Origin of the sequence: Henriciella marina, from assembly GCF_027213945.1 — a bacterium.
Classification (GTDB): Bacteria; Pseudomonadota; Alphaproteobacteria; order Caulobacterales; family Hyphomonadaceae; genus Henriciella; species Henriciella marina_A.
This window is the reverse complement of the sequence record NZ_JAPWGW010000001.1, coordinates 113,375-559,001: the sequence shown is the minus strand read 5'-3', so window position 1 is coordinate 559,001 and position 445,627 is coordinate 113,375. Positions and strand designations below refer to the sequence as shown.

Sequence of the window (445,627 nt, the reverse complement as noted above, 5' to 3'; positions counted from 1 at the left end):
GCAAACAGGTTGAGGAGCAGGCCCGTGAAGCGGCAGAGAAGCGTCTCCTCGACGCCCTTGTTGGTGAAGATGCGCAGTCTTCCACGCGCGAGGTCTTCCGCCGCAAGCTGCGCGACGGTGAACTCGATGACCGGGACATCGATATCGAGCTGCAGGACACAGGCACGGGCATGCCCATGATGGACATTCCGGGTGCTGGCGGCTCCATGGGGATGGTCAATCTGGGTGATCTGCTTGGCAAGGCCATGGGCGGGCGCACCAAGCGCGTACGCACCACGGTTCGCGATGCCTACAAGCCCCTGATCGACGAAGAGGCCGACAAGCTGATCGATGAGGAAAGCGTCACGCGCGAAGCGATCCGCCTCGTGGAATCGGATGGCATCGTTTTCCTTGACGAGATCGACAAGGTCGCCGGCGGGAGTAATCGAAGCGGCGCAGATGTCTCTCGCGAAGGTGTTCAGCGCGACCTTCTTCCGCTGATCGAGGGCACGACCGTCTCGACCAAGCGGGGCCCGGTCCGTACCGACCACATCCTCTTTATCGCCTCGGGCGCATTCCACGTCTCAAAGCCCTCCGACATGCTGCCGGAGCTGCAGGGCCGCCTGCCGATCCGGGTTGAGCTGAAGGCGCTGAGCAATGCGGATATGCGCCGTATCCTGGTCGAGCCTGAAGCCTCGCTCATTCGCCAGCACCAGGCGCTGATGCAGGCCGAAGGTGTCGAATTGCAGTTCGAAGACGCGGCCATCGACGCACTGGCAGATGTAGCCGTGCGTGTGAACGATACGGTTGAGAATATCGGCGCGCGACGTCTTCAGACGGTGCTGGAGCGGCTTCTGGATGAGATCAGCTTCACAGCGAACGACCGCAAGGGCGAGACCGTCACGATCACTGCTGACTATGTCGATGCCCAGCTATCGGATCTCGCGGGCAATACCGACCTGTCGAAGTTCATTCTGTAGCGTTTGGCCGGGCTGAACGCCTGATCGGCAAATGTGTGCGGCCCCAGGCGCGGAACGTCTCCAGAGCGGGCGCGAGTTCTCTGCCGCGCTCGGTCAGGATGTAGTCATAGCGAACGGGCCGCTGCTGATAGGGCTTCTGTTCCAGCAGGCCTGCTGCGACGAGCCGTTTCAGCCGGTCTGCTATGATGTGTCGCGTCGCGCCAGTTGAGCGGGCAAACGCCTCGAACCGCGTCTCGCCAAGCAGGCAGTCACGCAGGATGAGCAACGTCCATCTCTCCCCGACGAGAGAAAGCGTTCTGGCAACAGGGCACCAGTCATCTTCGAGCGCACGCCATTTCATGAGTGAACGCCATAGACTGATTTGCGCGACGGGCGAAGTTTGTGCAGCTGGTTCTATTTAGGAGGGAACGGTTCGCTACAGGCACGCATAGGGCTCGTGAAAGCAAATGCATTCCTACCCATAACCCATCAAACTGGCCGGCGATTTCGCCGGCCTTTTTTTATTGCGCGGTCATACTCTGTATCAGCGCCTGACTTACCACCGCTTTCACCATGTCGGGCCGGAACGGCTTCGCGATCAGATAGGCTGGCTCACCATCGCGGCCTGTCAGAAGTTTCTGCGGATAGGCAGTTATGAACACCACAGGGATGCCCAGCTCTTCTGTAATGATTGCGGCCGCATCGGCCCCTGATGAACCGTCGGCCAGCTGGACATCGGCAAGGAGCAGATTTGGCTTGAGGGTGCGGCAGCTTTCGACGGCCTGGTCTCGCGTCACCGCCTGGCCGACCACGTCGTGGCCAAGTTCGCTGACGATCTGGGAAATGTGAGCCGCAACGAGTGGCTCATCTTCCATAATGAACACCCTGGTCTGAAGTGAGCGTGTAAGCTCTTGCTCGGCTTCCACCATCAACTCGCCAACTTCGTCAGCCGGGCACCCAAGGATGGTGGCCGTATCCTCGACTTTAAACCCTTCCATGGCGGTCAGCAGAAGGGCGCGGCGTGAGCGAGAGGCCGGGTCAGGCTCGGCCCCGGCTTTGGCGGCCGGGAGAGCTTCGCGAATTGCAGTTTCGAGATTGCTGAAGAAGCCTACCCTGTCAGTCGCCGGATCTTCTTTGGCGATGAGAGAAGCGATGGCGACTTCGACGATCGCATCGCCGCGCTGGCTGCTTCCGGTAACGGCCCGTGCATAGCGACGCAGGTAAGGCAGCTCTCGTTCAAGATTGTCTGCCACGCCCATCTATACACCTGTTTGTCTTGTTGGCTCGATTAAGCCTCAAACAGGTTTAGAAAAAATTAGCCGTACTGCGCGCTGCACATCAGCGCGCAGTACGAACTGCTTTTAAGTCTCGATGCCGGCTTTTCGGGCAAGCTCAGCAAGCGAAACCTCAGGGCGTGGACCATAGTGCGAAATCACCTCCGCAGCGGCGATATGGCCCAGCTTTGCGCAGGTCTCGAGCGGCAGGCCGCGGCTCACACCGAATAGAAAACCTGCAGCGTACTGGTCGCCTGCGCCCGTCGTATCGACCACTTTGTCAACTGGCTCGGCGGCGACGGCGACTGCGCCTTCCGGACTGATCACGACAGAGCCCTTCTCGGACCGCGTAATGGCGGCGAGGCCCGCATCGGCCTGCATCCGCTCAACCGCCTCGTCGAAATTATCGGTCTGATACAGCGATAGCGCTTCGTCCTCATTGGCGAATACAAGGTCGACATGGTTCTTGATGAGGTGAAGGAAGCTGTCGCGGTGACGCTCTACGCAGAAGCCGTCAGACAGGGTCAGCGCGACTTTGCGGCCTGCAGCCTGAGCGAGCTCGGACGCATGGACGAACGCGGCCTTGGCGTCTTCCTGGTCGAACAGATAGCCTTCAAGATAAAGAATGGCGGCATCTTTCACCATCTGCTCGTTAACGTCGCTCGCAGAGAAGAGAACCGACGCACCGAGGAAGGTGTTCATGCTGCGCGCGCCATCAGGTGTAACGAAGACGATGCAGCGCGCCGTTGCAGGGCCATCCTCAAGCGCTGGCGTATCGAACGGAATACCGCTGTCATTCATGTCCTTGCGGAAAACGTCACCCAGCGTGTCCCTGGCGACTTTGCCGATATAGCCAGCTTGCCCACCGAAGCTTGAAATTCCGACAATCGTGTTGGCGCCAGAGCCGCCCGAAAGCTGCGGGCCGTCAGGTGCGGCAGCGACGAGCGCATCAGCACGCTCCTCATCGATCAGCGTCATGCCATTCTTGCGGATGTCATGCTGCTCCAGAAAGGAATCCTCGACACTGGCGAAAACGTCGACAATCGCGTTTCCAAGGCCAACAACGTCAAAACGGGTATCGGTCAAAACTTACCTCAGTTTTCTATAGGGTCGGGCGGGTGGGCCCGGTGGATATCGCGCCTTTCACGGGCGCATACTTTATCAGATCTTGATGCCGGCCTTCTCGGCGTCGGCGAGAAATGCGGCGAGACCCTTATCCGTCAGCGGATGGTTCGCGAGGCCGCGCAGTACGTTCGGCGGGACCGTTGCCACATCGGCGCCGGCGAGGGCGGACAGCTTTACATGGTTCGCATTGCGGATCGACGCGGCCAGGATTTCGGTCTCGAAGGCGTAATTGTCATAGATGATCCGGATTTCCTCGATCACTTCCATGCCGTCGATATTCATATCGTCGAGACGGCCAATGAACGGCGAAATATAGGCTGCACCGGCCTTGGCGGCGAGAAGCGCCTGATTGGCCGAGAAGCAGAGCGTAACGTTTACGGCCGTGCCTGCATCGCTAAGGGTGCGGCAGGCTTTTAGCCCGTCCATGGTCAGCGGCAGTTTCACTGCGACATTGGACGCAATCTTCTGAAGCTTGCGGCCTTCGCTTACCATCGTTTCGAAATCGGTCGCGACGACTTCGGCGCTGACATGGCCAGTGGTCAGATCACAGATCTCGGCGATGACGTCGGACATGTTGCGTCCTGACTTCGCAATCAGCGACGGATTGGTCGTCACGCCATCGATCAGGCCCGCCTCTGCGAGCGACTTGATCTCATCTGTGTCTGCGGTGTCGACAAAAAATTTCATGCGGGCCTCCTGCGCGTATCCGGGCGCTTTAGCAATGATGGGCCCATCGGGCTAGCCAGCCGCGTGCAGCTCTCTGAAATAAGCGATGGTCTTCTCAAGCCCGTCGCGGAGTTTCACCTGCGGTTCCCAGCCGAGCGTGTTGCGGGCGCGGGTGATGTCCGGCTTTCGCTTTCGCGGGTCATCCTGCGGCAGCGGCTTCTGGACCAGCTGTGACGAGGTGCCGGTCATCTCAATGACGAGCTCGGCCAGCTCCTTGATGGTGAACTCACCCGGATTACCAAGATTGATAGGGCCAGTGACCCCGGTATCGGTGTTCATCAGGCCGATGAGCCCGTCGACAAGGTCGTCGACGAAACAGAAGCTACGTGTCTGGCTGCCATCGCCATAGATGGTGATGTCCTCGCCGCGCAGCGCCTGCATGATGAAGTTGGAGACGACGCGCCCGTCATTCGGGTGCATGCGCGGGCCATAGGTGTTGAAGATACGCGCGACCTTGATCTCAACCCCGTGCTGGCGGTGATAGTCAAAGCAGAGCGTCTCGGCGCAGCGCTTGCCCTCATCATAACAGCTCCGCGGGCCGATCGGGTTCACATTGCCCCAATAGCTTTCTTCCTGCGGATGGATTTCCGGGTCGCCATAGACTTCAGACGTTGAGGCCTGGAGGATCCTCGCCTTGGTCCGCTTGGCGAGGCCCAGCATATTGATCGCGCCATGGACCGACGTCTTCGTCGTCTGCACGGGGTCAAACTGGTAATGGATCGGGCTTGCTGGGCAGGCCATGTTGTAGATCTGGTCGACTTCCACAAAGAGCGGGAACGTCACATCATGGCGCATCAGTTCGAAGCGCGGATTTCCCATGAGGTGTGCAACATTGCTGCGGGTGCCCGTGAAGAAATTGTCGACGCAGAGAACTTCGGCCCCCTGATCGAGCAGGCGTTCACACAGGAAAGAGCCGATGAAACCGGCACCGCCGGTGACCATGATCCGGGGTGCCAGGTGCATCAGGGACGTCCCACGCTAATATAGGTGAAGCCTCGTTTGGCCATGTCTTCAGGCGAATAGATATTGCGAAGGTCGACAACGATGTCGCTCTTCAGGGAGGTCTTCACCCGGTCGAGGTCGAGCGCACGGAACTGGTCCCATTCGGTGATGATGACCATGGCGTCTGCACCATCGATGGCTTCATAGGCACTCTCTGCATAGTCGAGGCCGGAGAGGAGCTTCTCTGCCTCATGCATGCTTTCCGGGTCGTAGGCTATGACTTTCGCGCCAGCTTCGGTGAGCGCCGGAATGATGTCGAGCGACGGGGCGTCGCGCATATCGTCCGTGTTCGGCTTGAAGGCGAGGCCAAGCACGCCGATCGTCTTGCCATTCACGTCGCCGCCCATCGCCTTGATCACCTTGTCGGCCATGGCGCGCTTGCGGGCAGCATTGACCTCGACGACCGTGTCGACGATGCGCACCGGGCAGCCAGCATCATTCGCCGTCTTGGTCAGCGCGAGCGTGTCTTTCGGGAAGCAGGAGCCGCCATAGCCGGGGCCCGCATTCAGGAATTTTCGGCCGATCCGGCCGTCGAGACCAATACCGCGGGAGACTTCCTGAACGTTTGCGCCAACGGCCTCGCAGAGGTCCGCCATCTCGTTGATGAAGGTGATCTTCACAGCAAGGAAGGCGTTCGCGGCGTATTTGATAAGCTCTGAGGTGCGACGGCTGGTGAACAGGATCGGCGTCTCATTGAGGAAGAGCGGGCGATAAAGCTCCCGCATCACTTCGCGGGCGCGCTCGCTATCGGTGCCGACGACAACCCGGTCGGGGATCTTGAAGTCCTTGATTGCCGCACCTTCACGCAGGAATTCCGGGTTGGAGACGACGGCAAAGTCAGCATCCGGATTGGTCTCGCGGATGATGGCCTCAACTTCGTCACCCGTGCCGACGGGAACGGTCGACTTGGTCACGACGACGGTGAAACCGTCCATGAGCTCGGCGATTTCCTTGGCGGCCGCATAGACATAGGAGAGGTCTGCATGACCATCGCCGCGCCGGGATGGCGTGCCGACCGCGATGAACACCGCATCGGCCTCTGCGATGGCGTCTTTTGCTTCGGTCGTGAAGGCCAGACGGCCCGCTTCGACATTCTGGGCAACCAGCGCATCGAGGCCCGGCTCGAAGATCGGGATCTCACCTCTGTTCAGCCGGTCGATCTTGCCCGCATCCTTGTCGACGCAAGTGACCACATGGCCGAAATCGGCAAAGCATGCCCCGCTGACAAGGCCGACATAGCCTGTTCCGATCATCGCTACGCGCATGGCTTCAGTCCTGTTTTACGTTGCTGCCACGATTTTGCGGCGAGGGGTGCGGTTTTTATGCCAGAAGGTCAAGCCGGTGGGGCAGGTGGGACAGCCCTATATTTCCTGATTATATTCGCCGACTTCCTTGTGCTGACCAAGGCGCGGTTTGACCTCCTTGCGGAAAAGGTCGCGCATATCGTCTTCAGACTGAAGGCTTTCCACGACGACCACCAGTTCCGGCTTGTTAGATGATGCCCGCACCAGCACCCATGACCCATCTTCCAGCGTGACACGCGCACCATTAACCGTGTTCACATCGACGACTTTCCGGCCGAGGATTTCCTTACCGGCCATGCCTTCATACTCGGCGACCATCTTGTCGATGACCGAATATTTGATCTCGTCATCGCAGTGCGGCGACATGGTGAGAGAAGTATAGGCGATACCAAGCTCACCCTTGAGGTCGGCCATGGTCTTGTCCGGGTTGCGGTCCAGCATCTGCAGTATCGCGCCTGCTGCGACTATGCCATCATCATAGCCAAGTCCGATGGGCGGGCGGAAGAAGAAGTGACCCGACTTCTCAAAGCCTGCCAGTGCGCCGAGGTCTGTCGTGCGCCGTTTAATGTAGGAATGGCCCGTCTTGTAGTAATCGACGGTCGAGCCGTTCTCTTTGAGGACCGGGTCGGTCTTGTAGAGGCCGGTCGACTTCACATCGACGACGAAGTTGGCACCTGGATGGACCCTGGAGAGGTCGCGCGCCAGCATCAGGCCGATCTTGTCGGCGAAGATTTCCTCGCCCGTATTGTCGACGACGCCGCAACGGTCCCCGTCGCCGTCAAAGCCAAGCGCGACGTCCGCGCCATGCTCCTTCACGGCCTTCGCCATCTCGTGGAGCATCTTGGAGTCTTCGGGGTTCGGATTGTATTTCGGGAAGGTGTTGTCGAGATTGCAGTCCATCTCGATGACGTCTGCGCCCATCGCGCGAAGGGCGTCAGCCGCAAACGCGCCTGCCGTACCATTGCCGCACGCCGCGATGACTTTTAGCTTGCGCTTCAGTGAAACGCCTTCCGAGACCGACGCGATATATTTCTCACGCAGGCCATCGACGCGGAAGGTCCCGCCGCCCGCGCGCGGCTGGAAGTCACCATTCAGCACGATCTCTTTCAGCCGGCCCATTTCGTCAGGGCCAAAGGTGAGCGGCTTGTTCGCGCCCATCTTCACGCCGGTCCAGCCATTCTCATTGTGGCTGGCGGTGACCATGGCGCAGCAATCGGCATCGAGCTCGAATTGGGCCCAGTAAACCATTGGTGACAGCGCCAGGCCGACATCCAGAACCTCGCAGCCACCGGCCACGAGGCCAAGCTTCAGGGCATTCTTGATCGGCAGCGAGATGGAGCGGAAGTCGTGACCCGTGACGACCTTTGGCTGAACGCCGAGCTCATGGAAAAGCGTTGCCATGCCGAGGCCAAGCGCTTCAGCGCCCAGCAGGTTTAACTCTGGCGCCTTGTCGCTTCCGGGGATGCCAAACCACCAGCGCGCATCGTATTCCCGAAAGCCGGTCGGCTTGACCAGCGGCAGGGTTTCGAACTCAATCGAGTTGGGGGCAATGTCGGCGCGCGGCTTCGGCATCATGGGCCGGATCTCCTTGAACTGTCTGCGACCTGTGATGGCATGAAAAGATGACGCTTTTCCAGCCTGAAGGCCTGTTTATTTCCGCCGCGCGCTGTCCAGCAGGAATTTCGCCATCCATTTGCCGACCTGATCATTATCGACAGGCGTTTCGAGACTGTCACAGGCTTCGTCGACATGCTCGGCTGGAAACGCGGTGCCGCGGCGGACATTGTAGAGCGCGCAGCAGAAGCCGCTGGAAAACTCCGGGTGGCCCTGAAAGCTGATCGCGGGCACGCGGCCATAGTCCAGAACGGCGAAATTACAGAATTCCGAGCGGGCGACCACGCTGGCGCCGGGCGGCAGGCTCTGGACCTGGTCCTGATGGCTCACACCCAGAGAGAATGTGTCGGCAGAAAAATCGCCCATCCAGTCCGGGCGCTCGCAGACATCATAGACATGCCGGCCAATGCCCCAGCCCTTGTCGGACTTTTCCACTTTCGCGCCCAGTGCCTTGGCGATTGCCTGGTGGCCAAAGCAGACGCCGATCTGCGGCACGCCCTTGGCGGCGGCGCGCTGGATCATGTTGAGGAGGGGACCCATCCAGTCATGCTGCTCATAGACGCCAGCTGCAGAGCCGGTCACGAGCAGGGCCTCGACGTCTTCAAGCTCTGGGAAGGGCTCGCCAGAGATGACCGCGACGCTTTCGCAGGTAAGGCCCGGCAGGTGCGGCGCGATCAGGTCTTCGAACATGGCCGGATAGCGCGGCCAGTCATTCTGCATCGCCTGCGGCGGCAATCCGGTTTCGAGAATGGTCAGTTTCATTGCTCTGTTTCTTCTAAATAGTCTTTCGCAGGCTCCGGCTCGACAAGGAAGCCGCCGGACTGGCGTGACCAGAGGTCTGCATAGAGCCCGCCCGCTGCAACAAGTGCCTCATGCGTGCCCTGTTCAACGATCTCGCCCTGGTCGAGCACGATAAGACGGTCCATCGCTGCAATCGTGGACAGGCGGTGCGCAATGGCGAGCACGGTCTTGCCTTCCATCAAGTCGAACAGGCTGCCCTGAATGGCGGCCTCAACTTCGGAATCGAGCGCGGAGGTCGCCTCATCAAGGATGAGAATCGGCGCGTCTTTCAGGAAGATGCGGGCAATCGCGATGCGCTGGCGCTGGCCACCAGAGAGCTTCACACCACGTTCGCCGACATGGGCATCGAGGCCGGTCCGGCCTTGCGCATCTTTCAGCGAATGAATGAAGCCTAGCGCTTCGGCGCGCCCAGCGGCCGCGAGGATATCCTCATCAGTCGCGCCCGGCCTGCCATAGGCGATGTTCTCGCGAATGGAGCGATGGAGCAGGGACGTGTCCTGTGTCACCACGCCGATCTGCGAGCGCAGCGAGTCCTGCGTGACGGCGGCGATGTCGTTCCCGTCGACGAGGATGCGCCCGGACTCTGCGTCGTAGAAACGAAGGAGAAGGTTGGTGAGCGTCGTCTTGCCCGCGCCCGAGCGGCCGACCAGGCCGATCTTCTCGCCCGGTTTGATGTCGAAGGTCATCTTTTCGATGACGCCGTTTCCCTTTCCATAATGGAAGGTGACCTCGTCAAAGCGGACCGCGCCCTTCACGGGTGGCAGCGGCTGCGCGCCAACGCTGTCTTGGACCGCGACGGGCTTCTTCAGCATCGCCATCCCATCGAAGACCACACCGATATTTTCGAACAGGGCGGCAACTTCCCACATGATCCATTGCGACATGGACTTGATGCGCAAGGCGAGGCCAACAGCAGCAGCCACGGCGCCAGCGGTGACCAACTCTCCAAGCCAGAGATAGATGCCGCCAGCGGCGATCAGGAAAACGAGCAGCGAATTGTTGAGATAGACAATGGCGTTGAGGCTCGTGACCAAGCGCATCTGGCGATAGACCGTGCCGAGGAAGCCGGACATGCTGCCCTTGGCATAGTCTTCCTCAAGGCCGGAATGGGCAAACAGCTTCACCGTCTGGATATTGGTATAGGAATCGACGATGCGGCCGGTCATGATGGAACGGGCATCGGCCTGCTCCTCGGCGATCTTTCCTAGGCGCGGCACATACCAGTACATTATGAAGCCATAGACCACCGCCCACAGGATAAGCGGGAGGGTAAGGCGCCAGTCCGCGCTCGCCACAAGGGCGAGCGCCGAGACGAAATAGACGATCACGAAGACAAAGACGTCGAGCACCTTCATCACGGCCTCGCGCACAGACAGGGCGGTCTGCATGACCTTGGTCGCGACGCGGCCGGCAAATTCATTGCCGAAGAAGTCCATGGATTGGCCCAGCATCTGGCGGTGCATGCGCCAGCGTGCGCCCATTGGGACGTTGCCCATGAGGCCCTGATAGACAATCAGCCCCTGCAATAGCGTGGCGACTGGAAGGCCGATCAGCAGAACCCCGGCCATGAGGATTAGTGTGCCCGCCTCGCGCTGGACAAAGCCGTCGCGGTCAGCCTCTGCAAGCCAGTCGACAATCCCGCCGAGGAAGCCAAACAGAGCGACCTCGCCAGCCGCGATGATGGCCGTGAAGAATGACATGGCGACCAGCCACGGCACCGCGCCGCGAATATAATGCCAGACGAACGGCAGGAACCGGCCGGGCGGCAAGCCGCCCTGGGTTTCCGGGAATGGGTTCAGACGGCGTTCGAAGAAGCGATACATGGCTCGCCCATGTGGCGCGGCTGCTGCCGCAGCGCAAGCGGGTCGGCCCTAAGGCTGTCTCTATTCTGCGTCAGGCACTGCAGAGTCTTCCATTTCGCTTTCAATCCACTCCGTCACCCTCGCCTCCAATGCGTCGAGCGGCAGGGCGCCTGCGCCTAGAACAACATCGTGGAAGTCGCGAATATCGAAGTCTGCGCCGAGTGCCTCTTTCGCGCCGGCGCGGAGTTCGAGAATTTTGAGCTCACCGATCTTGTAGGCCGTGGCCTGTCCCGGCCAGCCAATGTAACGGGTTACCTCGGTCTGGATGTTGAGCGGAGCGAGCGCGGAGTTGTTCGTGAAGCATTCTTCGGCTTCTTCGCGGCTCCAGCCATACCAGTGAAGACCCGTATCCGCGACCAAGCGGCAAGCGCGCCACATCTCCATGGAGAGGGCGCCGAACCGCTCATAGGGGGTCTCATAGATACCGGCTTCACCCGCGAGCTTCTCGGCGTAGAGACCCCAACCCTCCCCGAAAGCTGTCGCGTAATATTGCTGGCGGAAGCGCGGAATGTCTTCCAGCTCCTGCGCCAGCGAGATCTGCAGGTGGTGGCCCGGCACGGCTTCATGCGCGGAAAGGGCAGGGAGCTCATAAAGCGGACGCTGGTCGAGCGCATATGTGTTGACGAGGTAGTTGCCCTCAATCCCTTTCTCGAGATCGCCGCTTGAATAACGCCCTGTCGTATAGCCTGGCGCGATTTCAGCAGGCACCGGAATGACGCCATAGGTGAGGCGCGGCAGCTTGCCGAAATAGGCAGGCAGCATGGCATCGAGACGCTTTGAAAGGCGCGATGCCTTTTCAAGAAGATCCTCGGGCGTTTCGGCATAGAATTGCGGATCGGTGCGCAGGAAGTTCTGGAAGTCCTCGAAACTGCCAGGATAGCCGAGCTCCTCGATGATGGTCTCCATTTCGCCGCGAATGCGGGCGACTTCGCGCTCACCAAGTTGATGGATTTCTTCGGGCGAGTAGCCGGCGCCGGCCGTGTGGTAGGTAATGACGGCCGCATAATAGTCTTTGCCATCTTCGAGGTTTACGATCCCCGCATCTGCGCGCGCGGCGGGCGCATAGGTGCTTTCCATGAAATAGAGCGCTTCAGCATAGGCTTCGATGGCCTTTGCAACCGCGCGGCGACCGCTCGCCCGGATCATGTCCTGCGCTTCGGGGCTGATCGTGTCGGGAAGGTTTTTCAGAGGGGCGTAGAGCCCGCTCTCTTCAGCCGAGACATTGGCCTGCTCGCGGATCTGCGCCATGGTTGTGGCGAGCGGGTCCTTGTGCGAGGTCCAGCCGGTCTCGATCCCGCGTCTCATATTCATCTTGTGATCGTCGAAATAGCGGGGAATGGCGTTGAGGCGCGAAAGCCAGGCCTCGGCGTCATCCTCATTCTGGATGCGAACCTGGCGCGCAGCATAGAGCGGCTCTGCCTGAAAACCCCAATCGCCATTGAACGGCAGACGGGCCGTATCGAATTCGGCTTCGACAATATGGCTTTCCAGAAGGTGGGAGAGGATTTTCCAATCGGGCGTCGAGTGGTCCTCGATCTCCTGCAGCCGGGCGAGGAGGGCGCGGGCCTCATTCGCCGTCTTCTCTATGCGCTCTGGAGATACATCGGCCCAGCGGTCCGGGGCGCGATCCTGCGCCCGGGCTGCCTCGCCGGGATCGATCGAGCGGATCAGGGCTTCATAGTCGATGACTATCTGTTCGATTGACGGGGCCCCTCTCTCGTCTGCGGCGCTGGACTGGGCGTAGGCGAGGGCGGGCGACGCGACGGAAAGCAGTAGAGCTGTAGCAAGAGAACGGAGATTCATGCGCATTTGACCTTTCTTGTCGCGTTGACACCGCGCTGCACCAATCTAGAACCCGGTGTCGTAAGGCATATTTCTCGGGAGACCCCAATGTCAGGTTCAGAGTGGACTGATCCACGCCCGATGTCACCACACCTTCAGGTGTGGAAATGGCACTGGACGATGGCCTCATCGATCTTTCACCGCGTCAGCGGCGTTGGCAACTATCTTGGCGCCCTGCTGGTCAGCGCGTGGCTTATTGCGCTCGCATCAGGGGCCGAAGCCTATGGGGCGGTCGAGGCGGTGATGCTGCACCCCGTGGGGCAGATCCTCCTTTTCTTCTGGCTGGTTTCGGTGCTCTTTCACCTCGCGAATGGCCTGCGTCACCTTATCTGGGATGGCCCCAAGGCGGGTTTTGATCCGAAGGTCGCGAGCATGTGGTCCATCGTGAACTTCGCTTTCGGCATCGTCGCTGCCGCCATCATCTGGTCGCTTGCGACCAATCTGTTCTAGGGGGCGGGCATGACGACGAACTTCAAGACACCTACCGCGGCGGCCCGCGGTCTTGGCTCTGCCAAGTCCGGCACCGGTCACCACATCAAACAGCGCGTCTCCGCGATTGCGCTTCTCTTTCTCGTCCCGTGGTTTCTGTACGCTGTCATCGCGGCCAGCCGCGGCGGCTTTGATGGCGCAACGGTCTGGCTCGCCCAACCCTGGAACGCCATTCTGATGATTCTCACACTCGGCGCGGCGTTCTACCACATGCGCCTCGGTATGCAGGTCATCATCGAGGACTACATTCACAAAGCAGGAATGAAGCAGGGTCTGCTGATCCTGAACACATTCGTCTGCGTAGGACTTTTCACGGCTACCGCCCTGTCTGTCCTCAAAGTCTGGATTTCGGCGGGGCTGTAAAAGCTGCCTCGTCCCCGAAGGAAAACGTCACCATGTCTGACTACAAGTTTGTCGATCACACCTATGACGTCGTCGTTGTCGGCGCCGGCGGCTCTGGCCTTCGCGCTGCGCTTGGCGCGGCGCAGGCCGGTCTGAAAACGGCATGTATCTCCAAGGTCTTCCCGACCCGCTCGCACACGGTTGCCGCGCAGGGCGGGATCGCCGCGTCGCTTGGCAATATGGGCCCCGATGACTGGCGCTGGCACATGTATGATACGGTCAAGGGCTCCGACTGGCTCGGCGACCAGGACTCCATCGAATACCTCTGCCGCGAAGCGCCGAAAGCTGTTTACGAGCTTGAGCACTGGGGTATGCCCTTCTCGCGCAACGAGCAGGGCAGAATCTATCAGCGCCCGTTCGGCGGCCACACGACCGAATATGGCGAAGGCCCGCCGGTTCAGCGCACCTGTGCCGCCGCCGACCGCACCGGTCACGCCATGCTGCACACGCTCTACGGACAGTGCGTCAAGGAAGAGACCGAATTCTTCATCGAGTATTTCGCGCTCGACCTCATCATGGATGATGAAGGCGCGTGCCGCGGCGTGACCGCATGGAAGCTCGACGACGGCACGCTTCACCGCTTCCGCGCGCAGAAGACGATCCTCGCGACGGGCGGTTATGGCCGCGCCTTCTTCTCCTGTACGTCCGCGCACACCTGCACGGGCGATGGCAATGCCATGGTGCTTCGCGCCGGCCTGCCGCTGCAGGACATGGAGTTCATCCAGTTCCACCCGACCGGCATTTACGGCGCAGGCTGCCTCATCACTGAGGGCGCACGCGGCGAGGGCGGTTACCTGACCAATTCCGAGGGTGAGCGGTTCATGGAGCGCTATGCCCCGTCGGCGAAGGACCTTGCCTCTCGCGATGTCGTAGCACGCGCCATGACCGTGGAGATTCGCGAAGGCCGCGGCGTCGGTGAGGGCAAGGACCATATCCACCTGCACCTTGAACACCTGCCGCCGGAAACGCTGGCAGAGCGCCTGCCGGGCATTTCGGAAACCGCGAAAGTCTTCTCTGGCGTCGACGTCACGAAAGAGCCGATCCCGGTCCTGCCGACCGTCCACTATAATATGGGCGGCATCCCGACGAACTATCACGGCGAGGTTCTCACCAAGAAGGGCGGCGACCCCGATAGCGTTGTCCAAGGCCTGATGGCCGTGGGTGAAGCGGCATGTGTGTCGGTCCATGGCGCAAACCGTCTCGGCTCCAACTCGCTGATTGACCTTGTGGTCTTCGGCCGGGCCGCCGGTCTTCGCTGTGGTGCCACGCTGGACGCGGGTGCGAGCCAGCCGGAAGTGCGCGACAGCCAGACCGACAGCCACCTTGCCCGCTTCGACCGCGTGCGCAATGCGAAGGGCGACCAGCCTGTCGCGCAGCTGCGCATGGATATGCAGAAGGCGATGCAGACCAATTGCGCCGTCTTCCGCACCGGTGAAGTCCTCGATGAAGGCGTCGAGAAGATTGACAATATCTATGGCCGCGTCGGCGGTATGGATGTGAAGGATCGCGGCCTGATCTGGAATACCGATCTTGTCGAGGCGCTCGAGTTCGACAACCTCATCGCGCAGGCTGCGGTGACGGTGAACTCAGCCGCCAACCGCAAGGAAAGCCGCGGCGCCCACGCCCGCGAGGACTTTGCAGACCGCGACGATACAGAATGGATGAAGCACACGCTTGCCTGGGTCGATGACTCCGGCAAGGTGACAATCGATTACCGCCCGGTGCATGAGTACACGATGTCGAACGATATCGAGTACATCAAGCCCAAGGCGCGTGTGTACTAGGGGAGCGATATGGTTCAGCTGACACTACCCAAAGGTTCTGCGCCCAAGAAGGGAAAGCAGTGGCCAAAGCCGGATGGCGCCAAGAATACAAAGGCGTTCAAGATTTACCGCTACTCTCCTGAAGAGGGCGGCAATCCGCGCTGGGACACCTATCATGTGGATATGGACCGTTGCGGTCCCATGGTTCTCGACGTCCTGATCTGGATCAAGAACAATGTCGACCCGACCCTGGCCTTCCGCCGCTCCTGCCGCGAAGGCGTCTGCGGGTCGTGTTCGATGAACATTGGCGGGCACAATACGATTGCCTGTACCAAGGGCTGGGATGAGATTGCCGGGTCGTCGATCACGATCGCGCCGCTGCCGCACCTGCCCGTGGTCAAGGATCTCGTGCCGGATCTTACCAATTTCTATGCCCAGCACGCCTATGTGCAGCCCTTCCTCAAGACCGATACGCCGGAGCCTGAGAAGGAATGGAAGCAGTCCGAAGAACAGCGCAATGAGCTCAACGGGCTTTATGAGTGCATTCTCTGTGCCTGCTGCACGACGTCCTGCCCCTCCTATTGGTGGAATGGCGACAAGTATCTCGGCCCCGCAGCTCTGCTTCAGGCCTATCGCTGGCTGATCGACAGCCGCGACGAGGCAACCGGTGAGCGGCTCGACGATCTTGAAGACCCGTTCAAGCTCTATCGCTGTCACACCATCATGAACTGTGCGCAGGTCTGCCCGAAGGGTCTGAACCCGGCCAAGGCGATTGCCAAGGTCAAGCACATGATGGTCGAACGCGTCGCTTAAGGGCGAGCCCATTCAAAGCGACTAAACATAACGGCCCGCGCCTTCTAAGGTGCGGGCCGATGCGTATCACCAGATCATACCGGCCAAAGCGGGTTATTTCGCCCGTCACACCTTTCGTCCATAAACGACAGAAAGGCGGGCATTGGGGCGTGCCGGCTGTCTATGATCCGCCGCTGCCGCCGCAGGAGATGGGAAAGGGCTATCCTGTCTGGACGCTCAGCCATCAGGGCCGCGAACTTTACTTTGCCTCGCCATTGGAAATGGCCCATGTCGCCGAGGTCATGGGCAGCCCGCTGCTGCCCAGACCCTGGCAGCTCTCTGGTGAGGCGGGCTATGCGACGGGCCACTGGCTGGCCAGGCTGCACAAGAGCTGGAAGGCGACCGGGACCAGGGAAAAACTGGCCCGCATCCTGTCCGAAGCATCGAAAGCGCAAACCTGGCGGTAGCAGACAAGCGCCTTTGGCCGCACCGGACGGGTGCGTTTCGGCCTTTATTACGAGCGTTTGGAAGGGGCGGGCGGCGGGTGAAGGCGAAGCTCAAGGCTCACCATGCTGAGTGCTTCGGCCAGCCAGGGAGCCAGTTGGCGTGAGCCAGAGCCAGAGCCAGGCGGCGGTCCGGCCCGGAGCGGCGACCGCTTCCTGATGAGGCCATCCTTGCTCGCTCTTGGGGTCATCCTTCGCGCCATGCGGCGGGCGGCGGCAGCTGGTTCGTAGATGACAGCGAGAAGGGCGTGGAGCCGCTCGGCCAATTTATTCGAACGATCCGTTTTACCTCCCGCGATATTTGGTGAATTCGCGCTCAGAATTTCAAGGATTCTGGGCTGCGGGCGTGGGCCGAAGCGGCCTTTCTTCTGACCCTCGATCCAGAACCCGGCGCGCAAGGAGGTAATGGGTTCGGTGAGCTGGAAACCGCGCCTTGAGGGGGCGAGGGCGGAACCGGCGGCGCGAGCATTCCGGGTGGAGGCGGCGAGGCGCATCGGTAGTGGCTGCAGGGGGCCAAGAGAGCGTGCTTCCAGCACGAGTAGACGGCGGGTCAGTGCCTCAGCGGCCAATAGTGACGGGCGAATCCAGCGCGGCGGTGCGGTTGGCCCCGACTGCTCGACCATGACCAGCAAGCCGGCCGCCAGCCTGGCTAAATGTTGCCAGAGGCGCTGCAAGGTCCGGTCAAGCTGGGGCGGTTCGGGCAACATGTATTAAGGATAGCCGTACCCGCCAGCCATGCGGACGGAAGAATTGTTTCCGCGGGGACGTTAACCATGATTGTGCGTTTGTACGGGGCGTACTGGGTGGGGGGGGTTGGGGCGTTTCTGGGGCTAACAGTGTTCCGATCATCCCCGCGAAGGCGGGGATCTCGTGAGACATGCGTTGCGCTCCACCTGGCTGAGATCCCCGCCTGAGCGGGGATGAGCGGATGTGAAATCTATGGCGGATTGTGAGAAGAGGTCCTAACCAGACGTCATGGCCTTCTACGTCTACATCATGACGAACAAGCCGAACGGTGTGCTCTATACCGGCATGACGGACGACATAAACCGGCGCGCATGGGAGCATCGCGAGCACGTGATTGGCGGCTTCACGGCGAAGTATAATTGCGAAATGCTTGTCTGGGTAGACGTTCACGAGACACGCGAGTCTGCTTTTGAGCGAGAGCGCCGCATCAAGAAATGGGAACGCGCCTGGAAGATCAGGTTGATTGAAGAGGCTAACCCGGATTGGCGCGACCTCGCTGATGCGCTGATGTAGTTTTATCCGCTCATCCCCGCGAAGGCGGGGATCTCGTGAGGCAGTTTCTGCACTTCAATTGGCTGAGACCCCCGCCTGCGCGGGCGTGAGCGGAGTTTCAGGTGCAGAGCACACAAAAAAGCCCGGCAGGGTTGCTGCCGGTCTTTGCTGTTCGAGTGGGCGCGAGGCCTACATCGTCACGACAACCTTCCCCTTGGCCTTGCGGTCCATCAGTTCGGTGATGGCGTCGGCGCCTTTTTCGAGGGGGTAGGTGTTGGAGACGTGGGGTTTGATCTTGCCCTGTTCGTAGAGCTCGAAGATTTCCTTGATGTTCTGCTCGTTTGCTTTCGGGTCGCGGGCGACGGCGGCGCCCCAGAAGACGCCGATGATGTTGCAGGATTTGAGCAGGGTGAGGTTGAGCGGCATTTTCGGGATGCCGGCCGGGAAGCCGATGACGAGGAAGCGGCCATCCCAGTTCATGGCGCGCAGGGCCGGTTCAGCATAGTCGCCGCCAACGCCGTCATAGATGACGTCCACGCCGCCGCCGCCAAGTTCCTTGATCTTGTCGGAGAGGGCTTTCTGGTCAGCGCGTTCGAGCGGGCCGCGCGGATAGACAAGGCCGTGCTTTGCGCCTTTTTCCATGGCGAGGTCCACCTTGTCCTGGCTGGAGGCGGCCGCGATGACCTCCATGCCCATGGCCGCGCCAAGTTCGACGGCTGCGAGGCCGACACCGCCAGCCGCGCCGAGGACGAGCAGGGTTTCGCCGGCCTTGCAATTGCCGCGATCCTTCAGGGCGTAATACGAGGTGCCATAGGTCATCAGGAGGGCCGCAGCCTCTTCAAAGGACATGGAGTCCGGGAAAGGACGCACACGGGCCTCATCGACCTTGGCTTCTTCTGCCATGCCGCCCCAACCGATCGAGCCCATGACGCGGTCGCCGACTTTCACCTTGGTGACGCCTTCGCCGACGGATTTGACGATGCCGGAAAGCTCACCGCCCGGCGAGAAGGGGCGCTCTGGCTTGAACTGGTACATGTCCTGGATGATGAGGACGTCGGGATAGTTCACGCCGACGGCTTTGACGTCGATCACAATTTCGCCCTTGCCGGGCTCGAGCGCGGGAACGTCTTCCAGAACAAGGGCGTCAGGTTTACCGGGCGTCTTGGAGAGTAGGGCTTTCATGGGCGTGTTCCTCTTGCTGTATCTTGGCAGTGTCTTGTGGGACATGTAATTGACGGGCCGAGCCTATCCATGGCACCGCGCGCTGTGAAGCATGACGCGAGGAAAAAGCACCTCGTAGCTGGAGCATTGAGAAGATGGCGAAAAGCTGGGCGCTGGCCCTTCATGGTGGAGCCGGTCCGCTGAGGAAGCGTGACCATGCGGTGGCAGAGACGCATATGGCCGAACTGCTGCGCGAGGGCGAAAAGCGTCTGGCGCGCGGCGACAAGGCGCTCGATGTGGTGCATGCGCTGGTCATCGCGCTGGAAGAATGCGGGCATCACATTGCCGGTCGCGGCTCTTCCCCCAATGCGATCGGCCAGTGGGAGCTGGACGCGGCCATCATGGATGGGCGCACGCGCAATGCAGGCGCGGTGGCGTCACTGCGCGGCTACAAGTCGCCGGTCACCGCGGCGCGCCTTGTCATGGAAAAGACGCCGCATGTGCTGATCGTCGGCAAGGGCGCAGCGATGATTGCGCGCGAGCACAAGCTGGAGAAGGTCCACAGCCCAAAAAGCTATTACAGGCCTGCAGTGACGCGCCCGGTGAAAAAGGGCGAGCTGGCGCACGGCACGGTCGGCGCGGTGGCGCTGGACACAGATGGACGTCTCGCGTCTGCGACATCGACAGGCGGGCTGCTTGGCAAGACGCCGGGCCGGGTGGGCGATACGCCGATCATTGGTGCTGGCCTTTGGGCAGATGAGCGGGTCGCAGTCTGCTGTACGGGGCAGGGCGAGTATTTCCTTCGCACGAATGCGGCAGCCGATGTCAGCTCTCGTGTGCGCTATGGCAAGCAAGGCCTGCGCGAGGCGGCGGAAGGCTCACTCGAAGATCTGACCCTGCTGGGCGGAGATGGCGGCATGATCTGCCTCGACGTGCTGGGCCATGTCGAAGTGGTATTCAATGCCGAGACGATGAAGCGCGGTGTCGTGACAAGCGCGGGCCGCTTCGACGTCGCGACGATGAGGTGATCGGAGCATGAGCGGCGCGACGCTGGGCTTTTTCATTGCGGGTGTGTTGGTCGCCTTCCTGTTTGCGCTGGCGGTGCAGATGCGCGTGATGGCGGGGCTGGTGCTGCGCCGGGCCGCGCAGGCAAAGTTCAGTGAGCTGAAAGACGGCACAGCGCGCTTTGCTGTGGTGCATGCCGTGGCCGGGACAGACAAGCTGGACGCGGGCGACGCCGTCGGCGAGGCCGCGACCTGGCTGCGCACCGAGTATCCGGCCGCGATCCGTCACATCAAGATAGCCCGCCTTGCGACGGCGGTGACGGCGGTCTTGTTCCTCGCAGTGCTCGTCACCTGGCGGTTCACGGCGGGGGCAGAAGGGTAGAGTCATGCGCGGTTATTTTGCGATTGGGGCTGAGGGGATCTCCAAGCCTATGAATCTTGGCGCGCTAATGCGGACGGCGAATGCGTTCGGGGCGAGCTTTGTGTTCTCTGTCGGCGCGGCCGACCGGGTGAAGGTCGCCTATAAGGCGGACACGTCAAAGACGTTCGAGAGCGTGCCCTATTATCAGTGGAATGCAATGGACGACATCGCGCTGCCCAAGGGCTGTCAGATGGTAGGGATCGAGCTCACCGATGATGCGATCGAGCTGCCGGAATTCCGCCATCCGAAATCTGCGGCCTATGTGCTGGGCCGGGAGCGGGGCGACCTGTCGCCGGAAATGCTTGCGCGCTGTGACCATGTGGTGAAGATCCCGACGCGCTTCTGCATCAATGTGAGCCTTGCGGGTGCGCTGGTCATGTATGACCGGGTGCTGTCCATGGGCGGCTTTCGCGACCGGCCTGTCATGCCGGGTGGGCCGAAAGTATGAGCCTTTCGCGCGAGGACAGAGGGCGCCTGCGCGATACATTGCTGGCAGAGGCGCGCCGCCGCACGCTGATCATGGGCATATTGAATATGACGCCGGACAGCTTTTCCGATGGCGGCAGGTTCGATGAGGCAGGCGCGGCGCTTGCCCATGCCGAAGCCATGGTGGCGGCGGGCGCGGATATTCTGGATGTTGGCGGTGAGTCGACGCGGCCGGGCGCAGAACCGGTGAGTGAGGCCGATGAACTGGCGCGCACGGTGTCCGTGATCGAGGCGCTCGCTGGGCCGGGGCGTGCGCCTGTGTCGATCGATACCTACAAGTCAGGCGTCGCGAAGGCGGCGTGCGAGGCGGGTGCGGTGATCGTCAATGATGTGAGCGCGAGGTCCGACCCGGCGATTGTGGGCGTCGCAGCAGAGGCGGGCGCGGCCTATGTGCTGACCTATAATCGCGGGGTGAAAGACGCTGCTCTGGATGCCGGCGCGGACATGCTGACCTTCTTTGAGAGCGCGATTGCGACGTGCGAGGCTGAAGGCCTGCCGCGCGATCACATCATCCTCGACCCGGGTGTCGGCTTTGCGAAGACGTATGAGCAGAACTTTCAGGCTTTGGCACGGGTGGGTGATCTTGTCGGCCTCGGCCTGCCCGTCCTGATCGGCGTGTCGCGCAAATCCTTTATCGGCAAGCGCCTCGGTATTGAGGCGGCAGCGGACCGGGATGCAGCGTCTGTCGCTGTTGGCCTCGACTCGCTGCGCCGGGGCGCGCATATGCTGCGCGTCCATGATGTTGCTGCCCACCGGCAGGCGATCGAGCTTTGGGAGACCATAGAAAATGCGGCGCACTGAACGGGTCTTTGTCGAGAACCTTGGCATTCACGGCTTTCACGGCCTTATCGCCGAGGAAAAGAGCCTCGGCCAGAAATTCTATGCTGACATTGAGTGCCTGGTGGCGCGCGACGAAGCCCCGTCTGACACGATGAAGGACGCGGTCGACTATGGGAAAGTCTGTGACCTTGCACATGACATCTCTGCAAGCGGGCCGTTCAACCTGATCGAGACGCTGGCTGAGCGGATCGGGCATGGCGTGATGGAGACGTTTCCACTGGTCTCGACCGTGCGCGTGCGCATCCGCAAGCCGAATGCGCCGATCCGGCATTTCCTCGACCATGTCGGCGTGGAGATCGAACTCAGCCGTGACTAGGTCTGCGCTGGCCTTTGGCTCGAACCTTGGCGACAGCGCCGAGATGATCGGCCGGGCGATTGATGCGCTGGACGCGATGGTGGACGTGTCGGTCACGGCGCGATCCAGCCTCTATGCCACCCCACCTTGGGGTGTCGAGAATCAGCCCGATTTCGTGAATGCCTGCGCGCTGGTGGAGACCGCTCTTGCGCCGCTGGACCTGCTCACCGCCTGCAAGGATCTTGAAGTGGCGCTTGGCCGCGTGCCGGGTGAACGCTGGGGGCCGCGGCTGATCGATATTGATGTGCTCTGGATGGATGGCGTGGCGCTGGAAAGTGAGCGCCTGACCCTGCCGCATCCGCGCATGACGGAGCGGGCCTTCGTGCTGGTGCCGCTCGCGGAGATTGCACCTGAGTTGGTTGTCGGGGGTCAGAGGGTTGCTGATTGGGCCAGTTCTATTGAAGCTGGCGGAATCAGGAAGCTGACAGACTGAGGCAGATCCTAGCCCTGATAGATCGATCCTGCCGGGGCGAAGGCCATGATGAGGGTCAGGGCGGCAATGAGCGCGAGTGCGGCTAGCGAAAGGCCTTTTGAGAATCCCTGGGTCATGATCCTTGTCCTTCGGCGCGCGGCCTTGCTGTTCCGGTAATCTTCCGGGCTGTGTCCAACCCGGCGGATGTAAGAAGTTATCGGGCAACAAACATGCTGCATTGCGAATAGGTTCCATTCCGGACTGGAATGGGACTGTTTGCGGGCAGGTCCGGATATCTTTGTGGCGACGGCGCTTCAGCTCGCGAAGCCGGCATCTTTCACCGCGGCCTGGTAGGAGCGGGAGACGGGGACTTCCTCGCCGGAGTGGAGGATCAGTCTCAGCTTGCCGTCAGTGCGTTCGGCGCGAGCCACGCCCTTGCGGGCAACCCACCAGGAACGATGGACCCGCAGGCCGTCCGCATCGGCAAGCTCTCGTTCGACATCGGAAAGCCGGATCAGGATGAGGTCGCTGCCGAGCGAGGTGAAGACGCGGCAGTAATGGTCTTCAGATGTGACCGCCCAGAGGTCTGCAGTGTGGTATTTAACGGGGAGACGCTGAAGGAAAGTCTGGACGGCGTTGCCTTCGTCGGCGGCATGGACGAAATCCGGCCCGGCAAGGTCAAAGGCGCGGCTGACCGTATAGCCGACGAGCGTCATCGCCGTCGCGATCACCAGCACGTAGAAATAGATGATGTGAACCGGCCCGGTGCCGACGCGGATATAGCCGCCCGTTACGAAAGCCAGGGCGTAGATGGCGAAGGTCACGCCCGCAGCCGTGACGAGCGAGGTGATGACGATCATCAGCCAGGCCGGGCCATTGGGCCGCAGGCGATAATAGGCGTTCACCGTCAGCTCTCCGACAACTGAGCCTGTCACGATGAGCAGGAGCCATATGCCGAAATTGAGCAGGAAAGGTGCGTTGCTGTTGCTGCCATAGGGGCGCACGAACGCAAGAAAGAGCGAGATGCTTGCCAACAGCAACGCTTCGCGTCCGCGTTTCTTCCAGTCGATCGCGATACGCAAGCTGCAGGCCCCTCTTCATTCGCGCTTCGTGAATGACATTGGCCGCATTTCGCGAAGGATTCCAGACCCCTGACGCAAACTTGGTCGAGGCCGTGCGGTTGCACCTGCATGTTCTGGAGGCCGGGCACAGCGAGGTCCGCAGACAGACAAACTTCAATACACACGGAGACCCGAGACCATGAAAAAGATTGCAGCCCTTGCCAGCTTGATTGCCCTTGCAGCCCCGACCGCCTGGGGTGCTAGTGTCGAGTTGACGATTACCGGTGTCGAAACCGCCTCCGGTGAGATCCTGATTGGCGTCTTCGATAGCGAGACAGGCTGGAAGACCGATGCCTCAATCGCCGAGGCCCAGGCCGACGCAGCGACAGGCACTGTGACCGTGATGCTGGACGGGCTGCCTGAGGGCGAAGTTGCGATCAAGCTTTACCACGATGTCGATTCCAATGGTGAGCTGAAGCGCGGAAACTTCGGTATTCCAGCAGAGCCCTATGGTTTCTCGAATAATGCGCCGGTGCGGTTTGGCCCGCCGAGCTGGAGTGCTGCGAAATTCGCCCTTGATGGCGAGACCACCACCCACACGCTGGCGCTGCGCTAGTCCTCGCGCCGTCCATCCCTCCCGAAATCAGGACATGAGACAATGAGCCTTACAGACGTATCCTCCCAGACCCGCCGTCTTCCCCGCCTGCCGAAACTGTCGCGCACGGCCTGGACACTTGGTATCGCCTTGCCGGTCTACGGCGCCATCAGCGCGCTGACTCTTATGGATGTGGGCCGCCTGCCGCGCTTTCGATTTGATCCGCAGCCGCTGATCGAGTCGGGCGTTGCCATCCAGGTTCATGTGGCGGCCGCGCTGACCACGCTGGCCATCGGCATCTATCTCATGATGGCGCCGAAGGGATTTACCCTGCACCGGACTTTTGGCTGGGCCTGGGTGATTTCCATGGCCATCACGGCAGGCTCATCCTTCTTCATCATGACCCTGTTCCAGAACTTCTGGAGCCCGATCCATGCGCTGTCAGCCTGGACACTTATCGGGCTTCCGGTGGGGATCGCTGCGGTCCGCCGCCGCAATGTGAAGAAGCACCGTCAGGAGATGACCAACATGTTTGTGGGCGGTATGGTCGTGGCTGGCCTGTTCACGCTGCTGCCGGGCCGGATGATGTGGCACGTCTTCTTCGCGATCTGAGCCAGATGCACCTGCTTTCTGTTCGGGGCCCCGCGACAAAGCGGGGTCCTGACGCGTTTTCGGAAGGGGTGATTGAACGAAAGCAGAGGTAACGTCGTTCTTACAGGCTCGCTCGGCTTTTCCCAGACGCCCGACTACGCTCGCATCACCCCCATCTGGTGGAGGAAGGCGTCAGACTGGTGCAGCAATATTAGAGAGACCAGTTTGGACCAGTATTTTCTAAGCATAGCGATTATTGGATTCGTCGGTCTCTCGAGTGCCTGGGTCTGTCATTATACCCGGAAAATCGGTGTTTCTTACGCAATTTTCTATGTCTTGCTGGGCATGGCGGTGTTTGCCGTCTTCCCTGAATTGCCCTGGGTGTCGCCGTTCACCAAGGAAACCTATGCCATCCACCTTACGGAATTGATGGTGATCATCGCCCTGATGACCACGGGCCTGAGCATTGATCGACGATTTGGAATCAAGCGCTGGGCCAGCCCGTTGATGCTGGTGTCGGCCGCCATGATGTTGAGCATCGCGGCGCTCGCAGCGATCGGGTACTGGTGGCTTGGCCTTGGTCTGGCATCTGCTGTCTTGCTGGGCGCGGTCCTGGCGCCGACCGACCCTGTTCTGGCCTCCGACGTCCAGGTCGGGCCGCCCAATAGTGACGATGATGACGGTGTGAGGTTCGCCCTGACAGCCGAAGCCGGGATGAATGACGGACTGGCATTCCCCTTTACGTGGTTGGCGATTGCCCTGGCGGGCGCGGTAGGGGGCGGACAGGCTGTCCTTGCCGACTGGTTATTATACGACGTCCTCTACCGGATCGTCGCGGGTCTGGTCATTGGTTTTGTGGGCGGGCGTGCGATTGCATACGTCTTCCTGCACCTGTCCCAGAAACTGGGCCTTGATAATATCCGCGAAGGATTGACTGCGGTCGCAGCAACGCTTGCCATTTATGGTGTCGCTGAGCTGGCGCACGGCTATGGGTTCATTGCCGTTTTCGTTGGTGCGCTGGCCATTCGCGACTTTGAGCGCGAGCATGAACATCACAGGAAGATGCATGAGTTCACCACGCAGCTCGAGCGGGCCTTGATGGCGATACTGCTGCTATTGCTGGGCGGTGCGGTGATGGATGGAATTCTGGAGCCGCTGACCTGGCCATTGATCGCGGCAGGTTTGCTGATCGTATTTGTTGTCAGGCCGGTCATTGCTTACCTGGCGCTGAGCTGGACAGAGCGTTCACGGCGCGAAAAATGCGTGATCAGCTTTTTCGGCATCAAGGGCATAGGGTCGTTCTTTTACCTGTCATTTGCCTTGGGCGAGACAGATTTCGCCAACGCCGAAACACTCTGGGCCCTGACAGCCTTTGTCGTTCTCATATCGATTCTGGTGCATGGCGTAACATCTTCGATTGCCATGAAATGGCTTGGCGACAGCACGTAATGACGCTGTACCTCATCTTTCGTCCCTAGGCGCACATGGGTTTGGGCGGCCGGGGATATTCTTCTTCGGGATCGAGGTGGACAGCCCTTTATCTATCACGCGACGCCCGGCATAACTGCTGGGCGTCCTGGTATAGTGAAAGGGTTACTCCTCATGCGTCTCAGCTCCCTGGCTGTCATCGGAGCCTTCGGGCTCGTCTCCTGCGCGACACAGAGCGCGCCGCCTGTCCTGTCAGACCTGTTTGAGGGTGAGCCTGAAAGCGCCGTGGAAGCGCTGAACCGTTATTATGCGACGATTGACCCAGCGACCCTGCCGCAGGCGCCAGACGGCGTGTCGCTGCCGCTAACCGAGCCGCTGACCCGCGTGCTGCTCGCGTCCTGTAATGATGAAGAGCAGGAAAGCCCGACCCTGGCGCGGCTGGCCGAGGAAGAGGCCGACCTGTTCCTGATGATTGGCGACAATGTTTACGGCGACCGCGATGGCCGCGACTATTCCAATAACCAACCGGAGTTGGATGAGCTGCGGGAGAGCTTTGCAGACCTTGCAGAGCGCGCGGAATTCCAGGCGGTGCGGGCGAAGTTCCCGATGATGGTCGCATGGGATGACCATGATTACGGCGCCAATGATGGCGGCAAGCATTTCCCGTTCCGCGATTATGCGGAGATGATCCACGAGACGTTCTGGGGTCTTGGCGACGAGGATGTCGGCCAGTGGCCGGGCACTTACTATGCGCGCACTTTCGGGCCCGAAGGCCAGCGCGTTCAGGTCATCATGCTCGATACGCGTTTCTTCCGGTCTGACCTTACCCCCACCGATGAGTACGGCGCGCCCGGCAAGGAGCGTTACATGCCGGCGGCGGCCGGTAGCTATCAAGACATGCTGGGCAGCGCGCAGTGGACCTGGCTCCAGAACCGCCTGCAGGACGAGGCGGACCTTCGCTTTATCGTCTCATCCATCCAGGTCCTGCCGACGGCGCATGGCTGGGAGTCCTGGGACAAGATGCCCGATGAGCGCCAGCGCCTGTTCGACATGGTGAAGCGCGCCGATGCTGGCGGCGTGGTTTTCCTGACCGGCGACCGGCATACCGGCTTCATCTATGAAGAGGCTCGTGTTCTGCCTTATGAAGCCAATGAGCTGACGGCGTCTTCGCTCAACGTATCCTTTGCCACCGAGACCGAAGAGATGGATGAGCGCCAGGTCGGCACAGGCTTTCCACCCGAGAATTACGGTGTTGTCGAGATCGACTGGGAAGGCCGGAGCCTGAGCTTCCTGCTAAAGGACGGTGAAGGACAGACCGTGCGCCAAAACGACATTGCCTTTGGAGACATTGGCGTGGAATAAGCCCGGCTAAACGCCAAGCCACACCAAGAAGGGCCCTAAAGGAGCCCGGTCTGCCATGAGCGACTACCGCAATGTCTGGGCGCTGATTGCTGCCGCCGCCTTCCTTCAGCTCGGGGGCGGTATCCTTGGTGTGGTCACCCCGCTCGGCCTGGAGACGCTGGGTGTCAGTCCCGGCCTCATCGGCGCGATCGCGGCCGTCTATGCGCTCGGCTTTATGGTTGGGGCCTATACGGCCAGCAATGCGGTCATCCTGTTCGGCAATATCCGCGTTTTTTCAGCGGCGGCTGCGACTTGCGGCGCGAGCGTGCTGGTCATGCAGCTGGCGCTCGACCCGTGGAGCTGGACATTCGTTCGCATCGTGCAGGGCGCGGCCTTTGCGTGGATGTTTTCGAGTATCGAGGCATGGCTTGGCGCGACTGTCTCGGTCCGGAATCGCGGTAGCGTCAGTGGTTTCTACCACCTGATCGCGAAATTCGCCCTGATGGCGGGGCCGTTCTTTGTCGCTGGGCTCGCGCCGGTGGATTTCCGCCCATATCTCTGGTGCGCGATGTTTCTCTGCCTGTCGCTGCTGCCGGTCTGCCTGACGCGGCGCGGTGAGCCGCCTGCGCCAAGTGTCGAGCCGTTGCCTTTCAGGCGCCTGTTCGACATCGCGCCATCGGCAGTCATTGCCGTGTTCCTTGCGGGCCTCATCAATAGCGGGACGCTGGCCCTGTTGCCGCTTTATGCCGGTGTGGCCCTGCCGGGCATTGGCGGCGGATCGACGGGCGCGGCGGCCATTGCGGCGGCAGCGGTCTGGACCGGCGGGCTGATCAGCCAGTGGCCAGCGGGCCGGATCTCCGATCATGTCGACAGGCGCGCGGTCATTGCGGTGATGGGCGCGGTCTCCGCGGTTGCTGCGCTTGTGCTCGGTCTCTTCCCGCGGATGGCTGAGAACTGGACCCTCATCACCCTGGCCGTGTGGGGCGCGGGGTCGCTGTCTTTCTACGGCATCGGCGTCGCGCATGCGATCGACCGGTCAGATACGGCGCAGATTTCGCGCGTCATGTCGGGCCTGCTATTCGTCTGGGCGGCAGGGTCCGTCATCGGGCCGCCGCTGTCGGGCTATGCGTTTCGTATGCCGTTTACAGACGGCGGACTGTTTCTTCTTGCGGCGATCAGTTCGGCAATTCTGGCAGCCGCGATGATGTACAGGCGGACAAAGCGGCAGGATGTGCCCAAGGAAGCGCAGGAGCCGTGGAAGATTACCCTGCCAAGCACTGCATCTACGGGCGAAATCGACCCTCGCACGGAGTAAACCTGGCTTGGTTCGTGTTCTGGACCCATCCGGTTGCGCCGTAAAATCTCAGTGTTATAAGGCCACGAGTTTCTGAGCGGTCGCGCGTGCTTCGCGTTGCCTCTCCTGCCGACGATATCAAAGAGGCTTATTTCCCCCATGAACATTCACGAATATCAGGCCAAGGCCGTACTGAAGTCCTATGGTGCGCCCGTTGCGAACGGTGCGCCCGTGCTTTCGATCGACGAAGTGGAGAAGGCTGTCGACCAGCTGCCTGGTCCGCTCTGGGTCGTCAAAAGCCAGATCCACGCAGGTGGACGCGGCAAGGGCAAATTCGTGGAATCAGCTGCCGGTGAAAAAGGCGGCGTTCGCCTCGCTTTTTCCAAGGAAGAAGCGATCAGCCACGCCAAGGCCATGTTCGGCAACCACCTTGTCACGGCACAGACCAACAAGGACGGCAAGCAGGTCAACCGCCTCTACATCGAAGACGGCGCAGACATCTCTCGTGAGCTGTACCTCTCTGTCCTGATCGACCGCGCGACCGGCAAGCCGGCTTTCGTCGCGTCGACCGAAGGCGGCATGGACATCGAGGAAGTCGCGCACTCCACGCCAGAAAAGATCCTCACCCTTCCGATCGACCCGATCGCAGGTGTCACCGACAAGGACAGCGAGCAGCTTTGCGACGCGCTGAAGCTTGAAGGCGACGCACGCGCCGACGGCATGAAACTCTTCCCGACGCTCTACAAGGCGTTCACGGAGAAGGACATGTCCATGCTCGAGATCAACCCGCTGATCGTCATGGAAGACGGCCACCTGCGCGTTCTCGACGCCAAGGTCAGCTTCGACGGCAACGCGCTCTTCCGTCACCCGGACATCGTGGAGCTCCGCGACAAGACCGAGGAAGACGAGAAGGAAATCGAGGCGTCCGAGTGGGACCTCGCCTATATCGCGCTCGACGGCACGATTGGCTGCATGGTGAACGGCGCAGGCCTCGCCATGGCAACGATGGACATCATCAAGCTTTACGGCGAAGAGCCAGCGAACTTCTGTGACGTTGGCGGCGGCGCCAACAAGGAGAAGGTCGCAGCTGCGTTCAAGATCATCATGAAGGACCCGAACGTGAAGGGCATCCTCGTGAACATCTTTGGCGGCATCATGAAGTGTGACGTCATCGCTGAAGGCGTGATCGCTGCGGTCAAGGAAACCAACCTTGGTGTGCCGCTGGTCGTTCGCCTGGAAGGCACGAATGTCGATGAGGGCAAGTCCATCATCAAGAATTCGGGTCTCAACGTGATCCCTGCCGACGATCTCGACGATGCGGCCAAGAAGATCACCGAAGCGATCAAAGGCTAGAGCTTAAACGTTTTTCGCGCGCCCGAGGGCGCGACCCAAAGATTTCAGGGACCTTATCCATGTCCATTCTCATCGACTCAAATACCAAAGTCATCGTGCAGGGCCTGACCGGCAATACCGGTTCGTTCCACACCAACCAGGCGCTCGAATATTACGGCACCAAGATGGTTGCCGGCACGCACCCGAAGAAGGCTGGCCAGAAATGGACCGCCGACAATGGCACCGAACTGCCGATCTACGCGACCGCAGGCGAAGCCAGGGAAGCCACCGGCGCCAACGCGTCCGTGATCTATGTGCCGCCAGCCGGCGCAGCGGCTGCAATTGAAGAAGCCATCGACGCAGGCATCGAACTCATCACCTGTATCACCGAAGGTGTGCCGGTCATGGACATGGTGCGCGTGAAGGCGAAGCTCGCCAATTCCAAGTCGCGCCTCATCGGCCCGAACTGCCCGGGCGTCCTGACCCCCGAGCAGTGCAAGATCGGCATCATGCCGGGCAAGATTTTCAAGAAGGGCTCTGTCGGCGTCGTGTCGCGTTCAGGCACGCTGACCTATGAAGCTGTGTTCCAGACCTCGAATGCGGGCCTTGGCCAGACGACAGCTGTCGGCATCGGCGGCGACCCGGTCAACGGCACCAACTTCATCGACGTGCTGGAGCTGTTCCTCGCCGATGACGAAACCAAGCAGATCATCATGATCGGCGAAATCGGTGGATCTGCCGAAGAAGAAGCTGCTCAATTCCTCAAGGACGAAGCCAAGAAGGGCCGCAAGAAGCCAATGGTTGGTTTCATCGCTGGCCGCACGGCGCCTCCGGGCCGCACGATGGGCCATGCCGGCGCAATCGTTTCAGGCGGCAAGGGCGATGCCCCTTCCAAGATCGAAGCCATGGAATCGGCTGGCATCAAGGTGTCACCGAGCCCTGCGCGTCTTGGCGATACCATGGTAGAGGTTTTGAAAGGATAGCCCCGGATACTAAGTGTCCGAATGGCGGCCAGACGAGGCCAATAAAACGACCCCGCCGGGCCGTCCAGTGAAGCAACAGGACGGTACATACCATGGCTGATGACGGTTCCCCGATTTCGGGTAAGCGGAGCGCACAGAACAGCGCGATGCTGGAAACCGCGTTCTTGTATGGCGGCAGCGCAGTCTGGATCGAAAAGATGCAGGCTGCGTATGCGCGCAACCCCAGCTCCGTGCCAGAAAGCTGGCGCGATTTTTTTGCTGCGCTCGGCGACGGCGAAGAAGCGTCTACGCGCAACGCGGATGGCGCGAGCTGGAAGCGCGATCGCTGGCCCAAACCGGCGGATGCCGATCAGGTCGCAGCCTTTGATGGCAACTGGACCCTGCTTGAGCCGAAGCTCAAGGAGAAGATCAAGTCCGACAAGCCGGCCGCCACGGCTGAGGATGTCGCCGATGCGGTGAAGGATTCGATCCGTGCGCTGATGATGATCCGTGCCTACCGGGTACGCGGTCACCTGGCGGCGAACCTCGACCCGCTGGCGATCGAGAATGATGTCGAGCATCCAGAGCTCGAGCCGGCCAATTACGGCTTCACCGACGCCGACATGGACCGCCGGATCTATATCGATGGCTATCTCGGCCTCGATTATGCGACCATCCCGGAAATGGTCGACATCCTGAAGCGGACCTATTGTTCGACCATCGGCATCGAGTTCCAGCACATCTCCAATCCTGAGGAAAAGTCCTGGCTGCAGGAACGTATCGAAGGCCCGGACAAGGGCGTTGCCTTCACCCCTGAGGGCAAGAAGGCGATCCTGACCAAGCTCATCGAAGCTGAAACCTTCGAACGTTTCCTTCACCGTCGCTATCCCGGCACCAAGCGCTTCGGCCTTGATGGCGGTGAAGCGGCTGTTCCGGCGCTGGAGCAGATCATCAAGCGCGGCGGTGCCCTCGGTGTGAACGAGATCGTTGTCGGCATGCCCCACCGCGGCCGCCTCAACATGCTGGCTGCCGTGATGGGCAAGCCTTATGAGAAAATCTTCCACGAGTTCCAGGGCGGCTCGACGCAGGGCGCAGAGGGCTTTGGCTCGGGCGACGTGAAATACCATCTCGGCGCATCTTCGGACCGCGCCTTCGATGGCAATGAAGTTCACCTGACCATGAACGCCAACCCGTCTCACCTTGAGGCGGTTAACCCTGTCGTTCTGGGCCGGACCCGCGCCAAGCAGGCGATGGAAGCCGAAGAAACCGGTACGCTGGACCGTTCGCACAAGCTGCCGCTTCTACTGCATGGCGATGCGGCCTTCGCAGGCCAGGGCGTTGTGTCGGAGTGTTTCGCGCTGTCGGGCCTTGCCGGTTATCGCACAGGCGGCACTATCCACTTCATCGTGAACAACCAGATCGGCTTTACGACCAGCCCGATGTATTCACGCTCCTCGCCATATCCGTCAGACGTCGCTCTGATGGTGCAGGCGCCGATCTTCCATGTGAACGGCGATGACCCTGAAGCGGTTACCTATTGCGCGAAAGTTGCGACCGAGTACCGGCAGAAATTCGGCAAGGACGTTGTCATCGACATGTTCTGCTATCGCCGCTTTGGCCACAATGAGGGTGACGAACCGATGTTCACCCAGCCGGTCATGTACACCAAGATCAAGGGTCACGAATCGACCCGCGAGATCTATGCGTCGCGCCTGGTCAAGGAGGGCCTCGTTTCCGAGGATGAGGTGAAGTCGCAGATCAAGGCGTTCGAGGATTTCCTCGACAAGGCCTTTGACGACGGCAAGACCTTCGAAGCCACCAAGGCCGACTGGCTGGATGGTGAGTGGAAAGGCCTTGGCCTGCCTGAGGATGACGAGCGCCGCGGCAAGACCGGCGTTGCGGTGAAGAAGCTGAAAGAGATCGGCGAAACGCTTACGACGGTCCCGGACAATGTCGACGTTCACAAGACGCTGCGCCGGGTCATCGATGGCCGCCGTGAAGCGATCGAGACCGGTCAGGGCATTGACTGGGCCACGGCCGAGCACCTTGCTTTCGCGACCCTGCTTGAAGAAGGCTTCCCGGTACGTCTTTCAGGTCAGGACTCTGGCCGCGGGACGTTCTCGCAACGTCACAGCCATTTCGTCGATCAGGCGACGGGCGCGCGCTTTACGCCGCTCAATAACATCGCTGAAGGCCAGGCTCATTACGAAGTGATCGACTCGCTTCTGTCTGAAGAAGCGGTGCTTGGCTATGAGTATGGCTATTCGCTGGCCGACCCGAACTGCCTGACCCTCTGGGAAGCGCAATTTGGCGACTTCTCCAATGGTGCGCAGGTCTTTTTCGACCAGTTCATTTCCTCGGCAGAGCGCAAATGGCTGCGGATGAGCGGTCTCGTCTGCCTTCTGCCACATGGCTATGAGGGCCAGGGTCCGGAGCACAGCTCTGCTCGCCTTGAGCGCTTCCTGCAGATGTGTGCCGAAGACAATATGCAGGTGGTAAACCTGACGACGCCCGCGAACTATTTCCATGCGCTGCGCCGCCAGATCCACCGCGACTTCCGCAAGCCGCTGATCATCATGACGCCGAAGTCGCTTCTGCGTCACAAGCTGGCAACGTCGTCCATGGATGACTTTAACACGAAGTCTTCCTTCCACCGTATCCTGTGGGATGATGCAGAGACGCCGGGCCGTGAAGGCAAGGTGAAACTGGCTGAGGACAGCAAGATCCGCCGGGTCGTGATGTGTTCGGGCAAGGTCTATTACGACCTGTTCGAGGCCCGCGAGAAATCGGGTACGGATGACGTCTACCTGTTGCGGGTCGAGCAGTTCTATCCCGTGCCGCGCAAGTCACTGATCGCTGAGCTGAAGCGCTTCCCGGATGCCGAAATGGTTTGGTGCCAGGAAGAGCCGCGGAATATGGGCGGCTGGACTTTCATGCGCGATGAGATCGAGTGGACCAGCAACCAGGCGGGCGTGCGGAACCCCCGTCCGAAATATGCGGGCCGCCCACCATCGGCAGCGACGGCAACCGGCCTACTTTCACAACATAACAAGGAAAAGGATGCTCTCATCGCAGCCGCGCTGGGTGACCAGCCGGTCGAAGACAGCATCGTTTCCGCCTGACCAGAACGAACCTAACGGAAACGGAAGCATATGACTGATATCGTAGTCCCTCAGCTCGGCGAGAGCGTGACGGAGGCCACTGTTGGCCAGTGGCTCAAGAAAGCAGGCGACAAGGTCTCCAAGGATGAGGTTCTGGTCGAGCTCGAAACCGACAAGGTTTCAGTTGAGGTTGCCGCAACGGCAGATGGAACGCTGAGCGAAATCGTCGCCAATGAAGGCGATACGGTCGAGATCGGCGCCATTCTTGGCCGCCTCGGTAGCGGCAGCGGCGAAGCGCCTGCCTCGGAAGAAAGCGCGCCTGCGGAAGCAAAATCCGAAAGCGCCGAACAGCCGAAAGAGGAAGCTCCGAAGGAAGAGGCAAGCGCGTCTTCCGGTGGCGGCGACCTGACTGATGTCAGCGTTCCGCCAATGGGCGAAAGCGTCACTGAAGGCACGCTGGGCGAGTTTCTGAAAAAGGTCGGCGACAAGGTTTCCAAGGACGAGACCATTGCTGAAATCGAGACTGACAAGGTCGCGCTGGAAGTGCCGGCAACGGCTGACGGCACGATTGCAGAGCTGCTCGTTTCTCCGGGTGACACGGTTACGCCGGGCTCGGTAATTGCCCGTATTTCGGGGGGTGCTGGCGGTAGCGCTGCGGCCTCATCGGGCGGCTCGGTCACAAAGGAAGCCCGTGTAACCGAAGGCGCAGCGACCAGCCAGACGCCAGCGGAAACCGGTCAGTCTGCTTCTGGTCAGGAAGATCGTCCGGTCTCCCCATCGGTGCGCCGTGTGGCAGCCGAAGGCGGCGTCAATCCGCAGGACATTCCGGGCACCGGCCGCGATGGCCGCGCCACGAAAGCGGATGCCGTGGACTTCGTGAACAAGGCTGCGCAGGCACCCAAGACCGAGAGCAAGCCCCAGCCTGCGGCGTCCCAGCGTGAGATCGGCCCACGCGAGGAGCGGGTGAAGATGACCCGTCTTCGCCAGACCATCGCCCGCCGCCTGAAAGAGGCGCAGGACACTGCCGCGATGCTGACGACATTCAACGATGTCGATATGTCCGCCGTGATGGCGCTGCGCTCGAAGTATAAAGAGAACTTCGCCGAGAAGCATGGCGTGAAGCTTGGCTTTATGGGCTTCTTCACCAAGGCTATCGTGTCGGCGCTTCAGGAAATCCCTGCGGTCAATGCAGAGATCGACGGCACCGACATCATCTACAAGAATTACTATGATATCGGCATGGCGGTCGGCACCGATAAAGGCCTGGTTGTCCCTGTCATCCGTGACTGTGATGAGCTGTCGATTGCCGGGATCGAGCGTGAGCTTGGCAATCTTGCCCGCAAGGCGCGCGACGGCGACCTGACCATCGGCGACATGCAGGGCGGCACATTCACCGTCACCAATGGCGGAGTCTATGGCTCGCTCATGTCGACGCCGATCCTCAACCCGCCGCAGTCCGGCGTGCTTGGCATGCACCGGATCGAACAACGCCCGGTTGCTATCAATGGCAAGGTCGAAATTCGCCCGATGATGTATCTGGCGCTCTCCTACGACCACCGTATCGTCGACGGGAAGGAAGCTGTGACCTTCCTCGTCCGCGTGAAAGAAGCGCTGGAAGATCCAGAGCGTCTGCTGCTCGACGTCTAAGCGTCTGTTTGCAGGAAGACTCTAGAGAACGCCCGGGCAGGCATGGCCGGGCGTTTTTCGTTGGGGGCGGCCGAAGAGATCCGATCTTTCCCGCGAAGGCGGGAATCTTGCCCTGTCAGACTGCATTCCTATCTGGACCAGATCCCCGCCTTCGCGGGGATGAGCGGACTTTCTTCTCTACCGCCTGATCCCCATTTCCCAGGCGGTGTCGCCGCCGCCGCCTTTCCATGCGGCGTAGGCGACGGCGCCCTTGAGGTCAGCGGCGTCCGTCAGGGTGCGGGGCCAGTCGCTTTCCTCGATCGCGTCTACATGGATCGGGTGAACGCCCCAGAGAAGCTGCGCGCGGCGCAGGCGAGTGTTGTCCGACGAACCATAGAGAATGAAGTAGCGCCCGCGATGTTTGGCGAACTGGGCGAGGCGGCGGGCCGACCCGGTGCGGAGGGCGAGCGCCTTGGCCTTCACCGCAAAGGCGAGCGACTGGGCAGCGCGCGCAACGATGTCGATGACGCGCTCATCGTCGCGGTCGCCCATGAATTGCCGGAGCGAGTCGCGATAGTCAGGCGCGTCCTCGGTCGCCTTGATGATCCGGTCCATGATGGCAACGGCCGTGGGCGGATGGCGGCCAATGGCGGTCTCGGCAGACAGCATGACGGCGTCTACGCCCTGGTAGATGGCGGTGGCGACATCGCCTGTCTCTGCCCGCGTCGGGGCGGCATTCTCGATCATCGATTCCAGCATCTGCGTCGCGACGATCACCGGGCGGCCCACTTCGCGGGCTTCGCGCACGATGCGGCGCTGGATGATCGGGACCTGTTCGAGCGGGAATTCGACGCCGAGGTCGCCGCGCGCGATCATCACCCCGTCCGACGCGCGGATGATTGCGTCGAGGTCTTCTACGGCGCCGGGCTTCTCGATCTTGGAGATGAGCGGCGCACGCCCGCCGATGGCGGTTTTTGCCTCTTTCACATCATCGACAGACTGAACGAAGCTCAGCGCTACGACGTCCACGCCAAGGTCGAGCGCAAAGGCAAGGTCTTCGCGGTCCTTGTCGGTCATGGATTTAAGCGGCAGCGTCTTGCCGCGCACGGTGAAGCCTTTCCGGTCCGACAGCGTCGCATGGAAAGCGGGGGTGACGTGCAGCTTGTCTCCAGCCCCACTGACGGTGAGGCGGACCTTGCCATCATCGCAGAGGATTTCGTCGCCTTCTTCGAGCGATGAGAGGATTTCCGGGTGCGGGACGGGGATGGCGTCTGCCGCGCTGGTGCTCTCGTCGGCCGTTAGCGTGTAGGTCTTGCCATAAGCGAGTTTGATCGCGCCGCCTTCAAAGGTGCCGACGCGTATCTTTGGGCCCTGCAGGTCTGCAAGGATGGCAAGCGGGCGGCCCATTGCTTTTTCGGCGGATCGCACCGCCTTGAAGACGGCAGCATGGGTTTCGTGGTCGCCATGGCTGAAATTGAGGCGGAAGATGTCGGCGCCCGCTTCGGCGAGAAGACGGATGGCGTCAGGGCTCGCGCTCTTCGGGCCGATGGTGGCGAGGATCTTGGCGTTGCGGCCGCGCAGGCGGGGTGAGGTCATGGAACGCTTTTCTGCTGGTACGGCGAGGCCGCGATTGAACCTTTTGCCAAACTGGCGCGACTATTCTCTTAGAACAAGCCAGACAAAGGCGGGCATGACCGGGGACACAGGACGCATATTCGATGAGCTTCTGCTCATCTCGGCACGCGCCGGCGACCGCAGGGCAGGCGAACGCCTCGCCGCACGCTGGCAGCCGAGACTGTTGCGCACCGCGCGGCGGCTTCTGCGCGATGAGGATGAAGCGGTGGAGGCGGTGCAGAACGCATGGGCGGCGATTTGCCGGCGATGGTTCACACTGCACGACCCGGCGAAATTTCCGGCCTGGGCTTTCACCATCCTGCATCGCAAATGCGCCGATCGCATACGGGGCAACCAGACAGACCGGGCGCGCAATGCGGAGCTGACGCCTGATGCGGGCGCCGTAGCAAGGGGCACACCTGAGGATGGGCTCGCCATCCGTCAGGCGATTGACGGTCTCAGCCACGATCACCGCGCCGCGGCTGTCCTGTTTTTTGGTGAGGAGATGACCCTCCGCGAGGTCGCAGAGATTACGGGTGTGCCGGTCGGCACGGCCAAATCGAGAATTTTTCACGCACGCCGCCAGATGAAGGCGGCTTTGGAAGGAGACGCGTAATGACAGGCATTGATGAGAAAATTCACCAGGGGATGAATGAGGATGACAGGGCTTTCCTGGCGTCGCTGGATGCAGAGCCGGGACTGTTCCAGCAGATGGGCGCCGCCTTTGTGGGGACGATGAAGCTGTGGACAGTGTTTGCAGTGATATTGTCGCTCGTCTTCTTCGGGCTTTCGATCTGGTCGGTCTTCGCAGTGTTCAATAGCGAGACCCCGGTTGAGGCGATTGGCTGGGCAGGCATCGGCCTTGCGGGATTCATGGCGACGGGTTTCGTGAAGATCTGGTTCTGGCTGCGCATGAACCATCTCACCCTGCTGCGGGAGATGAAGATCATCGAGCTGCGCCTCGAGAGTCTGAACGCGAATTAAGGAAGCCTGCGGAACAGGCAGGCGCGGCAGCCGTTTTTAACGCGTCACAAGCAGAATGCTGAAAGGACACACTATGAAACGCACATTTCTGACTGCTACTGCCGCAATCGCACTGATGACGGCGCCTGCCATCGCACAGGCCGCCGATACGGACATCGAAACCCAGACCGAGGCTGAGATCACGACCGACATTCCGGACGTACAGATCGAGGGCGACGTGGCGTCTGACACGACGCTCGAAACTGAAACCCCGACGGCGACCACGCCAAGCTGGGACGGCGATGCCGAGCTTGAGAACGAGACGTTCAAGGATAGCGACGGCATGGGCGGCGAGTACTATGAGAGCGAAGAAGACGCGCTCGCCGACTCCGACCTCGAATCCGATACCCAGGTCGAGGTTGAAACGCCCGACGCCGATGTGAACCTCGATGTCGAAACCGAGACTGAGTACAATGATGAAGCGGCTGCAAAGCTGCAGATGAATGATCAGTACGGTTCGGCAGAGACCTATGGCGACACCAAGGTTACCGCCGAGGTTTCCAGCGATCTTGATGATAGTGAGCTTGCCGAGTTGAATTCGGAAAAGTCAGCCGAGATGGCCGCAACCACTGATGCCGAGATCGGCGTTGGCGGTCCGGAAGCCCAGGATGAGGCAGATGCCGCCGCGCGGTATGGCGACATCAACCAGGTTGCAAATCCTGATGTCGATGTCGACGGCCTGACCGAGTATGAAGAAGAGCAGATCGAAAAAGCCGGCGAAGATGCTGCGCAGGATATCGACAAGCTCGAAAAGGACAGCACCAACTACTAGTGCGCCCCTCCTGACATGAATCGGCCCCGCAGCACAAAAGCTGCGGGGCTTTTTTATGGGTGTTGCCCGCAGAGGCTAGGCCTCGAGTTCGACGTCCCAGTAGAGATAGTCCATCCAGGTTTCGTGGAGATGGTTAGGCGGGAAGCGGCGGCCGATCTCCTGAAGCTGGTAATTGGTCGGGCGGACCGGCTTTCGATGCGGGACCATGCCTGCATCCACTGGCATCCGTCCGCCTTTCTTGAGATTACACGGCGAACAGGCAGCGACGATGTTGGTCCAGCTGGTACGCCCACCGCGAGAACGCGGCACGACATGATCAAAGGTCAGCTCATTGGGTGCGCCGCAATAGGCGCACTGGAAGCCATCGCGCAGGAAGACATTGAAGCGGGTAAATGCGGGTGAGCGGTCCTGGCGCACGAATTCACGAAGTGCGATGACTGAAGGAAGCCTCATCTCAAAGCTCGGACTGCGCACGACGGTGTCATATTCGGCGATGATATCAACGCGGTCGAGAAAGACGGCTTTGACCACATCCTGCCAAGGCCAGAGCGATAGCGGATAATAGGAAAGGGGCCTGAAATCGGCGTTCAAAACGAGAGCGGGCCGCCCATTTGGCGGATTAGTCAGGACTTCAGGCATTGCAGCCTCCTTCCTGTCCCTCTGTGCGGCTGACGAAAATGTCAGTGAACACGCGCCTCCATCGGTTTTGCAGAGATCATTAGTGATTCCCGAATACGAGTTTATGACAGTTTCCGGGTTTGGCTAGCATATATACGCGATCGGCCGCGAACGTGTCGTAATGACGGTTGATCACGCATCGTCGCCACCGCTTGCCGAGTAGGCTTTCGCGCGCTCAGCATTGATCCAGCCCCAGAGAAGATGGGCGGCGACGCCGCGCCAGGGACGCCAGGCCTCGGCGAACTCCGTAAAGGCTTTCGGCGCGTAGCGCTCTTCATGACCACTGAGCTGTCGATAGGCCTCCATGAGGCCGACGTCGGCAATGGGAAAGGCGTCGAGACGGCCACAATAGAGAAGGAAAAGATCGGCCGTCCACGGACCGATACCTTTGACGGCGAGGAGTTCCGCGCGCGCAGCCTCGATCTCAGCATGGTAGACACGTGTGAGGTCCAGCGCGCCTGTATCGACGGCGGTGGCAATGGATTTAAGGTGGCCGACCTTGGGGCGAGACAGGCCGCAACTTCTCAGCGTGTCTTCGCTCGCGCCAAGCACCGAGGCGGGCGTGACCTCGCCAAGTTCTGCTTCGACGCGGCCCCAGATCGTAGCGGCGGCCTTGGTCGTGATCTGCTGGAAGGCGATCATGCGGGCGATAGTGTGGTAGCCGGGCGGGCTGTAGCGCCAGTCGGGCAGGCCGGTGACCGCGAAGGCGGCGGCGAAAGCCGGATCGCGGGCCATGAGCTCATCGCAGGCCTGCTGGAGTGTCGCTTCTGGTGGTCTGGACATTAGATGCTCCGGCGCTGAAGGCTGCCCGGAGCCTATCGCACCAGACCAGCCGCTGCGAGGCGTAGAGGCGCGCCGTGACCAGAAAACTTTGACCACCTCCAGCTCAGCGCGTATCCTGCGAGGTGAAAAGAAAACGGAGGAAACGGCATGGCAGACGGACACGGCGCGGGCGGACAGGCCCAGTTTCGCGAAATGATGGAAGGCACGAAGGAAGACTGGGAGATCATCTCCGAGCATTCGCGTATCTTCAATAAGGGCCTCGCCAAACGCGTTCTCGACCACCTTCGCCTTCTGGATGGGGACTTTGGCGGATTCCCGGTCGACCGGCTGGAGCATTCGCTGCAGACCGCGACGCGCGCCCACCGCGATGGCCGCGACGAGGAGTATGTCGTCTGCGCCTTGCTGCACGATATCGGCGATACGCTGGGCAGCATGAACCATCCGGACGTCGCCGCGGCGATCCTCAAGCCTTTCGTGTCAGAGGAAAACCTCTGGATGGTCGCCAATCACGGCGTCTTCCAGGGCTATTACTTCTTTGAGCATCTCGGTCTCGACAGGAATATGCGCGACCAGTTCAAGGACAATCCGCACTTCCAGCGCTGCGCGGAGTTCTGCCACAAATACGATCAGAAGGCGTTCGATCCTGAGTATCAGAGCGAGCCGCTGGAATTCTTCGAGCCGATGGTGGAGCGCGTCTTCTCCAAGCCGAAGAATTCGATCTATCTGCGCAAGACCGAGGAAGCTTCGGCCTAGCTGGCCAGGTGCTGGCCCCACCCCGACCCTCCCCAGAGGGGAGGGAGACAGCGTCGCGCAGGGATTTAAAGCCGAGCGCCTTATCTGGAAGGTTTGCGCCCCCTCCCCCTTGGGGAGGGTCGGGGTGGGGCGCTTTAGCCTACAGCTAGATCAGCGCGCTTGCGCCCCTGTGCAGCGAGGCCTTCATCCAGCAGTTTGTCTGACGCGGCTTCCAGCTCCAGTTTCAGCCGTGCGAACATGTCCTTGCGATTGAGAGCTGCCGGGATCGGCGGCAGGGCTTCGTAGACGACGAGGCCAGGCTTGCGGACCATGCCGCGCGGCTTCCAGCAAAGCCCTGAATTGGTCGCAAGCGGGACGACCGGCACCTCAAGCTGGTTGTAGAGCGCGGTGACGCCAGCGGATTTGTAGTCGGGGGCTGCGCCTGCAGGCTGGCGGGTGCCTTCGGGGTAAATGAGGACCTGACGGCCTTCTTCGGTGCGGGCTTTCGCCTCGCGCAGCATCATTTTCAGCGTTTTCGATGTGCCGGCCCTGTCGATTGGGATCATCTTCGTCTTGAGGGCGTACCAGCCGAGCGCGGGATACCAGAGCAATTCGCGCTTCAGGATGATGGCCGGGTCAGAGAACAGGATGAACGGGATGAAGACATCCAGCATGGCCTGGTGCTTGCCTGCGATAAGGACAGGGCCCTGCGGGATGTGTTCGCGGCCGCGCAGCTCGACCTTGATGCCGCAGAGAAGGCGCAGGCCCATGCGGACATATTGCGCGTAGAACCGGATGGCAGCCACAGCGAACTTGCGCGGCAGAAGCAGCGTTGGCAGGCAGGTGATGCCGATCACGGCCATGCCACCATAGAGCCAGATCACGAACAGGAATGAGCGCACAGCGTTCACAGTGAACTCCTGAGTGAACGACCGACCGTGACCCTCGCGGCAATACGGGCCGCGAGCGCGCCCGCAATGGGAGAGACAGCCAGAATGATGAGGTCCCACTGGTCGAGGGACAGCTTTGGCAGAAGCTCACTCGGCGCGCTGGAGCTTTGCGCAGAGAAGACGATGATAGCGGTGACGGCGAGGGCCGCGACAGACCCTGCGGCCCCGGCTTTCAGACCAAGCAGCCAGAACCGGCGCTCAAACAGGCGCGCGATGAAGCGATCTTCTGCGCCAGCGAGGTGGAGCACATCGACAATGTCCTTGCGCGCGAGCAGCGCGGCGTGGGTGGCGAAGGCGATAACGGAAATGGCGGTCATGGTGAGCAGGAGGACTGTGCCGATAGCGGCGATCCGCAGTGTGCCGAGGGCTTCGCGAACTTCGGCGGCATAGGCCGAATGCGTATCGGCGCGGCCAGCGATCCCGGCTTCGGCGAGCGTGGTGTCGATCTCGGCGGCAAGCGCGGTTGTGTCGCCTTCGGCATCGACCGCGATGAGGAGCGGCAGGGGGATACCGTCGGGAATGCCGCCGGGGCCGAAGCTTGGCGAGAGAAGCTCATCGAGTTCGTCATCGGTCAGCACATGGGCGCGTTCCACGCCGGGCAATTCCTCAATCAGGCCTGCGGCCGTTTCGGCGCCGCGCCTGTCCGTGTCGCTGACGAGGACCGTCATTTCGCCTTCGACCTGCGCCGTCCAGGCTTCGGCGGCCGTGTAGGTGCCGCGCGCCACAAGGGTGGCGAGCACGGCGAGAAAGCAGAGGGCGGCGACCACGAAGAAAAGGGCCGCCTCGCGCGCATCGCTTTCGGGCAGGAGGGGGTTCATCTTGATATTCATGCCTGCTCGTAAGCGGTGTCTGCGTAAAGCAACCCGTCCTGAAGCTTGAGCACCGGCGCCTTGAATTCGCGGATGATGTGCATGTCGTGCGTGGCGATGATCACCGTCGTGTTGAGGCGGCGGTTCAGCTCTATGAAGAGGCGGAAGATCCGCCGTGCCATGTCCGGATCGACATTACCGGTCGGCTCATCTGCGATCAGGATGTCCGGCTTGTTGATCAGCGCGCGTGCAATGGCGAGCCGCTGCTGCTCGCCGCCGGAAAGAGCCGGGGGGAAGGCGTGAATACGCTCGCCGAGGCCCACCCAGCGGACAAGGTCAACGACTTCGTCGCGGTAATCTTCAGGCTTTTCACCGCTGACCCGTAGGGGCAGGGCGACATTCTCGAAGGCGGTGAGATGGTCGAGCAGGCGGAAGTCCTGAAACACGACCCCGATACGGCGGCGAAGCGCCGAGAGCTGGTTGCGGGACATGTCGGCGGTACGCTGGCCGAACAGGCGCACTTCGCCCGATGTCGGCGCATGGGCGAGGTAAAGAAGCTTCAAGAGAGAGGATTTACCTGCGCCGGATGGTCCGGTCAGGAAGTTGAACGTGCCGGGTTTCAGGCGAATATCGATGTCGGTCAGCACATCGTCAGCCGTGTCGTACCGAAGGCTGACGCCGTTCAGCTCAACGGCCGGTTCAGTGGCAAGAGGCGCGCCCGCCTGGGTCATCAGCTTCCTTTCGTATCCGCAGCGGTCCAATCGACTATTTCAGAGAATTGCGCGAAACTCCAAGCCATGATTCTCACCTGTCCGAACTGCGAGACCCAGTATTTCGCGCACGACTCCACGATTGGTGAGGCCGGGCGCACGGTGAAGTGCGCCGCTTGCGACCATAGCTGGTTTGTCGGTCAGGGCGAGGGCCTGGCGGCTGCTTCCGGGCGTGGGGCGCATGAAGCCTATCGCAAACGGGTGCGCGACCGCAAAACCCGCGCGAGCCGGATGGCGGCCGTCGTGTCTTGGGCGGTGGCGGCGTGTTTCCTTATCGGCATTCTGGGCGGTGCCATCCTGATGCGCAGCCGGGTGGTGGAAGCCTGGCCGCAAAGCGCCTCGGCCTTCAGTGCACTCGGCATGAAAGTGAACCGGTTCGGTGTGGAGTTCGCCTCAGAGGACGCAGAGCGTTTTCTCGATGGGACGCTGCCGGTGCTGGAAATCAGCGGCGAGGTGCGCAATTTCACGAAGCGGCCACGGCGCGCGCCACTCGTGGAGGTGCGCCTGCTTGATGATGACGGCGTGCACATTGCGACCTATTATGCGCCGGTGTCTCAGGCAGAAATCGCTGCCGGAGAGACGGCAGACTTTTCGAGACGGATAGAGAACCCGCCTTTTGAGGCTTTCCAGCTGGAACTCGGCCTTGTGGATGAGGGTGAGGTTGGGCTTGAAAGCGAGCAGGCAAACGTCACACCAGGCCTCGGCGGGAATCCATGAGCCAGAATACTCCTGAAATCGATGTCGTCCTGAACGAGGACGAACTGATGGCTCTGGTCGACAAGCTGGCAGAGGCGCTGGCCCCCCGGCTTCATGGCGACTGGACCGCGATTAACATCCTGATCGGCGCGACACCCTTCACCAGTGACCTCATGAAAGCGCTGGCGCGGCGGAATATCCATCCAGTGCTTGATGCACTCTGGCTGGAAAGCTATCGCGATGCGCGCGAAAGCTCAGGCCGGGTGAATGTACGCGCGGACATTACCCGCCCTGTGACCGGACGCGGCGTGCTTCTGATCGACGATGTGTTCGATACGGGCCGCACGCTTGCCTTTGCTCGCCAGCACCTGATGACCAAGGGTGCGCGCGAGGTGATCACCGTGGCGCTTGCGCGCAAGCCGTCAGCGCCCGCCGGGCCGGAGAATGTTGACTACTACGCCTTTGAAGCGCCTGAGCGATTTCTCGTCGGCTATGGCATGGACGATAAGGGTCTCTATCGCGGACTGCCCTTTGTCGGCGCCCTCGACTGATTACATGACGGGCTGAGGCTCACTGGCAGGCGCCTGATCAGTCAGCTTGCTGTCCAGCCATGCCAGGATATCGGCGACGACCTTATCGGTACCCGGTTCATCGACGATCCAGTGGGCGTGCTGGGGATACTCGATATAGTCGCCTGGAACGCCTGCGCTCTTATACTTCTGACCGACGCGGCGCACCGCCTTGATTGGTGTCGCGCGATCCTTGCCGGCGCCAATGGTCAGCGTCGGGATAGTGAGGGTCTTTTCGTCGATTGGAGATGGCTCAGTGAGGTCGCGGTAGACCTTGCCTGAATCAAAGCGCGCCTGCGCGTAAATTTCATCATGCCGGCTTTTGGGGACTTCGTTCATCACGCCCCATTTGAAGCCGAACTTGCCAACCTTGTAGCTGTTCTCCGGCACGTTCTTTTTGCCTGCCTTCAGGATGCTCCAGAAGGTGATCATCAGGCGGAAATCCTGCACCTGACAGTCCGGTGTCTGGGCGGGGGTGAGGAAGATGGCGGCAGAGGCATCGCCGCGCGCGGCAAGGTTCTGCGCGATCAGGCCGCCCATGGAATGGCCCATGACGACGGGCTTTGCGCCGGTCTCGCCCCCAATCTCACGCGCCCTGGCGGACATTGCCTCAATGTAGTCGGTGAGGGTCAGGTCCTTCAGGCTGTCTGGCGGATCATCGATGGTGCGCTGGTCTTCAAAAAGGGTCGGCGTTTCGACACGCCATCCAGCCGCTTCGAAGGCGCTGCGCATCGGGCTCCAGGCTTCGCCGCCACAGCCAACGCCGTGGATCATCAGTATTGTCCGGCTCATGACGTTTCCCTTGCTTTTGTCTCAATGGCGAAATTCTCGCCCGCCCATGGCTGAAAACGTTCAGCGACCGCCTGATAGACAGGCCGTTTGAAGGGCACGATAGCGGACGGTGCTTCGCTGAGACGGGCCCAGCGCCATGCGTCGAATTCAGGCGTGTGGCGATCGAGGCGGATGTCGCTGTCGGATCCCTTGAAGCGCAGGGCAAACCATTTCTGGCGCTGGCCAATAAAAGCGCCCGGCATGCGGCGGCGCACTTCGGCCGGAAACTCATAGAACAGCCAGTCAGAGGTTTCTTCCAGCACATCGATAAGCTTGTCCGAGACGCCGACCTCCTCTTCGAGTTCGCGCAGGGCGGCGTCGTGGGGTGTTTCGCCGTCGTCTATGCCGCCCTGCGGCATTTGCCACTGGAAGGCGCCGCGCCCGTTTATGCGGCGGCCAAGGAAAATGTAGCCCGTGCTCGAGAACAGAACGAGGCCAACATTGGGGCGATAGAGCGAGGGATCGGGTGTCTGGATGGTCACCCAGTCGTGTCTACCGCGTCCATGTCGGCTTGCCCACCCGCCTGTTGACCGATGGATGCAGTTTCGCGGACAGGCGTGGCGGCGGGCCGGGTGTGCGTTGCGGCCGATGCCGGCGCGAGCACGATGCCCTTGGCCGGGAGGCTGTCGGTCCAGGCTTTCAGGATGTCGATTGTGACCGGATAGGCAAAGCCGGAGCCGACGGACGAGCCCTTGTCAATGGCGAGCGTCTCAAGCTCAAGCAGACGTTCCTGAATGTCCCCGCCATGCGGCTGTGTATCGATGGGAAAGTTGGCGCGGCGGAAGCGGAGTGGGGCGTCCGTTGTCACCGTGTCCATGGCAGAGCGTGGCAGGCTACCATCCTCGACGAAGGCGAGACCGCGGGCGGCCGTGAGGCGCGCAAGGTGCGTCACGCTTTCAGGACTACGCAGGAAGCGGCCGCCCTGATAATTGGTCAGACCGAAATAGCCGCTTGCGGACGCCATGAGCGCGCTGAGGCGCGCATCGATCTGGGCTTCCTGCATCGCGGTGGTGAGGCTTTGTGGGTGGGCCGGGCCAGAGGACAGTTCATAGGCTTCGAGCGGCACTTCCAGAAGGACTTCATGGCCAGCGGCGCGGGCCTGATCTATCCAACCTTGAAGGTCGCGGGTGCCCGGCGCGAAGGAAAGGGTGACTTCCGGTGGAAGCTCATCGATGGCTGAACGGGTGTGCGTGCGGTTGATGCCCAGTCCACCGAGAATGATGGAGACAGTCGGGCGCCCTTCGGTGTTGGCGAACGGGCGCGCATAGACGCCAGCAGGCGTGCGGCCATCATCTGAAATCTTTGGCAGGGTGCCGACGGGCGTGCGGTCTGAAACGGCGGCGACAGGCGCGCGCGGCAGCGCAAGCGTGCTGCGCGATTCCTGCCAGGACTGGCCTGAGGAGACGCTGATGCCATTGATGCGGACGGCCGGGCGTTCAGCGACTTCAGGAGTGTTCGTGTTGGTTGTGTTCGCGACCCTTACAACGCGGGAGACGCCATTAACATAATCGACGCCAAGATCAGGCGTTGCTGTCTCACCCCGCGCAATCATGGTGTCAGTGATAAAGGGCGGCGGGCTGTCTTCCTGGCGGAACGTCGGGGCCGCGATCTGGCTCGCGGGCGCGTTGGACGAAGCAAGCCGCGTCTTCAGTTGCGGCGCCGTTATCGCGGGGGCTTCATTCTCGAAAAGGGCGATCTGGCGGACCGGGCCGGACATGTCGTCGCTGCCCCAGACATGGACGCCGCCTACCATCGCTGTCAGCGCGAGACCGACGGTCGTAAAGCTGAGAACCGAATGCTTGATCGCACTACGCAGCGGCGATGGCTCACGGGGTGCCTTTGCGGGCATGTACGGTTTCTCCGGTCGCTGGATTGGCGGGTCAATCGAGACCCTGCCAGCGACCGGTTAAGACAACGCAAATATCCGTTAACCGGCCTGCGGTGTTTCCGTTGCGCTCATCTGGCCACCGCGAAGGACTTCGAGGGCGCGGTCGAGCTGATAATCCTCACCTTCATAATCCTCAGGGGGCTGCTCCTTCGGAAGATGGGGGATCTCGCGTTCAACGCCATCCTCATTGGTCAGGGCGTTCGGCAGATCGGCTTCGGAGAAGCGGCGGATACGGGCCATCTCTTCTTCGGAAACGCGGGCTTGAGCAACTTCAGTGTCCGGCACGATACCGGTCGCCTGAATGGAGCGGCCTGACGGGGTGTAATAGCGTGAGGTGGTGAGGCGGATCGCGCCGCGGTCACTGCCTAGCGGAATGACGGTCTGCACCGACCCCTTGCCGAAACTGGTCATGCCGAGAACGGTGGCGCGGCCTCGGTCCTGAAGCGCGCCGGCGACAATCTCAGACGCCGAAGCCGTGCCGTTATTGATCAGCACGACAATCGGGACGTTCTGGAAAACTTCACCAGAGCGGGCATTGTAACGGGCAATGTCGCTCGGCCGGCGGCCGATGGTCGACACCACCTCGCCGCCCGACAGGAATTTGTCGGAGACGGAGATCGCCTGATCGAGAAGACCGCCGCCATTGTTGCGCAGGTCGAGAATGATGCCAGCCGGGCGATTGCCAAGCTCATCGGCGATACCCTCAAACGCGTCTTCCAGAAGGTCAGTGGTGCGTTCATTGAATGTGGAGATGCGAATATAGGCCACATCTTCTTCAATCGTCTTCCAGTCGACGGATTTTGGACGGATGACTTCGCGTTCCATGGTGACATCGAACGGGTCTTCACCTTCGCGCATCACGCTGACGATGATTTCGGTGCCCGGCGGTCCGCGCATGTCTTCGACGGCGTCATCGATATTGAGACCGACGATTGGCTTGCCGTTGATGGCCGTGAGCAAGTCGCCGCTTTCCAGGCCTGCACGCGATGCCGGGGAGTCGTCCATCGGCGTGATGACCTTCACGAAGCCATCTTCCATCTGAACTTCAATGCCAAGGCCGCCATATTCACCCGAGGCCTGAACCTGCATGGCGGAGAAGTCTTCGGCGGAAAGATAAGATGAGTGCGGGTCGAGCGAGCCAAGCATGCCGTTAATAGCCGCTTCCATCGCTTCAGCTTCATCGATCTCGGTGACATAGTCAGCGCGGGCGCGGGCCAGCACTTCGGCAAAGAGATCAAGCTGCCGGTAGGTTTCCGCTCGGCTGTTGCTCGTTCCAGGATCCGGCCAGGCGACCGCTGAGACGCCTACAGCGACCCCGCCCATCACGACACCGATTGCAGCCCCCGTCAGCATTGCTCTCATGGTCATTATCTCCTGTGACGGCCTATCCGCCCTGCATCCAGCGTGCCGGATTCATCGGCACACCATTCCGCCTGACTTCTAGATAGAGCTCAGGCGGCGGATTTGCACGGTCGGACATGCGTCCCACTGGCTCACCGGCGCGTACCGTCTGTCCCGGGGTGCCGTGAATACGGCCCAATCCGCTCAGAACGATATGGTACCCATCACTTGTCGAAATGATCAAGAGCTTACCGTAGCTCCGAAATTCGTCCGCATACTCAATTGTCCCGTCGATCGGGGCGACAATGTCGGCATTTGCGCGGGGCTGGATGTAGAGGCCCTTGGCGGTTTCCCCGCCTGGAAGGTCATCACCCCAATTGCGTGAAACGAGCCCTGCGACGGGTTGCATCAGGCCGCCTAGCGCCTCGCGGCCAAGCGGCCTGAGATTGGCGACCGCCGGGCTGCGGGCCGGATTACGCGGCGCGTCGGTGGTGCGGCTCGTTGTCGATGTGCGGGAGGCGGCGAGCTGTATCTGGGCGCGCGGCTTGATGGCCGGGGCGCGGGGGGCCTGGCTCTCAAGCGCGGTAAGGAGGTCGCGCAGGGTCTCCGCTTCACCGGCAATCTGGCGCACGCGGGCGCGAAGGGCGTCGGCTTCACCGGATACGTTTTCATACTGGGCACGTTTGCGAGCCACCAGAGTTTCGATCTCGGCCTGTTTGGCAGCGAGGCGGGTCTCAGCAGCGGCGAGACGTTCCTGTTCGTCCAGGACAGATTGCTCCAGCGATTTCAGTTCTGCGATTTCACTGGCCAGGCGGTCGGTCTGTTCATTTATCTGAGGGGCGACGCCGCCCATCACGATGGCGGCGCGGATTGCTGCGTTCGCCTCCTTGGGCGCGGCGATGAGGGCAGGTGGCCTGTGCCTGCCGGAAATGGCGAGGTTTGCCATGATGTCTTCAAGATTGTCGGTGCTTTCGACCAGCGCATCGCGCGCCGAGACCAGCCGCGTGCGCAAGTCGATCAGCTTGATTTCAGATGCGGCGGCCTGTTCCTCGCGCCGACGGCTTTCAAGCGCGGCGGAAATGAGCTGACGCTCAAGGCTGGTGACGTCCTGGCCGCTTTCGGATTCGGCGCGTTCGAGCGCTTCCAGCTGGCGGATCGCGGACTGGCGCTGGTCTTCGAGCGCGCTCAACTCCTCACGGCTGTACTCACGCGGCGCGGCAGCCATCAGAAGGCCGACCAGTGGGATAATCGAAAAACGGGTGAGTAAAGGGCGCATGTCGGATATGGCATGCCACGGCGAGGGTCACCGTATCCTTAACGGAACGCGCTTTGCGGGTAAGGATTGCAGCGGGGTTGCGGCTAGTCCATCGGCTGGAAGACAACCGACTGCACATAGATGGCGCGCTGTTTCTCTGGGGCGATCGGGCGGATGCCGAGATAGTCATAGCCTGCATCCGTGCCTTCCGGTCGTGGCGGCGGTGTCCAGGTAAAGGACTGGTCGGTGAATTCGCGCGTTACAGGGAAGGTCTGCCAGCCGGACTCGACGGCGGCACCGACAGAGTAATTGATGCGCATCTGTTCTGCGCCATAGCGGTCAGCGGCGCGGGCGCGCACCGTCACCTGTATCTCCCGGCCCGCAAAAACCGTTTCCAGGTCGCGGTCCAGAACGAAATGAGGCCCGCGAAGGGGGTCGTCGGCGAGTGTGCCTGCCTCTACCTCGATGCGCAGGGCCTGTGCGCCGTCGACACGTTCGACCGAGATATCGACATCACCGCCTGCAACAAAGCGGTGCAGCTGTGCGCCGCTCACCTCGATACGGCGATAGTCTGTATTGCCGCCGCTGACTGGTCCGGTTGGTACGGCATTCATGCCGGGAAGGACCGCAATCGCGACCATGATGATGGCGACGAGCAGGGCGCTCGGGAAAAAAATACGGTCAGTCATTGTGAGGGCTAGGGTATCCCGGAATCGGCTGCGGAGTTTTATGGTGTCTAGACGCTGGAAAACATCTTGGCCAGTTGATAGCAAGCAGGCATCGAACTTGCGAAGCGATGGCCTGGTCCGCACGGAGCTGAATCTGATGACATCAACCGCATTGAGCCGCCGCGCACGAGAAGCGCGAGACTGGATGCTGGACAGCTGTTTTCCGCTGTGGAGCCGCGAAGGCGTGCTCGGCAACAACCTTTTCCGGGAAAAGCTCGATATCACGCACCGCCCGCTGGAGACCGACAGGATGCGCGTGCGGGTGCAGGCGCGCCAGACCTATCTGTTCACAGCGGCCAAGCGCCTCGGCTGGGATACTGACCGGGCAGACAGGCTGATCGGCTATGGTGTCGATGCGCTGTCAGGGCCGAGCGTGCGCGAGGATGGCCTGATCGGCCGCTGTATCAGTGCAGAGGGGGACAGCCTCATCGATGAGACTGCGGATCTGTATGACACAGCATTTGCGCTCTTCGCCTATGCCCATGCCGCGATGCAGGGCCACGAGGACGCCGCGGCGCATGCCCGCCAGCTAATCGCCAATATCGAAGCAAAACTCGAAGATGTGACCCATGGGGGCTATGCCGAAAGCCTGCCCCGCGGCGACCGGCGCCTGCAGAACCCGCACATGCACCTGCTGGAGGCCAATCTGGCACTCTATGAGAGCGATGAGCGGCGTGACCATCTGGAGCGGGCCAGCGCACTGGTACGTCTTCTCGATGAGAAGATGCTCCATCAGGTCACAGGCACGCTGGGTGAGACATTCGGCCTCGACTGGTCCGAGGAACGTGAGCCGGGGCTGCGCTTCATCGAGCCCGGTCACCAGTTCGAGTGGGTGTGGCTGCTGAAGACGCATGCAGATGCCGCTGGCGGTGAGCTGAATCCCGCTATGGGCAAGCTTTACGATATCGGTCTACGCACGCTGGACGCCGAGGGCCGTGTCTTTGCCAAAGCGACACGTACAGGCGAAATCGTTGATGGATCGCGCCGGACCTGGATGCAGACAGAAGCGCTAAAAGCTCACCTCGCCATGATGGAACTGGGCGCCGATGAGCAATGTGAGGCCCGCGCGGTTCAGTGTTTCGATGTGTTGATGGATGAGTATCTGACGCCCGAGGGCGGATGGATTGATTGCTATCATGCCGATGGGCAGGTCGGTGCCGACGATATGCCAGCCTCGACCGGGTATCACGTCGTGCTCGCCTTCTGCGAGCTGTTGCGTGTAACCGGGGTCTGAGCTTAAACCCCGCAAGATAAACAGAACGCAGCGTGTAGCAGGAGACGCATCATGCCCAAACTCGCCCTCGTCCGGCATGGCCAGAGCCAGTGGAATCTGGAAAACCGCTTCACAGGTTGGTGGGATGCCGACCTCACGGCCAAGGGCGAAGCCGAGGCCAAGCATGCTGGTAGCCTGCTGAAAGACGCAGGCTTTGCGCCGACGCAGGGCTTTACCAGCCTGCAGACCCGCGCCATCCGCACGCTCTGGATCGCGCTGACCGAGATGGACCGTGTCTGGCTGCCGGTTGAAAAGCACTGGCGCCTCAATGAGCGTCACTATGGCGGGCTGACGGGCCTCGACAAGAAAGAGACCGCCGAGAAGCATGGCGAGGACCAGGTCCATGTCTGGCGCCGCTCCTATGACGTGCCGCCGCCGCCCATGGAGGAAGGCAGCGCCTACGACATGTCGAAGGACCCGCGCTATCAAGGCATCGATATTCCAGCGACGGAAAGCCTCAAACTGACACTGGAGCGCGTGCTTCCATACTGGCATGAGACGATTGCGGCGCGCCTGCGCAATGGGGCGGACATCGTGATTGCCGCGCACGGCAATTCGCTGCGCGCGCTCGTGAAACACCTCTTCCAGGTCCCGGACGACAAGATCACCGGCGTCGAGATCCCGACGGGTAATCCGCTCCTGATCGAGCTTGGCGATGGGCTTCAGCCAACCTCAGCACGCTATCTTGATGGCTCGCGTGCGACCGACCTGCCAGCGCTTCCCTGATCGATGCGTCAGCAAGACGAAGATGCAATGCGCCGGGCCATAGAGCTTGCACGGGCCCAGCATGGCCGCACCGGAGACAACCCATCAGTCGGTTGTGTCCTGATGAGTGCGGACGGGCGCAGACTATCTGAAGGCGCTACCGGTGATGGTGGTCGCCCGCATGCCGAGCAGCTGGCGCTGACCCTGTTCGAAGGCAAGCTGCCCGCCGGCACCACGGCCTATGTGACGCTGGAGCCCTGCCGCGAGCGGTCTACGGGTGAGGCGTCCTGTTCGAACCGGTTGATTGAGGCGGGTGTGGCCCGCGTGGTCGTGTCCGTCATGGACCGTCACCCGAAAGGCGCGGGCGGCAAGGCAGCAATAGAAACGGCCGGGATCGACATCGAGACGGGTTTTCTGAAGGAGGAAGCGGTGTTTCTATATGAGGATTTCTTCGCGTCTCTCGGTTAGTTTTGACGGTTTGATACACCTTATACATCCAACGATGCCTGCGCAGGCAGGCATCCATGGCGCAACGTTAGCTATATCAAACGGGAAGAGAAGGTCGTCCATGGACACCTGCCTTCGCAGGTGTCTTCGGCCCCGTGGGCTTTTATTGATCACCTGCCCGTGGATCATTCCATTCGGCGGCGATACCGGGCGCTCCGCGCCGGACCAGCCAGAACATGCCGATGAGGTCGGCGATGCCTGCGCCGAGGCGTCCGAGGAAGCCGTATTTCGAGCTGCCATGCCAGCGGCGGCGGTCATTCACGAGTTCCTCACGAACCTCCCAGCCCGCGCGCTTGAACAGCGCAGGCAGGAAGCGGTGCATGGAGGCAAAGTAGGGAAGCTCCCTGAAGGCGTCCGTGCGCATCAGCTTCCAGCCACAGCCTGTATCGGTCGCATCATCGCGCAGCAGGAAGCGACGAATGCCATTGGCAATGCGTGACTGAAGCCATTTGAAGCCGCTATCATTGCGGCTGTTGCGTTTGCCAGCGATGAGGCCGAGCCTGCCTGTGCCACCCGGCGCAATGATTGCGCCCCAGACGCGGCGAGTATCGGCGATATCGTTCTGGCCGTCGCCGTCGAGCAACTGCGTCCAGCGGCCCGACACTTCCCGCAGCCCCGTCATCAGGGCCGCCGACTTGCCTGCGCGGCGCACATGGGTCCGCACGATTATACGGTCCGGCATTTCGAGGCGGGCGGCTTCAAGTTCCTCGCCGGTCGTGTCGTCGGAGCAATCGTTTACGCAGACGATTTCATAATCGATACCGTCGAGCGCGCCTTTGATCTCCTCGATGAGCGGCGCGGCGTTTCCAGCTTCGTTGTAGAAAGGGATAAGGACGCTGAGGTCTTTTCCGGGCGTCACTGACCCGCCTCAATACGTTCAGTCAGCGCGCGAATGCGGGCAGCGGCGTCGCCGATGGCGGCAGCGGCCCTGTCAGACCCGCCGGACGTGGCGAGGTTACGCTGGGCGTCGTCGAGTTCATCGAGAAGAGCGAGCGCGGCGATCAGGAGAAGCTTTTCTTCGCCCATATCGCCGAGCGCCTCGGCAATCTGGTTGACCCGCGTGTCGAGGTCGCTGGCAAGATCGACCAGTCTTGCTTCCTGACCGGGCGCGCAATCGATGGAATACTGTTTGCCACGAACGACGATATCAGCCTTGGCCATTACACATCCTGTTCACGTTTGAGAGCAGCGCGGACTTCCTCGATCGCTGAGCCGAGCGCAGCGGAAGCCTCGTCTGCCAGAGCCTGAAGTTCCTTCTGACGGGCGATGGATTGATCCAGCTCTTCGGCAAGGCGCGCGCGATCGGCAATCATCGCCGAGAGTTCGCGGCGTGCAACAGCCGGGTCACCCGCCTTCTCGAAAAGGCCTTCGAGCGCCTCTTCAAGGTGCGTGAGCGCGTTTTCGAGCTCTTGCGTTGCCGAATTGAATTTATCCATCCCGAATCCGATAGCAGGATGCAGCCCCAAGTGCCAAGCTGGTTGACAGCCAAGCCGGGCAGCGTCCAAAGCGAAGCAAAACGTAACAGGGTGACTTATGGCGGTTGAACACAAGGATATGGCGAATGCCATCCGTGCACTCTCCATGGATGCTGTGGAGCAGGCAAAGTCTGGACATGTCGGCCTTCCCCTCGGGATGGCAGATGTCGCGACGGTCCTCTGGACACGCTATCTGAAGCATGATCCGGCTGATCCATTCTGGCCGGACCGGGACCGTTTCGTCCTGTCGGCGGGCCACGGCTCCATGCTGATTTATTCGCTGCTTCACCTGACGGGTTATGACAGCGTCAGCCGCGACGACATCCGCAACTTCCGCCAGCTGGGCGCGAAGACGCCGGGCCACCCGGAGAACTTTGTCACGCCGGGCGTCGAGACCACGACCGGCCCGCTGGGCCAAGGCATTGCGACCGCTGTTGGCATGGCGATGGCCGAGCGTCATCTGAATGCACGCTTTGGTGATGAGCTGGTCGATCACAAGACCTGGGTCGTTGCGGGCGATGGCTGTCTCATGGAAGGCGTCAGCCAGGAAGCGATCACGCTGGCCGGGCATATGAAACTCAACAAGCTGATTGTGTTGTTCGACGATAATGCGGTCACCATTGATGGCGGCACCGATCTTTCCGACTCGACCAATCAGTGCGCGCGCTTTGAAGCGGCAGGCTGGGCCACCAAGCGGATCGACGGTCACAACACCGAAGAGATCCATGAGGCCCTGAGCTGGGCGCAGGATCAGGACAAGCCAGTCATGATCGCCTGCCGGACGATCATCGGCTATGGCGCGCCGACGATTGCGGGCACGGGCAAGGCCCATGGTGGCCCTTATGGCGCCGAAGAAATTGCGGGCATCCGCGAGAATATCGGCTGGAGCCATGCGCCTTTCGAGGTGCCTGACGCGATTGCCGACGCGTGGAAGCGCGAAGGCGCCCATGCAGCCGGTCAGCATGGCGAGTGGAAAAAGCGCCATGACGCGGCTGGCGAGAAGGCGGCGTTCGATGCGGCGCTCGCGGGCGAGCTAGGCGACATCGAAGCCATCGTGCGCGCCCACAAGCAGGAAGTCGTTGATGGCGGCAAGGATGATGCGACCCGCAAATGGTCTGGCGCCGTGCTTGAAAAGCTGGCCGCCGCTATTCCGGAAATGGTGGGCGGGTCGGCTGACCTTTCAGGCTCCAATAATACCAAGGCGAAATGCCAGGACCCGATGACGCCGGACAATTGGGCCGGCCGTTACGTCCACTATGGCGTGCGTGAGCATGGCATGGCGGCGGCGATGAACGGCATGGCGCTGCACAAGGGCATCATTCCTTATTCCGGCACCTTCCTTGTCTTTGCAGACTATTCGCGCGCGGCGATCCGCCTTGGGGCGCTGATGGGCGAGCGGGTCATCCATGTGATGACGCACGACTCCATTGGTCTTGGCGAAGACGGGCCGACCCACCAGCCGGTCGAGCATGTCGCTAGCCTTCGGGCGATGCCGAACATGCACGTCTTCCGCCCGGCAGATGGCGTGGAAACGGCCGAGTGCTGGGAGCTTGCGCTGAAGAAGACAGACGGCCCATCAACCATCGCACTGACCCGTCAGACGGTGGCAAGTGTGCGCAAGGCACATACGGACGAGAACCTCTCGGCCAAGGGCGGCTATGTCCTCTCTTCCGGTGAGGGCAATGAGCAGGTCGTGCTGATCGCGACCGGCTCCGAGGTCGAGATCGCTGTCGCGGCGCAGGAGATGCTGCGCTCCAACGGTATCAGTGCCCGCGTCGTGTCGATGCCATGTGTCGAGCTGTTTGCCGAACAGTCCGAGGCCTATCAGGAAGAGACCCTCGGCAAGGGCCTGCCGCGCATTGTGGTGGAAGCGGGCGTGCGCTTTGGCTGGGACCGCTGGATCGGTCTTCGCGGCGGTTTTGTCGGCATGGACAGCTTCGGTGCGAGCGCGCCGTATAAGGACCTTTATGAGCGATTCGGCATCACGCCCGACGCTGTCGCAGAGATGGCGCACGCGCTGGTCAACTGATTGCGCGCCAAAGCTGGAGCAGGCCCCCGAATTCATCTAGACCTTCCCTCAGCATGGGTTGAGGGAGACTGCTGATGGACTGGAATCTGCTTTACACGCTGATCAACGCACTGGTGGTGCCAGCCTGGCTGCTGCTCCTGTTTGCGCCGCGTTGGCGCACGACTGCGCTGGTCGTGCATTCGGGCATCTATCCGCTGGCCTATGGCGCGCTCTATACGGTCTGCCTTCTCGCCTCGATGTTCTTTGGCCAGTCGGCAGAAGGCGTCGGCATGGGCTCCATCGCGGCCATCTCGGCATTGTTTGACCATCCGAACGGCGTGATCGTCGGCTGGACGCATTACCTTGTCTTCGACCTGTTCGTGGGCGCCTGGATTGGGCGCGATGCGCCGCGCCGCAACATCCCGCATGTCATCGCCGCGCCCTGCATGATTGCGAGCTTCCTGTTCGGGCCGGTTGGCCTGCTCGCCTATATGGTTGTCCGCCTTCTGCGGGGGCAGGGTATCAGCCTGTTCGAGACGGGTGAGGGTGGGACCTCGCAGCTAGTCGATTCGAGGGGGCTTGGCGCGGGTCCGCCATGCGCGGGGCGAGCGCGAATCCGCACCCCGGTTTGAGGCTTCAGGACCACTGACGATGCGTAAAGCGCCGGTTTTCCTGCATTTCCATGCGTCAGATCGACGGTTCTGGGCTGTGTCATGCTGGACGCCGCCGATGGAGACAGCTAAACCCCGGCGTCAAGAGTTATGGGCTTTCAGCCTTTGAATTTTACCGGAACGGAGAAGACAACATGGCAGTTCGTGTAGCCATCAACGGATTTGGCCGGATTGGCCGGAATGTACTGCGCTCAATCCTCGAAAATGGACGTGACGATATCGAGATCGTCTCGATCAATGATCTCGGCCCTGTCGAGACCAATGCGCACCTTCTGAAATATGACTCCATTCACGGTACGCTGCCGATGGACGTCTCTGTCGATGGCGACACGATCAACGTTGGCGGCCAGTCCTTCAAGGTAACGGCGATCCGCGACCCGAAAGACCTGCCGCACAAGGAAAATGGCGTCGATATCGCCATGGAGTGTACGGGTATCTTCACCGCCAAGGAGAAGGCTGCCCTTCACCTTGAAGCTGGCGCGAAGCGCGTGCTTGTTTCAGCGCCAGCAACCGGTGCTGACAAGACCATCGTCTACGGCGTCAACCACGACACGCTGACCAAGGATGACCTCATCGTCTCCAACGCATCGTGCACGACGAACTGCCTGTCGCCTGTCGCGAAAGTGCTGAACGACACGATCGGTATCGACAAGGGGATCATGACCACGATCCACTCCTATACCGGCGACCAGCCGACCCTCGATGCGATGCACAAGGACCTCTATCGCGGCCGCGCAGCTGCGATGTCGATGATCCCGACCTCAACCGGCGCTGCCAAGGCTGTCGGCCTCGTCCTGCCGGAACTGAATGGCAAGCTCGATGGCTTCGCGATGCGCGTGCCGACGCCGAACGTCTCGGTTGTGGACCTGAAATTCCTCGCCAAGCGCGACACGACGGTCGAAGAGATCAATGACGCGATCCGCAAGGCCGCTGACGGCCCGCTGAAAGGCGTTCTCGGCTATACCGACGCGCCGAACGTCTCGATCGACTTCAACCACAACCCGCACTCGTCTGTTTTCCACATGGACCAGACCAAGGTTATGGACGGAAACCTCGTCTCCGTGCTGTCCTGGTACGACAATGAATGGGGTTTCTCCACGCGCATGAGCGATACCGCCATCGCGATGTCGAAATTCCTATAGTCTAGCGACCAGACCAAGGAGCGTCCCCATGTCCGACTTCAGACGGATCGAGGATGTCGAAGACCTGGCCCTGAAAACGGCGCTTGTCCGCGTCGACTTCAATGTGCCGGTCAACGATGCCGGTGAGGTGACTGACGATACGCGGCTGCGCGCAGCCCTGCCGACCGTACAGTACCTCATGAACAAGGGGGCGAAGGTTGCGCTGCTGGCGCACTTTGGCCGTCCGAAGGGGGAGGTGAAGCCTGAGCTCAGCCTCAAGCCTGTCGCCGAAGCCTTTGCCGGCGTGCTGGGCGCACCTGTGGCGTTTGCCAGCGATTGCGTGGGTGAGGCGGCGGACAATGCGCTTGCCTCCATCCAGCAAGGCGGTGTCGTGCTTCTGGAGAACACCCGTTTCAAGCCGGGTGAGACCAAGAATGACGACGCGCTGGCTGATGAAATGGCCAAGCTCGGCGACATCTATGTCAACGACGCGTTCTCTGCGGCCCACCGCGCGCACGTCTCCACTGAGGGACTGGCGCAGCGCCTGCCTGCCTATGCCGGCAAGTCGATGGAGCGCGAGCTCGACGCGCTGGAAGCTGCGCTTGGCAGCCCGGAGCGTCCTGTGCTGGCCGTTGTTGGCGGGGCCAAGGTTTCCTCGAAGATCGATCTTCTGAAGAACCTCGTCTCCAAGGTAGATGCCCTCGCCATTGGCGGCGGTATGGCGAACACTTTCCTCGCGGCGCGCGGCCATTCGGTCGGCAAGTCGCTCTGTGAGCATGACCTCACCGACACGTGCCGCGAGATCGAGAAGAATGCAGCCGCTGCCGGATGCGATATCATCCTGCCGCAGGACGTCGTCGTGGCGAAGGAGTTCGCCGCGAACGCAGACCACCGCATCTGCTCGACCGGCGAAGTCGCTGATAATGAGATGATCCTCGATGCCGGGCCGCAATCGGTCGGCATTCTTGCGATCGCCATGGACGCGGCCAAGACGCTGGTCTGGAACGGCCCGCTCGGCGCGTTTGAGACGACACCGTTCGACAAGGCAACCGTCGAAGCTGCACGGGCTGCCGCGAGCCGTTGCCGCGATGGCGACCTGATTGCTGTCGCAGGCGGCGGCGATACGGTTGCTGCGCTCAACCATGCAGGCGTTGCCGCCGATTTCACCTTCGTCTCGACCGCTGGCGGGGCCTTCCTGGAATGGATGGAAGGCAAGCCGTTGCCGGGCGTCGAGGCGCTCAAGACAAGCTAGAACTGACAAGATTGCAGGACGGGGAAGAGGACCGCACTACATGCCGAACGCAGAGATGAGAAAACAGGCCGCCACGAAGGACGGCTTTATCGCAGCACTGGACCAGTCGGGCGGCTCCACGCCGAAGGCGCTGCGTCTCTATGGTGTCGAAGAAAGCGCCTACACCAATGATGACGAGATGTTTGCGCTCGTCCACGACATGCGTGCCCGCATCATCACCGCGCCCGCCTTCAATGGCGACAAGGTGATGGGCGCCATTCTCTTCGAAAAGACGATGGACGGTGAGATCGAAGGCAAGCCGACGGCCCAGTACCTCTGGGAAGACTGCAGCGTCGTGCCATTCCTGAAGGTCGACAAGGGCCTCGCAGATGAGAAAGACGGCGTGCAGGTCATGAAGCCGATGCCGGGTCTCGACGAGCTTCTGAAGCGCGCCGTGAACAAGGGCATCTTCGGCACCAAGATGCGTTCTGTCATCAACGCCGCAAACCGTGAGGGCATCGCCGCCGTGGTGCAGCAGCAGTTCGAAGTCGGCAAGCAAATCCTCGGCCACGGCCTCGTGCCGATCATCGAGCCGGAAGTCACGATCACCATCGCTGACAAGGCAGACGCCGAACAGATCCTGCTCGAAGAGATTACCAAGGAGCTCGACAAGCTGCCAGAGGGTGAGGAAGTGATGCTGAAGCTGACGCTTCCGGAAAAGACCAACCTCTACAAGCCGCTGGTCGACCACCCGAAAGTCATGCGCGTTGTCGCGCTGTCGGGCGGCTATTCCCGCGAAGAGGCGTGTGATCGCCTTTCGAAAAATACCGGCATGATCGCAAGCTTCTCGCGCGCGCTCACCGAAGGCCTGTCGATTGCGCAGTCTGACGACGATTTCAACGCCAAGCTCGGCGACTCTATCGACAATATCTGTGAGGCCTCGCGCGCCGGCTAGGCAGCGAACGCCAACTGAATTGAAAGGCGCTGCCGCAAGGTGGCGCCTTTTTCTTTTGCGGTGCCTTGAATTGGCGCTTGCCTTCCCCGGGGCCAGCGCCGGTCCATTGTGAGCAACACAATGATTGGAGGCCGCCGCACATGCTGATCGTCTACGAGCACCCGCTCTCGCCCTACGCACAGAAAGTGAAAATCTCTCTGCGGGAAAAAGGGATCGAGTTTGAGACCCGGCTGCCTGCCGGGATCGGGACGGGATCAACGCCAGACGATTTCATGACAGGAAATCCGCGCGGCGAGGTGCCATTCCTGCGCGACGGCGATGCTGCGATCTTCGATTCGACGATCATTCTCGAATATATCGAGGACAAGTGGCCGACCCCGCCCATGCTGCCGAAGTCGCCGCTGGAGCGCGCCCGCGTCCGCCTCATCGAGGATGTGATGGACTGCCATTATGAGCCGATCAATTGGGGCCTTGGTGAGCTCAACAATTTCAAGCGCGCGACCGGTGAACTGAAAGACCGGATCATGGCGCGCGCGGGCGAGCAAATCGCCGGGCTTCATGCCTGGCTGGAGCGGGAGCTGGGCGACCGCGACTGGTTCAATGGCGACAATTTCGGCTGGGGCGATCTTTCTGTCGTGCCTTATATCAACGGGTCTGCGGGCATGGGGTTTGCGCCAGCTGAAGGCAGCAAGCTAGCGGCCTGGCACAAGCGCGCCATGGTCCGGTCCAGCGTCTCGACATCGGCGCAGGAAGCGGTCGACAGCATTTCCGGCATGCAGGATGTGAGCGGCGCGGTCGAAGCAGGGCTGTTCAAGCGCGAATATCGCGACCACCGTCTTGAATGGATGATCAAGTCGGGCGGTCTCGATGTCGTTCTGAAGGGTCTGGAGAAGGACAATATCCGCTTCACGCCTGACTTTAGCTAGGTCGGCTTCAGCTTGGCGGGCTTTGCGCGGGGAGGCGAAGGCGCTACCTAGGCGGCCATGACCGATATCAAACGCGAGCGCACGCGCCTTTACCTCATCACACCCTCCAGCGTTCCGGACGTGGACGCTTTTGTGAAAACGTTTGAAGGCTCACTCGAAGGCGGCGATATCGCCTGCCTTCAGGTGCGCATCAAGCCGGATGGCATGGTGGATGAAGCCGCCACTGAAACACTGGCACGCGCGCTGCTGCCCGTTTGCCGCGCGAATGATGTCGCGCTGATTATCAATGACAGTGTTGATGTCTGCGCACGGGTTGGCGCAGACGGCGTGCATCTTGGTCATCTCGACATGCAGGTGAAAGAGGCGCGTAAGCGGCTCGGCAAGCAGCCAATCATTGGCGCAACGGCGAAGGATTCGCGCCATGTCGCCATGGAGGCAGGCGAGCAGGGGGCCGACTATGTCGCCTTCGGGGCTTTCTTCCCCAGCGCCACAAAGGCCGACACGGTGCCTGCGGACACTGATCTTCTGACCTGGTGGCAAGCCGTGATGGAACTGCCCTGCGTCGCCATTGGCGGGATCACGCCAGAGCGGGCGATGGCGCTGTCACTGGCGGGCGCGGATTTCCTGGCTGTGAGCGCAGGCGTCTGGGCGCATACGGATGGGCCGGCCGCGGCAGTGCGCGAGTTCAATGCCGCGCTGGATGAGGCGGCGTCTGAGTTTTAGAGTTGGGGTGCGGGGCGCTCTATCCTTCGACTTCGCTCAGGATGAGCGCGTCGAGAACCTGGGACCAGCCGTCGATAACCGCGTCACTCCCGACCGCCTTAGCGGTCTGGGAGCCCAGCTTCAGACCTTCTAACCCGCGTTTGTTTCGACGGCAGGAGATGGATCCTCAGATGGCTGCGCCACCGATGATGACGTCCTGAATAGACATATGATTGGCTCATCCTGAGCGAAGTCGAAGGACGAGCCGGTGAGCTTACTCTTCGTGCGACTTGTCGAGGCGCAGGACGGCCAGGACCGCCTCGGTAAAGACTCGCAGCATGAGGAGCTGGACGATGACGACGACCGGGGTCTTCAGGATGCCCCAGAGGGCCATGCCGAAATTCTCACCGAAATAGGTGAGATAGAAGACCAGCGTCTCTACACCGCGCCAGATGATGAAGATGATGAACAGATAGAAGAGCAGGCGCGTGAGCAGCTCACCCAGCGGCTTTTCAAAGCTCAGAAAATTCGAAAACCAGTTCATGAATGACTTCCGTAAGGCATATTCGAGGCGGCGGAAACAAGCAGAGGCAGGCGGTCGTGTCCAGTGGAGCGGCCCTTGTCAGCTTGACCATGGCGGCTCTCGCGGCTACCTCGCGCCCATCGTCGACTTACAGGAAATTCGCGCATGGCCAAGATCAATGGCAATGAAATCAAGCCAGGCAATGTCATCGAACACCAGGGCAGCGTCTGGCGCGCGGTCAAGACCAACTCGGTAAAGCCCGGCAAGGGCGGTGCCTTCAACCAGGTCGAACTGCGCAACCTGATCAATGGATCCAAGCTGAATGAGCGCTTCCGCTCTTCGGAGACGGTCGAGAAGATCCGTCTCGAGCAGAAGGACTATCAGTATCTCTATGATGCCGGTGAAGCGCATGCCTTCATGGATCAGGAAACCTTCGAGCAGATCGAGATCCAGAAAGACTTTATCGGCGAGCAGGAAGCCTTCCTTCAGAGCGAGATGGTCGTTGTCATCGAATTTTACGAAGACAAGCCGATCGGCATTTCGCTGCCAGATCAGGTCATCCTGACGATTGAAGAGACCGAGCCGGTCGTGAAGGGCCAGACGGCCGCCAACAGCTTCAAGCCGGCGACCTGCGAGAACGGCATCCGTGTCATGGTCCCGCCATTCGTCGGGCAGGGCGAGCGCATCGTCGTTCAGACCGAAGACTCCACCTATCTCAGACGCGCTGACTAGACAGGCTTACTGAATGTCCAAACCCTCTCCCGTCGGAACCGTGATGATCGCCGCAGCCCGTGCTGCGGGCCGCTCGCTTGCGCGCGATTTCGGGGAAGTCGAAAACCTGCAAGTGTCCAAGAAGGGCCCTGCCGATTTCGTCTCCAATGCCGATCACCGCGCCGAGCAGATCATATATGACAGCCTGACAAAGGCACGTCCGGGCTATGGCTTTCTTATGGAAGAGCGCGGCCTGGTCGAGGGGTCGGACAAATCGAACCGTTTCATTGTTGATCCGCTGGACGGCACGCTGAACTTCCTGCACGGCCAGCCGCACTATGCGGTGTCCATCGGGCTGGAGCGTGAAGGCAAGCTGTTGGCGGGCGTCGTCTATGACGTCGCCAAGAATGAGATCTTCTGGGCAGAGACAGGCCGCGGCGCGTGGCTCGATCAGCGCAAACTGATTGTGGCTGCGCGCAAGAACACCGAAGAGGCCGTGCTTGCCATGGGTTCTCCATGGGTTGGACGCGGCGCGGAGGCGCACCGGCTGTTCGCAGGTGAGCTTGGTTCGTTGACGCCAGTGACCGCGGGTCTTCGCCGCAACGGTTCCGCTGCGCTGGACCTTGCCTGGGTCGCAGCAGGCCGGTTCGACGGTTTCTGGGAACGGGGCCTCAAGCCTTGGGACATTGCCGCCGGCATCGTGCTGGTCCGTGAAGCGGGCGGCTATGTCGAAGAGATCGATGGCGGCGACGTGCTGGAGACTGGCAACATCCTCGCCACCAATGAGCCGCTGATGCCAAAGCTGCGCGAGCGGCTGCGCAAGGCGAAGGCTTTTATGGGCGGCTGATCTCGCCGCTTATTCTGCGGCTTCGGCGGCAAATTGCATCTCAGCGAGGCGGGCATAAAGCCCGCCTTTTTTGACGAGCGTGTCGTGGCTGCCCTGTTCAACGATGCGGCCATCTTCCATGACAATGATCCTGTCGGCGCGCCGGATGGTCGAAAGCCTGTGCGCGATGACGAGCGTGGTCCGCCCTTGGGCAGCCGCCGCGATGGCTTTCTGGACGAGGCCTTCACTCTCGCTGTCGAGGGCGGAGGTCGCCTCATCGAGCAGGAGGATGGGCGCGCGGCGGACAAGCGCGCGGGCGAGGGCGACGCGCTGGCGCTGGCCGCCTGAGAGGCTCCGGCCTTTCTGGCCAAGGTCTGCATCGAGGCCGCCGCGGTCTTCAAGGAAGCGCCACGCCTCAGCCATGCGCGCCGCGTCGATCAGCTCATCGTCCGGGGCTGTGCCGCCCTGCGCGCCAAAGGCGATGTTCTCGCGCGCGGTCCCGGTGAAGAGGGCCGACTCCTGCGGGGCATAGGCGAACTGGCTGCGCCAGAGGGCGGGGTCTGTGTCCGGGGCTTCGACGCCGTCCACGGTGATATCGCCCGATTGCGGATCGAACAGGCGAAGGGCGAGGCGGAAGACGGTCGACTTGCCGGCGCCGGACGGGCCGACAAGCGCGACGAACTCACCCGGCTGAACATCGAGGCTGAAGCCCTTGAGGGCGGGCGCGTCGTCCGTGCCGTAGGAAAAGTCCACCGCGTCGAAGATGAGATGTCCTTGGACAGATGAAGCGATGGGGAGGGAGGTCTGCGGGGGCAGGATTTCCGGCGTCTCACGCAGGATCTCGCTGGCGCGGTCGCTGGCACCTGCTGCACGCATGACCTCGCCCCAGACCTCTGCCAGCATGCCGAAGCCAGAGCCTGCATAGAAGGCATAGAGGATCATCTGCGTCAGCTCGCCCGGTGTCATCTGGCCGGTCGCGACAGCGCGGGCGCCAAGCCACAGGATGCCGACCATGCCGCCCAGCAGCATGATGGACACCGCCAGGATCATGAAGGCGCGGGCCGTGATGCGCTTCAGCGCGGCCTGGAAGACGGCTTCTGCTGCTTCGGCAAAACTCTTCTCGCGGCGTTGTTCCTGCCCATAGGCCTGTACCAGCTCGATCGCGTCGAGCGCCTCTGATGCCTGCGCGCCCGCATCGGCGAGACGCGACTGGGCCTTGTTGGAGGCGCCGCGAATGATGCGGCCAATGATCATGACAGGCAGCATGGCGAGCGGGATCATGAGGAGGAGGGTGCCACCAAGCTTCCAGTTGGTGATGAGCATCATGGCGATGGCGCCCGTGGTGGACAGGATGGTACGGGTCGCAAGTGAAGCGGACGTGCCGAGGAATTGTTCGATCAGGGTGACGTCTGCGGTCAGGCGCGAGACGCTCTCGCCAGAGCGCATACCGGCATGAAAGCGCGGGCCGAGGCTGAGAAGTTTGGCATAAAGGTCGGTGCGAAGGTCGGCGGCGACGCGCTCACCAAAGCGCGACACGAAATAGAATCTCAGCGCGCTCAATATGCCCATCAGGACAGCGGCGAGCAGGACGTAGAGGAAATACCGATCGATTGTGTCGAGAAGGGCGGCTCCATCTGCGCCGCCTGCGCCCGCATCGACCGCTCGCCCGAACAGCCACGGTATGGAAAGCGCGGCCATGGTGGACACGACAAGAAAGAAAAGCGCGACGAAAACGAGCGTCAGATGCTTGCGCACATAGGGCCAGAGCAGGGCCAGCGGCTTCACGCTTCGTGCCTTCGGCCGGTCTGCGCCGCCCTGGTCGGGTAGCGTTTCACGGCGGTCGTCGCTGATCTGGCTAGTAGCCTCGCTCATCTCTTGCACCTTCCTTGGCACTCGGCCCCTTGCGGGCCGGGCCTCAATCTACTAAGACCCCGCTTTCCGAATTTCACAGAGGCCAATCCGCGCAGGGTGGCCGCTGACGCGAGGACTAGAGACGATGAAAGCCGAAGGCCATCCTGATTATCACTTCATCACCGTCGTCATGACCGACGGGACGGAGTACCAGACCCGTTCGACCTATGGCAAAGAGGGCGACCGCCTGACGCTGGACATCGATTCCAGCTCGCACCCGGCATGGACCGGCGGCAACCAGCAGCTGGACCGCGGTGGCCGCGTGTCGCGCTTCAAGGACAAGTTCAAGGGCTTCGGCGTCTAAGCCGGCTTTCGAACAGAAAAGTTCAGAAAATCCCCGCCAAGCGCGGGGATTTTTTATGCCTGCGGCTCAGTTTGTGTCTCAAGGTTTTCAGCCCGCGGCGGTGTGCGGTGTTCAAGCGCGAGGTAGTCGCGTGAGCGCATTTCGAAGAGCCGGCTTGCCGTGCGTTCGAACTCGAAACTACCATCGCCTTCTGGGTAGAGGGCTTCGGGTTCGGCCTCGGCCGTCGCCACGAGTTTGACGCGCGCCTCATAAAGCGCATCGATCAGGGCAACGAAACGCGCCGCTTCATTGCGCTTTTCCTTCGACAGGAGCGGGATGTCGTCCAGCAGGACGGTGTGGAAGGTGGAGGCAATAGCGAGATAATCGCGCGCCCCTAGCGGGCGGGCGCAGAGCTCCGGAAATGAGAAGCGAGCGACGCCTGCAGCCTCGCGGCTGACCTTGAGCTGGCGGCCTTTTACGTGCAGTACGCACGAATTCGGGCGCGCACCGAGGGTCAGGCGTTCGAATGCCTCATCCAACGTCTTCTCTCTTTTGGCCGGGTCATCAGACACATGCCAGACGGGCGCTTCGGTCAGGCGTTCGAGCCGGTAATCGCGTTCGGCGACCAGCTCAAAAATATCGCATTCATCCTTGATGCGCTCAATGAAGGGGACGAAGAGCTGGCGGTTGAGGCCGTTCTTGTAGAGGTCGTCGGGATGGCGGTTCGAGGTGGCAACGACAGTGACCCGAGCCTCGAACAAGCTTTCGAACAGGCGGCCGAGGATCATGGCGTCAGCGATCTGGGTCACCTGAAACTCGTCAAAGCAGAGCAGCTTGGCCTCTGAGGCAATCAGCTTGGCGACCGGCGGAATCGGGTCGCTGCCAGCGCCTTTGACCCGGTGGTCCGCGCGCTTGCGTTCACTTTCGCTCATTTCGCGCCAGGCATTCATCTCATCATGCACGCGGCCCATGAACTCATGGAAGTGGACACGCTTGGCCTTTACCGGCGACAGGTCATGGAAGAGGTCCATCAGCATGGACTTGCCGCGCCCGACACCGCCCCAGAGGTAAAGCCCCTTTACCTTGGTTTCCATGCGGAACAGGCCAGCTGGCTTTGCCTCGGCGAGGCGTTCGAGGACGCTGTCGAGCTTGCGGGCCGCCTCGCGCTGGGCGCTATCCTCGTTCAGCTGCCCTGCTTCAACCCGTGCCTGATAGGCCTGTTCAACACTCATTCGTTCAGCCCCCTCCAAGGACGCCAGCCACCTGCTGAGAGAAGATGGAGAGTGAGTCCGGGGCGATGACGATAGTTGCGATCAGGCCGGCAATGGCCCCGCCAATATGTGCTTCATGGCCGATGATGCGGTTCTCCCGCTGGGCGAGGATGACGCTGATGACGATGAAGAGGATGCCGAAAACGATAGCCGGCATCGGAATGATGAAGAAGAGCAACATCGCGAAAGGCTGGAACAGGCAAAAGGACAGGATGATCCCTGACGTTGCCCCAGATGCGCCAAGCGCGCGGTAGTCCGGTGTGCGGAAGTTCTCCAGCAACGCCCAGAGATTACCGCCCAGAAGCGCGGCGAAATAGACGACGACGAAGGCTGGCGTACCCAGTTGATACTCAATGTAGCGTCCGAACTGGAAGAGGACGAACATGTTGATGAGCAGGTGAAACACGCCGCCGTGAAGGAAGCCCGATGTGACGAGGCGATGGTATTCGCGCTTCTCGCGGACCGCGCCCACGTCGAAGAGGTTCTTCAGCAGGAATTGCTGGTTCAGCCAGCCATAGATGCTGACGAGGACATTGATCGCGATCAGTGTCAGCGTGGCTGGGAATATTGAAAGCTGGTCCATGGCCGACGCCTATCGCATGGCGCGGAGGAAAAGAACCAGAAAATACGCCGCGGCCTGTCTCTGCCCTATCTCAGGCGCTCTGGCGTAGCGCGGGCTCGCTTTCCATGGGTTTCCAGTTAGCAGCGCCGAGCTCGTTGATCGGGGCGGGCCTGCCGAACAGATAACCCTGAGCCTTGGAGAATCCGGCCAGACGCACCAGTCTTAGCTGGTCTTCAGTTTCGATGCCCTCTGCGACTATATCGACGTCCATGATCCCCCCAATGCCGGATATGAGGCCCAGAAGCTTCTGCGCGCGGCGGCTCTCAACAGCCTGGGTCAGGAATGACCGGTCGACCTTGATCCTGTCGATCGGCAGGGTCTCGAGCCGGCTGAGCGAGGAATAGCCTGTACCGAAATCATCGAGCGATATGCCCACGCCATGCTCGCGGATGGTATCCAGCCGGGTGCGGGACACATCCATATCCTCGAACATGCCGCGTTCGGTTATTTCAAGCTCAAGCAGTTCTGCCGGAAAGCCGGTTTCCTCGAGAATGGCGAGAAGCGAGTCGATGAAGCCTTCGCTCATGATCTCCATCGGCGAGACGTTCACATTGAGCTGGATTGTGGCGCCATGGGTTTTCATCCAGCGCAGTGCCTCGTTGCAGGCCCGGCGCAATGTGTACTGGCCAAGCTTGACGATGGAGCGGCTACTCTCTGCAACGGTGATGAACTCGTCTGGTGCAATGTTGCCGTAAACAGGATGTGCCCAGCGGGCCAGCGCCTCCACCCCGCTCAAAGCGCCCGTGCGGACTTCAAAGATGGGCTGATAATGCATCCGGATGTCGCCATTCGCGATGGCAGCGGCAAGATCCCGGCGGATCGCGAGGCGGCGCTCCAGCCGGACTTCAATCTCACCTGCACAGAGAATGCATTGTCCGCCGCCGAGTGATTTCGCCTCATAGACGGCGGCATCGGCGCGCTCCAGCGTATTGGCCAGCGTCTTGTTCGGGCCGGTGCAGGCCGCGCCGATGGAGGCGGCCATATCAACCACACGGTCTTCCATCTTAATCGGGCGGAAAACAGCTTCGGCAAACTGTTCGGCGAGCCAGTGGATGCGTTCGGGATCCCACCGCGTGGTCAGGAGGGCGCAGAACTCATCGCCGCCAAGCCGGAAGACTTCGAGGCCAGGAATGGCTTCTTCGAACTCGCGAAAGCGCAGCCCGAGCTCTGCGAGCGCTGCATCGCCGCTTTCATGGCCCTGCCGGTCATTCAAATTCTTGAAATTGTCGAGATCGATGCAGATGACAGCCGTTTCTTCACCATCCGACTGGGACTGTCGCGCTTCGACGGACTCGTTGAAAGCGTGGCGGTTCTTGAGACCCGTGAGCCTGTCGCACATGGCGAGGACTTTCAGCTTTTCCTCGGCCTCTGCTTTTTCGGTGATGTCATGCGCGATCACCCGGTAGCCCGCAAAGCTGCCATCGGGGTGGAAGACAGGATGACCCGTACATTCAACTCGCCGGGAGAGATCGCCAACGCGCAGATTGGCGCGGATCTTCTCGTAAGGCGCACGCGAAGCGAGGGCTTCATGGAAGATGTGGGCCTGCTCTTCCCAGTCATAGAAGAGGGTTTGCCAGTGGCAGCCAGCGGCATGCCCTGGCCCAAAGAAATCGGTCACCGTGCCGAATTCATTGATCTCCAGGTGCCAGTCAGAAGCAAGCGTTGCGTATTGCGCATAGCGCTCTTTCAGCGTGCTTTCCTTCTGGGCGGCCCGGTTGAGTGAGGCGTAGGCAGCGCCGGTTATCTTCTTTGGGAGGATCGCAGCGAGGACGCTGGCGACCGTAATAATACTGAGGGCCACGGCGGTGAGGTAGGTTTCATTACGCCCGTCAAAGACGACACCTTCGCCCGGAAAAATGACAAGATAGATATTGTAGAAAACAATGAGGCTGAACGTGTAGAGCGACGCCATCCAGAGAGGGGCCAGCAGGCCGAACATGAAGGGGCTGAGACCAAGAAGCATCAGGCCGATCCATGCCCCGGCTCCGTGAAGGAGGATCTCGGCGATCAGATTGGCCGGAATACTTATGCAGACGAGCAGGATGGACAGGGTGAGCGTCCGTTTCTGCGTTGCGAAAAGGATCGCGGCGCCAAGGCCGAGAAATGTCGCAGCATCGACAACGGCCATGACCCCAAGCGGGTAATTATCGGCAGCGATCATCGAAAGGATGATGAACGCCATGGTTAAAAGGATGGCGCTTGCGCAAAAGAGAACGAGAAGTTGCTGAACGCGCCTGTGGTTCAGGTGGCGAAGCGACCACCGTAAGGATGTCCAGCGGCTGGTACTGGCGGATTCGAGTTTTCCACCGTCTTCCATGTGATCCCTCTTCCTCTCACCCGGCCGACGTATAGACATCAAGTCTTTGAGGGTCGCCAAAATGCGCGCACAATCTTACCGAAATCAGGAAATCTATGGTTAAGCATACCGGCGCACCCGCGCTGTCGTATGAAATCCGGAAGCTGAATGTGTTCGAAGGTCTTAAGCGGCGACGATTCGGCCTGCGCTTTTGCCGTCCGGCGCCGGCATCTGATCAAAGAAGAAGTCGAGCATCGCTTCGGGGCGCTGTATGAAACGGTTGTATGGAAGGCTGGCCTTGAAGATAGGCGCCTGCGCGATGTTGCAGCCACAGCGGAGCGCAGTCTCGACGATGGTGTCACGGTCAGGATTGGCCGAGGCAACGGCGATGCGGTGAGGCCCCATATTGGCAAGCCGCGCAATCGTCATGTCGCCATCATAGCTGTCGGGCAGGGTCAGTTCGGTGATCACGAGGTCAAAACGCTCTAGGCGAAGGCGGCGTTCTGCTTCCATGAGGGTGTGGGCGAGAACGAGATCCACCTGGACGCGGGCGCGGGCTGCCTTGTCAGCAGCCACAGCCAGGATGTCGCGCACTGGCTCGTGATCCTCGATCCACAATACTTTCATAAAGCTCTACCCTGTGTGCCGAACGCCTTCCAAACCGAACGCTGCGTTCTCCCTCAATGAAGGCACTCTGACACTCATGCCTTTCAGCTTGGTAAAGCGAAACTTGCTGAAGTGTTTACGGCTCCACTGATCTGGTTACCGCAAGAGGAGATCGCATACGGACGATATTCCGTGATAGGCTCAATGCTGGCCGGGTAAGTAGCCTGATCGGTGCGATGGTGAGGAAGCTAAAATGCCTGATGGCACTGTAAACGAAGCAGAAAATAGTTCAGCTTTTCTCCGCGATATTGAGGAAAGTGATCAGCACATCGTCGACACGCTGATCGCGGAACGCTGCCCCAGTTTTGTATCGCACTGGTCGTGGCCATTAACGCGGCGCGTCCTCTACAGACTGCTTGGCTATGCGCGCGCCCGGGAAATGGCCGATACGCTGATGAGCCTGAACGGGCGCGAATCGTTCGATTACCTTGCGCGGGAGCTCGACGTTCAGCTGGACATCAATCATCTTGATCGTTTGCCAGAACGTGGGCGGTGCGTCGTCGCGGCGAACCACCCAACCGGTCTTGCGGATGGGGTGGCCGTCTGGGATGCGCTGATCCAGAGACGCAAGGATGTCGTGTTCTTTGCCAATGCGGACGCCATCCGGGTCAATCCGCGCTTTCAGGATGCGATCATCCCGATCGAATGGGTTGCCGATAAACGTAGTCCAGCAAAAACGCGCGAGACGCTAAAGCGCGCCTCGGAGGCCTTCGAAGCAGAGAAATGCGTCGTGATCTTCCCCTCTGGCAAGCTCGCAAAAAAGATCGACGGCGTGCTGACGGAACAGGCCTGGTTCCCGACTGTGGTGAGCCTTGCCCGCAAACAGGGCGCTCCGATTGTGCCGATGAATGTGCGCGCTGAAAATTCGCGCCTTTTCTACCGCCTCAGTCAGATCAATGGGGAGTTGCGGGACATTACGCTCTTCCAAGAACTCCTGAACAAGAAACAAGCCCGTTTCGAGCTAACGCTTGGCAAGACGATCCCGACCTATTCGCTGATGGGCGACGCGACTCAGGTCACTGAGGCCCTGAAGCGCCACGTCTCCCATACACTCGGCGAAAATCCTGACGCTGATTTTGGAACCCAAGCCCGTACCCATAGTTGAAGACCTAAGGCGCAGCTCTCAATGGGGCTGGTGCGCGCAGTAAGCGAAAGGGCTGAACATGGAAGAATTCTGGAATAACACAGTCACACAGGTACAGGACTATGGGCCGAAAGTGCTCTTTGCCCTGCTGATCCTGATTGGGGCTTATATCATTGGCTTTCTTTTCAAATGGGCAATCTCGACAGCGGTCAACAAGACCGGGTTTGGCAAGGGACAGGCTGACCCGGACGGCAAGGCGACCAAGTCGCTTGGCGATAGTCTCGGTATAGCCGCCTTCTGGATCATCATGCTGATCGGCGTCATCCAGGCGCTGACCCGGCTGGAGCTGACGCAGATCGTCCAACCGCTGAACGGCATGCTGAGCGACGTGCTCAACTATCTGCCGAACATCTTTGGCGCGATCCTGATCTTCATCGTCTTCGTCATTGTTGCAAACGTCGTGCAGAAGACAGTGAAGGCGGTTTTCGTCTTTGCGGACCCGGTGCCAGAGCGCCTCGGGCTTGCTGACGGCCCAGTCAATATTTCGGGCGTGACGGCGACCGTTCTTGCCGCAATTGTCGGTATTCTTGGCGCGATCGCCGCATTCGATGTACTTGCGATCGACGCGATTTCTGTTCCCGCAACGGCGATGCTGAACGAGATCATCGGCGCAATCCCGAACATCCTCATCGCCGCGATTCTGCTTACGGTTTTCGTTATCATCGGCCGCTTCGTTCACAATCTCATCCTGCGCACGCTGCCGAATTTCGGTGTCGATTCCGCTGTGGCTGAGCTTGGTATCCTCAAGGGTGCCGACTCTGGCATGACGGCGTCCAATGTGATCGCAAAGGGTGCGCTGTTCTTCATCGTGCTGCTTGGTCTGGTGCAGGCCATGCGTGCGCTTGAGTTCGAAGTGCTGACCAATGCGACCTACACGGTGCTCGACCTTGCCGCCTCCATCGTCTTTGGCGCGATCATTATCTTTGCCGGCGTCGTTATTGCCCGCATCGTGAGCGGTGCCATGGCGTCTTCCGGTGATGGCGCGAGCGACACCGTTGCGAAGGTCATGAAGTGGGCGATTATCATCCTTGCCACCATCCTCGGTATTTCCCGCATGGAGCTGGATCCGACGGGCGGCGAGTTTGTGCTGAACGTTGCCGAAATGCTCGTCATGGGCGCTGCCATCGGCCTCGCCATTGCGTGCGGTATCGGCTTTGGCTGGGGCGGCCGCGAATGGTTCGCCAAGCAGCTTGAGAAGTGGAGCCGCAAGGACGGCACGCCGTAAAGGCGCAAGCTGACCTTATCCAATAGACAAAGGCCGCTCCATTCGGAGCGGCCTTTTTCATTGTTCGTTTGCAGTGTGAAGCAGAAGCGCGTCTTAAGCGCGCTGTGTGCCTGCCGGGCTAAGCGAGCCGTGACAATGCTTGTACTTCTTGCCGGAGCCGCATGGGCAGGCCGCATTGCGCGGAGTCTGTGACCAGTCATCCTCTGCCTGATGAAGTGGCGGGCCATCATGCGGATCGTTCGGGCCTTCGATGACGTCTGGCGTCATCTCATTGTCGCCCGTGTCGGGGTTGAGGTGCGTTTCACGCAGGCTTTCGCGCGACAAGACAGAGGCGCGTGCGGCTGCGAGGGCTTCCTCGTCGCGGGCACGGGCGGCAGCACGTTGTGCCTCGTCCGATGGCGGCGTGATGCGGATATTCATCAGGATGCGCGTTACTTCATGGCGCAGCGTGCTGAGCAGTTCGTTGAAGAGCTTGAAGGCTTCTTCCTTGAATTCATTCAGCGGGTCACGCTGGCCGTAGGAGCGCAGGTGAATGACTGAGCGAAGCTGGTCGATCTGCTGGAGGTGGTTGCGCCACTTGCTGTCGAGGACCTGAAGCAGGACCTGTTTCTCGACATTGCGGATCTGGTCTGCGCCAGCGAGTTTTACCTTCTGCTCGAACGTTTCGTCCGACGCCTTGCGCACACGCTCGGCGATCTCGGCATTGGCAACGCCTTCTTCGGACGCCCATTCAGCAATCGGCAGGTCGAGACCAAGCTCATTCTTCAGCGTTTCGGTGAGGCCTTCGACGTCCCACTGTTCGGCGAACGCTTTCTCCGGCATGGCCTCTTCGACCCATTCGTCGATGATGTCGTGGCGCATGTCGGTCACTTCTTCTGTGACCTGTCCGGCGTTCATGAACTCGCGGCGCTGCTCGAAGATTGCCTTGCGCTGATCATTGATGACGTCGTCGTATTTGAGGACGTTCTTGCGGATCTCGAAATTGCGTTCCTCGATCTTCTTCTGCGAGGTTTCGATCGCCTTGTTCATCCAGGGGTGGGTGATGCCTTCATCTTCCTTGATGCCAAGGCTCTTCATGATCGAGTTCAGGCGTTCAGCGGCGAAGACACGCATGAGGTCGTCTTCGACCGAGATGAAGAATTTGGATTTACCGGGGTCACCCTGACGGCCTGTCCGGCCGCGCAGCTGGTTATCGATCCGGCGGCTTTCGTGGCGCTCTGTACCGAGAACGAAGAGGCCGCCCGCATCGAGCGCCTCTTTCTTGCCAGCCTGGATCTCGGTCTTGATCTCGGCTTCCATGGCTTCCTCTTCCTCGCGGGAAGGCTCACGGCCGTGCTTTTCCTTGAAGGCGTCAACGGCCTTCCAGAGGCGCATTTCGAGGTTGCCGCCGAGCTGAATGTCGGTACCGCGACCGGCCATGTTGGTGGCGACCGTCACGGCGCCGGGAAGGCCGGCATCGGCGATGATCTCGGCTTCTTTCTCGTGGTGGCGTGCGTTCAGCACCTTGTGCGGGATCTTGGCCTGCGTGAGCAGGGTCGAGATAATCTCGGACTTCTCGATCGAAGCGGTGCCCAGAAGGACCGGCTGGCCTTTGGCGCGCGCGTCGCGCACTTCCTTGACGATCTCCTGATACTTGGCGGAGGCGACCCTGTAGACGACGTCATCGTCATCGATACGCTGGATCGGCTTGTTGGTTGGCAGCTGGAAGACTTCCAGCTTGTAGATGTCTGCAAACTCGGCCGCTTCGGTGATGGCGGTACCGGTCATACCCGCGAGCTTGTTGTAGAGACGGAAATAGTTCTGGAAGGTGATGGACGCCAGCGTCTGGTTCTCTGGCTTGATGTCGACGCCTTCCTTGGCCTCGATGGCCTGGTGCAGGCCCTCAGAGAGGCGGCGGCCTTCCATCATGCGGCCGGTGAATTCGTCGACCAGCATGACCTGGCCGTCCTTCATCAGATATTGCTTGTCCCGGTGAAACAGCTTGTGGGCGCGCAGGGCCTGGTTCGAATGGTGGACGATGGAGACGTTCTGCGGGTCCCAGAGATTGCCGTCCAGCATGCCGGCTTCATCCAGCATCCGCTCCATCTTCTCCATGCCTTCTTCGGTGAAGATGACAGAACGCTGCTTCTCGTCGAGCTCGATATCGGTCTCGTCGTTCAGCTGCGGGATGAGGTCGTTGATGGTGCGGTAAAGCTCTGAGCGGTCATCGGTGGGACCGGAAATAATCAGCGGGGTGCGCGCTTCATCGATCAGGATGGAGTCGACCTCGTCGACGATGGCATAGGCGTGACCGCGCTGCGCCATCTGGTCGAGCGAGTATTTCATATTGTCGCGCAGATAGTCGAAGCCGAACTCATTGTTCGTGCCATAGGTGATGTCGCAGGCATAAGCCGCCTTGCGCTCACCATCGTTGAGGCCGTGAACGATGGTGCCCGTCGTCATGCCGAGGAAGCCATAGAGCTTGCCCATCCATTCGGCGTCGCGGCTGGCGAGATAGTCGTTGACGGTGATGACGTGCACGCCCTTGCCAGCGAGCGCGTTGAGATAGACGGCCAGCGTTGCCACCAGCGTCTTGCCCTCACCGGTACGCATCTCTGCGATGGCGCCCCTGTGTAGCACCATGCCGCCGATCAGCTGAACATCGAAGTGGCGCATGCCAAGTGCGCGAACGGAGCCTTCCCGGACGACAGCAAAAGCCTCTTCCAGAAGCCCGTCCAGCGTTTCGCCCTTTTCGAGGCGCTCCCGGAATTCTGCAGTCTTGGCTTTCAGTTCCTCGTCTGAGAGCGCCTGCATTTGCGGCTCCAGAGCATTGATCCGCTCGACGCTTTTGCGCATCGGCTTGATCTTTCTGTCGTTGGCGGAACCGAACATTTTGCGGGCAAGGGAGAGCATGGAAACAAGCACCAATCTGCGCTGTTGACTTGAAGGATGCCTCCTGACGAGAAACCATGTGCAGGAGGGGCACGCAGAAGGGGCGTGCCGCGGGTGACTAAACCTCTCGACCAGTCCCCGCGGGAGACTTAAGAACGCCGCGAAATAGTGTCAATGCGAACGGCTGTACCACGAACACAAGGACTTAGGCATGCATAGGCACTGGTTCTCAATTCCAGCTCTCACACTCACCCTCGGCCTTTTCCTGGCAGGGTGCAGCGAGAGTGATCCCGAAAACGGTATCCGCCGGCCCGTTGGCTTTGATGCGTCCGCTGCCGCGAGGGTAAATGGCGACCCGATCTACCTCTCTGATGTTGAACTTGAAGCTGTCGCCCAGGGCCGGATCGAGCCTGGCGACTCCTTTGGGCCAGAGCATGAAGATTACCAGCTCGTCCTCGACCAGCTGATCGACCAGCGTCTCCTTGCACAGGAAGCGGTGCGCCGCGGCCTCGACCGGACGCCAGCCGCCCAGCGCCGTCTCGAAACCGCGCGCGAACGCCTGCTCGGCAACTTTCTCATGGAAGACCTCGTTGCCACGCAGGTGAATGAAGACGCCATCGACCGGATGTATGAAGAACAGGTCCGCCTGCAGCAGCTAGATGATGAGGTCCGCATCCGACACATCCTGCTTGCGACCCAGGAAGAAGCCGAAACGGTGCTCGAAAAGGCCCGCGCAGGCGAAGACTTCACGGCACTGGCCTTCGAATTTTCCGAAGACACCCGGACGCGCCTTGATGGTGGCTCGTTCGGCTGGGTTGCACCCAATGAGATGGTCGACCCGTTTCCGGCCGTCATCGCCGATACGCCTGCGGGCGAAATCTCAGAGCCTTTCCAGTCCGAACAGGGCTGGCACATCCTCAAGGTCGAGCAGCGCCGCACACGCCCGCCCAAGACGCGGGAAGAAATGCGTCCTGAAATCGTGACCTATCTCACCTTCACGCAAATCAGCCAGATCCTGCAAACGCTGCGCGCCAATGCAGACATTGAGGAGCGCGAAGGCGGGATGATCGCGCGTGACCTCGCCGAAGAAGCGGGAGACGCGGCGGCCGATGAAGCTGGCCTCGGGGGTGAGAGCGATACCGATCTGGATGGAACTGCAGCCGAGATGAGCGGAGATGATGCTGAAGCGGGCACAGACGAAGAGATGGAGACCGTAGAGTGAAACTCACCCCGTCTCCTTTTGCACCCGCCAGCTTTCCAGACTTGCCAGAGGTCAAAGGCGTACAGGCGGCGACCGCCTCGCGCGGCTTCTATGCGCGGCGCGGCGTCCAGCGCGATGATGTCTTCCTGTTCCTGATGCCGGAAGGCACGTCTGCGGCGGGCGTGTTTACCCGCTCGCTGACGGCGTCGGCAGATGTGGAATGGTGCCGCGAGGCGCTTAAGGCTTGCGGCGGTGTTGGCCGGGCGGTCGTCGCGAATGCTGGCAACTCGAACGCGTTCACGGGAAAGGCGGGCAAGCTCAAGAATGAAGCGACGCTTGCCGCGATGACGAAGACGCTGGGCGTGCCGAAAGAGGCCTGCTTCCTGGCCGCGACCGGCGTGATAGGAGAGCCACTGGCTGACCCGAACTTCGTTGGCGAAATGCTGCCAGAACTTGAGAGCAAGCTTGGCCCTGCCGACTGGGAGGCATGCGCGCGGGCCTTCATGACGACCGACACCTTCCCGAAAGGGGCCGGGACGACCTGCGAAATAGACGGAACACCCGTTGCGATCTCTGGGATTCTCAAAGGCTCCGGCATGATCATGCCGAACATGGCCACCATGCTCTGCTATGTCTTTACCGATGCCGCCATTGCGCCTTCGCTGCTCGACAAGCTGTTGCGCGAGACGGTCGATCCGACGTTGAACTCCGTCACCGTGGATGGTGATACGTCGACGTCGGACACCTGCATGCTGTTTGCGACCGGCGCGTCCGGTGCGCCGATGATCGAGGACGCCAGCGACCCGCGCCTGGCCGGCTTCCGCGGCGCGCTGATGGATGTCTTCCGCGATCTTGCGCACCAGCTGGTCAAGGATGGCGAGGGCGCGTCCAAATTCGTCGAAATCTGCGTTGAGAACGCGGTTTCGGAAAGCTCGGCCAAGACGATTGGCATGCACATCGCAAATTCGCCTCTCATCAAGACCGCGCTTGCGGCGGGTGATGCAAACTGGGGCCGCATCGTCATGGCGGTCGGCAAGTCGCTTGAGCCGATCGAGAAAGACAGGATGCAGATCTGGTTTGGCGACCATCTGGTGGCCGATGGTGGCATGCGGGCGCCGGGCTATGACGAAGCCGTGGCGACCGGGCATTTCGCAGGCGACCATATCTCCATCAAGGTGGATGTTGCCGCCGGTGATGCGTCCTGGACGGTGTGGACGTGCGATCTCACCCACGGCTATGTCGATATCAACGGCGCTTACCGGACATGACCGGGACGGTCCTGCTGGTGGTGGCTGCCGCGATCTTCAACGAAAGCGGCGAAATCCTTCTGGCCCAGCGCCCGGAAGGCAAATCCATGGCGGGCCTCTGGGAATTTCCGGGTGGCAAGCTGGAGCCGGGAGAGCGGCCTGAAGAGGCGCTTTGCCGCGAATTGAAGGAGGAACTCCAGATCTCGGTCGAGCCGTCCGCGCTCCAACCGATCACTTTTGCGAGTTTTGGTTATCCGGATTTTCACCTTTTGATGCCACTTTACGAGGTGCGGGACTGGCGGGGTGAACTTGCCGGTCTTGAGGGACAAGAGATTGCCTGGGTCAAACCGGCGGAGCTGGCCAGCTATAAGGCCCCGCCTGCCGATATTCCTCTGTTCGAAGAGCTTGCCCGCAGGTATTGAGAGGACTTCATGTTCATTAAGCCAGTGAAAAAGCTGAAGTCCGATGAGAGCGGCGCGAGTGCCGTTGAATACGGGCTTATCATGGGCCTGATGACGATCCTCCTCATCACCGCGCTGACCACGGTTGGCTCCAAGACCTCCGACCACTTCAACGAAGTTGAGAGCGGTTTCTCTGGTTAGATTTTCCCGGGGCAGCTGACCCCATGTGAGCCTTGACCCCCAGATGCCTTGCGCGCTTCATCCTGCCTGACGAAACGCCAGCAGGAGATCCGACATGAGCAAGGTCACCCCTTTCACTGTAAACGTGTCAGATGATGTGCTCGCGCGCATTCGCTCGCGCGTTGAGGCGTTTCGCTGGTTTCCTGCGCCGTCCATAGGGGACGAATGGGCCTTCGGCATGTCGACTGCCTTCCTGAAGGATATTCAGGCCTACTGGCTGGAAGAGTATGACTGGCGCGCCGCCGAGAAGACGCTCAATGCGTGGCCGCAATTCACGACAGAGATCGACGGCCTCGACATCCACTTCCTGCATGTGGTGGGCGAGGCGGGGGGCAAGCGTCCGCTCCTGCTGACGCATGGCTGGCCGGGCTCGATCTATGAATTCCATGATGCGATCGGCCCGCTTGCCTATCCTTCAAAACATGGCGGCAAGGCTGAGGACGCTTTCGATCTCGTCATCCCGTCGCTGCCCGGATACGGGTTTTCAGGAAAACCCGCCGCGCCAACCGGCCAGCAGGCCACCGCGCGCATGTGGGACACGCTGATGCGCGAAGGTCTTGGCTATGACGCTTATCTTGCGCAGGGCGGTGACTGGGGCGGGCTGGTGACCTCGCTGCTTGGTCTCAATCATGGCGTCGATAGCGGCGGCGGCTGCAAGGCGATCCATCTCAACATGATCGGGCATCAGCCTGCCGACCGGACCCCGCGTACGGATGAGGAAGCCAAATGGGCTGCAGCTTCGCAGGCTGCCATGCAGGCCGAGGGCGCTTACCTCATGGAACAGGCGACGAAGCCGCAGACGCTCGCCATGGCGTTGATGGACAGCCCGATGGGCACCGCCGCGTGGATCCTTGAGAAGTTTCATGGCTGGAGCGACCGCAGCCGGGGCAAGCTGACCGATATCTATTCGCGCGACCAGCTGCTGACGAATGTGATGATCTATCTGGTGAATGACGCGATCGCGACATCGGTCTGGTACTACGCCGCGCTGTTCCTCGAGGGCGGCGCGCAGCTGAAACCGGATCAGAAGGTCACGGTGCCGACCGGGATCGCAGATTATCCCGGCGAGACAATCTACCGGACGCCGCCGCGCAGCTGGTGCGAGCGGATCTACAATGTGGCTTACTGGTCAGACATGAAGGAAGGCGGGCACTTCGCAGCGATGGAAGTGCCGGACCTGTATGTCGAGGATGTGAGGGCGTGGGCCCGGTCCGTCAGCTAGGCGCTGACTACATCGCCATCGAGAAGAGGGTGATCAGCAGCTGAACGACCAGTGCAAGACCCGCAAGACCAATCACGGTTGCAATCCAGGCGCCGCCAAGGCTCATGCCGACGCCAATTGCGATACCTGCGCCTGCACAGAGGATCAGCGCAACGAGCCAGTTCATGCCGACCGATAGCGTGAAAACCATGTAGCCAACGGCGAGCAGAAGGATGAGTGCACCCCACATGCTGGCTTTCATGAAGCCCGAATACATCTTCGATTGCGCTTCGATTTCCATTTCGCCGCGGGTGTATTCGCTGGACGCCATTGATCAACTCCGTTCATGGGCCTTCTTACAGGCGTTTTATCGACGCCGGGCCGATGGTCAAGAAGCCAGGCGGTCGCAGCTGCAGCGTATCGCTACGGCTTCTAGTTGAGCTTGGTCTTTTCGGTCTTCTTTGGCGGCACGAAAGCGGGCGGGAGCGGTGCAGCGGGGACGCCTTCCTCTTTCAGGCTTTCGCGTTCCTCAGCCGTGGTTTCACCCCAGATCGGCTTATGCTCGCGTTCCCCATAATACATGGAGCGGGCTTCCTCGGCGAAACCGTCGCCGACATAATCGTAATTATCCGCAATGTGCTGGCGCGCATGCGCCGCAAGCTTGCCGAAAACTTTCTCAGGGTCGCTCGCGCCCGATTTCTCAGATGGGCGCACGGATGGGGCCATGACCTGCTTGCGGATATTGTGGCCGCCGCAATTCGGGCAATCGATGAATCCCTTTTCCGACTGGGTGTCGAACCCTTCGGAAGAGGCGAACCAGCCGTCAAAACCGGCCTCGCAATCCCTGCATTCAAGTGCGTAGCGGATCATGGGTGGCGAGCTTTCAGAGCGCGGCGAGCTTCTTGTCGAGCTTGCCGGAGCGTTCGAGCGCCATCATCTCGTCGCAGCCGCCAATATGCTCATCGCCGATAAAGATCTGCGGGAAGGTCCGCCCGCCATTCGACCTCTGGATCATCTCCTGCTTCTTGTCCGGGTCCATGCCGGCATCGATCTCGTTGAAGTCGACGCCCTTCTGCTTCAGCAGGGACACCGCGCGGGTGCAGAAGGGGCAGAAGGCACGTGTGTAGATCGTCACAGCGGACATAGGAAAAATCCTCGTCGATTGCAGTCAGTATGCGCCTTATATGGTTATGTCCGACGGCCTGACAACGCGCGCCAGCACCACGAGTGAGATATGAGACGCGCCTGCACGCCTCAGGGCGCGGCTGCACGCTGACAGGGTCGCGCCAGTTGTGAACACGTCATCGACCAGAATAACCCGTCTGCCGTCTATCAGCAGCTTGTGGGCCGGGCGTACCTCGAATGCGGCGCGGACATTGCGCCAGCGCTCCCTCGCGGACAGCCCGCCCTGGCTCGGCGTTGGCTTGCGGCGCACCAGCGCGTCGACCTTTGATGGCACATCAGAGCGCTGTGAGAGCGCCTGTGCCAGCCAGCCTGACTGGTTAAAACCGCGATGCACCAGACGGCGATAGTGGAGCGGCACTGGCACGATGAGATCGGCCTCATCCAGGAGCTCGCGCGAGGCCAGCGTCATCCAGTTGGCAAAGGTCGAAAGACCGTCGCGGCGGCCTGCATGTTTGAGGTCTAGAACCAGCTTGCGTGAGACATCGTCATAGGCGAGCGCGGCGCGGGCGGCATCCCAGCGGGGCGGCTTAGCCGCGCACTTGCCGCAGAGGTTTGCTTCGCCAAGGTCGCTTTCCAGTGGCAGGGCGCACTGACGGCACCCGCTAGCGCCGAGAAAGGTCAGCTGGGCAAAGTCATCGGGCGCGATAAGTCCTTCGCCGCCATGATGCTGGCCGGAGACAAGCGAGCGGGATGGCCAGACGAAATGCGCTGCCGCGCGCAGTCCGCCCTTTGCCCTCTGCCGCACAAGGTGCATATCGAGGCCCATGTCACCTGCTCCACCCAAGCTCTTCGACCGGACGCTTCATCGGCGCAACCGCGACCGTGCCGCCCGTCATTATGGCGACTATGCGTTCCTGAAAGCGCGAGAGTCGAGTCATCTCATCGAAAGGCTGGAAGATGTGAACCGGGAGTTTGAGCGTGTGCTCGACCTGGGCAGTCATGATGGCACGCTGGCACTAATGCTGGCAGAGCATCCCCAGACGGGTACTGTGGACGCGGGCGAGATGTCGTCCGGCTTGCGGGCACTCGGCGCCGAACGAGGGCTGGATATTCGTGAGATGGACGAAGAGGCGCTCGGTACCGATGAGGCCTTCTATAATCTTGTAACGTCGGTACTTTCTCTCCACTGGGTCAACGATTTGCCAGGCGCGCTGATCCAGATCCGGCAAGTGCTGAAGCCGGACGGCCTCTTCCTTGGATGCCTGTTTGGTGCGGGAACATTGGCAGAGTTGCGCACCGCTTTCCTCGAAGCCGAGGCTGAGATCACGGGCGGCGCGGCGCCGCGTATTTCGCCGTTGCCGGCTCTTCAGGACATGGCGGGCCTGATGCAGCGGGCCGGATTTGCCTTGCCAGTGGTCGATGTAGAGCCGGTAACGGTTCGCTATGACGACCCGTTTGTGCTGATGCGGGACCTGAAGGGCATGGGCGAGCAGGCTGCTTTCGCGGCCAACGAGAAAAGTCCCAGAAGGCCGTTGTCACGACGAATTCTGGCCCGAATGGCAGAGATTTACAGGGAGCGTTTCGCCGATCCGGATGGCCGCTTGAGAGCGACGTTCAATGTCGTCTGGCTGTCAGGCTGGGCCCCGGCGGACAGCCAACCCAAACCTCTACGTCCTGGAAGTGCGCGCCATTCCATGGCGGATGCGGTGCGGAAAGTGCGGGGGACGGAGGAGTAGGTTTCCGGTGTTTTCACGGTGCAGTGACGGTGCGCTGGCGGTGTTTTCTGACGGTATAGAAAAAGGCGCCCCGAAAATTTCAGGGCGCCTTTCCGTTTTTTGGATGTTCGTGGGGCCAACTAGCCCTTGAAGTTCGAGAAGATGTCGTCGGCGTTAGGCTCTTCACCATTACCGGAATCGGTGTCGACGGCCTGGCTGGCGGCGTCGGCATCCTCAGCGGGGCGAAGGCCCGGGCCGTCACCTTCGATGCCAGCTTGCGCTTCCATCTTCTTGCGGCGATCGACGGCCTTGTTGACGACTTCGTCCAGCTCGATCTGTGTGCAGAGACCCAGTGTGACCGGGTCGACCGGTTTGATGTTCTGCGAATTCCAGTGCGACTTGTCGCGCACATTGGTGATCGTTGCCTTGGTCGTGCCGATCAGCTTGGAGATCTGCGCGTCGGAGACTTCCGGGTGGTTACGGATGAACCAGGCGATGGCGTCCGGCTTGTCCTGACGGCGGGCGACCGGCGTGTAGCGCGCGCCCTTGCGTTTTGGCTGCGGGATGTGCGCGATCTTGGATTCAGCCTTCTTCAGGCGGTATTCCGGATTGCCTTCGCCCTTGCGGATTTCCTCACGCGTCAGCTCACCGCCTGAGATCGGATCGACGCCGCGCATGTTCTCGGCCACATCGCCATCGGCGATGCCTTTGACTTCGAGCTTGTGAAGACCGCAGAAGTCAGCGACTTGCTCGAACGAGAGCGTGGTGTTGTCGATCAGCCAGACAGCGGTTGCCTTCGGCATCAGAATATCGGCCATTTTCGGGCTCCATCATGCTGGTCCCAGAAACGCAGCCGCCCGGCCTTTCGGGCCGGGCGGTCAGGGTTCCAGAACGGGAAAGTTCCTAACAGCCTGAAGTATAGAACGAAGCCGCTCACTTGGGAAGGCAGGGTTTGTAGTGGGCCTCAAGCGGCCAGCAGACGGTGTTCAGCATCCTTCCGGACAATGATGTCTGCGCGTTCGCGTAGGGGGAGGATGTGATTTTCGAGATTGGGGAGGTTGATTTTCTGCCAGACCTCGGTGCGGGCGAAGGCGCGGGCTTCGTCTTCTGTCATGCCGCGGAAGCGCCGATAGAAGGACGTCGGGTCGTCGGCGGCCGCATGCCAGAACTGCATGAACCGGTCGAGAAACCAGGTTTCAATGTGCGGGGTCTCGGCATCGAGATAGACGAGGATGTCCGGTTCACCTGCGCGCTCCTCGCCGGATGGCGGTTTGAAGCCAAGCCCTTCAAGAAGCAGGATATCTGGCGGGGGGATTGTACGGGCAAGGGCAGGGTCGATGTCATAGGTGCCATGGCTATGCACCGGGAAGACGGCAGGCAGGACCCTTACGCGGGTAATCGCCCAACGCATGCCAGTATTGTCATAGCTTTCGGGGAAGCCCTTCCGCATCATCAGCCCGCGTGCTTCCAGTTCGTCATTGGGACAGAGGAAGCCGTCCGTTGATACATTTTCCACGCGATGGGTTCTCGAGAGGACATCGCTGAGCGCGGCGGCGAGGGTGGACTTTCCGCACGCGACCGAGCCGGTCAGGCCGACAACAAGCGTGCAATTGTCAGCATGCGCGTGGCGCAACCTGGAAGCGAGTTTCTCAAGTTCGTCACTATGCTTCATGAGAAGCTCCCCGAACATCAGCTGGCTGTCCGCCAGCCTTTCACCTGTCTAGGCGTCTGGGCGGGTCGCGGCCGCCGAAATCGACCCCATCAGAACACTGTCCTTGAACGGTTTCGAAACGACTGGGCAGCTTCGCAAACGCTCCGGCAGGTCTTCAAGCTCTTCATAGCCGGTGCAAAACACGACGGGCACACCAGCCTTTATCAACCGTTCTGCGAGGCCATAGGATTTCCGGCCGCCGAGATTTGAATCGAGAAGCGCAATGTCTGGAAGCGCATGCTCAATTTCACGCTCGGCGCCGGCGATCGTCATGGCCGGACCCATGACATTGTAGCCGGCGTCGCTGAGGCGCATTTCAAGGTCGAGCGCAGTCATCGGCTCATCCTCAAGGATCAGAATGGTCTGGCGTGCCGGGCTTTCGCCGGCAAGGGGCAGATTCTGGTCTGCGAGTTCTATCGCAATGGTCGCGCCGGGTTTGATTTCTATACGGTGCAGAAGATCTTCAGGCGGCTGGTCGGTTACCGAGCCTATCGCATCAGAGATCTGTTCGGTTACGTCCATATTGGTACCGAACCAGAAACGAACCTTGCCAGTTTCATCAAGAAGAGGCTGTGCCTCGGAGAGGAACCAGCGATAGTCGCCATCCTGCCCGCGCAAAGGAAAAAGGTCTTCCCACGGCTCACCGGTTTCGAATGCTTTTTTGATGCGCGTAACGACGCGGTCGACATGGTCAGGGTGGTGCACACTCTGCCAGCCCCAGCCGGACATTTCTTCCAGTGTTGTGCCGGTGTATTCGAACCAGTGGCGATTGTACCAGTAGATGGAGCCGTCACCGTCGGCGATCCATGCCAGCCGCGGCATGGAGTCCGCGCGAGCCCGAAAATCGGTCTCTCTTTGTAGGAGGGTGCTCCCGTGCTGAGTGATCCGCTGTCCCATGAAAGGCTCCGGTCGCAGGAGGCTGGTGAATGTCTCTGCCTCGCGACTGGCAACACTATCGCACACTAATAGCGTGTACGATAGCGCAGACCGCTCGTGTTACTGAGTCTTAAGGCCGGTTTGCCCGGCTTCAGTCGCTCAGGCGGCGAATTCGAGCAAGAGTTTGCCGATGTGGCCGCCCGCCGCCATGTGCGCCTGAGCCGCTTCGGCTTCGCTGGCCGGATAGACCTTTTCGATGACAGGTTTGATGGCACCGCTAGCGACATGCGGCCAGAACTGATCTTCAATGGCGGCGCGGATTTCTGCCTTTTCCTCTGCAGACCGGGCGCGCAGCGTCGTGCCGGTCAGGATCAGGCGTTTCATCATTAGATAGATGAGATCCAGTTCAACCTTTGAGCCGTTCAGATAGGCGATATTGCAGATACGCCCGTTCACGCGGGCAACCGAGATGTTTTTCTGCACATAGTCGCCGCCGACCATGTCGAGAATGACATCGGCGCCGCCGCCTTCCTTGACGACTTTCTCGAAATCGTCGGTCTTGTAATTGATCGCGCGGGTGGCGCCGAGCGAGGTTGCGGCTTCGCATTTCTCGTCGGAGCCGGCCGTCGTCCAGACGGTGCCTGCGCCAGCCTCTTTCAGCATCTGGAGTGCCATGGAGCCGATGCCTGAGGTGCCACCATGGATGAGGACGTTCTCTCCCGGTTTGAAGGCTGAGCGCATGAAAATATTGGCGTAGACCGTCATCATGGCTTCGGGCAGGGCGGCTGCCTCCGTCAGGGAGAGGTTTTCCGGCACAGGAAGGAGCGAGCCTTCATCGACCGCGCAGAATTCAGCATAGCCGCCACCCGCAAGGAGGGCGCAGACCCGGTCGCCTTCCTTCCAGCGCGTGACCTTCTCACCAAGGGCGACAATCGTGCCTGCGCATTCCAGGCCCATGATCTGTGAAGCGCCAGGGGGCGGTGGGTACTTGCCTGCACGCTGGACAAGGTCCGCGCGGTTGAGGCCGGCAGCGGCGACTTTCACCAGGACATCGTGCGGGCCGATCTCTGGCCGGTCGACCTCTGCCAGCTTCAGCGGTTCGCCTTCATTTGCCACGATTGCCTGCATCCGGTCGGTCATGTTCACATCCTGTCTGGTGTCTTGATTAACTGTGTCTGGCGCCACCTCTTCTGGATTGAGGCTTGATTTCGGCGCGCGTCTGTCCTTGCCTTGAAGGCGAGAGGTAAGTGGCTGAGGAGGCCCGATCAATGTTTGAAGAGGACACGCCGCGTCCGGCCAAGCTGGATCTTGAAATATTATCCGTGGATGAACTGAAGGCTCGGATCGAAACGCTGAAAGCCGATATCGAGGCATGCGAGGCTGAGATCGCCAGGAAAGAGGCGCACAAATCGGCGGCGGACAGTATTTTCAAGTCTTAAGTCACGACCCGATCTTAAGACCCTTTAAAGGTCTGGGGCCCTAGTCTCTGCGATTAAGCCTGATAAATTTTGCGGACTGTGCTGAGGGGAAATATGGCTGCCGTTTCCAGTCAAAAAGCGCTCGACGAGATGCAGCCGGACTTCACGTCCGGACGCGTCTTCGACAAGGTATTCGCAGAAGGTATGGCGCTCGTCGAAAGAACAGCGAGCTATCTGGACGGCCCAGGCCGCGAGATGTCGCGCAAGCTGCCGCGCGAAGCGGGCCTCACCTATGCCGCATGGAGCATGGAACTGACGGCGCGCCTGATGCAGGCGGCGAGCTGGCTGGTCATGCAAAGGGCGGTGCGCGATGGGGACATGTCGCGTGAGGATGCACTGTCGCCAAAATACAGACTGCGCCGGGAAGCGCCTGCGCTGGAGGCATCTGAGCAGCGCGGTCTCGGCCTGCCGGACGCTTTCCTCGACCTCGTTGAGAATTCCGAAGCCCTCTACAACCGTATCTGCCGTCTGGATGAGGCTATCTATCAGTCTGGTACTGAGGCCCATGAAGGTCCTGTGAACCGCCAGATCGAGGCGCTGAAAGCAGCGGCTCAAGAGGGCGCGTTCGATCCGCTGAAGATCTGGAGCGGCACGCGCTAGAGCCGCCTGAAGAAGCTCGGCTTTTTACCGATTCATTTGAAATTTAATCCATTGGGAGAACCGGTTTTTGACGCAGTTGCGCTAGACCTGCCGCAATGGAGATTGGTTAATGCGTTTCTGGAACGACCAGCGCGGCAATACCGCGATGATTTTTGCTCTCTGCGTGATCCCGCTACTCGCGATTGCGGGCGGCGCGATCGACATGACCCGCCATCGCACGGCGTCGGTGGAAACGCAGGCGGCGCTGGATGCCGCGCTTCTCTATGTGGCGCATGACCTGGGTGAGCGCGACATCGAGGTTCTCAAGGCCGAGGCGCGCGAGGTGTTCGATGAGCAGATGCGCGGGCGCGGCGTCGCGATTCACGATTTCGAAATTGTTCAGAATGGCGACGACATCACGGCGACCGTCGATGGAGACATCGACACGACACTTCTGGGTCTAGCTGGCGTCACGCAGCTGGGCGTCAGCCGTGTCTCTCAGGTGCGCCACAGTGAGCGCAAATTCGAAATTGCAATCTCGTTCGATACCACAGGGTCGATGAGGGGTGACAAGATCGTCCAGGCGCGCGCAGCTGCTAAACTGCTGGTCGACAAGATCGATGCCGCGACGAGCAAGACCTCCAGCCGCCGCTTTGCGCTGGTGCCGTTCTCGACCTGGGTGAATGTCGGGCCCGAAAACTGGAACAAGAACTGGATCGACAAGGATGGCCGCTCTGATGTGAGCGCGACGAATCTGTTGCCGCGGACCAGCCGTGTGAAGCTTTACGAAGCGCTGGGTGAGGTGTGGCCAGGCTGCGTCGAGGCCCGCGAATATCCGCTTGATGTGGATGATACCCGCCCCCGGCGCCGTAATCCGGAAACTCTCTTCACGCCGAGCTTCTATCCCGATGAGCCTGATGACCGGCGCCGCTATGCCAATGACTATCTCAATGACCGTGGCTGGTCCTGGAATTCGATGAGTCTTATTTCCGATGTTTCGAAATATGGTGTCGCAATCATACGCGCATCGACGAATGGATTGGCACCCGGCCGTGGACGCGATGATGACGATGACGATGACGATGATGATGATGATGATGATGACGACGACGATGACGAGCGAGGAAATCGGGGTCGCGGAAATAATGGGGCACCGGCCCTCAAGCGTTCCTACCGCTTCTATTCCGACGTCACGACGCCGATCGGCCCTGGCTTCAATTGTTCGACCCGCCCGATTGTCCCGCTCACCGAGAATGCGAGCTTCATCAAGAGTGAGATTGATCGTCTGGAGGCTGAAGGCAGCACCAATATGAGTGAAGGCGTTGCGTGGGGCTGGCGCGTTCTGTCGCCCGAGGCACCGTTTACCGAAGGTGGGCCATACGATGATCGAAGTGTCGACAAGGTCATGGTGCTGCTCAGCGACGGCAACAATCATGTAAGCTCCCGGTCCGATATGCGGGGTAGCGATTATTCGGCCTACGGATATGCCGCAAATGGGCGCATGAATGTCCCATCACGACCATCGCAGTCGCAGATCTGGACCGAGATGGACAGGCGTACGCTGGAAGCGTGCAGCAATGCGAAGGCGGCGGGCATCGTGATCTATGCGGTGCGCCTGGAGCTGGACGATGAACGTTCTGACGGTGTGCTTAGCAAGTGCGCGACATCGCCTGAGCACTATCTGGACGTCCCGGACGCATCGCGGCTGGGTGAGGCGTTCAGCCGGATCGCTGACGATGTACTGCAGCTCTACCTGGCGAAATAGGGCCGTCCACTAGCGCCGGATAACCACCCGCAGATCGTCGAGGGCGACTTCGCGGCCGGCGCTGGACACAAAGGCCAAGCGCACCGCATCGCGGCTTTCCGCATCGGTAAAGCTGATTGGCGGCTGTCCGCCAGCGCCAAGCCAGGCATCGCCCCACTGGGTAAGGCCGATCAGGACCGGGCGCAGCGCCTCGCCCTGGTCGGTCAGCACATATTCAGAGCGCGCGCGGCGGCCTTTCAGCTTGTAGGGCCTTTTTTCCAGCAGGCCTGCATCGACAAGATCGTTGAGGCGGCTGGAGAGGACGGTGCGCGGGGTGCCAAGCTCTTCCTGAAAATCATCGAAGCGGCGAACGCCATAAAGCGCCGACCGCAGGATCAGGAGCGTCCAGCGGTCACCGATCAGTTCGATGGCGCGCGCAAGGTTGCATTGCGAAGGCGGGACGGGCGATTTGCGCGACAATGGGACCATGATGGCGAAAGCCTGCATGAGTTCGTCAGACAAATCCAGCCACCCAAGAGACGAATCTCGCTGAATATCTTTCAGCAACTTCGCCTGAGCGCACGAAATTGTCATTCGCCGTTGAGACAGGGGCGCACTACCGTCAATGCGGCAAGGTTCGGAGAAGGAAGCAAAGCATGTTCGTACGGGGTATTCTGGCCGGAGGAGCCGCGAGCCTGTTTGCTTTGGCGGCGGTTGCTGAAGAGAGCTCGATCGGGCCGCAGGTTGGGGCGCCGGCCCCGGTGAGCGAGGTCGTCACGGCCCAAGGTGAAACCGTGTCCCTGTCGGACCTTTCGGGAGAAGCGGGCGTCGCTGTCGCCTTTGTGCGCTCGCTCGACTGGTGCCCATATTGCAGGCAGCAGGCGATCGAACTCGAGGGTGCAAAGGCGCCGCTTGCGGCATCAGGCTGGGCCCTCACGGTGCTGTCTTACGATCCACCTGAAACACTCACTGCGTTCGCGGAAGAAAAGGGCCTGACCTATACGCTGGTTTCCGATGAGGGGTCGGACGCCATCCGGGCTTTCGATCTGTTCAATGAGGAGATGCGCGAAGGGTCGAGATACTGGGGCATTCCGCACCCGGCCATCGTCTTCATCGACACTGATGGCATGGTCGTCGAAGTGTTACGTGAAGAGGGCTATAAGGATCGCCCGCCGGTTGATGTGGTCATCGAGGCGGCCGAGCGGCTGAGCCAGACGGGCGCAGGCTAAGCAGACTTGCTGAGCCTGCTGAGGCAGCTATCTGTCAGGCATGCTCCACCCGCTTTCGAGACAACTTGCCGATACGGCGAAGTTCACCTCCACCCATGCGATCCTTGTCGTCGAGACGGAGACGTCGCTGCCATGGCTTGTGACCGGGGCAGTGCTGATGGTGCAGCAGGCCTGCGTCATGGCGCTGTCCGAGGCAGGCGCAGAGCTGCCTGCCATGCCGGGGCCTGGGGAACTGGTCGCGCGGGTGTCCGACCCGGCTTTCCTTGAGCAACCCTATACGGCGCCGCTGCGGCCCGAAGAGCACCGTGCCATTGAGCGTGTCATCGCGGCGCGAAACGATGTGATGCACCCGCGGCCAAGGGGGCTCAGCCTGGATGCCCGTGCGCTGCCGGAAGGCCTGTTCACCTGCACCAAGCTGGTGCGTCATCTTGCGATCACCCAGCCGGTGCGCCCGTCCATGATGGATGGTCATGACCTTGTGGTCATTCAGGACGCGCTGGGTCTGATCGATACGTCCGCTGATTTCTGGGCGAGCGTGTTCTAGCTTAACGCTGGGTGTGAATTGCCTGGATGGCGGCCTTCAACTCTGCTTCAGAGAGAGCGTCGAAGTCGAGTGCGGCGAGCTTCTGAAGCCGCTTTTTGAGGCTAAAATACGTGTCCTCAAAAGCGATGCGCTGGCGTGACATCTCCTCGACATCGGCCGGATCCGGTAGGCCCCAATGTACCTGAACCGGGTGGCCGGGCCAGTAGGGGCAGGCTTCACCAGCGGCATTGTCGCAGACCGTGATGATGACATCCATGTTTGGCGCATCGTCACCGGCAAAGACATCCCAGCTTTTCGAAGAGAGTCCGCTCGTGTCGTGGCCCTTGGCCGACAGCACAGCGAGCGCGACGGGATGCGGCTCCCCGCGCGGGGTCGAGCCAGCGCTATAGCCCTTGAACCCAGGCATGGCAGAGACCAGCACTTCGCCGATGATCGAGCGCGCGGAATTACCTGTGCAGAGTATCAGTATATTATGGTTCTTCAAAGGGATGGTCGTTCTCCTGCGACGCCGAGCGCGTCTTCAAGGGCTGCGCCGAATGAGAGCAGCGTGTTTTCCTGAAAGAGGGGCGCCCAGAGCGAGATGGCAATGGGCGTGCGCGCCGTCGAGGCGTTCTCATCTTGCGGCTGGCCGAAAATGCTGCGCGGGCGCGTGTCCTGAAAGCCTGCGCGCATGACGAGGGATGGATGACCGGTGAAGTTCGTCGGCGTCAGCATGCCGGACGAGAAGTTCGGGCCGATGACGAGGTCTATCCCCTCAAAGGCCTCATGCATGGCCTGCATCCAGAGGCGGCGAAGCCTGTCGACCTGAATGAGGTCCACCGCCGACACGAACCGGATGGCGCGGAAACTGTTTGGCCAGGCTGGGTCCTCTTGCCAGACCATATCATCGTCACGATTGGAGAGGGTGAGCTCTTCAAAGGCAGCGGCCGCCTCGGCAAGCAATTGTTGCGGTAGCGGCGCCGAAGGAAGCTCGGGCCGTTTAAAGCGTACGAAAGTCGCACCTAGCTTTCTTGCCTCGACGAATGCGGCTTTTTCGACATCGGTCGCGGTTTCTAGCCAAGCATCGTCGAAGCCAACTTTCATTCCAGTGAAATCGGTCGTCGGCTGATAGCCGAAACTCGAGTGGAGCGAACCTGTATCCTGTGCATCGTATCCGTTGATGGCGCTGAGCACGTGACCAAGATCTCCGACGCTGCGCGCCATTGGGCCGACCTTATCGAGCGACCAACAGAGCGCCATTCCACCCGCGCGCGAGACACGTCCGAAAGTTGGACGCAGCGCGGACCCGCCGCAGCGGTGTGAGGGCGAGACAAGAGATCCCAGTGTTTCCGTACCAATTGCGAAACCGCAAAGCCCAGCGGCGACCGCAGATGCCGAGCCCGCGCTGGAGCCGGATGAGCCTTCGCGCGGATCGAACGGGTTTCGGGTCACGGCGCCATACCAGATGTCGCCATAGGCGAGCGCGCCGCAACTCGTCTTGCCAAGCAGGACGGCACCTGCCTCTTTCAGATTGCGAACAACGGCACTGTCCGCCGTCGCCAGCTCGCCTTCGCTATAGGGTTTTGCGCCCCATGTGGTGCGGGCGCCGACCGCGTCAAACAGGTCTTTAAGTCCATATGGGATACCGTGAAGAGGGCCCCGGTCTTTGCCGTTCGCAAGTTCCGTATCCATCGCTTCGGCCTCTTCGCGGGCGCGTTCAGGCATGACGGTGATCCATGCGTGAAGTTTAGGGTCCAGCCGGTCTATGCGGTCAAGATAGATATCAGTCAGCTGGCGGGAGGTCAGGTCTCTGGACCGGATCCAGCCTGCGAGCTTCGTCAGCGGCGCAAAGGCGATGTCTTCGCTGTTCGCTGGCAGGGAAGAGGCGGATGGGATCGTGGCCGTAGTCGCCGAACTCGATTTCGCAGCCGGGTAGTCGAGCCCGGGGAGACGCGGATCGAATGTCTGGGCCGGGGCGAGCGCGTTCGGCTTTTCGACGGCACGAAGTTGCTGAATGGCGCTAAGCTGGTCTTCGAGCGCCGACACCATCTGCTCACGCTCAGCGTCGGTGTATTCGACACCGAGAAGCTTTTCCGCGCTGGCTATCGTGCCGGGGGAGATGGTCGCCATGTCTGTTTCCTGCGCGGCGGCGCGCCCTGAAAGCGCGGCCATACCCGAAATACCAGCGGCCCCAACCTTGAGGAGGTTGCGGCGGGTTGTGTCTTTCATGGATGCACCCCTGTATCCGGATAATCTTTTCTGCTTAACCATGCAGGAAACGATATTCTGCGTCACCTTATCGGAGTTTCTGGATGAAAAAACCCCTGACAGCGATGGCTGCTCTTGTTCTTGTTGCCGCCTGCCAATCGACCCCGGCGCCGAGCGAAGAGGCTGATGTCGCGGCGCCCGAAACCGTCGAGCCTGCTGAAGCAGATGTGATGGAAGAAGAAGCTGAAATGATGCCTGAGGAGGCCGTTGCCGAAGTGAAAACCTATCCGCAGGAAAACGTTGCCCCGGGTGAAGATCCCTATGTCTGGCTTGAAGAGGTAGAGGGCGAGGAAGCTCTCGAATGGGTTCGCACCCAGAATGAGCGCACACTGGCAGAGCTTCAGTCCGACGGCATGTATGACCGCTATTATCAGGCTGCGCTGGATGTCCTGCAGTCCGATGAGCGCATCCCGTACGGGGCTGTGCGTGACGGCTATGTCTATAATTTCTGGCAGGACAGCACCAATGTGCGCGGCGTGTGGCGCCGCGCCTCTCTGGAAAGCTACGAAACCAGCAATCCACGCTGGGAAACCCTGCTCGATATCGACGCGCTGGCTGAGGAAGAAGGCAAGAACTGGGTCTATAAGGGCGCCAATTGCTTCAAGTCCGATGCGGGTGCGCGCTGGTATTGCATGATCTCGCTATCCGATGGCGGCAAGGACGCCGTGATCCAGCGCGAGTTCGATATCGCCACCAAGAGCTTTGTCGAGGTCGGCTTTGTGACTCCAGAGGCGAAGCAGGGCTTTGCCTGGGTGGATCGCAATACGGCATTGATTGCCACGAACTGGGGCGAAGGCACGACCACGGCCTCGGGCTATCCTTTCATCGTGAAGCGCTGGGCGCGCGGCACGCCGTTGTCTTCGGCTGTTGAAGTCGTGCGCGGTGATGAGAGCGATGTCGGTGTCTGGCCATCGGTGATCGAGACCGATGATGGCCGCCGGCTGCAGGTGGCTGTCGAGGCAGATACTTTCTTCACGTCCACCTATTGGTGGATGCCGGAGGGCGAGGTCCGCCCTGTCCGTATGCCGATCCCGCAGAAGTCATCGCCGCAGGGCGTCTATCAGGGCAATCTGCTGATCACGTTGAAGCAGAACTGGTCACCGCGCGCTGGGTCTGCCTTCTTCTCTGGCGACGTGGTTGCGTTCGATCTCGAGACCTTCCTGCGCACGCGTGAAGTGCCGCCGGTCTCGCTCGTTTTCCACCCTGAGAACAATCAGGCGGTGAATGGTGTCGCGATTGCGAAGGGCGCAGCACTCCTCTCGATTGACGAAAATGTGCGCGGCAAGGTCTTGCAGATCGAACCAGCCGACAATGGCTGGTCACGCACGGAGCTGAGCCTGCCGGGCACGTCCGGTCAGGCGGGGATCGCTTTTGCTGACCGCGATTCCGATACGGTTTTCATCAACTATGAGGACTTCCTGACGCCTGACAGCCTGCTCCGCTATGATGTGAGCTCGGGCGAAGTGCGTCAGATCAAGAGCCTGCCCAACAAGTTCGACGCCGAAGGCCTGGCGGTGGACCAGCATTTCGCAGTCTCTACCGACGGCACGGCGATTCCGTACTTCATCGTCTATAAGGAAGGGATCGAGCTTGATGGCACGACCCCGACGCTGCTCTATGGCTATGGCGGCTTCGAGGTCTCGATGAACCCGTCCTATTCGGGCGTGCGCGGACGTCTCTGGCTGGAAGAGGGCGGCGCGTATGTGCTGGCCAATATCCGTGGCGGCGGCGAGTTCGGCCCGGCCTGGCACCAGGCTGGCCTGAAAACGCAGCGCCAGATCATCTATGATGATTTCATTGCCGTGGCGCAGGACGTTATCGGCCGGGGTGTGACCTCGACCGACCATCTTGGCATCATGGGCGGGTCGAATGGCGGCCTTCTCATGGGCGTGATGCTGACGCAGCGTCCGGACCTCTGGGATGCTGTCGTGATCCAGGTGCCGCTGCTTGATATGCTGCGCTACCACCTGCTGCTGGCAGGCGCGTCCTGGGTCGATGAGTATGGCTCCCCGGATGTGCCCCGCGAGCGTGCCTTCCTTGAGACGATCTCGCCGTACCAGAACTTCGACCCGAATGCGGATTATCCGACGCCATTCTTCGTGACGTCGACCAAGGATGACCGCGTACATCCGGGCCATGCGCGCAAGATGGCGCGCAAGTTCGAAGTCGCTGGCAAGCCGTTCTATTATTATGAGAACATTGATGGCGGCCATTCGGCGGCAGCGAACCAGAAAGAAGCGGCCCGCCGCACTGCGCTGGAGCATGTCTATCTTCACCGCAAGCTGTTCGGCGAAGACGAGTAGGCTTTTCAGCTAAACGAATGACACGGTTTACCCCCGGGGCCTCCCATGGCGCCGGGGGTTTTCTTTACCCGACGCCAATCTTGACTTGCGGCCCCTCCCGGCGCCCCCTCGCTGGCAAACAATATGAGGAGGAATGCATGGGCGATCTAAGCGGGAAAACGGCAATCATCACAGGTGCGGCGAGCGGCATTGGCTATGCCGGTGTCGAAGTGTTTGTCGAGGCCGGCGCGAATGTCGTGGCGGGCGACCTGCAGGACGAAAAGGGCAAGGCGCTGGAAGCGCGATTTGGCTCTGACCGGGTGCGCTATGTCCATTGCGACGTGACCAAGACATCAGACCTGAAGAAGCTGTTCGAAACCGCGCAGGACGCTTTTGGCGGGCTGGATATCCTCTGGAACAATGCCGGTCATGGCGGCACTCCAACCGGCGTCGAGGAGCTGGATGAGGATGGCTGGGACCAGACCATGAACCTGCTCCTGAAGTCGGTATTTGTTGGCACCAAGCTGGCCGTGCCGATGATGAAGGAGAAGGGCGGGTCGATCATCAACACATCATCGATTTCCGCAGTTTGCGCAGGCTATGCGCCGATCACATATTCGGTGGCCAAGAAAGGCGTCGCGCACTTCTCCAAGCTCGCCGCCGCAGAGCTTTCCAAATACAAGATCCGGGTCAATTCGATTCTGCCAGGCTTTATCGCAACGTCGATCTTTGGCGCCTCACTGGGCCTGTCGCGCGAGCAGGCAGACCAGATGGCCGCCCTGGTCGAGCAGCAGGGTGGGCGTATGCAGCCAGCCGGTCGCACAGGTGCGGCCAAGGACATTGCGGACATGGCGCTCTTCCTTGCGGGCGACCGGTCAGGCTTTGTTACGGGCGGGGAATTCCTCGTCGATGGCGGTATGACGGTCGGCCCGCGCCATAGCTGGGACGAGAGCGATGGCGGTCCGCTTCTGGATGCACTTGGCATCTCGATCGAACAGGCAGAGCAGATGCGCCTTGCCATGGAGGCCGGCCAGGCAGGCAGCTGACTGGTCAGCCCCTGGCGGCCTCGCTGGCGGCGAGGGCAGGGATGCTCTCGACCGCCGTCAGCAGGTCATCGAGTGAGGCCGCCTCGGCGACTGGGCGGTCCTTTTCGTCAAATAGCGCGAAACCGTCATCTGTTTTACGAAGCGGGAATTTGCGCCAGTGCGCCCGGGTGCGGTAGAGCCAGACCTCTTCCGGCTCTGCGCCGGCAGCTGACCATCCGGCCCACATATGGTCGGCCGGGACGCTTCGCCATAGCTTGTCGATCTCATCGAGGTCAGATTGGGAAAAGGTCTGCATGAGCCGTGAAACAGAAATGGAAACTGAGGATGAGCCTAGTACAGGCAAGCTGTCAGGCAATGCCCTAGGCGCGGTTTTCATGCTGTTTTCGGCGGTCGGTTTCACTGCCTATACGGTGCTGTCCAAGACGCTGACAGAGGAGGTCCACCCGGTTTTCCTGGCTTTCTGGCGCGCGTTCTTCGCCTGTTTCATGTCCGTGCCGATCATCATGCGGGTCGGTATCAAAACGATGCGAACGAAGCATCCGGGGCTTTTGCTGTTACGGTCTCTGTTCGGGACGCTGGGCTTCACGCTGGCGATCGTCGCACTGTCGGCAGACTTCAACCTGACCTTCTCACAGTTTAACGCGATCAGCTTTTCACGCTCTCTGTTTGTGACGGTTCTGGCGGCGATCTTCCTTCGTGAAGTGGTCGGGCCGCATCGCTGGGGCGCGGTCATTATCGGCTTCTTCGGCGTGCTGATCATGATGGTGCCGGGGGTGTTCGTCTTCTGGATGCCAGTGGCGCCGGGTGCAGGCTTCAACCTCGACACCGGTACGATCTGCGCGATCCTCAGCGCCTTCTTCCTCGCCTTCGCCATCGTGCTGGTGAAGACGCTTTCGGCAGAGCTGTCGGCCGTGGCGTTGCTGACTTATGCGAACGTGCTCTCGTCCATCCTGCTTCTGCCCTTTGCGATCTATTACTGGTCGATGCCCTCGCTGGAGACATGGGGCTGGATCGTGGTCATGGCGGGCGTCGGCTTCGTGGCGCAGTTCTGTTACATTTCGGCGGTGAGCATTGGAGACGCGTCTTTTCTGTCACCGCTCGACTATCTTCGCCTGCCGATGGCGACGGGCGCGGACCTTGTCATTGTCGGCATGCTGCCGGGCGTGAATGTCTGGACCGGTGCCGGGATCATCATCGCTTCGGCCGTCTACATCACCTGGCGGGACCGCAAGAAAAAAGCTCAGAAAGTGACTGTGCTGGAGAAGCGCGGCTAAGGGAGGGAAAATCCTTTCAACCGGCTTGCCGCGTTCCAAACCTTGTGCTCCGCTAGCGGTCTCCGGGATTTACGAGGCTGGCATGGAAAAGACACTCAATATCGGCGCGGTCATCGGCGAGACGTTCAGCGTGATCGGCCGCAAATTTGCGGACCTTGTCGTGCTCGGCCTTGTCTTCGTGGGTGTGCCGACCTTGCTGGTCGCGCTGTTTTCCTCGCAGATGCTGGAGCGGACGCTTGAAGGCGGCACGTTCGAGATGAATTTCTCGTTCGGCTACTTCCTGGCGAACCTGCTCTACGCACTCTTCCCCTTCATGTTGCAGGCAGCGGTTGTGCATACGACTGTCACCTCCCTCAACCGCGGTACTAGCGACACGGGGGAGGCCATTGGTACGGCGCTGCGCGCCCTCGTGCCGCTTTTCATTGTCTCGATCCTGATGAGCATCGGCCTGACGATCGGCTTCCTCCTCCTGATTATCCCCGGCCTGATCCTGCTCACCGTCTGGGCCGTCGTGGTGCCGGCGCTGGTGATCGACAAGGCCGGGATCTTCGGCAGTTTCGGGCGCAGCGCAGATCTCACGCGCGGCTCGCGCTGGCAGATCTTCGGCCTGATCCTGATCGGCTATGTGATCCTGTTTATTCTCGGCGCCGTGCTGGGCCTCTTATCGATCGGTGTTGGCGCAGCTGGCGTCATCGCAAGCGGCGGGATCAGCATGCCAGCGATGCTGATGAGCGTTGTCGTCGATACCGCGCTCGCCATCGTTGGCGCGGTCGGCGTGTCCGTTCTCTATGTGCACCTTCGCGAGCTGAAAGATGGCACGCGCGTGGATCATATCGGTGACGTGTTTTCCTGACGTTGACTGAATGATGTTGCCGACGCCCTAGGCTTACTCTGGAAAGAACGTACCGCCGTATGATTTCAGCTCGCGCTTGACCCGCATGCAGGCGGGGCTTTCCTCACAGGTCGAGACACCGAGCCGGGAGAGGTAGGTCTCGCGGGTCTCTTCAATGTCGATGCCGAAAGCTTCTTCAGTATAGGCACCGCAGACCGACCGGCCGGTGCGTTCTGCTTCCTTGAGGGCGCCCCTGTTCTGGCTCAGCAGGGGGACGCTGGCGTGACCACCATTGACGCAGCGGGCCATGTAGCCAAGCCAGTCGCCATGCTGCCTCGCGATATCCCTGTAGCTCTCAACGAAAGCTTTTTCGGTCATGTCCACGTCTGGTGTGGCCAGATAGTAGACGCTGGAGGGATCGTACTTCTTGGACTCCACGCGCGAGACAAAGCGTTTGTTGCCGTCAAAGTCCGGCCTGTCGGAAATGCTATTGCCGCCCTGCGAACCGGGCGTGAACTCAGCCAGCCAGGCATTCAACGGGTCGGGGAAAAGCACGGCGTAAGCCGGATCGCGGCCAGCAACGCCGACATAGGCCGCCCGCGCCTCGCTCACATCGCCCTGCTGGTGCGCGATATAGGCGCCCGTGAAATTTGTGATGAGGAAACCCAGGGTGAAAAAGGCGATCGCTTTCCAGCGGAAGAAGAGAAGCGAGACGATCGTGCCCAGAAGGAACGCGCCGATGACGACGGCGAGCCACTGATATGACGTGCCCCAGAGCGAGATTATCGACCCGAAAAAGAAGGCCAGGATAACAAGCAGGAATAATAGCCTGACGAGATTTGGGACAAAGCCAGTGCCCAGAAGTGTGCCGCGCGAATTCATCTTAACCCCCAGCGTTTCAGTCGAACCAATATGCCGGGCCAAGCTGAACGTGAGATAAACAGAGACGGGTCCGGCGAAACTTATTTGCAATCAAAACAGACTGGTAACCAACACCGCCTGAAAGCATGAAGGCGATTCGGTGATGCTGGCGGGCGTTGCGCGCCGATTTCGCTTGCCAAAGTCCGCCCGGAGATCGACCTTCGCCGCTGGAAGGGGATTTTCATGGCAAAGGTTCTGGTTACCGGGGCGACGGGTTTTATCGCGTCGCATCTGATATTGCAGTTGATCGAGCGGGGCTATGAGGTTCGCGGCACGGCGCGCTCGACCGACAAGGCCGCCCGGCTCAATGAGATCCTGTCCGACTATGCAGGCAAGCCGGTCGCTATCGAGCTGGTCGCAGCCGACCTCAACAAGGATGAGGGCTGGGCCGAGGCCGTAAAAGGCGTGGACTTTGTCCAGCATGTTGCCTCACCCTTTCCGACAGATGCGCCGAAGTCGGCCGATGAGCTGATCATTCCGGCGCGCGACGGCGCGCTGCGCGTGCTTCGTGCCGCAAAGGCCGAAGGGGTCAAACGGGTCGTGATGACGTCTTCCATGGCCGCGATCGGGTATGGCTGGGGCGACAAGCGCCCCGACACGCTGACCGAAGTTCACTGGTCGAACGCCGACAACCTCAAGGACAATACCGCCTATGCGCGGTCCAAGACGATCGCTGAGAAAGCGGCCTGGGACTATGTAAACGGTGAGGGGGCAGGGCTGGAGCTGTCGGTCATCAATCCTGTCGCCGTGCTTGGCCCGGCCATGAGCAGGGATGTGTCGTCCTCACTCCAGCTTGTGAGCCAGCCGCTGGAAGGAAAACTGCCAGCTTTTCCGAAGCTGAGCTTTGGCATCATTGATGTTCGGGATGTCGCGCGCGCGCATATCGAGGCGATGGAGCGCCCGGAAGCGGTCGGCGAGCGCTTTATCTGCGGCGGCGACATTCTCTGGATGGACGAGATGGGTGAGGTGCTGCGCCAGGCATTTCCAGACAGGAAGATGCCGAAAGGCACACTGCCAAACTGGCTGGTCCGGCTGTTTGCACAGATCAATCCGCCGCTGAAGCAGGTCTTGCCAGAGCTTGGCAAGAAGCGGGCTTATTCGAACAAGAAGCTGAAAACCGTGCTGGGTATCGACCCGATACCGGCCGATGAGGCGATCATTGCGAGCGCGAAAAGCCTGATAGAGCTGGACGCCGTCTAGCCTGGCAAGGCGGCGCTAGTGTCCGCCGCCGCCGTGACCGCCACCTTTATGGCCGCCGCGGCGTCCACCATGGCCACCACCTTTGTTGCCGCCATGACCGCCGCCTTTCCAGCCGCCGCCCTTATGGCCACCACCGCAAGTATTGCACCCGCCGCCGTGATGCTTGCCGCCGCCACCGCCGCGGAAGCTGCCATTGAAAGTGAATGAGGCGGCTGCATGGGACAGGGCGCTCGCCGAGGAGCTGGCGCTGGCATACGCAAAGCCGCCACCGCCTCCATAATAGCCACCGTCGACTCCATTGCCCACGCCGCCATCAAAGCTCGAAATGTCGAGGTCGACATCGCGGCGGGCGTGCGTCGTGGTTCGCGCGGCGGAGCGCGTCGTGTAACCGGTGCTGCGCGTCGCTGTGCGTGAGACGGAGACAGGGCGCGGTGCCGGACGAGACACTGCGCGGGTCGTGTAGCTGACCTGCGCAGGCCGCGCGGCAATGGCGTTGTAGCCGCACGCCGCACCATAGGCATGCGCGTGTCCAGCATGCGCTGCGGCGTAGGAGTGAGAAATGGACCCCGAGGCATAGCCGCCATGGCTGACGCTATGGGCCCCGACGCTGCGCGCCGGTGCGCTGGTATAGCCGTGATGGCTGGAATGAGCCGCGCCATGAGAGGGATGCGCCGTCTGTGGCAGCGGCGGGCACGACCAGGTGTCGTGGCCGACCAGATAGCAGCCTGGCTCTGGCGGTGTTTGCTGGGCGTGAGCCTGAAGCGGCGCGGGCCCCCTGTTGACCGGACGATTTTCGTACCCGTCTGCAAGTGCAGGGGTCGTCAGAAGCGCAGCAGATGCAGCGAGCAAAGCGGCCTTGTACCGATATGGCATAGTATTCGCCTCCTGAGCGAAAGTCCGGTCGATCTAGGCAGTCCTGCAGCAAATGCAGGGCCAATGATCAGTAAACGTCATACGCAGCAGCGAATCAAACAGCTTAACCGGAGAGGGGAAAGGTGCTCGCGTGGCACGTGCAGAGCGCATTGGAGGCGGGTCGTCGATGCGGTCACCAAATCTAGAAGTCGTAGGTGATCCCCTTGCGCTCCCAATCGCCAAAACGCGTGGGCTCACGGTGTCGGGGGCCGCCCTGTTCCTTTTCACGCTCGGCCTCGAGCGCTTTTTCGTGCTCTATCTGGGCATCGCGGCGAGCTTTTGCTTCGTCGAGGGCGCGTTGAGCTTCGGGAGAAAGGGGTTTTTTCATTAGAATATTGTCATGCTTGCGGCGATGAACTTCTCAGGCGTGTTAACTCTTTCCATATAGTTCAACGCAAAATATTAAAAAGTCTGCCTTCATCATCAAGGAGCCCCGATGCCGGGAACAATGAAGACATTTGTCTTGCTCGCTGCAATGACAGCGCTGTTCATGGCTGTTGGCTATCTCGTGGGCGGTGTTGTGGGCATGGCGATCGCATTTGCCATTGCCCTGATGCTTAACGTTTATTCCTGGTGGAATGCCGACAAGATCGTGCTGCGCATGCAGGGCGCACGCGAAATCTCGCCGGATGAGCGCTCGCCCATCTTCCGCACCTTCGCCAATGACACGCGGGCGCTCGCCGCTCATGCCGGTCTGCCTGCGCCGCGTATCTATATCATAGACACCCCGCAGCCGAACGCGTTCGCGACGGGGCGTAACCCGAAGAATGCAGCCGTTTGCGCGACGACAGGCCTCCTCAATACGCTGACACGCGAGGAAGTCTCTGGTGTCATGGCGCATGAGCTGGCGCATGTGGCGCACCGCGATACGCTGACCATGACTGTCACGGCGACCCTTGCCGGTGCCATCGGCATGCTGGCCAACTTTGCGATCTTTTTCGGTGACCGGTCGCGTGGAGGGATTTTTACCTCAATTGCCATCATGATCTTTGCGCCAATGGCGGCGGGTCTGGTGCAGATGGCGATCAGCCGGTCACGCGAATATGAGGCGGACAGGCGCGGCGCGGAAATCTGCGGCAATCCTTACTGGCTTGCCTCGGCGCTCGAAAAGATAGACAGGGGCGCACGTTCCAATCTCAACCAGCGTGCCGAGGCCAATCCGGCCATGGCGCACGTCTACATCATGAACCCGCTTGCCGGGCGCAAAGGTGACAATCTGTTTTCGACCCATCCTTCTACCGCCAACCGTGTCGAGGCGCTGCACAAGCTTGCCATGGACATGAATGTGGCGCCGCCTGAGCGGCTCTATCCTGAAACGGTCACAGCGCGTGGGCCCTGGGGATGAGTGCATCCAGATCAAGACAAGCTGCCGCCGATCTCCTCATTGAAACACTCGACAATCGCCGCACGCTGGATGAGGCGATGGAGCTTTCGGAGACGTATGGCGCATTGACCGGCCCGGACCGGGGCTTTGCCCGGGCTATGGCGAGCGCGGCGTTGCGCCAGCTCGGTCGTATCGACAAGGGGCTCGCGCCTTTCCTCAACCGTCCGATCGAGACGGCGGTGCCGCCAGCCCGCGCACTGTTGCGAGTGGGCGCGGCGCAAAGCTGGATCCTCGATACGCCGGCGCATGCGGTGGTGAGTGAGACTGTGAACGCCGCAAAGCAATGGGCGCGGGCGCGGTCCGCTTCGGGCTTTCTGAATGCAGTGTTGCGCAAGGCCGTGAATGACCGGACCGCTTTCGACGCGGCGCCAGCGACCTCTGTCTGGCCGGACTGGCTGACGGTGGAGCTCATGACGTCGCTTGGTGTTGAAGGCGCATCCGCGCTGGCCCGTCTGCAGATGGAGGAGCCGGATCTCGACCTCACCGTCCGTGATGAGGGATTTGCCGAAGATCTTGCAAAGCGGATCGGTGCGAAACGCGTCGGGCTTGGCAGCTTGCGGGTTGCGTCTGGCGATGTGGCGGGGGTTGAAGGCTACCGCGCGGGGGACTGGTGGGTTCAGGATGCGGCGGCGGCGATCCCAGCGCAGCTTCTGGACATAGAGCCTGGTCAGACCGTGTTCGACCTTTGCGCCGCGCCGGGTGGTAAGACGATGCAGATCGCTGCGAAGGGCGCCAAGACAATCGCTGTCGACCGATCAAAAACACGGCTGCAGCGGGTTGAGGAGAATCTTGAGCGCACGAATTTGCGAGAGGCTGTCGAGATCGTCGCGGCCAATGCCGAAACATGGTCTCCGGACACATTAGCTGACGCTATCCTGCTGGATGCGCCGTGCTCAGCCTTCGGGACGCTGCGGCGTCACCCGGAGGGGGCCTGGATCAAGGGACCCGACGACATTGCACGCTTTCCTGAGGTGCAGCTTCGCCTCCTGAAGGCAGCGGCGGGGCTGGTAAAACCGGACGGCACGATCGTCTATTGCGTCTGCACACCGTTGAAGCGCGAAGGGGCTGACGTTGTGGCCGCCGCGCTTAAGGATGCCGGGCTGGAGCGTGCGCCGATCACTGCCGAGGAGGCGGGACCATTTGCGAGCGCACTGACAGGGGCGGGCGACCTTCTCACCCTGCCGCAGGACGGGTTTGCGCACGACGCGTTCTACATCTCGAGACTTCGCCGGACCGCTTGAGGCGATCAGTCGCCGAAAAGTATTCGTACGCCTTATTCTTGCCGCCCGTAATTCATATTCCATTCAGCCTGGGAGGCGGATACTTCATGCCGTCCCGTTGTCAAAGGATCCGGATCATGAATACGAATACCTCTCGCGTCGCCAAGCCGAGCCGTCTGATGGCAGGCGCCTTTGTCGCGCTTACGATGACGCTGGCAGGGTGTGCGAGCACTTATGGCGCAAACACGGTCAGCCCGAACGAAATCGGCTATGCCTCGCAAGTCGAACTCGGCACGATCAGTGACGTGCGCGAAGTGACGATCCGCCCTGACAATAGCATTCTTGGTGCAGCGACCGGCGCGGTGCTCGGTGGTCTTGCAGGCTCTGAGCTTGGTGGCGGCGACAAGGCGCAGACGGCTGGCGCCGTTGGCGGTGCGGTGCTTGGCGGCCTCGCCGGTAATGAGCTCGGCAAGGGCATGAACACCCGCCGTGGCTTTGCCTATACGGTGCAACTCGATAGTGGCCGCACGGTAGAAGTCGTGCAGGGGGCGGATATCGCTATGTATCCCGGTCAGCGCGTGAACGTCACCTATGGCGGCGGGCGCACGACTGTGTCTCCGGCGCAGGGTTATTCCCGCTACTAGAGTGGCGACCGGCTTCGGCTGGAGGCTGCTGAAATTGAAGTTCCCATGCCGCCGTGAGCCTTGTGCTTGCGGCGGTTAGGCCTTACCCAGCGTGCCATGTCACGCGTCATGATCTCCCCCTCCATACTGTCCGCCGATTTCGCCTGTCTGGGCGAAGAAATTCGCGCCATCGATACCGCTGGCGCCGACATGATCCATGTCGATGTGATGGATGGGCATTTCGTGCCGAACCTCACTTTCGGCGCGCCGGTTATAAAGAAGCTGCGTCCGCATACGGACAAGCCGTTCGATGTTCACCTGATGATCGCGCCGGTCGATCCCTACATTCAGGACTTCGCCGATGCCGGCGCTGATATCCTAACGGTTCATCCAGAAGCGGGTCCGCATATCCATCGTACGCTCCAGTCGATCCGTGCAGCGGGCATGAGGCCGGGCGTCGCCATCAATCCCGGCACCCCTGCCGAAGTGGTAGATCCTATCATTGATGATATCGACCTAATCCTGGTCATGTCGGTGAATCCGGGCTTCGGTGGCCAGAGTTTCATTGACAGTCAGCTCAGAAAGATTGAGTCATTCCGTAGGAAGATAGATGCCTGTGGACGCGACATCATTCTTGAAGTCGATGGCGGACTGACTCCGGAAACGGCGCCTCGTGCAATCGAGGCTGGGGTAACAGCGATCGTCGCAGGATCAGCTGTGTTCAAGGGGGGTGCGGATGCTTATGCTCGCAACATCGCCGCGCTTCGTGGAGAAGACGGCAAGTAGAGCTATTAGCACCAGGCGAGTGAACGCAGTGGAGTACGCCAAATCGACCCCACCCCCACGCCGCACACCTGAAGAGGACGCGGATCTGTGGATGCGTCTCGCTGGCATCAGCGGGCAGGACATTGCCGCGTCCCCCATTCACCGGCTGAAGATTTCCGGTGCCACGCCAGACAATTTTTCGATCTATCCGGACCCAATAGCCCCGCCTGACCATATGCGTGGCGAAAGCCTGATGAAGGATGTCTGGCGCATCGGTGCTGACAAGATCGAGATGAATGAGGGCCTGCCGCCATGGACGGCGCCGCTTCCATCACGCCATTTTGCTGACAGGGTGCACCGGTTCGACTGGCTGGCGGATGTGTTCGCCCAGGGCGAGGCGGGGGCAGAGCGCGCCTGTTATCTCGTCGATGACTGGATGGCTAATTTCGGTCGCTTTAACGGGTTCGCCTGGCGTATCGGTTGCGCGGCTGACCGCGTCTGGAACTGGATGCTATGCGGGTCGGCGCTTTTCACCCGGGGCGAGCCTGCCGATATTGAGCGCCGGCTCGAGACGCTCGCGCGGCACCTGCGCCATATCGAGGCGTTACAGCCAGACTGCGTGGACTTCATCGCGCGCTGGCGTGTCGCCTGCGTTGTGGTGCTCGACAGCCTTTGCCTCAAGCAGGGTGAAGGCCTTGATGAAGCGCTTGAGCTTCTGGAAAGTGAGTGCACAGCACAGATCCTGCCAGATGGTGGACATGTGACCCGGGCGCCAGCGCGCGGCCTGCGAACCATGCTGGACCTCTGCATTCTGGCGGACGCGTTCGGGAAAGCCGGAAGGCCGGTCCCGGACTTTGGAAGCAAATGGATTGAGCGACTGGGCGGAATGGTCGCCTTCTTCCGCGGCGGCGATGGCGCATTGCCGCCATTCAATGACAGCGATGAGAGCCTGCCGCAGATTGTCGATGCGGTTCTGGGGCGCATGAAGAGTAAGCCGCGCGGTTTCATGGTGGCGCCCAAGTCCGGCTTTCATAAAATACTCAAGGCCGGGGCATGCCTTATTCTGGATGCCGGCGAAGCACCGGCGCAACCTTTCGGTGATGGCGCGCATGCCGGCGCGCTGAGTTTCGAATTCCAGGATGGCGAGTCGCGCCTTGTGACGTCATGCGGTTTCAGCCCTGAGGCAGATATCGACTGGCGCGCAGCTGTGCGCCGGACCGGCGCGCATTCAACGCTGGTCCTGGCAACGGAGGATTCGGCCCCCTTTCAGCGCAATGAAGAAACCGGGCTGACCTTCCCTGAAGGTCCGGATGGCATCTTTGCCAAGCGCATGGAAGAGAATGAGGAGATCTGGCTGGACGCGCAGCATGGCGGCTATAAGCGGCTGTTTGGCCTGCTGCACCGCCGCCGGCTTTTCATGTCTTCAGACGGCAGCCGTCTGACAGGTGAGGATTCCCTTGCGCGTCCCCTCTCGCAGGGACCGGCCAAACTGGAAAAGCCGATACCGTTTGCTGTGCGATTCCATCTACATCCGACGGTTTCGGCGACGATGAAAGACAGCTACATCCGGCTTCGCACCGATTCTGGTGATATCTGGCATTTCAAGACGAGCCATCCTGGTGCGAAACTTGAAAAGACCGTTTACCTGAGCCGCGGTGTGGTAGAAAAAAGCAGGCAGATCGTTCTTTCTGGTCGTGCGGACCCGAATAGTGATGGTTCTACGCCGCCAAATTGCCTTAGGTGGGCATTCTTGAAGGAAAAGGCAGATTGACGCCACGCGATGAAGCCCGAAGAGCCATGGCGATCACGCTTGGCTTCGATACCGCCGCCGCTGCGGTATCGATGGCTATTGCGTTGGTCACACGCTGGCTGATGACGGGAGGCGCGCCGCCTGACAGCTTCTTCGGCGGCATCGTCACAACAGCCATCTTTGCAGGTGTTGGCTTCGTTTCATTCTATATGCTGGGCGTACACAAGCAGGTCTGGCGTCACTCTGGCTGGCGGGACGCTGTTCGCATCGTTCAGGCTGTTGGCCTCGCTACGCTTTTCTTCCTGCCGCTCGTCTTCCTCTGGAACAGGCTGGTGGGCGTGCCGCGCACAGCGATCGTTATCGCCGTCGTCATCTGGCTCGCTATTATCTTCTCAGGGCGCATGGTGGCCCTCTGGCGCTCGACCCAGCGGCCGCTGCAGATCTTCTTTTCGCGTGCCCGGCCTGACGCGCCAATGGTGCTGCTTATCGCCCAATCGGAAGAGGCGGCGCGTATCGACTCGCTCTTGGGCAAGGACGAGAAAGGCGCAAAGGTTCGCATTCTGGGCCTGCTGGAGCCGGAAGGCGCCGAGTTTGGCCGCAAGATCCGCGGTATACCTGTGCTCGGGGGCCTGGAAGACCTGAGCAAGGTGCTCGACCTGCTGACCCTTCGTTATGAAAAGACACCGCTTGTGGCGGTGGCAGGCATAGCACGAGAACGTCATTACATGACGCAGGTTCTGGAAGTCGCAGCGAGCCGAAAGACGGAGGTCATGTCTCTAGGCGCGGCCGCGGACCAGACATCGGCTTCCATGCTGCCAGTGCGCGCTGCAGACCTGTTGCGGCGACGCGAACGCGAGCTCGATGTCGAACCCGTCGCCGACATGATCGAGGGCATGCGCGTGTTCGTCACCGGCGGCGGTGGTACGATCGGCTCTGAGCTGGCGCGCCAGTGCGCGAGCATGAACCCACAATCGCTGACCCTGTTCGATTCCTCCGAATACAATCTTTACGAAGCCGATCTTTCGCTGCGCGAGCAATTTCCGAACCTGCCAATCAATTCCGAGCTTGGCGATGTGCGCGATGTCGCCCGCGTGACCCGGGCAATTGAACAGTTCGAGCCAGATATCATTATCCACGCCGCGGCTCTCAAACACGTGCCCCTGATGGAGCAGAATGTCTGTGAGGCGATTCTGACCAATGTCGGCGGCGCGCTAATTACGGCGAAAGCCGCGCAGACTTCCTCTGTGCAGAAGTTCGTTTTCGTCTCGACCGACAAGGCCGTCCACCCTGACAATGTCATGGGGGCCACCAAACGGCTGGCAGAGTTGACGGTGACGCGGCAGGCCGTGTCCTCGAACTTCTCCGTGTCGATGGTGCGGTTTGGCAATGTGCTCGGCTCCTCAGGCTCTGTGGTGCCGCTATTCGAGCGCCAGATCGCCAAGGGTGGGCCGGTGACGCTGACCCATCCGGAAGTTACGCGTTACTTCATGACGGTGGAAGAAGCGTCAGCGCTGGTTCTTCAATCAGCCACGCATAATGGCAGTCCGGGCTCTGCGTCTCTTTATGTGCTCGATATGGGTGAGCCGGTCCGGATCAAGGCGCTGGCCGAGGCAATGATCAGGCTGAAAGGCCTGGTGCCAGGGCAGGATATTGAAATTCGCACGACGGGTCTCCGCCCTGGCGAAAAGATGCACGAGAAGCTCACCTATAATCATGAAGAAGTGAACGTGATCGGCATCGAGGGCATCTACAAGGTTGCCTCCAAGCAGGTCGTTGCGAATGACTTCGATGAAAAGCTTGATGAGCTGCTCGACCATGCCCGTCACCGGCGCCGCGACGAGGCGATCAAAATGCTTGCCGAGCTCGTGCCTGAGTACCGCCCGCGCCGGGCAGCGGAGTAAGCGGCCAGACACGGTTGACCAATCAGATTGCGGTGCTACCCACTGGCGCCGGTTTCCAGAAGAATGAAAGTCGCCGAGCCCATGACTGAGCGTTTCAAGGTCCGCCGTGCCCTGCTGTCGGTTTCTGACAAGTCGGGGCTTGTCGAACACGGCCAAAGGCTCGCCTCTCATGGTGTGGAACTAGTCTCGACCGGCGGGACGGCGCGCGCCCTAAAGGAAGCAGGCCTCGACGTAATCGATGTCGCTGATCTTACCGGTTTCCCGGAGATGATGGACGGCCGGGTCAAGACGCTGCACCCGGCCGTGCATGGCGGTCTGCTCTATCGCCGCGACCTTGAGAGCCACCGCAAGGACGCCGAGCGCCACGGCATCGAAGCCATCGATCTCGTCTACATCAACCTCTATCCGTTCGAGGCGACAGTCGCATCGAACGCCGACTTCGTTACCTGTATCGAAAATATCGACATTGGCGGTCCGGCCATGCTGCGCGCTGCGGCCAAAAATGGCGAGTCGGTCGCGGTCTGTACCGATGCTGGCGATGTTGCTCGCGCGCTGGCGGAAATGGACACCAATGAAGGTCAGATCAGCCGCGATCTGAGCGTTCGTCTTGCTGCCAAGACCTACGCCCGGACAGCGGCGTATGATGCGGCGATTTCGGGCTGGTATGCCGACCAACTGAATGACACGACACCGGATTGGGCCGGGTTTGGCGGCAAGCTGGCGCAGGAGCTTCGCTATGGTGAAAACCCGCACCAGTCGGCAGCCTTCTATGTTACCGGCGACAAGCGTCCGGGCGTTGCCAATGCGCGGCAAGTGCAGGGCAAGGAGCTATCCTACAACAACATTAATGATACCGATGCGGCCTTCGAGTTGATCGGTGAGCTGGGTGACGAGCGTCCGGCCGTTGCGATCATCAAGCACGCCAATCCGTGCGGCGTTGCGATGGGTGGTACGCCGTTCGAAGCCTACAAGGCAGCGCTGGAATGCGACTCGACCTCAGCTTTTGGCGGTATCGTTGCGCTGAACCGCCTGCTGGACGAGGAAACGGCGCAGGAGATCACGAAGATCTTCACTGAAGTCGTCATTGCGCCGGGCGCTGACCAGGGCGCGCTGTCCGTCTTTGAGAAGAAGAAGAACCTTCGTCTGCTGCTGACAAGCGGCATCCCCGATCCGCTGGCGCGCGGCCGCGTCGTGAAGAGCGTCGCGGGCGGCCTGCTGGTTCAGGACCGTGATTTCGGCCGCGTCTCGCAGGAGGATCTTCGCGTGGTCACGGACAAGGCACCAAGCGAGGCAGAGCTTGAAGACATGCTTTTTGCCTGGCGCGTCGCCAAGCATGTGAAGTCCAACACGATCGTCTATGTCAAAGATGGGGCGACTGTCGGTATTGGCGCGGGCCAGATGAGCCGGATCGATTCAGCGCGCATCGCTGCCCGCAAGGCTGTCGATGCTGCTGAAGTTGCGGGTTGGGATACTCCGAAGACGAAAGGCTGTGTCGCTGCGTCTGATGCGTTCTTCCCATTCCCTGATGGCTTGCTGCAGGCGGCGGAAGCCGGCGCGACGGCCGTTATCCAGCCGGGCGGCTCCATTCGCGATGAAGACGTGATCAAGGCTGCGGACGAAGCCGGTCTCTCTATGGTGTTCACCGGCATGCGGCACTTCAGGCACTAGTCCGATGGCAGAGGTCGTCTCTCCTTTCGATGCCGCGATGCAGCACTGGCTGCCAGTCAGGGTCTATTATGAAGACACTGACTTCACGGGCATGGTGTACCACGCAAACTATCTTCGCTTCTTTGAGCGGGGGCGGTCGGAATTCCTGCGTGATGCGGGGGTTTCGCATCAGTCGCTTCTGGCGTTGCCGGAACCGGCTGCTTTCACGCTGACCAATGTTCAGGTGGACTATAAGCGGGCCGCGCGGATCGATGACGCTCTTATGATCTGCTCACGCTATATCGGGATCAAAGGCGCAAAAGTCCTTTTTGAACAGACAGCGCGGCGCGGTGACGAAGTCATCGCTGAGGCGCTTATAACTGCAATCATGATCCATGCAGACGGGCGACCGCGTCGCCCCATTCCGCACGTGGTCGATCAACTGCGTCCCTACATCTTCAAGTCCTGAGCGACCGACCAGCCTTTTTGCGGCTCAGTCCCTCCTGCCCGAGGCCCTCCGGCACATATTCTGCTTCAGATGCCAAGTTTCCGCCTGATTTCCATTGGATAGGGGGGAGCAGATTGATCGTGCGGTCTGATGGGGGTCGTGCGCAAAGGCTGTGCTGCAGCCAGCAAGAAGAGGAATTTCATGGAAAGCGACGTCACCGCACCGATTGTAAACGATGCCGGCTTCTCCCTTCTCGGTCTCCTTCTGGAAGCCGATATTGTGGTCAAACTCGTCCTTATCATCCTGCTCATTGCCAGCCTCTGGTCCTGGGCAGTCATTATCGAGAAGTCCTTTGCCGTTTCGAGCGCACGTCGCCGGGCAAAGGCTTTTGAGGACGCTTTCTGGTCAGGCCGGGCAGATGATCTTGATCGCCGTGGCCCACCTTCGGGCAACGACGCGGCCTCTCGCATCTATGCGTCCATCTCCCGGGAGTGGAGCGATGCGCGCCGGGCACCTGAAGCAAATGATCACATGATGATGATTGACCGGGCCGAACGCTCGCTGCGCGCAGGTGTCGACCGGGAAGTAGGCCGGATCAGCAATGGTCTTGGTGTCCTCGCGACCATCGGTTCTGCCTCTCCGTTCATTGGTCTTTTCGGGACAGTTTGGGGCATCATGAACGCGTTTCTCAACATCGCCGAGAAACAGGACACCAGCCTGACAAACGTTGCAGGCCCAATCGCCGAGGCCCTGTTCGCGACCGGCCTTGGTCTTGTTGCAGCCATTCCGGCCGTCATCTTCTACAATAAGTTCACGGGTGACGTGAACCGGTTTGCCGATCAGCTCGATACGTTCAGCCAGGATCTGCTTGTGCGCCTGTCGCGCCGCGCGTCGGACCTCGGAGCTTAAGTCATGGCCGGAGGATTTGCTGCTGGCCCGTCAGGGCGAAACCGCGGCCGCCGCGCGATGGCCGCAGAAATCAACGTGACGCCGCTCGTCGATGTGATGCTCGTGCTGCTCATCGTCTTCATGATCACTGCGCCATTGCTGACGACCGGCGTAGAGGTCTCATTGCCGAAAGCGTCGGCTGAAAACCTGCGAGCGCCACAGAGCCAGCCATTATCGGTGTCGCTCGATCGGAGCGGGGCGATCTACATTCAGGAGACGCGGGTGAATCCGGAAGAACTCGTCTCGACGCTCTACGCGATCGCTGGAGAGGGGTATGAAGAGCGTATTTTCCTGCGTGCTGACGAAGGCGTGAATTATGGCCAGGTCATGAGTGTGATGACCCGTATGCAGCGTGCTGGGTATCGCAACATCGCGCTTGTCACTGATCCGCAGGCCGAGGAGTCGCGCTAGGATATGATCCGAGGCCTTCCGGCATCCATCATGCTGCACGTTGCAGTGATTGGCGCGGGCTATATCGCCTGGCCCTATGTCGCGACGACCGTGACAGAGGATGAATTCGTCGTGGTGCCGGTGGAACTGGTGGATGTCGGCGAAATGACCAACGTCGCCCCCGTCATCGAACCGCAGGACCCGGAAGAAGACGAACTCGAGCCAGAGCCGGAACCCGAGCCCGAGGAAGACGAAGAGCTTCCGGTCGAGGACATTCCTGACGAGCGGGACATTCCAGTGGATGAGGTGGAGACGGCAAGGGAGGCCGCCCCGCCTGAAGAAGAAGACGATATTCTGCCGAATTTTGAGGCGGAGGCAGACGAAGAGGAAGAGGCGCCACCAGAAGAGCCCAAGGAGGAGCGCCCGGCAACGCCAAACCCGAAGCGCGATAGCAGCGCACTCGACAATCTACTGAATTCGGCGGAATCCACCTTCCAGAGCGAACGTGAGACCCGTAGGGAAACGCAGGCGCCGCGCCGTGAGACACCGCCTCGCGAAGAAACCCCTGCACCGCAGGAGCAGCGCGCCGGGGCCGGCGAACGCACAGCAAACACTGTCCGGATCGAGCAGCTGCTCTACAATCAGATCTATCCGTGCTGGGATGGCGTTGGCGATCAGCCAGAACCGGAGCGGCTTAATGTCAGCATGCGGGCGAGGCTGGATGCTGAAGGTAACGTGATCGATCTTGATCTGCTGCGTCCGTCGCGGGCGCCGATCGGAGACCGACCAATGCAGCTCGCTATCGAACGTGCGCAGCGTGCGGTCCAGAAGTGCCAGCCTTACAGGCTTCCAAGAGATGACTACGATCTCTGGAAGGAAGCAAATATCAATCTCGGCCCGGCTTTTACGGGCAATTAGACGACAGGAAAGGGCGATAAGCCAGATGATGAAATCAATTGCCGCCTATCTCTTTGCTGCCTTCGTGGCGGTCATTCCCGCCGCGACGGCGCAGGTGACCGTAAACATCTCTGAAGGTACGCTGAAGCCAACACCCATCGCGATTCCTATGTTCGAGGCCGAAGGCGCCGACCGGCAGCTGGCGACCGACATCACGTCCGTTATCCAGAACGACCTACTGTCGACGGGCCTTTTCGAGATCACCCCTCAGAGCGCCTTTATCCAGCGCGACCTGTCGATCAACACACAGCCTCGTTTTGCCGACTGGAAGATCATCCAGACCGACGCGCTGGTCGTCGGCGAGGTTGACCGCGTGACAATTGAAGGTGTGGAATTCATTCGCGCTTCTGTCCGCCTCTGGGACGTTTATGGCGAAGAAGTCATGCGCCTTGAGGGTCAGGCTGGCCGCCGTTTTACGGCGAAGCCCGAAGACTGGCGTCGCATTGCCCACAAGATCGCGGACACGATCTATGCGCGCCTGACTGGTGAAGACCCCTATTTCGACTCGCGCATTGTCTATGTCGCTGAAACCGGTCCGAAGGATGACCGCACCAAGCGCCTCGCGATCATGGATTCCGACGGCGCCAATGTAAAATACCTGACGTCCGGTACGTTCACGGTTCTGACACCGCGCTTTTCACCGTCGAACCAGCAGATCACCTATATGTCGTTCGAAAATAACCGTCCGCGCGTCTACCTGTTCGACGTCCAGAGCGGTCGCCAGGAAGTTCTGGGCAATTTCCAGAACATGACCTTTGCGCCGCGCTTTTCGCGTGACGGTCAATCAGTTCTGCTGACCCAGGCAGTGAATGGAAATTCGGACATCTATCTGCGCGACCTCGTCACCCAGAGCACGCGCAGGCTCACCGACCATCCAGCGATCGATACCTCGCCCTCCATGTCGCCGGACGGCCGCCAGATCGTCTTCAACTCTGACCGCGGTGGCAGCCCACAGCTTTACGTAATGAACACGGACGGCTCGCCGCTGACCTGCCCGTCGGGCGGGCGCGACACCGCCTGCCGAATTACTTTCGGATCTGGCCGTTATTCGACGCCGGTCTGGAGCCCTCGAGGCGATCTCATCGCTTTCACCAAGCAGTCCCGCGGCCGTTTCTCAATCGGCGTCATCGGTACAGATGGTGAAGGTGAGCGCGTCCTGACCGAGTCCTATCTCGACGAAGGCCCGGAATGGTCGCCGAACGGCCGTGTTATCACCTTCTTCCGTGAGCGTGCGCCGGGGGCTGGTCCACAGCTCTGGTCGGTCGACCTTACGGGCCGGAACCTCCGCCAGATTCCGACACCAACGCAGGCGTCTGACCCGGCTTGGTCGCCACTTCTGAACTAGGATCTGGAGTGCCTGCCCAGACCTAAACGCCCAGAAGGCAAATATTTTTTTTCAGGAACCAATCGTCAGCCACGAAGTTGACAAATTCCGTCACTAATGGGTCGCGCCAACGACCTTACGAAGGAGTAACCAATGCGTCGTCTAGTTCTCTCTACTGCTTCCCTCGCCCTGATACTCGGCGCCGCTGCTTGCGCTTCGAAGCCAGATCCGGTCGACAATTCGGCGTCGCAAGTTTCCGATACCGGTAATACCAACACCGGCCCGGTGCGCGAGTCCGATATCGAAACGCCAAACCGTGTCATTGATTCCGGCCCAGCAGCTGGTTCGCTTGAAGACTTCCGCGTCAATGTCGGCGACCGCGTTTACTTCAATCTCGACCAGTACCGCCTCGACGCTGACGACCAGGCTGTTCTGCAGCGTCAGGCTGCCTGGCTGCAAAACTATCCAAATGTCCGCATTCTGGTCGCTGGCAATGCCGACGAACGCGGCACCCGCGAGTACAACCTCGCGCTGGGCGAGCGTCGCGCCTCGGTCGTGCGTGACTATCTCGTGAACCTCGGTGTCAGCCAGTCGCGCATCGACACGGTTTCCTACGGCAAGGAGCGTCCAATCGCACCAGAGTCGAACGAAGCTGCATGGGCGATGAACCGCAACGCTTTCACCCAGATCATGGGTGGTCCGAGCAGCTAATCGCTGCCGATTGACAATAACTGATACAGAAAGCCGGGCGTCATAATTTGGCCCCGGCTTTTTTCTTATCTATATGCTGAAATTGTGCATCTACTGCCCCGAAGAGGCCCTTTCATGATCCGTATGGTTCCGCTCATTGCCGCACTTGCCCTGTTTGCCCCGATGGAGGCAGGTGCCCAATCCAATCGCGCGCCTATTACCCGCGGCGCGACAAGCGGCGACCTCGCAGCAACCGTCACCGATATGCGACAGCGTATGGCGCAGATGGATCTGGAGCAGAAGCGCCTCGATGACGAGATCAATCGCCTGAATGGTGAGATCGAGACCCTTCGGTTCCTGCTGTCGCAGTCGCGAGATGAGTCCGAACGGATGCAACAGGACGATCAGCGGATCGGCCAGTCGATCCGTGAGCTGACCGAGCAGAATGAACGCATGCGGCGCCAGATTTCCGCATTGCAGGAAGATGTCAGCCAGAACCGCGCTGAGATGGACGATAGCGAAGAAAACGCTTCGTCCCCTCGTCGCAATGAGACCGACGGGTCTTCAGAAAGTGAAATGCGTGAAACGAGCACCAGCAGCAATACGCAGGCGCGTGCCGCAGACACAGCACAGACGGGGTCGATGGGTAATCCAGATTACCAAGGGTCACTCGGCACGCTGCGTGCCAGCGATCTTCCCGGCGAGGCAGGCCCGCTTTTCGCGGCCGCAAAGTCGCGTCTTCTGAAGTTTGACTATGCTGGCGCTGAAGAAGCGTTCCGCGCTTTTCTTGACCAGTTCTCCGATGACCCGCAGGCGGGCGAGGCGCAGTACTGGCTGGCCGAAACCCTGTTCCAGCAGGAGGCTTATGGCGAATCCGGTGAGGCCTATCTCAAAATGATCCGGGAATATCCGGACGATGCGCGCGCGCCAGATGCGCTCGTCAAACTTGCCCGGTCCATGCGCCTTGTCGGCGATACAGATCGGGCCTGCGAGGCGCTTGATGTCCTGCCGCAGCAGTATCCAAATGCATCAGGTGTGACGCGCAATCTTGCGGCCTTGGAACGCACGCGGGCAGGGTGCAACGCCTAGACCATCATAACCATCAGCTTCTCGAGGCGGTGACAGCCGGGTCTAAAGGCCCGGTTTGCGTGGCCGTGTCCGGCGGAAGCGATTCGCTCAGCCTGCTGGATCATGCCGAAGCGTGGGCGGAGGAAACGGGGCGCACCCTGCTGGTCCTTACCATTGATCATGGACTGCGGCCCGAAGCTGCCGATGAGGCCCGTTGGGTCGCGGATCTGGCCCGCAGTCGAGGAATCGGGGTGGAGATCCTGACCTGGTCACCCGACAAGCGCAGCCAGAATGCTGCGCGGCAAGCACGTCATGCCTTGCTGGCAGAGGCGGCGAGGCGCGCGGGCGCAAGTGTCGTTCTGCTTGGCCACACGCTGACCGATGTTGTGGAGACACTGTTGATGCGTCTGATGCGGCCAGCGCGGCTGGCGGGGGCAGTGGGCCCGCAGCCGGTTTCCGTGTCACCGGTGTGGCCTCAAGGGCGGGGTATCATGCTTGTCCGACCTCTCATCGACCATCGGCGTGAGGACCTGGCGGCTGATCTGCGGGGGCGGGGGCAGAGCTGGATCAATGATCCGAGCAATGATGGTGACTATTATGAGCGCGGGCGTATCCGGCAACTTGTGAATGCCTCGGATCTGGCGCGGCTGGAGCGCGTCTGCTTCGACGCAATGCGTCTTCGGGCAGCCGAGGACTTTCAGATTTCGCGTCTTCTCACGGACAGAGTGCGCGTCGATCAAAGTGGCCTGATTGAAGCTGACGTTCAGCACATCGAGGCCTCGCCAGCTGTGCGCGCCCGGTTTCTGGACATATTGCTGCAGGCTGCTGCAGGCACTAGCCAGGGCGCGGCGGCGCCATCGGTTGCTGCGTTGGCCGAGACCGTTTTCTCTGATGGGCCAGCGAGCCGGATGACGCTGGGCGGTGCGTGGGTCCAGAGGCGCGGGGGCAGCCTGATGATGGGCAGGGACCCTGGTGAAGCACGAAAAGGCTGGACAGGTGGTGTCTGGGACGGGCGCTATGTGGGCGGAGGGGCTTTTGAAAACACCCCAGTCCTTCAGACGTCGGACTTGCCGTTTCTTGTGCGTGGAAGTGCGCCTGATGAGGCCGCTCGGGAAATCATCTCAGACCGGCTGGCGCACCGGAGCCAGGCGCTCATGCTCAGTGCCCGCTTCAGCGCAGCGATGACGATAGATCGCTGAAATAAATGCCCGCTACCAGACACCCCGGCTGAGCCCGCTCCAGAGATAGCCGCCAAGGGTCGGCGCGAAATACTGTTTCGAAGGCAGGTCGAGCTTTTGAGGACGAAGCGTTCCGTTCAGCGCGTCTTCCATGGCCCGCACAACAATATCGCGGCTGCCAGCGGCAAGGCGCCAGAGATAGGTGTGGAAGTTGTCGTCAGCTTCTGCCTTGAGGCGCGACTGGTAGAGAATGTCGCCTGTATCAACCCCCTGATCGACGAGGTGCACCGTGGCGCCGAAATGTTCTGGCTCACCATTCGCGAGTGCGAAATACCCGCCGAACATGCCCCGGTACGCCGGGTTGATGCCAGAATGATAGTTGATGAAAGGCGCATTGACGCTGGCGAGCGTCTTCTTTGAGATCATGCGCGTTGATACGACGAAGACAGCTTCTGGGCTCAATGATTTCAGCGTGGCGCGGCACTGGTCGGAATTGACCGATGGGACGTCGATAAGGGTGGTGTCTGTACGCGGCTCAGGTTCCAGTTTTTCGCGGGCGATCAGTCTCGCGATCGTATCCTGACTGCCGTTTCTGGTGAGCTTGATCGGTATGCGTGCGGCCTGCATGCTTGCGACGGTCAGCAGACCAAGCAGCTTTCGGCGGCGGCGCCACAGAGTGGCCTGTGACTCGCCCTCCTCGCGGATGACCGGAAAGTCTCCGAAACGCTCTCTCAGCGTGTTAATCATGATCCAGGCATGCGGGCCGCCTGCGGTGAGTGCAACGATCTTCGGTGCTGTAGCCATGTCAGCCTCTCTCCCTGAATAGGACAGTCTGACAGGAGGATTGCAAGTATCAGGCTAGTTTCCGCTAGGCCAGCTAGCCTAAGGAGCGAACCGCGTCGGCGACTTCGTTGACTGCAGACTCCATGGCGGCGGCATCTTCGGCCTCGGCCATGACCCTGATCAGCGGCTCCGTCCCGGACTTTCGGATGACGAGCCGGCCCGTGCTGCCAAGCCGTTCTTCAACGGCGCTGATGACCTGTTTGACGCTGTCCTGCTCCAGCGGTGCTTCGCTTTGATAGCGGACATTCACCAGCTTTTGCGGCACCGGCTCAAAGACCCTCGATATCTCAGATAATGGCTTTCCGGTCTCCACCATGACAGCAAGTGCCTGAAGCGCCGCGATCATGCCATCGCCCGTGGTGACATGGTCAGAGACGACAATATGTCCGGACTGTTCCCCGCCAAGGTTGAAGCCACCCTCGCGCATACGCTCAACGACATATCGGTCGCCTACCTTGGTACGCTCAAGATTGAGACCCTTGGATTTGAGATAGTTTTCCAGGCCGAGATTGGACATGACGGTAGTGACGACGCCATTGCGGGCGAGCAGGCCGCGTTTTTGCCAGTCGCCGGCGATCAGGCCGATCAGCTGGTCGCCATCAATCTCATTCCCCTTTTCGTCGATGAGGATGCAGCGGTCCGCATCGCCATCGAGGGCGATACCGATGTCGGCGCGATACTTTATGACTGCTTCGCGGAGGGCGAGGGTATGAGTGCTGCCGACTTCCTGGTTGATATTAAAGCCGTCCGGGTTGACGCCGATCGGGAAAACTTCTGCACCCAGTTCGTAAAGGGCGGTCGGGGCGACCTTGTAGGCGGCCCCATTGGCGCAATCGACGCAGACGCGCAGGCCTGACAGCCGCACACCGCGCGGGAAGGTAGCCTTCACGATCTCGATATAGCGCGCCTGCGCGTCGTCGACGCGGCGGGTGCGGCCAAGGGCAGAGGGCGCGGCAAGCTTGTCATCAAGCGCACGGTCCATCCGGCTTTCGATTTCCAGCTCGATGTCGTCCGACAGTTTGTAGCCGTCCGGTCCGAAAAGTTTGAGGCCATTATCTTCAAAGGCGTTGTGGCTGGCAGATATCATCACGCCGAGGTCTGCGCGAAGTGAACGGGTCATCATCGCGACGCCGGGTGTTGGCAGCGGGCCGAACAGGGTCACGTCCATGCCAACCGATGTGAATCCGGCAACGAGGGCAGGCTCAATCATATAACCGGAGAGGCGGGTATCCTTGCCAATCACGACCGAATGGCGCCGTGTGCCGCCTCGGCGGAAATATTTGCCGGCGGCCATACCGAGGCGCATTGCGATTTCGGGCGTCATGGGCGGCGTGTTTGCTGTGCCGCGAATACCGTCAGTGCCAAAATATTTGCGCGTCATAGCCCACCTTCCGTGTCCTGAACTCGATTGGCATACATTCACCGCTCATGCCAACTCCAAGAAAGTCCCTATAAGACCGGGTTGCAACAATAGCTTTAACCCTAGCGGGTAATCGCCTTATGAAGCAGAATAATTGCGATGCTGTCCCAGCGAGGCCGCTGACATAAATCGACACGCTTTTTGCAATGACCTGCGGCCTTCAGGTTTCCTAGAGGAAGGCTGAGCACTCAAGGAGGCGACACACATATGTGCGGCATAATCGGCATCCTCGGCAACGAACCGGTAGCACCACGACTCGTCGATGCGTTGAAGCGACTTGAGTATCGCGGCTATGACAGCGCAGGCATCGCGACGATCGATGCCAGCGGGAAGATGGACAGGCGCCGTGCCCCGGGCAAGCTGGTCAATCTGGACGAAGCGATTGCCGCTGATCCGCTGGAAGGTAATCAGGGCATTGGTCATACGCGATGGGCAACACATGGCTCGCCGACTGTTGGAAACGCGCACCCGCACGTCTCCGGTCCTGTCGCCGTTGTGCATAATGGCATCATCGAGAATTTCCGCGAGCTGCGCCAGGAACTGGAAGCCGAGGGTCATCAGTTCGAGACTGAGACAGATACCGAAACGATCGCACACCTCATTGCGTCCAACCTCAAGAAGGGCATGGGCGAAATTGAGGCCGTAAAGGCCGGTGTGGCGCGCCTGCATGGGGCGTTTGCGCTTGCGCTTCTGTTCGACGGGCGTTCAGATCTGCTGATCGGCGCGCGCAAGGGCTCTCCGCTGGCGATCGGCGTCGGCGATGGCGAAATGTTTCTTGGCTCTGACGCGCTCGCTGTGGCGCCTTTCACCAATCGTGTCATCTATCTTGAAGAAGGCGATGTCTGCGTACTCAGCCACGAAGGCTATGAGATTTTCGACCGAAAGGACAAACCGGTCGAACGCGCAGTCAGCATTGTTCAGGGCGCCGGTGCTGCCGCTGAGAAGGGCAATTATCGCCACTTCATGCAGAAAGAAATCTTCGAGCAGCCTGATTCTACTGGCCGTACGATTGGCGCTTATACGAATATCCTGCGCCAGACTGTCGAGCTGCCTGGTGAGGGTGCAGACGCAATAGACTGGTCCGAGATCAAGCATCTGTACATGATCGCTTGCGGGACGGCCCACTATGCCACACGGGTCGCCGAGTACTGGTTCGAGCAGTGCGCAGGCCTGCCAGTCAAAACGGATATCGCGTCTGAATTCCGCTACCGTGATCCAGCGCTCGCCAAGGAAGGCGGCCTCGCGCTTTTCGTCAGCCAGTCTGGTGAAACGGCTGATACGCTGGCGGCGCTCCGCTATTGCAAGGAGCAAGGGCTCAAGACGGCTGCAGTCGTCAATGTGCCGACGTCGTCGATTGCGCGAGAGGCAGACCTTGTCCTGCCGACGCTCGCAGGCCCTGAAATCGGTGTGGCTTCGACCAAGGCGTTTACCGCGCAGCTTGCCGCACTGGCCGCTGTAGCAATTTCGGCCGGCCGGGCGCGCGAGCAGATTTCACGCGATGCGGAAATCCGTCTGGTGCGAGCCCTGACGGAACTTCCGCGCCTCATGTCCACAACACTGCAACTCGATGATCGGATTGCAGAGCTTTCTCGTGACATGGCCAAGGCCAGCGATGTCATCTATCTCGGCCGAGGCGTACATTATCCGATTGCCCTGGAAGGGGCGCTGAAGCTCAAGGAAGTGAGCTATATCCACGCTGAAGGCTATGCCTCAGGTGAGCTCAAGCATGGTCCGATTGCGCTGATCGATGAAGAGACGCCGGTCGTCTTTGTCGCGCCTTTCGATGGTCTGTTCGACAAGTCATTGTCCAATCTACAGGAAGTGGCGGCGCGGCGCGGTGAGGTCATTTTGATCTCCGATGCGGCCGGTGTACGTGCGGCGGGCGAGACGCCAGCCAGCCGTATCGAACTGCCGGACTGCGACCCGTTTATTGCGCCGATCCTCTATTCTCTGCCCATCCAGCTGCTGGCCTATCACGTCGCTGTGGAGAAAGGGACGGATGTGGACCAGCCGCGCAATCTCGCAAAATCGGTCACGGTCGAATAACGCGCAGATTCCAGCCCTTATCGCTCGAAATGAAAAAGCCCCGTCAGCGTCGCGCTGGCGGGGCTTTGTCTCATTTGCCTGATGCTTATCTAGATCAGCAACCCGGAACCGAGCATCACAAATGCGCAGAGGCTGGCAGTCATCGGGAGGCTGACCAGGATAGCGAAGATGCCCTGACGGGTTTCGGCGGAGGAAACGCTCATTGTTATTGTCCTTCTCAAAAGAGCCGGGCAGGCGAGCCTGTCTGCTCCGGTGAGAAAGATATAGCACCGGTCAGTATGGTAATCAATGAATGATTGGAAAATTATTTAGTGTTCAATCTCCGGCGTCTTTTCGATGCCTTTGGCGAGGCCTGCGATAATGATGTCGAGGACGCCATTCAGCTCTCGTCGAAGTTTCGGGAGGGTCAGACGGGAAAAAAGCTGCGGAAACCGGTACTTCATAAGTGCCGACTGGATCATTTCGGCAGTGTAGTTGCAGTCCTTGATTGGCGCGAAATCACCGCGCGCGACGCCATCCTCCAGAATGGTACACAGATAGATGCGCTCCTGGGCGAGGCCCTCATTCATGAATAGGGGCCGCTCTTCGCCGAGCACTTCGGCAACTTCCAGAATCTTCGCTTCACGCTCGATCGCGTCGAAGGTCTGATCCAGGCTGTAATGAAAAACCTTGCGCAGACGCTGGGCTGGAGGCGCGTCGCTGCGGGCAATCTCCGAATAGGACTGATAAAGCTCCGCATTGAACTGGCGGGCCATAGCCTCCGCAATATCGAGCTTTGAAGCGAAAAAGCGGTAGATATTGCCTGCAGACATATCGCAATCGCTTGCGATTTCGGACATGGTCGTTTTGCCATAGCCATAGTGTTTGATACGGTTCATGGCCGCATCAAGGATCTGCTCACGGGTCTTGGATTTATCACTCATGGGCAGAAGATACGGAAATCGATTGAATGATCAATAAATTCTTCAGCGGCCTGTTGGCGCAGGAGGCCTGATATGCAGACCATCGGAGTACTTGGAGCTGGCGCCTGGGGCACGGCCCTTGCCGCCACGGCCACGAAAGCAGGACGGGACGTCCGGGTCTGGGCGCTCGAGGCCGAAGTTGCCGAAGCGCTGAGCGCGGGGAAGGGAAATCCAGTATTCCTTCCAGATATTGAGCTGCCAAAGATGCAGGCTTCAAGCGACATGTCCATTCTGGCGGACTGCGAGGCGATCCTCTCTGTCGTTCCGGCCCAACATGCACGAGCCTGCTTTAACCAACTCAATCAGTATCTGACACCGGGTGTGCCCGTGCTTCTCTGCTCGAAGGGTATCGAGAAGAATACGCTGAGCCTCATGACTGATGTCGTGCATGAGACAATGCCAAAAGCGACCCCAGCAGTCCTTTCGGGACCAAGTTTTGCAGCAGATGTTGCGCGGGGCTTGCCGACGGCGGTGACGCTTGCCTGTGCAGATGAGAAACTTGGTCAGACGCTAATGAAGGCCATTGGTCGCAGCGCTTTTCGTCCCTACTGGTCGAACGATCTGATCGGCGCCGAGATTGGCGGGGCAGTAAAGAATGTGCTCGCGATTGCCTGCGGCATTGTCGAAGGGCTCGAGCTTGGAAAATCTGCCCACGCGGCGCTAATTTCGCGCGGCTTCGCCGAGATGACCCGGCTGGCGGTCGCCATGGGCGCGCAGCAACAGACACTCGCCGGTCTTTGCGGTCTTGGCGACCTTGTCCTTACGTGTTCGTCCCCGCAATCGCGGAACATGAGCTTCGGAATGGCGCTCGGTCAGGGGCGCTCAGCTCAGGATATCCTCGCAGAACGCAACTCGGTCACGGAGGGCGTTGCGACAGCTCCGGCGCTGACGGAGCTGGCAGCGCGCGAAGGTGTCGCGATGCCGATCTGTCAGGCGGTGCACGAAATTCTTGCCGGTCAGAAAAATGTCGATGAAGCCATGACCGCCCTCCTCAATCGCCCATTCAAGCATGAAGGTTTCTGATATGGCGCAATTCCTGATCAATGCTCGCGACAAGTCCGGCGCACTATCGCTCCGCATGGAGAACAGGCCAGCCCATCTGGACTGGGCTAAGGCTCATGCGGACAGGATATTGATGGCAGGGCCTGTCTTCGCTGACGATAGCGAGACATTTGCCGGATCGACTTTCGTTGTGGAATTTTCCACGCTTGCCGATGCCAAAGCGTGGGCGGCTGATGATCCGTATGCCAAAGCAGGTCTGTTCGAGACGGTCGAAATCCGGCCATTCAGATGGCTGATCGGTGGCGGAAAGCCGGAATAGGGCAACCAGACATGCGGAAGTTCGTCAGCGGCAACCTGAACTATTCCAGCTGGTCTATCAGGGCGCTCCTGATGGTTCGGCATCTGAGGCTCGAGGTTGAGGAAGAGATTGTCCCGCTGGACTTTCCCGATACGACGGCGCGCCTCGCGGAAATAAGCCCGACGCGGAAAGTGCCGCTTCTCATCTGGGACGATGAAACCATCTGGGACTCTCTCGCTATAATAGAATGGCTGACCGACCGGTATCCCGACGCGGGGGTTTGGCCCGAAAACCCCAAGGAGCGCGCGAGGGCGCGTGCCATTTCAGCAGAGATGCATTCAGGCTTTCCAACACTACGCCGCGAATGTCCGATGGATATCCGTTCTCGGCATGGCCGTCCGGAAATGACCGAAGCGCTGGCCAATGACATTTTGCGCGTTGATGCAATCTGGAGCAGCGCGCTGGAGGCCTCCGGCGGGCCCTACCTGTTTGGCGAATGGAGCGCAGCAGATGCGGTCTATGCGCCCGTTGTCACACGTTTCCTGACCTATGACCTGCCGCGTTCAACGACGTCGCAGGCCTATGTGGTGGCCGTCATGTCCCATCCGCTGATGGTTGAGCTTGCCGGGCAGGCAGCTGCAGAGCCCTGGTGGATCAAGTATGACGAGAACGGGCGCAGCGCAGGTTTCAGGACTTCGGAAGACTCATAAGGTCGTAGCCTAGATCGTGGCGGAAGAGTTCCTTCACCCGCTCCCGGTAGATGTCCAGCGCCTCGCCTGAGAACTGTTCGTTGAGCGGCGTCTTCCGGAATTGAAGCACATTGGCCTCGGCTTCCGGGTCTACCTTTTTAGCCATGGCTTCCTTGGTACCGGCCTTGAGCGCGCCGTCCAGCGCCTTGGAGGTCAGGCTGATCTGCCAATGGGCGGCCATGCCGCCGAGGATGGCCCGCGGATTGGCGCGGGTATCTTCATAGTGAACGCGGTAGATGCGGTCGCCCGCTTTCTCGAGGATATCGCCCCAGCGGTTCCAGAAGCGGGCAAGCCAGTAGAGGTCACAGCGATAGACTGAGCCCGACGGGTCGCCGCGCAGATAGTCCAGCCAGTCGACCTCAAGCTCATGGTTCCACTTGGCGTGGTGGCTGGCGAGAATCGACATGGGGTGGCGCACGAAAAGGATGTAAGGCGGCAGGCCTGCAATGCCGCGCGCCCACGTCCAGTCGGCCAGCTTGTGCGGGATGGTATGGCTGAAAGCGAGGCGCGGCAGCTCCGGGAAGGTCGGCTTGTCCTTCGGCCAGCCAATATAGGGGCGCACCGCATTCTCGGAGAAGTATTCTGGGCGGGGCACGCCATAAGTGTCGGCTAGCGCCACCGAGAACATGTACTTGACCCAGTGGGTGCCGGAATTCTTTGAGGTGACCAGCACGCCATCAAAGGCGCGATGGCGCAGGACGGAGAAGTTTCCCCAATTGTCCTTGCGGACACGTTTTTTGTAGGCGTCGCTCATGGGCATGGCTTGTACAGCGCCGCGCCCGCTTCTGCCAAGCGGTTCAGTTCAGGCCTGCCTTGCGGCGCCAGATCTGAATGAGGTCACGTTGGCCCGTATTTGCCCGCCCATCTGCGACGGCGACATTCTCCAGCATGGCGCATAAATCATCGAACTCTTTTGGGCCAATGCCGGGAGAGTGGATCACGACATCACTCATGCGCGCCATCACCCGCTGCGGCGACGGTGCATTGCGAATTGCCCAGCCCGCTTTTGCCATCAGGTCTTCTGCATCCATTTCCGCATATCCGAAGTGGGCCCTAATTTCGTCCCGGATTGCGGCATCCTGGCGGTCCGAGATCGTGCCGTGGGGCCCAGCGATCTGCAGCATCATGATGACGGCGGCCTGACGCGGATCAGTGACGGAGCCCAGTAGCGTTCCGTCCGGCTTCGGTGGTGCGCCCTTGCGTGCACGCCCGGCGATCCCGCGCGCGGCGCGATAGGAGCCGCGTGCAGCGCTGGAGATCATCCGGATGCGATGATACCAGAGCGCAAGCGCAGTCACGACACCCAGTATCGCCAGCAGAATGTGCATGAAAAAACTCCCCGACGGGCCTGCCGGGGAGTTTATGTTTTCCTGCTTCACAGCGAAAGCAGTAAGCGCTGCGGCTTACTGTTCGTCAGCTTCCAGTTCAGGCTCTGCGTCGAGGTCCATGCCCGGGCCGACAGCCTCTTCCTGAATATCCTTATCGCTGACCTCTTTGCGATTCATGTGTGCCTGTGTCACGACATAAGCACGGATCGCTTCGGAGTCTTCAGGGGTCAGGACATCGCTGAAGGACACCATGCCATTGCTGGCAAGGGCGCCGTTCATGACGACATTGTTCCAGGCGTCAGCGCTGGCTGTGTAGGTCGACCAGCGAAGGTCCGGCAGCACGCCTGAGCTGATGCCCAGCAGACCGTGGCACACGCCGCAATTGCGGGAATAGTGAACGAGACCTGCCTGGAGCATCTCTTCGTCCCCGAATGGCTCTGTCTTCGGTTCCGCTTCGACGATGAGATCAGTGTCCAGCGGCGGGATTTCCGCTTCACCGCCAAGCTTGAACGTAATGACCTTGCCAAGCGCTGGCGGGACAGCGTCCTTGAACAGCATGCCTGCAGCCAGACCATAGGCGTGGCCCCAGCCTGTCGTGATGGTCACGTACTGCTCGCCATCCACCTCATAGGTCATCGGGCCAGACAGAGCGCCCGAGTGAAGCTGCTCGGTCCACAGTTCTTCGCCCGTGGCGGCGTCATAGGCGATGAAGCTGCCGTCGAGCTTGCCCTGAAAGACGATGCCGCTTGCGGTAGATAGGATGCCACCATTCCAGCCAGCTTCATGCTCGACCGTCCAGCGGGCTTCCTGTGCAACCGGATCCCAGGCCACGAGCGTGCCTTTTGCCGCCGCACGAAGGGCCTGGACCGTACCTTCGGGATAGCGAAGCGGCATGCCGGCTGAGAAGTCCATGCCGGTGTTCCACTTGGACGGTTTCGACTTGAAGCGCGGATCCGTGATGTAGGCCTGACCAAGCTCCATCGCGGGAATATAGACGAGGCCAAGATCGGGGTTCATCGCCATAGGGTGCCAGTTGTGGGCGCCATACGGAGCAGGAACCTGAACGAAACCGGCATAGGTTTCAGGGTCATTGTTGCGGGCTTCCGGGTTTTCGATCGGACGGCCGTCTTCATCGAGGCCTTCTGCCCAGTTGATCGCGGCATATGGCTCACCAGAGATCAGCTCACCAGTGGCGGCGTCGACCACGTAGAAAAAGCCGTTCTTGGGAGCTTGCATGGCGACGCGGCGGGTTTCACCATTCTCGCCAAGCGGCAGGTCGGCCAGCATGATGTGCTGGGTTGCGGTATAGTCCCAATTGTCGCGCGGCGTGGTCTGGTAGTGCCACTTGTACTCGCCGGTTGTAGCATCGACCGCGACGATGGAAGAAACGAAGAGGTTGTCGCCGTCACTATTGGGGTCGCGCAGGTCGGCATTCCATGGTGAGCCGTTGCCGACGCCGAAGATGATCTGGTCGTTCACGTCGTCGTAGACGATCGCGTCCCATACCGTGCCGCCGCCACCATCGCTGACCCATGCGCCATCATCGCCCCATGTGTCATTGGCGAGCTCTGCGAAGATTGCGTCCGACGCTGCGCCGTCCGGTTCCTTGCTCGGGTTCGGGACGGTGTAAAAGCGCCAGTCGAGGTCGCCCGTCGCTGCATCATAGGCTGAAAGGTAGCCGCGCACGCCGAGTTCGGCGCCGCCATTACCGATCAGGACATTGCCTTTGACGATGCGCGGGGCGCCAGTGATCGTGTATGGCTTGGACTGGTCGACAGTAACGATGCTCCATTCAACTTCACCTGTCTCTGCGTCGAGTGCCTGGAGGCGACCATCAATCACGCCGACATAGACTTTGCCATCATAGACTGCGACGCCTCGGTTCACGACGTCGCAGCAGGCTTTCACTCCAACAGCGCGGTCGACTTCCGGATCATGGACCCAAAGCTCTTCGCCTGTGACAGGGTCGAGCGCGTAGACCACCGACCATGAGGAAGTGAGATACATCACGCCGTCAACGACGATCGGCGTCGACTCAATGCCGCGACCGGTGTTGAGCTCGTACGTCCAGGCTGGTGCAAGCTCAGAAATATTCTCGGCCGAAATGCCGGTCAGGGCTGAATGGCGCTGTTCTTCATAGGTGCCATTATAGGTCAGCCACTCGGCAGGCGTTGAAGCTGCATTCGAGAGGCGTGCCTCATCGACGGCGGCCGCGCCGGTCAGCGAGGCTTCATCGGCCTCTGGTGGATTCGGGGTTTCGACATTGGCTGCGTCCTCAGACGGGTTACCACATGCCGTAAGCCAGAGTGCAGACAGCGCAGCTGTCGCAGCTAGGCGCACAGGTTTCATGATCCCTCCAGTGTTTCCTCAAGACCGACCTTATCATAGCCATGGCCGATACCTGAAGCATGCTACGGTTTTCAGGAGTCTTGTCGAGCCGGACGCAACGTCAGGGCGGGCGGGCAAACTCAGCGCTTTGCTGCCGCCATCAGGTCAGCCTGCGCCGCGTTGATGGCGCCTGCAATCGCCGTGCGCCATTCGCCAAGCGTTGAGGCGGATTGAGCCTCCGGAGGAAAGCTGACGGAACGGGATGCGCTGACCACGCCGCCGGAAAGGCGGTTACCGCGCAGGACAAAGCCGCTCATGGCGTCAGCGGCCCCCGCACCCTGTGCGCCATAGCCGGGTACGAGGAAAAGCGCGTGCGGTGCGAGCTCTCTGAGACGGCGGGCTTCCTGTGGGCCGGTCGCGCCGGTGACAAGCATGAGGCCTGACCAGCCGCTATCGCCTTTCAGACGCTCCACCATAGGGGAAAGAGCTTCGACGATACGCTCGAACAGGGGCGCGCCTTCGAGTGATTTCGACTGGAAATCTGCCGAGCCCGGATTTGAAGTTCGAGCGAGTACGATGACGCCTTTGCCGTTCTCTTCGGCTGCTTTCACGTGCGGCTCAAGCGTATCGAGACCCATATAGGGGTTCACTGTCAGCGCATCGCTGGGAAACGGCGCATCTTTCGCAAGGAAGGCCGCCGTATATCCTGCTGCCGTAGAGCCAATGTCACCACGCTTTGCATCCATCAGGACGGTCAGGTCAGCCTCGCGCGCCGCCTCGAGTATGCGGGTCAACGCGCGCATGCCCTGCCAGCCATGACGTTCGTAGAAAGCCGATTGGGGCTTGATGACACCGGTACGGCCCTTTGCAACTTCTACCATTGCGAGGCCCCAAGCCTCCACGCCGTCTGGAGTGTCACCGCCAAACAGGTCTGGAATACGGCCGGCATGCGGATCAAGCCCGACACAAAGCGGGCCATATTCTTCAGTGGCCGCTACAAGCCGATCGGCGAAATTCATGAGTCTGCTTCCGGTTCGTCGACCTTGCAGGCCACCTTCACGACTTGAAGGCTCTGGCGCACGCGGTCTGCAGCGCCGCCATAGGTGGCTGGTTCAAACGGTGTCGGGCGTTCGCCGAGCGGAATGACATCCTGCTCAGCAAGGAAGGTTCGAATGGTTTCGGGTGAGGCGCTGTATAGACGGCCACGGCGCGGGCTCTCAGCGATTATCACACCGCGAACCTTGCCTTCAGCGTCGTAGACCGGGCCGCCGCTCAGGCCGCCGAGCGTGCCTTCAAGGTCGGATGTGCGGCCGGTTTCCGCCCAGGCCAGCACGGATTCTTCGCCGCTCCGGCGCCCGCGAGTGATCAGGCGCGACCGGGAGATAAGCCGACTTGCAGCCTCTCCGGGCCGTCCTTGCGGATAGCCAACATGATAACCATAGCTGCCAACGCGCAGGTCGTTCGAAATGTCTAGAGCAACGGGGGCGAGGCTTGGCGGGGCGTAGAGCAACGCAAGGTCGTTTGTGTCGGACACGGAAAAGTCGCGCACGGGCAGATACCGGTTCGGGGCAACGAGTAGCCAGACATCGTCGCAGCCATCTACAACGTGGCGCGCGGTCAGCCAGTAACCATCTGTGTTGATCGAAAAAGCGGTGCCGATGCCATCGCGCGGAGCCTCCACGCGTACAAGGACAGCTTCGTCAAAGGCTGATGGCGGCGGCAGGGTCGCGCCTTCGCGTTCAACGGAATCGGGGGTCGCGGGCGGTGCGTCCTGATCTGGTGACAGGGAGAAGACGCCAATCACCAGCGCGGCGAGCGCGAGCAGGTAGAAAACCCAGTCTGGAAGATGGCGTAATATAGCTCGCTCCCTTTATCCGAGGCGCTGAAGGGCCGGATCCCAGAGACCGGCTGCCAGTAACATGGCGCTGGCGAGCTTCGTTCCGATGAGAACAATTGCCGCGCCGGCTTCGTCTTCCTGGATGCGCCGGGGCAGATCCCGCAGCAAAAGGTCGGTGAAACGGTAGGCCAGAAGCTGAAGGATAAGGGAGACCATGCCCCAGAGGATGAGGTCTGGCAGGGAAACGCTCGAGGCCAGACAGGACGCAAGAGGAATGGCGAGACCGACAATTGCGCCGGAAAGCGCAAGTCCTGCGGTTCCGTTGCCGCCGCGCACGAGCGCAAGCTCTTTCCATGGCGTCAGAAGTATGTAGATCGCCACGGCGACAATCAGCATGAGACCGGCTGTGCCGGTCCACATCAGGAATGTCGGGAAGCCTTCCTGAAAAGACTGAAAAACCGCACCCATGGAAACCTCTACTATGCTGTTTTAAGGGTCTGTCCTAAACAAGCCGGACCAACCACTCAAGCAGGACGGATGCCAATGTTGCACAGCGGGAAAACGGCCCTCATCACCGGTTCAACCAGCGGTATCGGTAAGGCGGTCGCCAGAGCCCTGGCCAAGGAAGGCGCGAATGTTGTGCTGAACGGCCTGATCAAGCCCGGCGAGGACGAGAAGCTCATCGCTGAGTTCAGGTCCGAGTTCGGTGTAGACGTTGGGTTTTCAGGCGCTGATCTGACAGATCCTGCTGCGATTGAAGGACTGATCGATTACGCCCAGCGCGACTTCGGCGGTGTCGATATCCTCGTCAATAATGCGGGCGTTCAGCACGTCGCGCCGGTCGACGAGTTTCCTGTAGAAAAGTGGAATCTCATCATCGCACTCAATTTGAGTGCGGCGTTCCACACGACGCGTCTCGTTATGGGACGAATGAAGGAGAAGGGCTGGGGACGTATCATCAATACGGCAAGTGCCCATGCGCTGGTCGCGTCGCCCTACAAGTCAGCTTATGTCGCGGCCAAGCATGGAATTGCCGGTTTGACCAAGGTCGTCGCACTGGAAGGTGCACAGCACGGCGTTCGCTGTAATGCGATCTGTCCCGGCTATGTCCACACGCCTCTGGTCGATGCTCAGATCACTGATACCGCCAAAGCGCGCGGTATAAGTGAGGAAGAGGTCAAGCAGAACGTCCTGCTGGCTGCCCAGCCGACCAAGGAATTTGTTACCGTCGAGCAGGTCGGTGCAATGGCAGTGTTCCTGACCAGCCCAGCGACGAACCAGATCAACGGCGCGCTCATGCAGATGGATGGCGGCTGGGTCGCGCAGTAGGCGACATTCGCGACGGCTCTGCGAGCGTCAGTCGTCCTCAGGCTCTTCCGGCATGGGGGCAACCCGCAGGCCTGTGATCTGGTTGCGGGTCTTGCGGATGATGTCAAAGCGGTGACCGTGAAAGGCGAAACGCTGACCCGGTTCCGGGATCGTCTGAGCTTCGTGAATGACGAGGCCTGCGACCGTGACGGCTTCCTCATCCGGAAGCTGCCATCCCGTGGCCCTGTTGAGATCCCGGATAGTGACCCAACCTTCGGTCATGACAGAGCCGTCTGATTGCGGACGAACACCCTGAACTGGCACGTCATGTTCGTCGCGAATATCGCCGACAATCTCTTCGAGGATATCCTCAAGCGTCAAAAGACCCTGCAATTCGCCGTATTCGTCGATGACGAGGGCGAAGTGGTTGCGCTCTTTCAGGAAGAGGTCGAGCTGGTCCTGCAACGGTGTCGTTTCGGGCACGAACCAGGGTTCACGCAAAAGCTCCGTCAGATCGAGCCCGTCAATATTGCCCTTATGTTGCACGACTGCCCGCAGCAGGTCCTTCACATGCAGGATGCCGATGATTTCGTCATCATCAGCCTGATAAAGCGGGATGCGGGTATGAGGACTCTTCAGTGCCTGGCGGATGATCTCCCCTGATGGCAGTGTCGCATCCAGCATCGTGATGTTCTTGCGGTGGATCATGACTTCTTCGACTGTCATGTCCTTGAGGTCAAGCGCGCCGACGAGTCGATGTCGGTCGGCTTCGTCCACGCCGCCTTCGAAATGGTGATAGTCGATCGCGCCCCGAATTTCTTCTTCAGCCGTGAAGTCGGCATCAGGGGCGCTTGCCCCGATCATGCGAAGTGTGAAGTTTACGATGCCCTGAATGATGGTGACGATCCAGGCTGCGCCAGCGACAAGCCACGAAATCGGCTTGGCGACCGACATGGCCATCCGGTCTGCGCGAGTGATTGCGTAGGTTTTCGGCAGGACTTCCGCGAAAATGAGAACCAGAATTGTCATGACGGCTGTGGCGGTCGCCACACCTGCCGCGCCTGGCATGAGCGACGCAAAGAGCGTGGTCGCGAGGGCCGATGCAAGAATATTGACGAGGTTGTTTCCAAGCAGGATCGCCCCGATCAGTTTCTCACGATCAGAAATCAGCGTCGTGACCTTGGCGGCGCGCTTGTCGCCGTCGCGCTCAAGCTGGTGCATCCGGGTGCGTGAGGCGGCCGTAAGGGCTGTCTCAGAGCCTGAAAAGAAAGCCGACATCCCGAGCAGGCAGAGGATGGCGATAAATGTTCCAATAATCATGGCTTAGCTCCGCTGGAGCTCCCCTTCTAAGAATTCGCCGACATCGGCGAGATCGGCGTCCGGCAGGATGAAGGCCTGACCGAGACCGCGCGCAAGAATGAGCGGAATTTTTCCGGCGCGGCCCTTCTTGTCCTGCTTCATCGCTTCGACGAGCGCACTGGATGTGTATGGACCCCCTGGCACGCGAGTTAGCTGTGTCACCAGACCAGCCTTTTCAAGAAGGGCTTCGGCGCGGCAAGCATCGGTAATGTCCATCAGCCCGAGGCGCGCCGAATAGCGAAGGGCGAGCGCCATGCCAGATGCAACGGCTTCGCCATGAAGGAGCGAAGACTGAAAACCGTTCACGGCCTCGAGCGCATGGCCGAATGTGTGGCCAAGATTGAGCAGTGCGCGGACGCCAGATTCACGCTCGTCCTGCGAAACAATGCGGGCCTTGGCCCGGCATGAAATGGCCACTGCCTCAGCTAACGCGTCCTGTTTGAGTGCGACGACGTCAAGGCCATGCTTTTCGAGCCAGTCCAAGAAAGCAGGATCGTCTATCAGGGCGTACTTTACAATCTCGGCATAGCCGGCGAGACGTTCTCGCGTCGGTAGGGTGGCCAGAAGGCCAGTATCAGCGAGCACGAGCGCAGGTTGATAGAACGCGCCAATAAGATTCTTGCCCTGCGTGGCATTCACCGCCGTTTTGCCGCCAACGGAACTATCCACTTGTGCCAGAAGCGTGGTTGGCATCTGAACGAAAGTCATGCCGCGCTTCATCAGCGAAGCGGCGAGGCCGGTCAGGTCACCAACGATGCCACCGCCGAGGGCAACAAGGACATCATCGCGGCCTGCTCCTTCTGACAGCAGCCAGTCGAGCACTTCGCCAAGGATGGCCCAGCTTTTTGCGCCCTCTCCGGGAGACACAGCCTTGAGCCGCATATCGAGGCCAGCGCCGCTCAGGCTCTTTTCAAGGTCGCCAGCATAAAGACCGCCAACTGTGCCGTCGGTCAGCACAAATACGCGCGGCTGACGCGTCAGGGGCGCAAGCGCAGTTCCGGCGCCCTCGATGAGACCCGCGCCGATACGGATGTCATAGCTGCGATCATCCAGATCAACGCGGACTAAATGGAGGGCGGCTGTGGTCTCAGTCATTATGTGTCTGGCTCCACTCGTCGAGTGCTTTCAGAATAGCGTTCACAGTCGCGCGGTGAGGGCCTTCCTCACTCGTCACGACCAGATCGGCTTTCTCATAGATAGGGGTGCGCTCATCGAGAAGTCGACTGAGGACGCCCTTCGGGTTGTCAGCTTTCAGTAGCGGGCGGTGGCTGCGCCGGGAGACGCGCCGCCACAGGGTCTCCAGGTCGGCATTGAGCCAGATCGTGATGGCTTTCTCGCGTAGCAGGTCGCGCGTCTCCGGGTTGAGATAGGCGCCGCCGCCCGTCGCGAGGACATGAGGTGCTTCGTTGAGCAGCCGCTCGAGGACGCGGTGCTCGCCGCGCCTGAACTCTTCCTCGCCATGCAGGGCGAAGATATCGGAGATCGAGAGGCTGGCTGCCTTTTCAATCTCATTGTCGCTATCGTAAAACTGGCGCCCCAGCGCATCTGCCAGCCGGCGACCCACAGTCGATTTGCCAGCACCCATCAGTCCGACAAGCGCGACTGTGCGTTTAGAGATGGCTTGCCCTATTCGTGCCGGATCTGCGGTGTAGCTACTCTTTGTGGTCATGGGCTTTTAAGCTCGCTCATGAGTGTCCTATACAGGCTCGACGTTGCTGGGCAACAATCGCGGTCATGCTAATGCCAATGAGGTTTCTTTCGAATGCGCAAATGGTTCATCCTGTTCGCTGTCCTGATCATCGCCATTGTTGGCGCTCTTTGGTGGCTGGGCACCGAAGTCGATAATTCGCGCCCGGAAGCCGGCGAAGTGCGGATGGAGGTCGAGAATGTTTTCTAGGCCAGTTCAGGCGCTGCTTCTGGCAGCGTCGATCAGTTTGGGGGCAGAGGCCCAGATCCGTTCCAGCGGTCTCGACGATGTGAACGCCTGGAACACCACCCTTCTGGCGCGCGGTGAGCGAGCGCTGACCGACCGATTCTGGATATCTTCGGACCCGGACTTCCTGCTCGAGCTGATGCAGTCGCTCGACGTTGAGACGATGTCGGTGCCTGAGCGCAACCTGTTGAGCCGCGCCCTGCGTTCGCCATCGGTCGCGCCGCGTGGGGAAGGTTCCGGTGAGCTTCAGACGATGCGCCTTGAGTTGCTGGCCGCTCTGAACGAACGCCAGGCCGTTTCAGAGCTCGGTCGGCAGGTCGATACGCTGCCGGACGGTGTCGACCCGGATGCCATCACGTCGGACAACCGGCTTGCGCGCGGCGAGCTTGGTCTCGTCTGCGACCAGATGAATCCAGAGGCCGCCGAAAAGTTCTGGCTGGAGCTCCGCATCATTTGCGCAATCGAAGGTGACAATCTCGCCGAGGCAGAGCTGGCGCTTGAGCTGGCCGCCATCGAGGAGGGCGCCGACCCATGGGTAACGGAGACGGCGATTGCCATCATAGCTGAGTCGGAAGAACGCCCGGACGCGCGGCTCGGCTCCGGTCTTCAGGTTGCGTTTTCAGAGCTTGCTAATCTGGAGGTGACCCCGGACGCACTCGCGACAGCGCGGCCCGACCTTGCCATGGCTTATGCCAATGACCGCGATAATCCTCTGGAACTCCGCGTTCTGGCGGCCCGCCGGGCCGTGACCGAGGGTCTGCTGGATGCCCCGCAGTACCGCTCGCTTTTTGTCGATTATGTTTCCGCGCCGGATTTCGAGCCGCAGACCGCGACAGAAGAGGCGTTTTTCCTTCTGACGCAGGTCGACGAAGCGCCAGTTATTCTGCGCCCCGGTGACCTGACCGCGTTTGACCCGATTATCATTGAACAAGAGCCAGAAGCTGGCGAAGACGAGACCGAAGCTGTTGTCTCCCTAGAGCGCCGCCAGATAGAAGCGCTCGCAGCAGCTCTCGAAGAAGCACGTGCCAGCGACGAGGGGATCGCTACGACAGCCGGCTTGTTCGAGGATAATCTTAAACGTTTCCCAGCTGACGCAGTCGAGCAAGAAGAGGCGTTGAGTTTTGCCCGCGCGGCTATGGCGGTTGGGAACATGTCGCTTGCCAGCTTCTGGCTCGACGCAGCGGATGTCGGGGTTGGTGATGCCTCGTACGAAGTCGACCTGATGCGCGGATATGGCCTGATCATGTCGCGCGAGCGCAATCGCGCAACGATAGAGCGTGTGGCCGGAAACCTTGTGGGCGAAGATGCGAGTACCGCAGTGCGCGCGCAGGCGCTGTCCCTTTTCGCTGTCTGGGCGTCTTTTGATGTTTCGCTTCCAGTGGAGGCGCGTCAGGCGCTCGCAGCACAGGTCGACGACGAGGAAACCCAGCCTTCATCCGGTCAGATCGTTGCGATCGAAGCAGCTGCCCGCAACGGCGCGCATGGCGAGGCCCTGCTGCTTGCGCTTAACGCGGTGGGCGGTAACCCGGCTGAGCTTTCTCCGGCAGGCCTGCAAAGCGTGCTTTCCACGCTTCGCAGGCTCGGTGCTGAAGATGAGGCGCGCGAACTTGCGCTGGCAACGGGTGGCTTCTAGCGCCGCCTAGCGGCCCTTGAAGTTCGCTTCGCGCTTTTCGAGGAAGGCCATCATGCCTTCGCGGGCATCTTCTGACCGCATGAGCGGCAGGAGTTGCAGGAAGACGTGGTGGACGTGCTCGGTGAATGGCTCCGACAGGCCCATGCGCATGAGGCGTTTGGACGCCTGAACGGCAAGCGGCGCGTTGGATGCGATTTCCTTTGCCAGCGCGCGGGCTTCGTCCATCAGGCTGTCATGTGCGGCAACCTTAGTGCAGAGGCCTTCTGCGAGGCACTCGTCCGCCTTTAGCGTTCGGCCTGTGAAAATGAGCTCGCACGCTTTCTCCCAGCCCAGCATGCGCGGCAGGAACCAGGTGCCGCCGCTTTCAGGCAGGATGCCGCGCTTGGTGAAGGCGGCGGCCATTTTTGCCTTGTCCGACATGATGCGGATATCGCAGCCCAGCGCCGTGTCCATGCCATAGCCGGCTGCGCCGCCATTGATGGCGCAGATGGTTGGCGTGTCCATATTGAACAGGATGGTCGGCGGGGTGTTGCGTAGGTCAAGATTGGCAGATGAAACAGCGCCGGAGCCAATGCCCTCGCCTTTGGTTGCGCTTTCGAGATTGAGGCCAGCGCAGAAGGCGCGGCCTGCACCGGTCAGGATCACGCAGCGCACATCCGTGTCGGCATCTGCTTTCAGCAGCGCGCTGGAAAGCCCGTCCAGCATCGGTCCGGAGATGGTGTTCATACGGTCCGGCGCATTCAGCGTGATCGTCGCGATATTGTCTGCGACTTCGTAGAGGATTTCCTCGAAAGTGGTGGCTGTATCCGCCATAGCGTCTCTCCCTGTTTTGCAGAAGAGATTAGCCGTTGGCGTCCGGGCTGCCTATCGGTGACGCCGGGGAGGGCTTACATCTCTGCGGTTTCTTTGAGGTCTTCCAGCTCAAAGACGCGCTCCGCCGTCATGCTCATCATGCAGTCCGCGCCAGTAATGCGGCCCATCGTGCCGCCCCGAAATTCGTCATAGGCAAAGCGGCATTTGAGATCGCGCCATTCTATCCAGCCGCGCTGTGTGTCCCGAAGGCGGGCGACCATGTTGTAGTCGTCGCTAAACTCTGAATCCCGACGCCTGTATATGTCGATGAGCTCACGATAGACCTCATTCAAACGAGCGTCCCAGAAAGCGGTCTCATTGGTAATACAGGTCACCATTTCGAGGGTGGAGCCGGCATTGCCCGGGCAGGCATCGTACATTCTGCCCACGCATGATTCCCGATTGCGACCACCGGCTTCAGCCTCAGCGAGGCAGTTTTCAATAGTGGCTGTACTGTCTTCGCTCTCAAGTTCAGATGACTGCCCAAAAGCTGCTGGCCCCGACGCGACGGCCAGTGCGGCTGCAGCTGCCCAGAATTGTAGTTTCATAGTTCCCCCCAGTCTCTCGTTCGCGGTGAACGCTACGCCTCTTTCATGGTCGGGAAGTCGGTATAGCCGCGCGCGTCGCCGCCATAATAGGCTTTGAGCGGGGCTTCGTGAAGCTCAGCATCGACGTTAAGTCGCTCTGCGAGGAGACTATCGGCGAAGAATTGCCTGTCTATCGGTGACGTACGAGAGACTCCGTCCCGACCCTCCCCGCATGCGGGGAACGGCGTATGTTCTAAGATCAATCGTCGTCCATACGCAGGGCTGCCACGAAAGCTTCCTGCGGGATTTCGACCTTGCCGAACTGGCGCATGCGCTGTTTGCCGGCTTTCTGCTTGTCGAGGAGCTTGCGTTTACGCGTTGCGTCGCCGCCATAGCATTTCGAGGTCACATCCTTGCGGAGCGCCGAGATGGTTTCACGCGCGATCACGCGGCCACCAATGGCGGCCTGGATCGGGATCTTGAACATCTGGCGAGGGATGAGGTCTTTCAGGCGCTCGCACATCTGGCGGCCCCGGCCCTCGGCGCGGTCGCGGTGGACGAGCATGGAAAGCGCATCGACCGGTTCGTCATTCACGAGGATCTGCATCTTCACGAGGTTTTCGGCGCGGTGGCCGATGATTTCGTAATCGAAGCTGGCGTAGCCCTTCGAGATGGATTTCAGACGATCATAGAAGTCGAAGACGATTTCGTTGAGCGGCAGCTCATACTTCACCATGGCGCGCCCCCCGACATAGGAGAGCTCCTTCTGAATGCCGCGGCGGTCCTGACAGAGCTGCAGGATGGCACCGAGATAGTCGTCCGGCGTGTAGATCGTCGCGTTGATCCACGGTTCGCGGATTTCGCTGATGCGCACAACGTCCGGCATGTCTGCCGGATTGTGCAGCTCCAGCTCGGTGCCGTCTGTCATGGTCATCTCATAGACCACGGATGGGGCCGTCGCGATCAGGTCGAGGTCAAACTCACGGCTGAGGCGTTCCTGGATGATCTCGAGGTGGAGTAGCCCAAGGAAGCCGCAGCGAAAGCCCATGCCGAGCGCGGCGGACGTTTCCATTTCCCAGGTGAAGGACGCATCGTTCAGACGCAGCTTCGACATGGCCGCGCGCAGATCATCGAAGTCACCTGCATCAACCGGGAAGAGGCCGCAGAACACCATCGGCACGACTTCCTTATAGCCTGGAAGGGGAGTGTCGGTCTGGTTCTTTTCTTCGGTGATGGTGTCGCCGACGGCGGTGTCAGCCACTTCCTTGATCGAGGCAACGAAGAAGCCGACTTCGCCGGGACCAAGCTCGTCGACATCTGTCGGCTTCGGCCCGAAAACGCCGACCTTGTCGATCTCATAGGTCGACTTGGCGCGCATCATGCGGATCTTCTGCTTCTTCTTCATCACGCCGTCGACGATGCGCACGATGACGACCACACCGAGATAGGGGTCGTAATAGGCATCGATCAGCGAGGCTTTCAGCGGCTTGTCCCGGTCGCCTTCGTGTGGCGGCGGAAGGCGCGTGACGATGGCTTCGAGGACGTCCTCAATGCCGATATTGTTCTTGGCAGACGTCATGATCGCATCTGAGGCATCGAGGCCGATAATGTCCTCGATCTGCTCTTTCACGCGGTCAGGCTCGGCGGCTGGCAGGTCGATCTTGTTGAGGACCGGGACGATTTCGTGGTCCTGCTCGATCGCCTGATACACGTTGGCGAGTGTCTGCGCCTCGACGCCCTGTGAGGCGTCAACGATGAGGAGAGAGCCCTCGCAAGCAGCAAGGCAGCGGCTGACTTCGTAGGAGAAGTCGACGTGGCCCGGCGTGTCCATCAGGTTCAGGACGTAGGTCTCGCCATCTTTGGCAGTGTAATTCAGACGGACCGTCTGTGCCTTGATCGTGATGCCGCGCTCCTGCTCGATATCCATGGAATCGAGCACCTGTTCGCGCATCTCACGATCTGTGAGACCGCCCGTGACCTGAATGAGCCGGTCAGCGAGGGTGGACTTGCCGTGGTCGATATGGGCCACGATGGAAAAATTGCGGATCTTTTCGCGGGGTGTCATGGCCCGCCATATAGCGGGGCTTGCCGTTCCCGACTAGCGGCTGCGTGCTGTCAATGCGGGGTGTTTCAGGCTTTCTGTAAGGGTTTGCGCAGTATAGAAGGCCACATGGCCGACACGCAGACGCTTATCGACAAGACGACAGAGACCCAGCCAGGCATCACGGCCGAAGGCTGGCTGACAGATAGTTGGTATCTGGCGTGCCCCTCAAGCGAGCTGAAACCCGGCGGGCTGAAGCATGTCATTATGCTGGATCAGCCCATCGTGGTGGGCCGGACAGAGGCGGGTGACGCCTTTGCGCTGCGGGATATCTGCCCGCACCGGCTCGTGCCGCTGTCGGCGGGCAAGATGAAAGACACGAATGGCGAGCCGACCGTAGAGTGCCCCTATCATGGCTGGCGCTTCGGCACGGACGGGGTCTGCCGCCACATGCCGAGCGTGCTCGAAGGTCAGCCCTATGAGGCAAGCCGTTTCAAGGTGCGCCGCTATCCCGTGCACGAGAAGAACGGGATGATCTTCGTCTTCATCGCGCATGACCCGAAATTCGAGGGCGAGCCCGACGTGCCGCCGCCGGATTTTGGAGAGCTACCCGACAAGCCGAAATTCGTCATCGAAGAGACGTTCAACGCGCACATGGATGACGCCGTCGTAGGCCTGATGGACCCGGCGCACGTTGCCTTTGTGCATTCGCAGTGGTGGTGGCGCCCACCGAGCGTGGGGTTGAAGCTGAAGGAAAAGCCCTTTGTTCCGCGTGACCGGGGCTGGGCGATTGATCGCCATCAGCCGTCATCCAATTCTCTGGCCTACAAGGCGGTATTTGGCGGCAAGGTCACGACGCAGATCATCTTCCAGCTTCCCGGCTATCGCTGGGAAATCGTGGAGAATGAGACTGCGCGCTTGCTGACGCTGACCTGTCTGACCCCTGTCTATAAGAAGCAGACGCGGATCACGCAGGTGACCTGGTTCTTCGGGGCGCCGCTCCTCAACCTCGCCATTCCGATCTTCAAGCCCGCCGCGCGCAAGTTCCTGCGTCAGGACGGTGACATCGTCGACCTTCAAAATGAGGGCATGAAGTATCAGAAAGCGATGATCTGGATCGACGATATTGATGTGCAGGCCAAATGGTACCGCACGCTGAAAAAGGAATGGGCGGCCTCGCGTACTGAAGACCGCCCCTTTGAGAACCCGATCAAGCCTGTCACGCTGCGTTGGCGTAGTTAGGTCCTGCTAGCTGAGATCGACGATCGGCCTGAAATTTCCAAAGATCATGCGTTTGCCGTCGAACGGCATCTCAGTGTTCTGCATGCGCTCATCAGACATCATTTTTTCCCAGCCTGAATCGCAGGCTTCCTTTGATGGCCATTCAATCCAGCCGAAGGCGATGGTCTCATCGTTCTTTGCCTGTACCGCGCGCCGGAAATCGGTGACTTCACCAGCTGGAACGTCAACGCCCCATCCGTCGAAGATGCGGGTCGCGCCGTATTCGTGAAAAATGGCGGCCATGCTCCTGGCAAATTCGGCGTAGCTTTCCTCGCCGTTGGCGGGGGCTGGTGCGACCATGCCGCTGATATAGCTAGTGCCATCAGCGCTGCCGACGTCGGATAGGGTTTCGAAGCCCGCATAGATCATCCGCTTGCCATCGAACGGCATGGTGCCGCCCATCTCTGCCATCCGGGGATCATTGTGCATTTTCTCGTCGGCGGCGTCCGCGATCTCCTTCGAAGGATATTCTACCCACGAGAAGACAATTTTTTCGCCCGCTTCAGCCTCCACGGCTTTGCGCATGTCAGTCAGGTTACCATTGGGGACGTCGTCTTCCCAAGCCTCAGCCATGCGGATGACGCCAGTATCCTTGAAGATGGGGAAGGCGTCCGCAGCATGTTTACGATAGGCTTCCTTGCTGGCCTCAGGCACAGCGACGATAAATCCGAGAACGTAGGACATCGAATATCTCCTCTTGGCTCGCCACCATAGCCGATGCTGATGACAGCTCTGTGCGTGCGATTTCGCATGGTGCCGCTTGTAATCGGCTGAGCCGCGACAATCTGCATCAAGGACGGAACGGGCCTTCTCGTCAAATCTCAAATCGGCGGGGACCATGACGCACAGTCTGCTGGAACAATTCGTATTGCTCTGGGTCGTGATTGATCCGATCGGGACTATCCCGGTCTTCATCGCGGTCGCTGCGGGCGTGGCAGCAGCGGACAGATGGAAGATCGCGCTCAAGGCGACAATCGCGGCAACCGCCGTCCTGCTCTTGTTTCTGGTAGGCGGACAGTTTCTGATCAATGCGCTGGGCATCAGTTTGCCAGCGTTCCAGATCGCAGGCGGTATCGTGCTGCTTCTGTTCGCGCTGACCATGATCTTCGGAGACTCAAAGCCTGAAAGCGAAGCCGAGCAGTGGTCGGCAGAAGAAGATGGCCACTCATCCGTCGCGATCTTTCCGCTCGCGATGCCCTCGCTCGCTTCGCCTGGCGCGATCCTCGCGGTGGTCGTGCTGACCGATAATAACCGCTTCTCCATTCAGGAGCAGGCGATGACGGGCGGCATCATGCTCGCCGTGATGGCTTGCGCTTTTATCCTCATGCTAGCGGCCACACCAATTCTTCGAGTGATCAAGATGGCGGGCGCGGCGCTGGTCAGCCGGATTATGGGAATGATCCTGGCGGCGGTTGCCGTGAACACGGTTATCCTTGCCGTGATCGAACTGATCCGAACAGTGGAAATCTAGGCGTTTGAGGGGCCGTGTAGTGACGCTTAGCGCGTCGGGACAGGCGCGTCGCCGCGATAGTCGTAGAAGCCGCGGCCTGCTTTGCGGCCAACCCAGCCTGCCTCGACATATTTCACTAGAAGCGGACAAGGCCGATACTTGGTGTCCGCAAGACCGTCATGGAGAACCTGCATGATGGAAAGGCAGGTATCGAGGCCGATAAAGTCTGCAAGCTGTAGTGGGCCCATCGGGTGGTTCGCGCCAAGCTTCATGGCCGTGTCGATGCTGTCGACGGTGCCGACGCCTTCATAGAGGGCGTAGACCGCTTCGTTGATCATCGGGACAAGAACGCGGTTCACGATGAAGGCCGGATAGTCTTCGGCATTGGTCGTGGTCTTCTCGAGGCGCTTGGCAAAGGCGAGCGCCATTTCGTAGGTGTCCTGATCGGTGGCGAGGCCCCGAATGACCTCCATCAGTTTCATCAGCGGCACTGGGTTCATGAAGTGAAGACCGATGAACTTCTCGGGACGGTCGGTCGTCGCCGCCAGGCGCGTGATCGAGATAGAGGAAGTATTGGTCGCCAGATAGGCGTTGGCAGGCACCGCATCGCATAGCGATTTGAAAATGCTTTCCTTGATTTCGCGCTTTTCTGTAGCTGCTTCGATCGCAAGATGGACGTCGCTGAAACCGTCCAGTGAGGTACTGGTATGGATGCGCGACATCGCCTTCGACATATCCTCATGCGAGATCATGTCGCGTGAGACCTGCCGGGTCATGTTGGCTTCGATTGTCTGCATACCGGCAGACAGGGCGTCTTCTGAAATGTCGTTCAGCTGAACGTCGTAACCAGCCAGGGCGCAGACATGGGCGATGCCGTTACCCATCTGGCCGGCGCCTACGACACCAATGCGTGCGATCTCAGTCATTCCGCCCTCCAATTGGCGACGATACGTAATTCACTGCTTCTAGAGTGATTGTGCAGCGCGTCAAATTTCAAGCCTTGAGCGCACATGGTTCAGTTTGTCGTCGTTGTTTCTGGATCGACTTCCGGGACGGGTATGAGCCGGTCGACAAGCAAAGCGGCGGGCCAGATCAGCCCCATGATCCAGCCGGAGAAAGCGTACATTGGCGTCCAGACCGCGCAGGCGCCCGTGAGCGCCACGATCAGGATCTGGACCCTGAATATCCAGATCGACTGGCGTGTCATGGCTATTTCGCTCGCGCTTAGCCCGAGGAGCCCTGCCTTGCTCAAGGCGTGAGCGTACATCTGGCTGATGACGAGATAGATGAGGCCATATCCGAGCGCAAAGTACCCCATGATGACGCCCGCTTCGCGGAAATTGATCCCGGCGGCCTGTAGCCTGCTCCAGTCGCCCATGACGCCTTCGATATAGCCGTAGAGACTGTCGAAGATGAAACGCAGGGGATAGGCGGTGAAGAGGACGAGCAGGAGAAGGATGCAATTCAGCAGGATGATGCGACCATCGGCGACACCGTAACGCCGAAAGAAAACATAATGCGCGTTCCAGATCATGAAGAGGATACCGAACGCCGCCGTTACGGGAATAATCGTCAAAAGATTCTCGGTAAGCTGCTTGAACGTCTCTGGTCGCGCGGCCGAGGAGACAATCATGCCGAGAGCAAGTGCAAAGACAATATCCGACAGGTTTTCAATGCGCGTGACTGATCCGCCGCGCCAGGTGAAGCGCGGATCGTGGTCCAGTTCCCGGTTTATCGTTTCACGCATCATGGCGCTCTCCGTTGCACTTTTCGGAACTTAACCAAGAGCGATGCCTTCTCCAATGAGAAACAAATTGGAGGACGTCCGATGAATACTTCATCTTCCTACATCCGTTTCGGCGCAATGATATTGACGTCCATGGTCGTCATGTTCGCGCTGATGTACTTCAACACTTACGCCTTTGAGCATGTTCGCTGGAGCGAAACGCGTTTCTACATGACCTTTGTTATGGGCGGCGCAATGGCGATCGTGATGCTTGGCTACATGCTGGGCATGTACAAGAACACCAAAGTGAACATTGCAATTTTTGCGGGTGGCGCGCTGATGCTTATGGGCGCGCTCTACCTTGTCCGGAGCCAGGCCACCGTCGGCGACCGTTCGTATATGAAAGCCATGATTCCGCACCACTCCATCGCCATCATGACAAGTGAGCGGTCGAATATAGAGGATGTGCGTGTGCGTGAGCTCGCGGACGAGATCATCCGGGCACAGCGCAGGGAGATCAAGGAGATGAACTGGTTGCTCTCCGACATCGCGAAGAATGGCGTTGCGGCGACAGCAGAAGAGGCCGAGACCCGCCAACCCCCGGAGTTCGAGGGGGAACTGAACCCTTAGTGATCAAAGGCAGAAAGTATTGGGCATGGGCCAGAAGGACCTTTAGCGCAGGCGTTTGATAGTTTGACCAGACTGAGACGTGCCTGCTGCAGCGCGCTGATTTCAGCATCTAGTGCGGCCAGCCTTTCTAGCGCGATTTCCTGGGCGCGGCGCCTGTCCTGACTGGCGTCGAGCTCGAGGAGTTCTTCGATCTGCGAAAGAGTGAAACCGGCACGCTGGGCAGATCGAATGAAGTTGAGCGCCTTCAGATCGCCGGCATTGTAGCGCCTGACCGCCTTTGTATGAGCGGCGTGAGAGGTCGTATCAGGAACTTCCAGCAGGCCCCGGCGCTGATAATAGCGAATGGTTTCAACGCCAACGCCGCCTGCCTGGGCGAACTGGCCAATCGTCATATCATTCATCCCTTGACTCCGTACCATGGTACGGAACCGATATAGAGGTCATCGATCACACTGAAAGGAAGTTGTGACATCAATGTCTGACGCAGTGAAAGAAAATGACGACGCGCTGAAGCCGGCTGACCGCAGCGGTCCGAACAAGGCCGTGCTCTATAGAATGGTGATGGACAAGCATATCTGTCCGTTCGGGCTGAAATCGCGTGACCTGTTGAAGCGCGAGGGTTTTGAGATTGAGGACAACCATCTCACCACCCGTGAGGAAACGGACGCCTTCAAGCAGCAGCATGACGTGAAGACGACGCCGCAGACCTGGATCAATGGCGAGCGGGTCGGCGGCCATGACGATTTGCGCCGTTACTTCGGCAAGTCGACAGCCGCCGACAAGGAAGACAAGACGAGCTACACGCCTGTCATTGCGATTTTTGCGACGTCTTTTTTGACGGCGTTGGCGATAAGCTATTTTGCGTCCGGAACGATTTTCACCGTCCGCGCTCTGGAGCTTTTTATCGCGACCGCGATGTGTGTGCTCGCAATCCAGAAGCTTCAGGACCTGACGGCATTTCAGAACCAGTTCCTCGGATATGACCTGCTCGCCCAGCGAGATGTAAGGTATGCCTTCGTATATCCCTTCGCCGAAGCCTTCGCTGGCATCCTGATGATTGCGGGCGCGTTGATCTGGCTGGCCGCACCTGTTGCCATCCTGATTGGCTCCATCGGAGCCGTCTCTGTGTTCAAGGCCGTCTATATCGACAAGCGGGAACTGAAGTGCGCCTGCGTCGGGGGCAATTCGAATGTGCCACTCGGCTTTGTCTCACTGACAGAGAATCTCATGATGATCGCCATGGGCCTCTGGATGCTGTTCTGACGCTGGTTTAAGGTCAGGCAATGAGCAATGCGAAATCACTCGCGGAGATGATCCGCGCCGCCGACCGCGTCCTTGTTTTCACGGGCGCGGGTATCTCCACCGAAAGCGGCATTCCCGACTTCAGAAGCCCGGGCGGCGTCTGGTCGAAGATGAAGCCAATCTATTTTCAGGATTTTGTTTCGGACCGCGATGCCCGCCGCGAAGCATGGAAGCGCGTTTTCAATCGCACAGCCGGCTGGGTCGGCGCCACGCCGAATACGGGCCATCTCGCGATCGCTGAGCTGGTCAAGCAGGGCAAGGTTAGCGCTGTCGTTACGCAGAATGTCGACAATCTGCATCAGGATGCTGGCGTTCCCGATGACAAGGTCATCGAAATTCACGGTAACGCGTCCTACGCCAAATGCCTTGAATGCGGCATGCGCCACGAATTCGAAGAGCTTCGTGCGCCCTGGGAGAATGATGAGGAAATTATCTGCGCGGCGTGTGCAGGTCTTCTGAAGACAGCAACGATCTCCTTTGGACAGGCGATGCCTGAAGACAAGATGGCCCTTGCGACCGCTGAGGCGGAGTCCTGCGATCTGTGTATCGTGCTGGGCTCCTCTCTAGCGGTGTACCCGGCAGCAGGTATCCCTGTGCTCGCCGCACGCGCAGGTGCCCGGCTTGTCATCATCAATCGTGAGCCGACCGACCTTGACCCCTATGCCAGCCTCGTTCTGAACACAGAAATTGGCGCGCTGATGGACGAAGTCATGTTGGAGCTCGAGACAGCATAGAAAAAGCCCCGGACGCGCGGCGCCCGGGGCTTTTCAATTTCAATAGTTCTGTTTCCGACTAGACCGCTTCGGTCAGCTCAGGAACAGCGCTGAAGAGGTCGGCAACCAGGCCGTAATCGGCAACCTGGAAGATTGGTGCCTCTTCATCCTTGTTGATCGCAACGATGATCTTCGAGTCCTTCATGCCAGCAAGGTGCTGGATGGCGCCCGAAATACCAATGGCGATGTAGAGTTCTGGCGCGACGATCTTGCCGGTCTGGCCGACCTGATAGTCGTTTGGCGCATAGCCTGCGTCCACGGCTGCGCGAGACGCACCGATACCGGCGCCAAGCTTGTCAGCAAGTGGGATCATCAGGCGGTCAAACTCTTCCTTCGAGCCAAGTGCGCGACCGCCAGACACGATGGTCTTGGCAGAGGTAAGCTCTGGACGGTCCGACTGGACGATCTTCTCTTCGACGAAGGCTGCCTTGAATGGGCCAGCTGGTGCATCGATGGTCTCAACCGAAGCAGAGCCGCCTTCGCCAGCTGCGTCGAATGCCGTACCGCGAACGGTGACGACTTTCTTCGCGTCGGATGATTTCACCGTCATGATCGCATTACCTGCATAGATTGGGCGCTCGAACGTGTCGGTGCCTTCAATGCCGGTAATGTCGGAGATCTGCATGACGTCGAGCTTTGCCGCAATGCGCGGGGTGACGTTCTTGCCCATGGTGGTTGCCGGCGAGAATAGCGCGTCATAGCCGTCCATCAGCGGCACGATCAGCGCTTCCATAGCTTCGGCGAGCTGCTTTTCATAAGCATCGCCATCGGCGTGGAGAACCTTGCGCACACCATCGATTTTTGCAGCGGCAGCGGCAACATCGCCTGCGCCCTTGCCGGCAACGAGGACGTCGATGTCGCCGCCAAAAGCTTTTGCCGCGGTGACGGTCTTGTGCGTTGCGTCCGTCAGCGTTGCGTTGTCGTGATCAGCAATAACGAGAACAGCCATTAGATCGCTCCCTTCGCTTTGAGTTTGGTGACGAGTTCAGACACGTCTTCGACCTTCTCACCAGCTTCGCGAACGGGTGGCTCGGTCACTTTGACGACGCTGAGGCGGGCGGCGGTATCGACACCATAGTCACCCGGGCTCTTCTCATCGATTGGCTTTTTCTTTGCCTTCATGATGTTTGGTAGAGACGCATAGCGCGGCTCGTTCAAGCGAAGGTCGGTCGTGACTATAGCCGGGGTCTGGAGCGAAAGGGTCTGAAGACCGCCGTCAATCTCACGGGTGACGTTGATCTTGCCGTCTTCCAGAATGACTTCCGAGGCGAACGTGCCCTGTGGCCAGTCAAGAAGCGCGGCCAGCATCTGGCCCGTCTGGTTGGAGTCGTCGTCGATTGCCTGCTTGCCGAGGATCACGAGCTCCGGGCTCTCTTCGCCGATCACCTTCTCAAGGATCTTGGCGACAGCGAGTGGCTCGACGTTGTCGTCGGTCTTGATCAGAATGCCACGGTCAGCGCCCATGGCGAGCGCGGTCCGCAGGGTTTCCTGAGCCTGTTGCGGCCCAATGGAAACAACCACGATTTCCTCAACCGCGCCTTTTTCCTTCAGGCGAACGGCTTCTTCGACGGAAATTTCGTCGAAAGGGTTCATGGACATTTTCACGTTAGCGAGGTCGACGCCGCTCTGGTCGGATTTTACGCGGACCTTCACATTGTAGTCGATGACCCGCTTTACGGGTACGAGCACCTTCATAGGCTGGCTCCTGTTTCTATCCCTGTTAAACTGGTGATGACCTAGAGAAGTGCACTGCAACAATCAAGCGTTGCGGCGGCTTCGAGGTCATTTCGCCGCTACGCCGCCAGCATTCAGATTTGGTCAGCTGACGGCTAGTGGCTTTTCAAGCCGGGCTGAGACTATTCGTTCTCGCCTTCGACATCCTCAAACCATACCTCGACTGGGCCTTTAAGCGTCAGCGTCAGCGGATTGCCCTTGCGGTCCAGCGACTTACCCGCTGCGACCTTTATCCAACCCTCGGAGAGGCAGTATTCAACGACATTGGTCCGCTCCTGACCCTTGAAGCGAACGCCGACGCCGCGGCGGATCAGGGTCTCATCATAAAAGCGGCTTCGCGGATTCAGGCTCAGCCTGTCGGGAGGAGTGTCTGTCATGGCGCTTCAATGCCTCCAATACGGCAGCAACTCAACCCGGATTTCGCGGCTTCCGGTGGGGCAGGTTTCATCGGCAAAGTTTCAAAACTTACTTCTGACTTCCTGCCGCCCGGCGGTATCTCCTCATAAGGGCAGGGGATTAATCCTATGACGGACGAAAAATGCGCGGGACTGACCGTGGATGACGATGTCGCAATTTCAGTGTTGCGAGAGATCGGCCGACTCGCGCACCTCGCCGATTGCGCGCTCGCGGCCTGCCTGCCAGACCCCATAACAGTGGCCCAGTATGCTGTGCTCGAAACGCTCTTTGCCGATGATGGGCTCTCGATCACTCAACTTGCGGAGATCCATACAGTTTCACAACCTACAATGTCCTCCACGATCGCAAAGCTGCGTCACCATGGATTCGTCGAAACAAGGTCGAAACCGGGAGATCGCCGGTCAAGGTTCGTTACCCTTACTCAGGAAGGCGCGGACATGAGGTTGCGTTGCGAGATCGCTGCAGGGCCTATGCGTCATGATATGGCAGCAAGAATTTCCAGAGAAGACTGGATGGCGCTTCAGGCAACGGTTAACGGATTGAACAAGCATTTTATCGAGGCGCTCAACCGGCCTGCGAGTTAATGCCTAACGGTTCGCGCCTGGCTTCCACTTGATATCTGACCGTCCCTTGTCATTAGCGAAGCGGGACGCGACGAAGAACCAGTCCGAAAGCCGGTTGATGAAGCTCAGCGCATGCTCGCTGACTTTTTCGCCGGCAGTGCCAGCAAGTTTTGCCACATCGCGTTCGGCGCGCCTGCAGATCGTTCTGCAAACATGGAGCTGCGCAGCAAGCGGTGTGCCCCCCGGCAGCACGAAGCTGTCCAATGGCGCCAAGTCGGCATTCATTGCGTCAATCTCGTTTTCGAGACGCTTTGTCTGTTCTGCTACGACGCGCAGAGGCTCAAAGCCAAGCGGCTTGTCGCGTTCTGGCGTTGCCAGATCTGCGCCAAGATCAAATAGATCGTTCTGTATCCGCTGAAGCTGCGCCTTCATCTCTCCGTCGGCGTTCAGCACGGCGACGCCTAGCGCGGCATTTACTTCGTCCACACTGCCATAGGCTGTGACGCGTGCATCCCACTTGTCGACAAGCTCACCGGTTGCGAGCCGTGTCTTTCCCTTGTCGCCAGAGCGCGTGTAAATCTTGTCGAGCTTTACCAAGAGGATTGCCTTCGTGGTTTTGGGTTTCGCTAGCTGAAAGCGCCGGCTGCGAAGGCGAGGGCGCAGAGAAGCGCGATCGCAATTGCCTGCACCAGAACGCGTAGCCGCATGAGCTTGTTGGACCGGCTTGCCTGTGCATCATCGGTGCGGGTGAGGTTTACCACACCTACGACTAGAACGATAACCAGCACGGCTATGGCTATATAAAAGCCGATCGTGAGTAAGTTGACCATTTCAATGTCCTTCCAGCCGATGATGTAGGCCAATGAGCGGGCAAAGTCATCGCCAGCGTTCTGCGTTCACTCGACGCAGCTGCCCGCGATAATCGCGCAGCTTGCCAAAAATTCATCCACCTCGCTTATATTGAGCACGCCAAGGCGAGGGCGCTGGTGCGACAAGAGCGCCGGATGGTTAATCCGGCCCTCGTGCCAAACGCTTTACTTTGGCCTTGTTTTTCAATGATTTGCCTCTTCCAAATGCTCGGCAGGCTCCCCATTTATGCAAGGGCGCGATAAAGCAAATGCGCTTAAGGGGGAGAGACGCTGCCGATGATCGGGGCTACAAGCTTTCTCTAGGGCCGATACGGAACTGATGCCGGACAAATGGGTCAGTACCTGTAGATACGGAGACAAAAGCCGATGGCTATAAAAACATCGATTGCGCTTAGCCCAGAACAGGGACTGAGCCGCTATCTCAGCGAAATCCGCAAATTTCCCATGCTGGAAAAGCAGGAAGAGTTCATGCTCGCCAAAAGCTGGCAGCAGCATGAGGACACTGAGGCTGCTGAGAAAATGGTGACCTCGCACCTGCGACTGGTGGCGAAGATCGCCATGGGCTATCGCGGCTATGGCCTTCCGATGGCCGAGGTGATCTCTGAGGGCAATGTTGGCCTCATGCAAGCCGTAAAGAAATTCGATCCTGACAAGGGTTTCCGCCTCGCTACCTATGCGATGTGGTGGATCCGCGCGGCAATTCAGGAATACATTTTGCGCAGCTGGAGCCTTGTAAAGCTCGGCACCACAGCGGCCCAGAAAAAGCTATTTTTTAATCTCCGCCGCATCAAGGGTGAAATCAACGCGCTGGACGCCGGTGATCTTAACCCCGACCAGGTGACCGAGATTGCGACCCGTCTGAACGTGTCCGAAAAGGACGTACTCAGCATGAACGGCCGGATGAGTGGCTCAGACGCATCGTTGAATGCGCCCATGGGTCAGGAAGGCGACATGGAGTGGCAGGACTGGCTGACCGATGATGAGCCGACCCAAGCCGACACCTATGCCAACCGACAGGAATTCGACAGCCGTATGACGCTTCTTCAGGAAGCTATGGCAGATCTGTCTGAGCGCGAGCAGCACATCCTTCAGGAGCGCCGCCTGACCGACGATCCGAAGACGCTGGAACAGCTGTCTGAGGTCTACAACGTCTCTCGTGAACGGATTCGGCAGATTGAGGTCCGCGCCTTCGAGAAGATTCAGAAAGCCATGAAACGGATGGCGAAGGAACGGGGGCTCCCAGTCGGAGCCTGAGGCCACGCTTCAAGACAACGAGGAACGCCCGGTTGGTAGACACTGGCCGGGCTTTTTTGTTTGTGGGATGAGGCGTGAATGAGAATTGTATCCATCAGCGACGCCGATGATCCACGCCTTGCCCCTTACGTCTCGATCCGCGAACGCGACCTTACAGGACGTAGCGATGGGCGGTTCATTGTCGAAGGCAAGGTGACGCTCGCCACATTACTGGAGCGATCCCTGTTCGAGATCGAGAGCATCTTTATCGGCCAATCGCGGCTCGAGCCGCTGTCGGACATTCTTGCGCTGCTGCCGCAGGACGTTCCGGTTTATGTCGCGCCACAAAACGTGATGGATGAAGTTGCCGGTTTTCCAATCCATCGCGGCGTGCTGGCCTGCGCTCGCAAGGGAGAGCCTCTCGCTCTGGACGCGTTGCTGGAGGCAGAGACACTGCTCGTCCTCAACGGTATTTCAAATCACGACAATGTTGGCGCTGCTTTTCGCAATGCGGCCGCTTTCGGCGCGGGCGGCGTACTGCTCGATGAGCAAAGCTGCGACCCGCTCTATCGCAAATCTATCCGCGTTTCTGCAGGCGCGGCGCTCTGGCTACCTTTCGTGCGAGACGGGCAGGGCAAGGATCATATTGGGCGTTTGCAGAATGCAGGCTTCGACGTCTGGGCGATGACGCCGCGGGCTACGGCAGCGGAACTTCACCAGCTGAAGCCTTCAGCAAAGACCGCTATCTTGCTGGGGTCCGAAGGTCCGGGACTGGAGGACGCACTCATTGACCGCTGTCGACCTGTCAGAATTGCAATGGCTAGCGGCTTCGACAGCATCAATGTCGCGACGGCCGGCGCGATCGCGCTCGCTCACTGTCATACCTGTTCAGTGACTGGGAGCGCCTAGGCGCGGTTCGAATCAACAGCCCTTATGGCGACACGCCGGAACTGCCTGACCGCACAGCTCGTTGCTGATATTGAACGGAGCATCCGATGTCGAAACTTGTACTGGTCATTGCGTTTTTCTCGAACCTCGCTGCCATCAGCGAAGCGGGACCACCTGCGTCTTTCGATGAGCCGAAGTCGGTTGAACGGGAAATGGCGGGCGACAAGCTGCCATCTGATTTTGAGCGCGGCGATTATCTACCGATCCAGTATCGCGGCAACTTGCTGAACCACTGGAAAACAGAGGGACTTCGCGAACCGGATGCTGGCTTCGAGTGGGTGCGCGCTGACCAGTATGCATTTCTGATAAACCCCACGAGCGGGTTTATCCGCGATATCGTCGAGCTTGACGATTAGATCCGTTCAAAAGGGTCACGCATCAGGATGACATCTTCGCGTTCCGGAGACGTCGAGACAAGCGCACAAGGCTTGCCAACCAGCTCTTCCAGACGGCGAACATATTTCACCGCCTCTGCGGGTAGATCGCTCCAGCTACGTGCGCCTTTGGTCGTCTCTTTCCAGCCCGGCATGCTCTCGTAAACAGGTTCAACCGCTGCCTGATCTGTCAGCCCTGCCGGGTAGTAATCGATCGTCTCCCCGTTCAGCTTGTAGGCGACGCAGACCTTGATCTCTTCGAACCCGTCCAGGACGTCGAGCTTGGTCAACGCGAGTCCATTCACGCCAGATGTCGCGCAAGCCTGACGGACCATGACGCTGTCGAACCAGCCGCAGCGGCGCGTGCGACCCGTATTCACGCCAACTTCGCGGCCGACCGTGCCGAGACGCTCGCCAATTTCATTGTCCTGCTCCGTCGGGAAAGGCCCTGAACCCACGCGGGTCGTGTAGGCTTTTGCCAGTCCCAGAACGTAGGAAATCGCGCCCGGTCCGACGCCGGCACCTGCCGAAGCGTTGCCTGCGACCACATTGGAGGATGTGACGAACGGATACGTGCCATGATCCACGTCCAGCATGACGCCCTGTGCGCCTTCAAACAGGATACGCTTGTCTGCGCGGACCTGCTCATCCAGCGTCTTCCAGACGGGCTGAGCATAGGCGAGGACTTCCGGCGCAATCTTCAGGAGGTCCTGCTTGAGCGCCTCGCCGTCCGGCTCTGGTAAGCCGACGCCGGCGCGAAGTGGCCGGTGGTGGGCAAGCAGGCGCTCTATCTTGAGATCAAGGGCAGCAGGGTCTGCGAGGTCGGCCACACGGATGGCGCGGCGACCGACCCGGTCTTCATAGGCTGGGCCAATGCCACGCTTGGTCGTGCCGATCTGGGCTGCGCCAAGCGCGCCCTCACGCGCGGCGTCGATATCCTTGTGCCACGGCAGGATCAGCGACGCATTGTCAGCGAGCACCAGCGTTTCCGGTGACACCTCAACACCTTGCTCGCGGATACCTGCGATCTCAGTCAGCATGTGCCACGGGTCTACGACCACGCCATTACCGATCACGGACAGCTTGCCGCCGCGGACGAGGCCCGAAGGTAGGAGGGCAAGCTTGAACGTCTTGCCGTCGATGACGAGGGTATGGCCAGCATTATGCCCGCCCTGAAAGCGAACTACCGTGTCGGCGCGGCTCGAGAGCCAGTCGACGATCTTGCCTTTGCCTTCATCGCCCCACTGGGCGCCGACAACCACCACACCTGCCATATGAAGCTCCTGATTTCTCCGCTCGCCACTGAAAGGTTTTAGGGGCGGATTTCAAGAGCGCAGATGCCGAACCTGCAAATGGTGCGACAATAACCGGTCAGATAAGTTCGTAATCCTCAACCTTTACCGCTCCGACTTCCTTCGCATAGTCGCGGGTGTGGGATGACCAGTTCTGCGTGATGAGCCCGTCGTTGGTCTTGTACCAGGAATTGCAGGCCGGGTCGGCCCAGACTGTCTTTTGCAGATCGGCCTGAATACGCGTGTTCCATGCATCCTGCGCGGCCTTCGTCGGCATCATGGCCCTGGCTGATTGCGCATCCAACGCCTCAATGGCCTTCATCATATACTCGACCTGACGCTCTAGCATGAAGGTGATCGAGTTATGCCCAAGATTGGTGTTCGGCCCATAGAGCACGAAGAGGTTCGGAAAGCCGTTTACCGTGATGCCCGCGTAGGCGGACGGGTGATCGGCCCAGACGTCATTGAGGTGCTGGCCATCGACGCCCCGCACGTCGACAGACCATTTCCATTCGGTCGTCTCGAAGCCGGTGGCGAAGATGAGAATATCAAACTCGCGATAATCGCCGTCGGGTGTCGAGACGCCCTTGGCATCGATCTTCGTTGGTGCCTTTGACACCAGCTCGACATTATCCCGCTGAAGGGCCGGGAAATAGTCGTCGGAGATCAGGATGCGGCGACATCCGATCGGATAGTCAGGGGTCAGCTTCTTGCGAAGCTCAGGATCCTTGACCTGCTCATGCAAGTGGTTCGTCGCAATGGTTGTGTAGGCGGCGCGGCCTGCTTCAGTCCATTCGAATACCTGCCAGAAGAAGTGATCGGCATTGTCATAGATAAGCTGGCGCCCACGCGCGCCGATATCCATGGCCGCTTCCGGCTGCGTGAACATCAGCGCCTGTTCCTGCGGGCTGACCGGCACATCGCGGCGAGGCGTGACCCAGTTGGGGGTGCGCTGGTAGACGGTAAGATGGCTCGCGGTCTTTGCGATTTCGGGAATGATCTGCACCGCGCTCGCGGCAGACCCGATGACAGCGACGCGTTTGCCCTCCCAGGACACCGAGTGATCCCAGCGGGCCGAGTGCATCTTCGCGCCCTCGAATTCGTCCAACCCTGCAATTGCTGGCCAGTTCGGGCGGTTGAGCTGTCCGAGGGCGCCGACAAGGATGTCGCCGGTGAAAGTCTTTCCGCTCTCGGTTCTGACGGTCCAGGTCTTGTCGCTCTCATCCCAATCGGCACTGACCGCTTCATCGCCAAGATGCATATGAGGCGTAAGCTGGTAGCGCTCAGCGATTTCCTCGGCATAGGCCTGGATTTCAGGGCCCTGGGGGAAGGTGCGAGTCCAGTTTATACTCTGGGCAAAGGACAGCTGATAAAGGGCGACAGGCACGTCGCATGCGCAGCCCGGATAGGAATTTTCGTACCAGGTGCCCCCAACCTTGGGATTGCGGTCAATCAGATCGAATGAGTGTCCGGCTTCCTGCAATTTGATAGCCGCAGTAAGCCCGCCAAGACCGGACCCGATGACGATGGCATGCTTCTTGGTCATGCAAACTCTCCCTGAAACCAAGTTCCGTGGGAGGGAGAGTTCGCGCTTCGGCGGCGTGATGCAAGGCTGACGAAGGGTAAGCTCCGTCAGCCTTTTGCAGGTTTACTGTCCGAAGCGGAAGTAGGCGCGAACGCCGATATTATCGACGCCCTGATTGCGGCCATCGCCGAGAATCTGGCCATGGGAAAGGTGCTCATAGAGAACCTGTACGCCAACCGTTTCGGTAAGGTCGCGGTTCAGTGCGAGGCCCGAGCGGAAAAGGTCGTCAGAACCGAAATAGATATTCTCGCGAGCGAAGGCGTCACTGCGCGGATCGCCTTGCGGGAACGGGCTTTCGTTTGCGCCATCGTGGATCACATATCCAAGGCTTGGTTCAAGCGACCAGCCCTCAGCAAAGTCCCAGTTCCACATCAGGCCAAAGCCGCCAAAATTTGTGTCGCCCGCCGTGTTGAAAGACCCCATGATGAAAGGGCGTGGGCTGGCGAGAATGCTGAGGAAGTCAGGGCTGGCGAAGACCAGCTCGGCCTCGATATTTGGGCCGTCTTCCTTGTCGGCATTCTTGCAGTCGAGGATACAGACATTGTGCTGCATCACGCCAATACGGGCCTCTTCGACGAACTGTGCGCTGGCCGGAGCAGCGATTGCGGTCGTGGAAAGCGCAAGTGCAATCAGACGTTTCATGGGTAGCTCCCCTTAAAAAATATACCCGCCCAGAGAGTACCGGGCGGGCATAAGGTCAAGGTTTTTCGGGGATCGGGGAAAAGTTCGCGTGTGAACTATGCCTTTCCGGCAACCCAGCGTTTGGTGATTTCTGCGATCCGCTGACCGAAATCTTCTGCCGTACTGAGGTCGGCTTTGTCAGGCGTCTGGTCTGCGGGCAGGTCGGTCAGGGATTGCGTGCCGAGGCCGATCATATGTCCTGCACGATTCCACGCAGCGCCAAAGTCGCTTTGGCTGGTATTGTAGCCAGGGAAGGCGCCGTAGTTGGCCCATATCATGCCGTGCTGGCCGGCAAGGATCATCATTTCCTGAAGCGTATTGAGCTTGTCGCCCGCAAGTGAGCCGGAATTGGTGAAGCCAGCGCCGATCTTGTCGCGCCAGCCGCCGTTCATCCAGACCTTGGAAGAGGCCTCGGCGAACTTGCGGAACACTGACGAACTTGCCCCCATATAGGTTGGTGACCCGAAGATGATGCCATCAGCGGCTGCGAGGGTGTCCCACGGGCCTTCTTCAGCGGCTTGCAGGTCGTCAGCCTTGATCACGTCCAGCGTCACGCTGGTGACACCGCGCGCGCCCTTGGCGACGTGCTCAGCTACTTTGGCGGTATGGCCGTAACCGGAATGGTAGACGATGGCGAGTTTGGTCATGAGGGGGCTCCCTTAATGTGGATTACCAGAGCCAAGATAGTCTGCCTGCCCAGAGTAGAACCCTCAGGGCAGGCATAAATGTTATGATCGGAGGCTAGAAGTTCAGCACTTTCGCGTACCTAACATGGGGCAGGGCATCGAGTTTTTCGGTGAGCTCATGCGGCGGTAGGCCATCAATGCCGATCAGCGCAATCGCCTCGCCGCCTGTGTCCTGACGGCCGAGGTGGAAAGTCGCGATATTGATGCCGGCTTCGCCCAGCATCGCCCCGAGCGCCCCGATAAAGCCGGGCTTGTCGATATTGTTGACGTAAAGCATCACGGACGAGAATGCGCCTTCGAGCGGCATGCCTTTCACTTCGACAATGCGTGGGCGGCCTGCCGAAACCGTACCGGCGAGCGAGCGCCAGCCCGTCTCATCCGAATTGGCCGTGCGCGGCACCTTCACCTTGATACGGATAAGGTTGTCGTAGACCGGGCTCTCTTCGGTCTTGGTCTCGGACAGCTTCACACCCGACTCTGCCAGTATCGACGGCGCTGAGACCATGTTCACGTCACCGCGCGACGCATGCAGCAGGCCGGAAAGGGCAGCTGCCGTCACCGGCTTGCGGTTCAGCTCTGCAACTTCGCCCTCATACTCGATGACGACTTCTTCAAAGCCGTGATCAGAGACCTGACCGGCAAACGCGCCGAGCTTTTCAGCAAGTTCGATGAAGGGCTTGAGGCGCGGAGCTTCGTCAGCAGTGACAGACGGCATGTTGAGCGCGTTTGTCACGGCGCCGGAGAGAAGATAGTCGCTCATCTGCTCGGCGACCTGAAGCGCGACGTTTTCCTGTGCTTCGACTGTGGCCGCGCCAAGGTGCGGCGTGGCGATGAAGTTGGGCGCACCAAACAGGATGTTCTCTTTGGCAGGCTCTTCAGCAAAAACGTCGAAGGCCGCAGCCGCGAGATGACCGTTGTCGAGCATTTCGCGCACTGCCGCCTCATCCACGAGACCGCCGCGTGCGCAGTTGACAAGGATCAGTCCCTTCTTGGCCTTGGCCAGCGCTTCCCTGGATAGGATATTCCGGGTCTGGTCGGTCAGCGGGGTATGCAGCGTGATCACGTCAGCCCGCGCGAGCAGCGTGTCGAGATCGACCTTCTCGACGCCAAGCTCAATTGCTCGTTCTTCCGTCAGGAACGGGTCGTAGGCGACCACTTTCATGGTCAGGCCCTTGGCGCGTTCTGCGACGCGGGCACCGATATTGCCGCAGCCGATGAGGCCGAGCGTCTTATAGGAGAGCTCCGTGCCGACGAAACTCTTCTTCGGCCATTTGCCTGCCTGCGTGCCCTGGTCGGCAGCGGGGATCTGGCGGGCAGCGGCGAACATCATGGCAACGGCATGTTCGGCGGTCGTGACCGCGTTCCCAAACGGGGTATTCATGACGACGACGCCTTTGGCGGTCGCGGCCTTGATATCGATATTGTCGACACCGATCCCGGCGCGGCCGATGACTTTGAGGTTCGTTGCGGCGGCAATGACGTCTGCGTCGGGCTTGCAAGCAGAGCGTACGGCGAGGCCGTCATACTGATCGGCGATGGCGATCAGCTCGTCTTTCGACAGGCCGACCTTGATGTCGGTGTCGATGCCGCGATTGGTGAAGATATCGACGGCTGCCTGGCTGAGATCATCAGCGATAAGGACTTTAGGCATGGGATGTTTCCTGAAGATTTACCCCGATCGTCCCCGCGAAGGCGGGGACCTCAGGCAATGAAGGGAAAGGTGTGTGGCACGAGATCCCCGCCTTCGCGGGGATGAGCGGCGTTTGATCAGGCGTCCTGAAGCTCTGATGCGACCGTCGCGAAGGCCCAGTCGAGCCATGGCAACAGTTTTTCGACGTCGGACGGCTCTACGGTAGACCCAACCCAGATACGCAGACCCGGAGGCGCCTTACCGTAGGAGTTAAAGTCGAAGCCGGCGCCTTCTTTCTCAACCAGGGTGACCATCTTCTTCACGAAGGCTTCTTGCGCCTCGGTGTCGAGTTTTGCCACACGCGAATCGGTAATCTTGAAGGTGACGCCCGTGTTCGAGCGCGTTGCCTTGTCAGCGCAGAGGAAGTCAATCCAGTCGGTTTTTGCGACCCAGTCCTCAAGGATGCCAAGGCTCTGATCGGAGCGCGCCTTGAGGCCCTTAAGACCGCCAGCTTCCTCCACCCAATCGAGCGCGCGAAGATAATCCTCAACGCAGAGCATGGAGGGGGTGTTGATTGTCGCGCCGTCGAACAGAGCTTCGTTCAGCTTGCCGCCGCTCGTCATGCGAAAGATTTTGGGCAGCGGGCGGTCTGGCGTGTAGCTCTCGAGGCGTTTCACCGCATTCGGGCTTAGGATCAGCATGCCGTGGGCCGCTTCTCCACCGAGCACTTTCTGCCAGCTATAGGTGATGACATCGAGCTTCTCGAACGGGATTTCCTGCGCAAACACAGCAGAGGTCGCGTCGCAGATCACGACCCGGTCCGGGTTCGGTTTGATCCAGCTATGATCATCGACGCGCACACCGGATGTTGTGCCATTCCAGGTGAACACGATATCGGCATCGTCCCGCGCCCTTTCGAATGGCGGCAGGACGCCATAGTCGCCGACATAGACTTCGCAATTGTCGAGTTTCAGCTGCTTCTGGGCATCGGTCACCCAATCCTTGCCGAAGCTTTCCCAGGCAAAGATGTCGACCGGTTTCGCGCCGAGCATGGACCACATGCACATCTCGACAGCGCCTGTATCTGAGGCAGGCACGATGGCCACGCGATAGTCATCCGGAAGGTTCAGCACCTGCTTGGTGCGATCGATTGCTTCCTTCAGCTTGGCTTTCGCATCCTTCGCACGGTGCGAGCGACCAAAGGCTGTCGTTTCGAGTTGTTTAAGGGAAAATCCGGGGCGTTTGGCCGTGGGGCCCGAGGAAAAATGCGGGCACGCCGGACGAACCTCCGGCTTGGGGGGTAGTGTCATCTGTTTTACTCCTATCCTTACAGATAGGCTGGCCCTCGTTGGGGAGGGCTGGCCCACCGCCCTTATGCCAGACTTGTGCGCCGCCGCATAGGGAAACAATTGTGACATTATCGAGAGCTGGAGACTTGCCGGGGGCGCGCGGGGGTGCGAGTCCGTGTCGGCAATAGATTTACGGGCGAGCCTTCATGCAGACAAAGCGTTCCCTTTCCGACTGGGGGCTTTTCCTCCTTCTGTCTGCCTGTTGGGCGAGTGCCTTTGCGATGACGAAAGTCGCCGTAGATGAATTGCCGCCAAGCGTTATCATTCCGGGGCGCCTGATCACGGGCGCGCTAGTCTTATGGCTCGTCATGCTTTTGCGAGGCGAGCGCCTTCCACCCTTTACTGATCGGGCTTCCTGGCTCGCGATTGTCGGCATGGGGACGGTCGGGACAGCACTGCCTTTCTACCTGATCACCACAGGACAGAAGACAATCGATTCATCGCTTGCCGCACTCCTTATTTCCGGTGCGCCGCTGTTCACCGCCATTCTCGCGCATTTCTGGTTTCACGATGAGCGGTTCACCGCATATAAGGCTGGCGGACTCGCGCTCGGTTTCGCCGGGGTCGCCGTGCTGCTCGGGCCCGATGCCATGAAAGGATTGGGTAATGCCGACCTTGTTGCCCAGCTTCTCGTTCTGGGCGGCGCATTCTGCTACGCGGTCAACAGCATCATCGCGCGCCAGTCGCCGCGTCTGCCGCCCATTGTGCTACCGGTCGGCTTCCTGACGGCAGCGTCTATCACATCACTCCCCATGCTCGCCGTGACGGACTGGAGCGAGGTCAGGTTTGATACGGCGAATGTGCTGAGCGTGCTGGGGCTCGGGGCGGTTTCCACGGGGCTCGCAGGGATTATTCTCATGCACCTTGTCGCGCGTACCAGCGCGACTTTCATCGCGCTGACAGGCTATGTGATCCCGATCATGACGGCGATACTGGGCTATTTCGCGTTCAGGGAGACGCAGGACTGGAATGCGCTGGCGGCATTTATCCTGATCCTTGCGGGGGTCTGGTTCTCGCAGCGCCAGAGCCGCAAGCGTGCCGCCGCCTCTTCCTGATCTTCCGGCAGGCCAGTGTGTCTGCTATCCTTCTAGGGAGGCGCGCAAGACGGCCCAGTGAAGGATTAAAGATGAACCACGACATCAATGTCAGGCCAATCTCGGGTGCGCTTGGAGCAGAGATTGAAGGGGTCGACCTCTCGCAAGACCTTTCAAACGAAGCCTTCGACATGGTGCACCGGGCCTTCCTCGATCATCACGTGATCTTCTTCAGGGATCAGAACGACCTGAGCCCCGAGCGCCACAAGGCGTTTGGCAGGCGCTTCGGAAGCCTCAACGTTCATCCTTATGTGAGGGGGATGGAGGGCCACCCGGAGATCCTCGAGATCATCAAGGAGCCAGAAGAGAAGACCAATTTCGGTGGCGGCTGGCACACCGATATGTCCTTCCTTGAGGAGCCTGCGCTCGGCTCCATCCTGCATGCGATTGAAGTTCCGCCCTATGGCGGCGACACGCTCTGGGCGAACCAGCACATGGCCTATGATGCCCTGTCGGATGGGCTGAAAGCGACGCTCGAGGGGCTGACTGCCATCCATTCTGCAGGCCGCGAGTATGGGCCGAAAGGTCAGTCGGCGATGGGCCGTCAGTCCATGGAAACGAAACAGGCCCATGATGCGCCGGAATTCGAGCATCCTGTGGTGCGCACCCATCCAGAGACGGGCCGCAAGGGGCTATACGTAAACCCGGCCTTCACCCTGCGCTTCAAGGGTTGGACGAAGCGTGAGAGTCGCCCACTGCTCAACTACCTGTTCGAGCATTCGAGGCAGGAGCAGTTCACATGCCGGTTCAGATGGGAGAAAGGCTCGGTCGCTTTCTGGGATAACCGGTCGACCTGGCACTTCGCCCTGAACGATTATGCCGGCCACCGCCGCCATATGCGCCGCGTGACCGTGAATGGAGATCGGCCGTTCTAGGTCGTCTGGACAAGACGGCTGCCGTGAAACCCAAGAAGCCAGAGAATAAGGGCCACTGCCGCAAACCTTTCGACAAGACCGATAATCTCGTTCGAAACCCCGAAAGTGGCAGTGCCAGCCGACAGAAAGATTATCGCCGCAAGACCCGTGCCCCATTTGAACAAGGGATGGGCCTCGCTTCGCGCCCAGGCGATCAGCGCGAGTGCCACTGAAATAGAAAGCCCAATAGCGCCGACCACCCAATAATGAATGAGGGGGCCGTCCGGGTCCTGTTTTGAATAGGCCTCGTAAAGCGAAATAAGAACGATGAGCGGCCCGGCGAAAGCCAGCAAAATGGCTGCAGTTTTGAGGCGCCGGTCATTATTCGCATCTTTCCAGATCACGAGTGCGGTCAGGGCAATCGCGATAGCGACCAACGTAAGTCCGATATCCTGCGCCAGATCAAAGTCACCTGCGGCGAGATCGCTGATCGTTGAGGTAAGCAGGCTCTGACGATCCATGAAAACAGCGAGCGACAGATCGATCGTGACCGCGACCAAGCAGGCTGCGATCGTATACATGTGAATGTCGCGATTACTCTTGTCCATTAAGGCCTAACGCCTGATGCCTCGGGTCGTTCAGAGCGTGAATTTGCCCTTGATGACGGTCACCGCTTCGCCGCGCAGCTTCACCCGGTCGCCGACAAGCTCGATCCCGATCTTCGCGCCGCGTCCCGGATAGGCCTGATAGCAATCGAGCGGGCGCTTGAGGCGAGGTCCCATGATGGCGGCGACCATGCAGTGCCAGCTCCCCGTGGCAGGGTCTTCATCAATGCCGCTGCCGGGGGCAAAAAAACGGCTGGTGAGGTCAGCACCGTCGGCGCCGCCCGGTGCGACGCATCCGAAATTGCCTCTTTCCCAGTTTCCGCCAATGCCGCTGACGCCGAGGGTTTTGAGCAATGAGAGGTCGGGTTCGAGCGCTTCGATATCTTCAGGCGTGCCAAATACGGCTGCGTAGAATGGCCCACCCCAGGCTTCCAGGGGCCACGCGCCGAGCGCCGCGGCGACGTCCTCAGTGACGGCGATCTTCTCTACCTTCGGTGCCGGGAAATCCATCTCATAGGTCTCGTCTGCCAGACGTCGAACTTTCAGAACGCCGGACTGCACGGTCTCGAAAGCGATCTCTTCGCCGTTGAAGCTGATATGCGTGTAGATCGCGTGCGCTGACGCTAGCGTGGCATGGCCACAGAGAGGAACCTCCACGGCTGGTGTGAACCAGCGCAGAGCAAACTTTCCGGGATTCTTCTCGACGATGAAAGCCGTCTCAGCGACATTGTTTTCGGCTGCAATCGCCTGCAGCGTTTCGTCCGGCAGAAAGTCCTCCAGCGGCATCACGCAGGCCTGATTGCCTTCAAAGGGCCGGCTGGCGAATGCGTCGATCTGGTAGAATGGAATGGCCGTCATGTCAGGCTCCCGCTGCGGAAGATTAGGTCTCTATTCTACGGAACGCGGACATCCGGCACAAACCAGACTTTCTAAGCCACGGTTGAGAAAGCCTGAGCGAGCTATCTGGCCAGCGAAGGCCAATCGGGCCAGTCTCACTTCACTGTTTGCACCGGGAGAACTCAATGAACTGGGGGCAGCTGCTTGTCGGACTGGGCTTTATCTGCGGCACGCTGATCGCGGCCCAAGGGGCCATCAATGGCCGGTTGGCGAGCGGAGTTGGCGGGCCGCTGCAGGCGGCTTTCATCTCATTCTCGATCGGTTGGCTGGCTCTCCTCGCCGTGAATATCGTACTTGGCTACAAAGTGCCGAGCATCAGCCAGACGCTGACCGTGCCGGCATGGGCATGGATTGGCGGGCTGATCGGCGCGATCATGGTGGCGAGCTCTGCGACAGCTGTGCCGCGTATCGGTGTGGCTGCCTGGGTCAGTGCCGTCATTGCGGGTCAGCTGACCGCGGCGGTTCTATACGACCAGTTCGGCGCGTTCGGTCAGGCGGTTCGTCCTGCGACCCCACTTAGGCTCGTCGGTATCGGGTTTCTGGTGCTGGGCGTTTATCTCGTCCGGCGCTTCTAGCTGGCGAGTCCGATCAGCGCGCGGGGGTCTGGACAGAGTTGCAGCCACCGAGCAGCTTCGCTCTTGCGGCAGACACCGGGGAAGTCGCCAGCCTTTCCGAGCATGTCCAGCATGACCTGAAAGTGGAGGTGGGGCGCCCATCCGCCATTCACGCTGCTGTCTCCCAGGCGTGCAATAGCCTGTCCGCGTTCGACTTGGTCGCCGGGCTGAAGCGTGTCGAGCAGGCTTGGGTCGAGGTGGCCGTAGAGTGTATAAAACCTGAGACCAGGCTCAACATCATGCTGGAGGATCAGCGTCGGCCCATAGTCTTTCTCATTGTCGTTGAGCTGAAGGCTATGAACCTGCCCATCCAGCGGGGCGAAGACTGGCTTGCCGGCTGCAGTAAAGACATCAAGGCCGAGATGAAGCGTGCGTGGCTCGTCGCCTGGCGGATTGAAGATCGGGGTGTCGTAGATGGCGCGGTCCTCGCCATACCCTCCATGAAGCACGCCGCCATCGGCCGGTATCCAATCAATAGGTAGGTCGCTCCAGCCACGTGCAGCAAGCCCTGCCTTGTCGAGCGGCAGCGTGCCCTCAGCAGACAGGCCGCGCATTGGCGGCGTCACCTGCGGAGAGGTGGAGAGCCACGCCTCATAGCGTTTTCGCAGGTCACTCAGCGCCGCTGGGAAAATGGTCTTAGCGCTCATCTTGCTTGTCCAGCGGCCAGCCATGATGCACAGGGCCGTGGCCTTTCCCGAAACCTTTGGCCTCTGCAATGGCGCGGTGGAGATAGTCGCGCGCCGCTTCGACGGCGTCCTGCGTGTCGTCACCAATTGCGATGCGGGCCGAGATCGCGCTAGCGAGCGTACAGCCGGTCCCGTGCGTGGAGGTGGTATCAATCCGGCCGCTCTCGAAGATCCACTCGCCATGCACTGTCTGAAGCACATCGATGACCGGGTTGCCGGGAATATGTCCGCCTTTCACCAGCGCACCTCGTGCGCCGCGTTTCAGGAGGGCTTCAGCGGCGCGTCGCTGGCCGTTCACACCGTCCACGGACTTTCCTGTCAGGATTTCGGCTTCTGGCGCGTTCGGCGTGACGAGCGCTGCGCCGGGCACGAGAAGGGACGCAATGCTCTCCACGGCCCGCCGGTCGACCAGCCGGTCACCGGATGTCGCCACCATGACTGGGTCAATGATGCGCGGCGTTTCTCTTGCCCGCTCGTCCAGTATTTCGGCCGTTTGCTCTACAAGTTCCGCGCGGCCTAGCATGCCGGTTTTGATGGCATCTGCGCCAATATCGGCGAGGCAAACCTTCATCTGAGAGATAACGGTACTGATCGGTATGGGGTGAACGTCGTGCACGCCCGTTGTGTCCTGCACAGTGATGGCGGTGACGGCGGTCATCGCATAACCGCCCATCGCCATGATGGCCTTGATGTCGGCTTGGATGCCTGCACCGCCCCCGGCGTCGGAACCGGCAATTACCAGAACGCGGCCAGACTTGTTTTCGGTTTCAGTCGTCATGGCGATCAAATAGGCGCTTTGACACTGATCGGAAAGCGGGGTTTCAGCAGACGGGCACTATCAGGGGTCGGCCGGCGTCTCGACAGGTTGGGAGAGGTCGAACTCCACCCGGAAAAAGCGTTCAGGCCGCTTCAGCTCATACGCGAACATGTCCTGATCTGGATGGATCTCCATTGCCCAGACATTCGCTTTCGAAACGGGTATATCTTCCGCATCGAACAACGCCTTGGTCCGATCATCAGCTGGAAACTCCTGACGGGTCACGGTCGAGGCGTCAGACGATTTGCCACCATACATCGTCACGGCATCCGGGCTGCCATCTTCATGGGTGTGCCGGTGACGAAGCGCGATGCGGCCATCGTCGCCGAGCGCGAGGAGCCACATGCGCGAATGGTCTTCGCCGACATGGAGCGGAATGCGAGCGGCGGTCTCCGTGCAATATTCGAAATCCGCGATCACGGCCTGCGAGGCCCATTCGGCATCCTGAGGGTCATTGCTGACGACCCGGCCGAGATACGCGTTTCCGCAATAGGGCTTCACACTGGACAGAAACTCGGTACCACCAAGTTCTGCCGGGGCTTCCTGCTGACAGGCAGTCAGAAGCAGGGCGGTGCCAGATATTGCGAATCTCAAAAGCATGAGGCGCAGCCTATATGGGCTGCGCCTCTTTGCAATGCTTTAGCGATTGGCCCGGATCAGGCCGGTTCTGGCTCGCCCCCCGGCTCATCGCCGCCAAGGTTCTTGCGGCGCTTGCCGATGACCGGAACAGCCGAAGCTGGACCTTGCGGCTCGTCCGGCTCGTCCGGGCGGGTCGGCTTCTTGCCCTCAAGCAAGTCGTTGAGCTCCTGACCGGTGAGCGTCTCGTATTCGAGTAGCCCCTCTGCGATGGCCGTCCACTGATCCTTGTAGTCGGTCATGATGCGGCGTGCCTCATCCTTACCGTGCTGGATCAGTTTGCGGACCTCTTCCTCAATACGCTTGGAAGTTTCTTCGGAGACGTGGTTCGGCCTCGAGTATGGGTCGCTATTATCGGAGTAATCGACAGGGCCGATTTCATCTGACAGGCCATAGCTCGTCACCATGGCGCGCGCGATGCGGGTCGCCATCTGGATGTCAGACGAAGCGCCGGAGGTCACAGCATCCTCACCGAAAGCAAGTTCCTCGGCGACGCGGCCGCCCATGAGGACAGCCAGTCTGGAGGTCATTTCCTGACGGGTCTGTGAGTACTTGTCGTCCTCAGGCAGCTGCATGACCATGCCGAGTGCGCGGCCGCGCGGAATGATCGTTGCCTTGTGGACAGGGTCGGTTGCCGGCATTTTCAGGCTTACGATAGCATGACCAGCCTCATGATAGGCGGTCAGCCGCTTTTCCTTGTCCGACATGACCATGGAGCGCTTTTCAGGGCCCATCAAGACCTTGTCCTTGGCGTCCTCAAATTCCTGCATGGCGACGACACGCTTGCCACGCCGGGCTGCGAGTAGGGCAGCTTCGTTCACGAGGTTCGCAAGGTCCGCACCGGAGAAGCCCGGCGTGCCGCGTGCGATCACCTTCGGCTCGACGTCCTTGGCGAGCGGCACATTGCGCATGTGAACTTTCAGGATGCGCTCACGGCCCATGATGTCCGGATTGTTGACGGTCACCTGACGGTCAAAACGGCCTGGACGAAGCAGCGCCGGGTCGAGCACGTCCGGACGGTTCGTCGCGGCGATGATGATGATGCCCTCATTGGACTCAAAGCCGTCCATCTCGACGAGAAGCTGGTTGAGCGTCTGTTCGCGCTCATCATTACCGCCGCCAATGCCTGCACCGCGCGAGCGGCCGACAGCATCGATTTCGTCGATGAAGATGATGCAAGGCGCATTGCGCTTTGCCTGCTCGAACATGTCGCGCACGCGGCTTGCGCCGACACCCACGAACATTTCGACAAAGTCTGAACCGGAAATGGTGAAGAACGGCACACCAGCTTCGCCGGCAACGGCGCGGGCGATGAGCGTCTTACCTGTGCCCGGAGGACCGATAAGAAGGGCACCTTTCGGGATCTTGCCGCCAAGACGCTGGAAGCGTGACGGGTCCTTCAGGAACTCGACGACTTCCTGCAGCTCTTCCTTGGCTTCGTCGACGCCAGCAACGTCATCAAAGGTCACGCGGCCGTGCTTTTCGGTCAGCATGCGGGCGCGGGATTTGCCGAAGCTCATGGCGCCGCGGCCACCGCCGCCGCCCTGCATCTGACGCATCAGGAACAGGAAGAGGCCAAGGATAAGGATCAGCGGGAGCAGGTTGAGAAGCAGACCACCCAAACTGAAGCCGCTTTCGGCATCTTCATTCACTGTGACGCCCTGATCCGCAAACCAGGTCGATGCCTCGATATTGGTCGGCAGCTTCTCAGCGTAATAAGTGTCTCCGCCGCTAGTCTGTGCGGTGATGCGGTCATTTGTGACCGTCACTTCTGCGAGCTGGCCTTCCGTTGCCATCTGGCGAAGGTCGGAGATCGGCACCTTCTCCGCATTCGCCGCGACAGATGAGCCTTGCATGGCGATCATCATGGCCACGACGAGGGCAGCAATCAGTCCCCAGACAGCGAGATTACGCATGTTCATAGTATGGATCCGTCTTTTGGTCTCAATCTTCTGGACTCTAACATAGGCAGCTGAACAACGGAAAACGACTCAATTAGCAGTAATACGGACGCAATTTTGTCGCGGCTGCGCTGGTCTGAAGCAGATAGCGATTGAACCGGGGCACCTACTCGACGCTCATGGTGACCCGCACTACTCTTGTGCGCAGCGGGGGCGCGAATGGATAAATCTATGAAAGACATCCTGAAGGTTTATGGCCCTCTGGCGTTGCTTGTCGCGATCAGCATTTGGGTCGCGCTCGCGCTGATCGACCCGGCGCCGCCATCGCGCGTTACCTTCGCGGCGGGCAACTCAGGTGGCGCATACTACGCCCTCGCGCAGGAATATGCCGGCAAGCTGGCCGAGAGCGACGTCGAGGTCGAAATACTTGAAACGCGCGGCTCGCTAGAGAATATTGAGCTTCTCCGGTCGGGCCGTGCAGGGATGGCTTTCGTTCAGGGCGGGCTTGCTACTGATGCCGATCGCGAAGAGCTGAACTCTCTGGCGGGCATGTTCCATGAACCATTCTGGGTCTTCGTCCGGTCCGAGGCCGCCATTCAAGGCTTTGGTGCCCTCCGGGATGTCCGTTTTGCGATCGGTCCGGAGGGATCGGGCACGCGGGCGCTGACGCTCCAGATGCAAGACGCCTGGGGCGGCGACTGGCCCTCGTCTTCGCGAAGCATAGAAAGCGGGCAGGCCGCCGCGAGTGCGCTTCTGGCGGGCGATGTCGATGCTGCGGCATTCTCCGCCTCAATGAACGCACCTTATGTCCAGCGCCTCATAGAGGAACCCGGCATTGCGCTTCTGCCGTTTGACCGGGCACCTGCACTGGCCCGTCGCACGCGCGCGCTCGACCCAGTCACGCTTTATCGCGGGATCGTCAATCTGGAGGCTGACATACCAGCCGCCGATGTGCCGCTGATCGCTTCGGTCGCGCAGCTCGCCATTCGCGAGGATCTGCATCCGGCTATCCAGTCGCTGCTGCTCGAAGCGTCCGAAGACATCCATGCTGGCAATAGCGCTTTTGCGAATGCCGGGGAGTTTCCAGCCCCTGAACTTGTCGACATGCCACTATCGAGCGAAGCTGAGCGCTTCTGGAAGAACGGGCCGTCTTTCCTGCGAAACTACTTCTCGTTCCAGATCGCCAATTTCCTTGAGCGCGCCTGGGTGTTCCTTATCCCGCTCATCACGCTGCTCATCCCGCTGATCCGGGTGGCGCCGCCGATCTATCGCTGGCGGGTGCGCCGCAAGATCTATGTCTGGTATTCAGACCTCAGAGAACTTGAGGCACGCGGACGCGAAGCCTCGAACGATGAAACGCGCGACAGAGTGCTGGATGAGCTGTCAGAGCTTCAGAAAGAGGTCGGTGAGCTGGATGTGCCGCTGTCCTACACGGAAGAAGTGTATCACCTTCGCAGCCACATCGCCTTCGTCCGTGATCTGGTCAAAGGCTTATATGCGCGGGATGCCGGGGAAGAGGCGCGTCACACCGCTTAGCGCGGCGCGCAGCAAGCGGGCTCAGGCTTCGGCCTGCTGCTCCAGCGCTTCACGGCGTTTCTCTGCAGCAGACTTTTTCACGCTTTCTGAGCGGAGCTGGCCGCAAGCAGCAAAAATATCGCGGCCACGCGGGGTGCGGATCGGGGAGGCATAGCCTGCCCGGTTCACGACTTCGGCGAAGTTCTCGATCGTTTCCCAGTCCGAGCACTCATAAGGGCTGCCGGGCCAAGGATTGAACGGGATAAGGTTGATCTTCGCTGGTACGCCTTTCAGCAGCTTCACGAGGTCACGGGCTTCGGCCAGCGAGTCGTTGACGCCTTTCAGCATGACGTATTCGAACGTCACACGTTTGGAGTTGCCAAGGTCGGGATAGGCGCGGATCGCTTCGAACAGGGTCTGCAGATCGTACTTCTTGTTGATCGGTACGATCTCATTGCGCAGATCATCGCGGACCGCGTGCAGAGAGATGGCCAGCATGGCGCCTGTGCGCTCACCCAGCTCTGGAATCTTTGGCGCGACGCCTGCCGTCGACACGGTGATCCGGCGGCGACCGAGCGCGATGCCGTCGCCATCCGAGATCGTGTCGATGGCTTCTGCCACATTGTCGAGATTATAGAGCGGCTCACCCATGCCCATGAAGACGATATTGGTGAGCTTGCGGTTCTCGTTCGAGGACGGCCATTCGGAGAGTTCATCGCGCGCGATGAGGATCTGGCTGACGATCTCTTGAGCGGTGAGGTTCCGAACCAGCTTCTGGGTGCCGGTATGGCAGAAAGTGCAGTTCAGTGTGCAGCCGACCTGGCTTGAAACGCAAAGCGCGCCGGAACGGCCAACATCTGGGATGAAGACGCTTTCGCCTTCGACGCCCGGCTGGAAGCGGGTCAGCCATTTCTGGGTTCCGTCCACGGAGACCTTGTGCTCTGCAATTTCCGGGCGGCTGAGAATGTATTTCTCCGCCAGTTCCGCGCGCAACTCCTTGGCGATATCGGTCATGCCGGAGAAATCCTGCACGCCGAAATGATGGATCCAGCGGCGCAGCTGCTTGGCGCGCATGCCAGCTTTCTTCGGATCGAGTCCGAGCGCTTCCATCTCTGCTTTCAGGGCAGGGATAGATAAACCGGCCAGTGACTTCGCCGAACTAGTGCTTGCATTGACGCCGCGTGAAAGGTCCAGAACATGTTTCATCGACGCCGCACATAGCACGTCCTGCCCAATAATCTAAGCAGATGAGGACAGGTTTGCTGCGGCGCATCACGACAGAGGGCCACAAAGGCTCCGTGGGAGGAAAACATGGCTGACGGAACACCCGGAATCGATTTCGATCCAGACAAGCTGCGCGAACGCTATCGCGCTGAACGCGACAAGCGACTGCGCGATGACGCGAACGAACAATATGTCGAGATCAAGGGTGAATATGCCGGCTATGTCGAAGACCCCTACATCGACGAAAAGATCGACCGCGCTCCGCTCAGCGATGAGATAGATATCATCGTCGTTGGCGGCGGCTTTGGCGGTCTGCTCGCGGGTGCGAGACTGCGTGAAGCGGGCCTGAAGAACATCCGCATGATCGAGAAGGGCGGTGATTTCGGAGGCACCTGGTACTGGAACCGCTATCCGGGCGCGGCCTGCGATATCGAAAGCTACATCTATCTTCCGTTGCTGGAAGAAACCGGCTTCATGCCGAAGGAGAAATACACCCCGGCCAAGGAGATTCTCGAGCATAGCGCACGGATCGCGCGGCACTATGATCTTTACGACGACGTGCTGTTCCAGACCGAAGTTACGGCAATGAACTGGGACGGGGAAGCAAAGCGCTGGAGCGTCGAGACCAATCGCGGCGACGCTATGAAGGCGCGCTATGTCATCATGTCCAACGGCCCGCTCCATCGTCCGAAACTGCCGGGCATTCCCGGCATCGAGAAGTTCAAGGGGCACACCTTCCACACCAGCCGCTGGGACTACGACTATACCGGCGGCGGCCCGGAAGGCGGTCTCGACAAGCTGAAAGACAAGCGTATCGGGATCATCGGCACGGGTGCAACCGCAGTGCAGTGCGTGCCGCATCTCGGCGCCGGCGCAAAAGAGCTTTTCGTCTTCCAGCGAACGCCAAGCTCGATCGATGTGCGCGATAACAAGCCAACGGATCCTGACTGGGCGAAATCACTGGAGCCCGGGTGGCAAAAGAAGCGCATGGATAATTTCAACATCCTCGTTTCCGGCGGCTATCAGCCTGAAGACCTGGTGCAGGACGGCTGGACCGACATCATCCGCAACCTGCTCTTCATTGCGAGCAAGCAGGACGGCAAACAGCTGACCGCCAAGGAGCTGGAAGAGATCGGTGAGCTTGCGGACTTCAAGAAGATGGAGTCGATCCGTGCCCGGGTTGATGAAATTATCGCGGACAACAAGACAGCTGATGCGCTGAAGCCCTGGTACCGCCAGTTCTGCAAGCGCCCATGCTTCCATGATGATTATCTTGCGACCTTCAACCGCGAAAGCGTCCACCTGATCGACACCGACGGCAAGGGCGTCGAGCGTATCACCGAAAAAGGTGTGGTCGTCGCCGACAAAGAGTATGAGATCGACTGCCTGATCTATGCGACGGGCTTCGAGGTCGGCACCAGCTATACCCGCCGGTCCGGCTATGAGCTTTATGGCCGGGGCGGCAAGTCGCTGTCGGATGCGTGGGAAAGCGGTGTTGAAAGCCTTCACGGCATGTTCGTGCGCGATTTTCCAAACGTGTTCGTGATGGGCGGCGCGCAGGCGGCGTTCACAGCGAACTATCCCCACCAGCTCGATGAGCAGGCCGTACATCTCGGCTACATCCTGTCACGGGCCTTTGATGAAGATATCGTGCAGATAGAGCCAGAGGCTGAAGCGCAGTCGAAATGGGTCGAGACAATCATCTCGAAAGCGCAGATGCGCGAGAAGTTTCTCGCCGAATGCACGCCCGGCTATTACAATAATGAGGGGCAGATCGCTGCGCGAGCTCGCCAGAACTCATTCTATGGCGGCGGCTCTATGGAGTACTTCTCTATCCTGAAAGACTGGCGCGAAACGGGTGAGATGGCCGGTCTTGAAGTGCAGCGGGAAACCGCACCCGCCTGATCAGACTTCAGCCGACTATCGGCAAAGCGAAGAAGCCTTGTCGATAGCTGCCGCTGAGCCCGAAAGGGAGAAGTGGTAGGAGACCTGCGTATTGCGGGAGGAAACTGCCTCTACGTGCAGCTCGCTGCCGCGCCGCAGCGCGTCGACGATCTGTGAATCGTCACGGTCCTGTGCGAAGGCTTCACCGCCAACACCGTAAAGCGTCCAGCCAGAACGACCGACGCTGGCGCGCGCGGGCAGGTCGGCGCGAAGATCATAGCCGACTTTCAGGCTCGGCTGGCTACGGGCTTTTCCGGATGCCCAGTTCGAAACGAAAAACCAGACATCTCCATGATTGGCAGATTGCGGTGCCTTGTCGGTGGCTTCGGTCGCGGCATAGCACAGCTTCTCCCCGCCGACTTCCTCGGTGAAAACCGTCCAGTTGTCATAGCGCCCCATCGCGGTGGGGGCGGCCTGCGCAGCCGGGATGACGATAGCGCTGCAAAGAGCGGCAATTGCGACAATACGGATCATGGTGAGCGTCTGGTCTGTTCTTAATTTGATTGTGGAATTTCGTTCAGAGCACTTCAAATGCCTAAAGGTTAAGGCGGAATTTTGACGAATGGGTGATCACAGTGTCGTTAGATGCGCGATCAAAGGTTGCACAAGATGCAACAAACACAGACATTAGGTGTGTTGTTGCAATCGGATGTAGCTTTGTCTGTCGCCCGCCTCGATCAAGTCGATAATCCGCGCTCGCTTCACGCAGACTGCATGAAGCGGATTTCGGGCTATGGCGACAAGCGGGCATTTGGTACGCTTTTCGAGTTTTTCGGACCTCGCTTGAAATCCTACCTCCTTCGAATGGGTGCCGATGACGCTCAGGCTGAAGAGATCGTGCAAGACGTCATGTTGACCGTCTGGCGTAAAGCCAGCCAGTTCGATCCGGAGCAAGCTTCTGTTTCGACCTGGATTTTCCGGATTGCCCGCAATCGGCAGATTGATCTTTTCCGGCGAGCTTCGAAGCCTGACCTGTCACCTGAGGAGCCAATGCTCCAGCCAGCGCCTGAACAGGCACCGTTTGAAAGTCTGTCTCAAGCTCAGCTTCAGGCGGAGGTCCGGGAAAAGCTCGATATCCTGCCGCCGGAGCAACTGGAACTTCTCAGGGCAGCTTTCTATGACGGGATGTCCCACGCTGAGATCGCGGAGCGTTTCAGCTTGCCGTTGGGGACAGTTAAATCGCGAATTCGTCTTGCCTTTGACAAACTTAGGGGCGTCCTGTCGCGCGAATGAGCGCCTCGAAGCACACATCCTGACCGCAACTTCTTGACCTTGTTCACTGCTGCTCAATATCCGTCTTTATACATAGTGCCCAAGCAGGGGCGAGCAGAGGTGGTGAAGGTTTGAAGGACGACGTTTCACAACTGTCGGATATCTATGCGGCGTATGCGGCGGGGACGCTTGCTCCCTCTTTCAGGCTGCTCGTCGAAACGCAGGCAGCCATTCGCTCCGATGTCCGCGACAGGGTGAATCACGCTGAGGCTATCTCGGGTATTTTCCTGGAGCAGGAACGCCCGACAATGCTTGCGCCCAACGCGTTTGAGCGCACGCTTCAGGCTCTTGATGATCTGGAAGAAGAAGCCGACGCCAAAGATGCCGCGAAACTTGCCAGCGAGCGCCTTTCTGAACTGCTGGACCTTCCAGAGCCACTGCGCGAGAGAGCGCTTGAATCCTGCATGCGCGGCGGCTGGAAACGAATGACCAGCGGCGTTAAACGCCTGGAAATCGGGACCCAGGCTGGCGGCCACGCGCATCTTTATCGCATAGAGCCAGGCGCGACCGTACCAACTCACTCGCATTTCGACGATGAGCTGACGCTGGTGGTTCAGGGCGGGTTTTCTGACGAAGCTGGAAGCTACGGGCCTGGCGATATCTGCCTGAAGACCCCAACCGATACACATTCGCCCGTCGGGGACGACGATGGAATCTGCCTCGCGCTCGCCGTGAGCGAGGGCGGCATGGAGTTCAAGGGAATGCTGGGCATCCTGCAGAAGGTGTTTACGCGTCGGCCCAATTAGGGGCGGGGCCTGTCAGGACGGCTTGCCAAAATTCAGTACTTCGAATTTGCGCGTTTCGAAGACCTTCAGCACTGTCTTGATATCATGGCCGCGTTTCAGAACCTGCCCCTGACTGCCATACACGACGAAGGCGCCCTGCTGATTGCGCAGGGCGGGCACTTTTTCGATACGCCAGGTCGGCGCTTCAGCGTGTCGTCGGAAAATCGCAAACACGGCATGATCTTCGTGCATGCCAATCGCGTAATCCTTTGCCTGTCCGGCCATTACCATCCTGCCATAAACATCGAGAATGGCCGACATTTCGATGCGGTGAAACGCGATTTTCGGGGACTTGTCGAACTGTAAAGGTGTAATGCCAGCCATGGACGCTCTAACGTTACTCTGTATGCGGCGTTCATTCTGTCGTATTTGTAATCAGATTGACAGGTTTTAGCCGCAATCCGGCCTTGCCGCAGACACCGATTGAATACACTTTGCAATTGTCGGATGACGGTGTCCAGCAGGTTTCCCGGACCCATCAGCCCCCCCCAGCCCCCCGGGGTCCCTGTTTCCGTTGTCCGACAGCTTGCCCTCTTCAATTCAAATTCTTTGGCGATGCATGCCTATGAACGTGCAGTTTCCTCATCATGACTCTGGAAAACTCCAGCGCGTCTGATTAGTCAGGCTGCAGCGCGGCGCTACAGGACCAGTGATGCTCGAATTGAAGCAGCTTTCGAAGTCGTTTGGCGGGCGGACAGCTGTGGACTCCATGAGTTTCAGCCTCGTCAAAGGCGAAGTTCTGGGTTTCCTCGGGCAGAATGGCGCGGGCAAATCCACGACAATGCGTATGGCTGCTGGTGTGATCGAGCCCGATAGCGGCGACGTTATTGTGTCTGGCCACTCTATTGTGTCCGATCGGCGTGAAGCGCAGCGGCGCCTTGGTTTTCTGCCCGAAGGCGCGCCGCTTTATCCTGACATGACGCCGCTCGATTTCCTGAATTTCCTCTGCGCGGCGCATCGCATTTCGCGGAAAGACTGTCGAAGCGCCGTCGAGCGCGTGATCGCCGACGCACGTATTGGCGATGTGATGTCGAAACGGGTCTCCACGCTGTCGAAGGGGTATCGTCGCCGTGTGGGACTGGCAGGGGCATTGATCCATGACCCGGACGTTCTGATCCTTGACGAGCCAACCGACGGGCTCGACCCGATCCAGAAACGAGCCGTCAGGGCGCTCATCTCCCGAATGGCAAAAGATAAGGCTATCGTCATTTCGACCCACACGCTGGAAGAAGTGCCGGCCATGTGTAACCGGGTCATCATTATTGATCAGGGCAAACTCATCGCCGACAGTTCGCCAGAGGAAATGGCGAAGCGCCGCGAGGGCGGTCTAGAAGAAGCATTTATCGACCTCGTCTCCAAGCAGGAGGCCGTCAGAAATGAAGGTTGAGCTGCACGATATTCTTACAAGCCTGCGTGCAAGTTACCTGCGAGAGCTGCGCGCGTATTTCGCGACGCCGCTGGCCTATGTGTTCGTCGCCATCTTCCTGATGCTGGTAGGTGTGTTCACCTGGGAGGCCTCACGTTTCTTCGATACGGGGCTCGCTGACCTCCAGCCCTTCTTCTACTGGCATCCCTGGCTCTACATGATCTTCCTGCCCGCGCTCTCCATGCGTCTCTGGGCCGACGAGATCGCCTACAGCACCTCCGAGCTTCTCTTTTCGCTACCTGTCAGCCTCTTTGGCCTTGCAACCGGCAAGCTGTTGGCAGCCTGGAGCGTCGCGGCATTGTCGCTCCTCCTGACTTTCCCGATGTGGATCACGGTGAACTATCTCGGCGCACCTGATAATGGCGCCATCGCCATTACCTATCTGACCAGCCTGCTCATGGCCGGCGCGTACCTTTCGATCGGCGCGGCCATGTCTTCGCTCTTCTCCAGTCAGGTGCTGGCCTATATCGCTGGCATTCTTGTCGCTTTCGTCTTTACAGCTGCGGGCTGGCCAATGCTGGTCGGCGCAATCTCCGGCCTGCTCGGCGCCGCAGCGGGTGATCTCGTCGCGCAGTTTTCTTTCCTCACCTACTTCGAGACAGCCCAGCGCGGCGTGCTCGAGCTTCGCGCGCTTCTGTTCTTCGGTGGCGTCACCCTTACCTGGCTGGCGTTGAATACGATCTGGGTCGCCAACAAGCGGGCGTTTGCAGGATGACCCCACGCGCTTTTCTTCCTGCCGCAACGGCGCTGATACTCGCGATTTTTGTCGCTGCGACACTGGTCATCTATCCGCTGACCCGGCCAGCGCGGGTCGACTTCACGCAGAATGCGCTGTTTACGCTTTCGCCTGAAACCAGAACCGTCCTCGACTCGCTCGAAGAACCGATTGAGCTGACGTTCGTCTATACGCGTCAGGTCGGGCAGGATTACCCGCAGGTCCGCGCCTATGCTGCGCGGGTGCGCGAGCTGCTCGACAGCTATTCGGCAGTCGCAGGGGCTAACCTCAGGATTACCGAAATTGACCCCAAGCCCTTTTCCGAGGCTGAAGACCAGGCGCTTGCGGCCGGCATCGACGCGGTCGACACTGAAGGTGACGACCCGCTTTATTTTGGAATTATCGGTCAGAACACCGTCGATGAACAGCGCGTTCTCGCCTTCCTGGCACCAGAGCGCGAGGAAACGCTCGAATACGACCTTACGCGCCTCATCGCCCGCCTCGACCGCCCTGATCCGCCCAGGATCGGTCTTCTGACAACATTGCCGGGTATGGACGCCGAGGCCGATGATGGCGGTTATACGCTTCTTCAGGAGATGGAGCGGTCCTTCAGCGTCGAAACTATCGCAAGCGACTTCTATGCCCTGCCGGAAGATCTCGACGCGCTGATCATGATACACCCGCCAGAACTGACTGAGTGGCAGAGCTGGGTCATCGACCAGTTCATCCTGCGCACAGGCCGCGTCGTCATGTTGGTCGATGCGGCCGCCAAGACCTCGCCGGAGCCGCCAAGCCGCCGGGTTGAACGCCGCATCCGCTCCGACCTTGGCCGGTTTGGGGAGGTCTGGGGCGTCACGCTTGCGGATGAGGTGATCGCTGACACCGAAACCGCGCTGTCGATACAGGCTCCGACAGGTGGCGGCCGCACCGGTATCGTCCGTCATCCGCTTTATCTTTCCACACCGCCCGCAATGATGTCGCAGGACAGCATCCTGACCGCTCCGCTTTCGCGGTCAGTCAACTTTGCGTCTTCAGGCGCTCTGGTTCTCGACGAAACCTCGCCGATCGACAGGGAAGTGCTGATCGAGACGGGCACGGCACCGTCCTGGATCGCCCCTGAAACTGCAATGACCGACGTCGGTGTTGAAGAGGCGTTGGCTCTCTACGAGCCAACGGAAGGGGCGAGGGCGCTCGGTGTCCGCGTCCATGGCACACTGGTTTCTGCCTTTCCGGATGGACGCCCCGACCCCGTCATGCCGGAAGACCCTGTGATGGCCGAGTTTGCCGCCCAGGCGATCGAGGAAGCCGAGGCACACATTTCCTCCAGTGAACGGGAAGCGGAAATCCTCATCCTCGCAGACGCAGATATGGTCGATGACGGGCTCTATATCGACATGCAGCGCCAGAGTGCTTTCGCTGACAATGGCGCGCTCATCATGAATGCACTCGACATGATGTCAGGGAACGCCAACCTGCTCAGCCTACGTGCCCGGGCGTCTTCACGGCGTACGATGACACGGGTTGAGGCAATGCGCGATGAGGCCCAGGCGCGTTTCTTCGAGGAACAAGACCAGCTCGAAACCCAGCTTGCGGCATCCGAAGCCCGGCTGCAGGAACTTCTCCAGATCGATAGCCGCGATAGTACGCTGCTCGACGCCGCAACAGGCGCGAGCCTCTCGGGAGAGCAACAGGAAGAACTTGGGCAGCTGCGCAGCGAGGTTCTGGAGACCCGGGAGCGCCTGCGTTCGATTGAGCGTGACTTCCGGCGAAACATTGATGGGCTCGAGGGCTGGCTGAAATTCATCAATATCTTCGCCGGTGCGATCCTGATCGGCGCCGTCGGGTGCTTTGTCTGGTGGCGTCGGCGGAAGGCTCCGGAATGAGCAGACGTCTAGACCGCAAGCGTTCCGTGCTGGTCCAGCGGCTGTCGATTGCGGCAGCCTCCCTCTGGATCATTCTTATCCTGTTTTCTGTTTTCAATGCGGGCGGCCGATCTACCAGCCCAAGAACAGGTAATCCTGTTCTGTCGAACTTTTCTGCGATCAAAGGCGATATCTCGCGCATCACGGTGACTGAACAGGATGTGGCCTACAATCTGGTCAAGCGCGATGGAGCCTGGCTCATGGAGGAATCTGGCGCCTATCCGGTCCGCGAGGACAGACTCAATACACTGCTGGAAGGTCTTGAAACGCTAAGCTGGGGTGAGCGTCGAACCTCGAACCCGGAGCGCCTGTCGTTGCTCGCGCTTGGCGATCCGCGTGAAGAGGGCAACGGCACGCTGATTGAGTTGTTCTCCGGTGATGGGGCGCGCGTGGCCGAGGTCATTACAGGCCGGCGCAACGAACACACCTATGCTCGCAAGCCGGAGGAAACGATTGCGTTTCGCGTGCGTGGTGACCTGCCACCCCTCCGCACGCGTGAGGCATGGCTCGATCTCGATATCATGTCGATTGAGCCCTCAGCGGTGTCGGCTGTGCGTATAACTGATCGCGCCGGGAATTCAGTCTACCTTTCGCGGCCGCCGGGCAGCGGTGCGAGAAGTTTTCGTCCTGCGCCGCCCTATCAGGATTTTCAGGTGGCCAACCCTCTGGCCATCTCAGCCACTGCGCTTGCCATTACGCGGCTTGCGCCCATCGATGTGAAATCCGCAGAGGCGCTTGCTGGACGTGCTGTCTCGCGGCATATCAGCGAGACGTTTGATGGGCTGGAAATTGACCTCAGGGCTTGGCGTGAGCCGGATGGGTACTGGGTGACGCTGCGTGCCATCGAAGCCGGTGAGGGCGCGCGCCGTGCAAGAACCATCAATGAACGCGCCGAGCCTTACGCTTTCAAGCTGACCGAGTATGACTGGCGCGAATTTACGCCATCCGTGAGAGAGCTTGTTACACGGCCTGCGCCTGAAGACACAAGCGCGCCCCTGCCCCCTGCAGACTTCCAGCCCTAGTCACGAGCCCGAGAGATGATGGCGAACCGCAGGAGCGGTGCGATCAGGCTTATGGCAAGACGCTCGAGTGGGCCGCTTGCGTGCTTTCTGAAATAGTAGACGAGGCTGTCAGCCTTATAGCCGGCGACGCGTTTGGCGGGTGCCTCCGATGTAGCGCCGTAATGAAGGGCGCCTGCGTGCGGCGTGTAGGTCGTAACGCCTCCCGCCTCCGTTGCGCGCCGGCAGATGTCGACATCTTCGACATGCATGAAGAACCCCTCGTCGAAGCCGCCAAGAGCGCTGAAATCCCGCGCGGAAACAAGCATGAGCGCGCCCGACACGGCTCCAACCTCTACCGGCCCTTCCGGAGCAGGTGTGCGTTCCAGCGTCCAGGTATTGAAACCTGAGAAAGTGGTAAGCGCTCGGAGCAGGGTTAGCTTGCGCCGCCTTGGTCCGCGTACTTCTCGACCATAGGTATCGAAGACGTTGCCCCCGACGATGCACGGGTGCGGCTGGCCTCTAGCAGCCTGCTGCATCGCTTCGATGCTGCCACGCTTCAGGATTGCATCAGGGTTGATGATAAGGAGGTCGCCCTCATCCACGCCCGCTGCACCGCGATTGACGCCCGCCCCGAAACCAATATTGCCACCCGCGTCGATGAGAGAGATGGCCTGCCGGCTCTCACAAAAATTCCGAAGCCAGATCCGCATCGTTTCCGGATTACCATTATCGACGATGCGGACCGCATCCACCGCGGGATCGCTTGCCAGCGCGTACAGGCATTCCTTCAGACTTTGCCCAGTGTGATAGCTGACCACGATGGCGGTGGTCGGGTCTGTCATTTGGCGCCAAGTCTTGCAGGCCCTGTCACACGGTCGAGCAGGATGACGCCAGCCGAAGCGAGCGCAATCGTCGCCCAGAAAGCTTCGTTCCAGACGCTGTAGGACAGGCTGAACAGGGCAAAGGAGCCGCCGATCAAGCTCGCGACCGCAAGTCGGGTCGGGATGTCAACATCACCAGGTCGCGGGAGACGGTTGCCGATGATGATAAGTGAGGCAATGGCGAGGATAACGCCAATAATGCCGGTCTCAGCCCAGATCTGCAGGCCCATATTGTGCGGGTGTCCGGGCAGGATGCGATAGACTTCCCAGTCGGCATTATCGCTGCGACACTTCTGGTCTACTTCGCGAAGAAGATCAGGCCGATCGCCAAACGTATCACGCCATTCCTTGGACGCCTCGATTCCATGACCGGTGAGAGGGCGTTCCATTATCTTTTCCGATGTCAGATTCCACGCCCATACGCGCGACTGGACTGAACACGGCATCGGCATATCAGTTCGCGTCAGCGCTGCAGCGCCCACGCCAAGGATCAGCGGAGACAGCAGGATGATGGCTGACATCGCGATCATCAGTATCCGGAAGCCATGATGGACAAAGATCATGACCACACCAATGGCCACAGCCATGCAAATCACGCCAAGAAGTGCGACATCAGTGCCGATCATCAGGAAGGCCACGAAGGCCACGGTAAGCAGCGCGACGCAGGCCGCGACAGTGGCGCGCCCCGCGAATGCAGCAGCCAGTCCAATGAGAATGGGCAGACCAAGTACGAAGGCATTGGCGCTGCGCAGGATGTTCTGTGGCGCCTCCTTCACCCGGTCACTCATCGGCGCATAGAGGTCGAGCGTAAGTTCCGGAAACAGCCCCATGGAGAGTGTCAAAAGGCCGTGCAGGCCAAGCATGCATCCGACCACCAGCAGGGACTGGCGCCCTGCTCCCTGCGGAATGCGAAGCGCCGCCGCAATCGTCAGCGTTCCCGCAAGCACTGTGAGCAGAATGCGAAGGCCTGCCGCATCCACATTCATTGTACCCTCTGACAGCGCGCCATCGATGATTGAGCCTGTTTCAGCGGACCAGAGGCTGCTCGCGGCTGACCAGGCGGCGAGCGCAAATAGCGACAGGACGATGAGGTTGAACCGGCGAAGAGGCGCAAAGAAAGCCGCCGCGATCGCAGTGAGGCCGATCAGGGCCGAGTAGCCCTGCGCCCCGAAAACGGCGACCGGCAGCCAGAGCACGAATGCTATGGCCAGTACTATGGCAAAGCCTGCCCCACGCCCCTGTGCCATGCTATTCGTCTCCAGCTCTTCTAAGGTCAGGCGGTGTAGCTTCGGCAGCGATCTTTGACGCCGCTTCGTCGAGACCGAGTATCTCCTGGCCCTGCGAGCCGAAGCGCCGCAGCGCAACCTTGCGATCATCCGCCTCGCGCTGACCAACGACGGCGATCACGGGAACCTTCCGGAGGGAATGTTCGCGGACCTTGTAGTTGATCTTTTCATTACGCGTGTCGACTTCTACGCGGAGGCCTGCGGCGCGCAGCGTGCGGGCAGCTTCCTCAGCGTATTCGTCGGCGTCCGAGGTAATCGTTGCGACGATCACCTGTGCGGGCGCAAGCCAGAGCGGGAAAGCACCTGAAAATTCCTCGATCAGGATGCCGATAAAACGCTCCATGGAGCCAAGAATGGCTCGGTGCAGCATCACGGGGCGCTGCTTGGTGCCATCAGACGCCGTGTATTCGGCGCCGAGACGCTCAGGCAGCACGTAGTCGAGCTGCAGCGTGCCACACTGCCAGACACGGCCGATCGCGTCCGTCAGCTGGAATTCAAGCTTCGGCCCATAGAAAGCGCCTTCGCCTGGCAGGATCTCACAAGGTAGACCTGCCGCATCGACGGCGTCTTTCAGGCCCTTCTCGGCCCGGTCCCACGTCTCGTCGCTACCTGCGCGGACGTCCGGGCGCGTTGACAGCTTCACGGCGATCTCTTCGAAGCCGAAGTCACGATAGACGCTTTCCAGCAGGCGGCAGAACTTGATCGACTCTTCGACGATCTGGTCCTCACGGCAGAAGATATGTGCGTCATCCTGCGTGAACTGGCGCACGCGCATTATGCCATGGATAGCGCCGTGCGGCTCATTGCGGTGACAGCAGCCAAACTCCGCGAGGCGGATAGGCAGGTCGCGATAGGACTTCTGGCCCTGCTTGAAAACCTCGACATGCGCCGGGCAGTTCATCGGCTTCAGCGCCATCAGCTTGGCGTCTTCGGGCACCGAAATCTCGACCCCTTCTTCCCCTTCAGGAATGAAGTCAGGCACGATGAACATGTTCTCGCGATATTTGCCCCAGTGGCCGGATTTCTCCCACTGAACGGAGTCCATGAGCTGCGGTGTCTTGATCTCGTCATAACCTTCAGCGTCCAGGCGGCGGCGCATATAGGCCTCGATCTGGCGCCAGACCGTATAGCCATTGGCATGCCAGAAGACTGACCCGGCCGCAGCCGTGCCGTCGAGATGGAAGAGATCGAGCTGCGCACCGATCCGGCGATGATCACGCTTTTCGGCTTCCTCAATGCGCAGAAGATGGGCCTTGAGATCCTTCTCATTCGCCCAGGCCGTGCCGTACATGCGCTGCAGCATCTCGTTGCGATGATCACCGCGCCAGTAGGCGCCCGCCAGCTTCATCAGCTTGAACGCCTTTGGTAGTTTCCCCGTCGATGGCAGGTGCGGGCCACGGCAGAGGTCGAACCAGTCGCCCTGCTTGTAGACCGTGATCGGCTCACCCGGCGGGATGATGTCGTCGATGATCTGCGCCTTGTAGTCTTCACCGATCTTCTTGAACGTCTCGATGGCGTCTTCCTTCGACCAGACTTCCCGGACGATCGGGTAGTCCTTGTCGATGATCTCTTCCATCTTCTTCTCGATGCGCTCGAAATCCTCCGTAGAGAAAGGCTTCTCGCGCGCGAAATCGTAATAGAAGCCGTCATCAATCACGGGGCCGATCGTAACCTGTGTGTCAGGGTACATCTCCTGTACGGCCTGCGCGAGCACGTGGGCGGCATCGTGCCGGATGAGCTCAAGGCCCTCCTTGTCACGCGCCGTCACGATGGCGACCTCTGCGTCGCCGTCCAGCGGGCGGTTCAGGTCATAGAGTTCCCCATTTACCTTGGCCGCAAGCGCAGCCTTGGCGAGGGATATGGAAATGGATTCCGCAACATCGGCCGGGCTTGCCCCGTCCTCATACTGGCGCTGCGATCCATCTGGTAGCGTTACATTGATCATGGATTTGCTTTTCAGTTCGTCTCAGGGCCTGCATCCGGGAAGGGCCGCTGCGTTCTGGCCCAGTCTCCGGCACGCCAGGGCGCCCAGACAGGTATCGTCTCTGCTTTCTCAGGAACAGGATCGTATCCGCTGGAGCCGCCAGGGCGGCATCGCGACAGCCGGGCCAGTGTCATCCATCCGCCGGTCCACAGACCATGACGGGAGACGCAATCAGCACAATATTCGCTGCACGACGGTACATGACGGCACTGTGCTCCAAACACCTGAAAGGCGGGAGACAGCGTCAGCTTGTACGTTTTGAGGGCCGCATGCGCGACCTTGCTGCGTCGTTCGGACATAAGGCTTCATGGCCCAGTTCGTGTTTCGTCGAAAGCGGTTCTAGACGCGTGGACGGCGGCCCTCAACCCGATAAGGCTGCAGGATTTTCTTCCCGGGGCTGCCTCTCGGCTACGGCGGTCACGCTCAGGCCGCCGCAGCCCGCTTAGTTCGTGCGGTTTCGATGGCCGCGCAGGCCGCATCGAACGCCAGCATCGTCGAGGTGTGGCGGGGCGGATAATCAGCAACGCCTTCGAGGTGACGCAGCTCTGCAAACCGGCCTTTCGGTGGCTCACCATTCTCTTTCAACATCGCTTTCAATGCGTCACGCGCGGCGAACACTTCGTCCACCGGTGCGCCGACCGCATGCTCGGCGAGCACAGCTGTGGCCGCTTGCCCAAGGGCACAGGCTTTCGGGTCGACAGCTATGGCTTCGACCGTGTTGCCGTCTTCGCTGAGGCGAATATCAACGCGTACGATCGAGCCGCAGACACGTGAGACCTTCTCCGCCGCCGCATCGGCCTGGGGAAGCGTCCCGACATGCGGGATATTGGCGGCGAGTTCCAGCACGCGATTATGATATAGCTCTGCGCTCATGGCCCATAGATCGTCCCGATAGCGCTGAAGATCAAGTAAACTCGGTGAAACCAGCCCTAGATGCCGAGAAAAGCCATGACGCGCGGCAGGATGCGGACGAGCAACATGGCGGCCCCCAGAAGGCTGCCAATCGCGATAATGAGGAGCACGCCGTCGCGTGCGGTAAGGGCAAGGCCGAAGAGAAGGACGGTCAGACCGGGCAGGAATGGGCCGAAGGGCACGAGCCCCAACGGGAATGTGATGAGCGCGGCAGCGACACAAGCTAAAGCGACGAGGTTGATGAACGGCACCTGCGTCAGGAAAGTCAGGCGCGGTTTCAGGATCTGGTCCACCGCATGGGCGTGCTTTTCGATCATGTGGATACCGCCGATAAGATGCTTGCGCGGAAAGCTGAAATCGAGCGCGCGGCGCGGCAACCATGGATATTTCAGTCCAATTACGATCTGTAGCGCGAAGATCAATGTGACGAGCGCGATCAGCCAGTTTGCGCCGGGGACGATGGAGAGTGGGCTGATTGAGATGAAGCCGAGCAATAGAAGCACCGGGCCATAGGCGCGGCGGCCCACCGCATTTAGGAGGTCGGCGATCGTCACTGTCTCGCCCTCTGTACGCTCTTCCAGCGAGATCAGAAGCGAGCGAAGATTGTTTACGTGGCTCATGGGGCCCCAGCGATTCGATCGTGTACGATGTTTCCGTCCGCATCTTTCATGCGAATGTTCGTCTCATAAACGCTGCAGACCACGAATACGTTCACACAGCGTTCACGCACCCAAAATTAACGCATATTAACCAAAAAGCTTGTCTCTCAGGCCTTTAATGGTAGGCTGAATACTGAATTTCTGAGGGGAGCTATCCATGAAAACCATACGCCTTGCAGCATTGGCTGCTTCTGCACTTGGTCTGACAATTTCTGCGGCTGCGCAGGACTTTATGAAAGAGGCCACATACGGCACGATCGAGTTGAGCGCGGGCTTCCAGCCTGACCCTCATGAGATCGATTTGCGTGCGGGCGGCAGCCTCGATGCAACCGATAAGCTTGGCTCCAATTGTCCTGGTTTTGTCGCCGACGCGCCAGACTATGACCTGCTCTACGATAACGGGTCTGGTTCGCTTCCGCTTATTATTACCGTTCGCTCAGCGTATGACACGACACTTGTGATCAACACGCCAAATGGCGACTGGCTCTGTGACGACGATAGCGGCCCTAGCCACAATCCTTCCATCCGGTTCGATCCGGGCGCCGATGGCCTCTACGATATCTGGGTTGGCACCTATGAGCGCGGCTCTCTTCAGGACGCCACCCTGGTGATTTCCGAGCTGAGTTCTTCAGAGGATTAAACTCGCCACCCGAGACATGAGAACGCCCCGGTGCTGCCGGGGCGTTTTTCGTTGCCTGAAATTTCATCTGGTAGACTCTGCGTACACGCGTGACCGCAGTATTACTGCGGCTCGAAATGCGCGCCGAACCGCTGGATGTCATGCGATCTCGTGGCGTTGCCTTCGCGCTGGATCAAATAGAGGCGGTCATACTCGCTGGCCTCTACAATCGGCTCTCCGGGGTCTGCCCCTAGGAATTCAGCAAGCGCGGGCGTGGTATTGGAGTGGCCCACCACCAATACCGTCACGCCGTCTGCGGTGATTTCGTCTGCGAGCGACTGCAGGTCTGAGGCATCATAGAGCAGCACATCGATACCCAGCCGCTCTGCCAGCGGCGCGGCGGTTTCGCGGGTGCGGCGATAGTCGCTCGACCAGATATTCTCAATGTCCTTATCCGACAGCAGGTCAGCAAGCGTATCGGCTCGAAGTAGGCCATCGCCGGCAAGTGATGGATCGTCGCCAGTCTGTTTTTCTGCATGGCGCACGAGATAGACCGTGTACGTGGTATCGGCGCTCTCGCCTGCTTCTCCGGGTAACACCGCGCAAGACGCGGCCGCGAACGCCGCGGCAAGAACTGTCAGGAGCAGAGCGAGGCGCTTCATCCGTTCAATCCAGACTAGATACGGCGCCAAGTCGAACCACCTGCGCCATCCATGACTTCGATGCCTTCGGCAGTGAGCTGGTCCCGAATCCGGTCAGCCTCTGCCCAGTCCTTCGCCTGACGGGCATCTAGCCGGGCCTGAACGAGCGCGTCGATCCGTGCCTTGTCGTCTTCGTTGCCGCCTTGCTCCCAGGCTGAAGGCGATAGCGTCAGCAGGCCAAGCTTTTCGCCTGCGGCCAGCAGTTCGGCGCGTGCCTTTGCCATCTTCGCTGCGTCCTTGGCATCAGCTGCGAGGTTCGCCTCAGAGGCAAGGCGCGAGAGCTCTGCCAGCGCAACCGGTGTGTTCAGGTCATCATTGAGCGCCTTGTCGATGCTCTTGTCGCTCGCTTCGCCGCCTTCCGCGTCCCAGACGCGGCGGAGCGCGCCATAGATACGGCCTAGCGTGGTTTTCGACTGTTCCAGCAGGTCACGCGTCCAGTCCAGCGGCGCACGGTAGTGACCTGACAGGAGCGCAAAGCGAAGCACCTCGCCGGGCCAGTCCTCAATCAGGTCATGGATGAGTTTCACATTGCCGAGCGACTTCGACATCTTCTCGCCCTCCATGTCGAGGAAGCCATTGTGCAGCCAGTAGCGGGCCATCGGTTCGCCATGGGCGCATTCTGACTGGGCGATTTCATTCTCATGGTGCGGGAATTGAAGGTCGATGCCGCCGGCATGAATGTCGATCGTCTTGCCAAGGTGCGCAGCGATCATGGCAGAGCATTCTATATGCCAGCCGGGGCGGCCACGGCCCCATGGGCTGTCCCAAGTCGCCTCGTCCGGCTCGCCTTCCTTGGCAAACTTCCAGAGCGCGAAATCGGCCGGATTGCGCTTGTCTTCAGACACGGCAACGCGCGCGCCAGCTTCATTGTCTTCAGGCCTGCGGCCAGAGAGCTTTCCATAATCTTCCATCTGGCCGACATCGAAGAAGACGCCAGAGGCGGCTGGATAGGCATAGCCCTTGTTCACCAGTTGCTGGGTCAGGCGGACCATGCCGTCTACATGCTTTGTTGCCCATGGCTCAATCGATGGCGGCAGCACATTCAGCGCAGCCATGTCAACATTATAGATCGCCGCATATTTCTGCGTGATCTCATCAATCGGCGTGCCTTCCTCCAGCGAGCGGGCGATGATTTTGTCTTCCACGTCGGTGATGTTGCGGGCATAGAGAACCGACGCCTCGCCATAGGTTCGCCGCAGCAGGCGGAAGAGGACGTCAAAGACGACCGGCGGGCGCGCATTGCCAATATGGGCGTAATTATACACCGTCGGCCCGCACACATAGAGTGTCACACGATCAGGGTCCTGAGGTTCGAAAACCTGCTTTTCTCGTCCAAGCGTATTGTAGAGCTTCAGGGGCATTTGATTTGGCTTCTTCTGCCGGCGCGGCGTCGAGGGGTGAGAACTGTGGCTGCTTGAACGCAAATTCTGGGCGCGCGTCAATTCGCAGGGGTGCTGGCAAAGGCCGGGGCGCTGCCCCGGGCGACCGCGATCTGCTGCGCCAGCAGAAGGGCCGCTGCAGCCAGAATGACGGGGCCGAGCGGCGCGAAAAAAGTGATCAGCGGCAGGAAGAGCAGGGCGCCCATCACAAGGTTGAACCGCGTCAGGACGGGGCCGTCCCCGGTCTCCCGTGAGAACACCAGATAGAGCGCAGGCACCAGTGCCAGCATGTCGTAATTGAAGGCGTAGGGCGAGAAGAGAAACACCGCGACGAGAAGCAGGGCGGTTTCCAAGTCCGGCGCGGCTGATGGCTTCCGGAAAGCCCAGATCACCAGCCCCAGAGCCAGCAGCGAAAAGGGCCCCTGAATCAGCATCGCCAAGGAGGCGTCGAGCCCAGCAAGCCGTCCCAACGCGAACCCTGTTGGCATCATGCGCAGGAAGATACCTGTGCCCTCCTCAGCGACGATGCGCTGAAAGGGCAGGACGTGCTCAAAATAGTCCCGCCACAGATCCATGCCGAAGATGAGCGCAGACAGAACGATCATTGTGGCACTTGTGACGACAGCCGAGCCGATCACCGTCCAATGCGCTCGAAGCAGAAGGAAGACGGGGATGAGTAGCCCAAGCTGAGGTTTTGCCGTCAGCGCGCCGAGGCAGATGCCTGCCAATATTGGCCGATGACGGACAAGGCTCACACCCAGAAAAAGAAGCGCGCCTGCGATCAGGCCGTTCTGACCGAAAGCGGCATTCACCAGAAAGGCGGGCGCGGCCATCGTGAAGAGCGCATAGGTGGCCCAGTCCCGCCTCTGCGCGCCAAGGCCCAGCCCCGTCGCCGCGACAAAAAGTACAGCGCCGACACCAATCCAGAGCGCGTAGGCAGGCAGATAGCCAAAAAGGCCGAGTGGCAGAATGAAGAACAGATAGTGCGGCGGGTACGACCAGTTAAGCGCCAGTGCGATTTCATACTGGGCCTGCAAATAGGCGCGGTACTCACTGACCTTCATCAGAGTCTCGCCAGCCGCGTCCAGAACAAGTCTGCTTGCACTGTAATAATTGACAAAATCGCGCCCGATAAGCTCCCGGCCCGTTACGTCGACGAGGCCATTGGCGGCGCTCAGATAGACACCATACGCAATGGCTGAGACGCACAGAATGGCGACTGCATAGTATTGAAAAAGCCGTTGCATCGCGCCCTGCCGCCACGCCCTCAACGGGCCGCCCTCAGTCCGAAATCGCTAGCACTTCAGTCTTAACAGTCCGCTTCGAAGGGCTGTCTTGTCGCTGCGGCAGTGATGGCGACTTGTAGAAATAGTGATCCAGTTGGCTTATGTGGAAGTATACGCCCTGAGGGAACACTAATGGGCGGGCGTTAAGTCCGGTATTGGGGTGCATAGGGCGCACCCACAGAACATCTGGCTCGACCCCCGTCCCTCAGAAATAGGATGATTTGGCAATGGACGCCATTACGAGAGATGAAAACCGGGGTGAGATGGATCCCGTGAAACGGCCGACGCAGCAGGAAGCCGAAGACGCCGTTCGTACACTGCTCGCATGGGCGGGCGATGATCCGCGCCGCGAGGGTCTGCTTGATACGCCGAAGCGCGTCGTGAAGGCTTATAAGGAGTGGTTCCAGGGTTATGAGGAAGACCCTGTGAAATATCTCTCCCGCACCTTTGACGATGTGCAGGGCTATGACGACATGGTTATGCTGCGTGAGATCGACGTCGAAAGCCATTGTGAACACCACATGGCCCCCTTCCTGGGTACCGCTTACGTGGCATACATGCCGACCCAGGCTGTCGTTGGTATCTCCAAGATCGCCCGCGTGGTCGAGATTTTCGCCAAGCGCCTGCAGACACAGGAAACGATGACCGCGCAGATCTGTGACGCCATCACTGATAGCCTCGCACCAGCCGGTACCGCCGTGCTGATCGATGCGGTGCACCAGTGCATGACGACCCGCGGCGTACACCATCCGAACGTCTCGACGATCACGACCCAGTTCACGGGCGTCTTCAAGACGGACAAGGACATGCGCGACCGCTTCCTGCGCCTTGCAGGACGGTAGGCAAGACTGCCAATCGGCCGCATTTCTCGGGCCGCTAAAATGACTTAGGAGCCGTCTCATCATGAGGCGGCTCTTTCATTTTCTGGCCCTGCTTGGCCTCTTTGCCTATGCCGCGAATGGCGCGCAGGCGCATCTGCAGATGGCGCAGGGCGAGACGATTGCCATCCCGATCTGCGGTGATGGGCTCAGCCGCACGATCGAAATCTCACTTGGCGGAGAGCCGGAGGACACCTCTGGCGTCACCTGCTGCGGTGACTGTCTCCTCCCGCTGGCGCTCCCCGTCTCGGCCCCGTCCATACCGGTTCGCCTGATTGAGGTGCGTCCCCGCGCATTCGTCCAGGCCCCATACCATATTCATCCACGCTCACCGCTCTGGCCCGGTGCCCCGCCGCAAGGCCCGCCCACTCTCGCCTGATCTGAACAGAAAACGACTTCCCGGCCGCCCCTCAGGCGCGGCCCGTTCAATCACGTGAGACATCAGATGAAACTGAAGACACTCTGCGCCGTGGCAGCGCTTAATGCCGCACTCGTCCCCGTAGCTCAGGCCCATGAAGGCGACGGCGGCAATGTCACCTATGCCAGCGACCACGCCCCGATTGGCGTCATGGCTGACCATCGGCACGGTAAAGGCGAGTGGATGCTCTCCTATCGCTACATGTATATGGACATGTCCGGTAACCGCGGCGGCACTGACAGCATAGATCCCGATACCATCGTGACTACCGTGCCCAACCGGTTCGCTGGCGCACCAATGATGCCGCCCACCCTGCGCGCCGTTCCGCTAGAGATGCCCATGAAGATGCATATGGGCGGCGTGATGTTTGGCCTGACGGACCGCATCACCCTGATGGCCATGGTCAATTATCATACGAAGGAAATGGATCACCGCACCTACCAGGGCGGCATGGGCACCAATGTGCTGGGCAATTTCACCACCGAAGTCTCTGGCTGGGGCGATGCCAGTCTGGGCGCAATCGTCGGTCTTGATGATGGCAGCCAGCCGCACCGGCAGGTAAACGCGTCCCTCATGCTGTCTGTCCCGATAGGCTCGATCACAGAGAGCGATCGCGTCCTGACGCCGATGAATATGCGCCCACAGATGCGCCTGCCTTACCCCATGCAGCTCGGTTCCGGCACGTTCGACCTCAAGCCAGCGTTGACGGCGCGTAGCCGGACCGGCCAGTGGAGCTATGGGGCGCAAGCTTCGGCCGTCATCCGCCTTGGCGACAATGACGAAGGCTATTCGCTCGGCGATGTGTTCGAGGCGACCGGCTGGCTGGCCTTCGAGCCCAAGCCCTGGCTGTCGATCTCAGGTCGCCTGAAAGCCAGCACCAAGGGCGCCGTCGACGGGATCGATCCGAACATCATGGCCCCGGTCCAGACCGCCGATCCTGACAATCACGGCGGCGAAACGGTCGAGGCGCTGTTCGGGATGAACCTCGCCGGGTCCACAGACTGGCGCAAAGGCCACCGCCTCGCGCTGGAGTTCGGCGTGCCGCTCTACCGCGACCTCAACGGCCCGCAGCTGGAGACCGACTACACGCTGACGTTCGGCTGGCAGAAAGCGTTCTAGGCGTACCGGCCGGGCCCCAGACCAGAGGGCCCGGCCAATTTCCTGCTTGACCGGACGGGGTGCGCTGTTATTATCGAAAGTCGATAATAAGAAGAAGGACACCTCCCATGCGTGCAGAACTGGTCCGCGTTGGCCTGCATCAGGTCGATATCAAGATTGTCTCCGATGACGGCGAAATGCATGTGCTCCAGTGGCGGCGCAACCTGCTCTGGGATGAGGTCCTGCTCAACGGCAAGCGCCAGGCGCATTCTGGCGGGTTCGCACGTGAAAAATGCTACGGCCTCGTCTTCGGGAAGGCGCTCGATGGCAGTGGCGGCACCAAGGTCATGCTGCTTCTCGACCCGTCGACCAGCTATGGCAATTGGGGCAATCCCAACCAGCAGCTTTCAGGCGTCCGGCTCGAGACAGCCGATGGTCCTGTCGTCGCCTTCGGCACGCTGGACCCGAAGAATCTCGAAAAGCCTGCGACCTTCTCCGACTGGATGAAAAAGACGATGGGCATGGACTGGGGCGACGAGCGTCGGCCTCACTAGGCCGGCGAATGCCTCCCACGCCTCATGGTGAGCGAAGTCGAACCACGAGGCGGGAAATATCGCGGATCGCCCTCGTCCTTCGGCTTCGCTCAGGATGAGGGCGTTTCACTTCCCGTCAATTTTGTGACCCCAGCCGCTTCTTCGTCATCCCGATGTGAGGCCGCGCGGACGTCGGATCTTCCGGCCAGTCATGCTTGGGATATTGCGCCCGCATATCCTTTGCCATGTCGCGGTAGCCGCCCGCCCAGAAACCCGGAAGGTCCTTCGTCACCGCAATCGGACGGCCTGCAGGCGAAATGAGCTGTAGCGTGACCGGCACGCGCCCGTCAGCGATGGCGGGCTGGCGCGTCATACCAAACAGCTCCTGCGCCTTTGCTTCGACCAGGGGCGCATTGTCGCTGAGATAGTCGATCGATGCGTTCCGGCCTGAAGCGAGCGGTACCGAAGCGGGCGTCAGCGTGTCGATCTCCTGCGCCTTTGGCCAGCCAAGCGACTGCTTCAGCGCGTTCAGCACCGCGCCGTCTGAGGGAAACTGGAAAGCGCCGCCACTGAGCGCAGGCGCAAGCCAGTCGCTCACAGACAGGCGAAGGCTCTCATCATCCAGATCGGGCCAATCGTCGAAAGCACGCGCGATCAGCTTTAGCCGGGCCAGGAACACCGCCACGGGTGCGCCAATTCCGGCGGCGTCGAACCCGTTCTCATGCCCGAAGTCGATGAATGCGCTTCTTGCGGCCTCGCCTGAGGGTTTGGGTGTTGGCGTTTCAGAGAGGACGATCTGGCCGATGGCCTTCACCCGCCGCCCCCGAAAGCTGCGTGTTTCGGGATTAAAGCTCGCCCACTCTTCTGTCACTGGCGGGTGGAGTTTCAGGACATCTGCTTCGGCAAGCGGGGCGGCCAGCGTGATGCGCGCCCGGCCTGCCGCGCCGATCATGTCCGCCACGACAATCCAGTGCGAATTGCCAAGGCCTGCATCGCCCGGCAGGTCTCCGGCGCGGCCATTGGCGAGCAGATAGCTCGTATCGGATCCATCCCGGCGCCGCGCGATCTGGCCTGGCCAGGCCTTCGCCAGCAGAAGCGCCGGGTCACCCGAAGGCCGGGCCCCATTGCTCCAGCGCTCGGCTTGGCGTTTCAATGCCTTTGCCCGTGGGCCATTGTCGCGCCTAAACCCGCTTAGCCGGTCACTGATGCTGGCGGAGCGCCCACCCATGCCCGCCTCGCTTGCCAGCGCGGCAATCTCGGCGGCCAGCGCGCGTTCGCCATCGCTTGCCGCGCTCGCGACAAGGCTTGCATATTTCGGGTCGAGCGGCAGGGCCGCCATCTCCTTGCCGCGCGGCGTCAGCTTTCCTGCCTCGTCCAGCGCGCCATACGCCGCGAGAGCTTCACGGGCCGCTTCAAGCCTCCCGCGCGGCGGCGCATCCAGCCAGGTCAGCCGGTAAGGATCATCTTCGCCCCATTCAGCCAGCGAGAGCACCAGGCCAGAGAGATCAGCGTTCAGGATTTCCGGGACCGGAGCGGCGATCAGCCCGCGCGTCTCTTCCTCGTCCCACAGCCTGTAGCAGACGCCGGGTCCAAGGCGGCCTGCGCGCCCGCGCCGCTGGTCCACATTCGCCTTTGCTGCCCGGATCGTTCGCAGCACCTGCGTGCCACTCGCCGGTTCAAACTCCGGCACGCGCGCCAGGCCGGAATCGACCACGATGTGGACGCCATCAATCGTTAGCGCGCTTTCTGCGATATCAGTTGCCAGCACGATCTTTCGCTGGCCATCGCGGGCCGGGCGGACCGCCTCGTCCTGCTCACCGGGGGACAGCGCACCGAAAAGAGGATGCACGCTGACATTGTCTGGCAAGCCGGTCAGCCGCTCTGCCGTGCGGCTGATTTCGCCAGCCCCCGGCAGGAAGCAGAGCAGAGAGCCGGTTTCGGCCCTGATCGCCTTGCCGATGGCGGCGGCCATCTGGTCCTCGATCCGGTCGCGCGTGCGGCCAAGATACTTGGTCTCGACCGGATACTGGCGCCCCTCACTCTCGATCACCGGGGCATTGAGCGACCCGGCAACCTTCTCTGTGTCGAGCGTCGCTGACATGGCAATCAGGTGAAGGTCGTCTCGAAACACAGCCTGTGCCTCGAGCGCCAGCGCAAGGCCAAGGTCGGCGTTGAGACTGCGCTCATGGATCTCGTCAAAGATGACCGCCGAGACGCCCTCAAGGGTCGGATCAGCCAGAAGACGGCGCGTGAAGAGCCCGTCCGTCATCACTTCGACGACAGTGTGCTTGGAAATCTTGCGCTCGATCCGGGTCGAAAGGCCAATGCGCCCACCCGTCTTCTCCCCGATGGTCGATGCCATCCGGTCTGCGGCCATGCGCGCCGCCAGACGGCGCGGTTCCAGCAGCAGGATCTTGCCTGGCAAGGCGTCGAAGCCGTCAATCAATCCAGCCAGGGCCAAAGGAACGCGTGTCGTCTTGCCTGCGCCGGGCGGGGCAGCCAGCACCAGTCGTTTCCGGTCCCGGATGACCGAGCATATTTCGCCGAGCAGGCTCTCAATCGGAAGGGCTGACACGTCATTCATCGCGGGCGTCGTATCGCAATCGGCGGGCCTTGGCACGGCTTCTCGCAGCGGCTTCCCGCATCCATGGTTTCGCATTCTGGCCGAACCGCGTAAGGAACTGCGCTTAAGTTTTCAGCAAAAGGCGAGAGGCCATGGCCGATACGCTCGAATTTTCCATTGTCGTCCCCATGCATAATGAGGCTGGCAATGCCGCCGGTCTGGTCGATGAGATCGCTACCGCGCTCGATGGCCGCGCCTATGAGATGATCATGGTGGACGACGCCTCCAGCGATGATACGCGCGCTGTGCTGGCCGGTCTGAAGTCGCAATATCCGGCCCTGCGCGTGCTCAGCCACCGCGCCAATGCAGGCCAGAGCCGCGCTATCCGTACAGGTGTCCGCGCCGCACGCGGCCGGGTGATCGGCACGCTCGACGGCGACGGCCAGAATGACCCGGCTGACTTGCCGGACCTTTATCGGTCACTCACCCGCGCGGATGCGCCCGCCGACCTCGTCATGGTGATGGGCCGCCGCGCCAGCCGCAAGGACACCGCCTGGAAGCGCTTCGGGTCAAAATTCGCCAATGCAATCCGCCGGCGTATGTTGCGAGATGACTGCGACGATAGCGGTTGTGGTATCAAGGTCATCAAGCGCGATGCGTATCTCTCGCTTCCCTATTTCGACCATATGCACCGCTACATGCCAGCGCTTGTAAAGGCCGAAGGCTATGCCGCCGAATTCATGGATGTGAACCACAGGCCGCGCGGCGCGGGCACGTCCAATTACACCAATTTCGGACGCCTCTGGGCCGCGCTGTCCGATCTGAGGGGCGTGACCTGGCTGATCCGGCGTCGCCGCAATCCGGGGGGTGCGGACGAGCTTTAGGCGGTTGGGCTCCAGCGAGTGAAAGTCTGTCAGTTCGCCTCATCCGAGATTCCGCTTAACAGCCAGCACCTGCCGGGTTAGTCAGGCACGGTTAATGTGGCGCGTGGACACTTGCCTGCGCAGCCTGAAAAAGGGGGTGTCCTATGCGCGCACTGTTCAGTTTCTTTCCTCTCCTGATCATTCCGGTCGCGATCTACAATCTGATCGCGCTTACCTATTCCGGGACGACGGTAAACTATGATGCGGTGAGCAATGCCTCGCCCCTGCTTGAGCTTCTTTCCGGCTCGCTTGTGACCTTCCCGATGATTTCTGGCGTCAACTGGTCCATCACTAATGGCGAAATGCTCGTCTTCGTCGCAATCACGCTGCTTTTCGTGGAGATCGTGAAGTCGACCAGTACGGGCACCTCATCAATTCTCAACCACGCCGTATCGATGATCCTCTTCATCGTCTGCCTGGTGGAATTCCTGCTCATGCCGAATTTCGCGACCTCGACCTTCTTCATCATCATGAGCATGACGCTTCTCGATGTACTGGCCGGTGTCATTGTCACGATCGTCTCAGCGCGCCGCGACTTCGGCGTTGGCGAAGGCTTTGCCTGATCAGCGTGCCAAGCGACAAAATTCATGCAGGTTGAACGGGGCAGATGAAAAATCTGCCCCGTTTGCGCTTCACACGGATGAAAACACGTCTAGTGTCGCACACCGTTGAGATAGAGGGAGCCGGAGGGGCTTATGGACGCGATTTTTGGACCGGTCGAAACGGTCAGTAACTTTATCTGGGGCGGAAACTGGGGAGATACACAAATCCTCCCGATGGGGCCGCTAGCGATCATCCTGCTGGGCACAGGCCTTTTCATGATGTTCCGCGTTGGCGCGCGTCCGCTTCGCCGTTTCTTTCCGGCGCTTGCAGAGGTCTGGCAGGGCCGCAAGGCGCAGGGCGAAGATGGTGCGATCACCCCATGGCAGGCCCTTTCGACGGCGCTGTCCGGTCAGGTCGGCACGGGTAACCTCGCAGGCGTTGCAACCGCCATCACACTTGGCGGTCCGGGCGCAATTTTCTGGATGTGGATCACCGCCATCTTCGGCATGGCGCTGGCTTTCTCGGAAAGCTCGCTTGCCGTCAAATACCGCGAAACCGATGAGTATGGCCGCATCAATGGCGGGCCCATGTACTACATCAAGAACGGCCTTGGTAAGAAATGGGCCTGGCTTGCGGTGATCTTCTGCCTTGGCACGCTGTTCTCGGCGATGGTTACCGGCTCGATGATCCAGGCAAACTCAATCACCGAGGCGGCCCTCGAAACGGGTTCTGCTGTGTTCGGTCTTTCCATCCCGACATGGCTGATCGGCCTGATCCTGGGCGCTCTGGTCTTTGCTGTGATCATTGGCGGCATCAAGTCGATCGGCAGCGTGGCAGGTAAAGTCGTGCCGGTCATGGCTGGCGCATATGTGTTCATCGCGCTCATCGTGCTGATCATCAATGCGCCGAAAGTGCCGGGTGCTTTTGCTGAAATCATCGGTTCGGCCTTCGGTCTGCGTGAGGCCGTTGGCGGGGCAACCGGCTATGCTGTTCTCGCGGCTATTCGGGCGGGTATCGCGCGCGGGCTTTTCTCCAACGAGGCGGGCCAGGGCTCTGCGCCGATCGCGCACGCTGCTGCAAAGACGAAGAACCCGGTCCAGCAGGGTGAGATCGCCATGATTGGTGTGTTCATCGACACGATCATCATCTGTACGATGACGGCGCTTGTTATTCTGACGGTGACGGGTGACTTCAAGAAGTCCGGCGCGCTTGTCGCGGCGAACCAGTGTATCGAGGCGGGCCAGACCCTGCCGGAAGGTGCATCGCTCGACACACTCTTCCCCAGTGCCTATGCCGATGGCCGCGCGGCGTTGATCGAGCAGAATGGTCCAGCAGCCGTCGCCTTCCTGGAGCAGTGCCAGGCGGCAGGTATCAACATCGACGAGGCCGCGCTTGCCGGGGCATCTGACGCCAGCGTCCTCATGGATGTCGATCATGCCTGGGAGACCGATGCGAACTCTGCAGCGATTACGACCCGCGCGTACGGGGCAGCCTTCCCGGGCGGTGAGTTTGTCGTGCCTGTCGCGCTCTTCTTCTTTGCTTTCACGACGATTATTGGCTGGTCCTATTATGGCGAGCAGGCCGTGACTTTCCTCCTTGGGGAGTGGGCGACCCATCCTTTCCGTTATGTCTGGATCATTGTTGTGTTTGCGGGGACGGTGCTGCCTGCTGGTGGTCTGTGGCTGCTTGGTGATGTCTCGAATGCGGCAATGGCTTTCCCGAACCTGATCGCGATCATTGCGCTTTCAGGGGTCGTGGTGGCGATGCACAAGATGAATGATGACCCTGATCACGGTCATCCGGTGATCGACAAGACAGAACCACCAAAGGAGTAAAACACCCCCGTTCTGACGGTGCAGCCACGGTGTAGTGGCGGTGCACTGGCGGTGTTTTTTGAAGACCTTTGAGGCGGGCGCCGGGAGACTGGCGCCCGTTTCTCTATTTAAGCGCCCTGTTAAGCATCGCGGCGGCAAAGTCTGCGCATGAGCGATGCTGCCCGCATAGATGCCTTCCTCGAAATGATGAGCGCCGAGCGTGGGGCCTCCCCCAATACGCTGGACGCCTATGGGCGCGATCTCCGCGATGCCTCGGACAGTATGCGCGGCAAGCTGACGCGAGCGGACGCAAAAGATGTGTCCCACTACGTGTCCTCACTCGCGGCCCAAGGGCTGGCACCGCGCACGCAGGCGAGAAAGCTCTCTTCAATGCGCCGCTTTTTCCGTTTCCTGTTCGAGGAAGGCGACCGCAAGGATGACCCGACCTCAAAACAGGAAGGCCCGAAGGCGGGGCGTGATATTCCGGATGTTCTAAGCCGCGAGGAGGTCGAGCGCCTCATCAATGCGTGCGGTGAGGATGTCAGGATGCGCTGCCTGCTGGAGCTGCTTTACGGGGCGGGCCTGCGTGTCAGCGAACTGGTCAGCTTGAAGCTTGGCAATCTGCCACGCCGGAAAGGCGGGAGTTGGGAAACGCGCGATATCATCGTGCGCGGCAAGGGCGGCAAGGACCGGCTCTGCCCGCTCGGCGGACCGGCGCTAAAGGCGATTTCAGACTGGCTGGAGGTTCGCGAGGACAGCCTGCCCACCAAGACACTGAAAGCTAACGGTGCGTCTGCCTACCTGTTTCCGTCGCGTGGCAAGGAGGGGCACCTGACGCGCCGCCGCCTTGGCCAGATGCTGGACGCATTGGCGATAGAGGCGGGCATCAAACCATCGAAAGTGCACCCGCACGCCTTGCGCCATGCCTATGCGACGCATCTGCTACAGGGCGGCGCGGATCTCAGATCCGTTCAGACCCTTCTTGGCCATGCCGATATTTCGACCACGGAAATCTATACCCACGTCCTGACCGATGAGCTTGCCGAATTGCTGGAAACGGCACATCCGCTAGCTCGATAAGAGTTATGCAGGCGCTTGCCGCGCGCAGTTGCTGCTCCACCTTTCGCACCAGCATTAAAGCTTCGCTGCAATGAAAGGACCCACCCCCATGACCAGATCCGCTACCTTCGCCCTGACCGCTATCGGTCTCGCCCTCGCCGCACCTGTCGCGGTGGCAGAACCAGTCGCCTATGAGTTCGACAAGGATCACACGACGATCGTTGCGAGCTGGGACCATCTTGGCTTCTCGCGGCAGGGTATCGAGTTTACCGACTATGACGGCAATCTGATGCTGGACATGGAAACGCCCGAAAATTCTTCCATCGAGGTGACGTTCAATCTCGCCGACGGTGGCTTCTGGGTTGGCACGCCAGGCGTTGACAGCTTCGAAAATCACCTCTCTTCGGGTGACCTGCTCGACGTTGAAGCTTTCCCGACGGCGACCTTCACCGCGACGTCGTTTGAAACCGAAGACGGCAAAACCGGTACGATGACGGGTGAGCTGACGCTGAAGGGCGAGACCCGCCCGGTCACGCTGGATGTTACACTGAACAAGGCTGGAGAGATGCGCGGCACGACCAAGGCTGGCTTTTCCGCGACAGGCACAATGATGCGGTCCGAATGGGGCATCGACTATGCCGTTCCGGGCGTCTCGGATGAGCTTCAGCTGATGATCGAGACGGAGCTCGTCATGGTTGCAGACGAGGCCAGCGAATAGACTGCATTAAATTTGCGAGAGCAGCTTCCGCAGGGCCGGGCGCGCGATTATTTATGGTCGCGCGCCCGAACTTTTTTTGGACGCCTGGTTTGTCTGGAGCTTCCCTATGGCCGCATACTTTCGCGCCGCAGTCGCTGGCATTTTCATGTTCGAGATTTCGGCGGCTTTCCTCATGGGCCTGTCCGCGCTCATCCTGTTCGCGCTTCACATCACGGGCGCGATCTTCTGGGGTGTTGAGGCGATGACGGCTGTCGGCGCCCTCTATCTGAGCAGCCTCTTCTTCCGTAGCGCCCTCAAATATGAGCGCCAGTCCGAGACGATCGACCTGCGCCGCGGTTAAGGTCGAACGGCAAGTTATGGCTGGCCGTCAGTCGACCGCCGTGACTGCGCCTTCACTCGCCAGTCTTTCTTCAATGCCCGATTCAGACGCCGACCAGTGGTCGAACGTCCCTTCACCGCGCGCGCCTCTCTCCCATGCGAGAGCGGCAACGCGGCCCATGCCGGTAAAGCCGGTTGTGAGCGCGGGGCGGGGCAGGGGACGGGCATAAGCCTCATCTGGCGTTACAATCGTCCAGCCTGCACCGCGTAATCCCTTAATAGCGGCTGGCAGAAAGCTCGCGGCGGCGTCATTCTCATGCAGAAGAAGCGTGTGCACTGGCTGGTTATCGAGCCAGGTTTCCGCAAGTGAAGCGGCGTGCTCTGCGGCTTCGACGATCATCGCGACATAGACATCTGACAGGGCGGCCTCATCGACACTGGCGTCTTCCGCGACGGCCTGCCGCCACTGTCGGTCGAGGTGCCAGTCATATGTATCGACTGTGACGTAACCGTCACCTAGCCCGCGTGCGTCCAGGCCATCCCAGACAGACTGACGCTTGTCGCTGTCGCGCCGGCCCTGATCCAGAAATGGATAGCGGAACCGCAGGCGCCGGTTTTCCAGCCCCTCAAGGTGTGCTTCGGCGCGGTCGATATCAGACAGGAAATCGTCCGCCTCCACCTGATAGAGCCAGGGGTGGGAGTGTGTGTGGTTCGCGATTAGGTGGCCAGCATCTGCATAGCGCTCGACGCGGGCCTTGCCGTCTTCAAGCTCTTCGAACCCATCGGTCGTGACGAAGAAGATGGCCTGCACGCCAGCGGCATTCAGGCCCTCGATCAATGCCCCGGCCCTGTCCCAGTTGCCTTTCGCACCCGGTCCGAGCGGAGCATCATCGATGGTGATGGCAATTCGCCGCTCGGTATCCGGCACGGAGGATGCAGCTTCCTGCGCGGTGGAGGCCGCGCTGGCGAGCCAGGCGAGCGCGACAGTGAGCCAGATGTAACGGAGCATCCTGGTTTCCTTTAAGCGCCGAGAGAAAAGGGCGAAGCCCAACGGATTGGACTAGGTCTGAGAGTTTCAGTCAAACGCCATTGACCTTGTGCCCGGTGACGGGTGCATTGGTGCCAGACAGATATGAGGACAGGCTTCATGAGATTCCCTTCCATCCTTTTCGGCCTCGTCTTTCTGGCGGCGGGCTGCGGCGATGATGCTGGTGAGACAGCGCCGCCGCCCGCACCACCTGCGCCGGAGGAAAGCCCCGCGCGTGTCGACACAACCGGCGAAACGGCCAGCGTCTCGATCGAAGATTTCGAGCCGCTGCTGGGCGATGGTTGGACCGGGGAGCTGGTCTATGCCGATCCGAACGCGGAGAGTGGACAGGGCTCGGTTGAGGCGGAGCTGGAGGTCAGCCGCGAAGGTCGCACGTTGACGCTCGACTTTTCGTTCCCGGGCTCGCCGCAGGGCGATGGAAGCGCGCCCCTGGAGATTTCCGAGGACGGCGACTGGATCAATGATGAGATGGTGCTCAGGCGCGAACAGAGCGGCGACTTGCTGACCTTGCTGACCCGTCAGGAATGCATTGAGGGGCGCTATATTGCCACCTGCGAATACCTTTACGACATTTCCGAAACAGAATTTTCCATCGCCAAGGCCTATCGCCTCGCCGGTGAGGAGGAGAAGCGTTTCGGGCACCAGTACAGCTTTCAGCGGGATGCGGCTGGCTAGAACATTTGAAAGCGGGCGTTGAGCGCCTGCGCACTTTACCGGATTGGGGAATAAATGCGTACGATTATTGGCCTGATGGGCGCAGGCGCACTTGTGGCCTGCACGCAGATGCCATGGCGCGAGGCTGCGCCTGAACTGCCAGCTGTGCAGCCCGGCGACCTCGCCATGCTTGAAGGAAGCTGGGCGGGCAGCCTGACCTATCGGGACTACAGCCCACCGCATGAGGATGTGAGCGTTCCTGCGACGCTGGAGGTCGACAAGCTGGACGAAGGAATGCGGTTGGAGCTGAAATATCCAGACGAGCCATCCGCCTACGATAGGTCCATGCTGATCGCATCCGATGAAGGACGGACATTGAACAGCGAGACCGTAATGTCGCGCACGCAGAGAGACGGTGAAGTGATGATCGTGACCGCGTCGGACTGCGAGGATGACGGGCGCCCCGCCCAGTGCGAGGTGACCTATACGCTTTCGCCCAAGGTCTTCGAAATGACCAAGATGGTGGCGCTGGAAAGCGGTGACGCGCCTTTCAGGCGAAACGCCTATGCCTTCGTGCGAACGGCTAAACCCGACTGAAAAACGCTGCAGAACCAGCGCAATCTGGCGGGCTGAATTGACGATCAGTCAGCGAGGGATATGTTGCGCTGCAACAGGAGGATGAGGATGAGCCAGAAAACACCGCGTAATTTCTTCAAGCCGCTCGCCATCGGTGCACCGGACCCGATGCGGGAGTTGCCGATCCGTCTTGAGCGGATGATCCATTTCGTGCCGCCGCATCTCGATAAGGTTCGCGCCAAGGTGCCGCAAATGGCCGACCAGGCCGATGTCGTGCTCGCCAATCTCGAGGATGCCATTCCAGCGGACGCCAAGGATGCAGCCCGCGACGGCGCCATCGAAATGGGCAAGATGATCGACTGGCAGGCCAAGGGCACGGGCTTCTGGAGCCGGGTCAATCCGCTGAACTCGCCATGGTTTCAGGAAGACGTTTCGCGCCTCGTCCTGGAGGCCGGTGAGCAGCTCGACGTGATCATGTTGCCCAAGGTGGAAGGGCCGTGGGATATCCATTTCGCCGACCAGTACGTGGCCCAGCTTGAGGCCAAAGCAGGCTTGAAACGCCCGATCCTTTTCCATGCAATTCTCGAGACCGCGCAGGGCATGGCGCTGGTCGAGGAGATCGCGCTCGCGTCTCCGCGTATGCAGGGCATTTCGCTTGGGCCGGCGGACCTTGCCGCCGACCGCAAGATGAAGACCACCCGCGTCGGCGGCGGCCACCCCTATTACCGGGTTGTGGACGATCCGAATGAAGACGGCTCCAAGCGCGAAAGCGCGCAGCAGGACCCGTGGCACTATACGATTGCGCGCATGGTGGATGCCTGCCGCTTGGCCGGGATCAATGCGTTCTATGGTCCGTTCGGCGACATTGCTGATAGCGAGGCGTGTGAACAGCAGTTCCGCAACGCCTTCCTGCTGGGCTGTTCGGGCACGTGGAGCCTGCATCCGAGCCAGATCGAAATCGCCAAGCGCGTGTTCAGCCCGGCACCCGATGAAGTGAAATTTGCGCGCCGGATTCTCGAAGCCATGCCGGACGGCACGGGCGTCGCGATGCTGGACGGGAAGATGCAGGATGACGCGACCTGGAAACAGGCCAAGGTCATCTCTGACCTGGCTGATCTGGTGTCGGAGAAGGACCCGGAATTGGCCAAAGCCTACGCAGCGGACTAGGGTAAGGGGTGTATCCAAGAGCAATCAAGGAGACCACCCTTTGACCCACTTCAGAAAAATCATCGCCTTTACAACAGCTTCTGCCGCGCTCGCGGGCACGGCAGCTGCGCAGATGGACTATCATGGCTTCGACAAGGAAACGGTCGACGCCCTGAATGCGCGCATCCTGGAACCGCTGAAGAGCGAGGAGCTAGAAGTCCTCGCGCCGCATCGCGGCATCGAGGCGTGCGGCGGCACGTCCAGCGTTGATATGCTCGTGCCTGAAGGATGGGACGCGCGCGCTGCAGGGGCCAATCCGGTTGGAGGTGACGTCGCAATGCCTTATCCTACCACGGCGCTCGCCCCTGACTTTCCACCGCTTTACTCTACGCTCGGTGTCGAGGGCGCCTGTGAAACCATCTTCAGTGTAGATGCAGACGGCAAGACGGAAGATATCCTCGCAATGTGTACCTTACCCAAATTTGCGCTCGCGGCGACGAATGCCCTGAAGGCGCTGGAGTTCGAGCCTGCGGACGGGAAGGACACTGCCAAAACGGAAGACATCCTTTTGCCAATGAATTTCTGCCTGGATGAGTCTTCGAACGATTAGGCGCTTTCCACAGGGGCCGGTGTTCTCACCGGCTCCGGACATTTTTCCACTCTAGCCGAAAGAACATTGAGCCGATGCGATTCTTCCATCCCCTGCCGGGTGCCCTGTTGCTTGCGGGACTAGCTGCCTGCGCCGTTGATCCCTATGCGCCTGCGCCAATCGACCAACGCGGCGTGAATGCGCCGGTCGGACAGGAAATGGGCGTCCAGCCCGGACAGATCGCGGCCTGCGGTCATGCGGGGGCGCCGGTTGCAGACCTGCGCTATCCCGATGGCTGGCAGGCGCGGCTCTCGCAGGGGCCGACCATGAGTTCGGGCGGTGGCGGCGATGAGCTTCTTGGCGGTGTGTCTGAGCCGGATGCTGTGGTTGGCACGGATGTCCTGCCAATTGTGCCGCCGCAACCGGTCTATCCGGCTAGTGCGCTTGATGCGGGTCAGGAAGGGCGCTGCGAGATCCTTATGGATGTGAGCCCGGCAGGGGCGCCGCAAAATATTCTGACAGCGTGCTCTGCGCCCCAGTTCAACGCACCGACGTATCAGGCAGCGACGGGTCTTCGGTTCGATCCGCCGCGCGAGGGCGGGCGCTCCGTGCGGCTGGTCAATGTCGTCTATCCGATCTCATATTGCATGGATCAGTAGAGGCAGCGCGGATCATCGGCTGCCCGGGAGCAAAACATGAAAACCTCCGTGGTGGCCGTTCTGGCGTCGCTATTCCTGTCTGCCGGGGCCGCCGATGCGCAGCAGCGCGAAGTCTGGCAGACCGAGATCGGGACGGTGGTCTATGACCATGAGACCGCGCGCGGTGAGGCGGTTCTGACCTTTCCGATCGCAAACAGCGAGCAGCGCGGGGTGGCCTTCATCCCGCAGCTGGCTGGGAACCGCACAAACCGCGGCGTCTTCTATGGCCTCTGGGTTGAGCCGGACGGATCAGGCGCGCCGGCCTGTGATTTCGCGATCACCGACCCTGAGACGAATACACCCCGCCAGACCTGGGGGCGCATCCAGATGACCTTTGTCGATCCGGTTGTTCCTTCAAGCTGGGTCTTGCGCCGGGGCTATTGTTTCGACGACTATTCGGAATTCCTGATCGGAAGACCGGTTGGGAGCCAGTAGACAGGACATAACAGGGGGCGTGCATGGTCGCGACGACGGGGTATTCAGAGAATTTGCAGCGCTGGATGGACTATTTCCACGGGGCTCATGATGCCGGGGCGCTGGACGCGATCCTCCATGATGATGTCGTGTTCCAGAGCCCGATCGTCCACACGCCCCAGCGCGGCAAGCCGATCACCATGATGTATCTCGGCGCCGCAGGTGAGACGCTTGGCAATGACAGCTTTCGCTATGTCCGCATCTTCGATTGCGGCGACAAGGCGGTGCTGGAGTTCGAGACCGAGATGGACGGCGTGCACGTCAACGGGATCGACATGATCGCGTGGGATGAGGCGGGCCTCATCACTGACTTCAAGGTCATGGTGCGTCCATTGAAGGCGATCGAGGCGGTTCATGCGTCGATGAAGGCCATGCTGGAGCGCATGAAAGGTCAGCGCGCATGAGCGGACGGCCTGTGCCGGTCATCCTGACTGAGCGGCTCAAACTGCGCGCGCATGAGGCGTCCGATTTCGACGCGCTGGCGGCCCATTGGAGCCATCCGGAAACGATCCGCTTCATTGGCGGTACGGCGCGTTCGAAGCATGATGTCTGGAACCGGAATGTCCTTCGCAATCGCGGGTTATGGGAAGTGCTGGGCTATGGCTACTGGCTGATTGAGGAGCGCAAGGGCGGGGCGTTTGTGGGCGAAGTTGGGTTCGCCGACTTTCACCGCGACACTGAGCCAGGCTTCTGGGGTGTGCCAGAATGTGGCTGGGTCATCTCCCCTGACCGGTTCGGGCAGGGCTATGCGAGCGAGGCCGTCAAAGCCATTCATGACTGGCTGGATAATGAGACCGAACACGTCACCTGCTGCTGTATCATCGACGCTGAAAACGCCCCTTCGATCCGGATTGCGGAGAAAGTTGGCTATGCCCAGAAGGGGACAGTGCGCTTCAATGAGGAGGATGTGATGTATTTTGAGCGTGCCAAGGGCGGACGGAGCGCCTAGGAATCGCCCAAAAGCAGCACTAGGTTCATCATTATGCCAACGACCTATCTCGATTTTGAAAAGCCGATCGCAGAGCTCGAGACAAAGATTGCCGAGCTGGAAGCAGTCTCCCAGCAGGGCGAAGGCCCGTCGATTTCCGATGAGTTGAAGAAGCTCAAGGACAAGGCTGCCAAGCAGCTGAAGGATACGTATTCCTCGCTGACGCCGTGGCGCAAGACGCAGGTTGCCCGCCACCCGGAGCGACCGCATTTCAGCGATTATATCGAGCAGCTTTTTGACGACTTCCAGGAGCTGGCTGGCGACCGTGTGTTCGGCAATGACGAGGCGGTCATCGGCGGCCTAGCGACCTTCCGGGGCCAGAGCGTCGTCATCATGGGCCATGAAAAGGGCCGCAACACTGAAAGCCGCCTGCGGCACAATTTCGGCATGGCGCACCCAGAAGGCTACCGCAAGGCAGTGCGCCTCATGGATCTGGCCGACAAGTTCAAGCTGCCGGTTCTCTCATTCGTCGATACGGCAGGCGCTTTCCCTGGCAAGGCCGGCGAAGAGCGCGGACAGGCCGAAGCGATCGCACGCTCGACCGAACGCTGCCTCACGCTGACGGTGCCGATGGTGTCCCTGATTATCGGTGAAGGCGGGTCTGGCGGCGCGATCGCCATTGCAGCGGCAAACCGCGTCCTCATGATGGAGCATTCCATCTATTCTGTGATCTCTCCGGAAGGCTGCGCGTCGATCCTTTACCGCGACTCTGCCAAAGCGCGCGATGCGGCTGAGGCGATGAAGATCACGTCTGAGGACCTTCTGAAGCTGAAAGTCGTCGATGATGTCGTGAAGGAGCCGATGGGCGGCGCCCACCGCGATCCGCAGCGCGCGATCAGCCAGGCCGGCAAGGCCATCGAAAAGGCACTCAGCGAACTGGCAGGCCTGTCGCCCGTCGAGCTTAAACGCCAGCGCCGTGATCGTTTTTATGCGATTGGACGCGAAGGTCTGAACTAGGCTTCCTTATCCAAGTCCACGAAAGGCAGGCCACGTCCTCGCCCCTATGGGAGAAAAGTCCGGGACGGCCCGGCGCTTTTCTGATGAGGTCATGCCATGGCGTGGTTCATTCTTTTCGTGGCCGGACTGCTTGAGGTTGTCTGGGCCTATTTCATGAAACAGTCGGCCGGTTTCACCCGGCTCTGGCCGAGCGTCATCACGCTGACGGCGATGATTGGCAGCTTTGCGCTCCTCTCTTGGTCCATGCGCGTCCTGCCGCTTGGCACAGCCTATACCGTCTGGACCGGAATCGGCGCGGTCGGCGCGTTCCTGCTGGGCATCATCTTTCTGGGCGAGAGCATCAGCCCCATGCGCATCGCCGCAGCGGTGCTGATCCTGTCAGGACTTGTGCTGATGCGCCTGTCGGCGGCGAGCTAGGCCGGCCTACCAGCGGGCGTCGTGCCCTATGGTGAAGCCGTCGCGCCTGAATCCGAATGCGCCTTCACCCGACCAGTTCTTCCCATCCGGGAACTGGACGGGCACGCCGTCCAGAAGGTCAGGGTCGAAGAGGCGCATGTTGACGCCGACCATATCGTAGACCTTGTGGGTATCCTTGAAGGCGTGAGTGCGGACCCAGTGCGTTGTCGCCCCGCAGGATTTGCAGGAATGAACGTCTACGGCGGCGAGCGTCTTGTCGCTGCGCGCATATCCAACGGTCTCGCCGTCGGTCGTCACCGCTTCAGGCTTGAAATAGCCCCAGGCGCTGCCCGTCTTGCGGCAGAGGCTGCAATTGCAGTCGAAGATGAAGTCGGGTTTTGCGTCGATGGTCACACTGACCGAGCCACAGAGGCAGTTGGCTGTCATGGTATTCTATCCTGATTGAAGTCTGCCTGAAGGAGGCCGGCCTAGTCTTCCTCGCACGTATCGCAGCTTTCGACCGCGGGGTCATGCTGCAAACGTTCAAGATCGATGCGGTCCCCGCAATAGAGGCAATGTCCAAACTGCCCGCGCTCAAGACGCTTCAAGGCGGCCTCTACGCGCTGAAGCTCGCGGTTTCGGTCGATGCTGGTTGCGCCAATGATCTGGGTTTCGCCCATATCGGTATCGGCGCTGTGAGGCGTTGTTGCACGTCCCAATCCCTGACCCATACGAGGCTTCATGGATTGAGCCTGCGCGCTGTTTTAAGTCTTGGCAAGGGCTAGCCAGGAAAGCACGGTATGGTTTATCGATAGTCGAGAAGTTTTAGCCTTCCCGGAGGGATTATGGGGCCTGCGCCACTCGAACTGGACGCCGTGACGAAACGCTTTGGCAGTTTTACGGCGGTCCGCGATCTGACCATGAGTGTGCCCAAGGGCAGCATTGTCGGCTTTCTTGGCCCGAACGGGGCAGGCAAGTCGACCAGCCTGCGTATGGCGCTTGGCGTGTTGAGCCCTGATAAGGGGAAGGTCAGTCTTTTTGGCGCCCAGCCAAATATTGAAAGCCTGCGCCATGTCGGCTTCCTTCCCGAAGAGCGGGGCCTCTACAAGAAGATGACGGCGCGCGCGACGATTTCCTATTTCGCACGGCTGAAGGGCATGAGTGCAGGCGAGAGCCGCAAGCGTGCCGATGAGTTGCTCGAGCGTATGGGTCTTGGCGACTTTGCGCGGTCGCGCGTGTCGAAGCTCTCCAAAGGTATGTCCCAGAAGGTGCAGATCCTGTCATCGCTGGCCCATCAGCCGGATTTCCTTATCCTTGATGAACCGTTTTCCGGCCTCGACCCAGTCAACCAGCAGGGGCTGGAAGACATGATCATCGAGGAGCATAAACGGGGCGCCACGATCCTGTTCTCGACCCATGTGATGGAGCACGCCGAGCGTCTCTGCGACTCCATTGTTATGATGGCGCGAGGCCGCAAGGTTTTTGACGGTACGCTGGACGAGGCGTTCGGGGCGCTTGGCCGCGCCGTTCTGATTGGCGTGTCTGCCGGGTTCGACCTTGATGCCGCGCTGAAGCCAAAGGGTTTTGAGATCAATGAGCGCAGCGGTGATATCTGGCGGGTGAAACTGCCCGCCGGTGTCGATGCGCAGGACGCCTTACGTGCTGCAATCGATGCGGGTGCGCCGATTACGAGTTTCAGGCCGGAAGAGGCGCGTTTGCGCGATGTCTTTGTGTCGCTGGTTTCCGAAGCTGAAGCTGAAGACCTGCGCCAGTCGCTTGCTGCCGACACTGCGAGGAAAGTCGCATGATCCGTTCCATCTATCTCGTCGCCCGGCGCGACTATCTTGGCTATGTGCAGGCCTGGGGCTTCTGGCTTGGCCTGCTGCTGACGCCGCTATTGCTGGCGGTGGCGATCATGGCGCCGACCTGGGCAGAGAACTCGCAGCCAACGCGCTATTACGCCGTCATCGAGAGCGGCACTTCCTTCTCAACGGTGCTCAATTCCGAGCTGAACGAAAACCGTGTCGAGATGGCGAGACTGTCGCTTGATCCAGCCAGCGTGATGGGGGGCGCCGAACCTAATGAGGCGCTGGTTGCCTTCGATGAGGCGCTCCAAAGCGGTGCATCTATCGAAGAGGCGCTGGACCGGGCGGGGGCGCCTGCTTTCGAACTGCCTCAGGCAGGGTTCGTGCAGGTCCCGGCGCCCGCCACCACGCAGGAAGCGATTACACCCTATTTGTTGGGCGACCAGCTGATTGATACGCCCGAAGGGCCGATGCCTCTCTTTGCGGCGATCTTTGTGCCCGACGGTGATGGCGAAATCGAATACTGGAGCGAGAATGTCACCGCTGACACGCTGCTGCGGCGGGCGAAGTCGACCGAAAGGACGCTGGCCGAGCGGCGCATTTTCGAGAGGGCGGGCGTTGACCCGACACTTTTGAGCCGTGCCGGTCAGGAAACCCGGCCCGTGACCGAAAGGCGTGCGCGCCCGGCTTCTGCTGAAGGCGGCTCACAAGTGACCATGGCGGACCGTGCGCCTTTCTATGCGTCGGTGCTTATGGCCTTCATGCTCTGGTTCCTGATCTTCTCTGTTGTGAACTATCTGCTGATGGGCACGATCGAGGAGCGGTCGAACAAGATTTTCGACAGCCTTCTCACTTCGGTAAAGCTGCCTCACATGCTGGCGGGCAAGCTGCTCGCCGTGCTGGCAGTCGCATTGACGCTGATGGGGGTCTGGGCGATTGGCACGACGATCCTCGCGACGGCACTCGGGGACATGATCGACCCGGGCATTCGCGGGCCAATCTTCACGGTGCTTGGCTCTGTCGGGGATATCCAGCTTCTGCTGCCGGCACTGCTCAGCTTCGTGCTTGGCTATCTGATGTATGGCGCAGTCTTTCTCGCGCTCGGCTCTCTTTGTGACACGATCCAGGAAGCGCAAACGCTGATGACGCCGCTGATCGTGATGCTGATGGTGCCGATGTTCATGATCACTGTGGCGATTTCGGATCCGGAATCGCCGCTGATTGCCGTGATGAGCTGGGTGCCGTTCTTCACGCCATTCCTTCTCATCCTGCGTATCCCGACCGTGCTGCCGCTGTGGGAAATCACCGGCCTGCTCGTCCTGATGATTGCCGCGTCACTTCTGGTGCTGTGGCTGGCCTCGCGCGTTTACCGCGCAGGCGCGGTGCATGGCGCGGGTGTTGGCGATGTCGGCAAATGGTTCGGTAAGCTGGTGCCAGGGAAGAAGTCGAAGGCCTAGTGGAAGCACCTTGCTGCTTCATCCTTCGACGGGCTCAGGATGAGGTATAGTATGCTGCATCCTATCAAATGACCTCACCCTGAGCCCGTCGAAGGGCGAGGTCGTTCGCGCTGTGTCCTGGCGGCCGCGCAGTGTCAGACATGAAAAAGCCCCTCCGGCCAGGGCCGAAGGGGCTGATTTCACGCCAGATAGGCGGTCTGGTTCTAGGCCAGACCCTCGCGCTGGGCGCGCTTACGAGCAAGTTTGCGAGCGCGGCGCACAGCTTCTGCTTTCTGGCGAGCCTTCTTTTCGGAAGGCTTTTCGAAATGCGTGCGGGATTTCATTTCCCGGAAGAGGCCTTCACGCTGCATTTTCTTTTTCAGCGCGCGAAGGGCTTGTTCGACATTGTTGTCGCGGACGACGATCTGTACGATGTTCAAATCTCCATTTGTTTTCCCAGCCGGTAGAGCCAACTGAGACATAGTCTGGCGTGATCAGATACTTGTGAAGGCGCGCCTATAACACCAATTTTTGAGCTTGCCTACTCCCGGAGCCAGCAATGACAGCACAACGCCCGTCGATACGACTACAGGATAAGTGGCTCGATACGCTGCTTCCGCATGTGGTTGACATGGGGTGGACGGATCGAGCCGTTACCCTAGCAGCGCGCGAGGCCGGATTAAGTTCCGAAGAAACTGCACTGGCGGCCCCTAACGGTGTCAGCGACCTGCTTGAGCGCTTCTTCGACCGGGCCGAGGAGGACATGCAGGCAGCGCTGGAGGCCGAGGACCTCTCGGTGCTTCGCACGCATGAGAAAGTGGCAGCCGGGATCAGGGCCTGGCTGGGCGCGCTGGAGCCGCACCGCGAGGCCGTGAAGCGGGCCTCTGCGCGCGGCGTTCTGCCATGGAACGCGCCAGACGCCGCCAAGCGGACGTGGAAGACAGCCGATGCGATCTGGACGGCGGCGGGTGACACGGCGACGGACTATAACCGTGAAACCAAGCGCGGCCTGCTATCGGCCGTCCTTCCACCTATCGTGCTCTACTGGCAGAATGAGCCTGACGAGGCGGACCTCGACGCTTTTATAGAAAAGCGTCTCGAGAATGCGATGACCTTCGGCAAGTGGGGCTCAAAGATCGCGAAGCCGGGTCTTGAGCTGCTGGACAGGTTGCGCGGGCGGGGAGACGCCGGGTAAGAGGGCCCGAAACGTCCCAATCAGACCACTGGATCGAAGGCATGTTCGACCTTTTTCTCGCGCCCGCAATCGCAGGCGGCGGCGCCCCGGCCATTGTAAGCCTCGAAACTGAAGAGCTGCCACGCGCTGTTCACCGGATGATATCCGCCGCGATGAATACGCATGACCCCGCCCAGCTGGAGGCGGTGACGGCCGCTGCGAAGATGGCCTATCCGCAGCATGCCCAGAAAATCGATGCGATTGTGGAAGACCTGAAACTGCCTGTGGAGCCACTGCGAATTCAGCCAGTCGTCGTGCCAGCGCCGCAGCCAGCAAGGTTTGAGCGGGTAGACTATTGGGAAGACCGCAATGGTGAGATCTCGCTGAGTGCCGCTGAAACCAAAGGCAATACCGATACGCTATTCCTTGGGCTGCAGGGCAAGCTGAACCTGAAACGTCGCTCCCAGATCCACCGCCTTGAAACGTATGCGAACATGGCAGAGGCCAATGGGGTCGACAGCCAGAACAATTGGGGCGCATCCTACCAGCTCGATACGCTCTGGACCGATGCCTATTTCGGCTATGTGCGCGGCTCGTTTGCGCGTGATGATTTTGCCGGGTTCAAAACCGACGCATTCGCTGGCGTCGGGGCGGGCGCGTACCTGATACAGGGCGCGGCCATGACGCTGCGCAGTGAGTTCGGTCCGGGTTACCGGTTTCTCGATATCGCGAAGAAGGACGGCACGGTCGGCTCCATCGGTCTCTATGGCGCAGCAGAGTTCGACTGGCTCATCGATGAGGACTGGACGCTGGAGCTGGATACGAAGGTCAACTTTTCGGGGCCGACGTCTACGGTCCACCCTACGCTGCGCATGAATACCGATGTCTCAGACCATGTGCAGGCGGGGCTTTCCTATGATGTGCGCTATGAATCCAATCCGCCCCTGAAAAGCGAGAGCCTCGACAGGATCCTGCGCTTCAATGTGAAGTACAAATACTAGACAGGACCGGGCAGACTGGCGGCGCGCTGGCATGAGGTTGTCATGCCTCTGGCGGGTCGCTGGCGGCCCGGTGGCGTGGCCTGACGGTGCGAGTTTGGGCTTTCTTCCGGTTCAGCTTAAACACAGCCAACCGAAAGGAATGAGGTCATGCAATTCAGGGCCGATGCAGAGAAAATAAAGCGCTGGCGCGAGGAACGTCACTGGTCGCAGGAGCACCTGGCAGAGCTTGCCGGGATCGGTCTTCGCACTGTCCAGCGCATCGAAAAGGGCGAGCAGGCCTCTGGTGAGTCGATCAAGGCAGTGGCGGCTGCTTTCAACGTCGATGCCATGACGCTGACGGTGGATGCGAAGTCCGAAGCCGCGGAGGCGGCTGTCCGAACCCACGCAGAGGGACTTGCGGCGCTCAAGCTCTCCTTCTGGATTCACCTGGGAAGCTGGGGACTGGGCATGCTGATCTTCCTTGCGATCGGGGTCACCCAGCAGAACCTGTTTGTCATGGCCGTCCCGGCGATGTGGTGGACTGTCGGTCTAGCGGGACATGCCCTCGCCGTCATGATCGTCGCACTTGCCGGCCACTATGAGAGACAGCGGGGCCCGGCTTAGCGAAAAGCCGCTCCGGACCCAGCGCGAGGGGCCGCTAAGCGCGCCCAGTCCGCCTGACGGCATGGCCCATCTTGCGGCCGGGTTTGGCGTCGCGCTTGCCGTAGAGGGTGAGGATTGTGCCCTCGGCAAAGCTTTGCGGAGGGGCGAGGGCTTCTTCGCCGAGCAGGTTTTCCATCTCGACATCAAAGTGACGGGTCACGGGGGCAAGTGGCCAGCCGGCGACCGCGCGGATGTGCTGTTCGAACTGGCCAGTCGCGCAGGCTTCGGGGGTCCAGTGACCTGAATTGTGAACGCGCGGGGCCATTTCATTGGCGAGTAGCGTGCCGTCTTCCAGAACGAAAAGCTCCAGCGCGAGGACGCCGATGTGGCCCGTTTCTGTCGCAAGGGCCTCGGCCAGTTTACGGGCGCGGGCGACAACGTCACCCGGCAGGCCACAAGGCACGGTCGATCGTTTGAGAATTCCGTTCTCATGGTCGTTCTTGCCGGGTTCGAAGGCTGTCATTGACCCATCGGCGGCGCGCGCAATAACGACCGAAATTTCCCGCTCGAACGGGACAAGCGCTTCAAGAATGGCAGGCGCTTCGCGGATTTCCCGGTAAGCGGCAGCAAGGTCGTCACCTGACTTCACGCGGACCTGACCTTTGCCATCGTAGCCGTCGCGGCGGGTCTTCAGGAGGCCGTCGCCGCCGAGCGTCTCAAGTGCGGTCTTCAGCTGTTCAACACTATCGACCGGTTCGAAGGCGCCCGTCTCGATACCTATGGCGTTGAGGAACTGTTTTTCGGCCAGTCGGTCCTGTGAGACTTCGAGCGATTTGACGCCGGGCCGGACGATCGCGCCCTTCGAAACGAGGTATGCGACCGATGCGACGGGGATATTCTCAAACTCGTAGGTGATGACATCGCAACTCTGGGCAAAATCGCTGAGCGCGGTTTCATCGTCATAGTCTGCGTCCCAGTGGCCGGCCGCGACGCGTGCGGCGGGCGGGCTGTCGCCGGGGCAGAAGATATTCACATCGAAGCCAAGCTTGGCGGCGGCGCTCGCCAACATGCGGCCGAGCTGGCCGCCGCCAAGGATGCCGATTACTGATCCAGCTGGAAGCGGGCTCATTCCTCTGGCGCCTCGCCGACACTGTCGGTCTGTGCCTTGCGATAGGCGTCGAGCCTGGCGGCAACGTCGCTATCATTCAATGCAATGATGGATGCCGCGAGAAGAGCGGCATTGACGGCGCCCGCTTCGCCAATCGCCAGCGTACCCACCGGAACGCCTTTTGGCATCTGGACGATGGAAAGAAGGCTATCCATGCCTTTCAGGGCGCGTGATTTTACCGGGACACCCAGAACGGGAAGTGGTGTCATTGCGGCGGTCATGCCGGGCAGATGAGCCGCGCCGCCTGCGCCTGCGATAATCACTTTCAGGCCGCGATCACGTGCGCTTTTTGCGTATTCCGACAGACGGTCAGGCGTGCGGTGAGCCGAGACGATACGGGCCTCGTGGGCGACACCCAATTGCTCGAGCGTATCGCAGGCAAGCTTCATGACAGGCCAGTCTGACTGGCTGCCCATGATTACGCCGACGCTTGGTTGGGATGCAGTCATTGTCTGGCGCCCCTCTTTCAGGAAGCGGCAGAACATAGAGGTCGGCCCTCTGGCGTCAAGACGTGCTGTTCTGCTGGCCGCAAGGCCCGTTACATCCTATAATTGGCGGATGGACAGACCAGGTGAGCAACTTGCCCAAAGCGGCAAGATCAGACGTGCAGCGACGCCAGCGGAAAAAATGCTGGACGCGCTGGACCTGCCTTTGACTTCCGGCGACCTTAAAGTAGACGCGGGGCTTCGCGCACTGGCTGAGGAAGTCTTGTACCTCAGGGGGCAGGAAGCGCGCCTCCACCGTGCCTTGTCATTCTCCGAGGCGCTTGCTGATCGCGACGCGCTCTGTCCGGTCTTCAATCGCCGAGCCTTTGTGCGCGAGATCTCGCGCGAAATGGCGCTCTCCCGTCGGCACGGAAGCTCGCTCTGTCTTCTTTATATAGATCTTGATCGCTTCAAGCTGGTGAATGATCGCTTCGGCCATGCGACGGGCGACAAGGCGCTGAAATCTGTCTGCAAGCTCATCAACTCCAACATCCGCGAAACAGATATTGTCGGCAGGCTGGGCGGCGATGAGTTCGGCGTGATCCTGTCTCATGCGCTGCGTAGCGACGGAGAGGCAAAGACCACTGAACTTACCAAGCTGATCAGCGATATGGTCATTACTGCCCCGGACGGGAGAACGGGGGAACCTGTGTCGCTTGGAGCGTCCTGCGGGATCGTCCAGTGGGATGGCCGGGTGAGCGCCGATGCCCTTATCGCAGCAGCGGATGAAGCGATGTACCGCTCAAAAACCGAACGCCGCCGGACACCGAAATGAAATCCTCTTCATGCCGACGATTTTTCGTTGAATCCACGTGACCGACCTTTTCTGATGTGATTTACTGTGACCTCAAAAGCACAGTTTTCTCATCAGCAAGAAAGGAGCATGATACATGTCACTACAAGGACGTATCTCCGAACTCTCTAGTCGCCATCAGCGTCTTGATGAGGAGATTGAGCAGGAGCAGAAGAGACCCGCCGCGGATGAAGCCCGGCTTCACGATCTCAAACGCCGTAAGCTCAAGATCAAGGAAGAGCTTCACCACCTCAAACCGAACTAGTCTGGCAGTTTGGCGTTACCTGATCCGGTGGGGCGCTTCCTGCCGGATCAGGAGCCCAGATGGACCAGCCAGTTACCCTTATTCTCGGACTCGGCCAGATGACTGGCGAGGCTGTAGCCCGGCGTTTCGCTGATGAAGGCCATGCCGTTGTGGCCTGTGACCAGAGTCAGAAGCGGGTCGAGAAGTTCGCCGATAGCCTGCGCGACAGGGCGATCGTCCATCAGGAAGACCTCGATACCCAAATCGGGGTGAAGAATGCGCTGGCCGCCGCACTGGAAGCCTACGGTCAGGTCGATCACATCGTCGCTGTTCCGCCGATTCCGCCCAAGACGGCTTTCACCGAACTCAATGTGGCGGATTTCGAGAAGGCGCACACCAAAGCGCTACGTACCTCGATCCTCATCCTGAAAATGTTTGAACGCCATGTCGCCAAACGCGTCGATGAGGCGGGTGAAACACTCGGCCGCAAGAAGCAGCTTGGTTCGGTCACATTCGTGCTTTCGCTATCTGCCCAGCAAGTGAGTGAGGGGGATTTTGCCGACGCGGTCATGCAGCATGCGATATTGGGTGTCGTGAGGGCAGGCGCCGTAGATCTGGCATCCAAAGGTATCCGGGTGAACGCGATCTGCGCCCTGCGTCCACGTGCCGAGAGTGAAGACCCATCACTGCGCAAACGTACACCGCTTGGCCGCGCCAGTCTTGCCGACGAGATTGCAGAGGCCGCGCTGTATCTCTCTTCGCCGAAATCGGCGATCATTACAGGCGAAACGCTGGTCATGGATGGCGGTCGCTCGCGCCTCAGCGGTATTATCGACGACTTTGAAGACTAGGCGCGCCTTTCAGCGTACCAAGGAAAAAAAAAGCCCCGCAGGCCTGACGGTCTGCGGGGCTTTTAGTTTCGGGGAGGGTGTAAAGGCTTATTTTTTCGGGTGCAGTATGACCGGCATCCAAGTGTAACCCTTTACGAAGGAATGGGCATTGCGCTCTGGCTCTTCCAGGACTTCGATATGCTCGAAGCGTTCCAGAAGCTCTTCCCAGAGAATGCGCAGCTGCAGCTCTGCCAGGCGGTTGCCGACGCAGCGGTGAATGCCGAAGCCGAAAGAGATGTGGTTGCGGGCCTGCTTGCGGTCGATGATGAGGCGGTATGGGTCTTCGTCCCAGAAACGCTCATCGCGGTTGGCCGAAACATACCACATGGCGACCTGTTCGCCCTTCTTGATCGTCTTGCCACGCAGTTCGACATCCTCAAGCGCGGTGCGGCGCATATAGGCAAGCGGCGTCTGCCAGCGGATCACTTCCGACACCATGTTCGGGATGAGCGATGGGTCCGCTTTCAGTTTATCGAACTGGTCTGGCCACTTGTTGAGGGCGTGAACCGATGCCGTCATCGAGTTACGGGTCGTGTCATTGCCGCCAACGATGAGCAGGATCACGTTGCCGAGCAGCTCCATCGGCGTCATGTTCTTGGTCTTCTCGCCGTGTGCGAGAAGGCTCATCAGGTCATTCTTGACCGGCTTGGACTGACGGTCCTGATAGATGCCCATGAACGTAGTCAGACACTCCATGAGTTCCTGCTTCCACTGGTCAAGGCCGCCGGGACAGATGTCCGGATTGTGCGGGTTCGTCGCCACGTCAGACCAATGGGTCAGCTTGCGGCGATCCTCGAACGGGAAGTCGAACAGGGTTGCGAGCATCATGGTAGTGAGCTCGATCGAGACGGTGTCGACCCAGTCGAACGGCTCATTGACTGGGAGGGAGTCGAGCAGGCCCTGTGTCCGCGAGCGGATCAGCGGCTCGAATTCCTTGAGCATGTTCGGGGCGACCGCTGGCTGCACGGTCTTGCGCTGTTCGGAATGGCGCGGCTCATCCATGGCGATGAACATCGGCAGTTCGAAATCATCGAAAGGCGCGCCAAGCGTGATGCCGCCATATTCCCAGGACGATGAGAAGCGCTTGTGGTCGATATCAACGTCGCGGACATCGTCATAGAGCGTAACGGACCAGTACGGGCCAGCAAAGCTGTCCGGCGTGTAGTGAACCGGATCATTGTCGCGCATCCACTTGAAGAAGTCCCAATGGGCGTCGCGGCGCCAGAGCTCCGGGTCGAGGATGTCGAACGTTTTCATGTCGACATCTTCAGGTGACGGGATCGGGGCGTCACGGTCGAGATGGAATTCCATCAGTTTTTCGCGGCCCGTCGTCTTTGGGCGCTCTACATTGTGGGGGATCTTTGTTGCGGTATCAGCCATGTCTTTGCCTCCTGATCTCCCGGTGTTCCGGTGAGTTTTCTTGAACCTCACCAAAGGTAACACAGAGAGAATGAAAAAACCATGACGCAGGCGTCATTTTTTACGCGTAACGTTCGGCGCGGGCTTTCTCGATGGCGGATTTCAGGGCGCTGTGCAGGGATTTTCTTTCACCCGGCGTCAGGAAACGCCCAATCACATAGGCCTGCTGACCATGGGCGAGCTTCAGTTCGCTTGGCTTGCGTTCCGGGAAATCGAGGGAGAGACGGGCGAAACCAGTTGGCAGTTCGACACGGCGCGGATCTTTACCGGGGGCGGTGTGAGACATGGCAATCCGCTCAGCCGTCACTTCGATACGGGTCTCCTGGCGCAACTTGTGAAAGCTGGCCCGGAAGGCGAGCCAGATGGCGAGCGCGTCTAGACCGAACCAGGCGATGACAGGTACCGCGCCCATTGACAGGAATATCATGCCGCCAACGAAGCTCATGAGACCGACCAGGCCCATGACGACCAGAAAGGCCCGCGGGCTGAGCGCCGTATGTGGCGTCAGCGTGGCATCGAAGTAGACGGGTGAGTGGTTTTCAGTCATCGCAGGCTAGGAAATACGATCGCAGCGAGCGTTGACAAGTTGACGCTTGATCGCAGCGCCGCGGCATATACACCACGGCCTATGGCAAAGACCCCGACGAAAACCCGCAGGAAGCGCCGGTCCCCAACGCTCGGCCCTGAGAAGACGGCGCAGCTTTATGCCGCGCTGGCCGAGGACAGGCCCGCGCCTGAAACAGAGCTCAACTATCACAACCCATTCACGCTGGTTGTTGCCGTCGCCCTGTCAGCGCAGGCGACCGATGTCGGCGTGAACAAGGCGACGAAGAAGCTTTTCGAGATCGCTGATACACCAGAGGCGATGCTGACACTGGGCGAAGAGGGCGTCGCCGATCACATCAAGACGATCGGCCTCTGGCGTAACAAGGCGAAGAATGTGATTGCGCTTTGTGAGCTTCTGATCGAGGAGTTTGGCGGCGAAGTGCCGCAAACGCGCGATGAGCTGACACGGCTGCCGGGCGTCGGTCGAAAGACAGCGAACGTGGTGCTTAACGAGGCTTTTGGGCAGCCGACCATCGCCGTCGATACGCATATCTTCCGCGTTTCAAACCGAACGGGCCTCGCGCCCGGTAAGAACCCTGACGAGGTCGAAGACCAACTGGAGCGCGTGACGCCGGACGAGTTCAAGAAGGGCGCGCACCACTGGCTGATCCTGCACGGTCGCTATGTCTGCGTGGCGCGCAAGCCGAAATGCTGGCTGTGTACGATCAGTGATATCTGTAAGTTCAAGGACAAGACGCCTGACCCTGCGCGGAAGGAGTCTGATCTGGGGCCGAAGGACTAGGCGCCCAGAATGGGAGATGGACCTCGCCCTTCAAGAGGCTCGGGGTAAGGTCTATGGGAAGCGTGTCACTAGCGTTATCTCATCCTGAGCCCGTCGAAGGACGAAGCCGCATACGCCAGGTTAGCTGGCCTAACGCGGGGCGCGTTTCGCCAGGATGCGCTGCAGGGTGCGGCGGTGCATGTTCAGGCGGCGAGCGGTTTCCGAGACATTGTGATTGCAGAGCTCATAGACGCGCTGGATGTGTTCCCAACGGACGCGGTCTGCTGACATCGGGTTTTCCGGCGGCTCCGGCAGGCTGTCGCCCTTGTTCACGAGCGCGCGGATAATGTCCTCGACTTCGGCTGGCTTGGCGAGATAGTCAGCAGCGCCGGCCTTGACCGCGGCAACAGCGGTCGCAATCGCGCCATAGCCGGTGAGGATCACTGCGCGTGCATCAGGGCGGTACTGCTGCAATGTTTCGACGACATCGAGACCAGATCCATCCTCCAGGCGAAGATCCAGCACTGCGAAAGCAGGTGGGTTCATCCGGGCGATGTCTTTTGCTTCGCTCGCGCTTGACACGGCCGATACGAGAAAGCCGCGCTGCGTCAGGGCGCGCGCGAGGCGCTGTAGAAATGGGCCGTCATCATCAAGTATCAGGCAAGTCCGGTCCTCAACATCCTTGAGGGCCTCATGAATTTTTACGGTAACGTTGTAGTCCATGATCAAGTCTCCACTGTGGGACCATTTATTTGCATTCGTTCGGATTCCAAGCTTTCCAGTGCGCTTCGCGGCCAGACAGCCTGTACAATTGCGCCTTTAAGCGGCGGGGTGCGATTACGCGTCGCAATTCGCCCGCCCGTTCTTTCGATCAGTGTCTTCGCAATGAAGAAACCGAGCCCCATGTCGCCGCCATGCAGGTGGGCCTCTCCGCGCTGTGAAACGTAGGGCTCTCCAAGTTTAGGCATGACATCGGGGGCGAAACCGGGCCCGTCGTCGCTCACCGTCACCATGAACTGCTTGTCGGTCCAGCTGGCGGCCGCCTTAACGTGGCTATCGGCAAAGCTGACTGCGTTTTCAACGAAAGCTCCGAGGGCGTGCAGGACTTCAGGGCTTCGGCGGATCGTGGGTATGCGCGGCTCGCCATTCTCGCCAGCGGACCAGGTAACATTGAGCGTGACACCGAGCCCCCTGAAAGGCGCGGCGGCTTCTTCGACCAGGCTGGAGAGTGGCATGTTGGCGTGAACGATGTCCTCCGCCTCTCTTGAGCGGCTGAGCTGACGCAGGATATCGCGGCATCGGTCGGCCTGCTCTGCGATCAGGCGAACATCGTCGTGGTGGGGATCGTCAGGCTTCAGGTCGCCAGCAAGCTCCTTGGCGACAAGGTGGATCGTTGCGAGCGGGGTGCCTAGCTCATGTGCGGTCATCGCGGCCATCGCACCGAGCGCCGAGAGTTTCTGTTCGCGCGCCATGACGACCGAGGCGGCATCCATCGCGCGCACAAGCCGAGCCTCGTCTTCGCTGAGACGGACGGAGGACACGGCAAAGAACACGATGGCGAGCAGGAAGGCAGCGAAATGACCCCACTCAAAGAGGGCGGGCAGGTTAAGGCTGCTAACCGGGTACCATGGCAGATCTAGCGCGAAGGCCGGCATGATGGCTGCGAGGACAATGGCCAACCCGGCGATGAGTGCTGAATAACGCGGGCGAAGACTGCTCGCTGCAACCGTGACGGGCGCAAGGAGGAAGAGAAGGAACGGGTTGGATAGCCCGCCGGTCAGGCCAAGCAGAAGCGCCAGTTGCACCGTGTCGAAACAAAGCTGCAGCGCCGCCTCCCACCCTTTCAGCAAGACCTGGTCGCGCATCGCGAAAGAAAGGAAGACGTTCAGCCATGCAGACGCCGCGATAACGGTCAGGCAGGGGCCGAGCGGCACGTCGAAGCCAAGTACGAAATTGACGAAGAGCACGGCGGCGGTCTGGCCCCCGACCGCAAGCCAGCGGAGCGTTGTCAGCGTGCGCAGGCGGGCGCGTCCACGCGCGGCGTCCACGCCGGCAAGCCCGGTCGGCAGCAGGCTGTAAAGTGCCTGCTCTATTCCTTCTCGAGACGCATGGGCGTCGTCCATCCTTGCCCCTTTCGGCTGTGCCGCGGGATGCGACACTGTAGCGGCGCGGCGCCGTCTTGATCGAAGCGCCTGTCCAAAGCATACGTAGCCGCATGCGTATCAGATCGACAATTCTCTTAGCATCTTTCCTCCTCGCAGCAGCGTGTAGCGGCGCGAACGAGGCAGGTGAAACCGCAGCTTCAGGCGAAACGGCGAGGTCAGGCGGGCCCGTCGCGGGATGTACATCCCGCGCCTATGAAGAGATTGGCGGTCCGTTCGAGCTGACCATGCATACGGGCGAGCGCGTCACCCAGGAAGACTTCATGGGTAAGCCATCTCTGGTCTATTTTGGCTTCACCTATTGCCCTGATGTATGCCCGGGCACGCTGGTGGCGATCAACAATGCCTATAGCCGCTTGCCTGAGGAAATGGAGCGCCCGCAAACGCTGCTGATCAGCGTCGACCCCGAGCGCGACACGCCGGAGGCATTGGCTGACTATGTCCAGAGCAATGCGTTCCCGGAGGGCCTTGTGGGACTGACCGGCACACCAGAAGAAATCGAAGCGGTTGCGAATGAATTCAGCGCGGCCTTCTCACGTGTCGAGACGCCAGAAAGCGTGGCCGAATACACTATGGACCACACATCGCTGATCTATGTGATGGGCCCGGACTGGAAGCTGAAAACCTTCTTCTCGGAGACGATCACCAATCCGGATGAAATGGCTTCATGTCTTGAGACAATCTTCGGCTAGCACGGGCTGATTGCCAAAGCTCGCCGACCCGCCTATGTTGCGCTGCAGCATACGGAAGGTAACGCTTTGCTCTACGCTCTTGTTGAAATGAACCGCGCGGCCATGGCGCCGCTGCGATTGCAGGCCAAGGCTACCGCATCCTTCTGGAGTTCGCCGATGAACCCGGCGCGCGACACGGATGCAGGCCGTGCCATAGCGGCGGCGGCCAACGTGTTCGAGCGCGCGACGCGCTATTACGGCAAACCCGAATGGCAGATCGACACGACTGAGATCAATGGCAAGTCTCATGCGGTGATGCCTGTCACGGCGTGGTCCTCGCCATGGTGCCAGCTTGTTTATTTCGAGACCGCTGGTGCGCCCGCTAATCGTCCGGACCTCGTTATCGTTGCGCCGCTCTCTGGGCACTATGCGACGCTGCTGCGCGGCACGGTCGAAGCCTTCCTGCCGACCCATAATGTCTACATCACCGACTGGACGGATGCGCGGATGGCGCCGATCTGGTTCGGCCGCTTCGATCTCGACGACTATATTGACCACATTCAGGACATGCTGGCTTTCCTGGGCGCGGGGGCGCACGTGCTGGCTGTCTGTCAGCCCGGCCCGCCCGTGCTCGCTGCTATCTCGATGATGGCAGAGGACGGCGCCGACGCACTGCCCGCAACCATGACGTTCATGGGCTCTCCTATCGATGCGCGCCGCTCACCGACCGTGCCAAATCTTCTGGCAGAAGAGCGTAGCCTCGACTGGTTCCGCTCCAAGATGATCCACACGGTGCCGCTGCCATGGGCAGGTGCTGGCCGCCGGGTCTATCCAGGTTTTATCCAGCTTAGCTCATTCATGCACATGAACTGGGACCGGCACGTCGATGCGCAGCACCGCTTCTTCGAGCACCTGATCGAGGGGGATGAAGATGGCGCCGAAAAGCATCAGGCGTTCTATGATGAATACCTGTCCGTGCTGGACCTGACTGAGGAGTTCTACATCCAGACGATCGAGCGCGTGTTCCAGAAAGCACTGCTGGCCAAGGGCGAATACCGCTACCGTGATCAGCGCCTCGTCAAGCCTGAGGCGATCTCGTCTGTTGGCCTGATGACGGTTGAGGGCGAACTGGACGATATTTCAGGTATCGGTCAGACACAGGCTGCGCACGACCTCTGTACCAATATTCCAGAGGCGCTGAAGGAAGACTATGTGCAGCCCGGCGTAGGCCATTACGGCGTATTCAATGGGTCGAAATTCCGCCAGCAGATCGTGCCGCGGGTGATCAAGTTCCAGCAGCATGTAGCCAAGGCGCGCTAGCTTTCGCCTGCGCGCCCGGCTTGGTGGGATTTACTCGCCTTGGGCGCGAAGCTCTGCTTCCGCTTCCAATGTAAGCGTTTCGCCAGTTTCAGTTTCAAAGCTGAAAGAGATGTTCGCTGTTTCGCCGGCTGAGAGGTCTTCGACGAGGCCGAAGAACATCAGGTGGTTGCCGCCGCGCTCCAGCGTGAGGGTCTCACCGTCAGCGATCTCGAATGTCTCTACGGGACGCATCTGCATCGTGCCGTCATTCATCTCCATCGTGTGCATCTCGACAGTGCCGGCGATATCGGAGATGGCGCCCGTCAGCGTGACGCTAACGCCTTCAACCGAAATCTCGATCCCGCCCATGGTGACATCGCGTCCGGCAATCGGGGCCATGATGAAAGCGTCTTCATATGAGAGCACCGGGCCATCGGATTCAGCAGACTGGCTGCAGGCAGCGATGAGAGCGGGGGCGATAAGCAGGGCAGAAAGGCGTTTCATTGAGGTGTCTTTCACGAGAGGGGAGCTTGAGGGTGAAGGCGCAAGGCTTAAGGACGCCAGAATCCAACAATCCGCCGAACTTCTTCCATCACCGGTTCGGCAATAGCTTCAGCCCGTTCGGCGCCGATACGAAGAGCGGCATCGATTTCATCCGGATTGTCCATCAGCTCTCGCATGCGGGTGGTGATCGGGGCTAGGTGATCGACAGCGAGATCAGCAAGCGCTGGCTTGAAAACGCCAAATCCTTTGCCGCCATACTCGGCGAGAACCTGTTCGTCGCTCATGCCTGCAAGCGCGCCGTAGATGCCGACAAGGTTTGCGACTTCGGGGCGTCCTTCGAGACCGTCGATATCGGTCGGCATGTCGCCGAGCGTATCGGTCTTCGACTTCTTGATTTTCTTCGCAATCGTGTCGGCGTCGTCGATCAGGTTGATGCGCGAATTCTCCGCCGGATCGGACTTCGACATTTTCTTGGTGCCATCCTTGAGGCTCATGATCCGGGCACCGGGGCCTTCGGTCAGGGCTTCTGGAAGCGGGAAGAAACCCGGCGCGCCATAGTCGCGGTTGAAACGGTCTGCGATGTCACGCGAGAGCTCAAGATGCTGGCGCTGGTCTTCGCCGACCGGCACGTGTGTCGCCTTGTAGGCAAGGATGTCCGCAGCCTGTAGCACCGGATAGTTGAAGAGGCCGACCGAAGAGCGCTCAGCGTCCTTGCCGGACTTTTCCTTGAACTGAATCATCTTCTCCAGCCAGCCCATGCGGGCAACGCTGTCGAAAATCCAGGTAAGTTCGGTGTGCACACGTACCGAGGACTGTGCGAACAGAACCGACTTGTCGGGATCGACGCCGCTCGCCATCATCGCGGCTGCGATCTGGCGGGTCTGGTTGGCCAGCTGCGACTGGTCAAACGGCATGGTGATGGCGTGCAGGTCAACGACACAGAAGACGCAGTCCCAACCATCATTCTGCAGCGTGGTGAATTTCTTCAGGGCACCAAGGTAATTTCCAAGGTGGAGATTGCCGGTGGGCTGGATACCGGAAAAGACCCGCTTGGGCCCGGTATAGGTCGGTGTGTCTTGCTCGCTCATGGCGGGGCGTTTAGCGGATGGGTGGGCCTACGCCTAGCCCCCTTGATGTTGCTTACCTACTATTGGTCACTTCAATCTCACGGATGTCGATCACCGGACCGCGCAAGTGGTAGTGGCAGTACCCGGAGACGAACGAGGGATCATCAATAAGCAGATCAGAGCAGTCATAGAGTGAGCCAGAAACACGCACCATTTGGCCCTCCACGGCTCGAAGTTTCTCAAACATTTGCGGTGAACCAGATACGCCAATTCGGCGGTCGTCTAACCGACGGCTGCTTACGATCGCTTCTACTGAAAGATCGGATCGTCGTTTGACGAGCACAATGCCGGCTGAATATGCGACGATCCTAACGCATCCATCTTCAAAATGCTGGCCTGCCACGACTGTTTGAAAATCGACCTCGGTCGCTTGGTCGGTTGTGCATGTCTCGACCTCAGATTGCCAAACAGGAACAAATGCCCGGCTGTCAGCGAAGTCCGGACTAGCGGCGCAGCTCGACGAAAATCCGCAAAAACTAACTACAAGCGTGCCAAATTCAGCTTTCATCCGCCCAATATCGTTCTGCCAAAGGACGCGGCCAATCAATTTCTGCGAGCGTTTCGGAGATCGCTTAGACGAATAGCGCCAAACAGGACTGCGAAAACCAGATAGGCCGCGGCCCCTGCGAGCGAGATCACGATGGCGCCGACGAATTTGGAATCGAGTGCGACCTCGGAGATTTGGCCGCTGATGCTGGCGAGATACCACAGCAGGGCGCCGAGCGCCGATGAAGCCAGTAAGACTGAGACGAGACGTTTGAGGAGCTCTGGGCCCGGATTGTACCAGTCGCGCCGTTTCAGGGTCGCAAAGAGCAGAATGACATTGATCCAGGCTGCTGTGCTGGTGGCGATGGCAAGGCCCGGGAAGCCATAGACGCCCTGCGACTTCAGGAAGAAGAAGAGGCCAGCGCCCAGCACCGTGTTCACGACGACAGAGATGAGAGAGAAATTCATCGGCGTGCGCGTGTCTTCACGCGCAAAGAAGCCCGGCGCGAGCACCTTGATAAGGACGAAAGCAGGCACGCCCCAGCCAAAGTGGAAGAGCGCCTGCGCCGTCAGCGCTGCGTCGTCGCTGGTGAAGTCGCCGCGTGTGAAGAAGCTGTCGACGAACAGGAATGGCGCGGCCATGAGCGCTGCTGCGGCAGGTACGGTCAGCGCCATGGCAAGGCCGATGCCATTGTCCATCGTGTCGCGGCTATCAGCCTCATCGCTCGCGCGGGCTGCGCGGGCAAGGCGCGGCAGTATGGCGAGGCCGACGGCGACCCCGACAAGGCCAAGCGGAAGCTGGTAGAGACGGTCAGCCGAATAGAGCCATGACTTTGCGCCCGCCTCAAAGCTCGCGAGGGCCTGACTGACGACGATGTTGATCTGCATGCCGGAAGCCGCGATCGTGCCTGGAATGGCCAGCGCCGCGACCCTTTTGACGCCGGGTGTGATCTTCGGGAAACCGATGCGAAGTCGGACCTTCTGACGGGAGACGCCATACCAAAGCAGCGCGACCTGAAGCGCGCCCGCCACGGTGACGGCCAAGGCAAGTGATTTCGAGACGTCGTAATTGTCGGACCCGACAAAGGCCGCGCCGAGCATGCAGATGTTCAGCAGCGTCGGCGCCCCGGCCGACATGCCGAACCGTCCAGCCGAGTTCAAAACACCCGACAGAAGCGCCGCGAGCGCCATGAAGGCCAAGTATGGCATGGTGATTTGCGTCAGCAGGATTGCCAGCGGAAAGTGGACCGGGTCATTACGGTAACCGCCATGCAGCAGAAGCATGATCCAGGGCATGGCGATCTGCGAGATGATTACGAGGCCCACCGTGACAGCGAGCAATCCTCTCAATGTCTCTTCTGCGAGCTTGCGGGCGGCTTCCTCGCCTTCGGCTTCCATGGTGCGGGCATAAGCAGGCACGAAGGCCTGCGCGAAAGCCCCTTCGGCAAAGACGCGCCGAAAGAGGTTCGGGAACATCAGCGCGGTGAAGAAGGCGTCCGCGACGGGGCCAGCGCCCAGCTTGGCGAGGATGACCAGATCGCGAGCGAAGCCGAGAATGCGGCTGCCGAACGTCCAGCTTGACTGGGTCAACGTGTTGCGAAGGACGCTCATGCTCGGTGCGCTACACGGCCAAGGTTAACAATCAGAAGCTGTCTGCCGCATTTGCCTGCTTCAGGCTGCGGGCAGGGGTACGCGGCGCGTCTGGTTCTTCGCGCTGGAGCACTTCCAGCAATTTCTCCTTGAGCGCCGCAAGCTTGATGTCGGTATAGCTGGCGGGGAGCTGGACATAGAAGGCGTCGAACACCCGCTCACCATAGCTGCCGACATGGGCAGAATGGATGGAGATGTTCTCGTCTGCCAGGAGGCGTGCAACATCGTGCAGGAGGCCCGGCCTGTCGCGGCCTGCCACGTCGATCACGGTGTAGCCATCCGACAGCGTGTCATCGATCTTGACCTGTGGGATGACCTTGAAGGCCGCTTCGCGCCGGTAAGATTTGGCCGGAATGTTGGCCACAGGCTCATTGGTGGCAAAGGCGCGGCGAACCTCATTCTCGAGGCGCCTTAAGCGGCCTTCATCACCAGCTGCAAAGATGCCGCCCTTGCCATCCTGAAGGATGAAGACGTCAACGATAAAGCCGGATGGCGCCGTGAATACCTGCGCAGACACGACGTTGGCGCTTTGCGATGCAATCGTCCCGGCAAGGCGTGAGAAGAGGCCGAGCCTGTCCTGTCCGGCAACCAGCAGCGAGACACCGCCGCCATCTTCGCGCACATGAGCAGAGACGATGGGTGGGTCACCTGCCTTGATGGTGCGAGCATGCTGTTCGAGCGCGTCAAGGTCAAAGCCAGTCCAGTAGGCCGGGTCCATGTCGGTCATCACTTCAGGGATTGCGCCGACGCGTTCTGCAAGCTCTTCACGGTTGAGCGCGGCGCGGCCTTCAAGCTCGCGCGAAACGCTGATTGCATCCGTACGGCCACCGCGCAGGGCCGCTTCCGTGTTCTGGTAGAGATCTTCGAGAAGCTGGCCTTTCCAGGCATTCCAGATGCCGGGTCCCACGGCCCGTATGTCAGCGATAGTGAGGATGTAAAGTAGCCGCAGGCGTTCTATCGAGCCGACCATGGATGCAAAGCGCACAATGGTCTGTGGATCGGCGATGTCGCGCTTCTGGGCGGTCTCGCTCATTTCGAGATGGTGGCCAACCAGCCAGGCGACGAGATCGGTTTCGGCATCAGACAGGCCGAGACGTTTGCCTGCGGCCGTCGCCGTTTTTGTGCCCTCAATCTGCTGGTCGCCATGACCCTTGCCGGTGTCATGTAGCAGCATGGCGAGATAGAGGATGTGCTTGTTATCGATCTTCTGGAAGAGGCGGTGAGGCAGTTCAAAGCCTTCCCCACCGTCCCGGTCCATCTGCGCCATATAGTCGACGGCGCGGATCGTGTGCTCATCCACCGTGAAGTGGTGATACATGTTGAACTGGGTCTGGGCGACGATGCCGCCGAACTCCGGAATGAAGCGGCCAAGCACATCAGCTTCGTTCATGCGGTGAAGCGCAAGGCCGGGATTTCTGCCGTTGACGAGAAGGTCGATGAAGATTTTGCTCATCTCTGGCTTCGAGCGTGTGCGCGAATTGATGATCCGGGCATTCCTGGAAGCAATCGTCATCGCATCCGGGTGTATGTCATGGTCAGTTTCATCAGCCAGCCGGAACAGGCGGATGAGGTTCTCCGGTGATTTCTTGAAGACTTCCTCACCCGTGACGCTTACGCGTTCGCCATCAAGGATGAAGCCTTCATGTGCCATGGGCTTAGGCGTGCCGGTGCGGATGAAACGGCGCCAGCCTTCAGGTTTTTTGATCTGGTCGGCTTCGAGTTTGGCGGCGATAATGCGGGTCAGATTGCCGACATCCTTTGCGACCAGAAAGTAGTGCTTCATGAAGCGCTCGACGCCGAGCTGACCGGATCGGTCGCGGTAGCCCATGCGGGACGCGATCTCGGGCTGGAGGTCGAAGCTCAAGCGTTCTTCGGCGCGCCCCGTGAGATAGTGAAGGTGGCAGCGAACCGTCCAGAAAAACCGTGCGGCGCGGATGAAGACGCTGTATTCGTGCTTGGTGAACGGGCCGGACTTCATCACGTCTTCTAGTGAGACGCCATCATAAATGTGCTTGGTGATCCAGTAGAGCGTCTGCAGGTCACGCAGCCCACCTTTTCCCTCTTTCACATTTGGTTCGACCACATAGCGCGTATTGCCCTGTTTGGCGTGGCGACCGTCCCGTTCGGCCAGCTTGTCAGCGATGAATTGGGCGTCATGACCTTCAACCGCTTCCTTGCGAAACTTCGCTTTCGTTTCTGCCGCCAGTGCCTCGTCGCCGAACAGGAAACGCGCATCCAGCAGCGACGTCTTGATCGTTACATCCTGTTTGGACAGCCGGATGCACTCTTCAGGTGTGCGGAAGGCATGACCGACCTTTATGCCGACATCCCAGAGGGCATAGAGCATATATTCGATGACGCTCTCTGCGTGAGCCGACGCTTTGTACGGCCGGATGAATAGCAGATCGACATCGCTTGATGGGGCAAGGACGTTTCGGCCATATCCGCCCGTTGCGAACACGGCGAGGCGCTCTCCCTCTGTCGGGTTACGGGCCCGGTGAACATGGACGGTGATATAATCGTACAGCGCGTGTAGTGTCTCATCCATGACGGCAGACAGGAGCCGTGCCGTATCAAGACCGCCTGCGCCCTGCTGCAGGCGTTCCTGCGCGATCATCCGGCCGCGGAAGAGCGCGCCATGCAAGTGGTCGAGCACCTGTTTGCGGGCTTTCGCCTCATCTGAGAGATTGTCGAGGAAGTCCGAGGTGAGCTTCACGCGAAGCGCGCGCCCATCGATAATGTTCGAGATATTCCACTTACTGGGCCAGCGACGTGTCGGCAGCTTGCGGTGGACGAGGGATTCGCTCTGTTCGCTCATGCAACACAACCTAGCGCACATGTCGGGCAAGTGGCCAGCTTTGCTGCAATCGTTTAGTCGCCTGCTGAACGCCGCAGTGAGATAAAGGCTTGCTCAAACACTGCCTCCGACGATGCGCAGACAATCTGTGGCCCCTGTTTGGCTTCCCGGCCGCGCCAGTCACGCGCGATGCCGCCCGCGCCCCGCACAACCGGGATCAACGCCGCGACATCATGTGGCTGCAGGCCCGTCTCGCAGACTAGATCGATACTGCCAGCCGCCAGGCGCCCATAGGCATAGGCGTCCAGACCATAGCGGCAGATGCGCGCGGTGTGCCGGATATGTGTCCATGCCCCCTGTTCGGCAGGATTCATGATGAAGGGGTCGGTCGTCGCAATAATCGCCTGACGCAAGTCCTCACAGGATGAAACACGAAGCGGCGTGCGGCCTTTCACCGTTTCCAGCCAGGCTTCGCCCGGCGCGCCAATATAGCGTTCCCCTAGTACAGGCTGATCGATAAGACCGATGACAGGGTTACCGTCAGGATCGGCAAGCGCGATCAGGGTTGTCCATACCGGGAGGCCCGCCAGAAAGGCGCGGGTGCCGTCGATCGGGTCGAGTAGCCAGGTCCAGCCGGAGCTGCCTTCGTGCCTGCCAAATTCTTCGCCATCAATGCCGTCATTCGGTCGCTCTTCTGCAAGGATGGCGCGGATTGCCTCCTCGCCAGCGCGATCTGCAATAGTGACGGGATCATAAATGGCGCCGCCTGCCTTGTTTTCGGCATCAATACCGGCGCGGAAATGCGGCGAAATCGCCTGCCAGGCCGCGTCAGCGAGCCGGCCGGCAAGGTCTACGAGGTCAGACTGCGATGCAGGGAGGGTCATGTCTCGCGCTTATGGCGCGCGAGACGGGAAGGTCAAGCGGCGCCGGTGCCACTCTGGTCGGATTCGAGTGCCTTTGCGAGCTCAAGCAGACGGCGGCGCGGGCGTTCGCCAAGCCGGTAATAGGCGCGCACCAGTTCCAGGGTTTCTTTCTGGCTCAGGATGTCGCCGTCCATCGTATCGGCATCATTCGCAGCGAGGAGGTCGTCCTGTTCGATGCCATCAAAGAAGTACTGAACGGAAACATTCAGAGCTTTGGAGAGATCGAAGAGGCGCGAAGAGGTCATACGGTTCGCACCGCATTCATATTTCTGAATCTGCTGGAACCGGACCCCCACTTGCGAAGCCAGTTCCTGCTGGGTCAGGCCGAGCAGTCTGCGGCGGCGGCGTAGTCTCTTTCCTACGTGAAGGTCGGTATTGTCAGTCATGCCCGGCTCCCCTTGATCATCCTTAAGCCCGGGATCGTCCCGGTTTGAGCGTCGCAGAAATGGAGAGCAAACTTCATGCCGTCCGGTTGTTTCAGTCTGATTACATGCAAAAACGCATTGATGCGGAATTTTGGTCTTGCATTTTGTGCGCCGCACAATAAATTGGTTTCAGCACTGCGGTGCTAACGCCTTCTGGCGTTTCCTCCCTTTACCTTTTTCGGCCGCGCCAGCCTTGGCGCGGCCCTTTTTTTATGGGCGCAGACGCTCGCTCAATTCAGCGATATTCCCCATCAGCCCATCTAGCTGATGCGACAGCTCGCTCATTGCGTCAATCTTTGTGACTCGAGCTTCATCAAGGTAAAGACGCCTGTTTATCTCTATCTGCAAGGCGTGGGCGTGCTGTTTAGGCCGTCCATACTTCCGTGTGGTAAAGCCCCCGGCATAGGGCGCGTTTCGCACGACGCTATATCCCGCCTTGCGTAATGTTCTCTCCACAAGGCTGGTGAGCTGGCCCGTGCAGCTCGATCCAAAACGGTCGCCGAGGACGAAATCTGGAAGATCACGGCGTCCAGGTTGTGACGACGGCATGGAATGGCAATCGATCAGAATGGCGCAGCCAAACTTCTGACGCAGCGCAGCAATCTCGTCGGATAAAGCCGCATGATAGGGCGTGTGAACAAGATCCAGGCGAGAGCGCCCGTCGGCTGGGTCCAGCTTTTTTGCATAAATGAGCTCGCCTCTTGCGCCGATCCGCGGGAAGCATCCCAGTCCCGCTTCGACCCTGACGGTCGGTACGGCCACTGGTCCGGGCGGGTCACCGTGGAACATGGACGCGTCAATTTCGCGCGGGTCCCGATTCAGGTCGACGAAAGAGCGTGCATAGGTCGCCTTGAGAAGGCGCGCGCCATATGTTGGCGCGTTAGCGAACAGCTCATCTACATAAGCGTCCTCTGTCTGTTTGAGATCAATCAGCGGCACACGCAGGCTATTGCGGAAATAATCCGGATATTCGCGTCCGCTATGGGGAGAGGCGAAGATCAGGGGGCGCTCGTCTGCCTGTGGTTTGGCCAGGCTGAAGGCCGGCCACCTAAGTCCACTCCCCGGTGCGGGGCTCTGCTCTTCTGTCGCCGTGATCGTCATCGAGACATAGGTCGGTCATTGGCATCGCGGGTCAAGCATTACTCCCACGTTCACCGCCGATTTACCCGAACCATGCTTTGTGCCATCAAACGTTAGTCAGAAAGCCGGAACGCAGTCCCCATGAGCAAGATACTTCTCGCCGAAGACGATGAAATGATGCGCACCTTCCTGGCTGCCTCGCTGAAACGTGCAGGACACGAAGTTCAGGACTTCGAGGATGGCGAGACGGCGCTCAATGCGCTCGAGCGTGAAGTGTTCGACCTGTTGCTGACTGACATCGTCATGCCGGGCATCGATGGAATTGAGCTCGCGCGACGTGGGGCCGAGCTCGATCCGGCGATGAAGATCGTATTTATTACCGGGTTTGCTGCTGTCGCACTGGCTTCCGGTACGCCAACACCTGCAGGCGCAAAGATCCTGTCGAAGCCATTCCATCTGCGTGAGCTGGTCGAGGAAGTTGACCGCGTCATCGCTGCCTGACATTTGCAGCTGAAACAGGCTTGACTTGGATCGCTTGACGTCCGATTAGGGCCGCTTCGAAACGGATGGGCGGTTAGCTCAGCGGTAGAGCACTACATTGACATTGTAGGGGTCACAAGTTCGATCCTTGTACCGCCCACCATTTCCAGAGTTCTTGAATTTGTGATGCCTGCGCCGCGGCGTAAAGCTCGAGCGCGGTCGAAACGTACTCTTCTGGTGTCCGCAGTCGTCTGCTCCGAGAGAATTCGCAACGCAGGTGGCGAAACTGCGCTCGGGCCTCAATTCACTGATTTATATGTGAAAACAATCGATCCTTCTCGTGTGTACCGAGCGAGATCAGGTTTCTTTATAGCATAGATAATATCAAATAATGCGAAAAATTTTGCGGAACGTTTCACTATGCAGATAGTAAAAAATCTAAACAATACAGTGGGCGTGAAGGTTAACGTATAGGGTGCGAAGTATAAGATACCAATTGTTCAAAACCGGGAAATGTTTCATTAATGACCGGTCTGCCTAATCCTCTCAAAGCGGGAAAAAATTATCCTATCTCTACCTAGGGATGTGGTGCCGCAAGGAGGGACGATGTTACGTGTTGGAGTGCAGGGCCGCCGGTTTTCTAAATGTCATAAGGGCTCGTCTGCGGTGGAATTTGCGATCGTCGCGCCGGTGCTCCTGTTCCTTTTGTTTGGCATAATCGCGTATGGCGTGTTCTTCGGCGCAGTTCATTCAGTTCAACAACTGGCGGCCAACAGCGCGCGCGCCGCTATAGGCGGGATCGACCTGCCCGAGCGCCAATCGCTCGTGGAGCAACACATCGCTGCGAGCGTCAACGAAGGTGGGCTGTTAACACGTGACGCCCTGACCGTCAGTGTTGAGCCGCTCAGCGAGGATCCGAGCTTTCTTCGAGTCGTTGTCGATTTCGATGCCAGCCAGTTGCCGGTCTGGAATCTCTATGATGGCCTCCCTCTTCCGGAAAAGAATATTCGCCGGGAGGCCGTCATCAGAGCTGGGGGGTATTAATGTCCTCCGATCCTAGGAAACTCACAATTGCAGAGCGGCTGGGCCGAGATTGCCGGGGCAATGTCGCGGTGACAACTGCTGTCTTCGCGCCCGTTGCGGCAATGATGGCCGCGCTGGCAATCGATACTGGCGCGATCGCTACGCAGAAACGTGCGCTGCAGGGTCATGCGGACATGGCAGCTCTTGTCGCTGCGGCAAACCTTAAAAAAGCGGAAGGCGCTGCCCGCGCTTACCTTTCGGATAATGGGCGCTCGAGCATCGAGATCCCGCGCGAAGAGGGCGCTGAAGAGGTGCGCTCGACGACAGGCATCGCGATGCGGGTCGAGACTGGCCGGTACACTGCTGACAGAAGTCGTCCGGTTTCAGAGCGTTTTGTCGCGGGCGGAGAGCCGTTGAACGCGGCCCGAGTGTCCCTGTCAGAACCACAGCACAGATTGTTCGAGTTCCTCGGTCGTTCGCCGAAACCCCTGGACGTGTCCGGCGTCGCTGTCGTGTCTGCTGAGGCTGGCATATCTGTAGGGTCGCGTCTCGCCCGCCTCGAAGGCGGAATCGTGAATGGCCTGCTCTCAGAATTGCTTGGCGTAGAGATTGGGCTTTCGGCGATGTCCTATGACGCCTTGCTCGACGTAGATATCGATATGATCGATTGCCTCGAATGGCTCGCGGATGATCTGGAACTGACGGCTCTCACTTATGAAGATGTGCTCTCAACAAGCATTGGACTGGAGCATCTTTTGTCCGCAATGGCTGAGACTGCGAGCGACAGCGCACTTGCCAGTCAGGCCTTGCGCTCACTGTCTCGCGACGCGGCACGAAACCAGCGCACCTTGAAAGTTGGTGAGATCATCGAGCTGGGTCGAATCGCGCCGCGCGCGCTCGGTGATCCTCCGGCAGGCACGGGGGTTCGACTGGAAGCTCTGCCGCTTCTGATGGCGAGTGCCATCACGGCAAATGGAAGCAATCAGATTGATCTGGGGCTTTCAGCGCAGGCTGGACGTCTTGTTGATATTGACGCCTCGCTTGTCATTGGAGAACGGCCAAAGGGGCAGTCCTGGTTTGCCCTGTCTGGTCTACCTGGTGAGACGGTTTCCACGGCGCATATGCGTCTTTCGCTGACGGCGGAGATTGGTGCGGGCCGATTGTTGTCCGACGCGCTGATCAGCCTTCCAGTTCACATCGACCTTGCGTCCGCTGATGCGCGGGTAACAGACATTGTCTGCGAGCCGGGCGAGCGGGAACCGAAAAGGGTAAATGTCGCCGTCCGACCTTCCATTGCGCGCCTGCGCATCGCCGACATCAGTGGGTCGGGCGCATCGGAGCGCGTCAAACCTGCTCACATCCTGAATGGGCGTCTGATCCAGATCGACGCTTTTGCAGACATCCAGGCTGCCAACCCGAATGATACGCAGCTGCGCTACATGCACTATGAAATTGGCGGAGACCCCAAAACGGCGGGCACCGATAGAGCATTGGAGGGGCTACTTTCATCGGCGATTACAGATCTGCACTACGACATTGATGTGATCGGCTTACAGCTGCTTAGCGACGCTCACATCGCGTCTATACTTTCGGGATTGTTTAGTGAGCTTTCCGCACCTGTTGACAGGCTCATCTTCAGCCTCACCTCTGCGCTTGGCCTCGGTCTGGGGGAGGCCGACGTCTGGGTGCACACGGCCTCATGTAATGCCCCCGTACTGGTGCAATAGATTTTTTTTGACCGCAGTAAGAAACCAACTACCTTCTCAATGTATTGAATAATATAGTTTTATATAAAGCGCTCTATAGAAATAGACGCGCCTTGAAAATATCTTGAGGAGAGATGATGGCGAGGCCGGCAGGGGTCCGAAATCAAGATTTTGAGCAAAAGAAGCAGGCGCTGACCGATAAACTTCTGGCTTTTGTGTTAAGGGATGGCGTCGAACGACCCTCTTTCAGACAACTGGCCATCGCAGCCGAGACCTCTGAGCCAACTCTACGGCATTACTTCACGGATCGGACTGGCCTGATAATCCACCTGCTGGAGCAGATTACCGAACGTTCCGTGCCTCTAAGGGAAGCCCTGAGCCAGCCTCAGGATAGTCTGGATGATGCCGTCACAGGCTATTTCAGGCAAATGGCGGTGCTTACCAAAACGGACGGGTATGTGAGGGTGCACGCCTTTGGTATTCGTGAGGCCATGGGTGACGAGGGCATACAGAAGTTTTACCTCAAGCAATTCCTGTCTGCCGGAATTGACTCGGTCGCCGAGCGCCTCGTGCGTTCGAAAGATGGTTTGACGACGTTTGATGAAGCGCGTCACGCCGCCATCCTCATTGTGTCTGCCTCTCTTCTTCGCGTCGTGCACCAGGAAGTCCTGAAAGGCAAAGTTCACCAGCCGCTTGATGAGGAGGCCTACTTCGACAGAGTGGGCAAATGGCTGCTCGACGGCCTGCGGTCATCCAAGGGGCCATCAGGCAAGTAGGTCCGAGAGTCGCTCCACCGTCTCTGCGGGGGTGGACCAACTCGTTACCAGTCGGTGAGAGCCACCAATCCATGGATAGAAGGTTGCGCCTGCATCCGTCAACGCGCGAAGGTTTGTCTCGCTGAGGCGCACGAATATCTCATTGCCCTGAACCGGGTGGACGAGCTGAGTTTGGCCGTCGCGGCAAAGTAGATTTGAGATCTCTCGCGCGCGCTGATTTGCAGTGGCGGCGAGGCTGAGCCAGCGATCGTCTGCAAACATGGCGATCGCTTGTGCCGCAAGGTAGCGCATTTTGGGCGGCATGTGGCCGGAGCGCTTTGCGCGGGCTTTCAACTCATTGAATTTCTGCCGGGCATTGCCGAACAGGATGATGATCTCGCATCCCATCGCGCCCGTCTTGGTCAGGCCTAGCGTGAGCACATCAACGCCAGCCTTCCAGCTCATCTCAGCAGGTGATGCGCCTGTCGAAACAAGGGCATTGGCAAGCCGCGCACCATCAAGGTGGACCGTGAGACCTACATCCTTCGCGAGCGCGCTGAAGTGCTTCACCTGCGCGGCCGCGTAGGCGGTGCCAGATTCGGTGAGGTTGGTAAGCGACAGCACATGGGCAGGCGTCTCATGCACAAAGTCTGGCTTGATCCCGGCGAGTGCCTCGCGCAATGCCAACTCGTCAATCTGTGCGCCTTCGCCGGGTAGGAGCTGCAGCTTGCCGCCGCCGGTAAAGAATTCAGGCGCGGAGCGTTCGTCCCGTGCAATATGGGCCTCGTCATGACAGAGGATGGCCCCCATGGGCGGGCAGAAGCAGGAGAGGGCAAGCGCGTTTGCCGCTGTGCCCGAGGCGCACAGCCAGAAGTCAAAATCTTCCGTCTCAAGCACACGCGTCAGCTCATTGCGAAGGCGTGTTGTCACTTCATCGGCGCCGTAGCTGCCCTGCATGCCGCTATTTACGCCAGCAAGCGCTTCAAGAACGGCGGGGTGTGCAGGGGCGGATGTATCGGAAGAGAAATTCATCAGACCTGCGTGTCGGGTGTCTGCCACATGAGGTGTTGGCCACCATCGGCGGCAATCATCTGCCCAGTGACACTATCAGCAGCAATAAGGTAGCGCATCGCGCGCACGATCTCTTCCGGGCGGGAGCCTTTGCGGGTCAGCGTTGCCTGTCTCTCGGCCTCAAACTCGTCTTCGCTCTGATGAACGCTGGCGAGGGTCGGGCCGGGGCCGATGCCGTTCACCCGAATATCCGGGGCGAGCGCCTGTGCCAGTGTTTTCGTCGCCGTCAGCAGGGCAGCCTTGGATAGGGTGTAGGTAAAGAATTGCGGATTGAGCTTCCAGACCCGCTGGTCAATCACATTGATTATGAGACCTTTCTCGTCACCCGGCAGGGCTTTGGCGAAGGCCTGCGAGAGCGCAATTGGCGCGCGCAAATTGGCGTCGAAATGAAGGTCCCACCCTTGCCGGTCATGATCGAGCGCGGTGTCGTCCTCGAAAGCCGACGCGGAATTGACCAGCAGCCGCAGCGGCCCACCGAGCAGATCCTGCGCAGAAGGGATGAGTGCCTTGAGGTCTTTTTCTTCGGTGAGATCGCCTTGGACGATAACGCCTATGCCGCCCGCCTTGCTGATGGCGTCAGCAGTTTCCTGAGCGCCGTCCGCTGAAGAGCGGTAATGCACGGCAACGCTCCAGCCATCTTCGCCAAGCGCTTCAGCCAAGGCGCGCCCGATGCGTTTGCCAGCGCCGGTGATCAGCGCGCGTTTGGGGGTCAGCTTATGATCTGCCAATCCAGTTCTCCACTTCGCCTGTAATGTCCCAGCCATGCACAAGGCCGTAGATATACGCGGCATAGGCCAGCAGCATCGCGAGAGCTGCAATCCGCGTAACCCGGCTGCGGGACAGGACGAACAGGCCGAGAACTATGGCGGCAGCTGCGAGTGCCCAGTGGTCGAACTGAAGAAAGGTTGGGGCAAGTTCTGTCGGACCGAAGAAGGCGATGATTGCACCGGAGCCAGCCAGGTTGAAGATATTCGAGCCAATAACGTTGCCGATGACAACCTCGCCGCGGCGGCGAAGGCCGGCGGCTATGCCGGCACCAAGCTCTGGCAGGGATGTGCCGATGGCGAGCAGTGTCAGGCCGATCACCTCTTCCGGTACTGCGTAGACGCGCGCGATGCCGACGCCGCCTTCGACAATAAGGTGTGCGCCGAGCGGCAGGCCCACAAGACCGACGATCAGGTTCAGCCACATGGCGGTTGTGCCCAGCGACTCGCCCTCATCCTCAAGGCCGACGTCAATGCCCTTCCGAATGCCTTGCGACGTCCAGACCAGCATCAGGATTGAATAGATGATGAGGCTGCCCAGCAGAATGAAGCCAAAGACCGGTGTCAGCGGCAAGAAGGCCGTCCAGCCGATCCAGAGTGCCGTTACCGCAATCATAATCCAGTAGGACCGGCGGAGACCGAACTGCTGCGTTGCGAGAGGGATCAGGAAAGCCGGGACGGCGAGCACCAGCCAGACATTGGCGATGTTCGAGCCGACGATGTTGCCAATAGCAATACCAGGCTGCCCCTGGCTGGACGCATCTACTGCGACCACCATTTCTGGGGCCGAGGTGCCGAAGCCGACAATAAGAATGCCGGCCACGAGTGGGGACACACCTATCCGGCGTGCAAGTGCCACAGCCCCATTTACGAGAAAGTCGCCCGCGAAGGCGAGAATGACGAGGCCGCCAACAAGGGCTGCGAGAAGCGTCAGATCAGGCAAGGGTACTGTTCAGGCGACCTAGTCGAGCCGGCGATAGTCGATCAGGTTCAGGATGGCGAAAATGGCGACCGTCGCGCCGATTGCGATGAGTGCAAACATGGTCTTTAGCTCCGAATTCGTCGTTCGTTGCGCTAACTAGACTGTGTTAGCCCGTTTGGCGAGGGGCGTTTTCATAGATTGGGTCCAGTTATGACGCGTATAAGACAGCGGATCTTTCAGGCGTGGTTCCGGTTCAGGCGTCCAATGACACTTGGTGTTCGCGCTCTGGTGGAGCGGTCTGACGGCAAGGTCCTGCTGGTGCGCCATACCTATACCAAGGGGCTCTATCTGCCAGGCGGGGGCGTGGAGAAAGGCGAGATTGCCAGCGTTTCATTGCTTCGTGAGCTAAAGGAAGAAGGCGGTGTCGAGCTGACCGGCGTGCCGCGCCTTGTCGGTATCTATTCGAATGAGGCGGTCTTTCCGAACGACCATGTCGTCTTCTATCACTTGCGCCCCGGCGAATGGGTGGGCGGGGAGGCGACAAGTGTTGGGGAGATATCAGAGATCGTCTGGGCAGACCCACATGCCCTGCCAACTGATACGACGCCGGCGACGCAGCGGCGCGTCGCTGAAATCTTCGCGGACGGACCGAATGACGGCTATTGGTGAGGGTCGTCGTCTGATGCGGTCAGGCCCTTCACATACTCCACAGCCGTCATCACGGCGAGGACTGCGGCAACCCATACCATGACGAGACCTGCCAGCAGCGTGCCGCGAGACAGAACCCAGTTTGGCGAATAGGTATCAGCGTCAGATGTGATGGCACTAATCGCCATACCGAGCAGGACCAGCGCAATGCCGCCCAGCACCAGCGCGGTCTTCATCTTGGCGCTGTTCGACACTTTCATCGTGCCCGGGTTGCCCATCGCTTCGCGCATGGCGGTGATAAGCACGTCGCGGCTGACAATGGCGAGCGTGGGTAAGGTTATGTACCAGGCCCAATTTTCGATAAAGGAGAGCGCCAGCAGGGTGGACGCTGACAGCAGCTTGTCGCCGATGGGGTCAAGCCGTGCGCCGAAAGCCGATTCAGCGTTCAGTTTCCGGGCAAGCCAACCGTCGAGCCAGTCCGTCAGTGCCACGAAGGAGAAGAGTGCGAATGGCAGAAAGGCCATGAGGCCGGCGCCATCACCGGCGCGCAGATTCCTGTCGAAGTCCAGAATGGTGTAACCGACAACGATCGCCAGAATACAGCGTGCGATCGTCAGGGCATTTGGCAGCCATTTCAAAGTCATGCTGTCCTAACCGCCATTGAAATGGCCATAGATGCGTTCAGCGAGTGAGCGATTGATTCCCTCAACGCTTTCAAGATCAACCAGCTTCGCACGTGACACGCCTTTTGCCGACCCGAAGTGATGCAAAAGTGCTTTTTTGCGGGACGGGCCGATCCCTTCAATCTCATCCAGCGGGGAGGATTTTATGTCGGCAGAGCGCTTGGCACGGTGTGCGCCAATGGCCCAGCGGTGCGCTTCGTCGCGCAAGCGCTGTAGATAGTAAAGCACGGGCGTGTCAGGCGGCAGTTGAAAAGGTGCCTTGCCGGGGCGGAAAAATTTCTCGCGCCCCGCATTACGGTCGGGCCCTTTCGCAATGGAAACAAGCGTCACATCGTCAGTGCTGAGGCCAAGTTCCGTCAGAGTCTCGGTCACGGCGCTTAGCTGGCCGAGGCCCCCGTCGATGAGGACGAGGTCCGGATAGGTTTCCAGCTCTGAAATAGCGACCTTCTGCTCGTCGGCTTCCTTGAGCAGGCGCTTGAAGCGCCGGCGCATGACTTCCCGCATCATGCCGTAATCATCGGCCGGTTCCAGCGATGTGTCCTTGATGTTGAACTTTCGATACTGGCCCTTGATGAAGCCTTCAGGCCCGGCAACCACCATACCGCCGACGGCATTTGAGCCCTGGATGTGGCTGTTATCGTAGACCTCAACTCGTTTCGGCTCACCCTGCAGGTCGAACGTTTTTGCGAGATCCTTGAGCAGGCGTTGCTGGCTCGCGGTTTCAGCCAGTTTGCGCGAAAGGGCTTCGGCCGCATTGCGCGTTGCTTGCGCGACGAGCTCACGCTTGTCACCGCGCTGGGGTGTGCGGATTTCGACCTTGCGGTTCGACTTCAGCTCAAGAGCTTCGGCGATCAGCTCACCCTGGTCGGGTGCCTGATTGGTCAGGACCAGCTTTGGCGGAGGGCGCTTGTCATAGAACTGGACGAGGAACGCGGAGAGAATTTCTGGCGCGGTCTCTTCCTTCTCGTGACGAGGGAAGTGGATGGTCGCGCCCCAGTTCTGCCCGGCGCGGATAAAGAACACCTGCACGGCCGACTGTCCGCCTTCCATGGCGATGGCGAAGATATCTGCTTCCTCGATCCCGTCCGGATTGATGTCCTGCTGCGCACGGACGACTGCCAGTGCCCGGATGCGGTCTCGCAGGCTTGCCGCGCGCTCGAACTCCATATTCTCGGCGGCCGCTTCCATCTCGCTGGCAAGGTCAGCCTGAAGGTCGGTGGCCTTGCCTTTCAGGAAGTCAGCCGCCTGATCGGCAAGCTTGGTGTACGACTTCTCGCTGACGAGATCGACGCAGGGGGCAGAGCAACGCTTGATCTGGTGCAACATGCAGGGCCGGGTGCGCTGGGAGAAGACGCTGTCCTCGCAGGTTCGTAGCAGGAAGGCCTTCTGCAGTGTGTCGAGGGTGCGGGTCACCGCATTGGCGCTGGCGAAGGGTCCGAAATAGTCGCCCCTGTCCTGTTTGGAGCCGCGATATTTCAGGATCTGCGGATAGTCATGATCGCGTCGGATCAGGATGTAAGGGAAGGATTTGTCATCGCGCAGCAGGATATTGAAGCGCGGCTTCAGTGACTTGATGAGGCTCGCTTCCAGCAGCAGGGCCTCGGTCTCTGTCTCGGTGACAACAAACTCCATCCGGGCGGTCAGCGCGATCATCGCCGCGATGCGCTGCGTGTGACCGCCGAGCCGGGAATAGTTCGACACACGCGCCTTCAAATTGCGGGCCTTGCCGACGTAGAGCACTTCATCCTTTGTGCCGAACATGCGGTAGACGCCGGGCTTTGAGGGCAGGCGTTTCAGATTGTCCTTGATGACATCGACGCCGCGCCGGGCCGGTTTGTTGGAAGAAGTGTCTGACATGCTGGAGCTAACCTAATAGCAGCCGTGCCTGCCGCCTAGTTGGGTCACTGTCAGGCGTGCTGCGGTTGCTGTTTGGGAAAGCTGCATTTGCAATCAGGCGGTGCGGGCCCAATTCTTTGACTTCAGAGCCTCGCGCCCGCTTGTGCCGGGCGTGTGGCCGACATATGCAGACCCACGCCTTCCAAAGGAGTTCGATCACATGGCAACCGAAATCGCCCTTAGCCGCGCCGTAGAGCGTGTCCAGCCTTCAGCAACGATCGCTGTCACGACCAAAGCGAACGAAATGAAGCGCCAGGGCATCGATGTCATTGGCCTTGGTGCCGGTGAACCGGATTTTGACACGCCTGAGCATGTGAAAGAAGCCGCGATCAAGGCGATCAATGACGGCAAGACCAAATATACGCCGGCAGACGGTATCCCCGAGCTGAAAGAGGCCATCTGCGCGAAGTTCAAGCGCGACAATGGTCTTGAGTACACGCCGGCCCAGATCAACGTCTCGCCGGGTGGCAAGGCCGTGCTTTACAATGCCTTCATGGCGACGCTGAACCCCGGCGACGAAGTTATCGTGCCAGCGCCTTACTGGGTGAGCTATCCTGAGATGGCGCGCCTTGCTGGCGGCGATCCAGTTTTCGTGCAGTGTGGCCCGAACTCCAATTACAAGCTTTCACCTGAAGCGCTCGAGCAGGCGATCACGCCAAAGACGAAGTGGCTGGTGCTGAATTCGCCGTCGAACCCGACAGGTGCGGCCTACACAAAGGATGAGCTGCGCGCGCTCGCCGATGTGCTCCTGAAGCATCCCCAGGTCTGGGTGATGACGGACGATATGTATGAGCACCTTGTCTATGACGGCTTTGAGTATTTCACGATCGCGCAGGTCGAGCCGAAGCTCTATGATCGCACGCTGACCGTGAACGGCGTGTCAAAGGCCTATGCGATGACCGGTTGGCGGATCGGCTATGCTGGCGGCCCGGAGAAGCTGATCGCGACGATGCGGAAAATCATGTCGCAGTCGACCTCAAACCCATGCTCCATCAGCCAGTGGGCGAGCGTTGCGGCCCTGAACGGCGATCACAGCTTCCTGGCCGAGCGCAACAAGGTCTTCAAATCGCGCCGGGACATGGTTGTCGATGCGCTGAACGCTTGCGAAGGGCTGTCCTGCGCGACGCCGGAAGGTGCGTTCTATGTCTATCCAAGCTGTTCCGGCGTTATCGGCAAGTCATCGCCGAAGGGCGCGCTGATCAGCTCCGACAAGGATTTCGCGACCGCGCTCCTTGAAGAAGAGCAGGTGGCCGTCGTGTTTGGCGAAGCGTTTGGCCTGTCGCCAGCTTTCCGGATTTCCTACGCGACCTCGACTGAAGCGCTGGAGGAAGCGATGAAGCGGATCAAGCGCTTCTGCGAGGCGCTGAAATAGGCACCCCCTATCACGCATCAGCCATTGGAAAGTTCTATGGCTGGGGCGTCTAAATCCGATTTGTTTGCTCGCCTGCCCGTTCCCATTTTAGTACCATCAGCAATCACTAAAGACGTTGAGACACGTCGGGAGGTATCGGGATGAGTAATACGGATAGAAAAGCATCGGTCGAAGCGCTTCGTAATGCGCTGGGTGAAACCTATGCGCTGTACTTTAAAACGCATGGCTATCACTGGAACGTGACGGGACCGCGCTTCAAATCTCTGCACGAGCTTTTCATGCAGCAATACACTGAGCTCTGGACGGCGCTTGATGAGCTTGCGGAGCGGCTGAGATCACTTGGCCAGTTTGCGCCCGGCTCCACGGAGGAGATGCTGTCCACCGCAACCATCAAGCCGGACAATGGCGTTCCGGACTCCGAGGACATGATCAACAATCTCGTCCGCGGGCACGAAACGCTAGCCGAAGTTGCGCGCGCCGGTGTCGAAGCCGCTGAAGCCAGCGGCGATATCGTCACGGTGGATCTGCTGACGCAGAGGGCTGCGATTTCCGAGAAGGCCGCATGGATGTTGCGCGCCAGCATCTAACAGACACTCAATCCAATTCATCAAAGAAAAAAAGCCCGGCTGCGAGTGATCGCGCCGGGCTCTAAGTATCGGTTCCTACTTGGAGGGAGGAAACGCACAATCGGAGGAGATTGGCTGAAGCCGGAACCAAGGCATGCGCGTCAGCTAGATGCTGCGAGTGCGAAAGAAAACACCCGTTTCAGTATTGAAGACATGCATTCCTGCATGTGTCCTTGGGTCAGCTTGCGCGAAGTTGCAGGTTCTCGCGTTTGATCGCGTCTACTTCGGCCGTCAGGAAGTCCCTGAACACGGCGATTCGCTTCGATCGCTTGAGGTCGCTTGGATAGATAAAGAACAGGTCGAAGGTCGGCCCGGTATGGTCTGGTAGCACGCGCACCAGCTTCGGCACCGCACTTACCATATAGTCTGGAAGGTCAGCGATCCCGATGCCTGCTTCCACGGCGCGAAGCATGGCTGGCACGTTTCGCACCTGCAGCGTTGCCTTGCGCGGCAATGTATCATCTCGGCCAACCCGCTGGGCCCAGCTCATCGCGTCCAGCGGCGTATTCTCTGTGCCGTAGCCAATGATCCGGTGATTATCGAGATCCTGCGGTGTGCGCGGCGTACCATGCGCCTTCAGATATTCCGGGGAAGCATAGAGATTAGTTGCAACCGTGCCGAGCTTGCGCTGGATCAGGTCAGACTTGTCAGCCGCCCAGAGACGAATGGCGCATTCCGCCTCCAGCTTCAGGAGGTCATACGTTTCGCCATCATCAAGACGCAGATCGATCCGCATCCCGGTATTGGCGCTGAGAAAATTGCCAAGGCGCGGGACCAGCCAGGTCGACCCGAAGGCGACGGGCGCTGTCACAACCAGGTCCCCCTGCGCCACATCCTGCTGGTCGCGAAGCGCCGCATTGGCTGTCTGGGCTGCAGACGCCATGTCCATGGTGGAGCGATGAAGCGTATGTCCTGAGTCCGTGAGGACCAGCCCGCGTGCATGCCGCTGGAACAGCGAGACACCGAGCTGTTCCTCAAGCGCAGAGATCTGGCGCGAGACAGCCGACTGCGAAATGCCGAGGCGTTCGCCCGCGGCTGTCAGGCTGCCAGCTTCTGCTGCAGCGTGGAAAGATTTGAGCTTATCCCAGTCCATCAGGTCTTTTGGATGACACGTGCACTGTCGTCAGGGCAAGCGTATTGTGTGCTGCATATGCGAACGATGGAGGGGTTACTGACTGACCCACAGAATGCGTGCGATCCAGCTGATTTGTGACGGTTTCAGCGTCCGTACTGGATGGTCTGGATTGAGGGATATGAGCTCGACCTGGGTCTCTGTCTGGCGGCCGAGCACCTTGGCCATCACCTCGCCATCCTGCGTCTTCGCGACGACCCGGTCACCTTTTCGAACCTGTGCGCCCGGGGACACGACGATACGGTCTCCCTCGCGATAGGCTGGCTCCATACTGTCGCCCGTAATCTCGAGCGCATAGACAGGCTCGCCGCCAAGGCCGGGAAAGCGAACCTCATCCCACCCCCCGCCGATCGGGAATCCGCCATCATCGAAAAAGCCGTCAGCGCCAGCCTGCGCAAGGCCAATCAGGGGCGCTGTCGCCCCACGGCGCCCTTCGATGAGCGCAGCGAAATCATCCATCCCGGCCCCGACGGCATCAAGCGCGCGGGAGATGCTTTCGGTCGATGGCCAGCGCGGGCGCCCATCGCGGGCCTGACGTTTCGACGGGTTGAAGCTTGTCGGGTCGAGACCGGCCTGACGGGCAAGGCCCGACGTGCTGAGACCGTTTTTCTCGGCCAGAAGATCAATGCCTTTCCAGACGTCGCCGTGGCGCATGATCCTTAGTCTCCATAATCTCTGTCATTTTCCTATCATGGGAAAATAAACCTAGCAAGTCTGGCGCTTTTCCGGCCGGCCTAAAGCCTGTATGAACGCCCGCATGATGCTCGATACACCTGTCTACAAAATCCTCAGCGCCCAGGATGATGAGCGCGCCCGAAAGCTCGGTCATAGTGATACCGACCTCGATGCGCGCGATGGCTATGTCCACCTTTCGTCGAAAGACCAGGTCGCAGAGACCCTGCGGCTCCACTATGCGGGCCAGCACGGCGTTCGCCTTTATGAGTTCTCAGCGGAAAAGCTCGGCGGCGATGTGAAATGGGAAGAATCGCGCGGCGGTGATCTCTTCCCGCACCTCTATGGCACGCTGCGGCTTTCCGCGGCGCAGCGCCAGTGGACGCTGGAGACCAATGATCAGGGAAGTCCAGTCCTGCCAGAGGATCTGCGCTAGCCATAGACCGTCGTGTGTTCGTAGGTTGAACATCTCGGTCAAATACTATATCCGCTGCCACCTTCCGACGATGGTGCGGATTGTCTGCAAGTCCCGCAATTGAACCGCCTTTGACCTGCAGCACAAATCACATCAAGGATACAAGATGGCAGGCACGCTTACACGTAAGAACCTCAAATATACGTCGATTCGTGGTGGTAAACGAATCTCCTCAATTTCTTTTGCTGCCGCATCAAAGATGGCGGGATTTTCGACTCAAGCATTAAGAATGATGGACGCGGAGCAGGCGCATGACTTCGCATTGAAGCTATTCCGGACTACCGGGCCAGTTATACCTGCGTCTAGCCAAGCCGATTTGCTCGAATACTCACTTCCCAAATCGGGCCTACGCTTAAAATCTCCTGTTGGGTTGGCGGCAGGTTTCGATAAAAATGCTCGAGTGGCAGCTCATACCCATAAATTTGGATTTGGTTTCGCTGAATGCGGGACGGTTACGCCAAAAGCTCAGACAGGAAACCCTAAGCCTAGGGTCTTCCGGTTGAAAGAAGACAAAGGCGTAATCAATCGTATGGGGTTTCCCAGCGATGGCCTTGAAAAGTTTGTTTCCAACTTAAAAAAGGCGAAAAACGCGCGGGTGCCGATAGGGGCGAATGTCGGCGCGAACAAGGACAGCGAAGACCGGATCGGCGACTATGAGACCGGGATTGAAGCGGTCTATCCGCACGCACAATACATCACGATCAACATCTCGTCGCCCAACACGCCGGGCCTCCGCGGCCTTCAGGACAAGGGTGCGCTGGAAGAGCTTCTCACCCGCTGCGGCGAGGCGATGGACCGGGCGCATGAGGCGACTGAAACCGAGGGCAAAGGCCGCAAACCGGCATTCCTGAAGGTCGCGCCAGATCTCGATGACAGGACGATCCACGATATTATCGCCGTTGTGCGGGGGTCGGGGCGCTGGCTGTCCGGCCTCATCGTCTCGAACACGACGCTGGAGCGGCCTGACACGCTGCAAAGTGAACACAAATCAGAGACCGGCGGGTTATCCGGTGCGCCGCTTTTCGACCTGTCGACAGAGGTGCTGCGCGTCTTTTCCCGTGAGCTGAAGGGTGAGTTCGACCTGATTGGCGCGGGCGGTATTGCAAGCGGGGCTGACGCCTATGCAAAGATCCGCGCAGGCGCTCATGCGGTCCAGCTCTATTCAGCGCTCGTCTATCACGGGCCGGGCCTCGTCGCAGAGATCAACCGCGACCTTGCCGAACGGCTCTACGCTGACGGCTTTACGTCTGTTGAGCAGGCTGTCGGGGCTGACTTTCGCTGATCTTTCTGATCATCGATGGCAGGTAGAAACCGAGCGCGCCTGCCCGCCAGACATACATGGTGAGGAAGGCGATCCAGACGCCTGAGTTGCCGAACTGGTCTTTAAGAAGCATGTCCGTGCCGACATAGAGAATAGCGGCCACCACACCTGCATTTCGCAACGCCTTGCCCTGCGTCGCGCCGACGAAGAAGCCATCGAGCTGCCAGCAGGCAAGACCGATCAACGGTACGGCGGCGCAGTAAGGCAGAAAAGTCAGCGCAACGGCGCGTGCGTCTGCATCTGCCACGAAATTCTCGATGATCCAGCCCCCGCCAAAGAAATAGGCGAGCGTGATTAATACCGCGCAAGCGAGCGCGATCTCGCTCGTCAGGCGCATGGCGCGCATCAGCCGCGCGCGACTGCGTGCGCCATAGGCTTCTCCAATTTCCTTCTCAGCGACGAAAGCAAAGCCATCCAGAACAAAGGCCGACACCGATACGAACTGGAGAAGGACTTCATTGCCAGCCAGCGTCGCGGTGCCGAGGCTCGCGCCTGAATTCACGAACCAGGCAAAGCAGAAGAGTAGTGCCAGCGTCCGGATGAGGATATCGCGATTGGCATTGATAAGCGCGGCCAGCCGCTCCTGGTCAAACAGCTTGCCGGAACGGGAGAAGCCCTTGCGCACGAGGATCAGTCCGAAAGCGAGCGCGACCCATTCGGCGATGGCTGTACCTGCGCCAATTCCGGCTGGGCCCCAGCCAAGGCCTGCCACGAACCAGATATCGAGCGCCGCATTGGTGCCATTCATGACGATCTGGAAGACCAGCAACTGGCCAGTCTTTCCTGTGCCGAGTAGCCAGCCCGTAATCGCATAGCCCATCAGTACGGCGGGTGCGCCCCAGACGCGCGCGTCGAAATAGTCCCGGGCGAGCGACTTCACCTCAGGGCTCGCCTCGAAAGGCTGAAAGACGGCGAGCTTCAGAAGCGGTGACAGGATGAGAATGGCAAGACCGAGTGCCCCGCCGAGCAGGAGGGCGCGTTGCAGCACAGTTTGCGCTTCAAGCCGGTCGCCGCCGCCTGCTGCTTGCGCGGTCAGCCCTGTCGTCGACATGCGCAGGAAGCCAAACGCCCAATAGAGGAAGTTCATCACCACAGCGGCAACGCCGACTGCGCCGAGGTCGAACTTGGTGCCGTAGAGGCCCATCACGGCCGTATCGACGATACCGGTCGATGCGGTCGCCGCCTGTGCCAGCATCACTGGAACGGCAAGCGCAACGACCTGTGAGCGGGTAAGGACGGCATCTGACATGGCAAGCGGCTTATGGCGCTGGCCGCTGCTTGACAATCAGCGGCCTGCCGACATTTCACCCTTCATGGCGCTGCCGATCGTTCACCACCATGATTATGACGCTGAAAGCGTGCCGGACAGCCATCGCTTCCCTATGCGCAAATACTCGCTGCTCGCCGATCTCCTTCGCGCGAGGGGAGAGACATTTGCCGTCCCCGCCCATGCGCCAGAGCACTGGCTGCATCTTGCGCATGACCCATCCTACGTGACCGCGGTGCTGACCTCTTCGGTAGATGCGAGAACAGCGCGAAAGATCGGTTTCGAGATGACGCCAGCCATCGCCGCGAGAACGCGCGCATCTGTCGGCGGCACCTGCCTTGCGGCCCGGCTCGCCGTCGAGCATGGCGCTGCGGTGAACCTCGCAGGCGGCAGCCATCATGCGAGCTATGAAGGCGGGGCAGGCTTCTGCGTCTTCAACGATGTCGCCGTCGCTGCGCGGGTCGCTCTTGAAGAGGGGCTATGCCAGAAGGTCGCCGTTATCGATTGCGACGTGCATCACGGAGACGGGACCGCCAGCATCTTTGCCAGCGATGATCGCGTCTTCACGGCGTCGTTGCATTGCGACGACAACTGGCCGCGTATCAAGCCGCCTTCAGACCTGGATGTCGGACTTTCTAAGGGCGCTACCGACAGTGATTATCTGCAGGCGCTGGACCGTTTCCTTAAAAGCGTTTTTAGCCAGTCCAAGCCAGGTCTGGTCTTCTACAATGCAGGCGTTGATCCTCATGAGAAAGACCGCTTGGGACTTCTTTCGCTCAGCGATGAAGGCTTGCGCGAGAGAGACCGGAGAGTTGCTGAAACCTGCATCCGAAACGGCGTCCCGATCGTGGGAGTGCTCGGCGGTGGCTACGAAAAAGACGCTCGCGCAGTCGCTCGAAGGCACAGTTTCATGGTAGATGCACTGGCAGCCGCAACTGCGCCTCAGGGGCGAACTGCCTTTTCTTCGCCTCAATAATCCTTAACGACTGTTAACAGGCAATACTGCGAAGCAATCAGACTGGAGAGCCTGCAAGGATGTTTGGGCTGGCATGGACTGACTGGCAACTCTGGCTGGTAGTGGCGGGAATAATCCTGCTTCTGTATGTTGGGCGACCTTATCTGCACGGCCTGTTTCGCGGAGTATTCTTTGGTCTTGCCTATGTGCTGCGCGATGTTGCAAGGCGCCTAGAGAATGCCGGCAACAATATCTATCGACAGTATATTGAGCTGGTTGCCTCGCATACGGCCGAGACACTAGAGCAGCGGCTGGTCAGCCAGGAGATGAAGCTGGAAAAGCGCGCGCCGGAAATTGACCGGCGGATCAGCGGCATTGTCGACAAGCTGGATACGAACCAGTCCGACCTTTCAGAAACGCTTGAAGCTTTCCGCGCAGTGGACCTTGATGAGCGCACGCTCAGGGAGGTGCAGGACAGCATTCAGGCCAGAGGGCAGGGGCAGAGCCGCGCAAAGCTCTCTAGCGCAGCTTCGGACGTCCGCCGCGCCGTAAAGGAAGAGCTCGCCCCGCTTCGTCCGCACATTAATGCTCTTCGCTCAGAGCTGAAGCCAATGGCGGAGAATATCACCCGCCTGCGTTCAATCTCGAACGAACTCAGCCGCTCCTCGAAACAGATCAACAAGGACCTTGCGACCTTCGAAGAGTGCATCCATCCCGACTATGAGCGGCGCCGCGACGCAGCCCAGCGCCAGTCCATCCTGATCCCGTGGCTGCTCTCACTGCTCGTCATGACGGTGGCGCTGACTGGCGTTTTCCTGAACTTCTTCCTGATCCAGCGTCCTATGGCGGAAATCGTCGGCGATGACCTCCAGGTGATGGGCGTTGGCCTGCCGACAGCGGCGGCCCTTGTTGTCATTTTCCTGGAAGCGGTCGCGGGTATCGTCCTCATGGATGCCGCGGGCATTACCAAGATTACGCTTATCTCGACCCTGCCGCGCATACATAAGCGCGTACTGCTCTATGCAGCCTTTGCGTTTCTTGCCGCATTCTCCTTCTTCGAGGCCATTCTCGCCATCCAGCGCGAAGTCCTGATCGGCATTGATCAGGAAACCACGCGCCGGGCGCTGGGCGAGTTGCCTACCGAAGCAGGCGGAGAGCCGGGCGGCATCTCACTCACCATGATCGGACAGATGGTACTGGCCATCCTGATCCCCTGGCTCCTTGCTGTCGCAGCGATCCCGCTGGAGACGGTGGTGCAGAATTTCATTCTTATCCTCCGCCTGGTCATGCACCAGATCACGATCTTCCTGGCCTTTGTCTTTGCGATCGTGGCGACCGTGCTGAAGGCGATCGGTCTCTTCGTACTGCGGGTCTACGACTTGCTGATTTTCCTGCCGCTGACGATAGAAAGAATGTTCAGGCGATTGCGTGGTCCGGCCCGCAAGAAGCAAGCTTCTGGAGCAACATGATTATCAAGACTTTCAAGACGCTGACCGCCGGACTTATCCTTGCTGGCGTGGCCGCCTGCGGCGCCGTGACGTCCAATTCCAAGGCTGTCTTCATGCTGGTGGACGCGTCGGGCACATATGTACGCGAAGTGCCTGATGCGGTGGTCACAGCCAAGCTTCTGACCTCGAAGCTTAACTCGAACGACATGTTTGCCTTTGGCGAGATCGGCTCGTGCAGCTTTTCTGATAGCAGTCTGGTCGTTCGCCGCACCTTGCCGGGTACGCCCAGCGAGGCGGCCTATGCCAAGCAGGCCGTTTTTGGAAACCTGGAAGCCTATGCAGAGACAGTCCAGCCGACGGGCTGGACCGACATCAGGGGCGGGTTGCGCTATGCAGCGGCTGAGCTGGAGCAATCCGATCAGGCGAGCCGCTACATCGTGCTCGTCTCCGATCTTGTTGAGGACGTTTCCCCCGATTGCGACACCAGTGGCCTGGAGCTAGACCTCGAAGGCATTACGGTGATCGTCACGAACGTCACGCGTTCTGACCGCGACGCGTCGGACCCGAATGCCTATTTCGAGCGCCTCGAAGCCTGGGAGGCATTGGTTGAGGATGCTGGCGGTACATGGGTGCATGCGAACTCCCGCGACCGGCTGCTGGAATACATGTTCTAGGTGCGCAAAGCGCCGCTGGCTGACGCTTCCATATTGATGAATGGCCCCGACTCCCGCGAAGGATAGGGGATGTCCGTCACAAATTCCGAAATCGCATCAGAGACGCCGCTTTCCCTGTTGAAGCGGGTGTATGGCTATGACGCTTTTCGGGGGCTGCAGGCTGATGTCATTGCTGATGTGATGGCGGGCCGTGATACGCTGGCGGTCCTGCCGACAGGCGGCGGCAAGTCGCTCTGCTACCAGATCCCGGCCATATTGCGTGACGGCGTCGGCCTCGTCGTCTCACCGCTCATCGCGCTGATGGCTGATCAGGTCGATGCGCTGAAGGCACTTGGTGTGCGGGCAGAGCGGCTGGATTCGTCCATGGCGCCTGAAGACAAACAGGCCGCCCTCGAAGCGGCGCGGCGCGGTGAGATGGATATGCTCTACGTTTCGCCAGAAGCGCTCGGCACCGGTCTCGCGGGCGTGCTGGCGCGCTTGGGCGTTTCGGTGATTGCCATTGATGAGGCGCACTGCGTCAGCCAGTGGGGCCACGACTTCCGCCCGGACTACCGCGCTCTCAGCCGCCTGAAACAGCTTTTCCCCGGCGTGCCGCGTATCGCCGTGACGGCGACAGCCGATGAGCGCACGCGCGATGATATCCTGCATGAACTCGACCTCACCTCACCGCAGGTCCATGTCGCAAGTTTCGACCGCCCGAACCTGACGCTTGGCGCAGAACCGAAAGCGGGGAAGCGTGCAGACCGCGTGGCGTCTCTCGTAAAGGCGCATTCCGGCGAAAGCGGCATCGTCTATGCGGCAACGCGCGATGCGACAGAGACGCTGGCTGAAAGCCTGGAGCGGGCAGGCCTCTCTGCGCTGGCCTATCATGCCGGTCTCGACCCGGAAGTGCGAGCAGAGCGCCAGCGCCGCTTCCTGCTTGAGGACGGCATCGTCATGTGCGCCACCGTCGCCTTCGGCATGGGTGTCGACAAGCCTGACGTGCGCTTTGTCATCCATGCTGACCCGCCAAAGACGCTGGAAGCCTACTGGCAGGAGGTTGGGCGTGCCGGGCGCGATGGAAAACCTGCCGAGGCCTTCGCGCTGTTTGGCCCGGCCGATATGCGCCGCTCGATCAGCTGGACGGTCGAAAGCGATGCTGCCGAAGAGGTCAAACGTGTCCAGCTGACGAAGACGCGGCAATTGTTCGCGTTCCTGAATGGAACGGAGTGTCGTCGCGGAGCCGTCAGGCGGTATTTCGGCGAGGCGAATGTCGCGCCATGCGGAGAGTGCGATAATTGTCAGCGCGAGCCGGGCGATGGCTTCGATGCGACACGCTTTGCGCAGATGGCGGTCTCTGCTGTCATCCGCTGCGGTCAACGCATCGGGCGTGGCCGCCTCATCATCCACCTCACCGGTTCGGCCCGCGACGGTTTTGATGAAGACCTGGCGCAGCTATCCACGTACGGAATTGGAATGGACCTGTCGAAGCAGGGCTGGAACGCCGTCTTCGACGAGCTTCTGTTCTCGGGGCTCCTCGCTGAAACCGGTGATGCGATGCGGCCGGTCCTCGCCGTGCCGGATCAGGAAGCCGCCCGTGCTCTCTTCAAGGGGAACCGGGAAGTTTGGCTGCGCACTGATCCGAGTCAGCGAAAGACCGCACGCAAACGATCAGGCCTCGCCGCAGCGGTTGTGCATGACCTCTCCGCGCGCGACCAGTCGCTCTTCGAGGCGCTGCGACACTGGCGGCTCGAAACGGCAAAAGCCAAGGGCGTACCGCCTTACGTCATTTTCCATGATCGGACGCTGGCGGCGATCGCGGCTGAACGGCCTGCGTCGGGCGACGAACTTCGCAACATCAGCGGCGTTGGGGAGAAGAAGGCTGGGCGCTACGCCGATGATATCGCAAGGATCGTCGCTGAAGCCGCCTAGAGCAGGCGTCTGCCGTCATACATCTCTTGCCGCTGCGCCTGCACTGTTTAGGTTTGGGGCATCCAATTCTACTAGGGGGGCAAATGTCCAGCGAAAGAACCAAGGCGTCTGTGGTCGTCAGGAATGCAACGCTCGATGACGTGCCAGCCATCGCCGCGCTCGTTCTGAAAGTGTATGGACGGCCAGCTGATGGATACACGCCGGGCATGCTGCGCGGGCAGATATCCTCTTTCACTGAAGGTCAGTTCCTTGTCGAGTATGATGGTGAAGTCGTCGGCTATGCCGCGAGCTTCATTGTGTCTGCGGATCTGGCGCTAAAGCCGCACGACTGGATCGAGATAACCGGTAACGGCTATGCGGCGCGCCACGACCCGGAAGGCGACTGGCTCTACGGCATGGAGGTCTGCGTCGACCCGGAAATTCGTCGCACGCGTATTGGCCAGCGCCTTTACAATGCGCGCCAGAAACTCTGTGAGGACTGGGAACTGCAGGGTATTGTCTTCGGCGGGCGGATGCCCGGCTGGAAGCGCAAGCGCAAACAGTATCCGAACCCTGAAGACTACGTCGAAGCGGTCAAGGCGCAGAAAATTACGGACCCCGTCATCCGCTATCATCTGCGTGCCGGATTCGAGCCGATCGGCGTCCTGCGCAATTACCTCGAAGAAGACACCGATAGCGGGGGTCACGCCACCCATATGGTCTGGCGAAACCCTTACGCGGTCGAAGTAAAGCCTGCCAACAAGGTCTCCTACGCCGTAAAGGAGCGGGTGCGTGTCGCGACCGTGCAGGTCCAGATGCGGGCGGTGAAAAGCTTTGAAGAATTCATGAGCAACGTCGAGTACTTCGTCGATGTCTGCTCTGACCGACGGGCCGATTTCGTTGTCTTCCCTGAACTGTTCACACTCCAGCTTCTGGCGTTTGAGAAACGAAAGTTGAGCCCTGCAGAGTCCATTGAGGCGCTGACCCGTTACACACCCCGCTTCGTTGAGGAGATGCGAGAGCTCGCCATTTCCTACAACATCAACATCATTGGCGGTTCTCACCCGACCCGTACCGATGACGGCGATATTCAGAACGTCGCCTATGTCTTTCTTCGCAATGGTTCTGTCCATGCGCAGGAGAAAATCCACCCGACGCCGGACGAGCGCCATTGGTGGAACATCAAGGGCGGCGACAGTGTCGATGTCATCCCGACCGATTGCGGGCCGATTGGCGTGCTCATCTGTTACGATTCAGAGTTTCCGGAGCTTGCCCGTCGCCTGACGGACGAAGGCGCGCGCATCCTGTTTACGCCGTTCTGTACTGATAGCCGCCAGGGCTATCTGCGCGTGCGCTATTGCTGCCATGCGCGTTGTATCGAGAACCAGCTCTACGTCGTGACCTCAGGCTGTACGGGCAATCTGCCCAATGTCGAGAATATGGACATCAACTACGCGCAGTCTGCGATCCTGACGCCGTGCGACTATCCGTTCGCGCGTGAAGGCATCGCCGCAGAGATCGCGGAGAATGTCGAGGCGGTTGTCATGGCAGACCTCGACCTCAACGACCTGAATTTCGCGCGGTCTGAAGGGACTGTCCGGAACCTCCGCGACCGCCGGTTTGATCTCTACCGTGTCGCCTGGAAGGATGGCGGTTGAAACTTCCGGCGCTGAGCGAGAACAAGCCGCTCCGGCTGGGCAGCCTGATGTTGCTTTATGCCGCTCAAGGGGCGCCGGAAGGATTACTTTACATAGCAATACCCGCATGGTTTGCGGCGCAAGGCGTCAGCGCGGACGCAATTGCGGGCTATATCGCAATCATCCTGCTGCCGTGGAGCTTCAAGCTCTTCAACGGCATCCTGATGGACCGCGTCACCTGGGCGCCCATGGGGCGAAAACGGCCATGGCTGATCTTCGCCCAGCTCATCCTGATCGGAAGCCTTGTCTGGTTTGCCGGTCTCGAAGAGCCGACTGAGGCGCTGTACTGGTTTGCGGTGGCGGGCTTCGCCGTCAACTTTGCTGGCGCCTTTCAGGATGTTGCTATCGACGGGATGGCCATCGACATACTGGGCAAAGAAGAACGCGCCACGGCAAATGGCTTGATGTGGGGCGGCAAGACGCTTGGCACGGCGGGTTTTGCGTTTCTGACCGGTCGTCTGATCAGTGATGAAGGTCACGCTCTGGCCGCCATCGTCACGGCAGTTTTCGTTGCAATCGTCATGCTGCTTCCTCTGCTCCTACGGGAACGCGCTGGAGAAAAATTGATGCCCTGGAGCGAAGGGCAGGCATCCACTCATACGCAATCTGTACAGGTTCAACGCTGGCGTCCGCTTGTCGCTGGCGTCTTTAACGCAATGAAGCGCCCTGCAAGTCTCGCTCTCGCCGCGGGCATCCTGGTTGCTTTTCTTGCCTATGGACTGAAAACCGCATTCTCACCGACGCTCGCCGTTGAGGAGCTTGAGTGGGATCGGGGGCTATTCACCGACAGGGACGCCACGGCCGATCTTTTGGGGGGCCTGTTTGGCGTATTCGTATCAGGCTGGCTAGCGGACAAGATAGGCCCCCTGCGCGCTCTCGGTGGGGCTCTCATCGGTATGGCTCTTCTCAATGCAGTCGCGATTTTCTTGTGGCAGGCTGAAGGCTTCTACTTTGCTTATCTGCTCGCCTACAGTGTCCTGTTCGTGCTGATGTCCGTCTGCACCTATGCGATCGCTATGGGACAGTCGCGTGGCAGCGTGGCGGCAACGCAATTCTCGATCTTCATGGCGCTTCTAAATTTCGGCACTAGCATCGGGGCCGGACAACTCGCCTGGCTTCGTGGTGCGGGCGGTTATGAGGCAGCGTTTGCAGCGTGTGTAGCGCTCAGCGCTGGTGCGCTTGGCTTCTATGCTTTCTCCGTGCGTCTCAATCGCGAGCTGGAAACGTCATCCATCCTCAGCGACCAGGAAATGCGCCTGTAGCGCCGTGACGATCTTTTCTGGATCATCGCCCTGCCACGCTTCGGCGCGCACGCTTGCCATCCGCCGGCCGAGCTTGTGGACGATGGCGCGGGCATAGAGGTCTTCGCCCTTGGCGCTCCGCAGATAATCAATCGTCAGATTGATTGGTTTTGGCGGGCGTTGCAGATCGGACTGGAGATAGACCTGTGCAACAGCAGTCAGTTCCAGAAAGGCACCCGTTGCGCCACCATGAAGGGCGTTGATCGCCCCATTTCCGATAAATTTTTTCCGAAAGGGCAGTCTGGCGATCAGTTGGTCGCCATTTGTTTCAAACTCCATCCCGATGAAGCGGGCGAAGGGCGTGCGGTCGAGGAAAGCCTGTAGCTGTGCAGCGCGGGGGCTCATTTCTCGCCTCCCAGCATCTTGTTCGCAATGTCCATTGCAGCGTTCCCGCTTGCCCAGCGACCGATGTCATTCAGAGCGAATGTCCCTGCGGCCGTCGCAATCACCTTGTCGCGGCTCTCATGATACGCCCAGGCATGGGTGAACGCCACATTCCGGGTGATATGGTAGCATTCGGCCTCAGCCAGAATATCGCGGCCCTTGTCAGCCGGGCGCATATAGTCGATGCGAAGGTCAAGCGTCGCCATCGACATCGGCTTTTTGAGCGCTGTGTTGATGCAGACGCCGCTCAGATTGTCGAGGAGTGCGGTCAGAACGCCCCCATAGATGACACCTGTATCCGGGTCGCCAACCAGGTCTTCGCGCCAGCCGACCTTGGCGAAGGCGCGGCCTTTCTCGATGCCCGTCAATTCAAACCCAAGCGCCTGTGCCCAGGGGACCGTCGACATGATCCGGCGGGCGTTCTGCTGCATCAGTTTGAGCATCATGTCCTGACGCTCGTTCTCTTCGCTCATCTGGGCCCCTCGCTGTTGCCGCGACGTGAAAATTGACGCTGCATCCTAGGTCGATACCATCGTGAAAAGCGAACACAAATGAGTGACGCTGCGGGAGGAAAAAATGGCATTCGACGGACGATCAAACGGCAAGGCCTGCATCATCGGCGCGGGCTGCTCAGGCTTTACGATGGCAAAGCGTCTGAAGGATTATGGCATTGCCTATGACTGTTTTGAGATGTCGGACAATATCGGCGGCAATTGGTACTATCGCAATCCGAACGGGCTGTCCTCCTGCTATCAGAGCCTCCACATCGATACGTCAAAGTGGCGCCTCGCCTTTGAGGATTATCCTGTGCCGGAGGACTGGCCGGATTTCCCGCATCACGCCCAGCTGCTCCAGTATTTCCACGACTATGTCGACCATTTCGGCCTGCGGGAAACGATCACCTTCAACACCGCCGTCGAGAAGGCCGAGAGGCGCTCCGATGGCGACTGGGATGTGACGCTCTCAACCGGTGAAACGCGAACCTATCAGTGGCTCTTCGTGGCAAACGGCCACCACTGGGATGCACGTACGCCAGAATATCCGGGCGAGTTCAACGGCTACCAGGTCCACTCTCATTACTATCGCGACCCATTCGAGCCTTACGACTTCCGCGGCAAGCGCGTCATGGTTGTTGGCGGTGGCAATTCGGCCATGGATATCTCGTCGGAGCTTTCCCAGCGCCCGATCTCTGAGAAGCTCTTTATCTCCATGCGCCGGGGGGTCTGGGTGCTGCCGAAATACATGAATGGCCAGCCTGCAGACAAAGCCGTCCTTCCTTCATGGATGCCGTCCAAGCTTGGACGGAAGCTTGCACGCGCATCGATCAAGAAGCGTGTTGGCAATATGGAAGACTATGGCCTGCCCAAGCCGGATCATGAGCCGCTGGACGGCCACCCGTCGGTGTCAGGCGAGTTCCTCACACGTGTCGGATGCGGCGACATCACACCGAAAGGTGGTATCGAGAAGCTTGATGGCGATGGCGTCATCTTCAAGGATGGCTCGCGCGAGAAGATTGACGCGATCGTCTGGGCGACCGGCTACAATGTCAGCTTCCCCTTCTTCGACGATGAGCGGCTGAAACCTGTCGAGAACAGGTTCCCACTTTTCAAGCGCATGGTCCGGCCCGGCATGGACAACCTCTTTTTCCTCGGACTTGCACAGCCGCTGCCAACGTTGGTGAATTTCGCTGAGCAACAATCAAAACTCTGCGCAGCGAAAATCGCCGGTGAGTATGAGTTTCCGCCAGAAGACCAGATGAAAGAGACCATCGAAGAGGATGAGCAATTCCATCTCGGCCACTTCTACGATGCGCCGCGCCACACCATGCAGGTCGACTTTAACGCTTACGTAAAGGATCTCATGAAAGAGATAGAGCGAGGGCGGAAGCGCGCAAAAGCCACCGCCTGACCTGGGTGACTGACCTGATGGATGGCTCACATGCTGCGCACCATGCTCGCATGCCTTGCAGGACTAGTGCTGGCGACAGCCTGTAGCACGAATCCTGCGCCGGTTTCGTATCCGATGGATGCTCGCGTGGCACCGCCGAGTGCGATTACAACAACGGCCAGCGTCAGTGCGGAACAGGGGCCATTCCAGCCCGATGCGGACCTGTTTCTCTGTCCAAATAGCACGATTACGAACGCGTTCGAGTATGACGCCGACTTCCGCGTCCTTAACTTCAATCCAATCGTGCTGGTGGAGGGTAAGGTCGTCATCGCATCCGTGCCGACCAATAACGCCTGCATGACGTCGGGTTTTGGTCACCGTATGGGACGGACCCATAAGGGCCTCGACGTGCGTTCGCGCCCGGCAGGCATGGTCTATTCCGCGGCGCCCGGAACCATTCGCGAAGCAAAGCGCAGTCCAAGCTTCGGAAACACGATACTGATTGACCACGGGCAGGGCGTTTTCACCCGCTATGCGCATCTTGCAAACATTGAGGCGGGTATCGAAGCCGGGGAGGTCATCGGATTTGGACAGCCGCTGGGCATAATGGGCACGACGGGCCGCAGCACGGGTATTCACCTTCATTTCGAAGTGCTGACCGGTAGCTACCCGAGCGGCCTGACCGCGCATAATCCTCTTTCTTTCCCAGCCTATCTGACGCAAAGCGCTGCGTACTGATAGAGGGACGGGGGCCCAACCATGCAACGGCTGAAACCTGCCGCGCTTGTGCAGGCTTATCGCGATCCTGTTTCATGGCTCATTCTCGCTGTCGACCTCTTCCCGATCATTGCCCTCTTTCAGCTCGGCTGGGGCGCTGCGGCTCTGGTAATGCTGTACTGGCTCGAAAACCTTACTATCGGCGTCATCACCCTGCTTCGCATGTTGGCTGCTGCTGCCACTAACGGCGTGTCTGCGACCGTCGCGGCGCTCGCCTTCGGGGCCTTCTTTACTTTCCACTATGGAATGTTCTGCTTCGTGCACGGCATCTTCCTCATGGCTTTCGCGGAGATTTCCGGTGAAGACAGCGGAGTATTTGAAATCAGCCCGTTCGGGCTCATCCGCTATGCAATGTCGACTGGGGAGGGTGTGGGCTGGTTTCTTGGGGCTATCCTCGCGCTCCAGCTATTCCTTTTCGTGCGGGATTTCCTCTTTCGCGGCGAGTATCGCGAAACCGACCTGATCTCTGAAATGGGAAAGCCCTATGGACGGATCATCGTCTTGCACGTCGCACTGTTTGCGGGCTTTGGCCTGCTCGTCTTTCTTGGTGAGCCATTTGTCGGCGTACTTGCTCTCATTCTGCTCAGGGCGGCATGGGGCGCCGTGCAATCTGTCCAGCGCCAGCAGGAAATCACAGCCTCCGCGAATAGCAAAGTTGACGAAGCGTCACCAATCTGATCACTGCTAAAACTGTTACAGATTCAGGGGCTTTTCATGGTGGCAGCGGCGCGACCGGCACAGGGGCAGGGCAAGCGAGCAAGGACCAAGGCTGCCAACCGGCAGGCGATCCTAGAGGCAGCCCGGCAGGTATTTGCGCGGCTTGGCGCTGAGGCGACGACCGTCCGGGACATCATTCGCGAGACGGATCTCGCGGCGGGCACGTTCTACAACTACTTCAAGTCCAAGGAAGAAGTCTTCGAGGCGCTTGCGGATGAGGGCGTCCGACGCTTTCGCCCGCGCCTTGCCTCTATCCGAGAAAACGCCTCCTCTCTGCAGGCCTATCTTCTGGAAGCCTACAGCGCCTACTTCGATTTCCTGAATGAGGAGAATGAAGAGGCGCTCCGGCACGGCGCCCCTCATGCGGCGATGATCGGCGTACGCGTTGATACACCGGAGATGCAGGCCGTCTTCGAGGAAATTCGAGCCGACCTTGAACAGGTCGCGAAGTCGACAGGTCTTTCTCTCGCCGACTCGGGCTATCTGACTGCCGCAGCAATTGGTATTGCGCGTGAGGTCGGTGATCATATGCTGATGCGGCGCCCGGTCGATACACGCGGGGCAACAGAGTTTGCGACGCAGCTTTTCCTGCACGGGGCGGGGGCGCTGGCATCGAAACGCAACAGCTGAAGGTATTTCGCCAATGAGCTTGCAGGCCACGATCGCAAAATTGCTTCTAAAGCTTCCTGACAGCTTCCTCGTCAGAATGTCGGGCGGCAAGCCGGTGGAGCTTGGCGGGCGTACACTCGACCCGCGCTTCCAGTTCATGATGACCGGCGCCAAAAGACAGCCAGCAATGTCCAGCCTGTCGCCGCAGGAAGCGCGCGCTGCTTCTGCGGACGGCTTGGCCATGTTTGCAGACAAAGCGGAGCTTGGTGTCATCTGGGAAGATAGCGCGATTGCAGGCGGCGATGGTCACCAGATCCCGGTGCGCATCTACCGGCCAGATAATCAGGACGCAAATGCACCGATGATGGTGTATTACCATTTTGGCGGCGGCGTGATCGGCGACCTCGAGACCTGTCATGTGTTCTGCACAATGATCGCCAGGGCGGCGAAATGCCCGGTCCTGTCAGTCGACTACCGTCTGGCGCCAGAGCACAAATTTCCCGCAGGCCTCGAAGACTGTATCGACGCCTATGACTGGGCCTTGCGCAATGCGCGAAAATATGGCGCGCCCGCCGGCGTTGCCACGGTTGGCGGCGACAGCATGGGCGGCAATTTCTCTGCTATTGTCGCACAGGAAATGGTGCGGGAACGAAAGCCCGTGCCGCTCCTGCAGCTTCTTATCTACCCGGCGACAGATATTGATCGGGAGTTCCCATCCTATCAGACCTATGGCGAGACGTATCCGCTCGACGCTGACACGATGCGCTGGTTCATGGAGCAATATATTCCTGAGGGGCAGGACCGCGCAGACGTGCGGCTCTCACCGGCCCGGGAGGCCAATCTGGAAAAGCTGCCTCCTGCAGTCATTGCGACGGCTGGCTTTGATCCGCTCGTCGATGACGGTGCGGCGTACGCCCAGCTCCTGCGTAAGTCGGGCGTGAAGGTGGAGTATAAGTGCTATGACAGTCTGGCGCACGGGTTTACAGCCTTCACAGGCGTTGTCCCGGCTGCTCGCAAGGCATGCGCAGAGATCGCTTCGCGCGTTGCCGAAGCCTACAAAACGATTGAAATAGACGAAGACTAGACCGCAGCGCGGCAGAGCCTCATCGGTCTTTCAGCTCAGGCTGCGATCGCAGCGATGGTGAGCAGGCTGACGAAAATGAAATAGATTGTACGCATTGTTACACTTGTGTCCGAAAAGCTTTAATAAACTGTCACACTGACGGTTCTAGCGGCCTATCGTTCCAAGAGCAAATCAGGATGATTGTTGCGTACATTTCCGACATCGGGGTGAACCGGCCAGACGGTCATATCTTCTGAGGGGAAAGGGACCATCAGGTCGTCCACCTTCTCGCGAACATCCAGCCATCTGGCAAAATCCGACTGGTGCAGGATGACCGGCATCCGATGATGCACGCCTGAGGTGGCTTCGTTCGCTTCCGTGGTCAGCACCGTGAAACTGTGCAGCTCTGATCCCTCGATCAGGGCAACATCGTAAAGTCCGGCAAGACAGAAATGACGCCGGTTACGAAGTCCGATCGCAAACGGTGTCTTCGCACCTTTCCGTCCGGTCCATTCATAATACCCACTGACGGGGACGAGGCATCGGTGATGGCGGTAAGCCCCGCGGAAAACCGGCTTTTCCGCCACTGTCTCTGATTTGGCGTTGAAGGTTGTGAAGGTTTTTTCCTTCAACGGCTTCTTCCACCAGGATGGAACCAGCCCCCAGAGTGCTGGCGCAAGCTCAACATGGCCGACATGTGCGGTTCGCAGGATCGGCTGGTAGGAACCTGGCGCCGCATTGTAGGTCGCTTCGGGCGGGTCAACTTCATCCGGCGGAATGAGATTCAGCCAGGCATGGAAGTCCGACCATGTAACGCCGTGTCTAAAAAATCGCCCGCACATGTTGTCCTGTATTCATCGAGAAAGGCTAATGTCATCGAAGCGTATTGGAACGAAGTCACAAAGTGAACGTTCTCGACCAAATACCTCCTCCACAAGGCAGGGGGCAACGCTTCATGAGGAGATATCATATGAACAAGATGATGATCGGCGCAGCCGCAGCAGCATTCGTCCTGACCGCGTGCGAAGGCACCGGCCTTTCGACCAACCAGGCATACGGTGCTGGTGGCGGCGCGCTTGCAGGCGCAGCGCTCGGCACCCTCGCTGGCGGCGATGATGGCCGCAACGCTGCTATCGGTGCAGCCGTTGGCGCGCTCGCTGGTGGTGCCGTTGGCACTTATATGGACCGCCAGGAACGCGCGCTTCGTGAGCGTACGGCAAACTCACAGATCCAGGTGGAGCGTCAGGGCGACCAGATCGCACTTACAATGCCATCGAACTCCAGCGTCAATTTTGCCGTAAACAGCGCAGAACTCCAGTCCAGCGCTTATGGTCCGCTGAACGAGATTGCTGGCGTCCTTCAGGAATATCCATCGACCCGCGTCGATGTTGTTGGTCACGCAAGTGCCGACGGCCCGGACGACTATAACATGCGTCTGTCCGAGCAGCGTGCAAACACGGTCGCGAACTATTTCGTGAGCCGCGGCGTGGAAGCTGTCCGCATCTCGGCTTATGGCCGCGGCGAAACACAGCCGATCGCAAGCAACGACACGCAGGCCGGTCGCGCAGCGAACCGTCGCGTCGAGGTGCTGCTGACGCCTGTGACGACCAGCTAGTCGTCAATCCAATCGATCATACCAGAGGCCGCGGCAGAAATGCTGCGGCCTTTTTTCTGCGCGGCATTCAGGCGGCGTCGTTAAGCTCGGCTTCAAGGCCCGCCGCCATCCAGCGGCCAAATCGTTCCAGCTTTGCAGCGAACAGTCTGGATGCAGTATCTGTCGGGTCCATCGCTCTTTGCATGGCCAGGAACATGGCGTTGAAGACGATGTGAGCCCCTGCCTGCTGTGCAGCTGGCTCGGTCATCGCACCGTTGCATGAAGCGATCAGGCTTTCTGCAACCGCGGCGGCGGCAGGCTCAAGGATCTCTTCGACATAATGGACGTAAACTTCGGTGTCTGCGATTGCTTCGCGCAGGGCGAAAACGTGCCGTCTGATAAAGGGTGTGTCCGTCCCGGCGCTGCAGGCGAGTTGGATATAGCTTTCGACCGCCTCACTAACGGTCTGCGCTGGCGCCCGCATGACGTCCCGTACACCGGCGCTCGTATCGCGCATATGCTTGAAAAGGGCGATGACGACACCGCGCCGGTCCCCGAAATAGTGTCGGAGGTTGATGTCGGACACATTCGAGGCAATGGCTAGTTGACGGAGCGAAGGTTGAACAACGTCCTCCCGCTCCACATAAGCGATCATTGCGTCCAGCAATGCCAGACGTTTCTTTTCGTAGTCCTGATTTCTGACCCCAGCCGGTCTGGCCATGAAAAGTCCCCCGTCGCGTGCGTTTCTATTGGAACAATCGTCCTTAAAGGGAAATAGAGGACACTACGGACGAAGGCGTCGGGCTCGGGCGATTATTTTTTTAGGGCCTTGTAACTTAGATAGAAAAAGGCCGAGGTGATTGCCTCGGCCTTCTGCAATTTTTCTATGGTGATCGCTTATGCGGCAACCTTTGCCTTCACGCCGCCCGGTGGGAAGCGGTCGTAGAAGCCTTCACCCTTGGCAGCCATGTCCTTCAGAAGCTGTGGCACGGCGAAGCGCTCGCCATATTTGGCTTCCATCTTTTCGGCCTCTTCGACGAAAGGCTTGATGCCCCAGATGAGATCGACATAGGAGCAGCACCCGCCGGTGTAAGGCGCAAAGCCCCAGGCGAGGATGGAGCCGATGTCAGCATCGCGCGCATCCGTGATGACGCCTTCTTCGAAGCAGCGGGCAACCTCAATCGCCTGACGGATCAGGAGACGGTTGATGTAGTGCTTCTTGAGCTCTGGCGGACACTCATCGACCTTCACGTCGATGCGCATGTTCAGGTCAGGCCAGAGGCGCTCTGGCTTGCCCTTCTCATTATAGTCGTAGAAGCCCTTGCCAGCCTTGCGGCCGACGCGGCCATTGTCTTCGACGAGCCAGGCGAGGAACTGGGTCCGGTCATCGCTCTGGATGTCGACGCCCATCGCTTCGGCTGTTGCGCGGGTCACCTTAAGGGCCGTGTCGAGACCAACGGAGTCGGATACTTCCAGCGGGCCCATCGGCATACCGGACTGACGGCCGACATTCTCGATGATCGCAGGCTTGATGCCTTCTGCCAGCATTTCCATGCCTTCGCGCGTATAGGTGCCGAAACAGCGCGAGGTGTAGAAGCCGCGGCTGTCATTGACCGCGATCGGCGTCTTGCGAATTGCAAGGACATAATCGACCGCCTTGGCAAGGGTCGCCTCGGACGTCTTCTCACCGGAGATGATCTCAACCAGACCCATCCGCTCCACAGGGGAGAAGAAGTGGATGCCGATGAAGTTCTCAGGACGCTTTGATGCCTTGGCGAGACCCGTGATCGGCAGGGTAGAGGTGTTGGAGCCGAAGACAGCATCTTCGCCCAGCACAGCTTCGGCCTGCTCGGTGATCTTCGCTTTCAATTCCTGGTTCTCGAAGACGGCCTCAATGACCAGGTCTGCACCCTTCACATCGTCATAATTGTCGGTCGTCGTGATCAGGTCGAGCAGCTTGTCGCCCTTTTCCTTGGTCGACTTGCCGCGCGAGATGTCCTTCTCAACGAGACGGCGGGAATAATCCTTGCCCTTCTCGGCGTTTTCCTTGGACACATCGACGAGCACTGTCGGGATGCCGGCTTTTGCCTGAACATAGGCGACACCTGCGCCCATAAGGCCTGCGCCAATGACCGCTATCTTCTTGAATTCGGTCTTCGGATAGCCTTCCGGACGGTTGCCGCCTTTGGAGAGGGCCTGCGTCGACAGGAAGAGCGAGCGGATCATCGCCTTGGCTTCCGGGCGCGACTGGGTGTTGATGAAGTAGCGTGTCTCGATCCGAAGGCCTGCATCGATCGGCACCTGAATGCCTTCATAGACGCAGGAGAGGATGTTCTTCTGGGCCGGGAAGTTGCCATAGGTCTTGGCGTGAAGCATGGCGTTCGCCATCGTCATGACCTGACCGGCACCCGGGCTCTTGTGCGGAACGCCGCCTGGAACCTTGAAGCCTTTCTCATCCCAAGGCGCCTTGGCGGTCGGGTTTGCTTTTACCCAGGCCTTGGCTTTCTCCACGACCTCTGCACCAGGTGCGAGCTCCTGGATGACGCCCATCGCCTTGCCTTTTTCGGCGTCGAAGCTCTCGCCCTGAAGGATCAGCGGCAGGGCGGCCTGAACACCGACGAGGCGTGGCAGGCGCTGCGTGCCGCCAGCGCCCGGCAGGAGGCCGATCTTGGCTTCCGGCAGACCGAATTGCTGTTTCGGATTGTCATTGGCCGCGACACGGTAGTGACAGGCGAGCGCCACTTCGAGACCGCCGCCAAGCGCGAGGCCATTCAGCGCGCAGGCAACCGGCTTGCCGCAGGTCTCAAGCTCACGAAGCGTCTTGTTCAGTGCAAAGCCCTGATTGAAGCGCTCTTTCAGTTTCTCATCTTCGCTCTTTGCGCTGTCGTCAGCGGCGCCAGCACGATTGCCCATCTCGCCGAGGTCGGCGCCGGCGCAAAAGCCGGAAGGCTTGCCGGACGAAAGGACGAGGCCCTTGATCTGGTCGTTGCTGGAGACCTCTTTCGCAATCGCGATGATGTCCTGCACGGCCTGACCGGTCAGCGTATTCATGCTGCGGCCCGGCACGTCGAAAGCGGCGTGTGCAATGCCATCGCCGTCAATGTCGAATTTGAAGGTTTCGAGTTCCATCTTCAATCTACCTCTTAAACGCGTTCGATGATCGTGGCGGTGCCCATGCCTGCGCCAACGCACAGCGTGACGAGGGCGGTTTCCTTGTCAGAGCGCTCGAGCTCGTCGACCATGGTACCGAGCAGCATGCCGCCGGTCGCGCCAAGTGGGTGGCCGAATGCAATGGCGCCGCCATTCACGTTCATTTTCTCGTGCGGGATGCCGAGCAGATGCATCATGAGCATCGGGACCGACGCGAAAGCCTCGTTCAGCTCGTAGATGTCGATGTCGCCAACATCCATGCCAGCCTTCTTGAGCGCTTTCTGCGACACAGCGGTCGGACCGGTGAGCATGATGGCAGGCTCAGACCCGATCGAGGCCATTGACTTGATGCGTGCGCGTGGCTTGAGGCCGAGGCGTTCGCCCATTTCCTTGGAACCGAAAAGCACTGCGGATGCACCGTCAACGATACCTGAGGAGTTACCGGCATGGTGGACGTGATCAATGCTTTCCAGTTCAGGGTAGCGCTGCTTGATGATCTCATCAAAGCCCATGCCGCCCATGCCGGCAAAGGAGGGGTTGAGACCAGCGAGCGACTGCATGTCCGCCTGAGGACGCATATGCTCATCGTGATCGAGAATGATCGCGCCCATCTGATCTTTCACAGGAACGATCGACTTGGAGAACCGGCCTTCTTTCCAGGCCGATGCGGCGCGCTTCTGGGACTCGACCGCGTAAGCGTCGACATCGTCGCGGGAGAAGCCCCACTTCGTGGCAATTGTGTCAGCGCCAACGCCCTGCGGGGCGAAGTAGGACTTGATCGCGATGGACGGGTCGGACGACCAGGCACCGCCCGCTGCGCCCATGGGCACGCGGGACATGGCTTCGACGCCGCCGCCGATTGCCATGTCTGCTTCGCCGGTCATGACCTTGGATGCGGCCATGTTGCAGGCTTCAAGACCCGAAGCGCAGAAACGGTCGATCTGAACGCCCGCGGTTGTTTCAGCGTATTCAGCATTCAGCACGGCGATACGAGCAATGTCGCCGCCCTGCTCGCCGACAGGGGACACACAGCCGAGAACAACGTCATCGACATAGCTGGTGTCGAGCTCGTTGCGGTCACGGATCGCCTGGAGCGCCTGCGTGGCCAGCGAGAGCGAGGTGATTTCGTGCAGCGATCCGCTTTGCTTGCCTTTGCCGCGCGGGGTGCGCACGGCATCGTAGATATAAGCTTCAGTCATTTGGAATAAGCTCCTTTCAGGACATTCATTTATTCAGGTGTTTGGACTGGCGGTAGACGATGAGGCCGATCACGAGAGAGCCGAGGCCGAGCGCAATCGGCGCAAACCCGCTGACACCCGCGTCTGGTCGGCCAAACTCGACATACATCCCCATCAGGATCGAGATAATCCCGAGGATAATGGACGCTATGCCGAGCCAGCGTATCATTCCTGGCTTTCCTTCCTGTCCAGCCAAGCGCCGAAATTAATTAACCCAAGTACCAGGGCCATCCCGTATAGCGCCAGGTAGACAGGGGCTGCTGCGTCCTTCGGGAATTGAAAGTAAAGTCCCCCCGCCAAGTATAGCGGGACTGGAAGCACATATGAGAAGAGCAGCAATCGGCGCATCGCTTACATCGTCCGCGCGATGAGCATTTTCATGACTTCGTTCGCGCCGCCATAGATGCGCTGGACGCGCGCATCTGCATACATCTGGCCGATCGGATACTCGTCCATATAGCCATAGCCGCCGTGCAGCTGCAGGCACTCGTCGATGATCTTGCACTGCAGATCAGAGATCCAGTATTTCGACATCGACGCCGTCGCTGCATCGAGCTTGTTTTCGATCAGCAGCTGCGTGCAGTGGTCTGCGAAGACCTTGGCGACCGTCGCTTCGGTCTTGCATTCCGCCAGTTTGAACTGCGTGTTCTGGAAGTCCCAGATCGTGCCGCCAAACGCCTGACGCTGCTTTACATACGCGATTGTTTCGGCAATGGCACGCTCGATCATGCCGACGCCCTGCAGGCCGATAACGTGACGCTCCTGCGGCAGCTTCGTCATCAGCTGGACAAAGCCCTGACCTTCTTCAGGACCGAGCAGGTTGGAAGTCGGCACGCGCACATCGTTAAAGAAAAGCTCTGATGTATCGGCTGCCTTCTGCCCGATCTTTTCAAGATTGCGGCCGCGCTCGAAGCCTTCGACCTCGTCTGTCTCGACGATGATGAGCGAGATGCCCTTGCCGCCCTTGCTCGGGTCAGTCTTGGCGACTGTAACGATCAGGTTTGCCGTCTGACCGTTGGAAATGAAAGTCTTGGACCCGTTGATGACATAGTGATTGCCATCCTTCTTGGCCGTCGTCTTGACTGCCTGGAGATCAGAGCCGGTGCCCGGCTCGGTCATGGCAATCGCGGCAATGAGGTCGCCTGAAGCAAGGCGCGGTAGCCATTTCTTCTTCTGCTCTTCAGAGCCGAACGCCTCAATGTAGGGGGCGATAATGGCATTATGCAGGGTGATGCCGAAGCCATCGATGCCCTTCCACTGCTGCTGCTCAATGATCACCGCTTCATGACGGAAGTCACCGCCCGCGCCGCCATACTCTTCAGAGACAGATGCGCAAAGCAGGCCAGCTTCGCCTGCCTTCTTCCACATTTCGTGGGGCACATAGCCTTGCTTGCGCCACTCTTCGACGTGCGGTTTGCACTCGCGTTCGAAAAACTGGCCAACGGCGTCGGAGAAGATCGAGATCTCCTCATCATCGCGCCATTTTGCTGGTGGCACGTTCAGCACGTCCTGCATGAAATCTCTCCCTCAATCGCGGCTGCACCGACAAGTTGTCGTTTACGTTCACGTCAATTTTATAAAGCCCGTCCTCTTGCGGGACGAGTCCTCACGCCGCGTCAGGGCGTAACAGATTTAGCAGCCCCGAAACCCGTGCGGTGATGGGCTTCGGGGCAATGTCCTAGAACCGGTCTGCTTCGAGTGCCATCAGGGGCTCGGCACCCGTTTTCAGCTTGGCCAGATGGGCCGAGGTTTCTGGGAGGATACGGCTGATATAATACCGTCCCGTGACAAGTTTGTCGTCATAGAACGGGTCGCTGCCGCGTTTCGCCATCGCGATCTTCGCCATTTTGGCCCACATATAGCCAAGCGCCGTCAGGCCGAAGAGCTCCAGATAATTCATTGATGCGGCGCCAGCATTATTGAAGTCGCTCATGCCATTCTGCATCAGCCAGCTTGTGGCTTCCTGCAGTTCACCCTTGGCGGTGCTGAGGGCCTCAATGAACGGTTTCAGCTCTTCATCGCTCTCATTCTCGGCGATGAAGTCGTCGAGTTCGGCGAAGAAGGTGAAGATAGCACGTCCGCCATTCGCAGCCAGCTTGCGGCCGACAAGGTCCAGCGCCTGGATGCCATTTGTGCCTTCATAGATAAGGGCAATGCGAACATCGCGAACGTACTGCTCGACGCCCTGATCCTTGGTGAAACCTGTGCCGCCATGTAGCTGGAGCGCGTCGTTGCAGGCTTTCAATCCGCGATCAGTCAGGAAGGCTTTTACCACTGGCGTCATCAGCGCCATGTAGTCGCCAGCCTTCTCGCGCACTTTCTCATCCGGAGACTTGTGCAGAAGGTCTCCGTACAACGCGGTCCAGTAGCTGAACATGCGAGCGCCTTCGATAAAGGCGCGCGTATCCATCAGCATGCGGCGCACGTCAGGGTGGACGATGATCGGATCGGCAGGCTTCTCCGGTGCTTTCGGGCCGGACAGGGCGCGGCTTTGCAGGCGTTCGCGCGCGAAGTCAGCCGCATTCTGATAGGCAACCTCTGCCTGGGCGAGACCCTGCATGCCAACGCCAAGGCGCGCTTCGTTCATCATGATGAACATGGTGCGCATGCCCTTATGCTCATCGCCGACGAGCCAGCCAGTGGCCTCTTCATAGTTCATGACGCAGGTGGCGTTGCCGTGAATGCCCATTTTTTCTTCGAGGCCGCCGCAGGACACCGTGTTGCGTTCGCCAAGTGAACCGTCCTCGTTCACGAGATACTTCGGCACGACAAAGAGAGAGATGCCCTTGATGCCTTCTGGTGCGCCTTCAATGCGGGCCAGGACGAGGTGAATGATGTTCTCGGTCAGGTCCTGCTCGCCGCCAGAAATCCAGATCTTCTGCCCGGTCAGTTTGTAGGAGCCGTCGCCCTGCGGAATCGCCTTGGTTTTGATCAGGCCGAGGTCGGTGCCGCACTGCGGCTCGGTCAGGTTCATGGTACCGGCCCACTCACCGGTCGCCATCTTCGGACCATAGGTCTGCTTCTGATCGTCAGAGCCGCCCGCCATAAGCGCCTCGTAAGCGCCAGAGGTCAGGCCGGGATACATGGCGAAAGCCATGTTCGCGGCAGACATCATTTCGCTGACCGCGATCGACAGGGCATGCGGCAGGCCCTGACCGCCCATCTCGGGTCTCTTCGACAGAAGAGGCCAGCCATTTTCGACGAACTGCTTGTAAGCGTCAGGGAAACCGTCCGGCGTCTTTACCGTGGCGTTATCGGCGCGCTTGCAGCCTTGCTTGTCGCCAACACTGTTCAGTGGAAAAAGAACTTCGCTTGCGAACTTGCCGCTCGTTTCGAGGATCTGGTCGACAATGTCCGGCGTCGCATCGGCAAAGCCATCAAGATTGGAATAGTTCTGCAGGGCCAGCACATCGTGGAAGATGAATTTCATGTCCCGGATCGGCGCGTCATAGCGTGGCATTCGTGGAAGCTCTCTTCAGTCTTGAATTGCAACGTAACCGGCCCATCGCGAAGACGGGCCGGTTGCCTGGGTTGTAAGAAGTTTTACGCCCGGCCTATGCGTCGTCCAGCTGTTTGCGCGCGACGGCATCATAAGCCGCAACATTGCGGGCCTGATCGTTGGCTGGACCGATCTTGGCGAGGTCATTCTCAAGCCAGTCGATGCCCTTCTGGAGTTCGCCAAGCGCAATCTCGATATCTTCGCGCTGGTTCTCGAATTCCTTGACCTGGTTGCGGAACTTTTCGAGCGTCTTGCGCTTCTGGGCGCGCTCATTGTCGCCGAGGCCGTAGAGGTCAAGAATCTCGCGGATGTCAGCCAGCGGCAGGCCCAGACGCTTCATGCGAACGATGATCGTGACGCGGGCGCGGTCGCGATGCGAGTAAACGCGGGTCATGCCGTCCCGGGCCGGGTGCAGCATGTCCTTGTCCTCATAGAATCGAAGCGCGCGCGGCGTGATGCCGAACTCGCGTGCGAGCTCGGAAATTGAGTAGGTCCGGCTCTCGGAGATCGAAAGGGATGTAGCTGTGTCTGGCATGACTTCCTCCTGAATTTTGTTATTTACGTATACGTCAACGTTAGCCTTACCTTTGCGTCAGAGTAAAGCCCCTCCCTAGCGTCAGCCCCTGATGTCTGAATCAATCTGGCTATTCTGTTTACCATTTTAACGACCTTTTAAGACGAACCTCGGCATCCGTGGATCAATGCGGTGATCCGGCATGCGCTTTCTGCAGAAGCGCTGCCCCGGAATTGAGGAGTTCGCGTATGTCAAACTACGGGCCCTGGAGCGTGAAGGGGAGCGACGAACGCGCGCGCGAAGCCGCACGGGAAGCGGCCCGTGAAGAGGGCCTCACCATTGGCGAATACATTAACCGTATGCTCAAGATGGAAACCGATGGGCCTGGCGGGACAGTTAGCGGTTCAGGCGCGAGCTCGCGCACAGGCGATACGCCCCGCCTCGCAGCTGGCGGCGGCGATGGCGGTGGCGGCGACTATCCGGGGGCGGGCTCTGCAGGCATCGTCCGTGACCTTCTCGGCCGTCTTGAGGCCGTCGAAGCGCGATCTGCAGTCGCCCTGAGTGGAATCGACCGCTCGATCATGAGCCTCACCGAGCGCCTCGAAGACGCGCAGCGCCGCACCGACGGCCTGTCCAGCAACTACGAGACAGTGATTGAGGATATACGTTCGACCCATGATGCGCTCCGGTCGAAGCTGGAATCGCTCGAAAATGGCGGTGATGGCCGCCGCGATGTGAAAGCGCTGAAATCGCTTGAGCGTGCGCTCGGCAAACTCGCCTCTCACATTCATGAGGAAACGTCCCGCCAGAAAGACAATTCGGCTGATATGCGCAGACGTGTCGAAACTGGCCTTGAAGAGCTTGGTGGCCGCGTTTCGGGTGTTGAAGGGCGTATCGACAAGACGCTGGACGAGGCCGCCGCCCGTCTCGCGAAGAAGGTCGAGCAGGCCGAGCTGCGCACCGAAGGCGCGACGAAGCATCTGTCCGGCCGTTTCAGCGATCTTGAAACAAATGTCGCCCAGCGCCTCGCACGCCTCGACGATGTAACCAGTCGCCTTGATACCGTAGAGACGACGACCAGCAAGTCCCTCACCTCGATGGAAGGTCTGGTCGATGCCCTGCAGGCGCGTCTCGACCGCGCCGAATCGCAGACGAACGAAGCGCTCGACAAGATCGACAAGACATTCGGCACGCTTAGCGAACGCGTCAGCGCACTCGCTGACACTGCCCTGCCCGATACAGCGATGGCGCTTCGCAAGCAGTTCGAAAGCCGCTTTGAAGGTCTTTCCGAGGAACTTCGCGCCTCTATCGAGGGCACCCGCCAGAAACTCGCCAGCGAAATCGATGCGGCCACGACCAAGGCAGCGCGCCCCGAGCAAATCGATGCGCTGAAGGACTCACTCTCCAACCTTGCCGACGCGCTCGACCGCAAGGACTCCAATGCGCTCGCGGCCATCGCCACTCTGCGCCAGGACATGGAGTCGTCTGGCCGCACGTCGCGTACGTCTGTCGATGATCTCGCCAAGCGCGTCGATACCAACTGGAATGCGTCGCAAGCCGCTCTCGAAACCCTGCGCCAGCGCTTTGAAGCGAAGGATGCGGTCTCTCCGAAGGCATTCAGCGAACTGCGCGAACGCATGGAGACCAATCACGACAAGGCCGTGAGGGAGCTTGCGGAGCTTCGCGGGCAGGTCGATGCCGTCTCGCGCAATGCCGTCGCGCCGGAGACGATTGAGACGGTCCAGAAAGCTGTTAGCGCGATCCGCCAGCGCCTCGCGGCAAACGAGAAAACCTCGACGACTACGCTCTCGCGTGTGTCGGAACAGATCAGCCAGATGTCTGACCATCTGGGCAAACGCCTGCAGCAAGTCGAAGACCGCGACTACGCTGCCCAGATCGAAGCAGTGCGCGCCGACATGCACGCGCTTTCTCACGAAGTGACGCTCCAGCTTGGCAATGCCGGGGGTCAGGGCGACGCCATGATCGAAAAGATCAGCGCTGAGATGAAGCAGATGTCTGAGCAGTTCGAAGCGCGCGTCGATGAAAGCGAAAAGCGTAGCGCCAAGGCGATCGAACAAGTCGGTGAGCAAGTCTCCAGCGTTTCGCAGCGGCTGCAGGCTCGCCAGGAACGTTCCCTGCGCGATCTTGAGCAGTCCATTGAATCAGAGCGCACAGAGCAACAAAAGCGCCTGTCCGACGCGCTCAGCGGCGTGTCCGTCCGGATGGAAGAGATCCAGGAGCGCTCCGCCAATTCGCTCTCGCCGGTGCAGAAGGCAATTGCCTCACTCGCGGCAAGACTTGAGGCGTTCGAGGATGCAGCAGCGCCGCGTACCAAGGGCGCGCGCAAGGCCGACTCCCCTCGTAAAGCGGCCGACGACGATTACTTCGCCGCCTTCATGTCGCAGGATGATGAGGACGACATTGCGACAGCCCCTCCGCCGCGGACGGCGCATCATGAGGCCGCAGAGCCAACATTCGATCAGCCCTTTGACTTCGAGGAAGAAGACCGCGCCGCGCCGCCACCTGCAGCGCGCCGCGATGCGTTCGACTACGAGGCAGACCGTTCTGGCGAGACCCGCGCGAGCGATCCCTTCGCGGAATTCGAGGATTTTGACGAAGCGGACAATGAGCCTTTCACGGGTGAAGAGTTTGCCTATGAAGAAGAGCCCGCCGATCTCGATTGGGACGCGCCTCAGTCAGTCGCGCGCAGCCGGGGCGGCGGAAACGACTATCTCAGCCGCGCGCGCCAGGCCGCGCTCAGCGCAAATGACGCTGCGCCTGCAAAGGCTGCAGCGCCGAAACGCGGCCGCAAGAAGGCCGAACCGCGCGAGAAAAAGTCGGGCAAGTTCCCGCTTCTGCCGGTCGCTGCTGCCGCTGCGATCGTTGCGGTTGGAGCAGGCTTCCTCCTAGGCAAGGATATGATCCTTGGCGAAGAGCGCCCACAGATTGCGTCCAGATCGTCGGTCGCTGGTCCTCCGAATGCCGGTGTACCGTCGGCAGTCGATACTACGCAGGATGCAGGCTCGGCCTCGGAAGATGCCACTTCACCAGATGCCGATACGGCGGCGAATCCATCCGAAACCGTCAATTCGATGCAGCCTTCCGAGCGCACCGACGCCCTCGAAGGGACGCTGCCTGCAGATGGTGCTTCTGCGATCGAAAGCACCGACACCGAAGAAGAAAGCCTCGCAGGCGTCAGTGACCCTGTCGAAACCGACCCAGTAGAAGCCGCGCCAGAACCGGAACGACCCACGCTAGCAGAGGTCGCGCTGATCCCTGAAGGCCAGTCGCTTGAACAGGCCGCCGCGGGCGGTGACGCGATCGCACAATACCAGCTTGGTCAGCGCCAGCTGGAAGCAGGCGATTACACGTCGGCTCCAACCATGATCCGCCGGGCAGCCGAGCAGGGTCTCGCCGTCGCCCAATACCGTCTGGCCAAGCTGCACGAGTCCGGCCTCGGCGTCCCGCGCGACCTCGAAAAGGCTCGCGAATGGACTGAGCGCGGCGCAGCTGGCGGCAATGTCAAAGCCATGTACGACCTCGCTGTCTACTACGCCGAAGGCGAAGGCGGCCCGCAGACCTATGCAGGCGCTGCGGAGTGGTTCCGCAAGGCGGCTGAGTTCGGCGTAACTGACGGTCAGTACAATCTCGCCGTCCTTCATGAGCTCGGCCTTGGCGTCAGCGAAAACCCGGCCGAAGCGCTCTATTGGTATGCTGTCGCGGCCAATCAGGGTGATAGCGAAGCCCCGCCAAAGGTCGCCGAACTGACCAATGCTGTCGGTCAGGCGCAGGCCGCACAGATCCGCGCGCGGGCTGCAGGCTGGACGCCAACCCGTCCTAATCGTGCCGCGAACGGCATCTTCCCGCAGCAGGGCTCACAGAGCGCCGCGACGCCTCAGCAGATCGCAGCGGTCCAGAATGCGCTGGCCGCTATTGGCCATGAGCCGGGCCCGGCTGATGGCGTGCTTGGAGCCGGAACGCAGGCGGCGATCCGCAACTATGAGCGGGAAAACGGGATGAATGAGTCAGGCAGTGTTTCGCCGCAGCTTATCGAAAGCCTGAACGCCCGCATCGCTGAAGCGAAAAGCTAGGCCTTATTCAAAGGCCGGCCGTGCGCCATAGCGCAGCCGTCGCCAGATTATGTAGAGACCGAACAGTGCCGCTGCCGCGCTCAACCAGTGCGTGTCTGTGAGGTACCAGTTGTTGACGGCGATGCCTGCAATCCCCCAGCCAAGGGCAGCGAAATAGAAGAGGCTCGCGCTGATTCGGCTAGCAAAGAGCCAGGCGAGAAGGCCGGCACAGAGCAGGGCGATCCAGAGCGAAATCCAGACATGGTCGCTGGGCGCGAGGCCTGCAGCTTCCCGCCAGGTCGCCGCGAGAGAGATCGACAGAGCCGCCGTGATCCAGCCAGAGAAAAGCCCCGTCAGGAGGCAGGAATTGAGGCGCGCCAGCGTCCCATCGAAGCCGCCCATCCGGTGAAGCCGCCGCGCCGAGAGCCAGCTAAAGCCAAGGATCGGAACCAGAAGCACAAGGTCGACATACTGATTTGCGAGTGACTGGGCGCTTATCATCCAGATGACATTGCCTACTCCTGCGAACAGGAGAGGCGTGGCCAACCGGTGCTCCAGATAGCCTGGCTTCCAGAGGCTCGAGAGCGCAAAGACCAGATAGCTCAGAAAGATGAGGCCCCAGATCGAAAAAAACGGGCCGGGCGGCAGCTCAGGCGGTCTCACAGCCACATCGCCGCGCGCGCCAATCGGTTCGCCGATGCCAATTGCCGGCAACATCGGCGCTAGAAACTGCATAATGGCGACGATCAGCAAGGCGATGCCAATTTTCCGGCTCATGCCACTAGCCTTTATCCAAAAGCGGGTCTGCCGGAAGCATCTTTTCGAGCGTTTCAAGCCGGTCGGCTTCGGCGCTCGGCTTGTCCCAGCGGATTCGATTGATGCGGGGAAAGCGCATGGCAAGTCCTGATTTGTGTCGTGGACTGCGTTGAAGCCCCTCAAAGGCAACTTCCAGTACGAGGCCCTTATCCTTGTTCGCCTTTACTGATCGAACCGGTCCGAACCGGTCGATTGTGTTCTCGCGCACGAACTTGTCGAGCTGTTTCAGTTCCTCGTCCGTGAACCCGAAATAGGCTTTGCCTACGGGCGTGATCTCGTCGCCGTCGTCTCCGTCTCGCCAGACGCCGAAAGTGAAATCGGAATAGAAGCTGGACCGCCTGCCGTGCCCGCGCTGAGCATACATCATGACCGCGTCGATAAGGAACGGGTCGCGCTTCCATTTGTACCAGGGGCCCGTTGGGCGCCCGGCCTCATAGAGGCTGTCCCATCGCTTCAGCATCAGCCCTTCAATTTCTGGCGCGGGCGGCTCGTTGCGGGCCGCTTCAAGCGCCTCAAGGTTTGTCACCGGAACCAGTGGCGAGATATCGATCCGGTCGCTGGATGACTTTTCGACAAAGGCTTCTAGCCGTTTGCGACGTTCAGAAAAGGGCAGCGCCCTTAAATCCTCGTCGCCCTCAACCAGGATGTCATAGGCGCGGATCATGGCCGGGCGAGCTTCCATCTGCTTCTTCGTCACCGTCTTGCGATTGAGGCGCTGCTGCAGCTCATTAAAGGGGGCAACCTCGCCATTCGGGGCGCGGATCAGAAGCTCGCCATCGATGGCGGCTTCGAAATCCATAGCGGCGAGCACGTCCGGAAAGGTGTGAGAGATATCGTCGCCGGTGCGCGTATACATGCGCCGCACACCGCGCTCGGACACGGCCTGAACGCGGATGCCGTCATACTTCCATTCGGCCGCAAAGATGTCCGGGTCGATCATCGCCGGATCGACGGCATCCGGGTCATCTCGCTTGTCCTTGGTCACCAGTGGGTGCGCCAGCATCACCGGCCTGAACGGCGCCTCGATATCAGGAGAAGGTTTTTCCGCATTGCCGTCCAGCCAGTCGAACAGGCTCTCATAGGGCGGGGCAAGGCCGTGCCAGATCTCTTCAATCTCGGCTGGCTCTACGCCGCCCATCTCGGCAAGCGCCACTTTGGCCAGCCGCGCAGACACGCCGATGCGCAGCCCGCCGGTCACCATCTTTATCAGCGCCCAGCGTTGCGGCGGCTCCAGCATGTCCAGCCAGCCTGCAACCAGCCGCTCACCCTCTGCTCGCGTCGCGCCGAGCAGGGCCTCAATCACATCATCAATGGGTGGGATGCGATTTGCGCCGCGCGTGCCGGGCCACATCAGGCTGACGGTTTCGGCAAGGTCGCCGACATAGTCATACGACATGCGAAACAGCTCGGGATCGACCCGGTCCTCGATCAGCCTGCGGATCGATCCGCCTTTCACGCCCGGTATGTCGAGCTCGCCTGTTAGTACCGCCAGTGTCCAGCCGCGCGCCGGGTTCGGCGTCTGGCGAAAATAGTTCACCATCAGCTCGATCTTGGTGTTGCGCGACGCGGTCAGGATCAGCCGTTCAAGAAGGTCGGAAAAGGCCTGCATCGAGAAGACATAGGAGGGTCTTGCAACAATGACAGAGGCAGGTGTGACAGAGGCGCTTGCGCCTGTAGCGAGTCAGATCACGGCAATCTTCTGCCAGATCTTGCGCGAAAAATCGCTCGTCAGCTCCTCGACCTCGTTGACGGCCTGTATCGTGATGGTATCACGCGAGTGAGCAAGATAAAGTGCGGACAGCTTTCCAGTCAGCGACAGCATTTCACTGCAATAATCGAGATAGCGGCGAAGCTGGAACGGGGTCAGGTCGCGCGCCGGGCTTGAGGCGGTTCGTTCGCTTCCTTCGAGGACCGATACCGGCGTCTTCGTCAGCTGGTGAGTATCGATGACGTGTGCGACCGAGCGAAGCTCATGGAGCTGGTCGAGCGCGCGCCGGCGTTTTGTACGCGTTTCCAGCGTGAGCAGGAACCAGATACCCGCGCTGAACAGGATTATGACGTTCAGCAGGGCTTCGAGACCCGCAAAGAACTGAAGCCCCTGTAGCTCAACCCCGTTGAAATCGAGCGCTCTCCCGAGAAGGAATACCAGACCGATGCCGGCGGCCAGCAGAATGAGAACAAACAATCGAAGAAGCAGATTGGGTTTGCTTAGAGAACGCGCGGTCTTTGCAACTTTTGGCGCAAGAGCAACGAGTTCTGTGGCTACGCCAGCCAGCCCTCTGTCCGGAAAGCGCTCGTGAATTCGCGCTTCAAGGCGCTTCAGCGTCTCGATCAGCTGAACGTCGTTAAGCTCTCGATACTTCGGCAAACTGCGTCCCCCACTGCGCACCGCTTAGCCTAGGCCGTTTCACCAGTCGCAGCCAGCAATTTCAAAGTCCCGTCAGTCGGCGCTCTTATCCTCATAGCCGACCAGCCGCAGCGGCCGCGCCTTGCGTCCTTTCAGCTCGGCCCAACGCACCAGCGCATCTTCGCGCCCATGCGTGATCCAGAGCTCCTTCGGATCCACCTCGCGGACCGTATCGGTCAACTCGTCCCAGTCGGCATGGTCGGAAATAATGAGCGGCAGTTCGACGCCCGATTGCTTGGCGCGTTGGCGCACGCTCATCCAGCCCGACGCGAAACAGGGCAGGGGGTCAGGGAAACGCCGGCCCCACTTGTCATGGAAAGAAGAGGGCGGGCCCAGCACGATCTTGCCGCGAAACCGCTCATGCGCGCCGCGCTCTGATGTCTCCAGTGTCGCGGTTTCCAGTGGGCCGAGCGCAACGCCGTGATCTTCATAAAGCTGACAGAGTTTTTCCAGCGCGCCGTGGATATACAGCGTCTCATGATACCCGGCTTCCCGAAGCAGCTTGATCACACGTTGCGCCTTGCCGAGGGCGTAGACACCGACAAGGTGCGTGCGCTCCGGGAACATCGCGACGCTGTCCAGCAGTTTGCGGATCTCACCATCAGTGTCCGGATGCCTGAAGACCGGCAGGCCAAACGTAGCCTCGGAAATGAAGACATGTGTGCCGGGCACAGGCTCGAACTGGCGGCAGGTCGGGTCGCGGCGGCGCTTATAGTCGCCGGTACAGACCATACGCAGGCCCTTCCATTCGACAACGACTTGCGCAGAGCCCAGGACATGCCCGGCGGGCGACATCCAGACAGTAACGCCGTTTATCTCAATCGTCTCGCCATACTCGATCGGCTGGCGGCTCGTGGTGAATTCCTCGCCATAACGCGCTTCCATGATGGCGAGCGTTTCAGGCGTCGCGAGAACAGCGCCATGTCCGGCGCGGGCATGGTCGGCATGGCCATGCGTCACCACGGCGCGGTCGACCGCCCCCCGCACCGGGTCGATATAGAAGTCGCCGGGCGGGCAGTAGAGCCCCTTCGGCGTGGGATGTAGAAGCAAGTCGGGTCTGATCATCGTCAATGCATATAGGTCGCGATGCGCCGTCTTTCCCGCCATGTTTCTGCCTTTTCCGCATGGGAGACACAGCAAATTCTGTCCCCTTGCCCGGCAATTGGAGTGACCCCGAATGCGACGCCTTTTTCTCTCAGCCCTGATTGTTACCGCGCTGGCCGTAAGTCCTGCCCAGTCCCAGGAGGGCGGCGAAACAGAGATCATGCAGAAGGCGCTGGCAGCAGGCTACAAGGCGCTCTTTACCTGCTCAGCGACGTTTACAGCCGACAAGAGCCGAGCTGAGATCGAGTATAATGAGCTCGACGGCATTTATACCGATTATCGCGGGCCGATGCGCTCTACGTCGGAAGCGAACATCTCTGACCGCTCGCGCACCGTCGCGGTCCGCTATGCGCCCGGCGAACCACCGCGCATCGCCGCCTGGCGCGAAGGCTTCGGTTGCTCGCTCCTGCCGATTGGAGCCGGGCTCGACGATGTCGATGTACTCCCGCGCTTTTCGGATGAATTCCCGATGCGCCAGCGCGATAGCTCGACCGCGCTTGGTCAGGCGGTCCAGCTCATAGATGCCTCGCCCTACGCAGCCCGCCTTGAAGAGCCAGTTCGCGCTGCTTTTGACGGTCAGACCTATGGTGATGACACGCGGACCAGCGCCGTACTCGTCGTCATGGACGGTCAGATCATGGCAGAGCGCTATGCTCGCGGCATCAATGCCACCACGCCGCAGCGCACCTGGTCGGTCGCAAAATCGCTGACCGCCAGCGTCATTGGCGCGGCCATCCAGCAAGGGCTCCTCGACCTTGACCGCGCGCCGCTTCTCGACGCCTGGTCGCGCAACGGCGACCCGCGCGGCGAAATCACGCTCCGCAATGTCCTGCAGATGGCGAGCGGCCTTGATTCCGGTGTCGCTGGCAACCGGACCGACCGTACCTATTTCGGTGGCGCGCTCGTGACCGACACAGCCTTTGTGAATCCGCTGGAGATCACACCGGGTGAGCGTTTTAAATACTCCAATTACGACACGCTGGCCGCCATGCGCGCGTTGCGGGAAACCATGGACGATGACGGCGCTTTCTGGGGCTTTCCATATGAAAGCGTCCTCTGGAAGATCGGCGCGATGAACACCGTTCTCGAAACCGACTGGGCAGGCGACTTCATCTCGTCCAGCCAGGTCTGGATGACCGCCCGCGACATGGCGCGCCTTGGACAGCTCTACCTTCAGGATGGCATGTGGGGCGATGAACGTATCCTCGCCGAAGGCTGGACCGATTTCGTGTCTTCGCCGGGTAAGGCCCAGCCGGACCGCTCATCCAGCCCTTTTGGCTATGGCGGCAGCTTCTGGTTGATGGACCGCTCCGAGGGCGTTCCGGCCGACACCTATGCCGGTTTCGGTAATCGCGGCCAGTATCTCGTCATCATCCCGTCGCTGGACATGGTCATCGTGCGCCGCGGCTTCGATACCGCTGATGGCGGACGTTTCGACGTTGCCGCCTTCACGCGCGATGTCATCTCCGCGATCAATCAGGGCCATACGGACAGGCTGGACGCGCAGGCAGAGGCAACTGCGGCAGAGGCGGGCTACAACTAATCCAGCGCGCGGGTTCGCAGGACTGGCCTGTTCGCGCTATGTGCTAATCCATGCCGGACGCTGCGCGACCAGATTTCAGCCTGCCTGACCGCTTTTCCGACTGGTTCGCCAGCCGGAACTGGGCGCCGCGCAAGCATCAGCTGGACCTCACCGAAACCGCGCTCGCAGGCGATAGCGCGCTGCTGATCGCGCCGACTGGCGGAGGCAAGACGCTGGCTGGCTTCATGGCCAGCCTGATCGAGCTGTCAGAGCGCCCGAAATCCAATTCAGGCCGGCCGGCGCTTCACACGCTCTACATCTCGCCGCTCAAGGCGCTCGCGACCGACGTTGAGCGAAATCTCAACACGCCGGTGGCGGAGATGGGCCTCAATATCCGTATCGAAACGCGCACCGGCGACACACCACAATCGAAACGCCAGCGCCAGCGCTCCAATCCGCCGGACATCCTGCTGACGACGCCGGAACAGCTCGCGCTCTTCCTTGCGTCTGACCACGCCGATGAGTTCTTCTCGGACCTCAAATGCGTGATCATCGATGAGATCCACGCCATCGCCGCCTCCAAGCGCGGCGATCTTCTCTCACTCGGCCTCGCCACGCTGGCTGAATGGGCACCCGCCTGCCGCTTCATTGGCTTGTCGGCCACGGTCCGCGACCCGGCCCAGCTCGCGGGTTGGCTGCCTAAGCGGGATGCGCGCTCCACTGCGCTTATCCACGCCGAAGGCGGCACCAGCGCCAATATCGACATCCTCGTCTCGCGAGAGCGCATCCCATGGTCTGGCCATTCGGGCCGCTTCGCCGTCCCAGAGGTCTATGAGGCCATCAAGGAAGCGGAGATGGCGCTCGTCTTCGTCAACACGCGTAGCCAGGCCGAAATGCTGTTTCAGGAGATTTGGCGCGCCAATGAAGATGCGCTCCCCATTGCGCTCCACCATGGCTCGCTCGCCCGCGAACAGCGCCGCAAGGTCGAGGCCGCCATGGCTGCGGGCGTTCTCAAAGGTGTTGTCTGCACCTCAACGCTCGATCTCGGCATCGACTGGGGCGGGGTCGACCTCGTCATCCAAATGGGCGCCCCGAAAGGCGCTGCCCGTCTCATCCAGCGTATCGGCCGCGCCAATCACCGCATGGATGAGGCAAGCCGCGCGCTGCTCGTTCCCACCAACCGGTTTGAGATCCTCGAATGCCGCGCGGCTGAAGCCGCCGTTGAGGCAGGGGAAATCGACGGCGAGCCCATGCGCATCGGTGCGCTCGATGTGCTCGCCCAGCACATTATGGGCCGGGCCTGCGGTGTCGGGTTTGAGCTGGAGCCGCTCTTCAACGAGATCCGCCGGGCCGCTCCTTATGAAGACCTCGACTGGGAGACTTATGAGCGCGTCGTCGATCTCGTCGCCACGGGCGGATATGCTCTCAAGACATATGACCGCTTCAAACGCATTGTGCGCGGGCGTGACGGCATTTGGCGCGTGCGCACGGCCCGGGATGCCCAGCAGCACCGCATGAACGTCGGCGCCATCGTTGAAGCCCAGCTCATGAATGTCCGCCTCACGAGCTTCGTCGGCAAGGTCGGTGAAGCGTCCGGCGGCGAGGAGCTGAAGAAGGTGCGCGGCGACCAGCGCACCATGCGGGCAGGTCGCAAACTCGGGGAAATCGAAGAATATTTCATCTCGACACTGACGCCGGGGGACACTTTTCTCTTCGCGGGCGAAATCCTTCGCTTCCTTGGTGTGTCGGAGCTTGATGTACTCGTCACACGCGCGAAAACCGACAAGCCTGCCATCCCGACATATAATGGCGGCAAGTTTCCGCTCACCACATTCCTGGCTGACCGGGTCCGCCACATGATCCATGATCCGGACCAGTGGTCGGGCCTGCCGGATCAGGTGCGTGAATGGTTCGAGATCCAGCGTGAGAAATCAGAAATCCCGCCGCCAGACCATTTGCTGGTAGAGACCTTCCCGCGTGCGGGCCGCCATTATCTCGTCTCCTATCCCTTCGAGGGGCGCCTCGCCCACCAGACGCTCGGCATGCTGCTGACACGGAGGCTGGAGCGGGCCGGGGCCAAGCCGCTCGGCTTTGTGGCCTCGGAATACGCGATGGCAATCTGGGCGATGGAGGATATGGGCAGTGTCGACATGGACGGGCTCTTTCACCCGGACATGCTGGGCGACGACCTTGAGGAATGGCTGGATGAAAGCCCGCTGATGAAGCGCACCTTTGCCCAATGCGCCCAGATTTCAGGCGTCATTGCGCGCCGCCTTCCGGGCAAGGAAAAGACGGGCCGTCAGGTCACTTTCTCGACCGACCTCATCTATGACGTGCTGCGCAGCCATGAGCCCGATCACATCCTATTACAGGCCGCCCGCCAGGACGCCGCGACGGGTCTGCTCGACATTCGCCGCCTGTCAGACATGCTGGCCCGTATCCGCGGCAAGATCGATCATCGCCCGCTGGAGAAGATCAGCCCCTTCGCCGTCCCCGTCATGCTGGAGGTTGGCCGTGAGCGTGTGAATGCCGAAGGCGTCACCGACGCCATTCTGCGCGAAGCCGAAATGGACATCATCCAGGAAGCGATGGGGCGTTAGCCCGCTTCATCCTTCGACAAGCTCAGGATGAGGTTTCAGACGCCCTTGGGCCTCATCCTGAGCCTGTCGAAGGACGAGGCTTATTTGGAGGCTGGGCGACCCGCTAGAACTTCACGCCGCCCGACGCGATCTTCTTGTAGGTCTCAGGCGTCACCAGCTCATACGTCCCGGTCTCAGCGTCAAAGTACCAGACCTTGTCCCCGGCGCGCTCCGGGTCGAAGCCATCCTTCACAAGGTCGCTCTTGCGATATTTGAAGGTCGTCGTGGTCGAGGCTTCCTGCTGCTCGCGAATGAAGACAGGCACCGCATATTTCGGCAGGCGAGAGGACAGCTTGTCCAGCACATCCTTGTAATCGAGATAGCCAGTGGTCGTGATCGAGGCCATGCCGGCCTTGCCGTCCGTCCCCGGGATCGGCACGCCATAGACGTTCGCCGTCTCAACGCCAGGCACGCCGGCCAACGCGTCGGCGACCTCATTTGTCGAGACGTTCTCACCTTTCCAGCGATACGTGTCGCCCAGCCGGTCAACGAAATAGATGTAGCCATGATCACCAAGTCGCATCAGGTCTCCGGTCCGGAACCAGGCATCGCCTTCCTCGAAGACATTGCGCAGGACCTTGGCTTCGGAGGCGCGCTTGTCGTGATAGCCCTCGAACCGGGTCTCCATATCATCACCGATACGACCGAGCGCTTCACCCGTCTCGCCGCGACCAGCGCGAATGCAGCGACCATCTTCATCACGAAGCGGCGACTCTGTTTCCGGATCGACCTTCACAAAAGCAATGTGGTCGAAATATTTGGCGGCATAAGACGGGATGCGGCCACATGCGCCTGTCTCGCCATCAAAGTTCATCAGCTTCACATTGCCTTCGGTCGAACCATAGAACTCGATCATGGTCGGGATGTTGAAGCGCGACTTGAAATTGCCCCAGATTTCGGAACGCAGACCATTGCCAAAGCCTTTGCGAACCTTGTGCTTGCGCTCTTTCGCATGGGCAGGCTGGTTCAGGAGATAGCGGCAAAGCTCCCCGATATAGACAATCGTGGTCACGCCGAAATCGGCGCAATCATTCCAGAAGCGGCTAGCGGAGAACTTCTCGCGTAGCAGGATGGAGGCGCCGGTATAGAGTGCGATACCCACTGCGCAGAGACCGCCTGTGCCGTGATAAAGCGGCAAGGTGATATAGACGCGGTCCTTCTGTCCCATCTCCAGCGGGGAAATGAAGCTGCGCATCATGTTTCTCACGCGTGCGATCGACATCTTCGCAGCTTTCGGCAAGCCCGTTGTGCCGGATGTGTAGGAGTAGAGGCATATATCGGCATTCGTCAGGCCGGCGCGGTGGCTGCGGTCCGGGCGCTCAGAAGACTGCGCTGCCAGTTCGACGTCCAGGGGTGATCCAACCTCGCCCCCAAGCGTCCAGACCGGCTGGCGGATTTGCACCATTTCAAGCGAACGCATCGCGCGGTCCTGGCTTGCGCCCGTGATGATCAGCTTCGGTTCAACAGTTTTGAGCGAATGAACCAGCGCCTCGCCGGTGACATTGGCATTCACCAGTGCTGTGATCACGCCGATCTTGGAAAGGCCATACCAGGCGGCGATATAATCGGGACGGTTCTCCATGAAGAGGGCGACCGTGTCACCCGCCTTCAGGCCTTCGCCAAGCGCCCAGTGCGCAAACCGGTTGGCCTGCTCGTCCAGCTCGCCATAGCTCGTCGTGCGCCCTTCGAAAATGAAGGCCACATTATCGCGATAGGAATCGACAGCCGCTTCGAGGTCATCTGCCACAAGCTCGGTCGACTCATTCGTGACCGGGTCGCGCCACTTCTTCGCGCGCAATAGGATGCGCACAGTTTTGGCCTCACGTACGGCTGATTTGAGCAGTCTCATCACCATCAACACCCTTGCCTCTGGCGCGCGGGGGTGCAGTCTGTTGTCGCTGCTTCTCTCCGGCGCGCCTGTTTTCAGTCACCGCCGGGAGTGATAAGCGCGCCTTGGTTAAGGTCTGATGGGAAAGACAATCGAATATGACAGATGCCGTTTCCGGTTTGTTAGAACTTCTCGATGTCGAGCGTCTCGAGGTCGACCTCTTTCGGGGTATCACGCCTGAAGAAGAGGCTGGGCGCGAGCGCGTCTATGGCGGGCAGGTGATCGCGCAGGCATTGGCTTCGGCCTATCGCACCGTAGGCGAGGACCGCCTTTGCCACTCCCTGCACGCCTACTTTATCCGGCCGGGCGACCCCAAGATCCCGATTGTATATGAAGTCGACCGCTCGCGTGATGGCGGAAGCTTCACGACCCGCCGAGTCGTCGCCATCCAGCACGGCCAGCAGATTCTCAATATGTCAGCCTCTTTCCATGTCCATGAGGATGGTTGGGACCACCAGCATGACATGCCGGACGTGAAACAGCCTGAAGAGCTGATGTCCCGCCAGCAACTCGCCGAACAGTTCAAGGACAAGATCTCTGACGAGCAGCTGAAACACTGGATGCGTCCGCAGCCCTTCGAGATGAAGGAAATCAGCGGTCTTAACCCGTTCAATCCAAAGCCGAAATCAGACGTGAACTATGTCTGGTTCCGCACCGACGGAAAGGTGGAGGCGTCGCCAGCTATGCAGCACTGCCTCGTGGCGTGGGCCAGCGACATGAACCTTCTCGGCTCCAGCCTGCGCCCGCACGGCCTGCACTGGATCAACAAGGAGTTGATGACCGCCAGCCTCGATCACGCCATCTGGTTCCACGCTCCGGTGCGCGCCGATGAGTGGATGCTCTATGCGATGGACAGCCCGAAAGCTGGCAATGGCCGCTCCTACAATCGCGGCCTGATTTACACGCGCGACGGCAAACTTGTTGCCTCGACTGTGCAGGAAGGCCTTATGCGAAAGCTCAAGCCGCGCAAGAAGGATTGATGTCGCTCGCCTGACGGCCTAGCAGGCCATCCATGCTTACGATCGACAGTCTCACCTACCGGATTCAGGGCCGCACGCTGATGGAGGATGCCTCGGCGACCCTCGCGGCTGGCTGGAAAGTGGGCCTCATCGGCCGCAATGGCACCGGCAAGTCCACTCTGCTGCGCCTTATCCGCGAGGCAGGCGACGAAGCTGACAGTGCGATCCGTATCGGCAAGGCCGCGCGCCTTGGCTGGGTCGCGCAGGAAGTTGAAGCCTCTGACCGCACCATCCTGTCCGAAACGCTGAGCGCGCATACCGAACTTGCGCAGCTCATGCATGACTCAGAGACGGTCACCGACCCGCAGGAGCTTGCGAACGTCTATGAGCGGCTGACGGCCATCGATGGCTGGTCAGGCGAGGCGCGTGCTGCCTCCATCCTGACCGGTCTCGGCTTCACGCAATCAGACCTGACGCGCGCCTGCCGGGAGTTTTCCGGTGGCTGGCGGATGCGCGCTGCGCTCGCTGGCGTCCTCTTTGCTGAGCCAGACCTCCTGCTGCTTGATGAGCCGACCAACTATCTCGACCTGGAGGGCGCCGCCTGGCTTGAGAGCTATCTCAAACAGTATCCGCACACCGTCCTGCTGGTCAGCCATGACCGCGAGCTTCTGAACAATGCCGTGACGCATACGCTGGCGCTCGAGAACCAGAAGCTCACCGTGCATCCCGGCAATTACGATAGCTGGCAGAAAAAGCGCGCTGAACAGCTGTCCCAGCTCGAGGCCCAGAAGGCCAAGCAGGACAAGGACCGCGCCCACCTTCAGAGCTTCGTCGACCGGTTCCGCGCCAAGGCCTCCAAGGCGACGCAGGCCCAGTCCCGCATCAAGATGCTGGAAAAGATGCAGGAAGTCGTCATCCCGCTGTCAGAGCGCACGCACCCTTTCGAATTTCCTGCGCCCGACCAGCTCGCCTCACCGCTCTTTGTTCTGGATGAGGCTGATCTTGGCTATGCTGAGGACAATCCGGTCCTGCGCGGCGTGCACCTGCGCGTCGACAATGATGACCGTATCGCCATTGTCGGGGCGAACGGGCAGGGCAAGTCGACGCTGGTAAAGTCTATCGCGGGCCGGCTCGGCCTGATCGATGGCAACCGGGTTGCCGCCCCCAAGGTCGAAGTCGGCTATTTCAGCCAGGACCAGCTCGATGAGCTTAGTGTTGGAGACAACGCACTCGATCATGTGCGCCGGATGCGCCCGACGGCGACAGACGGGCAGGTTCGTTCTATCGTCGCCAATATCGGCTTCAACCGCGACAAGGCGGAAACCAAGGTCGAAAAGCTTTCGGGCGGAGAGAAGGTGCGCCTCCTGCTCGGCCTGATGGCGCTGAAGTCGCCGCACATCATGATCCTGGACGAACCGACCAGCCACCTCGACATCGATAGCCGCGAAGCGCTCATCCATGCGCTGAATGACTATGAGGGCGCTGTCCTTCTCATCACCCACGATGTCTATCTCGCCGAAGCGACGGCTGACCGGCTCTGGCTGGTCAATGAAGGCCGGGCCGGGCCGTATGAAGGCGATCTTTCAGATTATCGCGCGCTGGTGCTTCAGGCCGACCGGGCCGCTTCGAAAAATGCGCCGGTCGCTCCTGCTGCGCCATCGCCGCCACCTGCGCCAAAGCGGTCAGATAGCGAAATTCGCCGCGCCACCGCCGACATCCGCAAGCGCATTTCTGCGGCCGAGCGCGAGATGGAAAAAATTCGCAAGGAGCTTGCCGGCATCGACGCTGAGCTCGCCGACCCGACCCTCTATGACGTTGATCCTCAAAAGGCGGTGTCACTTGGCAAATCGCGTGACCGGCTTAACGCCGCCCTCGATGCAACAGAAGAAACATGGCTTGCGGCCAGCGAGGAGTTCGAGGCAGCCGCCAGTGCCTGATGGCCATAATTCGGCCATGGCTTGGCGGCCAACCTGATATTGGAGACTTTCGCTGGTTGGCGATGCTCCATACCCTGTTGTGAATTCGCGGCGCATGCCGTCCCCAAACCGGTAGAAGGGCCCCTCAAATTGCGCAGACCAGCAAAAGCGACGGCCTTGTCAATCGCCCTGCTTGCTGCGGCGGTGACCCTCCCGGCCTGCGACGTCGCCCTGCCGGAAGAGAGCGGCGACTACTGCCGATCCATTACTTTCCGCTCTCTGCCCTATACGGTCTGCACTTTTCGCGCCGATCGCGATGATATCCGTCTCTTCTATGCCGATGGCGACGATGGCCAATACCTTCAATTCAACGCGCTAGCCGACACTCTGGAAGCGCGCGGCGAATCCCTCGTCTTCGCGATGAATGGCGGGATGTATCACGAGGGGCGCCAGCCTGTTGGTTACCTGCGCGCAGAGGACGGAGACCGCGCCAGCGTGAACACGAATGAAGGTCCGGGCAATTTTCACATGAAGCCGAACGGCGTCTTCTGGCTGGAAAATGGGCGCGCCGGTATCTCCGTCTCAGAAACCTATCTCGACGAGGGCCGGGATCCCGAATACGCGACCCAGTCCGGGCCAATGCTGGTCATTGATGGGGATATCCATCCGGCGCTGAATCCCGACGGCACCTCCCGCAAGCGCCGCAACGGTGTCGGCGTCAGTGCGGACGGGCGCACGGTCCACTTCGCCATTTCGGACACGCTCGTCACTTTCCACGATTTCGCGAGCCTCTTCCGGGACCGCCTCGAAGTACCGGACGCGCTGTTTCTCGATGGGCAGGTTTCGCGCATCTATGCGCCGGCGATGAGCCGTGATGAGCAGGGCGCGGATATGGGACCGATCGTCGGTGTTGTGGAAAGATGAAGAAGATAGAGCTTTCTGACGAACGCCGCGATGCCCTCGTTGCTCATCTTCAGTCGCTCTTCTCCTCAAGCTTCGACGAGACCCTGAGCGATTTTCGGGCAGGCGAGATCCTCGAACTCATGCTGCGTACGCTCGGCCCGACCGTCTATAATCAGGCGGTTGCAGACGTGCGCGCTCACCTTGAGGGCAAGCTTGATGACCTCGACGGAGAGGTGCGTGCCGAAGAAAATTGACGGGCCAAATGTGTAACGTTGACGTTACGCATTATTCTGGCTAGCGTGTAACCTTGGCGTTACATGGAGAGCTGGAATGTCTGACGAAGTCGAGAAACTGTCCCGCAAGCGCCGCCGCCTGCTCATTTTCATGGCGATTGCCTTTGCCATCTGGCAGCTGGCAGGCCTTGAGATGTTCAGTGATCTCGCCGGGGTCGACAGACGATTGACCAGTTTCGCTAGCCTTTTTGCTTTTGTCGTCTGGGCGGTAATGCTGTTCATCCTGATGCGTCAGCGCGGCGTGAAACGTGCGCCGCCTAAGACGCGCGCAGCGCTTGATGATGAACTTGTCCAGCAAAACCGGATGCGCGCCTTCCAGACAGGCTTTTGGGTGATGCTGCTGACTGCAGGTCTTGTTTTCACCGCGTCGCATTTCTTCAGGATCGAAGGGAATGTCGCTGCACAGCTTATTCTTGTGGCCGGTGTCGTCGGTCCAATGCTTGCCTTTGCCAGGCTGGAAGGCCGCGATGCCTGACCACCCTGACTTGCAGACAGCGCTCAAGCACTACCGCCAGGCAGCAGGTCTCACGCAAGCAGATCTTGCGGCCAAGGTTTCAGTCAGCCGCAAGACCATCAATACGATTGAAAACGGGGTCTTCGTCCCGACAACTGTCCTGGCACTAAGGCTTGCGCGCGTGCTGGACTGTCGGGTCGAGGATCTATTCAGTCTGCGCGACTAGTACTCGTCGTCGCCTTCAAGCGCTTCGTCAGCTTCATTGACGATGTTGCGCGTGGCTTCTCCGGTCTCTTCAGCGGCCGCGCCCAGGAACTCGTCCATACGCTCGCCAGCACCTTCAAAGGATCCTTCTGCAATGCGGAAGTATAGGAGGATGATCAGAAAGATTGCGGCGATCAGAACGATCAGGCCGGAAAGAAATTTACCCATCAGCTTAGCCCTCTTGGATCTGGAACGCCCACGGCCACCCGCCACGGGCTTCATTCAAAATCCTAACACATTATTAAGGTTTTAGTTCCCGCACGCAAGCTTGGACTTTGCCGCCGAAGTCCCCCATCTCCATCTCAGACGCGCTCACCTCAACCGGAAGGACAGATTGATGGCAGCCCTGACGCTTTATGGCCTGAAAAATTGTGACACCTGCAAGAAAGCCATGTCGGCCCTTGATGCTGACGGCCATGACGTCACGCTCGTCGACATTCGCGCCGATGCCGATCTGCAGGAAAAAGTCCCGCTCTGGCTGGAGGCTGTCGGCCCCGACAAGCTCGTTAACAAGCGCTCCACAACGTGGCGCTGCCTCTCCACCGAAGAGAAATCAGAGGTCGAACAAGGCAAGGCAGAGACGCTGCTCGTCCAGAACCCGACACTTATCAAGCGTCCGGTCATCGAAACGGGCGCCGATGTCTATGTCGGCTGGACGAGCGATGTACAGGCTGTCTTCTAGGCTGTCTGGCCAGTTCCCTAGAACAGGGCGAACCAGAGACAGCCAAGTCCTGTCGCCAGCATGACGATGGCGGTCAGCAGTGTGCCGAACATCCGGCCCGGGCTGCCGCCGCTGGAGCCGCTTAGTCCGACGGCGTGAAGGATGCGTCCGATGAGGAACAGCGCGCCAAGGCCATGGATCAGCAGAACGGGGGCCGACAGCACGCCCAGTCCCAGAATGCCGATTAGCGTTACCGGTACATCCTCAACCGCATTGCCCTGAACCCGTTGAGCCCGCTGCAGGCGCTCATTCGCGCCGTCCCCGAAGATGATCTTCTCGGCTGAACGCACTCTGCCGACATTCACCTTGAGCAGGATGAACAGGATGATGAAAAGTCCTACGTACAGGATAGCGGCTTCAATTGATGTCATGGCGTTTCCCCTTTGCTGGCGCGTCTGACGCGCGCATCAAGGCATCTCCGTCGAACTTCGCAAGCTGGTCAAGGCCTTCGCGCCGAAAACAATCCCCCAGCTTGGTTTTCTAAAGGTCATCAGGGAACGGGAAAGGTGGCAGCTCCGTTAATTGGCCAGACTGTAGCAACTCAAGGAGAGAAAAATGAAGAAGATCATTACCGCTCTTGCGACCACCACGATTCTCGCAGCTGGCCCGGCCTTCGCCGACCACCACATGGAAGACTCCTCTTCCGAGGACATGACCGCAGAAGCGGAAGTTGAGATTGAAACGGAAGTCGAAACCTCCGACGCGCCGACGCCGCCGAAGTCAGAGCCAGAAACAACGACAAGCACGACAACGACCTATCAGAACACCGACACTACGCCGGACAGCGTCATGACGGACACTGACACGGTCGTGAATGATCCTGTCGCGGAGACAACCCCGCCAGCAACAACGTCGACGACCACCACGACAACGATGGACACTTCGACAGACACTGACAAGATGGAAACCGAAGTGACGACGGATACCGGCACGTCGGCCATGGTCGAGCCAGACATGACGACCACGACGCAGACCGTCGAAACCACCGAAGCCGAGACCGAAGACTTCGTTCGCACCAGCACCACTACGGTGCCGAGCAATGAACTAAGCTCATCCATGGCCGTTCAACTTTTCCTCAGCATCGATGGCAATGGCGATGGCATGATATCGCAATCAGAGTGGAGCAACTGGCAGAACCGCTCGAATGTCGGCGACGACCTATTCAGCAAGTATGACGCTGATGGCGATGGCGACATCGAACTCAGCGAATATCTGAAGACCTACAACGCATCATAGGCTGGATGCCGATAACGACGAGGAAGCCCGCTCCACTGGCGGGCTTTTTCATGCCTTGTCCCATTGAAACGCGCGCAGTCCGGCGCGATAGCCAAAACATGCTCATAGCGTTCAATAAACCCTTTGGCGTCCTTTCCCAGTTTACCGATAAGGGAACAGAGGGAAGCCCGCGCCAGACCCTGTCCGACTTCATTGATCTGCCGGGCGTTTATCCGGCGGGCAGGCTTGACCGGGACAGTGAAGGCCTGCTCCTGCTGACCGATGACGGGCGACTGCAGTCGCGAATTGCCGACCCACGCCACAAAACGGAAAAGACCTACCTCGCCCAAGTCGAAGGCCTGCCCAAGCCGGACGCGCTGGAGGCCTTTCGCAAGGGTCTTGATCTTAAAGACGGCCGTACCCGGCCGGCAAAAGTGAAGCAGGTCGAAGCGCCTGAAGGCCTATGGGAGCGCGACCCACCTGTCCGTTATCGCAAGACGGTGCCAGACTGCTGGCTGGAAGTGGGCCTGCGCGAAGGAAAGAACCGGCAGGTCAGACGCATGACGGCCGCCATCGGCCATCCAACTCTCCGCCTGATCCGCATCCGGATCGGTGACTGGTCCTTGGACGATCTCGCTCCCGGAACCTGGCAAGAAGTCGCCCGATAATCCGCGGCCAGTCTGCGGCAAAAAGTTGAACGAATTTTACCCATATAACCCGGCAGGGTGATGCGCGCCGGAATACCCCCTGATCTATTGCAATCACTTCAGTTTCAGGGGGAAGCAAAATGCTTAGACACATTGTTCTCGTTTCAATTGCCGGACTTGCCGCAACAGCTTGTAGCACCACCACCTCACTTGGTGGCTCGCAGGAGCTTACGCCGCGCCTCGTCGCCAGCCAGCCCGGCGACGCAGACATGACCTGCGAGGCGCTCAGCACTGAGATCGCCAGCATGGACACCTATATGGCGCAGGCTGACCAGAGTGCCCGCAATGCCGAGACATCCGGCGCAGCGGCGAGCACAGCAGCCGGTCTTGCAACGAATGCCGCGCTTTACAGCGGCGCCCTCGGCCGTGTGCCGGGACTGGGCTTTGCAGCGAATGCTGCAGGGGGGCTTGCGCAGCAAAATGCGCAGGCAGAGGCCGAGCGTCAGGCCGAAAATGCACGCACGGCAGAACTGCGCCGCACAGCGCTAATGGGGATATATGCTGGCAAGGGCTGCTAGGGGCTGACTGCCCGGCCCGCATCGGGCGTGTCGCTGATCGCATCCAGTATGAATTTAGCGACCCGTTCAGGCCTTTGATACAGCATAATGGCGCCGGCGCCCGGCTCGGTTTCGAACCGGGCGCCGCGCAACTTCCCGACGAATTCGCGGACCGCATCGGGGTCCACAATCGAGCAGTCTTCGGGCTGCAGCCAGTACTGGCGGCAACTCGCGCTCAAGGCATCCGCGGACCAGTCTGCATGCTTTGATTTTTCATCAAGAAAGAACGGTATCCCCTCCTGCTCGCAGGCGTGAAATGTGCCGTGTGCGTGTAATTCCATCACGCCAGGCATCAGCAGGGCACGCATGTCGATATCTGAACGCGCGTACCTGTCAGTCAGGAAAGCGCGCACCCCTTTCTTCCTGAAACTTCGAATGCCGAGCGCGTTCGCCATCTTCAGTATGGCTGGCGCATGCCGCGTCGCCATGGCGGCGAACCTCACCCGGCGATCCATGCTGGCATAGTGCTTTTCATCCAGCGGAATTCCGCCATTGATGAAGATGAGCGACCTTGCTCGCGGGCCAAGCGCATTCGCGATCCGATAGGCGTGACTTGTACCCAGCTGGTGGCCGACCACGTGCACACCATCTACGCCTTCCGCATCCAGAACCGCCAGCGCGTCAGCGACCGAGTCGGCCTCGAACGTATCGGCTGAACGGGGCGGGTCGGAATAACCGTAGCCCGGTCTCGAAGGGGCGAGGAGGCGAACGCCCGCGTCCGCAAGCTTGCTGAGGAATGCCGGGGCAAAGAAGGGTCCCTGTATCAAGGCATGGGAAAACAGGACCGTCCTCTTCGCCGAGCTGGGGCCGTGGCGGTAATAGGCGATACTTCGCCCGTCTCGCACTGTCTGCGTCAGCGAGCTGACGGGCGTGGCCCAGTCGTCAAGATCGGCGCGGCGCGCATCCGGCATCTTGCGCAGGAGGTATGAGATGCTGGCTGCCAGACGCACGACGTCGGTCATGCGCGCGCAGCCCGTCTTCCGAAGGATCGTCTTTGCCTGAACCTTGATCGTTTCCGGAGAGCGGCCGCGTTCTTCGGCAATCTCTCGCGGCGTCTTGTTATCCAGATGACCTTGCAGGACCTCGGTTTCGGACTCCGTCAGCCCCAGCGCATTGCCAAGCCGCTCGATCAGTCCTTCAGACCAGTGAATGAAGGAGAGCGATATTCGTGCCTCGGTGTCATCACCATGCCCCGGTTGGACGAGGGCAAGGCACGGGCGAGGGTCATCTTCCCGCACACGCGCAAGGAGGATCAAGTCTTCGCGGTCCGGTTCAGACAACGCCTCCCGGATCTGGTTGAGCGCCTCATGGTCGAATGGAAGTTCGCTTAGTCGACGTGGCAGGTCGCATCCAAGAAGGGCAATGGCGGCCTCATTACCATGGACCTGCATCGTCCCGGGCGCGACCCGCAGCACGCTGTGATAGCGCGCATCTGTTTCGGCTTCATGCGCCTCTGCTTTCATTGCAACATCGAAAATGCGTTCCAGCCGGCTCGTATGGTCTTCCAGGCCGTCATGAGAAAACCGCGCCACATCTTCTGCAACCTTGCCGGTTTCAGGATCAGCGCAGAAATAATCATGGGCGGCGTCCAGGAAGTCTTCGAATCCGGTGCTTTCAAGCGGGATCTCGTAAGCGCGCCCCAGAAGTTCGAAGTATCTAGATTCGGTCGTCGTGTTGGCCATCTGCCTGTCTGAACGTGCTGTCCCCACGACTAGTTGCGGCAAGGCAAGGGTCGCTGGCAAGTCAGATTTAAGACGGCGACCGATTTGGCGCGGCGGGCCGCCGCTCTAGCTGGAGGCTCAAAGACTTATGTGAAAAGGAAACTGTCATGCGCCTTCTCATCGCCCTTGCCGCCTCGACTGCCTTCACGCTCGCCGCCCAAGCGGGCGAAAGCGTCGACTACACTGTCGATGGCGCGACCTATGAAGGATACCTCGCAGAGGCCACGCGCGACTCCAAAGGCCTCGTGGTCATCATCCATGACTGGGGCGGCCTCGACGAGTATGAGAAGACCCGCGCCGAAATGATTGCCGATGAAGGCTATGACGCCTTCGCGATCGATGTCTATGGCAAAGGCAACCGCCCGGCGACTACCGATGCGCGCAAGGAACAGGTTGGCATGCTCTATAATGACCGCGAGATGATGCGTGCCCGCATCCTCGGCGGTATTGCCGAGGCGCGTGAAGCCTCCGGTGAAACCAATGTCATCCTCATGGGCTACTGCTTCGGCGGCGGAGCAACGCTGGAGCTTGCCCGCTCTGGCGAGGGTGAGGACATAGCAGGCTATGCCACGTTCCATGGCAGTCTGGACGCCCCTGAAGGCGCCGACTATTCGGCAACCTCGGCGCCCATCCTCGTCATGCATGGCGGGGCCGATAGCGGTATCCCGAATAGCCTTGCCGCAGACCTCGCCGACCAGCTGGAAACCGATGGCGTAACCTATGAGATCCAGATCTATTCAGGCGCGCCGCATGCCTGGACCGTTTTCGGCTCGGACCGCTACCAGGAACTCGCCGACAAGAAGAGCTGGGACGCCTTCATGGACTTCACTGAGCGCTATCTGGAAGGCGACGACGACTAGTCGCTTTGGCGGTCTTCGGGCGCCTGCTCGAAGACCGTCCCGCTCAACGATACCGTCACCGTGTTTCCATCGGTTTTGAATGCCGCTTCCTCACCATCATTGGGGTCAATAAAGACGTACTCCTCGACGGGGACCATCCGGTAGACTGCGCCACGCCGTGTCGTAAGCGTCAGATCCTGACCATCACGCTCTATGGTGAAATACTGCTCGCCATCGGCGGCCATGATATAGGCGCCTGAAAGCTGCTCCAGCGCGTCTTCATCTAGGTCGTGCCGCGCTCGCGTACGTACCGGGCCCATCGGCCAGCCATAAGCCTGCTTTGCAGTGCGCACGATGTCGGCATTCAGCGGATAGGCGCCGTCGGCGCCGGTCATTACGACAATGGCGTCGCCGCGCTCTGGCCAGGCTTCGAAATAGGTCTTGTACCCTTTGTTCGATCCGCTGTGGCGAAGGACGATTTCGCCACCGTCCGTCCACTCGCTCATCTCCACACCGATACCGAGACCGTAGTCCTCCGAAACGGGGCGCACGACTTCAGTTGCGACCTCTGGTGAAATTCCCGTCCCGCTCTCGCCATTCATCGCGCCTATCAGCGCCATGACAAAGCGGCCATAATCTTCAGGCGTGGTCCAGAGACCCGCAGCCGCCTGTTCTGGATAGGTATGCCAGCCGCCTTCTACCGGGTCACCATTGCCCTCATAGGCAGGCGCAACGTTGCCCGACGCCATATCTGCGGAAAGTGGTTGGGCAAACGTGCTTTGTTTCATGCCCACCGGATTCAGGATAAGGCGGTCCATCAGAGCAGTGAAATCTTCTCCCGAAGCCTGTTCTGCCCAGAGCTGAGCCAGCTGGTACCCGCCACCCGCATAGCTGAACTTGCCTTCCGGGTTCGCGGCGATGGTGACCGGGTCAGTATTGGTACGCTCGCTGCCGGTCACGACTTCCAGATTGGTGGGCACTGCCTCACCCGCCGCATATCCCGGGAAGCCGCTGACCGTTGCGCCATTCGTATGCGACAGCAGCATACGCAAGGTGATGACGACCCCCTCGGGGTTCAGCTTAGACTGGTCCACACCCTCAAGATCGCCGGAGATGTCTTCATCAAGGGACACGCCGAGTTCACTTGCCAAGGCGACTATACCGGTCGCGGCCACAACCTTGGAAAGGGATGCCGCCTGGAACAACGTTTCCGCATCGGTGCCTTCACCATAACCTTTGGTCCAGTCGAGCGCGCCGTTCCTGTAAACCGCCACGGAGACCTGCGGCGCATTGTAGGTAACCATGCGTTCGCGCAAGGTCTGACGTGCCTCGCCATCTATTGTGACGGCCGGGATTATGGAAGCTTCGATCGTCGCCTGCTCGCTACCCGCTTTTGGCGAACCAGGTGATGGAGCCTGCGTGTCCGCCTCGGCTTGCGTCGATTCGGAGCGCGGCGGTTCCTCCCGGCTACAACCTGCAAGCAGTAGAGCTGTGAATGCAACGGAAAGGAGGAAGGTCTTTGTCATCGAAGAGGCTCCAGCGTGAGATATTTTATTCCTCTACACGCCGGGCCTCAACTATGCACCCTAGCCGGCAAAATTCGGCTGCCCGTTCGACGCCGACAGCCCGCCATCGACCGGCAGGATAACCCCGCTCACGAAGGCAGCGTCTGGTCCAGCGAGGAAGGCGATGACGCTCGCGACTTCTTCTGGTTCCGCGGCGCGGCCAAGCGGCAGGCGGGCGCGTACCTTCTCCATCTTTTCCTCGTCCGAATGGATGCCTTCGGCCATTTCGGTTCTCGTCACGCTCGGTGCCACGGCGTTGACCCGAACGCCGTACTTGCCAAGATCGAGTGCCATCGCGCGCGTCATGTTCGAAACCGCGCCCTTGGACGTGTTGTAGCCGAACATCCTCCAGTCGCCACCAATTCCGGAGACGGAGGACGTATTCACGATAGAGCCCTTGAACGTCTTCAGATGGGGCAGGGCGGCGGTCACCGTGTGGAAGATGCCCGTGACATTGATCGACATGATCTTCTCGAAATCCTCGAGCGAGAGGTCGCCCGGCTCTCCCATTTCTGCGACGCCCGCATTGTTGACGAGACAGTCAATGCTGCCAAACTCTTCCACTGTCTCGGAAACCAGGCGCCCGACATCGTCTGGGTTTGAAACGTCGCCCGCAACGATCATCGTGCGCTCAGCGGGCAGGTCGCTGGCCACCTTGTCCAGCTTCTCCTTCGTGCGTCCGTTCAGAACAACATTCCAGCCATCGCCGGAAAACCGCTTCGCCGTTGCCGCGCCAATGCCTGACCCAGCGCCGGTAATAATAACTGTTCTCGTCGCGCTCATTCGTTTTCCTTTCGCGTGTCTGCTATAGAGGCGGGCACGGAGAGTTCGTTCATGCCGCCATCGACGCCTGCAGAGGCAAAGCCCGCCGCGCCGCTTCGCCAGGAGCTACGCAGCGCTTTCAACGCGGTTCCAGATGAAGTGAGCCGCCGCTGGCATGAGCTGCGCGCGCTTGTGCTTGAAACCGCCGCGAAGACCGACGGGGTCGGTGCCGTATCCGAAAGCCTGAAATGGGGCGAGCCGAGCTTTGCGGTCCGTAGCGGTACCCCCATCCGCCTGGGCTGGAAACCATCAAGCCCGGACATTATCCGCTTGCTCGTCCATTGCCAGACGGACCTCATCGCCCGCTGGCGTGAACGTTATGGCGAGACCCTCACCTTCGAAGGCACACGCGCCATCACCCTACCGCTCGATCAGAAACTGCCTCGGGAAGAGCTCACCCACTGCATCGCCATGGCGCTGACGTACAAACGTCGCTAAATCTGGCCATCAGTCACAGACGAAACCGGATACCCCCTATGCGCGCAACGCTCACCGCCTTGTTCATGATCCTCGCACTTGCCGGCACCGCGGCTGCGCAAGACAGCACTTGTGGCGCGGATGTGGTAGCCACTGGCGAAACGCTGCTTGAGCGCGCGCAGGGGCTGGAGGAGAGCGAAGAAACCTGGGAAGGACTTTTCGAACAGATCGTCATCTTCCAGAAGCAGTGCAGCCAGTCATTCGAGATTGACTTCGCTGCGGCAGATGCTGCCTGGGAACTGGCCGATCATGGAGGGCAGGAGGGACGCTACCGCGCGGCGTCCTTCGTCCTCAGCGCGATCCGGTCAATCGAGAACCGGTGGCTCGGGGAAAATGCCGCCCGGAAAGGCGTGGAGCCCGATCAGGACGAAATCGACAGACGCGACGTCGAGACTGAACAGCTAGCCATCCTGATCGAGAACTTCGTTGCACCGACAATCCTTCACGCGATCGGTCACGGGCGCTACTATGAGAGTTTCAACGGGCCGGATGAGACCTGTCCTTACATATTCGGCCACCTCGCCCAGATCGAAGCTCGCGCGCAATTCGACGGTATTGTGAATGTTCTGGAAGGCAATCCAGCCGACAGCGTGACTCTCCCCATCATTCCGGGCGACTACCGGCTTCTTGTTCTGCGCGACAAGTGCTTTGCGGTCGCTGACGATGTGCGCCTGGTGCGTGCCTATCTTTTGGCCCAGCTAGCTGGGCGTGCCTTCGACAATCCCGGCGTGCCTATGCCGGATGGGTCAACGCCACCAGAAACGCTTGCCACAACCCTGATCGAACAGGCGCAGGCGGAGATTGCCGCGATGGATAATGCGCTGATGGAAGACAATGCATTCATCAAGGAAGAGGCCGATGCGCTAGCAGCCAGGATTTCTGGCGAAGAGGGCGGCTGAACGGGCTGACACCTAAAGTGTGTCCTTCAGGAAGGCGACGATCTTCGGCCAGCTATCCTGCTGTGCCCCCCTGTTCGATGCACGTGTGCCACCCCAGTCGAGTAGGTCGTCCGCGGTTTCAGGGTCGAGCCTCTCAGATGGCAGGCCGCCTGCGCCATGTCCGGCCTCTGGATAAAAAAGTACTGTCACCTCCGGTCCATCCTTCGCTTCAGCGCGTGTATTGATCGCTTCTGCCATAGGGCAGCTTGGCCAGAGCGCATCTGACCCGCCGCAGATCAGCAGCATTGGTGCATCGCTGCCTTCAACCGCGACGACGGCTTCCTCATGCGCCTCTACGGCTTGCAGGCCATTGGCATAGAGAGAATAGAGCCCGGTCTCATAATCAAAATCGCCATAAGGCAGGGCCGGATAGGGCTCGCCATCGACGGACCAGGAGGCCTCGGGCACCCGCCCGTCAAAGGCCCAGTTGATTCCAGCCCACGCAACGTTCGAGGGAGATATGGCGACGACCGCGTCGATCTCGCCTCTGCGACTTGCCATGATCAAAGCTGCTTCTGCGCCTTTCGATGTGCCGAAAATGCCGACCCGGCCCGCGTCCACTTCAGCACTTGATAGAAGCCAGTAGAGTGCCCGGTCAAAACGCTCCAGAGGGACCAACTCAAGGTTCTGTTCCTGGCCTTCATACCGGTAGAAAGAAAGATGCAGCACGCTGAAGCCCTCGCCCCGAAGCGCTTCGGCATCGCGGGCAACGCCTTCACTCAAGCCCCCTTCAGAGCCGCCGAACATAAGGATGGCAGGACCCGGCGCATCCGCGCGCATTGCCGGATAGTAGTTAGCGATCAGCCCATCTTCCCGGATCGCGATGACCTCATCCAGGGCCCTCGGCGCGGTCTCTTCCCGCACCTGCATTCCCGGCGTCGTCTGGCAGGCGGGCAACGATAGTGCAGCGGCGAGGCAGGCGGCAAGGACCTGCGGGCGAATGGAGAAGGACATGCGGCGCTCCGTCAAAGGCGACTTTGGTTTGCATTCGCCTCGCACAGGCTGCCCGCCCGGTCCACTTGCAAGCGCAACCATTTGTAGATAGCGCCAGCCTGCCGGAAGAAATCCGCAAAATGGAGACCGTCATGCCTGCCCCCGACGCCATCACCATCCCAAACCAGTTCAATGGCCCTCCCGGCAGCGGCAATGGCGGCTATTCGGCAGGCCTGCTGGCCCAGCATCTGGACGGCCCGCACACGATCCGGCTCAATGCCCCGATCCCGCTGGAAACGCCGCTGACCATCACGCGCGACGGCGACAACACGACCCTGCTCGCAGGTGACACGCTGATCATGACCGCGCGCCCAGAGGTGCCAGGCATCGCCCCGCGTCCCGCGCCGTCCTTTGAGGCCGCGAAAAAGGCGAGCGAGCACCCACGCCCCTTCGGCGCAGGAGAGATGTCGGTCTGCTTCGTCTGCGGGCGTGGCCGTGAGCCGGGCGAGAGTCTCCGTATCTTCTGCGGCCAGCTGGATGATCCGGAAACCGCCGCCACGATCTGGACCCCGCACGACACGTTTGCCGATGAAGATGGTCTGGTCCGTTCGGAAATCGTCTGGAGCGCGCTCGATTGCCCCGGCGGCTTCTCCCTGCCGGATGTCGACCGCGCCCTGCTGGGGGAGATGAACGCGCAGATCCTTGAGCGTCCGCCGGTAGGCGAGCCGCTGATCATCGCCTCATGGCGCACCGGCGGCAAAGGCCGCAAGCACACCGCTGGCACCGCGCTCTATACCAAGGACGGCACGCTCCTCGCCCATGCCGACACACTCTGGTTCGCCGTCGGTACGGCGCAGTTCGAGGCGAATGCCTAAAGCCTGCCGCTCTCATGCGGGAAGAGCTGTTTGTGCCGCGCGCAGATTTTCGGCCAGAGCGTCTCAAGCTCCGGCTCTTCAAGGCCGAAGACCTCGCTGAGCACGCCTGACAGTTCTTCCGGCGTCTCCATGACCTGCTGCGTGCTGCGCCCGGGCATCTGCGTTTCCAGCATGCGCCCGCGCAGGATGTAATAGCTCGACCCCTGCCGGATCTTGGCGCTCAGCGTCTTGCAGAAGATGCTGTTCGGGTCGGTGATCTGCCATTGATGACGGGCGGCCAGCAGGCGCTCATCCGCCGGCTCGGGCCTGAAGTCATAGCTGAAGCTTGCGCCCGGCCCGCCCTCGAAGAGGCGCCAATAGCCATCATCGGCGCGCGCCAAAGCCATGCGGATCGGTGCATGATCGGTTACGCCTTCCTCCAGCGGTATGGCGCTGACCTGCGAGCTGCCGAACCCGACATCGACGAGATAGTCGCGCTCCAGCCGTACCAGCAGGGCGAGATGGTTGCCCAATGCCTCATCACCCATGGACGCACGCCGGACCCCCGCGCCGAGCCGCACCACATCAAACCCGATCTCAGAGAGTGCCCAGCCAAACACGGCGTTCATCTCATAGCACCAGCCGCCTTTGCCGCGTGTGACGATCTCCTCGTAGGCCGCCTCCAGCGACAGCGAGACTGGCCGCCCCGCATGCACATCGAGATTTTCGAATGGCACCGCATTTACATGCGCCGCGTGCAGCGCGTTCAGCGTCTCAAGGGCGGCCTGCACGGGGGCATCATGGCCAATGCGTTTGAGATAGGCAGCAAGATCAAGCGTCATCGCGCAGAGATGCAGGAGCGCGGCAAGCCAGGCAAGCCACGCCTTCAGGGTGACGCCAATCTAGGTATTGTCCGCTATTTCGCGAAGCGGCCGAAGGGTGCAGGATACGCGCATGACCGAGCACCACATCATCCTGCTTCTCGGCGTCTATCTTGTTGGCGGTGGCTCCACGCTCCTCCTCAACCCGGGCCGGGTGACCACGATTGTCGACAGCATGGATAAGGTGCCCTTCGCGACCTATGTCACAGGGGCGGCCATGGGCGTTGCCGGGGCCGCAATCCTCCTCACCTACCACGACGTCTCGACCTTCGCCCGGGGTCTGGCCACCTTGGTCGGCGGGGGCATCCTGCTGGAAGGCTGGCTCATGATGGCCATGCCGAAGACGCTGATGTCGATGGCGAAGCCCTTCTATCGCGGCGATAGGCTGACGCGCGGCATAGGGTTGGTCGTCATCCTTCTTGGCATCCTCACGATCTGGTACGGGCTTTCAGCCTGAACCTCTGCGGGTCGCAGCGCCTTTTGCGCTGTCTGATGTCCTGATCGCCCCCTTTCCGAACGCGCCGCTTTCCTCTACGGTCCTCTCAATCCGAGGGGCGCGTCTTGCTAGCGCTGAGATGGGCCAGATGCAGGTCCAGCACCCTTAGAACCTGATCCGGGAAATCTCCGCCCTCGCGGAGGTGGCCGGCGTAGGAACGGAAAAACCGCGCGCGCCCCCGGGTCTCAACCTTTTGGAGACCCAGAATGAACAAGCCCACGAACCAAGCCGAATTCCAGACCCCAAAGGTCACCACCGGCCCTTTGCCGGCCAGCCGCAAGGTCTACACTCACCCCAAGGCCGACCCGACGCTGTCGGTCCCGCGCCGCCTGATTGACCTGCACCCATCGGCCAATGAAGAGCCGGTGCCTGTCTATGACACGTCCGGCCCATACTCCGACCCGTCGGTCACGATCGATGTCGAGAAAGGCCTTGCCCGCCTCCGCACCGAATGGGTGCTGGAGCGCGGCGGCGTTGAGGAATATCAGGGCCGCGACGTGAAGCCAGAGGATAATGGCGGCGTCTCCGGCAAGCATCTCGCGCGCGAATTCCCGACGCGCCACAAGCCGCTGAAAGCCACCAACTTCGACCCGACCGGCAGTATCGCGCTCAACCCGGACCGCACCGACGCTGACCGCGAAGCCAATCGCAAACCCGTCACCCAGTATGAGTTTGCCCGTGCCGGCATCATCACGAAAGAGATGATCTACGTCGCAGAGCGCGAAAATCTCGGCCGCCAGCAAGCGCTCGAAAATGCCGACGCGCAGATCGCGCAGGGCGAGAGCTTCGGCGCCGAAATCCCATCCTTCGTCACGCCGGAATTTGTCCGTGACGAGATCGCAAAAGGCCGCGCCATCATCCCGGCCAACATCAACCATCCAGAGCTTGAGCCGCAGATCATCGGCCGCAACTTCCTGGTCAAGATCAACGCCAATATCGGCAACTCCGCCGTCACCTCATCCGTGGAAGAAGAAGTCGACAAGATGGTCTGGGCGACCCGCTGGGGCGCCGACAATGTCATGGACCTGTCGACCGGCCGCAACATCCACAACACCCGCGAATGGATCATCCGCAACAGCCCCGTGCCCATCGGCACCGTGCCGATCTATCAGGCGCTGGAAAAGGTCAACGGCGTCGCCGAGGACCTCACCTGGGAGGTTTACCGCGACACCCTCATCGAGCAGGCAGAGCAGGGGGTGGACTATTTCACCATCCATGCGGGCGTGCGCCTCGCCTATATCCACCTCACCGCAAAGCGCGTCACCGGCATCGTCTCGCGCGGCGGCTCGATCATGGCGAAATGGATGCTCGCCCACCACACAGAGAGCTTCCTCTACACCCATTTCGAGGAAATCTGCGACATCATGCGCGCCTATGATGTCTCCTTCAGCCTTGGAGATGGCCTCCGCCCCGGCTCCATCGCGGACGCCAATGACGCGGCCCAGTTCGCAGAGCTCGAAACCCTCGGAGAGCTCACCAAGATCGCCCACGCCAAGGGCTGCCAGGTGATGATCGAAGGGCCGGGCCACGTCCCGATGCACAAGATCAAGATTAATATGGACAAGCAGCTGCGCGAATGCGGTGAGGCGCCGTTCTACACGCTCGGCCCCCTCACCACAGACATCGCGCCGGGCTATGACCACATCACCAGCGGCATCGGCGCCGCGATGATCGGCTGGTACGGCACGGCCATGCTCTGCTACGTCACCCCGAAAGAGCATCTCGGCCTGCCGGACCGGGATGACGTGAAAGTCGGCGTCATCACCTACAAGCTCGCCGCCCACGCCGCAGACCTCGCCAAGGGCCACCCCGCAGCCCAGGTCCGCGACGACGCGCTAAGCCGCGCCCGGTTCGAATTCCGCTGGGAAGACCAGTTCAACCTCTCCCTGGACCCCGAAACCGCCCGCCAGTACCACGACCAGACCCTCCCCAAAGAAGCCCACAAGGTCGCGCATTTTTGCAGTATGTGCGGCCCGAAATTCTGCTCCATGGCGATCAGTGCCGAGGTGCGGGACTATGCGAAGGGCATGACGGACAATGAGAAGGCAGACCTTGAGCGGCGGGCCAAAGAGGCGGAAGAGGGGATGGCTGCCAAGAGCGCGGAGTTCATTCAAAAGGGGGCAGAGATCTATGTCGCTGGAGACTAAGATTCTCTCTCAACAGTGGTACGAGTTTAGGGATCTCCGCGGAAAGACATTCAACAGAGCGGTGTGGGTGCCACTGAAGTCTTCAAAGACACTGAACTCGCGCAAAGAGTATGGCGAAGTCGGCTGGGTCGATGAAACTCTCTTCGCAGAGAGCATTATGGTGCCAAGCGAACAAGCAGTTGACCTTGTACAGAGGCTTCATTGGTCAGACTTCAATGTTGGCTGGTCGAACAAGCCGTATGTCAGCAACGATATTTATTTTGAAGCCGGTACCTTTACGCGTGACGAACGGTCAATATTGGGGCGCCGATTGGTGCTTGAACAGCACCTGAATCCGGCGCACCAATCGATTTGGTATCTGTTGCACGACTTCGTGTTGGCATACGACTTGGTGAAAGAAGGTGATGACTGGCTGGCTTCCAATGAGGGGTACGTGCCGGTGGTTAAGGAAAGCAACGTAGCTGGCGAGCGAGAGATCGCAGTTCGAGCGGAATTCCTCCGAGATTACCTTTGCGCTCGCAATTCAGCGCTCCTAGTCGCCACCTATCGATCACGGAGCCACATAACGACGGCAGCGCCAGAATTTAGCTGGGACGATGGCGGTCTAGAGATCGAGGACGGCTTCGACAGCATCAGTTGTAGACAATGGAAGGTTTTGCAAGGAGACGGCTCGCCCTTAGGTGCGAAGGTAGCGTCTTTTCGAATGTGGCGCACTGACGTTGATGAAGCGGAAGACGTGCCGCTAATGGGCCCGGAAACCGGCGACAATGTCGGAAGCGAGTCTCACAGTTTCGAGCGTACCGGCGCAAGCGCAACGCGGATCGAAGGAGAATTCTGGCATAAGGAGGTTATCGAGCCAGGTGCTGCGAGTTTCCGTTTAAGAAATGATCCAACGGAAATCCGCATTGACTACATAGTTGAAGCGGACGGATCGAGGATGTCTTCCGCTGATTTGAGGCCCGACGAAATAGGTAGGTGGCTATGGTTCAAGCCGCAGGTCATGAATGCGATACTGGCGCTGCCAAATACCGGCCTGGAGTGGTACACGCGCCAAACCGGCGCAATATTTGCCTGCCCCGGCAACCGAATGTGGTTTGGAGTCAATGACCTCGGTCTTATTACTGTTTATGCCAGCGATATTGCAAGGGCGCCCGAGTGACAGCAAAGGATCTGGGCTGGTTATAACGTGCCGCCAGACGGCAAAGTGTGCGAAGAATTGCTGGCCGCTCAAGTTCGAACCGATCCAGCAGGGACAAAAGCGCCAGAAGCTTTTTTAGACAAGGCTATCAATTCGTTCGTTTCTGCGTTTGAGGAAGAGTTTTCAGTTAATCCGATAAAGGATCACGCTGATGCCCCGAAGATTCTTCGTTCTTGTCATCGATTTCGCGCTGTTGATGAAGATGGACTATATGCGCTGGCAAAGGATTTGAATCGTCTATTTGTCGAGCGCCTCGATCACTCAGCACTCAAGCAATTTGCCGAAAAGAAAGAAAATCTTGGCAGCATCAAACTGGTTGAAAGAGCGCTGTCTACGGTCGTAAGCGCTGATGAAGCGCGATCGCTAACCTCGATCATTGTCGGCACATTCGATCTGAGGAAAGCTGATGCTCATTTGGCTGGCAGCGAACTGGAGCAGGCAATTTCGTTAGCTGGAATAGAACAAAGCCCGCCTTGGGTGCAGCAAGGCGGACACATGTTGCACAATTTCGTAGGTTGCTTGTTCAGAATTGCGCAAGCAATTGGGGACTCGAGTAGAGCCGAAAGCTAACCCATGATGTTGCGGCGTTGCCGATATACCTGCCAAGCTTCAAGCCGATCAGGTACAACGAATGGGCGGATTCAAGTACAATCAGGCCAAATGGCGGTTTCTGCCATTTGGCCATAGCCAGCCTGTTTCGATCCTCTTTTTCCAGTCAAGGGTGTAATCCTGCGGACGCGACGCGCCCTTGACTGGAAAAAGAGGATCGGACACGCGCTCCCCTTCTTTGTGAAGGCCGATTTTTGATACCTTATGAACGCCAACCGAAGAGCGATTCACAGCATCCCAAAATGTTTGAGCGTTTGCTCAATCGACGGTCTCTTGTTGGGCGGGCATGGGTTGGTGCGCTTGTCTGCTGATTGTCGATTTGGAGCGGTGCGCCGCGTTAAGCCATAATCACTCATCACGTGGGCGATCCAGCATGTTTTTGGAACGTAGCCATACTCGTTTTGAGTATGTTCCTGAATCTGCTTGTATGTGGCCATAGGATCTGTCCCCTCGCCATTAAAATTATTCGAACGACCTGACGAAAGCAACTTGGCCGTTGGCGCACACATAGATTTCCTCCCCCACCACCAGCGCATCGCTGAAACGCCTCCGCCTTCCGGAGTGTTGCGCCCCTCATCCCCGCCCTTTGCGCGCTTCACCCGCATCGCAATTGCGCCTAAGCTCCCCGCTGGCCAGTCAAGCCGCGGGGGGACACGGATGACGAATTACGAACTCACCTATCTCTTCTATGAGGCCATCCAGGTCGGGAATGGCACGATGGCGAATTACATGACGCTGGTCTTCGGCATGCTGGTGACCAGCTATCTCGCCGCCCACCGGCTCGACCGCGTGATGATGTGGATCGCCCTCATCATCTATTCCATGTTCGCGCTCGGCTTCTGCAATGAGATCTTCCAGTCCTATAGTGACTTTGCCCGCCTCGGCCTCCTGCTGGCAGAGCGCGGCCAGCTGCCGGACAGTGATCTCGGCTGGTTCGGCCCTGTCGCGGTGGGGGAAGAGCCAATGTATTTCATCCCCAAAATGGTGCTGACCATGACCCTTGCCGCCTATGTCGGCTCCCTGGCGTTCTTCTTCCGCGCGCGAAAGACAAACCTTTCGAGCAATTCCGGGCCGGTGACGGCGGCGGAGGCAGACTAGTGAAGCGGCCCGGCCACAGACAAACCCTTTGTTTCCCGCAAATGCCCGCTATATCCCGCCCCCATGACCGACAGCACGCCAGACCACTCCACCCGCCTCGATGAGCTTGAAATCCGTATCGCCCATCAGGACCAGACGATCGAGGACCTCAACGCCGCCGTCACGGCGCAATGGAAGCTGATCGAGCGGCTGGAGGCCCGTGTCGAGCGGCTCGGCGAACGGGTGGCCGACAGCGAACAGGCCGCCGGGCAAGCGGACCCCGTGAACAGGCCCCCACCGCATTATTAGGGGTTAGGGTTTCGCTCTGGTTGGGGACTGAACGGTTTCGTACCACCATCCCGACAACCCCTGCGAAGGCAGGGGTCCACGTTGCTCCGACTAAACCGTAAGCCTCCAGTTCTAGGTCCCACCATGGATACCTGCTTGCGCAGGTATCTTCGGACTGAAACGCGTTATTTGACAAGGTAGTGTCCTAGGTGTGCGTCACCCTAGACGGGAAAAAGCCCGTCTGAGGGTCCAGCGCCTGCCGTCACAATTTGTCTTAGCGCCATCAACTCGATCGTCATCCCGGCCTTGAGCCGGGACCCAGAGGAAACGAAGTGCGACGCAGCAACTGGGTCCCTGTCTTGCGCAAGGGCGCAAACCGGGATGACGGCGAGGCAGGGCTGTCGGACAAAACAAATTCATCCCCACCCCCACTAACCTGATCCATAATCCACGCCTCCCATCACCAGACAGGGCGGTCCGGACCGACCGGGTGGAGATGGTTCTTGTTGGAGCTGCACGTGCCGGTACAGACCCCGGCGCGTGCAAGTTGAAGCGAGAGGGCTCGCTTGCATCAGCAATGATGTAGGCTGAGCGGAGTGCGAAGGTGACCGGTGCTGCCGGCAGGGTTTAACGCCCCTGCCATGCGGTCGGCGTCATGTGGGGTAATCAGTGCTGCGCAGGCTGTCCTGCGTACGAAAATGTTTCCGAGACGGGCCGGGAGTGAGACATCCGAACGGCCGACACCCTTCGCAAGGGCGCGTCCATGGCGCACGCTCTACAGCCACGCCGAAAGGCTGGCATTACCAATAGCGTCCACCCTGGACGCGCCCGGCCCTGTCACGTCAGGGCGAGACGAAAAGCGCACCGCCAGCGGGGAAACCCCGCGTGGCGAAATGGGTGTTTGTAGGAAATTATCCGCTCACCCCGGCGCAGGCCGGGGTTTCGTGAGGCAGGCTCAGTACCCAAATTGGCTGAGATCCCGGATCAAGTCCGGGATGAGCGATTGAATGAAGCGTTGGCAAATCCGAGCCCTCCCCTTGCGGCGACGTACAGCCTGCATAAACTCGTCCAGCTCAGACCAGAGGGGACACACATGCTGAAAACTACCATCGCCGCCGCCGCGCTCACCACGCTCACCATGACCGCTGCACCTGCCGCCCATGCCGGGCTCGACGAGTATATCGGCGAGATCATCACGGTCGGCTTCAATTTCTGCCCACGCGGCACGTTGGAGGCGAATGGACAGCTATTGTCGATCAGTCAGAACACCGCGCTCTTCTCTCTGCTGGGCACGATTTATGGCGGTGACGGGCGCACCACATTCGCCCTGCCGGACCTGCGCGGCCGTACAATGATCGGGGCAGGTCAGGGCGCCGGGCTCTCGCTTCGCCAGATCGGGCAGACGGGCGGCATGGAAGACCACTCCACCAACAATCCGGTCCCGGTTGATCGGGGCGGCGGCGATGTCATGGGTGACAGCACGACGGGCGAAAACATGCCGCCTTACCTTGCTGTCAAACACTGCGTGGTTACCCAAGGCATCTATCCGCCGCGTTCATAGGCCTGGCGGCTCCTCTGCATGATCGAAGTTAAGTTGCAGGCGCTATCAACGGTGGCGGCGCAACCAAAGCGTGCGCTGCGGTGTTGAACCTGAATTGCTCAACGAAAACGCACGAGATTTCATGTTTACCCAGCTCAATCCCCCCATCCCGATGACGGTGACCGACAAGGGGGACGGCTTTGCCATCGGCGTCATTGATTACGGCCAGGAGCATAATCTCATCTGGGTGACGATGATCACCGCGACCGGCGAAATCTGGTGCGCGCCGAACCCGAAAGTACGCGGCCAGTCGAACTGGACGATGGGACGCGCGCGGCCAAAAATGGAGACACCGCACTAGCGGCACGCATCTGCCCTTTCCCTCGGCGAAGCTTCTGATAGGAGAGCAAAAACAGTCAAGCGCATCGCCGCGGCGCCTCTTGCGCCCTAACTGAGGCGCGAGCCGGGGAGGGCCTTGAAAGCGTATGAGCCACAAGAGCGATATCGAGATTGCGCGCGCCGCGAAGAAGCGGCCCATCCAGGACATCGGCGAAAAGCTCGCCATCCCGCCGGGCGACCTCATCCCCTATGGCCATGACAAGGCCAAGGTCTCGCGGGACTTTATCCGCTCTCTCGACGGGCGCCCGGATGGCAAGCTGATCCTCGTCACGGCGATCAATCCGACCCCCGCCGGCGAGGGCAAGACGACCACCACGGTTGGCCTTGGCGATGGTCTGAATGCCATTGGCAGGAAAGCCGCGATCTGTATCCGCGAAGCCTCGCTCGGCCCCTGTTTCGGGATGAAGGGCGGCGCGGCTGGCGGTGGCTATGCGCAAGTTGTGCCGATGGAGGAAATGAACCTCCATTTCACGGGCGATTTTCATGCCATCACGGCGGCGCACAATCTCCTCTCAGCGATGATCGACAACCATATCCACTGGGGAAATGAGCTTGGCATCGATACCCGCCGCATCGCCTGGCGCCGGGCCCTCGATGTGAATGATCGGGCGCTTCGTTCGGTCGTGACCTCTCTGGGTGGTCCGGGCAATGGCTTTCCGGCAGAGGCGGGTTTCGACATTACGGCCGCCTCGGAAGTCATGGCGATCCTTTGCCTTGCCGAAGACCTCGCAGACCTCGAGAAGCGTCTCGGCAATATCATCGTCGCTTACCGGCGCGACCGCTCACCGGTCTTCTGCCGCGACATCAAGGCGGACCGGCCGATGACGGCGCTCCTGCGCGATGCGTTGCAGCCCAATCTCGTCCAGACGCTGGAGAACAACCCCGCCTTCGTTCATGGCGGGCCGTTCGCCAATATCGCGCATGGCTGCAACTCGGTCATCGCAACGAAGACGGCGCTGAAGCTTGCTGATTATGTCGTTACCGAAGCAGGCTTTGGCGCAGATCTCGGCGCAGAGAAATTCCTGAACATCAAATGCCGCAAGGCTGGCCTTAAGCCCGCCGCCATTGTCGTTGTTGCAACGTGCCGGGCGCTCAAGCTGAATGGCGGTGTGACGCTGGCGGATCTGTCGATTGAGAACCCCGAAGCCGTGACCCGTGGCTGCGCCAATCTCGGCCGCCATATCGACAATATGCGGAAGTTCGGCGTGCCTGTGATTGTTGCCATCAACCATTTCCACGGCGATACAGATGCCGAAATTGATGCGATCCGGGCATACGTTGCGGGCAAAGGCGCCGAAGCGATTGTCTGCAGGCATTGGGCTGACGGCAGCAAAGGCACGATCGAGCTTGCTGAAAAAGTCGCGGCCCTCGCTGACGCGGGCAACGCGAATTTCGCGCCGATCTACCGCGACGAGCTTGGTCTGATGGAGAAGATCGAAACGATCGCCACAGAGATTTACGGTGCAGGCGCCGTCTCCGCCGATCCGTCGGTTCATGCGAGGCTGAAGCGGTGGGAGGCCGATGGCTATGGCCATCTTCCGGTCTGCATGGCGAAAACGCAGAACAGTTTTTCGGCCGATCCCGGCCTTCGCGGCGCGCCGAGCGGCTTTGTCCTGCCGGTTCGCGATGTGCGTCTTTCGGCGGGCGCAGGTTTCGTCGTCGCCCTTTGCGGAGAGATCATGACCATGCCCGGCCTGCCGCGCGTGCCGGCCGCTGAGTCCATTGGACTGGATGCGGATGGCAATATCGAAGGGCTGTCCTGACGGCTGAGACCGCCTTGACGGATCGGCCTCCCGCGCCCAATTGGCCAATCCATGTCTTCCAAGGATTATCCCCAGACGCCCGATGGGCGCTATTTCGTTGCCGCCGGAAAGCTCTGGCGCCGCTCTGACCCACGCCTGACGCCTGCTGGCCTCAAAGGCCTGACGTCGAGGCTGATGGCGGCGCGCCGCAAGGTGAAGGAAGTCCAGAATAATGAGGCCAAGCTGAAAGCTGCCCGCAGGCAGGTGAACGCCGCGAAGGAAGCCCTTGGTGAGCGCGGCCCGGTCTGGTGGGATGATGGCGCGCCGGACGAGACGATGAAGGCACCGCAGGAGTCGAGCTATTCCGACTGGTGGGCGAGCCTCAGCGACGATGAGCGCAAGAGAGGCTATGCCGGACCGAAGAAGAAGGGTTGAGCCTTATTCCGGGGCAGGAGCGACTTCGCAGCTCGCCTCGAACCGCACCGCAATGAACGCCACCGGGTCGTTATTCGAATAGTTAAGCGCGTAATAGGGCTCAGACTGCGTTTCGCAGCGTCCCATATCTTCAGCAGATTTCTGCACAGCCTTGAAATCTGCCGCTGCGCCCTCATCCTCGAAATTGACGAGGTAGACGACCGGATAGGCTGCATCGTCCGCAGGCAACTCAGTTGGGGTTTCCGGTGGATGCAAATTTTGCGTCCCGAGGGTGAGTACATAGGACGGCTCTGCATAGCCCAGCGCCAGCACACGGTCCGGCGCTTGCGTGTCGCCACAATCGCTGCGGGGGATGCCGCAGACTTCGGACAGCGCGAGCTTGCCGGTTTCGGTTGCCTGTATCCAGGTCTGCGTCGGCAGGACAAAAATCCGTGCCTGCCACCCAAGGAGCAGGGCGGCGAGGACACCACCCGCAATCGCAATTCCGATCTTGCGGGCGATCATTGCGCCTGCTGCCACTATGACGAGCAATGCGCCGGGTGCCCAGAGCCAGAGCGGGAAGTCGCTTGCGCCCTGCCACTGCGCCATGACTGTTTCTTCGGTTGTGGTGCGGAAATCGCCCGCCTTGTCAGCCTGAAGCAGTTCGACCGCCCACGGTGAGGTGAACAGCACGAGCGCAACGCCGCCGATCAGGAAGAGCGCGGTGGAGAGATAGCGCGAAACCGGGGCGCGCATGTCGTCCATCAGCTTTACCGCTGCCCAGCCGCAAAGAAGGCCAAACGCCGGATAGGCGGGCAGGATGTAGTGGCTGAGCTTGGTCAGCAGGAGCTCAAAGAAGAGCCAGGTGGTCAGCGCCCAGGCGACGATGAATTTCAGCGCGTCGCGGTCCACATCGCCAAAGGATTCAAGCGTGCGGTGGCGGAGGTAACGCCAGCAGAGAACGATGGCGGGGATAAAAAGCAGGATGCCCGGGAAGAACCAGGCGGGAAGGTGCATGAGGTGATAGCCCGGCAGGCCGCCATGCCCTTCGGATGCCGAGACCAGCTTGTCCTTCAAATCCTTGCCGACAGCGCCTTCGACATAGGTGCCCTGCGTCGCGATCTGGATCATGATCAGCCATGGCAAAACCATGAGCACGCTGATCAGCGGCCCCGGCCACCAGGCCAGCGACTTCATCCACTGATAGTCGCGCCTGTCCCAGAGCCAGAGAACGAGGATCGCCATACCCGCCACAAGCGAGATGACAGGGCCTTTGATGAGGAAGCCGGCGCCATGGATAATCCAGAAGGCGAGCGCCAGTCGCTTGTCATTGTCCTTCCTGAGATAGAGCCGGATGAGACAGCCCATCGCCAGCGTGATCAGGAAGACCAGGACGCCGTCCGTCTTTGAGATGTGCGCCTCTGAGGTCAGCAGCAGGCTGGAGCCAAAGAGCGCAGAGCCCATGAAGGCAGCGCGCCTGCCAATGGCGGGGATCCCCGCCCAGAAACAAGCCAGCACCGCAAGGCCAGCACCGATCCAGCTCGGCACGCGATAGGTCCAGACATCAAGATTTTCGCCCTCACCGAACGCGGCGGTCGACCCTGCCTGGAGCCAGTGGATGCCCGCAGGTTTCTTGTTGCGGAACTCATCCTGATAGCGGATCGCGATATAATCGCCGGTCTCAAGATACTGTTTCGAGGCCTGTGCGAAGCGGCTCTCGTCGCGGTCGAGTGCGGGCAGGTTGAAGACACCCGGCGCAGCCGCCGTCATGGTCAGCGCGAACAGGATAAGCCAGGCTTTCCAGCCGGTCGAAAGGCGATCAATCCAAGTCATGTCGCGTGCTTGTAGCGCCAATTGGACAGGCTTGAAACGGGCAAGTGCTGTCTCCTCGAAACCGGGCTTTGCTTCCGTATCGGCGCGGTCTAGGGTTGCCGCCTGCTGTTGAGGAAGAGGGGCCTGCCCATGAAAGCCTGGTTTCGGATTGATCTCTGGAAACGCGTAATGATCGGCCTTGCCATTGGCCTCACGATCGGCGCGGCGGTCCGTTACGGCATGATCTCCTCCATGGGCACAGAGGACGGTATCGCGCAGTCGAGAGAAATCGCTGCGATCTTCAAGCCGCTGGGCGATCTCTTCCTCAATCTGATCCGCATGCTGGTCGTCCCGCTTATCTTCCTGACGCTTGTGTCCGGCGTGCTGGCGCTCGGCGACCCGAAGAAGCTTGGCAGCCTTGGTGGGCGTGCCATTGGCATCTACATGTTTACGACCTTGGTCGCAGTGACGCTTGGTCTACTCATGGGCACGATCTTCCAGCCGGGCGCTGGGTATGATCTTTCCTCCATTTCGCCAGAGCAGATTGCCCAGACGCAGGAGCGGCTTGAGGGCGGCGGCGCGCTTGAAACTGTCGGTGTCTACGAGTCGATCATGCGCACCATCCTCTCCATCGTTCCGACGAACATCGTCGCCTCGATGGCGGCGGGCGATGTGCTGCCGATCATCTTCTTTGCGATCATGTTCGGCATCGGCATCCTGATGGCGGGTGAGGCTGGACGGCCTGTCGCAAAGGTCTTCGATGCGGGCGCAGAAGCCATCCTGAAACTGACCCTGATTGTCATGGAAACGGCACCTTTCGGTGTTGCCGCGCTCATGGCGTGGGTGATGGCGGATCAGGGCTTCAGCGTGGTCTCTTCGCTCGCGCTGATGACGCTCGCGCTCTATATCGCCTGCGCCCTGCACATGCTTCTGACGCATGGTTTCCTGATCAAGGTCGTTGGCAAGCTGCCGCTGATCCCGTTCTTTCGCGGGATTACAGATGCGCAGCTGGTTGCTTTCTCCACCTCATCCTCCAGTGCGACCCTGCCGGTGACGTTGAGTGTCGCCGAGAAGAACCTCGGTGTCGGTAAACCTGTTGCCTCATCGGTGCTGCCGCTTGGGTCGACGATCAATATGGACGGGACCGCGCTCTACCAGGGCCTGATCGCGCTCTTTGCTGCGCAGGCGCTCGGGATCGATGTATCCATCGGCATGTACTTCACCGTGGCGGTGATGGCGACGCTGGTCTCGATCGGCACGGCTGGCATTCCATCGGTCAGCCTTTTCCTTGCAACGACGACGCTTGGCGTTGTCGGGGCGACGCCGGACCAGATGTTCGTCATTCTCGCGCCGCTCTTTGCCTTCGACCGCCTGCTCGACATGATGCGGACAGTGACCAACATTACAGGCGATCTTGCCGTCGCCACGCTGGTGGCAAAGTGGGAAGGCGAGCTCGATGAGGAGGTCTTCCGCGCCGAAGACAATACGACGGCTGAAATCGACCAGACGATGCTGAACTAGCGGGCCGACGTTTCGCCCTGGCACCCTGCAAGGACGCGGCGGGCGACCTCACCGATCAGCCGGGCATCAACCTCTCGCGAACTGCCAGCGCGCCACGCAATACCAATCTGACGACCGATTACCGGCGTTTCAAATGGCCGGATGGTGACATCTGCGCCCGCGGCGACACCTGCCTCGGCGGCGATCCTCGGCACGAGCGAGATGCCGAGCCCACCGGCGACCATCTGCACCAGGGTTGCGAGCGATGTAGCGCCAATATCGGAGCCTGACCGCGACGAATTCAGCGCACAGATCGAAACAGCATGGTCACGCAGGCAATGGCCGTCTTCGAGAAGGAGCAGGTCTTCACTGGCAAGATCTTCAGGGCGCAAATGCTCCGCCGTGGAAAGCTTGTGATCCGTCGGGCCGATAAAGAGGAACTCGTCCTCACCCAGTATTTCGGTTTCGATGCCTGGTGTCGGCCAGGGTAGGGCGATCAGCGCCGCATCCAGCTGGCGCTTGCGCAGCCCATCAAGCAGCCGGTCCGTCTGGTCTTCGCGCAGGTAGAGCTTCAGTTCTGGATGATCATCCCGCAGTGAGGCGAGGGTTCGCGGCAAGAGGTATGGCGCGAGCGTCGGGATCGCACCTAGGTGAAAGGGGCCACTCAATGGTGCGCCTGCCTGCTGGGCGGCGGTGACGAGGTCTGCCGCGCTCGAGATGATGACCCGCGCGCGCTCCACGGCTTCTTCCCCCGCCGGGGTCAGGCTCGCGCCTCGTGCCTCACGCTCGACGAGCTGGACGCCAAGCAAAGTCTCGACTTCCTTGATCGCCGACGACAGCGTCGGCTGGGTGACATTGCAGACTTCAGCTGCCCGCGAGAAGGAGCGCTCATCGGCGAGCGCACACAGGAACTGGAGTTGTCTCAGCGTCGGTAGCTGCATCTCTTTACACCTCAACCGGACTGAAATGGACAGGAAAACGCCTGCGCACAATCTCGTCTAACCTGCGCAATGCAATGTCCCCTGTAGTTTCGGATTGTCGATACAGAGTAGAGACATGGCCCACTTTCCACTGTACGATAGGGGTAGAAGATAACATGTTCAGTCCTAGGCGTTCTGGCCTGATTGTCCACGTCCAGCGACAAGTACTGAAGGCTTATTATGGAACTTGGTGCACCAGGTTTACATACAGCGACGCTCCGGCTCGAGCCGCTCGATGAGAGCCATCGCGCGGTGCTCAGTCGCAGCAATGCGGTCGAGCATATGTGGAGTTCGATGCCAGTCATTTCGACCGGCACGAACATCGATGCCTATTTCGACCACTCCCTGAAGATGGCGACGCTCGGCACGGGGCAGGTCATGGCGGCAATCCGCCAGGAAGATGATCGCCTTATAGGTCTGTCGGCCTTTCTCAATCCGAACAGGATGAACCGGCGTACGCGTATTGGATATAACTGGGTCGAGCCCGCCCTTCGCGGCAGCGCCGTTGTAGAGCATATTCACTATCTCATGCTGAAAAGGGCGTATCAGTGGCGCGCGCGGCGGGTTGCCTGGTGGCTGTCTCTGAAGAATGAGCGGGCGATAGCCGCGGTCGAGAAGGTAGGCGCAAAACGCGAAGGTGTCCTGCGCCAGCATACGCGGTTTGCAGACGGAAGCTGGGCAGATCTTGTCGTTCTCTCGCTCGTTGGCGACGAAATCCGCGACTCAATGGCAATGCTGGGCGAGCAGATCGAAAAGCGGCAGCAAATCTAGATTTTTCCACCCTGACTGTGGAGCGTGCTCGAACCGAAACCTCATACCCTGACAAGGCGTCTGAAGCGGTCTTGGCTTTCGCCGGAACATCTCTATCCAGTTCAATAAGCCGAATGCGGGAGAGTTGGATGGAGTTCTTGTTATCGGACAGCGAGCTTGACCCGGAGGCGTTCAACAAACGCGGCCTGGGCCTGCTTCCCGGTCATCTGGGCATCAAGATCATCGATATTGCGCGGACCCATGTCGTCGGCCAGTTCGATGTCGCTGATAGCCACAAGGCCCCGAATGGTTATCTTCATGCCGGGTCTGTCGTGACGCTTGCCGATACGCTTTGCGGTTATGGCACTGTCGCAAACCTTCCAGCCGGCGCAAGCGGTTTCACGACCGTTGAGCTGAAATCAAATTTCTTTTCGACCCTGCTTGAAGGAACGGTGACCTGCCGTGCGGAACCCGTCCATGCGGGAGGGACGACACAGGTCTGGGATGCGCGTGTCACCTCCGAAGCGGGAAAGCTCATGGCGCTATTCCGGTGCACCAATCTGGTATTGCGCAGCTAGCCATTTGGCGCACCGCCTGTGAAGCCTTGATATTCCGGCGTCTTCGTGCTTTAGGCACCGCAAATTCCGCGCAAAAGTGAGAAGCGCGCTTTTCCAGGGCTAAGAACCTGGCGAAGCCCCCGCCCGGCGATGTTTCGCTCAGCGGGGTCGCAACGCTTTGCGCTAAATCAATGAGCGCTTACCTGTGGGGTCACAGGCAAGCAGGGAGTAACGCGATGTTTGACGCGCTGACAGACCGCCTAGGCGGTATATTTGACGGACTTACGGGGCGCGGTGCGCTGTCCGAGAAGGACGTGTCCGCTGCGTTGCGCGAAATCCGCGTTGCTCTTCTGGAGGCTGACGTTGCGCTTCCGGTGGTCAAGGATTTCATCGCAAAGGTCAAAGAGCGCGCGGTTGGCGAGGAAGTCATCCGTTCGGTGAAGCCGGGCCAGCAGGTCATCAAAATTGTCCATGACGGCCTTGTCGATTTGCTCGGCGGCGAGGATGCCGAAACCCGCCTTCGCGTTGACAACCCACCGTCTGTCATCATGATGGCGGGCCTTCAGGGCTCTGGTAAGACGACAACGACCGCGAAGATCGCCAAGCGCCTTTCCGAACGCGACAAGAAGAAGGTCCTGCTCGCCTCGCTCGACGTTCGCCGCCCTGCGGCCATGGAGCAGCTTGCTGTTCTGGCAGACCAGCTCGGCGCGAATGTCACCTCGCTCCCGATCGTTCAGGGCCAGATGCCGGCAGAGATTGCCCGGCGCGCCCTTCAGGCGGCCAAGCTTGGCGGTCATGACGTTGTCTTCCTCGATACGGCAGGCCGGACCTCAATCGATGAGCAGATGATGGCTGAGGCGGCCGAGATCGCAAAGATCGCGCAGCCGAAGGAATCCCTGCTCGTTGCTGACGCCCTGACCGGTCAGGACGCCGTCGAAACGGCTCGCCGCTTCCATGAGCGCCTGCCGCTTACCGGTCTTGTGCTGACCCGTATGGACGGTGATGGCCGCGGCGGCGCCGCGCTTTCCATGCGCGCGGTCACTGGTCTTCCGATCAAATTCCTCGGTACGGGCGAAAAGCTCGATGGCCTCGATGCCTTCGATGCCAAGCGCGTGGCGGGCCGCATCCTCGGCCAGGGCGACATCGTCTCCCTCGTTGAGCGCGCCGGCGACCAGCTCGACCAGGAAAAGGCCGAGCGCATGGCCAAGCGGATGCGCAAGGGTGAGTTCGACCTCAACGACCTCGCCGAGCAGCTGAAGCAGATGCAGAAAATGGGCGGCCTTGGCGGCATCATGGGCATGCTGCCGGGTGCCAAGAAGGCCAAACAGGCGATGGCTGCGGCCAATGTCGACGACAATGTCATCAAGCGTCAGGAGGCGATCATCTCCTCCATGACGAAGAAAGAGCGCGAGAAGCCAGCGCTGCTAAACGCGTCGCGCCGCAAGCGGGTCGCTGCAGGTGCGGGCGTCGAAGTGTCGGACGTCAACAAGGTGCTGAAGATGCACCGCCAGATGGCCGACATGATGAAGAAGATGTCGAAGGGCGGCATGAAGGGCATGATGAACGCGCTTGGCGGCGCAGGCGTCAGCCCGAAAGACATCGCCAAGATGGGGCAGGGCGCAGGCATGCCGGGCGGTCTTCCCGGTCTCGGCGGCGGCCAGCTTCCTCCGGGCCTTGGCGGGGGTAAGAAGAAGTGACCTCCCCACTCGACGATCTCGAACGCCTGCGCGCCAGTATCGACAATATGGACGCGATCCTGCTGCACACGTTGGCAGAGCGCTTCAAGCTGACCCAGCAGGTCGGTGTGCTGAAGGCGCAGAACGACATGCCGCCAGCCGACAAGGCGCGCGAGGCGCGTCAGATCGAGCGGCTCCAGAGCCTCGCAGCTGAAAGCGGTCTCGACCCGGCCTTTGCCGAAAAATTCCTCAATTTCATCGTGGCCGAAGTCATTCGCCACCACGAGAAGATCCGGTCTTCGTCATGATGATGACCGCATCCTATCCGCAGACACCTGCACAGGCAGGTGTCCAAAGACCCCCTTTTTGCCGGGGTGCTGCATGTGATGTTGCACCATGGGTCCCTGCCTTCGTAGGGACTGGCGGAAAAGAGACACGCCCGTATTTTGCCTCTCACGAGCAAGGCGCAGGCGCAGCGGCTGCTGGCCAAGGCCAGCAAATAGTCGCGAGCACTATCCAGAAGACGCCATAAGATACTTAAGGAGATACACCATGGCTCTGAAAATTCGCCTTTCGCGCGGCGGTTCCAAAAAGCGCCCATTCTACCGGGTCGTTGTCGCTGACGCACGCGCCCCACGTGACGGCCGCTACATCGAGAAGCTGGGCACCTACAACCCACGTCTTCCGAAAGATTCGGAAGAACGCGTCAACATCGACGGTGAGAAAGCCGCTGAGTGGATCCGCAAGGGCGCACAGCCGACCGAGCGCGTCGCTCGCTTCCTGAGCCAGATCGAAGTCGACGGTAAGCCGATCGTCGAGTGGAAGCACGGCAACAACCCGAACAAGGGCGAGCCAGGCACCAAGGCAAAAGAGCGCCTTGAAGAAAAGGCCGAGAAAGAAGCTGCCCGCAAGGAAGCTGAAGAAGAAGCAAAGCGCGCGGCTGAAGAAGCCAAGAACGCACCTGCTGAAGAAGAAGCCCCTGCAGAAGCCGAAGCTGAAGACGCACCGGCCGAAGAAGCTTCTGAAGAAGAGACAACCAGCTAGTCTTCCAGACCAGCGAGTTATTCAGGCCGGGCAGAGATGCCCGGCCTTTTTTTTGGCGGTCCAAGTCAGTGGTTACTCGCCATCCCAAAGCATTGAATTTGCCGACAAGTCTTAACCGGACCTTTGAGACGGAGTGGTAAGGATCGAGGGCGCAGACGCCTTGGCAGGCGCTGTGCCATCGGATTGGTCAGCGACAGCTGCGTGGTCGCATGAGAAAATTTGACGGGGGAAAATATGGCTGCACAGGTCTTCTGCGAAGGTGCGTTTGCCGGTGAGAATGGTGCCAGGTTCGGCCGCGCAACGACGGTTCACCAACACAATGCCCACAAGCTGCAGCTATTTTCGGACGCCGGTCTGGAAGCCCTGCTGACCCGTTATCCTCGAGAGGATATTGGCGTCTACGCGATGGGCGATACGCCAGATACGTGGCGCCGTGGGCGACTTGGAGATCTCCCGGCAGGCGAGCTACTCTCCATGGTCAAGGAAGGGCGCGTCTGGCTGAATCTCAGGGCTGCCAATTCGAAGGATGGAGAGATTGGTCAATTGAGCCAGTCCATCCTGTCAGAAATGAAGACGGCCATGCGCGGTTTCCATCCGATCAAACCCGACCTTGGCCTGATCATCTCTTCGCCGAACGCGCGGGTATTTTACCATCTGGATGTGGCCCAGGTGATGCTCTTCCACGTGCGCGGACACAAGCGCATCTACGTCTATCCTCGAACGGAAAAGTATGTGCGCGCCGTAGATCTTGAAGGCGTCGTCACGCACGAGACCGAAGAAGAGATTCCGTACGCAGCAGAGTTTGATGCCGGAGCTTCGGTCGTCGACCTAGAGCCGGGTCAGATGGTGAGCTGGGAGCAGAATGCACCACATCGCGTCGAAAATGGCGACGATATGAACGTCTCCCTCTCGTTTGAATACATGACGCCGGTTGGGATCGCCCGAGCCAATACCATTTTTGCCAACGCCTGGTTGCGCAAGCGTTTCGGATATCAGGCGACACTCGAGCCACGGCCAAGCCTCTCATGGCCCGCGAAGGTCGCACTGGCGCGCGTGTTGAAAAAGATCGACCCCATCGACACGGACGCGCCTTCGGTTTTCCCGCACTGTTTTACTCTGAACAAGAGCGGGATAACCTTCGACTCTGGCGAGTACGCTATCTAAGCGGTCAAACCCCGGTTCGCGCTACATCTGCATCGTCCAGCCTTCAACGCCCATGGCGGCCTGACGGACGGCTTCGGACATGGTCGGGTGGGCGTGGCAGGTGCGGGCGACGTCTTCGGACGCGGCGCCAAACTCCATGGCGATGCAAATCTCGTGGATCATCTCACCAACGCCGACGCCCATCATGTGCGCGCCGAGAATGCGGTCGGTCTTCGCATCGGCGAGGATTTTCACGAAGCCGGTCGTCTCATGATTGGTGCGGGCGCGTGAATTGGCCTGGAAGGGGAATTTGCCCTTCTTGTACTCAATGCCTGCTTCCTTGAGCTGGGCTTCGGTCTTGCCGACCCAGGCGATCTCCGGATTGGTGTAGACGACGCTTGGGACGAGGTCGTAATCGACATGACCTGCCTTGCCAGCGATGAGCTCCGCGACGGCCGCGCCGTCATCTTCGGCCTTGTGGGCCAGCATCGGCCCGTGGATGCAATCTCCTATCGCCCAGACACCGTCAGAGACCTTGAAGTGGTCGGTCGTTTCGATAATGCCGCGTTTGTCGGTCTTGCCGCCCACAGCTTCGAGGCCGAGGCCTTCCGTGTAGGGACGACGACCGACAGCGACGATGATCGCATTGGCTTCGAGGGTTTCTTGCTCGCCGCCCGCGGCCGGTTCCATGAAGAGTTTCACCTGGTCGTCGACGCGCTCAACGCCGGTGACCTTCTGGCCGAGGCGGAACTCAAGGCCTTGCTTCTTGAAAACGCGCTGGGCTTCCTTGGCGATCTCATCGTCGGCGCCCGGCATGATGCGGTCGAGATATTCAACGACGGTGACGCTCGCCCCAAGGCGCGACCAGACAGAGCCAAGCTCCAGCCCGATGATGCCTGCGCCGATCACGATCAGTTTTTCCGGCACTTCTTTCAGCGCAATCGCGCCTTCATTGGTCACGACGCGCTCTTCATCGATCTCGATGTTCGGCAGGGACGATGGCACAGAGCCGGTCGCGATCACGATGTTCTTCGTGTTCAGCGTCTTCTGCTCGCCATCTTCGCCATCGACTTCGACGACGCCCGTTTCCTTGATGCGGCCAAAGCCTTTGACGTAGTCGACCTTGTTCTTCTTCATCAGGAATTCGACGCCCTGGGTCAGGCCATTCACAGCGTCGGTCTTCTGGCTCATCATCTGGTCAAGATCGAGCTCCAGGCCGGACATCTTGATGCCAAGGCCGGCAAAGTCATTCTTTGCAGCGGCGAAGAGTTCGGAGCCATGCAGAAGCGCCTTGGACGGGATACAGCCGACATTCAGGCAGGTCCCGCCAAGCACGCCGCGCTTGTCGATAATGGCGGTCTTCAGGCCGAGCTGGCCGCAACGGATCGCGCAATTGTAGCCGCCTGGGCCACCGCCGATAATCACTACGTCGTAAGTGTCTGACATGGGAATTTGCCTGTAAGTCTGAACAAGGTTTGCCTGCCCGCGAACCTAAGCACTGATGGGGCGAAATCAATGCGCCCTCAGCGCAAGGCTCACCTGCGCGGGCAGAAAAGCAGGACGCCGCAGATGACGAGCAGGAATGGGGCAAGAATGGCCTCATCTGCCCAGACGGTATAGTCGGCGCCAAGTCCAATCATTGCGCCTGTCATAAGGGCAAAGACGAGGGCGCCAGCTGAAAACACCCAGACGGCGCCGCGCACCGCGCCCAGCGCGAGCAGGCCGCCGATGATCAGCAGGGCGGTCGACAGGATACGCAGCAGGGAAACAGGCGGATTGAGCAGCTCGGTTGCGAGATCACTGCCAAGCGAGATCTGGCGCATGATGGGGGTGATGGTTTCCCAGAGCATCCAGGCTGAAACAGCCGCACCCGCGAAACCGGCAATCCGTCTGACCAGCATGATCTTCCTCCCCGAAGCCTGCCATCCTGCCTGCCACATAGCGGGCGGGCGGGCCAGCGCCAAGGGCGGTTGCCGACCATTTGGGTGGAAGACTAGAGGCGTCCCTGACGGGCGAGCATGCGGCGACCGTCGGCTGCGAACTGGGCGCGCTGTCGGGCAATTGCCGCTGGGACAGGGCCTCGGCGGCGAACCGGAGCGATGGGTTCAGATTGCTGTGAGGCGTTTCGCTGCGCCATGAGCTGCTTGAACTGTTCACGGGAAAGGTGCACGCCTTGCTGGCCGTTTTCGCCCTCGGCGGCGACGATGCGCGGGCCCTCGGGACGCTCGCCATCCAGCAGGAATACGGCAGCACCGAGCATCAGGAGAATGGCCGCGCCGCCCGCCAGAATGCCTTGCGGGCCACTTGGGTCCATCCACCATGGGCCGGAGAAATGCAGCATCAGCAGGCTCGGCGAAACCGCCGCGCAGCCCATTCCATACCACAGAAGGCTACCCTGACGGCGCGCCAGCGAAGCCGCCGATGCATAGAAGCAGAGCGACCCCAGGAAATAGGGCGCGCCATAGACAAAACCGAGCTCTCGCCAGTTCACGCTTTCCAGCCCCAGCGATGGGTCAGGATGAAAGAACATAACCAGCACCATCATGATGCTGGGCCACCTGATTGCCGTCAGACAGGCAAAGGCAAAAAAGATCGCTACGAGCGCGATCAGAAAGGAAATGAGGCGGCGTGACATGGCGTTCTGAATAACCCACACGCGATTGATGCTGCATGAATTTGGCGTTCGAATTGGCGACAGGTTCGAAAGCTTCTCTTCACAATTTTCGGCGCACACCTCGTCATGCTCGTGCGATGTCTCATATTGCCGGGCATGACTGAACAGACACGCTTTCCGCACAAGACCGTCTTCCTGCTGACAGCCACGGGCGCGATCCCGTTTATAGGTCTGGCAGTCGCCATGGCGCTTCTAGATGCGCCGACCAATTCGACCGCAGCGCTCTGGCTGCAGACCTATAGCGCAGTCATCCTGTCCTTCCTTGGCGGTATCAGATGGGGGCTTGCGCTTGCAGGCCGTGACCCGAAGCCCGGCTCATTCGGGCTGTCTGTCTGTCCATCCCTTGCGGGCTGGGCGATCCTTCCGCCAGCGATCATCCTGGCACCGGGGCCTGTCTGGTTTCTCGCCTATGCGGGGCTGTTCGCGCTGCAGTTGATCTGGGATCTGCGCTCAAGTGAGGTGCCGTCCAGCTTCAAGCCGTTGCGGCTGGTCGTCAGTCTTGTTGTCATCGCGTCGCTTGTGGCGGCCTGGGGCGTCCAGCGCTTCCTGTTCTAGGCAGGCTCCAGCTCGCCATAGGCGCGGGGGAAAGCCAGACCGGCGGCGACAAAACTTGTCGCGGCAAGGCCGAGCGAGACCAGGGCATTCCATCCGGCCATGGAGAGGCCAAGCATCCGCCACGGCGCGTCGGTACATGAGGCAATGGCGGTCCGATCATTCAAGCCATCAAGCGAAAGCGCCATGACATCGACCGCCTCGCCTGTGCAGCCGGATGGGGCTGGCCACCAGCTCCACTCGACACCAGCATGATAGGCGGCAACAACGGCCCCAGTGGTGAAGACCAGGCCGAGCATGACGTTGAAAGCAACGAGGAAGCGGCGATTGTTGCGGATATTCCAGAGGATGACCCCCGTCACCGCCATGGCCGCCGCTGCCCAGTAAACCTCGCGCTGTCGCAGACAGAGCTGGCATGGCAGCAGGAAAGCAAGGCGTTCGAATGCGTGCGCTGTGGCCAGCATTGTGAGAGAGATCACAAGTGCGATGACCGGCCAGCGCCAGGTGCGAAGGAGTGGGGAAAGAGCCGCGTCCATAGTCTGTGCCGTTCGCCAGAGGGGTCTTGTGCGAAATCCAGAATGGAGCCCTGTGCAAGCGCCCGCAATGCGACATCGCGCGCAGATGCAGTTGCGCGGGTTCTAGCCGCTGACCGTTCTGACGCCCAGTGCGACCAACGCAATGAGTGTCGCGATCCATGCCGTGCCAATGATCGAGCCCAGAATGACGAGAATGCCATCACGCGCCATCAGGCCGAAAGCGACGATGGCAACGCCAATGCCGGGCACCGTATTGGTCGACGGCAGCGGCACGAGGATGGATGCGCAGAAGAAAACCAGAAAGAATCCGATGACCCGCTCTCCAACCGGGGCCATCAGGAAAGTCAGGCGCGGACGAGCGATCTTTTCCAGCCAGCCAAACCATTTTCGACCGCCATTTGCCGTACGTGTCAGGCCCTTCTTGTCGATCTTCCGGCTCGCGAATTTCTCCGGCAGCCAGGGTTCGCGCCGACCCATCGCCATCTGCGCGGCCAGTACCATCATGGGCAGCGACACGATCTGTGGCACGCCATAGAGAAACGGAATGCAGCAGGGCAGGGCGAGGATGAAGAGCGCCGCTCCGAAGGCGCGCTCATGCAGCCGGTCAAAGATCTCACGAAGCGAAAATCCGTCTTCCGGCGCCTCTTGGGCCATCGACTCGATGGATTGCAGGAAAGTCCGGGGGGAAAGCTCGTGCGTCATAGCGCGGCTGTTAGCGCGCTTTTCTGCACTGGTCGAGATGATTGACGCCGCGAAGAGCTTGAGGCAGAGCGATCCACGCAATCCAGCCCGGCCCCGGTGGTGGAATTGGTAGACGCGACGGATTCAAAAGGCGTGTCTGCATAACTGCGACCTCGTAATCAGTTTTATGTAAAACCTCCGCTCGGCCCATGTGGCCAGGCTATTCGTTCCTCATGGATGCCTGCAAGGTCGCATCATTCACGCATCAATGGTACGATTTGACATTTTTAAGTGACACAGACCTGACCCTTAGCTCGCCATTGCGTCCATCACGGATGAGGAGCTTAACCACGAGCCGAGCAAGATCGACGAGAGGGGTGGCCGCGCCCAGCAGAAGCTCCTCCGCGAGAAGGAGCGTGGCTACGCCGCAGCGACCCCCGGAGGCAAGGCTCTGATGGCGAGCAGCATCCTATCGCTGGCCGACCTGCTTATGGAGTACGGGAACGTCCGCAAGAAGCCGCGAGAGCTTCTAAGCCGGAAACTTCGGCGGTCGTGTGAATGCGGACGCCGATCTTCTAAACGGCGAGGCTGTTCAACTTTCAAATACAGGCTGATCTGCACTGTCGGGGAAAACCAGAGCGATAGTCGAGCGAACATGAAGCGCGGTTGACAATAATGCAATGTCGCAACTAGTCCTAAGTAACATATTCGGCTGCGGATGGTCCGCAGCGATTTGAACTTTAGGGATTTGTATGACTGTAGATACTGGTAAGAAGTTTGAGGCGCTTCGCACTTTGGAGCGAGTGAACAACGAACTTCGAGTTTTTGAGCCAGATTTTCCTGCTAGCTACTTCGCAGTTTTTCTTTACGTTGCTCGAAAGGAGGCGCAGGAGGGCAACAACCCAAGCGCAACCGTGTCGGAGATTGCCGACAACACGGGGATTGGGCGACCTCAGATGTCTCGGATCGTCCTGTCCTTGTCCGACCGGCGCCTAGGAGGCTCCAAGCCGGGCACCAAGAGGCCTGCCGGATCGCGTAAGGCTTTAGGCCTATTCAAGCGGACCCCTGACGCTCACGATCTCCGTGTTGTCAGGGTCAGCCTGACCCAAAAGGGGCAAGCTCTTTCTACGCGCCTATTGGCTCATCTCGAGGTGCTCTCTGAGTGACACAGTCCCCTGCTTCGGCCGTCGCTACTCCAATGTCCAATTCGTTGCTCAATTGAGATCCACACAGTACTGCCTCATCTTCCAACTGACGCGCGTTACGCTATGGAAGGGGCCCTTCCGCCCATGATGACCATCTCGACGCTGTAGCAGCCTCTGTGAGCCATGGAGTAACTCAATGGCGCAGGATGCTGCCAAGGCTGCCTAGCACAGTGACAAGTTGCGGGAGAAGGAGCTTAAGGCCAACTTCGCCAACCAGATCGACAAGGCCCAGAGAAGCCCCGGAAGTGTCCGTAAGAGACGTAGGAAGGATGGCTTCACAATGAAGGTCTAATTTAAGACCCTACGTATCTGGAGAGGCCCCCGGTTAGCCCACTATAGGTAACTTTAAGTAACCCCATGCAGGGGCGGCGTATACGGTAGGTCCCTCCATGCTTCTCTACCCTTCCTTAAGTCTCCCACTGGGGACCGCCTTGGGTGAGGTATCATCACCGATGAATATACCTCCTTCTAATAGACCTACTTAAGGCAAGACCGTGCGGCAGTCTTTCTTGGACGTCTATTGGTTCGCTCTATCGGCGAACAACGTGCCGCATGTTGTCCGTTGAGAGGTTCCCACTCAGTGCCTTTGGCAAAAATGACGCAAAAATCTGAAGGCTTTTACCATAACCGAGGGACCGGCCATTTCCCCCGTAGGGTGGGGTAATAGCCTATGAGAAACGTGGCGATAGGCCTACTGTGTCACCGCTCGCGTCACGTATTGAAGGTTGTTGCCCGTCACCATTGGCCATTCAATCTAATTGCGGTGGATTGAGACTGCACTTCGCTTGCTTGTTGTCCACCTTGCACCGACTTCGGCGTGGCCATGAGCAGGCAGAACGCTTTTCTAACTCGACCCTCTGCCTTTTTGACCATCTCGGCTAACTAGGCAGCAGACTTGCCTTCTCTTGCTTCGCGAAGCGCCCGAGCAAACATAAGGGCGAACACCCGCTCTCTAGCCTCAGCATCTGTCAGGATGATGTTCTGCATCTCCTTCTCCCTCTGGAAAGCGCGTATGGCTCCTCTGAAGAAAGCCTGGTTGAATGCGCGCTCTGAGACGTCTGGAGGATTGTTCTTCAGCGTAGCGAGCATGTCCTCATCCAGCACTTCATTCTTCACAGCCTCAAACTTTAGGAAGTCAGTCTCCGTGAATTGGGTCCCATGCTTGTGATTGAAGGCTTGTATAATCTCCGTTAGCGACTTCGCTTCGGGGTCTGTGAAGGGTTTGGCGGCGAACTCGCTGATCGGCTGGAGCTTTTGCTGATCGCCTGGCAGAAGCGACGCTGATCCGAAAGCGCTTTCCTCTACCTTGAACGCCTGAAGCGACAGCATGTCATCGGTGACTTCAATGTCCTCAGGCTCCTCGCGGCTTGGCAACATCCGCGAAAGCCAGGCGGCGTAGCTATAGAGCTTCTCAAGATCAGAGTCGCTTAGGGAGACGACCTGGGCGAGGAAGGCGTAGAAGCGCTGATAGCTCTTTAAAAGCTGACGGAATTCTTCTTTGCGCGCGTCCTCTTCCTCCGCCTTGAAGCGGTCCACGGCGTTCGTCAGCAGGCGTTCGATCTCGATCCGGTCTTGCGATGTCAGCCGTCTGGCAAAGTATAGCTGTGAAAAGCGTTCAATCTCGGAAGCGTCGAGAATGCCGAAGCCCTTCAGACGCTCTTGTAACTCATAGATCTGATTGGGATCGGAGTTCGCTTCCAGACTGGTTGTCTCAAAGAAGGGGCTAAAGGCGGCCTGGATGTCTTCAATCGAGTTCTGGAAGTCCAGAATGAAGGTTTGCTCTTTGTTTGGAGCCGTCCTGTTCAGTCGTGAAAGCGTTTGTACGGCCTGCAGGTTTGCAAGCTTTCGGTCGACATACATCGCGCAGAGTTTGGGCTGGTCGAAACCTGTCTGATATTTCTCGGCAACGACAAGGACGTGATACCCCGCATCATCAAACTGGCGGGGCAGCTCAGTCTCCGCGAAACCATTGATCTCGGCTTCTGTGAATGTGGTGCCGTTCCATTCCAGCTCTCCAGAGAACGCCACGAGGACGCCCATAGGATAGCCTTGGCTCTCCACATAGTCGGAGATGGCCCGGTGATACCGCAAGGCAGCTTCCCGGCTGCTGGTCACGACCATGGCCTTCGCCTGGCCGTTCATCTCCTGCATCACATGGCGGCGGAAGTGCTCAACGATAACCTCGACCTTCTGCGCGATTGCGGTTGGGTGAAGTTGCGCGAAGCGAGCGACTTTGCGTTGAGCCTTGTTCGTTTTGAACTCAGGCTCCTCCTCCACCGCCTTCTCAAGCGCGTAGTAGGCTTTGTAGGTCATGTAGTTCTGGAGCACATCGAGAATGAATTTCTCCTCGATCGCCTGGCGCATGGAGTAGAGGTGGAACGGCTGAGGCGTACCGTCAGGCCCCGTAACCCCGAAACGCTCCAGTGTCACGTTTCGCGGCGTTGCAGTGAATGCGAAGTAGGAGATGTTGGGCTGCGGCCCCCGGCTCTTCTGGTAGTCCAAGATCACATCCTCAAGCGACCCATTGGTGCTATCTGTTTCGTCGCGGCGACTGAGAGCGTCTGCGAGCGCTTGCGCAGAGCGCCCTGACTGCGAGCCGTGGGCCTCGTCCACGATCACGGCGAAGCGGCGGTCATGCTGTCCTGAGACGACTTGAAGGTGCTCTGTGGAGAACTTCTGGATCGTCGTGATGATGATCCTCGCTCCGCGTTCAATCGCTTCGCGAAGCTGCTTTGACGTCCCATCGATCTTTCGGACGACGCCCGGCGTCTGTTCCAGATCCGAGACAGTGCGTTGAAGCTGGCGGTCCAGCACCAGGCGATCGGTCACAATGATCGCCGTGTGAAAGACAGGCTCATCATTCTCGGTGTGCAGGTTGACCGCCTGATGCGCAGTCCAGCCAATCGTATTAGACTTACCCGACCCTGCCGAGTGCTGGATCAGGTAGTTGTGGCCTGCGCCGTTCGCCTTCGCGTGCGCTATGAGTTTGAGGACGGCGTCTAGCTGCTGGAAGCGCGGAAAGATCATCACGCCGAGTTCGTTGAGATGAATGAAGCGCCCGATGATCGCCAACAGGACGTCCCGGCCAAAGACAGCTTTGCCTTCTGGTTGGTCGGCGTAGAGATACGCGATCGGAAATTCGCCTTCGATGTCGCGATTGCCAGCGCCATTCTTGCCTCGATTGAACGGCAGGAAAAACGTCTTCCCGTTGCGCAGGCGCGTCGTCATCGTGACGTACTCTTGGTCCACCGCAAAGTGAACCAGAGCGCCCCGCTTGAAGGTCAGCAGAGGCTCGCCGTTGGGCGAACGGTCCTGACGATACTGTTTCTCGGCGTGCTTGTGCGTCGTGCCTGTAAGCTTATTCTTAAGCTCCAGCGTGGCGACCGGCAGGCCGTTTACATAGAGGACAACGTCGATCCTGTTGCCGTTCTTCTGGCTATACTCGACCTCCTCGATCACCGAGAGGATGTTCGCCTGGTAGCGCTCCACGAGTTCAGGGTTCAGGGCGGACGCCGGCTCGAAGAAGCAAAGGCTAAACTTGATGCCGGGCACGAGCTTGATGCCATGCCGCAGCACTTCCAGCGTGCCTCTATCCTTCAGTGCGCGGGCCAATTGATCGAAGAGCGTCTGTTCGGCCTGGCCAGCATAATGATCAACCAGCTTCGCCCACTCATCGGCCTGAGTGGCCGTCAGAAACTCGAGAACGAGCTCTTTGTCGAGCGAGAGCCCTCGGTCATGGTCGTCCGGCGAACGCCGTCCGTAGCCTTGTGAGGCAATCAAGCGCTCCACGAGGTGCTGTTGAACGACTTTCTCCTTGTGGAGGTCTCTGTGGCTAAGCGCTGCTGACATCTACAATTGCCCCTGATCTCCATGCGGAGAAGTTAGCCCCTCAGGCCGTCTCCTGGTCTCGCTCAGCCGCACGCTTCTTGAACTGCATATAGTGAAAGCGCAGCGTCTGTTTGGCGGCCAGCTTCCCCGCAACCTTCCCCTCGAACTCTCTATAAGGAGAGTTGATAAGAGGTTTCGCAAGCACAACTTTGGATGTCTCCGGGTTGATGCTCCAAAGGAAAGCATCGAAAAGCGTGTGCAGATCGCGCCGCAGCAGCAAGCCATTCTCGACAACGTCAAATCGCGCGTCTCCCGTATGAGGCAGAATGTGAGCCGCTTCCAATGCTTCGCTTATGGCTAAGCCTGTGACACAGCAGCGGCCTTCATACGCAGCGAGAAGCGCCGTTCGAAAGGCGTGCTGGTGGGGTCGCGGTTTGCGCGTGCTTACTGCCCGCTCGGCTAGCTCTGAGAGAACATCACCTTTCGTTTGGGAGATAAGGCCGTCCCAGTCTGATAAATGCTTGGTGGCTGCCTCAGTGCGTCTTGATTGCTCGCCATCCCACGCGTCCAGACGGTTTCTGATTGCCGTAACGTCCTGCTCAGACATCTGATAGACACGGCGATGACGACTGGACCGCAGGTATTCAATCAGCGCTGACCCGGTGGTCTCCAGGAAACCGTCCTTGAAGCCTGCTGGTCTGGGCAAGAGCTGCACGTTGTTAAGAGTGACTGTTTGCTCGGCTGCTCGCCTTCCGACAGCTCCAACTTCAGCCGTCGCAATCAATCCACGCCCTGGTACGAGTTCATCATATTCATGCGTCCATATCCAAAGGCTGTCACCTGGTGCGATTTCAGACCCTTCTTGGAGGCCTTCACCGGTAAGCTCTCTTGGCGTCTCATCATGGAGGAGAACCTCGCCGCCTTCCCACTCAGTGGCGGAGGCGGGATGGCAGATATTGCCTGGACAGTGAAGTCGGCCATTCACTTTGAGAAGAAACGCTTTCTTTCTCGATGGCACCGAGCTGGAAGTGTCAAAGACAGCGTCCAGAATAGTCTGCGCTTCCTCAATTTCGCGAACGCCGAGCCGAACGAGATCATAGCCTTCAAAGCCATCGAAGTGCAGTAAATTGCTGTTTGCGCCCGCTCCTCTAACATCTGGGTTTCCTTCTGGGTCAGACCACTTTTCCCCATCCCAGCTCTTTGGGGTGAACTTCACTCCCTCAGGCAGAGAGCCGGGAACGTCGGACCTCCGAAGCCAGAAGTTCACCATAGTCTTCTGCTGTTCAAGGCCGATGGGACGCTGCGAGGTTACGTGCCGCCATGCGTCTAAACGTACTCGATTGCTATTGGCGCTCTTCGACGGGATCTCCACGCAGCCGTTCGATCTCATCCAATCATAGACGAATGTGACAAGCCGGTTGATGTCAGACATGGGACGTTCTGCCCGCGATAATATAGGTCATAGTCCAGCGACCGCCTTGCGAATGGTCTGGCGACTGGTGCTGTTTTCAAAGCTGGAAAGGACCTGACCTCGAAGGCTGCGTTCCCGCAAATCGATTTGCTCATTGTTGTAATTGTACGAGAACACATAACGCGAACCATCAATGACGACCCAACAAGTGCGCGCGATCCGACCCTCGCGTTCGTAGACTTCAACCTTATCACTCTTGAGGTCCAGCCGCTCCCTGACCTCTTCGGAAAGCGGCTGGATAACCCTATTCACATTGAGAGCGTGGTGGTTGGCCTCAGTGGTGACTTTTTCGATGAAAGCATCGATCTCGTTATCAGTTTTGAGTCTACGCGCCATTATGCTTCCGTCTCCTCTTGGATGGTCTCGAGGCGGCAGTCGGCCATGCCGGATCTGGCGTAGGTTTGAACGTCGATCTGACCCGTAACAGCGGCGGTGATCAGAGCAGAGCGGTATTCTTTGAGGCAGTTGATGGAGGTGTTCGTATGCTCCGACACAGCCAAGAACGTATCTTCTGCTTTCTGAAGGTGCTGCGCGATTTCTTCTTGCTCTTCGATGGGCGGCAGCACCACAGGCATTCGCTGTAACAGTCCCTGACTTAGCGAGGCACGTGTCACGATCATCATCTCTTTGGAGAAGAACGCGCGCAGTTGTTCGTTTCTGAATAGGAACTTCGAAAAGGAGGGCAGCAACTTGCTTTTTATCGGTCTGAAGCGGATCAAGAAGCCCGCGAACACAGCTTCAGGAATGTCTTCAGTGCACACGCTAGAGAAACCGATTTCGTCAATGGTCTCCGAGGTTCGAGTGAACAGAACGTCACCTGCTTTCAGGGTGTAGCGCGCTCTATCTTCGGCGGATGATTGGACAAGTCCCGCCACATTCAGAGGAAGTTCTGGGTTCCGATACACATCGCCGTAACTGACGAAAGGAAAACCGCTACCGAAGGCGTCTCCACCAATATTGATGCCGTTCGCGCTTCGTCCGATGTGACCCAGTTTGGTAACGCGCCAGTGCTTGGGTATTTCTCCGATCCATGAAACGCCTGAGTGGATCTTTGGCGCACCAGGGTTCAAACCATTCGCAAGCTTGAACGTCACGGTTGCCGCCCATTTCTGAGCTAGAACTTCTAGAAAACGCCGCTTCTTCTCAATCAGCAGGTCTATTCTTGCGGTCTCACGGTCCAGAAAGTCGGCAATCTGGCGTTGGGTGTCGAGGTCGGGGACACGCAAGCGGATGTTCTTCATGTCGCCATAACGGGTCGTCCAGAGATCAGCCACAATGCCATGGCCCCAACGGTAGAACTCTTCTTGGAAAGCCCGAGAGCGGAGAAGATGATGGGCAAAGCGTGGATCAATGTTGCGGGGTTCAAGCACGATACTGATCAGCGAGACTGAGCCTTCATGATCCGAGATGCCACCCGACCCTTTTCGGTCAGACCGGCTGTTGATTACATAGTCTCCGACGCGAACCAGCTTTCTGTTGTCGCCGTCGTCAGTCTTTGCGGCAGTTTCGAGTTGTGGAACGATGCCGCCCATTGTGACGGAAAGAGGCGGGAAGTCCTTGTCGCTGCCTTTTTCCTTTCGTTCGCGGAAGAGTTGTCCAAGGCGATAGAGTTTCCAGTCTGGCCGACTGGCGAGTGTCATGATGTCGGTCAATCCACCACCTCTTGTAGCAGCCCCGCAATCTCGGCCTCCAGCGCTTTCAACTCCGTATCGATCTCAGTAAGGGGACGAGGTGGCACGTACTTGTAAAAGTAGCGATTAAAGCTGATCTCATAGCCGACCCTCCCGACTTCACCGTCCTGCGCGTCCGTATAGCCTTCATCAACCCAGGCATCCGCAACGAAGGGTGTTACTTCGCGGGCGATGTAGTCCTGCCAGCGCTCGCCTGGCGGCACCAACTCGTGATCTCTAAGTGACGTATCAGCTTCCGGCTGGCCTTTGGCGTCCATGCAAATTTCAGCGCTTTCATCCTGCTCACCTAGGGCTGACCCGATGGCTTTCTTGATCGGCGCTTTGAGGGAAAGTTTCTCCGCTTTGGCGAGAGTGTCCAGATCGTCGAGAAACCGCTCACGGTCCATCCAGGACTTGCCAGCGGGCCACTTCCCGAGCGCCACCAAGATCGCCTCCTGATCAGCGCCATTCAGCTTTGCGAAGGCTTTTTCTTCTTTCAGCGTTTCAAGGCGCTCCTCTGTCACTTCGAAGCGAAGGCGCAGGGGGCGCTCAACGCGCACTTCTCGATAGCCAAACTCGGTCGTTGCGAAGACCTTCGAGACGTTCGGGTCCGCATGCTCAAAGTCTGCATAGATCTGCAAGATCTCGTTGCGCGCGGCCTCAGGGATCTCCCGGCGCTTTGAGCCGAGGGACTTGCGCATGGAGGACCAGAAGCGCTCACCGCTCGCGTCGATCAGCTGGGCCTTGCCCCGGCGCGCTGGTTCCTTGCGATTAGTGAGGATCCACACATAGGTCTGGATGCCTGTATTGTAGAAGAGGTCTGTCGGCAGCGCGATGATTGCCTCAACCCAGTCATTCTCCAGCATCCACCGGCGGATCTCGCTTTCACCCGACCCGGCACCGCCGGTAAATAGCGGTGAGCCATTCATGACGATACCGATGCGAGAGCCTGCACTGTCATGGCGCATCTTCGAGATCATATGCTGCAGGAAGAGAAGCTGTCCGTCTGATACACGGGGCAGTCCAGCGCCGAAACGTCCATCGACGCCAAGCTCGCCTGCTTCTTCGACGATCGGATCCTTGTACTTCTTCCAGTCCACGCCATAGGGCGGATTGCTGAGCATGTAGTGAAAGCGTTTGCCCTTATGGGCGTCTTCGGTGAGCGTGTTGCCAAAAGCGATCTGCTCGGGGTCGTGGCCTGTCACGAGCATGTCAGACCGACAAACCGCGAAAGACTGCGGGTTCAGTTCCTGTCCGAAGAGTTCGACGCGTATGTCGCTGTTGAGATTGGCGAGCGCTTCCTCGGCCAGCGCCAGCATGCCACCTGTCCCCGCCGCTGGGTCATAGACTTGCCGGATGATGCCGCGCCCAACCAGGCTGTCAGCGTCGTGAGCCACCAGTAGATCGACGATCAGGCGAATGACTTCGCGCGGCGTGAAGTGCTCCCCAGCCGTCTCATTGGAGATTTCCGAGAAGCGCCGGATCAGCTCCTCGAAGAGATAGCCCATCTCGACATTGCTGACTTCGCTCTTGTGAAGATCGATCTGAACGAAACGCTCAAAGACAGGCCAGAGGATCTTGCCGTCGCGAAGGCGTTTGAGATGATCGATGAAGAGAAACTTCTCGATGAAGATGTCCCGGACGTTGGATGAGAAGCTCGTGATATACTTGATCAGGTTGTCGTAGAGCTGTCCCGGCTCCTGGTTGCGCATCTTGTCGAGTGTCAGCGCCGAGAGGTTGTAGACCTTGATACCATCGCCCACGGCATCGAAGAGCATCATGTCACGGGTGAGGTCATCCACGCCATCCGGCAGCGCATCGCTCGCTTCCAGGACATTAGCTTTGGAAGCTTCCAGGATACAGTCGAGACGCCGCAGCACGATGAAGGGCAGGATGACGTTGCCATACTCGGATTGCTTGAAGTCGCCCCTGAGTATCTCTGCGATCGACCAGGCGAAGGACGAAAGTGATTTGACGTTCTCAGACGCTTGCATGATTAGCTTGCCCTCCCGAAGCAATTACAGGTTCAAGTGGATGCCGCAGTCTGGTGAGCGATACAAGGGTGCCTTGATTGCATCAGCAAGAATGCCCTGCATGGCGGTCCAAAGTACTTCCGAGGGCTGTCTTCGGGACCAGCTTTAGCGTTAACGTTTCTATAAGCGAACCAGTTGTGGTTGTGATGAAGCCGTCGCGTGACACGTGCCAAACCTCGTGTCATATAGCCCACCGTTGTGACACGCAGCCGTGGTGGAATTGGTAGACACGCGGGACTCAAAATCCTGTTTTCGTTGAGAAAGTGAGAGTTCGAGTCTCTCCGGCTGCACCATTAAGAACGCCTTCAAAATCCGTTTCTGGCAACAGAGTGCCGGTTCAAGTCCGGCCCGGGGCACCAGTCGCAGCCGGTCGCGTCAGCGATCAATCGATCCAGTGGATCGATTTAAGGCGAAGAATGCGGCGGTAGCCGCCGATCCGGCTGACTTGTATACGAAATGAATGCCCCGGCAGGGGCTTGTCTGATTGGCTCCGTATCGGCGCTGCGCGCCTCACATGAGCCGGGCTCCTGGCTGCGAGGCCAGCCCCAACACGGCGTCAGAGGCTGCGACCTCAGTTCCCATTTCCTCACGCGCTGCATGGCCTAGCTCTCATCCAAGTCAGAAGGGAGCCGCACATGTCAGCTGTCATCATTGGAGCCACCGGCGGTATCGGCCGCGCGCTGGTTGAAGAGCTGCATGCGCGTGGCGGGTTTAACAATATCCACGCCTTGTCACGTTCTGGCGGCGGTGAGTGGCCGAAAGGCGTGACGCCTGGCAAGATCGATATTGTGAATGAAGAGAGTATCGAAGCGGCCGCTACGCGTGTGAAAGAGGATGGGCCGGTCGAGCTTTGTATCATCGCGGCAGGCATCCTCTCTGATGGTGAGACGCTGCAGCCGGAGAAGAGCTGGCGCCATCAGTCGATGGACGCGTATGAACGCGTCTTTCGCCTCAACACGTTTGGTCCGGGTCTTGTTGCAAAGCACTTCCTGCCCTTGATGCCGCGCGGCGAGCGGGCTGTCTTTGCGGCGTTGTCGGCGCGGGTCGGGTCTATTGGCGACAATGGCTTTGGCGGCTGGCATGCGTACCGCGCCTCGAAAGCTGCGCTCAACATGCTGATCCGCAACTTCGCCATTGAGTGGACTCGCAAGTCAGAGGAAAGCATTTGCGTCGGCCTTCACCCGGGCACGGTGGACACCGGACTTTCAAAGCCGTTTCAGGGAAATGTGCCCGACGAAAAACTGTTCACCCCGCAACAGTCTGCAGATTACTTGCTCGATGTGATCGAGAAGCTTACCCCCTCCGATACCGGAAAGGTTCTTGACTGGCAGGGAGAGACCATCGAGCCCTAAAAGGGCCGTCAATCACTATTGGATTGGCGTATTCTCCAGAACGGAGCGCGCATCATAGGCCTGCGGCGTATCCGGGCGCGGCCCTCGGCCGACAAGTATCTCAATGCTTTCGGTTGTTCTGGCGCTTGAGCCACCGAGCGGTACGCCGATCCCAACACCCACACCGACGCCGGAGCCATAGCGGCCAGATGAACTACTGCCGCCAATGGAAAGTGATGAGCGTGAGCGACTACTCTCGTCAGTATCGATATAGCCGCCGACAATGCGGAACCAGTCGGCATTGTTCTCCAGCGTCACTTCGGCTGCGCGGCGCAGCACATAGCTGCGCGCGTCTTGAGGCGATAGGGCCGTGTAACTGACGCGGTAACGGTCCGACTCAATCGGCTGGACGGTGAAGCCTTGAGCGCTGGCTGATGTGGCTGGCCCATAAGGCTGCGCCGTGGTGCACGCACCGAGAAAGAACGCAGCGATACCGGCTGCAAGATAGGTCTTTTTCATGTGAGGTCCTGCCTTTCACGGGGCCAGTCTAGCGTGGCCCCCTGACAGAATGAACGCCCCGGAGCCGGAAAGTTCCCCGATGCGTACTGCGCCTTCAGTTCTTCGGCTTGCCCGAAACGTTCCGACCGAAATTGACGTCGGATGTGTCTTGCCCAGCATCGATGATGGCCTTGCGGATGCCGCGCGCGCGCTCGAATTCCTTCATCAGTGTTTCGCCATCACCCCATCGGATAGCGCGCTGCAGGGCGGCGAGATCTTCGCTGAAGCGGCCCAGCGTTTCTAGCACGGCCTCGCGATTGTTCAGGAAGACGTCGCGCCACATGGTCGGGTCGGACGCAGCGATCCGCGTGAAATCGCGGAAGCCGCCGGCTGAATATTTCACCACGTCGCCTTCGCCGACGCTTTCCATGTCATAGGCGGTCGAGACGATATTGTAGGCAATCAGGTGGGGCAGGTGAGACGTAATGGCGAGGACGCGGTCATGGCGGCCTGCCTCCATGATCTCTACCTTTGAGCCGAGCATTTCCCAGAAGGCCGCCAGACGGTCGAGCGCGGAGTTGTAGGCTTCTTCCTGCTGGGGCAGGGGCGTCAGGATGTACCAGGCATCCCGGAAGAGCGTCGAGAAACCGGCTTCCGGGCCTGACTTTTCAGTGCCTGCGATCGGGTGGCCGGGAATGAGGTGCACGCCTTCAGGGCAATGCGCCTGCATGGCCGCGAGCGCCTTTTCCTTTACGGAACCAACATCACTCAAGATGGCGCCCGGCTTCATCGACGAGGCAAGCCCCTCGCAGGCGGCCTCGATTGCGCCAACCGGAACGCAAAGAATGACGCAGTCCGCGTCAGCGCACGCAATGGCTGCCGTTTCGCAGACCTCACCCAGACCAAGCTGTCCTGCGCGGCGACGCACGTCTTCGTCAGCATCGTAGATCGCAATCTTGCCAGCCGCGCCATTTTCGCGGGCAGCGAGAGCGATCGAAGACCCGATCAGCCCGGCCCCGATAATGGCAATCCGGTCAAAAACGGGTTTGATCATCGCCTAACTGCCCTTCGCGAGGTCGTTAAAGGCGGCGAGCACGTCATCATTGGCTTCCTTGGTACCAATAGACAGACGCATGCAGTGCGGCAGGCCGTAGGCTCTCATGTCGCGAATGACGATGCCTTTTGAGCGCAGGAAGATATCGGCTTCCTCAGCGCGCATCTCGCTGCCGAAATCGATCAGGAGGAAGTTTGCAACGCTCGGGAAAACCTTGAAGCCCATCTCTTCGAGAGCCGGCTTCAGCCGGTCCAGTTCGCTGTTATTGTGCTCAACCGACTTCGCCACGAAGGCGTCATCATTGAGCGCGGCGAGACAGGCGGCCTGCGCGACCGAGGTCACATTGAATGGCCCACGTACGCGGTGGACGGCATCAATGATGCTTTCCGGGCCATAGGCCCAGCCAAGGCGAAGGCCGGCCAAGCCATGTATCTTGGAGAAGGTGCGCGTGACCAGCACGTTCGAATAGTCGCGCGCCATATCCATGCCGTCATCATAATCGTCCTGCTGGACGTATTCGGCATAGGCGCCGTCGAGGACCAGAAGGATGTCTTCGCGCAAGCCGGCCTGCAGGCGTTTGACTTCGCTATAGGGGATATAGCTGCCGGTTGGATTGTTCGGGTTTGCAAGGAAGACGATCTTCGTTTTGTCCGTCACGCGCTCGAGCATGGCATCGACATCCGTGCGCAGGTCCTTCTCAGGCGCGCTGACAAGCTTGGCGCCGGCTTGTTGTGCCACGAGGCTGTAGACCAAGAAGCCGTGGGCAGATTGCAGGACTTCATCCCCCGGCTGGAGATAGGCGCGGCCGAGGAGCTGGAAGATCTCATCGGAGCCTGCACCGCAAACAATGCAGTCCGGGTTGATATCGAATTTCGCACCGATGGCCTGACGGAGCGCGAAGGCTGAGCCGTCCGGATAGAGCTCTAGGTGCTGCGCCGCCTTGGTGAGGGCCTCGACAGCCTTGTCACTGCAGCCAAGCGGATTCTCGTTTGAGGACAATTTCCAGCCATGGTCGAGCTTCTGGCCGCCCTTGTAAGGCGTAATCGCTAGAATGTTCGAAAGTGGCTTTGGCCCGGTCATGAGAGAGCTCCCTGTTTCAAGCTGAACCTCGTGGCCAAGGATGGGCCGAAAATCAAGTGAGAGCCTGTGAATGACCGCGCCAATCATGCTTGACAGAGGCGCATCCTGCCGACACCTCAGGCGCCATGCCGGACAACGCCCCGCCACAGACCAGCGCCCTGCGCGTGCTCACCCTGCCAGAGCCCTTGAAGCTCGATTGCGGCGAAACGCTCGATCATGTCGAGATCGCCTATGAGAGCTGGGGTGAGCCGAACGCGGACCGGTCGAATGTCATCCTGATCTGCCATGCGCTGACAGGTGACCAGTTTGCAGCATCGCCCAACCCGGTGACCGGCCGCCCTGCCTGGTGGCCGCGCGTCATCGGGCCGGGTCTCGCCATTGACACGGACCAATATTTTGTCATCGCGACCAATGTGTTGGGTGGCTGCATGGGTACGACGGGGCCTGCTTCAAATGCGCCAGACGGCAAACCTTACGGGACCCGTTTCCCGGTCATCACGATTGGCGACATGGTGCGTGCCCAGCGCGCTTTCATAGCCGCGCTTGGCATCGACAGCCTGTTCTCGGTGATCGGCGGGTCTATGGGCGGCATGCAGGCGCTGGAATGGGCCGCGCAGGCACCCGGGCAAGTTTTTACTTCCGTGCCGATTGCCACTTCGGCCCGCCATTCTGCCCAGAATATCGCCTTCTACGAAGTCGGTCGTCAGGCCATCATGGCCGATCCGGACTGGTGTGAGGGAAACTACCTGGCGCAAGGCAAGCGCCCCTCGCGCGGGCTTGCCATCGCCCGTATGGCGGCGCACATCACCTATGTTTCCGAGGGCGCGCTGAAGCGGAAGTTCGACCGTGGCCTGCAGGACCGCGAGAAGACCAGCTTCAGTTTCGACGCAGATTTCCAGGTGGAGTCCTATCTGCGCTATCAGGGCCATTCCTTCGTCGACCGGTTCGATGCCAACTCGTACCTCTATGTCACGCGGGCGATGGACTATTTCGACCTTTCATCGCGTAGTGAGGGGCGGCTTGCAGACGTCTTCAGGGATACGCCGGTCCGCTTTTGCGTTTTCTCCTTCTCCTCTGACTGGCACTATCCGCCAGAGGCAAACCGCGAGATTACCCGCGCTCTCATCGCGGCGGGTGCAGAAGTGAGCTATCTCGATATCCAGTCCGACAAGGGCCATGACGCCTTCCTGCTGGAAGAACCGATCTATGAGAGGGCGCTGGAAGGGTTCCTGTCTTCGAGTGCTGAGCTGAGGGGCATCTAGTGGTGGAGCAACGAACAGTCCGCCCGGACCATGAAGCGATTGCGCGGCGCGTACGCCAGGGCGCTCGTGTGCTTGATGTCGGCTGCGGAGATGGGGCGCTGCTGGACCTTCTGAAATCGACGCGTAGTGTCGATGCCCGCGGACTGGAGCTTTCCAGCGAGACCGCTGGCATCGCGATGGCGCGTGGTCTGTCTGTCATTCAGGGCGATGCCGATAGCGATCTGGAACTTTTTCCCGATGACAGTTTCGAGGTCGCGATCCTGTCTCAGGCTGTCCAGCAGATGCGCCGCCCGGCCCGTGTCCTTGGAGAGTTGGCGCGCATCGCACCAGAAGTCATCGTATCGTTCCGCAATTACGGTTTGTGGAGCCGAAGGCTCACGCTCATTCGTCAGGGCCGCATGCCCGCCCCCGGTCTTGCGCATGAGGATGGTGTTCTGCTGCCTGTAACAGCTCTGGACATGATCGAACTCGCGGCCCGCCTTGGCCTTGCCTGCGTCGCGGTGGCGCCTGTGCGGGGCGGGGAAGTCGGCGCGTTCCGCAACAAGGGGCTCAAGCGCCTTAACTGGGGCGCAGACGAGGTCATCCTTCATCTGAAGCGGATATGAAAAACCGGCAGGCACGTTTTGTGCTGCCGGTCGTTCAACATGGATTGGGAGGCAGGCGCTAGCCGCCGAGCGCCTGCTCGTTCTTTTCGCCCGTCCGGATGCGGGTCACGCTGTCCAGGCCGGAGACGAAAATCTTGCCGTCACCGATGGTGCCGGTGTTCGCCGCGCTGATCACAGCTTCGACCAGACGGTCGACATCGCCTGTCGCGCAGGCAACTTCGACTTTGACCTTTGGCAGGAGGCGGACTTCGTACTCCGCGCCGCGATAGACTTCGGTCTTGCCCTGTTGGCGTCCGTAGCCACGGACTTCGGAGACTGTCAGACCGGCAACGCCAACTTCGCTCAATGCGTCGATGACAGCATCAAGCCTGCTTGGTTTGAAGATCGCGGTAATAAGTTTCATGGCCCCAGAGCCTCCCATTGTTCAACATTTGTGATGAAAGCGTGACGTGACGGGTCGGTCAACGTGAGAAATTTCGACTTTCTGGCCGTTGGAACGTGCTGCCTCATTTCTAGGCAACTGTGCCACACCTTTGCGCCCGGTTGCCAGTCCTGTGACGGGTGCAGCGGCCCCGCTGCCGGGTTTTGCATAAAGATGCTTGATCGCCTCGACCATGACCGCGCCGCCCAGTCCCGGCACGGCAAACCCGCCGAAATTCTCAAATCCATCGGCTGCATGGGTGAGGAAGCGCCAGTCGATCGGCGGCAGGTGAAGCGCTGTCGTACTGGCGGTCACCTGGAACAGGTGATCGTTCAGCCACTGTATAAGCTGACGGCGCGTCCAAGGGCGGCCATGCCCGAACGGTGTGCCTTCGCTCAACGACCAGAGCCCCTTGCGGTTGGCAACGATGATGAGGGCGCGGCCTTCAGGCGCCAGCACCCGCCATGCCTCACGCATGACGGCGCGCGGGCTTTCGGCCTCTTCGACGGCATGCAGCAGGATCACCCGGTCGAAAGATCCATCCGCGAAGGGCAGGCGGTCTTCTTCAGAAATGCAGGCTGACACGCCGCGGTCGGTTCCAGCCCAGTAGCTTGCCTCACCGAGGTGTGGTGTGACCGCGACCGTTGATTTTGCCGTCAGCGACAGTCCTGCCAGCAACGGATGCGCATATCCCATCCCGAGAACGGACTGGTTTGCGCAGTCGCCCCACAGGTCGTTCAGCCGCCGGAGCAGCAGATAGCAGGCCGTCTCTCCAAGGCTGGAGGCGTAAAAATTCTCAAGGTCGCGCGCGCGCTGTCTCATACAGGCCTTGTTTCACAATCTGCCTTTGGTCTTAAATGGGGGCATGATCGAAATTCACCAGTTTCCATGCCTGAAAGACAATTACGGCTTTCTTGCGCACGACACCAAATCCGGCATGACCGTGGCTATCGACACGCCAGACGGAGAAAAATACCTGGCTGAGGCCGAGACCCTTGGCTGGACCATAAACGAGATCTGGAACACGCACTGGCATCCAGACCACGCTGGCGGCAATGAGCTGATCAAGAAAGCAACGGGCTGCCGCATCCTTGGTCCTGCCGGCGAGGCGGAGAAAATCCCAGGCATCGACCAGCATCTGTCAGGCGGCGACACGGTCCGGCTGGGTGATATGGAGGTCGTGATTGTTGATGTGCCTGGCCACACGCTTGGTCACATCGCTTACCACGTACCAGAGGCGCGGACGGCCTTCGTCGGTGATGCGCTCTTCGCGTTGGGTTGTGGCCGTGTCTTTGAGGGCGATGCCAAGATGATGTGGGCGAGCCTGTCGCGCCTCAAATCGCTACCAGCCGAAACCGTCATCTACTGCGCACATGAGTATACGCAGGCGAATGCCCGCTTTGCGCTCAGCGTTGATCCGTCCAATCCTGCGCTGGTCTCTTATGCGCAGGAAGTCGAGATGAAGCGCCAGCGCGGTGACTGGACCGTCCCGACCGTTCTCTCGCGAGAGCTTGAGGCCAACCCGTTCCTGCGGGCAGACGATGCCGAACTGCAGGCCGCCATGGGCCATGCGGGCGACCCAGTCGCGACTTTTGCGGAAATCCGCGCGCGCAAGGACAGCTTCTGACCATGTCAGCCCTGTCCGGCGACCTCGGCGCCAATGAGATTATCAGGCTCCTCGGCCTGAAGCCGCATCCTGAGGGCGGTCACTATGCAGAGATGTACCGCTCTGAGGGCGAGGGGCGTGCGGCCTGCACCACAATCTATTATCTGCTGCAGGCAGACGAAGTCTCAGCCTGGCACCGCGTCGATGCTGACGAGGTGTGGGCCTGGCACGCGGGCGGGCCGCTTGCGCTGACGCTGTCGCCGCCGGACGGTGTCGGGGCGACACCTTACAAGCTCGGTCCTGATCTTCGCGCGGGCCAGCGCCCGCAACTCGTCGTGCCAAAAGATCACTGGCAGACCGCCGAAACGCTTGGTGCGTGGACCCTGGTCAGTTGTTTCGTCGCGCCGGGGTTTGACTTTGCAGGCTTCGAAATGGCGCCGGAGACCTGGCGCCCGAAGGTCTAGGAAGAGCTTTCGGCTTCTTTCCTCCCCCGCCTGCCGGCACCTCCCCCGTAAACGGGGGAGGAGTCCCCCAGCGCAGTTGGACGTTATCCAGCCGTCAGGCCGCCATCCAGAACCAGTTCCGCGCCGTGCATATAGCTGCTCTCGTCTGAGGCGAGGAACAGCATGCCATTGACGATTTCCTGAATTGTGCCTGTGCGCCCGAAAGGCACGGCCTCGCCGGTCATGCCAGCAAGCGTCGCGTCGCGTGGCATGTTGCTCGACGTGCTCTCCTCGGTCCCGATCAGCGTGTCCCAGATCGCGGTTGAGATGATGCCGGGATGGATGGAATTGACACGGATGCCATCTTTCGCTTCGGCGCATTCAAGTGCGACTGATTTGGTAAAGCTCTTCACCGCGGCCTTTGTTGCACAATAGCAAGAGAAGTTTGCCGTCGAGCGGATGCCTGCCACAGATGAGACGTTTATGATGTTACCGATGCCCGCTTCACGCATCAGCGGCAGGGCGTACTTCACGCCAAGAAAGACACCGTCGACATTTACGGCCATCATCTTGCGCCAGAGGTCATAGTCCATCTCATGGACAAGGCCCGTCATACCGATCCCTGCATTGTTGATTAGGATGTCGAGTTTGCCGTGCTGGCTGCGGATATTGCCAATGACATTCCGCCAGGCATCTTCAGAGGTGACGTCGTGGCTTATGAAGTTTGCCTGACCGCCCGAGCCCTCGATCTCAGCGACGAGGGCCTTTCCGGCGTCCGCTTCGATATCAGTCGCTACGATTATTGCGCCTTCTGCTGCGAAACTCAGTGCAGCCTGACGGCCGATCCCCTTCGCCGCGCCAGTGATACAGACCACACGGCCTTCAAACCTGTTTGCCATGGTGTTTCTCCCTCGATTGCCGCGTTTGCAGATGCGGCTTGGAGGGAAGTCTGTTCAGCGATTGCGGCGCACTGCAAGTCTGACGCAGGGACAGATGGCCTGTCGCCTCAGCTCGGGAAACCACCAGCTTTGCTCAAGCTGGAACTCACGTCGTGACCGAGCACGGTTTCCAGCCATTTCGCTGTCTCGATCAGCTTGCCGAGGTCGAGACCCGTCTCGAAACCAGCGCGCTCGAGCATGTAGACGACGTCCTCGGTCGCGACATTTCCAGTCGCAGCTGGGGCGAATGGACAGCCGCCAATCCCGCCGCAGCTTGCATCGATAACGTCGACCCCAGCATCGACAGCCGCCGCGACATTGGCAAGCGCCGCGCCGCGCGTGTCATGAAAGTGCATGCGCAGGAAGACATCGGGCGCTTCCATGGTCACCCGCTCGATCAGCGACCTCACCTGCCAGGGTGTCGCCACACCGATCGTGTCGCCAAGGGCGAGTTCGCCGACGCCAGCGCGTTGCGCACGGGCCGCGAGGTTGCCGACAACAAGCGGATTGACTTCGCCGTCATACGGGTCACCGAAGGCCACAGAAATGGTCGCCGACAGTGGAATGCCGGCCTCATGGATGAGCGGCGCACACTGCATCAGCATGTCGGCGCTCTCGCTTGGGCTCATGCCCTGATTGCGTTTCCCGAAACCTTCGCCAGCCACAAGGACGAAATTGATCTCGTCAGCTTTCGCGTCGATGGCACGGCGCACGCCTTTCTCATTCAGGGCCAGCGCGATGTGCCGGGTTGGCTTTGATCGATCGACGCCAGCGAAGACCTCTGTCGAGTCCGCCATCTTGGGCACGGCCTTTGGCGAGACAAAACTGCCAGACTCCATCCGGCGCACGCCTGCCTCTTCCAGCCGTGTGATGAATTCCAGTTTCTGCGCCGTCGTCAGATTGCCGGGATCGTTCTGAAGGCCGTCGCGGGGGCCGACCTCCACGATGTCGATACGTCTGGTCATCAAAGGGTCCTGTTCCTATCGCCCCTGAAAGGCAGGGGCACGCTTCTCGACAAAGCTGGCGACGCCTTCCTTGAAGTCAAAGGCCGAGAAGCTGTTCTTCATCTCCTCGTCGGCAACTTCAAGACTGGCTGCGAAGTCCTGGAAATAGGATTCGCGGATCTGGCGCTTCATGATGGCGACAGAGCGGGGCGAGACCTGGGTCGCGAGATGCTGCGCAACGCCGTCGACATGCGCCTGGAGATCGCCGCCGGGCAGGGCCGCATTGACGAGCCCCATCTGCGCAGCCTCGCGCCCATCGAACTTGCGCGCCGTAAACAGCAGGTCCAGCGCATTCGCCTCACCGATGAGGCGCGGCAATAGCCAGGCAATCCCATGTTCTGCGATCAGCCCGCGCTGGGCAAAGGCGGTCGTGAATTTGGCGACTTCGTTGGCAAAACGAAGATCGGCATAGAGCGCGAAGATCAGGCCGATGCCCGCGCAAGGCCCGTTGATCGCGGCGATAATTGGCTTTGGGCAGGCATAGAGATAGCCGAACCGTCCAGGATAAAGCTGCTCGATGCCGTCCTTGTGGGCGGGCGCTTCGGCCTCCGGCGCTTCGCCGCCGCCGGACTGTATACCTTGCAGTCCCTGCATGTCTGCGCCTGCGCAGAAACCGCGCCCTTCGCCGGTGATCACTATGACGCGGACCGCATCATCCTCCCCCGCCGCGCGGACCGCCTGCTCGACCTCGCTCGCCATTTTCGGCGTCCAGGCATTCAGCCTGTCTGGCCGGTTCAGACTGATCGTGAGAACGCCGTTTTCGCTTGTTGTCTTGATCTCTTCTGGTGCGCTCATCCTGTATCTCCCTTGTTTTTCTGGCGTGATACCGGACAGACACGAGGCCTCAAGTCAATTGCTTGTCACGTTCGTCAAACGCTCAGCGCCTATGACACCGTCCAGAAGTCTTAATTCAAGCATTTCTTCGGGAGGCCCATGCAGGACCGAGATGTCCCCAGTGGTCTCAGCGACGACGGCGTGTATCTGCTCAAACCGGGTGACGTTGGCTTCGCGCAGTTTCGCGATCAGATCAGCGCGCGTGATCTTTGCTTTCAGCATCTGTTTTTCGTCGATTTCGCCGCCCCACATGATCAGCCGCGGTTGGTTGTCGACAATCATCTGCACGAAACTGAAGCGCTTTCGCAATTCTGCGACGGCGGCCTGCATTGCGAACAGGATGATCATGGCCGCCATGCCCTGTAGCAGAGGTGGATCCTTGGCGATGAAAATAGCCGCCAGGATCGACCCGGTCGCCACAGTGACGGCAAAGTCGAAGCCACTCATTTTCGAGAAACTGCGCAGTCCGAAGATGCGTGTCAGCAGGACGACAGTGGCATACATGCCAAGGCCGCCCAGAAGCACCATGCCCACCGCCGACCAGCTCGTTGCAATCCAGTCCATCATGGCTTGCGCCCTCCCCATCATTGATCCAAACAGAGCGCATGCCTGACACTTCAGTTCCCGCCCCGCTCGCTGGCCTGCGCGTCATTGAGCTTGGCCAGCTCATCGCCGGCCCGTTCTGCGCGCAGCTGCTTGGCGATTTCGGCGCCGAAATCATCAAGGTCGAAGCCCCGGATGCGCCTGACCCGGCCCGCGGCTGGGGCGCGGCCAAGAAGGACGGCCAGAGCCTTTTCTGGCCCATCATCGCTCGCAACAAGAAGTCGCTGACGCTGAACCTTCGCACCTCTGAGGGCCAGACCATCCTCAAACAGCTCGCCGAAACCGCAGACGTGCTGGTGGAAAACTTCCGTCCCGGCACGCTGGAGCGCTGGGGCCTTGGCCCGGACGTGCTCCACGCTCTCAACCCCCGCCTCGTGATCGCGCGTATCTCCGGCTATGGCCAGACCGGCCCCGAAAGCGCCAAGGCAGGCTATGCCAGCGTCGGTGAGGCCAAGGGCGGGCTTCGCTACATGATCGGCGAACCGGACCGCCTGCCAGCGCGCGCCGGTGTGTCCCTCGGCGACACGATGACGGGGACATTCGCTGCGCTCGGGACGATGATGGCGCTCTTTTCCCGTGAGAAAACCGGCAAGGGGCAGGTCGTCGACGCCGCCATCTATGAAAGCGTCATGGCCTTCATCGAAAGCATCATTCCTGAATATGCGCTCGCAGGCCATACAAGAGAACGCACCGGCCCGATCCTGCCGCGCGTCGCCCCATCCGGTGTCTATCCATGCGCAGACGGAATGGTCATCATCGGGGCCAATCAGGACACGCTTTTCCGGCGGCTGGCAGAAATGATCGGTGCCGACTGGGCCGATGATCCGCGCTACGCGACCCATGATGCGCGCGGCGACAACCAGCTTGAGCTGGATGAGAAGATCGCCGCCTGGACCGGGGAACATACCGTGGCGGACGTCCTTGCCCAGTGCGAAACCAACGCTGTCCCCTGCGGCCCGGTCAACACGGCCCGCGACATGCTGGAAGACGCGCACATAAAGGCGCGTGAGGCGATCATCCGCGTTGCTCACCCCATGCTCGGCGAGGTGCCCATGCAGGGCGTCTTCCCAAAGCTTTCCGACACTCCGGGCCGTGTCGATCACGCAGGACCGGCGCTCGGCGCTGACACAGCGACTATCCTCTCAACCCTCGGCGTTGACGCGTCAGAACAGGCGCGCCTGCGCAATAAGGGAGTCATCTGATGATGAACCTGAAACCCCCGCTTTCCGGCTCTGAACAGGACGAAGCGAAAGAGCTGCGGCCGAAATTCAATTCTGATGGTCTGATCCCCGCGGTGGCGCAGGATAGCGCGACGGGCGAAGTGCTTATGATGGCCTGGATGAACGAAGAGGCGCTCCGCCAGACAGTCGAGACTGGCGAAGCGACCTATTTCTCGCGCTCGCGTGGCAAGCTGTGGCGCAAAGGTGAAACGTCCGGCAATACACAGTCCGTCGACGAAATCCTTATCGACTGCGACCAGGATACGCTCCTTCTTAAGGTGAGCCAGAAGGGGCCTGCATGTCACACTGACCGGAAATCCTGCTTCTACCGCAAGGTCTCTCCCGATGGAGCGCTATCTTTCGCTGACTAGCCCGTCTAGATTGGCGAAACGGCTGTTTAACGGGGACTTGGATCAATGAAGAACCTGCCACTTATTTCGCTTGGCGTACTCGCTCTGGCCATGAGCGCCTGCTCTCCGGCAGAGCCAAACGGCGATGAAACCACGCCGATCCCTCCGGCGGAGGGCGAGACATCCGATGATGCGGCCACTGACGCGGCAACTGGTGAAACGCCTTCCTACGCAATGGCGTTTGAACCTGCCGAAGAGCTTCAGCTGATCAAGCTCGATTGCGGAACGATCTATGTCTCTGATCTCTATATCTTCTCGGTCGAGGGTGACTATGCCGGCCAGACCGACACATTCACCGACACGTGCTGGCTGGTCCGCCATCCGGACGGCGACCTTCTCTGGGATCTCGGGCTTCCGGGCGAACTGGTCGAGGCCGGTGAGCAGACGCAGGACGTCTTCACCGTATCGCTGGAGAAAACGATTTCCGATCAGCTGATCGGAATGGGCCTCGGCATGTCGGACGTGGAAATGGTTTCCATTTCTCATAGCCATTTTGATCATGTCGGTCAGGCAGGCGATATCGACGCTTCCACCACCTGGCTCGTCAATGAGGCCGAGTACAATTTCATGTTTCCTGAAGCTGGTGCTGAAAGCCAAGCCGAGGGCCAGTCAGAAAGCCAGTTCCCGGCGTTCGAAAACCTGACGCGCGAGACGATTGGCGACAATCACGACGTGTTCGGCGACGGCGCTGTGATCATCATGGAAACGCCGGGCCACACGCCTGGCCACGCTTCGCTTCTTGTGAACCTGCCGGAGACCGGTCCTGTCTTTCTGACGGGTGATCTCTATCACCGCGAGGAAAGCCGCGAAGGTGAAAGGGTCCCGGCATTCAATACCGATGTCGAAGAGACGCGCGCATCCATCGCAGCGTTCGAAGCGCGGGCAGAAGAGCTTGGCGCCCGTGTCATCATTCAGCATGAGCCGGCAGATACGAACGATCTTCCGGACGTGATGCGCTAGTTTTGGCTTTCGCCGGAAGCGTCTATTCGGCGCTTCCGGTATCAAGGCCGAGCAGACCTTTCAGGATCTGCACCTGCCGGTCAAAAGCCGGTGTGCCGGGCGCGACAAGTTCGACATGCCCGCCGGGAACCTCAATATATTCAGCATCGTCACCGGCCGCTGTTGCTTTCGCGGTATAGCCCTGTCCGAGTTGCGGCGGCGCGATCCTGTCGCGCGCGCTGTTCACGATTATCTGACGGACACCAAGCGGCAATAGGGCTGCCGGTGACGTGTCAGAAAAGGCGTCTACACGGCCAGTGGATGAGGGACCCGTCAGCAAGTCCATGATGTCGGAAAGGCAGCCAGCCTCTGTGACGGGCGCGGAGGCTTCGAGGTCGGCGAGGCCACCGATATTCATGACGGCCTCCGGTAAGAAGGGCGCGTCTTCGTAAAGAGGGCTTTGCTCAGCAATATTTGGCCGCGCCGCTGCCCAGAGGGCGAGGTGTCCGCCAGCTGAATGGCCGGTCGCCACAACGTTTGAGGTATCAAGACCGAGCGCCGGACCCTTGTCTTTCAGGGCATCAACGGCGCGGGCCACATCCAGGAAAGTCCCCGGATACCCGCCACCCGCCTCGTCGACGCCGCGATATTCGATGTTCCAGACAGCCAGGCCTTCATTGCGAAGGGCATCGGCGGCATAATTCATCAGCGTCCGGTCAGCGATTTCCTTTTGCCAGCAACCGCCATGGATCATCAGGACAGTCGGGAACGGGCTTTCGCCAACTGGTATCCAGACATCGACGATGTCAGTTGCGCCGGGACCTGTCGTGACGGACATATCCGGCTGTGGGAGCGGACGTCCCAGCAGGTCGCTCCACGTCAAGAGTGACTCTTCCGCTACCGCCGTCGCTCCAGTTTCTGCTATAGCGCTGTCCTCATTCAGTTCCGCGACGCTATCAGCTGGATGAGTATCGTCAGCGCAAGCAGCAAGCAGGAGCGCAGCTGCGCAAAGTTGGGATTGAATACGCAAAGGCTTGCTCCAACAGCTGAATCTCCATTGATCTGCCCGCCAAGCCGCGCAATGGCAAGAGAACCGAATGGGCCCATAAGGGTTAATGTCTGATGATCTACAAGTGCCCCTCCAGCCGCGATAGCGCGATTGCCAGCGACCGGCACGACATCCTCGCCCATGCGCGCGAAGCTTTCGATGTGGAAGGCGGCCTGATCTATCTGGTGGGGCATTCGCTTGGCCCGGCCACGCACAATGCGCTCGATGCGCTGCACCAGGCGGCCAAGTATGACTGGCGCCGCGGATTGGTGCGGTCATGGAATAGCGCCGGCTGGTTCGCGCTTGCCAAGGCGACAGGGGCGCAGCTTGCCCGCCTGGTCGGCGCGCGCCAGCAGGAAGTCATGATCGCTGACAGTGTCTCTGCGAATATCTTCAAGCTCGCATCTGCGGCGCTCTCCGCGGGTCTGCCAGCATCGGCTACCCTCATCATCGAAGAAGACGAGTTTCCGACAGATCAATACATTGCCGAAGCCCTCTCAACGCTTCAGGACGCTGAATTCCGGCGGGTGGAGGCAGGTCGGGGCATCGCTGCCATGCAGGAAACCGGCGGCGTCCTCATCCGCAGTCTCGTCAACTATCGAAACGCTGAGCGCCGTGACATGGCTGCGGAGGAAAAGCTCGCTCGGAAAGCTGGCGGCCTCATCATCTGGGACCTCAGCCATGCAACAGGCGTGATTGAGGTCGCGCTGAACAAGGCAGGCGCATGGCTTGCCACAGGGTGCACCTACAAATATCTGAATGGTGGCCCGGGCGCGCCGTCATTCCTTTACGTCGAAAAAGATCTGATCGAAAAGCTCGAAAGCCCGATGCCAGGCTGGATGGGCCATGCCAGCCCGTTCAACTTCGATCCGGAATACACCCCGGCAGAAGATATTACCCGCTTCGCCAACGGCACGCCGCCTATCCTGTCGCTTGCAGCCCTCTCAGGCGCCCTTGAAGCCTTCGAGGCACTGGACATCTCGCTCGTGGCAGCAAAGGCCCGGGCGCTGGGTGACCTTGTGACGAAGCGCGCGCGCGATATTGGCCTTACTGTGTGCTCACCGCTCCCGGGCAAGGATCGCGGCGGCCATGTCAGCTTCAGCCATCCGCATGCGCACGAAATCGTCCGGGCGCTCGCCGCGCGCAATATTCTCGCCGATTTCCGCGCCCCCGACACGATCCGCTTCGGTCTGTCGCCGCTCTTCCTGCGCTTTGTCGACGTCTGGGATGCAATGGACGCGCTAGCAGACATCCTCGAGACGGAAAGCTGGGACAAGGAAGAATACCGCGAGCGCGCTGCCGTCACCTGAGGCCGCGTTCCGCGTCAGACACCTCAAAACGTAAGCGCTGAATTGGCGACCCCGACAGGATTTGAACCTGTGACCTACAGATTAGGAATCTGTTGCTCTATCCTGCTGAGCTACGGGGTCGCGCGGATTCTGGCGATAACGCGTTTTTGGCTGTGTTAGAAGGGGTGGCGATGCGGAAGGGACTGGCACATGTGGCAGCTGCGCTCCTCATCGTTACGGCGTGTGGCAACACGGATCCGCTATCGCAGATGCAGCCGGGGGAGCGCGGCCGCGTGGTGCGTATCATCGATGGCGACGCGCTGGTCCTTGATACCGGACAGAGCGTGCGTCTCGTCGGCCTTGAAGCGCCTGCGATGAACTGGCGTGACAATGACCCTGACCCTTTCGCAGAAGACGCGTCCCGAATGCTGGAAGATATGGTCATGGGGCGGGAAGTTCGCCTCTACTATCCGGGCCTGACACGCGACCGGTACGATCGCGCGCTGGCGCATGTCGAGACGGTCGATGCCAAGGGCCCGCGCTTCTGGTTGAATGAGGAAATGCTGCGCCGGGGCGGTGCCCGCCTTCGTGTCTATCCTGACACCTCTGCGGGCAGCGACGCGCTCGTCCAGGCTGAACGCGAGGCACGCAGCGAAGAGCTGGGACTGTGGCAAGAGGCTGCTTATCTGCCTCTACAGGCACGCGCGATAGAGCGGGAGACGCGCGGCTTTCTCATTGTACTGGCAGAGCTCGGCAGCGAGGCACCCGTTCCGGCAGAAAACTATGGCGCACGCCCGGCCTGCGCCCGCTCAACGGCGGATCGAGCGCTTGTCATCGACATTGCGAGAGGCGCGGAAGCCCTTTGCGATCTGCCGGCGGGAACAGTGGGGGAGTTTCGGGGATGGGTGTCGGGTGGACGCCTTGATCTCGTCCACCCGCTCCATTTCGCGGCGCAATCGCCGGGCGACTAGCCCGCGATGTATTGCGCGCCGTTCACCGTCATGGTTGCGCCGGTGATGAAGGCGGCTTCGTCTTTGGAAAGGTAGGAACACATGGATGCGATCTCCTCTGCCTTGCCGAGGCGGCCGACAGGGATGGTTCCAATGATGCTTTCCAGCACCTTCTCCGGCACGGCGCGGACCATGTCCGTGTCGATATAGCCAGGGGCGACCACATTAACGGTAATGCCCTTCTTGGCGCCTTCCTGCGCGAGTGCCTTGGTAAAGCCGATGAGCCCGGCCTTGGCGGCTGAATAGTTCGCCTGACCGAACTGGCCCTTCTGGCCGTTGATCGACGAGATGTTGATGATGCGGCCCCAATTGCGCTCACGCATGCCATCCCAGACCTGACGGGTCACGTTGAAGGCAGAGGTCAGGTCGACGCTGATAACCTCATTCCACTGTTCCAGTGTCATCTTGTGGAACGGCGCATCACGCGTGATGCCCGCATTGTTCACGACGACATCGACAGGGCCAAGCTCGCTCTCGATCTGCTTGAGGCCTTCTTGCGTGCTCTCAAAGCTAGCGACGTCGAACTTGTAGCATTTGATGCCGAGCTCTTCCTCGCATTGGCGGGCTGCGTCCACATTGCCAGTAAAATTTGCTGCGACTGCGAAGCCGTCTGCTTTTAACCGTTCGCTGATCGCGCGTCCGATTCCTCTCGTGCCACCTGTTACCAGTGCGACTTTTGCCATATCTCTCCTCCAGGCGTGTTGCGCAGCAAAAAATTTTGTTGCGTCTGCTCAACTTGTTGTAAGCTGGGCCCTGTATAAGCCGGACGTATGATTTTGAAAGTCTCGCTATTTCATGCCATTCTTGGCTGAAATCACGATAAGAATCGCTCTCGAGGGCGAATTGAAGGGCATGAAATGACCAAGGCAACCGGGACTGACGAAACAGTCATTATCAAGAAGTACGCCAACCGGCGTCTCTATGACACATCAACCTCATCATATGTGACACTTGACCACCTCGCAGATCTTGTGCGGCGCGAAGTGGACTTCGAAGTTCGCGATGCAAAATCGGGCGATGATCTCACCCGATCCGTCCTGACACAGATCATTTTCGAGAAAGAGAACAAGGGTGACGGAGCCCTTCCGCTATCCTTTCTGCGTCAGCTGATTGGCTTCTATGGGGGCGGTGCACAAAACATGCTGCCGGCATGGCTGGATATGAGCATGAACAGTTTTGCTGAAAGCCAGGAGCGCTGGAAGAAGGCGATAGGCGGTGCCCATCCAATGGCCTTCTTCGAGACCCAGACACGTCGGAACATGGAAATGTTCGAGCAGGCGATGAAGATGTTTGCCGTACCGGGCGCTGGCTCTGCTTCAGGCGCGCCGCGCCAGGGTGAGCCGCAGAGGGCGCAGCGTTCGAATGCAGGCGCGCAGGAGTCTGCGGAAGCGCGCGACGATGCAATGTCCGCGCTGAAGGCGCAGATGGAAATGATGCAGAAGCAGCTGGATTCGCTGTCTTCCAAATCCTGAGATGAGCTTGCCGCGAGGGCGGGGGACGGGCCTAGCCCGCATCCTCGTTCAGCGCCTTCGCCGCGTAGACATGTCCGAAATCAGGCGCCTGCACGATCAGGGCGCAGTCGCTCTCGCATGAATAGGCGTAAGTGACGCTTCCGCCGGACCAGAGGCCCAGTGACTGTGCTTCGATCACCGGGTTGACCATTTTGCCGCCCCGCGCCTCATCCCGCGCATATTCGACGAGTTGCACCTGCGCCGGCGAAGGGACAGCGCCGCTCAGTGCAAACCTGCCCCCTGACATGGCCGTGATCTCGACTTCATACGGCGTATTGATTGCCTGCTGGTTTTCGATATTTGCCTCGACCGTAGATTTGCGGGTTGCCGGGCATTCCTTTTCGCCATTGTAGACCGATTGCGGCGTATAAGGCGCGCGCAGGCCAAAGCGTTCTGCATAAGCGGTCTGGCGCGCCGCCGCATCCGGAAGCGCGAGCGGGTCAGGCTCGCCAAGATAGTCCCAATAATCCACGGCCCAGGTAAGGATCAAGACATCCTCGCCGCGCTCGCTCTCTATTTCACGGAGCGTGTCGTAGGCCTTCGGGCAGACCTGGCAGTTATGCGAGGCAAACAGCTCGACCAGCACCGGCGTGTCGGCGGAGGCAGCGCCAGCGCCGCAGCTGATGATCAGGGCCGGAAGGGCCAGAAGCTTATGGATCGGTCTCATGGAGTGCGCACTTACCGTCAGACGGGATGAAATTGAATTCACTAAGGCGTGAAATGAAGGTGCCGCCCTTTCCAAAAAGAGCGGCACCTTGTTTTTACGTCGCTTCTACGTGTCTCTACGCTGCTTCGCGGGCGAGGTTGCGCAGCACATAGTGCAGGATGCCACCATTGCGGTAGTAGTCGAGCTCGTTCTCGGTATCGATTCGCACCAGCGTGGTGATGGTCTGGGTAGAGCCATCTGCCTTCTTGATGGTGACGTCGATATCCTGACGTGGGCTGACGTCGCTGATCCCGGAAATGCTGACTTCCTCGGACCCATCAAGGCCCAGCGACTGCCAGGACTGACCGTCCTTGAACTGCAGCGGAAGGACGCCCATGCCGATCAGGTTGGAACGGTGAATACGCTCGAAGCTCTCTGCGACAACGGCCTTGACACCAAGAAGGATGGTGCCTTTGGCGGCCCAGTCACGCGACGAGCCGGTGCCGTATTCCTTGCCAGCAAAGACCACCAGCTGCCTGTCTTCCTTCTGGTACTTCATCGCCGCATCATAGATGGCCATCTGCTCACCGGAAGGGTGGTGGATGGTTACGCCGCCCTCGACGCCTGGGACCATCTGGTTCTTGATGCGGATATTGGCGAAAGTGCCGCGCATCATGACTTCGTGGTTGCCGCGGCGCGAGCCGTAAGAGTTGAAGTCCGTGACCTCCACACCATGCTCCTGCAGGTACCGGCCGGCCGGACTGGACGGCTTGATAGCGCCAGCTGGCGAGATGTGGTCGGTCGTGATGGAGTCGGCGAAAAGACCGAGGATGCGGGCATCCTTCACGTCCTCTGCCTTGTCGAGATCGACCGTCATGCCGTCAAAGTATGGCGGGTTCTGTACATAGGTCGATTCCGGCCAGGTATAGGTCTTGGAGCCGGTAACGGAGATATTCTGCCAGTGCTCGTCACCCTCAAAGACGTTGCCATAACGCTCAGAGAACATTTCCGGCGTCACCGATTGGCGCATGACGTCGGCGATCTCTTTCGAAGAAGGCCAGATGTCCTTCAGGAAAACGTCGTTGCCGTCCTTGTCTTTGCCGAGCGGATCCGTGGTCAGGTTCACGTGCAGGGAACCCGCGATCGCATAGGCAACGACCAGTGGCGGCGAAGCGAGATAGTTCGCGCGCACGTCCTGGCTGATGCGGCCTTCGAAGTTGCGGTTGCCCGAAAGGACAGAGCCGACAACGAGGTCGTTCTCGTTCACAGCCTTGGAGATGGCTGGCGGCAGGGGACCGGAGTTACCGATACACGTCGTGCAGCCATAGCCGACAAGGTTGAAGCCCATCGCATCAAGGTCGTCCTGCAGGCCGGCGCGCTCAAGATAGTCGGTCACGACTTTTGAGCCCGGTGCGAGCGAGGTCTTCACCCATGGCTTGCGGGTCAGGCCCTTCTCAAGGGCGTTGCGCGCCAACAGGCCAGCGGCAAGCATCACCGATGGGTTGGAGGTGTTCGTACAGGAGGTGATGGCCGCGATAACAACAGAGCCGTCATGCACATGGTAATCGGTGCCTTCGACCGAATGCATCGACACGCCATAGGCTTCCGGGTCGGTATAGACGTTCTGGGCACCTTCATCGACGAAGCGGGATTCGCCTCTGGAGTCTGGCGTAGTGTCCGGATCCTTTGCGCCGCCACGGATTTCGTTCAGCGCGTCGCGGAATGCATTGTCAGCCTCGGTCAGCAGGACGCGGTCCTGTGGACGCTTTGGACCGGCAAGCGACGGCACGACGCTGCCAAGGTCAAGCTCGAGTGTCGAGGTGTAGACCGGATCGGCCTGTTCAGGGCGCCAGTAGCCCTGCGCCTTGGCATAGGCTTCGACCAGCTTCACGCGCTCCGGGTCGCGGCCCGTGTCGGAGAGGTATTGGATGGTTTCTTCGTCGACCGGGAAGAAGCCACAGGTCGCACCATATTCTGGCGCCATGTTGGAGATGGTGGCTTCGTCTTCCAGGGTGAGGTTCGCAAGGCCTTCGCCGTAGAACTCGACGAACTTGCCGACGACGCCGTGCTTGCGCAGCATCTGTGTGACGGTCAGCACGAGGTCGGTCGCGGTCGCGCCTTCCGCCAGCTTGCCGGTCAGCTTGAAGCCGACCACTTCCGGGATCAGCATGGACACTGGCTGGCCGAGCATGGCCGCTTCAGCTTCGATGCCGCCAACGCCCCAGCCGAGAACGGCAAGGCCGTTGATCATGGTGGTGTGGGAGTCGGTGCCGACGCAGGTGTCAAAATAGGCAACCGTCTCGCCGTCTTCTTCTTTCGTCCAGACGGTCTGGCCGAGATATTCGAGGTTCACCTGGTGGCAGATGCCGGTGCCCGGCGGCACGACGCGGAAGTTGCGGAATGCCTTGGAGCCCCAGCGCAGGAACTCATAACGCTCCAGGTTGCGCTCATACTCGACCTTAACGTTCTTCTCGAAGCTTTCAGGCCCGCCAAAGAAATCGACCATGACCGAGTGGTCGATGACGAGGTCGACAGGGACAAGCGGGTTGATGGCTTCTGCATCAGCGCCGAGCTTTTCGGCAGCGTCACGCATGGCGGCGAGGTCAACTACAGCCGGAACGCCGGTAAAGTCCTGCATCAGGACGCGGGCCGGGCGGTAGGCGATCTCATGGCTCATGTCGCCCTTGGTCTCGAGCCATTCCTTGAAGGCCAGAATGTCGGCTTTGGTAACCGTCTTGCCATCTTCGTTGCGCAGCATGTTTTCCAGCAGCACCTTGAGCGAGGCTGGCAGGCGTGACACATCGCCCAGACCATTTTCGCCTGCGGCGGAAAGCGAGTAGTAAACGTATGACTTGCCGTCGACGTCGAGCGTGCGGCGTGAATTGAAACTGTCGAGGGATGGCATCGTGGGAGTGACCTCTTCTTGCATGTGTCCGGTGGGCGCGCGCCGGTGCGCTGCGCTGGTTTGCCTGTCTCTTATAGTCGATGTGCGGCATACGCAATTGCACGGGGATGAGACTTCTTGGCAGAAAACGCAGCCACGATGAATGAGTTTCTGATCAAGGCAGTCGGACTGGGCGCAATCCGGGGTGAACGCGTCCTGTTCTCGGACCTTTCGGTTGAGGCGAAAGCGGGCGAGGCGCTTGTGCTGCGCGGGGCAAATGGTGCGGGCAAGTCCACACTTCTTCGTATGCTGGGTGGCCTGTCGCGCCCGGACGCCGGGACGGTGGAACGTCCGGTCCGCCATCACTGGATCGGCCATCGCAACGGGCTGAAGCCGCATGAAACGCCGCGCGCGCACCTAACGCACTGGGGCCGCGTGTGGGGAAGCACCGCTGATGCAATAGAGATCGCGAGCCATATGGGGATTGAGCGGCCTTTCGATGTTGCAGGTCGCCTGCTGTCAGCAGGCCAGAAGCGGCGCACCGCCATTGCACGCCTGCTGCTCGCAGATCGCCCGCTCTGGCTGCTGGATGAGCCATTCTCTGCACTGGATACTCAGGGCAAGGCGCTTGTCACCAGTCTCATCGACCGGCACCGCGCGTCTGGCGGCGCGGTAATCACAGCGCTCCATGGCGAAGCGCCGTTCGAGGCGAGCGGTGAGGTGCAGCTATGAGAAGCCCCTCTCCCCTTCGTGCAGCCTTCCGTCAGGCCCTTGGTGAGGCCTGGGCAGGCGGCGCAGGCGTGTTGCTCCCAATCGGCTTCTTTGCCGGCGCGGCCATGCTGGTCCCGTTCACGGTGGGCAGTGAGGCCAGCCAGCTCTCATCTATCGGCACAGGCATTCTCTGGGTCGCGCTCGCGCTTGCCTCTCTTGTTTCCATGGAGCGGGTCTTTCAGGCGGACCTTGAAGACGGCGTCTTGGAGCTCTGGGCGCAAGAGGAGACGCCGCTCTTCCTCGTCGCCGCAGCCAAGATCATCGCGCACTGGCTCGTCTCTGGTCTGCCGCTTGTCCTGCTGACCCCGCCCATCGGCATCGCGCTTCAGGTCGATGCGGGCGCGCTTGTGCCCGCCATGCTGGCCTATGGGCTCGGCGGTCTGGCCTTTTTCCTATGGGGCGGTGTGGCGGGGGCGCTTGCGGCAAGCGTGGCACGGGGCGGGCTACTCATTTCGCTGCTCGCGCTGCCGCTCTTCGTGCCGACGGCGATCTTCGGGGCGCTTGCAACAATTGAGGGGCCGGGGGGACCGAGCCTGCTCTTCCTCTCGGCAACGACGCTCTTCGCGCTTTCGATTGCACCTTTCGCCGCATCTGCGGCGCTGCGCTTGGCGGTCGATTGAGAGACCTTTATCAGGGGGAGCCATGATCAGGGCTTTTGCCAATCCGCATCGTTTCATGGCGCTTTCGCGCTGGCTCGCGCCTGCTTGTCTGTGCATCGGCGCATTGCTGATGGTGTGGAGCGTCTGGCAGGGCCTCTGGGTCGTGCCACAGGATGACTATCAGGGCGGCGACATCATGCGCGCCATGTTCGTCCATGTCCCGTCTGCCTGGCTCGCCATGGCAAGCTATATGGGCCTCGCTGCGACCAGCCTCATCTGGTTCATCTGGCGGCATGAGCTTGCCGACATGGCGGCAAAGTCCATCGCCCCGCTCGGCGCAGCCTATACGGCGATGTGCCTCGCAACAGGCAGCATCTGGGGCAAGCCGACCTGGGGCACCTGGTGGCTCTGGGATGATGCCCGCATGATGTCGGTGCTGGTCATGTTCTTCCTCTTCCTTGGCTATATGGCGCTGCGTGCAGCCATGGAGACGCGCCAGAAGGCAGCGCGCGCTGGCGCAATCCTCGCCATGGTCGGCGCCGTCAATGTGCCGCTCATCAAGTTCTCGGTCGATATCTGGTCGTCCATTCATCAGGATGCGAGCGTGCTGCGCCTCGACGGACCGGCCATGCCGCCTGTCTACCTGACGCCGCTCCTGATCGGCGGACTGGCGCACATGATCTTCTTTGCGGGCCTCACCATGATGCTGATGCGCGCGGAGGTCTGGGGCCGCCGCGGCGACGTTCTCATCGCGCGCAAGCTGTCGGGGTCCTGAACCATGCTTCCGGTCTTTGAACAGAACGCAGGCTTTATCTGGGCCATTTATGCCATCGGCGCGGTCGTGCCGATCGGGCTGTTTGTCTACGCGCTGATCCGCGCGCGGATCGCCAAGCGCCGTCTGGACCGTCTGCAGGCCGAAAGGGAGCAGAGCTGATGAAACGCTGGCTGCTTACTATTCCAGTGGCGCTCCTGCTCGGGCTCGGCGTTCTCGGGGCGTATCAGCTGATGCAGCCCGATGATGAGAGCTTTGTCGCCAAGGCCGACCGCAGCGCGCCTGACCGCGCCTTCCCGCTGCTAGATGCGCCAGAACAGGAGATCAGCTTTGCCACCCCGCCCGGTGATGGCCCGGTCATGGTGAACCTGTTTGCCAGCTGGTGCGCGCCTTGCCGGGCTGAGCATGGCGACATCACTGCGCTTGCAGAAACCTTTCCCGGGCAGGTCTACGGCCTTGCCTACAAGGATGTGCCTGAAGCGACGCGCGCCTTCCTGGAAGAGCTTGGAAACCCGTTCGAGCAGATTGGTGTCGACCCGTCAGGGCAGGGCGGTCTCGACTTTGGTCTGACGGGCGTGCCTGAGACCTTCGTGATCAGCGCCGACGGGCAGATCATCCTGCACGTGCGCGGTCCGCTGGACCCAGAACGCAGCCAGCAGGTCGCAGAAGCGCTCGGCGGTTAGGCCGCACCTACTTCTTTTTTTTCTTTTTCTTCTTCTTGTCGGACTTCGATTTGTCCGCCTTTGCCGCCTTGTCCTTCTTGGACTTCTTCGGCTTGGATTTCTTGCTTGTCTCGGCGCCGCCGTCCGCAGCATCTTCAGCGACCGCTTCCTCGACCTCAACCTCTTCCTCTGGCGCGCCGATGGCGGCAAGCGACAGGATGAAGCCTGCACGGCGATTGGCGCGTATCATGGCGAGCAGTTCTTTGTCTGCCGCTTCCACCCCCGGCAGGGCAGCTTCATAGACCGCACGGCCCTTTGCCAGAAGAGAGACTGCCTTGGCGCGGGCATCCTCTGGCGAGGTGGTGCGCTCAATATAGCCAGCAGCCTCCATCCGGCGGACCATTTCGGCGAGCGTCGAGCGGTCGATGCCCGTGCGGTCGACAAGGCTGGACTGGCTCTGGCCTTCTTCGGCGGCAAGCGCCGCGAGCACCGCAAACTGGCGAAGGGTCAGCCCCTGGGCCGCCAGCGCATCAGTCGATAAATTGACGGCGGCCTGCTGAGCCCGGTGCAGCAAATGGCTGGTCGATTTGGACAGATCAAAGGTCTGCGTGTCTTGTTGGTCAGCCATCTCGATCTATCCTTGCAGTTCACTTTGCTTCGTCGGTTTTCAGACAATATCTGGAAACAAACAGTGTGCGGATCAATGTGGGTTCGCAATAAACCAGCACGTTAACAGGTTGATGACACAGACAGTGGACGAGAAATTCGAGCTTGGCGTTCCGAATGGCGATGACCGTGAACGCCGGATCTGCCAGACTTGCGGCTTCGTGGATTACCGCAATCCCCGCATCGTAGCAGGCTCCGTCGTGACTAGGGGCGACCAGATCCTGCTCTGCAAGCGCGCGATCGAACCGCGCAAGGGCTTCTGGACGCTGCCAGCAGGCTATATGGAGCTCGGCGAAACGATTGAGGAGGCCGCGCAGCGCGAAGCCCGCGAGGAAGCCTGCGCCACGATTGAAATTGACCGGATGCTGGCGACCTACTCCATACCGCGCATCGGTCAGGTGCAGGTCATGTTCCGCGCACGCCTGGCATCAGACTTCGAAGCGGGACCTGAAAGCCTTGATGTGCAGCTTTTCGACTGGAAGGATATTCCCTGGTCGGAGCTTGCTTTCCCGACAGTCGTCTGGGCGCTGACGCATTATGCTGAAACACGCGGCAAGGCGGATTTCGTGCCTTATGGCAATCCGCCGAACACCGAGAAGGTTACGCGCTAGCTTCGCTTTCGCTTTTCCCAGCATCGTCATCGCTGTCGCGCAGATGCTTCATCGTATAGGGTACGTTGGCAGCACCGAAGGCGAGCGTGATCACCCAGGTGCCGAGCTTCCACCAGGTCGCCCAGGCATCCTCGAAATTACGTGCCCCGAACGTAATGCCGAGGAAATCGTACTCCCCAGCTGGCGCCCAGAGCAGGCCTGCGATGCGAAGCGGCTCTTCCAGTGGTGGCACGAAATAGCGCCACACGAATTCATTGGCGGCGGCCATGAAGACGAAATAGCCGCCCCAGCGGATCGCAAGCTGGGTCCAGGCATGGTCGGGCAGGTCGAACACGTTTTTGAACATCACTTTCCAGATGTTCGTGCCGAAGGCGAGCGAGCCGAAGATGAAACCGGCAAGGATCAGCTGCTGGATTGTCGGCTTGGCATAGATGAAGCCCTTGTCCTGCAGCACGATGCCGATAATCCCGAACGAGCCGACAATGCCGGCGCTGAGCAGCGTAAACAACGGCACGCGCCCGCCTGTCATCAGCCTGCGGGCGATGAAACCAACAGTCAGGATGATGAGAACGCCAGTCGCCCAATAAAGCGCGGTATCGGAATTGATGGCCATATCGACGCCGCCGATGGTCGTCTCGACGTCGATACCGAGCAGCCGGATCAGATTGTAGATCGCCACGAAAGCGATCACGGGCAGGAGCTCACCCCAGATCTGGTTGGCTTTGTTGGCGGCAGTGTCCAGGTCGGAGCTTTTGTCGGTCATGAAGCCTGTTACGTAGCTGGGGGCTCGGTGGATGCGTTGAGCCTGTCTTGCACGAATGATCTGGCACCTCCAGCATCAATCGCAAGCGCGGCTGCCGCATACACGATTGCCCCCGCGAATGCTTTCGCAATCAGCTCCGGCCAGCCGCCAAACTCCGGTATTATTGCAATGGCTGGCCACATGGCGAGCGAGGCTATGAGGATCTTGAGGACCGGTACGAACGGGAATGGGAAGGCGACATAGCGTCGGCCGCGTCCGGCAATCACCAGTATGCCGATTGTATAGCTCGCAATCGTGGCGGCAACGGCACCGATAATCCCGAATTGCGGGATCAGTACGATATTCGCTGCGATGTTGACGCCTGCGGGGATCAACATCAGCAGCGCCTGCTCCCCTGTCTTCTGCGCGAGCTGGAAAGCTTCTGCATAGTAATGCATCAGAAGGCCGTTCATGAGACCGGCAAAGGCGATCCATGGGATGATGCGCGCAGCCTGCTCACGAAGATCTTCGCCGATGAGCGCTTCAGAAAGCGGTTCGGCAACAAGGGCGAGGCCCATGGCAGCTGGAAGCCCGATCAGCAGCATGGTCGATACAAGGCTCCGGGCTTCACGCCGCGCAGCGTCGGGGCCTTCTTCTTCATAGGCAGCCAGGACAAGTGGCTGACCGGCCATGGCGGCCCAGGCGCAGAGGAGCAAGATCGTCTTGTCCGCAACGCCATAGCCCGCCGCATAGGCACCGACAGCAGCCTCCCCGATAAATATGGAAATGAGAAAACGGTCGGCGACGGAGAGAAGGAGGTCGAGCGACAAGGCCGCTGCGATCGGCAGGCCATAGGAGTAATAGGCGCGGATCTTGGCCACGTTCGGAGAGGCGCCTCTCGCCTGCCTCTGCAACCAGAGCAGTTGCGGAATACCGACAATGAGACCGGCGATCACAAGCCCTATAAAGGGCGCGGCGGCGCCCGCATCCGTCAGCCATGCGATGATGGCCCCCAGCCCGAAGCCGCCGAGAAGCTTGAACGAATATACGACAACATAGCGTTGCACCTGCTGGCTGGCGCGATGTGCCTCCAGGGTGGCCTGTACCAGCGTGCTGATCGGCATGGAAAGCGCAATCCATGGCAGGATGTGCAGGTATTGCGGCATATGGGAGACGGCCGCGGCCATTATCACCATCGCCAGTGCCGCTAACAGCAAAGAGCGCAAGAGCAGCGCCCGCACGGTTGCGAAATGCTCGGCCAGCGCGCGCTCACCTTCGGCGCGTGCCTTGGCGGTGTAGCGATAGGCGGCCGCTTCACCCGGCGCGAGCGTCAGCGTGTGGATCAGCGCCATCACAGACAGCATCAGCGCATAGCGGCCATATTCTTCCGGCCCCAGCAGGCGCGTGAAGACATAGACCGCCCCGAAAGAGGCGAGCGCGCTGGCGAGGTTAGCCGGCAGATAGCCTGCAAGATGGCGGGCAAGTTTCATATGCCCGCCCCTAACAGCTATATCCGAAAGGAGGATTAAAGGCTGGTCTCAAGCAGAAGGAGGCCCGCCGCGAGGACGCAGGCCGCCACGATACGGCGCGGCCCGAACCCTTCCTTCAGGAAGACCGCCCCGAGAATTGCACCGAACACGACAGAGGTTTCGCGCATCGCCGTCACCGTCGCGGCGTCCGTCATCGAAAAAGCGAGCAGCGCCGCGCCATAAGAAATGACCGACGAGACCCCGCCCACCATGCCGCCGACGAGTTGCGGGCGCAGGCGTTTGAAAAGCTGGCCGCGCCGCGTCCAGACGGTCACCGCCGTGGTGCCGAGCCAGTCGAGCATGAAAAGCCAGACAATGAAGGTGAACCGGTTCTCTGCGAGCCGCACGCCATAGGCGTCCGTCACTGAATAGAGCCCGATGCCAAGCGCGGTCAGCCCTGCCCACATCAGCGCGACCCGGTCGAGGGACGCCTGGTCCAGCGACTTGCCAGTAGGAAGGGCGAACACGATCAGTGCCAGTGTTGCGAGTGTCAGGCCTGCCCAGCCCAGCAATGTCGGCATCTCCTGCAGCGCGAAAACAGCGATGATGGCGGTGGCCAGCGGCGCGAGCCCACGCATGACAGGGAAGACGAGCGACAGGTCGCCCCGGTGAAGGGCGCGTATCATGAAAAACTGGTAGACCCAGTGCGCTCCGATCGCCATCGTAATGGCTGGCCAGAGCGCGGCTTCCGGGAAGGGAACGAAAAAGGCGAAGGGCAGCACGCAGAACGCCGAGGTGATCGACAGTACCATACGCGCGCTGAGCACGTCTCCGCCCCGCTTCACCGCGAAATTGGCGAGCGCGACTGTCACGGCGGACAGGAGGCAGAGGAGCAGGGGCAGTGTGGTCGCTGACATGGCCTGCCCTGTCAAGCTGGAGCGACCTGATTGTCAAGCTGGATAGGTAGGGAAAGGAATGCACAAGGACCGCGTGCGCCGTCTTGGCGCTCGTGTCCCGTCGACCTAGTAACTAGGTGGGTGCCGGTTAGGATAGGCCACGGCCAGTCCCAGCGCCAGCTCCCTTGACGGAACGTAAGGTCGGCGGACAGCTGGCTTCCTCGAACGCCGCAGCCCTTGTGCTCAGCAAGAGATAATGCGCCTGCCAGTATTTGAACAGGGGCAATGCATGTTGGCTCGTCGCAGAAGCCGCCCGTCAGGGTCAATGACAGCTTTGTCATGAAAAACCATTAAATTACAAAGCGCCCACATCCGTCCTCAACGGGTTGAACCATGGCTTTCGATCTGTTTGGCTCCTTCGCGCTAACAAGGAAAGGAGACCATCCATGTCTCTCAACAGATTTCGTTTCGGTGCCGGCGCTGCCCTCGCAGCAGCCATGACCCTCGCAGGCGGCGCAGCTGTCGCCCAGCAAAGCGCACCGCAGCAGGCCCAGCCCCAGATGCAGCAGCCGCAGATCGACCCGGTCAGCGACGCTGAGATCGAGCAGTTCGTCGCCGCCAATGGCGCCCTGACAGAGATTGCCGAACAAGCGACCCCGAAGCTGCAGGCAGCCGAGGATCAGGAAGCGGCCCAGGAGATTGAAGCCGAAGCGCAAGCTGAGATGATTGCTGCCATCAAGGCAGAAGGTCTGACCGCGCAGCGCTTTACCCAGATCGTACAACTGGCACAGGTCGATGCCGATCTTGCCACAAAAATCCGCGCGGAAATGAACAGCTAGAACGCTGTCACAAAACAAGTTTTACGGACAGGGCCCTGCCATTACGGTGGGGCCCTGTTTTTTGAGCATAACGTATTTCCTCTGGCTGCTCGCCTCGATTAGGACTTGTCTTGGTCACCCTGTGGTGAGACGTTTCCCTTAGGAGCAGGCATGAAGCCTGCGGGAGGTCCGGACGATGCGATACTTGCTGCTAGCTGGCGCGCTCGCGCTTTCCGCCTGCGGAGGCGATGCGCCTGACGAAGAGGCCCCGACCACGCCAGTTGAGGCAGGTCCGATGACGGGCGATGAAGTCCCGATCGAGCAGCAACCTCTGCCAGAAATTGTCTCGCCGCTCACAGAGGCAGATCCGCTGACGCCCGGCACCTATTGCTATTTCCGCCACGACGCGAACGTAACTGAAGGCCTTGAAGTCATGGTCAATGATGACGGCACGGTCAGCGGCGACAATTGGGGCATCATACACCAGGAAGCGGCCGGCTATTACGCGGCTTTCTCGACAACGCTTACAAGTGGCATGACCGATGAGACGGCGGCGGTCATGTTCGACACCCAGACGGAAGTTGATGGCGATAGCCAGCGCGGCAGCGCCATCTGGTATCTCGCCGCCGAAGGCGCCGTACCGGACGGGCTCGACATTATGCTGGAGCCTGCCGAGTGCGAAGGCCTCGAAGAGCGAGTTCAGGAGAACGGCGCACCTTAGATCTAGCCTGCTCGACACAGAAAAAGCCCCGGCTTTTCATGGCCGGAGCTTTCTTTTGTCTGGCGAGCGGCTGCCTAGTTGAGCAGCTGCGTCACAAGCTGGGTCGCCAGCTGGACCATCACGATATCGCCATCGACTTCGGCATAGTAATAGCCGTCCCGCGGGGCACGCAGACCATAACGGTCATAGTCGCGGATCACGCGATAGTCGTTATAGGTGCGGCCATTATACCGAATGGCGTCGCGCTGGCCGTCTTCATAGCCTTCATTATAGGCGCGCTGCTCATCGCGGCGGTCGTCATAGCGGTCCCGGTAGTCGCTACGATCAACACCCGGGGTACACCAGCCCTTTTTGGCATGGCCTGGCGGGCAATGCTGCGGGTCAGCAAAGGCCGGGGTGGCGTTGGCTGCAAAGGCCGCAGCTGCGGCGCCATAAGCGCCGAATTTAATGAGCCTTTTCATTAGCTTCTTGTCCTTTCGATGCGTTCTGCACGGCATTGAAACGGACATAGGGAACAGGCGGTTCCCGTGATCGGCCTTAACTTGAATTAAGAAAAGCTACTTCGCAAACAGTCGGCCCATATCGGCGAACGCCTTGATTTCTATGGCGTTCCCTGAAGGGTCGGTGAAGAACATGGTCGCCTGCTCGCCCGGTTCGCCCTTGAAGCGGATATAAGGCTCGATCAGGAAATCCACTTTGCCTTCAAGGCGTTGGCGAAGCGCTTCCCAGCTCTCCATGTCGAGAACCAGCCCGAAATGGCGTACCGGCACGCCCTTCCCGTCTACTTCGTTGGTTTGAGCGGTTCCGCACAGCTCTGGTGCGAGATGCGCGACGATCTGGTGCCCGTAGAAGTCAAAATCGACCCATTCGGGGCTCGACCGGCCTTCCGGGCAGCCCAGAAGCTCCCCATAAAAGCTGCGCGCGGCGGAAAGGTCATGGACCGGAAAGGCAAGATGAAAGGGATGCATGGAGCGGAAACTCGCGTGGAAGCTCCGGCGGGTCAATCTCGATTTTCCGGTCGGATGGTGTGGAGGAAACCCGGGCGTCTGGACGGTGCAGTGACGGTGCACTGGTGGTGTATGGGCGGTGTTTTTCGGAGGGGTTGCGGAAAGCCTGATTAGCCGAGCAAGGCATTTAGCGAATCCAGAAGGCTGAATAGGATGATGACGCCCAGCACAGCCCCGAACATGCGCATCGCTCTTCGAGAGTTCTGTTGATCCCCTATAAATTGGCTGAACGCCAGAGATCCGCCACTCAATAAGAATAGAAGCATCGCGGCGAACCCGCCCGCTCGGAGTGCTTCGGCGAGTGAGATGTCCTGGACGATATAATAGGCTGCGGCGACGACGGCCCAGCTCGCGAAAAAGAGCGCTATTGGCGCCAATAGGCCTTGAACGCCCCATATCGCGAGTTGCCGCTTGCTGCGCTTCGGCGCGAAATCGTTATTGTCGGTTTGCCCGTTTTGGCTTCCTGTCATTCAGCATGGCTCTACCAACTCTCGTTTATGGTCAAGGAGAAGGCCGCGTCGGCAATGCGGTTCAGGGGAGGCTTTGGATCGCCGATCTCCGGATGTGAAGCAACACCTGAAGATGAAACCTCAGAGGGGCTGACGCCCGTCGAGGGTTACGCGTAATTGGAGCAATAGCGAGTGACGGCGCGCGTCCTTCGACTTCGCTCAGGATGAGCGCCTCTTCGCTATCGCCCAAGGAGGCTCATCCTGAGCGAAGTCGAAGGACGAGCCGGAGCGTTATGGCCTATGGCTTTTGAGCGGGAAATCGGTCCACTGGACCAATTTCTTTGTCCGCCACTAAACATCCACCTCCGCCTCGAGCGCATTGTCCTGGATGAACTCGCGGCGGGGTTCGACGACGTCGCCCATGAGGCGGGTGAACATGTCGTCGGCGTCGTCGGCGTGGGCGACCTTGACCTTGAGCAGGGTGCGGGCGTTGGCGTCGAGCGTGGTTTCCCAGAGCTGGTCGGCGTTCATTTCGCCAAGACCCTTGTAGCGCTGGATCTTGAGGCCCTTGCGGCCTGAGGCGAGCACGGCTTCGAACAGGCCGACCGGGCCGTGAACGACGACTTCGCCAGCCTTGTCGTTTCGCAGGATGGCCGGGTTCTCATAGAGGTGGCGCACATGCTGGGCGTGGCTGTTGAGGCGGATGGCGTCCTGGCTGGCGAGCAGTGAGCGGTCCAGCACGGCTTTTTCCTCAACCGAACGCACTTCACGGCGCAGGGTCAGATTGCCATCGTCGAACGTGCCTTCCCATGTGTCCTCGCCTTCCTCGGCGATGAGGTTGAGGCGTTCGGCGGTCTTCTTGGCGTTTGTGTCGTCTGCGTCAGGGGCGAGCGCGCCAGCGATGGCGGCCTGCTCAACAATATGGCCCGGTGCGCGCAACGAGAGACGCCAGAGGGCCGTCTTGAAGGCGGCGGCTTCGCGCACATTGGCGCGCAGGTCTTCGCCTGCGATCTGCGTACCGTCCTGCAGGATCAGCGCCTCGCCGGTGGTGCCTTCCTCGATGAGGTAATTGTCCATCTCGATATCGTCTTTGAGATAGCGCTCAGAGCGGCCGCGGCTGACTTTGTAGAGCGGCGGCTGGGCGATGTAGAGATAGCCCTTCTCGATGATCTCCGGCATCTGACGATAGAAGAAGGTCAGCAGCAGCGTCCGGATGTGCGCGCCGTCGACGTCGGCGTCAGTCATGATGATGATCTTGTGATAGCGCAGCTTGTTGATGTCGAACTCATCGCGGCCAATACCGGCGCCAAGCGCCATGATCAGCGTGCCGACCTGGTCAGAGCTCAGCATCTTGTCGAAGCGGGCCCGTTCCACGTTGAGGATCTTGCCGCGCAGGGGAAGGATGGCCTGGTTGGAGCGGTCGCGGCCCTGTTTGGCCGAGCCACCAGCAGAGTCACCCTCGACGATGAAGATTTCGGACTTGGACGGGTCCTTTTCCTGACAGTCGGCGAGCTTGCCGGGCAGGGAAGTGATGTCGAGCGCGGTCTTGCGGCGGGTTAGCTCACGTGCCTTGCGGGCGGCCTCACGCGCGGCGGCGGCCTCGACGATCTTCTGCATGATGCCGAGCGCTTCCTTCGGGTTCTCCTCGAACCATTCAGACAGCTTCTCACCCATCAGGCTTTCGACCACGGGGCGGACTTCCGAACTGACGAGCTTGTCCTTGGTCTGCGACGAGAATTTCGGGTCTGGCACTTTGACAGAGAGGACGCAGGTCAGGCCTTCGCGTGCGTCATCGCCGGAGATGTCGACTTTCTCTTTCTTCGCGATGCCCGTTTCTGATGCGTACTTGTTGATGATGCGGGTCAGCGCGCCGCGGAAGCCGGCAAGGTGGGTACCGCCATCGCGCTGCGGGATGTTGTTGGTGAAGCAGAGCACCTGCTCATGATAGCTGTCGGTCCAGGCAAGCGCCGCCTCGACGGTGATGCCGTCCTTCTCGCCGACCGCATAGATCGTGTCGGGGATGAGTGTCTGGCGCTGGCGGTTGAGGTGCTCGACAAAGGCTTTGACGCCGCCCTCATATTCAAGCACCGCCTCATAGGCTTCAGGGCCGCGTTCATCGCGGAAGACGATCCGCACGCCGCTATTGAGGAAGGCGAGCTCGCGCAGCCGGTGCTCCAGCGTCTTGCGATCATACTCGGTCATGGTGAAGGTCGAAGCCGACACCATGAAGCGCACGGCCGTGCCGGTGAGGACCTTACCATTGGGGCGGTTCGGGCTGGTGCCAACTTCTTTCAGCGGGGCTTCCACGGCGCCACCATCAATGAAGCGGACGAAGTGCTCCTTGCCGCCGCGATGGATGCGCAGTTCCAGCCAGTCCGACAGCGCGTTGACCACCGACACGCCGACGCCGTGAAGGCCGCCAGAGACCTTGTAGGAGTTCTGGTCGAACTTACCGCCAGCGTGCAGCTGGGTCATGATGACCTCGGCCGCAGAGACGCCTTCTTCCTTGTGCATCTCGACTGGAATACCGCGGCCATTGTCAGTGATTTCGGCAGAGCCATCGGCATGCAGCGTGACGGTGACTTCGTCCGCATGGCCGGCGAGGGCTTCGTCGATCGCATTGTCGACGACTTCGTAAATCATGTGGTGCAGGCCGGACCCGTCATCAGTGTCACCGATATACATGCCAGGGCGCTTGCGGACCGCTTCGAGGCCTTTGAGGACCTTGATCGAGTCGGCGCCATATTCGGGCATGTTGTCTGTCGGTTCAGCCATGGGAGCGTGTCGCTTTCTGATTCGTCACAATTACCTGAAATTATAGAGGATTTGTGTCAGAAAGGGAAATCGCCGCACGGTTTTGGCGCCCGGTAATCCGGTGTGTTTTCAGGGGCTTGCAGAAGCTCATGGCGGGGCCTGCAAAAAGTTTCCGCAGGCCCCGCCGGAATGATACCGAAAGCGGGCTGAGGCGGCCTAATCCTTGAAGACAGGCGCGCGTTTGTCGCGGAAGGCTGCAGCCGCTTCGGCGAACTCTGCGGACTGGAGCTGGGCGGCGAAAATCTCGCCTTCGGCGCGCATCTGGTTGGCGATGGCGTCGCGCGAATGGTTGATCAGCGCCTTGGATTTCAGGACCGCGTTTGGCGGAGAGGCCGCAATCTTGCGCGCTGTGTCCATGGCCGTCTTCATCAGGTCGGCATCAGCTGTCACGCGGGAGACCAGCCCGCAGGCGAGCGCTTCACTGGCGCTCAGGATACGCCCGGCGAGCAGTACTTCATTGGCCATGGAGCGGCCGACAACGGCGGGCAGGGTGAGCGAGGAGCCAGCCTCTGGAACAAGGCCGAGCTGGGTGAATGGCGCGCGGAGATTTGCGCTCTCAGCGGCAAAGGAGATGTCGCAATGCAGCAGCATGGTCAGGCCAACGCCAATCGCGGGGCCGTTCACGGCGGCGATCAGCGGTTTTTCTGCGTCGCGAATGGCGTTGAGGAAGCGGGTAACGGGCGGCGTGCCGCTTTCGCGTTCGTCGATGGACGCAAAGTCAGACAGGTCATTGCCAGCGGTGAACATGTCGCCTTCGCCGGTGATGATGATGGCGCGGATCGACTTGTCGTTATTGGCACCGTTCACCGCATCCGCCATCGCGCCATACATGGCCTGCGTCAGCGCGTTCTTGCGCTCCGGACGCGCAATGGTGAGGGTCAGGACATAATCTTCGAGGTGAGATTTGATATGCTCGCTCATGGCCGGTCGGCTCCTGTCTGTCAGTGGTTCAGCATGCTTTTGGCGCAGGCACCCTGACAGAAGCAAGCGATACCCTGGCTCGGAGTGATTAGGATGGGTGTTCAGGTCTGCTCAGAGGCCAGAATGCGCTCTGGAAGAGCCGAGACGGTGTAGCGATAGCTGCCGGGCTGGATGTCGACCTCGGCCTCGCCGCCAAACGTCTTCGGTGCGATCCGCTTCAGGATGACGCTGCCAAAGCCGCCCTTGGCTTTCTTCACGCTGGTATCGACGCGCGGTTTCTTGAGGCTTTCTTCCCAGGAGAACTGGAGCTCTTCGCCGGACGACCAGCCGAAACGGGCCTGCCCGCCTTCGCCGCCGAGCGCGCCATGCTTGACCGAGTTGATACCAAGCTCATGCAGCATGAGGGACATGGCGAAGGCCGCACGGGGGGTGATGTCGAAATCGCTCTCCGCCTCGACTTGCACGACAGGTTCGCCAGCCCCGGCCTCGAAAGCGGCCAGGGTTTTCTGTGCAAGCTCACGCATCGAAACAGATTCCGTGCCGCTAGAGGCGATAAGCGACTGGGTGAGGGCGAGCGCGTTCACTTTCTCGCGCAGGCGCGAGACGTATTCCTCATGTTCGAGGTCTGCCTTGTCGAGCAGCGAGATAAGCGACGAGACGTGGGCATACATGTTGCCCATGCGGTGTTGCAGCTCACGGTTGATGACCGACAGCTCGCTCATTTCGCGAAGCTTTTCATCGCGCTGGATAAGGCCGATCACGCTGTCAGCAATATCGCGCAGGATTTCCCGGTCCGTATCGTCGAAGGTCTCACGCGGCTCATAGTCGATGACGCAAAGCGTGCCGATTGCATGGCCATCGGCCGTAATGAGGGGCGCGCCTGCATAGAAGCGGATATGGGGGTCGCCTGTAACGAGCGGATTTGAGGCAAAGCGTGGGTCCTTCGTGGCGTCGAGGACGACCGTGATATCAGTCCGCTCAATTGCGTGGGTGCAGAAGGAAATGTCGCGGCTTGTCTCTGTGCTGCTGAAGCCGTGGCAGGATTTGAACCACTGGCGGTCGCTATCGATGAGCGACACGAGGGCGGTTTCTACCTCCAGCGAATTGGCGGCCAGCCGGGTCAGCCGGTCAAAGCGCTCATCCTGCTCACTGTCGAGCAGGTTCGTCTCGGCTAGCGCGTTCAGACGCTCTGCTTCGCTCATGATCCCCTCGGCGTTCCCCGTGCAATCCTTGCGGGTGAAGCTCCCGCTTAACTCACCCCAGAAGTGTTAAGTCTCGGCACGATTACAAGACCGCAAGGGCAGGCGAAGACTTCCCGTAAAGCTAGGAAGCCACGGGAGGGACGTCTAGGCCAAAATGGCGGCGCCGCCTGCATCAATCTCGATATGCTGGGCGCGGTCACCGAATGCGTCGAAAAGAAACCGCTCTGTGCCTGTGAGCCAGCTTTGACCCGGCAGGGCACTTAACTCGTCGAACAGGGCCGAGCGCCTGTCGGCATCGAGATGGGCGGCTGCCTCATCCAGCAGCAGAAGCGGCGCAGGTCCGTCGCCATCGCCTGCCAGCGCTGTTGCGGAGGCCAGGATGAGGCCGATGAGAAGCGCTTTCTGCTGACCCGTCGAGGCGTCGCCTGCCACCATGCCGGTCGGCCGGTGGATGACTTTGAGGTCGCTGCGATGAGGGCCGCTCAGGGTGCGGCCAGCTGCGGCATCACGCCGACGCATGCTGCGATAGGTTTCGACGAGGCCTTCGAAGATGGTCTTGAAATCCTCGCCAGCGGCGGCTGAGGTTTCGGCCTCGCCTTCTAGAGAGAGGTCGCCCTTGGGGAAATAACCTTCTGGCCGTGCATCGACAGCGGCCTGCAGGCCTTCGAGCACGCCCGCCCGGTTTATCGCCAGCTCTGCGCCCGCTTCGGCCATACGGGTCTCGATGGCATCGGCCCAGGCCGGATCGACATGGCCGCGCTCAAGCAGGGCGTTGCGTTCACGCATGGCACGCTCATAGCGGGCCGCGGCCGTGCCGTGAGAGGGGATGTGCGCCATGACCTGACGGTCAAAGAAACGGCGCCGGTCCGATGCGCCGCCGCGAAAGATGGAGTCCATGGCCGGCGTCAGCCAGACGATGCGGACAAGGTCTGCAAGGTCGCCTGCCTGGGAGGGGGCACTGTCGATGCGGATCACGCGCTTTGCAGAATTGCCATCGGTCTCAAGACCGACGCCGATGCGCCTGTCATCGAGATTGGCTGACACCGTCCACCCGGTGTCCGCACCATGGCGGGTGAGGTCGGAGAGGGATGCGCTGCGCAGACCCCGGCCCGGTCCAAGCTGTGAGATCGCTTCCAGCAGGTTGGTCTTGCCCGCGCCATTCGCCCCGAACAGGCAGACATGGCGCCCGTCGAGATCGAGCGACAGTGTCTCGTAGTTGCGGAAATCCTTGAGGCGCAGGCGTGTAAGGGCGGTCATGTTTTCAGTTTAGACGCTGACTCCGTCGTGATTTCCAGAAGGCACAAGGCCCCATCCCGACCCTCCCCCATAAATGGCGAGGGGGTTGGCGGTAGTGAATGTTTCGGAATGCTTGCCCGGATGCGGCGACCATCGCCCCCTCCCCGCGTGCGGGGAGGGTCGGGGCGGGGCTTTACACCCGAAGCGGCATCAGCACATAGCGTGCAGCCGGGTCTGCAGGATCAAGGATGAGCGCAGGGGAAGCCGGATCGTTCAGCATGAACTCTGCGTCTTCAGCCTCAATCTGTGCGGTCACGTCGAGCAGGTATTTGGCGTTGAAGCCAATTTCCATCGCGTCCGCGCTATAATCGCATTCGATCTCTTCATGGCCCTGACCGGTTTCGGCCGAGTTCACAGCGAGGGTGAGCCTGCCATCGTCGAGCGAGAGTTTGACCGAACGCGAGCGCTCTGCCGAAACGGTCGAGACGCGGTCGACAGCAGACTCGAATGCCTTGTTGTCAATGACGAGACGCTTGTCATTGCCCTTCGGAATGACGCGCTGATAGTCCGGGAAGGCCCCGTCGATCAGCTTGGACGTCAGCACGGCGCGGCCGGCGCGGAAGACAATCTTGGTTTCGGAAACAGAGACCGACACGTCGCCATCAGCGCTGTCGATCAGGCGGCGCACTTCAGCGACAGCTTTGCGCGGGACGATAACGCCGCCGAGCCCTTCGGCGCCCGATGGCGCGTCACAGTCAGCGAGAGCGAGACGGTGACCATCGGTTGCGACAGCGCGAAGCACCTTGCCCTTTTCGCCATCGGCGGTGTGCAGGTAGACGCCATTGAGGTAGTAGCGCGTCTCCTCGGTCGAGATCGCAAAGCGCGTCTTGTCGATGAGGCGGCGAAGGTCGGCAGCTTCGACATCGAAAGTCACAGCGCCATCGTCACCCGTCATGGTCTGGAAGTCGCTGGCCGGAAGCGTTGGCAGCGCGAAGTTTGCGCGGCCTGACCGGATCGTCAGGCGGCGGTTTTCCGGGTTAAGCTCCAGCTCGACATCGGCGCCGGAGGGCAGCTTGCGGACAACGTCGAACAGCGTTCCAGCTGGCGCGGTGACGGCGCCTTCGCTGGCAATGGTCGCGTCGGCGCTGTCGACGGCCTCGATGTCGAGGTCGGTCGCGACGAAAGTGACCTGGCCACCCTGTGCTTCCATCAGGACGTTGGAGAGGATCGGAATGGTGTTGCGGCGCTCGACCACGTTCTGCACGTGCGACAGCGCGTTGAGCAGGTCACTTCGTTCAATCGTCAGCTTCATGCGTCAGCCCATTACAACGGCCCGGTTCGGGCCGCATCCTTTCCTGCCCGTCTGGACGGGCGTTAAACTCGAATCGGCCCGCCTTCTGAGCGAAGACGGGCCGAGTACACTTGTCAAAATCAGTGAAATTGCAAGCCCTGTGCGGCCAATCGCTGCTTAGAAATATGGCCTCAGGGTGCGGGCGTTCAGCCGTTGCCTTCCGACTGGATGTCGAAGACGGCCTCACGGACCTGCTCGACCTGACGGATCATCTCCGGATCGGTCTGAAGCTGACCCTTCACCTTGCGCCATGCATGGATGACGGTGGTGTGGTCTTTCTTGCAGAATGAGCGGGCAATCTGCGGCAGCGATTTGTCGGTCATCTCGCGGCAGAGATACATGGCGACCTGGCGCGGGGCGCAGACATTGCGCGACTTGCTGGAGCTTTCAATCTCCGACTTGGAGAGGTTGTAGCTGCGCATGGCGGCACGCTTGATGTTGTCGAGCGACGGCGCCTGATACTCGCCCTGCTGGCGGCGAAGCACGGTGCACAGCATTTCGAAAGTTGGCGCAATCTCACCGTAGCGGGTCTCCGACTGCAGGGAGTAGAGCACGCCGCAAAGATCGCGGCCCGGGCCGCGAACGGTGGCGACGATCTTCTCGCGCATTTCCTCGTCGATCTCGAAATTCGGCTGACCTTGCTGGATGAGGTTCGCGTGAAGGCTCACGATCTGGCGACGCATATCCTGATCAGGCAGGCCAACTTCGACAGCCGCTGCGCCCATCAGTTCGCCGCGCATACGGGCGGAAAAGCCTTTGAGGTCGCCCGGTGCTTCGTCGGCGGTCAGGATGACCCGGCCACCTTCGGCGGTCACGGCGCGCAGGGACGCAAAGAAGGCCTCATCGGTCTTCTTCTTGTTCGCGATCCACTGCAGGTCGTCGATCAGGAGAAGGTCGTTGTCGCGAACCTGTGACTTCAGGCGGCGGGTATCGCCATCACGAGCGCCATCAACGAAGGCGGTCATGAATTCTTCGGCCGACATATAGGTAACCCGGCGGCCATCGTCCTGACGGATGACGGCTTTCTCGATTGAGCGCAGGATGTGCGTCTTGCCGGTACCCTGGCGCCCATAGATGAGGGCGACGTCAGCGTGGACCTGTTTGTTCTCGACCGTGACTTCAGCAAGTCGGACAGCCGCGCGATTGGTATCACCGACGATCAGCGTTTCAAAGCTCATCGCGCTGCCATGACGTCCCGGGGTGTGGGAGGACGTAGCCGGCGTCGCGGTCTCTACCTGGCCTGCGGCTTCAGTATCGCCAGACCATGGATAGGCGACAAGGTCGCGCGTGTCCGCTGGAATGTCCTTCCAGCAGGCAATCTTGAGTGCGCGACCGCGCGGGTCGGCCTTGCGCCAGGCGCGGCGCAGCATGGGGCGGTGCTGGCTATTGATGCGCTCATAGGCAAGCTGGTCGCGTGCCGCGATCAGGACGGTGCCATTGTCGTCGGCAACGAAGCGAAGGTCTGAAATCCACTTGTCGAAATCATGCGGAGACGTCTCCTGTCGAGCGTCTTCGAGAACGGTGCGCCATAGATCCATGCCCCTGTGATCATCGCCGCGCCGGGTGTCAGTGTTTTTCTCACTCTCGTGCCTGCCAGATTCTTCTTGCAGCCCCATAGGAACTTCCCCTTTTTTCTGTGTTTTGTCCTATTCTCTACGCGTCGACTCAGATCATAGCTCGGGTGTTCGAGCCTGGTGGAGCCCGTCCAAAAAACCTGCCGTACAGAGATCAAATTCCGTCGATGGATGAAGTTAACCACAGGGCTTCCAAACCTGTCTACAAGCCTTTTTGGGAATCTTCGGCACTTCTGGAGTTGACTCATTTCTGTCACCGAAAAAGCGGCGGTGAATCAAACACGTAAGCTTGTGTAAAAAAATATAGGTACGATTTGTGCCGTTTTCACAGCATGATGTTCCGATTTTGTTCTGTCAACTTAATGGGCTTGGAAATGCTGTGAAAAACCCGGTTTTTGACACCAAAAACCTTCAATTTTTCGCCAATGTTTAAGCAACGAAAAAAGGCCTGCATGATCGCTCATGCAGGCCTTGCATATTTTCAGAGACAACCCGGAAAGGGTTTGACTTAGCCCATCGCCTTGATGCGCGCGCTAAGGCGCGAAATCTTGCGTGAGGACGTATTCTTGTGCAGCACGCCTTTGCCGGCAGCGCGCATGATTTCCGGCTGGGCAACCTGGAGAGCGGTCTGCGCAGCGGACTTGTCGCCCGACGCAATTGCTTCCTCTACCTTGCGGATAAAGCGGCGCATGCGCGAACGGCGTGCGGTGTTGATTTCCGTGCGGCGCGCGATCTTGCGCACCATCTTCTTGGCTGAGCGTGTGTTCGCCATCAAAAACTCCTGAGTGTCCCGTCGGACGCAAGCGGCGGACATACCCAAAGGCCCCTTCGGCGTCAACTGTGATGGGCTGTATCGGCTGAAGAAAGCGCAGCGCGCGATCCTGGTGCGTCGGTGAGGCGCAGGAACGCGCCCCGGACTGTGCGCTTTGTACCTGTGTAAACCCAAGGAATAAAGCCATGACCCAATCCGCCCGCGCCGCCATCGTCGACCAGGCAAAAGCCGAATTTCGCCTGGCTGATGTAGAGATTGATGACCCCGGTCCGCATGAGGTGCGGATCCGGATCGTCGCCACTGGTCTCTGCCATACGGACCTAGCTGTTCGCGATGGCATGCTGCCGACAAATTTTCCTGTCGTGCTGGGCCATGAGGGCGCAGGGGTCATTGAAGCGGCAGGTGAGCATGTCCACGGGCTGAAGAAAGGCGACAGCGTCGTCCTCAGCTATGGTTCCTGTGGGGACTGCCGCCCCTGCATGGAAGGCGACCCTGCCTATTGCGACGATTTCACGGACCTCAACTTTCTCAATAAGCGCCTCGGCAGTGAAGGGAAAGTGCTCAAGGATGATGTGAACGCTGCTTTCTTCCAGCAATCCTCCTTTGCCACCTACGCGATCGCGCATGAGCGCAATGTCGTGAAAGTGCCGGACGAGGCGCCTCTCAAACTTCTCGGCCCACTTGGCTGCGGAATCCAGACCGGTGCAGGCGCGGTCCTCAACACGCTCGCCCCGCGCGCCGGGACTTCTCTCGCAGTCAGCGGGGTCGGCAGTGTTGGTCTTTCGGCTGTAATGGCGGCTAAGCTTGTAGGCTGCCACCCGATTATCGCCATCGACATGCAGGAAGAGCGTCTGAAACTCGCGCAGGAGCTTGGCGCAACGCACACGATCAAGGCGAATGAGGGCGAAGTGCCAGAGATGGTCCGTGAGATCGCGCCCAAAGGTGTCGACGCCGTTATCGAGTGCTCCGGCGCCAAGCCTGCAGCGAGGGCTGGCTGGGCAGCGCTCGCCAATCGGGGCTCGCTCCTGATAGTCGGGGCCCCTCCTGGCGGGACTGATTACGACTTCGATGCTAATGAGCACATATTGAGCGGCCGCAAGATCATTGGCTGTGTTGAGGGTGACAGCGTGGTGAAGGTCTTCATTCCGCGGCTCATCCAGCACTATCTGGACGGAAATTTCCCGTTCGACCGGCTGGTCAGTGAGTACAGCTTTGAAGAGATCAACAAGGCTGTCCATGACATGGAGGAAGGCAAAGCGATCAAGCCAATCCTGATCATGTCCGAGGATGGCTGATCTAAAAGAGGCGCACCTGGCTAATCCGGGTGCGCCTCATTCATATTTATTAGCTTGCGCGCCTAGCGGTTCTTGAAGTGCGGTTCGCGCTTCTCGACGAAGGCTTCCATGCCTTCCTTCTGGTCTTCGGTGGCGAAGAGGGAATGGAAGAGGCGGCGCTCGAACAGGACACCCTGGCTGAGCGTGGTTTCGTAAGCGGCGTTGACCATTTCCTTGGTCATCATCGCGGTTGCGCGCGGCATGGACGCAATCTTGCGGGCGACAGAGCGTGCTTCGTCGACAAGGTCGTCAGTTGGCACGATGCGGGAAACCAGGCCGCAGCGCTCGGCTTCTTCGGCGTCCATCATGCGACCGGTAAGGCACATTTCCATGGCCTTGGACTTGCCTGCAAAGCGGGTAAGGCGCTGCGTGCCGCCTGCGCCGGGTGAAACACCGATGGTGATTTCAGGCTGGCCGAATTTTGCGTTCTCTGCGGCCAGGATGAAGTCACACATCATGGCTAGCTCACAGCCACCACCAAGGGCGTAGCCGGACACCGCCGCGATGACGGGCTTGCGCATGCGGGACGCGCGCTCCCAGTTGCGGGTGATGAAATCAGCATAATACGCGTCGAGATAGGACTGCTCGCGCATTTCCTTGATATCGGCACCGGCGGCAAAAGCCTTCTTTGAGCCGGTGATGACGATGCAACCGATTGAGGCGTCATTGTCGAACCGGTCGAGCGCTTCGGTCAGCTCATCCATGAGCGCATTGTTGAATGCATTGAGCGCGTCGGGACGGTTCAGCGTGATGATGGCAACTGCCTCATCCACCTCAGTCAAAAGCGTTTCATAGGCCATGATACGATCTGGTTCCTGTGCTTGCTTGCCTTTCGCGGTCTTAGCCGCAAGTTGGGGAGGGATAGGGGAAGAAAGACCCCGCGTCGATAGGGAGTGACCAGCATGATGATGACCAACTTGAAGAGTTCTGTGGGTGGAGGGGCCTTCCTCCTGGCGGCGATGGCGGCGGTCTCTGCGACAGCTGCAGCCCAGTCGGCGGAAGCGCAGACCGCTGCGGCCAGCGATGCGCCAGCCCCGTTTGAATATGGCGATCCAGCCGAAGGCGACCGGATGCCATCGGGCCGTGATATCGGCACGCGGTCCTCAGTCGTCGCCCCAAATGCTGCGGCAGCCACGGCACATCCGCTGGCAACGCGGATCGCGCTCAATGTCATGGAAGATGGCGGCAACGCCGTGGACGCGGCAATTGCGGCGAACGCGATGCTGGGCCTGGTCGAGCCGACAGGCAATGGCATTGGCGGCGATCTCTTCGCCATCGTCTGGGACCCGGAAACGAGCACGCTTTATGGCTATAATGGGTCTGGCCGCTCTGCGATGGGTGCGACACTGGAGGATATGCAGGCGGCCGCCGACGAATTCATGGATGGCGAGGAAATCCCGCCCTATGGCGCAGCGCCGGTGACGGTGCCCGGCACGGTGGACGGCTGGTTCGCGCTGCATGACCGGTTCGGTAGCGTCGGCATGGACGAGCTGCTTGCCCCGACCGTTAGCTATGCCCGAGAAGGCGCGCCGATTCCGGAAGTCATCGCCTATTATTGGGGCCGCAGCGCCGCCAACTTCCCGCAATATGCGACAAGCGGCATGATCGAGGAATTCGACAATGCGCGGGAGACCTTCTTCTCCCCGACCCCGCGCGAAGGTTCTCTCTTTACCAATCCAGACCTTGCCAACACGCTGGAGACCATTGGCACCGAAGGCCGCTCTGCTTTTTATGAAGGCGACATTGCGCGCACGATGGGCGCCTATTTCGAGCGGATTGGTGGCTATCTCCGCTATGAGGACTTTGCCGCCCATGAAGGCGAATGGACCGAGCCACTATGCGTCGACTATCGCGAAACCCGCCTCTGTGAGCTTGGGCCGAACACGCAAGGCGTGGCAGCGCTGCAGATGCTGCAGATGCTGGAAGGCTTTGACCTTCGCGGCATGGGCTTCGGGTCACCGGACTCCATCATGGCGCAAGTTGAGGCGAAACGCCTTGCTTTTGCAGACCGTGCCAAGGGGTATGCCGATCCGGCATTCAGCGGGGTTGATCCGGAAGTCTTCATTCGCGACGGCTATAATGTCGAACGCGCGCAGGCGATAAACCTCACAGCGCCGATGTCTCAGGTCGATGCGGGTATGGACTTTGCCGCTATGGCGGCCGACGAGACTCTGGAAGAAGGCGATACGACCTATCTGACGGTCGCTGACCAGAACGGCATGATGGTTTCGCTGATCCAGTCGAACTATCGCGGTATGGGCACCGGGCTGGTTGCAGATGACCTTGGCTTCATGTTCCAGGATCGCGGCCAGCTCTTCAGCCTCGACCCGGAGCATCCAAACGCGTTCGAGCCGGGCAAGCGCCCTTTCCACACCATCATTCCGGCCTTTGCCTACAAACAGGTCGAGGGCGAGTTTCAGCCCTGGATGAGCTTTGGCCTGATGGGCGGCGGCATGCAGCCGCAGGGCCACGTTCAGATCATCCTGAACCTGATCGATTATGATATGGGCCTTCAGGAAGCTGGCGATGCGGCCCGCTGGGAGCATACGGGCGGCTGCGAGCCGACCGACGACTATGCCGGCGACACGTGCATCAACGAATTGGGTGTCGTGCATCTGGAGAGCGGTATCCCATCTGAAACCCGCGCTGAGCTCGAGGCGCGCGGCTATACGGTCGAATGCTGCGACGCAAATGGCGGCGGCTACCAGGCGATCATGAAGGATTTCGAGTCTGGCGCCTGGGTCGCGGCCACCGAAATGCGCAAGGATGGAACAGCGGGCGGGTTCTAGGTCCGCCGGAACGACAAGGATTGCCAAACAGGCTCGCTTGAGGGTGAGATGGACAGATGCTCTATCTCATCCTCAAGTCCATTATCTCTGGCGTATTGATCGCTCTCGCCTCGACGCTGGCCAAGCGCTATCCAGGGTTCGGGGCGCTGATAGCCTCTCTCCCGCTTGTATCGGTCCTCGGTATGATCTGGCTATGGAGTGAGAAGCCAGATGCAGAGACGATGGCTGATCATGCCGGCGCAACATTCTGGTTTGTGATCCCGTCGCTGCCGATGTTCCTTCTGATACCGGTCCTGTTGCGCAATGGCGTCGGGTTCTGGCCCTCGCTCGCAGCGGGGTGCGCGCTAACCGTGCTGCTTTACGGCCTCACGACGTGGATTGGTCCAAAGTTCGGCCTGCCGCTTTAGGCTCGGCTAAAGCGGCCAGAAGAGCGGGATGACAAGCATTGCGACAGCGAAGAAGGTGAGGTTCAGGGGCAGGCCGATACGGGCGAAGTCGCTGAACTTGTAGCCGCCTGCGGTATAGACCAGCGTGTTCGTCTGATAGCCGATGGGGGTCGCAAAGCTGGCGCTGGCCGCGAACATCACGGCAACGACGAAGGCGCGCGGATCAGCGCCAAGGTTCTCGGCAAGGCCTATCGCAATTGGGGTCATCAGGATCGCGGTCGCATTATTTGAGACTATTTCGGTCATGGCCGAGGTTAAAAAGTAGACTGCCGCCAAGGCTGCGAGCGGGCCGAAGACGCCGATCGGGGCAGCGATCGAATTCACCAGCAAAGCAGCCGCGCCCGAATTCTCCATTGCCGTGCCAAGCGCCAACATGCCGAAAATAAGCATGAGGATGTCCCACTGGATTGCCTTGTAAGCATCCTGATGGTCGATGCAGCCAAGAGCGATCACCAGAGCGGCAGCGATAAGAGCGAGCCCGGCAATCGGCATGACGCCAAGCGCGGCGAGCGCCATGACAGCAATGACGGCGCCGATGGCAATCGGGGCCTTGTCACGGCGCAGCGGGCGTTCTGACGTTTCCGTCAGATTGCTCAGCATCAGGTCGTCAAACATCTGACGCATGCCGGCCGGTGGGCCTTCGACCAGAACCGTGTCGCCGAGATTGAAGCGGATGCCCCGCCCTTCAAGGCTGATATTCTCACCGCGCCGGTGGATGGCAAGCGCGTAGACACCATAGAGCCGCACCAGGCCAGCGCCGACGATGGGGCGGCCGATAAGGCGAGATTCCGGGCCGACCACACCTTCCATAAGGACAGTTTCACTGGTCTGTACTGGTTCAATTGCGTGGCGCTGGCTTTCGCTGCCGGACCCGATGGCGACGTCACCTGCTTCGCGCAGGCTTAGCATCTCGGACACCGGGGACCGCACGACGAGGCGGTCGCCTGCCTCGAGGACGAGAGAAGCCAATTCCTCGCGGCGGGAACGGTTGGCCCGCATGACGTCGATAACGGTAAAGCCCTTTTCAGGCGTGAAGCCCGTTTCCTTGATCGCTTTCCCAATGAGTACCGAGTCCACGGGGACCAGCACCTGCGCAATGAAACGGCGGTTCTTCGTCGTGGGCAGAAGGTCTGCCAGCGTGTCGCGATAGGGCAGCAGCCAGCGGCTCGCGAGCGCCATATATATAATGCCCGCGACCGCCATGATGATGCCGGCGCCCGTTATCTCGAAGATGCCGAAGGGCGCGAGGCCTGCATTCTGGGCGACACCATCGACCAGCAGGTTCGTCGACGTGCCGATCAGAGTCGTCATGCCGCCGAAAATGGAGGCGAAAGAGAGCGGAATAAGAAGGCGCGAAGCCGATGTGCCAATCGTCTGGGCAAGGCGAATGGCGACCGGGATCAGGATCACCACGATCGGCGTGTTGTTCATGAAGGCCGACAGCATCACCACAATGGCCATCAGGGCGATGACGGCGACAAGCGGCGTCCAGTTCTTCGCGATCCGGATGACCCAGTTACCCGCCGCCGCAATGACGCCCGTCCGCTCAAGCGCGGCGGACAGGACGAACATGGCAGCGATAGTGATGGGCGCGGCATTGGAAAAGACGCCAAGCGCCTCTGGCACCGAAAGAATGCCGGTCAGCAAGAGGGCGGACATGGCAAGAAGCGCTACGACATCCGCCGGAATCTTTTCGCGCAGGAAGCTGACAAAGACAGCGACCAGCAGCACGAAGACGAGCGCGATCTGGAATTCCTGCGGCAGGATGATGTCAGGCATGAAAGCGGGGCCCCGGTCGTTTCAATCTAACGATAGACGACTGGAGGCAGGGTCAACGCAACCGTCAATTTAGAAGAACTCCTGATGCGGACTATTTCTGAATGCATAACTGGCGTGGATGGCCGCAGGTTCAGCGCTCTGATTTCAAGCGGTAAAGCAAATCGAGGGCTTCGCGCGGGGTAAGATCATCGGGGCTGACCGCGTCGAGCAGCTTCAGGGCTGGGTGATCCTCTGCCGGGCTGAACGCTTCGGATTCTTCAGCGACGGATGCGAATAGTGGCAGCGCTTCGACAGCGTCCGGCTTGGTTTCCAGTTTTTTGAGGACCTGTTCGGCGCGGCGCACGGCGCGGGCGGGTAGTCCTGCAAGTCGGGCGACCTGTACCCCATAAGAGCGGTCAGCGGGGCCGCTTGCGACATCGTGCAGGAAGACCAGCTCATCTTTCCATTCCTTGGCACGGAGCGACAGGTTCGCGGCGCAGGCGAGGTCTTCAGCCAGCCCCGTCAGCTCATGATAATGGGTAGCAAAGAGCGCGCGGCACTTATTGGTGTTGTGAAGGTGTTCGACAGCCGCCCAGGCGATGGCGAGGCCATCATAGGTCGAGGTGCCACGGCCGACCTCATCGAGGATGACAAAGCTGCGCTCGGTCGCCTGATTGAGGATCGCGGCGGTCTCAACCATCTCGACCATGAAAGTGGAGCGCCCCCGCGAAAGATCATCAGAGGCGCCGACGCGTGAGAAGATACGGTCTGCGATCCCGAGCCGGATCGACGCTGCCGGAACGAAGAGACCGGCCTGCGCCAGAATAACGGCAAGACAGGCCTGACGCAGATAGGTCGACTTACCGGCCATGTTCGGCCCGGTAACCAGCGCAAGACGCGGTGCGAGCGCGCCGGAGGCATCAAGGCTCAAATTATTCGCGGTAAAGCCTTCGCCCGTTGCTTTCAGCGCAGCTTCGACCACCGGGTGGCGGAGGGCTTCGGCCTCGAACACCGGCTCATCAGCGAGGACAGGGCGCACAGCGTCATTGGCGTCTGCCCAGTCAGCAGCGGCTGCGGCGACATCGATCTCGGCCAGTGCATGGGCGGCGGCGGAGATGGCGTCATTCACGCCTTCGACGCGCAGGCAAAGTTCCCGGAAGAGCTCAATCTCGCGGGTCTGGGCGGCCTCTTCGGCGCGGGAGATGCGGCCTGCAAGATCCGACAGTTCCGGCGTCGAAAAGCGCATATTCGACGCGAGCGTCTGGCGGTGGATGAAGGTCTCGGCATGCGGCGGCTTCAAGAGTGCGTCGCCGTGGCGGGCAGGCACATCGATGAAATAGCCAAGCACATTGTTGAACTTGATCTTCAGCGCGCTGATGCCCGTGTCATCGCAATAGCGGGCCTGAAGCTCCGCTATGATCTGGCGGCTGTCGCGGCGCAGCGAGCGCGACTCGTCAAGCGAGGCGTCCCAGCCATCGGCGATGAAGCCGCCATCACGTGCGAGTGTCGGCAGGTCTTCAGCCAGCGCACTTTCAAGATCGCTCGCAAGCTCGGCGAGGTCGTCATGCAGCGCCGGGTCGAGGGCGGACACTGCACTGCCGAGCAGCACAGGTAGGCCCGTTTGCAAAGCTGCCAGCATGGAGGCCAGTGACGCGCCTTCCCTAATGGCGACCGCAATGGATTTGAGGTCACGCGGGCCGCCGCGCTCCAGCCGGATGCGCGTGCGGGCGCGCTCCAGGTCCGGCGTGGCTTTCAAACAGGCGCGCGCATCGCTGCGCAGGTCGCTTTCCTGAAGGAAGAATGAAACCGCGTCATAGCGTGCCTCAATCGTTTTACGCGCGCATTCCGGACGCGACAGCCGGTCAGCGAAGAGGCGCGCGCCTGGGGCGGTCAGCGTGCGGTCGACCGTGGCGAGCAGCGTGCCCTTGCGACCGCCATTCATGGCTGTGTCGATCTCAAGGCTGGCGCGGGTGGCCGGATCAATGGAGAGGCTGGCAGACTGGCCACGCCGGTTTGGCGGATCGAGGCGGATATCGGCGCCTGCCTGGGTCAGGCTGAGATAGTCCAGCAGCAGGCCGCAAGCGCAGAGCTCTGCCTTGGTGAAGCTGCCAAATCCGTCCAGCGCGGCGAGCCTGTACGCCGCTTTCAGCGCGCTCTCGCCCGACGCTGAACTGGCCGCGCTTGATGGCCGGCGTGAGACCGGCATCCGCAGGGAAGCGAGGGCCTGGCGCACCAGAGGGCGGGCCTCATCATCCTCTGTCACAAGTAGTTCGCTGATCGGCAGGCTGGCGGCTTTCTCCCCAATCGTTTCGGGCGAGACCTCCATGATCTCGAAGGCGCCAGTAGAGACGTCGCAGGCCGCGATCGCTGCCTCTGTGCCGCCCGCCGCGAGCGCGATGGCGGCGAGGACCTGCCCCTGTCTCGACGACAGGATCGTGTCCTCGGTGATTGTGCCTGGGGTAACAACACGCACGACGTCACGGTTCACGATGGATTTTGAACCGCGCTTTTTCGCCTCAGCCGGGCTTTCAGTCTGTTCGCAGACGGCAACGCGTTCGCCAGACTTGATGAGACGGGCAAGATAAGCCTCTGACGCATGATAGGGCACACCCGCCATGGGGATCGGCTTGCCATCATGCTCGCCGCGCGCCGTCAGCGTGATGTCGAGGATCTCAGCCGCGCGCACGGCATCCTCAAAGAAGAGCTCATAGAAATCGCCCATGCGGAAGAAGAGCAGGGCATCCTGATGCCTCGCCTTTATCTCGAGATATTGCGCCATGAAGGGCGTCGGTGCCTTTTTTTCAGGCGCGGGTCGGGTGGCGGTGTCTGGCATCGGATGAAATCTAACGGATTCGCATGGGAGGTGTGCAAGCCAAATAACCAGTGTAACGCGGGTTGTCGGCAATTCCGCAGCGGCTTAGAGACGAAGACACACTGTAGTCCAAACCTGAAAGCCACTGCCATGACGTCCAAGCGTCCAACCTTTACCGACAAGGAAGCGCTAGACTTCCATAGTCACCCAACGCCAGGCAAACTCTCGGTCACACCGACCAAGCCGATGGCTACGCAGCGCGACCTGTCGCTTGCCTATAGCCCTGGTGTTGCTGTGCCGGTGAAGGCTATCGCGGCGGACAAGGACCTTGCCTACGAGTACACCTCGAAGGGGAACATGGTCGCTGTTATTTCCAACGGAACAGCCATCCTGGGTCTGGGCGATCTTGGCGCTATGGCGTCCAAGCCGGTGATGGAAGGTAAATCTGTTCTCTTCAAGCGCTTTGCTGACGTGGATTCCGTCGATGTTGAAGTGTTCTCGAATGACACCGAAGAACTGATTACCACGATCCGCAACATTGGTGAGACGTGGGGCGGCATCAACCTCGAAGATATCGCCAGCCCTGAGTGTTTCATCATCGAGAGCCGCCTTCGCGAAGAGCTCGACATTCCGGTTTTCCACGATGACCAGCACGGCACGGCGATCATTGCAGCCGCCGGCCTGATCAACGCCTGCAATATCACGGGCCGTGAGCTGCAAGATGTGAAGGTCGCCATTTCAGGTGCTGGCGCCGCTGGCCTCTCCTGCGCAGGCCTGATCCGTCACCTCGGCGTGAGGCCAGAAAATATCCTCATGTGCGACAGCCGCGGGGTCGTCTATGAAGGCCGCACCGAAAAGATGGACCAGTTCAAGTCTGCCTATGCGGTGAAGACCGAGAAGCGCACGCTTACTGAAGCCATGGACGGGGCTGACGTCTTCCTCGGTCTGTCGGTTGCCGGTGCGGTCACCAAGGAAATGGTCGCCAGCATGGCGCCAAACCCGATCATCTTTGCCATGGCGAACCCTGACCCGGAAATCACGCCGGAAGAAATCAAGCAGGTGCGCGATGATGCCATCATTGCAACGGGCCGCTCTGATTATCCGAACCAGGTCAATAACGTCCTTGGCTTTCCTTACATCTTCCGGGGCGCGCTCGATGTGCGGGCTCGCTCGATCAACGAAGAGATGAAGGTTGCTGCCGCGCAGGCGCTTGCGGAACTCGCGCGCGAAGACGTGCCGGACGAAGTGGCCGCCGCCTATCATGGCTCGCGCCCGCAATTTGGCCGCGACTATATCATCCCGACGCCGTTCGACCCGCGTCTGATCAGCTTCGTGCCGCCTTTCGTGGCGCAGGCAGCCATCGATACGGGTGTTGCGCGCAAGGAAATTCCGGACATGGACGAGTATCGCCGCTCACTGGCGCGCCGTCTCGATCCAACTGCCTCCTTCGTGCAGAGCGTTCAGGCTGCCGTGCGTGAGAAGAAAGCCCGCATTGTGTTTGCAGAGGGCGAAGAGCCATCCGTCGTTCGCGCTGCCTTCTCGTTCAAGAACCAGGGTCTTGGCGAGCCGGTCCTGATCGGCCGCGAGGAGCAGGTCACCCGCACTATGCAGCAGATGGGCGTGCCGGAAGGCTCGCTTGAGATCGTCAATGCGCGCCTGTCGGACCGCAACCCGGAATATACCGATTACCTCTATGACCGTCTGAAGCGTCAGGGCTTCCTGCGCCGCGATGCCCAGCGTCTCGTCAACCAGGACCGCAACGTGTTCGGCTCCTGTATGCTGAAATTCGGCGATGCCGATGGTATGATTACGGGTGTCACGCGTAATTATGACGTCGCTCTGAAGGATGTACAGACCGTGCTGGATCCGATCCCCGGCAGGCAGGTTATCGGCATGTCGATGGTCATCAACCGGGGCAAGACGATCTTCATCGCCGATACCTCGATTACCGAACTGCCGGTTGCAGAAGACCTTGTCGGCATAGCCTGTGAATCGGCCAGCTCGGTCAAAGCGCTCGGCTTCACCCCGCGTGTGGCCTTCGTGTCTTATTCGACCTTCGGCAACCCGATGGGTGAGCGGGCCGAAAAAGTCCGCGAAGCTGTCGCCATGCTGGACGCGCGCGATGATATCGACTTCGAGTATGAAGGCGACATCTCGGTCGACGTTGCGATGAACCCGGGCCACAAGCTGGTCTACCCGTTCTCGCGCCTGACTGATGCGGCCAACGTGCTGGTCATGCCGGCCATTCACTCGGCTGCAATCGCAACGAAGATCCTGACCTCGATGAGCCGCGCGACCGTTATCGGTCCGATCCTGCTCGGCTTTGAAAAGCCGGTACAGATCGCGTCACTCGGTGCGACGGTGAACGATATCGTGAATCTTGCGACCTTCGCCGCTTTCGACATCGACATGCTCGGTCACATACCTGCGGCGAAGTAGAAGCTGCGGTATCGCCCAGTTCGTCTGGGTGGAAAATATCAGAGGCCCGATATCAGCTCTTGGCTGTTGTCGGGCCTTTTTCATTGGCGACGGCATCGGCTGGCAGGTCTTCGGCTTCGTCGATCCTAATGCCCTTCGCCCTATCAGGACCATAGCGCATCACGAACAGGATAAGCAGGACTGGCGGAATCGTGTAGAGCGCCGTGACCGTGAAGAAGCCGGCCCAGCCAATTGCTTCTGACAGGGGTCCCGACGTCGTGGTGGCTGCAAGTTTACAGAAGAAGGAATAGGCGGAGCTTAGTAGTGCATATTGCGTCGCTGCAAACTTCCGGTCTGCGAGCGAGGACATATAGGCGATGAAGACAGAGCCGACGAAGCCTGCGGCCAGATTGTCCGCGACAATAACCCCCATCAGGGCCCATACCGTCGGAGTGTGGACTTCCGCGCCGGGTGGCGGGGCGATGCCTTGCGACACCGCGTTCGCCACGATGTCGAGGTCCGGACCAGCAGCGACTGCCAGCGCTGCGAACGCGCCATTCGTCAGCAGGGTAATTACGCCGCCCGCGATCATCGCGCGCATCAGGCTATAGCGGACGGCAACAAACCCGCCGACAAAGCCACCTACGATGATGGGCCACGGGCCAAGAATGCCCTGTATCCAGCCCACTGTCTCACGGCTGTAGCCGAGATCGACATAGAATGGGCTCGCCATGACGCCCATCGTGAAATCGCTGATCCGGTAAAGCGTGACAATGCCTGCGACAGGGATCGCCCAGAGGCCGAACTTCCTGACCAGTTGCCAGAACGGTTCGATGACCGCGTCTTTAACCTTGCCCGCGAAGGACTTGCTTTCATCAACCAGGCGCTCGGTGCGCTCAGGCTCGGAAATGACAAAGATCACGATTGCGCCGATGACAAGCATGACAACGGCCATGAGCGCATAGGCGAAGTGCCAACTGGTCGCGCCCGCAATGACCATGCCGAAGCCGGAGAACATGATGGCGAAGCGATAGCCGAGATTATAGACCGCAGCCATGTTGGCCTGCTCGTCATTGGGCGCAGATTCGATCCGCCAAGCATCGACGGCGATATCCAGCGTCGCCCCGGAAAATGCCAGAACGAGCGCGCCAACGACCACCGGCGTCAGAGCGACTGCCGGGTCGCTTGAGCTGATAAGCAAAAGGCCAAGGGAGGTCCCGCTGATTGCGAGGATCATCCAGCCCCGACGCTGACCAAGAAGGCCGGTCAGCACGGGCAGCTTTATCCGGTCAACGGCCGGTGCCCAAAGGAATTTCAGTGAGTAAGCAAAAGAGACTGCGTAGAGCCCGCCAATGGAAGCCCGGTCGATGCCTGCCTCGCGAAGCCAGAACGAGAGCTTCGAGAACACCATCATGAGCGGCAGGCCCGAGGCAAAGCCAAGAACCAGCATGAAGGCCATGGTGGGCTTCAGATACTTGCGAAAAGCGCTCGACAGTGTCTCGCGCCCGTCAGGCGAACCGGCTTTGGACGTCTCGCTCATGCGGCCCCTTGCCGGCGCGCAGTCCAGTCTGTGGCGAGGCGGCGGAGAGCTTCGGCGTCGAGCGGCTTGGCGGCGACACCATCGGCGCCGCTCTTGCGCGCCCGGCGCTCGATTTCGGGATTGATTTCAGCAGAGATCGCGATGATCGGCATGGTCTGTCCGGCCTCTCTAAGGGCTTTCATTGCTTCATAGCCGTCCATGATCGGCATGCGCAAATCCATAAATACCAGAGCCGGTGAAATTGTCTCGGCAATGTCGACAGCTTCGCGCCCGGTCGAGGCCACAGTGACGCTGAAACCAGCCGACTCCAAGGCGCGCCGTGCAATCAGCGCATTTACCGGGTTATCGTCGGCGATCAGGACGCGGCCGTCAGCTGAGGCAGCGATTTCGTCTTCTCCGCCCTTGCCACCTTTAGAGACTAGCAGGATGCGTTCGACGAGAGACGAGTCCCTTAGCGGACGCACCAGCCAACCTGTCACACCCATCTTGTGAAAACGGCTGATCAGGCCGCGATCGGCCGGGCGCACTACGACAAGCACTGGCGCGATGGCGGTGAGTGCTTTCAGGCTACGTTCTGGAAGTTCTGCAGCCGCGATGATGAGCGATGGACGGGCGCGGCGGGCTTCTTCTGCTGAATGCACCAGCGATATCCGGGCGCCGTTTTCTTCGAGCGCGCCCCATGCCGACAGTGAAGTCGCCGGGGGAAGTCCGGCAAAGGCGATATGAAGTCCGGACAGCTTGTCCGAGCGGATCGAGCGTTCATCTTCGATGATGTCGGCGGGCGCCTCAGCGCGGAAACATGTGCCGTCGCCCGGGGCGCTTTGCAGCGTGATCGAACCGCCCATCGCCTCACTCAGACGTTTCACGATGGCTAGGCCGAGGCCAACGCCGCCATCCTTGCGCGCATCATCAGCAGAAGTCTGGCGGAAGGCATCGAATAGCCGGGTCTGGTCCTCAGCAGCGATGCCGGGACCCGTGTCGCGCACGTTGAAGACGAGCTTGCCTCGGCGATAGTCCATATCAACCAGAACACCGCCCGTTTCGGTAAACTTGAGGGCGTTGCCGACAAGATTGAAAAGGATCTGTCGAAGCTTACCGGCATCGGCTTTCAAGCGGGCCGGTACACCCGGTCGGCACAGGACACCGAGGTCCAGCCCGACCGCATGGGCGCGGGGCGAAAGAAGCTCGGTGACTTCCCGGGCCAGATCACGCACGCAGAAGACTTCCGGTTCCAGTTCCGGGGCGGCTGTATCGAGGCGGGCATAATCGAGAATGTTGTTAAGAAGATCTAGAAGACGCGAACCGGACGCGCGGATCGCCTCGGCATATTCCTTCTGGGCCGGGTCGAGCTCTGTCTCAAGGAGCAATGAGACAGTGCCGAGAATACCGTTCAGTGGTGTGCGGATCTCATGGCTGGTGGTCGCCAGAAAGGCCTGCTCGGTCGACGTGGCGTCATTCTTCTCTGTCATGGCGGTGAGTCCTACCGCGAAACATTGAGCAATGACTTAACTGGTACCACGCCTAATGCGCGAGCGAGCGCGCATGGCTGACGGTTTCCCCTTCGGGCGGACGGCGGCGATAGCTCAGTGCTTCGGCAATATGGACACGCCGCACCCCACCTGCGCCATCCAGGTCCGCAATTGTGCGAGCAACCTTCAGCACGCGGTGATAGGCGCGGGCCGACAAGGCAAGCTTGGCTGCGGCATCAGCAAGGAGGGCGTTGGCGGCTTCATCCGGGGAAGCAATATCGGTCAAGTGGCGTGTAGGCGCGTCGGCATTGATCTGGCGGCGGCCATCCTCTGCCCCCAGCCTCTCGAACCGGTCTGTCTGAATGTCGCGCGCCTGCTGAACCCGTGTTGCAGCTTCACTTGTCCCTTCGGTTGGGGCGGGCAGGGCAAGGTCAATGGCAGTAACAGGTGGGGTATCGAAAAAGAGATCGATCCGGTCGAAGAATGGCCCTGAGATGCGTGACTGATACTGACGGGCGCAGGCAGGTCCCCGGCGGCAGGCGTCGTCACCGGGCCCACCGCCACAGCGGCATGGGTTCATGGCCGCAACAAGCTGGAACCGTGCCGGGTATCTGACATGTCGATTGGCGCGAGAAATCACGACTGCGCCATCCTCCAGAGGCTGGCGAAGGCTGTCGAGTACCTGGGCCGGGAACTCCGGTATTATGGCGCAAAGTCCGCAAATGTGATGTGAAGCGCATCGTTTGCGGCGTGGTTTGAATCGAATGCGCGGATGAGGCGTTTTGACTCAGTACCGGTTTCTTAGGAATTGCTGGATATTGAGAGCGAATGACCGGGCCAACATCCACGCCGACCCGGCCATCCTGCTTACACTAGTTTCCTAGCGCTTGCGGCAAGGTGCTGGCTTCGAACGCCGGTGCGGCTTCACCGTCACTGACTTCGGGCCAGGCTTCTTGCTCGTGCGCACAGTGCGCACCTTCTTTGTGCAAGACATAGCTTTCTCCTTTCCCGGGCTCACATTGCCCGCCCGTATCAGGTTATGAGCCTGAGGGTCAGAGAATCAGTCTTGCACTTTGAGAGTATAGCGCGATTGTTAAGACCTTGTTAACCAGCGGATTTGAGCAGCGCCCATGCCGCTGGAGCCGCGATCCACGCAAGGCCAAGAGCGTAGTCCCACCATCGCGTTGGTGGCGCGTAGTTTGGATCGTTGTTCCAGCTCATGCGAGCTGCACGTCCTTCGCTCCGATGGCGTCCATGCACATTATAAAGAATGCCGTAGTGAAGCTGCCCCGGCTTATCTTGTTGGTCAGGTTGCGCTCTGATTCTGGGCTGCCGAGATTGGTCAGCCGCTCCGCAAGCTCGCGATAGGTCAACCCTCGCCGCTTAAGCTCCGCCTTCAGTATATTCTTGGCGCGCGTTTGATACTGAGCATCTACGTCTGACATAGGGAGTCTCCTAAAAGCATCATATTTGATGATATACACCCTTGACAGCGGTGATGTATACATCTAATTACGGTGATGAACCTCACCGGATATGATGTAAATGGCTCAACACTTTCTCCTTTCGCCCGCCGCTAAGACGCTTTCACTCGCGAAAGTGCTTCGCATGTCAGACGAAGATGCAAAGTCATCCTTCCGCGCGCTGCGCTGGGCCTCAACGGACGGTGAGCCTGTTTGCCCTAAGTGTGGCTGCCTCGATCACTCTGACCTTAAGCGCCCTGACTACTGGCAGTGCAAAGGCTGCAAGTACCAGTTCAGCATGACTAGCGGCACGATATTCCATAGCCGCAAGCTGAGCGTCCGCGATATACTGGGCGCAATCGCTATCTTCACGAATGGCGCGAAGGGCTACAGCGCCCTCCAGCTCTCCCGTGATCTATGCATCACCTACAAGGCCGCCTTCGTTCTTTGCCACAAGATGCGCGAAGCGATAGGCGCCGCACGCGACGAAGGCGCACTCTCCGGCAACGTGGAAGTCGATGGCGCGTACTTCGGTGGCTACGTGAAGCCTGCCAACCGCCGCGAAGATCGCAAGGACCGCCGCCGCAAAATCCACCAGTCCGGCAAGCGCCAGGTCGTTATTGCCATGCGCGAAACCAAGGGCCGCACGCGCACGGGCGTTGTCTCGAACGAAGCGGAAGGCGTTGCTCTGACCCGCGCCAACGTCCAAGCTGGCGCAACCGTCCACGCTGACGAAGCCGCTCACTGGGACAAGCTGGCCGCTCACTTCCCGATAAAGCGTATCAATCACCAGAAGGCTTACTCTCAGGACGGCGCTAACACCAACGCCGCTGAGAGCTTCTTCAGCCGCATCCGCCGCGCCGAAATCGGTACGCACCACCATGTTGCAGGCAAGTACCTCGCCGCCTACGCAACTGAGATGGCATGGCGCGAAGATGCACGCCGCACCGCTAACGGCTCACAGTTCGCCATGATAGTCAGTGCAGCGGCTATCGCGCCAAAGTCGGACGCTTGGTGCGGGTACTGGCAAAAGAAGCGGCAGGCATAAAACCTGCCGCTTCCATCGTTCTAGGCTGCGGACAACAGGAACTCGCGCCCCTGATTGGTGAGAGCCAAGCCGTCAGGAATAGGCTTGAGATAGCCCTTGCAGATAAAGTTGCTGCTAGCCTGACGGTGACTGTTGATATTCCTCACGCGCTGTTCCCACCGCAATTCGGTGGGACGCGTGGAGGAAGGTTCACAGTCGGTTTCGGAAAGATCGACGGAATCTGGCAAAAGCGCCAGAAGCTGCCGATATGAGGCCGAGCCCGATGGCTGAGAAGCCAGAAGGCGCATGGCCGCGAGCGCAAGATCGCGCTCAGATGTAGACGTTTTCATTGAGAAAACCCCTTGCCATAAGTTGGCAGGGGTGATTCAATACACCCCTGCCGGTTTCAGTTGGATGCTAAGCCCGCATTAAGACCGCGCCCTTGCAGGGGTGCGGTCTTCGTCGTTTTAGGCCCGTCGCACGCTGCGTAGCGTTACGCGCTAGGGCTAATCCCGTATCGTCATTCACGCCTCCTTTCTGCGTCCCGATTCGGGGCCACAACATGATTAACGTCAACTTCGCCCCGCGAGTCAACTAGCTTTTCCGCCTCCATTGTGGAGAGCTCCGCTTCGGGGCGAAGTTTCCCTTGAAAAAAGCCAGTGTTGGTGGGATATTTTATTTCTGCGCCATGAAGCAATTTTTTTAAGCGGAGAAGCTTATGACCCGTCCAAGAAGCCCCTCATACCCAAATTTCTCATTAGAACAAGCACTTAGCCGAGTGGAGATGGCATACAACCAAGACCGAACAAACACTCTGGACCGAGAGACCCTCGCCACCCACATCGGCTACAGCGGACTAAGTGGCGCTTCAGACAAGGCGATCGCCACCATTTTCCAATACGGACTGATTGAGAAGGTCAGCAAAGGAGAGGTCAGAGTATCGCAACTGGCTGTAGACTGCCTGTACCCGGACCCAGATGAAGGTAACGCGCGGGCGTTACATCGGGCGGCATTCAGTCCAGAGCTGTTCGCGCACCTCAAAGAGCGATTTCCTGACAGGCCGTCCGAGGGTGCTCTGAAATCCTACCTAAAGCGCGAGGGCTTTGTTGAGCGCGCGATTAACCCAGCGGTATCATCGTATCTGGAAACTTGCTCATTTCTGGAGCTAAAGAATGCTTACGAAAGCGCTGGAGTACCCCAGTCGGAAGCGGCAGACTCGCCTCAACCAGCACAAACAGAGGCACCCCCACCCATGCAAACCGCCGCACCCACGCCAGCCCCAGCCATGCACGCGAGTTTCTCCGGCCCGTCCTATACCTTCGCAGATGGTCAGGTCGTCCTGTCTGGCACCATTAGGAACCAGCAGGACGCGAAGCAGTTGGTGAGCTTCATCAACGCCGTGACACCCATGCTGAAAGCCGCAGAGCCAGAAGAACCTAGCGAGTAGAAACCCGCCACAGCTTGTAAGGCCCGTTCGCGTCGTGGTCCGTGGTCCAGCCCTGATCTTCGATCAAGCCTTGGTTCACGCATGACTTTATGCACGCGCCGATGCGCTTCCTTATAGCGTTCATGGTGGCCTCGTCAGCCGCTAGGCCGCGATCCTTTACCCACGCTTCCGTGATCTGGCGTGAAGTCATAGGCTCCGACGCCTCGCGAAGCGTGTTCAGAACGAAGCGCTTCACGCTTCCCTTCTCCGCGCGATGCTTCGTGACGTATTCCTTTATCGCGTAGGTGTCCGCGTTCGGGTCGAACAGGCGGATAGCCGCGTCCAGGTGGTCTATGTCCACGGTGAGCTTCTTGATCTCCGCTTTGTACTTTTCGCGGAGGGCTTGAAGCTCTTTGTGTTTGGCGACGAGGCCAGAGACGGTGTTGGGACGGTCGTATGTGATTTCGTTCTTCATAATGGGCGATGAGTAACATCACCGCTTATGATTGTCTATACATCACATTTGCGGACTTTGCGCCATAATACCGGGGAACTCTGGCAACTCGTCCAGAAAGAGCACGCCATGATGGGCGAGCGATACTTCGCCGGGTCTCGCCTTGATGCCGCCGCCTACTAGGGCAGCCATTGAGGCGGAATGATGCGGCGCGCGGAAGGGGCGCTGACGCGAGAGCTTGCCGCGCTCCAGCATGCCAGCGACGGACTGGATCTGCGAAACTTCCAGAAGCTCTGTTGCGGACAGAGGCGGTAGCAGGCCGGGCAGGCGCTGGGCCAGCATGGATTTTCCAGACCCGGGCGGACCGCAGAAAAGCAGGTTGTGACCACCAGCCGCCGCAATTTCGAGCACGCGTTTCGCGCCATCCTGACCCTTTACATCGGCAAGATCCGGTACGGCCTGCGGCGGCGCGAGCTCTCCGGCGACCGGGGCGGGCAGGCTGCTACGGCCTGCGAAGTGATTAATCATGGCGATGAGGCTTGGCACGGCCAGCGTGCCTTCACCGGCCCATGCCGCTTCAGGGCCGCAGACTTCGGGACAGATCAGCCGTAGGTCCATCGCCTGCGCCGCCATGGCGGCAGGGAGGACCCCCAGCGTCGGCCCAAGCGCGCCGTCCAGCGATAACTCCCCAATGGCTGCATGACCATCCAGCGCGTCGGGAGCGATCACGCCCATGGCCGCCAGCATGGCAAGCGCGATGGCAAGGTCATAATGGCTGCCCTCCTTGGGGAGGTCGGCAGGTGCGAGATTGACCGTGATCCGCTTTGGCGGAGTGGCAAGACCAATGGCGGAGAAGGCCGCGCGAACACGTTCCTTGCTCTCGCCGACGGCCTTGTCGGGCAGACCAACAATCGTGAAAAATGGATTGCCTGAGCTGATCTGAACCTGAACGTCGACGGGTTTGGCTTCGATGCCTTCGAAGGCAAATGTCGTGACGCGGCAAACCATGGCGATATCCTTTCGCAATCCAGCCTAGCATGAGGGCCGGAACAAAGAAAGAACAATATCGCCTGAAGGTTTAAGTTTGTATAGGCCTAGTCGAGGCGAATGACGTCGTCGTCATCCTCTGTATTTACGTCGGGGGCTTGCGTCCGGCTGCGGGTCGCGATGTCTGCGGCAGGATTGTTGAGACCCGGCACTGCGACTTCAGGCACATCGTTCAGGCGCGTTGACGCAGAGCTCTCCGGCATTGGAATATCATTCGAGGGCGCTGGCGCGTCAGGCGTGCGCAGGTTGAACCCACCGGAAGCCTGTGGAGCGGCTACTGGTTCACCGCCCGGAATGCGCAGATTGAAACGCGAACTGCTGGAAGTGGTCGCAGCAGCGGTGGGTGCAGCTGCCTCAGCCGATACATTTTCCGGCTCGGCAGGCGCCTGCTCAGAACAGGCAGTTCCTGCAAAAGCGATGGCTACGCCCGCGGCGATTGAAAGAGCTTTCATATTCATTCCTCCAGAGTGTGCGCGACCTCAGGATTTGGCAACTCTGTCTTGCACACAATCCCAGAAAATGCTGGCCGCATCTATACCTGAAAAGCGTTTCAGCTCCTGTATGCCAGTCGGCGAGGTGACGTTTACTTCGGTGAGCTTGTCGCCGATCACATCAATACCAACAAAAAGCTGATCACGGCGGCGCAGCTCAGGGCCAATAATATCACATATATGGCGATCGATATCGCTGAGCTCGGTCGGCTCCGCCGTGCCGCCAACATGCATGTTGGAGCGTGTCTCGCCCTTCTTGGGGCGGCGGTTGATGGCGCCAACGGCCTCACCGTTGACCAGGATGACGCGCTTGTCGCCATTACTGACAGCCGGAAGGAAGGCCTGCGCGATCAGGGGCTCGCGCGTGCGCTCGAGAAACATTTCCATCAGGGAAGAGAAATTGCTGTCGTCTTCTTTCATACGGAAAACGCCCGCGCCGCCATTGCCGTAGAGTGGCTTGATGATGATGTCCCGGTGGCGCTGACGGAAAGCCTCGATGGCTTTCAGGTCGCGGGAGATCAACGTGTCGGGGATGATTTCCGGGAAGAGAAGCGGGAACAGTTTTTCCGGACCGGAGCGGACGAATTCTGGATCATTCAGGACCAGCGTCTGCCCTTTGAGAAGCTCAAGCAGGTGGCAGGCCGTAATGTAGGACATGTCGAATGGCGGATCCTGACGCATCAGGACGACATCAATGTCGCTTGCAAGATCGAGCACGGTTTCGTCGCCGAATATGCCCGGTATTTCTTTCACCCGTTGAACCGTTGCCGGACGCGCGCGGGCCAACAGCCTGCCTGTGTCAAAGCTCAGATGCTGGGGCCCATACACAAAAATCTTGTGTCCACGCGCTTGTGCTTCTTCTGCAAGCGCAAAGGTGGTGTCTGCGTTTATGTCCACCTTTTCCAGCGGGTCCATCTGGATCGCGATCCGCAAGCTCATGGCGCCTGGCCCTCCATCAAATCTCTTCTGACTGGCTATATGAAGATGATTGCCCGGTTTGATAAGCGCCTTACCGGCATTGCGCTGGCATCAGGCATAAAAAGCGCCCTCTCCATGAAGGAGAGGGCGCTTTCGCAATCCCTGGGAGGAAAGGGATTTATTCTGGCAGGATGACGCTGTCGATGGCGTGGATGACACCATTCGAGGTGTAAACGTCCGCCATGATAACTTCGGCGCCGCCAACGGTAATGGAATGGCCATCATTCACGACTTCGATCGTCTCGCCACCAAGAGTTTCGACTTCGGTCGAACCTTCAGCGATATCGCCGGACTTGATCTTGCCGGCAACGACGTGGAGCTGGAGGATTGCCTGAAGCTGCTCGATATTCTCGTCCATGAGCAGCGTTTCGACCGTGCCCTCTGGCAGGGCAGCAAACGCTTCATTGGTTGGCGCGAAAACGGTGAATGGACCTTCCGCGGAGAGGGCATCGACGAGACCGGCTTCGGACACGGCGGTCACGAGCGTCGAGAAATTGTCATTGGCCGAAGCGGTTTCGACAATGTTCTTCTTGTCGGACATCTCGGAATGGCCGTCTGCAAAGGCCACGCTGGCGCCGCCAACAAGCAGGGCGGTCGCGGCGACGGATGCGAAGAATTTTTTCATGGGAGGCTCCTTTGGTGTTTTGGAGCCATGTCTACGCGGCGCTTTTGGCGTTGGATCATTAAAATTTATAAACAATTCAACGTTCTAATTTCCGCTGCAATACCCCTGTTCCATCCCTACGGTCCTCGGGCGTCTCCGGATCACTCAACCGTGAATTCATGCCTGAAAGGCAGCGGACGAAATGTTTCGCCCTGCCCAGAACTTGCTGAACTGCGTTGCCTGACGGTAAAGGTCACCAACGCCAGACAAAGAGTCTCTCATGAAGAAAACGTCGATCATTTTTTGTGGCCTGGTCCTGATGGCAGGCTGTGCGCAGACCGGTCTGGAAACGCCCGCGACAGAGCCCGGCAGCGAAGTCACGGGTTCTGATACGGAGGCAGAGGTGCAGGAAAGAAGCATTTTCGGTTCACTGACCTATCGCCAGCGTATCGCCTTGCCTCAAGGGGCCGTTGCAAGCCTCGCGGTACGTCGCGTCGAAGCGGTTGGCGACGACGTGCTCGCTGAACAGAGCTTCGCCCTGAATGGCCGTCAGGTGCCAATTCCGTTCGAGGTTGCCGTCGCTGATAAAGGAGCTGGCACGGACAGCCTGAGCCTCACAGCGACCGTTTTGGACAGTATGGGTGAGCTTCTATGGCAGACAGACGACGCGGTCACGTTTGTTGCGGACAGTGCGCGAAATGATCTTGGCATGATCATGTTGTCGCCAGCCGGAAATGATGAAGTGACATTATCCGATGTCGCTGGACGCGACTGGATGATTGCCCGCCTGAACGGTGAGCCTGTGCTGACCTCCGCCCCGATCGTCTTGCGGTTTGATGAGAATGGTCAGATTAGCGGCAACGCGTCCTGCAACGCCTATACGGCCAGCGGTACAATCGAGAACAGCATTCTCTCCATCGGCCCAATTGCCCTGACGCGCAAAGCCTGCATGCCGGAAGTCATGGCGCAGGAGAACTTCTTCCTCGATCTGATGGAAAACGTCTCACAGCTTCAGATCGACGAGACCGGTCTGCTAACCGTGACATCGGACTGGGGCGAGACGCTGACAGCCCGCTAGCCGGGCCCGCACCTAGTAGACCGCGCCGCCAAGCAGTTCGTCGTCCGGTGCGCGGGTGACGGCGCCTGCCCGGCGCGGTGTCTCTCGGACGCGAACATAGGACACGACCCGGTTTACACCGCCGACAAGGCTGGCTTTCTCAGCGGCTGCCTCAAGTTCTGCGTCGGAACGGGCGAGGCCCATGAGATAGACGACGCCATTATAGGTCTCGATATTGAAGTTGACGCTCTTGATGTCGCGCGCAGCGATCAGGGAAGAGCGCACGCGCGCCGTGATCAATTCATCGGATGCATTGGCGAAAAAGCCACCGGGCGCCTCGATCTGGATTTCGTTGGCGACATCGGTCACACGCGTGGAGCTCCAGGCGATGTCTTCGGCCTTCACGCGCATCTCCGGGCTAGAGACGCGTCCTGAGAGAAGGGCCAGGCCGTTGGACACTTCGACGTCCACCTCGCCATAGCCGCCTTCGCTTAGCAGCTTCGCCTTGATCTCGTTGGACGCTGACGCGTCGTCGACGGCTTCGCCCATTGTGCGGTCCTGAACAGCGGCGACGCCTACAGCACCTGCGGTGCCAACTGCGGCGGCGACGCAGCCACCCAGCGCAAAACTGCTTAGCAGGAGCGGGGCCATGAGACGTGTAATAGCCATGTGAGCCTCTCGGTTCGGTTCTAACTTCTAGTCTGCCACCGCCCTAGCGTCCGCTTGGGGCGAAATCTGGGCGCCACTGATCAGCCAGGTGCATTGGCCTGCGGCGCGGCCGGATCACGACAAGGTCGAAGCGCCAGCTGAGCGCGCGCAGATCCGGCCGACGCGCGGTCCAGCTGTCTGCAGCGCGATTGATGCGCATCCAGGAAGAAGCAGTGACCGCATTCGCCGCGCTTGTGAAGTCAGAGCGTGCCTTCACCTCGACGAAGGCGAGAACATCGCCCTTGCGCGCGATCAGATCGATTTCACCCACTGGAAGGCGCACGCGCCGCGCAAGGATGCGGTAGCCCTTGAGGCGAAGCCAGAGTGCAGCCAGCGTTTCGGCGCGGCGGCCGCGCGTTTCTGCCGCCTGGCGCCGTGCTCTTTGCGCTCTAGCCATTCTTGAGCTGCAGCGCGCGCTGATAAAGGTCTCGCTTTGAGAGACCGAAGACGTCGGCAACCTCATTTGCCGCGGCCTTCATCGGCAGGCGCTGCATGGCGTCCGTGAGTGCGGCATCAATATCGCCCGCCTCAGCGGCTTTCACCTCTGGCGGACCGACAAGAACGACGATCTCGCCCTTCGGCGCGCCATTGGCTTCGTAGTGGGCTGCCAGCTCTTCCAGCGTCCCGCTGCGCACTTCCTCGAACAACTTGGTAAGCTCGCGCGCCACGACACAGTCGCGCTTTGGCCCCAGAATTTCAGCCAGATCGGCAATTGAGGCTGCGAGCCTTGAGCCGCCTTCATAGAAAATCAGCGTCGAGGGCACCGTTTTAAGCTCCTCGGCAGCCCGCTTGCGTGGCCCTGTCTTCGGCGGAAGGAAGCCGCAGAACATGAAACGGTCGCTCGCGAGGCCGGAGGCAACGAGGCCTGCTAGCATGGCGGATGCACCTGGCACGGGCACGATGCGGACGCCCGCCTTGCGCGCTTCGTGCACCAGCTTCCAGCCTGGGTCGGACACAAGCGGCGTACCTGCATCCGAGATCAGGGCGAGCCGCGCGCCGTCTCTCAACCGCTCAATCAGTCCGGGGCGTCGTTCGGCCCCATTATGGTCATGATAGGGGCTCACTTTCGCATGAAGGCCATGCGCATCAAGGAGCTTGCGTGCGACCCGTGTATCCTCAGCGAGGACCTCGTCGACAGCTGCGAGCGTGTCGAGGGCGCGGAGCGTTATGTCTCTGAGGTTGCCGATGGGTGTCGACACAATGTAGAGCCCGGGATCAAGACGCGCGACTTCATGTTGCGCGGGCCCCGGCCCGGCACTAGTCTCGCCGGACGTCTGGCCGCTCGATCGAGAAGAAGGAAAACTGGATGACATTTGGTCTACCATCGCGCTTTGCGCGTCTTGCGCCAAGCCTTGCGCTGGCAAGTTTTCTGTTAGTGACCGCATGTGCGACCGATCCGATGCGTCCGCCAGCGCCAATCGAGACCGGGCAGAGCCGCGGCGACCGGGGAAATGATCGTCCCGATCGCAGCGACCAGGGTGTCGAAGAAGAAGGCCTCGATGGCCTCCATGATGATGAAGGCATTACGCCTGCCGAAGACGTCTCCGACGCTGACAATGGCTACTTCACGCCGGACTTCATGGGCGACCGTGACCTCTTCCGCATCGGCGTGCTTCTTCCATTCTCACACCCCAATTCCGGTGTGCGCGCCGAAGCTGAAGGCATGCTGGCCGGTATAGAGCTGGCTTTGTTCGACCATGCAGGCGAAAACATGCTCGTCCTTCCAAAAGACACAGCCGGCTCTCAAAGCCAGGCAATTGCCATGGCCGAGCAGGTGCTCGATGAGGGCGCAGATGTTATCCTCGGCCCGCTCTTCGGCACCAATATCGAGGCACTCAACCGTGAAGGTCTTGGGTCCGAGACGCAGATCATCGGCTTCTCCAATGATAGCAGTGTCGCGGGTGGAAACACCTGGCTCGCATCCATCACGCCAGAGCAGGAAGTCGCTGCGCTGGTCAGCTACGCTGTTTCCCAAGGTTATCGCCAGTTTGCCTATTTCGGACCTCAGAGCGATCTCGGCCAGCGTATTGAAACGGCGCTTCAGCGTGAGGCGAGCCGTGTGGGCGGCCGCGTAGCCGCAAGCGGTTTCTACCCTGAAAGCACGCAGTCACCGGACTCCGAGGCTCGCTATATCGCCAACGCCGTGAACAATGCCCAGCAAGGCGGCGGCAAGGTCGCCATCCTGATCCCGGAGCGTGGCACACAACTTCGCCGCGTCGGCCCGCTTCTCAGCTATTACGGCATGAGCCGCAATGTGCAGATGATGGGTCTGTCCGGCTGGGACGATCAGTCGATCTGGCGTGAGCCGTCGCTGCGTGGCGGCTGGTTCGTCGCACCGTCGCGCGACGACGTTCAGGCCTTTAATACCAAGTTCCAGCGCATCTACGGACGCGGCCCGAGCTCGCTTGCTTCTACGGCGTATGATGCGGCGGCTCTCGTCAGCCAGCTCGGCGCGGACGGCGAAGTCACGCGCGACGAGATCGCCTCGCGTGATGGGTATCTCGGTGTGAATGGCGTCTTCCGCTTCGCCCCGTCAGGCACGACAGAGCGTCGTCTCTCGATCTATGAGGTCGCAGGCTCGCAAGGTGCGGTGGAAATCAACAAGGCAGCGCAGACCTTCGATGCGGGCACCAGCTAGGCTGGTGAACCGCTTCTAGGCGTCGTCAGTTTCGGGTTCGGGCAGGTCCAGAAGACGCCGGGCCGACTTGCGATGGCGTTCGCGGACCTGCGCCCCGACAATCGACAGCGCCGTTGCCAGCACCGTTGCATCGTCTGCGAAACCAAAACCAATGACAAAGTCCGGCACCCAGTCTGTCGGAAGGACGAAATAGCCTAGCGCGGCGAAAAGCACCGCCTTGGCCTTTCTGGGGGTCAAAGGATCGATGGCTGCGTAGTAGGCTGCGGCCAGATCATCGGCAAATGGGACGCGTCCCGCGACCCTGAAAAGCTTCGGCAAGAAGCCTTTCCGGGTGCGCTGGCGGTCGCGTTCAAGCGACAGCGGCAGCGCGCGTGGCCCATCCTCTCCGTTCTCAATCACAATTTCCGTTGGGTGACGCATTGGCACAGCCTTTCTTGCCTCTATAGATCGCTCGCATCAGCCGAACGTTCAAGGGAGACCTATCAGACATGAAACTCAGCTCAGACATTAGCGCAGTCATCACCGGCGGCGCATCGGGCCTCGGCGCGGCCACGGCAAGACAACTCGCCTCGCATGGCGTGAAGGTCGCTCTGTTCGACCTCAACGAAGAAAAGGGCGAAGCCCTCGCCAAGGAACTCGGCGGCGTTTTCTGCAAGGTGAACGTCACTGACGAAGCTTCTGTCGACGCCGGCTTCAAGAAGTCGCGCGAAGCCATCGGCCAGGAGCGTATCCTCGTGAACTGTGCCGGCACAGGCAATGCGATCAAGACCGCCAGCCGCAACAAGGAAAGCGGCGAGATCAGCCACTTCCCGCTCGACAAGTTCGACCTCATTATCCAGATCAACCTCGTCGGTACCTTCCGCTGCATCGCGAAGTCGGCTGCTGGCATGATGACGCTGGACCCGATTGATGGTGAGCGCGGCGCGATCGTGAATACCGCTTCGGTTGCTGCTGAAGACGGCCAGATCGGTCAGGCAGCTTACTCCGCGTCCAAGGGCGGCGTCGTCGGCATGACGCTTCCAATCGCACGCGACCTGTCGCGCGAACTGATCCGCGTCAACACGATCCTGCCGGGCATCTTCAACACCCCGCTGCTGCAGGGCGCCCCGGAGAACGTGAAGCAGGCCCTCGGCGCGCAGGTGCCGAACCCGGCCCGCCTCGGCAACCCGGAAGAGTATGCATCGCTTGCAGAGCAAATGATCACCAACGCCTACTTTAACGGCGAAGATGTCCGCCTCGACGGCGCCATCCGGATGGCACCGCGCTAAGCGCCCGCCACATCAGACCTGATGTAGCCCGCTCAGAAATGAGCGGGCTTTTTCATTCAGTCCGGCCGGGCTGGCAGGAACTCGCTGTTGCGCAAGACAAGCGCACTCACCAGGGAAACAAGGACGCCGACCGGAAGGATTTCGGTGATCGTAATCGGGATCCGAAATAGCGGGTTTGCGTACATCTCGGCGAAACCGCGCATTTTTTCAGCATAGGCTTCAAGCTCTGCGCCCGACATGCCGTCGGCCTGCGCCTGCTCGATCCCGGCCTGCGCGTAGTCGGTACCGAAATCGAGGCCGGTGACGGCTAGTGTAATTTCCCAGCCGAGTGCATAGATGATCCCGGCAATTGCACTGATCGCCAGACCCATACCGAAGGCCGGCAGGAATTTGATCACGCCGCCTTGGGCGATATCGCGCTGGCGCTTGATGGCGAAAAAGATGAGGCTCAACGCGACCAGCATGGACGCATAGCCATAGATATGGCTGCTACTGCCGCTCTCGAGAAAATTGTTACCTGCGCTGACCACAGCGGTGAACATGAAACCGCCCGTAATCAGACCTGCCACGAGCCCGGCGATCAATATCCGTTTCAGCATCTTATCGTCTCCTTTTCGAGGCTTTCTTCTGGGGCTAAGACGGCTTGGTCGGCTATTGCCCAAAAGGGTGATTTTCGTGAAATCACCCAGTTTTCCTTCCGCTAGGCGACGATACGCAGCGCTCGTGCCTTGCTTACCGCTTCGGTCCGGCGGCGCGCTTCAAGTTTGTCCAGAAGGCGCGAGACATGCGTCTTGACCGTATTCGGCGAGACACCGAGCGTGCGCGCAATTTCCTTGTTCGACTGACCTGCCGCCAGAAGCTCGAGCACCTCATACTCGCGGTCACTGATGCCGAGCGTAGACCGCGCCTCCGGGTTGCCGGTCGCTACGGCCGGCGCAGCTTTGCGGAAAAGCTGCGCCCCGACCCAGATGCCAAGAATAAGGAAGACGAGCGCCAGTAGCGAGATGAGGAGTGCGCCGGACTGGAAGCGCGCCAGATGCGCATATTCGATCCATTGCAAGACCAGCACGCCACCAGCAAGTAGCAATCCGTAGGCGGTCAGGCTTAGAGCTGACACTGCAGGTTTGGCTGTCTTGCGCGCGGTCATGAAAAATCCCCCAGCCTTCAATAAAGACCGGGGGATCCTGTTTGGCTAGCGCTGCTTTATGCCTGGTCCTAGCGCACCTGCGGCCGCATGATCGTGCCGGAAAGGTTTGCCAGCACATCACGCGCGTCGAAATATGCCGGGTCATCCGGAGAGGGGCCGCGGCCCATCAGGATCTCAGCCGACGCTTCGAACCGCGTCACCTCACGGTAGTCGGGGGCACGTGAAAAGAATGGATCATTAAAGCCGCCCCAGTGGTGCGGATAATAAGCGATCGCACGGCCCCTTGGCCCGTAGAAACGGTAATGCGGGCTGAAATGGCTGTAAGTGCCGCCAACCGGCACAAAGCTGCGGTCAGCATCCGTGGTACGACGGACCATCCGGAAATTGTCGTAACCCGACTGCACGGTCAGTTCTGCCGCGCGATAGAGCAGATAGGTCTCGACGGTCTGGCGATCCGTCAGGCTATTGCCCGAGAAGTTCACGACCCAACGGTTCTGTTCGATCTGTTGTTCGGTGTAACCGCGATCCGACGGGGTCGCCGCCTGATAGGGAGTCGCCGTTGCACAGGCGCCAAGCAGCGCAAGCGATGCAATTGCCGGGATGAAATATGCTTTGGCCATGCCGTTACCCTCGTCCTGTTTCCGTTGAAACTATATCGGGTCGAACTGAACGCCACACAACAGATCGATCAAACTGCAGTGATCGTTGAGCGCGCAGCCGCCACCTAACGCGTGCCGCGGGGTGGGTAATCCTTCTTCTCGACGAACGCGATTGTCTCGACAACGTCATCCAGCGCCGGGCGGGCAAACGGAACCGATTGCACCCAGCCCATGTGATAGTCTGTGCCCTTGAAAACGAGCAGGGCTGGTTCGGCAAATACGTCTGGTTCGTCATCATTGATGGCGCTGGACGTATAGACGCCGAACTTCTCGATGAAGTCCTCACCGATTTCATAGGCGATAGGCAGCTGATCGAGTTCCCATTCCTCGTGGGCCTTATCCGCGCGGGATTTCTCTTCCATGGTGGCGGCGACAACGCTGATGCCCTTGCCAGCGATGTCCTTGAGCTTGCTGCTCAACTCTTTCAGCTGTTTCTTGCAGAGCGGGCAATGTAGACCGCGATACACCACGATCATGCGCCACGGGTGCGCGACAAAAAGCCCGCGGGTCTGACGCCGCGGGCTTTCTTTAGTCGTGTTTATAACGGCAGCGGTTAAGCAGGCGCGTTACCAAAGACGGTTTTCACTTCGAGGAATTCCTCAAAGCCATAATCACCCCATTCGCGGCCAATGCCGGACTGCTTGTAGCCGCCAAATGCGCCGGTCGCGAAGTCCGGACCTGCGCCATTGATGTGGACGTTACCTGCACGGATCTGGTTGCCGACCTTGCGGGCATGGTTGAGATCAGACGACTGCACATAGGATGACAGGCCGTAGACCGTGTCGTTCGCAATGCGGATGGCGTCTTCTTCAGTGTCGTAAGGCAGGATGCAGAGAACCGGGCCAAAGATTTCTTCGCGCGCAATCGTCATGTCATTCGTGACGTTCGCAAAGACGGTCGGTTTGGTGAAGTAGCCCTTGTTGAAGCCTTCCGGTCGACCGGTGCCACCGGCGACAAGGGTTGCGCCTTCGTCGATGCCCTTCTGGATCAGGTCCTGGACCTTGTTCCACTGGTTGCCATTGGAAATCGGGCCCATCGCACCGCGTGGGGCTTCGTCGCCTGCGCCAACCTTGACCTGCTCTGCGGTTGCCTTGGCAATCGCGATGGCCTCTTCCTGCTGGTCCTTTTGGACGAGCATACGCGACGGGGCGTTACAGGACTGACCGGTATTGGTCATCATCTGCATGACGCCGCCAGAAACGGCTTTCTTCAGGTCCGCATCCGGCAGGACAATGTTCGGGGACTTGCCGCCGAGTTCCAGAGCGACGCGCTTGACGGTCGGGGCAGCGGCCTGGCTGACGAGAACACCCGCGCGGGTGGAACCGGTGAAGCTCATCATGTCGATGCCCGGATGCTGGGACATGTATGCGCCAACGCCTGGGCCATCGCCGTTTACGAGGTTGAAGACACCTGGTGGGACACCTGCGTCATGAAAGATTTCTGCCACGATCATCGCGTCGAGCGGTGCAATCTCGGATGGCTTCAGCACCATGGTGCAACCCGTCGCAATCGCAGGGGCGACTTTACAGGCGATCTGGTTCTGCGGCCAGTTCCACGGCGTAATGAAACCACAGACGCCTATTGGTTCCTTGCGGATCAGGGTTGCGCCGCGCTCTTCTTCCCACTGGTATTCACGCAGGATTTTGGCAGCGGCCATATAGTGCCCCATGCCGGCTGGCACCTGGGCAGCGCTGGCAAGCCACATCGGTGCGCCCATCTCGTCAGAGATGGCTTTCGCCATGTCGCTCGCGCGCTCCTGAATGCCTGCAGCGATCTTTTCCAGAAGCTCTGCGCGGAACTCGACAGAGGTCTGCGAGAAGGATTCGAAGGCGGCTTTCGCGGCCGCGACGGCCTTGTCCACATCAGCTTCAGAGCCGAGCGAGATGCGGGCAAACGGTTCTTCGGTTGCCGGGTTTTCAACTTCGAGCGTGCGCGGTGTTTCCGGGTCGACCCATTCGCCGTTGATATAGAATTTGAGATAGTCCTGCATGGTCCCGTTCCTCTCACTTGGTTCTTGTCTGTTGCCAGGTATCTAAGCGCCGCGGCGCGCAATTAAAAGCGCTATCGCCCCGTCACCCTTGTGAATTCGAATTAAGTTCAGTCGGCTTTGCCCGCACCCGTGAGGCCGCGGCGGGTTTCAAGATAGGTCGCAAAGCTCGCCAGCCAGTGACTGCCTGAATAATGCTCGTCAGAGACCGCGGCAATGCCAGCCTTCTTGTGGACCTCGGCGGCGGCCACAAGGCCCGCGCGTCTCGGGTCGCGTTCAGGCAGTCCTGCGGCCATGCCTTCAAGCGCCCAGGCGCGTGAAAGGTTTACGCCGTCCAGATGCACCAGCTTGCCATCGGAAGGGTCCAGCACGATGCCGGGCGCGAGCCAGTCGGCGCGGCCATTCTCTGGCAGCTCAGGCAGGAAGCCAGAAAGCCAGGTGGCAAATTCCTGCGGGGGCAGAATGCGGCGCATCAGGTCAGCTTCCATGAGACATGGCGACAGGAAATCCTCGCCAGACGGCTCATAGCCAATAGGGCAATTTACATCCTCAAGGTGGAAGCTGCGGATCTTGTCGATCAGGGTCTCTTCCAGCGCTTCGTCGCCGACAGTGCGGGCATAATCCAGTATCAGGCCGAAGGCGAAGGCCGTCTGATTATGCGTGCCGAGCCGGATGGGATAGGAAAGCTTCGGCAGCCAGACCATCGTATTGGCGACGATCTCGGCTTCGAGCGGGCGCAGTGTCTCGCGCCATTCGGAAAGCTGCGGGTCGGAGCTTTCTTCCAGTTCCGCGATCAGCTGAAGAAACCAGGCGATGCCATAGGGGCGCTCGAACGAGGCCCGGTCCTCGCGCTGATAATAGGCAAGCTCGCCCGCAATGTTCTGCGCCGTGAAGCTCTGTGCCAGCTTGGTGCGGATTTCGTCTTCCAGCGTGCTTTCGGGCGCGGTGTTCAGTGTGCGCACCAGAAGCCAGTGGCCATGCACCGAAGAGTGCCAGTCAAAACAGCCATAGAAAGCTGGCGTCAGTTCGTGCGGCGCGCGGGCATCATCATCGGACTGCATGACGTGACTGATCTTGTTCGGGTATTCGCGGTGCACGCAGTCCAGCGCAAGGCGGGCAAAACGGTCGGACAGGGACAGCTTGGCGTCGGTGGTCTCGCTCATGCCGGTCGCACTCTCTTCAGGCATGGCGTGGGCGGGCAGGGCGAATAGCGCCGCAGCGGCGAGAAGTGTCTTGAGAGAAGCGTTGAGCACGACGTCGGAAATCCTCCTGCTGACGTGACCGTGACGCTAGTGATGGACTTCGCGCAGCGCAAGAAAAAGGGCCGACCCTACGGCCAGCCCTCTCAATTCCTTCCAAGTGGCAGAAGGATCAGTCGTTGAGGCCAAGAGCGGCTTCGACGTCGGCCCAGTCTGCGATCTTGAAGTTCTGGTCGACTTCCGAGGTCGGGTTCGCATCGTCCTGAACGATCACGATACCGCGCGGATAGCCCGGCAGGGCTGCCGAGGACACACCGAGGCCATCGGTATGGGTGACTGAATCAACACTGCCGTCTTCGCTTTCAGTCACCGTGAAGATGCCGCGCACCGCATGCGGGGCAGCCCGGTCATAGACGACGAAGCGGTCTGCAGCTTGCGCCGAGGCGACGAGATATCCATCGGTGCCTTCGCCGACCCAGAGTGACAGGCCTTCGACATCTGCGACGAGACCATTGCCGGCCTCGATCGTGTCGACGATCTCAGGCGTGCTGTCTGGCTGACGCAGGTCCAGCTTCCAGATGCCGTGCTCTTCCTCGCCGATGAAAGCGATGCCTGCGCCATCATCGACAACGCAGCCTTCAAGCTGCAGCTGGCCGAACTGGCCGACTTGCAGGCTACGCTGGAACGTCACGCCGTCCTCGCTGCTGCTCCAGATCTGGATGGAACCGTCCTTATAGGTCGGGATGATAAGCGTCGTGTCGTCCACCTCGCCCATGCAGATGCCATAAGGCTCTGCCTTGCCGGTTGGTACATCGCCGGTGTGCGTGACCTTGCCGGTCTCTGCGTCCACGCTGAACATCGTGATCGAGTCGAACTCATCATTCGAGGCCGCCGCAACATTGCCGCGAACATCCACATTGTTGACCTGGCCGACATCGAGGAACTGAAGCTCAGCGCCGGAGAGGTCGTAGACGTGCAGGCCCTCATCCTTGTTGGTGCCGAGGATAAGACTCTTCGAGACATCGCCCGGATGCACCCAGAGCGCGGGGTCGTCGGCGCGGTCGCCAGTGCCGGTCATCGGATCGGTTTCGAAGCTGGCCGCGACAGGCTGGGCCGCGATGCCATCATCGATCCAGACATCATCGGTCTCGCAGGCACCAAGCGTTGCAGCGGCAGCGCCGGCGAGCAGAAGGATACGGAATGTCATGCGGTGAGATCTCCTGAAGTGTAGCGTTTCAAAAATGGCGGGCCGGACACGCATATGCGCTCCGGCCCGCCCACTGGCATCGCCAGAAATTAGTAGGTCAGCCGGGCGCCGAAGACGACCGTGGTGCCGAACTCGTCATATTGCGACAGGCGGCGCTCGTCGCCGAAATAATAGTATTCCGGCTCATCGGTGAGGTTCTTGCCTTCCAGATAGATCTGGAGGTTGTCATTCACGTCATACTTGGCAGATGCCTCGACGAGGAGACGGTCATCAGTTGTGCGGTCCAGATTCGCGTCCACCAGCTCATCGAGATAATCGCCGCGATAGTTGGCCGAGACGCGCAGGTCCCATGGGCCCTTGTCATAACCGAGCGCGACGTTCCAGATCATGTCCGACTGCTTGAGGAAGCGCACATCGCGGCCATCCGGCAGTGTGGCTTCGCTCTCGGTCAGGGTCAGGTTCGCCGAAACGAGGAAGCCCTGAAGTGCGCCGTTGAGATCGCCAAGGTCCTGAACATAGTTGAATTCCATGCCGTAGATTTCGCTCGAGCCGACATTGATGAAGGTCGAAATCTCTTCGACTTCGCCGCTATCTGTGTCGTCGCCATTGAGGAGCTCAGCCGGAATGGCAGACAGGTCCACATTGCCCGGAACATCGCCAATGTCGAAGCTTGCCGGGAAGATGGCGTTGGAGATGTCCTTGTAGAACACACCTGCCGAAAGAACCGAGAGCTGGGTCGGGTAGAACTCGATGCCGAGGTCGAAATTGTCAGCTTCCAGCGCGTCGAGGTTCGGATTGCCGATCTCTGCTTCGTCGCGGTCATCATTGATGAAGACGAAAGGCGCCATTTCACCGAAGGCCGGGCGCACCACGGCGGCATAGTAAGCCGCGCGGCCGATAAGGCGGTCACTGAACTCATACTTCGCGTTCACGCTCGGCAGGACGTTCGTATAGTCATTGCTGAAGTTCGTGACGGTGGCAGTCAGGTCATCCTCCTGCACGACACGGCCGCGCAGGTCGATCTTGGATTGCTCTATCCGCACACCCGGCACCAGCGTCAACGCGCCAAGGTCGAACGTGCCCATGACATAGCCGGCATAGATCTGTTCATCGATCTCATAGTCTTCGCCATTGGAGTCGAAGAAGCTGCCTTCCTCATCGAGATCGCCCGGGCCAAAGGCGTTGCGAAGCGAGCGGGTGAGGGCTGGATCAGGCCAGGTTGGCTGCGGATTGCCGATGCGCCAGTTGTCGATGAAGCTGTCGCGGGCATAGTTGAGAAGGTTGATGGAGCTGTCTTCATGGACCAGCACATTCACATCGCGGATCTTCTCCCGGTCACGCACCTTCAGGCCAGCCTTCCAGGTGACCGGCGTGTCGCCGATCAGGCTGTCGCGAGAGATGTTGAACTGACCCGCGAACTCGGTGTCTTCATTGATCGTGAACTCACGCTCATAGGCGTCGAGATCATAGTTTGACGGATCATAGACCGCGTCGAGAATGGCCCCACCAAACCAGACGGGGCGTTCGGGCGTGGAGAAATCGATAATCGCATTCTCGCCGACATCGTCCTGGATATCTTCATCGCGGAAGGTCGCGTCATGATTGTCGCTGTCGTCTTCCTCTGCATAGGCGTAGGAAAGCTCATAGTCAGCTTCCCAGTCGCCCCAGACCGACTGGCCGCCAAGAGCCACCGTCTGGATCTGGCGAACTTCGCGGCGGACACGTACTTCTGCGCCCATCTCGTTAAGCGGCAGCGACGCGGTGAACCGCGTGATCTGTGAGCCATAGGCCACGACATCGTCGCCATTGGCATCCTCATCGGCGACATCGCCCAGGTCACGGAACTGGAGGACGTTGCGAACTTCGTCGTCTTCGTAATTGTTGAACAGGGTGCGCAGGTAGAGGTCGGTCGTGTCGTTCAGGCGCCAGTCGAAATTGGCTACAACGCCCATACGCTCGCGGTTCAGCCCGTACCAGCGCTGCTCATACCCATCGCTGAGATAGTAGTCGCCATTCGAGAGCTGGCTCCACTCATCGGCTTCATTGTTGTGAGTTTCGATGCGCAGGTCCTGATAGTTCAGCGACACGGCAACGCCGAGCTTCTCGCCGAACACGTCTGAATAAGTCAGCGTCGCTTTCGGGGAGAGGTCCTGCGAGATTTCGTTGTAGGCGCCTTCAAGCTTGGCGCGGATAAAGCGGCCGTCGCGGTCAAAGGCCGAGATAGTGGTTAGGTTGATGACGCCGCCAAGGCTGTCCGCATCAACATCAGGCGTCAGCGATTTCTGAACCTCGATACCGTCGAGAAGGTCGGATGGAACACCATCCAGCAGGACGCCGCGGCGATCTTCCGGCGACGGAGTCCGCACGCCGTTGATCGAGGCAGAGATAAGGTCGGTATTGATGCCGCGGATAGAAACATAGCGGCCTTCGCCTTGGTCGGTCTCGATGGACAGGCCCGGGACGCGGGCCAGCGAGTCGGCAACCGTTGTATCTGGGAAGTTACCAAGGCCATCGGAGTCGATCACGTTGATGATCGCATTGGAGGCGCGCTGCTGGTTAATCGCGCCAGCCTGTGCGGCAGCCGAGCCCACAACCAGGACATTGTCGAGGTAGCGCACATCGCCGCCAAGCTGGATGTCGAGCTGTGTATCGTTGAGGACGCTGACCGTTTCGCTGACAGGCGCTGCGCCGATATAGCTGACCGACAGCGTGTATTCGCCGGCCGGGATATTGGTGAAGCGATAGTCACCATAGCGGTTGGTCGTGGTCGAGCGGTCGAGCCCCTCGATCCGGACGATCGCGCCTTCAAGCGGCGCTTCGCCCGTCGCGTCGGTGACCTGGCCGCGCACGATGTCTGCGGCAGCGATTTGCGCGATGCCTGCGCTAACCAGCGCGGTTGTAATAAGCTTGCTGTACCGGAATTTCATGTGAACACACCCCTCTTGAACAAGAGTGGGCGGTTAGCATTCATGCGCGACGGTACGGCGACGGTTTCGTATCAGAACGGTAACGCTATCGCGACGCTTGTGTGACGGCGTGTGGTGGCCGTCCTTCAGCGCCGTTTCATGCCACCGAGAATGCCGCGCAGGATATAACGCGCGACATCCCGGGCGATTGTGCGGGTCGCCGTTTTCATGGCCGCCTCGCCAACCGACTGGCGGCGGGAGGAGCGACGACGGGTCTTTTTCTTCTCCAGTTCGCGCTTGGCCTTTTCCTCCTGCTCGGCAAGACGCTCTGCCTCTCGGGCGGCGGCTTCTTCTTTTGCGCTCAGGATTTCGTACGCCGACTCCCGGTCGGCCACATCGTCATACTGACGCGCGACGGGGCTCGCAGACATGATGCCAGAGCGTTCGTCATCGCTGATCGGGCCGAGTTGCGAAGAGGGCGGGCGGATCAGCGTGCGCTGGACCACGCCGGGGGTTGATTTCGCATCCAGCGTTGAGACGAGCGCCTCGCCGGTGCCCAGCGCAGTGATCACTTCTTCTGTGTCGAAGGTAGGGTTCGGGCGGAAGCTTTCCGCTGCGGCGCGCACGCCTTTGCGCTCGGTCGGCGTATAGGCGCGCAGGGCATGCTGGATACGGTTGCCGAGCTGGGCCAGCACGCTGTCGGGCAGGTCGCGGGGGTTCTGCGTCACGAAATAGATGCCGACCCCCTTGGAACGGATCAGGCGCACTACCTGCTCGATCTTCTCGACTAGGGCTTTTGGCGCATCCTTGAAGAGCAGGTGCGCCTCATCAAAGAAGAAGACGAGCTTTGGTTTGTCCGGGTCGCCCACTTCGGGGAGTTGCTCAAACAGCTCAGACAGGAGCCAGAGCAGGAAAGTCGAATAGAGCTTTGGTGAGTTGATAAGGCGCGTTGCATCCAGCACGTTGACGATGCCGCGTCCGTCATCCGCGTTGCGGATGATATGCGAGAGGTCGAGAGCTGGCTCGCCGAAGAACAGCTCCGCGCCCTCACGCTCCAGCCGCAACAGGTTGCGCTGAATGGCACTCAGCGAGGAGGTTGCCACATTGCCATAGCGAAGTGACACCTCTTCGCGCACTTCCTTGTCGCCAAGGTGGATGAGGAGCTTCTGAAGGTCCTTGAGGTCCAGCAGGAGAAGGCCCTCATCATCGGCATATTCGAACGCGACCGTCAGGACGCCTTCCTGTGTCTCGCTGAGGTCCATCAGGCGCGACAGCAGCGTCGGGCCCATTTCCGCTATGGTCGCGCGGACAGCGTGTCCCTTCGTGGCAAACACATCCCAGAAGACGGCAGGTACGTCATGATAGCTGTAGTCCTCAAAGCCGATCTTCGTGGCGCGCGACATGAAGGCGTCGTGCAGCTTGAATGTCTCGGTGCCGGATTTGGCGATACCCGACAGATCACCTTTCACGTCGGCACAGAAAACAGGCACGCCTTCGCTCGAAAAGCCCTCTGCCATGATCTGCAGGGTCACCGTCTTGCCCGTGCCTGTCGCGCCCGCAATAATACCATGGCGATTGGCCTGTTTCAGGAGCAGCCGCTGTGCCTCGTTTTGAGCTTCACCGCCCCCGCCGATATAGATGCTGTCGCCCATGTGCCTGTTCCTTCGTCTCGCGGGGGCGGAAGCTAGCCGTAAACGCAGCAGCCGCAAAGGCCCGGCGGATGGCAAATGAGCGCGGCACGTGTTTTGACGTCGCCTGACGCGAGAGCCATTCGGAAGACGACACATTCAGACACCAGAACGAGGAGGCTGACCTTGAGCAAGAAATCCCACCACTGGATGAATTTCGACACCAGCAAGCACGGCGAGGTCTTCGGCAATTACCAGAAGCTCTATGATGGCGTGGACGCGGCGGCAGCGGTCGCATTTGTTATCGGCTCTGCGCTTTTCTTCAGCGAGGCAACCCAGACGCCAGCGACCTGGCTTTTCCTGATTGGCTCGCTCTTTTTTGCAATCAGGCCTTGCGTCCACCTCGCCCGTGATTTCCACATGTCGCGTCTGCCAAACAACGGTGACAAAGCGCAGGGAGAATAGAACGGGATGAGTATGCGGTCGGGCATCGTTGCCCTCTGGATCATTGCGATTGGGGTCATCATCGCCCTGCTTTATCTCGGCCGGGCCATTCTCGCGCCGTTCGCACTGGCGGTGTTCCTGTTCCTGATTATGGAAGGCTTCACACGCCTTATCCGCGAACGCGTTGGCTTCATGTCCGAAAATATGAGCCGCGTCGTTTCAATACTCGGCACGCTTCTCGGCTTCGGTCTCTTCATCGGTCTGCTTGCGCAGGGGATTGCCCAGTTCAGCGATCAGGCAGGCGAGTATGAGGAAAAGATCAATACGCTCATCGCTGATGTCTATCAGACGGTGAATATGGGGCAGGCGCCCACGCTGACGGAGATTCTCTTCGATGAGCGCGGCCAGCGTTTCTTCGCCACCATTGCGGGCGCGATGGGTGACCTCTCAGGTGACCTTGTCATCATCCTGATCTACGTCGCCTTCCTGTTTCTTGCGCAGAGTGCATGGGCGCCGAAACTGGACCGCATCTTCCATGACGATGCGACGCGCGCGCAGGTCAGCAAGATCGGTCACGCGGCTCGCCGGGGGATCGAAACCTATCTCTGGACCCAGACGGTTATCTCCGTGATGATTACGGTGCTGACCTACATTACGCTGGTTGCGCTCGGGGTGGAGAATGCGATCTTCCTCTCAGGTCTCATCTTCATACTTAATTATATCCCGACCATAGGTTCTATCGTTGCTGCCTTCGTACCCATGCTGTTCGCACTGGTGCAGCCGGAAGTTCCAGGCTGGATTCCCGGCGGTGCGCAGGACGGCTATGTCTTTGCGGCAATCGTTTTTGCGGCTGTCAGCTTCTGGCAGTTCATGATCGGCAATTTCGTCCAGCCACGCATCATGGGCGAGTCATTGAACATATCTGCACTGGTCGTGCTGCTCTCGCTCGCAATCTGGGGCGCGATCTGGGGCATACCGGGCATGTTCCTGTCCGCGCCGCTCACCGTCCTGATCATGATCCTTTGTGCGCAATCAGAAACGACGCGCTGGATCGCGGTACTTCTGTCAGCGGATGGTGACCCCGGAGGCACACTGACCGGAGAGCCAGACAGTATCGCGCAGAATTCTGCAGAGACGACTGCCAACTGACCTTGGCAGAAATGTCCGGCACTCACATATATCGCGTGTGCCGGAAGCCGGCTACGAACTTATAGCTCGTTCTAGATAATCGGGCCTCCGCGTGCGTCCCCCCACCCAGCCTGCGGAGTTGCCCGTAGGGCCCGCCGGACACGTCCCCGTCTGGCGGGCCCGCTTGGGCCTTACTCCTCAATCCTGTCTTGCCGCTCCCGACATGAAGCCGCGCACAGCGTCGGCTGCGAGCGTGAACTGCGCGAAATTCGCGTTTGCCGATGACAGTGTGGATAGCTGGCTGGTCAGGGCCCGTTTCTCGCTATCATGCACGCGAAGCCAGTCTTCGAGGCTGCCTTCTTCAAGCGCCATGGCGGTCGCCTGCGCCTGGTGACGGCGAATGTCCTCAATCAGGCGGCGCGTTGCGAGCCTCTCCCAGTAATTCGCGCCTTCCATGCCGTTCAGTGCGTCATGGCGCAGCCGGTCGAGGCGCAACGCTTCGCCCAGTTTGAGATAGGTCTTGAGGGCTTCGTCGATCGAGACATTCGGCTCACTTGCGAGGGCATAGAGTTCCACTGCTGCTGGACGAAGCGGCATCAGGGCCGCCCTGCTGGCGAAGGCTTTGTCGAGACCTGCATTGGACAGGGCTGTGGCGCGTTTGCGGGCCTGCTGTGCCTCGAACCCTTCCAGAGAGCCTTCAAGCGCATCTTCCAGCGACTTGAATGCGCCGCAATATCGCGCCACCGTTTCCTCGACGGCTGCGCCCGGCTCCAGACGGATAAGCGCCGCAGCCGTATCGGCAACCGCTTCGGCGCCGATCTGCATCAGCTCTGTCTGCAGGCTGGCGCGCACTTCATTGTCGAGGCGGTGAACATCCTGCTGGAAGCCCGGCAGGCCGATCAAGTTGGCGGCAGTTTCGAAGGCGCGGCAGATCTCGGCGTTTTCTGCTCCGGTCCGCTCCCGCAGTCGCATCAGCATGAGCGGGCCACCCGCATCGATCAGCCGGTTGGCAAGCACGGTTGCGATAATCTCACGGCGCAGCCTGTGGGCGGCCATCGCATCATCAAACTGGTGTAGCTCGCTCGGGAAATAACCCTCGAGCGTGCGCACGAAATAGGGGTCATCCGGCACGTCGGAGGCGACGATGTCATCGAACAGCGTGATCTTGGACCAGGCCAGAAGCACGGCGAGTTCTGGCCGCGTCAGCCACTGCTTGTTCTGTGCTCGCTCCGTCATGTTGGACGTCGCAGGCAGGCCTTCCACCTTCCGGTCCAACACGTTGCGGCCCTCAAGATAGCACATCAGCCGCTCATTGGCCTCGTGGTCCCGCGCGGCGGTGGCCTCGGCAAGGCTCAGCGCGCCCGTCTGCGAGTAGTTATGCGCCAGCACATGCGCCGCGACATCATCGGTCATCGACGCCAGCAGATGATTGCGCTGCCCACGTGGCAGCGCGCCGCGCCGCATTGCCTCAGAGCAGAGGATCTTGATGTTGACCTCATGGTCAGAGCTGTCGACGCCGGCCGAATTGTCGATGGCGTCGGTATTGATCCGCCCACCGCGCAGCGCGAACTCGATGCGCCCCGCCTGTGTCAGGCCCAGGTTCGCGCCTTCGCCGATAACCTTGGCTTTCAGGTTGCGGCCATTGACGCGGATCGCATCATTCGCCCGGTCGCCAGCATCGCCCTGCGTTTCCTGCGAAGCCTTCACATAGGTGCCGATCCCGCCAAACCACAGCAGTTCACACTCGCTCTTCAGCAGGGCGTGCAGCAACTCATCGGGCGTTGCCTCATCAGATTTGAGGCCGGTCATTTTCTTCATCTGGGCGCTTAGCGGAATGGACTTCGCGCTGCGCTCAAAGATGCCGCCGCCTTCTGAAATCAGCGACTGGTCATAGTCCATCCAGGAAGACCGCGGCAGATCGAACATTCGCTTGCGCTCCTCCCACAGGCGCTCAGGGTCCTGCGGGTCCGGATCGATGAAGATGTGCATGTGGTTGAAGGCAGCGGTCAGCCTGATCTGCTTGGACAGCAACATGCCATTGCCAAACACATCGCCAGACATGTCGCCGCAACCGATGACGGTGAACGGCTCTGTCTGGATGTCCTTGCCCATCTCGCGGAAGTGGCGCTTCACCGCTTCCCAGGCGCCGCGCGCCGTGATGCCCATCTTCTTGTGGTCATAACCGGCAGAGCCACCCGAGGCGAAGGCATCGCCCAGCCAGAAGCCATGTTCCAGGCTGATCTCGTTTGCGATGTCAGAGAAGGTCGCCGTTCCCTTGTCGGCCGCGACGACGAGGTACGGGTCATCCCCATCCCAGACGACGACATCGGCAGGCTGGTGGACCTTGCCGTCGATCAGATTGCCGGTGAGGTCGAGCAGGGAGCTGATAAAGGTGCGATAGGCGGCGATGCCTGCCTGGTTGCGTTCCTCGCGGCTGGCATTGGCCGGGATCTGCTTGGGAAAGAACCCGCCCTTGGAGCCGACTGGAACGATCACGGCATTCTTCACCTGCTGGGCTTTCACAAGGCCAAGTACCTCGGTGCGGTAATCATCCCGCCTGTCAGACCAGCGAAGGCCGCCGCGCGCCACCTTGCCAAAGCGGCAGTGAACGCCCTCGACTTGCGGGCTCGCCATGAAGATCTCACGGAAAGGCTTCGGCGCCGGGAGATCTGAAATCTCCTGGCTCGCAATCTTGAAGCTGATGAATGGATGCGCCGTCCCATCAGGCCGTGTCTGCCAGAAATTGGTGCGCTGGATCGCCATAATGAGCCGCGCGACGCGCCGGATCACCCGGTCCTCATCCAGAGAAGACACTTCATTCAGGCGCGCTTCGATATCGAGGCGCTTGGCCTCAGCCTTCTTCGCGCGGGCTTTCAGGTCCTCGCCTGTGCCCGGGTCAAACCGGATCTCGAAAAGTTCCAGCAGCGCGCGGGTCAGGCCGGGATGGCGTTGCAGCGCCTCGATCTGCGTGCCGCGGGCCGGGTCGAGACCCGTCTGGTGCCTGTAGGCACAGAGCGTGCGCAGCAGGGCCGCTTCACGCCATGTCGCTGAGGCTGTGAAAACGAGACCGTTAAAGCGGTCATTCTCTGCCCGCCCATCCCAGATCGCCACGAAGGCCTCTTCGAAACGGGCCGCAATATCCGCGGGGTCGAGCGCCGTGCGGCCAGCGGTGCGCATCTTCAGCGCGTGAACCCAGTACGTGTCTGGCCCATCTGCGGCGGGCTTGGGCTTTGGATTGACCGGATAGCCTGTCTCGAAATCGACGAAGAGACCCATATTTTCAAAGATCGGGACACAGTCCGACAGGGCGATGGCGCCATTGCGCGAATAGATCTTGGCGGAAATCTCCGACTCCGGCGCGCCTTCAGGGCGGAAGGCGCGTAGGCGGATGGGCCGCGCCGGTCCAAGGGCGCGGATTGCTTCGACGTCGATCAGCGCCTCTGCGGGCGGGAAGGCCTCGCGATAGGCGGCGTTGAACGCACCGCGGAAAGCGTTCGCTTTCTCAAACTCGCTGTCAGGGACGCCAAGCCCGGCCAGCGCCTCGCGGAAGGTGTCATCCCAGGTCCGCGCGAGGTTGGCCACATCGGTTTCCAGCTGCTCGACATCCGGCTGGACCGACCCATCGGGCAGTTCGATCAACAGGTGTACCCGCGCCAGCGGCGAGGCATCAAAGCGCGGCTGGAAGGAGATGAGCTTGCCCTTGAACGCCGTGGTCACATGCGCGCTGATGCGCTCTCGCACAGCGGAATCATAACCGTCGCGCGGCACGAAGACGAGGACTGAAACAAAGCGGTTGAACCGGTCACGACGCACAAAGAGACGCGTGCGCGGACGCCCCACCAGATGCAGCGCGCCCTGCAGCAGCGGGATCAGCGTGTCCGCGTCGGCCTGCAGCAGCTCATCGCGTGGCCAGGTCTCAAGGATGTTGGACAGCGCCTTATAGTCATGGCTGCCCTCAATGGCGCCGGTCGAATCGAGCACGCGGGCCACACGTTGGCGCACCAGCGGAATATCCCTCACGCTCTGATTATAGGCTTCAGCTGTATAGAGCCCGAGAAAGCGCGTCTCTCCGACGACGTTTCCTTTCGCGTCAAAATGCTTGACCCCGACATAGTCGCAGAGGGCGCGACGGTGCACGCGCGAGGTCAGCGTTGATTTCGCCGCGATCAGCGGGTCCGGTTCAGACAGAAAAGCTCCGATGGCCGGGGTCAGCATCAGTGGTTCAGAACCGCGCCGCAGAACGTTTCTGTCTTCGTCGCGCAAGAGGCCCAGATTGGAGCCGTCGACCATGAGCGGCTCTTCTGGCAGCACGGTGCCATCCTCGGCAGTCTCGAACCGGTAGTCGCGCACACCCAGAAAGACGAAATGCTCATCTGCCAGCCAGTTCAGAAAGGCGATGGATTCCCTGCATGGTTCAGTTTCGCAGGACGGGTCATTCTCCAGCCGCTCGATCTCGCGCTGCATGCGTGCCTGCATTTCACCGAAGTCGGCGACGGCCATCGCGACGTCGCGAAGCGTCGCATCTGCGCCGTCCTTCAGCGTCTTGCATTCAGCGGCGCTAAGGGCCGGCACATGGATCTGGATCAGCGACAGGCGCACGCCTTCGCTTGTCGTCAGGATGGGGTGGAACAGGGCGCGGACCTCAAGGCCCTGTTCAGCGCAGAGACCCAGCAGAGAGTCGACGAGGAATGGTGTGTCACGGGTGACTGTTTCCAGCACGCTCGTGCCGGTCAGGCGGTCTTCATCGCCGCGCCCGTCTCGCACGCGGATGCGGGCGCTTTCGCCATCATAGCTTGCCGCGAGGTCTGCCATGCTGGCCGCCTGCGCTTCAATGTCTTTCGTGGACAGGAAGGAAAGGTGTTCGGTCTCGGCAGTTTCGCGGAAGTTCTGCAGGATATCTTCCAGTCGCACCTCGCCGATGGGCGGGGTGGCGTTTTGACCGGCGTCCGACATGTCGAAGCTCCTGATTGGCTCGTTCAAAGCCAGCTTCTATCTGCGTCGGAAGGCCGGGGCCAGTGCCCTTCGCACGCTGCAGGTGCGAAGGGCACGGGTATTTTAGTTCTCGGATTCGCCGCTGAGCGCTGCGGAAAGCTCGCCAATCTTCTCGCTACGGAAGGCTGAGCAGAGATTTGCTGCTTCCTCAGCCTGCGCCAGAGAGCGTTCATAACCGGGGATAAGGTCTGCATTGCTCACGAAGAAATTCTTCGCTTCGGCAATCGCCTCTGCCTCACAGAATGACGCGACGGCACCAGCGGACTGTGCCTTGCGGATCTCTGGCGTGCGCGTGATGACATCGTTGAAATTGGCCTGGTAGAGCGCCCAGGCTTGTTCGCGGTTTGCATCATTGCGCAGCGATTGCTGCATGACGGACCAGGCTTCCTGGCCCTGCCAGTCTTCACCGCTGACTTCCTCGTAGAGGGCTTCGAGTTCAGCTTCGCTGACATTCTGCGCCAGCACGGCCAGAACGATTCGACGTTCGCGCTGATCGTTCGTGTTGCGGGCATAGTCGAGCGCGGCCTCATAGAAGGCTTCGCCGCCATTGATGGCGCCATACTTCATCGCAGCCGCGAACTCTTCCGGCGAGACGGCAGACGGGTCTGCTTCGCCCTCGACGCCGACAAGGCGGGCGGCGCGGTCGGCGAGTTCGCTACGCTCTTCGTCCATGTCACCCATCTCAAGAAGGCCGACATAGAGATCAGAGAGAAGCAGCGTCTCATCCTGGCCGAGGCTGTCTTCGCGGGCCTTGAGCGCCTCATAGACAGGCCGGTAGGTCTCCTCGACCCAGGCGGTCATGTCTGCGCGGTCGTCTTCAGGCAGGCTGCCATAAAGGCCCTTCGCAATGCTGACCGACTTAAGGGCAACGTCCCATTCGCCTTGCGCACCAGCTGCCAGCGCGTCCAGCAGGGCCGGTGCGGGCGCGTCGCCAGCACGGAATGCGGCCGAGACGCTATCGAGCAGTGAGAGCTGCTCCTGCGCGCTCAACGTGTCGAAGTTCTCGGTCAGCGCGCTCCAGTTTTCGTCAGAGAGGTTGAAGCGCCAATAGCCCCCAGCCGCATTTGGCATCACCCAGTTGGCGCAACCTGCTTCAAGCGGAAACTCGGTCGTCTTGCCGGTCAGCATACGGCGGACCGTCTCGTCGCCTGCCGGGCCGTCGACACGCATCGAGAAAGGCACCTGCCAGGTCTGGCCGTCCGGATTGATCTCGGAACCGAGCGGCGCATAGCGCTGCTGGGTCACGGTGATGAGGCCGGTCTCGTCCTCGTTGCACGTGGTCTCGACATTGAGGTACGGGATGCCCGGCTGGAAGATGAACGAGCGGAAGCTCTCAACAACACCATTGTCGCCGCTGCCTTCTGCGACCGATTGCATGAAATCATCGACATCGGCTGCATCGTCCTCGAAGCGCTTCATGTGAAGGCGGATTCCTTCACGGAATTCTTCGGCGCCCAGATAGGATTCGAACATTGAAAGGACGTGGCCGCCTTTGGAGTAGGTGATGCCGTCAAAGGCGTCATTGATGTCCGCATTGCGCTCGATCGGGTTACGGATCTGGCGCGCATTCTTCAGGCTGTCCGCCCCCATTGCGGCGATGCCGCGGCGCTGTGTGGCGCGGTCAAAACCCTGGTCCGGATAGATATCGTCCATGGTCTTGTAGCTCATCCATGTGGCGAACGCCTCATTGAGCCAGATATCGTTCCACCATTCCGGGGTGACGAGGTTGCCGAACCACTGGTGCGCAAGTTCATGCGCATGCGTGGTCAGGATACCACGTTGGCGGTCCACCGGCGTGCGGTCAGAGATCAGCAGCGCGCTCTCGCGGTAGATGATTGCGCCGGCATTCTCCATGGCGCCATAGGCAAAGTCCGGCACCGCGATGAGGTCCAGCTTCGCGTACGGGTAGGGATAATTGAAATAGGTCTCCTGCTGGTCGACCATCTCATCGGTGATGTTCATCGCGACCTGAAGCTGGTCGCCCTTACCTGCAGGGGCAAAGCCGCGGAACGGTACCTGCTTGGCCCGCAGAGAATTGGCCGGAAGCGGCGCGCCTTCGCGCATGTCGTATGGGCCAACTGCCAGCGCGACGAGGTAGGACTGGATTTCACGTGTCGTCGCGAAGGAGTGGCGAACCATGCCGTCATCAAGCTGGGTCGTGCCGGTCAGCGGCGCATTGGTGATGACCTGATTGCCCATCGGGGCGGTAACCGTCAGCGTCCAAGGCGTCTTGAAGCGCGGCTCGTCGAAGCCGGGGAACATGCGGCGCGCATCGATCGGCTCCATCTGGGTCGCAAGGTATGGCCGCCCGTTCTGCGTCGCCTTGTAGAGGCCAGCGAGACCGAAATTGTAAGGCGCGCGATAGTCGAGGATCAGCGTCGAATTGCCAGCCGGGACAGGCTCGGCAAAGTCGATCTTGGACACGCCGCCATCGGCAAGGCTGCCCTCGAACGTGCCTTCGATCTCCGTGCCATTATCAAGGCGCACGACGGCGCTGTTGATCGTCTGGTCCAGCGAGTGCAGCCAGATGCGGGCATGCGGCTCATCAAGGCGGATGTCGATTTCAGCCGTACCGGTGAAGCCATCCTGCGCCGGGTCGGTGACAAGGTTCAGGCGATAGGCCGTCGGGCGAACGCCCTCCGGCAGCTGACCTGCAGGCGGCGTTTCAAGTCGAACGGGCTCATTCTCGGCGGTGGTCGTCTCGCCCGATTGACCGCGTTCGCCCGGTCCACATGCGGCAAGCAGCGCAAGGCTGGCGGCAGTTACTAGGATGGACGTTTTGAACCTGTTAAGCGACATGCACGATTCTCCGGGCAGAATTGATGGGGCGTTGGTCGGCGCTACTGATCGCGCAAAGTCGTTGCAGAGAAAAGGTCTGAACTGGAATGAACGTATCCAGAAAGGAAACTTCATGAAACGTCTCTGGCACTGGCCGCTCGATCCGGGGTGCAGAACGGTTCGGCTGGCCCTCGAAGAAAAGAAGATCGCTTTCGACGCCAAGGTCACCTGGCCGGGCGCTACGATCAGCGAGCTCGCCAACCTGCCGCCCGGCAGCGACCTGCCTGTCCTTCTCGATGCATCCGGCGAACAGAAGATCGTCGTCTCCGGTACGCATGCAATCCTTGAATACATAGAGGAAACCGATGCCACGCCGCGTCTGATGCCGCTGCTCGCAAAAGACCGGGCCGAAGTGCGCCGCCTCTGGCAGTGGAGCGAGACCTCCTTTGCCGAAGTGAACCGCTCCCTCCTGGCAGAGCGTGAGAACCAATGGGTGCGCCGGTCCAAACAGTCCGACACTACGCGCCTGCGTGAAGGCATTCATGCGCTGAAAAGCAAGCTCGGCTTCCTCGAAGGCCTTGCCGGCGTGCGCACCTATATGGCGGGCCGCACGCTCAGCCTTGCTGACCTCTCCATCGCCGCGCACCTCTCGGCCTATGACTATTTCGGCGATGTCCCGTGGGACCTCACGCCCGATCTCAAGCAGTGGTATGCCCGGATAAAATCGCGTCCGTCCTTCCGTCCGCTTCTCGCTGACAAGGTGGAGGGAACGCGCCCGCCGCGCCACTATGCCGACCTCGATTTCTAGATGGCAGGCGCCGCCATCACGCTTGAAGCCTGGCTGAAGGATGAGGCGCTGGCGCTTGGCTTCTCGGACTGCCGCATCTGCCGCGCCGATGAGGCCTGGCCAGTGGGGGACCGCCTCGCCGAATGGGTCGAGGATGGCCGCCACGGCGAGATGGCGTGGATGGAAGCGACGCTCGAGCGGCGCAAGCACCCGACGAATATGTGGGAGAATGCCCGCTCAGCCATCATGCTCTCGGTCAATTACGGCCCGGAAACCGACCCGATTGAGGCGCTGAAGCAGACCTCCCACGGCAACATCTCCGTCTATGCACGCGGCGGCGACTATCACGACCTCATCAAGAAACGCCTGAAACAGCTTGCCCGCGCCTTTGTCGAAAAAGCTGGCGCCGGAGTGAAAGTCTTCGTCGACACCGCGCCCCTGATGGAAAAGCCGCTGGCCGCCCGCGCCGGTCTTGGCTGGCAGGGCAAGCACACCAACCTCCTCAGCCGCGAGTTCGGCAACTGGCTGTTCCTGGGCTCCATCCTGACGGACGCGGAGCTGACGCCAGACGCCCCGGAAGCCGATCATTGCGGCTCCTGCACCTCCTGTATCGATATCTGCCCGACGCAGGCAATCACAGCGCCTTACCAGCTCGATGCGCGCCGCTGCATCTCCTACCTCACCATTGAGAATGCAGGCCACATCCCGGTCGAGTTTCGCGCGGCGATGGGCAACCGGATCTATGGCTGCGATGACTGCCTCGCCATCTGCCCGTGGAACAAGTTCGCCAGCCGTTCGGCTGAACACAAGCTCTGGGCCCGGCCCGAACTCAAGCTGCCAGAGCTTTCAGACCTCGCCGCGCTCGACGATGCAGCCTTCCGAGAGGTGTTCTCTGGCTCACCGATCAAGCGCATCGGGCGGAACCGTATGCTCCGCAACGTCCTTATAGCTATCGCAAATAGCGGCGACGCCTCGCTGGTAGAGACCTCCGTCATCCCGCACCTTGATGACGAAGCGGCGATCGTGCGCGGCGCAGCAGTGTGGGCGCTCGCCTGCCTTGATACCGCCCGCTTTGCAGCGGAAAAGGCCGCGCGCGAAGCAACAGAGACGGATGAGGAAGTGAGCGCCGAATGGCAAAAGACACCGGCATGAGCCAATCCTCTCGCGGCCCGATCCTGACATGGACCCTGCGCATCCTCAAAATCCTCGCCGCCGTTTTCGTGTTGGTGCACCTCTATACGCTCGCGCTGAAATGGGCGCCGGTGCCCGGCACCATCCTGATGGGCCAGCGCATCGTCGAGGGTGAGGACTTCCGGCGCGTCATCGTCCCGCTTGAAGAGATTTCGCCCAACCTCGTCTATGCCGTCATCGCCGCCGAGGATGCCCGCTTCTGTGAGCATGACGGGATCGACTTCGAAGCCGTCGGTCAGGCCCTGGAAGAGCGCCGTCAGGGCCGCTCACAGCGCGGCGCCTCCACCATCACCCAGCAGACGGCCAAGAACACCTTCTTCTGGAATGGCGGCGGCTTTGTCCGCAAGGGCGGCGAAGCCTGGTTTGCCATCTTCATCGACGGCATCTGGGGCAAGCGCCGCGTGATGGAGCAATACCTCAACACGATCGAGTGGGGCGATGGCATCTTCGGCGCGGAAGCTGCCGCCCGGGTGCGCTTCGGCAAGCATGCGAGCGAGCTGACAGAGCGCGAAGCCGCGCTTCTGGCCGCCGTCCTGCCCAACCCGCATGAATGGCGCGTCGACCCTCCCGGCAACTATGTCAGCGGCCGCGCGGGCACGCTGCAGTCACGCCTGCGCGTGGTGGCCAATGACGGGTTGGCGAACTGCGTTCTTTAGGGCGGCCTAACAGCTGTCTGCCGCGCTTGAGGCCAGCGACCCGGCCATAGCCGCAGCGCCCTGCAGGAACGGGCTGTCATTTTCGACCACCACATCCTTGATGACGCCGTCGGCTTCCGGGCACCATTTCTGGCGCACCGGCACATCCAGCGAGGCCCATTCCTTCTGCGCAATCTGCGGCGTCCCGGCAAAACCCGGACGCGCCGCCACTTCGATGACATCACCAACTGCCACCTCGTCACACCAGGCTGGTCTCTCCCGTCCCAGCCGCGCGCAGGCAAGCGCCTGCAGCGCGGTTTCTGCACGTGCGGCTGGCGGCGCGAAAACCGGAAGGTCCACTTCCGGCGCATCGCTCGCTCCTGTCCCTGTCATGGCATCGGCCTCGACCGCCTCATCGGCCCGCGCGATGACCGGGGACTGGACCGCGGTGCGCGGCGCCGTTTGCGGCAAGGGCGCAGCGCTCGGGGCAGGGGGCACCGGCTCTCCGGCTTCAACGGCCGCCGGGGCGTCTGGCGCGGGCTCTGGCTCAGCTTCAGCCAGCTCAGGCGGCAGCTCGACCAGCTCAACCGGAATGAAGTCCGGCGCGCCCTCATCGCCTTCAAATGTCTCGGTCGGAAAGCTGAACAGCACCGCAATCAGCGCCGCATTGACGCCCACCGATGCCAACACTGGCCAGCTGCGCCTCACCAGTTCTGACGGCAAGGCCCCCACGCCGCCACCTAACCTTCAGCGGCGAGGCGTCTGGCTTCGCGAATATCGCCCCGAAGGACCAGCGTGTTGATATTCTCCCGGTCCAGCAAAAGCGCGCGATTGATGTCGGCCTCTGCCGCATCGTAATCGCCATTCTCAAGGAAGAGCTGCGCGCGCATCTGTAGCGCATCAACCGAGTTCGGCACCAGCGCCAGCGCCTCGTCGAGGTCTGCCTGCGCCAACTCGTACTGGTCCGTGCCAAGATAGGCGGCCGCCCTGTCGGTCAGCACGCCGGGATCCTGCGGTTCGATCTTCAGCGAATTGGTCAGCGCCACAATGGCGGCATCCGGATAACCAGCGATCAGCCAGGCATTGCCGGATTGGGCGAGATACACCGCCCGGTCACCCAGGCCGCCTGCGTCCGGCGCATTGGCCAGCTCTTCAAGCCGGGCCGCCGCATCGCGAAACTCGCCCAATCCCAATAGCGCCATGGCGTTGCAATAACGCGCCGCCGGGCGCGCGCCCTCGCCGATCCAGGCAAGGCTTTCTTCCAGCGCGGCTTCCGGCCTGTCGTCAGCCAGCGCGAGACAGTCATTCAGGCGCTCGCGCTCAGCGCGGAAAATGTCTGCAGTCGATGTTTGCGCCATCGGAAGCGCGGCGATGAGGAGGGCAATGAAGGCTGACAATTGGAATCTGGTCCCCGAACTCTAATCTGAGGCTCTTGAGTAATGGGCAGGAAGACAGGCCGCAAATGACAGTTGTTTCACGCAAGCTATTCCTGATCGGGCCGGGCTATTCAGCGCGCGAACTGGCAGGGATCTGCAAGGCTGAAGGCGGCTGGACGGTCCTTGGCACGGCCCGCAGCGCCGACAAGGCGGAGGCTCTGCGCAAGGACGGCATAGAACCAGTCATGACCGATGACGCCGACGCCATCGAGGTTGCGGCAAAGGATGCGCACCTCCTCATCTCCACCCCGCCCGGTGACGAGGGATGTCCCGGCTTTGATCTCGCCGGCGCGCACGCCGCTAGCGCCGCCTCCGTGACCTATCTCTCTACCACCGGCGTCTATGGTGATCTTGATGGCGGCTGGGCCTTTGAATGGCTCCCCGCCAATCCCGGCTCAAAGCGCGGCGAGCGACGAGAGCTTGCAGAGGGCCAGTGGCTTAGCGTGCGCCCTGATGCGCGCCTCGTTCGCCTGCCGGGCATCTACGGGCCGGGCCGCTCCCCGATAGACCGACTGCGCTCAGGCAAGGACGAGCAGATGGTGAAACCCGGCCAGGTCTTTTCACGTATCCATGTGGAGGATCTTGCAAGCGGCCTCATGGCCCTGATCGAACGCCCGCACCTCTCTGGCGTCTTCAATCTCTGTGACGATGAACCTGCGCCGCCCGAAACCGTCATGGACTTCGCCGCCGACCTGATTGGCATGGACCGGCCAGAACACGTCACGCTGGACGAGGCCAATGCCAGCGCCATGGCCCGCAGCTTCTATGCCGAATGCAAGCGTGTGCCGAACGCCAAGCTGAAAGCCGCAACCGGCTGGCGACCACAATTCCCGACCTATCGCGAAGGCCTCACCGCCATTCTTGAGGCTGAGAAAAGCTGAACAGTCCTATCACAAAGCCTTGTTCCGATTGAATGCGTCTTGGCGCTCATTACCTCCTTGTGCGACAAGTTCGCACAAAGCGAGGAAGGAACAGCTCATGAGCGATACCGAGTACACCCCACCGAAAGTCTGGACCTGGGACAAGGAAAGCGGCGGGCGTTTTGCCAAGATCAATCGTCCGATCGCTGGCCCGACGCATGACAAAGAGTTGCCTGTCGGCAAGCACCCGATCCAGCTTTACTCGCTCGGTACGCCAAATGGCGTCAAAGTCACCATCATGCTGGAAGAGCTTCTGGCCGCCGGTCACACGGGCGCCGAGTATGATGCCTGGCTGATCAATATCGGTGAGGGCGACCAGTTCAGCTCTGGCTATGTCGACCTCAATCCGAACTCCAAGATCCCGGTCATGGCCGACCACACGACTGACCCGGTCACCCGCGTCTTCGAAAGCGGCTCGATCCTGCTTTATCTCGCCAACAAGTTCGGCGCCTTCCTGCCGGAAGATCACCATAAGCGCACAGAGGCCATGAACTGGCTGTTCTGGCAGATGGGCTCAGCGCCTTATCTCGGCGGCGGCTTTGGCCACTTCTACGCCTATGCCCCGTTCAAGATTGAATACGCCATCGACCGCTTCGCCATGGAGGCAAAGCGCCAGATGGATGTGCTGGACCGCAACCTCGCTGACCGCGAATTCATGGCTGGCGACGAATACTCCATCGCCGATATGGCGATCTGGCCGTGGTATGGCGCCCTCGCCAAGGGCATCATCTATGAGGCAGGCGAGTTCCTGCAGGTCCATGAATACAAGAACGTGATCCGCTGGACCGACCAGCTCGCCGAACGCGAAGCCGTCCAACGCGGCCGTATGGTCAACCGAACCTTCGGCGACCCGAGTTCGCAGCTCCGCGAACGCCACGACGCCAGCGACTTCGATACGAAGACGCAGGACAAGCTGGAAGGATAGCTTCTAGCATGAAGAGAACCGGCCTGCTCCTTTCCGCGCTTTTGTTAAGCGCATGTGGCAGGCCGTTCGATAATGTTGATCGCGCTGCAAGGTCTAATACCGGTGACTCGACTGCGGTCAGCATTGCCGACGCCATTGCCTTTTACGAGGAGCATACAGATGTGCTCGGGCGCAGCATCGAGGCCCTTGAGCGGGGCGCGCCACAGGGCTCTGTGGAGGCGGATTTGCGTCGGCAATTCGCGGTCGTCGCTGTCAGTTTTTACCCCGCAGAAGCAGGTGTCTCAGACTTCGGATACATCACGCTCTCAAGCGGCGCCCCTACCAATCCAGAAAAGTCGGTCGCCCTCATGTATTTTGCCGACTATGATCGAAGCATGCTCCCATATTGGACTGGACAGGTATTCAATACTTGCGGACCAGAAGCTGCCGATGCAGTTGCGCACCCGAAGCCGAATATTTCCGAAGTTTACTGCCGCATAAATGATAAGTGGCTTGTTGTAGAGACATTTACGCCTTCATCGTGAACTCGGCTTCAAATGCGCATGATAGGCTGGAAGGGTAGGGCGAACCTGTACCCCTCTCCCTTGGGAGAGGGGCTAAAGGGGGCATCAACATCAACGCCGTCGTCTCAGCGGTGAGTTGCTGCCTCATCACTAAAATCCATAGACCGGCCCCATCACCTCGAACACGCCCTCTCCGGCGTAGGCCGGAAGGCGGTCATGCTGGCCCAGGTGGGTGTGAGACCTATCCCTCCTCTAGCAAAAGTCGCTCGGCGACACTTTGCATCAGCTTGGCGACTTCCTGAAACTCGCGGGCGAGGGGAGAGCTTGGTCGCCAGATAAGGCCGATCCGTCGGCAGCATTGCGGGTGATCGATCTCGCGTACGATGAAGTCCGGGTCGCGCTTGGCTTCTGACAGGGCGTAGAGGCTCGGTAGAATGGCATAGCCGGCCCCCATGACAGCCATCTGGCGAGCGGCGTCGAGACTTGATCCTTCATACTCTGCACTGATTGTGGTGCCCGCCTCGCGCGCGATCTCCCCGATCAGTTTGGAAAGACGATGCCCGGCGCCGAGCGTCAGGAATGGGCGCTTTGAGAGCTGTGATAGGCGGACAGGGCCAGCGTCGCCCAGAGGCAAATCCTCCGGAGGCCCGCAGACCCAGAGCTTTTCCTCGAACAGGTCAATGCTTTGAAGGCCGGGATGGTCGCCTGGTGTCGATATGACGATGTCGAAACGGGCATCGCGGAGCCCACGGTCCAGCTCCAGCGTATCGCATTCATTCACACTGAGGCGAAGGTCCGGAAACCTGGTGTGAAGTTCGCGCGTCACGCGCGGCAGCAAATAGGGGCCAATCGAAGGTAGTACGCCCAACCTGATCCGGCCTGCGATGGTCTGCTTGCCTCCAAGCGCCAGGGTGCGAAGTTCTTCGACTTCGGTCAGGATACGGCGCGACTGACGAATGATCTCCGCGCCAACAGGCGTCGGCGTCGCTCCATTCCTGCCACGTTCGAAAATTGTGACGCCAAGATCGAGTTCGGCTTCGGCCAGCTGAGTGCTGAGGCTCGGCTGGCTCACATGTAAACGTCGAGCAGCCTCATGAAAACGCCCGCAGTCTGCAACGGCGACGATGTACTGAAGCTGGCGAAGGGTCGGGCGCATGATAGTTTCAAACTATAGAAAATGGGCCCTGTTTCAATTGGAGCTATCGAAAAGTCAAACCAGATTAGGATCACCTAACCAAGAGGAGTAATTATCGTGATCCGTACCCGCACCATTCTCAGACGCCGTGAGCGTTTCCGGAAGATGCGGCGAACGCTGCCCGTCCGAACTGCACCGGCGATGAACCGCCCGTACCCTGAGCCGCGTGACAGTTCAGACCGCAGGCCTGTCTGATCTCACTTCAATGGCGATGCTGCCCCTGACAGCAGATCGCTACCTGCGGGCGCCTGGTAGTTCCCCACCTCTCACCTCCCATACCGGGCGCCCGCGACATTTTTTACCAGATTTGGAGAAGTGCCATGAACAACAAGATTTCACGTCGCGGTCTGATCGCTTCGAGCGGGGCTGCCGGTATTGCATTGGCCGGTGGCGCGTCGAACGCCGTTGCACAAGCGGCGGCGCCCATTGCGGCTGCGCCAACCCGCGATGGGCGCACGACACTTGATGCCGACGGGGCCTTGGCGCTCCTGAAAGAGGGGAATGAGGCCTTCCTGCAAGGCCGCACCGCCAACCCCGATATCAGCGCGGAGCGCAAACTTGAACTCGCACGTGGTCAGGCACCCTTTGTCGCCTATGTGACCTGCTCTGACAGTCGGGTGCCGCCGGAACTTCTTTTTGGGCGGGGGCTCGGCGAGCTTTTCATTATCCGCAATGCCGGAAACACCGTTGATACCGTGGCGATGGGATCGATCGAATATGCCGTTGCTGAACTCGGCGTGCCGCTCGTAGTCGTCATGGGGCATGAAAGCTGCGGCGCAGTGAAAGCGGCGATGTCTGTTGTTGAGGAGAATGCCCGCTTCCCCGGCTCAATTGGCGGCATGGTCGAACCGATCATCCCGGCGGTGCTTGAAGCGCGCGGGGCTGAAGGTGATGAGACTGAAAACGCCGTGAAACAGAATGTTCGCCGAGTTGTGCGCAGCCTTCGTGAAGATTCCGACCCGCTCTTGCTAGAGCCGCAGCGCGAAGGGCGGGTGAAAGTTGTAGGTGCTTACTATCACCTCGATACAGGCTTTGTGGACTTCTTCGATACGGTCTAGCCGGTGCGAATCTCTGAACGGGCTTCCGCCTCGCGTTCAGGAGAGCCAGACAAAAGGTCATCGTAGCCATAGCGAGAGGCGGTCTCACCCAGCTCCGCCCAGACCCGGGCCGCTTCCTGTTCTGTCAGAACCTTGCGCCAGCCATTCAAAAAGAGGCCGGGATTGCGGTCGGGATTCATTTCCTTGCTGACCGCCAACGGCATTTTTCGTATAAAATCAGGTACGGGGCGGTCGATGAGCGTACTGACCGGGCGTATCAGGACGCCCGGGTCGCCGACCACGTCTTCATAGCGCACAGTAACATTGGGCATATCGCAGGCGTCCCAGGCCTCGTGCCAGTCATCATAGCGCCCTCCGGCATACGACCCGGCCAGAATGCTGCTAAGGTCATAGCTGGTGCGAAGTTTCCTGAACGAGGCGACGGCGCGGACCGGGTGCCGGGTCATGCAGATATAGGCTTCGCCCTCAATCGGGTCTTCGGGCGGCAGCTCATGCGTTTTGACGAAGAAGATCTCGCTGAGGGCGGCGCAGTCACGGCGCAGCTGCGGATTGTCTTTGAGGCGCTGAAGCGCGTTGTTCTTGAGGCCGATATAGGGCGGGTAGCCAACCTGGTAATAACGGACAAAGTCGCCGAAATATTCTGGTTTCAACCGCTTGGATTTGGGCGCGTCTGAAGGGTACCCATTCGCAGTCAGTATCCGGAAATTCAGCAATAGCAGGTTGCGCGTCAGCGCGTTTCCGCAGCGCGGCCATGTGGCGACATAGACAAGCATTGCAGCTCCTTTGCAGGGCTTCGGTTCCTAGAACACGATGTACGCAGCGCCAACCTCAGACATAGAAAAAATGAACATCATCAATGCTGGCTGTTCAGGCCTCGGCTCTTGGAAATGATGGGTGAAATAAATTCATCCGCCCTTTTCTGATCCACCCTTAAGCTTGCGGCATGATCAGCCACGAGCAGATACGCCTCATGCATGCCCATGTGCCGCCCGTCTTCTGGCCGGTGCTGTGGCTTTACATCTTGCGGCTCTGGATAACGCTGTATGAGGCCGCACTGGAAGGGCGCGAGACCGTGCTCTATACGGTCGGGCGCACCGGCATCATCTATGTCACGCATATGGCCGACAGCGAGGCAGAGCGCCGCGCGCGCTGCCTGCTCGGCGAGGATTTCGACCGCACGCCGTGGACGCGGCTCCTTCCGCTCGATCTTGGCGAACTTGCCGCGCTCTTCCAGCCGCAGTTTCGCGAAACACCGTCGCTGCACCCTGCGTGCACCGCCAATACACCGTCACTGCACCATCTGGCTGCGCCGCCATAGGGCGGGCTGTCTCGTCAAAATCCGAAGGTCAAACCGCTGAGCGAACCGTGCAGCGGCCGCACGTGCTGGTTTGCGCCAAAGGGGAGTGCCGTTTAGCTACGACGCGACTGGATCAGGTCCCAGCAATTGCCAAACGGGTCGCAAAAAACCGCAACCGATCCATAGGGTTCATGGCGCGGCGCTTCGAGGAATTCGACGCCCTTGTCTGACATGGCCTTGTGGGCTTCGTCGAAACTGCTGACTTCGAGGAAGAAGCCGACCCGCCCTCCGGTTTGCTGGCCAATCGCCCGGACCTGCTCAGGCCCATCAGCCTTCGCGAGAAGTAGCGCCGTTTGAGCGCCCGGCGGCGCAACGCGAACCCATCTCTTGCCCTCGCCTCTGGGCGTGTCTTCCAGAAGCTCAAAACCGAGACCGTCGACATAAAAGGCAATCGCCTCGTCATAATCTGGTACGACCAGCGTCACCTGGGAAATGAAGCTGGCGCTCACGCAGCTTCCTCATCGGTGTTTGTGGCGTAAGGATCATAATTCAGGATCGGGGCGAGCCAGCGTTCGGCGGTCCGCGTGTCCCAGCCCTTGCGGCGCGCATAGTCCTCGACCTGGTCTTTCTCGATGCGGCCGACGGCGAAATAGGCGCTTTCGGGATGGGCAAAGTAGAGACCCGAGACCGACGGCGCCGGGCTCATCGCGAAGCTGGTCGTCAGCGAGACGCCGATCCGCTCTTCGGCTTCGAGAAGCTTGAAGATAAGCTCTTTTTCGGTGTGGTCAGGCTGGGCAGGATAGCCGGGGGCAGGCCGGATGCCGCAATACTTTTCCTTGATGAGGTCGTTGCAGTCATAAGCCTCGTCTGGATCATAGCCCCAGAGTTCTTTCCTGACCTTCTCATGCATGTATTCGGCCATGGCTTCGGCAAAACGGTCAGCCAGCGCCTGGACCATGATCGCAGAATAGTCGTCGCCATTGGCCTTGAACTCTTTCGCCATCTCGTCGGCTTCATTGCCCGAAGTGACGCAAAACGCGCCGATATGGTCACCCTCGGGCGACAGGAAGTCCGACAGGGCGAGGTTCGGCCGTTCATTGGTCTTCTTCATTTGCTGGCGGAGGGTGTGAAGCTTTTCACCCGAAGCAAGCTCGATATCGTCGCCGACGCGTTTTGCTTCCCAGAAACCAATCGTCGCTTTCGGTTTGAACCAGCCCTCGCCAAGCAGGCGTTGGAGCATGACCTGCGTGTCCCGCCAGAGGTCGGAGGCGGCCTCGCCGACTTTCTCATCCTCAAGGATCTGCGGGAAGTTACCCGCCAGATCCCAGCTCATGAAATAAGGGGTCCAGTCGATATAGGCGGCAAGCTCCGAGAGATCGACGTCGTCGAACGTCCGCACCCCGGTAAAGGTGGGGGCCGGGGCTGAGGCTTCGGTGGCGTTAAATGCGAGTTCGCGGGCTTCGCCAATCGGCAAGCGCGGCGTTGGTGGCCCGCCTGCGCGGCTCTCGCGGATGCGGTCATAGCGCGATCTCGTTGTACCCCAGAGCGTTTCGCGGTCTGCCTCGTTCATCATCGCGCTGACAACACCAACTGCGCGGCTGGCATCGCTGACATGGATGACCGGGGCTGACGGAAAGACCGGGTCGATCTTGACGGCGGTGTGGGCTGGCGACGTCGTTGCACCGCCAATCAGGAGCGGCAGATGGATGCCCTGGCGTTCCATTTCTGCAGCGACAAAGACCATTTCGTCCAACGACGGCGTGATCAGGCCGGAAAGCCCGATCATGTCGGCTTTTTCCTCGATAGCGGTCTCAAGGATCTTCTCTGCCGGAACCATGACGCCAAGATCGACAATGTCATAACCGTTACAGCCAAGAACCACGCCGACAATATTCTTGCCGATATCGTGTACGTCGCCTTTCACAGTGGCGAGAACGACTTTGCCATTGGACACCTTGTCGAGGCCAAGCCGCTTCTGCTCTTCCTCGATATAGGGCGTCAGATGTGCCACAGCGGCTTTCATGACGCGAGCTGACTTCACGACTTGCGGCAGGAACATCTTGCCCGCGCCAAAGAGGTCGCCAACGACATTCATACCGTCCATCAGGGGGCCTTCAATGACGTGGAGCGGGCGCTCGGCCTTCTGGCGGGCTTCTTCTGTGTCCTCGACCACAAACTCGGTGATGCCCCGGACAAGCGCGTGTTCGAGACGTTTTTCCACCGGCTGCTCGCGCCAGCTCATATCCTTTTTCTTCACCTCGCCTTTCTGGCCGCGATACTGCTCGGCAAGGTCGAGAAGGCGTTCGGTTCCGTCGTCGCGGCGGTTGAGGATCACGTCCTCGACGGCCTCGCGCAGCTCCGGGTCGATATTGTCATAGATGTCGAGCTGGCCGGCATTGACGATCGCCATGTCGAGGCCGGCCGGGATCGCGTGGTAGAGAAATACCGAGTGCATGGCCCGGCGCACGATTTCATTGCCCCGGAAGGAGAAGGAGACGTTCGAAAGACCGCCGGAGATATGGCAGTGCGGCAGGTTTGCGCGGATCGCCTTGCACGCCTCGATGAAGTCGACGGCGTAATTATTGTGCTCTTCGATGCCGGTGGCGACGGCGAAGATATTCGGGTCAAAAATGATGTCTTCCGGCGGGAAGCCGATTTCTTCGGTCAGCAGCTTGTAGGCGCGGGTGCAGATCTCGATCTTGCGTTCGGCGGTGTCGGCCTGGCCGTCTTCATCGAACGCCATCACCACGGTGGCGGCGCCATAGGCCATGACCTTGCGGGCCTGCTCGAAGAACTGTTCCTCGCCTGCCTTGAGCGAGATGGAGTTCACGATGGCCTTGCCCTGCACGCATTTGAGGCCGGCCTCGATTACCTCCCATTTGGAGCTGTCGATCATGACCGGGACGCGCGCAATGTCGGGTTCGGCAGCGATGAGGTTGAGGAAGGTCGTCATCGCCTCGACGCCGTCGAGCATGCCTTCATCCATGTTCACGTCGATGATCTGGGCGCCATTCTCGACCTGTTGGCGTGCGACATCGACGGCGGCATCATAGTCGCCCGCCTTGATAAGGTTCCGGAATTTCGCCGAGCCGGTGACGTTCGTGCGCTCACCGATATTGATGAAGGTTTGGGAGGCGGATGAATTTGTCATGATCGATCCTTTTACGGACCCTCTTTTCGTCGTCGTGTTGTTGAGAAAACCGTCAGGCGGTTCTTGCTGCGCTTTTGCGGCCAGCTGACCAGAAACCTGATCTTACCATGGGCCGGCCTGCGACCGGACGGTTGTAAACATAGGCCCAGGCTTTCGCACAGGGCCGGCCAAAATCGTCGAGGATGGAGACCTTCTCGCGTCGGTAAAGGGCTTTCATGGGCGCATCCGTGCGCACACCTTCGAACGCGTCGAGTTTGCGGGCGATGCGCGGATGATCGAGCCGGTAAAGCATGCCGTGGCAGATGCCTTCCTTGCGTAATACGCCGGGATAAGACCCCATGTCGAACATCGCGCCCTTGAAGCGACACGGGCCGAGGAATTCACCGTGTCGCTCCAGGTCCACGCCCTTCGGGCCGCCCGGCATGCCCTGCTTGAGCAGGCCGTAGAAAACGAAGTGGTCGCCGGCAGATACAGGTGGTGCGATCATTCAGCTTTCTCCGCATTGCGCATCATGCCCGGCAGACCATCAATGCTGGAGGCGTTCTTGGTCAG

449 protein-coding genes, 3 tRNA genes, 1 other RNA gene, 2 pseudogenes and 1 riboswitch (2 of these 456 cut by a window edge) are annotated in these 445,627 nt (G+C 60.1%); of the genes and pseudogenes, 229 read left to right on the top strand and 226 right to left on the bottom strand.

Annotated features, from left to right (window positions below; all coding sequences use genetic code 11):
* Positions 1-959 carry the 3' portion of an ATP-dependent protease ATPase subunit HslU gene (hslU, locus tag O4G74_RS02820; protein ID WP_269401146.1) on the top strand. Its footprint begins 346 nt before the window's first position, so 959 of the gene's 1,305 nt are visible here — the last part of the coding sequence; its start codon lies off the left edge, out of view; the stop codon is at positions 957-959.
* Here hslU and O4G74_RS02815 read toward each other — a convergent pair.
* The 10 genes from O4G74_RS02815 to O4G74_RS02770 all read right to left on the bottom strand — a co-directional run bounded on the left by O4G74_RS02815 (position 949) and on the right by O4G74_RS02770 (position 12,449).
* The gene (locus O4G74_RS02815; RefSeq protein ID WP_269401145.1) at positions 949-1,299 is read right to left on the bottom strand and encodes a winged helix-turn-helix transcriptional regulator; all 351 of its coding nucleotides are present in this window, start codon (positions 1,297-1,299) and stop codon (positions 949-951) included. The two genes, hslU and O4G74_RS02815, sit on opposite strands and share 11 nt — an antisense overlap.
* 160 nt (positions 1,300-1,459) lie before the next feature.
* Positions 1,460-2,191, bottom strand: a complete 732-nt coding sequence (locus O4G74_RS02810) for a PhyR family response regulator anti-anti-sigma factor (RefSeq protein ID WP_269401144.1) — start codon at positions 2,189-2,191, stop codon at positions 1,460-1,462.
* 108 nt (positions 2,192-2,299) lie between these two features.
* Positions 2,300-3,298, bottom strand: coding sequence for an adenosine kinase (locus tag O4G74_RS02805; RefSeq protein ID WP_269401143.1), 999 nt, complete (start codon positions 3,296-3,298; stop codon positions 2,300-2,302).
* Between the two features lie 75 nt (positions 3,299-3,373).
* Complete coding sequence (gene fsa, locus O4G74_RS02800) at positions 3,374-4,024, bottom strand: fructose-6-phosphate aldolase (RefSeq protein WP_269401142.1); 651 nt, start codon at positions 4,022-4,024, stop codon at positions 3,374-3,376.
* Positions 4,025-4,075: 51 nt separating this feature from the next.
* On the bottom strand, positions 4,076-5,026 hold the full coding sequence (locus O4G74_RS02795; RefSeq protein ID WP_269401141.1) for a UDP-glucuronic acid decarboxylase family protein: 951 nt from the start codon (positions 5,024-5,026) through the stop codon (positions 4,076-4,078).
* On the bottom strand, positions 5,026-6,330 hold the full coding sequence (locus O4G74_RS02790) for a UDP-glucose dehydrogenase family protein (RefSeq protein ID WP_269401140.1): 1,305 nt from the start codon (positions 6,328-6,330) through the stop codon (positions 5,026-5,028). The genes O4G74_RS02795 and O4G74_RS02790 overlap by 1 nt, the downstream gene beginning before the upstream one ends.
* 96 nt (positions 6,331-6,426) lie before the next feature.
* On the bottom strand, positions 6,427-7,941 hold the full coding sequence (locus tag O4G74_RS02785; protein WP_419715362.1) for a phosphomannomutase/phosphoglucomutase: 1,515 nt from the start codon (positions 7,939-7,941) through the stop codon (positions 6,427-6,429).
* A 78-nt stretch (positions 7,942-8,019) separates the two neighbouring features.
* On the bottom strand, positions 8,020-8,745 hold the full coding sequence (locus O4G74_RS02780) for a type 1 glutamine amidotransferase (protein WP_269401138.1): 726 nt from the start codon (positions 8,743-8,745) through the stop codon (positions 8,020-8,022).
* Positions 8,742-10,607: an ABC transporter ATP-binding protein gene (locus O4G74_RS02775; RefSeq protein ID WP_269401137.1), complete on the bottom strand. Its 1,866-nt coding sequence runs from the start codon at positions 10,605-10,607 to the stop codon at positions 8,742-8,744. The genes O4G74_RS02780 and O4G74_RS02775 overlap by 4 nt, the downstream gene beginning before the upstream one ends.
* A gap of 60 nt (positions 10,608-10,667) precedes the next feature.
* The gene (locus tag O4G74_RS02770; protein WP_269401136.1) at positions 10,668-12,449 is read right to left on the bottom strand and encodes a DUF885 domain-containing protein; all 1,782 of its coding nucleotides are present in this window, start codon (positions 12,447-12,449) and stop codon (positions 10,668-10,670) included.
* Positions 12,450-12,536: 87 nt separating this feature from the next.
* On the opposite strand from O4G74_RS02770, the gene sdhC reads away from it, so the two are divergent.
* The 5 genes from sdhC to O4G74_RS02745 are packed head-to-tail and all read left to right on the top strand — an operon-like array spanning position 12,537 to position 16,401.
* Positions 12,537-12,938 (top strand): succinate dehydrogenase, cytochrome b556 subunit, encoded by a 402-nt coding sequence (gene sdhC / locus O4G74_RS02765; RefSeq protein WP_269401135.1) that lies wholly within the window; start codon positions 12,537-12,539, stop codon positions 12,936-12,938.
* A gap of 9 nt (positions 12,939-12,947) precedes the next feature.
* The gene (sdhD, locus tag O4G74_RS02760; protein ID WP_269401134.1) at positions 12,948-13,340 is read left to right on the top strand and encodes a succinate dehydrogenase, hydrophobic membrane anchor protein; all 393 of its coding nucleotides are present in this window, start codon (positions 12,948-12,950) and stop codon (positions 13,338-13,340) included.
* A 32-nt stretch (positions 13,341-13,372) separates the two neighbouring features.
* The gene (sdhA, locus tag O4G74_RS02755) at positions 13,373-15,163 is read left to right on the top strand and encodes a succinate dehydrogenase flavoprotein subunit (RefSeq protein WP_269401133.1); all 1,791 of its coding nucleotides are present in this window, start codon (positions 13,373-13,375) and stop codon (positions 15,161-15,163) included.
* Positions 15,164-15,172: 9 nt separating this feature from the next.
* Positions 15,173-15,955 (top strand): succinate dehydrogenase iron-sulfur subunit, encoded by a 783-nt coding sequence (locus O4G74_RS02750; RefSeq protein ID WP_269401132.1) that lies wholly within the window; start codon positions 15,173-15,175, stop codon positions 15,953-15,955.
* Positions 15,956-16,014: 59 nt separating this feature from the next.
* Positions 16,015-16,401: a hypothetical protein gene (locus tag O4G74_RS02745; RefSeq protein ID WP_269401131.1), complete on the top strand. Its 387-nt coding sequence runs from the start codon at positions 16,015-16,017 to the stop codon at positions 16,399-16,401.
* Positions 16,402-16,448: 47 nt separating this feature from the next.
* On the opposite strand, the gene O4G74_RS02740 is transcribed toward O4G74_RS02745, so the two are convergent.
* A complete protein-coding gene (locus O4G74_RS02740; protein ID WP_269401130.1) occupies positions 16,449-17,144 on the bottom strand; it encodes a hypothetical protein in 696 nt (231 codons plus the stop codon).
* Positions 17,145-17,412: 268 nt separating this feature from the next.
* Between O4G74_RS02740 and O4G74_RS02735 the strand changes: the two genes are divergently transcribed.
* Entirely contained in the window at positions 17,413-17,697 is a 285-nt protein-coding gene (locus tag O4G74_RS02735; protein WP_269401129.1) for a GIY-YIG nuclease family protein, read from the top strand.
* Between the two features lie 168 nt (positions 17,698-17,865).
* Here O4G74_RS02735 and O4G74_RS02730 read toward each other — a convergent pair whose 3' ends face one another.
* Positions 17,866-18,858, bottom strand: a complete 993-nt coding sequence (locus tag O4G74_RS02730; protein WP_269401128.1) for an NADPH:quinone oxidoreductase family protein — start codon at positions 18,856-18,858, stop codon at positions 17,866-17,868.
* A gap of 134 nt (positions 18,859-18,992) precedes the next feature.
* Here O4G74_RS02730 and O4G74_RS02725 point away from each other — a divergent pair, with 134 nt between their 5' ends.
* Genes O4G74_RS02725 through folK form a run of 6 tightly spaced genes read left to right on the top strand, consistent with a single transcriptional unit; the run spans position 18,993 to position 22,376 of the window.
* Positions 18,993-19,865 carry an isoaspartyl peptidase/L-asparaginase family protein gene (locus tag O4G74_RS02725; protein ID WP_269401127.1) on the top strand — a complete coding sequence of 291 codons (873 nt, stop codon included), beginning with the start codon at positions 18,993-18,995 and terminating at the stop codon, positions 19,863-19,865.
* Positions 19,866-19,872: 7 nt separating this feature from the next.
* The gene (locus O4G74_RS02720; RefSeq protein WP_119379328.1) at positions 19,873-20,223 is read left to right on the top strand and encodes a hypothetical protein; all 351 of its coding nucleotides are present in this window, start codon (positions 19,873-19,875) and stop codon (positions 20,221-20,223) included.
* A 4-nt stretch (positions 20,224-20,227) separates the two neighbouring features.
* Positions 20,228-20,710, top strand: a complete 483-nt coding sequence (locus O4G74_RS02715; RefSeq protein WP_269401126.1) for an RNA methyltransferase — start codon at positions 20,228-20,230, stop codon at positions 20,708-20,710.
* A complete protein-coding gene (gene folP, locus O4G74_RS02710; RefSeq protein ID WP_269401125.1) occupies positions 20,707-21,549 on the top strand; it encodes a dihydropteroate synthase in 843 nt (280 codons plus the stop codon). The genes O4G74_RS02715 and folP overlap by 4 nt, the downstream gene beginning before the upstream one ends.
* A complete protein-coding gene (folB, locus tag O4G74_RS02705) occupies positions 21,536-21,904 on the top strand; it encodes a dihydroneopterin aldolase (RefSeq protein ID WP_269401124.1) in 369 nt (122 codons plus the stop codon). Before folP ends, folB begins: the two co-directional genes overlap by 14 nt.
* Positions 21,897-22,376 (top strand): 2-amino-4-hydroxy-6-hydroxymethyldihydropteridine diphosphokinase, encoded by a 480-nt coding sequence (folK, locus tag O4G74_RS02700; RefSeq protein WP_269401123.1) that lies wholly within the window; start codon positions 21,897-21,899, stop codon positions 22,374-22,376. The genes folB and folK overlap by 8 nt, the downstream gene beginning before the upstream one ends.
* A gap of 293 nt (positions 22,377-22,669) precedes the next feature.
* Here folK and O4G74_RS02695 read toward each other — a convergent pair whose 3' ends face one another.
* Positions 22,670-23,437 carry a LytTR family DNA-binding domain-containing protein gene (locus O4G74_RS02695; RefSeq protein WP_269401122.1) on the bottom strand — a complete coding sequence of 256 codons (768 nt, stop codon included), beginning with the start codon at positions 23,435-23,437 and terminating at the stop codon, positions 22,670-22,672.
* Between the two features lie 178 nt (positions 23,438-23,615).
* Between O4G74_RS02695 and O4G74_RS02690 the strand changes: the two genes are divergently transcribed.
* The 9 genes from O4G74_RS02690 to odhB all read left to right on the top strand — a co-directional run bounded on the left by O4G74_RS02690 (position 23,616) and on the right by odhB (position 35,707).
* Positions 23,616-24,032: a DUF2141 domain-containing protein gene (locus tag O4G74_RS02690; protein ID WP_269401121.1), complete on the top strand. Its 417-nt coding sequence runs from the start codon at positions 23,616-23,618 to the stop codon at positions 24,030-24,032.
* A 42-nt stretch (positions 24,033-24,074) separates the two neighbouring features.
* Complete coding sequence (locus tag O4G74_RS02685; protein WP_269401120.1) at positions 24,075-24,623, top strand: DUF2306 domain-containing protein; 549 nt, start codon at positions 24,075-24,077, stop codon at positions 24,621-24,623.
* 204 nt (positions 24,624-24,827) lie between these two features.
* Positions 24,828-26,051 (top strand): cation:proton antiporter, encoded by a 1,224-nt coding sequence (locus O4G74_RS02680; RefSeq protein WP_269401119.1) that lies wholly within the window; start codon positions 24,828-24,830, stop codon positions 26,049-26,051.
* Between the two features lie 153 nt (positions 26,052-26,204).
* Positions 26,205-27,392 carry an alkaline phosphatase D family protein gene (locus tag O4G74_RS02675; RefSeq protein WP_269401118.1) on the top strand — a complete coding sequence of 396 codons (1,188 nt, stop codon included), beginning with the start codon at positions 26,205-26,207 and terminating at the stop codon, positions 27,390-27,392.
* A gap of 55 nt (positions 27,393-27,447) precedes the next feature.
* Entirely contained in the window at positions 27,448-28,686 is a 1,239-nt protein-coding gene (locus O4G74_RS02670) for an MFS transporter (RefSeq protein WP_269401117.1), read from the top strand.
* Between the two features lie 138 nt (positions 28,687-28,824).
* Positions 28,825-30,018, top strand: coding sequence for an ADP-forming succinate--CoA ligase subunit beta (gene sucC / locus O4G74_RS02665; RefSeq protein WP_119453269.1), 1,194 nt, complete (start codon positions 28,825-28,827; stop codon positions 30,016-30,018).
* Between the two features lie 59 nt (positions 30,019-30,077).
* Positions 30,078-30,980 (top strand): succinate--CoA ligase subunit alpha, encoded by a 903-nt coding sequence (sucD, locus tag O4G74_RS02660; protein ID WP_119379340.1) that lies wholly within the window; start codon positions 30,078-30,080, stop codon positions 30,978-30,980.
* 92 nt (positions 30,981-31,072) lie between these two features.
* A complete protein-coding gene (locus O4G74_RS02655; RefSeq protein WP_269401116.1) occupies positions 31,073-34,081 on the top strand; it encodes a 2-oxoglutarate dehydrogenase E1 component in 3,009 nt (1,002 codons plus the stop codon).
* A gap of 30 nt (positions 34,082-34,111) precedes the next feature.
* A complete protein-coding gene (gene odhB, locus O4G74_RS02650; RefSeq protein WP_269401115.1) occupies positions 34,112-35,707 on the top strand; it encodes a 2-oxoglutarate dehydrogenase complex dihydrolipoyllysine-residue succinyltransferase in 1,596 nt (531 codons plus the stop codon).
* A gap of 177 nt (positions 35,708-35,884) precedes the next feature.
* On the opposite strand, the gene pyk is transcribed toward odhB, so the two are convergent.
* Entirely contained in the window at positions 35,885-37,282 is a 1,398-nt protein-coding gene (pyk, locus tag O4G74_RS02645; protein ID WP_269401114.1) for a pyruvate kinase, read from the bottom strand.
* A 94-nt stretch (positions 37,283-37,376) separates the two neighbouring features.
* Between pyk and O4G74_RS02640 the strand changes: the two genes are divergently transcribed.
* The 3 genes from O4G74_RS02640 (at position 37,377) to O4G74_RS02630 (ending at position 39,095) form a co-directional block, all read left to right on the top strand.
* A complete protein-coding gene (locus O4G74_RS02640) occupies positions 37,377-37,916 on the top strand; it encodes an RNA polymerase sigma factor (protein WP_269401113.1) in 540 nt (179 codons plus the stop codon).
* Positions 37,916-38,284 (top strand): DUF6768 family protein, encoded by a 369-nt coding sequence (locus O4G74_RS02635; protein ID WP_269401112.1) that lies wholly within the window; start codon positions 37,916-37,918, stop codon positions 38,282-38,284. Before O4G74_RS02640 ends, O4G74_RS02635 begins: the two co-directional genes overlap by 1 nt.
* Before the next feature lie 73 nt (positions 38,285-38,357).
* Complete coding sequence (locus tag O4G74_RS02630) at positions 38,358-39,095, top strand: hypothetical protein (protein WP_269401111.1); 738 nt, start codon at positions 38,358-38,360, stop codon at positions 39,093-39,095.
* A 75-nt stretch (positions 39,096-39,170) separates the two neighbouring features.
* Here the strand turns inward: O4G74_RS02630 and O4G74_RS02625 are convergent, their stop codons facing one another.
* Together O4G74_RS02625 and O4G74_RS02620 are read right to left on the bottom strand one after the other, a co-directional pair.
* Positions 39,171-39,734: an HNH endonuclease gene (locus tag O4G74_RS02625; RefSeq protein WP_269401110.1), complete on the bottom strand. Its 564-nt coding sequence runs from the start codon at positions 39,732-39,734 to the stop codon at positions 39,171-39,173.
* 171 nt (positions 39,735-39,905) lie between these two features.
* Entirely contained in the window at positions 39,906-40,556 is a 651-nt protein-coding gene (locus O4G74_RS02620; RefSeq protein ID WP_269401109.1) for a DNA-3-methyladenine glycosylase family protein, read from the bottom strand.
* 147 nt (positions 40,557-40,703) lie between these two features.
* Between O4G74_RS02620 and O4G74_RS02615 the strand changes: the two genes are divergently transcribed.
* A complete protein-coding gene (locus O4G74_RS02615; protein WP_119379348.1) occupies positions 40,704-41,309 on the top strand; it encodes an HD domain-containing protein in 606 nt (201 codons plus the stop codon).
* Positions 41,310-41,443: 134 nt separating this feature from the next.
* Here the strand turns inward: O4G74_RS02615 and O4G74_RS02610 are convergent, their stop codons facing one another.
* The 3 genes from O4G74_RS02610 to ftsE are packed head-to-tail and all read right to left on the bottom strand — an operon-like array spanning position 41,444 to position 43,778.
* The gene (locus O4G74_RS02610) at positions 41,444-42,199 is read right to left on the bottom strand and encodes a lysophospholipid acyltransferase family protein (protein WP_269401108.1); all 756 of its coding nucleotides are present in this window, start codon (positions 42,197-42,199) and stop codon (positions 41,444-41,446) included.
* Positions 42,196-43,068: a cell division protein FtsX gene (locus O4G74_RS02605; protein WP_269401107.1), complete on the bottom strand. Its 873-nt coding sequence runs from the start codon at positions 43,066-43,068 to the stop codon at positions 42,196-42,198. The genes O4G74_RS02610 and O4G74_RS02605 overlap by 4 nt, the downstream gene beginning before the upstream one ends.
* Complete coding sequence (gene ftsE, locus O4G74_RS02600) at positions 43,065-43,778, bottom strand: cell division ATP-binding protein FtsE (RefSeq protein ID WP_269401106.1); 714 nt, start codon at positions 43,776-43,778, stop codon at positions 43,065-43,067. Before ftsE ends, O4G74_RS02605 begins: the two co-directional genes overlap by 4 nt.
* A 66-nt stretch (positions 43,779-43,844) precedes the next feature.
* Here ftsE and O4G74_RS02595 point away from each other — a divergent pair, with 66 nt between their 5' ends.
* Both O4G74_RS02595 and O4G74_RS02590 read left to right on the top strand, forming a co-directional pair.
* Complete coding sequence (locus O4G74_RS02595) at positions 43,845-44,534, top strand: MJ0042-type zinc finger domain-containing protein (RefSeq protein ID WP_269401105.1); 690 nt, start codon at positions 43,845-43,847, stop codon at positions 44,532-44,534.
* A complete protein-coding gene (locus O4G74_RS02590; protein ID WP_269401104.1) occupies positions 44,531-45,064 on the top strand; it encodes a phosphoribosyltransferase in 534 nt (177 codons plus the stop codon). Before O4G74_RS02595 ends, O4G74_RS02590 begins: the two co-directional genes overlap by 4 nt.
* Here the strand turns inward: O4G74_RS02590 and O4G74_RS02585 are convergent, their stop codons facing one another.
* From O4G74_RS02585 to O4G74_RS02560, 6 genes are all read right to left on the bottom strand, one after another.
* A complete protein-coding gene (locus O4G74_RS02585; protein ID WP_269401103.1) occupies positions 45,065-45,874 on the bottom strand; it encodes an alpha/beta hydrolase in 810 nt (269 codons plus the stop codon).
* Positions 45,871-46,389 (bottom strand): RNA pyrophosphohydrolase, encoded by a 519-nt coding sequence (locus O4G74_RS02580; RefSeq protein ID WP_419715361.1) that lies wholly within the window; start codon positions 46,387-46,389, stop codon positions 45,871-45,873. The genes O4G74_RS02585 and O4G74_RS02580 overlap by 4 nt, the downstream gene beginning before the upstream one ends.
* 2 nt (positions 46,390-46,391) lie before the next feature.
* Positions 46,392-47,762, bottom strand: coding sequence for a divergent polysaccharide deacetylase family protein (locus O4G74_RS02575; RefSeq protein ID WP_269401101.1), 1,371 nt, complete (start codon positions 47,760-47,762; stop codon positions 46,392-46,394).
* Positions 47,763-47,840: 78 nt separating this feature from the next.
* The gene (locus O4G74_RS02570; RefSeq protein WP_269401100.1) at positions 47,841-49,169 is read right to left on the bottom strand and encodes a S41 family peptidase; all 1,329 of its coding nucleotides are present in this window, start codon (positions 49,167-49,169) and stop codon (positions 47,841-47,843) included.
* Positions 49,170-49,185: 16 nt separating this feature from the next.
* Positions 49,186-50,418, bottom strand: a complete 1,233-nt coding sequence (locus O4G74_RS02565) for a murein hydrolase activator EnvC family protein (protein ID WP_269401099.1) — start codon at positions 50,416-50,418, stop codon at positions 49,186-49,188.
* Positions 50,419-50,501: 83 nt separating this feature from the next.
* Positions 50,502-51,086: a hypothetical protein gene (locus O4G74_RS02560; RefSeq protein WP_147372350.1), complete on the bottom strand. Its 585-nt coding sequence runs from the start codon at positions 51,084-51,086 to the stop codon at positions 50,502-50,504.
* Between the two features lie 136 nt (positions 51,087-51,222).
* On the opposite strand from O4G74_RS02560, the gene O4G74_RS02555 reads away from it, so the two are divergent.
* The 3 genes from O4G74_RS02555 to O4G74_RS02545 are packed head-to-tail and all read left to right on the top strand — an operon-like array spanning position 51,223 to position 53,571.
* The gene (locus O4G74_RS02555; protein WP_269401098.1) at positions 51,223-52,359 is read left to right on the top strand and encodes an AGE family epimerase/isomerase; all 1,137 of its coding nucleotides are present in this window, start codon (positions 51,223-51,225) and stop codon (positions 52,357-52,359) included.
* A 51-nt stretch (positions 52,360-52,410) separates the two neighbouring features.
* On the top strand, positions 52,411-53,124 hold the full coding sequence (gene gpmA / locus O4G74_RS02550; protein WP_269401097.1) for a 2,3-diphosphoglycerate-dependent phosphoglycerate mutase: 714 nt from the start codon (positions 52,411-52,413) through the stop codon (positions 53,122-53,124).
* 3 nt (positions 53,125-53,127) lie between these two features.
* Positions 53,128-53,571: a bifunctional diaminohydroxyphosphoribosylaminopyrimidine deaminase/5-amino-6-(5-phosphoribosylamino)uracil reductase RibD gene (locus O4G74_RS02545; protein ID WP_269401096.1), complete on the top strand. Its 444-nt coding sequence runs from the start codon at positions 53,128-53,130 to the stop codon at positions 53,569-53,571.
* A gap of 142 nt (positions 53,572-53,713) precedes the next feature.
* Here the strand turns inward: O4G74_RS02545 and O4G74_RS02540 are convergent, their stop codons facing one another.
* Genes O4G74_RS02540 through O4G74_RS02530 form a run of 3 tightly spaced genes read right to left on the bottom strand, consistent with a single transcriptional unit; the run spans position 53,714 to position 55,046 of the window.
* Positions 53,714-54,469, bottom strand: a complete 756-nt coding sequence (locus O4G74_RS02540; protein WP_269401095.1) for a glycosyltransferase family 2 protein — start codon at positions 54,467-54,469, stop codon at positions 53,714-53,716.
* Positions 54,466-54,771, bottom strand: coding sequence for a cell division protein ZapA (zapA, locus tag O4G74_RS02535; protein WP_269401094.1), 306 nt, complete (start codon positions 54,769-54,771; stop codon positions 54,466-54,468). The genes O4G74_RS02540 and zapA overlap by 4 nt, the downstream gene beginning before the upstream one ends.
* Positions 54,771-55,046, bottom strand: coding sequence for a DUF4164 family protein (locus O4G74_RS02530; protein ID WP_269401093.1), 276 nt, complete (start codon positions 55,044-55,046; stop codon positions 54,771-54,773). Before O4G74_RS02530 ends, zapA begins: the two co-directional genes overlap by 1 nt.
* Positions 55,047-55,143: 97 nt before the next feature.
* Between O4G74_RS02530 and tkt the strand changes: the two genes are divergently transcribed.
* From tkt to thiE, 7 genes are all read left to right on the top strand, one after another.
* Positions 55,144-57,114 (top strand): transketolase, encoded by a 1,971-nt coding sequence (gene tkt / locus O4G74_RS02525; RefSeq protein WP_269401092.1) that lies wholly within the window; start codon positions 55,144-55,146, stop codon positions 57,112-57,114.
* A 74-nt stretch (positions 57,115-57,188) separates the two neighbouring features.
* A complete protein-coding gene (locus tag O4G74_RS02520; RefSeq protein WP_269401091.1) occupies positions 57,189-57,725 on the top strand; it encodes an ABA4-like family protein in 537 nt (178 codons plus the stop codon).
* Between the two features lie 173 nt (positions 57,726-57,898).
* A complete protein-coding gene (gene gap, locus O4G74_RS02515; RefSeq protein ID WP_269401090.1) occupies positions 57,899-58,906 on the top strand; it encodes a type I glyceraldehyde-3-phosphate dehydrogenase in 1,008 nt (335 codons plus the stop codon).
* Positions 58,907-58,934: 28 nt separating this feature from the next.
* Entirely contained in the window at positions 58,935-60,137 is a 1,203-nt protein-coding gene (locus tag O4G74_RS02510) for a phosphoglycerate kinase (RefSeq protein WP_269401089.1), read from the top strand.
* A gap of 40 nt (positions 60,138-60,177) precedes the next feature.
* Positions 60,178-61,071, top strand: a complete 894-nt coding sequence (locus O4G74_RS02505) for a fructose bisphosphate aldolase (protein WP_269401088.1) — start codon at positions 60,178-60,180, stop codon at positions 61,069-61,071.
* A 140-nt stretch (positions 61,072-61,211) separates the two neighbouring features.
* On the top strand, positions 61,212-61,997 hold the full coding sequence (locus O4G74_RS02500; protein WP_269401087.1) for a glutathione S-transferase family protein: 786 nt from the start codon (positions 61,212-61,214) through the stop codon (positions 61,995-61,997).
* 57 nt (positions 61,998-62,054) lie between these two features.
* Complete coding sequence (thiE, locus tag O4G74_RS02495; RefSeq protein ID WP_269401086.1) at positions 62,055-62,720, top strand: thiamine phosphate synthase; 666 nt, start codon at positions 62,055-62,057, stop codon at positions 62,718-62,720.
* 253 nt (positions 62,721-62,973) lie between these two features.
* On the opposite strand, the gene O4G74_RS02490 is transcribed toward thiE, so the two are convergent.
* The gene (locus O4G74_RS02490; protein ID WP_269401085.1) at positions 62,974-63,243 is read right to left on the bottom strand and encodes a DUF4282 domain-containing protein; all 270 of its coding nucleotides are present in this window, start codon (positions 63,241-63,243) and stop codon (positions 62,974-62,976) included.
* Between the two features lie 144 nt (positions 63,244-63,387).
* Between O4G74_RS02490 and efp the strand changes: the two genes are divergently transcribed.
* Both efp and O4G74_RS02480 read left to right on the top strand, forming a co-directional pair.
* The gene (efp, locus tag O4G74_RS02485; protein WP_269401084.1) at positions 63,388-63,954 is read left to right on the top strand and encodes an elongation factor P; all 567 of its coding nucleotides are present in this window, start codon (positions 63,388-63,390) and stop codon (positions 63,952-63,954) included.
* 13 nt (positions 63,955-63,967) lie between these two features.
* Positions 63,968-64,780 carry an inositol monophosphatase family protein gene (locus tag O4G74_RS02480; protein WP_269401083.1) on the top strand — a complete coding sequence of 271 codons (813 nt, stop codon included), beginning with the start codon at positions 63,968-63,970 and terminating at the stop codon, positions 64,778-64,780.
* Between the two features lie 9 nt (positions 64,781-64,789).
* On the opposite strand, the gene O4G74_RS02475 is transcribed toward O4G74_RS02480, so the two are convergent.
* On the bottom strand, positions 64,790-66,631 hold the full coding sequence (locus O4G74_RS02475; protein WP_269401082.1) for an ABC transporter transmembrane domain-containing protein: 1,842 nt from the start codon (positions 66,629-66,631) through the stop codon (positions 64,790-64,792).
* Between the two features lie 124 nt (positions 66,632-66,755).
* Between O4G74_RS02475 and rpmE the strand changes: the two genes are divergently transcribed.
* Positions 66,756-66,974, top strand: coding sequence for a 50S ribosomal protein L31 (gene rpmE / locus O4G74_RS02470; protein WP_119379376.1), 219 nt, complete (start codon positions 66,756-66,758; stop codon positions 66,972-66,974).
* A gap of 53 nt (positions 66,975-67,027) precedes the next feature.
* Here the strand turns inward: rpmE and zapE are convergent, their stop codons facing one another.
* From zapE to O4G74_RS02450, 4 genes are all read right to left on the bottom strand, one after another.
* Positions 67,028-68,185: a cell division protein ZapE gene (gene zapE / locus O4G74_RS02465; protein ID WP_269401081.1), complete on the bottom strand. Its 1,158-nt coding sequence runs from the start codon at positions 68,183-68,185 to the stop codon at positions 67,028-67,030.
* Positions 68,186-68,189: 4 nt separating this feature from the next.
* Positions 68,190-68,807 carry a rhomboid family intramembrane serine protease gene (locus O4G74_RS02460; protein WP_269401080.1) on the bottom strand — a complete coding sequence of 206 codons (618 nt, stop codon included), beginning with the start codon at positions 68,805-68,807 and terminating at the stop codon, positions 68,190-68,192.
* 70 nt (positions 68,808-68,877) lie between these two features.
* Positions 68,878-71,028 carry a putative bifunctional diguanylate cyclase/phosphodiesterase gene (locus O4G74_RS02455; RefSeq protein ID WP_269401079.1) on the bottom strand — a complete coding sequence of 717 codons (2,151 nt, stop codon included), beginning with the start codon at positions 71,026-71,028 and terminating at the stop codon, positions 68,878-68,880.
* A 297-nt stretch (positions 71,029-71,325) separates the two neighbouring features.
* Positions 71,326-71,769 carry a response regulator gene (locus O4G74_RS02450; protein WP_269401078.1) on the bottom strand — a complete coding sequence of 148 codons (444 nt, stop codon included), beginning with the start codon at positions 71,767-71,769 and terminating at the stop codon, positions 71,326-71,328.
* Positions 71,770-72,001: 232 nt separating this feature from the next.
* On the opposite strand from O4G74_RS02450, the gene O4G74_RS02445 reads away from it, so the two are divergent.
* Positions 72,002-72,913 (top strand): GNAT family N-acetyltransferase, encoded by a 912-nt coding sequence (locus O4G74_RS02445; RefSeq protein WP_269401077.1) that lies wholly within the window; start codon positions 72,002-72,004, stop codon positions 72,911-72,913.
* 58 nt (positions 72,914-72,971) lie between these two features.
* Positions 72,972-74,177: a mechanosensitive ion channel gene (locus tag O4G74_RS02440; RefSeq protein ID WP_269401076.1), complete on the top strand. Its 1,206-nt coding sequence runs from the start codon at positions 72,972-72,974 to the stop codon at positions 74,175-74,177.
* A 93-nt stretch (positions 74,178-74,270) separates the two neighbouring features.
* Here the strand turns inward: O4G74_RS02440 and secA are convergent, their stop codons facing one another.
* Positions 74,271-77,069 (bottom strand): preprotein translocase subunit SecA, encoded by a 2,799-nt coding sequence (gene secA, locus O4G74_RS02435; protein ID WP_269401075.1) that lies wholly within the window; start codon positions 77,067-77,069, stop codon positions 74,271-74,273.
* 190 nt (positions 77,070-77,259) lie between these two features.
* On the opposite strand from secA, the gene O4G74_RS02430 reads away from it, so the two are divergent.
* From O4G74_RS02430 to O4G74_RS02410, 5 genes are all read left to right on the top strand, one after another.
* Positions 77,260-78,270: a peptidylprolyl isomerase gene (locus O4G74_RS02430; protein ID WP_269401074.1), complete on the top strand. Its 1,011-nt coding sequence runs from the start codon at positions 77,260-77,262 to the stop codon at positions 78,268-78,270.
* Complete coding sequence (argJ, locus tag O4G74_RS02425) at positions 78,267-79,517, top strand: bifunctional glutamate N-acetyltransferase/amino-acid acetyltransferase ArgJ (protein ID WP_269401073.1); 1,251 nt, start codon at positions 78,267-78,269, stop codon at positions 79,515-79,517. Before O4G74_RS02430 ends, argJ begins: the two co-directional genes overlap by 4 nt.
* Positions 79,514-79,918, top strand: a complete 405-nt coding sequence (gene mutT, locus O4G74_RS02420; RefSeq protein WP_269401072.1) for an 8-oxo-dGTP diphosphatase MutT — start codon at positions 79,514-79,516, stop codon at positions 79,916-79,918. The genes argJ and mutT overlap by 4 nt, the downstream gene beginning before the upstream one ends.
* Before the next feature lie 9 nt (positions 79,919-79,927).
* The gene (locus O4G74_RS02415; protein WP_119379387.1) at positions 79,928-80,098 is read left to right on the top strand and encodes a Flp family type IVb pilin; all 171 of its coding nucleotides are present in this window, start codon (positions 79,928-79,930) and stop codon (positions 80,096-80,098) included.
* Positions 80,099-80,192: 94 nt separating this feature from the next.
* On the top strand, positions 80,193-81,359 hold the full coding sequence (locus O4G74_RS02410) for an epoxide hydrolase family protein (RefSeq protein ID WP_269401071.1): 1,167 nt from the start codon (positions 80,193-80,195) through the stop codon (positions 81,357-81,359).
* 7 nt (positions 81,360-81,366) lie between these two features.
* On the opposite strand, the gene O4G74_RS02405 is transcribed toward O4G74_RS02410, so the two are convergent.
* The 4 genes from O4G74_RS02405 to O4G74_RS02390 all read right to left on the bottom strand — a co-directional run bounded on the left by O4G74_RS02405 (position 81,367) and on the right by O4G74_RS02390 (position 83,289).
* Positions 81,367-81,669, bottom strand: coding sequence for an aa3-type cytochrome c oxidase subunit IV (locus O4G74_RS02405; protein ID WP_269401070.1), 303 nt, complete (start codon positions 81,667-81,669; stop codon positions 81,367-81,369).
* Positions 81,670-81,770: 101 nt separating this feature from the next.
* Positions 81,771-82,208, bottom strand: coding sequence for a DUF1178 family protein (locus O4G74_RS02400; RefSeq protein WP_269401069.1), 438 nt, complete (start codon positions 82,206-82,208; stop codon positions 81,771-81,773).
* A 13-nt stretch (positions 82,209-82,221) separates the two neighbouring features.
* Positions 82,222-82,482 (bottom strand): glutaredoxin 3, encoded by a 261-nt coding sequence (gene grxC, locus O4G74_RS02395; protein WP_269401068.1) that lies wholly within the window; start codon positions 82,480-82,482, stop codon positions 82,222-82,224.
* A 36-nt stretch (positions 82,483-82,518) separates the two neighbouring features.
* Entirely contained in the window at positions 82,519-83,289 is a 771-nt protein-coding gene (locus O4G74_RS02390; protein WP_269401067.1) for a ComF family protein, read from the bottom strand.
* Between O4G74_RS02390 and O4G74_RS02385 the strand changes: the two genes are divergently transcribed.
* Entirely contained in the window at positions 83,288-84,199 is a 912-nt protein-coding gene (locus O4G74_RS02385) for a methyltransferase domain-containing protein (RefSeq protein WP_269401066.1), read from the top strand. The two genes, O4G74_RS02390 and O4G74_RS02385, sit on opposite strands and share 2 nt — an antisense overlap.
* 119 nt (positions 84,200-84,318) lie before the next feature.
* Here the strand turns inward: O4G74_RS02385 and O4G74_RS02380 are convergent, their stop codons facing one another.
* From O4G74_RS02380 to O4G74_RS02365, 4 genes are all read right to left on the bottom strand, one after another.
* The gene (locus O4G74_RS02380) at positions 84,319-84,996 is read right to left on the bottom strand and encodes a DUF1013 domain-containing protein (protein WP_269401065.1); all 678 of its coding nucleotides are present in this window, start codon (positions 84,994-84,996) and stop codon (positions 84,319-84,321) included.
* A 146-nt stretch (positions 84,997-85,142) separates the two neighbouring features.
* Complete coding sequence (locus tag O4G74_RS02375; protein ID WP_269401064.1) at positions 85,143-85,850, bottom strand: hypothetical protein; 708 nt, start codon at positions 85,848-85,850, stop codon at positions 85,143-85,145.
* Between the two features lie 48 nt (positions 85,851-85,898).
* Positions 85,899-86,786 (bottom strand): PAS domain-containing protein, encoded by an 888-nt coding sequence (locus O4G74_RS02370; RefSeq protein WP_269401063.1) that lies wholly within the window; start codon positions 86,784-86,786, stop codon positions 85,899-85,901.
* Positions 86,787-86,924: 138 nt separating this feature from the next.
* A complete protein-coding gene (locus tag O4G74_RS02365; RefSeq protein WP_269401062.1) occupies positions 86,925-87,905 on the bottom strand; it encodes an NAD(P)H-quinone oxidoreductase in 981 nt (326 codons plus the stop codon).
* Positions 87,906-88,033: 128 nt separating this feature from the next.
* On the opposite strand from O4G74_RS02365, the gene O4G74_RS02360 reads away from it, so the two are divergent.
* From O4G74_RS02360 to O4G74_RS02350, 3 genes are all read left to right on the top strand, one after another.
* Positions 88,034-88,204, top strand: coding sequence for a DUF1192 domain-containing protein (locus tag O4G74_RS02360; protein ID WP_269401061.1), 171 nt, complete (start codon positions 88,034-88,036; stop codon positions 88,202-88,204).
* Between the two features lie 93 nt (positions 88,205-88,297).
* On the top strand, positions 88,298-88,843 hold the full coding sequence (locus O4G74_RS02355; protein ID WP_269401060.1) for a DUF1465 family protein: 546 nt from the start codon (positions 88,298-88,300) through the stop codon (positions 88,841-88,843).
* Between the two features lie 109 nt (positions 88,844-88,952).
* Positions 88,953-90,587 carry a pilus assembly protein gene (locus O4G74_RS02350; protein ID WP_269401059.1) on the top strand — a complete coding sequence of 545 codons (1,635 nt, stop codon included), beginning with the start codon at positions 88,953-88,955 and terminating at the stop codon, positions 90,585-90,587.
* 9 nt (positions 90,588-90,596) lie between these two features.
* On the opposite strand, the gene O4G74_RS02345 is transcribed toward O4G74_RS02350, so the two are convergent.
* Positions 90,597-91,088: a winged helix-turn-helix transcriptional regulator gene (locus O4G74_RS02345; protein ID WP_269401058.1), complete on the bottom strand. Its 492-nt coding sequence runs from the start codon at positions 91,086-91,088 to the stop codon at positions 90,597-90,599.
* Positions 91,089-91,222: 134 nt separating this feature from the next.
* On the opposite strand from O4G74_RS02345, the gene O4G74_RS02340 reads away from it, so the two are divergent.
* Both O4G74_RS02340 and O4G74_RS02335 read left to right on the top strand, forming a co-directional pair.
* Complete coding sequence (locus O4G74_RS02340; RefSeq protein WP_269401057.1) at positions 91,223-91,795, top strand: peroxiredoxin family protein; 573 nt, start codon at positions 91,223-91,225, stop codon at positions 91,793-91,795.
* Between the two features lie 40 nt (positions 91,796-91,835).
* Entirely contained in the window at positions 91,836-92,339 is a 504-nt protein-coding gene (locus O4G74_RS02335; RefSeq protein WP_269401056.1) for a hypothetical protein, read from the top strand.
* Position 92,340: 1 nt separating this feature from the next.
* On the opposite strand, the gene O4G74_RS02330 is transcribed toward O4G74_RS02335, so the two are convergent.
* Together O4G74_RS02330 and O4G74_RS02325 are read right to left on the bottom strand one after the other, a co-directional pair.
* Positions 92,341-92,823 carry an arsenate reductase ArsC gene (locus O4G74_RS02330; RefSeq protein ID WP_269401055.1) on the bottom strand — a complete coding sequence of 161 codons (483 nt, stop codon included), beginning with the start codon at positions 92,821-92,823 and terminating at the stop codon, positions 92,341-92,343.
* Complete coding sequence (locus tag O4G74_RS02325) at positions 92,820-94,547, bottom strand: amidase (protein WP_269401054.1); 1,728 nt, start codon at positions 94,545-94,547, stop codon at positions 92,820-92,822. Before O4G74_RS02325 ends, O4G74_RS02330 begins: the two co-directional genes overlap by 4 nt.
* A gap of 83 nt (positions 94,548-94,630) precedes the next feature.
* On the opposite strand from O4G74_RS02325, the gene O4G74_RS02320 reads away from it, so the two are divergent.
* Complete coding sequence (locus tag O4G74_RS02320) at positions 94,631-96,889, top strand: prolyl oligopeptidase family serine peptidase (protein ID WP_269401053.1); 2,259 nt, start codon at positions 94,631-94,633, stop codon at positions 96,887-96,889.
* A 137-nt stretch (positions 96,890-97,026) separates the two neighbouring features.
* Positions 97,027-97,914, top strand: a complete 888-nt coding sequence (locus O4G74_RS02315; protein WP_269401052.1) for an SDR family NAD(P)-dependent oxidoreductase — start codon at positions 97,027-97,029, stop codon at positions 97,912-97,914.
* A gap of 4 nt (positions 97,915-97,918) precedes the next feature.
* Here O4G74_RS02315 and O4G74_RS02310 read toward each other — a convergent pair whose 3' ends face one another.
* Positions 97,919-98,209 carry a hypothetical protein gene (locus O4G74_RS02310; protein ID WP_269401051.1) on the bottom strand — a complete coding sequence of 97 codons (291 nt, stop codon included), beginning with the start codon at positions 98,207-98,209 and terminating at the stop codon, positions 97,919-97,921.
* Here O4G74_RS02310 and O4G74_RS02305 point away from each other — a divergent pair.
* Both O4G74_RS02305 and O4G74_RS02300 read left to right on the top strand, forming a co-directional pair.
* Positions 98,208-99,188 (top strand): DMT family transporter, encoded by a 981-nt coding sequence (locus tag O4G74_RS02305; protein WP_269401050.1) that lies wholly within the window; start codon positions 98,208-98,210, stop codon positions 99,186-99,188. The genes O4G74_RS02310 and O4G74_RS02305 overlap by 2 nt on opposite strands.
* Positions 99,189-99,270: 82 nt before the next feature.
* Positions 99,271-100,041, top strand: a complete 771-nt coding sequence (locus tag O4G74_RS02300; protein ID WP_119379407.1) for a hypothetical protein — start codon at positions 99,271-99,273, stop codon at positions 100,039-100,041.
* Positions 100,042-100,074: 33 nt separating this feature from the next.
* Here the strand turns inward: O4G74_RS02300 and O4G74_RS02295 are convergent, their stop codons facing one another.
* Positions 100,075-100,902 carry a hypothetical protein gene (locus O4G74_RS02295; RefSeq protein ID WP_269401049.1) on the bottom strand — a complete coding sequence of 276 codons (828 nt, stop codon included), beginning with the start codon at positions 100,900-100,902 and terminating at the stop codon, positions 100,075-100,077.
* A gap of 222 nt (positions 100,903-101,124) precedes the next feature.
* Here O4G74_RS02295 and O4G74_RS02290 point away from each other — a divergent pair, with 222 nt between their 5' ends.
* Entirely contained in the window at positions 101,125-102,141 is a 1,017-nt protein-coding gene (locus tag O4G74_RS02290) for an SDR family oxidoreductase (RefSeq protein ID WP_269401048.1), read from the top strand.
* 15 nt (positions 102,142-102,156) lie between these two features.
* Here the strand turns inward: O4G74_RS02290 and O4G74_RS02285 are convergent, their stop codons facing one another.
* A complete protein-coding gene (locus O4G74_RS02285; protein WP_269401047.1) occupies positions 102,157-103,014 on the bottom strand; it encodes a hypothetical protein in 858 nt (285 codons plus the stop codon).
* 181 nt (positions 103,015-103,195) lie between these two features.
* Positions 103,196-103,381 carry a DUF1674 domain-containing protein gene (locus O4G74_RS02280; RefSeq protein ID WP_269401046.1) on the bottom strand — a complete coding sequence of 62 codons (186 nt, stop codon included), beginning with the start codon at positions 103,379-103,381 and terminating at the stop codon, positions 103,196-103,198.
* A gap of 108 nt (positions 103,382-103,489) precedes the next feature.
* Between O4G74_RS02280 and htpX the strand changes: the two genes are divergently transcribed.
* The 15 genes from htpX (at position 103,490) to tilS (ending at position 119,367) form a co-directional block, all read left to right on the top strand.
* Entirely contained in the window at positions 103,490-104,398 is a 909-nt protein-coding gene (htpX, locus tag O4G74_RS02275) for a zinc metalloprotease HtpX (protein WP_269401045.1), read from the top strand.
* Positions 104,395-105,678 (top strand): RsmB/NOP family class I SAM-dependent RNA methyltransferase, encoded by a 1,284-nt coding sequence (locus tag O4G74_RS02270; protein WP_269401044.1) that lies wholly within the window; start codon positions 104,395-104,397, stop codon positions 105,676-105,678. The genes htpX and O4G74_RS02270 overlap by 4 nt, the downstream gene beginning before the upstream one ends.
* Positions 105,679-105,794: 116 nt before the next feature.
* Positions 105,795-106,301 (top strand): glycine zipper 2TM domain-containing protein, encoded by a 507-nt coding sequence (locus tag O4G74_RS02265; protein ID WP_269401043.1) that lies wholly within the window; start codon positions 105,795-105,797, stop codon positions 106,299-106,301.
* A gap of 96 nt (positions 106,302-106,397) precedes the next feature.
* Entirely contained in the window at positions 106,398-107,066 is a 669-nt protein-coding gene (gene rpe / locus O4G74_RS02260; protein WP_269401042.1) for a ribulose-phosphate 3-epimerase, read from the top strand.
* Positions 107,017-108,816: a heparinase II/III family protein gene (locus tag O4G74_RS02255; protein WP_269401041.1), complete on the top strand. Its 1,800-nt coding sequence runs from the start codon at positions 107,017-107,019 to the stop codon at positions 108,814-108,816. The genes rpe and O4G74_RS02255 overlap by 50 nt, the downstream gene beginning before the upstream one ends.
* Before the next feature lie 26 nt (positions 108,817-108,842).
* A complete protein-coding gene (locus O4G74_RS02250; RefSeq protein ID WP_269401040.1) occupies positions 108,843-110,696 on the top strand; it encodes a polysaccharide biosynthesis protein in 1,854 nt (617 codons plus the stop codon).
* Between the two features lie 81 nt (positions 110,697-110,777).
* Entirely contained in the window at positions 110,778-112,364 is a 1,587-nt protein-coding gene (purH, locus tag O4G74_RS02245; protein ID WP_269401039.1) for a bifunctional phosphoribosylaminoimidazolecarboxamide formyltransferase/IMP cyclohydrolase, read from the top strand.
* 4 nt (positions 112,365-112,368) lie between these two features.
* Positions 112,369-112,812, top strand: a complete 444-nt coding sequence (locus tag O4G74_RS02240) for a YbgC/FadM family acyl-CoA thioesterase (protein WP_269401038.1) — start codon at positions 112,369-112,371, stop codon at positions 112,810-112,812.
* A 180-nt stretch (positions 112,813-112,992) separates the two neighbouring features.
* Positions 112,993-113,700, top strand: a complete 708-nt coding sequence (tolQ, locus tag O4G74_RS02235) for a protein TolQ (protein ID WP_269401037.1) — start codon at positions 112,993-112,995, stop codon at positions 113,698-113,700.
* Positions 113,701-113,703: 3 nt separating this feature from the next.
* The gene (gene tolR / locus O4G74_RS02230) at positions 113,704-114,150 is read left to right on the top strand and encodes a protein TolR (protein WP_233350458.1); all 447 of its coding nucleotides are present in this window, start codon (positions 113,704-113,706) and stop codon (positions 114,148-114,150) included.
* 3 nt (positions 114,151-114,153) lie between these two features.
* On the top strand, positions 114,154-115,047 hold the full coding sequence (locus O4G74_RS02225) for a hypothetical protein (protein ID WP_269401036.1): 894 nt from the start codon (positions 114,154-114,156) through the stop codon (positions 115,045-115,047).
* A 25-nt stretch (positions 115,048-115,072) separates the two neighbouring features.
* Positions 115,073-116,431 carry a Tol-Pal system beta propeller repeat protein TolB gene (tolB, locus tag O4G74_RS02220; protein ID WP_269401035.1) on the top strand — a complete coding sequence of 453 codons (1,359 nt, stop codon included), beginning with the start codon at positions 115,073-115,075 and terminating at the stop codon, positions 116,429-116,431.
* A gap of 132 nt (positions 116,432-116,563) precedes the next feature.
* On the top strand, positions 116,564-117,121 hold the full coding sequence (pal, locus tag O4G74_RS02215; protein ID WP_269401034.1) for a peptidoglycan-associated lipoprotein Pal: 558 nt from the start codon (positions 116,564-116,566) through the stop codon (positions 117,119-117,121).
* Between the two features lie 114 nt (positions 117,122-117,235).
* On the top strand, positions 117,236-118,189 hold the full coding sequence (gene ybgF, locus O4G74_RS02210) for a tol-pal system protein YbgF (RefSeq protein ID WP_269401033.1): 954 nt from the start codon (positions 117,236-117,238) through the stop codon (positions 118,187-118,189).
* Positions 118,177-119,367, top strand: a complete 1,191-nt coding sequence (gene tilS, locus O4G74_RS02205) for a tRNA lysidine(34) synthetase TilS (protein ID WP_269401032.1) — start codon at positions 118,177-118,179, stop codon at positions 119,365-119,367. Before ybgF ends, tilS begins: the two co-directional genes overlap by 13 nt.
* 12 nt (positions 119,368-119,379) lie before the next feature.
* Here tilS and O4G74_RS02200 read toward each other — a convergent pair whose 3' ends face one another.
* Together O4G74_RS02200 and glmM are read right to left on the bottom strand one after the other, a co-directional pair.
* Positions 119,380-120,150, bottom strand: coding sequence for a formyl transferase (locus tag O4G74_RS02200; protein WP_269401031.1), 771 nt, complete (start codon positions 120,148-120,150; stop codon positions 119,380-119,382).
* Positions 120,151-120,223: 73 nt separating this feature from the next.
* Positions 120,224-121,570 (bottom strand): phosphoglucosamine mutase, encoded by a 1,347-nt coding sequence (gene glmM, locus O4G74_RS02195; RefSeq protein WP_269401030.1) that lies wholly within the window; start codon positions 121,568-121,570, stop codon positions 120,224-120,226.
* A gap of 246 nt (positions 121,571-121,816) precedes the next feature.
* On the opposite strand from glmM, the gene glmS reads away from it, so the two are divergent.
* A complete protein-coding gene (gene glmS, locus O4G74_RS02190; protein WP_269401029.1) occupies positions 121,817-123,655 on the top strand; it encodes a glutamine--fructose-6-phosphate transaminase (isomerizing) in 1,839 nt (612 codons plus the stop codon).
* A 308-nt stretch (positions 123,656-123,963) separates the two neighbouring features.
* Here the strand turns inward: glmS and O4G74_RS02185 are convergent, their stop codons facing one another.
* Positions 123,964-124,578 (bottom strand): TetR/AcrR family transcriptional regulator, encoded by a 615-nt coding sequence (locus tag O4G74_RS02185; RefSeq protein ID WP_269401028.1) that lies wholly within the window; start codon positions 124,576-124,578, stop codon positions 123,964-123,966.
* A 72-nt stretch (positions 124,579-124,650) separates the two neighbouring features.
* Between O4G74_RS02185 and O4G74_RS02180 the strand changes: the two genes are divergently transcribed.
* The 3 genes from O4G74_RS02180 to O4G74_RS02170 are packed head-to-tail and all read left to right on the top strand — an operon-like array spanning position 124,651 to position 126,627.
* The gene (locus tag O4G74_RS02180; RefSeq protein ID WP_269401027.1) at positions 124,651-125,640 is read left to right on the top strand and encodes an NAD(P)H-dependent glycerol-3-phosphate dehydrogenase; all 990 of its coding nucleotides are present in this window, start codon (positions 124,651-124,653) and stop codon (positions 125,638-125,640) included.
* Entirely contained in the window at positions 125,627-125,938 is a 312-nt protein-coding gene (locus O4G74_RS02175; protein ID WP_269401026.1) for a YciI family protein, read from the top strand. Before O4G74_RS02180 ends, O4G74_RS02175 begins: the two co-directional genes overlap by 14 nt.
* An 11-nt stretch (positions 125,939-125,949) precedes the next feature.
* Positions 125,950-126,627 (top strand): glutathione S-transferase, encoded by a 678-nt coding sequence (locus O4G74_RS02170; protein ID WP_269401025.1) that lies wholly within the window; start codon positions 125,950-125,952, stop codon positions 126,625-126,627.
* On the opposite strand, the gene O4G74_RS02165 is transcribed toward O4G74_RS02170, so the two are convergent.
* The 6 genes from O4G74_RS02165 to O4G74_RS02140 form a co-directional block, all read right to left on the bottom strand.
* Positions 126,605-127,420, bottom strand: a complete 816-nt coding sequence (locus O4G74_RS02165; protein ID WP_269401024.1) for a sulfotransferase family protein — start codon at positions 127,418-127,420, stop codon at positions 126,605-126,607. The genes O4G74_RS02170 and O4G74_RS02165 overlap by 23 nt on opposite strands.
* A gap of 43 nt (positions 127,421-127,463) precedes the next feature.
* The gene (locus O4G74_RS02160) at positions 127,464-127,994 is read right to left on the bottom strand and encodes a TerB family tellurite resistance protein (RefSeq protein ID WP_269401023.1); all 531 of its coding nucleotides are present in this window, start codon (positions 127,992-127,994) and stop codon (positions 127,464-127,466) included.
* A gap of 75 nt (positions 127,995-128,069) precedes the next feature.
* Positions 128,070-130,343: a PQQ-dependent dehydrogenase, methanol/ethanol family gene (locus tag O4G74_RS02155; protein WP_269401022.1), complete on the bottom strand. Its 2,274-nt coding sequence runs from the start codon at positions 130,341-130,343 to the stop codon at positions 128,070-128,072.
* Between the two features lie 119 nt (positions 130,344-130,462).
* Positions 130,463-131,341 carry an orotidine-5'-phosphate decarboxylase gene (gene pyrF / locus O4G74_RS02150; protein WP_269401021.1) on the bottom strand — a complete coding sequence of 293 codons (879 nt, stop codon included), beginning with the start codon at positions 131,339-131,341 and terminating at the stop codon, positions 130,463-130,465.
* Complete coding sequence (locus O4G74_RS02145; RefSeq protein ID WP_269401020.1) at positions 131,338-132,126, bottom strand: S1 family peptidase; 789 nt, start codon at positions 132,124-132,126, stop codon at positions 131,338-131,340. The genes pyrF and O4G74_RS02145 overlap by 4 nt, the downstream gene beginning before the upstream one ends.
* Before the next feature lie 66 nt (positions 132,127-132,192).
* Positions 132,193-132,627, bottom strand: a complete 435-nt coding sequence (locus O4G74_RS02140; RefSeq protein ID WP_119379438.1) for a DUF350 domain-containing protein — start codon at positions 132,625-132,627, stop codon at positions 132,193-132,195.
* A 75-nt stretch (positions 132,628-132,702) separates the two neighbouring features.
* On the opposite strand from O4G74_RS02140, the gene O4G74_RS02135 reads away from it, so the two are divergent.
* A complete protein-coding gene (locus O4G74_RS02135; RefSeq protein ID WP_269401019.1) occupies positions 132,703-133,488 on the top strand; it encodes a 3-hydroxybutyrate dehydrogenase in 786 nt (261 codons plus the stop codon).
* A 27-nt stretch (positions 133,489-133,515) separates the two neighbouring features.
* Here the strand turns inward: O4G74_RS02135 and O4G74_RS02130 are convergent, their stop codons facing one another.
* From O4G74_RS02130 to O4G74_RS02120, 3 genes are read right to left on the bottom strand one after another with little or no spacing between them, the layout of a single operon-like run.
* Entirely contained in the window at positions 133,516-134,787 is a 1,272-nt protein-coding gene (locus O4G74_RS02130) for an HlyC/CorC family transporter (RefSeq protein ID WP_269401018.1), read from the bottom strand.
* Between the two features lie 3 nt (positions 134,788-134,790).
* The gene (aroB, locus tag O4G74_RS02125; protein WP_269401017.1) at positions 134,791-135,921 is read right to left on the bottom strand and encodes a 3-dehydroquinate synthase; all 1,131 of its coding nucleotides are present in this window, start codon (positions 135,919-135,921) and stop codon (positions 134,791-134,793) included.
* Complete coding sequence (locus O4G74_RS02120) at positions 135,914-136,495, bottom strand: shikimate kinase (RefSeq protein WP_269401016.1); 582 nt, start codon at positions 136,493-136,495, stop codon at positions 135,914-135,916. Before O4G74_RS02120 ends, aroB begins: the two co-directional genes overlap by 8 nt.
* Before the next feature lie 93 nt (positions 136,496-136,588).
* On the opposite strand from O4G74_RS02120, the gene O4G74_RS02115 reads away from it, so the two are divergent.
* Both O4G74_RS02115 and O4G74_RS02110 read left to right on the top strand, forming a co-directional pair.
* Positions 136,589-136,723: a hypothetical protein gene (locus O4G74_RS02115; protein WP_267897085.1), complete on the top strand. Its 135-nt coding sequence runs from the start codon at positions 136,589-136,591 to the stop codon at positions 136,721-136,723.
* Positions 136,713-138,392, top strand: a complete 1,680-nt coding sequence (locus tag O4G74_RS02110) for a hypothetical protein (protein WP_269401015.1) — start codon at positions 136,713-136,715, stop codon at positions 138,390-138,392. Before O4G74_RS02115 ends, O4G74_RS02110 begins: the two co-directional genes overlap by 11 nt.
* A gap of 6 nt (positions 138,393-138,398) precedes the next feature.
* Here the strand turns inward: O4G74_RS02110 and O4G74_RS02105 are convergent, their stop codons facing one another.
* The 4 genes from O4G74_RS02105 to lepA form a co-directional block, all read right to left on the bottom strand.
* Positions 138,399-139,205, bottom strand: a complete 807-nt coding sequence (locus O4G74_RS02105; RefSeq protein ID WP_269401014.1) for an enoyl-CoA hydratase/isomerase family protein — start codon at positions 139,203-139,205, stop codon at positions 138,399-138,401.
* Between the two features lie 74 nt (positions 139,206-139,279).
* A complete protein-coding gene (locus O4G74_RS02100) occupies positions 139,280-139,792 on the bottom strand; it encodes a lysozyme inhibitor LprI family protein (RefSeq protein ID WP_269401013.1) in 513 nt (170 codons plus the stop codon).
* A gap of 32 nt (positions 139,793-139,824) precedes the next feature.
* On the bottom strand, positions 139,825-140,034 hold the full coding sequence (locus tag O4G74_RS02095) for a hypothetical protein (RefSeq protein WP_269401012.1): 210 nt from the start codon (positions 140,032-140,034) through the stop codon (positions 139,825-139,827).
* Positions 140,031-141,836, bottom strand: coding sequence for a translation elongation factor 4 (gene lepA, locus O4G74_RS02090; protein ID WP_269401011.1), 1,806 nt, complete (start codon positions 141,834-141,836; stop codon positions 140,031-140,033). Before lepA ends, O4G74_RS02095 begins: the two co-directional genes overlap by 4 nt.
* Before the next feature lie 105 nt (positions 141,837-141,941).
* On the opposite strand from lepA, the gene O4G74_RS02085 reads away from it, so the two are divergent.
* Positions 141,942-143,054 carry an aromatic ring-hydroxylating oxygenase subunit alpha gene (locus O4G74_RS02085; protein ID WP_269401010.1) on the top strand — a complete coding sequence of 371 codons (1,113 nt, stop codon included), beginning with the start codon at positions 141,942-141,944 and terminating at the stop codon, positions 143,052-143,054.
* Positions 143,055-143,060: 6 nt separating this feature from the next.
* On the opposite strand, the gene O4G74_RS02080 is transcribed toward O4G74_RS02085, so the two are convergent.
* The gene (locus tag O4G74_RS02080) at positions 143,061-143,777 is read right to left on the bottom strand and encodes a DUF1428 domain-containing protein (RefSeq protein ID WP_269401009.1); all 717 of its coding nucleotides are present in this window, start codon (positions 143,775-143,777) and stop codon (positions 143,061-143,063) included.
* Between the two features lie 154 nt (positions 143,778-143,931).
* Here O4G74_RS02080 and O4G74_RS02075 point away from each other — a divergent pair, with 154 nt between their 5' ends.
* The gene (locus tag O4G74_RS02075; protein WP_269401008.1) at positions 143,932-144,564 is read left to right on the top strand and encodes a MarC family protein; all 633 of its coding nucleotides are present in this window, start codon (positions 143,932-143,934) and stop codon (positions 144,562-144,564) included.
* 26 nt (positions 144,565-144,590) lie between these two features.
* Here O4G74_RS02075 and O4G74_RS02070 read toward each other — a convergent pair whose 3' ends face one another.
* Positions 144,591-145,469 carry a 3-hydroxybutyryl-CoA dehydrogenase gene (locus tag O4G74_RS02070; RefSeq protein WP_269401007.1) on the bottom strand — a complete coding sequence of 293 codons (879 nt, stop codon included), beginning with the start codon at positions 145,467-145,469 and terminating at the stop codon, positions 144,591-144,593.
* A gap of 89 nt (positions 145,470-145,558) precedes the next feature.
* Positions 145,559-146,293, bottom strand: coding sequence for a TMEM175 family protein (locus tag O4G74_RS02065; RefSeq protein ID WP_269401006.1), 735 nt, complete (start codon positions 146,291-146,293; stop codon positions 145,559-145,561).
* 78 nt (positions 146,294-146,371) lie between these two features.
* Between O4G74_RS02065 and O4G74_RS02060 the strand changes: the two genes are divergently transcribed.
* Positions 146,372-146,899, top strand: a complete 528-nt coding sequence (locus O4G74_RS02060; RefSeq protein ID WP_269401005.1) for a DUF305 domain-containing protein — start codon at positions 146,372-146,374, stop codon at positions 146,897-146,899.
* On the opposite strand, the gene O4G74_RS02055 is transcribed toward O4G74_RS02060, so the two are convergent.
* Positions 146,896-147,300: a MerR family transcriptional regulator gene (locus O4G74_RS02055; RefSeq protein WP_269401004.1), complete on the bottom strand. Its 405-nt coding sequence runs from the start codon at positions 147,298-147,300 to the stop codon at positions 146,896-146,898. The two genes, O4G74_RS02060 and O4G74_RS02055, sit on opposite strands and share 4 nt — an antisense overlap.
* 73 nt (positions 147,301-147,373) lie before the next feature.
* On the opposite strand from O4G74_RS02055, the gene O4G74_RS02050 reads away from it, so the two are divergent.
* Positions 147,374-148,162, top strand: a complete 789-nt coding sequence (locus tag O4G74_RS02050; protein ID WP_269401003.1) for a MauE/DoxX family redox-associated membrane protein — start codon at positions 147,374-147,376, stop codon at positions 148,160-148,162.
* A gap of 20 nt (positions 148,163-148,182) precedes the next feature.
* Positions 148,183-148,935: an SIR2 family NAD-dependent protein deacylase gene (locus O4G74_RS02045; protein ID WP_269401002.1), complete on the top strand. Its 753-nt coding sequence runs from the start codon at positions 148,183-148,185 to the stop codon at positions 148,933-148,935.
* Positions 148,936-148,993: 58 nt separating this feature from the next.
* Here O4G74_RS02045 and O4G74_RS02040 read toward each other — a convergent pair whose 3' ends face one another.
* From O4G74_RS02040 to O4G74_RS02030, 3 genes are all read right to left on the bottom strand, one after another.
* Positions 148,994-149,923: an electron transfer flavoprotein subunit alpha/FixB family protein gene (locus tag O4G74_RS02040; protein ID WP_269401001.1), complete on the bottom strand. Its 930-nt coding sequence runs from the start codon at positions 149,921-149,923 to the stop codon at positions 148,994-148,996.
* Entirely contained in the window at positions 149,923-150,669 is a 747-nt protein-coding gene (locus tag O4G74_RS02035) for an electron transfer flavoprotein subunit beta/FixA family protein (RefSeq protein WP_269401000.1), read from the bottom strand. Before O4G74_RS02035 ends, O4G74_RS02040 begins: the two co-directional genes overlap by 1 nt.
* A 161-nt stretch (positions 150,670-150,830) precedes the next feature.
* Positions 150,831-151,085, bottom strand: coding sequence for a DUF3297 family protein (locus tag O4G74_RS02030; protein ID WP_269400999.1), 255 nt, complete (start codon positions 151,083-151,085; stop codon positions 150,831-150,833).
* Positions 151,086-151,232: 147 nt separating this feature from the next.
* Between O4G74_RS02030 and O4G74_RS02025 the strand changes: the two genes are divergently transcribed.
* Positions 151,233-151,709, top strand: coding sequence for a MarR family winged helix-turn-helix transcriptional regulator (locus O4G74_RS02025; protein ID WP_269400998.1), 477 nt, complete (start codon positions 151,233-151,235; stop codon positions 151,707-151,709).
* A gap of 3 nt (positions 151,710-151,712) precedes the next feature.
* Here O4G74_RS02025 and O4G74_RS02020 read toward each other — a convergent pair whose 3' ends face one another.
* Both O4G74_RS02020 and O4G74_RS02015 read right to left on the bottom strand, forming a co-directional pair.
* Entirely contained in the window at positions 151,713-152,285 is a 573-nt protein-coding gene (locus tag O4G74_RS02020; protein WP_269400997.1) for a cob(I)yrinic acid a,c-diamide adenosyltransferase, read from the bottom strand.
* 29 nt (positions 152,286-152,314) lie between these two features.
* Positions 152,315-152,551 (bottom strand): twin transmembrane helix small protein, encoded by a 237-nt coding sequence (locus O4G74_RS02015; protein WP_269400996.1) that lies wholly within the window; start codon positions 152,549-152,551, stop codon positions 152,315-152,317.
* Positions 152,552-152,923: 372 nt separating this feature from the next.
* On the opposite strand from O4G74_RS02015, the gene rpoH reads away from it, so the two are divergent.
* The 3 genes from rpoH (at position 152,924) to O4G74_RS02000 (ending at position 155,094) form a co-directional block, all read left to right on the top strand.
* Positions 152,924-153,811, top strand: coding sequence for an RNA polymerase sigma factor RpoH (rpoH, locus tag O4G74_RS02010; RefSeq protein WP_269400995.1), 888 nt, complete (start codon positions 152,924-152,926; stop codon positions 153,809-153,811).
* A 78-nt stretch (positions 153,812-153,889) separates the two neighbouring features.
* Positions 153,890-154,699 (top strand): TrmH family RNA methyltransferase, encoded by an 810-nt coding sequence (locus tag O4G74_RS02005; protein WP_269400994.1) that lies wholly within the window; start codon positions 153,890-153,892, stop codon positions 154,697-154,699.
* 86 nt (positions 154,700-154,785) lie between these two features.
* Positions 154,786-155,094, top strand: a complete 309-nt coding sequence (locus tag O4G74_RS02000) for an RcnB family protein (RefSeq protein ID WP_269400993.1) — start codon at positions 154,786-154,788, stop codon at positions 155,092-155,094.
* On the opposite strand, the gene O4G74_RS01995 is transcribed toward O4G74_RS02000, so the two are convergent.
* The 6 genes from O4G74_RS01995 to O4G74_RS01970 all read right to left on the bottom strand — a co-directional run bounded on the left by O4G74_RS01995 (position 155,091) and on the right by O4G74_RS01970 (position 162,296).
* Complete coding sequence (locus O4G74_RS01995; protein WP_269400992.1) at positions 155,091-156,386, bottom strand: adenylosuccinate synthase; 1,296 nt, start codon at positions 156,384-156,386, stop codon at positions 155,091-155,093. The genes O4G74_RS02000 and O4G74_RS01995 overlap by 4 nt on opposite strands.
* A 97-nt stretch (positions 156,387-156,483) precedes the next feature.
* Positions 156,484-157,950 carry a flavin-containing monooxygenase gene (locus O4G74_RS01990; RefSeq protein ID WP_269400991.1) on the bottom strand — a complete coding sequence of 489 codons (1,467 nt, stop codon included), beginning with the start codon at positions 157,948-157,950 and terminating at the stop codon, positions 156,484-156,486.
* A 102-nt stretch (positions 157,951-158,052) separates the two neighbouring features.
* Positions 158,053-158,631, bottom strand: a complete 579-nt coding sequence (locus O4G74_RS01985; protein WP_269400990.1) for an acyloxyacyl hydrolase — start codon at positions 158,629-158,631, stop codon at positions 158,053-158,055.
* A 95-nt stretch (positions 158,632-158,726) separates the two neighbouring features.
* On the bottom strand, positions 158,727-159,317 hold the full coding sequence (locus O4G74_RS01980; RefSeq protein ID WP_269400989.1) for a flavodoxin family protein: 591 nt from the start codon (positions 159,315-159,317) through the stop codon (positions 158,727-158,729).
* A gap of 94 nt (positions 159,318-159,411) precedes the next feature.
* Entirely contained in the window at positions 159,412-161,007 is a 1,596-nt protein-coding gene (gene serA, locus O4G74_RS01975; RefSeq protein WP_269400988.1) for a phosphoglycerate dehydrogenase, read from the bottom strand.
* A 116-nt stretch (positions 161,008-161,123) separates the two neighbouring features.
* Positions 161,124-162,296, bottom strand: a complete 1,173-nt coding sequence (locus O4G74_RS01970; protein WP_269400987.1) for a phosphoserine transaminase — start codon at positions 162,294-162,296, stop codon at positions 161,124-161,126.
* A gap of 185 nt (positions 162,297-162,481) precedes the next feature.
* Here O4G74_RS01970 and O4G74_RS01965 point away from each other — a divergent pair, with 185 nt between their 5' ends.
* Both O4G74_RS01965 and O4G74_RS01960 read left to right on the top strand, forming a co-directional pair.
* Positions 162,482-163,390 carry a DMT family transporter gene (locus tag O4G74_RS01965; protein ID WP_269400986.1) on the top strand — a complete coding sequence of 303 codons (909 nt, stop codon included), beginning with the start codon at positions 162,482-162,484 and terminating at the stop codon, positions 163,388-163,390.
* 71 nt (positions 163,391-163,461) lie between these two features.
* Positions 163,462-164,304 (top strand): TauD/TfdA dioxygenase family protein, encoded by an 843-nt coding sequence (locus O4G74_RS01960; protein ID WP_269400985.1) that lies wholly within the window; start codon positions 163,462-163,464, stop codon positions 164,302-164,304.
* Here the strand turns inward: O4G74_RS01960 and O4G74_RS01955 are convergent.
* On the bottom strand, positions 164,301-164,891 hold the full coding sequence (locus O4G74_RS01955) for a DUF998 domain-containing protein (RefSeq protein ID WP_269400984.1): 591 nt from the start codon (positions 164,889-164,891) through the stop codon (positions 164,301-164,303). The genes O4G74_RS01960 and O4G74_RS01955 overlap by 4 nt on opposite strands.
* Before the next feature lie 30 nt (positions 164,892-164,921).
* A complete protein-coding gene (locus tag O4G74_RS01950; protein ID WP_269400983.1) occupies positions 164,922-165,746 on the bottom strand; it encodes a PhzF family phenazine biosynthesis protein in 825 nt (274 codons plus the stop codon).
* A 164-nt stretch (positions 165,747-165,910) separates the two neighbouring features.
* Here O4G74_RS01950 and O4G74_RS01945 point away from each other — a divergent pair, with 164 nt between their 5' ends.
* Entirely contained in the window at positions 165,911-166,360 is a 450-nt protein-coding gene (locus tag O4G74_RS01945) for a DMT family transporter (RefSeq protein WP_269400982.1), read from the top strand.
* Here the strand turns inward: O4G74_RS01945 and O4G74_RS01940 are convergent.
* Genes O4G74_RS01940 through ftsH form a run of 4 tightly spaced genes read right to left on the bottom strand, consistent with a single transcriptional unit; the run spans position 166,357 to position 170,460 of the window.
* Complete coding sequence (locus O4G74_RS01940) at positions 166,357-167,046, bottom strand: peptidoglycan DD-metalloendopeptidase family protein (RefSeq protein ID WP_269400981.1); 690 nt, start codon at positions 167,044-167,046, stop codon at positions 166,357-166,359. The two genes, O4G74_RS01945 and O4G74_RS01940, sit on opposite strands and share 4 nt — an antisense overlap.
* Positions 167,036-167,863 carry a bifunctional hydroxymethylpyrimidine kinase/phosphomethylpyrimidine kinase gene (gene thiD, locus O4G74_RS01935; protein WP_269400980.1) on the bottom strand — a complete coding sequence of 276 codons (828 nt, stop codon included), beginning with the start codon at positions 167,861-167,863 and terminating at the stop codon, positions 167,036-167,038. The genes O4G74_RS01940 and thiD overlap by 11 nt, the downstream gene beginning before the upstream one ends.
* A 60-nt stretch (positions 167,864-167,923) precedes the next feature.
* Positions 167,924-168,502, bottom strand: a complete 579-nt coding sequence (locus O4G74_RS01930) for a hypothetical protein (protein ID WP_269400979.1) — start codon at positions 168,500-168,502, stop codon at positions 167,924-167,926.
* Positions 168,503-168,558: 56 nt separating this feature from the next.
* Complete coding sequence (gene ftsH, locus O4G74_RS01925; RefSeq protein ID WP_269400978.1) at positions 168,559-170,460, bottom strand: ATP-dependent zinc metalloprotease FtsH; 1,902 nt, start codon at positions 170,458-170,460, stop codon at positions 168,559-168,561.
* 198 nt (positions 170,461-170,658) lie between these two features.
* Here ftsH and O4G74_RS01920 point away from each other — a divergent pair, with 198 nt between their 5' ends.
* Positions 170,659-171,975 carry a TAXI family TRAP transporter solute-binding subunit gene (locus O4G74_RS01920; protein WP_269400977.1) on the top strand — a complete coding sequence of 439 codons (1,317 nt, stop codon included), beginning with the start codon at positions 170,659-170,661 and terminating at the stop codon, positions 171,973-171,975.
* Positions 171,976-171,996: 21 nt separating this feature from the next.
* On the opposite strand, the gene rlmN is transcribed toward O4G74_RS01920, so the two are convergent.
* A complete protein-coding gene (gene rlmN, locus O4G74_RS01915; RefSeq protein WP_269400976.1) occupies positions 171,997-173,160 on the bottom strand; it encodes a 23S rRNA (adenine(2503)-C(2))-methyltransferase RlmN in 1,164 nt (387 codons plus the stop codon).
* Between the two features lie 105 nt (positions 173,161-173,265).
* Between rlmN and O4G74_RS01910 the strand changes: the two genes are divergently transcribed.
* On the top strand, positions 173,266-175,083 hold the full coding sequence (locus O4G74_RS01910; RefSeq protein WP_269400975.1) for a flavin-containing monooxygenase: 1,818 nt from the start codon (positions 173,266-173,268) through the stop codon (positions 175,081-175,083).
* Positions 175,084-175,098: 15 nt separating this feature from the next.
* On the opposite strand, the gene O4G74_RS01905 is transcribed toward O4G74_RS01910, so the two are convergent.
* Positions 175,099-175,596 carry an invasion associated locus B family protein gene (locus O4G74_RS01905; RefSeq protein WP_269400974.1) on the bottom strand — a complete coding sequence of 166 codons (498 nt, stop codon included), beginning with the start codon at positions 175,594-175,596 and terminating at the stop codon, positions 175,099-175,101.
* A gap of 135 nt (positions 175,597-175,731) precedes the next feature.
* Here O4G74_RS01905 and O4G74_RS01900 point away from each other — a divergent pair, with 135 nt between their 5' ends.
* A complete protein-coding gene (locus O4G74_RS01900; RefSeq protein ID WP_269400973.1) occupies positions 175,732-176,355 on the top strand; it encodes a sigma-70 family RNA polymerase sigma factor in 624 nt (207 codons plus the stop codon).
* A gap of 110 nt (positions 176,356-176,465) precedes the next feature.
* Positions 176,466-177,140, top strand: coding sequence for a cupin domain-containing protein (locus tag O4G74_RS01895; protein WP_269400972.1), 675 nt, complete (start codon positions 176,466-176,468; stop codon positions 177,138-177,140).
* Positions 177,141-177,152: 12 nt separating this feature from the next.
* Here the strand turns inward: O4G74_RS01895 and O4G74_RS01890 are convergent, their stop codons facing one another.
* Positions 177,153-177,503, bottom strand: coding sequence for a DUF2794 domain-containing protein (locus O4G74_RS01890; RefSeq protein WP_269400971.1), 351 nt, complete (start codon positions 177,501-177,503; stop codon positions 177,153-177,155).
* Between the two features lie 328 nt (positions 177,504-177,831).
* On the opposite strand from O4G74_RS01890, the gene O4G74_RS01885 reads away from it, so the two are divergent.
* The 4 genes from O4G74_RS01885 to O4G74_RS01870 are packed head-to-tail and all read left to right on the top strand — an operon-like array spanning position 177,832 to position 182,264.
* Positions 177,832-178,566, top strand: coding sequence for an ABC transporter ATP-binding protein (locus O4G74_RS01885; protein ID WP_269400970.1), 735 nt, complete (start codon positions 177,832-177,834; stop codon positions 178,564-178,566).
* Positions 178,556-179,320: an ABC transporter permease gene (locus tag O4G74_RS01880; protein ID WP_269400969.1), complete on the top strand. Its 765-nt coding sequence runs from the start codon at positions 178,556-178,558 to the stop codon at positions 179,318-179,320. The genes O4G74_RS01885 and O4G74_RS01880 overlap by 11 nt, the downstream gene beginning before the upstream one ends.
* Positions 179,317-181,203, top strand: a complete 1,887-nt coding sequence (locus O4G74_RS01875) for a Gldg family protein (protein ID WP_269400968.1) — start codon at positions 179,317-179,319, stop codon at positions 181,201-181,203. Before O4G74_RS01880 ends, O4G74_RS01875 begins: the two co-directional genes overlap by 4 nt.
* A complete protein-coding gene (locus O4G74_RS01870; protein WP_269400967.1) occupies positions 181,200-182,264 on the top strand; it encodes a DUF4340 domain-containing protein in 1,065 nt (354 codons plus the stop codon). Before O4G74_RS01875 ends, O4G74_RS01870 begins: the two co-directional genes overlap by 4 nt.
* On the opposite strand, the gene O4G74_RS01865 is transcribed toward O4G74_RS01870, so the two are convergent.
* The 6 genes from O4G74_RS01865 to O4G74_RS01840 all read right to left on the bottom strand — a co-directional run bounded on the left by O4G74_RS01865 (position 182,261) and on the right by O4G74_RS01840 (position 187,926).
* The gene (locus O4G74_RS01865) at positions 182,261-183,085 is read right to left on the bottom strand and encodes a glycosyltransferase family 2 protein (RefSeq protein WP_269400966.1); all 825 of its coding nucleotides are present in this window, start codon (positions 183,083-183,085) and stop codon (positions 182,261-182,263) included. The genes O4G74_RS01870 and O4G74_RS01865 overlap by 4 nt on opposite strands.
* Positions 183,082-184,371, bottom strand: coding sequence for an O-antigen ligase family protein (locus O4G74_RS01860; RefSeq protein WP_269400965.1), 1,290 nt, complete (start codon positions 184,369-184,371; stop codon positions 183,082-183,084). The genes O4G74_RS01865 and O4G74_RS01860 overlap by 4 nt, the downstream gene beginning before the upstream one ends.
* A gap of 1 nt (position 184,372) precedes the next feature.
* The gene (gene thrS, locus O4G74_RS01855; protein WP_269400964.1) at positions 184,373-186,355 is read right to left on the bottom strand and encodes a threonine--tRNA ligase; all 1,983 of its coding nucleotides are present in this window, start codon (positions 186,353-186,355) and stop codon (positions 184,373-184,375) included.
* 11 nt (positions 186,356-186,366) lie between these two features.
* On the bottom strand, positions 186,367-186,693 hold the full coding sequence (gene yidD / locus O4G74_RS01850; RefSeq protein WP_269400963.1) for a membrane protein insertion efficiency factor YidD: 327 nt from the start codon (positions 186,691-186,693) through the stop codon (positions 186,367-186,369).
* A gap of 124 nt (positions 186,694-186,817) precedes the next feature.
* Complete coding sequence (locus O4G74_RS01845; RefSeq protein ID WP_269400962.1) at positions 186,818-187,267, bottom strand: iron-sulfur cluster assembly scaffold protein; 450 nt, start codon at positions 187,265-187,267, stop codon at positions 186,818-186,820.
* A gap of 56 nt (positions 187,268-187,323) precedes the next feature.
* Complete coding sequence (locus O4G74_RS01840) at positions 187,324-187,926, bottom strand: exopolysaccharide biosynthesis protein (RefSeq protein WP_269400961.1); 603 nt, start codon at positions 187,924-187,926, stop codon at positions 187,324-187,326.
* Between the two features lie 196 nt (positions 187,927-188,122).
* Here O4G74_RS01840 and O4G74_RS01835 point away from each other — a divergent pair, with 196 nt between their 5' ends.
* A complete protein-coding gene (locus O4G74_RS01835) occupies positions 188,123-188,605 on the top strand; it encodes a peptidase S1 (RefSeq protein ID WP_269400960.1) in 483 nt (160 codons plus the stop codon).
* Positions 188,606-188,706: 101 nt separating this feature from the next.
* Here O4G74_RS01835 and O4G74_RS01830 read toward each other — a convergent pair whose 3' ends face one another.
* The 3 genes from O4G74_RS01830 to O4G74_RS01820 all read right to left on the bottom strand — a co-directional run bounded on the left by O4G74_RS01830 (position 188,707) and on the right by O4G74_RS01820 (position 191,911).
* On the bottom strand, positions 188,707-189,246 hold the full coding sequence (locus tag O4G74_RS01830) for a SixA phosphatase family protein (RefSeq protein ID WP_269400959.1): 540 nt from the start codon (positions 189,244-189,246) through the stop codon (positions 188,707-188,709).
* A 14-nt stretch (positions 189,247-189,260) separates the two neighbouring features.
* Complete coding sequence (gene cysS / locus O4G74_RS01825) at positions 189,261-190,646, bottom strand: cysteine--tRNA ligase (protein ID WP_269400958.1); 1,386 nt, start codon at positions 190,644-190,646, stop codon at positions 189,261-189,263.
* A gap of 77 nt (positions 190,647-190,723) precedes the next feature.
* The gene (locus O4G74_RS01820; protein ID WP_269400957.1) at positions 190,724-191,911 is read right to left on the bottom strand and encodes a glycosyltransferase family 87 protein; all 1,188 of its coding nucleotides are present in this window, start codon (positions 191,909-191,911) and stop codon (positions 190,724-190,726) included.
* A gap of 266 nt (positions 191,912-192,177) precedes the next feature.
* On the opposite strand from O4G74_RS01820, the gene folE reads away from it, so the two are divergent.
* The 4 genes from folE to O4G74_RS01800 all read left to right on the top strand — a co-directional run bounded on the left by folE (position 192,178) and on the right by O4G74_RS01800 (position 194,898).
* Complete coding sequence (gene folE / locus O4G74_RS01815) at positions 192,178-192,792, top strand: GTP cyclohydrolase I FolE (protein ID WP_119379500.1); 615 nt, start codon at positions 192,178-192,180, stop codon at positions 192,790-192,792.
* A gap of 61 nt (positions 192,793-192,853) precedes the next feature.
* A complete protein-coding gene (locus O4G74_RS01810; RefSeq protein ID WP_269400956.1) occupies positions 192,854-193,207 on the top strand; it encodes a hypothetical protein in 354 nt (117 codons plus the stop codon).
* Between the two features lie 66 nt (positions 193,208-193,273).
* Positions 193,274-194,365, top strand: a complete 1,092-nt coding sequence (locus O4G74_RS01805; protein WP_269400955.1) for a transporter — start codon at positions 193,274-193,276, stop codon at positions 194,363-194,365.
* Between the two features lie 107 nt (positions 194,366-194,472).
* Positions 194,473-194,898, top strand: a complete 426-nt coding sequence (locus tag O4G74_RS01800; RefSeq protein ID WP_018149047.1) for a hypothetical protein — start codon at positions 194,473-194,475, stop codon at positions 194,896-194,898.
* A 115-nt stretch (positions 194,899-195,013) separates the two neighbouring features.
* On the opposite strand, the gene hrpB is transcribed toward O4G74_RS01800, so the two are convergent.
* Positions 195,014-197,461: an ATP-dependent helicase HrpB gene (gene hrpB / locus O4G74_RS01795; protein WP_269400954.1), complete on the bottom strand. Its 2,448-nt coding sequence runs from the start codon at positions 197,459-197,461 to the stop codon at positions 195,014-195,016.
* 131 nt (positions 197,462-197,592) lie between these two features.
* On the opposite strand from hrpB, the gene O4G74_RS01790 reads away from it, so the two are divergent.
* The 6 genes from O4G74_RS01790 to O4G74_RS01765 all read left to right on the top strand — a co-directional run bounded on the left by O4G74_RS01790 (position 197,593) and on the right by O4G74_RS01765 (position 202,837).
* Positions 197,593-198,324: a glycosyltransferase family 2 protein gene (locus tag O4G74_RS01790; RefSeq protein ID WP_269400953.1), complete on the top strand. Its 732-nt coding sequence runs from the start codon at positions 197,593-197,595 to the stop codon at positions 198,322-198,324.
* A gap of 143 nt (positions 198,325-198,467) precedes the next feature.
* On the top strand, positions 198,468-198,926 hold the full coding sequence (locus O4G74_RS01785; protein ID WP_119379506.1) for a hypothetical protein: 459 nt from the start codon (positions 198,468-198,470) through the stop codon (positions 198,924-198,926).
* A 132-nt stretch (positions 198,927-199,058) separates the two neighbouring features.
* The gene (locus O4G74_RS01780; protein ID WP_269400952.1) at positions 199,059-200,741 is read left to right on the top strand and encodes an alanine/glycine:cation symporter family protein; all 1,683 of its coding nucleotides are present in this window, start codon (positions 199,059-199,061) and stop codon (positions 200,739-200,741) included.
* A 147-nt stretch (positions 200,742-200,888) separates the two neighbouring features.
* Positions 200,889-201,800 (top strand): site-specific tyrosine recombinase XerD, encoded by a 912-nt coding sequence (locus O4G74_RS01775; protein WP_269400951.1) that lies wholly within the window; start codon positions 200,889-200,891, stop codon positions 201,798-201,800.
* 88 nt (positions 201,801-201,888) lie between these two features.
* Entirely contained in the window at positions 201,889-202,497 is a 609-nt protein-coding gene (locus tag O4G74_RS01770; protein WP_269400950.1) for a YceI family protein, read from the top strand.
* A gap of 106 nt (positions 202,498-202,603) precedes the next feature.
* Positions 202,604-202,837 (top strand): hypothetical protein, encoded by a 234-nt coding sequence (locus O4G74_RS01765; RefSeq protein WP_269400949.1) that lies wholly within the window; start codon positions 202,604-202,606, stop codon positions 202,835-202,837.
* A 27-nt stretch (positions 202,838-202,864) separates the two neighbouring features.
* On the opposite strand, the gene O4G74_RS01760 is transcribed toward O4G74_RS01765, so the two are convergent.
* Complete coding sequence (locus O4G74_RS01760; protein WP_269400948.1) at positions 202,865-203,824, bottom strand: polysaccharide deacetylase family protein; 960 nt, start codon at positions 203,822-203,824, stop codon at positions 202,865-202,867.
* A gap of 138 nt (positions 203,825-203,962) precedes the next feature.
* Here O4G74_RS01760 and O4G74_RS01755 point away from each other — a divergent pair, with 138 nt between their 5' ends.
* The 10 genes from O4G74_RS01755 (at position 203,963) to sugE (ending at position 210,362) form a co-directional block, all read left to right on the top strand.
* On the top strand, positions 203,963-204,538 hold the full coding sequence (locus O4G74_RS01755) for a hypothetical protein (RefSeq protein ID WP_269400947.1): 576 nt from the start codon (positions 203,963-203,965) through the stop codon (positions 204,536-204,538).
* Between the two features lie 54 nt (positions 204,539-204,592).
* Positions 204,593-205,114 (top strand): hypothetical protein, encoded by a 522-nt coding sequence (locus O4G74_RS01750; RefSeq protein ID WP_269400946.1) that lies wholly within the window; start codon positions 204,593-204,595, stop codon positions 205,112-205,114.
* 87 nt (positions 205,115-205,201) lie between these two features.
* Entirely contained in the window at positions 205,202-206,260 is a 1,059-nt protein-coding gene (locus O4G74_RS01745) for an HpcH/HpaI aldolase/citrate lyase family protein (RefSeq protein ID WP_269400945.1), read from the top strand.
* A 40-nt stretch (positions 206,261-206,300) separates the two neighbouring features.
* Positions 206,301-206,849 (top strand): hypothetical protein, encoded by a 549-nt coding sequence (locus tag O4G74_RS01740; protein WP_269400944.1) that lies wholly within the window; start codon positions 206,301-206,303, stop codon positions 206,847-206,849.
* Between the two features lie 74 nt (positions 206,850-206,923).
* Positions 206,924-207,487, top strand: a complete 564-nt coding sequence (locus O4G74_RS01735; RefSeq protein WP_269400943.1) for an energy transducer TonB — start codon at positions 206,924-206,926, stop codon at positions 207,485-207,487.
* Between the two features lie 36 nt (positions 207,488-207,523).
* Positions 207,524-207,961, top strand: coding sequence for a hypothetical protein (locus tag O4G74_RS01730; RefSeq protein ID WP_269400942.1), 438 nt, complete (start codon positions 207,524-207,526; stop codon positions 207,959-207,961).
* A 23-nt stretch (positions 207,962-207,984) separates the two neighbouring features.
* The gene (locus O4G74_RS01725; RefSeq protein WP_269400941.1) at positions 207,985-208,404 is read left to right on the top strand and encodes a nuclear transport factor 2 family protein; all 420 of its coding nucleotides are present in this window, start codon (positions 207,985-207,987) and stop codon (positions 208,402-208,404) included.
* Positions 208,401-208,949 (top strand): GNAT family N-acetyltransferase, encoded by a 549-nt coding sequence (locus O4G74_RS01720; RefSeq protein ID WP_269400940.1) that lies wholly within the window; start codon positions 208,401-208,403, stop codon positions 208,947-208,949. The genes O4G74_RS01725 and O4G74_RS01720 overlap by 4 nt, the downstream gene beginning before the upstream one ends.
* Positions 208,950-208,982: 33 nt before the next feature.
* Positions 208,983-209,945 carry an acetyl-CoA carboxylase carboxyltransferase subunit alpha gene (locus O4G74_RS01715; protein WP_269400939.1) on the top strand — a complete coding sequence of 321 codons (963 nt, stop codon included), beginning with the start codon at positions 208,983-208,985 and terminating at the stop codon, positions 209,943-209,945.
* Positions 209,946-210,041: 96 nt separating this feature from the next.
* Positions 210,042-210,362: a quaternary ammonium compound efflux SMR transporter SugE gene (gene sugE / locus O4G74_RS01710; protein WP_269400938.1), complete on the top strand. Its 321-nt coding sequence runs from the start codon at positions 210,042-210,044 to the stop codon at positions 210,360-210,362.
* 6 nt (positions 210,363-210,368) lie between these two features.
* On the opposite strand, the gene O4G74_RS01705 is transcribed toward sugE, so the two are convergent.
* Both O4G74_RS01705 and O4G74_RS01700 read right to left on the bottom strand, forming a co-directional pair.
* Complete coding sequence (locus O4G74_RS01705; RefSeq protein WP_269400937.1) at positions 210,369-210,788, bottom strand: GFA family protein; 420 nt, start codon at positions 210,786-210,788, stop codon at positions 210,369-210,371.
* Between the two features lie 41 nt (positions 210,789-210,829).
* Positions 210,830-211,084, bottom strand: coding sequence for a TraR/DksA family transcriptional regulator (locus O4G74_RS01700; RefSeq protein ID WP_269400936.1), 255 nt, complete (start codon positions 211,082-211,084; stop codon positions 210,830-210,832).
* 102 nt (positions 211,085-211,186) lie between these two features.
* Between O4G74_RS01700 and O4G74_RS01695 the strand changes: the two genes are divergently transcribed.
* The gene (locus O4G74_RS01695; protein WP_269400935.1) at positions 211,187-212,149 is read left to right on the top strand and encodes an ABC transporter ATP-binding protein; all 963 of its coding nucleotides are present in this window, start codon (positions 211,187-211,189) and stop codon (positions 212,147-212,149) included.
* Complete coding sequence (locus tag O4G74_RS01690; RefSeq protein ID WP_269400934.1) at positions 212,146-213,603, top strand: ABC transporter permease; 1,458 nt, start codon at positions 212,146-212,148, stop codon at positions 213,601-213,603. Before O4G74_RS01695 ends, O4G74_RS01690 begins: the two co-directional genes overlap by 4 nt.
* 203 nt (positions 213,604-213,806) lie before the next feature.
* On the opposite strand, the gene rpsU is transcribed toward O4G74_RS01690, so the two are convergent.
* Positions 213,807-214,064, bottom strand: coding sequence for a 30S ribosomal protein S21 (rpsU, locus tag O4G74_RS01685; RefSeq protein ID WP_051076837.1), 258 nt, complete (start codon positions 214,062-214,064; stop codon positions 213,807-213,809).
* Positions 214,065-214,141: 77 nt separating this feature from the next.
* Here rpsU and O4G74_RS01680 point away from each other — a divergent pair, with 77 nt between their 5' ends.
* From O4G74_RS01680 to O4G74_RS01670, 3 genes are all read left to right on the top strand, one after another.
* The gene (locus O4G74_RS01680; RefSeq protein ID WP_269400933.1) at positions 214,142-214,777 is read left to right on the top strand and encodes a COQ9 family protein; all 636 of its coding nucleotides are present in this window, start codon (positions 214,142-214,144) and stop codon (positions 214,775-214,777) included.
* Positions 214,778-214,818: 41 nt separating this feature from the next.
* Complete coding sequence (locus tag O4G74_RS01675) at positions 214,819-215,757, top strand: DUF481 domain-containing protein (protein ID WP_269400932.1); 939 nt, start codon at positions 214,819-214,821, stop codon at positions 215,755-215,757.
* A gap of 147 nt (positions 215,758-215,904) precedes the next feature.
* Entirely contained in the window at positions 215,905-216,360 is a 456-nt protein-coding gene (locus O4G74_RS01670; protein WP_269400931.1) for a helix-turn-helix domain-containing protein, read from the top strand.
* Positions 216,361-216,394: 34 nt separating this feature from the next.
* Here the strand turns inward: O4G74_RS01670 and O4G74_RS01665 are convergent, their stop codons facing one another.
* The gene (locus tag O4G74_RS01665) at positions 216,395-217,468 is read right to left on the bottom strand and encodes a 5-(carboxyamino)imidazole ribonucleotide synthase (RefSeq protein ID WP_269400930.1); all 1,074 of its coding nucleotides are present in this window, start codon (positions 217,466-217,468) and stop codon (positions 216,395-216,397) included.
* Positions 217,465-217,956 carry a 5-(carboxyamino)imidazole ribonucleotide mutase gene (gene purE, locus O4G74_RS01660; protein ID WP_269400929.1) on the bottom strand — a complete coding sequence of 164 codons (492 nt, stop codon included), beginning with the start codon at positions 217,954-217,956 and terminating at the stop codon, positions 217,465-217,467. The genes O4G74_RS01665 and purE overlap by 4 nt, the downstream gene beginning before the upstream one ends.
* Before the next feature lie 109 nt (positions 217,957-218,065).
* Here purE and O4G74_RS01655 point away from each other — a divergent pair, with 109 nt between their 5' ends.
* The 3 genes from O4G74_RS01655 (at position 218,066) to O4G74_RS01645 (ending at position 219,880) form a co-directional block, all read left to right on the top strand.
* The gene (locus O4G74_RS01655; protein WP_269400928.1) at positions 218,066-218,767 is read left to right on the top strand and encodes a GGDEF domain-containing protein; all 702 of its coding nucleotides are present in this window, start codon (positions 218,066-218,068) and stop codon (positions 218,765-218,767) included.
* Positions 218,768-218,882: 115 nt separating this feature from the next.
* Complete coding sequence (locus O4G74_RS01650) at positions 218,883-219,050, top strand: YdcH family protein (protein ID WP_119379528.1); 168 nt, start codon at positions 218,883-218,885, stop codon at positions 219,048-219,050.
* Positions 219,051-219,109: 59 nt separating this feature from the next.
* Positions 219,110-219,880: an SDR family NAD(P)-dependent oxidoreductase gene (locus tag O4G74_RS01645; RefSeq protein ID WP_269400927.1), complete on the top strand. Its 771-nt coding sequence runs from the start codon at positions 219,110-219,112 to the stop codon at positions 219,878-219,880.
* Between the two features lie 87 nt (positions 219,881-219,967).
* Here O4G74_RS01645 and O4G74_RS01640 read toward each other — a convergent pair whose 3' ends face one another.
* Positions 219,968-221,299 (bottom strand): cytochrome P450, encoded by a 1,332-nt coding sequence (locus O4G74_RS01640; RefSeq protein WP_269400926.1) that lies wholly within the window; start codon positions 221,297-221,299, stop codon positions 219,968-219,970.
* A 100-nt stretch (positions 221,300-221,399) separates the two neighbouring features.
* On the bottom strand, positions 221,400-221,885 hold the full coding sequence (locus tag O4G74_RS01635) for a DUF2244 domain-containing protein (protein ID WP_269400925.1): 486 nt from the start codon (positions 221,883-221,885) through the stop codon (positions 221,400-221,402).
* 81 nt (positions 221,886-221,966) lie between these two features.
* Here O4G74_RS01635 and nth point away from each other — a divergent pair, with 81 nt between their 5' ends.
* On the top strand, positions 221,967-222,686 hold the full coding sequence (nth, locus tag O4G74_RS01630) for an endonuclease III (RefSeq protein WP_269400924.1): 720 nt from the start codon (positions 221,967-221,969) through the stop codon (positions 222,684-222,686).
* A 129-nt stretch (positions 222,687-222,815) separates the two neighbouring features.
* Here the strand turns inward: nth and O4G74_RS01625 are convergent, their stop codons facing one another.
* Together O4G74_RS01625 and O4G74_RS01620 are read right to left on the bottom strand one after the other, a co-directional pair.
* Entirely contained in the window at positions 222,816-223,388 is a 573-nt protein-coding gene (locus O4G74_RS01625) for an ActR/PrrA/RegA family redox response regulator transcription factor (protein WP_119379532.1), read from the bottom strand.
* 2 nt (positions 223,389-223,390) lie between these two features.
* Positions 223,391-224,788: an ActS/PrrB/RegB family redox-sensitive histidine kinase gene (locus O4G74_RS01620; RefSeq protein WP_269400923.1), complete on the bottom strand. Its 1,398-nt coding sequence runs from the start codon at positions 224,786-224,788 to the stop codon at positions 223,391-223,393.
* A 92-nt stretch (positions 224,789-224,880) separates the two neighbouring features.
* On the opposite strand from O4G74_RS01620, the gene O4G74_RS01615 reads away from it, so the two are divergent.
* Positions 224,881-225,519 carry an SCO family protein gene (locus O4G74_RS01615; protein ID WP_269400922.1) on the top strand — a complete coding sequence of 213 codons (639 nt, stop codon included), beginning with the start codon at positions 224,881-224,883 and terminating at the stop codon, positions 225,517-225,519.
* Between the two features lie 66 nt (positions 225,520-225,585).
* Positions 225,586-226,818 carry a polyhydroxyalkanoate depolymerase gene (locus O4G74_RS01610; protein ID WP_269400921.1) on the top strand — a complete coding sequence of 411 codons (1,233 nt, stop codon included), beginning with the start codon at positions 225,586-225,588 and terminating at the stop codon, positions 226,816-226,818.
* Between the two features lie 30 nt (positions 226,819-226,848).
* Here O4G74_RS01610 and O4G74_RS01605 read toward each other — a convergent pair whose 3' ends face one another.
* The 8 genes from O4G74_RS01605 to O4G74_RS01570 all read right to left on the bottom strand — a co-directional run bounded on the left by O4G74_RS01605 (position 226,849) and on the right by O4G74_RS01570 (position 235,810).
* A complete protein-coding gene (locus tag O4G74_RS01605; protein ID WP_269400920.1) occupies positions 226,849-227,301 on the bottom strand; it encodes a copper chaperone PCu(A)C in 453 nt (150 codons plus the stop codon).
* A 47-nt stretch (positions 227,302-227,348) separates the two neighbouring features.
* The gene (gene trpS, locus O4G74_RS01600; protein WP_269400919.1) at positions 227,349-228,389 is read right to left on the bottom strand and encodes a tryptophan--tRNA ligase; all 1,041 of its coding nucleotides are present in this window, start codon (positions 228,387-228,389) and stop codon (positions 227,349-227,351) included.
* Positions 228,390-228,441: 52 nt separating this feature from the next.
* Positions 228,442-228,936, bottom strand: coding sequence for a hypothetical protein (locus O4G74_RS01595; protein ID WP_269400918.1), 495 nt, complete (start codon positions 228,934-228,936; stop codon positions 228,442-228,444).
* A gap of 35 nt (positions 228,937-228,971) precedes the next feature.
* The gene (murJ, locus tag O4G74_RS01590) at positions 228,972-230,525 is read right to left on the bottom strand and encodes a murein biosynthesis integral membrane protein MurJ (RefSeq protein ID WP_269400917.1); all 1,554 of its coding nucleotides are present in this window, start codon (positions 230,523-230,525) and stop codon (positions 228,972-228,974) included.
* Positions 230,526-230,556: 31 nt separating this feature from the next.
* On the bottom strand, positions 230,557-233,382 hold the full coding sequence (locus tag O4G74_RS01585; RefSeq protein WP_269400916.1) for a [protein-PII] uridylyltransferase: 2,826 nt from the start codon (positions 233,380-233,382) through the stop codon (positions 230,557-230,559).
* Positions 233,383-233,435: 53 nt separating this feature from the next.
* The gene (locus O4G74_RS01580) at positions 233,436-234,245 is read right to left on the bottom strand and encodes an inositol monophosphatase family protein (RefSeq protein ID WP_269400915.1); all 810 of its coding nucleotides are present in this window, start codon (positions 234,243-234,245) and stop codon (positions 233,436-233,438) included.
* A 32-nt stretch (positions 234,246-234,277) separates the two neighbouring features.
* A complete protein-coding gene (locus tag O4G74_RS01575; RefSeq protein WP_119453071.1) occupies positions 234,278-234,670 on the bottom strand; it encodes a helix-turn-helix domain-containing protein in 393 nt (130 codons plus the stop codon).
* A 249-nt stretch (positions 234,671-234,919) separates the two neighbouring features.
* Positions 234,920-235,810, bottom strand: a complete 891-nt coding sequence (locus tag O4G74_RS01570; RefSeq protein WP_269400914.1) for an N-formylglutamate amidohydrolase — start codon at positions 235,808-235,810, stop codon at positions 234,920-234,922.
* Between the two features lie 120 nt (positions 235,811-235,930).
* Here O4G74_RS01570 and cpdR point away from each other — a divergent pair, with 120 nt between their 5' ends.
* The 5 genes from cpdR (at position 235,931) to O4G74_RS01545 (ending at position 239,774) form a co-directional block, all read left to right on the top strand.
* Complete coding sequence (gene cpdR / locus O4G74_RS01565; RefSeq protein WP_119379542.1) at positions 235,931-236,290, top strand: cell cycle two-component system response regulator CpdR; 360 nt, start codon at positions 235,931-235,933, stop codon at positions 236,288-236,290.
* Positions 236,291-236,357: 67 nt separating this feature from the next.
* Positions 236,358-236,432 (top strand) — tRNA-Val (locus O4G74_RS01560).
* Positions 236,433-236,935: 503 nt separating this feature from the next.
* Complete coding sequence (locus O4G74_RS01555) at positions 236,936-237,313, top strand: TadE/TadG family type IV pilus assembly protein (RefSeq protein ID WP_269400913.1); 378 nt, start codon at positions 236,936-236,938, stop codon at positions 237,311-237,313.
* A complete protein-coding gene (locus tag O4G74_RS01550; protein ID WP_269400912.1) occupies positions 237,313-239,019 on the top strand; it encodes a TadG family pilus assembly protein in 1,707 nt (568 codons plus the stop codon). The genes O4G74_RS01555 and O4G74_RS01550 overlap by 1 nt, the downstream gene beginning before the upstream one ends.
* Positions 239,020-239,135: 116 nt before the next feature.
* On the top strand, positions 239,136-239,774 hold the full coding sequence (locus O4G74_RS01545) for a hypothetical protein (protein WP_269400911.1): 639 nt from the start codon (positions 239,136-239,138) through the stop codon (positions 239,772-239,774).
* On the opposite strand, the gene O4G74_RS01540 is transcribed toward O4G74_RS01545, so the two are convergent.
* Genes O4G74_RS01540 through O4G74_RS01530 form a run of 3 tightly spaced genes read right to left on the bottom strand, consistent with a single transcriptional unit; the run spans position 239,763 to position 242,531 of the window.
* Entirely contained in the window at positions 239,763-240,812 is a 1,050-nt protein-coding gene (locus tag O4G74_RS01540; protein ID WP_269400910.1) for a threonine aldolase family protein, read from the bottom strand. The genes O4G74_RS01545 and O4G74_RS01540 overlap by 12 nt on opposite strands.
* Positions 240,785-241,552, bottom strand: coding sequence for an SDR family oxidoreductase (locus tag O4G74_RS01535; RefSeq protein ID WP_269400909.1), 768 nt, complete (start codon positions 241,550-241,552; stop codon positions 240,785-240,787). The genes O4G74_RS01540 and O4G74_RS01535 overlap by 28 nt, the downstream gene beginning before the upstream one ends.
* The gene (locus O4G74_RS01530) at positions 241,539-242,531 is read right to left on the bottom strand and encodes a calcium/sodium antiporter (protein ID WP_269400908.1); all 993 of its coding nucleotides are present in this window, start codon (positions 242,529-242,531) and stop codon (positions 241,539-241,541) included. Before O4G74_RS01530 ends, O4G74_RS01535 begins: the two co-directional genes overlap by 14 nt.
* 243 nt (positions 242,532-242,774) lie before the next feature.
* On the opposite strand from O4G74_RS01530, the gene O4G74_RS01525 reads away from it, so the two are divergent.
* A complete protein-coding gene (locus tag O4G74_RS01525; RefSeq protein ID WP_269400907.1) occupies positions 242,775-243,179 on the top strand; it encodes an NUDIX domain-containing protein in 405 nt (134 codons plus the stop codon).
* Here O4G74_RS01525 and O4G74_RS01520 read toward each other — a convergent pair.
* Both O4G74_RS01520 and uvrC read right to left on the bottom strand, forming a co-directional pair.
* Positions 243,170-243,802: a CDP-alcohol phosphatidyltransferase family protein gene (locus O4G74_RS01520; protein ID WP_269400906.1), complete on the bottom strand. Its 633-nt coding sequence runs from the start codon at positions 243,800-243,802 to the stop codon at positions 243,170-243,172. The two genes, O4G74_RS01525 and O4G74_RS01520, sit on opposite strands and share 10 nt — an antisense overlap.
* A gap of 6 nt (positions 243,803-243,808) precedes the next feature.
* Entirely contained in the window at positions 243,809-245,698 is a 1,890-nt protein-coding gene (gene uvrC / locus O4G74_RS01515; protein WP_269400905.1) for an excinuclease ABC subunit UvrC, read from the bottom strand.
* A gap of 199 nt (positions 245,699-245,897) precedes the next feature.
* Between uvrC and O4G74_RS01510 the strand changes: the two genes are divergently transcribed.
* Positions 245,898-247,109: a pyridoxal phosphate-dependent aminotransferase gene (locus O4G74_RS01510; protein WP_269400904.1), complete on the top strand. Its 1,212-nt coding sequence runs from the start codon at positions 245,898-245,900 to the stop codon at positions 247,107-247,109.
* 140 nt (positions 247,110-247,249) lie between these two features.
* A complete protein-coding gene (locus tag O4G74_RS01505) occupies positions 247,250-247,696 on the top strand; it encodes a Dps family protein (RefSeq protein ID WP_269400903.1) in 447 nt (148 codons plus the stop codon).
* Positions 247,697-247,913: 217 nt separating this feature from the next.
* On the opposite strand, the gene O4G74_RS01500 is transcribed toward O4G74_RS01505, so the two are convergent.
* Positions 247,914-248,828: a LysR family transcriptional regulator gene (locus tag O4G74_RS01500; protein WP_269400902.1), complete on the bottom strand. Its 915-nt coding sequence runs from the start codon at positions 248,826-248,828 to the stop codon at positions 247,914-247,916.
* A gap of 75 nt (positions 248,829-248,903) precedes the next feature.
* Positions 248,904-249,521: a S24 family peptidase gene (locus O4G74_RS01495; RefSeq protein ID WP_269400901.1), complete on the bottom strand. Its 618-nt coding sequence runs from the start codon at positions 249,519-249,521 to the stop codon at positions 248,904-248,906.
* Between the two features lie 103 nt (positions 249,522-249,624).
* On the opposite strand from O4G74_RS01495, the gene O4G74_RS01490 reads away from it, so the two are divergent.
* Both O4G74_RS01490 and O4G74_RS01485 read left to right on the top strand, forming a co-directional pair.
* Positions 249,625-249,975, top strand: coding sequence for a DUF952 domain-containing protein (locus tag O4G74_RS01490; protein WP_269400900.1), 351 nt, complete (start codon positions 249,625-249,627; stop codon positions 249,973-249,975).
* Between the two features lie 145 nt (positions 249,976-250,120).
* Positions 250,121-251,296, top strand: a complete 1,176-nt coding sequence (locus O4G74_RS01485) for a quinone-dependent dihydroorotate dehydrogenase (protein ID WP_331283516.1) — start codon at positions 250,121-250,123, stop codon at positions 251,294-251,296.
* Here the strand turns inward: O4G74_RS01485 and O4G74_RS01480 are convergent.
* Complete coding sequence (locus tag O4G74_RS01480) at positions 251,256-252,584, bottom strand: MATE family efflux transporter (RefSeq protein WP_269400899.1); 1,329 nt, start codon at positions 252,582-252,584, stop codon at positions 251,256-251,258. The two genes, O4G74_RS01485 and O4G74_RS01480, sit on opposite strands and share 41 nt — an antisense overlap.
* Before the next feature lie 64 nt (positions 252,585-252,648).
* On the opposite strand from O4G74_RS01480, the gene O4G74_RS01475 reads away from it, so the two are divergent.
* The 6 genes from O4G74_RS01475 (at position 252,649) to O4G74_RS01450 (ending at position 260,528) form a co-directional block, all read left to right on the top strand.
* The gene (locus O4G74_RS01475; protein WP_269400898.1) at positions 252,649-253,578 is read left to right on the top strand and encodes a histone deacetylase; all 930 of its coding nucleotides are present in this window, start codon (positions 252,649-252,651) and stop codon (positions 253,576-253,578) included.
* 59 nt (positions 253,579-253,637) lie between these two features.
* The gene (locus tag O4G74_RS01470) at positions 253,638-255,026 is read left to right on the top strand and encodes a hypothetical protein (protein ID WP_269400897.1); all 1,389 of its coding nucleotides are present in this window, start codon (positions 253,638-253,640) and stop codon (positions 255,024-255,026) included.
* Positions 255,023-255,679 carry a hypothetical protein gene (locus O4G74_RS01465; protein ID WP_269400896.1) on the top strand — a complete coding sequence of 219 codons (657 nt, stop codon included), beginning with the start codon at positions 255,023-255,025 and terminating at the stop codon, positions 255,677-255,679. Before O4G74_RS01470 ends, O4G74_RS01465 begins: the two co-directional genes overlap by 4 nt.
* A gap of 69 nt (positions 255,680-255,748) precedes the next feature.
* Positions 255,749-257,590, top strand: a complete 1,842-nt coding sequence (gene recQ / locus O4G74_RS01460; RefSeq protein WP_269400895.1) for a DNA helicase RecQ — start codon at positions 255,749-255,751, stop codon at positions 257,588-257,590.
* An 83-nt stretch (positions 257,591-257,673) separates the two neighbouring features.
* Complete coding sequence (locus O4G74_RS01455) at positions 257,674-259,227, top strand: carbon-nitrogen hydrolase family protein (protein ID WP_269400894.1); 1,554 nt, start codon at positions 257,674-257,676, stop codon at positions 259,225-259,227.
* The gene (locus O4G74_RS01450) at positions 259,224-260,528 is read left to right on the top strand and encodes an MFS transporter (RefSeq protein WP_269400893.1); all 1,305 of its coding nucleotides are present in this window, start codon (positions 259,224-259,226) and stop codon (positions 260,526-260,528) included. Before O4G74_RS01455 ends, O4G74_RS01450 begins: the two co-directional genes overlap by 4 nt.
* On the opposite strand, the gene O4G74_RS01445 is transcribed toward O4G74_RS01450, so the two are convergent.
* Positions 260,493-260,912 carry a PaaI family thioesterase gene (locus O4G74_RS01445; RefSeq protein ID WP_269400892.1) on the bottom strand — a complete coding sequence of 140 codons (420 nt, stop codon included), beginning with the start codon at positions 260,910-260,912 and terminating at the stop codon, positions 260,493-260,495. The two genes, O4G74_RS01450 and O4G74_RS01445, sit on opposite strands and share 36 nt — an antisense overlap.
* Positions 260,909-261,424 (bottom strand): PaaI family thioesterase, encoded by a 516-nt coding sequence (locus O4G74_RS01440; protein ID WP_269400891.1) that lies wholly within the window; start codon positions 261,422-261,424, stop codon positions 260,909-260,911. Before O4G74_RS01440 ends, O4G74_RS01445 begins: the two co-directional genes overlap by 4 nt.
* Positions 261,425-261,527: 103 nt before the next feature.
* Here O4G74_RS01440 and O4G74_RS01435 point away from each other — a divergent pair, with 103 nt between their 5' ends.
* From O4G74_RS01435 to O4G74_RS01415, 5 genes are read left to right on the top strand one after another with little or no spacing between them, the layout of a single operon-like run.
* Positions 261,528-262,859, top strand: a complete 1,332-nt coding sequence (locus tag O4G74_RS01435) for a flavin-containing monooxygenase (protein WP_269400890.1) — start codon at positions 261,528-261,530, stop codon at positions 262,857-262,859.
* 30 nt (positions 262,860-262,889) lie between these two features.
* A complete protein-coding gene (locus O4G74_RS01430) occupies positions 262,890-263,576 on the top strand; it encodes a M23 family metallopeptidase (protein WP_269400889.1) in 687 nt (228 codons plus the stop codon).
* A 21-nt stretch (positions 263,577-263,597) separates the two neighbouring features.
* A complete protein-coding gene (locus tag O4G74_RS01425) occupies positions 263,598-264,293 on the top strand; it encodes a DUF6498-containing protein (protein ID WP_269400888.1) in 696 nt (231 codons plus the stop codon).
* Positions 264,294-264,329: 36 nt separating this feature from the next.
* Positions 264,330-264,962, top strand: a complete 633-nt coding sequence (locus O4G74_RS01420; RefSeq protein WP_269400887.1) for a TetR/AcrR family transcriptional regulator — start codon at positions 264,330-264,332, stop codon at positions 264,960-264,962.
* Positions 264,963-264,975: 13 nt separating this feature from the next.
* Positions 264,976-266,025, top strand: a complete 1,050-nt coding sequence (locus O4G74_RS01415; protein ID WP_269400886.1) for an alpha/beta hydrolase — start codon at positions 264,976-264,978, stop codon at positions 266,023-266,025.
* A 152-nt stretch (positions 266,026-266,177) separates the two neighbouring features.
* Here the strand turns inward: O4G74_RS01415 and O4G74_RS01410 are convergent, their stop codons facing one another.
* Entirely contained in the window at positions 266,178-266,846 is a 669-nt protein-coding gene (locus O4G74_RS01410) for an SOS response-associated peptidase (protein WP_269400885.1), read from the bottom strand.
* A 128-nt stretch (positions 266,847-266,974) separates the two neighbouring features.
* On the opposite strand from O4G74_RS01410, the gene O4G74_RS01405 reads away from it, so the two are divergent.
* Positions 266,975-267,619 carry an OmpA family protein gene (locus tag O4G74_RS01405; protein ID WP_182482223.1) on the top strand — a complete coding sequence of 215 codons (645 nt, stop codon included), beginning with the start codon at positions 266,975-266,977 and terminating at the stop codon, positions 267,617-267,619.
* Positions 267,620-267,686: 67 nt separating this feature from the next.
* On the opposite strand, the gene O4G74_RS01400 is transcribed toward O4G74_RS01405, so the two are convergent.
* The 7 genes from O4G74_RS01400 to O4G74_RS01370 form a co-directional block, all read right to left on the bottom strand.
* Positions 267,687-268,319, bottom strand: a complete 633-nt coding sequence (locus O4G74_RS01400; RefSeq protein ID WP_269400884.1) for a hypothetical protein — start codon at positions 268,317-268,319, stop codon at positions 267,687-267,689.
* Positions 268,320-268,495: 176 nt separating this feature from the next.
* Positions 268,496-270,727, bottom strand: coding sequence for a 3-hydroxyacyl-CoA dehydrogenase NAD-binding domain-containing protein (locus O4G74_RS01395; protein ID WP_269400883.1), 2,232 nt, complete (start codon positions 270,725-270,727; stop codon positions 268,496-268,498).
* A gap of 14 nt (positions 270,728-270,741) precedes the next feature.
* Positions 270,742-271,947 carry an acetyl-CoA C-acetyltransferase gene (locus tag O4G74_RS01390; RefSeq protein WP_119379574.1) on the bottom strand — a complete coding sequence of 402 codons (1,206 nt, stop codon included), beginning with the start codon at positions 271,945-271,947 and terminating at the stop codon, positions 270,742-270,744.
* 25 nt (positions 271,948-271,972) lie between these two features.
* The gene (locus tag O4G74_RS01385) at positions 271,973-272,155 is read right to left on the bottom strand and encodes a hypothetical protein (protein ID WP_269400882.1); all 183 of its coding nucleotides are present in this window, start codon (positions 272,153-272,155) and stop codon (positions 271,973-271,975) included.
* 182 nt (positions 272,156-272,337) lie between these two features.
* Positions 272,338-273,501, bottom strand: coding sequence for an acyl-CoA dehydrogenase family protein (locus O4G74_RS01380; RefSeq protein ID WP_269400881.1), 1,164 nt, complete (start codon positions 273,499-273,501; stop codon positions 272,338-272,340).
* Between the two features lie 163 nt (positions 273,502-273,664).
* Complete coding sequence (locus tag O4G74_RS01375) at positions 273,665-275,446, bottom strand: acyl-CoA dehydrogenase C-terminal domain-containing protein (protein WP_269400880.1); 1,782 nt, start codon at positions 275,444-275,446, stop codon at positions 273,665-273,667.
* A 94-nt stretch (positions 275,447-275,540) separates the two neighbouring features.
* Positions 275,541-276,020 carry a MerR family transcriptional regulator gene (locus tag O4G74_RS01370; RefSeq protein WP_269400879.1) on the bottom strand — a complete coding sequence of 160 codons (480 nt, stop codon included), beginning with the start codon at positions 276,018-276,020 and terminating at the stop codon, positions 275,541-275,543.
* Positions 276,021-276,247: 227 nt separating this feature from the next.
* On the opposite strand from O4G74_RS01370, the gene O4G74_RS01365 reads away from it, so the two are divergent.
* A complete protein-coding gene (locus O4G74_RS01365; RefSeq protein ID WP_269400878.1) occupies positions 276,248-280,090 on the top strand; it encodes a peptidoglycan-binding protein in 3,843 nt (1,280 codons plus the stop codon).
* A 3-nt stretch (positions 280,091-280,093) separates the two neighbouring features.
* On the opposite strand, the gene O4G74_RS01360 is transcribed toward O4G74_RS01365, so the two are convergent.
* From O4G74_RS01360 to O4G74_RS01345, 4 genes are all read right to left on the bottom strand, one after another.
* The gene (locus O4G74_RS01360) at positions 280,094-280,846 is read right to left on the bottom strand and encodes a hypothetical protein (protein ID WP_269400877.1); all 753 of its coding nucleotides are present in this window, start codon (positions 280,844-280,846) and stop codon (positions 280,094-280,096) included.
* Between the two features lie 4 nt (positions 280,847-280,850).
* Entirely contained in the window at positions 280,851-282,494 is a 1,644-nt protein-coding gene (locus O4G74_RS01355) for a cisplatin damage response ATP-dependent DNA ligase (RefSeq protein WP_269400876.1), read from the bottom strand.
* Positions 282,495-282,566: 72 nt separating this feature from the next.
* Entirely contained in the window at positions 282,567-283,253 is a 687-nt protein-coding gene (locus O4G74_RS01350; RefSeq protein WP_269400875.1) for a hypothetical protein, read from the bottom strand.
* 72 nt (positions 283,254-283,325) lie between these two features.
* Positions 283,326-284,357: a ligase-associated DNA damage response exonuclease gene (locus tag O4G74_RS01345; RefSeq protein WP_269400874.1), complete on the bottom strand. Its 1,032-nt coding sequence runs from the start codon at positions 284,355-284,357 to the stop codon at positions 283,326-283,328.
* 112 nt (positions 284,358-284,469) lie between these two features.
* Here O4G74_RS01345 and O4G74_RS01340 point away from each other — a divergent pair, with 112 nt between their 5' ends.
* Together O4G74_RS01340 and O4G74_RS01335 are read left to right on the top strand one after the other, a co-directional pair.
* Positions 284,470-285,939, top strand: coding sequence for a serine hydrolase domain-containing protein (locus O4G74_RS01340; protein ID WP_269400873.1), 1,470 nt, complete (start codon positions 284,470-284,472; stop codon positions 285,937-285,939).
* A 50-nt stretch (positions 285,940-285,989) separates the two neighbouring features.
* A complete protein-coding gene (locus O4G74_RS01335; protein ID WP_269400872.1) occupies positions 285,990-288,518 on the top strand; it encodes a ligase-associated DNA damage response DEXH box helicase in 2,529 nt (842 codons plus the stop codon).
* Positions 288,519-288,621: 103 nt separating this feature from the next.
* Here the strand turns inward: O4G74_RS01335 and O4G74_RS01330 are convergent, their stop codons facing one another.
* Entirely contained in the window at positions 288,622-290,406 is a 1,785-nt protein-coding gene (locus O4G74_RS01330; RefSeq protein ID WP_269400871.1) for a long-chain-acyl-CoA synthetase, read from the bottom strand.
* A gap of 137 nt (positions 290,407-290,543) precedes the next feature.
* Here O4G74_RS01330 and O4G74_RS01325 point away from each other — a divergent pair, with 137 nt between their 5' ends.
* The 6 genes from O4G74_RS01325 (at position 290,544) to O4G74_RS01300 (ending at position 295,196) form a co-directional block, all read left to right on the top strand.
* On the top strand, positions 290,544-291,425 hold the full coding sequence (locus tag O4G74_RS01325; RefSeq protein ID WP_269400870.1) for an acyl-CoA thioesterase: 882 nt from the start codon (positions 290,544-290,546) through the stop codon (positions 291,423-291,425).
* A gap of 32 nt (positions 291,426-291,457) precedes the next feature.
* Complete coding sequence (locus O4G74_RS01320; RefSeq protein ID WP_269400869.1) at positions 291,458-293,341, top strand: ABC-F family ATP-binding cassette domain-containing protein; 1,884 nt, start codon at positions 291,458-291,460, stop codon at positions 293,339-293,341.
* A 129-nt stretch (positions 293,342-293,470) separates the two neighbouring features.
* On the top strand, positions 293,471-294,244 hold the full coding sequence (locus O4G74_RS01315; RefSeq protein ID WP_269400868.1) for a phosphodiester glycosidase family protein: 774 nt from the start codon (positions 293,471-293,473) through the stop codon (positions 294,242-294,244).
* On the top strand, positions 294,241-294,477 hold the full coding sequence (locus O4G74_RS01310; RefSeq protein ID WP_269400867.1) for a DUF2164 domain-containing protein: 237 nt from the start codon (positions 294,241-294,243) through the stop codon (positions 294,475-294,477). The genes O4G74_RS01315 and O4G74_RS01310 overlap by 4 nt, the downstream gene beginning before the upstream one ends.
* 76 nt (positions 294,478-294,553) lie before the next feature.
* A complete protein-coding gene (locus O4G74_RS01305; RefSeq protein ID WP_269400866.1) occupies positions 294,554-294,991 on the top strand; it encodes a hypothetical protein in 438 nt (145 codons plus the stop codon).
* Positions 294,984-295,196, top strand: coding sequence for a helix-turn-helix transcriptional regulator (locus O4G74_RS01300; RefSeq protein ID WP_269400865.1), 213 nt, complete (start codon positions 294,984-294,986; stop codon positions 295,194-295,196). The genes O4G74_RS01305 and O4G74_RS01300 overlap by 8 nt, the downstream gene beginning before the upstream one ends.
* On the opposite strand, the gene O4G74_RS01295 is transcribed toward O4G74_RS01300, so the two are convergent.
* Complete coding sequence (locus tag O4G74_RS01295) at positions 295,193-295,402, bottom strand: hypothetical protein (protein ID WP_119379592.1); 210 nt, start codon at positions 295,400-295,402, stop codon at positions 295,193-295,195. The two genes, O4G74_RS01300 and O4G74_RS01295, sit on opposite strands and share 4 nt — an antisense overlap.
* A gap of 169 nt (positions 295,403-295,571) precedes the next feature.
* Between O4G74_RS01295 and O4G74_RS01290 the strand changes: the two genes are divergently transcribed.
* Positions 295,572-295,916: an ArsC/Spx/MgsR family protein gene (locus tag O4G74_RS01290; protein WP_269400864.1), complete on the top strand. Its 345-nt coding sequence runs from the start codon at positions 295,572-295,574 to the stop codon at positions 295,914-295,916.
* Positions 295,917-295,933: 17 nt separating this feature from the next.
* On the opposite strand, the gene O4G74_RS01285 is transcribed toward O4G74_RS01290, so the two are convergent.
* Complete coding sequence (locus tag O4G74_RS01285) at positions 295,934-296,326, bottom strand: MAPEG family protein (RefSeq protein ID WP_269400863.1); 393 nt, start codon at positions 296,324-296,326, stop codon at positions 295,934-295,936.
* A 184-nt stretch (positions 296,327-296,510) separates the two neighbouring features.
* Here O4G74_RS01285 and O4G74_RS01280 point away from each other — a divergent pair, with 184 nt between their 5' ends.
* From O4G74_RS01280 to O4G74_RS01270, 3 genes are all read left to right on the top strand, one after another.
* The gene (locus tag O4G74_RS01280) at positions 296,511-297,191 is read left to right on the top strand and encodes an EF-hand domain-containing protein (protein WP_269400862.1); all 681 of its coding nucleotides are present in this window, start codon (positions 296,511-296,513) and stop codon (positions 297,189-297,191) included.
* A 98-nt stretch (positions 297,192-297,289) separates the two neighbouring features.
* Positions 297,290-297,838 (top strand): pseudouridine synthase, encoded by a 549-nt coding sequence (locus tag O4G74_RS01275; RefSeq protein ID WP_269400861.1) that lies wholly within the window; start codon positions 297,290-297,292, stop codon positions 297,836-297,838.
* Positions 297,839-297,957: 119 nt separating this feature from the next.
* Positions 297,958-298,395, top strand: coding sequence for a hypothetical protein (locus O4G74_RS01270; RefSeq protein WP_269400860.1), 438 nt, complete (start codon positions 297,958-297,960; stop codon positions 298,393-298,395).
* Here the strand turns inward: O4G74_RS01270 and O4G74_RS01265 are convergent.
* Positions 298,392-300,143: an alpha/beta fold hydrolase gene (locus O4G74_RS01265; RefSeq protein WP_269400859.1), complete on the bottom strand. Its 1,752-nt coding sequence runs from the start codon at positions 300,141-300,143 to the stop codon at positions 298,392-298,394. The genes O4G74_RS01270 and O4G74_RS01265 overlap by 4 nt on opposite strands.
* 119 nt (positions 300,144-300,262) lie before the next feature.
* Here O4G74_RS01265 and O4G74_RS01260 point away from each other — a divergent pair, with 119 nt between their 5' ends.
* Positions 300,263-301,015, top strand: coding sequence for a dienelactone hydrolase family protein (locus tag O4G74_RS01260; protein ID WP_269400858.1), 753 nt, complete (start codon positions 300,263-300,265; stop codon positions 301,013-301,015).
* On the opposite strand, the gene O4G74_RS01255 is transcribed toward O4G74_RS01260, so the two are convergent.
* Both O4G74_RS01255 and O4G74_RS01250 read right to left on the bottom strand, forming a co-directional pair.
* Complete coding sequence (locus O4G74_RS01255; protein ID WP_269400857.1) at positions 301,012-302,520, bottom strand: serine hydrolase domain-containing protein; 1,509 nt, start codon at positions 302,518-302,520, stop codon at positions 301,012-301,014. The two genes, O4G74_RS01260 and O4G74_RS01255, sit on opposite strands and share 4 nt — an antisense overlap.
* A gap of 60 nt (positions 302,521-302,580) precedes the next feature.
* Positions 302,581-303,342 (bottom strand): SDR family NAD(P)-dependent oxidoreductase, encoded by a 762-nt coding sequence (locus tag O4G74_RS01250; protein WP_269400856.1) that lies wholly within the window; start codon positions 303,340-303,342, stop codon positions 302,581-302,583.
* A gap of 51 nt (positions 303,343-303,393) precedes the next feature.
* Here O4G74_RS01250 and O4G74_RS01245 point away from each other — a divergent pair, with 51 nt between their 5' ends.
* Positions 303,394-303,819 carry a DUF1801 domain-containing protein gene (locus tag O4G74_RS01245; protein ID WP_269400855.1) on the top strand — a complete coding sequence of 142 codons (426 nt, stop codon included), beginning with the start codon at positions 303,394-303,396 and terminating at the stop codon, positions 303,817-303,819.
* A 38-nt stretch (positions 303,820-303,857) separates the two neighbouring features.
* Positions 303,858-304,757 (top strand): hypothetical protein, encoded by a 900-nt coding sequence (locus tag O4G74_RS01240; protein ID WP_269400854.1) that lies wholly within the window; start codon positions 303,858-303,860, stop codon positions 304,755-304,757.
* 12 nt (positions 304,758-304,769) lie between these two features.
* Here the strand turns inward: O4G74_RS01240 and O4G74_RS01235 are convergent, their stop codons facing one another.
* On the bottom strand, positions 304,770-305,750 hold the full coding sequence (locus O4G74_RS01235; protein ID WP_269400853.1) for an acyl-CoA thioester hydrolase/BAAT C-terminal domain-containing protein: 981 nt from the start codon (positions 305,748-305,750) through the stop codon (positions 304,770-304,772).
* A 131-nt stretch (positions 305,751-305,881) separates the two neighbouring features.
* Here O4G74_RS01235 and O4G74_RS01230 point away from each other — a divergent pair, with 131 nt between their 5' ends.
* Positions 305,882-306,604: a hypothetical protein gene (locus tag O4G74_RS01230; RefSeq protein ID WP_269400852.1), complete on the top strand. Its 723-nt coding sequence runs from the start codon at positions 305,882-305,884 to the stop codon at positions 306,602-306,604.
* On the opposite strand, the gene O4G74_RS01225 is transcribed toward O4G74_RS01230, so the two are convergent.
* A complete protein-coding gene (locus O4G74_RS01225; protein WP_269400851.1) occupies positions 306,601-307,425 on the bottom strand; it encodes an arylamine N-acetyltransferase family protein in 825 nt (274 codons plus the stop codon). The two genes, O4G74_RS01230 and O4G74_RS01225, sit on opposite strands and share 4 nt — an antisense overlap.
* Positions 307,426-307,537: 112 nt before the next feature.
* Between O4G74_RS01225 and O4G74_RS01220 the strand changes: the two genes are divergently transcribed.
* The 4 genes and pseudogenes from O4G74_RS01220 (at position 307,538) to O4G74_RS01205 (ending at position 311,875) form a co-directional block, all read left to right on the top strand.
* Positions 307,538-307,921, top strand: coding sequence for a hypothetical protein (locus O4G74_RS01220; RefSeq protein WP_269400850.1), 384 nt, complete (start codon positions 307,538-307,540; stop codon positions 307,919-307,921).
* Positions 307,922-308,004: 83 nt separating this feature from the next.
* Positions 308,005-308,135, top strand: a riboswitch (TPP riboswitch).
* A gap of 31 nt (positions 308,136-308,166) precedes the next feature.
* Positions 308,167-309,958: pseudogene (gene thiC, locus O4G74_RS01215) on the top strand (phosphomethylpyrimidine synthase ThiC); the annotation flags it as partial.
* Positions 309,959-310,090: 132 nt separating this feature from the next.
* Positions 310,091-311,266, top strand: a complete 1,176-nt coding sequence (locus O4G74_RS01210) for a hypothetical protein (protein WP_269400848.1) — start codon at positions 310,091-310,093, stop codon at positions 311,264-311,266.
* Between the two features lie 27 nt (positions 311,267-311,293).
* Positions 311,294-311,875, top strand: a complete 582-nt coding sequence (locus tag O4G74_RS01205) for a hypothetical protein (protein ID WP_269400847.1) — start codon at positions 311,294-311,296, stop codon at positions 311,873-311,875.
* A 266-nt stretch (positions 311,876-312,141) separates the two neighbouring features.
* On the opposite strand, the gene O4G74_RS01200 is transcribed toward O4G74_RS01205, so the two are convergent.
* The gene (locus O4G74_RS01200) at positions 312,142-312,519 is read right to left on the bottom strand and encodes a hypothetical protein (protein ID WP_269400846.1); all 378 of its coding nucleotides are present in this window, start codon (positions 312,517-312,519) and stop codon (positions 312,142-312,144) included.
* Between the two features lie 52 nt (positions 312,520-312,571).
* Between O4G74_RS01200 and O4G74_RS01195 the strand changes: the two genes are divergently transcribed.
* From O4G74_RS01195 to O4G74_RS01170, 6 genes are all read left to right on the top strand, one after another.
* Entirely contained in the window at positions 312,572-313,012 is a 441-nt protein-coding gene (locus O4G74_RS01195) for a hypothetical protein (protein ID WP_269400845.1), read from the top strand.
* A gap of 63 nt (positions 313,013-313,075) precedes the next feature.
* Positions 313,076-313,300, top strand: coding sequence for a SlyX family protein (locus O4G74_RS01190; protein ID WP_269400844.1), 225 nt, complete (start codon positions 313,076-313,078; stop codon positions 313,298-313,300).
* A 1,072-nt stretch (positions 313,301-314,372) separates the two neighbouring features.
* A complete protein-coding gene (locus O4G74_RS01185) occupies positions 314,373-314,840 on the top strand; it encodes a phage tail protein (protein WP_269400843.1) in 468 nt (155 codons plus the stop codon).
* A gap of 121 nt (positions 314,841-314,961) precedes the next feature.
* Complete coding sequence (locus tag O4G74_RS01180) at positions 314,962-315,180, top strand: hypothetical protein (protein WP_026180780.1); 219 nt, start codon at positions 314,962-314,964, stop codon at positions 315,178-315,180.
* A 124-nt stretch (positions 315,181-315,304) separates the two neighbouring features.
* Entirely contained in the window at positions 315,305-316,981 is a 1,677-nt protein-coding gene (locus O4G74_RS01175) for a formate--tetrahydrofolate ligase (RefSeq protein ID WP_269400842.1), read from the top strand.
* A gap of 51 nt (positions 316,982-317,032) precedes the next feature.
* A complete protein-coding gene (locus O4G74_RS01170; RefSeq protein ID WP_269400841.1) occupies positions 317,033-317,395 on the top strand; it encodes a hypothetical protein in 363 nt (120 codons plus the stop codon).
* A 3-nt stretch (positions 317,396-317,398) separates the two neighbouring features.
* On the opposite strand, the gene O4G74_RS01165 is transcribed toward O4G74_RS01170, so the two are convergent.
* Complete coding sequence (locus O4G74_RS01165; RefSeq protein ID WP_269400840.1) at positions 317,399-319,207, bottom strand: ArnT family glycosyltransferase; 1,809 nt, start codon at positions 319,205-319,207, stop codon at positions 317,399-317,401.
* 129 nt (positions 319,208-319,336) lie between these two features.
* Between O4G74_RS01165 and O4G74_RS01160 the strand changes: the two genes are divergently transcribed.
* Complete coding sequence (locus O4G74_RS01160; RefSeq protein ID WP_018149121.1) at positions 319,337-320,707, top strand: dicarboxylate/amino acid:cation symporter; 1,371 nt, start codon at positions 319,337-319,339, stop codon at positions 320,705-320,707.
* Here the strand turns inward: O4G74_RS01160 and O4G74_RS01155 are convergent.
* Positions 320,704-321,627 carry a hydrogen peroxide-inducible genes activator gene (locus O4G74_RS01155; protein WP_269400839.1) on the bottom strand — a complete coding sequence of 308 codons (924 nt, stop codon included), beginning with the start codon at positions 321,625-321,627 and terminating at the stop codon, positions 320,704-320,706. The two genes, O4G74_RS01160 and O4G74_RS01155, sit on opposite strands and share 4 nt — an antisense overlap.
* A 219-nt stretch (positions 321,628-321,846) precedes the next feature.
* Here O4G74_RS01155 and O4G74_RS01150 point away from each other — a divergent pair, with 219 nt between their 5' ends.
* From O4G74_RS01150 to O4G74_RS01125, 6 genes are all read left to right on the top strand, one after another.
* Complete coding sequence (locus tag O4G74_RS01150) at positions 321,847-322,437, top strand: GNAT family N-acetyltransferase (protein ID WP_269400838.1); 591 nt, start codon at positions 321,847-321,849, stop codon at positions 322,435-322,437.
* Positions 322,438-322,565: 128 nt separating this feature from the next.
* Positions 322,566-322,994 (top strand): PaaI family thioesterase, encoded by a 429-nt coding sequence (locus O4G74_RS01145; RefSeq protein ID WP_269400837.1) that lies wholly within the window; start codon positions 322,566-322,568, stop codon positions 322,992-322,994.
* Positions 322,995-323,209: 215 nt separating this feature from the next.
* Positions 323,210-324,670 (top strand): signal recognition particle protein, encoded by a 1,461-nt coding sequence (gene ffh, locus O4G74_RS01140; protein WP_269400836.1) that lies wholly within the window; start codon positions 323,210-323,212, stop codon positions 324,668-324,670.
* Positions 324,667-324,957, top strand: coding sequence for a chorismate mutase (locus O4G74_RS01135; protein ID WP_119379629.1), 291 nt, complete (start codon positions 324,667-324,669; stop codon positions 324,955-324,957). Before ffh ends, O4G74_RS01135 begins: the two co-directional genes overlap by 4 nt.
* A gap of 244 nt (positions 324,958-325,201) precedes the next feature.
* Positions 325,202-325,693, top strand: coding sequence for a 30S ribosomal protein S16 (rpsP, locus tag O4G74_RS16410; protein WP_419715344.1), 492 nt, complete (start codon positions 325,202-325,204; stop codon positions 325,691-325,693).
* Positions 325,694-325,927: 234 nt separating this feature from the next.
* Positions 325,928-326,857, top strand: coding sequence for a hypothetical protein (locus O4G74_RS01125; protein WP_269400835.1), 930 nt, complete (start codon positions 325,928-325,930; stop codon positions 326,855-326,857).
* 21 nt (positions 326,858-326,878) lie between these two features.
* Here the strand turns inward: O4G74_RS01125 and lpdA are convergent, their stop codons facing one another.
* The 3 genes from lpdA to O4G74_RS01110 form a co-directional block, all read right to left on the bottom strand.
* Positions 326,879-328,282, bottom strand: coding sequence for a dihydrolipoyl dehydrogenase (gene lpdA, locus O4G74_RS01120; RefSeq protein ID WP_269400834.1), 1,404 nt, complete (start codon positions 328,280-328,282; stop codon positions 326,879-326,881).
* Between the two features lie 89 nt (positions 328,283-328,371).
* Positions 328,372-328,737, bottom strand: a complete 366-nt coding sequence (locus O4G74_RS01115) for a hypothetical protein (protein WP_269400833.1) — start codon at positions 328,735-328,737, stop codon at positions 328,372-328,374.
* 92 nt (positions 328,738-328,829) lie between these two features.
* The gene (locus O4G74_RS01110) at positions 328,830-329,471 is read right to left on the bottom strand and encodes a hypothetical protein (protein ID WP_269400832.1); all 642 of its coding nucleotides are present in this window, start codon (positions 329,469-329,471) and stop codon (positions 328,830-328,832) included.
* 135 nt (positions 329,472-329,606) lie between these two features.
* Between O4G74_RS01110 and O4G74_RS01105 the strand changes: the two genes are divergently transcribed.
* Positions 329,607-330,065 carry a DUF3429 domain-containing protein gene (locus O4G74_RS01105; RefSeq protein WP_269400831.1) on the top strand — a complete coding sequence of 153 codons (459 nt, stop codon included), beginning with the start codon at positions 329,607-329,609 and terminating at the stop codon, positions 330,063-330,065.
* On the opposite strand, the gene O4G74_RS01100 is transcribed toward O4G74_RS01105, so the two are convergent.
* The 7 genes from O4G74_RS01100 to O4G74_RS01070 all read right to left on the bottom strand — a co-directional run bounded on the left by O4G74_RS01100 (position 330,062) and on the right by O4G74_RS01070 (position 341,447).
* On the bottom strand, positions 330,062-330,598 hold the full coding sequence (locus O4G74_RS01100; RefSeq protein ID WP_269400830.1) for a disulfide bond formation protein B: 537 nt from the start codon (positions 330,596-330,598) through the stop codon (positions 330,062-330,064). The genes O4G74_RS01105 and O4G74_RS01100 overlap by 4 nt on opposite strands.
* A gap of 102 nt (positions 330,599-330,700) precedes the next feature.
* Positions 330,701-331,300, bottom strand: a complete 600-nt coding sequence (locus O4G74_RS01095; protein ID WP_269400829.1) for an exopolysaccharide biosynthesis protein — start codon at positions 331,298-331,300, stop codon at positions 330,701-330,703.
* 2,066 nt (positions 331,301-333,366) lie between these two features.
* Positions 333,367-336,333 carry a type I restriction endonuclease subunit R gene (locus O4G74_RS01090; protein WP_269400828.1) on the bottom strand — a complete coding sequence of 989 codons (2,967 nt, stop codon included), beginning with the start codon at positions 336,331-336,333 and terminating at the stop codon, positions 333,367-333,369.
* Between the two features lie 40 nt (positions 336,334-336,373).
* A complete protein-coding gene (locus O4G74_RS01085; RefSeq protein WP_269400827.1) occupies positions 336,374-337,744 on the bottom strand; it encodes an HNH endonuclease in 1,371 nt (456 codons plus the stop codon).
* Positions 337,745-337,771: 27 nt separating this feature from the next.
* Positions 337,772-338,119: a hypothetical protein gene (locus O4G74_RS01080; RefSeq protein ID WP_269400826.1), complete on the bottom strand. Its 348-nt coding sequence runs from the start codon at positions 338,117-338,119 to the stop codon at positions 337,772-337,774.
* The gene (locus tag O4G74_RS01075; protein ID WP_269400825.1) at positions 338,119-339,435 is read right to left on the bottom strand and encodes a restriction endonuclease subunit S; all 1,317 of its coding nucleotides are present in this window, start codon (positions 339,433-339,435) and stop codon (positions 338,119-338,121) included. Before O4G74_RS01075 ends, O4G74_RS01080 begins: the two co-directional genes overlap by 1 nt.
* Positions 339,432-341,447, bottom strand: coding sequence for a type I restriction-modification system subunit M (locus O4G74_RS01070; RefSeq protein WP_269400824.1), 2,016 nt, complete (start codon positions 341,445-341,447; stop codon positions 339,432-339,434). The genes O4G74_RS01075 and O4G74_RS01070 overlap by 4 nt, the downstream gene beginning before the upstream one ends.
* A 244-nt stretch (positions 341,448-341,691) precedes the next feature.
* On the opposite strand from O4G74_RS01070, the gene O4G74_RS01065 reads away from it, so the two are divergent.
* Positions 341,692-341,779 (top strand) — tRNA-Leu (locus tag O4G74_RS01065).
* 342 nt (positions 341,780-342,121) lie between these two features.
* Entirely contained in the window at positions 342,122-342,838 is a 717-nt protein-coding gene (locus tag O4G74_RS01060; RefSeq protein ID WP_269400823.1) for an SDR family NAD(P)-dependent oxidoreductase, read from the top strand.
* Positions 342,839-342,853: 15 nt separating this feature from the next.
* Here O4G74_RS01060 and O4G74_RS01055 read toward each other — a convergent pair whose 3' ends face one another.
* The 3 genes from O4G74_RS01055 to hisC form a co-directional block, all read right to left on the bottom strand.
* Positions 342,854-343,336: a CC0125/CC1285 family lipoprotein gene (locus O4G74_RS01055; protein ID WP_269400822.1), complete on the bottom strand. Its 483-nt coding sequence runs from the start codon at positions 343,334-343,336 to the stop codon at positions 342,854-342,856.
* Between the two features lie 94 nt (positions 343,337-343,430).
* Positions 343,431-344,369, bottom strand: a complete 939-nt coding sequence (locus O4G74_RS01050; protein WP_269400821.1) for a prephenate/arogenate dehydrogenase family protein — start codon at positions 344,367-344,369, stop codon at positions 343,431-343,433.
* 3 nt (positions 344,370-344,372) lie between these two features.
* Entirely contained in the window at positions 344,373-345,449 is a 1,077-nt protein-coding gene (hisC, locus tag O4G74_RS01045) for a histidinol-phosphate transaminase (protein WP_269400820.1), read from the bottom strand.
* Positions 345,450-345,574: 125 nt separating this feature from the next.
* Between hisC and metX the strand changes: the two genes are divergently transcribed.
* Positions 345,575-346,711, top strand: coding sequence for a homoserine O-acetyltransferase MetX (metX, locus tag O4G74_RS01040; RefSeq protein ID WP_269400819.1), 1,137 nt, complete (start codon positions 345,575-345,577; stop codon positions 346,709-346,711).
* 2 nt (positions 346,712-346,713) lie between these two features.
* A complete protein-coding gene (locus O4G74_RS01035) occupies positions 346,714-347,316 on the top strand; it encodes a methionine biosynthesis protein MetW (protein WP_269400818.1) in 603 nt (200 codons plus the stop codon).
* A gap of 58 nt (positions 347,317-347,374) precedes the next feature.
* Here O4G74_RS01035 and O4G74_RS01030 read toward each other — a convergent pair whose 3' ends face one another.
* Positions 347,375-347,719 (bottom strand): P-II family nitrogen regulator, encoded by a 345-nt coding sequence (locus tag O4G74_RS01030; protein ID WP_119379642.1) that lies wholly within the window; start codon positions 347,717-347,719, stop codon positions 347,375-347,377.
* 21 nt (positions 347,720-347,740) lie between these two features.
* A complete protein-coding gene (locus tag O4G74_RS01025; protein ID WP_269400817.1) occupies positions 347,741-348,559 on the bottom strand; it encodes a class I SAM-dependent methyltransferase in 819 nt (272 codons plus the stop codon).
* Positions 348,560-348,602: 43 nt separating this feature from the next.
* Here O4G74_RS01025 and gloB point away from each other — a divergent pair, with 43 nt between their 5' ends.
* Both gloB and O4G74_RS01015 read left to right on the top strand, forming a co-directional pair.
* Entirely contained in the window at positions 348,603-349,364 is a 762-nt protein-coding gene (gloB, locus tag O4G74_RS01020; RefSeq protein WP_269400816.1) for a hydroxyacylglutathione hydrolase, read from the top strand.
* 2 nt (positions 349,365-349,366) lie between these two features.
* Positions 349,367-349,807, top strand: coding sequence for a cupin domain-containing protein (locus O4G74_RS01015; RefSeq protein ID WP_269400815.1), 441 nt, complete (start codon positions 349,367-349,369; stop codon positions 349,805-349,807).
* An 83-nt stretch (positions 349,808-349,890) separates the two neighbouring features.
* Here the strand turns inward: O4G74_RS01015 and O4G74_RS01010 are convergent, their stop codons facing one another.
* The 4 genes from O4G74_RS01010 to O4G74_RS00995 form a co-directional block, all read right to left on the bottom strand.
* Positions 349,891-350,685 (bottom strand): SDR family NAD(P)-dependent oxidoreductase, encoded by a 795-nt coding sequence (locus tag O4G74_RS01010; RefSeq protein ID WP_269400814.1) that lies wholly within the window; start codon positions 350,683-350,685, stop codon positions 349,891-349,893.
* 107 nt (positions 350,686-350,792) lie between these two features.
* The gene (locus O4G74_RS01005; protein WP_269400813.1) at positions 350,793-351,689 is read right to left on the bottom strand and encodes a hydroxymethylglutaryl-CoA lyase; all 897 of its coding nucleotides are present in this window, start codon (positions 351,687-351,689) and stop codon (positions 350,793-350,795) included.
* A gap of 15 nt (positions 351,690-351,704) precedes the next feature.
* Positions 351,705-352,523, bottom strand: a complete 819-nt coding sequence (locus O4G74_RS01000; RefSeq protein WP_269400812.1) for an enoyl-CoA hydratase — start codon at positions 352,521-352,523, stop codon at positions 351,705-351,707.
* Between the two features lie 54 nt (positions 352,524-352,577).
* A complete protein-coding gene (locus O4G74_RS00995) occupies positions 352,578-353,129 on the bottom strand; it encodes a DUF421 domain-containing protein (RefSeq protein WP_269400811.1) in 552 nt (183 codons plus the stop codon).
* Between the two features lie 38 nt (positions 353,130-353,167).
* On the opposite strand from O4G74_RS00995, the gene O4G74_RS00990 reads away from it, so the two are divergent.
* The 3 genes from O4G74_RS00990 to O4G74_RS00980 are packed head-to-tail and all read left to right on the top strand — an operon-like array spanning position 353,168 to position 355,755.
* Positions 353,168-354,367, top strand: a complete 1,200-nt coding sequence (locus O4G74_RS00990) for a CaiB/BaiF CoA transferase family protein (protein ID WP_269400810.1) — start codon at positions 353,168-353,170, stop codon at positions 354,365-354,367.
* Positions 354,367-354,756 carry a phosphoribosyl-AMP cyclohydrolase gene (gene hisI, locus O4G74_RS00985; protein WP_269400809.1) on the top strand — a complete coding sequence of 130 codons (390 nt, stop codon included), beginning with the start codon at positions 354,367-354,369 and terminating at the stop codon, positions 354,754-354,756. The genes O4G74_RS00990 and hisI overlap by 1 nt, the downstream gene beginning before the upstream one ends.
* A gap of 45 nt (positions 354,757-354,801) precedes the next feature.
* On the top strand, positions 354,802-355,755 hold the full coding sequence (locus O4G74_RS00980; RefSeq protein ID WP_269400808.1) for an N-acyl homoserine lactonase family protein: 954 nt from the start codon (positions 354,802-354,804) through the stop codon (positions 355,753-355,755).
* A gap of 22 nt (positions 355,756-355,777) precedes the next feature.
* Here the strand turns inward: O4G74_RS00980 and O4G74_RS00975 are convergent, their stop codons facing one another.
* The gene (locus O4G74_RS00975; protein WP_269400807.1) at positions 355,778-356,572 is read right to left on the bottom strand and encodes an alpha/beta hydrolase; all 795 of its coding nucleotides are present in this window, start codon (positions 356,570-356,572) and stop codon (positions 355,778-355,780) included.
* A gap of 284 nt (positions 356,573-356,856) precedes the next feature.
* Here O4G74_RS00975 and O4G74_RS00970 point away from each other — a divergent pair, with 284 nt between their 5' ends.
* A complete protein-coding gene (locus O4G74_RS00970) occupies positions 356,857-358,092 on the top strand; it encodes an aminotransferase class V-fold PLP-dependent enzyme (protein WP_269400806.1) in 1,236 nt (411 codons plus the stop codon).
* A gap of 43 nt (positions 358,093-358,135) precedes the next feature.
* On the opposite strand, the gene O4G74_RS00965 is transcribed toward O4G74_RS00970, so the two are convergent.
* A tRNA-Arg gene (locus tag O4G74_RS00965) sits at positions 358,136-358,212 on the bottom strand.
* 50 nt (positions 358,213-358,262) lie between these two features.
* Here O4G74_RS00965 and O4G74_RS00960 point away from each other — a divergent pair.
* The gene (locus O4G74_RS00960) at positions 358,263-359,042 is read left to right on the top strand and encodes a thermonuclease family protein (RefSeq protein ID WP_269400805.1); all 780 of its coding nucleotides are present in this window, start codon (positions 358,263-358,265) and stop codon (positions 359,040-359,042) included.
* Here the strand turns inward: O4G74_RS00960 and phbB are convergent.
* Entirely contained in the window at positions 359,039-359,764 is a 726-nt protein-coding gene (gene phbB / locus O4G74_RS00955) for an acetoacetyl-CoA reductase (RefSeq protein ID WP_269400804.1), read from the bottom strand. The genes O4G74_RS00960 and phbB overlap by 4 nt on opposite strands.
* A 174-nt stretch (positions 359,765-359,938) precedes the next feature.
* On the opposite strand from phbB, the gene phaR reads away from it, so the two are divergent.
* The gene (gene phaR, locus O4G74_RS00950) at positions 359,939-360,553 is read left to right on the top strand and encodes a polyhydroxyalkanoate synthesis repressor PhaR (protein WP_269400803.1); all 615 of its coding nucleotides are present in this window, start codon (positions 359,939-359,941) and stop codon (positions 360,551-360,553) included.
* A gap of 31 nt (positions 360,554-360,584) precedes the next feature.
* On the opposite strand, the gene O4G74_RS00945 is transcribed toward phaR, so the two are convergent.
* Both O4G74_RS00945 and acnA read right to left on the bottom strand, forming a co-directional pair.
* Entirely contained in the window at positions 360,585-361,259 is a 675-nt protein-coding gene (locus O4G74_RS00945; protein WP_269400802.1) for a DUF1223 domain-containing protein, read from the bottom strand.
* Positions 361,260-361,374: 115 nt separating this feature from the next.
* Positions 361,375-364,143, bottom strand: coding sequence for an aconitate hydratase AcnA (gene acnA, locus O4G74_RS00940; protein WP_269400801.1), 2,769 nt, complete (start codon positions 364,141-364,143; stop codon positions 361,375-361,377).
* 117 nt (positions 364,144-364,260) lie between these two features.
* On the opposite strand from acnA, the gene ccmA reads away from it, so the two are divergent.
* The 5 genes from ccmA to O4G74_RS00915 are packed head-to-tail and all read left to right on the top strand — an operon-like array spanning position 364,261 to position 366,947.
* Complete coding sequence (gene ccmA / locus O4G74_RS00935; RefSeq protein ID WP_269400800.1) at positions 364,261-364,854, top strand: heme ABC exporter ATP-binding protein CcmA; 594 nt, start codon at positions 364,261-364,263, stop codon at positions 364,852-364,854.
* Positions 364,851-365,513, top strand: coding sequence for a heme exporter protein CcmB (locus O4G74_RS00930; protein ID WP_269400799.1), 663 nt, complete (start codon positions 364,851-364,853; stop codon positions 365,511-365,513). Before ccmA ends, O4G74_RS00930 begins: the two co-directional genes overlap by 4 nt.
* Before the next feature lie 22 nt (positions 365,514-365,535).
* A complete protein-coding gene (ccmC, locus tag O4G74_RS00925; protein WP_269400798.1) occupies positions 365,536-366,267 on the top strand; it encodes a heme ABC transporter permease CcmC in 732 nt (243 codons plus the stop codon).
* A 3-nt stretch (positions 366,268-366,270) separates the two neighbouring features.
* Positions 366,271-366,426, top strand: a complete 156-nt coding sequence (locus O4G74_RS00920) for a heme exporter protein CcmD (protein ID WP_269400797.1) — start codon at positions 366,271-366,273, stop codon at positions 366,424-366,426.
* Positions 366,426-366,947, top strand: a complete 522-nt coding sequence (locus O4G74_RS00915) for a redoxin family protein (RefSeq protein WP_269400796.1) — start codon at positions 366,426-366,428, stop codon at positions 366,945-366,947. The genes O4G74_RS00920 and O4G74_RS00915 overlap by 1 nt, the downstream gene beginning before the upstream one ends.
* A 7-nt stretch (positions 366,948-366,954) precedes the next feature.
* Here the strand turns inward: O4G74_RS00915 and O4G74_RS00910 are convergent, their stop codons facing one another.
* Positions 366,955-367,554, bottom strand: a complete 600-nt coding sequence (locus tag O4G74_RS00910) for a MarR family winged helix-turn-helix transcriptional regulator (RefSeq protein WP_269400795.1) — start codon at positions 367,552-367,554, stop codon at positions 366,955-366,957.
* A 112-nt stretch (positions 367,555-367,666) separates the two neighbouring features.
* Here O4G74_RS00910 and O4G74_RS00905 point away from each other — a divergent pair, with 112 nt between their 5' ends.
* Positions 367,667-368,203 (top strand): NUDIX hydrolase, encoded by a 537-nt coding sequence (locus tag O4G74_RS00905; protein WP_269400794.1) that lies wholly within the window; start codon positions 367,667-367,669, stop codon positions 368,201-368,203.
* On the opposite strand, the gene O4G74_RS00900 is transcribed toward O4G74_RS00905, so the two are convergent.
* The 4 genes from O4G74_RS00900 to ssrS all read right to left on the bottom strand — a co-directional run bounded on the left by O4G74_RS00900 (position 368,193) and on the right by ssrS (position 371,550).
* Positions 368,193-368,966 carry an inner membrane-spanning protein YciB gene (locus tag O4G74_RS00900; protein WP_269400793.1) on the bottom strand — a complete coding sequence of 258 codons (774 nt, stop codon included), beginning with the start codon at positions 368,964-368,966 and terminating at the stop codon, positions 368,193-368,195. The two genes, O4G74_RS00905 and O4G74_RS00900, sit on opposite strands and share 11 nt — an antisense overlap.
* Positions 368,967-368,974: 8 nt before the next feature.
* Positions 368,975-370,435 (bottom strand): lipopolysaccharide biosynthesis protein, encoded by a 1,461-nt coding sequence (locus tag O4G74_RS00895; RefSeq protein WP_269400792.1) that lies wholly within the window; start codon positions 370,433-370,435, stop codon positions 368,975-368,977.
* A gap of 35 nt (positions 370,436-370,470) precedes the next feature.
* Positions 370,471-371,331, bottom strand: coding sequence for a DMT family transporter (locus O4G74_RS00890; RefSeq protein WP_269400791.1), 861 nt, complete (start codon positions 371,329-371,331; stop codon positions 370,471-370,473).
* Between the two features lie 62 nt (positions 371,332-371,393).
* A non-coding RNA gene (ssrS, locus tag O4G74_RS00885) (6S RNA) lies at positions 371,394-371,550 on the bottom strand.
* Positions 371,551-371,756: 206 nt separating this feature from the next.
* On the opposite strand from ssrS, the gene O4G74_RS00880 reads away from it, so the two are divergent.
* Both O4G74_RS00880 and O4G74_RS00875 read left to right on the top strand, forming a co-directional pair.
* Positions 371,757-372,149, top strand: coding sequence for a DUF4168 domain-containing protein (locus O4G74_RS00880; protein ID WP_269400790.1), 393 nt, complete (start codon positions 371,757-371,759; stop codon positions 372,147-372,149).
* Positions 372,150-372,324: 175 nt separating this feature from the next.
* A complete protein-coding gene (locus O4G74_RS00875; protein WP_269400789.1) occupies positions 372,325-372,849 on the top strand; it encodes a hypothetical protein in 525 nt (174 codons plus the stop codon).
* 74 nt (positions 372,850-372,923) lie between these two features.
* Here the strand turns inward: O4G74_RS00875 and O4G74_RS00870 are convergent, their stop codons facing one another.
* From O4G74_RS00870 to rpsT, 10 genes are all read right to left on the bottom strand, one after another.
* Positions 372,924-373,310, bottom strand: a complete 387-nt coding sequence (locus O4G74_RS00870) for an RcnB family protein (RefSeq protein WP_269400788.1) — start codon at positions 373,308-373,310, stop codon at positions 372,924-372,926.
* 96 nt (positions 373,311-373,406) lie between these two features.
* Entirely contained in the window at positions 373,407-373,817 is a 411-nt protein-coding gene (locus O4G74_RS00865) for a VOC family protein (protein ID WP_269400787.1), read from the bottom strand.
* 149 nt (positions 373,818-373,966) lie between these two features.
* On the bottom strand, positions 373,967-374,326 hold the full coding sequence (locus tag O4G74_RS00860) for a hypothetical protein (protein ID WP_269400786.1): 360 nt from the start codon (positions 374,324-374,326) through the stop codon (positions 373,967-373,969).
* A gap of 330 nt (positions 374,327-374,656) precedes the next feature.
* Positions 374,657-377,080: a DNA topoisomerase (ATP-hydrolyzing) subunit B gene (gyrB, locus tag O4G74_RS00855; RefSeq protein ID WP_269400785.1), complete on the bottom strand. Its 2,424-nt coding sequence runs from the start codon at positions 377,078-377,080 to the stop codon at positions 374,657-374,659.
* Positions 377,081-377,275: 195 nt separating this feature from the next.
* Entirely contained in the window at positions 377,276-378,040 is a 765-nt protein-coding gene (locus O4G74_RS00850; protein WP_269400784.1) for an enoyl-CoA hydratase-related protein, read from the bottom strand.
* A 101-nt stretch (positions 378,041-378,141) separates the two neighbouring features.
* A complete protein-coding gene (locus O4G74_RS00845; RefSeq protein WP_269400783.1) occupies positions 378,142-379,242 on the bottom strand; it encodes a sensor histidine kinase in 1,101 nt (366 codons plus the stop codon).
* A 144-nt stretch (positions 379,243-379,386) separates the two neighbouring features.
* The gene (recF, locus tag O4G74_RS00840) at positions 379,387-380,499 is read right to left on the bottom strand and encodes a DNA replication/repair protein RecF (protein ID WP_269400782.1); all 1,113 of its coding nucleotides are present in this window, start codon (positions 380,497-380,499) and stop codon (positions 379,387-379,389) included.
* A 172-nt stretch (positions 380,500-380,671) separates the two neighbouring features.
* On the bottom strand, positions 380,672-381,790 hold the full coding sequence (gene dnaN, locus O4G74_RS00835) for a DNA polymerase III subunit beta (protein ID WP_269400781.1): 1,119 nt from the start codon (positions 381,788-381,790) through the stop codon (positions 380,672-380,674).
* A gap of 185 nt (positions 381,791-381,975) precedes the next feature.
* A complete protein-coding gene (locus tag O4G74_RS00830; RefSeq protein ID WP_269400780.1) occupies positions 381,976-383,445 on the bottom strand; it encodes a DnaA ATPase domain-containing protein in 1,470 nt (489 codons plus the stop codon).
* 466 nt (positions 383,446-383,911) lie between these two features.
* Positions 383,912-384,175: a 30S ribosomal protein S20 gene (gene rpsT, locus O4G74_RS00825; RefSeq protein WP_119379693.1), complete on the bottom strand. Its 264-nt coding sequence runs from the start codon at positions 384,173-384,175 to the stop codon at positions 383,912-383,914.
* 185 nt (positions 384,176-384,360) lie between these two features.
* Here rpsT and O4G74_RS00820 point away from each other — a divergent pair, with 185 nt between their 5' ends.
* Positions 384,361-385,470 carry an NAD(P)-dependent alcohol dehydrogenase gene (locus O4G74_RS00820; protein ID WP_269400779.1) on the top strand — a complete coding sequence of 370 codons (1,110 nt, stop codon included), beginning with the start codon at positions 384,361-384,363 and terminating at the stop codon, positions 385,468-385,470.
* A gap of 62 nt (positions 385,471-385,532) precedes the next feature.
* On the opposite strand, the gene O4G74_RS00815 is transcribed toward O4G74_RS00820, so the two are convergent.
* Entirely contained in the window at positions 385,533-386,309 is a 777-nt protein-coding gene (locus O4G74_RS00815) for an enoyl-CoA hydratase (RefSeq protein WP_119379695.1), read from the bottom strand.
* 105 nt (positions 386,310-386,414) lie between these two features.
* Between O4G74_RS00815 and O4G74_RS00810 the strand changes: the two genes are divergently transcribed.
* Together O4G74_RS00810 and O4G74_RS00805 are read left to right on the top strand one after the other, a co-directional pair.
* The gene (locus O4G74_RS00810; RefSeq protein WP_419715360.1) at positions 386,415-388,298 is read left to right on the top strand and encodes a gamma-glutamyltransferase family protein; all 1,884 of its coding nucleotides are present in this window, start codon (positions 386,415-386,417) and stop codon (positions 388,296-388,298) included.
* Positions 388,299-388,354: 56 nt separating this feature from the next.
* Positions 388,355-388,705 (top strand): DUF3147 family protein, encoded by a 351-nt coding sequence (locus tag O4G74_RS00805; RefSeq protein WP_269400777.1) that lies wholly within the window; start codon positions 388,355-388,357, stop codon positions 388,703-388,705.
* A gap of 6 nt (positions 388,706-388,711) precedes the next feature.
* Here the strand turns inward: O4G74_RS00805 and O4G74_RS00800 are convergent, their stop codons facing one another.
* Both O4G74_RS00800 and mutS read right to left on the bottom strand, forming a co-directional pair.
* Complete coding sequence (locus O4G74_RS00800) at positions 388,712-390,523, bottom strand: SLC13 family permease (RefSeq protein WP_269400776.1); 1,812 nt, start codon at positions 390,521-390,523, stop codon at positions 388,712-388,714.
* Positions 390,524-390,653: 130 nt separating this feature from the next.
* The gene (gene mutS, locus O4G74_RS00795) at positions 390,654-393,335 is read right to left on the bottom strand and encodes a DNA mismatch repair protein MutS (protein ID WP_269400775.1); all 2,682 of its coding nucleotides are present in this window, start codon (positions 393,333-393,335) and stop codon (positions 390,654-390,656) included.
* A 129-nt stretch (positions 393,336-393,464) separates the two neighbouring features.
* On the opposite strand from mutS, the gene O4G74_RS00790 reads away from it, so the two are divergent.
* A complete protein-coding gene (locus O4G74_RS00790; protein WP_269400774.1) occupies positions 393,465-395,753 on the top strand; it encodes an NADP-dependent malic enzyme in 2,289 nt (762 codons plus the stop codon).
* A 52-nt stretch (positions 395,754-395,805) separates the two neighbouring features.
* Here O4G74_RS00790 and O4G74_RS00785 read toward each other — a convergent pair whose 3' ends face one another.
* The 4 genes from O4G74_RS00785 to O4G74_RS00770 form a co-directional block, all read right to left on the bottom strand.
* Positions 395,806-397,272: an AmpG family muropeptide MFS transporter gene (locus O4G74_RS00785; RefSeq protein ID WP_269400773.1), complete on the bottom strand. Its 1,467-nt coding sequence runs from the start codon at positions 397,270-397,272 to the stop codon at positions 395,806-395,808.
* Positions 397,269-398,741, bottom strand: a complete 1,473-nt coding sequence (locus O4G74_RS00780; protein WP_269400772.1) for an ATP-binding protein — start codon at positions 398,739-398,741, stop codon at positions 397,269-397,271. The genes O4G74_RS00785 and O4G74_RS00780 overlap by 4 nt, the downstream gene beginning before the upstream one ends.
* 52 nt (positions 398,742-398,793) lie before the next feature.
* Positions 398,794-399,444 (bottom strand): ATP-binding protein, encoded by a 651-nt coding sequence (locus O4G74_RS00775; RefSeq protein WP_269401814.1) that lies wholly within the window; start codon positions 399,442-399,444, stop codon positions 398,794-398,796.
* A 514-nt stretch (positions 399,445-399,958) separates the two neighbouring features.
* On the bottom strand, positions 399,959-400,186 hold the full coding sequence (locus O4G74_RS00770; RefSeq protein ID WP_269400771.1) for a DUF6471 domain-containing protein: 228 nt from the start codon (positions 400,184-400,186) through the stop codon (positions 399,959-399,961).
* Between the two features lie 100 nt (positions 400,187-400,286).
* On the opposite strand from O4G74_RS00770, the gene O4G74_RS00765 reads away from it, so the two are divergent.
* Positions 400,287-401,252 (top strand): IS1595 family transposase, encoded by a 966-nt coding sequence (locus O4G74_RS00765; protein ID WP_269400770.1) that lies wholly within the window; start codon positions 400,287-400,289, stop codon positions 401,250-401,252.
* Between the two features lie 20 nt (positions 401,253-401,272).
* Here O4G74_RS00765 and O4G74_RS00760 read toward each other — a convergent pair whose 3' ends face one another.
* Positions 401,273-401,581, bottom strand: coding sequence for a hypothetical protein (locus O4G74_RS00760; RefSeq protein ID WP_269400769.1), 309 nt, complete (start codon positions 401,579-401,581; stop codon positions 401,273-401,275).
* Between the two features lie 902 nt (positions 401,582-402,483).
* On the opposite strand from O4G74_RS00760, the gene O4G74_RS00755 reads away from it, so the two are divergent.
* Positions 402,484-402,678 carry a hypothetical protein gene (locus O4G74_RS00755; protein WP_269400768.1) on the top strand — a complete coding sequence of 65 codons (195 nt, stop codon included), beginning with the start codon at positions 402,484-402,486 and terminating at the stop codon, positions 402,676-402,678.
* On the opposite strand, the gene O4G74_RS00750 is transcribed toward O4G74_RS00755, so the two are convergent.
* From O4G74_RS00750 to O4G74_RS00730, 5 genes and pseudogenes are all read right to left on the bottom strand, one after another.
* Positions 402,668-403,132, bottom strand: a complete 465-nt coding sequence (locus O4G74_RS00750; RefSeq protein WP_269400767.1) for a hypothetical protein — start codon at positions 403,130-403,132, stop codon at positions 402,668-402,670. The two genes, O4G74_RS00755 and O4G74_RS00750, sit on opposite strands and share 11 nt — an antisense overlap.
* Before the next feature lie 60 nt (positions 403,133-403,192).
* Positions 403,193-404,119, bottom strand: a pseudogene (locus tag O4G74_RS00745) (YifB family Mg chelatase-like AAA ATPase); the annotation flags it as partial.
* An 86-nt stretch (positions 404,120-404,205) separates the two neighbouring features.
* Entirely contained in the window at positions 404,206-404,610 is a 405-nt protein-coding gene (locus tag O4G74_RS00740; RefSeq protein ID WP_269400765.1) for a hypothetical protein, read from the bottom strand.
* A 27-nt stretch (positions 404,611-404,637) separates the two neighbouring features.
* A complete protein-coding gene (gene gshB / locus O4G74_RS00735; RefSeq protein ID WP_269400764.1) occupies positions 404,638-405,588 on the bottom strand; it encodes a glutathione synthase in 951 nt (316 codons plus the stop codon).
* A 157-nt stretch (positions 405,589-405,745) separates the two neighbouring features.
* Positions 405,746-406,252 carry a fasciclin domain-containing protein gene (locus O4G74_RS00730; protein ID WP_269400763.1) on the bottom strand — a complete coding sequence of 169 codons (507 nt, stop codon included), beginning with the start codon at positions 406,250-406,252 and terminating at the stop codon, positions 405,746-405,748.
* A gap of 259 nt (positions 406,253-406,511) precedes the next feature.
* On the opposite strand from O4G74_RS00730, the gene O4G74_RS00725 reads away from it, so the two are divergent.
* Positions 406,512-407,309, top strand: coding sequence for an META domain-containing protein (locus O4G74_RS00725; protein WP_269400762.1), 798 nt, complete (start codon positions 406,512-406,514; stop codon positions 407,307-407,309).
* A gap of 12 nt (positions 407,310-407,321) precedes the next feature.
* Here the strand turns inward: O4G74_RS00725 and O4G74_RS00720 are convergent, their stop codons facing one another.
* Genes O4G74_RS00720 through rsmI form a run of 3 tightly spaced genes read right to left on the bottom strand, consistent with a single transcriptional unit; the run spans position 407,322 to position 409,309 of the window.
* On the bottom strand, positions 407,322-407,957 hold the full coding sequence (locus tag O4G74_RS00720) for a BON domain-containing protein (RefSeq protein WP_269400761.1): 636 nt from the start codon (positions 407,955-407,957) through the stop codon (positions 407,322-407,324).
* A 43-nt stretch (positions 407,958-408,000) separates the two neighbouring features.
* Positions 408,001-408,393 (bottom strand): YraN family protein, encoded by a 393-nt coding sequence (locus tag O4G74_RS00715; protein ID WP_269400760.1) that lies wholly within the window; start codon positions 408,391-408,393, stop codon positions 408,001-408,003.
* On the bottom strand, positions 408,386-409,309 hold the full coding sequence (gene rsmI, locus O4G74_RS00710) for a 16S rRNA (cytidine(1402)-2'-O)-methyltransferase (RefSeq protein ID WP_269400759.1): 924 nt from the start codon (positions 409,307-409,309) through the stop codon (positions 408,386-408,388). Before rsmI ends, O4G74_RS00715 begins: the two co-directional genes overlap by 8 nt.
* Here rsmI and O4G74_RS00705 point away from each other — a divergent pair.
* A complete protein-coding gene (locus tag O4G74_RS00705; RefSeq protein ID WP_269400758.1) occupies positions 409,303-410,634 on the top strand; it encodes a penicillin-binding protein activator in 1,332 nt (443 codons plus the stop codon). The two genes, rsmI and O4G74_RS00705, sit on opposite strands and share 7 nt — an antisense overlap.
* Positions 410,635-410,649: 15 nt before the next feature.
* Here O4G74_RS00705 and O4G74_RS00700 read toward each other — a convergent pair whose 3' ends face one another.
* The gene (locus O4G74_RS00700) at positions 410,650-411,054 is read right to left on the bottom strand and encodes a YkvA family protein (protein ID WP_269400757.1); all 405 of its coding nucleotides are present in this window, start codon (positions 411,052-411,054) and stop codon (positions 410,650-410,652) included.
* A gap of 68 nt (positions 411,055-411,122) precedes the next feature.
* On the opposite strand from O4G74_RS00700, the gene O4G74_RS00695 reads away from it, so the two are divergent.
* On the top strand, positions 411,123-411,902 hold the full coding sequence (locus tag O4G74_RS00695; protein WP_269400756.1) for an SDR family NAD(P)-dependent oxidoreductase: 780 nt from the start codon (positions 411,123-411,125) through the stop codon (positions 411,900-411,902).
* A 56-nt stretch (positions 411,903-411,958) separates the two neighbouring features.
* On the opposite strand, the gene O4G74_RS00690 is transcribed toward O4G74_RS00695, so the two are convergent.
* The 9 genes from O4G74_RS00690 to O4G74_RS00650 all read right to left on the bottom strand — a co-directional run bounded on the left by O4G74_RS00690 (position 411,959) and on the right by O4G74_RS00650 (position 422,659).
* Positions 411,959-412,501, bottom strand: a complete 543-nt coding sequence (locus O4G74_RS00690) for a DUF4199 domain-containing protein (RefSeq protein WP_269400755.1) — start codon at positions 412,499-412,501, stop codon at positions 411,959-411,961.
* A gap of 101 nt (positions 412,502-412,602) precedes the next feature.
* Positions 412,603-413,049 carry a response regulator transcription factor gene (locus O4G74_RS00685; protein ID WP_269400754.1) on the bottom strand — a complete coding sequence of 149 codons (447 nt, stop codon included), beginning with the start codon at positions 413,047-413,049 and terminating at the stop codon, positions 412,603-412,605.
* A gap of 68 nt (positions 413,050-413,117) precedes the next feature.
* Complete coding sequence (locus O4G74_RS00680) at positions 413,118-413,669, bottom strand: CC0125/CC1285 family lipoprotein (RefSeq protein WP_269400753.1); 552 nt, start codon at positions 413,667-413,669, stop codon at positions 413,118-413,120.
* A gap of 104 nt (positions 413,670-413,773) precedes the next feature.
* The gene (locus tag O4G74_RS00675; RefSeq protein WP_269400752.1) at positions 413,774-414,184 is read right to left on the bottom strand and encodes a redoxin domain-containing protein; all 411 of its coding nucleotides are present in this window, start codon (positions 414,182-414,184) and stop codon (positions 413,774-413,776) included.
* Positions 414,185-414,261: 77 nt separating this feature from the next.
* Positions 414,262-415,698, bottom strand: coding sequence for an aldehyde dehydrogenase family protein (locus O4G74_RS00670; RefSeq protein WP_269400751.1), 1,437 nt, complete (start codon positions 415,696-415,698; stop codon positions 414,262-414,264).
* A 107-nt stretch (positions 415,699-415,805) separates the two neighbouring features.
* Positions 415,806-416,882 (bottom strand): DUF2891 domain-containing protein, encoded by a 1,077-nt coding sequence (locus O4G74_RS00665; RefSeq protein WP_419715359.1) that lies wholly within the window; start codon positions 416,880-416,882, stop codon positions 415,806-415,808.
* Between the two features lie 184 nt (positions 416,883-417,066).
* Complete coding sequence (locus O4G74_RS00660) at positions 417,067-418,101, bottom strand: phytase (protein ID WP_269400749.1); 1,035 nt, start codon at positions 418,099-418,101, stop codon at positions 417,067-417,069.
* 89 nt (positions 418,102-418,190) lie between these two features.
* Positions 418,191-421,028 carry a TonB-dependent receptor gene (locus O4G74_RS00655; RefSeq protein WP_269400748.1) on the bottom strand — a complete coding sequence of 946 codons (2,838 nt, stop codon included), beginning with the start codon at positions 421,026-421,028 and terminating at the stop codon, positions 418,191-418,193.
* A gap of 125 nt (positions 421,029-421,153) precedes the next feature.
* Positions 421,154-422,659: a helicase HerA-like domain-containing protein gene (locus tag O4G74_RS00650; protein ID WP_269400747.1), complete on the bottom strand. Its 1,506-nt coding sequence runs from the start codon at positions 422,657-422,659 to the stop codon at positions 421,154-421,156.
* Between the two features lie 162 nt (positions 422,660-422,821).
* On the opposite strand from O4G74_RS00650, the gene O4G74_RS00645 reads away from it, so the two are divergent.
* Together O4G74_RS00645 and O4G74_RS00640 are read left to right on the top strand one after the other, a co-directional pair.
* The gene (locus O4G74_RS00645; RefSeq protein WP_269400746.1) at positions 422,822-423,100 is read left to right on the top strand and encodes a YrhK family protein; all 279 of its coding nucleotides are present in this window, start codon (positions 422,822-422,824) and stop codon (positions 423,098-423,100) included.
* A 6-nt stretch (positions 423,101-423,106) separates the two neighbouring features.
* Positions 423,107-424,228, top strand: coding sequence for an AI-2E family transporter (locus O4G74_RS00640; protein WP_269400745.1), 1,122 nt, complete (start codon positions 423,107-423,109; stop codon positions 424,226-424,228).
* A gap of 177 nt (positions 424,229-424,405) precedes the next feature.
* Here the strand turns inward: O4G74_RS00640 and O4G74_RS00635 are convergent, their stop codons facing one another.
* On the bottom strand, positions 424,406-429,160 hold the full coding sequence (locus O4G74_RS00635; protein WP_269400744.1) for an NAD-glutamate dehydrogenase: 4,755 nt from the start codon (positions 429,158-429,160) through the stop codon (positions 424,406-424,408).
* A 102-nt stretch (positions 429,161-429,262) separates the two neighbouring features.
* Positions 429,263-431,998, bottom strand: coding sequence for a M1 family metallopeptidase (locus O4G74_RS00630; RefSeq protein WP_269400743.1), 2,736 nt, complete (start codon positions 431,996-431,998; stop codon positions 429,263-429,265).
* A gap of 112 nt (positions 431,999-432,110) precedes the next feature.
* Here O4G74_RS00630 and O4G74_RS00625 point away from each other — a divergent pair, with 112 nt between their 5' ends.
* The 3 genes from O4G74_RS00625 to mtgA are packed head-to-tail and all read left to right on the top strand — an operon-like array spanning position 432,111 to position 434,611.
* Complete coding sequence (locus O4G74_RS00625; protein ID WP_269400742.1) at positions 432,111-432,785, top strand: glutathione S-transferase family protein; 675 nt, start codon at positions 432,111-432,113, stop codon at positions 432,783-432,785.
* The gene (gene queG / locus O4G74_RS00620) at positions 432,786-433,916 is read left to right on the top strand and encodes a tRNA epoxyqueuosine(34) reductase QueG (protein ID WP_269400741.1); all 1,131 of its coding nucleotides are present in this window, start codon (positions 432,786-432,788) and stop codon (positions 433,914-433,916) included.
* Entirely contained in the window at positions 433,913-434,611 is a 699-nt protein-coding gene (mtgA, locus tag O4G74_RS00615; protein WP_419715358.1) for a monofunctional biosynthetic peptidoglycan transglycosylase, read from the top strand. Before queG ends, mtgA begins: the two co-directional genes overlap by 4 nt.
* 6 nt (positions 434,612-434,617) lie before the next feature.
* On the opposite strand, the gene O4G74_RS00610 is transcribed toward mtgA, so the two are convergent.
* Positions 434,618-435,313 carry a hypothetical protein gene (locus tag O4G74_RS00610; RefSeq protein WP_269400739.1) on the bottom strand — a complete coding sequence of 232 codons (696 nt, stop codon included), beginning with the start codon at positions 435,311-435,313 and terminating at the stop codon, positions 434,618-434,620.
* Positions 435,314-435,330: 17 nt separating this feature from the next.
* Entirely contained in the window at positions 435,331-435,987 is a 657-nt protein-coding gene (locus O4G74_RS00605; RefSeq protein ID WP_269400738.1) for a tetratricopeptide repeat protein, read from the bottom strand.
* 65 nt (positions 435,988-436,052) lie between these two features.
* On the opposite strand from O4G74_RS00605, the gene O4G74_RS00600 reads away from it, so the two are divergent.
* The 3 genes from O4G74_RS00600 to O4G74_RS00590 all read left to right on the top strand — a co-directional run bounded on the left by O4G74_RS00600 (position 436,053) and on the right by O4G74_RS00590 (position 438,395).
* Positions 436,053-436,907 (top strand): SDR family NAD(P)-dependent oxidoreductase, encoded by an 855-nt coding sequence (locus tag O4G74_RS00600; RefSeq protein ID WP_269400737.1) that lies wholly within the window; start codon positions 436,053-436,055, stop codon positions 436,905-436,907.
* Positions 436,908-437,004: 97 nt separating this feature from the next.
* Positions 437,005-437,871 (top strand): glutathione-dependent disulfide-bond oxidoreductase, encoded by an 867-nt coding sequence (gene yghU, locus O4G74_RS00595; RefSeq protein WP_269400736.1) that lies wholly within the window; start codon positions 437,005-437,007, stop codon positions 437,869-437,871.
* Between the two features lie 8 nt (positions 437,872-437,879).
* Complete coding sequence (locus O4G74_RS00590) at positions 437,880-438,395, top strand: hypothetical protein (protein WP_269400735.1); 516 nt, start codon at positions 437,880-437,882, stop codon at positions 438,393-438,395.
* A 220-nt stretch (positions 438,396-438,615) separates the two neighbouring features.
* Here the strand turns inward: O4G74_RS00590 and O4G74_RS00585 are convergent, their stop codons facing one another.
* Positions 438,616-439,530 carry a hydrogen peroxide-inducible genes activator gene (locus O4G74_RS00585; RefSeq protein ID WP_269400734.1) on the bottom strand — a complete coding sequence of 305 codons (915 nt, stop codon included), beginning with the start codon at positions 439,528-439,530 and terminating at the stop codon, positions 438,616-438,618.
* A 359-nt stretch (positions 439,531-439,889) separates the two neighbouring features.
* Here O4G74_RS00585 and O4G74_RS00580 point away from each other — a divergent pair, with 359 nt between their 5' ends.
* Positions 439,890-440,627: a carbonic anhydrase gene (locus tag O4G74_RS00580; RefSeq protein ID WP_269400733.1), complete on the top strand. Its 738-nt coding sequence runs from the start codon at positions 439,890-439,892 to the stop codon at positions 440,625-440,627.
* Here the strand turns inward: O4G74_RS00580 and O4G74_RS00575 are convergent.
* Positions 440,624-441,400: a hypothetical protein gene (locus O4G74_RS00575; protein WP_269400732.1), complete on the bottom strand. Its 777-nt coding sequence runs from the start codon at positions 441,398-441,400 to the stop codon at positions 440,624-440,626. The genes O4G74_RS00580 and O4G74_RS00575 overlap by 4 nt on opposite strands.
* Positions 441,401-441,570: 170 nt before the next feature.
* Between O4G74_RS00575 and O4G74_RS00570 the strand changes: the two genes are divergently transcribed.
* Positions 441,571-441,945, top strand: a complete 375-nt coding sequence (locus O4G74_RS00570) for a hypothetical protein (protein WP_269400731.1) — start codon at positions 441,571-441,573, stop codon at positions 441,943-441,945.
* Between the two features lie 92 nt (positions 441,946-442,037).
* Here O4G74_RS00570 and O4G74_RS00565 read toward each other — a convergent pair whose 3' ends face one another.
* The 4 genes in view from O4G74_RS00565 to O4G74_RS00550 are tightly spaced (at most 52 nt apart) and all read right to left on the bottom strand, a layout consistent with a single transcriptional unit that may run on beyond the window.
* Positions 442,038-442,433 (bottom strand): VOC family protein, encoded by a 396-nt coding sequence (locus O4G74_RS00565; RefSeq protein ID WP_269400730.1) that lies wholly within the window; start codon positions 442,431-442,433, stop codon positions 442,038-442,040.
* Positions 442,430-445,075: a methionine synthase gene (gene metH / locus O4G74_RS00560; protein WP_269400729.1), complete on the bottom strand. Its 2,646-nt coding sequence runs from the start codon at positions 445,073-445,075 to the stop codon at positions 442,430-442,432. The genes O4G74_RS00565 and metH overlap by 4 nt, the downstream gene beginning before the upstream one ends.
* Before the next feature lie 52 nt (positions 445,076-445,127).
* The gene (locus O4G74_RS00555; protein ID WP_269400728.1) at positions 445,128-445,562 is read right to left on the bottom strand and encodes a gamma-glutamylcyclotransferase family protein; all 435 of its coding nucleotides are present in this window, start codon (positions 445,560-445,562) and stop codon (positions 445,128-445,130) included.
* A protein-coding gene (locus O4G74_RS00550) for a pyridoxamine 5'-phosphate oxidase family protein (RefSeq protein ID WP_269400727.1) crosses the window boundary here: on the bottom strand, positions 445,559-445,627 show its 3' end. Its footprint extends 498 nt past the window's final position; 69 of the gene's 567 nt are visible here — the last part of the coding sequence; its start codon lies beyond the right edge, outside the window; its stop codon occupies positions 445,559-445,561. The genes O4G74_RS00555 and O4G74_RS00550 overlap by 4 nt, the downstream gene beginning before the upstream one ends.

Excerpts from the sequence above, each read along its gene's own strand:
- O4G74_RS00755 (WP_269400768.1), top strand. The coding sequence starts at position 402,484 with ATGCAAACCGCCGCACCCACGCCAGCCCCAGCCATGCACGCGAGTTTC.
- O4G74_RS01190 (WP_269400844.1), top strand. The coding sequence starts at position 313,076 with ATGACCGACAGCACGCCAGACCACTCCACCCGCCTCGATGAGCTTGAA.
- trpS (WP_269400919.1), bottom strand. The coding sequence starts at position 228,389 with ATGAGCGAGCAAGACACACCGACCTATACCGGGCCCAAGCGGGTCTTT.
- hisI (WP_269400809.1), top strand. The coding sequence starts at position 354,367 with ATGATGAACCTGAAACCCCCGCTTTCCGGCTCTGAACAGGACGAAGCG.
- O4G74_RS00875 (WP_269400789.1), top strand. The coding sequence starts at position 372,325 with ATGCGATACTTGCTGCTAGCTGGCGCGCTCGCGCTTTCCGCCTGCGGA.
- O4G74_RS01745 (WP_269400945.1), top strand. The coding sequence starts at position 205,202 with ATGAGCCAGAAAACACCGCGTAATTTCTTCAAGCCGCTCGCCATCGGT.
- O4G74_RS01965 (WP_269400986.1), top strand. The coding sequence starts at position 162,482 with ATGCAGACAAAGCGTTCCCTTTCCGACTGGGGGCTTTTCCTCCTTCTG.
- O4G74_RS00590 (WP_269400735.1), top strand. The coding sequence starts at position 437,880 with ATGAAGAGAACCGGCCTGCTCCTTTCCGCGCTTTTGTTAAGCGCATGT.
- O4G74_RS01920 (WP_269400977.1), top strand. The coding sequence starts at position 170,659 with ATGGATAAATCTATGAAAGACATCCTGAAGGTTTATGGCCCTCTGGCG.
- lpdA (WP_269400834.1), bottom strand. The coding sequence starts at position 328,282 with ATGTCAGACACTTACGACGTAGTGATTATCGGCGGTGGCCCAGGCGGC.
- O4G74_RS02590 (WP_269401104.1), top strand. The coding sequence starts at position 44,531 with ATGAGCCAGAATACTCCTGAAATCGATGTCGTCCTGAACGAGGACGAA.
- gap (WP_269401090.1), top strand. The coding sequence starts at position 57,899 with ATGGCAGTTCGTGTAGCCATCAACGGATTTGGCCGGATTGGCCGGAAT.
- rsmI (WP_269400759.1), bottom strand. The coding sequence starts at position 409,309 with ATGTCATCCAGTTTTCCTTCTTCTCGATCGAGCGGCCAGACGTCCGGC.
- O4G74_RS02250 (WP_269401040.1), top strand. The coding sequence starts at position 108,843 with ATGGCGATCACGCTTGGCTTCGATACCGCCGCCGCTGCGGTATCGATG.
- O4G74_RS02410 (WP_269401071.1), top strand. The coding sequence starts at position 80,193 with ATGAGCAAGGTCACCCCTTTCACTGTAAACGTGTCAGATGATGTGCTC.
- O4G74_RS01510 (WP_269400904.1), top strand. The coding sequence starts at position 245,898 with ATGGCAACCGAAATCGCCCTTAGCCGCGCCGTAGAGCGTGTCCAGCCT.
- O4G74_RS01980 (WP_269400989.1), bottom strand. The coding sequence starts at position 159,317 with ATGACCAAACTCGCCATCGTCTACCATTCCGGTTACGGCCATACCGCC.
- thrS (WP_269400964.1), bottom strand. The coding sequence starts at position 186,355 with ATGATCAATGTAACGCTACCAGATGGATCGCAGCGCCAGTATGAGGAC.
- O4G74_RS01820 (WP_269400957.1), bottom strand. The coding sequence starts at position 191,911 with ATGCAACGGCTTTTTCAATACTATGCAGTCGCCATTCTGTGCGTCTCA.
- O4G74_RS01570 (WP_269400914.1), bottom strand. The coding sequence starts at position 235,810 with ATGACGATCACGGCGACAGAAGAGCAGAGCCCCGCACCGGGGAGTGGA.
- O4G74_RS00970 (WP_269400806.1), top strand. The coding sequence starts at position 356,857 with ATGATCTACAAGTGCCCCTCCAGCCGCGATAGCGCGATTGCCAGCGAC.
- O4G74_RS01780 (WP_269400952.1), top strand. The coding sequence starts at position 199,059 with ATGGACGCGATTTTTGGACCGGTCGAAACGGTCAGTAACTTTATCTGG.
- O4G74_RS00695 (WP_269400756.1), top strand. The coding sequence starts at position 411,123 with ATGAAACTCAGCTCAGACATTAGCGCAGTCATCACCGGCGGCGCATCG.
- O4G74_RS01890 (WP_269400971.1), bottom strand. The coding sequence starts at position 177,503 with ATGGCTGGCATTACACCTTTACAGTTCGACAAGTCCCCGAAAATCGCG.
- htpX (WP_269401045.1), top strand. The coding sequence starts at position 103,490 with ATGCCGGGAACAATGAAGACATTTGTCTTGCTCGCTGCAATGACAGCG.
- phaR (WP_269400803.1), top strand. The coding sequence starts at position 359,939 with ATGACCAAGGCAACCGGGACTGACGAAACAGTCATTATCAAGAAGTAC.
- O4G74_RS02120 (WP_269401016.1), bottom strand. The coding sequence starts at position 136,495 with ATGACCACAAAGAGTAGCTACACCGCAGATCCGGCACGAATAGGGCAA.
- O4G74_RS02225 (WP_269401036.1), top strand. The coding sequence starts at position 114,154 with ATGATCCGAGGCCTTCCGGCATCCATCATGCTGCACGTTGCAGTGATT.
- O4G74_RS01290 (WP_269400864.1), top strand. The coding sequence starts at position 295,572 with ATGGCAGCCCTGACGCTTTATGGCCTGAAAAATTGTGACACCTGCAAG.
- sdhA (WP_269401133.1), top strand. The coding sequence starts at position 13,373 with ATGTCTGACTACAAGTTTGTCGATCACACCTATGACGTCGTCGTTGTC.
- O4G74_RS01305 (WP_269400866.1), top strand. The coding sequence starts at position 294,554 with ATGTCTGACGAAGTCGAGAAACTGTCCCGCAAGCGCCGCCGCCTGCTC.
- O4G74_RS01705 (WP_269400937.1), bottom strand. The coding sequence starts at position 210,788 with ATGACAGCCAACTGCCTCTGTGGCTCGGTCAGTGTGACCATCGACGCA.
- O4G74_RS02440 (WP_269401076.1), top strand. The coding sequence starts at position 72,972 with ATGGAAGAATTCTGGAATAACACAGTCACACAGGTACAGGACTATGGG.
- O4G74_RS01250 (WP_269400856.1), bottom strand. The coding sequence starts at position 303,342 with ATGAGCGCGACGAGAACAGTTATTATTACCGGCGCTGGGTCAGGCATT.
- O4G74_RS02655 (WP_269401116.1), top strand. The coding sequence starts at position 31,073 with ATGGCTGATGACGGTTCCCCGATTTCGGGTAAGCGGAGCGCACAGAAC.
- sucC (WP_119453269.1), top strand. The coding sequence starts at position 28,825 with ATGAACATTCACGAATATCAGGCCAAGGCCGTACTGAAGTCCTATGGT.
- glmM (WP_269401030.1), bottom strand. The coding sequence starts at position 121,570 with ATGACGCGCAAATATTTTGGCACTGACGGTATTCGCGGCACAGCAAAC.
- O4G74_RS01675 (WP_269400932.1), top strand. The coding sequence starts at position 214,819 with ATGTTCGACCTTTTTCTCGCGCCCGCAATCGCAGGCGGCGGCGCCCCG.
- O4G74_RS01765 (WP_269400949.1), top strand. The coding sequence starts at position 202,604 with ATGGCCGCATACTTTCGCGCCGCAGTCGCTGGCATTTTCATGTTCGAG.
- O4G74_RS01665 (WP_269400930.1), bottom strand. The coding sequence starts at position 217,468 with ATGAGCCCGCTTCCAGCTGGATCAGTAATCGGCATCCTTGGCGGCGGC.
- O4G74_RS00585 (WP_269400734.1), bottom strand. The coding sequence starts at position 439,530 with ATGCGCCCGACCCTTCGCCAGCTTCAGTACATCGTCGCCGTTGCAGAC.
- O4G74_RS01990 (WP_269400991.1), bottom strand. The coding sequence starts at position 157,950 with ATGACCAAGAAGCATGCCATCGTCATCGGGTCCGGTCTTGGCGGGCTT.
- O4G74_RS01375 (WP_269400880.1), bottom strand. The coding sequence starts at position 275,446 with ATGCCACGCTATGACGCGCCGATCCGGGACATGAAATTCATCTTCCAC.
- O4G74_RS02320 (WP_269401053.1), top strand. The coding sequence starts at position 94,631 with ATGAAAAAACCCCTGACAGCGATGGCTGCTCTTGTTCTTGTTGCCGCC.
- gshB (WP_269400764.1), bottom strand. The coding sequence starts at position 405,588 with ATGAGCTTGCGGATCGCGATCCAGATGGACCCGCTGGAAAAGGTGGAC.
- uvrC (WP_269400905.1), bottom strand. The coding sequence starts at position 245,698 with ATGTCAGACACTTCTTCCAACAAACCGGCCCGGCGCGGCGTCGATGTC.
- O4G74_RS02255 (WP_269401041.1), top strand. The coding sequence starts at position 107,017 with ATGCTTATGCTCGCAACATCGCCGCGCTTCGTGGAGAAGACGGCAAGT.
- recF (WP_269400782.1), bottom strand. The coding sequence starts at position 380,499 with ATGACCGCCCTTACACGCCTGCGCCTCAAGGATTTCCGCAACTACGAG.
- O4G74_RS02005 (WP_269400994.1), top strand. The coding sequence starts at position 153,890 with ATGAGAATTGTATCCATCAGCGACGCCGATGATCCACGCCTTGCCCCT.
- O4G74_RS02780 (WP_269401138.1), bottom strand. The coding sequence starts at position 8,745 with ATGAAACTGACCATTCTCGAAACCGGATTGCCGCCGCAGGCGATGCAG.
- O4G74_RS01875 (WP_269400968.1), top strand. The coding sequence starts at position 179,317 with ATGACCCCACGCGCTTTTCTTCCTGCCGCAACGGCGCTGATACTCGCG.
- O4G74_RS01090 (WP_269400828.1), bottom strand. The coding sequence starts at position 336,333 with ATGTCAGCAGCGCTTAGCCACAGAGACCTCCACAAGGAGAAAGTCGTT.
- O4G74_RS01110 (WP_269400832.1), bottom strand. The coding sequence starts at position 329,471 with ATGTCACGCCGCCTCATTTCCTTTCTGATCGCGCTCGTAGCGATCTTT.
- phbB (WP_269400804.1), bottom strand. The coding sequence starts at position 359,764 with ATGGCAAAAGTCGCACTGGTAACAGGTGGCACGAGAGGAATCGGACGC.
- O4G74_RS01060 (WP_269400823.1), top strand. The coding sequence starts at position 342,122 with ATGTCAGCTGTCATCATTGGAGCCACCGGCGGTATCGGCCGCGCGCTG.
- O4G74_RS01390 (WP_119379574.1), bottom strand. The coding sequence starts at position 271,947 with ATGACTGAAGCTTATATCTACGATGCCGTGCGCACCCCGCGCGGCAAA.
- O4G74_RS00975 (WP_269400807.1), bottom strand. The coding sequence starts at position 356,572 with ATGTCCGTCACGACAGGTCCCGGCGCAACTGACATCGTCGATGTCTGG.
- O4G74_RS01055 (WP_269400822.1), bottom strand. The coding sequence starts at position 343,336 with ATGAAAAAGACCTATCTTGCAGCCGGTATCGCTGCGTTCTTTCTCGGT.
- O4G74_RS01240 (WP_269400854.1), top strand. The coding sequence starts at position 303,858 with ATGCGCGCAACGCTCACCGCCTTGTTCATGATCCTCGCACTTGCCGGC.
- O4G74_RS02575 (WP_269401101.1), bottom strand. The coding sequence starts at position 47,762 with ATGCCCGCAAAGGCACCCCGTGAGCCATCGCCGCTGCGTAGTGCGATC.
- sugE (WP_269400938.1), top strand. The coding sequence starts at position 210,042 with ATGGCGTGGTTCATTCTTTTCGTGGCCGGACTGCTTGAGGTTGTCTGG.
- O4G74_RS02775 (WP_269401137.1), bottom strand. The coding sequence starts at position 10,607 with ATGTATCGCTTCTTCGAACGCCGTCTGAACCCATTCCCGGAAACCCAG.
- O4G74_RS01575 (WP_119453071.1), bottom strand. The coding sequence starts at position 234,670 with ATGACTGACAATACCGACCTTCACGTAGGAAAGAGACTACGCCGCCGC.
- O4G74_RS01970 (WP_269400987.1), bottom strand. The coding sequence starts at position 162,296 with ATGACACTACCCCCCAAGCCGGAGGTTCGTCCGGCGTGCCCGCATTTT.
- O4G74_RS01165 (WP_269400840.1), bottom strand. The coding sequence starts at position 319,207 with ATGACTTGGATTGATCGCCTTTCGACCGGCTGGAAAGCCTGGCTTATC.
- ybgF (WP_269401033.1), top strand. The coding sequence starts at position 117,236 with ATGATCCGTATGGTTCCGCTCATTGCCGCACTTGCCCTGTTTGCCCCG.
- O4G74_RS00790 (WP_269400774.1), top strand. The coding sequence starts at position 393,465 with ATGACGTCCAAGCGTCCAACCTTTACCGACAAGGAAGCGCTAGACTTC.
- O4G74_RS02405 (WP_269401070.1), bottom strand. The coding sequence starts at position 81,669 with ATGGCGTCCAGCGAATACACCCGCGGCGAAATGGAAATCGAAGCGCAA.
- fsa (WP_269401142.1), bottom strand. The coding sequence starts at position 4,024 with ATGAAATTTTTTGTCGACACCGCAGACACAGATGAGATCAAGTCGCTC.
- O4G74_RS01325 (WP_269400870.1), top strand. The coding sequence starts at position 290,544 with ATGACAGATGCCGTTTCCGGTTTGTTAGAACTTCTCGATGTCGAGCGT.
- O4G74_RS01105 (WP_269400831.1), top strand. The coding sequence starts at position 329,607 with ATGACTGAACAGACACGCTTTCCGCACAAGACCGTCTTCCTGCTGACA.
- O4G74_RS00630 (WP_269400743.1), bottom strand. The coding sequence starts at position 431,998 with ATGTCGCTTAACAGGTTCAAAACGTCCATCCTAGTAACTGCCGCCAGC.
- grxC (WP_269401068.1), bottom strand. The coding sequence starts at position 82,482 with ATGTCCGCTGTGACGATCTACACACGTGCCTTCTGCCCCTTCTGCACC.
- O4G74_RS01650 (WP_119379528.1), top strand. The coding sequence starts at position 218,883 with ATGTCACTACAAGGACGTATCTCCGAACTCTCTAGTCGCCATCAGCGT.
- O4G74_RS00990 (WP_269400810.1), top strand. The coding sequence starts at position 353,168 with ATGCCTGACACTTCAGTTCCCGCCCCGCTCGCTGGCCTGCGCGTCATT.
- O4G74_RS00865 (WP_269400787.1), bottom strand. The coding sequence starts at position 373,817 with ATGCATCCCTTTCATCTTGCCTTTCCGGTCCATGACCTTTCCGCCGCG.
- O4G74_RS02375 (WP_269401064.1), bottom strand. The coding sequence starts at position 85,850 with ATGAAGCATAGTGACGAACTTGAGAAACTCGCTTCCAGGTTGCGCCAC.
- O4G74_RS00705 (WP_269400758.1), top strand. The coding sequence starts at position 409,303 with ATGACATTTGGTCTACCATCGCGCTTTGCGCGTCTTGCGCCAAGCCTT.
- sdhC (WP_269401135.1), top strand. The coding sequence starts at position 12,537 with ATGTCAGGTTCAGAGTGGACTGATCCACGCCCGATGTCACCACACCTT.
- O4G74_RS02685 (WP_269401120.1), top strand. The coding sequence starts at position 24,075 with ATGAGCCTTACAGACGTATCCTCCCAGACCCGCCGTCTTCCCCGCCTG.
- acnA (WP_269400801.1), bottom strand. The coding sequence starts at position 364,143 with ATGCCATCCCTCGACAGTTTCAATTCACGCCGCACGCTCGACGTCGAC.
- hrpB (WP_269400954.1), bottom strand. The coding sequence starts at position 197,461 with ATGAATGACGTGTCAGCCCTTCCGATTGAGAGCCTGCTCGGCGAAATA.
- O4G74_RS02285 (WP_269401047.1), bottom strand. The coding sequence starts at position 103,014 with ATGCCATATCGGTACAAGGCCGCTTTGCTCGCTGCATCTGCTGCGCTT.
- O4G74_RS01910 (WP_269400975.1), top strand. The coding sequence starts at position 173,266 with ATGGCTGACGGAACACCCGGAATCGATTTCGATCCAGACAAGCTGCGC.
- O4G74_RS02390 (WP_269401067.1), bottom strand. The coding sequence starts at position 83,289 with ATGGGCCTCGATATGCACCTTGTGCGGCAGAGGGCAAAGGGCGGACTG.
- O4G74_RS02815 (WP_269401145.1), bottom strand. The coding sequence starts at position 1,299 with ATGAAATGGCGTGCGCTCGAAGATGACTGGTGCCCTGTTGCCAGAACG.
- O4G74_RS01085 (WP_269400827.1), bottom strand. The coding sequence starts at position 337,744 with ATGTCTGACATCAACCGGCTTGTCACATTCGTCTATGATTGGATGAGA.
- zapA (WP_269401094.1), bottom strand. The coding sequence starts at position 54,771 with ATGGCCAAGGCTGATATCGTCGTTCGTGGCAAACAGTATTCCATCGAT.
- O4G74_RS02335 (WP_269401056.1), top strand. The coding sequence starts at position 91,836 with ATGCTCCACCCGCTTTCGAGACAACTTGCCGATACGGCGAAGTTCACC.
- O4G74_RS01360 (WP_269400877.1), bottom strand. The coding sequence starts at position 280,846 with ATGAGCCGGAAAATTGGCATCGCCTTGCTGATCGTCGCCATTATGCAG.
- yidD (WP_269400963.1), bottom strand. The coding sequence starts at position 186,693 with ATGTCCGAACGACGCAGCAAGGTCGCGCATGCGGCCCTCAAAACGTAC.
- O4G74_RS01735 (WP_269400943.1), top strand. The coding sequence starts at position 206,924 with ATGCGATTCTTCCATCCCCTGCCGGGTGCCCTGTTGCTTGCGGGACTA.
- O4G74_RS02585 (WP_269401103.1), bottom strand. The coding sequence starts at position 45,874 with ATGAGCCGGACAATACTGATGATCCACGGCGTTGGCTGTGGCGGCGAA.
- O4G74_RS01900 (WP_269400973.1), top strand. The coding sequence starts at position 175,732 with ATGCAACAAACACAGACATTAGGTGTGTTGTTGCAATCGGATGTAGCT.
- O4G74_RS02050 (WP_269401003.1), top strand. The coding sequence starts at position 147,374 with ATGTCTGACGCAGTGAAAGAAAATGACGACGCGCTGAAGCCGGCTGAC.
- O4G74_RS02055 (WP_269401004.1), bottom strand. The coding sequence starts at position 147,300 with ATGAATGATATGACGATTGGCCAGTTCGCCCAGGCAGGCGGCGTTGGC.
- O4G74_RS02000 (WP_269400993.1), top strand. The coding sequence starts at position 154,786 with ATGTCGAAACTTGTACTGGTCATTGCGTTTTTCTCGAACCTCGCTGCC.
- O4G74_RS02355 (WP_269401060.1), top strand. The coding sequence starts at position 88,298 with ATGGCTGCCGTTTCCAGTCAAAAAGCGCTCGACGAGATGCAGCCGGAC.
- O4G74_RS01905 (WP_269400974.1), bottom strand. The coding sequence starts at position 175,596 with ATGATCCGTATTGTCGCAATTGCCGCTCTTTGCAGCGCTATCGTCATC.
- O4G74_RS01070 (WP_269400824.1), bottom strand. The coding sequence starts at position 341,447 with ATGCAAGCGTCTGAGAACGTCAAATCACTTTCGTCCTTCGCCTGGTCG.
- O4G74_RS02595 (WP_269401105.1), top strand. The coding sequence starts at position 43,845 with ATGATTCTCACCTGTCCGAACTGCGAGACCCAGTATTTCGCGCACGAC.
- rpsU (WP_051076837.1), bottom strand. The coding sequence starts at position 214,064 with ATGTCTCAGTTGGCTCTACCGGCTGGGAAAACAAATGGAGATTTGAAC.
- O4G74_RS02295 (WP_269401049.1), bottom strand. The coding sequence starts at position 100,902 with ATGAATTCGCGCGGCACACTTCTGGGCACTGGCTTTGTCCCAAATCTC.
- O4G74_RS02325 (WP_269401054.1), bottom strand. The coding sequence starts at position 94,547 with ATGAAAGACACAACCCGCCGCAACCTCCTCAAGGTTGGGGCCGCTGGT.
- pyrF (WP_269401021.1), bottom strand. The coding sequence starts at position 131,341 with ATGAATTTCGCCGATCGGCTTGTAGCGGCCACTGAAGAATATGGCCCG.
- O4G74_RS01080 (WP_269400826.1), bottom strand. The coding sequence starts at position 338,119 with ATGGCGCGTAGACTCAAAACTGATAACGAGATCGATGCTTTCATCGAA.
- O4G74_RS01425 (WP_269400888.1), top strand. The coding sequence starts at position 263,598 with ATGCAACGGCTGAAACCTGCCGCGCTTGTGCAGGCTTATCGCGATCCT.
- O4G74_RS01395 (WP_269400883.1), bottom strand. The coding sequence starts at position 270,727 with ATGGAACTCGAAACCTTCAAATTCGACATTGACGGCGATGGCATTGCA.
- O4G74_RS01180 (WP_026180780.1), top strand. The coding sequence starts at position 314,962 with ATGTTTACCCAGCTCAATCCCCCCATCCCGATGACGGTGACCGACAAG.
- O4G74_RS00905 (WP_269400794.1), top strand. The coding sequence starts at position 367,667 with ATGACACAGACAGTGGACGAGAAATTCGAGCTTGGCGTTCCGAATGGC.
- O4G74_RS01115 (WP_269400833.1), bottom strand. The coding sequence starts at position 328,737 with ATGCTGGTCAGACGGATTGCCGGTTTCGCGGGTGCGGCTGTTTCAGCC.
- O4G74_RS01770 (WP_269400950.1), top strand. The coding sequence starts at position 201,889 with ATGACCAGATCCGCTACCTTCGCCCTGACCGCTATCGGTCTCGCCCTC.
- O4G74_RS01655 (WP_269400928.1), top strand. The coding sequence starts at position 218,066 with ATGGACAGACCAGGTGAGCAACTTGCCCAAAGCGGCAAGATCAGACGT.
- pyk (WP_269401114.1), bottom strand. The coding sequence starts at position 37,282 with ATGACCTCACCCCGCCTGCGCGGCCGCAACGCCAAGATCCTCGCCACC.
- O4G74_RS02735 (WP_269401129.1), top strand. The coding sequence starts at position 17,413 with ATGGCCTTCTACGTCTACATCATGACGAACAAGCCGAACGGTGTGCTC.
- O4G74_RS02455 (WP_269401079.1), bottom strand. The coding sequence starts at position 71,028 with ATGGCGTTCATCATCCTTTCGATGATCGCTGCCGATAATTACCCGCTT.
- O4G74_RS01670 (WP_269400931.1), top strand. The coding sequence starts at position 215,905 with ATGCAATTCAGGGCCGATGCAGAGAAAATAAAGCGCTGGCGCGAGGAA.
- O4G74_RS01025 (WP_269400817.1), bottom strand. The coding sequence starts at position 348,559 with ATGAGACAGCGCGCGCGCGACCTTGAGAATTTTTACGCCTCCAGCCTT.
- O4G74_RS02795 (WP_269401141.1), bottom strand. The coding sequence starts at position 5,026 with ATGCACCTGGCACCCCGGATCATGGTCACCGGCGGTGCCGGTTTCATC.
- O4G74_RS01885 (WP_269400970.1), top strand. The coding sequence starts at position 177,832 with ATGCTCGAATTGAAGCAGCTTTCGAAGTCGTTTGGCGGGCGGACAGCT.
- O4G74_RS02065 (WP_269401006.1), bottom strand. The coding sequence starts at position 146,293 with ATGATGCGTGAAACGATAAACCGGGAACTGGACCACGATCCGCGCTTC.
- O4G74_RS01475 (WP_269400898.1), top strand. The coding sequence starts at position 252,649 with ATGGCGCTGCCGATCGTTCACCACCATGATTATGACGCTGAAAGCGTG.
- O4G74_RS01210 (WP_269400848.1), top strand. The coding sequence starts at position 310,091 with ATGTCGCTGGAGACTAAGATTCTCTCTCAACAGTGGTACGAGTTTAGG.
- metX (WP_269400819.1), top strand. The coding sequence starts at position 345,575 with ATGCCGGACAACGCCCCGCCACAGACCAGCGCCCTGCGCGTGCTCACC.
- nth (WP_269400924.1), top strand. The coding sequence starts at position 221,967 with ATGGCAAAGACCCCGACGAAAACCCGCAGGAAGCGCCGGTCCCCAACG.
- lepA (WP_269401011.1), bottom strand. The coding sequence starts at position 141,836 with ATGACACCCCGCGAAAAGATCCGCAATTTTTCCATCGTGGCCCATATC.
- O4G74_RS01645 (WP_269400927.1), top strand. The coding sequence starts at position 219,110 with ATGGACCAGCCAGTTACCCTTATTCTCGGACTCGGCCAGATGACTGGC.
- O4G74_RS01985 (WP_269400990.1), bottom strand. The coding sequence starts at position 158,631 with ATGAAACGTCTGATTGCACTTGCGCTTTCCACGACCGCAATCGCTGCT.
- O4G74_RS00830 (WP_269400780.1), bottom strand. The coding sequence starts at position 383,445 with ATGGGGCTGCAAGAAGAATCTGGCAGGCACGAGAGTGAGAAAAACACT.
- O4G74_RS02115 (WP_267897085.1), top strand. The coding sequence starts at position 136,589 with ATGCGCAAATGGTTCATCCTGTTCGCTGTCCTGATCATCGCCATTGTT.
- O4G74_RS02545 (WP_269401096.1), top strand. The coding sequence starts at position 53,128 with ATGCGTCAGCAAGACGAAGATGCAATGCGCCGGGCCATAGAGCTTGCA.
- O4G74_RS01930 (WP_269400979.1), bottom strand. The coding sequence starts at position 168,502 with ATGCTTTTGAGATTCGCAATATCTGGCACCGCCCTGCTTCTGACTGCC.
- O4G74_RS01830 (WP_269400959.1), bottom strand. The coding sequence starts at position 189,246 with ATGAAGCGCCTCGCTCTGCTCCTGACAGTTCTTGCCGCGGCGTTCGCG.
- O4G74_RS02750 (WP_269401132.1), top strand. The coding sequence starts at position 15,173 with ATGGTTCAGCTGACACTACCCAAAGGTTCTGCGCCCAAGAAGGGAAAG.
- O4G74_RS01235 (WP_269400853.1), bottom strand. The coding sequence starts at position 305,750 with ATGTCCTTCTCCATTCGCCCGCAGGTCCTTGCCGCCTGCCTCGCCGCT.
- O4G74_RS01345 (WP_269400874.1), bottom strand. The coding sequence starts at position 284,357 with ATGATCAGACCCGACTTGCTTCTACATCCCACGCCGAAGGGGCTCTAC.
- O4G74_RS00670 (WP_269400751.1), bottom strand. The coding sequence starts at position 415,698 with ATGCAGGACTATCTCAAATTCTATATCAACGGCGAATGGGTCGACCCG.
- serA (WP_269400988.1), bottom strand. The coding sequence starts at position 161,007 with ATGCCTAAAGTCCTTATCGCTGATGATCTCAGCCAGGCAGCCGTCGAT.
- O4G74_RS02380 (WP_269401065.1), bottom strand. The coding sequence starts at position 84,996 with ATGGCCGATATTCTGATGCCGAAGGCAACCGCTGTCTGGCTGATCGAC.
- O4G74_RS01000 (WP_269400812.1), bottom strand. The coding sequence starts at position 352,523 with ATGAGCGCACCAGAAGAGATCAAGACAACAAGCGAAAACGGCGTTCTC.
- O4G74_RS02630 (WP_269401111.1), top strand. The coding sequence starts at position 38,358 with ATGAAACGCACATTTCTGACTGCTACTGCCGCAATCGCACTGATGACG.
- O4G74_RS01525 (WP_269400907.1), top strand. The coding sequence starts at position 242,775 with ATGACACTTGGTGTTCGCGCTCTGGTGGAGCGGTCTGACGGCAAGGTC.
- murJ (WP_269400917.1), bottom strand. The coding sequence starts at position 230,525 with ATGAGCGTCCTTCGCAACACGTTGACCCAGTCAAGCTGGACGTTCGGC.
- O4G74_RS02265 (WP_269401043.1), top strand. The coding sequence starts at position 105,795 with ATGAATACGAATACCTCTCGCGTCGCCAAGCCGAGCCGTCTGATGGCA.
- O4G74_RS01750 (WP_269400946.1), top strand. The coding sequence starts at position 204,593 with ATGCGTACGATTATTGGCCTGATGGGCGCAGGCGCACTTGTGGCCTGC.
- secA (WP_269401075.1), bottom strand. The coding sequence starts at position 77,069 with ATGCTCTCCCTTGCCCGCAAAATGTTCGGTTCCGCCAACGACAGAAAG.
- O4G74_RS02140 (WP_119379438.1), bottom strand. The coding sequence starts at position 132,627 with ATGGGTGCGGTTTTTCAGTCTTTTCAGGAAGGCTTCCCGACATTCCTG.
- O4G74_RS02340 (WP_269401057.1), top strand. The coding sequence starts at position 91,223 with ATGTTCGTACGGGGTATTCTGGCCGGAGGAGCCGCGAGCCTGTTTGCT.
- O4G74_RS01175 (WP_269400842.1), top strand. The coding sequence starts at position 315,305 with ATGAGCCACAAGAGCGATATCGAGATTGCGCGCGCCGCGAAGAAGCGG.
- O4G74_RS01505 (WP_269400903.1), top strand. The coding sequence starts at position 247,250 with ATGAGTAATACGGATAGAAAAGCATCGGTCGAAGCGCTTCGTAATGCG.
- aroB (WP_269401017.1), bottom strand. The coding sequence starts at position 135,921 with ATGACTGAGACCACAGCCGCCCTCCATTTAGTCCGCGTTGATCTGGAT.
- O4G74_RS02725 (WP_269401127.1), top strand. The coding sequence starts at position 18,993 with ATGGCGAAAAGCTGGGCGCTGGCCCTTCATGGTGGAGCCGGTCCGCTG.
- O4G74_RS00640 (WP_269400745.1), top strand. The coding sequence starts at position 423,107 with ATGAGTATGCGGTCGGGCATCGTTGCCCTCTGGATCATTGCGATTGGG.
- thiD (WP_269400980.1), bottom strand. The coding sequence starts at position 167,863 with ATGACGACTGAAACCGAAAACAAGTCTGGCCGCGTTCTGGTAATTGCC.
- O4G74_RS00895 (WP_269400792.1), bottom strand. The coding sequence starts at position 370,435 with ATGAAACTTGCCCGCCATCTTGCAGGCTATCTGCCGGCTAACCTCGCC.
- O4G74_RS01760 (WP_269400948.1), bottom strand. The coding sequence starts at position 203,824 with ATGCTCCGTTACATCTGGCTCACTGTCGCGCTCGCCTGGCTCGCCAGC.
- O4G74_RS02310 (WP_269401051.1), bottom strand. The coding sequence starts at position 98,209 with ATGCAGACCTTTTCCCAATCTGACCTCGATGAGATCGACAAGCTATGG.
- O4G74_RS00805 (WP_269400777.1), top strand. The coding sequence starts at position 388,355 with ATGCTCTATCTCATCCTCAAGTCCATTATCTCTGGCGTATTGATCGCT.
- O4G74_RS00655 (WP_269400748.1), bottom strand. The coding sequence starts at position 421,028 with ATGAAATTCCGGTACAGCAAGCTTATTACAACCGCGCTGGTTAGCGCA.
- O4G74_RS02290 (WP_269401048.1), top strand. The coding sequence starts at position 101,125 with ATGGCAAAGGTTCTGGTTACCGGGGCGACGGGTTTTATCGCGTCGCAT.
- O4G74_RS01380 (WP_269400881.1), bottom strand. The coding sequence starts at position 273,501 with ATGCAGGACGTGCTGAACGTGCCACCAGCAAAATGGCGCGATGATGAG.
- cysS (WP_269400958.1), bottom strand. The coding sequence starts at position 190,646 with ATGCCCCTGAAGCTCTACAATACGCTTGGACGAGAAAAGCAGGTTTTC.
- O4G74_RS01255 (WP_269400857.1), bottom strand. The coding sequence starts at position 302,520 with ATGACAAAGACCTTCCTCCTTTCCGTTGCATTCACAGCTCTACTGCTT.
- O4G74_RS00910 (WP_269400795.1), bottom strand. The coding sequence starts at position 367,554 with ATGGCTGACCAACAAGACACGCAGACCTTTGATCTGTCCAAATCGACC.
- O4G74_RS00890 (WP_269400791.1), bottom strand. The coding sequence starts at position 371,331 with ATGTCAGCGACCACACTGCCCCTGCTCCTCTGCCTCCTGTCCGCCGTG.
- ftsE (WP_269401106.1), bottom strand. The coding sequence starts at position 43,778 with ATGACCCAGGCGGGCGCGCCTCTTGCCACTGAACCGGCCGTTGAGCTG.
- O4G74_RS01270 (WP_269400860.1), top strand. The coding sequence starts at position 297,958 with ATGCTTAGACACATTGTTCTCGTTTCAATTGCCGGACTTGCCGCAACA.
- O4G74_RS01805 (WP_269400955.1), top strand. The coding sequence starts at position 193,274 with ATGAAACTGAAGACACTCTGCGCCGTGGCAGCGCTTAATGCCGCACTC.
- O4G74_RS01775 (WP_269400951.1), top strand. The coding sequence starts at position 200,889 with ATGAGCGATGCTGCCCGCATAGATGCCTTCCTCGAAATGATGAGCGCC.
- O4G74_RS00820 (WP_269400779.1), top strand. The coding sequence starts at position 384,361 with ATGACCCAATCCGCCCGCGCCGCCATCGTCGACCAGGCAAAAGCCGAA.
- O4G74_RS01095 (WP_269400829.1), bottom strand. The coding sequence starts at position 331,300 with ATGACGCACGAGCTTTCCCCCCGGACTTTCCTGCAATCCATCGAGTCG.
- O4G74_RS02185 (WP_269401028.1), bottom strand. The coding sequence starts at position 124,578 with ATGAGTGATAAATCCAAGACCCGTGAGCAGATCCTTGATGCGGCCATG.
- O4G74_RS01365 (WP_269400878.1), top strand. The coding sequence starts at position 276,248 with ATGTCAAACTACGGGCCCTGGAGCGTGAAGGGGAGCGACGAACGCGCG.
- O4G74_RS00930 (WP_269400799.1), top strand. The coding sequence starts at position 364,851 with ATGAGAAGCCCCTCTCCCCTTCGTGCAGCCTTCCGTCAGGCCCTTGGT.
- O4G74_RS01495 (WP_269400901.1), bottom strand. The coding sequence starts at position 249,521 with ATGCGCCACGGCGACGTCTGGAAAGGCATTGATCTTCTGGCCGAGAAA.
- O4G74_RS01870 (WP_269400967.1), top strand. The coding sequence starts at position 181,200 with ATGAGCAGACGTCTAGACCGCAAGCGTTCCGTGCTGGTCCAGCGGCTG.
- O4G74_RS00810 (WP_419715360.1), top strand. The coding sequence starts at position 386,415 with ATGATGACCAACTTGAAGAGTTCTGTGGGTGGAGGGGCCTTCCTCCTG.
- O4G74_RS01280 (WP_269400862.1), top strand. The coding sequence starts at position 296,511 with ATGAAGAAGATCATTACCGCTCTTGCGACCACCACGATTCTCGCAGCT.
- O4G74_RS02400 (WP_269401069.1), bottom strand. The coding sequence starts at position 82,208 with ATGATCCGCTACGCACTTGAATGCAGGGATTGCGAGGCCGGTTTTGAC.
- O4G74_RS02730 (WP_269401128.1), bottom strand. The coding sequence starts at position 18,858 with ATGAAAGCCCTACTCTCCAAGACGCCCGGTAAACCTGACGCCCTTGTT.
- O4G74_RS01150 (WP_269400838.1), top strand. The coding sequence starts at position 321,847 with ATGGAACTTGGTGCACCAGGTTTACATACAGCGACGCTCCGGCTCGAG.
- O4G74_RS02745 (WP_269401131.1), top strand. The coding sequence starts at position 16,015 with ATGCGTATCACCAGATCATACCGGCCAAAGCGGGTTATTTCGCCCGTC.
- O4G74_RS02605 (WP_269401107.1), bottom strand. The coding sequence starts at position 43,068 with ATGAATATCAAGATGAACCCCCTCCTGCCCGAAAGCGATGCGCGCGAG.
- O4G74_RS02510 (WP_269401089.1), top strand. The coding sequence starts at position 58,935 with ATGTCCGACTTCAGACGGATCGAGGATGTCGAAGACCTGGCCCTGAAA.
- O4G74_RS02300 (WP_119379407.1), top strand. The coding sequence starts at position 99,271 with ATGGAAAAGACACTCAATATCGGCGCGGTCATCGGCGAGACGTTCAGC.
- O4G74_RS01340 (WP_269400873.1), top strand. The coding sequence starts at position 284,470 with ATGCGACGCCTTTTTCTCTCAGCCCTGATTGTTACCGCGCTGGCCGTA.
- O4G74_RS00945 (WP_269400802.1), bottom strand. The coding sequence starts at position 361,259 with ATGAGACCGATCCATAAGCTTCTGGCCCTTCCGGCCCTGATCATCAGC.
- O4G74_RS01860 (WP_269400965.1), bottom strand. The coding sequence starts at position 184,371 with ATGGCACAGGGGCGTGGGGCAGGCTTTGCCATAGTACTGGCCATAGCA.
- O4G74_RS01330 (WP_269400871.1), bottom strand. The coding sequence starts at position 290,406 with ATGAGACTGCTCAAATCAGCCGTACGTGAGGCCAAAACTGTGCGCATC.
- O4G74_RS00860 (WP_269400786.1), bottom strand. The coding sequence starts at position 374,326 with ATGACAGGAAGCCAAAACGGGCAAACCGACAATAACGATTTCGCGCCG.
- O4G74_RS00720 (WP_269400761.1), bottom strand. The coding sequence starts at position 407,957 with ATGGCTATTACACGTCTCATGGCCCCGCTCCTGCTAAGCAGTTTTGCG.
- O4G74_RS01595 (WP_269400918.1), bottom strand. The coding sequence starts at position 228,936 with ATGAAAGCTGAATTTGGCACGCTTGTAGTTAGTTTTTGCGGATTTTCG.
- mtgA (WP_419715358.1), top strand. The coding sequence starts at position 433,913 with ATGAGCCAATCCTCTCGCGGCCCGATCCTGACATGGACCCTGCGCATC.
- O4G74_RS01010 (WP_269400814.1), bottom strand. The coding sequence starts at position 350,685 with ATGGCAAACAGGTTTGAAGGCCGTGTGGTCTGTATCACTGGCGCGGCG.
- zapE (WP_269401081.1), bottom strand. The coding sequence starts at position 68,185 with ATGAGTGTTGAACAGGCCTATCAGGCACGGGTTGAAGCAGGGCAGCTG.
- O4G74_RS00980 (WP_269400808.1), top strand. The coding sequence starts at position 354,802 with ATGAAGAACCTGCCACTTATTTCGCTTGGCGTACTCGCTCTGGCCATG.
- O4G74_RS02670 (WP_269401117.1), top strand. The coding sequence starts at position 27,448 with ATGAGCGACTACCGCAATGTCTGGGCGCTGATTGCTGCCGCCGCCTTC.
- ftsH (WP_269400978.1), bottom strand. The coding sequence starts at position 170,460 with ATGAACATGCGTAATCTCGCTGTCTGGGGACTGATTGCTGCCCTCGTC.
- O4G74_RS02280 (WP_269401046.1), bottom strand. The coding sequence starts at position 103,381 with ATGAAAAAACCCCTTTCTCCCGAAGCTCAACGCGCCCTCGACGAAGCA.
- O4G74_RS01960 (WP_269400985.1), top strand. The coding sequence starts at position 163,462 with ATGAACCACGACATCAATGTCAGGCCAATCTCGGGTGCGCTTGGAGCA.
- purH (WP_269401039.1), top strand. The coding sequence starts at position 110,778 with ATGACTGAGCGTTTCAAGGTCCGCCGTGCCCTGCTGTCGGTTTCTGAC.
- O4G74_RS02135 (WP_269401019.1), top strand. The coding sequence starts at position 132,703 with ATGTTGCACAGCGGGAAAACGGCCCTCATCACCGGTTCAACCAGCGGT.
- O4G74_RS02350 (WP_269401059.1), top strand. The coding sequence starts at position 88,953 with ATGCGTTTCTGGAACGACCAGCGCGGCAATACCGCGATGATTTTTGCT.
- O4G74_RS02565 (WP_269401099.1), bottom strand. The coding sequence starts at position 50,418 with ATGCGCCCTTTACTCACCCGTTTTTCGATTATCCCACTGGTCGGCCTT.
- purE (WP_269400929.1), bottom strand. The coding sequence starts at position 217,956 with ATGACTGCATCCCAACCAAGCGTCGGCGTAATCATGGGCAGCCAGTCA.
- O4G74_RS02175 (WP_269401026.1), top strand. The coding sequence starts at position 125,627 with ATGAAGGTTTCTGATATGGCGCAATTCCTGATCAATGCTCGCGACAAG.
- O4G74_RS00635 (WP_269400744.1), bottom strand. The coding sequence starts at position 429,160 with ATGTCGGACGCCGGTCAAAACGCCACCCCGCCCATCGGCGAGGTGCGA.
- O4G74_RS01015 (WP_269400815.1), top strand. The coding sequence starts at position 349,367 with ATGTCAGCCCTGTCCGGCGACCTCGGCGCCAATGAGATTATCAGGCTC.
- O4G74_RS02030 (WP_269400999.1), bottom strand. The coding sequence starts at position 151,085 with ATGACAGACACTCCTCCCGACAGGCTGAGCCTGAATCCGCGAAGCCGC.
- O4G74_RS00650 (WP_269400747.1), bottom strand. The coding sequence starts at position 422,659 with ATGGGCGACAGCATCTATATCGGCGGGGGCGGTGAAGCTCAAAACGAG.
- O4G74_RS02785 (WP_419715362.1), bottom strand. The coding sequence starts at position 7,941 with ATGCCGAAGCCGCGCGCCGACATTGCCCCCAACTCGATTGAGTTCGAA.
- O4G74_RS00815 (WP_119379695.1), bottom strand. The coding sequence starts at position 386,309 with ATGGCCTATGAAACGCTTTTGACTGAGGTGGATGAGGCAGTTGCCATC.
- O4G74_RS00555 (WP_269400728.1), bottom strand. The coding sequence starts at position 445,562 with ATGATCGCACCACCTGTATCTGCCGGCGACCACTTCGTTTTCTACGGC.
- O4G74_RS02180 (WP_269401027.1), top strand. The coding sequence starts at position 124,651 with ATGCAGACCATCGGAGTACTTGGAGCTGGCGCCTGGGGCACGGCCCTT.
- O4G74_RS01435 (WP_269400890.1), top strand. The coding sequence starts at position 261,528 with ATGGCATTCGACGGACGATCAAACGGCAAGGCCTGCATCATCGGCGCG.
- O4G74_RS02530 (WP_269401093.1), bottom strand. The coding sequence starts at position 55,046 with ATGGATAAATTCAATTCGGCAACGCAAGAGCTCGAAAACGCGCTCACG.
- O4G74_RS00740 (WP_269400765.1), bottom strand. The coding sequence starts at position 404,610 with ATGAAAGCTCTTTCAATCGCCGCGGGCGTAGCCATCGCTTTTGCAGGA.
- O4G74_RS02430 (WP_269401074.1), top strand. The coding sequence starts at position 77,260 with ATGCATAGGCACTGGTTCTCAATTCCAGCTCTCACACTCACCCTCGGC.
- O4G74_RS00580 (WP_269400733.1), top strand. The coding sequence starts at position 439,890 with ATGAACAACAAGATTTCACGTCGCGGTCTGATCGCTTCGAGCGGGGCT.
- O4G74_RS02040 (WP_269401001.1), bottom strand. The coding sequence starts at position 149,923 with ATGGCTGTTCTCGTTATTGCTGATCACGACAACGCAACGCTGACGGAC.
- rpsT (WP_119379693.1), bottom strand. The coding sequence starts at position 384,175 with ATGGCGAACACACGCTCAGCCAAGAAGATGGTGCGCAAGATCGCGCGC.
- O4G74_RS02675 (WP_269401118.1), top strand. The coding sequence starts at position 26,205 with ATGCGTCTCAGCTCCCTGGCTGTCATCGGAGCCTTCGGGCTCGTCTCC.
- O4G74_RS02270 (WP_269401044.1), top strand. The coding sequence starts at position 104,395 with ATGAGTGCATCCAGATCAAGACAAGCTGCCGCCGATCTCCTCATTGAA.
- O4G74_RS02635 (WP_269401112.1), top strand. The coding sequence starts at position 37,916 with ATGACAGGCATTGATGAGAAAATTCACCAGGGGATGAATGAGGATGAC.
- tolB (WP_269401035.1), top strand. The coding sequence starts at position 115,073 with ATGATGAAATCAATTGCCGCCTATCTCTTTGCTGCCTTCGTGGCGGTC.
- O4G74_RS01955 (WP_269400984.1), bottom strand. The coding sequence starts at position 164,891 with ATGGACAAGAGTAATCGCGACATTCACATGTATACGATCGCAGCCTGC.
- gyrB (WP_269400785.1), bottom strand. The coding sequence starts at position 377,080 with ATGGCTGAACCGACAGACAACATGCCCGAATATGGCGCCGACTCGATC.
- cpdR (WP_119379542.1), top strand. The coding sequence starts at position 235,931 with ATGAGCAAGATACTTCTCGCCGAAGACGATGAAATGATGCGCACCTTC.
- O4G74_RS01730 (WP_269400942.1), top strand. The coding sequence starts at position 207,524 with ATGAAAACCTCCGTGGTGGCCGTTCTGGCGTCGCTATTCCTGTCTGCC.
- O4G74_RS01585 (WP_269400916.1), bottom strand. The coding sequence starts at position 233,382 with ATGAGCGAACAGAGCGAATCCCTCGTCCACCGCAAGCTGCCGACACGT.
- O4G74_RS01335 (WP_269400872.1), top strand. The coding sequence starts at position 285,990 with ATGCCGGACGCTGCGCGACCAGATTTCAGCCTGCCTGACCGCTTTTCC.
- O4G74_RS01690 (WP_269400934.1), top strand. The coding sequence starts at position 212,146 with ATGATCCGTTCCATCTATCTCGTCGCCCGGCGCGACTATCTTGGCTAT.
- O4G74_RS02060 (WP_269401005.1), top strand. The coding sequence starts at position 146,372 with ATGAATACTTCATCTTCCTACATCCGTTTCGGCGCAATGATATTGACG.
- O4G74_RS02555 (WP_269401098.1), top strand. The coding sequence starts at position 51,223 with ATGACATCAACCGCATTGAGCCGCCGCGCACGAGAAGCGCGAGACTGG.
- O4G74_RS00715 (WP_269400760.1), bottom strand. The coding sequence starts at position 408,393 with ATGGCTAGAGCGCAAAGAGCACGGCGCCAGGCGGCAGAAACGCGCGGC.
- O4G74_RS02450 (WP_269401078.1), bottom strand. The coding sequence starts at position 71,769 with ATGAAAGTATTGTGGATCGAGGATCACGAGCCAGTGCGCGACATCCTG.
- O4G74_RS01720 (WP_269400940.1), top strand. The coding sequence starts at position 208,401 with ATGAGCGGACGGCCTGTGCCGGTCATCCTGACTGAGCGGCTCAAACTG.
- O4G74_RS01620 (WP_269400923.1), bottom strand. The coding sequence starts at position 224,788 with ATGGACGACGCCCATGCGTCTCGAGAAGGAATAGAGCAGGCACTTTAC.
- O4G74_RS01580 (WP_269400915.1), bottom strand. The coding sequence starts at position 234,245 with ATGACCCTCCCTGCATCGCAGTCTGACCTCGTAGACCTTGCCGGCCGG.
- O4G74_RS00750 (WP_269400767.1), bottom strand. The coding sequence starts at position 403,132 with ATGAAGAACGAAATCACATACGACCGTCCCAACACCGTCTCTGGCCTC.
- O4G74_RS01160 (WP_018149121.1), top strand. The coding sequence starts at position 319,337 with ATGAAAGCCTGGTTTCGGATTGATCTCTGGAAACGCGTAATGATCGGC.
- O4G74_RS01445 (WP_269400892.1), bottom strand. The coding sequence starts at position 260,912 with ATGAGCCCCCGCGCTGCACAGCTACAGGCTTTCCTCGACCGCACGCCC.
- O4G74_RS00995 (WP_269400811.1), bottom strand. The coding sequence starts at position 353,129 with ATGATGGACTGGATTGCAACGAGCTGGTCGGCGGTGGGCATGGTGCTT.
- O4G74_RS02070 (WP_269401007.1), bottom strand. The coding sequence starts at position 145,469 with ATGACTGAGATCGCACGCATTGGTGTCGTAGGCGCCGGCCAGATGGGT.
- O4G74_RS02130 (WP_269401018.1), bottom strand. The coding sequence starts at position 134,787 with ATGATTATTGGAACATTTATCGCCATCCTCTGCCTGCTCGGGATGTCG.
- pal (WP_269401034.1), top strand. The coding sequence starts at position 116,564 with ATGCGTCGTCTAGTTCTCTCTACTGCTTCCCTCGCCCTGATACTCGGC.
- O4G74_RS02085 (WP_269401010.1), top strand. The coding sequence starts at position 141,942 with ATGGCCGACACGCAGACGCTTATCGACAAGACGACAGAGACCCAGCCA.
- O4G74_RS01880 (WP_269400969.1), top strand. The coding sequence starts at position 178,556 with ATGAAGGTTGAGCTGCACGATATTCTTACAAGCCTGCGTGCAAGTTAC.
- O4G74_RS00660 (WP_269400749.1), bottom strand. The coding sequence starts at position 418,101 with ATGACATTCCGTATCCTTCTGCTCGCCGGCGCTGCCGCTGCAACGCTT.
- O4G74_RS02445 (WP_269401077.1), top strand. The coding sequence starts at position 72,002 with ATGCCTGATGGCACTGTAAACGAAGCAGAAAATAGTTCAGCTTTTCTC.
- O4G74_RS02385 (WP_269401066.1), top strand. The coding sequence starts at position 83,288 with ATGTCACCTGCTCCACCCAAGCTCTTCGACCGGACGCTTCATCGGCGC.
- O4G74_RS01995 (WP_269400992.1), bottom strand. The coding sequence starts at position 156,386 with ATGGCAGGTGTGGTGGTTGTCGGCGCCCAGTGGGGCGATGAAGGCAAA.
- glmS (WP_269401029.1), top strand. The coding sequence starts at position 121,817 with ATGTGCGGCATAATCGGCATCCTCGGCAACGAACCGGTAGCACCACGA.
- O4G74_RS01625 (WP_119379532.1), bottom strand. The coding sequence starts at position 223,388 with ATGGACTACAACGTTACCGTAAAAATTCATGAGGCCCTCAAGGATGTT.
- O4G74_RS01605 (WP_269400920.1), bottom strand. The coding sequence starts at position 227,301 with ATGAAACGCCTTTCTGCCCTGCTTATCGCCCCCGCTCTCATCGCTGCC.
- O4G74_RS01320 (WP_269400869.1), top strand. The coding sequence starts at position 291,458 with ATGCTTACGATCGACAGTCTCACCTACCGGATTCAGGGCCGCACGCTG.
- O4G74_RS01940 (WP_269400981.1), bottom strand. The coding sequence starts at position 167,046 with ATGAGCGCTAAGACCATTTTCCCAGCGGCGCTGAGTGACCTGCGAAAA.
- mutT (WP_269401072.1), top strand. The coding sequence starts at position 79,514 with ATGACCGGGACGGTCCTGCTGGTGGTGGCTGCCGCGATCTTCAACGAA.
- O4G74_RS01430 (WP_269400889.1), top strand. The coding sequence starts at position 262,890 with ATGCTGCGCACCATGCTCGCATGCCTTGCAGGACTAGTGCTGGCGACA.
- O4G74_RS00570 (WP_269400731.1), top strand. The coding sequence starts at position 441,571 with ATGATCAGCCACGAGCAGATACGCCTCATGCATGCCCATGTGCCGCCC.
- dnaN (WP_269400781.1), bottom strand. The coding sequence starts at position 381,790 with ATGAAGCTGACGATTGAACGAAGTGACCTGCTCAACGCGCTGTCGCAC.
- sucD (WP_119379340.1), top strand. The coding sequence starts at position 30,078 with ATGTCCATTCTCATCGACTCAAATACCAAAGTCATCGTGCAGGGCCTG.
- O4G74_RS02480 (WP_269401083.1), top strand. The coding sequence starts at position 63,968 with ATGTCCAAACCCTCTCCCGTCGGAACCGTGATGATCGCCGCAGCCCGT.
- rpoH (WP_269400995.1), top strand. The coding sequence starts at position 152,924 with ATGGCTATAAAAACATCGATTGCGCTTAGCCCAGAACAGGGACTGAGC.
- O4G74_RS02790 (WP_269401140.1), bottom strand. The coding sequence starts at position 6,330 with ATGCGCGTAGCGATGATCGGAACAGGCTATGTCGGCCTTGTCAGCGGG.
- O4G74_RS02640 (WP_269401113.1), top strand. The coding sequence starts at position 37,377 with ATGACCGGGGACACAGGACGCATATTCGATGAGCTTCTGCTCATCTCG.
- O4G74_RS00575 (WP_269400732.1), bottom strand. The coding sequence starts at position 441,400 with ATGCTTGTCTATGTCGCCACATGGCCGCGCTGCGGAAACGCGCTGACG.
- yghU (WP_269400736.1), top strand. The coding sequence starts at position 437,005 with ATGAGCGATACCGAGTACACCCCACCGAAAGTCTGGACCTGGGACAAG.
- O4G74_RS01400 (WP_269400884.1), bottom strand. The coding sequence starts at position 268,319 with ATGGCCAGACCGGCTGGGGTCAGAAATCAGGACTACGAAAAGAAACGT.
- O4G74_RS00800 (WP_269400776.1), bottom strand. The coding sequence starts at position 390,523 with ATGCCTGACATCATCCTGCCGCAGGAATTCCAGATCGCGCTCGTCTTC.
- O4G74_RS00785 (WP_269400773.1), bottom strand. The coding sequence starts at position 397,272 with ATGAGCGAGACGTCCAAAGCCGGTTCGCCTGACGGGCGCGAGACACTG.
- O4G74_RS00920 (WP_269400797.1), top strand. The coding sequence starts at position 366,271 with ATGCTTCCGGTCTTTGAACAGAACGCAGGCTTTATCTGGGCCATTTAT.
- O4G74_RS01455 (WP_269400894.1), top strand. The coding sequence starts at position 257,674 with ATGTCCAGCGAAAGAACCAAGGCGTCTGTGGTCGTCAGGAATGCAACG.
- O4G74_RS00730 (WP_269400763.1), bottom strand. The coding sequence starts at position 406,252 with ATGAAAAAATTCTTCGCATCCGTCGCCGCGACCGCCCTGCTTGTTGGC.
- O4G74_RS01155 (WP_269400839.1), bottom strand. The coding sequence starts at position 321,627 with ATGCAGCTACCGACGCTGAGACAACTCCAGTTCCTGTGTGCGCTCGCC.
- O4G74_RS01385 (WP_269400882.1), bottom strand. The coding sequence starts at position 272,155 with ATGATACGCTGGCTCGGCATAGCGTCCATTATCCTCGGGATTATCTCG.
- O4G74_RS01640 (WP_269400926.1), bottom strand. The coding sequence starts at position 221,299 with ATGGCTGATACCGCAACAAAGATCCCCCACAATGTAGAGCGCCCAAAG.
- O4G74_RS01865 (WP_269400966.1), bottom strand. The coding sequence starts at position 183,085 with ATGACAGACCCGACCACCGCCATCGTGGTCAGCTATCACACTGGGCAA.
- O4G74_RS02490 (WP_269401085.1), bottom strand. The coding sequence starts at position 63,243 with ATGAACTGGTTTTCGAATTTTCTGAGCTTTGAAAAGCCGCTGGGTGAG.
- O4G74_RS02170 (WP_269401025.1), top strand. The coding sequence starts at position 125,950 with ATGCGGAAGTTCGTCAGCGGCAACCTGAACTATTCCAGCTGGTCTATC.
- O4G74_RS00870 (WP_269400788.1), bottom strand. The coding sequence starts at position 373,310 with ATGAAAAGGCTCATTAAATTCGGCGCTTATGGCGCCGCAGCTGCGGCC.
- folE (WP_119379500.1), top strand. The coding sequence starts at position 192,178 with ATGGACGCCATTACGAGAGATGAAAACCGGGGTGAGATGGATCCCGTG.
- O4G74_RS01785 (WP_119379506.1), top strand. The coding sequence starts at position 198,468 with ATGCGCGCACTGTTCAGTTTCTTTCCTCTCCTGATCATTCCGGTCGCG.
- O4G74_RS00880 (WP_269400790.1), top strand. The coding sequence starts at position 371,757 with ATGTCTCTCAACAGATTTCGTTTCGGTGCCGGCGCTGCCCTCGCAGCA.
- O4G74_RS00760 (WP_269400769.1), bottom strand. The coding sequence starts at position 401,581 with ATGAAAACGTCTACATCTGAGCGCGATCTTGCGCTCGCGGCCATGCGC.
- O4G74_RS00690 (WP_269400755.1), bottom strand. The coding sequence starts at position 412,501 with ATGCTGAAACGGATATTGATCGCCGGGCTCGTGGCAGGTCTGATTACG.
- O4G74_RS01845 (WP_269400962.1), bottom strand. The coding sequence starts at position 187,267 with ATGAGCGCAGAGCTATATCATAATCGCGTGCTGGAACTCGCCGCCAAT.
- O4G74_RS01230 (WP_269400852.1), top strand. The coding sequence starts at position 305,882 with ATGCCTGCCCCCGACGCCATCACCATCCCAAACCAGTTCAATGGCCCT.
- O4G74_RS02415 (WP_119379387.1), top strand. The coding sequence starts at position 79,928 with ATGTTCATTAAGCCAGTGAAAAAGCTGAAGTCCGATGAGAGCGGCGCG.
- O4G74_RS02740 (WP_269401130.1), bottom strand. The coding sequence starts at position 17,144 with ATGTTGCCCGAACCGCCCCAGCTTGACCGGACCTTGCAGCGCCTCTGG.
- O4G74_RS01170 (WP_269400841.1), top strand. The coding sequence starts at position 317,033 with ATGTCTTCCAAGGATTATCCCCAGACGCCCGATGGGCGCTATTTCGTT.
- O4G74_RS01275 (WP_269400861.1), top strand. The coding sequence starts at position 297,290 with ATGCTCATAGCGTTCAATAAACCCTTTGGCGTCCTTTCCCAGTTTACC.
- O4G74_RS02105 (WP_269401014.1), bottom strand. The coding sequence starts at position 139,205 with ATGGCGGATACAGCCACCACTTTCGAGGAAATCCTCTACGAAGTCGCA.
- O4G74_RS00685 (WP_269400754.1), bottom strand. The coding sequence starts at position 413,049 with ATGACCGCGCGCAAGACAGCCAAACCTGCAGTGTCAGCTCTAAGCCTG.
- O4G74_RS01100 (WP_269400830.1), bottom strand. The coding sequence starts at position 330,598 with ATGGACGCGGCTCTTTCCCCACTCCTTCGCACCTGGCGCTGGCCGGTC.
- O4G74_RS01945 (WP_269400982.1), top strand. The coding sequence starts at position 165,911 with ATGAACTGGGGGCAGCTGCTTGTCGGACTGGGCTTTATCTGCGGCACG.
- folB (WP_269401124.1), top strand. The coding sequence starts at position 21,536 with ATGCGGCGCACTGAACGGGTCTTTGTCGAGAACCTTGGCATTCACGGC.
- O4G74_RS00915 (WP_269400796.1), top strand. The coding sequence starts at position 366,426 with ATGAAACGCTGGCTGCTTACTATTCCAGTGGCGCTCCTGCTCGGGCTC.
- O4G74_RS00845 (WP_269400783.1), bottom strand. The coding sequence starts at position 379,242 with ATGAGCGAAGCAGAGCGTCTGAACGCGCTAGCCGAGACGAACCTGCTC.
- O4G74_RS01500 (WP_269400902.1), bottom strand. The coding sequence starts at position 248,828 with ATGGACTGGGATAAGCTCAAATCTTTCCACGCTGCAGCAGAAGCTGGC.
- O4G74_RS01800 (WP_018149047.1), top strand. The coding sequence starts at position 194,473 with ATGCGTGCAGAACTGGTCCGCGTTGGCCTGCATCAGGTCGATATCAAG.
- O4G74_RS01755 (WP_269400947.1), top strand. The coding sequence starts at position 203,963 with ATGAGATTCCCTTCCATCCTTTTCGGCCTCGTCTTTCTGGCGGCGGGC.
- O4G74_RS02370 (WP_269401063.1), bottom strand. The coding sequence starts at position 86,786 with ATGGGACAGCGGATCACTCAGCACGGGAGCACCCTCCTACAAAGAGAG.
- O4G74_RS00850 (WP_269400784.1), bottom strand. The coding sequence starts at position 378,040 with ATGAGCGAGCATATCAAATCTCACCTCGAAGATTATGTCCTGACCCTC.
- O4G74_RS01405 (WP_182482223.1), top strand. The coding sequence starts at position 266,975 with ATGAACAAGATGATGATCGGCGCAGCCGCAGCAGCATTCGTCCTGACC.
- O4G74_RS02160 (WP_269401023.1), bottom strand. The coding sequence starts at position 127,994 with ATGCACATTCTGCTGGCGATACTGGGTGTCGTGACTGCGCTTGCGCTC.
- O4G74_RS01030 (WP_119379642.1), bottom strand. The coding sequence starts at position 347,719 with ATGAAACTTATTACCGCGATCTTCAAACCAAGCAGGCTTGATGCTGTC.
- O4G74_RS02080 (WP_269401009.1), bottom strand. The coding sequence starts at position 143,777 with ATGTCCTACGTTCTCGGATTTATCGTCGCTGTGCCTGAGGCCAGCAAG.
- O4G74_RS01410 (WP_269400885.1), bottom strand. The coding sequence starts at position 266,846 with ATGTGCGGGCGATTTTTTAGACACGGCGTTACATGGTCGGACTTCCAT.
- O4G74_RS00600 (WP_269400737.1), top strand. The coding sequence starts at position 436,053 with ATGACAGTTGTTTCACGCAAGCTATTCCTGATCGGGCCGGGCTATTCA.
- O4G74_RS01415 (WP_269400886.1), top strand. The coding sequence starts at position 264,976 with ATGAGCTTGCAGGCCACGATCGCAAAATTGCTTCTAAAGCTTCCTGAC.
- O4G74_RS01465 (WP_269400896.1), top strand. The coding sequence starts at position 255,023 with ATGATTATCAAGACTTTCAAGACGCTGACCGCCGGACTTATCCTTGCT.
- O4G74_RS00780 (WP_269400772.1), bottom strand. The coding sequence starts at position 398,741 with ATGACAGAGAAGAATGACGCCACGTCGACCGAGCAGGCCTTTCTGGCG.
- O4G74_RS01225 (WP_269400851.1), bottom strand. The coding sequence starts at position 307,425 with ATGACGCTTGATCTTGCTGCCTATCTCAAACGCATTGGCCATGATGCC.
- folP (WP_269401125.1), top strand. The coding sequence starts at position 20,707 with ATGAGCCTTTCGCGCGAGGACAGAGGGCGCCTGCGCGATACATTGCTG.
- O4G74_RS01125 (WP_269400835.1), top strand. The coding sequence starts at position 325,928 with ATGGCTGCACAGGTCTTCTGCGAAGGTGCGTTTGCCGGTGAGAATGGT.
- O4G74_RS01440 (WP_269400891.1), bottom strand. The coding sequence starts at position 261,424 with ATGAGCGAAGAGAACGAGCGTCAGGACATGATGCTCAAACTGATGCAG.
- O4G74_RS01810 (WP_269400956.1), top strand. The coding sequence starts at position 192,854 with ATGAGGCGGCTCTTTCATTTTCTGGCCCTGCTTGGCCTCTTTGCCTAT.
- O4G74_RS01695 (WP_269400935.1), top strand. The coding sequence starts at position 211,187 with ATGGGGCCTGCGCCACTCGAACTGGACGCCGTGACGAAACGCTTTGGC.
- O4G74_RS02620 (WP_269401109.1), bottom strand. The coding sequence starts at position 40,556 with ATGTCCAGACCACCAGAAGCGACACTCCAGCAGGCCTGCGATGAGCTC.
- hisC (WP_269400820.1), bottom strand. The coding sequence starts at position 345,449 with ATGACCGGGCCAAAGCCACTTTCGAACATTCTAGCGATTACGCCTTAC.
- O4G74_RS02155 (WP_269401022.1), bottom strand. The coding sequence starts at position 130,343 with ATGAAACCTGTGCGCCTAGCTGCGACAGCTGCGCTGTCTGCACTCTGG.
- tolQ (WP_269401037.1), top strand. The coding sequence starts at position 112,993 with ATGGAAAGCGACGTCACCGCACCGATTGTAAACGATGCCGGCTTCTCC.
- O4G74_RS01420 (WP_269400887.1), top strand. The coding sequence starts at position 264,330 with ATGGTGGCAGCGGCGCGACCGGCACAGGGGCAGGGCAAGCGAGCAAGG.
- O4G74_RS02100 (WP_269401013.1), bottom strand. The coding sequence starts at position 139,792 with ATGAAACTACAATTCTGGGCAGCTGCAGCCGCACTGGCCGTCGCGTCG.
- O4G74_RS02165 (WP_269401024.1), bottom strand. The coding sequence starts at position 127,420 with ATGAGCGACGCCTACAAAAAACGTGTCCGCAAGGACAATTGGGGAAAC.
- gloB (WP_269400816.1), top strand. The coding sequence starts at position 348,603 with ATGATCGAAATTCACCAGTTTCCATGCCTGAAAGACAATTACGGCTTT.
- O4G74_RS02035 (WP_269401000.1), bottom strand. The coding sequence starts at position 150,669 with ATGAAGGTGCTCGTACCCGTAAAGCGGGTCATCGACTACAATGTGAAG.
- O4G74_RS02075 (WP_269401008.1), top strand. The coding sequence starts at position 143,932 with ATGACGCACAGTCTGCTGGAACAATTCGTATTGCTCTGGGTCGTGATT.
- O4G74_RS02360 (WP_269401061.1), top strand. The coding sequence starts at position 88,034 with ATGTTTGAAGAGGACACGCCGCGTCCGGCCAAGCTGGATCTTGAAATA.
- gpmA (WP_269401097.1), top strand. The coding sequence starts at position 52,411 with ATGCCCAAACTCGCCCTCGTCCGGCATGGCCAGAGCCAGTGGAATCTG.
- O4G74_RS01145 (WP_269400837.1), top strand. The coding sequence starts at position 322,566 with ATGGAGTTCTTGTTATCGGACAGCGAGCTTGACCCGGAGGCGTTCAAC.
- O4G74_RS01545 (WP_269400911.1), top strand. The coding sequence starts at position 239,136 with ATGGCGAGGCCGGCAGGGGTCCGAAATCAAGATTTTGAGCAAAAGAAG.
- ccmC (WP_269400798.1), top strand. The coding sequence starts at position 365,536 with ATGATCAGGGCTTTTGCCAATCCGCATCGTTTCATGGCGCTTTCGCGC.
- O4G74_RS00675 (WP_269400752.1), bottom strand. The coding sequence starts at position 414,184 with ATGATCGTGGTGTATCGCGGTCTACATTGCCCGCTCTGCAAGAAACAG.
- rpmE (WP_119379376.1), top strand. The coding sequence starts at position 66,756 with ATGAAAGCCGAAGGCCATCCTGATTATCACTTCATCACCGTCGTCATG.
- O4G74_RS01715 (WP_269400939.1), top strand. The coding sequence starts at position 208,983 with ATGCCAACGACCTATCTCGATTTTGAAAAGCCGATCGCAGAGCTCGAG.
- O4G74_RS01200 (WP_269400846.1), bottom strand. The coding sequence starts at position 312,519 with ATGCGGGTGAAGCGCGCAAAGGGCGGGGATGAGGGGCGCAACACTCCG.
- O4G74_RS02720 (WP_119379328.1), top strand. The coding sequence starts at position 19,873 with ATGAGCGGCGCGACGCTGGGCTTTTTCATTGCGGGTGTGTTGGTCGCC.
- O4G74_RS01790 (WP_269400953.1), top strand. The coding sequence starts at position 197,593 with ATGGCCGATACGCTCGAATTTTCCATTGTCGTCCCCATGCATAATGAG.
- O4G74_RS01635 (WP_269400925.1), bottom strand. The coding sequence starts at position 221,885 with ATGACTGAAAACCACTCACCCGTCTACTTCGATGCCACGCTGACGCCA.
- ffh (WP_269400836.1), top strand. The coding sequence starts at position 323,210 with ATGTTTGACGCGCTGACAGACCGCCTAGGCGGTATATTTGACGGACTT.
- O4G74_RS02560 (WP_147372350.1), bottom strand. The coding sequence starts at position 51,086 with ATGACTGACCGTATTTTTTTCCCGAGCGCCCTGCTCGTCGCCATCATC.
- O4G74_RS01680 (WP_269400933.1), top strand. The coding sequence starts at position 214,142 with ATGACAGCACAACGCCCGTCGATACGACTACAGGATAAGTGGCTCGAT.
- tkt (WP_269401092.1), top strand. The coding sequence starts at position 55,144 with ATGGCGGTTGAACACAAGGATATGGCGAATGCCATCCGTGCACTCTCC.
- rpe (WP_269401042.1), top strand. The coding sequence starts at position 106,398 with ATGTCACGCGTCATGATCTCCCCCTCCATACTGTCCGCCGATTTCGCC.
- O4G74_RS01355 (WP_269400876.1), bottom strand. The coding sequence starts at position 282,494 with ATGCAGGCCTTTTCCGACCTTCTTGAACGGCTGATCCTGACCGCGTCG.
- O4G74_RS00900 (WP_269400793.1), bottom strand. The coding sequence starts at position 368,966 with ATGACCGACAAAAGCTCCGACCTGGACACTGCCGCCAACAAAGCCAAC.
- O4G74_RS01470 (WP_269400897.1), top strand. The coding sequence starts at position 253,638 with ATGTTTGGGCTGGCATGGACTGACTGGCAACTCTGGCTGGTAGTGGCG.
- tolR (WP_233350458.1), top strand. The coding sequence starts at position 113,704 with ATGGCCGGAGGATTTGCTGCTGGCCCGTCAGGGCGAAACCGCGGCCGC.
- efp (WP_269401084.1), top strand. The coding sequence starts at position 63,388 with ATGGCCAAGATCAATGGCAATGAAATCAAGCCAGGCAATGTCATCGAA.
- O4G74_RS02460 (WP_269401080.1), bottom strand. The coding sequence starts at position 68,807 with ATGGACCAGCTTTCAATATTCCCAGCCACGCTGACACTGATCGCGATC.
- O4G74_RS01005 (WP_269400813.1), bottom strand. The coding sequence starts at position 351,689 with ATGACCAGACGTATCGACATCGTGGAGGTCGGCCCCCGCGACGGCCTT.
- O4G74_RS00665 (WP_419715359.1), bottom strand. The coding sequence starts at position 416,882 with ATGCCTGAAGAGAGTGCGACCGGCATGAGCGAGACCACCGACGCCAAG.
- sdhD (WP_269401134.1), top strand. The coding sequence starts at position 12,948 with ATGACGACGAACTTCAAGACACCTACCGCGGCGGCCCGCGGTCTTGGC.
- O4G74_RS02690 (WP_269401121.1), top strand. The coding sequence starts at position 23,616 with ATGAAAAAGATTGCAGCCCTTGCCAGCTTGATTGCCCTTGCAGCCCCG.
- O4G74_RS01260 (WP_269400858.1), top strand. The coding sequence starts at position 300,263 with ATGCGCCTTCTCATCGCCCTTGCCGCCTCGACTGCCTTCACGCTCGCC.
- O4G74_RS02365 (WP_269401062.1), bottom strand. The coding sequence starts at position 87,905 with ATGACCGACCGGATGCAGGCAATCGTGGCAAATGAAGGCGAACCGCTG.
- recQ (WP_269400895.1), top strand. The coding sequence starts at position 255,749 with ATGTCCGTCACAAATTCCGAAATCGCATCAGAGACGCCGCTTTCCCTG.
- O4G74_RS02625 (WP_269401110.1), bottom strand. The coding sequence starts at position 39,734 with ATGCCTGAAGTCCTGACTAATCCGCCAAATGGGCGGCCCGCTCTCGTT.
- mutS (WP_269400775.1), bottom strand. The coding sequence starts at position 393,335 with ATGCCAGACACCGCCACCCGACCCGCGCCTGAAAAAAAGGCACCGACG.
- rpsP (WP_419715344.1), top strand. The coding sequence starts at position 325,202 with ATGGCTCTGAAAATTCGCCTTTCGCGCGGCGGTTCCAAAAAGCGCCCA.
- O4G74_RS00960 (WP_269400805.1), top strand. The coding sequence starts at position 358,263 with ATGCGGAAGGGACTGGCACATGTGGCAGCTGCGCTCCTCATCGTTACG.
- odhB (WP_269401115.1), top strand. The coding sequence starts at position 34,112 with ATGACTGATATCGTAGTCCCTCAGCTCGGCGAGAGCGTGACGGAGGCC.
- O4G74_RS00625 (WP_269400742.1), top strand. The coding sequence starts at position 432,111 with ATGAAACGTCTCTGGCACTGGCCGCTCGATCCGGGGTGCAGAACGGTT.
- O4G74_RS02315 (WP_269401052.1), top strand. The coding sequence starts at position 97,027 with ATGGGCGATCTAAGCGGGAAAACGGCAATCATCACAGGTGCGGCGAGC.
- O4G74_RS01285 (WP_269400863.1), bottom strand. The coding sequence starts at position 296,326 with ATGACATCAATTGAAGCCGCTATCCTGTACGTAGGACTTTTCATCATC.
- thiE (WP_269401086.1), top strand. The coding sequence starts at position 62,055 with ATGACCGATATCAAACGCGAGCGCACGCGCCTTTACCTCATCACACCC.
- O4G74_RS02770 (WP_269401136.1), bottom strand. The coding sequence starts at position 12,449 with ATGAATCTCCGTTCTCTTGCTACAGCTCTACTGCTTTCCGTCGCGTCG.
- O4G74_RS02505 (WP_269401088.1), top strand. The coding sequence starts at position 60,178 with ATGCCGAACGCAGAGATGAGAAAACAGGCCGCCACGAAGGACGGCTTT.
- O4G74_RS00680 (WP_269400753.1), bottom strand. The coding sequence starts at position 413,669 with ATGGCCAAAGCATATTTCATCCCGGCAATTGCATCGCTTGCGCTGCTT.
- O4G74_RS01840 (WP_269400961.1), bottom strand. The coding sequence starts at position 187,926 with ATGAGCCACGTAAACAATCTTCGCTCGCTTCTGATCTCGCTGGAAGAG.
- O4G74_RS00770 (WP_269400771.1), bottom strand. The coding sequence starts at position 400,186 with ATGTCAGACGTAGATGCTCAGTATCAAACGCGCGCCAAGAATATACTG.
- O4G74_RS02715 (WP_269401126.1), top strand. The coding sequence starts at position 20,228 with ATGCGCGGTTATTTTGCGATTGGGGCTGAGGGGATCTCCAAGCCTATG.
- O4G74_RS01480 (WP_269400899.1), bottom strand. The coding sequence starts at position 252,584 with ATGTCAGATGCCGTCCTTACCCGCTCACAGGTCGTTGCGCTTGCCGTT.
- O4G74_RS00725 (WP_269400762.1), top strand. The coding sequence starts at position 406,512 with ATGAAGAAAACGTCGATCATTTTTTGTGGCCTGGTCCTGATGGCAGGC.
- O4G74_RS01950 (WP_269400983.1), bottom strand. The coding sequence starts at position 165,746 with ATGACGGCCATTCCATTCTACCAGATCGACGCATTCGCCAGCCGGCCC.
- O4G74_RS01195 (WP_269400845.1), top strand. The coding sequence starts at position 312,572 with ATGACGAATTACGAACTCACCTATCTCTTCTATGAGGCCATCCAGGTC.
- O4G74_RS01490 (WP_269400900.1), top strand. The coding sequence starts at position 249,625 with ATGATGCTCGATACACCTGTCTACAAAATCCTCAGCGCCCAGGATGAT.
- O4G74_RS01050 (WP_269400821.1), bottom strand. The coding sequence starts at position 344,369 with ATGATCAAACCCGTTTTTGACCGGATTGCCATTATCGGGGCCGGGCTG.
- O4G74_RS01700 (WP_269400936.1), bottom strand. The coding sequence starts at position 211,084 with ATGAAGCCTCGTATGGGTCAGGGATTGGGACGTGCAACAACGCCTCAC.
- O4G74_RS01310 (WP_269400867.1), top strand. The coding sequence starts at position 294,241 with ATGAAGAAGATAGAGCTTTCTGACGAACGCCGCGATGCCCTCGTTGCT.
- O4G74_RS01300 (WP_269400865.1), top strand. The coding sequence starts at position 294,984 with ATGCCTGACCACCCTGACTTGCAGACAGCGCTCAAGCACTACCGCCAG.
- O4G74_RS01245 (WP_269400855.1), top strand. The coding sequence starts at position 303,394 with ATGCCGCCATCGACGCCTGCAGAGGCAAAGCCCGCCGCGCCGCTTCGC.
- O4G74_RS01615 (WP_269400922.1), top strand. The coding sequence starts at position 224,881 with ATGCGTATCAGATCGACAATTCTCTTAGCATCTTTCCTCCTCGCAGCA.
- O4G74_RS01520 (WP_269400906.1), bottom strand. The coding sequence starts at position 243,802 with ATGACTTTGAAATGGCTGCCAAATGCCCTGACGATCGCACGCTGTATT.
- O4G74_RS00700 (WP_269400757.1), bottom strand. The coding sequence starts at position 411,054 with ATGCGTCACCCAACGGAAATTGTGATTGAGAACGGAGAGGATGGGCCA.
- O4G74_RS02240 (WP_269401038.1), top strand. The coding sequence starts at position 112,369 with ATGGCAGAGGTCGTCTCTCCTTTCGATGCCGCGATGCAGCACTGGCTG.
- O4G74_RS01725 (WP_269400941.1), top strand. The coding sequence starts at position 207,985 with ATGGTCGCGACGACGGGGTATTCAGAGAATTTGCAGCGCTGGATGGAC.
- O4G74_RS01370 (WP_269400879.1), bottom strand. The coding sequence starts at position 276,020 with ATGCCAGACACAGCTACATCCCTTTCGATCTCCGAGAGCCGGACCTAC.
- O4G74_RS02475 (WP_269401082.1), bottom strand. The coding sequence starts at position 66,631 with ATGAGCGAGGCTACTAGCCAGATCAGCGACGACCGCCGTGAAACGCTA.
- O4G74_RS02500 (WP_269401087.1), top strand. The coding sequence starts at position 61,212 with ATGCTGATCGTCTACGAGCACCCGCTCTCGCCCTACGCACAGAAAGTG.
- metH (WP_269400729.1), bottom strand. The coding sequence starts at position 445,075 with ATGACAAATTCATCCGCCTCCCAAACCTTCATCAATATCGGTGAGCGC.
- O4G74_RS01835 (WP_269400960.1), top strand. The coding sequence starts at position 188,123 with ATGAAAACCATACGCCTTGCAGCATTGGCTGCTTCTGCACTTGGTCTG.
- O4G74_RS01295 (WP_119379592.1), bottom strand. The coding sequence starts at position 295,402 with ATGGGTAAATTTCTTTCCGGCCTGATCGTTCTGATCGCCGCAATCTTT.
- O4G74_RS02025 (WP_269400998.1), top strand. The coding sequence starts at position 151,233 with ATGACGGACGAAAAATGCGCGGGACTGACCGTGGATGACGATGTCGCA.
- O4G74_RS02305 (WP_269401050.1), top strand. The coding sequence starts at position 98,208 with ATGAGCCGTGAAACAGAAATGGAAACTGAGGATGAGCCTAGTACAGGC.
- O4G74_RS00765 (WP_269400770.1), top strand. The coding sequence starts at position 400,287 with ATGGCTCAACACTTTCTCCTTTCGCCCGCCGCTAAGACGCTTTCACTC.
- O4G74_RS02570 (WP_269401100.1), bottom strand. The coding sequence starts at position 49,169 with ATGACCATGAGAGCAATGCTGACGGGGGCTGCAATCGGTGTCGTGATG.
- O4G74_RS02520 (WP_269401091.1), top strand. The coding sequence starts at position 57,189 with ATGGACTGGAATCTGCTTTACACGCTGATCAACGCACTGGTGGTGCCA.
- O4G74_RS02615 (WP_119379348.1), top strand. The coding sequence starts at position 40,704 with ATGGCAGACGGACACGGCGCGGGCGGACAGGCCCAGTTTCGCGAAATG.
- queG (WP_269400741.1), top strand. The coding sequence starts at position 432,786 with ATGGCAGGCGCCGCCATCACGCTTGAAGCCTGGCTGAAGGATGAGGCG.
- O4G74_RS01550 (WP_269400912.1), top strand. The coding sequence starts at position 237,313 with ATGTCCTCCGATCCTAGGAAACTCACAATTGCAGAGCGGCTGGGCCGA.
- O4G74_RS02110 (WP_269401015.1), top strand. The coding sequence starts at position 136,713 with ATGTTTTCTAGGCCAGTTCAGGCGCTGCTTCTGGCAGCGTCGATCAGT.
- O4G74_RS01185 (WP_269400843.1), top strand. The coding sequence starts at position 314,373 with ATGCTGAAAACTACCATCGCCGCCGCCGCGCTCACCACGCTCACCATG.
- O4G74_RS02200 (WP_269401031.1), bottom strand. The coding sequence starts at position 120,150 with ATGGCTACAGCACCGAAGATCGTTGCACTCACCGCAGGCGGCCCGCAT.
- O4G74_RS02045 (WP_269401002.1), top strand. The coding sequence starts at position 148,183 with ATGAGCAATGCGAAATCACTCGCGGAGATGATCCGCGCCGCCGACCGC.
- O4G74_RS01220 (WP_269400850.1), top strand. The coding sequence starts at position 307,538 with ATGACCGAGCACCACATCATCCTGCTTCTCGGCGTCTATCTTGTTGGC.
- O4G74_RS01485 (WP_331283516.1), top strand. The coding sequence starts at position 250,121 with ATGGCAGGCACGCTTACACGTAAGAACCTCAAATATACGTCGATTCGT.
- rlmN (WP_269400976.1), bottom strand. The coding sequence starts at position 173,160 with ATGAAACATGTTCTGGACCTTTCACGCGGCGTCAATGCAAGCACTAGT.